This window comes from Pacificimonas pallii, assembly GCF_019204005.1.
Taxonomy (GTDB): Bacteria; Pseudomonadota; Alphaproteobacteria; order Sphingomonadales; family Sphingomonadaceae; genus Pacificimonas; species Pacificimonas pallii.
On sequence record NZ_JAGSPA010000001.1, the window covers coordinates 515,452 to 971,822 of the forward strand.

Below are 456,371 nucleotides of genomic sequence, written 5' to 3' on the forward strand. Positions count from 1 at the left end.
GGTACCGGCGTGGCGACGGTGGATCTTCGCGATCTGCAAACAAATCGTACACTCGTTCTGATCAATGGCCGCCGCGTCGTTGGCGGCGTCGCCAACACGGCGCAGGTCGATCTGAACGTTATTCCCACACAATTTCTGGAGCGGGTCGACGTCCTCACCGGCGGTTCATCCTCGCTCTATGGCTCTGACGCCGTAGCCGGTGTTGTGAACTTCATCTTCAAGGAGAATTTCGAAGGCGTCGATGCGAACATACAATATGGCATCACCCAGCGCGGCGATGACCGCAGGTATCAGGCGAACCTGACCTTTGGCGCCAATACCGGGGATGGCCGCGGCAACATCATGGCGCATATCGGCTATTCCAACGAAGAGGGCCTGCTCTCCCGCGAGCGTAAAAATACACGCGTCGACGATTTCGATACCTCCCGTCTGACCGGTAACCTTTCCGACTGGGGCACGGCGACGGAACCATTTTTCTCGAGCTTCCCGCCGCAGGGACGGTTCATCACCGGTGCCGGTACATTCACTTTCGACAATGACGGCAATCTGGTCCAGGGCTTCTCAACCAATGGCCCGAACGGTGATGGAGTCGGTGCCAATGGTTTCAACCGCCAGGCCTTCCGTACGCTCGCAACGCCGGTCGAACGCTATCTGTTCGCAGCGCGCGGCAACTATGAAGTCAGCGATGGCATAAACGCGTTCTTCGAAGGTACGTTTAGCCGTACCAGCGCCGAGCGCCTGATCGAGCCCTTCGCATCGCAATCGGCAGGTCCGAACGGGATTTTCCCGCTAGGCGGCGTCGTGCCTATCGAGAATTTCATCGACAGGGACACAAATGGTGACGGCATCAACGAGCGTGTGATCGCGATCAACCCGTTTGTACCCGATGAAATCGTCGCCGTCGCAACGGACCAGGATGGCGATGGCCTGCGCGATTTTGGCTTCGCCCGCCGTCTGGTTGAGTTCGGACCTCGCTTCCAATCGACGGACCGCGACTTCTACCGTTTCGTCATTGGCCTGGATGGCAGCATTTTCGATGACCGCTTCAATTGGGACATCAGCTATAATTACGGGCAGACTCTGGAGAATCAGACGTCGCAGGGCCAGGTGAATGTTCCGAATTTCCAGCAGGCGCTAACCGCGCAGCAGGACTTCGACGATCTGGACGGCGACGGTGACACGACCGACGCGATTTGTATCAATGCCCAGGCACGGCAGGGCGGCTGCGTACCGATCAATTTGTTCGGCGTCGGCGGCATAACCGACGGGGCCATCGCCTATGTCAATGCGGATGGTACGTTCGATACCGACATGACGCAGCAGGTCGTGCAGGCCAATCTGTCCGGCTCGCTCGTCGATCTGCCGGCCGGTCCGCTCGGGATCGCCGTCGGTGTGGAATATCGCGTCGAGTCAAGTTCGTCCGATCGCGATTCCCTGACGAATCAGGGCCTGAACGCAGGCAATGCCGCACCGGATACCTCAGGGTCGTTCAACGTGCTTGAGGGCTATGCGGAACTTCGCGTGCCGCTGCTTGCGGATACGCCCTTTTTCGAACTGCTTGAGGTTGGCGGTGCCGTCCGCGTGTCCGACTATTCAACTGTCGGAACGGTCGTGAGCTATAACGGCACCGTTACCTGGCAGCCGATTGAGGACCTCCGCCTGCGCGGGACCTACGCACGCGCCGTTCGCGCACCCAATATCGGTGAGCTGTTCTCCGGGCCTTCACAGACATTCCCGCCCGGCATCAACGACCCCTGTCAGGGTATCGGACTGACGGGCGGCGGTGCGGTCGGCGACAATTGCCGCGCGGCCACGGGTGTTCTCACGAATATCATGGAAAATGGCGGTACGTTCACGCTCAATCAGGCTGACGCTCAGGGAATTAGCGGTTTCAACATCGGCAATCCCGATCTTCAGGAGGAAACCGCTGACAGCTATACGATCGGCGCCGTTTTAACGCCGCGTTCCATCAATGCGCTCAGGGGGCTCACGCTTACCGTCGATTACTTCAATATCGACATTGACGACGTGATCCAGCCTCCGGGCAGGACCTTCACACTTGGTCAGTGCTATACGTCCAATGTGCAGGAATCGTGCGACCTGATCACCCGGCGCGCAATCACGGGTCCCATCAATAGTGCAGGCTCGCTTGAGTTCATCAATGCGGTGCAGGTCAACTCCGCCCGGCTGCAGACCGATGGCATCGATGTCACGGCGAATATGGCCTGGGATTTCGACGGGCTCGCAGATGGCGGACAGATAAATGCGCGCATCGCCTACACGCATCTCTTCGCCTACGACTTCACGCCGGCAGAAGGTCAGCCGGCTGACCCGCAAGATGGAGAGATCGGTACCGCTGCGGATCGCTTTACCGCCGGAATTGGCTTTAACAGCGATCGGTTCGACATCGGCTTCACGGGAACCTTCATCGCGAAATCCTTTGAGGACGATCAGTATTGCAACGGCTTCACCGGGGACTGCCCATCCGTCGGCAGCGAGTTCAACCTTGATATGCAGACAGCTTTCCGTCCGACGGAAGAGTTCGAGGTCTACTTCGGCATCGACAATGTGCTGGATAATGACGCACCGGACATTTTGAACGGTACGACATTCAACATCACCGGTGCCGACACGGCCGCCGATACATATGATATCTTCGGTCGCCGCTTCTACACAGGCGTACGCTTCACCTTCTAGCAGCGTCTGCAAATATGCCGCGGGAAGGGGCGGTGCCGGAAATGGCACCGCCCCTTTTTGTGCGCACTGACTTTTCCGAGCCGCGGCGTGTGCCGCCTGGCTCGCCATAAGGGCACAGCGGTTCAGCCATTGCCGCGGACGTGTCCGGCAATCTCTGCAAGCGGCGCCAGATAGGTTTCCAGTGGTGCCGGTTTGCCAAAAAAATAACCCTGCAGCTGTGTGCAGCCGAGGGCGCGCAGCAAGTCCGCCTCCGCTTTCGTCTGGATACCTTCCGCCGTGGTGATCATGCCGAGGCTGTCGGCAAGGGCGACGATCGCCCGGACGATGGCCGTGCTCTCCTTGCAGTTCTCGCCGGACTTCGTGACGAACGACCGGTCGATCTTGATCTTTGCGAACGCTGCCCGCTGCAAATAGCCAAGCGAGGAATAGCCCGTGCCGAAATCGTCGAGAGCCAGGCTGACGCCGATGGCATCGAGGCGGGCGAGCTCTTCGGCGGTCCGGTCCGCGCCGCGCATGAATACCGACTCCGTTACTTCAAGTTGCAGTCTGCGGGGCGGGAGGCCGGTCGCGCCCAGCGCGTTGACGACGCGGCTGGCAAGGCTGTCGTCAAACTGTAGGGGCGAGACGTTGACGGCCATGATGACGTCGTCATCGAGATGCATGGCCGCCTCGCAGGCCGTGCGCATCACCCAGCCGCCAATCTCCGAGATCAGTCCGGCATCTTCTGCAAGCGGAATGAACGTTTCGGGCGAGATCGTTCCCAGCTCTGGATGCTGCCACCTCAGCAGGGCCTCATAAGACGCCACGCGCCCGGAGGCAGAGCAGATGATCGGCTGATAAAACACCGAAAATTGACCCTCGGACAACGCCTCTTTCAGATCGGTCAGCAGACGGCGGCGCGCTTCCGAGGCTTCCAGCATCATAGGCTCGAAAATACGGTACTGCCCGCGTCCGGCGTCTTTGGCCGCATAAAGCGCCAGATCGGCATTGCGGAACAGACGGTCGGGATCGACGGCATCGATCTTATGTGGCTGCGCGATGCCAATGGAGCAGCCCAGGCAGACCTGCCCTTCCGACAAGGCAATGGGTTTCATGATATCCCTGATGATACCTTCAGAATACGCCACCAGTTCCTTCCGCGTGGTCGCCGTCGTGACGATGATCGCGAACTCGTCGCCGCCCAGCCGGGCAAGATGGTCCTGTGTCCCGGCGATCTCGGTCATGCGCGCCGACACGATCTTCAACACTGAATCGCCAGCCTGGTGCCCCATGCTGTCGTTCACGTCCTTGAATTCGTCAAGGTCGATAAGGAGCAGCGATATCGCCGCATCGCCGCCATGGTCCCGCAGGAGACGTTCCAGAGTTGCGTAGCACCGCGTTCGGTTGGCAAGGCCCGTCAGGGCGTCATGTTCGGCAGCGTGCAGAAGCTGCGCGTTCGTGATGGTGATCTCGCGGTGCCTCCTGCGCGCGGCCGTCACGCGGTGATGGCTATAACCGACAATCAGCGCCACCAGGACCGCAATACCGGCGAGGACAAGTCCCGTAATCTGTTGTCTGCTGCGTTCCAGCTGCCGGTCCTTTTTCAGCCGGTCCGTTTCCAGCCGGGAAATCGTGGCGGTGCGATTGGCCGCATCGAAGCGGGCACTCATCAGGGCGACATTGGCGCGCGCGGCAACTTTCGTCGCCTCTTCCTTCAACCGGTCATAGGCTTCGAAATGCACCAGCGCCGTTTCCGCCCTGCCATTCTCGGCATAGACCCGCCGCGCGGTTTCATGCGCTTCCATGTATAATGCGGAGGTGGACGCGGGATCGACGTCCGCAAATGCCGCTTCGATCAGGGAAAGCGCCGCCGTGCGGTTGCCGCGCTTCAGTGCGAGTTCAGCCTTCAGGGCCAGAAGAAAGTCCTCCTCTCCGGCATCTCCCAGCGCGTTCTGTACCAGTGCCCGTTCCGCGATTGCCGCAGCGCGCCTTATGTCGCCGGCGCCCGCATGGGCGAACGCAAGATTGGTGAGAATGCGCGCCTTCAGGAGGCTTGAATCGAGTTCGCCCGCTATGACCAGCGCGGCTTCATAGCTGCGAATCGCGGCGTCATCATCGCCAAGCTCTTCGTGGATGCGGCCCCGATTGGCATGAGAACCCACCAGCAGGGCCGGGTCCTCGGAATAGCTTCGGTCGGCATCGTCAAAATAGCGCTCGGCGCGCTCGAAATCATTTGCCTCGATGTGGAGCATGCCAAGGTTTTGCAGAACGATCGCCTGCGCCCTGAGATCGCCGATATCGCTGAAAATGTCATGCGCCAGATGCAGGCTTTCGAGCGCCGCGGCGGTGTCTTCGGTAACGCGCGCCGCTGCGGCGAAAGCCTTTAGGATGTCGCCATGCAGCTTGGTGCGCGGCGCGGCGCGGCGCACGGTTTGCAGGGCCTGTTCCAACACGGGGCGGGCTTCCTCAGCGCGGTTGAGGCGGGTTAGTGCCTCCCCCTCCAGCCATTCCGTACCGGCGATCGCCACCACGTCATGGTTGCTGGCCTTGTGCACCAGCCGACGCGCCGCCCGGGCATGGAAAAGAGCGGATCCCGGGTCCGTCATCATTTTGGCCTTCGCCGCGGCGATCTCGCTTTCATAGGTTTCGTCATCCATGACAGTCGACGCGGCGGCTGGCCCCGCGGCCACAAGGCAGGTGAACGCCCCGATCAGGATCGTCATTAGAAACCGGCGCGCAAAGCGCGCGAACACCATCGCGGGCCTCAGGCGGCCAGCGATGGTGTCATGGGTATGATGGAAAAAACGCAACTGGCTGGATCCTGATCCTGGCCATTACGCTTAACTTCCGCAGATTGAGGAAATGTTGATATCGCCGATCGTAATTTTACCAGCCGATTCTGAAGCTTACGCCGCCCATCACACCGCTGCGTTCGCCGCGGTTCACGTCCGCCCGGCCAAAAGCGCTGAAACGAACGTCGCCAAGGGATGCGGCATAGTCGATTTCCGTGATGAACGGACGTTTCTGCGTGTTGTCGAGTGCCGTGCGAATCTCGCCCAGTTCACCCGTCTGGCGGTCGATAATGCCCAATTGGCTTACCGTGAGGCGACCGGCTTCGCGGTACATCGGCTGCTTGATGGTGAAGCCGAAGCGGTCCGCACCGACAATACCCGCCTTTGTCATCGACAGCTGGAATGCGCTGCTGACAAGACCTTTTCCTGTCTGGATCAGATTGTCGGTATCATTGCTTCGCGTGCGCGCCGCCGTCGCCGCCGCGGCCAGGCCGAAGCCATCGCCAAGATCGGCGTCCAGCGTCATCGTCAACCCATCCGTCGCCGCGCCGCCGTCCAGCATGTTCGCCTGTGTCGACTGCACGCCGAGCAGCGCTTCGTCCTCCTCAAGGCGGCTATAGGTCAGGCCAAGTGTCACCGCCCTTGACGGCCGCATGTGGAGAGAGATCGATGCCGCGGTGGCGTCATAGGCATTGAGCCCGAGGAAGCTCTGCCGCTGCGCCTGCGAAATGCCGCCAAGATCGGCATGCACCACATGTGCCGCGCTGATGCCGCCCGACAGGGTCAAGGCCGGGCCGAGGTCATAAGCCGCACTCATGAAGCCGCCGCCCGAGGCAAAGCCGAGCACCGGGTTCACCGCATTCTCGTCCGCGCGGAAGTCACGGCTGTGCGCGAAGCCGCTGCCACCCATAAGGGAGAGCGCGCCGACACCGTGACCGGCGCCGATGGTGAGTCCGTCCGCAAGACCCGACACGCGCATCTCGCTATGCGCGGCAAGGGTGCTGCTACGGTGGGACGCGAAGCGCGTCAGCGGCGTTGACCGCATTTCGACGCTGACGTCGCTCGACAGGAAGGTAATGGATGAAATATCCGTAAATTCCTCCTTGTCCTTCTTCTCCTTCTTGTCATCGGAGTCCGTGGTACGGCCATCGCCCCACCATTCCTCGAAACTGCCCGCGAAATAGTCCTGTAGATAGGTCTCCGTGCCCGTCTGGTCATTATAGGCCGTGTTGCCGTAGAACTGGTCGCCAAGCGGCACCTGAAAATCGCGATATGTATCGCCGACCTCTTCGAACAGCACCAGATAGCCATCGTCGATCCACGCCCTGGTCGTTTCAGGGGCGCCAAGCACCGTGAGGGGCTGAATCTCCAGATTCCCGCCATCCTTCAGCATGATGCCGAGCCTTGTCATGTCGAGCGGCGACTGGGATGCGCGAATGTTCAGAAGTCCGCGGCCATAGACGGCATCGGTGCCGGGTTCACCAAGGTCGGTTGCTGTCGACAGGATGATGCCGCTCGTCTCTTCCGGATGGTCTGCAAGCCATGGCCAGCGGGAATGCAACAGGGCGACGGCACCCGTGACGATCGGTGTCGCGAAAGACGTGCCCGATTCGCGCGTCAGGCCGCCCTCACCATCGGACAGCAGAATGTGCTCGCCAGGCGCGACAATGAAGCGGTCCTTGAGCGCGACACCATTGGCGCATTCACCCCGGATTGTCAGGCAGGCGTCGCCGGGCGTGTTTGAAAAGCGGGAAATGGTCCCGCGGGCGTCGACCGAGCCGACGAGAAGGAAGGAGGGCATGGTCCGCGCGTCCCACGCGGCATCCTCAGTCTGCGCGGCGCCGTCATTGCCCGCGGCCATTACAAAGACGGTATTGTCCAGGCCTTTCCTGACCGTCGTGTCCTCGAACACCTGGCTCCAGTCGGCGGCGAGGGTCGAGCCCGGTATGCCGAGCGACATGTTGATGACGCTGGCACCGCGCGCGACAAGGTCGGCAACACCGCTCGTCACATCATCCCAGCTGGCGGTTCCGGTTTCGTCAAATGGATTGTAGGCGACGACGTTCGCATTGGGCGCGATGCCCATGACGCCCGTGCCGTCGTGCGCGCCCACCATCAGGCTGGCCACGCTGGCACCATGGCCACCGACGGCGGCATCATAGCCACCATTATAGCCAAAACGGCCGGCGAGGTCGGGATCATTCTCGACCGTTGCGTCAAGCAGACCGATGGTTGGTGTGCCACCTGATTCCTGAGTGCGCGTCAACCAGGGCGACCAGCCAACCTGCGGCATCCAGTAATCGACATTATTGCGGCCCGAATGGCTCATCAACGTGTCGTAAAAGTCCATCATGAAACCGGACCGCTGTTGCGGATCGGCATTTGCCAGGGCCTCTGTATTGCTGAGATCAAGACCGTTTCGGGCCAGAATCTCGCCTGCAAGCGTATCATAGTCGATACCCACGCTCGTGAGCTGAGGTGCCCAGGTCGATTTCGTGTAGTCCAGCAGCAGTTGCAGGTCGCCCTGAATCGCGGCGCCATCCTCGCCATTCGCCCAGCGTTGCTCCGCGCTGAGCCAGACTGAGCCTACAGCGCGCCAGAAACCGTCAATCTCGCTGTAAAACGGATCGACGGTACCGCGGAACGGGTCCACCACACCGCGAAAGGGATCAACGGATCCGCGAAACGGGTCCACCACGCCGCGCAGGGGATCGAGTTCGGCCTGCACCGTGAAGGGATCGACCCAGCCGCCGAACGGGTCCACCACACCGCGAAGGGGATCCAGATCTCCGTAGAAAGGATTTATCTCGCCGCGGAAGGGATCGACAGCACCGCGCAGGGGGTCAAACACGCCATAAAAGGGGTTCACTTCGCCCCGGAAGGGATTCACCGAACCGCGAAACGGGTCCACCACGCCGCGCAGGGGATCAACATTCAGCGGAATGATCTCTCCATAGACGGGATCAACATTGTTCCCGGGTCCCCCGGCGGGTGCCTGAAACGGATCGACGGCACCGCGCACGCCGCCCGCATTCAGCGGAATGATTTCGCCATAGACCGGGTCAATGCTGGCCCCAGGCAACCCGGCGCGGCCGCCAAACGGATTGACGGAACCACGGGCACCGTCGCCGGTGACGATGAGGGGGGAGGCACCCGGTCCGGTTGCCGCCATCGCAGACACAGGCATGCACGTCGCAGAAAGAACAAGCGCAATCGCGGTCGATGTCCCCGTCAGCGTGATTTCATTGGCCATTCTCGGTACTTCCCACTCTATCAACAGGTATTTGCGGATAGACCTCAGAAATTCGCAGCCGCGCATTAACGGCGCCTCTCTGACAATGGTAAATCCTAAATTTGCTTTAATTTCTCAAAAATATAGCAAATTATCATATAGTTACTTCAATCGGCTGATTTTTCGCGCGTGCCGCGTGGTAAGGTTTGTCCGCGCCGGAGGACATGGCGGGGCATACGGACCTCTTCACAAATTCCCGGCATTGGCGCATGACGCCGCGCATGCAGCCATATCTCGATCTAATGCGCGCCGCGCTTGACGGCGGCGCGGTGCGCGGCGACCGGACTGGAACGGGCACGCGCAGTATTTTCGGTTATCAGATGCGCTTCGACCTCAGCGCGGGATTCCCCCTGCTGACGACCAAGAGGCTGCATCTGAAAAGCATCGTCCATGAATTATTGTGGTTCATCGCGGGCGATACCAACATCCGCTATCTGAAGGATAATGGCGTTTCCATCTGGGACGACTGGGCGGATGAGAATGGCGAGCTTGGCCCGGTATATGGCAAGCAGTGGCGGCGCTGGGAAAGCGCCGACGGGCGCGTGGTGGACCAGCTGTCGAACGTGCTGGATCAAATTCGCACCAATCCGGAATCCCGCCGCCTGATCGTCAGTGCGTGGAACCCGGGCGAAGTCGACAATATGGCGCTGCCGCCGTGTCACTGCCTGTTTCAGTTCTACGTCGCGAACGGAAAGCTAAGCTGCCAGCTGTACCAGCGCAGTGCGGACATTTTTCTTGGCGTGCCTTTCAACATCGCAAGCTATGCTCTGCTGACGATGATGGTCGCGAAGGTTTCAGGGCTGGAGCCGGGCGATTTTATCCACACGCTTGGCGATGCGCACCTCTATTCCAATCATGAGGATCAGGCGCGCACGCAGCTGTCACGTTCGCCCCGTCCGCTGCCGACCATGACCATTGCCGACCGCGTCAGCCTGTTCGATTTCCGTTTCGAGGATTTCGAACTATCGGGATATGATCCGCATCCCCACATTAAGGCCCCCGTCGCGGTATGAGCAGGCCGGACATCGTCCTGGTCGCCGCACGCGCGGACAATGGCGTGATCGGCAAGGATGGCGCGATGCCATGGCACCTGCCCGCCGATTTGAAACACTTCAAGGCGCTGACCGTCGGAAAGCCCTGTATCATGGGCCGCAGGACGTTCGGCAGTATGGGCGGCGCGCTGCCTGGTCGGCACAATATCGTCATGACCCGCGATCCGGAATGGTCCGGCGAACGGGCACATGTCGCCGCCAATCTCGCGGAGGCGATCGCCGAGGCTGGCCTGAACCCGAAGGCGCGCGCGGACGAGATCATGATTATCGGCGGCGCAGAAATTTACGCGCTTGCCTTGCCGTCGGCGACGCGGCTGGAGCTGACCGAGGTGCATGCCCGGCCGGAGGGCGACACCTTCTTTCCGGAATTCGACATTTCGCGCTGGCGGGAGATTCGCCGCGAGCGGCATGCGGGGCCTGACGGGCAGCCCGATTTCAGCTTCGTGACGTGGGAACGCGCCTGATGGCCAGGACACCCGCCAAAAAAGGCAGGCCAAAACCAAGGGCGAAGCCAACGTCCGGGACAAAACCGAAAGCGGCGGCATATGGTGGGCTGAGGCGCCGGTTCGTCTTCACCGCGTTCATATTTATCGGCATCGCCGCGCTGTTTTTCTGGGCGGTGCCGGGGATTGTCGAACGCGCCATGAACCGGATCGAGGGAAGCGGACTTTGGCGGGTTTCGGACGACGCGGCGGCGCTGCATGCCGATCTGATTGTCGCCGATATGCATGCCGATACGCTGCTGTGGAAACGCGACCCGAACAGGCGCACGGATCGCGGCCATGTGGACCTTCAGCGGCTGCGCGACGGCAATGTCGCGCTGCAGGTGTTTGGTTCCGTAACGAAAACACCGCGCGGTCAGAATTACGATTCCAATAGCGCGGATACCGATAATATCACGCCGCTTGTGATTGCGCAGTTGCAGCCGCCCGCGACATGGGGCTCACTTTTGCAGCGCTCATTATACCACGCGCAGGAATTGAGGGATGCCGCGGAGGATGAGCCCGCCGGTTTCATACTGGTGCGGACGACGGCGGACCTGGCGGCCGTGCTGAAACGGCGCGCGGCGGGGGAACCGGTCGTCGGTGCGATGCTGGGCGCGGAAGGGCTGCACAATATCGAAGGCGATATCGCCAATCTCGACCGGCTGTTCGCTGCGGGGTTTCGCATGGGCGGCATCACGCATTTCTTCGACAATGAACTTGCCGGTTCGATGCATGGAGAGGTCAAGGGCGGCCTGACCCCGCTGGGGCGGCAGGCCGTGCGCCGTATGGAACGCATGGGCATGCTCGTCGATGTCGCGCACCTTTCGCACGAGGCGCTGGCAGAGCTGATCGACATGGCGGAAAAGCCGCTCGTTTCGTCCCATGGCGGGGTACAGGCCGTTTGCGACGTGAACCGCAACCTGACCGACGAGGAAATCCGCGGGATCGCAGCGACCGGCGGCGTGACCGGGGTCGGTCTGTGGGACGGCGCCGTGTGCCAGGCAGCGCCCGCCGCGACGGCGCGCGCCATGCGCCATATCCGTGATCTTGTTGGCATTGAGCACGTTGCGCTCGGCAGCGATTTCGACGGGGCCGTCACAACGGGGCTGGACGCGAGCGGCATGGCCGCCCTGACACAGGCGCTCATGGATCAGGGTTTCAGCGAAACCGAAATCCGGGCGGCAATGGGCGGCAATTTCATCGCTCTGCTGGCGAAGACCCTGCCCCGCCCGGTTCGGCCCGCGGAATGAGCATGATCCGCATTCAGGGAGACGACCCATTGCCGCCCGAATTGCATGGCGGCGTCGCGGCGCTGGGCAATTTCGACGGCTTCCACGGCGGGCATCAGGCCGTTGTCGGCATGGCGCAGGCGCGCGCGCGCGCCAAGACCGGTCCGTCGATCGTCATCACATTCGACCCGCATCCGGTACGCCTGTTCAAGCCGGACGCGCCGCCCATGACCCTGACAACGATCCCGCAGCGCCTCGACCTCTTCGAACGGTTCGGGCTCGACGCGACCGTCGTGCTGTCCTTTGACCGCAACATGGCGCGCCTGTCGCCGAAGGACTTTATCCGCGACGTTCTTGTCGAACGGCTGCGGCTGAAGGGCATCGTGACGGGTGAAGACTTCACCTTTGGCGCGCGGGCGGCCGGAACGACCGACGATCTGAAGCGCGCAGGCGCCGTCTATGAATTCGACGCCGATGCGGTCGCCGCAGTGAACGGCGCCGCGGGTCATCGTATCAGCTCGACCCGTATCCGCGCCGCGCTCGCGAAGGGCGATATGGTCACGGCGGCGCGCATGCTGACCCGCCCGTTCACCATTCGTGGTGAGGTGGAACATGGCGCGAAGCTGGGCCGCACGCTTGGCACGCCGACGGCGAATTTGCGCCTGCACCAATATGCCCGCCCTCTTTACGGCGTATATGCGGTACGCGGGCACCTGCCGGACGGAAAGATCGTGGACGGTGTCGCCAATCTGGGCATTCGCCCCATGATCGAACCACCCGCCGAACTGCTGGAAAGCTGGTTCTTTGACTGGAGCGGCGATCTGTACGGGAAGACGATCGATGTGGAGCTGATTGCGTGGCTGCGCGAGGAGCGGAAGCTGGACGGGCTTGACGCCCTGAAGGCGCAGATCAAACGCGATGCGGAGGCCGCGCGGGCGGCCCTCGACCAAGGCGCCCGGCGCCGTTAAGGCGTCGCCATGTCACGGATTACGATTGCCGAACAAAGCGCGCTGTCCCCCATCGCTTCGCGCGGGCCGGATATGCTGTCAAACGTCGAACGCTGGTGCGCGCTGAATACGGGCAGCCGCAATCTGGTCGGGCTTGCCGAAATGGCCGACATCCTTGTCGAGGCGTTCGCGCCGCTGGGCGGTGAGACTGAGATCCGCGATCCCGAGCCCGCTGAAACGCTCGACGAGACCGGCGCGCGCATCCCGCTCGCGCATGGCCGCAATGTTCATATCGTGCGGCCGGGCCGCGGCAATCGCCGTATCCTGCTGACCGGTCATATGGACACGGTGTTTCCCAAGGATCATCATTTTCAGGAACTGAAATGGCTGGAGGATGGTGTCCTCAACGGTCCCGGCGTCGCCGACATGAAAGGCGGCATTGCCGTCATGCTGGAGGCGCTGACCGCGCTGGAGGCATCGCCGCTCGCCGGGCAGATCGGTTGGGAAGTCATTCTGAACGCCGATGAGGAAGTGTCCTCGCTGGGCAGCGCGCCGCTTCTCGCGGATGCCGCGTCCCGCTGCCAGATTGGACTGACCTTCGAACCCGCGGCGGAGCCTGACGGAACACTCGCGGGCGGGCGCAAGGGCAGCGGTAATTTCGCAGCCGCCATAACCGGCCGCGCCGCCCATGCCGGCCGCAATCCAGAGGATGGCCGCAATGCGCTGGTCGCCGCGGCCGACCTTGCCGTCCGGCTGGACACCATGAAGCATGAACGACCGACATTGTCGGTGAACCCCGCAAAGCTGGATGGCGGCGGTCCCAATAATGTCGTGCCGGAACGCGCCGTTCTGCGCTGGAACGTGCGCCCGCTCACGCCGGAGGATCAGGCCTGGGCGGAAGCCAGACAGGCCGAACTTTTCGCCGATATAAAGCAGCGCCACGACGTCGGGATCGACATTACGGGCAGCTTTGCCCGCCCCCCCAAACCGCTGGACGACAAGCAGTTGGGACTGTTCACACTCGTCAAGGAGTGCGGCGCGGCGCTGGGGCACGACATTCGCTGGAAACACACTGGCGGCGTTTGCGATGGGAACAATCTGGCTGCAGCAGGTCTGGCTGTCGTCGACACGATGGGGGTACGCGGCGGCGCGATTCATTCCGACCGCGAATTCCTGATCGTTGACAGTCTGACCGAACGGGCCGAGTTAGCCGCGCTTACGCTGATGCGACTAGCCGAGGGAAGACTGGATATATGAGTTTCTGGTTCATGCGGCCCGCGAGGATCGACGATGTCGATGCCGTCATGGAACTTGCCAAGTTGACGGGCGCGGGATTCACCAACCTGCCACCCGATCGCGACAGTCTGGCCGCCCGGCTAAACTGGTCCGATCGCAGCTTCGCGCGCGAAGACGATGCGCCGCAGGACGAACTTTACATGCTGCTTATGGAGGAGGCGGGCACGGGACGCATCGGCGGCAGCGCACTGCTGTTCAGTCGCCTTGGCGTACGCTGGCCCTTCTATTCCTATCGCATGTCCTGCCTCAGCCAGTTTTCGCAGGAGCTGGAGCGCACCATTCGCCTCGACGTCCTGCATCTCGTCAACGATTTCAACGACGCCAGTGAAGTCGGCGGCCTGTTCCTACACCCTGATCTCAGGACCGGCGGCCTGGGCGGCATGCTGGCGCGCAGCCGCTATCTTTTCATCGCGCGTCACAGGCAGCGTTTCGCCGATCGTGTGATCGCGGAACTGCGCGGGCGCATCGATGAGAACGGGCATTCGCCGTTCTGGGACGGTCTCGGCCGCCAGTTCTTCGGCATGAACTTCGATGAAGCCGACACATTTAATTCCTTGAATGGAAATCAGTTCATTGCCGACCTCATGCCAAAACTGGCAATCTACACCGCCCTGCTGCCGGAGGCGGCACAGGCGGCCATCGGCCAGCCGCACGAAAGCGGTGTACCGGCGATGCGGATGCTGGAGAAGGAAGGGTTCGCCTATAATGGCTATGTCGACATTTTCGACGGCGGCCCCACCATGGTGGCGGCAACCAACAGTCTGCGCACCATCAAGGCCGCGCAGCCAATGCCGGTTGCGGCCGTCACCGACATGCCCGACGCCGAGCGCCGCGGCCTTGCGGCGGCGGGGCAGCTGCGGGATTTCCGCGCATGGTCAACCTCTGCAACGGTCGGAGAAAATGGCCTGACCCTGCCCAGCCATGAGGCCGCCACGCTGAACGTCACTACCGGAGACACCATTACCCATGTCGCGCGATGAACTGATTTCGACGGACCCATGTACAGGCGAAGTGGTGTGGCAGGGTCCGGCGGCCACACCCCAAGATGTCGACGCGGCGGTACGGAATGCGCGGGCCGCACAGGTGCACTGGGAATCCCGGCCGATATCGGAGCGCCGCAACCTTGTGCAGCGCTTTCAGAACAAGATCCGCGACCGCGGCGAAGATCTCGCCCGCATGATTTCAAGGGAAACCGGCAAGCCCCATTGGGAAACCAAGACCGAAGTCACCGCCGTCCAGTCGAAAATCGACATTTCGATCACCGCCTATCAGGAGCGCACCGGCAACCGGCAGGTTCAGGGCGCGCAGTTCACCCAGGCGCTGCGGCACCGCGCGCATGGCGTGCTGGCGGTCCTCGGACCCTATAATTTCCCCGCGCATTTGCCGAACGGCCATATCGTGCCGGCGCTGCTGGCAGGCAATGCGATCGTCTTCAAGCCGAGCGAACAGGCCCCCGGCACCGCCGAAATCATGAAGGAATGCTGGAGCGAGGCGGGCCTGCCCGACGGTTGCCTGCAAATCGTACAGGGCGAGGGCGGCACGGGCCGCGCGCTTGCGGGGCATAAGGGCATAGATGGCCTGCTATTCACAGGCAGCAGCGGCACCGGCAAGATGCTGTCCAGGCAGTTCAGCGAGACACCGGGCAAGATCCTGGCGCTGGAAATGGGCGGCAACAACCCACTTGTCGTCTGGGACGTTCATGAAAACGACCTGGAAGCCGCCGCAGCGCTGATCGTGCAATCCGCATTTCTGTCGGCAGGTCAGCGCTGCACCTGCTCGCGCCGACTGATCGTGCGCGACAAGGTGCATGACGAAATCATGCATTTTATGAACGAGCTGACCGCGGACCTGATCGTCGGATCGCCATTTGACGACCCGCAGCCCTTTATGGGTCCTGTCGTTTCCAACCGCGCCGCGGACCAGCTGCAGGAACAATATCTCAACCTGCAGATGGGCGGCGCGAAGGCGATCCGGAAACTCGAACGGCCCGATCCCGAGCGGCCGTTCCTGACACCCGCCATCCTGGACGTGACCGCAGTTGAAAATCGTCCGGACGAAGAAATGTTCGGCCCGGTGCTGCAGATGATCCGTGTCAATGATTTCGATCAGGCGATGGACGAGGCGAACAATACGCGCTTTGGCCTGTCTGCGGGCCTGATCAGCGACGATCCAGACCTTTATGACCGGTTCCGGCGCGAGGTTCGTGCGGGCATCGTCAACTGGAACCGGCCGACAAATGGGGCGTCATCATCAGCGCCGTTTGGCGGCGTTGGCGATTCCGGCAATCACCGCCCCAGCGCCTATTATGCAGCGGATTACTGCGCTTATCCGGTCGCCAGTCTCGAATTCGAAAAAATTCGCGGCGAAATCAGCATGGGACGCAAATCTCTGGTGCAATGATATGCGCAACATTATAATACGGCGACAGTCTCCCCTCTCAGCAGAAAGTCCGCTCAGATGAAAATCGGCGTCCCCAAGGAAATCAAGGTCCACGAATATCGCGTCGGTATGACGCCGGCATCTGTTTTCGAGCTGACGGGCGCGGGCGGACATGAAGTGTTTGTCGAGACCGGGGCAGGCGACGGCATCGATTTTTCCGACGCGGATTATCAGGAGGTCGGCGCGACCGTCCTGCCAACCGCCGAGGCCGTGTTCAGCACCGCCGACATGATCGTCAAGGTGAAGGAACCGCAACTGCACGAATGTGCGTGGCTGCAACCACATCAGACGCTGTTTACCTATCTTCACCTGGCCGCCGACAAGCCGCAGGCGGAGGCGCTGATGAAATCGGGCGCGACCTGCATCGCCTATGAGACCGTGACCGACAAAACCGGCGCACTGCCGCTGCTGCGCCCGATGAGCCAGGTCGCCGGACGACTGTCGGTACAGGCGGGCGCGCATTATCTGGAAAAGGCGAATGGCGGCCGCGGCGTCCTGCTGGGCGGCGTTCCCGGCGTTGCTCCGGCGAAAGTCGCCATCCTTGGCGGCGGCGTTTCCGGCTTCAACGCGGCGCAGATGGCCGTCGGTCTGGGCGCCGACGTGACGATCTATGACGTTTCGACCATGCGCCTGGCCGAGCTGGACGAGCTGTTCCAGAACCGGGTGAAGACCGTTTACGCCAGCGCCGCGGCCGTGCGCCGCGCCGTCGAAACGTCGCATCTCCTGATCGGTGCCGTCCTTATTCCGGGCGCCGCCGCACCAAAGCTGGTGACACGCGACATGCTGAAGACGATGCGGCGCGGCTCTGTTCTTGTCGATGTCGCCATCGATCAGGGCGGCTGCTTTGAGACGTCGCGCCCCACGACGCATGACGAACCGATTTATATTGAAGAGGACGTCATCCATTATTGCGTCGCCAACATGCCGGGCGCGGTTGCGCGCACGTCCACCTTCGCGCTGAATAATGCGACGCTGCCCTTCATCGTGAAACTGGCCAATATGGGCGCGGACGCGGCGATGGCCGCCGACCCCTTCCTTGCCGAGGGCCTGAATGTCAGAGGCGGCAAGATCACCCATGACGCCGTCGCAAAGGCGCTCGATCTTTAGGGGCTCGGTGCCCTAGAGGAACTTCGCGAACGGCTTTGCGGCCTTCGCGGCGTCCTCGAACTTGTCCTCGTCATCGACCAGGGCGAGCAGCATTGCCGCCTGCGCTTTCATCATGCGTTCGAACGCGTCGCGCGGCTTTGCTCTTGCGGCGGGCGCCAGGATCGCGCGCAGCTTTTCCGCTTCGTCCTCCTTGCCGATCTCGACCATGCCCACGGCGTAGAAAACCCGGTAGGTTGGATCACGGCCGTCTAGCCGTATCGCCTTTTCAAAGGCCTCGACGGCCCGGTCGGACTTGGCACCGACCACGCCGCCAGCGATGAATTTACCCAGTGTGCCAATCGCGCCGGAATGCCAGCCGCCAATGGCCGCCTGCGCAAAGGCGTCGCGCGGGTCCGCATTCGCGGCCTGAACCATCAGGCGCAGCGCCCTCTTTCCCAGCGAAGGGCTCTTCGTCAGCTGCGCACGATAGCCAATCGCCGCCGCCTTTTGCAGCAGCGCGGCGGCGTTGCCGGGCGCCAGATGAAGCGCGGTATCCGCATCCGCTTCGGCGTCCGCGATCAGCATCAGCGCCTCGTCCTTGCTGTCCGCCTGATAAGCCGCGCGCACCAGCGTCGACCGCGCGCCGAGCGTCAGGTTCGCCGCCGTCTCATCCCCGCGCGCAGCCTTCGCCGCGGCGGCGTAATTGCCCGCCGCGTAAAGCTCCTGCACCGACATTGCGCCTGCGGGCACGGCAAGGCCAAGCGACAGTGCGGCCATCATGACAAGCGGCAATTTCCGCCCACTCATCGGGCCAGCGCCTCCGCGATCAGCTTCCGTGAATTTTCGATGCCGTAAAGCGAGATGAAGCTACCCATGCGCGGACCCTGACTGCTTCCCAGAAGCGTTTCATAGAGCGCGGAGAACCAGGCCCGGAGAGGCTGGAATTCATGCGCTTTCCCCACGGCATAAACCTCATTCTGGATGTCCTCAGCCTGAACAGATCCAAGGCCGGCCAGCCGGTCGTCAAGGTCCTGAAGCGCGGCACGCTCCTGATCCGTCGGCGCGCGCTTCTGCAAAGTCGGCGCGACCACGGTCCGCACATAAGCGACCGCATGGCCAATAAGCGCATCAAGCTCGGGTTCCGATGCAGGCGTCGCGTCAGGCACATAGTTCGCAAGGTACGCCCAGACGGTGTCCCTGTCCGCCTCCTCGCCCATCACGCCGACAAGGTTGAGAAGCAGGCTGAATGGCACGGGCAGCTCGTTCGCCGGAACTTTCCCGCCCGGTTTTGCCATATGCACATGATGCGCGGCATTGCCGAGACGCTTGTCCCAGCCTTGCTCGTGCCACAGCGCGCGCGCGGCGTAATAATCGTCGATCACCTTTGGAATCAGGCCGTTGTGCAACTGTTTCGCGCGTTTCGGCTCGCGGAAGATATAGAAAGCGAGCGATTCCTCCGGCCCGTATCTCAGCCAGTCGTCGATGGAGAGGCCATTGCCCTTGGACTTGGAAATCTTCTCGCCCGCGGCATCCAGGAACATCTCGTAGATCATGCCTTCGGGCTTGCGCCCGCCAAGCACCTTCGCGATCCGCCCGGACTGCACGCCTGAATCGGTCAGGTCCTTGCCATACATCTCGTAATCGACACCCAGCGCGACCCAGCGCATGGCCCAGTCCGCTTTCCATTGCAGCTTTGCCGCGCCGCCGAGCGCGGACTGTTCGTGAACCGTGCCATCCTCCCCGGTGAAACGGATCATCCCCGTTTCCCAATCAAGCACCTCCACCGGCACCTGCAGGACGACGCCGGTGGACGGGCTGATCGGCAGAACCGGGGAATAGGTCGCGCGCCGCTCTTCGCGCAGAGTCGGCAGCATGATATCCATGATCTGCTGATAGCGGCGCAGCACATTTTTCAGCGCATCGTCGAAATGGCCGCCCTGATATTGTTCGGTCGACGACATGAATTCATATTCAAAACCATATTGATCGAGAAACGCGCACAGCCGTGCATTGTTATGCGCAGCGAAACTGTCATGCGTCCCGAAAGGGTCCGGAATCTGCGTCAGCGGCTTGCCAAGGTGCGGGGTCAATGCATCGGCGTTCGGGATGTTGTCCGGTACCTTGCGCAGCCCGTCCATATCGTCACTGAACGCGATCAGGCGCGTTTCCACATCCGCCATCTCATGCAGCGCGCGGCGCACCATGGTGGTACGCAGAACTTCATTGAAGGTCCCGATGTGCGGCAGGCCGGACGGGCCGTACCCCGTTTCGAAAATAATCGGCAATCCATCGGGCTTGCGGCCATCGGGGTAGCGTTTCAGCACCCGGCGCGCCTCTTCATAGGGCCAGGCTTTGGACGTGAGGGCGGCGGCGCGAAGGTCGGAGTGAATATGTGTCATGCGGGCGAGCTAGGCTTCCGGAGAGACGGCGGCAAGGCCGGAAAAAGGGTTGGGCGGCGGCGCGGTCCAAATATGGTGCGAGGTCACTACATATCATCCCGTATCAGCCACCCGCGATAGCGCACCAGCCTGCCGATTATCGGCAGTGCGATATCGACATGGAAATTGAAGCGGCCATCATCGGCATGCTCATGCGCCTTTATGCGCGGTACCAGGAAGCGCGGCATGGGAATGTGAAAGACCGTCCAGCTGCTGAGCGGCATGTGGATGCGGGCATTTTTGACCGTCAGCGCCATGCGAAAGCGGAGCGGCCCGAACCGCTCGATCAGCCATGGTCCGTCATCCTGCATGTGACTTTCCATGACATGATCGCCAAAATGCCGTTCCCAGCGCTCGCCCGTTTCATTGCGAGTTATGGCGACGCGCAATGGTACTGACGCGCGCTTTCCCGGCAGGCGGAACAGCCACGCGATCGCGTGGCCCACAATATTCGCCGGACCATCCACAGCGGCCTCTCCGGTTGCCATGACAACGTCATCAACCTGATGCATTACCTGCAACGGCGCGGGCAGCCGATCATATGCCGTCCCCAGCACGCGCCGATAAAGCGTGGCGGGCCGAATTTCTGCGCGAATGGCGGTCGCAATGCCAAAACGCTGCAGCCAGGGCGCGCAATCGGCGAGCGTCACGAGATCGCCGCCGTCGCGCGCACCGTTGCGAGGACGCTGCCCTGAAAGCAGTGCACGAACGGTCGCAGCGGCTACGATGGCGGGTAGATATGGCCCATTGTCACCCGGTGCGATCAGGTGCCAGCTGGCGGCAAGGACCGCGCCGTTCGCGCCCTCGCCCTGCACCGTCACCAGCATGCCGCCGCGATGGTCCCCGAACCTGAACAGATTGGCCACGATGCGCATGGGCACTGCGAGCCATTCAAGCCCCGGGAGCAGGCGCGCCTTCACCAGCCGCGCTGCAAGCACCAAACCGAATTGTGCGAAAGCAGGGCGAGTGGCGACTCCGAAATCGACACTTTGAAGGCCCGGCCAGCGCTGCAGCAGGGTTTCATATTCCGGCACATCGACCCGCGCAAAGCTGAGCGGGCCAAGCGGCGCACCGCCTGGAATCGCGACGCTATCGCTCCAGCCGCCAGCCAGGGCATGGCACTGCCCCTGCGGCGCGGGAAGCGAACGTCCGGCCTGCGCGGCAATGGCGCGGATGACACTGTGGCCCATGCGGATGCGCGGGCTGGGCGCGATGCCAGCACGGACATGATGCACCGCCCGCCACCCCGCCGTCATGTCGGCCAGTGCAGCCACCGTGATGGCGGGACAGGTCGAGGCACCGCTGCGGACAAAAACGCCCGCCGCTTTTGCCGCCCCGTCCAACGCATCGATCCCAGTGACGAACGTCCGCGCGTCGGCAAGGTCGATATAGTCGATGCCCGCCGCAATCGCGGCCCGCGCCAGGCGGTAGGGGTCGGTATAATCCTGAAATGGGCCGCTTGCATCGATGAGGAGGCCTGCCCCCGCAGCGGTGATGTCCGCAGCCGACGCGCTGTCCCGGTCAAAGGCAAGCGCCGTGCAAGCCGTGTCTGGCAGCTTCTGACGCAGCCTGCGACACGCCGCTTCCGCGCGGTCCAGACTGCGACCGGCCAGGATCAGGTGCACGCCCGGCTCCCCGAGCAGCAGTTCCGCCAGCCGCCGCCCGAACATACCGGACCCGCCCACCAGCAATATGTTCAGCGCAGTCACAACCCGATAAACCGCGCACGCTGCGCAGCCGTCGGCAAGAAACACTGTTCGCGTCGTCCGGCAATCCGCATCCGGTTGCGGGCAATCATCTTGTATAGCGCGTCCCGCATGGCGCGCGGGAGCAGCCTGCCTATCGCGGCAATGCGCCAGATACCGCCCAGCAGTTCGAACAGCCGGATCGACGCATCCGCCTTGGTCAGCAGCTTGCCATGCTCGATCAGCAGATTGGTCTCGTAATCGTCCGTGCGCAGGGCATAGTGATTGTAAAGGGCAGTGCCCAAAGGTGACTGCGCCGGAGTCAGATTGATCCGATGGGCGCGATCATATCTCAGCACGAATGCCGCAGCCGCAGAACAGAACGCGCAATGGCCATCGAAGACGAACAGCGCGCGCGACTGGTCAAAGATGGGTACGCTAGCGTCCTCGCTGAGGGACCCGCCAGGATCATCGGGGTAACAGGCGGCTGTCATAGTCATCCCGTTATCAGGGTGTGCGCCGCCGCACATGGTGCATGACTGTCGCACGCAGGACACTGCACACCCCTAGCAGCGCGCCTCATTCTCCTCGACGCTTTTCACCGTATAGGCCTGGTCGTTGGGCGTTATGCCGCCATAGCCGCGCAGGTCCTCGACATAACCGCGGGCTTCGCGGGTCATCGCGCAGCCCGCCGCGATCTGTCCGGCGGCGAGGTAGCTGTCTGAAAGTTCGTCAGCGGCGATCATGAGGTTTCGCGCACCATTCGCATCGGGATCGCGCATGCCTGCCCATGTCTTTCGCAGCGCGAGTGACGTTTTGCGGTCTTCGATCGCGGCCGCATAATTCTCCATGGCATGAAAGGCGCCGCCGCGATTCGCGTATATCGCGAACAGCAGATAGATCGCCCCGCGATCTTCGGGATCACGGCGGCTAAGCTCCTGGGCGATGTCCAGCGCTTCGGTATAGAGCGACACCGCCTCTGGCAGGGATTGCTCAGCCGTCACCAGCCCGCTGGCAAGCGACCATAGGGCAACGGCGCGGCCGCGCCTGTATTTCGCCGTCTCACCGTCCGCACCCATCAGCGCCTTTTGCACCTCGACGGTTTCGCGAAGGTCGGCAATCGCGAGGTCATGTTGCTTCAGATAGGAATAGGAGAGTCCCCGCTGGCGCAGCAGATTGACCTGCACCGCAAGCCCCTGTTTCTGCGCCTGTATGTCATTCGGCAGCGCCCTGAACTGTCTCAGCCCCTCAGTCAGTCGTTCGGCGGATTCAGCAAATTTGTTCTGCCAGTTATAAGCATCCCCCTGATAGCGGACGCTGTTGACGAGGCCGAGCCGCGCTTCGGAATGTTCAGGGCCAAGGCCTGCGTAAAGTTCACGGGCAGTCGCCACCAGGGCAAGCGCGCCTTCAGGGTCCGAATCTTCGTATAAAGCCCTGGCGGCCTGCTTCAGCCGCAGGTCGGCGAGCGCAAGCTGCGCCTCCGCCGCCTCCGGGTAGCGCGCATGCGCGGCTTCCAGAATGGCTTCTCCGGCACGCACCGATTCATTGGCCGCGTCGCCCTTGCCAAGCGCGCCGTCATCGAGGCCGCCCTGCACTTCCGCCAGCCGCAAATAACCGCGCCCGGTTTCGACGAGCAGACCGACATCGGCATTTTCCGTCCGCGCAAGCCTGTCGAGATATCCCTGCGCGGTCGACGCAATCACTTCGCGCGCCGACGTCGACCCGGGTACGTCGGCGACGGCATCGTGCACGTCGGACATCAATGTGTTTGCCAGTTCCCGCACGTCGGCGAAACGCTGGTCCGCATCCGCCCTGGCGGTCTGCGCGCGATCGAGCGCGAGCAGGGTCGCCGCCAGCGCGCCGATCAACAGGACGAGCGCGGACGCCGCAATCGCACTCGCCGCCTTGTTGCGGGCAAGCAGCTTCCGTGCGCGGTAGCGCCAGTCATCGCCGCGCGCCGCGATGGGATGGCCGCGCAGAAAGGCTCTTACATCGGCTGCCATCGCCTCGACGGTGGCATAGCGCTGAACCGGGTCCGGATGCATCGCGGTGCGCGCGATCATGTCGATGTCGGCCGGGACGCCGATGGCAGGTGGCGGTGTTTCGGTGGTGACGCGCTTATGCGCTTCAGGCAGGCTGAGGCCAGCAAGATCGAAAGGCCGCGCCCCGCTCGTAAGTTCATATAACAGCACGCCGAGCGAATAGATGTCGCTGGCCGTGGTCGCGACGTCTCCGGCCAGCCGCTCGGGGGCGGCATAAGCGGGCGTCACCGGAACGGCGCCAAAGCCGGTATTGTCACCGGGACCCGCTGCCTCCGCCATCAGTTTCGCAATGCCGAAGTCGAGCAGTTTCGGGCGCCCATCCTGCGTAATGAGGATGTTGCCCGGCTTGATATCCCTGTGCAGGACCAGGTTGCGGTGGGCATGAGCCACGGCGGCAAGAACGCGCGTGAACGCATCCAGCGTATCGTCAAGGGCGCGGTCAGGGTCATAAGCGAAGGGCTCACCCTCGACATATTCCATCACGATATAGGGGCGGTCAGCGGTGCCGCCTGCCGAATCCGCGCCCGTTATGGTGCCGCCGTCCAGCATCACGGCAATCCCGGGATGCTGCAACTGCGCGAGCAGCGCCTGTTCCGTCTGGAAGCGCGCCAGAACATTTTCGCTCGCCGACTGCACAGGTACGAACTTAACGGCGACCCTGCGTTCAAACGCGCCATCGTCGCGCTCGCCTGCCCAGACGGTGCCCATGCCGCCCTCTGCGATGCGCCCGGTAATCCGGTAAGGTCCGACACGCGGCGGCGGGCGGTCGCCAAAGGCGGCTTCCAGGCCGGCGCCCGTGTTCATTTCCGCCCGGTCTTCGGCCAGCAAAAGCTCACGAACGCGGGTTTCGAGCGCCTCGTCGCCCGCGCAGCTGGCGGTGACATATTGCGTCCGCGCGTCCCCCACGCGGTCCAGGGCATTCTCAACGATATCGAGAGCGCGAACGTCAAGCGGCTGCGGCAGGGGCCAGTCCTCCGTCCCGATCGGGCGTTTCAGCGCCCAGTTCCAGCTCAAGCCATGCCCGCGCACTGCGCCAGCTGCGTTTTACCGTGGACTCCGAAACGTCCAGCGCAGTCGCAATTTCGACGTTGGTCATCCCTCCGAAGAACTTCATTTCCACGATCCGCGCGCGGTCGGCGGATATCTCCGCAAGCGACGTCAACGCGTCGTGCACCGCCAGCGTATCACGTGGCATCCTTGTCTGCGCGGCAAGCCCGGTCAGCAGCGTGACATGCTGTCCCGCACGCTTCGACGCATGCGCCTTGCGCGCCTGATCGACGAGGACGCGGCGCATCGTGGTTGCCGCCATCGCCAGAAAATGCGCACGGTCGGCGAAACTCATATCGTCGAGATTGAACAGGCGAAGCGCGCATTCATGCACCAGTTCGGTCGGCTGCATCGCCGCACGGCGACTGTCGCGCGCCAGCATATTGCCGGCAAGCTTTCTGAGATCCTGATACAGCGCGTCCATGACCGCCTCGCGCGCGTCATCGTCGCCGGTGCGCCAGCGATCCAGCGCGGCGGCCAGGCGGTGTTCCGCACCTTTTCCGGTTCCAGCTAATCCCGGCGCCACAAAGACCAAGCTCCCCCGTTTACGGACCATATGACGGACGTCGCGGGATGCAAGCGCCCCTCGCGGGCGCGTCCCGCCAGGTGAAGTGGCCCCTGCTAGTCGTCCAGTTCGTCATCATACATGTCTTCGCCATCATCAAGATCGCGGTGATTTTCCCAATCATCCATGCCGCCCATGAAATCCGAAAGGTCGATAAAGTCGTTCGCCGCCTTCTGGAGCTCCAGCGATACCTGTGCCTTCGTCGAAGCGACCTCGACACGAATGCCGCGGCGGCGCAGTTTCTCCGCCAGATAGTGGAAGTCGGCGTCGCCCGTGACCAGCACGACCACGTCCGGTCGCACTTCCAGGCACATTTCCACCGCGTCCATCGCCATCAGCACATCGACATTGGCGTTCAGCGTCTCGGGGCGCTGCGGCGATCCCTTGCCGTGGTGCGTGACGGCCATGAAACCGTTGAAGCGCAGGAAATCGCGAAAACGGATCTTGGAATCATGGCGCTGCTGCCATTCGACCGGCATGTCTTCATAGCGCATCGCGGGCGGCAGGCCGAGATAGACGACCATTTCAACAAGCTGCCGGTCATGCCCCTCGTCCGCCAGATAATCGGCCAGCGCGATATAGTCGGTCTTCTTGCCTGCCTGATAGGCGGCATGGGCGAAATTGGCTTCGTCGACAAAAATCAGGATACGCTTCACAATGAATGTCACTTTCAAACAGGATAAATATATTCCGGCCGCTCTCGCGAGCCGCAAGTCGTTGCATTTACGAAATTAAATGCCCATAATGGTCATATCGCCTTGAAACCGCTGCTAATAACATTCGCGACTCTTAGCAAACTTCGTGCCATCGGCGCCATTTGTTACGCTTTCCGTTACTTACAATGACGCTGCCCTGACGCCATGTGAACAATGTGTAAAGCAGACCGACAGTTTACCTGCGACGTCATCTTGGCGGGTGACGCGTTCGCAGCGGCGTGAAGAGGGGGCCCGCGAGCCTTTGACTCGCAGCCACCGCGTTCCTATATACACGCCACCAGCGATTCCGAGACATGAGCCACCGTCGCGCAGTGGCTCGCACGGATGGAACGCCTGGTAACAACACGCGAGAAATCAGGAACGCGGTTCCGCCCGGCAAGGAAAGCAGGGCGAAACCCGCCTTTTTTCTGCGTTTTTTTGTGCCCGGACCTTTTGAATCGACAAGGGATATTTCATGGCAACGCAGCAGGCCCAGAGCTTCATCGGCAAGAAACGTGTTCGCAAGATGTTTGGTGACATCGTCGAAGCGATCGAGATGCCAAACCTTATCGAGGTCCAGCGCGAATCCTATGAACAGTTCCTGCGCTCCCGCCCCGAAGACGGCTATGTCTCCGGCCTGGAAAAGACGCTGCGCAGCGTCTTTCCGATCCGCGATTTCGCGGGTACGGCAGAACTCGATTTCGTGCATTACGAACTCGAGGCGCCGAAATACGACACTGAGGAATGCCGCCAGCGCGGCCTGACATACGCCGCGCCGATGAAGGTGACGCTGCGCCTGATCGTTTTTGAGATCGACCCCGACAGCGAAGCCCGCTCCGTGCTCGATATCAAGGAGCAGGATGTCTATATGGGCGACATGCCGCTGATGACGCAGAACGGCACGTTCATCGTCAACGGCACCGAGCGCGTGATCGTGTCCCAGATGCATCGCAGCCCGGGCGTCTTCTTCGACCATGACCGCGGCAAGACGCATGCCTCCGGCAAATATCTCTTTGCCGCGCGCATCATTCCCTATCGCGGCTCGTGGCTCGATTTCGAATTCGACGCCAAGGACATCGTCAATGTCCGCATCGACCGCAAACGCAAGATCCCGGCCACGACCCTGCTGCAGGCGCTGGGCGGCATGACGATCGAAATCGACAAGCCCGAAGGCAAATTCAAGATCGGCGAAGATGCGCTGATCGAAGGGTCCATCACGGCCGGTACCATCGAATCCATCGAGAAGGATCGCATGATCGTCTCCGGTGTTCATGGCCTGGTTGAACGGGGCCGCCACGTCACCGGCGGCGAATCGGGCGCGAAGGCACAGATTCAGAAGATCGTCCGCCGCGGCAGCAGCCCCGACGACATTCTGGCAATGTTTTACGACACCATCACTTACAAACGCGACAAGAAGGGCTGGAAAATGCCGTTCGTCGCCGACGCCTGGCGCGGCAAGAAGCCGATTTTCGACATCGTCGATGCGTCATCCGGCGAAGTCGTTTTCGAGGCGAACAAGAAGATCACACCGCGCAGCATCAAGAAAGCCACCGATGCCAATCTGGAAGAGCTGCTGATCCCGGTGGAAGAGATTGTCGGGCGTTATGTTGCGCACGACATGGTCGACACGAAGACCGGCCGAATTCACGCCGAAGCCGGCGACGAGATCGACGAAGACATGATCGCCCGTTTTGACGAAGCGAAGATCAAGGAGGTCGAGCTTCTCGATATCGACCATCAGAATGTGGGTCCGTGGATCCGCAACACGCTGCGTGTCGACAAGGCGGAAGAGCGTGATGCCGCTCTTGCCGAAATCTATCGCGTCATGCGCCCGGGTGAGCCGCCCACGCGTGAGACGGCGGAATCCATGTTCGCCGGCCTGTTCTTCGATTCCGAACGCTACGACCTGAGTGCGGTCGGCCGCGTCAAGATGAACATGCGTCTCGACATGAAGGTCGATGACAAGATGACCACGCTGCGCGACGAGGACATCCTCGAAGTCGTGAAGACCATGGTCAATCTGAAGGACGGCAAGGGCGACATCGACGATATCGACAATCTCGGCAATCGCCGCGTGCGTTCGGTCGGTGAGCTTCTGGAGAACCAGTACCGCGTCGGGCTGCTGCGCATGGAGCGCGCCGTCAAGGAACGCATGTCGAGCGTTGATGTCGACACGGTCATGCCGAATGACCTGATCAATGCGAAACCTGCCGTCGCCGCGGTGCGCGAATTCTTCGGCTCCTCGCAGCTGTCGCAGTTCATGGACCAGACCAATCCCTTGGGCGAAGTTACCCACAAGCGCCGCGTGTCCGCACTCGGCCCGGGCGGTCTGACGCGCGAACGCGCCGGTTTTGAAGTCCGCGACGTGCATCCGACGCATTATGGCCGCATCTGCCCCATCGAGACGCCGGAAGGGCCGAATATCGGCCTGATCAACAGCCTCGCGACATTCAGCCGCGTCAACAAATACGGCTTCATCGAAACGCCGTATCGCACCGTCGTCGACAATAAGGTGACGTCCGAAGTCGTCTATTTGTCCGCCATGGAAGAGCAGAAGCACACCATCGCGCAGGCGAACGCCGACCTGACCGACGAGGGCGGTTTTATCGAGGAAATCGTCTCGAGCCGTCAGGCGGGCGAATTTCTGATGGCGCAGCGCGACACCATCACGCTGATGGACGTCTCGCCCAAGCAGCTGGTTTCGGTTGCCGCGTCGCTGATCCCCTTCCTGGAAAACGATGACGCCAACCGCGCATTGATGGGATCGAACATGCAGCGTCAGGCCGTGCCTCTGGTGCGCGCCGAGGCGCCGTTCGTCGGCACCGGCATGGAAGGCACGGTGGCCCGCGATTCCGGCGCTGCGGTCACGACGCGCCGTGCAGGCATCATCGATCAGGTCGATGCCGAGCGCATCGTCGTGCGCGCTACCGAGGATCTGAATCCGGGCGAAAGCGCGGTCGATATCTACAAGCTGCGCAAGTTCCAGCGTTCTAACCAGAACACCGCCATCAACCAGCGTCCGCTGGTGAAGGTGGGCGACGTCGTGACCAAGGGCGACATCATCGCCGATGGTCCATCGACGGAGCTGGGCGAACTGGCGCTGGGCCGCAACGTCCTCGTCGCGTTCATGCCGTGGAACGGTTATAATTATGAGGATTCCATCCTCATTTCCGAGCGCATCGTGAAGGATGACGTCTTCACCTCGATCCATATCGAGGAATTCGAAGTCATGGCCCGCGATACCAAGCTGGGCCCCGAAGAGATCACGCGCGACATTCCGAACGTCGGCGAGGAAGCGCTCCGCAACCTCGACGAGGCGGGCATCGTCTATATCGGTGCCGAGATCGAGCCGGGCGACATCCTCGTCGGCAAGATCACGCCGAAGGGCGAAAGCCCCATGACGCCGGAAGAGAAGCTGCTGCGCGCCATTTTTGGCGAGAAGGCTTCGGACGTTCGCGACACGTCTCTGCGCCTGCCGCCGGGCGTGGCGGGCACGGTTGTCGAGGTCCGCGTTTTCAACCGTCACGGCATCGACAAGGACGAGCGCGCCCTGCAGATCGAGCGTGAGGAAATCGAACGCCTCGAAAATGACCGCGAGACCGAACGCGCCATTCTGGACCGCGCCACCTATAACCGCCTGAAGGATACCCTTGTGGGCCAGATGGCGGCGGCGGCGCCCAAGGGTTTCAAGAAGGGCGAGAAAATCACCGCCGAGACGCTCGATTCGATCGAGCCGCGCGGTGACTGGTGGAAGTTCGCCGTTACCGACGATCAGACCCAGTCCGACCTTGAGGCGATGAAGGGCCAGTATGACGACGCCCAGAAAAACCTGAAGGCCCGCTTCGAAGAGAAGGTAGAGAAGCTTCAGGCCGGTGACGAAATGCTGCCGGGCGTGCTCAAGATGGTGAAGGTCTTCGTCGCCGTGAAGCGCAAGCTGCAGCCGGGCGATAAAATGGCCGGCCGCCACGGGAATAAGGGCGTGATTTCCCGCATTCTGCCGACGGAGGACATGCCGTTCCTTGAGGACGGAACCCATGCCGATATCGTGCTGAACCCGCTGGGCGTACCGTCGCGTATGAACGTCGGACAGATTTTTGAAACGCATCTCGGCTGGGCCGCGCGCGGTCTTGGCGTGCAGATCAAGAACCTGCTTGAGGACATTCACGAGAAGAATGCCGGCAAGCCGTCCGACGATCTGAAGGCGAAGCTGAAAGACATTTATGGCGGTCAGTATGACAGCGACATCGCCGGGTTGACCGACGATGAAATGATGGAGATGGCGCAGAACCTGTCGCGCGGTGTCCCGATGGGTACGCCCGTATTCGACGGCGCGCGCGAGGCGGATGTGGCGGATATGCTGGAATCAGCCGGGCTGGATCGTTCCGGCCAGGTCGACCTCTATGACGGCCGTACCGGCGAGAAGTTCGATCGCAAGGTCACTGTCGGCTACATCTACATGCTGAAGCTGCATCATCTCGTGGACGACAAGATCCACGCGCGTTCCATCGGACCGTACAGCCTCGTCACCCAGCAGCCGCTGGGCGGTAAGGCGCAGTTCGGCGGCCAGCGCTTCGGTGAAATGGAGGTCTGGGCGCTCCAGGCCTACGGCGCCGCCTACACTTTGCAGGAAATGCTGACGGTGAAGTCGGACGACGTTCAGGGCCGTACCAAGGTCTATGAGGCGATCGTCAAGGGCGACGACACGTTCGAGGCCGGCATCCCCGAAAGCTTCAACGTGCTCCTGAAGGAAATCCGCTCACTCGGCCTTAATATCGAGCTCAAGAATGAGGGCGATGATGAGGACGATCCCGCGGGTCCGGAACAGCTCGCGCAGGCGGCGGAGTAACCTTTTCCCCTTCCCTTTGAGGGGAGGGACCGGGGATGGGGGGCGGTCGTCCTTCATATCCGAGATCGACAATTTTGCGGGGTGACGACCCCACCCAACCCTCTCCTCAAACGGGAGGGCTTTGAGAGGATAGCGGCATGAACAACGAACTGATGAACTTCTACAATCCGGCGGCAAAGCCGGAGACGTTCGACCAGATCAAGATCGGCGTGGCGTCGCCGGAGCGGATCCGGTCGTGGTCGTTCGGCGAGATCAAGAAGCCCGAAACCATCAACTACCGCACGTTCAAGCCTGAGCGCGACGGCCTGTTCTGCGCGCGCATCTTTGGCCCGATCAAGGATTATGAGTGCCTGTGCGGCAAGTATAAGCGCATGAAGTATAAGGGCATCGTCTGCGAGAAGTGCGGCGTTGAGGTGACCGTATCCAAGGTCCGCCGCGACCGTATGGGCCATATCGAACTGGCCGCGCCCGTCGCGCATATCTGGTTCCTGAAATCGCTGCCAAGCCGCATCGGCATGCTGCTCGACATTCAGCTGAAGCAGCTGGAGAAGGTGCTTTATTTCGAGAGCTTCATCGTCATCGAGCCCGGCCTGACGCCGCTCGAAAAATTCCAGTTGCTGACCGAGGACGAGCTTCTCGACGCGCAGGATGAATATGGCGAGGACGGTTTCACCGCCGGTATCGGCGCGGAAGCGATCCGCGAGCTTCTGGAGACCATGGACCTTGAGGCCGAGCATGCGACGCTCGCCGAGGAACTGGCCGTCACCAAGTCGGAATTGAAGCCGAAAAAGATCATCAAGCGCATGAAGGTCATCGAGTCCTTCCAGCAGTCGGGCAACCGTCCCGAATGGATGATCCTGTCGGTCGTGCCGGTGATTCCGCCAGATTTGCGCCCGCTGGTGCCGCTCGACGGTGGCCGGTTCGCGACATCCGATCTCAATGATCTCTACCGCCGCGTCATCAACCGTAACAACCGCCTGAAACGCCTCATTGAGCTGCGCGCGCCTGATATTATCGTGCGCAATGAAAAGCGCATGTTGCAGGAATCGGTCGATGCGCTGTTCGACAATGGCCGCCGCGGCCGCACGATCACGGGTGCCAACAAGCGTCCGCTGAAGTCGCTTTCCGATATGCTGAAGGGCAAGCAGGGCCGCTTCCGCCAGAATCTGCTGGGTAAGCGCGTTGACTATTCCGGACGCTCCGTGATCGTCACCGGGCCGGAACTGAAACTGCATCAGTGCGGCCTGCCGAAGAAGATGGCGCTCGAACTGTTCAAGCCGTTCATCTACGCGCGTCTTGACGCCAAGGGTCTCTCCATGACGCTGAAACAGGCGAAGAAATGGGTCGAGAAGGAGCGCAAGGAAGTCTGGGACATCCTGGAGGAGGTCATTCGCGAGCATCCCGTGATGCTGAACCGCGCGCCGACGCTTCACCGTCTTGGCATCCAGGCGTTCGAGCCCGTCCTTATCGAGGGCAAGGCCATCCAGCTGCATCCGCTGGTCTGCTCGGCGTTCAACGCCGACTTCGACGGTGACCAGATGGCCGTGCATGTGCCGCTGAGCCTTGAGGCCCAGCTGGAAGCGCGCGTCCTGATGATGTCGACGAACAACATCCTGTCGCCCGCCAATGGCAAGCCGATCATCGTGCCGTCGCAGGACATGATCCTGGGCCTTTATTACCTGTCGATGGACCGTCAGGGCGAACCCGGCGAGGGCATGACACTGTCGAACGCGGTCGAGGTGCATCACGCGCTCGACAACGGCCTTGTCACGCTGCACTCCAAGATCACCACTCGCGTCCCGCAGACGGACGAGAATGGCAATGAGTATATGCTGCGCGTCGAATCGACGCCGGGCCGCATGCTTCTGGGTGAAACGCTGCCGAAGTCGCACAAGGTGCCCTATGAGATCGTCAACCGTCTGCTGACGAAGAAGGAAGTCGCCGACGTCATCGACGTGGTCTATCGCGAGACAGGCCAGAAAGAGACCGTCCTGTTCGCCGACGCGATCATGGACCTGGGCTTCAAGCACGCCTGCAAGGCGGGTATTTCGTTCGGCAAGGATGACATGATCATTCCGCACGAGAAGGACGAGCTGGTCACGGAGGCCCGCGCCACCGTCGCCGATTTCGAGCAGCAATATCAGGACGGCCTCATCACGCAGGGTGAGAAGTACAACAAGGTCATCGACGCCTGGTCCCGCTGCGGCGATCAGGTCGCCGACGCCATGATGGACAAGCTGAAGGCGCACGAGCTGGACGAAAATGGCCGTGAAAAGCCGGTCAACGCCATCTACATGATGGCGCACTCCGGCGCGCGCGGCTCCCCCGCACAGATGAAGCAGCTCGCCGGCATGCGCGGCCTGATGGCGAAGCCGAGTGGCGAGATCATCGAAACGCCGATCATCTCGAACTTCAAGGAAGGCCTTACCGTCCTTGAATATTTCAACTCGACCCACGGCGCGCGCAAGGGCCTCGCGGACACCGCTTTGAAGACGGCGAACTCGGGTTACCTGACACGCCGCCTCGTCGACGTGTCCCAGGACTGCGTCATCATGGAAGAGGATTGCGGCACCGAGAACGCGCTGACCGTGAAGGCCATCGTCGAAGGCGGCACCACGATCGTCTCGCTTGGCGAACGCATCCTTGGCCGTACGCTGGCCGATGATGTCGTCGACGCCAAGAGCGGCGAAGTCGTCATGGCGAAGGGGACGCTGCTTTCGGAAGAGGACGTGAAGCTGGTCGAGGAAGCGGAGCCTGCCTCCGTCCTGATCCGGTCACCGCTCGTCTGCGAAACGAAACTGGGTGTTTGCGCCTCGTGCTACGGCCGCGACCTTGCCCGCGGAACGCCCGTCAATATCGGTGAAGCTGTCGGTGTTATCGCCGCCCAGTCCATCGGTGAGCCCGGCACGCAGCTGACGATGCGGACGTTCCACATCGGCGGCGCGGCACAGGTGTCGGAGCAGTCCACGCTGGAAAGCTCTTTTGACGGCAAGCTTGAATATCGCAATCTGGAAGCCATCGTCGACGCCAAGGGCCGGCGCATCGCCATGTCCCGCGGCGGCGAGCTTGCCGTGATGGATATGGAAGGGCGCGAACGCTCGCTCAACCGCATTCCCTATGGTGCCGTGCTGCACGGCGAGGACGGTCATATCGTCAAGCAGGGCGACCGCATGGCGGAATGGGATCCATATACCGCGCCTGTCATCACCGATAAGGGCGGCATCGTTGGCTATCAGGACCTGATCGAGGGCATCTCGATGGAAGAAGCCGCCGATGAGGCCACGGGTATTGCGAATAAGACGGTCGTCGACTGGAAGAGCCAGCCGAAGTCCGGTGATCTGAAGCCACGCCTGACGCTGACGTCGGGCAAGTCCGAGGACGCCGCCGTCTTCCAGCTGAATGTCGGCGCCATTCTTTCGGTGGCCGAGGGGCAGGAAGTGGCACCGGGTGAAGTGATCGCGCGTATCCCGCGTGAAGCGGCCAAGACCCGCGATATCACGGGCGGCCTGCCGCGCGTCGCGGAACTGTTCGAGGCCCGCATTCCAAAGGACAATGCTGTCATTGCCGCAATCGACGGACGTGTCGAATTCGGCCGCGACTACAAGACCAAGAAGAAAATCTTCATCCATCCCGAGGATGGCGAGGGCGAAACCATCGATTACATGGTCCCCAAGGGCAAGCATATGACCGTCCAGGACGGCGATATGGTCCGGAAGGGCGACTATCTGATCGACGGCAATCCGAGCCCGCATGACATTCTGGACGTCATGGGCGTGGAGGCGCTGGCTGAATATCTCGTTTGGGAAATTCAGGAAGTGTATCGTCTGCAGGGCGTGAAGATCAACGACAAGCATATCGAGACGATTGTTCGCCAGATGCTGCAGAAGGTCGAGATCACCACATCCGGTGCGACGACGCTGCTGGTCGGCGAACAGGTTGATCGCCGCGAGATGGAAGAGGAAAATGCCAAGCTGAGCTCGCGCCAGGCGAAGGCGGAGGGCAAGCCCGTTCTTCTCGGCATCACCAAGGCGTCGCTGCAGACCCGCAGCTTCATTTCGGCCGCGTCGTTCCAGGAAACGACGCGCGTTCTCACCGAGGCATCGGTTCAGGGCAAGATCGACACGCTCGACGGCCTGAAGGAAAATGTCATCGTGGGCCGCCTGATCCCGGCCGGTACGGGCGCCGCGATGAACCGCGCGCGCATTGAGGCCAATCGCCGCGACCAGAAGCTGCGCGACAAGCAGCGCAAGGCGCTGGAGGCAGAGGCTGCCGCGAATGAAGCCGCCGCCAATGAAGAAGCGGCGGCCGCGGCGGCGGCTGCCTGTGAAGTCCCAGAAGCGCCAACGCCGGTTGAACCAGCCGAATAAAGGCTGGACCTTCCTGCTGAGTCGAAAGGGCCGCACGAACATCTGTTCGTGCGGCCCTTTTCTGTTGCTGAAGGATATTGCTTCACCATGCCATCATCGTCATGGCCGCCGCCTCCAGTTCGCTGATCGTTGAGAATGAGCGAGTTCGCTGGACCAGGCGAAGAGGCTCGCCTGTAAGAGGCATCCGGCTATTGCGGGCTAGCCGCGACGATATTCACCGGACTTGATCGGCTCACCAGCATAATTTTGCGGGGAAGAGGGCAGCGGTGCAAAGCAGATGCGGGACAGCGAAATGAGCACGCACGATCGCACGATATCGCCGTTGCCCGCAGCCTGACCTTGCCATTCGCACCTGGTCAAATGAATAATTGAGCGATCCGAGTTAAGATATCTTCGTCCATAATGAATATTTTTCCATGCATAATAAGCTATTTATGAGAGAGCATTTTTGAAAATTATGCACTTTCATATATAGCCATTATAAAAATATTATATCTGAATTCAACATATTTACCGGGTTCTTATTAATCAGATTATTTTTCGTCACGCCCATGAAGGCCTCCTCTTAGCGGTATCAGCAAATAGCAGCTGCAAACAACTTGGCTGGAGGATGACGATTATGTACTTTATCGGGACGCCATATGCTGCGGCCGGCGATTTCTTTTCGGACGGTCCCAAGACAAGGGCTTTTCTGCGCGGTGCCGCCATTGCTGCCGCGCTGATCGCAGCGTCGGGAGCGGCATCCGAAGCGCGGGCCCAATCGGTCGTCAGCGCCTGCAGCGGCGTTCGGTTGCCCGCATCGGTTGTGACGTCAATCGTGGCACCGATCGCGGAGGGCATCGTCGCCCCCATCGAAGCCACGGTAAATCTTGGCTTTACCACGCTGGAGGCTCTGCCCCTGATCGGCAGCATCCTGCCAGAGCTTTCAGTGGACACCGCCGGAATCCTGGCAGATGCGGCGAGTGGTGACCCCGTAACATTGTCGGTGATCGACGCGGACGGCACGCTGGTCGGCCCGGACGATCGCTGTAATCTGACAGCCGACGGCTATTCGCTCGACGTGAGTGGCGGAATCGCGATTGGCGGGAACACCATTTCAGGGCTCGGCACGGGCGCGATTGCCCGGTCGCTGGCGAGCGGCAGCATCGCCTTTGGCGACGGCAGCCTTGTGACGGCGGAGGGAACAGGAGGGGCCGCGTTCGGCAGCGGCGCGGAGGTGCGCACGGTGAACGGGCTCGCACTCGGCGCTGGATCCGTCGCGTTGCGCACGGAACTCGGCGGGGCCGCAGGCGAAGTCTCATTTGGCACGGTCGGAAACGAACGGCTGCTGAGCAATGTCGCGGACGGAATTCTGGCCACCGACGCGGTGACGAAAGCGCAGCTGGACGCCGTGGGCGGTATGGCCGGGTCGAATCTGACGGCAATTACGGATCTTGAGGTTCGCATTGGTGCGCACGATATCGCCATGGCCGGTGTCAATGCCGCACTGGGTGCAGGTATGGACACCGTCACGACGCTTGTCGAAGACAATCAGGACGGAATTGCTCTCAACGCCGATCTCATTGCGGATCTCACCGTGGACGTTCAGAAAAATACTGGTGACATCGCCGCGAATGTGACAGCGATTGCCGAGCTGGCCGATAGCGTGGCAGAGCAAGGCGGCTCCGTCATTGCCAATAGCGCGGCTATCGCCTTGAACAGCGGAAATATTGCCACGAATACCGATGCGATCGCTGCGCTGGATGGCCGCGTCGACATCAACGCAGACGCAATCGCAGAGAATGCCGCCGATATCGCCGACAATGCGTCCGCGATCGTTACTGTCGCAGCGGATGTCGATGTCAACAGGCTCTCCATCGCCGAGAATGCGGCGAACACCACGGCGCTGGAAGCGCGGGTCAGCGTGAACGAGGCCGACATCGCGGCTATTGAGGATACGTACGTCGCCTATGACAACGCATCGGCTGACACAGTAACGCTGCGCGGAAACGCGGGAACCACGATCTCCAATGTCGCCGCAGGAGAGGTCGGCGCGGCCTCGACAGATGCGGTCAACGGTGCGCAGCTTGCCGCGACTAATGCGTCGGTCAGCGAAACTCAGGCGAATCTCGATCTGCTGGCCGGTAGCATCGGCCTCGCGGGGTCGGCGCCGGTACGTTACGCGGACGAGGCGAACCCCGATGCGCCCAATACTGGAACGGCCACCAATATCGTCACCCTGGTCGGTTCCGATCGTGCGGCGCCAGTCCGCATGACCAACGTCGCGGCGGGCATCGCCGCCAGCGATGCTGCAACCGTTGGGCAGGTCAATGCCGGCATGGCGGCGACATTGCAGGAGGCGCAGCGTTTTGCGCGCGGCCTGGTCGACGACCTGTCCTTCGACCTTTCCGAACTACGCAGGGACAGCGAAGCCGGAACGGCAGGGGCAATCGCGATCGCCTCCATGCCGCAACCGATCAATGCGGGGGAAGCGATGGTGTCGTTCGGCGTCGGGCATTTCCGCGGCGAAAGCGCGTTTTCCGTGGGTGCGGTCAAGGCGGGTGACGACGGTCGGTTCATGCTGCGCCTCACCGGCGGTGTCGATACACGCGGTAATCTGTCGGCGGGCGGTGGTATCGGCCTCGGTTTCTGAACCGGCAAACGGATCAGGCAGGATCGATCTGCCTGTACAGCCGCGTGTGCAGCCTCCAGGCACGCGCGGCTGTCTTGTGTGCGCATGTCGCGCGCGATTCGATGATGGCATTGGGATGTCGGTCGATTTGCCTCCCCGCAGTGCCTGCCGCCCGTCTTACCTAAGGCGGTGGAAGGCCCTCCTCGCCGCGTTATCCTGTCGCTCCCGACGGACATATCACGCCCATCCTCTTCTCATTGACTAACCATGTACTTTGATTTATAAAGTTCATGGTTATTCAATGAGAAGAGGATAAATCAATGATTCCGCGAGCATTCATTAAGATCGCCGCCGTCAGTCTGGCATGCGCATCAGCGATAACGCTGCCGTCAGGGGCTGCCGACCTGACCGTCAACATTGACGGCGTCCGCGACGCCCCTGGCAAGCTTTACGTCAGCTTGCAGACACAATCTCAATTTATGAAAGACGAGGGCGCATATGGTGTCATGATCGACAGTCCGGCTGCCGGCGTCTCCTCGCCCACCGTCACGGGCATCGCGCCAGGCACATATGCGATCACCGTCTGGCACGACGATAATGACAATGGCGAATTCGACATGGGCGAGCGCGGGCCCCTGGATGGCTGGGCAATGATCGGCGGCACGTCGATGCGCGCCGAACCCACGTTCGCGCAGACCAGCCTGACGATTGGCGAGGCGGACGAAAGCGTCAGCGTTGTCATGATCTATGGCCGCGAGACGCCGTAGGATGGCGATCGCTGCATGGGGATTTCTGGCTATTGCCATCTCGCTGGAGGTCGCTGGAACCTTCCTTCTGAAACTCTCGGACGGATTTCGGCTGTGGCACTGGGGCGCGCTCTCGATCCTGTGCTATTCTTCGTGCTTCTGGATGCTGGCGCCCGCCATGAAAGTGCTGCCGATTGGCGTCGTCTATGCGATCTGGGCGGGTGTGGGCATCGTTGCCGCGTCGCTTATCGGTGTCCTTGTCTTTGGCGAGCGGCTGGGGCCGATTCAGCTCGGCTGTATCGCGCTGGTCCTGGTGGGCTCGATCGGGCTTCGCCTGACGACGACAAGTTAATATAGGAGACGCAAAATGATGCAGGATGACCTGAACGCGCTGCGGCGTATCGCCGAAGAAGGCCGCGACCTGCCGCTGATGGGCGGCCGCCATTTCCTGATATGGGGCATCGCATTGCCGGTGGCCGGGATCTATCATTGGGCTGTCGTCAGCGGCCATATTGACGCGCCAGGATGGACGTTGACGCTGTCGTGGTTCGGCCTTGCCGGCTTCGCTACCATCATTGGCCGTATGATCGGCGCGAGACGGGGACAGGGCCATGCTACGGAAACCTCGGCCAGCCGTGTTGAGCGCGGCGTCTGGGCCGCCGCGGGCGCGACATTTGCCATTCTCGCCATTGGCCTGCTTCTGCATGCCAGCCTTGGCCCGCAAAGCGGCGCAGCGGGGCGCTTTGCCTTCTTTGTGATGCTCGCGCCCATGACGTTCGGCATTTATGCGATCGCGATCAACGCAAGTGCCGTCGCCACAAACGCCCTGTGGATGCGGCCTTATGTGGCGCTGTCCTTCGCGTTCGCCGCGGTCACGATATTGATGCTGTCCAGCCCCTGGCTTTACCTGGTGTACGCCATCGGTATCGCGGCAATCTCGATCCCTCTCGGCGTGGCGCTCGTACGGCGGGAAGGGGCTTCCCGTGGCTGACGATACGTTGGCTAAGGAGGACGATCCAGACGATGCGGATGGGGGTGATTTCGATTATCGCGAGATCGACGACCTGATCCATGGCCGCGTGCGGCTGGCGATCATGGCATATCTGTCCGGCGCGGGCAGCGCGGATTTCGCGGACCTGAAAGCCAGGGCCAGGGTGACGGACGGCAATCTGTCCGTGCACCTCAGGAAACTGGAAGACGCAGGCTATGTGCGCGTCGAAAAGAAATTCCAGAACCGCAAGCCGCTGACCATCGCGCATCTGTCCGGCAAAGGCCGGGAGGCCTGGATATCCTATCTGGACAGGATGCGAGCGCTACTTGGCGGCGCCTAACCCTTCGCGGCCAGCCATTCCTCCAGCCATTTGATCGAATAATCGCCGTTTATGAAATCCGGCTGCTCGATCAACTCGCGGTGCAGCGGGATTGTCGTCTTGGGTCCCTCGATGACATATTCCTCAAGCGCCCGGCGCAGGCGCATCAGGCAGTCATTGCGGTTCGCGCCGTAAACGATCAGCTTTGAAATCAGCGAATCGTAATAAGGCGGTATCGAATAGCCGTCATAGAGCGCGCTGTCGGCCCGGACGTGCAGTCCGCCCGGCGCGTGATACTGGGTCACCTTGCCGGGGGAAGGGGCGAAGGTGCGCGGATCCTCGGCATTGATGCGGCACTCAACGGCATGTCCGCTAAAGACAATATCCTCCTGCGCGATCGAAAGCGGCAGGCCCGCGGCCACGCGAATCTGCTCCCGGACGAGGTCGATACCGGTAATCGCTTCAGTGACCGGATGTTCGACCTGCAGGCGGGTGTTCATTTCGATAAAATAGAAATTGCCGTCTTCGTACAGGAATTCGATTGTCCCCGCCCCGCGATAATTCAGATCCGCCATGGCCTTGCGGCAGACTTCGCCCATATGCGCGCGGGCTTCGGCATTGAGCGCGGGGGACGGGGCCTCTTCCAGAACCTTCTGATGTCGGCGCTGCAGCGAACAGTCGCGCTCGCCGAGATGGATCGCCCCGCCCTTCCCGTCGCCGAACACCTGGAATTCGATGTGACGCGGATTGCCGAGATATTTCTCGATATAAACGGTGTCGTCGCCAAAGGCGGCCTTCGCCTCCTGCCCCGCCGCCTTCAGGCTGGAGGAGAGGTCCTCGGGCTTCTCGACAACCTTCATGCCGCGCCCGCCGCCGCCAGATGCCGCTTTCACCAGAACCGGATACCCGATTTCAAAGGCGATGGTTTCGGCCTCCGCCAGATCGGTGATCGCGCCGGGACTGCCGGGCACCAGGGGCAGGCCGACCGCGCCTGCGGTGCGCTTGGCCTCGACCTTGTCGCCCATGACGCGGATGTGCTCGGCGGTCGGGCCGACAAAGGCGATATCATGCGCCTCGACAATTTCGGCGAATTTCGCGTTTTCGCTGAGGAAACCATAGCCGGGATGGATTGCATCGGCGCCGGAAACCTCGGCGGCAGAGATGATATTTGCGATGTTCAGGTAGGAATCGGTGGCGGATGGCGGCCCGATGCAGACGCTTTCATCCGCCAGACGCACATGCATCGCGTCAGCGTCCGCAGTCGAGTGCACCGCGACCGTCTTGATCCCCATTTCATGACAGGCGCGATGGATGCGCAGCGCGATTTCGCCGCGATTGGCGATCAGGAGTTTTTCGAACATCGCCCGGCCGCCCTATTCGACGACCGCGAGGACTTCGTCGAATTCGACGGGGGCCTGATTTTCCACACACAGGCGGGACACGGTCCCGGCCTTCGGCGCGGTAATCGGGTTCATGACCTTCATGGCCTCAACGATCAGCAGCGTATCGCCTGCGGCCACCTTATCGCCGACCTTCACAAAATTCGCCGCGTCGGGTTCGGGCGCGAGATAGACTGTCCCCACCATGGGTGACTTCACCGCGCCCGGATGCGCTTTCAGATCCGCGGCGGCGTCAATCGCGGGCGTTTCGTCGGCGGGGGCGGCCACGACAGGTGCCGCCGCCGGGACAGCCTGCACGGGCGCCGCGCCGACCGCGGCTGTCATCTGCCGTGCCACGCGGATTTTGCGGTCGCCGTCCTCGACTTCGATCTCACTAAGACCCGTTTCATCCAGCATCTCGGCGAGCTGCTTCACGAGCTTGGTGTCGACGTTCATACCGCCGGCTTTCGAACTGTGCGCCATTTGCTTTCGGTCCCCAGATTCATAATGCGGAATTACAATGCGGCCGCAGCCTGTAGCGCAAGGCTGTAGCCATGTGCGCCCAGCCCCGCAATCACGCCTTTTGCCACCGGACTGACATGAGAGCGCCTGCGAAAGCTTTCGCGGGCATGCGTGTTCGACAGGTGAACCTCCAGAACCGGCACTTCGATCCCCGCAATCGCATCGCGCAGTGCAATCGACGTGTGTGTCAGCCCGCCAGGGTTCAGGATCACGGCCTTCGCGCCCGTCGAGCTGCTCTCGTGCAACCAGTCGATCAGGTGCCCCTCATGATTGGACTGCCGCATATCGAGGCGGACACCCAGCGTCTGCGCCTCATCCTCCAGACGGCCACAAATGTCATCCAGCGTATCATGGCCATAGACATCAGGCTCCCGCGTGCCGAGAAGGTTCAGATTGGGCCCGTTGAGGATCATGATGAGCGGCTGATCGGCGATGATGCGTGTCCCGGTTGGTTCGCTGAGCTTTCACGCCTATATCGCCGCGACGACGAATTGGGAATCCCATGGACAATACGCTTTCGATTACCGTGAATGGCGAGCATCGCCGCATCCGCACGCCCGCGACAATCGCCGACCTGCTGAACGAGCTTGGCCAGGACCCGGCGTCAGTTGCCGTCGAACGGAATCTCGGCATCGTGCCGAAATCGGCCTATGCGGACACGGCGCTGGAATCCGGCGACGAGATCGAGGTGGTGCATTTCGTCGGCGGCGGGCAGCAGGCCGATGATGGCTGGGAGGTCGCGGGCCGCAAATTCTCGTCACGGCTGATTGTCGGCACAGGCAAATACAGGGACTTCGAGACAAATGCGGCGGCCGTCGCGGCGGCAGGCGCGGAAATCGTGACCGTTGCTGTCCGGCGCGTCAATGTCACCGATCCCAATGCTCCGAAGCTCACCGACTTCATCGATCCCAAGACCGTCACCTATCTGCCGAACACGGCGGGCTGTTTCACCGCCGAGGACGCGATGCGCACGCTGCGGCTGGCGCGCGAGGCGGGCGGCTGGAATCTGGTGAAGCTCGAAGTGCTTGGCGAAGCGAAATCGCTTTACCCCGACATGGAGGCAACGCTGATCGCCACGCGTGAGCTTGTAAGGGACGGGTTCGACGTCATGGTCTATTGCGCCGATGACCCGATCGCCGCGCTGAAGCTTGAGGATGCGGGCGCGGCGGCCATCATGCCTCTGGGCGCGCCGATCGGGTCCGGGCTCGGCATTCAGAATCCCGTGACCATCCGCATGATCATCGAGAATGCCTCCGTGCCCGTGCTGGTCGATGCGGGCGTGGGCTGTGCCTCCGATGCCGCCGCGGCGATGGAACTTGGCTGCGACGGCGTGCTGATGAACACCGCCATCGCCGAAGCGAAGGACCCGGTCATCATGGCGCGCGCGATGAAAGCCGCGGTCGAGGCGGGGCGTTTGTCCTACCTGGCCGGGCGCATGCCCAAACGCCGCTATGCCGACCCGTCATCACCGCTTGCCGGCCTGATCTAGCCTATCGGCGCGCGGCGAAGAAGTCCTTCAGCAGCGCCGCCGCCTCGCTCTCGCCTATGCCGGGATACAGATCCGGCTTATGGTGGCAGGTGTTGTGCGCGAACACGCGCGCGCCGCTTACGACGCCGCCACTTTTTGCGTCTTCCGCACCAAAATAGAGGCGGCGGATGCGGGCGTGCGATATCGCGCCCGCACACATTGCGCATGGCTCCAGCGTTACGAACAAATCGGCCTGTTCCAACCGCTCCTGGCCAAGTTTCCGCGCTGCCGCACGGATCACCTGCATTTCGGCATGCGCCGTCGGGTCGTTCAACGCCCGCGTACGATTGCCGTCAGCCGCGATAATCTCGCCATCCAGCACCAGTGCGGCGCCAATGGGCACCTCCAAACGCAAAGCGGCGGCCCTCGCCTGAGCGAGAGCCGCCGCCATGTACGGATTGGTGATACCGTCGTCCGTCAGCAGCCTATCTCAGGAAATTGACGTAGATGGCATGGATGACGCCGGGCACGAAAAAGATCAGCGTCAGGATCAGGTTGATCCAGAAATCGCGATCCAGGCCGTGCTTCAGCAGGACATCAAGTGGCGGCAGAAGAATGCTGCAGATCAAAACGAGAATTTGGCCCATTATAACATTCTCCTGAACGCCAAGTACATTTTAGTTGAAATCCGACTTACTGGTTCGCGGAACCATCGTCGTCAGCCGGATCGATGTCTACCGAAGGCAGATCGACATCGAGGTCGACATCGCCGCCGTCGACATCAATGTCTGCGGTTTCGACCTGAACGTCAGGCAGCTCGCCGCCTTCCATGCTCGCTTCGACCTCAACGTCGGGCATTTCGACTTCGCCGGATGCGTCTACGTTGAACAGGCCCATCGCATAGGCAATCGCCGCCAGCGCGATCAGTACGACGATGATAATGATGATATTACGTGAACCACCAGTGTTTTCGGACATAATGACTTCCCCTTTTCTTCTTAGGTGCCCCCCCAACGCGCGGATTGCGAAGCGGTTGCATCCCCCCTAAGCGGCGAAAAACCAGCTAGGTCAACAAGGGTTATGAATATGGCACCGCCGAAGATGAAGCCGTGGATCGAGGCTATCAGCGCCTATGTTCCGGGTCGCGCCGGCGGCGAGGGGCGCACGGTCAAATTATCGTCCAACGAAAATCCCATGGGAAGTTCCCCCGCGGCACTGTCCGCGATGCGCGAGGCCGCAAATGGCAGTCATCGTTATCCCGACGCGGCAAGCCACGGCCTGCGCGACGCCGTGGCCGCCCTGCACGGGCTGGAGCCGGAGCGTATCGTGTGCGGCACGGGCTCCGATGAGCTGCTGCAACTCCTCGCGCTCGCTTATGCCGGACCGGGCGACGAAGTGCTTTATGTGCAGCGCGGCTTCATGGTGTATCCGATCGCGGCGCGGCGCGCGGGCGCGGAGCCTGTTGCGGCACCGGACAAGGATTATACGGCCGATGTCGACAATTTGCTGGCCGCCGTCACGCCAAGAACGCGGCTCGTCTATCTCGCCAACCCGAACAATCCCACGGGTACGGTGATTGGAAAGGCCGAGGTGGAGCGCCTGCACGCCGGCCTGCCGGACGATGTCCTGCTGGTTCTCGACGCGGCCTATGCCGAATATATGGAGATCGGCGCGGACTATGAGGACGGGATTGCACTGGCGCGCAGGCACGCGAACGTCGTAACGACACGTACCTTCTCGAAAATCTACGGCCTGGCGGCGGCGCGTGTCGGCTGGGCCTATGGCGATCCAGAGGTCATCGGCGCACTGAACCGCATTCGCGGACCTTTTAACGTGACCAGCCAGGCACAGGCCGGCGCGATCGCGGCGCTCGCCGATCAGGACTTCGTCCGCCGCTGCCGCGAGGAAAATGCGCGTGAGCGGGCGAAGTTCAACGACGCCATCGCGGCACTTGGCAATCACGGCCTGCGCGCCATTCCGTCAGCGGCCAATTTCGTCCTGGTGGAGTTTCCGGCCGAAGGGGAGAAAACGGCGGAGGCCGCGAACGCCTATTTGACAGACAGGGGGATCTTGACCCGCTGGCTGCCAACGCAGGACCTTGCCCATGCGCTGCGTGTCTCCATCGGCACGGCGGACGAAAATGCGAACGTCATCGCCGCGCTGCAGGATTTCATGGGCGCCCCCTGATGCTGCCCTTCTCCCGCGTTGCCATTATCGGCTTCGGCCTGATCGGGTCGAGCGTCGCGCGCGCCGTTCGGCGTGCCATGCCCCGTGTCAATCTGACCGGTTATGACGCCGATGCCGACGTCCGCGAACGAGGGGATACGCTCGGCCTGTTCGATGATATCGCCGATAGCGCGGGCGCGGCCGTCACGGATGCAGACCTCGTGATTCTAGCGGTACCCGTACGGGCAAGCGAAGCGGTGGCACGGGATATCGCCGCAGACCTGCCCGCCGACTGCGTCGTCAGCGATGTCGGATCGGTGAAGGCGAAGGTCGCAGAGGCGCTCGCCGCCCATATTGACAATTCCGCGCGCATCATCCCGGCGCATCCGGTGGCCGGAACGGAAAATAGCGGCCCTGACGCGGGCTTTGCCGATCTATTTGCCGGACGCTGGTGCATCCTGACCCCCGGGGCCGATGCGGACCCGGTCGCGGTCGAGCGCTTGTCCGAATTCTGGCGTCAGCTGGGCAGCGACGTCGAAATTATGGACGCCGCGCACCATGACATCGTGCTCGCCGTGACGAGCCATCTGCCGCATCTGATCGCCTATACCATCGTCGGCACGGCGTCCGATGTCGAGGAAGTCACCAAGAGCGAAGTGATCAAATATTCCGCGGGCGGCTTTCGTGATTTCACCCGCATCGCCGCCAGCGACCCGACCATGTGGCGCGATGTGTTTCTGGCGAACAGGGACGCCGTTCTCGATGTGCTGCAACGCTTTACCGAGGATCTGACCGCGCTTCAGCGCGCCATTCGCTGGGACGATGGCGATACGCTGTTCAAACATTTCGAAGTGACGCGAGAGACCCGCCGCCGCATCATCGACGCAGGTCAGGACACGGCGGCTCCAGATTTCGGACGCGTCCCCCCGAAGGAGTCTGAAGTCGGCGAAGACTAGGCTGGTCGATCGATCCGCCGAGCGCAAAGCGCGCGGGTCTGCGCTGACGGAATTCCTTGTCAGGACCGGCATCGCCATGGATGAACGCGGCAAGCGTCGCTGGACAATCCGTCGCGATCGTTCCGGACAGGGCGAGCGTCCCGCCGGGCAGCGGCGCGATCGTCGCATCGAAACCGGCGAGCGCCGCGCCGTCCGACCCCGACAGCGTTCCGCCATCGATCTCTACGGTGCCGCCATTTCGCCATGCGGACAGGGAGGCAAGCGGCGCATCTGCGGTGATCTTGAGCGGCAATGCGGCGGAAAACGCGCGCTGCGCCGCGCGGAAGGTGCCCGCCAGTCGCAATTCCGCCTGCGCAGGCGGCGTCGCGGTCTCTGCCGGCTCCGCATTCGGGGTTTCACGAAAATGAATCTCCAGCGGCACGGCATCAAAATTTCCGTCGAACAGGCTCATGCTGATGGACGCCCTTTCGAACCGCATGGACAGACGCTCCACCAGCTCGCCCGCCCTTAGACTGGCACGTGCGTTATCACTGGTAATCACAATGCCGCCAAAGCCCGCAGCCTGCGCAGCGATTTCCACGTCCGTCAACTGACCCACATAAAGACCCGCGCGAAAGGGCCCGCTGCCGATCTGACTGCGGCCCGCCGTCAACGTTACGGAGGCGCCATTGCCGCCGCGCGTGATATTCAGGCTGGGGAGGCCGGCCTCAAGCCGGTAGGGAAAGCCATCGACCTGCACATCGGCAGCGCCCGTCACCTTCGCGACCGACTTTTGCAGCCCTTCAGCTTCGCTCCGCCAGTACACATAATAGGTCGTCAGGCCGATGATCAGCGGCGCAATCGCCAGCAGAAAGGGGCGGATCGACGTCATTCCGGTTTCCTGTTGATGGCCTCGTGCAGGCGCGTTTCGAATTCGTCGCGCTTCAACCCCGTCGGGATGAGCGGCAGGAAATGCACGCGCGCCACGCCCGGCCGTTTCAGGCCGCTGCGCGGCCAGACATGCGCGCTGCTGAGCGCGACCGGCACGACGGGGAGTTTCAAAAGCCGGTACAGACCCGCGATGCCCGGGCGCAGCGGCGGCGCTTCGCCTTCGGGTGTCCTCGTGCCTTCGGGAAAGATCACGATCTGCCGCATCTCGGCTTTCGCCTGTTCCCCGGCACGCAGCATGGCGCGCATGGCGCTGGACCCCGCATTGCGATCGACGAACAATGATCCGTGCCGCGCCGCTATCCAGCCCCAGATGGGAATGCGGCGCAGTTCGGCTTTCATCACGACGGCGGGCCACGGAAATAGCGATGGCAGTGCCAGCGTTTCCAGATTCGACTGATGCTTCGCCGCGACGATCACCGCTCCCGACGGTATCTCTCCCGTGACCTGGAACCGGATGCCAAGAACGTGCCGCGCGATCCAGATGACATATTGCGACCACATCGCCGCGCCCTTGTGGCCCTGCCGCCGCGAGATGCAGATGCGGACGCCCGCAATAATGACGAAAATGACACTTCCGCCATAAAATAATATCGAAAACAGTATGTTGCGAATCAGGATCATGCGCTTTCGACCAGTCCGATCAAACGCCTTACCGCGAATTTGGTATATTCCCGCGCCAGCGATATCGCGCCGCCGGCCACAGGCACGGCATCAGGCACGATCTCCACGCCATCATCGAGCCGTCCGTCCAGCTCCAGCAGGGCCCTTGGCATGTGGTCGGCGGCGGTCACCACGCGTAGGCTGGTATAGCCGCGCTGCCGCGCCCATGCCGCGATTTCAGCGCCATTGCCTGCCGTATCGGCCGCCCGCTTGCCAAGGTCGATGCAGCAGGCAAACAAATCTTCCTCGACGTCAAGTTCGCTGGCCAGGTCGACCGGACGGACCACTGGGTCGACGCCGGAGACGAGCAGGCGCTGTGCGCCGCCGCTGCGAATAATATCGACGCCATGCGCAAGCCGGCCCGGACCGCCAGTCAATACAACGATGCCATCGGTCTTTGTTTCCGCAGGAACCGGGCCAGGCAGGGTCAGCATGAACCATACGAACCCGGCCACCCAGACGAGCGCCAAACCAAGCAGGAACTTAAGGAGAAGGCGCATCGTCAGAGCGCCTTTTTCAGCGCGCGCTCGACGGTGATACGCGCGGTGATCACCGACAGAAGCACGGCGATAACCGGCACCAGCAGCACCAATATCCATCCCCACCAGGGCAGGCCGGCCAGGGCGGCAAGCCCGCTGCTTACCCCTGCCAGGAGGCCGTCGATAATCAGGAACAGCGCCATCGCGATCAGAAAACCGACCGCGGCGCCAAGGGCGGCGGTAACGGCAAAGCGATACTCGAACAAATGTGTGATCACGCTGTCTTCCGCGCCGATCAGGTGCAGCACATTGATGGTTTCGGCATGTCGCCCCAGTCCCGCGCGCACGCTGAGGACCACGATGGCGGCCATCGCGGCCAGCACGAGCAGCGCCGCCGTAAGCGCACTGATTGCCAGCACCCAGGCCAGCTTGCCAATCGGCGCCAGCCACCTTGCATGATCATCGATGCGCGCACTCTCGACGGACGCGTCAAGCTGTTGCCGGACCCGCGCAAGTGCCCGATCATTCGCCGCTTCGGCGTCGATCATCGCAGGCAGAGGGAGATCTTCGCCGACATTGCCGGTACCAAGCCATGGTTCGACCAATGCGGTCAGGTCGGCATCTGACAGGACACGGATGCCTGAAATCTCCGTGTCATCCTCCAGGATCGCCGTCACGGCGGCCACCTTGTCCGCTTTCAGGTCCGGATTGGGTTCGACGATCTGCACGGTGAAACCGGATTCCAGCCCCGCGCCCATGGACCAGACGCCGGAGGCAAGACTGACCCCGGCGGCCAGCCCCAGCACCGCCAGCAATACCATAAGCGCCACGATCCACGGCAGCGTACCGCCCGTGACCTTCTCGCGCGGAAGGAAGTGAAAGCGTTCGGCGCGCGGCTGATAGCGTTCGGGGATCACGCGCGCGTACCCGCCGGGGCCCCTGGAGGATGACGGATCGTGCCGGTCGGGTCCTTCATCTCACCCCGCTCCAGACGCAGTACCTTTGCCGCCGGCACATGGGGCAGCAGATGCATGGCGTGCGTCGCGACCACAACCGTCGTCCCCAGCCGGTTCATTTCCTGAAACAGGCGCAGCAGCCGCTCGGCCATTTTCGGATCGACATTGCCCGTCGGCTCGTCGGCGAGCAGCAGTTCGGGGCGCCCGATCACGGCACGCGCGATGGCCAGGCGCTGCTGCTCGCCGCCGGACAGCGTGCGCGGGCGGGCGTGAGCGCGTTTGGTCAGGCCAACCCAGTCCAGCATCTCCTCGACATCGGCGCGCACTTCCTCCTCGGGCACGCCTGCGATCCGCAGCGGCAGCGCCACATTGTCGAAACTGGTCAAATGATCGACCAGGCGAAAATCCTGAAACACGACACCGATCCGGCGCCGCATCGCGGGCAGGCGCGCACGCTCGACGCGCCCGATATCCTCACCGAACAGCGTCACGCGCCCTCGGGTCGGCCGCCGGTTCAGGTACAGCAGCTTCAGCAGCGACGTCTTGCCCGCGCCCGATGCGCCGATCAGAAACATGAAACTGCCGGGGTCCAGCCGGAAGCCGATATCGCGCAGCACCTCTGCATCCGTGCCGTAGCGCAGGCCGACATTCTCGAAACGCGCAAGAGGTGCCACTAGTCCCCGGTTCCACAGGCGCAGGCTGCGTTCACGACATCAGCCCCTTTTCGCGCAGCCATGCCGGATTCCATACCGTCGACAAATAGCGAAATCCGCTGTCGCAAAGGATGGTAACCACCGTGCTGCCCGGACCCAGTTTACGCGCCAGCTGTTCCGCGCCCGCGACATTGATGCCCGACGACAGCCCCAGACACAGGCCTTCTTCCGCGTTCAATTGCCGGATGACCGTCAGCGCGTCTTTGTCCGACACGCGAAACGCGCAGTCGATGGGCGCATCCTCAAGATTGCCGGTAATGCGCCCCTGTCCGATGCCCTCGGCGACGGACGACCCTTCGGACGTCAATTCGCCCGCCGTAAAATAACTGTAGAGCGCCGCGCCGTGCGGGTCGGTCAGTGCAATCGTGACGTCTCTGGACCGTGCCTTCAGACCCATGCCCACACCCGCAATGGTCCCGCCCGTTCCCGCGGCGCAGGTGAATCCGTCGATCCTGTTCCGCAGGGCATGCCAGATTTCCGCCGCCGTTCCCTCGATATGCGCAGCGCGATTGGCGATATTGTCGAACTGATCCGTCCAGACCGCGTTCGGCGTCTCCTCCGCGATGCGGCGCGAGCGGTGGACGAAATGTTCGGGATCGGCGAACTTCGTCGGCGGTACCAGCACCAGTTCCGCGCCCAGGGCGCGAAGGGTCGCCATCTTCTCCGGCGACTGGTTGTTCGGCATGACGATGATCGTTTTGTAGCCCTTGGCATTGGCTACCGTCGCGATGCCGATACCGGTATTGCCCGCCGTACCCTCCACGACCGTACCGCCGGGTTTCAGGCGGCCTTCACGCTCCGCCGTTTCGATCATGAACAGGGCGGCGCGGTCTTTCACGCTGCCGCCGGGATTCTCATATTCGCATTTGCCGTAAATCTCGCAGCCGGTGCGCGCGGAGGGTCCAGCCAGCCGGACCAGCCGCGTATTGCCGATCAGGTCGAGAGAGGTCGGGGATAAAAGCGAGGGCATATGATAAGCGGTCTACCCGCTCGGGAATCGGGAGGAAAGGCGCTTGTGCATTCGCCTTCGTCAGTCGCGGGGGAGCGCTAGCCGTCTGGTCCCAGTTCAGGATCAAGATCGCGCGGACGTACCAGCGACACGAGCTTGCCGCCGCCCCGCTCGATGCTGGACCACGCATCCACGTCGAAATGCATCTCCGACAGCGTGGCCGTGGGATATTTCACATCGACGATCCTGCGATATTCCGAACCATCGGAGGGGGTCAGCAGAAAAATCAGATCTTCAAGCCCCGGATTATGACCGGCGAGCATGATCCGTCCGGCATCCGGATCGGCATCGTGAATGATGTCCAGAAGCGTCACCGCCGCCGCCATATAGATGCGCTTGTCGAACTCGGGGCGCAGGCGGGAGCCATAGCCCTCCTCCACGCCGTCCAGTGTTTCGATGACGCGAATGGCCGGGCTGGAGATGACCTGATCCCAGGCCAGACCCTTTTCGTGCATATGCGTCCCCATCGTGACGGCGGCGCGGCGGCCCTTGTCATTGAGGGGTCGGTCGAAGTCACGGTCGACGGGATCGTCCCAGCTCGACTTGGCATGACGCAGGAGAGTGACGCTTTTCATCGGAGGCCGGGGTAGCGCGCCGACGCGTCGGCGTCACCGGAAATTTTAGTGACATCAGAATGCACCTCCCGCCCGGACTGCGCCGCGACGATTTCCCGGGCTGTCGCAAGGTCGGTGCGGATGACATCGCAGCCCGGCGGAAACACCTGCGTCAGGCGTGTCGGCACGGCGGCGCCAAGCAGCACGAAGACGCCCCGATCGGTCGCGCGCCGGATCAGGCGGCCAAAGGCCTGCGCCAGGCGTCCGCCGGTGATCAGATCATCATAGGCCTTGCCGCCAAAGGCAGCGCGCCGCGCCGCGTGCAGCACGGTTGGCCGTGCCCATGGCACCCCTTCCAGAATGACCAGGCGTAGCGATTCGCCCGGGACATCGACGCCGTCCCGTAGCGCGTCCGTGCCCAGCAGGCTGGCGCGCGGGTCGGCGCGGAACATGTCGACCAGCGTCCCGGCATCGATCGGGTCGACATGCTGGGCATGCAAAGGCAGCCGCGCCGCCGCCAGCGGTCCGGCGATCCTGGCGTGCACGGCCTTCAGCCGGGAAATTGCCGTGAACAGTCCCAGCGTGCCGCCCCCCGCCGCCTCGATCAGGCAGCGATAGGCCCCGGCCAGCGCGGGGATATTGCCGCGCTGCACATCGGTGACGATGACAACCCTGGTGTTCCGGGCATAGTCGAACGGGCTTTCCGCCTGAAAGCGCTGGGCAGGCAGCGGCAGGTGATTCGCGCCCGTACGCATTTCGCTCGTTTGCCAGTCGGCATCCGCGGGCGCGCCAGGGTCCAGCACCTTGCCGCGCAATGTGGCCGAGGTGACGACCACGCCGTGCGCCGGTTCCAGCACGACCCCCGCCAGCGGCTTGGTCGGATCCAGCCAGTGCCGCCGCAATCCCATATCGAATTCACGCCCATCATGCCGGTCGAGCGCCATCCAGTCGACGAAATCAGCGTCAGGCGGCCCGCCAATCCGCGCAAGCAGCCCGATCCACCCGGATAGGATCGACATGCGCCACTCCATGCCCGACAGCGCGCCGTCGACACGCGCACGGCCAGGTGCGTCCAGCCAGTCCGGCGCTTCTTCCAGCAGGGCGACAAGCCGCGCTGACAATTTCCGCAGCGGGATCGCCATCTGCTCCAGCGCCTGCATCGCCGTCCCCGCGGCCTCCACGAGCGTCGGCGGCAACTCCGCAATCTCGGTCTCCAGACCGTATCCCGCTTCATTGGGCTTCGACCGCGCCAGCACGGCCTGCCGCACCTCGGCCAGCAGCACCTCGATCGCGCCGTGCGGCGCGCCTTCCCCCACGCGCTTCAGCCAGCCATCGGCGGGCAGGCAGCGCGCAGCCTCCACCGCGTCGTCCAGCAGCGCGGATCCCGCCTCTTCGAACGCCACCAGGTCACCCAGTCTCGCCGTCAGGCCCCGCCGCCTGCCCTTCATTTTCTTTTCCGGGCCGATGATCCAGCGGCGCATTTCAATCGCCTCGCTGCCCGTCAGGTCGAGCGCGAACGTCGAATCGGCGGCGTCGAACAGATGATGCCCCTCATCGAACACGATCCGGGTCAGGCCGCGCCCTTCCGATTTCCCGCGCGCCGCATTGACCATGACCAGCGCATGATTGGCGATCACCAGATCGGCATCCGCGCTTGCCCGCGTGGCCCGTTCGATGAAACAGCGGCGATAATGCGGGCAGGCGGCATAGACACATTCGCCGCGCCGGTCGGTCAGCGCGGTCTGCGCCGCACGCCCGAACAGCCCCGCTAGCCAGCCCGGCAGATCACCGCCAATCATGTCGCCGCCGGAGGTATACCGCGCCCATCGCTCCACAAGCCGGGCATAAATTCCGGCGCGGCCGGAAAAGCTGCCCTGTACCGCGTCTTCCAGATTTAGCAGGCAGAGATAATTCTCCCGTCCCTTGCGCACCACGGCCTTTTTCCTGCGCAGCGCCGGGTCGGGATAGAGCCTGGCCGTTTCCGCATCCAGCTGGCGTTGCAGCGCCTTGGTATAGGTCGACAGCCACACCGTACCGCCCGCCTGCTCCGCCCAGGCACTGGCAGGCGCCAGATAACCGAGCGTCTTGCCGATCCCCGTCCCCGCTTCCGCCAGCACCATATTCGGCGCGCCCTCGACCTGGCGCGGGTCGAACGCCCGGGTCACCGCCGCCGCGAAATCACGCTGCCCCTGCCGCTCTTCCGCGCCGGGACCGGTCAGCCGCCGCAAACGCCGGGCGACGTCGTCTCGGTCGAGCGTGATGGTGCGCGGCGTTTGCGGCGCTGCGGTGTCCTCCCATTTCGGCAGGCTGGTAAACAGCGACCGTTCGGGCTTTGCCTGCACGCCGAGCGCCTTCAGCACCAGCGGCGCCCATGCCCAGTTTGATCGCGATAATGCCTGGGCCGTGTCCCACGCGCCCGGCCGGGCGGCATATTCGTTGGCCTCCATCTCGGCAAGCAGGCGGGCAGCGATACGCCGCAGCATGTCTGCCGCCTTCGGTCCCTCGTCGGCGACCTGTTCCCCAATGGCTGTAGCCAGTCCGGCACCTGTGGGCACGGCAAATTGCGCGGGCCGCGCAAAGGCAAACAATTCCAGCAGGTCGAAGCCGTTCAGCTCACCATAACCAAGCTTCGCCGCCACCACGGGCGCATTGACGAAGATCGCTGGCGTCCCGGTCAGCAGACGCACCGCCTCGGCCCGCTCCAACCGATGCGTCCCATTGGCGTCCGCCACCCAAATCCCGTCGAGCGCGACGGCCAGCGCCGGATGCGGCAACAGGGCGGGGTCAGTTGAATTGGGCATGGATCATATCAGGAACATGCATGCGCCATCGATGCCGCGCCCCGCGCGGAAACGCAAGTGCGCGGGCCGTCACGCATTCACGCGTTCAGCACCGCCCAGACCAGGTAACCGACATAAAGCGACAGCATGGCGAACCCTTCCCAGCGGCTGAACTTATGGCCCGTACGCGCAAAGACGATCATCAGTATCGACGCCGCGATCAGCAGCGGCAGTTCAACCGGAACCATGCTGGCCGGCAGGCTGCCGGGGGCCAGCAGTGCCGTCACGCCGCCAATGCCCAGAATATTGTAGATATTGCTGCCCAGCACATTGCCAAAGGCGATGCCGCCTTCCCCCTTGCGCGCCGCGACGACCGAGGTGGCGAGTTCCGGTGCCGACGTGCCGATGGCAACGATCGTCAGGCCGACCAGCGCATCGCTAAGGCCAAGGATCAGCGCCACATCGCGCGCGCCTGCAACCAGGATGTTGCCGCCAAAGATAATCAGCAGCAGACCGCCGACCGTGAACCCGATATCCGCGAATAGCGATTTCGGCCGGGCGTCCGGTATGTCGACATGCACCATCTCGCCCGCCGCGGCGCGATCGCCCGCGCCCGTGGAATGCGCATGCGTGCGCTCTGATCGCCACGCATAGACCAGATAGACGGACAGGATCCCCAGCAGGATCCAGCCCATGATCGCCGGGGCGCCTGAGAATGCGAATGCGAACAGGATGATGGCGGCCACCAGCCCGAACCCGCCATCGCGCCACAGGGGACCCCGCTCGATCGGAAAGGCCGCAACCGCCGCCGCGGCGCCCAGCACAAGCAGGACATTGGCGATGTTCGAGCCAACGACATTGCCCCACGCAATGGCCGGCGCGCCGACGCGAACCGCCTCGATACTGGCAAACAGTTCAGGGGCGGACGTCCCGAATCCAACCAGCACCAGGCCCACGAACAGGGGCGAGACACCCATGCGTGTCGCCAGGTTCACACTGCCGCGAACCAGGAAATCACCGCCGACGAACAACAGCACCAGGCCGCCAAGGATCGCGACAATATCAAGAATCATGCGATTTCATTCCCGCGTTTCAGCCAGACACCCGCACGCCAATAATGATAGATTGCCCATGGGGTAAGCAGCGCGACGGTAAAAAGTGCCCATTGCAGCGAGTCCGCTTCGTCGAAACCGAAGCGCTGCTGATAGTCGACCGACAGCAGGCCGACGGCGGTGGGACCAATGCCGAGCCCGATCAGGTTGATGACGAACAGCGTAATCGCTGCCCAGACGGACCGCATGTTGAGCGGTGCCAGACCCTGTATGAGCGCAAAGGTCGGGCCAAGATAACAGGACTGGAAGAACAACGCGATCGCGTAGCTGCCGACGGCAAGATAGATGCTGTCCATCGCATAGAACAGCAGCAGGAAAGGAAACGCCGCGGTTTTCAGGGCGAAGATCATCCAGGATTGCGCGTGAAGGCCGTATTTCGCGCCGAGCCAGTCGGCCAGCTTGCCGCCGCCAATGACACCGGCAATGCCCGTCACCGCCACCACGGGTGCGTAGAAATTGGCGACATCGAATTCGGTCAGTCCAAAATTACGGATGATATAGGCAGGCGACCATAGCGTCAGACCATATCCAATCAGCGATGTGATGGTGACCCCAAGGACAAGGTGTACAGCCGCCTTGTTTCGCCACATGGCGCGAAAACCGTCCCGGATTGTCGGGCCTGACCGGATCGCTTCGCCGACATCGCTGACGGCCAGCGCCGCGCCGGACATGCCGCGCGGCGGCTCCACGGCGAACAGGCGGACAAAGACGGCCAGAACAATGCCGGGAATGCCCACAACCAGAAAAGCCGTCCGCCAGTCGAAGAAATGCGTGATATTGCCGCCCAGGAACGTGCCGGCAAAAGACCCGATGGTGACGCCAAGCGAATAGATCGCCAGCGCACCGGCACGCTTTTCGGGCGGATAGAGGTCCGCAATCATGGAATGGCTTGGCGGTGACGAACCCGCTTCTCCCACGCCCACGCCGATACGCGCGAGCAGCAGCTGGGTGAAATTCTGCGCCAGACCGCAAAGCGCCGTCATCGCGCTCCAGGCCGTCAGCGCGATCGCGATGATGTTGCGCCGGTTCTTACGGTCCGCCAGTGCCGCGATGGGAATGCCCAGCGTGGCATAGAAAAGGGCGAAGGCAATACCCGACAGATAACCGAGCTGCGCGTCATTCAGCAGCAGATCCGCCTTGATGTCCTCCAGCAGGATCGAGAGGATCTGCCGGTCCATATAGGAAAAGAAATAGGTGATGGTGAGCAGCGTCAGCGTGACCTTGCGGGCGCGCGGGCTGACGGAGGAGGCCGGGGCCCCCGGTGCATCTGTGACGCTCATACTGCCTCCCTTCAGGCCTAACGCCCTGTCTCGCAAGGGGGCACGACGGCGTCTTATCGTTTCCTGAGAAGAAAGGAGGCGGAATGGCGGGCGCGGATACCCTGCTCGGAGGTTCGGAAATGCTTCGGCGCGCGAAACATTTTTTCCGGACCGGCGGTAACCGGCAAGGGCGGCGGCACGAACCCGTTTGCAGACACCAAGCAAAAAGGATTTCCCATGCGTTTCCTCATCGCCGTTCCGTTTCTCGCCCTCGCCGCCGCGGCGCCTGCCATCGTCGCGCCCGCTTATGCCGCCGACTACAAGCCCTTTACACAGGAAGCCTTCGCGGCCGCGCAAAAGGCCGGCAAACCCATTCTGGTCGACGTCCACGCCCCCTGGTGTCCGACCTGCGCGGCGCAGGCACCGATCCTGAAATCGCTCGGCAGCGACACGGCGAACGAAGATCTCATCGTCTTCAAGCTGGACTTTGACAGCCAGAAGGCCGAGCAGCGGCCGCTCCGCGTCACCAGCCAGTCGACGCTGATCGCCTTTGACGGCGAAACCGAAGTCGGCCGCTCCATCGGCGATACCGACGCCGACAGCATCCGGGCGCTCGTGGCCAAGGCGGTCGGCTGACGCCCGTTCCCAAAATCCCTATCCGGACAGATCCGGCCGCCCGCGGCGTCATCCCCCTGATACCGCATCGCTCTCTCCTTCTGGCGGCCGGACCTACCCTTTTTCCAGATGATCGCGAGAGGAGTGTCCGATGGACATCCTGACCCTCGGTGCCGCACTCCTGGCGGGCGTCCTCACCTTCCTGAACCCGTGCGTCCTTCCCGTGCTGCCGATCGTCTTCGGCGCGGCCTCGGCGGAACACAGATTCGGCCCGCTGGCGATCGCCGCCGGTCTTGCGATCTCCTTCACTTTCGTCGGACTGTTCATCGCCACGGTCGGCTTTTCCCTCGGACTCGATGCCAGCGTCTTCCGGACGATATCGGGCACGCTCTTGATCGCTTTCGGCGCCATTCTCGCAATGCCGAAGGCTCAGGCGGTTTTCCAGACTGCCATGGGTCCGGTGGCGGCCTGGGGCAATGAACGGTCCGACAGGTTCGGCGGAAAGGGCCGCGGCCTCGGCGGCCAGTTCGGCGTGGGTGCCCTTCTCGGCGCCGTATGGAGCCCCTGCGTCGGCCCGACGCTCGGCGCCGCGACGCTTCTTGCGAGCCAAAGCGAGCAGCTCGGCAGCGTCGCCCTCACCATGGGCATCTTCGGCATCGGCGCGGCGATTCCGCTGCTCCTCATCGGCACCGTCGGCCAGAAAACGATGGTACGGCTACGCGGCAGGATGGCGGCGACGGGTGCAAAGGGCCGCACGTTTCTCGGCGGCGCCATGATCTTCGCCGGCGCGCTTGTTGTTACCGGCCTCGACAAGAGGCTCGAGATCGCCGCGCTCAAGGCAATGCCGACCTGGCTCATCCAGCTGACGACCAGCATCTAAGGACCAGGCATATAGAAAAAGGGCGGCCCTCCTTTTCGGGAGGGTCGCCCTTTTCTTGTCGTTGCAGAAAGCGTCGGTTTACGGACGCCTCGCCGCTTACTTGAGTTCGACCGTACCGCCGGCGGCTTCGATCTTGCCCTTGATTTCCTCGGCTTCGGCCTTGTTGGCGCCTTCCTTGATGGCTTTGGGCGCGCCTTCGACGAGTGCCTTGGCATCGCCCAGACCCAGACCGGTGATCGCGCGGACCTCCTTGATGACCTGGATCTTCTTGCCGCCGTCGCCGGTCAGGATGACGTCGAATTCGTCCTTCTCTTCGACGGCTGCGGCTTCGCCGCCACCAGCTGCCGGTGCGGCTGCGACGGCTGCGGCTGCGGAAACGCCCCACTTCTCTTCCAGCATCTTGGAAAGGTCAGCGGCTTCAAGAACGGTCAGCTCGGAAAGCTGCTCAACGATTTTTTCGAGATCTGCCATGTTACTAATTCCTTGTATATTTCGCCTCAAACCGAGGCTCGGTGTTCAATTCGAAACGAAGTTTCAGGCGTCTTCTTTCGCGGCATATGCGCCAAAGACACGGGCCAGTTGACCTGCCGGTGCGGCGGCGATCTGGGCGATCTTCGTGGCAGGTGCCACGACGAGGCCAACGATCTTCGCACGCAGCTCGTCGAGCGAAGGTAGCGAAGCGAGCTGCTTCACTTCATCTGCCGACAACACAACATCGCCCATGGCACCACCGACGATTTCGAGCTTGTCATTGCCCTTTGCGAAATCGTGGGCAGCCTTGGCTGCGGCAACGGGGTCAGCCGATGTCGCCAGCGCCGTTGGGCCGACCAGCATGTCTGCGATGGGGGCGTACTGCGTGCCCTCCAGCGCGATTTTGGCGAGCCTGTTTTTCGCAACCTTATAGTCTGCGTCAACTGCGCGCATCTTTCCGCGAAGGTCCGTGACATCCGCGACGGTCAGGCCAAGATTGCGGGTAACCACAACCACGGCCGTTTCCTTGAAAGTGGCGTTCAGCTGCTCGACCAGCGCGGTTTTCTCTGCGCGATCCATGCTCAACTCCTAACATGTTCACGAGGGCGTGACGCCTCGCAAACGGCTCAAGTTCGGACCCACCGGAGCAGGCCCATACGAAGTCCGTGAAGAAGTGAGGCAAGGGTCGCCGCAAGGGCCGATCCCGAAAATCTCTCTTCGTCTATTGCGGGCAAACATTAAGGCCTGCGACAGGCCGCCTGCAGTCTCGGACGGACGCCGCCGACATAAAGCTGCCGACTGCGATACGCGTGACATAAGAAAATGCGCGTCCGAGTCAAGCACGATGCGGTGCGCCTGACCATGTCCGGCACCATAGACGCCGCCGCGCACGGCCGCGGACATCGTCCAAACGAACTCTTAACCATCCCGCGCTAGCAACCTGTCACATGCGCAAACCAGTTTCCCATAGCATCACAAATCGTCTTTGCGCCCTTCAGGCGGCAATGGTGGTGCTGGCGATATCGCTCATGGCGTTCGCGCCGCCCGCGGAGGGCAGGATGATCATCCTGCCGCTCAGTCCGGGGGCGACGACGGGGCTGGTCAACGACCTCCATTCCCTTGACGCGCGGCCACTGGACGGCGGCCCGCTTCCCGGCAGTGTGGTGGTGGTCGCGAATCGCGCCGACCTGTTCATGAACATGCTCTGGACGGGGCGGCTCGTGATTGCGGCGCCGAATGCGGGCTGCGGGAGGACGTAGGCAGCCGTGATCGGAAACGCATCATCCCAGGGCTTTGAGGACATGCAGGCGGCAGGTGTCAGGCATCTCGTTCTGGCGTCCTGGGCCTGCACCGCCATGATCGCCATGATCGGCATCGCCCGCGGCCATGAAACCACCTCGATGGCCGTACTGGCATCAATCATCGCCAACATCGTGCCCAGCCTGTTCATGTGGCGAGGCGACAGGGGCGCTGCCGTCCACATTTCCATCGGCATCATGATGGCGGTGCATCCCGCCGCGCTGGTTTACCTGTTCCAGGCCCAGCCGTGGCAGATGGACATGCACATGTACTTCTTCGTCGCCCTCGCCGCGCTGACGCTGATGTGCGACTGGCGCCCCTTGGTGGCAGCCAGCGTGGTCATTGCCGCACATCATGTGCTCTTCAGTTATCTGGTACCGGAATGGGTATTCACCGGCGGCGGCGCATTCATCCGTGTCCTTGTTCATGCCCTGGCCGTCATTATCCAGACAATTGTGCTCATCTATCTGGTTGAACGCATCCGCGCCCTGTCAATGACACAATCGCGGCAGCGCGAAACAGCCGATCGGCACCGGGAGGCCGCGGAGACTGCACGGGCCGAAGCCATAGAGGCCCTGGCCGCTCAGGCCGACGCCGAACATCGCGCGGGACAGGCGTCAGCCGCGCGCGAGCGCACGGAGAAGGAGGCGGCAACGCGGCGCCGCGAAGAGCAGATTCAGCTTGCGGAGAATTTCGAGGCGTCGATCTCGTCCTTTGCCGGTTCATTGGGCGCTGCCGCCAGTCAGCTTGGCCAGACCTCAAGGGAATTGCGGAAAATGTCGAGCCAGTCCAATCAGGACGCTGGCACCGTCGACCGTCTGGCGCGGCAGGCCGCCGCCTTTGCGCAGCAGGTTGCCGATGGGACCGGGGCCCTCACTCAGTCCGTCACGGACATTTCGGAAAATAGCGAGCAGCAGGTCCGCATCAGCGCGGACGCGGAAACCCAGTCGGAAGCCGGCGTCAGCGCGGTCACCGGCCTTGCGGGTCGCGCCACCAGCATCGAAACCTTCGTCAACATGATTCGCGAGATTTCTGAACAAACCAACCTGCTGTCTTTAAATGCCACGATCGAGGCGGCCCGTGCGGGTGAGGCCGGTCGCGGTTTCTCCGTCGTTGCGCAGGAGGTGAAGAACCTCGCCGGGCGCGCGGCGTCGACGACGCAGGAGATTACCAGCCTCCTTGCGCAAATCGGCGATGATGCGGCCAATGCGACGGGCTCGATGGGCGTCATACGCGGGATCAATGTCGACCTTCTCGACCGCGCTTCGGCAATTTCCGCCGCTATTGAGGAACAGGAGCGGACAACTGCGGATATCGACGGCAGCGCCCGGAGGGCGGCCGAACAGGCCAATGAGATTTCCCATGAGATCGGCCGCCTAATGAAACGCGTTTCCACAACAGATGCGCTCGCGGAAGAAGTGGCAGCTGCCGCCGACAGCCTGTCACGAAGCGCCGAAACCCTGACCAGTTCGGCGGAAAGCTTCGTCGCCAAACTCCGCGCGGCCTGACGCGGAAGGCGGCTGGCACCCCTGAAAAACGCGCCGCTGCACGGGACCCCGGACATGATCGATGTCTGCGTTCTGCTTGCATGCGGCTCCATAAGGATAGCAGCCCGTCGGCACCTGTTCGGATGGGCATCGACGTGACCACCATGAAAAAGGGGCCGGGAAGGTTTCCCTCCCGGCCCCTCATCGGATCGTCCGCGCGCGGATCGCCCTAGACGGCGGACGTTTCCGCGACGTCGACCTTCAGGCCCGGCCCCATGGAGGAGCTGATGGCGATCTTCTTGACGTACTTCCCCTTCGCGCCCGTCGGGCGGGCCTTGACGACGGCGCTGACGAGGGCGTCGAAGTTTTCCTTCAAATCGGCTTCCGTGAAGCTGGCCTTGCCGATGCCGGCGTGGACGATTCCCGCCTTCTCGACGCGGTACTGCACCTGACCGCCCTTGGCGTCCTCGACGGCCTTGGCGACGTCCATGGTGACGGTACCCAGCTTCGGGTTTGGCATCAGGCCCTTTGGACCCAGAACCTTACCGAGGCGGCCAACGATACCCATCATGTCCGGCGTCGCGATGATGCGGTCATAATCGAGATTGCCAGCCTGCATGTCTTCCATCAGGTCCTCGGCACCGACGCGGTCTGCCCCGGCTTCCTCGGCTGCGGTGGCCTTGTCGCCCTTGGCAAAGACAGCGACCTTCATGGTCTTGCCCGTGCCCTTGGGAAGCGAAACCATGCCCCGGACCTGCTGGTCGGCATGGCGCGGATCGACACCGAGATTCATCGCGACTTCGATCGACTCATCGAACTTGGACGTCGCGAGTTCTCTTGCCAGCTTAATCGCCTCTGTCGGGGTGTAGAGTTTCTCTACATCGACCTTGGATTCCTGCTGCTTACGCTTTTTTGTCTGCTGTGCCATGATTTAGCCCTCCACCACTTGGATGCCCATCGAGCGGGCTGACCCGGCGATGATCTTCTCGGCCTGGTCGAGGTCGTTCGCGCTAAGGTCGGCCATCTTCGCTTCCGCGATCTCGCGCACCTGTGTCCGCGTGATCTGACCTGCGATTTCGGTGCCCGGATTGTTCGAGCCGGACTTCAGCTTGGTCGCCTTCTTGATATAGAAGGATGCGGGCGGCGTCTTCGTGGTGAAGCTGAACGACCGGTCGGCATAGACGGTGATGACCGTCGGGATGGGAGAGTTCTTCTCCATATCCTGCGTCGCGGCGTTGAAGGCCTTGGTGAATTCCATGATATTGACGCCGCGCTGGCCCAGTGCCGGGCCGAGGGGCGGCGATGGGTTTGCGGCGCCCGCGGGCACCTGCAACTTGATAAAGCCAGAAATCTTCTTGGCCATGTTATCGTCCTTTCTCAGACTTAGCGGTCAGACAGCCGGACAAACCAGCCTCCCGCAACATACCCTCTCCCCGCCGAGGAAGAGGGTAGGAAACCGGGCGGCTCGTCCGCCCGATCGTTTTGGTGAGGGGGCCGCGAACACCGTGGCGGCGTTCACCGGGCTGTCCCTTACCGAGCTTCGCCAGGTTCGCCCCGCGGCTTACCAGGCTGTGCCTTGCCTCTTCCTCGGCGGGAAGAGGACAAATCCTTAAATCACGATTCCCGCTTCACCTGGTCGAAGTTGAGTTCCACCGGCGTGGCGCGGCCAAAGATAGAGACGGAAACCTTTACGCGGCCCTTCTCGAAATCGATTTCTTCCACAATGCCGTTGAAGCTGGCGAATGGACCGTCCAGCACCTTGACCTCGTCGCCGATTTCGAAATCGACCTTGATCTGCTGCTTCGGCGCGTTGGCCTGGTCTTCCTTGGTCGCCATGATGCGGTCGGCTTCAGCCTGGCTGATCGGCGAGGGCTTGCCGTTGGCACCCAGAAAACCCGTAACCTTCGGCGTGTTGTTGATGAGGTGAAAGCTGTCATCCGACATGTGCAGCTTCGCCAGCACATAGCCCGGGAAGAAGCGGCGCTCGGTCTGCACCTTCTTGCCGCGCTTGATTTCTGTGACTTCCTCGGTGGGGACCTCGATGGCCTCGATCAGCTCCGACAGGCCCGTGCGTGCGGCCTCGGCAAGGATCGCATCCTTCACCTTGTTTTCAAAACCCGAATAGGCCTGAACGATGTACCAGCGCGCAGCCATGATATTCCCTTATCCTACCGACAGGACCCACTGGATCAAATTGCCCAGCACGGCGTCGACGCCCAGAAAAAAGACGGAAAGAATCGATGTCATGATCAGCACCATGATGGTGGTGATGATCGTTTCGCGCCGCGTCGGCCATGTCACCTTCGACATTTCCTGACGCACTTCGCGAACGAACTGACCTGGGCTTACCTTTGCCACGTTCTTCTTCTCGCCTTCACGACCATTTGGACAAATAAAACCGCCCGCGACCAAGCTCCTTTGCCGGAGCGGCGCAAGCGATCCTTGCCCTAACATAATGTCCCGGCCTCTATTCTGCCAGTGGGGCTGGCAGGGGCGGAGGGACTCGAACCCACGGCCCTCGGTTTTGGAGACCGATGCTCTACCAACTGAGCTACACCCCTAGAAACCGGGAGAGCGGCGTATAGGGCGAGATAAAGGGAGTCGCAAGGGTTGCCATATCGTGGTCGTCGCATGAATTTCACCGAACGATGAAGCGGAGGTGCCGGGCAGTGACATCGAATTCCAACATGGCCACGACCGACCTCAACCTGTCCTGCCTGTGCGGAAACGTGACCGGGACTTTAAGGGATGCCGGTTCGGCGACGGGTGACCATGTGATCTGCCACTGCTCCGATTGCCGCCGGTTCGCGCATCTCCTCGATCAGGACGCCCGCATTCTCGACTCAAATGGCGGCACCGCGCTTTTTCAGACCCGCTGCGCCCGCCTGTGGATCCGGACGGGCCGGGACGACCTCCGCTGCGTCCATCTTACCGACAAGCCCACGCTCCGCTGGTATGCGGCGTGTTGCCGAACGCCGATGTTCAACAGCTATGCGACCGGGCGCGTCCCTTATCTGACTGCTTTTGTCGCGAATCTCGACAGCGACCGCCGCGCGCAAGTCCTTGGTCCGCCCGTCAGTCTTTTGTTCGCCGAGGAGGCGACGGGCGACGTCGGCAAGGTATCGAAATTCTCCATGCCGCGCTTCATTCTCCGGTTCGTCCTGAGAATGGCAAAGGACATTATTGGCGGCGACCGGCGGCGCAGCCCGCTTTTCGAGCCGCAGTCGTTACGGCCCATATCGCCGCCCCGGCGTCTGGAAGCGTCAGATACCAAAATCCCATGAAAAAGGGGCCGGCCCGGTCCCGGACCCGCCCCCTGTTTCAGCCTGCGCTGTCAGCGCTTAGGCGGCCTTCTTGGCTTTCACGCCCTTCGCGTTTTCACCCTCGATCGCCTTTGGGCGGTTCTCGCCGCCAATATGGATCTTGCGGGGCTTTTTGTGCTCGGGGATTTCGCGCACCAGGCCGATATTAAGCAGGCCGTTCTCAAACGTGGCCTCGGTCACCTTGATCACGTCGGCCAGCTGGAACCGGCGCTCGAAGGCGCGCTTGCCGATACCGCGGTGCAGGAATTCCCGTTCGCCTTCGTCTTCGGCGGCGCGGCCTGTCACGATCAGGCTGTTTTCCTGAACGATCAGTTCCAGTTCGTCCTCGGAAAAGCCGGCGATGGCCATCTGGATGCGATATTCGTTCTCACCCAGTTTTTCGATGTTGTAGGGAGGGTAGGCACTGCCCTCGTCGCGCGTGGCGAAATCCGCCAGTCGGCCGAGATTCTCGAAACCGATCGAGCTGCGGAGAAGGGGTGTCAGGTCAAAACTACGCATGTCTATTCATCCTTTGTTCAAGCGATGTCGTTATCAGGGCTGCCATCATGGCCAGCCCCTGTCGGCGAATTTACCAGGCGGGCCCCGGAATCCCGGCCACCCATGGCGCTTTCGCCTGTGCATGTAGGTGGTTATTAACCATTACGAGTTCAAGAGGGCGGTATGGATGAAACTGAATCCGAAGCTGCAGGGGGAGGCATGTCCGGCGATATGGACGATGACGACACGCAGCTGACCGACAAGCTGATCGCGGGCCTCTACACCGAAGCGATGGTGTTGGCCGATGAGGCGCGTGCCTATTTCGATCAGGAGGGCAAGTTGGACCGCGAGGCCCTCGGCCCCATCGACCGCGTGCAGTTCTCCTGCGAATCCCTGCGCGTGACCACCCGCCTGATGCACACCGTGTCCTGGCTATTGAACCGCAAGGCGGTTGCCGCCGGCGAACTCACCAAAGAGCAGGCCTCGACCGACGAACGCCGCCTTGGCACCGTCGGCGAAACTGTCGCGGAACCCGAAGCGCTCGCCGTCCTTCCTGCCCGCGCCCGCGAAATCATCTATGCCAGCATCGACCTTTACGAACGCGTCAAGCGCATGGACGAACATCTTGTCGTCGAGCAGGTACCGTTAAGCCCGGCGCGCCAATTGCTCGGAAAACTGCAAAAGTCGTTTTAGCAATCACTAGCGACGTTCTTAAATTACTGGCAAAGAATCCCGCAATTGCCAATGCGGGGATCCGAATTCATGAAAACACGTGCCGCCGTCGCCTTCGAGGCCAAAGCTCCCCTGGAGATCGTCGAACTCGATCTTGAGGGGCCGCAGGAGGGCGAGGTGCTGATCGAGCTGAAGGCGACCGGCATCTGTCATACCGACGCCTACACGCTGGACGGGCTGGATTCCGAAGGGCTGTTTCCGGTCGTTCTGGGCCATGAGGGCGCGGGCATTGTGCGCGAGGTCGGCGCGGGCGTCACCTCCCTTGCGCCCGACGACCATGTCATTCCGCTCTACATGCCCGAATGCGGAACGTGCAAGGAATGCACCAGCGGCAAGACGAACCTGTGTTCCGCCATCCGCGCGACACAGGGCAAGGGGCTGATGCCGGGTGGCAGCAGCCGCATGTCGTACAGGGGCGAGACCATTTACCATTATATGGGCTGCTCGACCTTCTCGAACTTCATTGTCGTGCCGGAAATCGCGGCCGCGAAAATGCGCGAAGACGCGCCTTTCGACACCAGCTGCTATATCGGCTGCGGCGTCACCACGGGCGTCGGCGCGGTTGTGAACACGGCAAAGGTCGAACCCGGCGCATCGGTGGTCGTGTTCGGCCTGGGCGGCATCGGCCTGAATGTCATTCAGGGTGCGAAAATGGCGGGCGCAGGCCGCATCGTCGGCGTCGACCTCAATCCGGACCGGCAGGAGTGGGGCCGCAGGTTCGGCATGACCGACTTCGTCAACCCAAAGGACGTCGGCGACGTTACGCAGCACCTCGTCGACATGCTCGACGGCGGCGCGGACTACAGTTTTGAATGTATCGGCAATGTCGACGTCATGCGGCAGGCGCTGGAATGCTGCCACCGCGGCTGGGGCACCAGCGTCATCATCGGCGTCGCCCCCGCGGGCGCGGAAATCTCCACGCGCCCGTTCCAGCTCGTCACCGGCCGCAACTGGCGCGGCACGGCCTTTGGCGGCGCGAAAGGCCGCACCGACGTCCCCAGGATCGTCGACTGGTACATGGACGGCAAGATCGAAATCGATCCCATGATCACCCACCGGCTGTCGCTCGAGGAGATCAACAAGGGCTTCGACATGATGCACGCGGGCGAGAGCATCCGCAGCGTGGTGATCTACTGAGGGTGGCAAGGGGCTTTGCCGGTTGTCGGTCGCTGACACGGTGGGCGACTTACGGATCACGTAAACCGCTAGTGGCGATCCCACATGATCCGCGCTAATGATGCCTCCGGATCAGGAAATAAGGGGCCCACAAAACATGTTCACGCACATCATGTTCGGCGCGAATGACGTCGAGAAAGCACGCGCGTTTTACGACAATGCGCTGGGCGCGCTGGGCATTCCACCGGCAGCGCCGGGCGACCGGCTGTTTTACGGCGAATTCGCCAAGGGCGGCGCCTTTGGCGTCGGCAAGCCCGCCAATGGCGACGAGGCGACGTATGCCAATGGCGGCACGGTCGGTTTCCAGGCGAAGGACAGGGCCGCCGTCGACGCGTTCCACGCGGCAGGTCTGGCCAATGGCGGTGCGGACGAGGGTGCGCCCGGCCCGCGCGCAGGCGCTTATGGCGCCTATCTGCGCGACCCCGACGGCAACAAGATCTGCGCGTTCTGCGCCGGCGAATAAGGAACGGCCCTCGTCCGGTCGATAATCTCACGGAGACAATCGCATGTTCAATCACATCATGGTCGGCACGAACGACATTGAAAAGGCAAAGGCCTTCTACGACGCGCTGCTCGGCACGCTGGGTGCGGGCGAGCCGATGAAGAACGTCACGGATTCGGGCGTCACCCGCCTGTTCTATATTCATGACGGCGGCACATTCAGTGTTTCGGAGCCTATTGATGGCCAGCCCGCAACCGTTGCGAACGGCGCCACCATCGGCTTCAAATGCGCTTCTGCGGAACAGGTGAAGGCGTTTCACGATGCGGGCGTCGCGGCGGGCGGCACTTCTGTCGAAGACCCGCCGGGCCTTCGTGAAAGCAATATGGGGCCAATGCACCTCGCTTATGTGCGCGATCCCGATGGCAACAAGATCTGCGCGATCCATCGCCCCGGCTAGGCCCATTCACCGATGGACAAGGGACCAGCGTACATCCTGCTGTTCAGTTGCAGGGACAGCACGGGCATTGTCGCCGCCGTATCGGGTGCGCTCGCGGACCATGACGGCTTCATTCTGGACAGTCAGCAATATGCCGATCTGGAAACGGGGCGTTTCTTCATGCGCGTCGAATTCCAGACAGGCGGCACGGCGTTTCCAAACCATGCGGGGCTGAAATCGCTCTTCGCACCCATTGCCGAACGGTTCGGCTGGGACTGGTCGCTGACCGACGCCCATGAGCGGCCAAAGGCAGTGGTCGCCGTGTCGAAAGGCACGCATTGCCTCAATGACCTTCTCCACCGCCAGCATTCAGGCATGCTCGGCATGGAGATCGCGGCCATCGTGTCGAACCATGACGTGTGCCGCGAGATCGCCGAATGGCACGGCCTCAGCTACCATCATTTGCCGGTCAGCAATGACAACCGACCCGCGCAGGAGGCCGCCATTCGCGCCGTCATGGACGATGTGGGCGCGCCCTATCTGGTCCTCGCGCGCTACATGCAGGTGCTTTCGAACGACATGTCGGCGCGCCTGCCGGGCCGCTGCATCAACATCCATCACAGCTTCCTGCCGGGATTCAAGGGCGCGCGGCCCTATCATCAGGCGCATGCGCGCGGTGTAAAGCTGATCGGTGCGACGGCGCATTTCGTGACCGCCGACCTCGACGAAGGCCCGATCATCGAACAGTCCGTCGAACGCGTGGATCACCGCGCCTCGCCCGAACAGCTCGCCCGGTTCGGCCGCGATATCGAGGCACAGACCCTGGCCCGTGCCGTAGACTGGATCGGCGACCGCCGCGTGCTCCTGAACGGCGCGCGGACGATTGTTTTCAGATAGGGCACGGCGATCATGTGGCGCTGTATCCGCATCGGCAGGCCCCCCATGCCGATTGCCATGCATAATCCTGAAAAATCCGGCGGAACGGCTTGTCTGAACCGCCCGCCCGTCATTAGAAACGGTCAGCATGGAAACCACATCCTCCTGGAAAGCGCATGGCGGAACGCAGGGCGTCTACCGGCACGCCTCGTCCGCGACCGGTACCGACATGCATTTTGCCGTCTATGTGCCACCGCATGACAAGGGCGCGAAGCTGCCCGTGCTCTGGTACCTGTCCGGACTGACCTGCACCCATGCGAACGTCATGGAGAAGGGCGAATATCGCGCGGCCTGCGCCAAACACGGCATTATCTTCGTCGCGCCCGATACCAGCCCACGCGGAGACGATGTCGCCGATGATGACAGCTATGATCTGGGCCAGGGGGCGGGCATGTATGTCGATGCGACCGAAACCCCATGGGCGCCGCACTACCGCATGCGAACCTATGTCGAGGATGAACTTCCCGGCCTGATCGGCGATGTCTTCCCGGCGGACATGACGCGGCAGTCCATCACAGGGCACAGTATGGGCGGCCACGGCGCGCTGACCGTGGGCCTTCGAAATCCGGAGCGCTTCCGCTCCCTCTCCGCCTTCTCCCCCATCGTGACCACGATCGGCGCGCCTTGGGGACGGAAATCGCTGACCGCCTATCTCGGCGGTGATGAGGCGGCGTGGCGGCCTTATGACGCCTGCGCGCTGATCGCGGACGGGGCGCGGCACCCGCACATCAGGATCGAGCAGGGCGGCGATGACGAATTCCTGGCGGAGCAGCTAAGGACCGGCGTGCTGCGCGATGTCTGCGCCGAGCTGGGTCAGGACATCACCATCCATCTGCGCCCCGGCTACGATCACAGCTACTATTTCATCTCATCGTTCATGGCGGATCACATCGCGTGGCATGCCGAGCGCCTCAAGGTCTGAAGGACCGGCCCGTGCCCGCCGCCGCCATATCGGCGCTCATTTGACAAAAGCCTGCCGCATCGTCCCAATGATTGTCTAATGACTGTGGGTGTCACCTCCCGCATGGCTGTGGGCCGCAGGTGCCGTCAGGCTGTCATAGACGGCCCCCACAAACGTATCGGGCTTGATAAAGCCACCCGCACGGCCCTCGGCATAAGCGGCCGCGGGCTTCGCGGCGATGACATCATCGCGCGATGTCCCGGCATCGACCATCACCTTCACGCGGTCGCGCACGTCGGCCAACATGCCCCGATAAGCGGCCAGACCGTCACGATCGGTCAGCCTGCCGTGCCCCGGAATGACGGCGGTCTCGGCATCGGACATTTTCAGACCCATATCGACGGCGTCGATCAATCCCTGAATGCTGCCGCCCGATCCACGGTCGATAAACGGGAACGTTCCTGCGGTCGCATCGAAGAACGTGTCGCCCATGTGGAGCACGTTCGCTTCCATGAATTTGACGAGCGCATCGCCGTCCGTGTGGGCGCGCTGTACATGAACGGCGCGGATGGTCTGCCCTGCGCTATGGATGGTCTGGCGGTCGCGGAAGGTGATGACCGGAAGCGCCGCCGCGGGCGAGGCCGGGGTCACCCGTTCGCCATCGGCGCCGGGGCGCGTCTGCTCGGTCGACATGCGGCGGCGGACATTGTCATGCGCCACAATAAGCGCGCCCGCTTTGCCGAAATTCTCATTGCCGCCGGAATGATCGCCGTGCCAGTGCGTGTTGACGACGAACTTCACGTCGGTCCCGGCGAGTTCCCGTACTTTCGCCATGATGCGGTCCGTCAGCGGCGCATATTGGTCATCGACAAGAAACGCCTCGCCCTTGCCATGCGCCAGCGCGATATTGCCGCCCGCGCCGTAGAGCACCTCGACACCTGGCCCGGCGGTTTCACTGGTAATGACGACACCGGCAAAGCGGTCGTCCTGCGCCTGCGCGGCCGCGAACGGAAGGCCAAGGGCGGCGGCGAAAACAAATATACGGATCATTTTTCGGTTTCCTCTCGGGGTGCGGCGATACGCGGTACCAGGCGCCGGTTCAGAACACGGCCATCAGGGGTGATTCGCACGGACATGGCGATCTGATCGTCCAGAACCGCCGTCTCCAGGGCGGCGGCATCGGCGTCGGGCACGAAAAAGCGGCCCGACAGGCTGAAACGCGGGGGCAGCCTTACGTCCCGGTCGCGGCTGACGGCAAATGGCGGCAGGGCGGTCATGTTGAGGTCGCTCGCGGCCCAGTCGATCCCGGTCTGGCAGGGCGCGGACGGCAGGTCGCGAATCTCCAGACGCGTACCGTCGGGTGCGGGGCCTGTCAGGCAAAGGCGGCACTTCCCGTCACGGCACATATCGACATTACCGGCGATCTCCTGATCGTAGCGATACAGGATATAGCGTCCGCGCAGCATGTCCCGGGGGTCGAAACCCGTGACCGGAATGACCCATTCCTCGGCAGAGGCAAGCTCCGCCTCGCGCAGGCCAATGCTCCCCGCCAGCGCCAGCAGCGGCAGGACAAGGACGGCGAACAGCAGGATGCGCGTCATGGTCCCGCCTTTCTGAACCCACTGAAAATCCGCCGCCAGCCGAGCGCGAGCGCAATCAGCAGCGCGCCTGCGAAAATCAGGCCCATGCCCGTCATTGCGAGCGATCCAAACAGTTCGAAGTAAACGATGAACAGCCGCACGGCGAGTGCGCCAATGGCCAGGCCGAACACTGTCCGCCAGCCCGCGCGCGATGCCGCCCACGCGATCCCGCCCCACATCGCCGCATAGATCAGCGCGCCGATGAACCGCGGGACAGGTCCATCGCCATGCTCGATTCCGACCGCCAGAACCAAAGCGGCAAACGGCGCGGTGACAAGGGCCAGCAGCAGGTCGCGCGGAAACAGCCTGCCGCGCCAGGCAAGCGCCAATGCAAGTGCCGCACCCGCGCCCGCGACGAGCAAGCGTACCCGCATCTCGCCCGCGTCGATTTCCGGTATCGGGTCCGCCCAGGCGACATGGGCGATGCTGACAGCGATCAGGATGGCCGACAGGCCCATCTCGGACAGGCCGGAGGAAAAGCGGCTGCGTCCTTGGCAAAGCGCCGCCAGGGCGACGAGCGCCCATGGCACCGACATGGCGAGGCCCTGGGCAAAAAGTCCTGCCCAGCTCTCTTCATTTGCGGCCCCGGCCCAGCTGGCCCCGGCCCAGATCGTCATCCCGGCCAGCGCGTACGCCGTCAGGCGCGTGCGGCCAAGCAACAGGAAGGCGGGGCCCGCGCACAACAGCCAGGTGACAAGCAGCTGCCAGATCTCGCCGGAGAGCTGATACACCTGCGCGTGAAGGGAAAGGCCCGCCAGAAAAAGCGCGCCCAGCACGAACAGCGCGCCTTCCGCGAACCAGACCGCGCCGCGATCAAGAGAACGCCAGCAGGCAAAAGCCGCGCCCGCCGTCATCGCGAAATGCACTCCCAGCTTCAGCGCGTCCGGAATGGCCTGCCAGTTTGCCGCGACCACATTCGCAATGCCCAGCGCGAGCGCCAGGCACCCAAGACCAATCACCGCCCACAGCGCCGTCGGCCGCGCGCGCTCCTCCTCGAACGCGGCAATGCGCGCGGCGGTGTCCGCGTCGATCAGACCGGCTGACTGCCAGCTTGCGATTTTATCGGCGATCGCCATGCCCCTGCCATGCCCTGTCCCTTCTTCACGCGCAAGCGAGCGCGGTTCCCGACATTGCACCGGGACCAGCGGGACGTTATCTGCGCATCCAGCTTTTCCCGCATTCCTAGACGCGACAGGACGTCCCCATGCATCTGACCATGATCGGCACCGGCTATGTCGGGCTGGTATCCGGAGCCTGCTTTTCCGAATTCGGCCATCACGTCATCTGCGTCGATAAGAATCCGAAGATCGTCGAGCGCCTGCAGAAGGGTGAAATCCCGATTTACGAACCGGGCCTGAAGAGCCTGGTTGCCCGCAATGTCGCGGCGGGCCGCCTGATCTTCACCACCGATCTTGCCGAAGGGGTCAAGGATGCGGATGCCGTCTTCATCGCTGTCGGCACGCCCAGCCGCCGCGGCGACGGTCATGCCGACCTCAGCTATGTTTACGCCGCCGCCGAAGAGGTCGCTTCGGCGTGTCCCGACATGTGCGTGATCGTGAACAAATCGACCGTACCTGTCGGCACCGGCCTGGAGGTTCAGAAGATCGCGCGGAAGGCCGCGCCTGAAAAAAGAATCAGTGTCGCGTCCAACCCGGAATTCCTGCGTGAAGGGTCCGCCATCGAGGACTTCATGCATCCCGACCGCGTTGTCTGCGGTGTCGCCGACGAGCACGCCGAGCGTGTCCTGCGGGGCATTTACCGGCCGCTTTCCTTGCGTGATGTGAAAATCCAGTTCGCCGAGCGCGAGACGGCGGAAGTCATTAAATATGCCGCCAATGCCTTTCTCGCCGTGAAGATCAGCTACATCAACGAGATGGCTGATCTTTGCGAAAAGGTCGGCGCGAATGTGCAGGACGTCGCCAAGGGCATCGGCCTCGACAATCGCATCGGACCGAAATTCCTGCATCCCGGTCCAGGTTATGGCGGGTCGTGCTTCCCCAAGGATACGCTGGCACTGCTGCGCACCTCCGAGGAGGCCGGCGCACCGCTGCGCATCGTCAAGGCCACGGTCGAGGTCAACAACACCCGCAAGAAGGCCATGGCGCAGCGTGTCGTCGATGCGCTTGGTGGCGACGCAAGGGGCAGGCGCGTCGCGGTCCTGGGCCTCGCCTTCAAACCCAATACCGATGATATGCGCGAGTCTCCGTCGCTCGACATTCTGCCTGCCCTTATTGAAGCGGGCGCGCATGTGGTGGCGCACGACCCTGCCGCCATGGAGGCCGCCGCGCCGCTTCTCCCGGATGTCGAAATGGCGGGCAGCGCCTATGACGCATTAAAGGACGCCGATGTCGCCGTCTTACTGACGGAATGGAACGAATATCGCGCGCTCGACCTGGCCCGCGCGAAAGATCTGATGGCCGCGCCCATATTCGTCGATCTGAGGAACGTCTATCCACCGCAGGACATGCGCGACGCGGGCTTTACCTACACTTCGATCGGCCGGGCGTAGACGCGCGCGATCGGCCAAGGGGCGCAAAAACCCTAGGCCCGATCATCCTGAGCGCACTTCACGCCGCCATCACGGTCCGCCCAGGACCACGCACGGCTCAATTCAGCGCGGCACATGCCTTCTGTATGCGCGTGCAGGCATCGATCAGCACGTCCTGGGATGTGGCGTATGAAATCCGAAACGCCGGACTAAGCCCGAAGGCTGCGCCGTGCACGACGGCAACGCCCTCGGATTCCAGCAGATATGTGGCAAGGTCCTCGTCGGTCTCGATCTTCTTTCCGTCCGGCGTCGTTTTGCCGATCAGTCCGCTGCATTCCGGATAGACGTAGAACGCGCCATCGGGCTTCACGCAGGTCAGGCCCTCGATCTCGTCCAGCATCGACAGTACCAGATCACGGCGTTTCCGGAATGCCTCGACGCGCTCGGGCAGGAAATCCTGCGGTCCTTCAAGTGCCGCCCGCGCCGCCTCCTGCGCGATGGCGCAGGGATTCGTCGTCGACTGCGACTGCAGCTTTCCGATCGCCTTGATCAGTGCCTTCGGCCCGCCGGCAAAGCCGATGCGCCAGCCGGTCATCGAATAGGCCTTGGAGGCACCATTCACCGTCAGAATGCGGTCCTTCAGATCGGGTGCGAGCTCCGCCAGCGTGTGAAAGACGAAGTCCTCATAGACGATATGCTCGTAAATATCGTCGGCCAGCACCATGACGTGCGGCTGGCGGCGAAGGACTTCGATCAGCCCCTCCAGCTCCGCCTTTGCATAGGCCGCACCTGTCGGGTTCGATGGCGAGTTGAAGATCAGCCATTTCGTCTTTGGCGTGATCGCCGCGTCAAGCTGCTCCGGCGTCATCTTGAACCCCGCGCTTGCCGGGCAGGGGACGATCACCGGCGCCGCGCCGCAGAAACGCACAATGTCGGGATAGCTGACCCAGTAAGGGGCGGGAATGACGACCTCGTCGCCTTCGTCGAGCGTCACCATCAGGGCATTGAAGATCGTGTGCTTGCCGCCAACGTTCACCGTGATTTCATCGCGGGCATAATCGATGCCATTGTCGCGCCTGAACTTGGCCGCCACGGCGTCCTTGAGCTCGGGCGTGCCATCGGGTGCGGTGTATTTCCATTTGCCGTCGCGAACCGCCTGTATCGCGGCTTCCTGCGCATGTTCGGGGACAGGAAAATCGGGCTCGCCCGCGGCCAGGCCGATGACGTCGCGGCCCTCCGCTTTCAGCTCGGTCGCGCGGGTATTCACGCCCACGGTTGCAGAAGGGGCGATACGGCCAATAGCCTTCGACGTCAGCGACATGATTCTGGATGCTCCTGTCTTAGCGTGCAGTGCGGGCGCTTAGGACGGGGGCGGGATGCCCGCAACACACTTTAAGCCTCATATACCCTGACGATCGGCACGATCCGGCAGATATGCACGGAGCAGACCGCGCACGGCGTTGCCAATAAAGACATCGTTCGCAAGGTCTTCGGCACGTAAATCGGCCTCGACCGCCTCGCCGCTTGCCAGCAGGGACGCGCGCAGGACACCGGGCAGCAAACCGGTTTCCGCGCGCGGCGTCAGCAGATGTCCGCCGCGCCGCACGAAAAGATTGGTGAAGCTTCCCTCGGTCAGCAGGCCGTCCGGTGTGAAGAATATGACTTCGTCCGTATGCGCGGCGCACCGGGCCGCGTCATAGAAATCGCGGTCGCTGGTCTTGTGAAACAGGCGCAGATCGTCCGGAGCGACGGGGAGCGGCGCAAGGGACATCGTCATCGTTTCCCGTGCCGGTGGCAGGGCGGCCAGGACAAAGGCATGGCTGCCATCTCGCGACAAGGTCAGCTTCACCCGGCGCGCCTCCTTCTCGCGTCCGATAAGAACCTGTAGCAGATTGCGAATCTCATGCCGGTTGCACAAAAAGCCCAGCCTGTCCGCCGACGCGCACAACCGGTTCATGTGATAGTCCAGCAGCGGCACACCCTCGACAGGGTCGAACTGCATCGTCTCGATCAGGTGAAAGGGCCGGGTTTCCATATTCAGGAATCTGGCCTTGGCCATTGTCTCTCGCCATTCCGCTGCCGGTTCCGAATCGGCGACGATACCGGCACCAATGCCCATGGCAAGGCGTCCCTGCGAAAGTTCTGCGGTACGGATCGCGACGTTGAAATGCGAATTTCCTTCCGGGGCCATCCAGCCGATACTGCCCGTATACACGCCGCGCGCGCGCCCCTCGACCTCATCAATAATCTCGGTCGCGCGGATCTTGGGCGCGCCGGTGATGCTGCCGCAGGGGAACATGGCGTCGATCACATCAATAACATCAATGCCTTGGGAAAGTTCCGCCTTCACCGTCGTCACCATCTGATGCACCGTCGGATAGGCCTCGATCGCGAACGGGTCCTCGACGCGCACCGTGCCAGGTGCCGCGATGCGCGACATGTCGTTTCTCAATAGATCAGTGATCATCAAATTTTCAGCGCGGTTCTTCGGATCGGCCGCAAGCGCCTTCGCCGCGGCCTTGTCCGCGGCATCCGACCGCCCGCGAAGGGCCGTTCCCTTCATTGGCCGCGCCGTCACTTCGCCGTCTTCCAGACGAAAAAACAGTTCTGGCGAGGCGGACAGCAGCCATTTGCCATTTCCTTCGTGGATGACCGCTCCATGTGCCATGCGCTGGGCCGCGCGCAGCCGCGCATATAGCGCCAGCGGATGCCCGGACACTTCGGCGATCACCGAGATGGTTAGGTTGGCCTGATAAATATCACCTGCGAGAATGTAGTCTAGGATCCGTCTCGTTGCGGCGGCATGCGCGGCGGAGTCGATCGGCGACCGAATCTCGCCAATCGCACACCGGCGGCCATCGATCCATGCCGCCAGATCGCCCCATGTGAGCAAATGCGCGGTTCGGTAGACACCAAAGCTGACGAGCGGCCGCCGATCCGCCCGGGCCGTCGCCATGCGCGGCTCAAACCCGCCGCCCGCCTCATAGGACAGATAGCCCGCGACGTGCAGGCCATCGGCAAGCGCTGCGCGCACCTCAGCAAGGCTCTTGCGTACGTCGCCATGTGTATGCGCCGCGATCCGGCGTATCTCCCCCTGATATACACGCATGGGCATATTCGCACGCGCATCGTCGAACAGGATGAAGGGCAAAGCGGGGTCGAACGCAAACACGCCGGTCAGTCTATCGCCTTATTCAGCCGCCGCCTACATGTTCCCGCTGCGCAGTCTCGCCGCAGCAGCCGGCAGCACCGATGCACGGCGTTGACAGGGCCTGCCCCGCAAACCATCTCCCCCCTCATGACCACTTCACCTTCTGCGCCGCCGCTTGCCGCCTGCATTGTGCCCGTGACCCCGTTGCAGCAGAATTGCACCTTGATGTGGTGCACCAGGACGATGCGGGGCGCGCTCGTCGATCCCGGCGGCGATCTCGACAAGCTGAAACAGGTGGTGGCGGAAAAAGGCGTCACGCTTGAAAAACTGCTCGTCACGCACGGCCATCTCGATCATTGCGGCATGACCAAGGTGCTGGCGGAAGAGCTGGACCTGCCCATCGAAGGCCCGCATCCCGATGACGCGTTCTGGATCGATCAGGCCGAGGCGCAGGGCGCGCGCTTTGGCATGACGGGCACAAAAGCCTTCACGCCCGAGCGCTGGCTATATGAGGGCGATCAGGTCACCGTTGGCGAACTGACGCTGGACGTCATTCACTGCCCGGGACACACGCCCGGGCATGTCGTTTTCCACCATCCCCCGTCACAATTGCTGATCGTCGGCGACGTGCTGTTCCAGAACAGCATCGGGCGCACCGATTTTCCGAAAAGCAATCATCAGGATCTGATCGACGCCATCACGCAAAAATTGTGGAAGCTGCCCGACAGCACCGCGTTCGTGCCCGGCCATGGGCCAATGTCCACCATCGGTCAGGAAAAGAAGACCAATCCCTTCGTCGGCGCATATGGCTAGGTCCGCCGCCTTGACTCCGCTTTGCCTAGCCGACCACGCCGAACGCCAGCAGCAGGCCCCAGCTGGCGAGCGTTAACAGCACGGCCCATGTCAGCAGCACGCCGATCACGCGCGGTTTGTTCTCGCTGTACATCGTCATGCCCCACCCGTGCAGCACGCGGGCCAGGACGAGGACTGCCGCAATGACGATCAGGCCTGTGCGCGGGCCAACGGCCAGCTCTATCAGGCCCATCAGGATCAGGATCAGCGGCACATGTTCCGCAAAATTCGCGTGCGCGCGCACCCGGTAGAGCAGATCCTCGCTTTCACCGTCGCCGATCAGCACCTTGCCGCCGATTCGGCCCTGTACGACGCGCAAACTCAATAACCAGAAATAGAGGCCCAGCACGGCGGCCGTGGCAAGCGTGACGGTCAACATGGCAATCATCCCCTTTGAAATCGCGGGCGACGCCTAGCATGTCTGGTTCAGCTTGCAAAAGCCCGGCAACGCGCTATATCGCGCCGCTTGTACCGGGCCGCCGCCCGCGTGCACGAATCGCTCGTGCGTCCGCGTTGCCGGCCTCCAAATGAAATATAGCTGCAAGTCAGGAACAGGTGCCCCATGGCCGTCCCGAAAAGAAAAACATCGCCAGCCCGCCGTGACAAGCGTCGTTCACATCACGCGCTGAAGGCTGCGAACTATCAGGAATGCACGAATTGCGGCGAGCTGAAGCTGCCGCATCATGTGTGCGGTTCCTGCGGCCATTATAATGGCATGGAAATTATCGAAGTCGGTCTGTAGCCGCAGAAAGATGCACGGCCGCCGCGCCGCCCGCACATTTTCCGGCATGAACAAGTCTTGTAACGGTCGCCGCTTTCTGGCGTACGAGGGCACATGACTGTGAAACCCATCCTCGCGCTCGATATCATGGGCGGCGACGAGGGGCCTGCGGTAACGATTCCCGCAGCGGCTCTTGCACGCATGCGTTACCCGGAAATGCGCTTTCGCCTGTACGGCGACGAAACTGTCATCAGATCGGCTTTGTCATCCTATCCCGATCTCGCCGCCGAGGCCGAGATCATCCACACCGATGTCGAGGTGCTGGGCACTGACAAGCCGAGCCAGATCCTGCGGTCGGCGCGCAAATCCTCCATCGGGCTTGCGGTCGGCGGGGTGAAGGCCGGCGAAGCACATGCCGCCGTGTCCGCGGGCAATACCGGCGCCTTGATGGCGCTGGCGAAAATCGGCCTGCGCACAATGCCCGGCATCACGCGTCCGGCGCTCGCGGCGCTGCTGCCCACGATGAAGTCCGACGTCGTCATGCTGGACCTCGGTGCCAATGCCGAATGCGATGACGAGAATTTAAGCCAGTTCGCCGTCATGGGCGCCGCCTTTGCGCGCATCGTCCTTGGCATCGACCGCCCCTCCGTCGCCATCCTCAATATCGGCGAGGAAGAACTGAAGGGCACGGATGACCACAAGGAAGCCGCCGATGCGCTGCGCGCCGTCGATCTGGACTTCACCTATGCCGGCTTTGTCGAGGGTGACAAGATCGGCCGCGGCGAAGTGGACGTGATTGTCTCGGACGGCTTCAGCGGCAATATCGCGCTGAAGGCCATCGAGGGCACGGCCAGGCTGGTCGTGGAGCTTCTGCGCCGCGCCTTTCGCGCCAATCTCTGGTCGATCCTGGGGTTCATCATGTCAAAACGCGTGCTCTCCAGCCTGCGCGCGCACCTTGATCCCAATGCCCATAATGGCGCTGTTTTCCTCGGTCTGAATGGCATTGTCGTGAAATCGCATGGCAGCGCCAATGTCGAGGGGTTCGCCAATGCCATCGGCGTCGCGCATGATCTGGTTGCCGACAACATCCAGCAGCGCATCGCCGACGACCTCGCCCGTTTCAACGATCAGCGCCTGAGCGCAAAAGAGCAGCAGGCTGCCGCGGAATGACCGGCTTATGACAGAATCGATCCTGAGGGCCCGCCTGATTGGCACGGGCAGCTACCTGCCCGCCAATGTGGTCACGAACAGCGACCTGGCCGCGCGCGGCATCGACACCAGCGACGAATGGATCATCGAACGTACCGGTATCCGGCAACGCCACATCGCCGCCGAGGGAGAGATGACCTCTGACCTGGGCGTCGTCGCCGCACGCGAAGCGCTGAACGCTGCCGGGGTAAAGGCAGGCGATATCGACCTGATCGTCGTTGCCACCGCGACACCCGACCATACGTTCCCGGCGACCGCAACGTCGATCCAGCAGAAACTTGGCATCGGCGACTGCGTGGCCTTCGACGTCCAGGCCGTGTGTTCGGGCTTTCTCTATGGTCTGGGCGTCGCCGATGCGATGATACGGGCCAGCGGGCACCGGAACGCTTTGCTGATCGGTGCGGAGACTTTCAGTCGCCTGCTGGATTGGGAGGATCGCGGCACCTGCGTGCTCTTCGGCGATGGTGCGGGCGCGGTCGTGCTGCGTGCGGAGACCGGGACGAAGGGTGTCCTTTCCTCCAAACTCCACGCCGACGGTGCGCATCGCGATCTGCTCTATGTTGACGGCGGGCCTTCCTCCACGGGCACTGTCGGCAAGCTGCGGATGTCGGGCCGCGAAGTGTTCCGCCACGCCGTCAAGAACCTAGCCAGCGTGGTGCAGGAAGCGCTCGATCTCGCCGGGCTGAAGGAAAACGAGATCGACTGGATCGTCCCGCACCAGGCGAATCTGCGCATTCTGGAAGCGACGGCGAAAAAACTTGGCCTCTCCATGGATGATGTGATTGTTACCGTCGACAGGCACGCAAATACGTCCGCCGCATCGGTTCCGCTTGCACTCGATACCGGCGTGCGGGACGGCCGGGTAAAAGACGGCGACCTGCTGCTGCTCGAGGCGATGGGCGGCGGATTTACATGGGGCGCTGCGGCGGTACGGTGGTAAAAAAGGGGGGTGTGCCCTTTTGTTTGGCAGGTAAATGCGATAAACTTGGGTTAAAAATAAGGGGATGTTGAAATTATGTCGGACAATCACACACTGACCCGCGCCGAAATGGGCGATGAAGTACACGAACAGATTGGCCTGTCGCGGACGGAGTCGGTGCAGCTTGTGGAAACGGTTCTCGACCGCGTTTCCGATGCGCTCGTGCGCGGTGAGAATGTGAAGATTTCTTCATTCGGCAGCTTTGTCCTGCGCGACAAGAACCGCCGCATGGGCCGCAATCCCAAAACGGGTGAGGAAGTGCCGATCGAACCCCGGCGGGTCTTGACCTTCCGCCCCAGCCAGATCATGCGGGATCGCATTAACGGTAAGTAATTGGTGGCATAATGGCAAAATCCGCGGACGCGTTTCGTACGATCAGCGAGGTTTCAAAGGATATCGGCGCGCCGCAGCATGTGCTTCGATTCTGGGAAACCAAGTTCAAGGATGTCAGCCCGCTGAAACGCGGCGGCGGGCGCCGCTATTACCGACCGGACGATGTAGCGCTGATCCGCGCGATCAATCATCTGCTCTATACCGACGGGTACACGATCAAGGGCGTCCAGAAGCTTTTGAAAGAGCAGGGCGTGAAGGCTGTGATCGCGGGTGGGCCTGCCAATTCCCTTGCGGCATCCACGGCTCAGCCCGCCGCTGCACCCGCCGCGGCCGCGCCGATGACGTCATCGGCGTCCGGCACGCCTGCCACTGCGCCCGTTGCGGTACCCGACCGTCAGATGATCGGGGGCCTGACCCGGATCCGCGACCGCCTGAAGGCCGCCGCCACCGCCGCCCGCGCCGCTTAGACATTAGGATACGCAATAAAGCCCCCGCGCCTAATTGTCGGCCCAGGTCCTCAGCAATGTCCACGCAATCGCCATGGGCGGCGGCGCGTTGACAGGGCCATTGCCTGCGAAGACCGCATGGATCTCATCCTTCGTGAACCAGCGCGCTTCCTCCAGCTCATCATCGTCCAGCCGGATTTCGGTCGTCTCCGCTTCGGCAAAGGCCCCGATCATCAGGCTTGAGGGGAACGGCCATGGCTGGCTGGCGACATGGGCCACACGGCCGATTCGAATGCCGGCTTCTTCATGAAGTTCGCGCCGCACGGCTTCATCGATCGACTCGCCGGGTTCCACGAAGCCCGCGAGCGCCGACATGAACCCCTTTGGAAATTGCGGCTGACGGCCCAGCAGGCACCTGTCGCCGTCCAGTGCCAGCATGATCACCACCGGATCGGTGCGCGGGAAATGCTCCGCGCCGCAGCCGCCGCAGCTGCGGGCATAGCCTGCCTTTGCCAGCGCGGTCATCGCCCCGCAATTGGCGCAAAAGCCGTGCCGCTGATGCCAGTCCACCAGGGAGCGGCCATGCGCGGCGATTGCCGCATCCGCAGGCGACAGCGTCATCGCCGCTGCGCGCACGTCTCGCGCCTCGCCGTCCAGCCCTTCGGCGGACATCGCCGCGGCAAAACGCGGCATGCCATCGTCCAGCCCCAGGAAAATTTCCAGCGCCTCATCGGCCAGATCCGACCTGCGAATCCAGCCCAGGCGGTCGTCGTCGATCAACGGTTTCAACTGATCGAACGGCAGCCACCGCGCACCCGGATGCATGCGGGCGGCGAACACCGCCTGCGGGTCCCGGCGCATATGGTCGGCGCGGTCGATGGGCGAGCCGGAAAATCCCGTCGCGGCCGGTGCGAAGGGGCGGGAAAACAGATCAGTCAAAATCGGTCCTCAATCTTTCACGCGGCCAGATATTTTTCGCGCAGCTCACGCTTCAGCACTTTGCCGATGGCGCTGCGCGGCAGTTCATCGACCATCACGACATCCGACAGACGCTGCGTTTTCCCGACCCGTTCATTGGTGTAGGTCTTGATCGCATCGGGTGTCGCCGCACCAACGGCAAAGGCGATGGGCGTTTCGCCCCATTGTTCGGATGGCACGCCGACGACGGAGATGTCCTCGACGCCGTCACAGCCCCGCGCGACGGCTTCGATGTCGGACGGGAAGATGTTGAACCCGCCGGAGATAATCATATCCTTCTTCCGGTCGGTCAGGATCAGGAACCCATCCTCATCCAGACGGCCGATATCCCCCTGCCGGAACCAGGCATCGCCATTTTCATCGTGCCAGATCATCTCCGACGTCTTGTCGTCGCGGTTCAGATAGCCGTTCATCATCGTCCCCGACCGCCCGACGATCTCGCCGGGTTCGCCGGGCGCGACTTCCCTGCCGTCTTCGCCCAGCAATTTGACCTCATGTCCCGGCAGCGGGACGCCGACCGTGTGCAGCTTGTCGGGGTGCTCGTCACAAATCAGGACAAAGGAACACCCGCCCTCGGTAAGGCCGTAATATTCAACCAGCTTGCCAGGCCAGCGCGCCACCACATCCGCCTTCAGCTCCGCGGCGAAGGGCGCCGAGGTGCACGTCTTGAACCGGAACGCGCTCAGGTCGAACCTGTCGAAATCGGGGTCGGCCATGATGCGCCGGTACTGCACCGGCACCAGCATGGTGTGCGTTGCCCTGGTCGCTTCGGCAAGCTCAAGAAAGCGCCGCGCATCGAATTTCTTCATCAGCACGACTGTCCCGCCCCACGCCAGCGTCGGCAGGAACGTCACCAGCGTCGTATTGGAATAAAGCGGCGTCGAATTGATGATGACCGCTTCGTCATATCCCGCCTTTCCGCCCGCACCCATCTGCCGCCAGCGCATGGTGTTGGAATGCACGATCCCCTTTGGAACGCCGGTCGTACCGGACGAATAGATGATGTTGAACGGACCATCGGGACTGATCGTCACCGGCGCCGGCACCGCATCCGCGGGCGCGATCCAGTCGGCCCAGTCCGTGCCCACATCACTACCGTCCATGGCGACAAACCCCGCCGTCAGCCCGTCCGCGTGATCCGCCAATGTCGCCCGCGTGCCGGCATCCAGAAACGCCAGCCGTGCGCCCGAATCGGCGATCATCGCGGCCATCTGCGCGCCCGTGACGCCTGGCGCGATGGGCGCGACCGCGCCGCCTGCGCGCAGGACGCCCATGTACAGCGCCGCATAGCGCACCGACGTGGCCGCGCAGACCGACACGGCCTCGCCCATCCCGACACCCTCACGCTGCAGCGCCGCCGCCACGCGGTCCACCTGCCGGTCAAATTCGGCATAGGTCAGCGCGTCGTCATCCATCCGCACCGCGATCCGCTCGCCCCTGCGCGCGGCATGGTCGCGGATAAGGTCGGACATGAACCCAAAGGGCGCTTCAAGCTGTACGGCGGCGGGCGTCGTGGTCAAAAATCGTCTCCCAAATCGGGCCCGCGCTGATCCCGACGCAAAACGTGCGCCCCCAAAGGCATCGTCGTTGCTGGGCAGCGCCCGCGGCAGGGATGGTGCGGGACGGTCATCCAGGGAGAGACTAAAGGGGCAGGCGCGGCGGCGCACCCTCACCAAAATTGGCGGCGCTAGCGGAAATTGTCCGAATAGGCCTGAATTTTCAGCCGGTGCACCCGCGGCGGCGCGACCGAATAGGCGACGTCCTTCTTCTCGGCATAGGCAATTGCCTGTTCCCGGCTATCGAATCGCAATTTCAGCTGCTGTTTCGTGTCCGCACTTCCCGCCCAGCCCGTCATCGGGTCATGCCGCTGCCGGGCATTGGGGACATATTCCAGGACCCACTCATCGGCGCGGGCCTTGCCGGATTGCATGGCGCTCATGGCGCGCTGGTAGATTCGGGCGGTCATACACGCGAGATGCCCCGCCGCGCCGTCAAGGTCAATGCGGCGTCGACGGCTGCTCTCGGCGACCCCAGCGCCAGGCGGGCGCGAATGACGCGCGCTAGGCGTCCTCGTCGTGGGTCACCGCCCACACCACGCTTCCGGCCGTGAAGCCGTGAATGATCGTCGATGCCAGAATCGTGAAGGCGACCACGGCCCACAGGGTTTCGGTCCGCGTGAACTCCGCATGCGTCGCGGCATATGCCAGATAGTAGATGGAACCGAGCCCGCGCACGCCGTAAAACGCCACCACGCCGCGCTGCTTGAGCGTCAGTGCGCTGCCGGTCAGCGAGAGCATGCCCGCGACGGGCCGGATCACGAAAATCAGGGCAAGCCCCACGGCGGCAATCTGCCAGTCGAGATGGGGCCAGAGGATCGGGAGCGCCCCGCCCAGCATGACAAGCAGGATCGCGGTCACCGCATGTTCCAGCGATTCTGAAAAATCATGCAGCTTGCGATGAAACTCATGTTCCGATTCGCAGCGGCGTAGGACCAGCCCCATCGCGAATACGGCAATAAACCCATAGCCCTCCACCAGCTCGCAGGCACCATAGGTGAACAACACGCCCGCAAAGGCGACAACGCCCGACCCGGTTTCCGACAGGCTGCTTCCGCGTGGCAGCGCGAACATGATCCTGCCCAGCAGCCAGCCCGCCCCCGCGCCCGCAAGGGCTCCCACGATGATTTTGTAGAAGACATAGATTCCGGCCCATTCGGCCATATCGAAATTGCCGGCGGCAAGCAGGATCGCCAGATACACAAAGGGAAAGGCGAGCCCGTCGTTCAGACCGGCCTCGCTGGTGAGGGCGAACCGTACAGGGTGTTCACCGCCCTCCAGCGGCGGGCCGACCTGGACATCCGCAGCCAGCACCGGGTCGGTCGGCGCAAGAACAGCGGCCAGAAGGATCGCCGAGGCAAGGCCCAGGCCAGCCATCACCCCGAGCAAAGTCACAGCCAGCAGACAAAGCGGCATACCGATCAGCAGCAGGCCGGTCGCCGGACGCCAGACCTTGAAATCGGCAAGCCTGTCAATCCTTAGCCCGGTGCCGAACAGGGCGACGATAACGGCGAACTCGCTGGCGACTTCCCACAGGACCGGCCGGTCGATGGGAGCGAACGCCTCTGGCATGCCGGGCAGGAAGCCGAATACGGCAAATCCACCCAGGATCAGCAGCCCCGACGCCGCTGGCTCCCGGCCCGAAACAAAACGCGGCAGCCAGTAGGCCGCAATGATGACCAGTCCGCAGCCCGCCAGCAGCACATGATAGGGGCCAAGGCCAAAGAAGTCGCTGTCGTTCATATGTGCCGGGCCATTGCGCGCGTAGGGACGATGATGTCGATCACTACCTTAAAGAGCGGTGCAAACGCCGCCGTCAATACGGACACCGCCGGGATTCCAGCCGGTATTGCGACAGGGCCGTTCAATAGGCCCGGGCAATGGCGAAACGCACGGTTTCCAACAAGGCGTCCTTCGCTGCGCCGGCTGGGAAGTCCGCGATCGCGTCCTGCGCCAGGCGGCCATAATGCCGTGCACGCTCAAGCGTATCGTCGATCGCGCCCGCGCCCGCCATAAGGCGGCAGGCCTCGGCGAAATCGGCATCGTCGGTTTTGCCGTCCTCAATGGCTTTGCGCCAGAAAGCGCGGGCCTCGTCATTTCCGCGTTTATAAGCCAGAATAACCGGAAGGGTTAATTTTCCTTCGCGAAAATCGTCACCAGCGTCCTTGCCCATGGTTTCGGCATCGCCGCCATAGTCGATTGCGTCGTCGACCAGCTGGAACGCGATCCCAAGATACCGGCCATAAGCCTCCAGCGATTCGATCACCTGTTCACTCGATTCTGCGACCACACCGGCAATCTGGCAGGCGGCCGAGAACAGGATGGCGGTCTTGGCGGTAATCACCCGCAAATAGCGGTCTTCGGTCGTGTCGATCCGGCGCTGTGTCTGCAGCTGATCGACTTCACCCTGGGCGATGACCGCACTTGCCGACGACAGGATCTTGAGAACGCGCAGCGAGCCGTCCTCGACCATCAGCTCAAAGGCACGGCTGAACAGGAAATCGCCGACCAGCACGGTCGCCTCGTTCCCCCAGATCAGGTTGGCCGCCTTCTTTCCGCGCCGCTGTCCGGAGCCGTCCACCACATCGTCGTGCAGCAGGGTCGCGGTGTGGATGAACTCCACCGACGCCGAGAGCTTATGGTGCCGCGCACCTTCATATCCGACCAGCCGGGCGCAGGCGAGCGTCAGCATGGGGCGCAGACGCTTGCCGCCGCCGGAAATCAGGTGTCCGGCAAGCGCGGGAATGACCGCGACATCGGATTGCATGCGCGCCAGAATGATCTCGTTGACGCCGTTCAGCTCGGGCGCGACCAGCTGCATCAGTGGCTCGATGGACGCCGGCCTTTGCCCTCCGGACAGCTGATGAATCGTTGCGCTCATAATGATCTTCACGCCCTGCTCTTCGATAGTGTTCCCGTCTGCGCGATGCGTGCGGGCTTGTCACCGGTACAATTGGACGCAAATGTGCGTTTATGTCCGATCACACCGCAACCCTTGCCCAATATCGCGCCAGCATCGACAATATCGATGCGGCGCTGGTCCATATTCTCGCGGAGCGCTTCCGCATAACCAAGGCCGTCGGGGAGTTTAAGGCCAGGAATGGCCTTCCGCCCGCCGACAAGGCGCGCGAGGCCGACCAGATCGCCCGGTTGCGCAGGCTCGCCGGGAATGCCAATCTCGACCCGGATTTTTCAGAGAAATTCCTGAACTTCATTGTCGCCGAAGTGATTCGCCATCATGAGCAGGCACGCGATAAAGGCGACTAGGCTCGCGCAATCATGAAACCGCCACTAGCAGGGATTAGATATGGCCACCGGTTCCCCCACACTTACCCGCCCGCCCGAGGCCGCCACCGACTGGACGGTGCCGCAGGACTGGGACCGGTTCACAGCCGAAGAGCATGATGTGTGGGACACGCTGTTCGCGCGCCAGTCGAAGCAATTGCCCGGCCGCGCGGCGCAGCCGTTCCTGGACGGCCTCGACGTGTTGCATCTGTCGCGGCCCGGCATCCCGAATTTTGAAGAGCTCTCCGAAAAGCTCATGAAGACCACGGGCTGGGAAGTCGTCGCCGTGCCGGGTCTTATTCCAGACGATGCGTTTTTCGATCATCTGGCCAATCGGCGGTTTCCGGCGGGTAATTTCATCCGTACGGCGGATCAGCTGGATTACCTGCAGGAACCCGACGTGTTCCATGATGTTTTTGGCCATGTCCCGCTGCTCGCCGACCCGGTGTTCGCGGACTACATGCAGGCCTATGGCGAGGGCGGCCTGCGAAGCCTGAAATTCGGCGCGATCCACAAGCTGGCACGGCTTTACTGGTATACTGTCGAGTTCGGGCTGATCCGCGAGGACGACGACCTCAAAATCTATGGGGCGGGCATCGTGTCCAGTCACGGCGAAAGCATCTTCGCGCTCGATTCGGACAGTCCGAACCGCCTAGGCTTCGACCTGAAGCGCACCATGCGCACCGAGTATCGCATCGACGATTACCAGCAGACCTATTTCGTCATCGACGATTTCGAGGGCCTGCTGCAGCAGACGCAGGAAACCGATTTCGCGCCGCTTTATAGCGAGCTTGAAACGCTGGAGGACCTGCCGGTGACCACAATCCTGCCAGAAGACCATGTCATGACGCACGGCACGCAGGCCTATGCGCTGGCGAAGGCCGCGGGTTAGTTCACCCGCTTCAGATATTGCGGCGGATGCGCACCGGCGGCGTTCTGCTCCCAGCCGGAAATCCCCGGACGGACGAGCGCCCATCTGACCGGCGAGAAGAGCGGGATGATCGGCGCGTCTTCCGCGATCAACCGCGCCGCGCGGCGAACGAGGTTGATCCTCGTCCCATTGTCGACTTCGTCCGCGGCAGCGTCCAGCAGCCTGTCGGCATCGCGGTTGCAATATCCCCCCGCCCCCATATCGCAGGTGAAGGGCCGCAGGAAAAAACGCGGGATTTGCCCCGGAGCGATCCGCTCAGACACGGCGAGGTCGTAATCGCCGCTTTCAACGGCGCGGCGATGCATGGCGGCGGAGCGCTTATAGGCGCGGACATGGATGCCAAAGTCCCGCCAGCCATCGGCAAGCTGCGCCAGGACGCCCTCATGTATCGCGCCGCGCGGCAGGGCGACATCCAGCGTGATCGGCGTGTCCGGGCTGACGCCCGCCTCCAGCAGCAGCCGCTGCGCCTCGGCGGCGCGCACATCGGCCGGCCAGACCGCCCAGTCCGGCACCGCGCCCGCATAGGTTTCGGGCAAGGTCGGTGCGAGAGGGCCATAGGCGGCCTGCATGCCGACAAGCGCGAAATAGCTCTGCACCAGCTGTTCACGTGCCACGGTCATGGCGAGCGCGCGGCGGATACGAACATCCGCCAGCGGACCGCGCGCGACGTGCGCGACATAACCATAGAGCCCGACGCTCGGCTCCAGCCGCAGGGACGCGCTGAGCGCGTCCGTGCGCACGCGCCTGATACCGTCGGTACGGCCGCCCAGTACGATATCCACCTCACCCGCTTCGAAAGCGGCGATGGCATCGTCAGGCATGGCCTTTGCCAGGATCAGCGGCGAAAGCGGCATGTCTTCCTCAGCGACAAAAGCGGTATTCCGGACAAGGCGTTTTGCCGCGGGCGTATCGTCCGCGACCATATAGGGACCGGAGGGCGGTGGCGGCGTATCGGCACGCACGATCGCGAGCGAGGGATGCGCGAGGAGCGACAGTAGCGCAGGATATGGCCGATCCAGCGAGATCTCCACGACATCGGGCCGCGGATCGGCAATGCCAAGCATGCGGGCCGGCTTGCGGTTGCCGGACACCGCCTCCGCCTCTGCAATGTCCATCAGATAGGGTTTCACCGGCACGTCCGAACCCGGCGCCATTCCGCGGCGTAGCACCGCCACCACATCGCCTGCGGTAATGCGCCTACCGTCCGGCCAGGCCGCGTCGCGCAGCTTGAAAATATAGGTCCGGCCTTCGTCCAGCACGCGCCAGCTGACCGCGAGGGACGGGACGATGCGTCCATCGGGTGCGCGCGTCGTCAGGCCAAGGTGCGTCGCGCCAAGCAGGAAGGTATCATGGCCCTCCATACCGGCATCACCCGTCCCCTCATCGGCAATGATGAGGATGGAAATGGGGGCCTCGCCGGTCCCCGTGCCTTCGCCCATGCCGCACGCCGCCAGCGGGACAAGGATCAGCAGGAAAATGAGGAAGCGCATAGACCCTATTAGGCATAGCGGCGCCATCAGGCGACAAGCAATGCTGGGTCATGCAAAGGAAAATGGTGACCCCTACGGGACTCGAACCCGTGTTTCAGCCGTGAAAGGGCCGCGTCCTAACCACTAGACGAAGGGGCCACGCGCAGGAACGGAGGTCCAAGCGGGAACGGCGGTCAGATAAAGACGCGATCCGCCATGGTCAAGCGGAGTCCGCGCGTTGCGACGCTTTGATCCGGAAAAATCGGCGAATCATGGCACATTCGCCGTGGGTGTGAACCTTCCAGAGACGCGGCCACGTTCGCCTGTTGCACTGTTGACGGCCGCATCAAAAGTAGACCGGCCACTACCCAGATCGATGATCAGGCGCTGGCCCCTGAGGACGTCGCCGCCGCGGGTCAGCACCACATTGCCGATCATGGTGATCTGGCTGTTCGGAACATCGTAGATGGCAGTCGCGGCCCGGGCCGTCTCGGCAGGTGTCGTCACGCGCACGCCGCCATCGGCATCCAGCCGATCGACCTGCACATCGCCGCCCGCCTGCGCGTAAAAAATACGCACGCGCTCGGCGGCGAGGTCGAGCGAACCCTGTTCGATCTTCACATTGCCGCTGACGATGGCCTGATTCTGCCGGTCGCGCACCTCGATGCGCGCCGCCTCGAAATCGATTGGCGCGTTCCTGTCATGGTTCCGGATCGAGGTGCCGGGCAATTGCTGCGCGGTCGCCACGGCGGTCACGGCAGCCAATGCCATCGCCGCCATCAGGGAAAGCGAGATCGTCTTCATGGATTGATCCTCATCCTCGTATTGCCTTCCAGCACCAGCGTCCGTTCGTTGATATCGGCGCTGAGGCTGTCGGCCGCAAAAGTGCCAAGGGGCAGCGCGCCCATCACGCGGCCTTCGCCAAGCACCTCGCGCGACGGGATGTCCACGGCGACATCGCTGGTGACAAGGCGGTAGCCATCAGGGCGCTGCACCTTGACGGGACCGCTGACCAGCAGCCGTTCCTTCTCAAGATCATAGACGCCGCGCGGCGCCGTCACCAGCGCGGCACCGCCGTCCATCTCCATACGCGCCGACAGGCCGGTCAGCACGACCTGCGGATTGGCGCTGGTCTGCTGGATGCCGCTAGCGGCGCGGATCATGAACGGACGGCCCTTGGCATCCTCGCCGCGATAAATCGCCGCGCCCAGACGCATGCGGTCACCGGCCATCTCGACCTGATCCTTTGACAGGATGAAGGAAAATTCGCGGTCCTGGGTCAATGGCCAGATCAGCCCGGTCAGCAGGATCAGGACCGCCATAACCGGAAATACCCAGCGCAGCAGCTTCGCCGCCCGGTCCCAGGACGAGCCAGGGCGGGCCCAGGCACGCCGCTCCTTCGCCTGCGCCTCGGCGGCATCGGAGATTGGGGGGACGGCGACTTCGGTCATGACATCACATTCACCACAGAAGCCGCGTCAGGAACAGCGCCTATTCTCGCGGTCCCCGTGCATATGCCTCCTATTCCCTCAGCTCGGCGTCCACGGCCTTCGCCGCAGCGGCCACGACCTTCGCCGACAGCGCGCCGATCTCGTCATCGGTAAAGCTTGCCTCTCCCGGCTGCATGGTCACACGCACCGCGACGGACACTTTGCCTTCGGGAACGCCCGCGCCCGCGAACAGATCGAACAGACGCGCGCCGGCGATCAGTTTCCTGTCCGCATTCGCGCAGGCGCGCACCAGATCGGCGGTGGCAACATCCCGGTCCACCAGAAATGCGAAGTCGCGCGTCACGGCCTGCAATGCTGGCGGCGTGAAGGCGGCGCGCGCCCGCTTCGCCTTTACGGGCGGCAGGGCGTCCAGATAGATCTCGCAGACGGCGACGCGGCCCCTCAGCCCGAATGCTTTGGCAATGCGCGGATGCAGTTCACCAAATTCGGAGAGCAGCTTTTTCGGCCCCAGCTGTATGCGCCCGGACCGGCCCGGATGATACCAGTCCGCCGCGCCGCGCACGACCTGCAGCTTTTCGACAGGCGCACCCGCCGCGCCGAGCGCCGCCAGCGCTTCGGCCTTCGCATCGAACACGTCGAACCCGGCTTCGCCGCCCGCGCGCCAGTCGGCTTCGCGCGACAGGCCCGCCATGACGACACCGACTGTGGAACGCTCGCCATCCGGCAGGTAGCGCCGCGCAAGTTCGAACAGCCTGGCACCCGATCCGCCGCGATCGATATTCGCCTTCGCCGCGGACAGCAGGCCGGGCAGGGTGGAGGGCTGCATGACGCCAAGATCGGTGGAAATCGGATTGGCAAGCACATGCACGCCGCCGCCAAATGCCGCCGCTTCCTGTTCGGAAATGAAGCTCCAGCTGACCGCCTCGTCCAGGCCGCGGGCGGCCATGGCACGGCGCACGCGGCGCTCCGTCAGCTGCTCGGCCGTGGCCGTCGGCCTCGCCACTCCCTCCGCGCGCGGCAGCGGCGTTGAGGGGACATTGTCGATACCGTGAATGCGCACGACTTCCTCGACAAGATCGGGCGCACCGTCCACGTCACGCCGCCACGACGGCACGGTGACGGCCCAGGGTGACGCGCGGTCCACATCGAAGCCAAGCTTCGCAAGGCTCTCCGCCTGCTCGTCCTCGGTAATGTCGACACCGGACAGGCGTGCGCACAGCGCCGGATCATAGTGCACGATCTTCGCCGCCGTCGGTGCGCGGCCAGCCTCGACAATTTCCGACGCCTCACCGCCGCAAATCTGCTGGATCATCCGCGTCGCCAGCGCCAGACCCGCCGTCAGAAACGCGGGATCGACGCCGCGTTCGAACCGCGCGCGGGCATCGCTGTTCAGGTTCAGCTTCCGCCCCGTGCGCCCGGTCGCGACGGGATCGAAATAGGCGCATTCGATGACGACATCCGTTGTTTCAGGGCCAACACCCGTGCGCGCACCGCCCATGATGCCGCCAATGTCATGCGCGCCGGCATCGTCGGCCAGCACGGTCATGGTTTCATCCAATTTATAGCTCTTGTCGTTCAGCGCCTCGACCTCTTCGCCCGGCTTGGCGCGGCGCGCGACCAGCGCCCCGTCCAGCCTGGCAAGGTCATAGACGTGCAGCGGACGGCCGCGATCGAACATGATGTAATTGGTGATGTCCACCAGCGCATCGATGGGCTTCTGGCCAATCGCGGCCAGGCGGCGCTGCAGCCATGCCGGACTCGGGCCGTTCTTGACGCCGCGCACGACGCGGCCGTGCAGGGCCGGGCAGCCGCTGGTATCGTCGGTGCGGATATCGATAGGACAGGGAAAAGCGCCCGGCACCGTTTCCACCACACCGGATCTCAGCGTGCCCATGCCCGCCGCCGCCAGATCACGCGCAATGCCGTAAACGCCAAGCGCATCCTGCCGGTTCGGCGTGATGCCGATTTCGATGACCGGATCGTCGAGCCCGGCATAGTCAGAGAACAGTTCACCGACCGGAGCGTCCCGGTCCAGGTCGATAATGCCGTCATGTTCTTCCGACAGTTCCAATTCGCGCTCCGAAACCATCATGCCGGACGACGCCACCCCGCGAATCTTCGTCGGCTTCAGAGTCATATCTGTGCCGGGAACATAGCTGCCCTCCGGCGCGAACACGCCCTTCATGCCCGCCCGCGCATTGGGCGCGCCGCACACGACCTGCACGGGCGCGCCGCTGCCGGTATTCACGCTCAGCACCTGCAGCTTGTCGGCATCCGGGTGTTTCTCGGCGGTCAGGACCTCGGCGATGCGGAACGGCGCAAGCTTTTCGGCGGGGTTCTCGATACCCTCGACCTCCAGGCCAAGCGCGGTCAGCTGCGCACTGATCTCGGCGAGCGTTGCATCCGTATCCAAATGCTCTTTCAGCCATGACAATGTGAACTTCATGCGCCGACTCCGCCGCTAAGTGTCGGCACGGCAAAGGGACTGAAGCCATAATGGCTGATCCAGCGCCGGTCGCCGTCGAAGAAGGGGCGCAGGTCCGTCATACCGTATTTCAGCATGGCGAGCCGGTCGATGCCCGCGCCAAAGGCGAAGCCCTGCCACGTATCGGGGTCCAGATTGCAATTCTCGATCACGCGGCGATTGACCATGCCGGAGCCCAGAACCTCCATCCATTCGTCGTCACCGCCAATGGTCAGCTGACCGCCCGAGAACGAGCAGCCGACATCGACCTCCGCCGATGGCTCAGTGAAAGGGAAATAGCTGGGGCGCAGGCGCAGCACAATGTCGTCGGTTTCAAAAAACGCCTTCAGAAAGGTTTCCAGCGTCCATTTCAAATGCCCCATGGTGATGTCGCGGTCGATGACCAGACCCTCGACCTGATGGAACATCGGCGTATGCGTCGCGTCGGAATCGCTGCGATAGACACGCCCGGGGGCGATAATCCGGATGGGCGGTTCCTCATCCATCATCGTGCGGATCTGCACCGGGCTGGTATGCGTCCGCAGCAGCTTTGGCGCGTCTTCCCCCACAGCCGGGAAATAGAAGGTGTCGTGCATCGCGCGCGCCGGATGATGTTCGGGAATATTGAGCGCGGTGAAATTGTGCCAGTCGTCCTCGATCTCCGGCCCCGTCTTCACGGCGAAGCCAAGATCCGCGAAAATTTCCGCCAGTTCGTCCATGACCTGACTGATCGGATGGATGTTGCCGGGTCGGCCGCCATCTACGGGCAGGGTGACATCGACGGCTTCGGCGGCAAGGCGCTGGTCGAGTTCGGCGGCTTCCAGCGCGCCCTTCCGCTCGCCAAGCGCGGCCTGCACGGTCTGGCGCATCACGTTCAGCGCCGCGCCCGTCGTCTTGCGCTCGTCGGGCGACATCTTGCCCAGCGTCTTCATCAGCGCGGTGATGGCACCCTGTTTGCCCAGCGCCTCGATCCGAATCGCTTCGACATCGGCGGGTCCGGACGCCGCATTGATACGGGCGAGCCAGTCGGCGGTTTGCGTGTCGATCTCAATGCTCATGCGAAACTCCAACTCCCCTCCCTACAGGGAGGGGTAGGGGTGGGTCTCAAACAAAAAAGCCGAGGCATGGCCTCGACATATTTTTGGCTCACGACGTTCGCAACCCCCGCCCCTCTCCCTTGGGAAAGGGGCGCCAGGAGCTTAGGCGGCTTTTTCGAGCGCGTCCTTGGCCTGCGTGATGATCGCCTTGAAGGCCGCGGGCTCTTCCATGGCAAGACCCGCCATGACCTTGCGATCGAGTTCGATCCCGGCAAGCTTCACACCGTTCATAAAGGTCGAATAGGTCAGGCCTTCTTCGCGGACAGCCGCGTTGATGCGCTGGATCCACAGGGCGCGGAAGTTGCGCTTGCGGACCTTCCGGTCGCGGTAAGCATATTGGCCGGCCTTGTCGACGGCCGCGATGGCCGTACGGATCGTGTTTTTGCGGCGACCGGAATAGCCCTTCGCCTGCTTCAGGATTTTCTTGTGGCGTGCATGTGTCTGAACACCGCGTTTGATACGTGACATAGTGGAATTCCGCTTCAATTATGTTCGGGCCCGGCGCTACCGCACGGCCCGGAATAAGGATTACAGCCCGTAAGGTGCCCATTTCTTGATGGCAGCCGTATCGCATTTCGCCAGCACCTTGGTGCCGCGATTCGTGCGAATATACTTGGCATTGTGCGACATCAGGCGGTGGCGCTTGCCAACCACACCGTGCTTCACCTTGCCGTTTGCGGTAATCTTGAAGCGCTTCTTCACGCCGCTCTTGGTCTTGAGCTTGGGCATTTTCGTCTCCTGTTTCAAAACGATAAAAAGACCGCCTCGGCAGCCCACACTGGCCGGACGGTCACATCGAAGGTCGCCATCTAGGCAGCGGCCGGTGAAAACGCAACCGATTCCCCACGTACCGCTTTATCCGCGCCGACTTATCGGATACGCGCGAAAACGGTCTTCGCAGGTCGGCCTACTCTGGCCCTGCACTCGAAATTAATGCTGGTCGGCACGATTGGCCTTGTCATCTGGGCATGGCTCATCTTCGCCATCCTCGAGTGGGACAATCCGGGCACGCTCGGCGTGTTTCTGGCCACCACTACACCCACATGGATCAAATATCCGTCGACCAGTATCTATCTGGGGTAGCGGCGCCTGAACGTCGATGCCTGCCTTCGGATTGCCGCCGAAACAGACGTCCCGTGTCCCCGCAAACTGGCCGGAAATACCGTCGCCGCCCGCCTTTTCCTGGCGCGGCAAGTGATCCCTGATCAACGCATCTGACGATGGGGCAGCTGAACGTCAGCCCGCGCTGCGCAGCGCGGCGAGCACATCCTCCAGCCGCGCCGGGTCGCCAAGGGCGATCACGCGCCCGTCGGAGTCCGCGGTCAACGGGTCTCCGTCCCAGTCGCACATCATGCCGCCCGCGCCCTCGACGACCGGCACCAGCGCGGCATAGTCGTGCAATTTCAAGCCTGTCTCTACCACCAGATCGATATAACCTGACGTCAAGAGGCCATAATTATAGCAGTCGCCGCCATAGACCATGCGCGGATGCGCGACCTGTGCGGCCAGCGCCATAAATTGCTCGCCTTCCTGACGGGAAAAATAATTCGGACCGCTGGTGGCCAGGATCGCATCCTTCAATTCGGGACAGCGCCGGGTCCGTGCCGGGCGGTCCTCATCCCCGCCGCCCGCGCGCATGAATCGCGTCTCGCCGCCAATCGCGCCGGCCCAGCGTTCACGGTTGATCGGCTGGTCGATCACACCCAGCACCGGAAAGCCGCCGCGCAGCTGTGCCACCAGCGTCCCGAAAATGGGTCGTCCGGCGATGAAACTGACCGTGCCGTCGATCGGGTCGAGGACCCAGACACGATCCGCGTCAGCGCGCACCGTGCCATATTCCTCGCCGATGATGCCATCTTCCGGAAATGCCGCCTCGATCCGCGCGCGCATTGCCGCCTCTGCCTCACGGTCGGCCTGCGTCACCGGCGAATCGCCCACATGCGCCTTGGTCTCGCTGTCATAGTTCCCGCGAAAATAGCCGCGGATGATGGCGCCCGCGATATCGGCGAGCTCTTCGGCGAATTTCAGATCGAGTGCCGGCGTCATTTCAGGTCAAATTCCTTCAAAATGGTGTCGCGATGTTCATCGAGCGCGGGCGCCTTGGGCCGCGTCGCGGGGTCGTCATAGCCGCTCACTTTCACCGGGTTTCCCGCGGCCATCAGCGGCGTGCCATCCTCGAACGCCGTCATGATCGCCATGTTGCGCGCCTGCACCTGCGGATGCGCCAGCGCCTCGGCGACATTCTGCAGCGGCCCGCACGGCACGCCTGCGGCGTCGAGCGCCGCCAGCCAGTGCGCGGCGGGCTTCTGACGCAGCTGCGCCTCCATCACGGTCGCCAGCGTATCGGCATTCTCCGTCCGCAGCGCATTGGTAAGAAAGCGCGGATTGTCCGGCAGCTTTTCCAGGCCAAGCGCCCCGCACATCGACCTGAACAGCGCGTCATTCCCGGCCGCAATGACGATATGCGCATCCCGGCACCGATAGGCCGCAAAGGGTGTGATCGACGGATGCCGCGCGCCCAGCGGCCCCGGCGCCTCGCCGCTGGTCGCATAGCGCGCGATGGCGTTCTCCAGAATCGCGATCTGCCCGTCCAGCATGGCGACATCGACAAAACGGCCTGCGCCCGCCCCAGCCCGGTCATGCACGGCGCTCAAAATGCCGATGACGGTGAACAGTCCCGCGGTGATGTCGCCGATCGACGTCCCGACCCGCGTCGGCGGTCCGCCCGGATGGCCGGTGACGGACATGATCCCGCCCATCGCCTGCACCACCATGTCATAGGCGGCTTTCCCCGTATCCGGCCCGGTATGTCCAAAACCGCTCGCCGCCGCATAGACCAGCCGGGGATAGCGCGCGTGCAGCGTCTCCCAGCCATAGCCGAGCTTTTCCATCGTCCCCGGCCGGTAATTTTCGACCAGGACATCGGCGGTTTCGAGGAGGGCCTCGAATATCGCCCGGTCGCCCGGGGCCTTCAAGTCAAGGGCAATCGACTGCTTCCCGCGATTGATCGACGTGAAATAAGCGCTCTTGCCGTCCTTGAACGGCCCGATGTGCCGCGCATCGTCGCCAATCCCCGGCCGTTCCACTTTGATCACGCGCGCGCCAAGGTCCGACAGCACCATCGTGCAATATGGCCCGGCCAGAACACGCGAAAGATCAATGATCAGCAGGTCTGACAATGGACCGGCGGGCGGGCGGGCGCTATCGGTAACGCTCATTGCGGGGAATCTGTCATCATGAAGCTGCTCATGTCCTACACTTCGCCCTATGCGCGCAAGGTGCGTGTATTCCTGCGCGAACTCAAGCTTGAGGATATGATTGATGAAGTGCCGGTCGACCCGATCAGCGACCCCGACGAGCTGATCAGCGTCAATCCCGCCGCGAAGATCCCCGCGCTGGTTACGGAAGACGGACTGGCCGTCCACGACAGCCGCGTGATCCTCGGCTATCTGGCCAGCCTGAAGGACGCCGGCGATCTTTATCCGCGGCCGAACGATCCGAAACGCTGGGCGGCGATGACGCTGGCGGCGCACATCGACGCCATATTGGACAGCGCTCTTGCCTGGCGGATGGAGCAGATGCGGCAGCCGGGCGAGCGCTCGATCTTCTGGCAGGGCAGGTGGCAGGGACAGATCGCGCGCGCGCTCGACGCGCTGCCCGAACGCCTGGAACAGGCCCCGGCATATCGGCCCTATGCGGAAATGCTGTCCGTGGTCGCACTCGAATATCTCGATTTCCGTCACCCATCAATGAACTGGCAGGAAGGACGCGGCGAACTGGTCAAGCTGCACGACGACTGGGCCGCCCGCCCGTCCATGGTCGAAACCCAGTTTCCGAAGGGCTGACGCGGCATGACGGTATATGGCGGCACGGCCAGCATCCAGCACTGTAGAGGTCATTCCGATGGCCGATGCCGATACAATCTTTGCGGCGCGCTGTCCTTCCTACGCCGGGCCCGGATGAGAAACCTTTGAAAATCCTGATCGAAATGCGTCCGGCGTTCGAGGCTTTTGCGGGCATTCCGCAGGAAGTCCGCCTGCTGTTCCGCGGTCTCAATACGCTGCTCGGCACTGACGTGTTTGGCCTGCTGCAGCATGGCGGGCGAACATTGGCCCGCGGCACCAGCCGCAAAAAAGAGAGACGCGCGCTGACAACGGACGAACGCTTCAAACGCTATTCAAACGTGGTGATCTCGACGAACAACATGGTGGCGGAACGGCCGTTTGCGCGGTCCATCGCATATTTGCAGCGGCGGCTGAAAAGCACCACTCTGCTTCTGCGGCAGTTTATCGGACGTGACCATATCCAGCTGACGGATTTCAAATCCGCGGGGTTTGAGGATTTTAACTGGCGCACATTGTTCGCGAAGACCCTTCCCCCGGCGGACTTTGCGGACCTCGCATCGCGCGACCATCTGGTGTGCCGCACGCCGTGGCGCGTCATGCATCAGGTCGGCATTTACTCCCTGAATTTCCGCCGGATCGCACGCTATCCGAAACTCGTGACGGACGGTTTCGACGTCATGATTGGCCAGACCCCCTATCCCGGCCGCGTGAGTGCGGGCACGGCCCTTGTTGTTCGTTACCATGACGCCGTTCCGCTTTTCATGCCGCACACCATTCCGGAGCAGGTCCTGCATCAGGCGCAGCATTATAACGCGCTGCGCGCGAACGTGCAGCAGGGCGCTTGGTTCAGCTGTGTTTCCGAGGCGACGCGCGCCGACCTGATCCGCGCCTTTCCCGACGCCGAGCCCCGCGCGGTCACCATCCATAATATGGTGTCGCACAATTACTTTACAGAGCCACGCCGGCCCGAACGCGTGCACGAAATCATCCGCTCACGCCTTTATGAACGGTCTGGCTGGCTCCCCACATTTTCGGACGCGGGGACCAAATCGAAATTCTACCGCAGCCAGATTGGGGAGACGTCTCCCCAATATCTGCTGATGGTCTCCACGATCGAGCCGCGAAAAAATCATGCGCGGCTGATTAGTGCGTGGGAGGCGCTGCGGGCCGGTCACGATGCCGATCTGAAACTGGTCATCGTCGGCACGCTTGGGTGGAACAATGACCTGATTCGCGATCAGCTTGTGCCCTGGCTGGAGCGCGGCGATGCGTTTCTACTGAATAATGTGCCTGCGGCCGACCTGCGCTGCCTCTACGCGAATGCGCGCGCCACCGTCTGCCCCAGCTATGGCGAGGGGTTTGACTATTCAGGCGTCGAGGCGATGGCGTCGGGCGGCGTGACGGTCGCCTCCGACATTCCCGTCCACCGCGAAGTCTATGGCGATGCAGCCCTGTTTTTCGATCCCTATTCAACGGCCGCACTCACCGGGCAGCTTGAAAAACTGCTCTATCGGCCCGGCGCGGATGCCCGCAGGTCGGATATGGAAACAGCGGGACAGGAAATCGCGGCGCGCTATACGCCGGAACAGATCCTGCCCCAGTGGGAGAGTTTCCTGCGGCGCGTTACCGCGCGCTAGCGGCGGGCGCGGCCCGCCACTTGCTGACGGCCCAGCCGAGCAGCGCGATGACCGTGAACGCCAGCAGTCCCTCCTGCGCACCGGCATCCGCGCTGTCGGGAAACGCGCCGCCGAACCAGTTCACCAGCTGCGCGGCGAGCAGCAGGACACCGAAACCGCCCAGCAACCAGCTTCCCCTGCGCGAAATGGCCGGGCGGCCGCGCGCATATAGCCACAGACCCGTTACAAAAACTCCGATCTCCAGCGGGATCGCAATGGCGGGCACGTCCCACAGGCCAAGGCCCAGCAGGGGCGGACGGCCCGCCAGCGTCAGGTCCGGCACATGTGTCAGCAGATCAAGCAGCCAGTGCGACAACACCACCGCGCCGCCCAGCAGGCCCGCGACCCGGCTGCGAAAGATCATCCCCGTCAGGATCGCGAATCCCGCCGCCCAGACGACCGTACCAAGCAGGCTGTGCGTATAGGGCATATGATAAAGGTCGAAGGGGCTGAGCGCCGTAAATCCGGGGATGATGCGAAAGGCCTCCACATCGGCCAGCACGAAACCGAAAAAGGCAAAGTCCGTCAGCTGCGCCGCGATCAGCAGCACCGGCAGCGGCGGCGCCTTCTCATGGGCCGCCGCTGCGAGCGCAGGCCCGAAATGACCGATGAACATGCCTAGCGTCCGTGCCCCTGAGGGGCGCCCTCCGGCAGCGGGATCGCTTCGTCGTCATCGCCGGGGACGACCGGGAAGCGGCCCTCTTTCCAGTCCGCGGCGGCCGCGGCAATACGGTCCTCCCGGCTCGACACCAGATTCCACCAGATGTGGCGCTTGCCCACAGGTGCGCCGCCCAGCAGCATGACAATGGCGTCACGGGCCGCCCTGACTTCGATGGGCGTATCGGTGCCGACCGTGACCATCGTGCCCTCATCGACCGTCTCGCCCAGCAGCTCCACCTGCCCGCGCACGACGTAAAGCGCGCGTTCGACATGCCCGTCGGGCAGCGGGAACACCGCCCCCGCCTCTGCCTCGACATGCACATAGAAGATCGGTGCGGGATAGCGCACCGGCGCCCGCTCGCCATACGCATCGCCCGCGATCAGGCGGCCCGCCGCGCCCGGCCATGTGATTTCCGGCAGCTCATCCGCAGCGATATGGTCAAAGCTCGGCTCATCCTCTTCATGGTCGGCGGGCAGGGCGACCCAGGCCTGGATACCCTCCATCCTCTGCCCCGACGCTTCCGTCTCGGCAGATGTCCGCTCTGAATGGACAATGCCTTTGCCTGCGACCATCCAGTTCACCGCGCCCGGGCGAATCGCCTGTTCCGTCCCCAGCGAATCGCGGTGCATGATCTCCCCGTCGAACAGGTAGGTCACTGTCGCCAGCCCGATATGCGGGTGCGGGCGCACGTCAAACCGCTGTCCCGGTGCGAAGGTCGCCGGGCCCATATGGTCGAAGAAGATGAAGGGGCCCACCATGCGCTGACGCGCGCTCGGCAGGACCCGGCGCACATGGAAATTGTCGCCCAGGTCCTTTTTCCGGCCGGTGATCTTCATGCCGTCTAAGCCTTCAGTTCGCGCTTCAGCGTCTTGCGCATCGCATCGCCATAGGGGGGACGGAACCCGGCCAGCTTCGCCAGGTCGATCTTCGGCTGCGTATAGACGGCCTTGGCGTGGCTGAAGGTCCTGAACCCGTCATGGCCATGATAGGCCCCCATGCCGCTGGGGCCGACGCCGCCGAACGGCAGGTCCTCCGCCGACACATGGAAAATGACATCGTTCACCGTCACGCCGCCAGAAACGGTCTTGCTCAGCACAGCCTCTTCTTCCGCCGGGTCATCGCCGAAATAATACAGGCCGAGCGGACGGTCATTGCCGTTCACATAGGCGATGGTCTCGTCGGCGCTGTCATAGGTCCTGATCGGCAGGATGGGACCAAAGATCTCCTCCTGCATGACTTTCATATCCTCGGTCGGATTGCGGACGATATGCAGCGGCATCTTGTTGGTGTTCGCGGCCTTGAAATCCTCATTGGCCGGATTGACCTCGACAACGTCCGCGCCTTTTTCGCGCGCATCCTCGATCAGGCCCTGCAGCCGCTCATAATGGCGGCCATTTACGATTGAGGTATAGTCATCGTTGGAAATCAGCGTCGGATACATTTCGGCCGCCGCCTTTGTCAGGCCGTCGACGATGGCCTGCTCCTGCGCCCTCGGCACCATCATATAGTCGGGCGCCAGGCAGATCTGCCCGGCATTCAGCATCTTGCCCAGCGCAACGCGCCTGGTGGTGCGTTCGATATCGGCACTTTCGCCAACGATAACAGGCGATTTTCCACCCAGTTCCAGCGTCACCGGCACCAGATTGTCCGCCGCCGCGTGCAGGATGTGCTTTGCGATTCCGGTCGCGCCGGTAAAGATCAGATGGTCGAAGGCCAGGCTGGAAAACGCCTTGCCGACATCCGGCCCGCCATTGATGAAGGCCAGTTCCGTCTCATCGAAATATTTCGCCGCCAGGCGTGCCATCAGATCGCTGGTTTCAGGCGTGAATTCGGATGGCTTCACCATCGCCCGGTTACCGGCCGCGAAGATCTGCGCGAGCGGACCAAAGGTCAGGTTCACCGGAAAATTCCACGGGCTGATGACGCCGACGACGCCAAGCGGCTGATATTCGATCCGTGCCTTCGCACCCAGCAGGTTCAGCGGGAAATCGACCTTACGCTTCTCCGGCTTCATCCAGTCGTCCAGATGTTTCAGCGCATGCTTCATCGGCGTGATCGAGGACATGATGTCCGTGAACTGGCTCTGCATGCCGCTACGATGGCCGAAATCGTCGGACATCGCCTTCACCAGTGCGTCCTTATTATCGAGCACGAGCGCTATGCCGCGCTTCAGCCGGTCCCGGCGAATCCCGGCACTAACGGGCAGTTCGGCGGTTGCCGCCGCGCGCTGCCGCGTCAATATATCGTGCATATCGGCGGCCTGTGCATTTTCGGTCGGTGCCAGCTGCGTTGCCATCATGTCTCTCCCTGAGATTATATTTGAGGGAGACTTAGCAATTCAACACGCCGCCGTCACACTGCGCGCCTTGGCAGGTATGGGACACCCTCAGCCTGGAACGGCAAATTCCAGTTCGCGGCCAAGTGCGGCCAGATGCGGCCCCAGCTTCTTGGGCTTTGCGCCGTGCATGACCCGGTCCTCGACCATGTGCGCCGCTTCGGCGAAACCGGTCAGGCCGTAGCATCTGGCGATATCGCCGAGGGCGTGCAGCTCGTTCTGAAACGCATATGGGTCGAACAGGCCGGTCATCGCCTGCAGGCGGCCTTCCAGTTCCTCGCGGACCGCATCGAAGTCGTTCATGTCCATGTCCGCGTCACTATACCGCTCCCGATTGCCGCAGGATTAAGCGGCACGATTAATGCCGTTATAAGGTTTCGGACGATGGCGACCGAACTCCCTTCCGCATCCGCATCCGCGCGCAAGATCATCCATATCGACATGGACGCCTTTTTCGCCAGCGTGGAGCAGCGCGATGACCCGAATCTTCGCGGCAAGCCCGTCGCCGTGGGCGGGGCGAAGGCGCGCGGCGTGGTCGCCGCCGCCAGTTACGAGGCGCGCGTCTTCGGCGTGCGCTCGGCCATGCCCTCCGTGACGGCGAAGCGCCTGTGCCCGGATCTTATCTTCGTCAAATCCCGTTTCGACGTGTACCGGTCGGTATCGCAGCAGGTGCGGGAGATCTTTCGTGCCTATACGCCGCTTGTCGAACCGCTCTCGCTCGACGAGGCGTATCTTGACGTCACCGCCCTTGGCCGCCCCGCCACCGACATCGCCGGCGAAATCCGCGCGCAAATCCGGGAAGTGACCGGCCTCACCGCGTCGGCGGGGGTCAGCTACAACAAGTTCCTCGCAAAACTGGCCAGCGATCAGAACAAGCCCGACGGCATGTGCGTCATCCGCCCGGAGCAGGGCGCCGCCTTCGTACAGTCACTTCCCGTAAAGCGCTTCCACGGCGTCGGCCCCGTCACGCAGAAAAAGATGCAGCGGCTCGGGATCGAAACCGGCGCCGATCTCGCCGAAAGGGACATGGCCTTCCTGCGCGCGAATTTCCGCAGCTCGGCCGAATATTACTACCGCGCCGCCCGCGGCATCGACGACCGCCCGGTACGCGCCAGCCGCACGCGCAAGTCGATCGGCGCAGAGCGGACCTTTTTCGAGGACCTGTCGACGGCGGAGGAGCTCTCGGCCGCACTCGACGACATCATCGAAATTGTCTGGGAACGCATCGACGCGAATGACGCATCGGGCCGTACCATCACGCTCAAGATGAAGTTCGCCGATTTCCAGCAGATCACCCGCGCCCAAAGCTTCGCCGCCCCCGTCGCCGATAAGGCCGTTTTTGCAAAGGTCGGGCGCGAACTGCTTGCGGACCAGCTGCCAGTGCCGAAAGGCGTCCGGCTATTGGGGCTGACACTTTCCGGCCTCGTCGGGGCGGCAAAGATCAAGACACCCAAAGAACAGCTAAGCCTTGGCATCGAGTGAGCGGCAAGCACCCGGCAAAGCCTGAAAAGACGCAACACCCCAACCTCGATCATCCTGAGCGTAGTCGAAGGACGCACCCGGCGCACTGCAAAACCACCGTCGCCATACAATTGTGCGTCCCGCGACGACGCTCGGGAAGATGGAATTCAGGACATCACATCAGCAGATTCATACTTCCCGCGAGAATCCGACGCCAACGATCCTAAAGCTTCGGTAAGGTCACCCCGCGCTGTCCCTGATATTTTCCCGCGCGATCGGCATAGCTGACCTCGCACGGTTCATTGCCCTTCAGGAACAGGAACTGGCACGCGCCCTCATTGGCATAGACCTTGGCGGGCAGCGGCGTCGTGTTGGAAAATTCCAGCGTGACATGCCCTTCCCAGCCGGGTTCCAGCGGCGTGACATTCACGATGATCCCGCAGCGCGCATAGGTCGATTTGCCAAGGCAGATGACCAGCACATCCCGCGGGACACGAAAATATTCCACCGTCCGCGCCAATGCGAAACTGTTTGGCGGAATCACGCAGCAATCGGTCTTGCGGTCAACGAAGCTGTTGGCGGCAAAGTCCTTGGGATCGACGACCGCGCTGTCCACATTGGTGAAAATCTTGAACTCGTCCGACACCCGCGCATCATAACCATAGGACGACAGCCCATAGGAAATCGTCCCCTCACGCCGCTGGCTATCGACAAACGGCTCGATCATCTCATGCTCTTGCGCCTGCTGGCGTATCCATTTGTCGGACATGACGGACATGGTCGGGCTTATCCTTTGATGTGCAGCACGCAGATGAGGGTGAACAGGCGGCGGGCGGTGTCGAAATCGACGTCGATCTTACCGGACAGGCGCTCGATCAGCAGGTCGGCGGCGTCATTATGAATACCGCGGCGGGCCATGTCGATGGTTTCGATCTCGTGCGGCGTCGACTGGCGAATGGCCTGATAATAGCTTTCGCAAATCGCGAAATAATCGCGCACGGTCCGGCGAAACGGGCTGAGGGGGACGATGATCGTGTCGAGCTTCGCGCCGCCCTCGTCGCTGACATCGATGGCCAGCCGTCCATCCTCGACACGCAGCAGGATGCGATAGGGTCCCGGATATGCGGAGGCGGCCTCGGTCGCGACGTAGAAGCGATTGCCCTCCAGCAGGTCGAAAATCGCCACGCGGCGTTCCTGCTCGATATCGGCGCTGCGCCACAGGATGGTTCGGTCATCCAGGGCCACATCGACGATACGGTGGGTGGGAAGGGGCTCGCTCACGCCGACGCTCCTAGGCGCTCGCATTGCCGGTTGCAAAAAAAAGGGCCGGTTCACGCGAAAATGCGAACCGGCCCCCTTCGTGATCCTGCCGACCTCAGAGAATCGCAGGCATGTTGTCCAGCAGCGTAAAATCGGAAAATCCGCCCATCAGCAAGGCGATATCGTCATCACCGAGTTGCGCGACGAAATTACCTTTGTCGGCAAACACGGCGTTCAGCGGCTGAATATCGGCATCGATGCCGGGCACGCCGTCATGGTCATGATCGCCATGATTGCCCCCCTCATTGTCGTCGTGATCGTGATTGCAGTGGTCACCGCATCCGTCATGTCCGCACGGCCCGTGATCGTGACCACGATGGTCGAACACGTCGCCTTCTTCGGATCCGTTCGCGCCTTCTTCGAAAATGCGCACGTCGCGGATTTCGCTGGCACCCAGGCCATTGCCGGCATTGTCGTCATCATTGATGAAGGTCAGGTACGAGATGTCACCCTGAACATAGTCGCCAAGGCGGATCGTGAAGGTCTGCCATTCCCCATTGCCGGTATATTTAAAATCGCTGATGCCATAGCCGGATTCACCGAACAGGTTGAAATACTGGGTGGAGGCATGCTGGTTGTCGGTGTCGAAACCGACGCCCTGGATTTCGCCTTCCTTCAGCGCGCGGAAAGAGAAGGTCAGGATCGTGTCCGCCGTCACTGAATAGTCGGTTTCGACCTTTTTCCAGCTATTGCCATCAAGGCTGATCGTGTTGCCGGACACCGTGAAGGCATCGGGCGCGCGATCCTGGTTGGAATAGCTCGTGACCTGCAACGCGCTGAAGTCCAAAGGCGGCGCGACCGGATTGGGGTCGGGGTCTGGGTCAGGCGTGGGGTCAGGATCGGGAACCTGACCATCCTGGTAGATGGAAACATTGGCAAATTCGCTTCTGCCCAGACCATTGCCAGCGTCGTCGTCATCGTTGATGAACGTGAGGTAGGAGATATCCCCGTCGACATAATCGCCAAGGCGGATGGTGAACGTCTGCCACTCACCATTGCCGGTATATTCAAAATCTCTGATGCCCCAGCCGGCCTCGCCGAACAGGTTGAAATACTGGGTGCTCGAATGGCGATTATCAGTGTCAAACCCGATGCCATGGATCTCACCGAGCTGTGAACTGCGGAACGAGAACGTCAGCATGGTGTCAGCGTCGATATTGTAATCGATTGCCAGCTTCTTCCAGCTATTGCCCGTGAACGTCAGTTGATCGCCGTCGACGGCAAAGGCATCTGGCGATCGGTCCTGGTTGGAATAGCTCGAAATATCGGCCGCTTCGAAATCAATGATCGCGCCATCCGGTTTCGGAGCGGGGTCTGGATCTGGCACAGGGTCCGGGTCAGGGTCAGGGTCCGGGTTCGGTGCGCCAGCGATGAGGGTGAGAACTTCTGCATAGGACAAGGTCTTGTCGGAAAAGGCGAACTGCTCGACATCGTTGAAGACGTGGTCAAGGCCCTCGCCGAGGATGGTCACACCGCCGGTGACCTCCTGCACGGTCACCTCGGTGGAGGCCGCGCTGATCTTGACGATGTCTAGGCCGCTGCCGCCGCGCACGATATCATTGCCGAGACCGCCATGGAAAACATCATTGCCGCTGCCGCCCTCAAGCGTGTCATCCCCGCCAAGGCCGTACAACACATCATTGCCGGCGCCGCCCTTCAGAATATTACCCAGCGCGTTACCGGATAGCGAATCATTGCCGCTACCACCGACGCCGTTTTCAATCTTGGCACCGTAGGCGATCGCGAAATTCAGCGTCAGACCGACGCCGACATCGGAATAGGCACCCTCGGCAAGGTCGAGGCGCTGGTCGGCGGAGAAGCCGGACAGGTCGATCGTGTCATTACCGGCCCCATCCCAGATGGTCATGACCGGACGTGCATTCACCGTGAAATCATAGATATCATTACCGGCATTGCTGTTGAAACCATATGTTGTGTCGCCAGCGCGGGTGGTGAAGTCGGCGCCGTATTTTTCCTGAATCGCCAGAATGTCGTAGACCATTGGCGTCTGCACGCGGACGTTACCGTTTGAGTACCAGTCAGCACCGGTATTGGACGAATTGAAATAGGACATCACCGTGAACTGCCAGGTGTCCTCGGTATACAGCCAGCCGGTCTTGGTATCGCCGTAGCGCGGCGACCCGCCATTATAATTGCCGGCATGGTTGAGGCCGAGTGCGTGACCGATTTCGTGGATGATCGTCTGGAAGCCATATTCGCCGACGTCCGGATCGCGCAGCGTGGAGTTCCCCGCATTGAGCCAGACGGAACCATTCATGCGGTCGCTTGAAGAGACCTCACGGCCGACGATGCCGGGAAAATAGGCATGCGCAAAGCCGATATTACTCGTTGTCTGACTGAACTTTATATCGCCCACATTGGGGTCGGCCGATTCGACAAAGCTGGGTGCGATCAGGTCGTCCCAAAGCTCAAGCGCCTTGCGCGATGACGCTTCCTGTTTGGCATTGAATGCTTTCCAGCCGGATTCTTCGCCGCGGCCTGACGCGAAAGCCGAGCTCGTGGTAAACCCGAAGCTGATTTCGTCAACCTTACTCCCGTCGAGATGATACCAGCGGCTGGTCGTGTTCAGCTGGTCAACGAGTGCAGTATTAATTGGCATGGTACGCGAGCCCTCTTGCGAAGATAAAATTAATATGAGCAGGGGCTAGCGCGCAGAAGATAACCACACGTTAAACGTCAGCCTAAAACCGGGTCCCCACCCACGTTCAGGCGTCGCCATACGGAAAAAGGGGTCACAAAAAAGGCTCCGCGCGGTCAGGCGCACCGGTTTAGCGATGAACCGAAGACGCACGGCAAATCAGCGCTATTTCTTTGCGTTTTCGCTGCGGAATCGAAAGGATTTCGCAAGATATTCGTCATAAAGCCATATGAGAAGATGCTTAATAGCCAATATCGCGGTTTCACGGCTGGCAAAGATCGCGCACGTGCCGGTACCGCTCGGGATGACATGCTGAGCCGACAGGAAAACCACAAAATTGCGGCCGGCGGCGAAAAACGAAAAAATTGTTCCGACGATCGACAAAAAAGGCGTGCCCATCGAACGTGAGTTCGAATCCTCAAGAGAATCGGGCAGGGGTTCGAACGAAATGAGAATGGCGCGCCCGGAAGGATTCGAACCTCCGACCCCCTGATTCGTAGTCAGGTACTCTATCCAGCTGAGCTACGGGCGCGCACTTTCGAGGTGGCGGCACTTAGGGCGACCATCGCCCGGGATCAAGTCCGCTTTCCACCGGCCACATCATGCCGGGGGCTTGCTGTCGGGTTTGTCCGGCTTATGAGTCGCGGTCATGGCTGTCCGATACGCGCTCTTGATCCCACTGATTCTGCTGCCCGCCTGCGCCAGCGGCGGGGACGGGGCGTGGCCCAGCCTCGCCCACCGCCCGGGAGAGGGTGTTGCTCCGGGCCCGTGCGCGTCGCGTACATCGCTGACGGCGCGCCCTGCGACGCCCGCGCCGGCGCCGCGCGCCGTCCCTGACATTCTCACCGGTTCCAGCACTGGCACGGCGGCACCGCTGACGGCGCAAATGAGCGCCGAGCTCGCGGACATTCGCCAGGCGTGGGAAGCCGCCCGGGTGCGGACCGCTCAGCGAATCGCCGCCGCCGGTCCTCCCGGGTCGGAAAGCTGGGGGACCGCGCAAATCGCCCTCAGCCGATTCGAAGCGGTATTCGCCCGCACCGCTGGCATCGACGCGCAGCTGGCGACGGACCTTCCCAATCGGGCGCTGGGCATGGATGTCGATCCCGAACGCGCGCGACTGGCGCGTGACCTTGCGGCGTTTCGCGACGCGCATATGGGCGCCTTCAACGAATTTCGTGATCGACTGGAACAACCGGCTACGGCGAACGCAGGCGGCAGCGCGCCGACAATATCAGCGGCACCGGCGGCGTCAGAGGCATTGCGAACAGACGAAACCGCCATGAAACCCACATGCGCCGCGCGGCAGGGCGGCTGACAAGTCGCGCAAGACGACTTCCCGCCGGATTTCCATCCCGGGCAACGGAATGGCCCCGCTCAGGCGAAAGAGTCGGCGAAATATCCGTCAAGGATGCGCACATAGATTCGTGCCAGCGCTTCGATATCCTCCACGGCGGCATGTTCACCGACCTTGTGCATTGATGCACCGACCAGGCCGCATTCCACGACGGGGCAGAAACTGCGAATGAAGCGCGCGTCGGACGTACCGCCGCTCGTTGACAGCTCAGGTGCGGCGCCGGTCTCCGCCGAAATGGCGTCAGCGATCAGCGACGAAAATGCACCTGGCGGCGTCAGGAACGATTCGCCCGATATGATCGCCTCCACCTCGGCATTCTCACTGACGTCAGCGGCGGTTTCGCGCATCCAGTCCACCAGCCCCGCGCCGCTGTGCATATCGTTGAACCGGATATTGAGCCGTGCCTCGGCCATCGCCGGGATGATGTTATGCGCCGGGTTGCCGACATGGAGGTCGGTCACTTCCAGATTCGACGGCTGGAACCAGCTATTGCCCTCGTCCAGCACCCTATGCTGCAGCCGCGACAGGATCTCGGTCAGCGGCGGGATCGGATTTGACGCCATGTGCGGATAGGCGACATGCCCCTGCGCGCCCTTGACCCGCACCCAGGCATTGACGGAGCCGCGTCGGCCGATTTTCACCATATCGCCCAGTTTGCCGCGGCTGGTCGGCTCTCCGACCAGACAGTGATCGGGCACATGCCCGTTTTCCGCCATCCACTTCAGCAGCAGCTTCGTCCCGTAGGTCGCCGGGCCTTCCTCGTCCCCGGTGATGACCAGGCTGATACTGCCAGCATCCGGCCGCACCGCTTCGGCGGCGCTGACGAACGCGGCGATGGCGGATTTCATGTCGGACGCGCCGCGCCCGACCAGCATGCCGTCCTTCACCTCTGCGGCGAAGGGATCGACATCCCACTGCGCCCGCTCGCCCGGCGGCACGACGTCAGTATGACCGGCAAAGGCGAAATGCCGCCCGCCGCCGCCATGATCGCGCCGCGCGAACAGATTATGGACGGGGCCGTCCGGCGCTTCGCCCCAGACATGACGCCAGACGGAAAACCCCGCCGCCTCCAGCGCCCCCGCCAGCACATCCTGCGCCCCCTCATCCAGCGGCGTCACGCTTGGGCAGCGGACCAGCGCCTGTGCGAGCGGTAGCGCGGCGCGAAGCCCGTCAGGCACGCAGCAACTCGTTGACGCTCGTCTTCGACCGGGTCTGCGCATCCACGCGTTTCACGATGACGGCGCACGCCAGGCTGGGGCCGCCCTTGGGATCCGGCAGCGTGCCGGGCACCACAACGCTATAGGCGGGTACATGGCCGCGGAAGGTCTCGCCCGTCGCGCGGTCGATGATCTTCGTGGAGCCGGTGATGAAAACGCCCATGGCAATCACGCTGCCTTCGCCGACGATGACGCCTTCGACCACTTCGGACCGGGCGCCGATAAAGCAGTTATCCTCGATAATCGTCGGATTCGCCTGCAGCGGCTCCAGCACGCCGCCAATGCCTGTCCCTGCGGAGATGTGGCAGTTCCTTCCGACCTGCGCGCAGCTGCCGACCGAGGCCCAGGTGTCGATCATCGTGCCGTCGCCCACATAGGCGCCGATATTTGTGAAGCTGGGCATCAGGACGACGTCATGGCCGATATGCGCGCCGTGCCGGACGATGGCACCCGGGACAGCGCGAAAGCCCGCCGCGCGGAACCGCGCCGCGTCCCAGTCGGCGAATTTCGACGGCACCTTGTCAAAGCTGTTCCCGGTGCCGTCAGCGCCCTTCATCAGGCGGTTGTCGTTCAGGCGGAAGGACAGCAGCACCGCCTTTTTCAGCCACTGGTGCACATGCCATGATCCGTCGATCTTCTCCGCGACGCGCATCCTGCCGGAATCGAGGCCGTCGAGCGCGGCATTGACGGCCTCCCGTACGTCGCCTTGTGTATCGGTGCCAAGATCGGCGCGCGCGTCCCACGCCGTGTCGATTGTCTGTTCCAGTGTCATGTCATGTCCTTCGTAACGCGCGCGAGCCAGTCACCCAGATCATCGATGACCAGGTCGACGCAATTCATGTCCGCGCAATAAGCCGCCGATTCGCTGCCATTGTCTATCCATACCGTCCTCATGCCGAGCGCCTTGGCCGGTGCCAGGTTCCGCGCCATGTCCTCGACGAACAGGCTGCGCTCCGGATCGATATCGTGACGTTTGCACATGCCGCGATAGGCACCGGGTTCCGGTTTCGGACGATAGTCCATGGCGTGGATGTCGTGCACCGCCTCAAAATGCGCGCCGAGACCAAGTCGGCTGAGGACTTTGTCGGCATAAGCGACGTCGCCATTGGTGAAGACGAACTTGCGACCGGGCAGCGCCGCAATGCCCGCCGTCACGCGGGCATCCTCGGTCAGCGCGCTCATGTCGATATCATGGACATAATCCAGAAATCGCTGCGGTGTGACGTCATGTTCGTCCATCAATCCGCGCAGGGTCGTGCCATGTTCGTGGAAAAACGCCTTCTGAATGCGCCGCGCCTCGCCCCGGTCGACGCCAAGTTCCTCGGCGATGAAAGCGCCCATACGCTCATCGATATGGGAAAACAGGTTCACGCTCGCCGGATAGAGCGTGTTGTCCATATCGAAAAGCCAGGTGTCGATGCGGGAAAGGTCGATCATTGCGTCCCGCGCATAGTCGGAATGCACGGGTTCAGCAATTCGACATAATTACTCACGTATAGCTATGTGATCGTTTCCATCCTTGCGTGTCAGGCCCGCGAAATGAAGAATAAGCTCTCCGCACTCCTGTGCGTCTGCGCGCTGTCGGCGCTCGTCTCGGCCTGCGGCGGCGGGGGCGGCAGTTCGGCCAGGCCGATCACGCCCGCGGCGCCCACCCCAACGCCGGCCCCGACACCGACCCCGACACCGCCCCCCTCGAATTTCAACACCGCTGAATATCGCAGGTCCAACGCCGCCGTGACGGTCGGTGCCCTTACCGCCTATGAGGCGGGCGCATTTGGCGCGGGCGTCAAGGTCGGCGTGATCGATTCCGGCCTCAACACGACCAGCCCGGAATTTGCCGGCCGTGTGGATCCGGCCAGCCGCAATCTGAACACCGGCGCCAGCCTGCTCGACAGCGACGGCCACGGAACGTCCGTCAGCGCCGTCATTGCCGCCGCCAGAAACAATTCATCCGTCCAGGGCGTCGCTCCCGAAGCCACGCTGGTCGTCACCAAGGCCGATTCGATCGGCAGCTGCACCAGCGAAGACGGGTGCACATTCGCCGACACCGATATCGCGACCGGCATCGACATCTCGCGGGAGGCGGGCGCGCGCGTCGTTAACATCTCCCTCGGCGGATCGGCGGCAGAGCCGGTATTGCGCCGCGCCATCGATCGCGCCACCGCGGCCGACATGATTATCATTATCTCGTCGGGAAATGACGGCGAGGACAATCCGGATCCGCTGGCGCTCGTGGCGCTGACGCCAGAGGCGCGCGGACGCGTGATCATTGCCGGTGCGCTGACGCCGGAAAACACCATGGCGACGTTCAGCAACAAGGCCGGAAGCGGCCGTCGCCATTTTTTCGCCACCATCGGCGAAAGCGTCGTTTCTTTCGATCAGACCGGTCAGCTGTTCGAATTCAGCGGCACGTCCTATGCCGCGCCCGGTATTTCCGGCGCGTTCGCCCTGCTATTCTCCGCATTTCCGAACCTGTCGGCCGATGACGCCATCGAGATTCTGCGCACCAGCGCCCGCGACCTCGGCGCAGCCGGTGTCGATGCCGAATTCGGCCAGGGCCAAGTCAATATTGCCGCCGCCTTTCAGGCGCGGGGCCAGACCAGCCTTGCGGGCAGCAGGACGCCGCTGGCGAATGACAATGATCCGCTCGCGACCTTTGGCGGCGCTGCGGGGGACGGTGGCAAATTCGGTACATCGCTCGGACAGGTGATCGTGCTCGATCGCTATGGCCGCGCCTTCACGGTGGGCATTGGCAACCGAGTCGCCGCGCGCGCCGCCCTCGGGAAGCTGATCGGTCCGCTATTGGCGGAGAGCCGCTCCGCGCGCACCGGATTCGGGCCAGCGGCGCTCACCCTCTCGCTCGCCGGCGGGCGATCGGGCCTGTTCGCGTCCAGCCTGGAGGCGCAGGCGCTCGATGCGCGCGCGGGCGGCGGCAGGGCGCGAACACCGGTAAACGGCTATGTCACCGGCAGCCCCGCCCCGGGCCTTGGCGCCGCCTTTGGCTATGGCGTCTCGCCGCGCGCGCTGCTCGGCACGCTGGCAACGGGGAATAGCGGACCATCCTGGCTCGCCAGTGATCAGCGCTTCGGCGATGACGGTATCGTCAGCCAGGGGGCCGCGGCGGTCAGTCACGAATTTGGGCCGTGGACACTGGGCGCAGCCGCAGGCACGGGCAGATCCTTCGCCTCGCCTGCCGATAGACGGTCCACGGCGGACGACGCCGCGCTGACGGCGTCCCGGCTGGCCCTGCAGGCATCACGGACATTCGGTCAGGCGCACCTATCGCTCGGCTATGAACGGCTCGGCGAAGCGGGCAGTTTTCTCGGTTCGCGTGGCAGTGACGTTCTTGGCATCGCGGGGGCAGACAGTGATTTTCTTGCCGCCCGTATCGATATCGTATTGGCTGACGGCTGGTCGTTCGGCGCCGACATGCGCGGCGGCCTGACCAGTCTCGACGTCGTCACTGGCGGTCTCACCCGGTCGTCTGAACGCCTGCGGTCCAGCGGTTTCGCCTTTGACCTCAGCCGCCGCAATGCGTTCATGGCCGGTGACATGCTCGGTCTGAAACTGTCTCAGCCGCTCCGTATCGAAGGCGGCGACATCACGCTCGCCCGGCCGACGGCCTATGACTATGCGGCCCGCGCGCCGATCTTCACCCTGACGCGCGCGAACCTTACGCCGTCGGGCCGGGAAATTGCCGTGGAGGCCGCCTATGAACGGCCGGTGATGGGCGGCGCACTGCAGGCCAATCTGTTTTACAGGAACGAGCCCGGCCACCGCGCGCATGCGGACGCGGATATGGGCGCGGCGATCCGCATCGAAACCCGTTTCTAGGCAGGACATCCCGGCCATCGACGCGTAAGGGGCGGCGATGGCGACCATCTACGAGATATCTGCCGAGGAGCGGCGGCGCGGATTTTACGCAGGCATCGGGGCGTATCTGCTGTGGGGTCTGATGCCGGTTTACCTGAAATTGCTGGAGCCCATGGCCGCCGCGAGCGTCCTTGCGCACCGCGTTCTGTGGTCGGCGCTGCTGCTGATCGCGATCGTCGCCATCATCGGAAAATATGACCGCGTGCGGGCGGCCGTGACGGATATCCGCCTCCTGATGTGGTTACTCTTTTCCGCCGCGATGATCGGCGGCAACTGGTACCTTTACACATGGGCGGTACTGAACGAGCGCGTGCTTGACACCAGCCTCGGTTATTTCATCCAGCCGCTCATCAATACCGCTCTCGGCGTCGTCCTGCTCGGCGAGAAAATGGGCCGCTGGCAGTGGGTCGCGACGGCGCTGGCCGCGGTCGGCATTGGCGTCATGACCATCGCGCAGGGCGGCATACCGCTTTTGTCGCTCGGCCTCGCGACCTGCTTCGCGCTTTACAGTTTCGCCCGCAACCGCGCGGCGGTCGACGCCGTGACCGGGCTGATGATCGAGACCGCGCTTCTTGCCCCCATCGGTATCTGGTGGCTGCTTGCGGCTGAGGGCGGCCTGTTCGTTCCCGACACCGGCCTGATGGTGCTGCTGATCCTGTCGGGAGCCGTCACCTCGCTTCCGCTTGGCCTGTTCGGCCACGCGGCGCGCCGCCTCAGCCTGACCGCGCTCGGATTCCTGCAATATCTCGCCCCCAGCTGCGTGTTCCTGCTGGGCGTTTTTGCCTATGATGAGCCGATGACACCGATACGGCTTCTCGCATTCGCATTCATCTGGGCCGGTCTTGCCGCTTTCTCCTACGGCAGCTTTCGCCGCCGCCCGGTCGCCGCTAAGGCTTGAGGGATGGACAAGATTATCATTCGCGGCGGTAACCGCCTGTCGGGCCGCATTCAGATTTCCGGTGCGAAAAACGCGGCCCTCACCCTCATTCCGGCGGCTCTCCTCACGGAAGAGCCCCTGACGCTCAGGAACCTGCCGCGCCTCGCCGATGTCGATACCTTCGGACATCTGGTGAACCAGCTTGGCGTTTCGACGGAAATCGAGGGCAAGCGCCCGGAAGTCTTTGGCCGCGTCATGACGCTGAAAGCCGGGCGGATCACATCGACGGAGGCGCCCGCGGACATCAACCGCAAGATGCGCGCCTCGATCCTTGTCCTGGGACCGCTGCTGGCGCGCATGGGCCATGCGCGGGTGCCGCTGCCCGGCGGCTGCCAGATCGGCGCGCGGCCCATCGACCTGCATCTGAAGGCGATGGAAGCCTTGGGCGCGGACATCGAAATTGGCGCGCATTTCGTGACCGCCACGGCAAAGGACGGGCTGAAGGGCGGCCTTGTCAAATTCCCGACCGTTTCGGTCGGCGCGACGGAAAACGCCCTGATGGCGGCCGTTCTTGCGCATGGCGAAACCATAATCGAAAACGCCGCCCAGGAACCAGAGATTACCGATCTTGCGCAATGCCTGATCGGCATGGGTGCGAAGATTTCCGGCGTCGGCACGGCGACGCTTACGATCAAGGGCGTCACCAGCCTGCACGGCGATACCTATTCCGTCATGTCGGACCGGATCGAGGCGGGCAGCTATGCCTGCGCCGCCGCGATTACGGGCGGCGATGTCGAACTGGTCGGCGCGCAGCCGGAAACTTTCGAGGCTGTTATCGAGAAGCTGCGCGCCGCCGGTGTCAGCATCGAACCGACCGAGGACGGCATGCGTGTCCGCTGCGACGGCGATATCCAGCCGCTCACGATCGAAACGCAGCCATTCCCTGATTTTCCGACCGACATGCAGGCGCAGATGATGGCCATGCTGACGCTCGCCAAGGGAACCAGCGTGCTGACCGAAACGATCTTTGAAAACCGCTTCATGCACGCAGGCGAGCTGGAGCGCATGGGCGCGCAGGTCGAGGTTGCCGGACGCACGGCGACGGTGCGCGGGGTCGACGCGCTGAACGGCGCGCCCGTCATGGCGACCGACCTTCGCGCCTCCATGAGTCTCATCATCGCCGGCCTTGCCGCCAGGGGCGAAACACAGGTCCTGCGCGTGCATCATCTGGACCGCGGCTATGAGCGGCTAGAGGAGAAGCTGAGCGCGGTCGGCGCGGATATCGAGCGCGCCAGCGGCGACTAAGCCGCCTTCGAAAGACTTGACCTGCGCGCGCTTTGGCGTGTCTAGTCCCTGTTCTGTACTGCGTACCGCCACCATTGCCCGCAGGAGAAGGCCGGGATGATCGCAGGCCCGACGACGTCAGATCCGGAAGAAATCGCACGCATTCGCGAACGCCGCGCGCTGATAGCAGAGATTCACGGCGATCATTCCTGGCCGTCGCACGCACGCGCCGGTGATGGCGGCCCGGCACCTGGCCCCACACTTGGCCTGGCGCTTTCGGGCGGCGGCATCCGCTCGGCGACGCTCTCGCTTGGCATATTGCAGGCGCTTTCGCGCCAGAAGCGGCTGTGCGACTTCGACTATATGTCCACTGTGTCCGGCGGCGGATATATGGGCAGCTTCATCGGCCGCCTGTTCCGCCATACCGGGGCCGAGCTGAGCGCTGCCGGGGACGATGCGCGCGCCGCCGCCGCCGCCCGCTCGAAATTCGCGCACAATATCCTCGCGACCGACGTCAACGCGCTGGAGGTGGACATACACGGCCAGGCGCGCGGCGGCGCGAGACAGGGGCGTTTCTGGAAGAACCCCATCTGGTGGCTGCGTGAACATGGCCGTTACATGGCGCCGAACGGGCCGAGCGACCTGGGCGCCGCGCTCAGCTATATGAGCCGTAACTGGCTGGCGCTGACGATGCTCTTCATGTTCAGTATCGCCGCCGTCTTCATCTTTCTGATCGCGGCGACGCATGGCCTCGTCGCCATGCTCGATAAATGGCCCGCCCTGCACGAATTTGTCGGGCCGGGCGATCAGCCCGCATTGCGGCTCAGTCCCGGTTTCCTCTTCATACCGGTCTTCGCGCTCCTCGCCCTCGCGCAGGCGATGGCCTATTGGTACACCGTGCCGATCCGGCGTTTCCCATCCGAGGGGCGAACCGGTTTCCGCGCGTTCGCCATCTTTTTACTGGCCGGGATCTTGATGGCGCTCCTTGTCATCGCCGCCAGCGAGTATCTGGCGGGCACGGCCATCGCTGCGGCGCTCGCATTTGATCTCTGGATCGTCGACAAGATGAAATTGGGGTCTCCGCTGGCCTGGTTCCTCGCGCTGACGGCCAGCGTCCTCATTCTCGGCGCGGTGATCGCGGGGGCGATCTGCTGGTTTCGAAGCGGGGACGACAGAAGCGTCGGCGACCTTCGCCGCCGGATCACCCGGGGGGCGGCGACGGTCAACACGGTCCTGATGGGGCTGCTCACATTCGCGGTGATCGACACGGCCGCGCTTTCCCTTCTCACGCTCGGTCAGGGGGAGGGCGTAAGGCTCAGCATAACGGGCGGCACGATCGCTGTTCTGACCCCGATCGCGACATGGATGGCCAACCGCCTCCTGAAAGGCGGCCCGAAAGAGGGCGGCGGCATGCTGGCGAAACTCAGCAAATACGGCCCGGTCATCGCGCTCGTCTTCGGCCTCCTGATGTACACGGTCCTCGCCGTCGCCGGTACCGCGATGGCCCACGCGCTTTACTGGCCGACCATCGCCTGGCCCGCCAGCGGCACGCAGGCGCCGCAGCTCGACGCCGTTCTCATGACGCTCGGCCTCTTCGCATTTGCTTTCTCGCTGATCGGCCTCGCGACGAATTTCATCAACATGTCGTCGCTGCACAATCTCTATGCCGCGCGTCTGACCCGCGCCTATCTGGGGGCTGCGAATCTGCAGCGGCTGGGGCCGACAAGCCAGGACAGGCCGCCGCCAAAGGTGACGGAAAGCCACCCGCTCGATGACATGGAGATCGCCGACTATCAGGCACAGATCAACGCCGCGCCCATGCATCTGATCAACACCACGCTGAACGTCACACGCGACCCGGCCCAGCTGGTGGCGCGGGATCGCAAGGGGCTACCGGCGGTTTTCGGTCCCAGCGGCCTGACCATCGACGGCGCACGCGCACGCGAAACCGGAACCGACGCACATTTCGGCTGGGACGAGCTTGCCAATGCCGAGACGCTCAGCGTCGGCCAGCTGTGCGCGATTTCGGGCGCGGCGGCCTCCACCGGCATGGGCCAGATGACCAGCGTCGGCACCGCCATGGCGATGACCTTCGCCAATGTCCGGCTCGGCTATTGGTGGAAGGTGAAGGACACCATCCGCAGCGCGCATGCCGGCTGGGACCGCTTTCCCTTTCCCGGCTGGACCTACGACTATCTGCGCCGCGAGATGACCGCGCGGTTCCACCGCAATACGGAGCGCGTCTTCCTGTCGGACGGCGGGCATTTCGACAATTCCGGCGTTTACGAGCTGCTGCGCCGCGGCGTCGGCACCATCGTCGCCTGCGACCACGGACAGGATGTGGGCGGCAGCTTTGGTGACCTGGAAAACCTGATCCGCAAGGCGCGCGTCGATCTCGGCCTGTCCATCAACGCCGCTGCGCCCGGCGAAGTGGAGGCGCTGTTCGGTGCCCGTACCGCATTACAGTTCATGAATGCGACCAGCGACTGGCGGCAGAATGCGCGCGGCGGCGGACGGCAGAAGGCGCTGCTCCTCAACGCCTATGCCCGCGACCCCGAAAATCCCGGCGGGCAGATCCTGAAACATGCCATCATCTGGCTGAAACCCGGTCGTTACCGCGACATGCCGCATGACATTGTCGCCTTTGGGAAAGCGCATCCCGATTTTCCGCAGGAATCCACCATGGACCAGTTTTTTGGCGAGGCGCAGTGGGAGAGTTATCGCGCCGTCGGCTATGCTCTTGTGATGGCACTGCTAAGCGGAAGATATGGCGATCCCGACCTGTTCCGCAAACTGGCGGACTGGGTCGCCAGCGTACCGCGGTCCCGCCCCGACGAGCACATCCTCGAACATGCCATAAGGGAATAGCGGATGGCCGACGAGATCTACGCCGATACGGATCATGGCGTTTCTTTCGCTGCGGAGAGCCGTGTGAACAACAGCCGGTCGGGACCCTTGAAACCAAACAACCACATCATCGCGGCATAGAGCGCTACGAGAGAGGGCAGGCCCGCCGCAAGCAGCCAGAAGGGCGGCAGGAACGTCATCGCGGCAAATCCCGCAGCGACCATGACGATCGTGACAGGCACGAACACCCAGCGCAGGCCGCTAACGCGCTCCGGAATCAGATGGTGCATCAGGGACACCTTCAACGTGCTCGACAGCAGCGCGGCAAGGGCAACGGCGAGCGCCGCGCCGATCCCCTGCACCGGCCGCGTCTCCGCGACATCGGGAAAGATGACATCGAACAGCTGGACGAACACCAGCGTCATGGCGATCTGCGCCGCCAGCACAATCAGTGACGCCATGAGATTGCGGTGCCGCGCCATATATACCAGCGCGCCTTCGCTGACCGCGCCCGTCACATACAGCACTTCGGCGGCCAGCAGCAGGAACAGGATGCCCGCCCCCGCGCCGAATCCGTCACCGATCAGCTCCATCGAGGCTTCGCCGGTAAAGCCGAGGCAAAGCGCGATGCCCAGCTGTGCGGAGATGATCCAGAATCCGACCTGGCGCAATTGCTGGCCGATATTGCCATAATCCTTCGCCTTGACGCCATGTGCGATCACCGGGGCCAGGATGGGGTCGAAGGTGACTTTCAGCTTTTGCGGCAGGGACGCGAATTGCTGCGCGACATAATAGACGCCCAGCACGGCGGGCGCGGCGAACTGGCCAAGAATGATGACGTCAATACGCCGCATCGCCCAGTCGACGGCGTCGGCACCCGCCAGTGGCCAGTTCGCTTTCATGATCAGGAGCAGCTGCGCCGGGCGCGGCGACCAGCCCACGGGCAGGCCGTACATGCGCACGCACGGAATCACCGACGCGATGAATGCCATCACCATCGATGCCGCATAGGCCATGATGAGGGCGTCGGGCTTCCAGTCAGGGACAAAGGCGAGCGCGGCGGCCACAAGCGTGATGGTCCAGGGTTCGACAATGGCGCGCGCCGTTACCGCCGCCTGCACATTGTGCCGGTAGGCCAGCGCGGCCAGCGTCACTTCGGACCCGACCAGAAACAGCGCCGACAGCGGAAACAGACGATCGAGCCCGCTGATCTTGGATGCGGGAAACACGACTTCGGGAACCGCCACCATGATGCCCGCCCCGATCGACGCCATCAGCACGGCGGCAAGCAGGGCGTCGCCGATGACATGCGCGGGGGGCCGCTCCTGCTTCGCCAGTTCAGCGGCGATCCCGCGTCTCAGCCCCAGCGTGGCCAGCACCGCCATCAGCTCGACGATCATGATCGCATAGGCGAAACGGCCAAGCGCCTCCGCCCCGTAAAACTGCCCGGCAATCACCAGAAACGGGATGCGCGCCATCAGGCGAAGAAGGAAACCGAAGAAATTCGTGCGCCCGCCCTTTGCCAGCGCCTGCGTATCGGCCCCGCGCGCGTCTTTCCCTCCATCGGAGGCTTGGTCAGGGCGATCGGGAGCGCTCACAGCCGCCGGTTATGACGGCCAGCGAGGGGGACGGCAACGGAAACACGTATCCGGCTATGGAAGTTCATCCCTTGTGCAGATGTTCCGCACGAAACGGGAACTTCCCGTAGTGCTGCAATGCCTCTAGACCGGACTTCCATGGCACGATCCTCTTCCCCCTCTTTCCTGCGCCGCGCATGGGGTTATGCGTGGAAATCCACGCTGGCCATCGGCCTGTTGAGCGTGATCGGTCTCGTCATTGCCGTTGGCATCACCATGGCGACCCTTCCCGGTTTCGATACGCTGCGGACATCGCCTGTGGGTCAGGCTGTGCGCGTGAAAAGCGCGGACGGCGCCGTCCTCGTGAATCAGGGTCCCAGCTATGGCGGCTGGCTCAGCTATGACGAGATCCCGCCCATCATGGTGCAGTCCATGCTGGCGGTGGAGGACAAGCGCTTCATGTCGCATCCGGGTATCGACCCGAAGGGCATGGCCCGTGCGTTTTACATCAATGTCACGGCGGATCGCAGGCCGCAGGGCGCGTCGACCATCACGCAGCAGCTCGCGCGCAACATCTTTCTGTCGAACGAGCGTACCTATACCCGCAAGCTTCGCGAGGCGCTGCTCGCGCTCGCGATGGAGCGCAAATTCACCAAGCAGCAGATCATCGAGCTGTACCTGAACCGTGTCTATTTCGGCGGCGGTGCCTATGGCATCGATGCCGCCAGCCGCCGCTTTTACGGCCATTCCGCCACCCAGATGACACCGGCGGAATCGGCCATCATCGCCGGTCTTGTGAAGGCGCCGAGCCGCTTCGCGCCGTCCGCTGATGCGGAACGCGCCCGCGGCCGCGCCGACGTGGTCGCCCGCCTGATGGAGGAGCAGGGCGTCGTGTCCGATGGCGATGCCGTGCGCAGGGAAATCGCGGCGCTTGAATTCGCGCCGCAGCCAAAGGCGAACGATGTCCGCTACTTCACCGACTGGGTCCTGTCGCAGGTCGAGCGGCTGACCGACGAGACGAAGGAACCGCTCGTCGTGACGACGACACTGCTTTCCGCGATGCAGATCGCCGCCGCCGACGCGGTCAAGGGCCAGACGCCCGAAGGCGTGCAGGGCGCGCTGGTATCGATGAGCCATGACGGCGCGGTGCGGGCGATGATGGGCGGCCGGGATTATGTCGATTCCAACTATAACCGCGCCACGATTGCGGAGCGCCAGCCCGGATCCGCATGGAAGCTGTTCGTCTATCTCGCCGCCATTGAGGGCGGGCAGTTGCCTGACGATATCGTCAGCGACACGCCCGTCACCATCGAAGGCTGGACCCCGCGCAACTATGGCCGCTCCTATCGCGGCGAGATCACCATGCGGGAAGCCGCGGCGCGGTCGTCAAACAGTGTCGCGGCGCAGCTTGGCTACAGAAACGGCATCGACAATGTCGCCGATATGGCGGAGCGTTTTGGCATTCAGACGAGGATCAGCCGGCGGCCTGCCATGACGCTCGGGACCTCCACCGTGCGCCTGATCGAGATGACGGCGGCCTATGCGGCCGTCGCGCGCGGCGGTGTCGCCGTCGAGCCCTTTGGAATCACACGTATCGAGACCGCAAATGGCCGTTTGCTTTACGAACGCGATGTGCGCACGCCGCGCGTGCTGGTCGCGCCCTGGGTCGCAACCAACATGACCAACATGCTGCGCGCGGCGGTGGAAACCGGCACAGGCCGCGCCGCGCGGATCGACCGGCCGGTCGCAGGCAAGACGGGCACGACCAGCGACTATCGCGACGGCTATTTCGTCGGTTTCACGGGCGATATCACGACGGGCGTCTGGATGGGCCGCGATGACAATTCGCCCGTTCCCGGCCTCACCGGGGGGGCCGCGCCCGCCCGCGCCTTTGCCGTCTACATGCGCGCCGCGACCAAGGGCATGCCGATCCAGGAGCTCGACAGCGACATCCGCATCGATGACGTGTTCGCGGAGCCGGATGCGGAAGTTTACGGTCTCGACGACACATGGGAAGGCAGCGACTGGGCCGAAGATACATGGCCGGAAGACGATTATTCAGGCGATGAAACACGGTATGGCGACGACTTCGCGCCTTTGACCGATGCCGCCGGGGCCGGGGCCGCCTACGCACCTTCCCACGCCGGTCAGCAGGCGCCGCAGGTCGGAACCGGACAATCGCCGGGCGCGGCGCAGGCCGAGGCTGATGTCGAGGTCGACTATGGCCGTCCGCCGCCGTCGGACATGCGCGCCGCCGATGTGCCGACCAGGCCGCGTCCGCCGGGTCGTCCCGCCGCTGACGATGGCTGGCTGGATGAACGCGCCCCAAGCGCTGCCGCGCCAGCCAGGCCTCCGCAACGACCGGCGGGCGGACGAACGTCCGGTGCCGCCGCGCCCGGACCGTCGAACCTATTGCCTGCCGACCCGGTGTAAGTCCGCGCCGTGCGCGCGCAGCCAGATGTCGGATTCGCGCTGTGTGCCGCCCGCCAGCCGATCTGCCAGCGCATGGAACTCCGGTCCGTGACCGGCATGCACCAGATGCGCCACTTCATGGGCGACGACGGCACGGCGCACCAGCGGCGGCGCCAGGATCAGCCGCCAGCTGTAATTGATAGTGCCTCGATGCGGATTGCAGCTGCCCCAGCGGCTCGCCGTATCCCGAACGCGCACCGACGTGATGCGGCTGATCGCGGCACCCGGCTCCAGTTGCGCCGCGCAGGCCCGGCTATCCTCGGTCAGCCTCGCGCGCGCCTCGGTGCGTAGCCATCGCTCGACGCGCCCTGAAATCATGTCGGCCGGACCGCCGACGGTCAGGACGGCACCCGAAAGCGCGGGCATGCGGCGCGCGGTGACGTCATGGCGGATGCTGATATCCTCTCCCTCGAACGGCAGCGTACCGCCATCCTGAAAGGGCTGCGGCGCTGGCCATGTTTCCAGCTGGGCGGTGATCCAGGCGTGTTTTTCCGCCAGAAAGCGCTCCGCCTTTGCGCGGCGCAGGTGACGCGGATGACTGACCGTGATGCGGCCCAGCCGCGGATCGGCGCGTAGCGTGATCCGCCGCGCCCGCGGATTGGGCAGGAAAACGACCGGAACCTGCCGCCCCGCCACATGAAAAATGTCCGTTGTCACAGGACCCGTGTGGTCAGATGATGCTCCATGGGACCGGCGTCCAGCTCTGACACGGTCCAGCCGCGCACCGAAATACCGGCCTCATGCACGCTATCGGGATCGCCGCTCACCAGGGGGTGCCATTCCGGCAGCGTCTCGCCCTGCGCGACCAGCCGATAGGCGCAGGTCGTAGGCAGCCATGCGAAGGTCTCGATCCTGGCCGCCGTCAGCCGGACGCAGTCCGGGACATGCGCCTTTCTGCGGCGGTAATCGGAACAGCGGCAGGTATCCCGGTCCAGCAGGCGGCAGGCGATATTCGTCGGGATAACGTCGCCGGTATCCTCATCCTCCATTTTCATCAGGCAGCATTTGCCGCAGCCATCGCACAGGCTTTCCCATTGATCCCGTGTCATTTTTTCCAAAGGGACGGTCTCCCAGAACGGCGCTGTCATGACGTCATCCAGCGCTCTATGTCCTTTGCCATATCTTCGGGGGAGACATCGCGCGCATAGATATTCACCGGCTTACCGTCGGCGTCCATCAAATAGATATAGGCGCTGTGATCGACCAGATAGAAACCATCCTCGCGCGCATCGGCTTTCGAGGCGTAGATGCGATACGCATCGACCGCCTGCTGCACCGCGTCCGGCGATCCCGACAGGCCGAGCATTTTGGGGTGGAAGTTCGCCGCGAACTCACCGGCGATTTCCGGCGTGTCGCGCTCCGGGTCCACGCTGATGAAGATCGGCACGAGATTTCCGGCCGCGGCGAGGGCGGCCTGCTCGACCAACCGGTAGGCGCGGCCCATGCGTTCCGCATCGACCGGACAGACATCCGGGCAAAACGTATACCCGAAGTAGATGAGCCGCCACCGGCCCTTCAGGCTGTCATCGGTAATGATGTCACCTGCCGCATCGGTCAGCGCGAAATCGCCGCCGATCGCGGCACCGGCCATTGGATAATTCGTGCCCTGGGCCGCCGCCTCCGTTTCCTGCGAAGTCTCGGAGCAGGCGGCAAGGCCAAGCATGATGATAGCGGCGAGAAAGGCGCCCGAACGCGTGCGCGCGGCGTCTGGTTGTTTCGTGTTCATGTCGTATAGACTATAGAAACTGGCGTATGAATCCACAGGTGAACAGGGACAGATGGTCATGATATGGGGACGACTCTTCGTCGCAGCGGCGACCGCGATGGCATTATCGGTACCCGCATCGGCACAGTTCAGCGAGCGTTACGAGTTCTTCAAGGCGGTCGAGGAAGAAAATGCCGCGGAGGTCAAGGCCATGGCCGAATCCGCCTCGTCCACGATCATAAACAGCAAGAAACGCGAAAGCGGGCGAACGGCGCTGCATATCGTCACCGAAAAGCGTGACGCATCGTGGATCAATTTCCTGAAGGGTTTCGGCGCGGACGTGAACGTGAAGGACGATGCCGGCGACACGCCGCTGATCCTGGCCGCCAGTTTGCGCTTCACCGACGGCGTACAGCTACTGCTCGCTTATGGCGCGCGCGTCGATCTTGCCAATAATCGCGGAGAAACGCCGCTTATTCGCGCCGTTCAGCGTGCCGATATGGAGGCTGTCCGCCTGCTCTTGAAGGCCGGGGCCAATCCCGACCAGGCCGATCACGTCGCCGGACTCAGCGCCCGCGACTATGCCGCCCGCGACCGCCGTGCCCGCCGGATCCTGACGCTCATCGAAAATTTCGAAAATGAGGCTGAGGACAAGGTCGGCCCGGCCCTATAGCACCCGGCATATATCCGCAGGGTTAAGTCGGCCTGCGATGACATATGGGGTTCGTCAATCGCCCGCAGACCCGCGCTTCGAACCGCGCGTCGATGTGGCGCTCGGCGGCCGCATAGCCCTCGGCAATGAAGGCATCCGCCGTCGCTTCGGTGCGTTTCAGGCCACTGGTGATCAGCACCGCATCTTTCGGCAGCCCATCGGCCAGCCATGCATAGCCCGCTTTATCGGACGCGTGTCCGCCGCATCGTCATACATCTTGCGAAACAGGCCAGGCGCGCCCTTGAGGACCGGTCAGCCTGTGCGGATTGGCTCATATTTTCTTTCCTGTCAGCACGCTATAGCATCCGTAATGAAAAGCGCGACCCACCCCCTGCCGGAGACCCTGGGAATACCGGGTATCCGGGTACGCACGCTCATCATGATCCGCTGGATGGCGATTGGCGGACAGGCGATCACTCTGCTCATCGTCGCCCTCGGCCTTCGTTTCGAATTCCCCTATCTGGCAGCGGCGGCGGCCATTCTCGCCTCCTTCATCCTGAACTGCAGCCTGCTGTTCCTGTATCCGCGCAAGGCGCGGCTGGTCGGCGGTGAAGCGCTGGCACATCTTGGCTTCGACCTCGTACAGCTGGGCGTGCTGCTGTTCCTGACCGGCGGGATCGGCAATCCCTTTGTCGTTCTGATGATCGTGCCTGTGGTCGTTTCCGCCACGCTGCTGTCCAGCCGGGCAACTTTCGTGCTGATCGCCATCGCCATCGCGATCCTGTTCGCGGATTGGCAGTGGGCACGGCCGCTGCCGTGGAATGGCAACCCGCCTGCCATGCCCGAATTGCTTCAGGGCGCGATTTTTGCGGCGCTGGCTTTCACCATTATCTTTATCGCGCTCTATGTCCTTCGCGTATCGCTGGAGGCGCGGCGCTGGCAGCAGGCGCTGGTGACCACGCAGGCCGTTCTGGAGCGGGAAACGAAGATGTCCGCGCTGGGCGCGATGGCGGCGGCGGCGGCGCACGAGCTTGGCGGACCATTGGGCACGATCACCCTCATCGCAAAGGACCTGAATCAGGAGTTGAGCGGCGATCCCGACTTCGGCGCCGATGTGGAACTGCTCGCGCGGGAGGCGGAGCGGTGCCGCGCCATCCTCACCGGTATCGCGCAGCGATCCGAGGCGGAGGCGCCGTTTCCGGAACTGCCCCTGTCAACGCTTCTCCACGAAATCGCCCATGATTTCCCGGAAGCGCGGGTACCCATCACGGTGGCGCCCGCGGCAACGTCGCTCCCCATCGTCCCGCGTACATCGGAACTTCGGCACGGTCTTTTAAACCTGGTCGACAATGCGCTGCGCTTCGCCACAAGCGAAGTGGTCCTGGCCGCCACAGCGGATACGGACCGGCTTGCCATCCATATCGAGGATGATGGTCCCGGTTTCCGCGCGGACCTGTTACCGCACCTCGGGGAACCCTATCTTGGTCCCTCCCGTTCAGGCAGCGGTGGCACGGGCCTTGGGATATTCATCGCGACAACGCTTTTGGAGCGGACGGGCGCGCGGGTCCGGTTCGGCAATCGCCAGCGCGGCGGCGCGCGGGTTGAAATCAGCTGGCCTCAGAAAGAGGCCGAGGAACAGGAGACGATCATATGAGTGACACCAAGGAAGGCACGCTGCTGCTTGTCGACGACGACAACAGCTTTCGGCAGCGGCTCGACCTCACCTTGTCGCGCCGGGGCTATGACGTTCTTGCTGCCGCTGGTCTTGCAGAGGCGCGGTCACTCGCCGCCACGTCGAAGCCCACCCATGCCGTGCTCGACATGCGGCTGGAGGATGGCAGCGGCCTTGATCTTGTCGGAGAGCTGCGCGCCGCCAATCCGGGCATCCGCATCGTGATGCTGACGGGCTATGGCAATCTCGCCACTGCCGTGGCCGCGGTGAAGGCCGGAGCGGTCGACTATCTCGCAAAGCCGGCGGATCCCGATGACATCATCAAGGCCCTCGATGCCAATTCGGGCGACAAACCGGCCCCGCCCGAGGATCCAATGTCGGCCGACCGGGTGCGCTGGGAGCATATACAGCGGGTCTACGAGCTTTGCGACCGCAACGTCTCGGAAACCGCGCGCCGCCTGAAAATGCACCGCCGCACCTTGCAGCGCATTCTGGCCAAGCGCAGCCCGCAATAAACGGCTGTCACGGCGGGCGGCAGCCTCGCAGGTCGCGGCAGCCGGACCGCGCTGATTCCTCGCCCCGCCAGAAGGCGTCCGCTTCCGTGACAGGGCGCGCGCCCGGCATATGGAGGGCAATGAACCGGCTATCCCCTCCCTTCCAGGAACGGGTCCGCATTGCGCATGTGCCGCGCCGCTGCGGCCCGCGCGAACAATAGCGTCGCCCGTTTGCGCCGGGCGGGTGCCAGACTGTCCTGCGCGGGCGGGCGCAGGACGGCGGCCTCGAACCGGTCCGCCACGATCAGCCCGCTCATTTCCGGAGAGAAGCACGCCTCGTCCAGTAGTGACGCCTCGAATCCCGCCGGGATTCCCCAGTAGAATTCATCGCACCAGGGCAAATAGTCGCGCCATTTCGCATCGCCGCGCAGATCGGCGACGGACACCTTGATCTCGACGATGGTAATTCGGCCGTCCTCGCCAAAGGACATGATGTCGGCCCGGCGTCCACCCGGCAGCATCATCTCGGTCAGGCAGTGTGACTTACGCTGCCAGAACAGCCGTGCAATGCCTCTTGCGACATCGTGCGCGGTCAGCGGCGAATCGGAAAGGGCGATGTCCTGCATCCGGGAACATTACCGGAACATATCGGCAGGCGAAACCCGTTATCATTCCGGGCCGCCGGTGCGCGGCCCGACCGGTCGAAACGGGAGGACGGCCTAGCGGTAAAAGATATGCTGACCGATATCGGCCGTTTTTTCGAACGCCCGGCGCCATTTCGGCTGCACATATGTCGCGTGGAAAAAGACAGCCTCGTCGGTCACGTCTTCCCAATTTTCCGTCGCCGCGACAACCGCGACGGCCTCCGCGCGCTTCCAATTATTGTTCGGCACCGCCGGAACATCGGGCTTGCCGTCAAATGTGAAGCTGAACTGCGAGCGCTGGTAGACCACTGCGCAGATCGAGGACGGCCAGCGACGATCGTCGACACGGTTCAGGACGACCTGCGCGACGGCAAGCTGTCCCTCCAGCGGTTCACCGCGGGCTTCATTATACACGGCGCTCGCAAGGCAGCGCATTTCTTCGTCCAGCTCGGGCGTACCATAGTCGCGCACGTTGCGAACCAGCGTATTGAGGCTGATATCATGCGCGGGCGCCTCGATCTCGGCCTGCGTGGAAACAGCGGCCAGCGGCTGGATAAAGTCGAAATCCTCCGCTTCCAGCGTGAATGTGACGGGCGGCGCATCCTGCAGAACGACCGGTGCGGCTTGCAGGTCGGTCGATACGTCTGCGGCTGCGAGCAGCCCAAGACTGCCGAGGGCCAGTGCGATGGCCCGCTTTGATTTCAACATGTGTTTTAGTCCGTTTAAGGATCGGTGCGGGTCTTAAGTCGTGCCCGGCGTGCAAACTGTAACTGCACTCAGTCGATCTCGTTAAATCCAGACGCCCCCATTGGCGCAAATTCCTTGTTTCAGGAAGATGCAGTCAAAATCCCTAAATATCAACTTACCGAGGCCAAATCCGCGATGAACTGTGCAGGATCAGGGATGTCCAGTTCAATTAACCATAAATCAGGATCATAGCGGCGCTGTTTCTCCAGCGTTTCTTCCAGTTTTTTACTGTCTTCCGGCTCGTTTTCCACCAGTGCGCGCCAGTCCACCGTGCCGTCGCCAAGGTTTGTTCGTGCCCAGGCGGACACGTGCGAATCGCGGCCGCGCAGGATCAGGATCACCGCGCCGGCCACGGGCTCACCCTTGGCGATGATCGTGGCGAACCCGCCGTTCGTCGTGACGTTCCGGCGCAGCCCGTCCAACCATAATCTGGTCGGCAGGCGGGTCAGGCGCCGACATCCTTTTCATGCTGATCCTGGCGCCGATAACCATCGAGATCCGCCAGTGCGATTTTCGAGCGCATGAATGTGCCGGTACCGCGCGCGACTTCCTCGCCATCGGCCGTCGTCAGCGTGCTCTCGCCGACATAGAGCCGCCGTCTGCCGCTGACGAAACGGCCTTCGGCGACCAGGGGTCCGGCGGGCACGGGCCGCTCCATGTGAAGATTGAAGGCGGTCGTCAGTATGAACACGTCGCTCACGAGGGAATTGACGGCGTAAAAGGCCGCGTCGTCCAGCATCTTGAAATAGATGGTGCCATGCGCGGCCCCGGCGGCATGAAAATGCTGCGGGTGCACGTCGAATTCAATCCGCGACACACCTTCCGCCGGCAAGGTCAGACGCGACGAAAACATGTCGTTGATCGGCGCGCGGGCATAGAGTCTCTCCAGCGCCGAACGATGTGCCAGCCCGGTCATAAGCTAGGCCGCTTGGCTCCAGCCGTGCGTGACGAGCAGGGCATGCGCAGCGTCGGCGGAAGAGGCGCCGCGCAATTTTTCGACAAGTGCATTGTCCCGCATCAGACGGCTGACCGCCGCAAGTGCCTTCAGGTGATCCGCGCCCGCTTCTTCGGGGGAGATGAGGGCATAGACCAGATCGACCGGCTCCCCATCGAGCGCGCGGAGGTCGACCGGACGGGTCAGGACCGCGAACGCGCCCACCACATTGTCGAGGCCGGACAGGCGGGCGTGCGGAACCGCGAAACCGCCGCCAAAGGCCGTCGATCCCACCCGCTCACGCTGCACCAGCGCCTCGGCGATCAGCGCCGCGTCGAGACTTGTCGCGCCGGCAAGCATTTCGGCCAGCGCCTGCATCAGTCCCGCCATGGTTTCGGCGGCCAGCTCGACCTCGATACAACCTTTGCAAAGCAGCCTCGCCGGATCGAATGCGTGCGGGCCTGTCACTTAGGCTCGACCCAGCCGATATGACCGTCCTGACGCTGGTAAACCATGGCGAGCTTGCCCGATTGATTGTCCGTGAACATCAGAGCGGGGGTATCGCGCAGGTCCAGCATCATCACGGCTGTCGCCACGCTGCATTCCGGAATATCGCCCGCGCTTTCCGCAATGATCAGCGGCGCTTCGTCGGCTTCCTCCAGTTCTTCGCGGGGATCACGCTGCAACACGCGATATTCCGCGCCGATCTGCGGCGGCGGCGCGCCCTTGCGGTCACGGTCGGTCAGTTTTCGCTTGTAGCGGCGCAATTGCGTTTCGAGCTTCTCCGCCGCGGCATCGAAGGCGGCCTGCGCGTCGCGAAACGCATGGGCGTGCGATTTCATGTGGAGGCCCTGTGAGGCCTGCACCAGAATACTGGCGTCGAACTCATGTTCATGCGCGCCTTTTGCGACGGTCACATTCGCACCGGTCATGCCAACCGGATATTTTTCCGAAAGGCCGACAATCCGGTCCTTGGCGTGAGTGGTGAGAGAAGCCCCAACATCGATCTGATGTCCCGAAACGCGAATATCCATGGAGGTCTCCCTTAGCTGTTCAAACAGTCGGCATAGCGGTCCCACACCGGATTATCCAACGCGGCAACGAACTTTCTGTGCCGTTCCGCCTCGTCCGCGGAAACGAAGAAGGTCCGCTTCGGCCAATTGCGGGTCTGCGGCGGGGCCGCGATGGCAAGATCGTCGGCGGGCGCATCGGCCTGCAAGTCCATGCCCCGCTGCCGCCCGCCGCAAAGCTCGACATAGACATCCGCCAGCAGTTCGGAATCGAGGAGCGCGCCATGTTTGACGCGGCGCGACAGGTCGATGCCAAAGCGGTTGCACAGCGCATCCAGCGTCAGTTTCGCGCCCGGAATCTTTGATTTCGCCATGGCCAGCGTATCGACGACGCGCGTCTGCGACAGTTTCGGTTTGCCGATGCGCACCAGCTCGGCATTCAGGAAATTCATGTCGAAACTGGCATTGTGCGCCACCAGATTCGCATCTTCGCCGATAAATGCCAGGAAGCTGTCGGCGATGTCCGCGAAGCGCGGCTTATCCGCCAGCATCTCCATTGAGATGCCGTGAATTTTCTCGGCCTCCGCGGGCATGTCGCGGTCAGGATGGATAAGTTCGTGGAACGTCCGGCCCGTCGGCATCAGCCCGTCAAGCTCGACCGCGCCGATTTCCACGATGCGGTCGCCTGAATCAGGACTTAGGCCCGTCGTTTCCGTGTCGAAGATGATTTCACGCATTGACGGCAGTATCGGACTCCATGGACCGAGAGGCAAGCCGCAAGCCGCCGCACCGCGCGTAAAGTGACCCGTTTCCCGCGCCCCGTCTCGATAATGAAATCGGATCGTGCGCGTTTCTGCCGGTCCGGCACCTGCGCCGCGCGAATCGCGAGAAACCTCGCCTCTGTCATGCCGGGCCGTCTCAGCACGCGCGCGCGCTGCACGCGTGCCGGGGCGGACACCGTGATGATGCCGTCGACATGTTTCCAGCCACTGCCTTCGAACAGGAGCGGAATGTCGAGGATGACGAAGGACGTCCGCCCCCGCCGCGCCCGCGCCAGAAACGCGCTCTGCGCCGCGGCCACCATCGGATGCATGATCGCCTCCAGGCGTTTCAGGTCCGCGGGTCTACCAAACACCGCCTTGCCAAGCGCCTGGCGGTCCAGTCCATCCGGTCCCGTGGTACCCGGAAACGCCGCTTCGATCATCGCCAGCGCGCGCCCGCCGGGTCCTTGCAGGCGATGCACTTCGGCGTCGGCATCGAACACCGGCACGCGCAGAGCGGCGAACATCGACGCGACCGTCGATTTCCCCATGCCGATCGACCCTGTTAGCCCGATGACCTTCATGACGTCAGCAGCGCGCGCAGGTCATCTTCATCCGCATGCGGCGCATCTTCGCCAAAAAAGACGCTGAACGCCGCCATCGCCTGTCCGATCAGCATGCCAAGGCCGTCAAGGCAGATCAGGTCGCGTTGCCGGGCGGCGCGCAGCAAATCCGTCTCCAGCGGCGAATAGACGATATCATAGACCGCGGCATGGGACGGCAGGGGCGCGATGTCGATCTCCAGCGGGCTGAATCCCGCCATGCCGAGCGTGCTCGCATTGATAAGCAGGTCCGCTGGCGGCAATGCCATGCCGGGCCGCTGCACATCGCCAACGATCTGCAAATCACCAAGAAGCGCCGCCGCCTTCTTACGCGTCCGGTTGATCATCGTCACATGACCGATACCCCGCGCCCTCAACGCATATAGAATCGCCCGCGCCGCGCCGCCGGCGCCGATCACCACGGCATGGCGTCCGCCCAGATACATCTGCCCCAGCGGTCGCAGGAACCCCTGCCAGTCGGTATTGTGGGCCGAAATGCCACTCGCATCCGTATTGGCGACGGTGTTGGCCGCGCCAATCATGTTCACGTCGGGGGTTATGCTATGGCAGGCCGCAAGGACCGCCTGCTTGTGCGGTGCCGTGACATTGCATCCCCGCCAAAGGGGGTCCCGCCGCCGCGCGGCGATATAGTCGCCAAGCTCAGCCGGAAGGACATGCGCATGCCGGTAATCCGCGTCGATTCCCAGCTTTTCCAGCCAGAACCTGTGGATCAGCGGCGATTTCGACTGCGCGATCGGGTCGCCGATCACTTCTGCATAGGGCCGCGTCATGGCGGGTAAATCATGCCAGTTCACGAAGCGAGAACCCCGCGCGTCCGTAGATAGTCGAGAAGCGGCAGCAGCGGCAGCCCCCTGATGGTGAACTGGTCGCCCTCGACCTGGGAAAACAGCTGAATGCCCATATCCTCGATCCGGTAACCGCCCACACCCCAAAGCAGTGTCTCGCCCTCGCGAACCAGATAGGCGTCCAGCCATTCGTCGGAAAACGCCCTGACGGTGAGTTTCGCGCTATCGATATGCCGCCATACCGCGCGGCCCCGCTCGGCAATCACCAGCGCTGACATCAACCGGTGCGTTCTTCCGCGCAGTGACAGCAATTGCGCGCGCAGTTCCGCCATGTCCGCCGCCTTGTCCATCGTCCCGCCATCGTCCCGCGCCAGGATCTGGTCTCCGCCCAGCACCAGCGCGCCGGGATGACTGTCCGCGACGCGCAGGGCGATTTTCATCGCTTTGGCCTCCGCGAGCGCATCCGCCATGGCGCGCGGGCGTGCCCCGGCGGCGGTCAGGGACAGTTTCAGCTCCGCTTCGTCGACGCCTGGTGACATCGCCTCATGCGGCACGCCCGCCGCGTTCAGGATCGCCCGCCGCGATGCGCTGGTGGACGCCAGGATCAGCTGGGGCGCGGGCCGGTCGGTCATGCGCTTGGCGAGGGGCCGCCGGCTTCGCCGCTTGGCAGCGCTTCGTTCATCAGATTGATGACCGCCGCCGCGGTTTCCTCAATGGCCTTGCGCGTCACGTCGATGACCGGCCAGCCCTGATCGGCAAACAGCCGTCTTGCGTTCAGAACTTCGGCCTTCACCCGTTCATTGTCGACATAGGTCGTATCGGGTGCCTGCGCCAGGCTGAGGAGGCGGTTGCGCCGCACCTCCACCAGGCGTTGCGGCGTGGTCGTCAGTCCGACGATGAACGGCTTTTTCAGCTGGAACATGTGCGGCGGCGGATCGCGCGTCGGGACCAGCGGATAATTCGCCGTCTTATAGCCGCGATTGGCCAGGTAGATGCTGGTCGGCGTTTTCGACGTGCGCGATACGCCGACCAGCAATATGTCCGCCTCATTCCAGTTTTCCGCCATCTGGCCATCGTCATGCGCCATCGTATAGTTGATGGCTTCGACACGCGCGAAATAGGCGTCATCGAGTTTATGCTGGCGCCCCGGCTTCGCCGTCGCCGCCTTGCCCAGCATCATGGCGAGGCCCGCGACGACGGGATCGATCGCGGATACCGCCGGCAGCCCCAGCGCTTCGGTGCGCGTTTCCAGATGGTTGCGCACTTCACCCGTCGCCAGCGTGAAGATGACCAATCCCGGATTGCTGGCGATATCATCCAGCACCCGGTCCATATGTCCCTTGGAGCGTACCAGCGGCCAGAAATGCTTCACGGCGTCGACGCCTTCAAAACGGGCCAGACTGGCGCGCGCGACGGACTCCAGGGTCTCACCGGTTGAATCCGAAACGAGATGGATGTGAATACGGGCAGCCATGATCCTGCTCCCTATTTCCTGTCGGCAGGAATTGCGACACCCGAAACGAAGGCGCGTCTAACGATAAAACCGAATGGCGGGGTAACCCTGTGGAAAAGTTCGCGGACGACTCGGATACGGAAGCCGGTGGAATTTCGTCGGCTGGAATCCCGCCGATTCGAGTCACGATTCGTCCACAGATTCACGCCCGAGGAGAAACCGCCTGTGTGTTAACGGTCCTTAACGAGTATGAACCGCGCAAACGCCGCGATTCGCTGGACGCGATGACATGTTGGCAACTATGTGGATAGCCCGTTAAGCCCCGACATTCACCGCACCAACAACTACTCCTATTTATTAAATAGGAATGAAGAGAAGGTAGGGCATGGCCGATAAGCCGATCCTGAACGTCCTGAAGGGCGAAGCGCTTGATCCGCCGCCGATATGGTTCATGCGTCAGGCCGGGCGTTACCTGCCGGAATATCGCGCCCTGCGTGCGGATCGCGGCGGTTTTCTGGACCTTGTCTATGACAGCGAGGCGGCGGCGGAAGTCACGCTGCAGCCGCTCCGCCGCTATGGTTTCGACGCGGCGATCCTGTTTTCCGATATCCTGATCGTGCCGCATGCCATGGGGCAGCATTTGAGGTTCCTGGCGGGCGAAGGTCCCGATCTGTCGCCGCGCCTCGCCGTCGCCGACCTTGCCAGCCTGACGCCCGCGCATCACCATTTCGATCCGATCTATGAAACCGTGCGCCGCGTCGCTGCCGATCTTCCTCAACATGCGACGCTGATCGGCTTTGCAGGCAGTCCGTGGACGGTCGCGACCTACATGGTGAACGGGTCGGGCTCGAAGGAACAGGCGGAGGCCCGGCTGATGGCCTACCGCGAACGCGGCCGCTTCGCCGCGCTCATCGACGCGATCTCGGACCTCACCGTCGAATATCTCTGCGGCCAGATTGAGGCGGGGGCGGAGGTCGTGCAACTGTTCGACAGCTGGTCCGGCAGCCTTGCGCCCGAAGAATTCTTCCGCTGGTGCATTACCCCGACACGCCGTATCGTCGATGCCGTGCGGGCACGGCACCCGGATACGCCCATTATCGGCTTTCCAAAGGGCGCGGGCGGCAAGCTGCTGCGCTACGCCCGCGAAACCGGCGTCGATGCGATCGGCATTGATGAAAGCGTCGATCCCGCCTGGGCGCACGAAATACTGCCCGCCGGACTGCCGGTGCAGGGCAATCTTGACCCCATGGTGCTTTTGACGGGCGGCAAGGCGCTCACCGATGCCGTCGCGGCCATCAGGGCGGCGCTGAAGGGCAGACCGCATATTTTCAACCTTGGCCACGGCATTTCAAAGGAAACGCCTCTTGCCCATGTTGACGAGGCGCTGGCGGCCATTCGGGCATGACCGGTTTTCTGGGGGCCGCCTATCTGTGGGTGAAGGCGGCGCATCTGATCTTCGTCATTTTCTGGATGGCGTCGATGTTCATCCTGCCGCGCTACCTCGTCCACCTGCACGGCGAGCCGGAACTTGCCGATCGCTGGGGCGAGCGCATCGGCCGCCTTCGCCGGGTCATCATGACGCCAAGCATGCTCATTGTCTGGCTTCTCGGTATCGCGCTCATCGTCAATATCGGTCTTGTCGGCAATGGCTGGCTGCATGCGAAACTGCTGATCGTGTTCTTGTTTAGCGGTTTTCACGGCTGGCTGATTGGGCTTTCGCGGAAAATGCTGGCAGGTGAGAGACCGGTTTCGGAAAAGAGCTTGCGCCTGATGAACGAAATTCCCAGCGTCGTCGTCATCAGCGTCGTCATCCTTGCCGTCGTGAAGCCGTTCTGACCTGTTCATCCGCAAGACCATGCCGCCGGAATCGCGAACGGCGCTGAGATGAATCTGCAAGAACGGAATCCCGCATGATCGAAACCGGCACCCTCATTTCGCTCGCCATCTATTTCGCGCTGATGCTGGGCATCGGTATCTACAGCTGGCGGGCGACGCAGAATGACGTGTCGGGTTATATGCTGGGCGGGCGCCAATTGGGTCCGGGGGTGACCGCGCTTTCGGCGGGCGCCTCTGACATGTCGGGCTGGATGCTGCTGGGCCTGCCCGGCGCGATGTTCGTCTCGGGATTGAGCGCGGCGTGGATCGCCGTCGGTCTGCTGATCGGTGCGTGGCTCAACTATGTCTTCGTCGCGCCGCGGCTCAGGACCTATACCGAGCTTGCCGACGATGCGATCACCATCCCCGACTATTTCGAGAAGCGGTTTCAGGACGACAGCCACGCACTCCGTATCGTGTCGGGGCTCGTCATCATCCTGTTCTTCACGCTCTACACCGCGTCAGGTGTCGTCGCGGGCGGCAAGCTGTTCGAAAGCGCATTCGGGATCGACTATCGGTTCGGGCTGTGGATCACGGCGGGGGTTGTGGTGGCCTATACCCTGTTCGGCGGCTTCATGGCCGTGTCGATCACCGATTTCGTCCAGGGCTGCATCATGTTCGCCGCGCTCATTATCGTGCCGCTTGTGGCCTTTGGCGGATTGAGCGGTGCGGACGGCCTGACGACGCAGCTCAATGCCATCGATCCGAACCTGCTCGACTGGTTCGGCGGCGGCATCGGCGCGCTGGCGATCATATCGGCGGCATCCTGGGGTCTTGGCTATTTCGGCCAGCCGCATATCATCGTGCGCTTCATGGCCATCCGTTCGGCGCGGGATATTCCGGCCGCGCGCAACATCGGCATGGGCTGGATGACGGTGACCATCATCGGTGCCTGCGCAACGGGCTTCGTCGGCCTCGCTTATGCCCGCGCCAATGGCATCGCGGTCGAGGATCCGGAGACCATCTTCATCATCCTGTCGCAATTGCTGTTTCATCCGCTCATCGGCGGCTTCCTGCTTGCCGCCATCCTCGCGGCGATCATGTCCACCATTTCCTCGCAGCTTCTGGTCGCGTCCTCGTCCCTGACGGAGGATGCCTACCGCCTCTTCATCCGCCGCGGGGCCAGCCAGTCAGAGCTCGTCCTTGTCGGCCGTTTTGCCGTTCTTGCCGTCGCGCTCATCGCCATCGGCCTCGCGCACGACCGTTCGTCCAGCGTGCTGACGCTTGTCGCCAATGCCTGGGCAGGGTTCGGCGCCGCCTTTGGTCCGCTCATCCTGTTCAGCCTGTGGTGGCGCCGTACAACCTTTGCCGGCGCGCTTGCCGGTATTCTTGTTGGCGCTGCCACGGTCATCATCTGGGTCTACGGCCCGTTCACCTGGAACGGCGCGGGGCTTGGCGCCGCCATCTATGAAATCGTGCCGGGGTTCTGCCTGTCAGCCGCGGCGATTTACCTTGTCAGCCTGGTGACGCAAACAAAGCCGGGGTCGGTGGCAACTTTCGACCGTGTCGACGCCAGCATCAGGGCCGCTTGACGTCCCCCTGGAAGCGGCGTATTTTGTGAATTGATCGCTGCAGGTTCCTGCGGCACGTTTTCTCAATGTCAGCGCCCGTTCCGGGCCATCCGTGCGTTCTGCACACCGGCTGACCGAAACATCCCCTGAAAGACCAGTTCATGCCCGTATTGCATCTGCAAGACCTGAAAGACAAAGCGCCCGCCGACCTCGTGACGATGGCGGAGGATTACGGTGTCGAGAACGCGTCGACGCTGCGCAAGCAGGATCTTTATTTCGGCATTCTGAAGGGCGAGGCCGAGGACGGCAATGAGGTGCTTGGCTCCGGCACCATCGAAGTCCTGCCTGACGGGTTTGGCTTCCTGCGCTCGCCCGAGGCGAATTATCTCGCCGGTCCGGATGACATCTACGTCGCGCCCGCGCTGCTGCGCAAATATTCGCTGCGCACCGGCGACACGGTCGACGGCGAAATCCGCGCGCCGCAGGATGGCGAGCGCTATTTCGCCCTGAACACGGTTTCGAAAATCAACTTCGACGACCCGGATGTTGTCCGCACCCGTGTCAACTTCGACAACTTGACGCCGCTTTACCCGGACGAAAAACTGAACCTCGACGTCGCCGATCCGACCATCAAGGACAAATCCAGCCGCGTCATCGATGTCATCGCACCGCAGGGCAAGGGCCAGCGCGCGCTGATCGTCGCGCCGCCGCGCACCGGTAAGACCGTCCTGTTGCAGAACATCGCCCGCGCGATCACGGAAAACCATCCGGAAGTCTTCCTGATCGTTCTCCTGATCGACGAACGACCCGAGGAAGTGACCGACATGCAGCGTTCGGTGAAGGGCGAGGTCGTGGCCTCCACCTTCGATGAACCGCCAAGCCGCCATGTTCAGGTCGCCGATATGGTCATCGAAAAGGCCAAGCGGCTCGTTGAGCATAAGAAGGATGTCGTCATCCTGCTCGATTCGATCACCCGCCTTGGCCGCGCCTATAACACCGTCGTGCCGTCCTCCGGAAAGGTCCTGACCGGCGGCGTCGACGCCAACGCCCTGCAGCGCCCCAAGCGTTTCTTCGGCGCCGCGCGTAACATTGAGGAGGGCGGCTCGCTCTCCATCATCGCCACCGCGCTGATCGACACCGGCAGCCGTATGGACGAGGTGATCTTCGAAGAGTTCAAGGGCACGGGCAATTCCGAAATCGTCCTTGACCGCAAGGTTTCCGACAAGCGCATCTTCCCTGCCATCGATGTCGGCAAATCCGGCACGCGCAAGGAAGAGATTCTGGTCGAGAAGGACGTGCTTGCGAAAATGTACGTCCTGCGCCGCATCCTCATGCAGATGGGCACTGTCGACGCGATGGAATTCCTCCTCGACAAGATGAAGGATTCCAAATCCAACGAGGACTTCTTCTCCTCCATGAACCAGTAGGGTCCGCGCCTCATGGACTTATCGATCCTGAATTTCCTGTTCATTCAGGATCTCGGTGGCCCCGCGGAAATCTGGGCGGCCATCGTCCGGGATTTTTCGGACATTACCAGCCCCAGCGCGCTCAGCGCCTTTGGCCAGGTGCTGATGATCGACATCGTGCTTGCAGGTGACAATGCCATCGTGGTCGGCGCTCTGGCTGCCGGTTTACCCGCGGATCAGCGGCGGAAGGTGATTGCGATTGGCGTCATTGCGGCGCTGGTCCTGCGCGTCATCTTCGCGCTGATGGTGACGTGGCTGCTCGGTATTGTCGGGCTGATCTTTGCGGGCGGCATGCTGCTCCTGTGGGTTGCGTGGAAGATGTGGCGCGAGGTGCGCAGCGGGGCGATGATGTCGCCGGGCTCGCCAGAGATCGAGGGCGATGAACATTCCGGCCTCGGGGCATCGAAAAGCTTTGGGGCGGCGGTGTGGGCCGTGGCCGTGGCCGACGTGTCGATGAGCCTCGATAATGTTCTTGCCGTTGCGGGCGCGGCGCGCGAGCATCCGGGCATATTGATCGTCGGTCTGATCCTGTCGGTGGCGTTGATGGGCGTCGCCGCGAACTTCATCGCGAAATATATCGAGCGCTATCGCTGGATCGCCTATGTCGGCCTCGCCGTCATTCTCTATGTGGCGGGCAAGATGATCTACGAGGGCTTTGTCGATCCCGATGTCGGCGTGATGACGCTGCCCTTCCTCACATCCATATTCGCCTGATCTGCTCTAGGAGATACGATAAATGCCCCAGCTCGTCCTGATCCGTCACGGCCAGTCCCAATGGAATCTGGAAAACCGGTTTACCGGCTGGTGGGATGTCGATCTGACCGAGAAGGGAACCACCGAGGCTATCGATGCCGGAAAGGCGCTGAAGGCGGCGGGGATGGAATTCGATCTTTGTTTCACATCGTATCAGACGCGCGCGATCAAGACGCTCAATCTGGCGCTGGAGGCGATGGACCGTCTATGGCTGCCCGTCACCAAGAACTGGCAGCTCAACGAACGTCACTATGGCGGCCTGACCGGGCTCGACAAGCAGCAGACGCGCGACCGGCACGGCGATGAGCAGGTGCATATCTGGCGCCGCAGTTTCGATACACCACCGCCAGCGATGGACGCGGGCAGCGCATTCGATCTGTCAGGCGATCCTCGCTACGCAGGCGTGAAGGTCCCGCTGGCGGAAAGCCTGAAAAATACGATCGAACGTGTCCTGCCCTATTGGAACAGCGCAATCGCTCCCGAGCTCAAGGCGGGAAAGCGCGTGCTGATATCCGCGCATGGCAACAGCCTGCGCGCGCTTGTGAAGCATCTGTCGGGCATTTCGGACGATGACATTACCGGCCTGGAAATCCCCACTGGTCAGCCGATTATCTACAATCTGGATGAAAATCTGAACGAGGTCGAGCGATACTATCTCAAGGATCGCAGCTAGGTGCGGTTCTGACGCTTGACGGCATACATTTCCTGGTCGGCATCCGAGAGAAGCCTGTCAAAACCGACGCCCGGTTTCAGCATCTGCACGCCGACCGAAATCGTCAGCGGGAAGCGCCAACCGGCATATTGTACAGGCATGTCGGCAACCGCGGAGGACAGTTCCGTCGCTTTTCGCCGCGCGTCGGTCTCGTCAACATGGCTGAGCAATACGACGAATTCATCGCCGCCAATGCGCGCGAGACTGTCTGTCGTCCTCAAATTCTCAAGAAGCACGCTGCCGACATGCAGCAGGGCCGCATCCCCCGCCAGATGGCCGTGCTCGTCATTAATGGTCTTCATATGATCGACGTCGATAAAGATGACGGCAGAGCTGGTGCCGTGGCGCTCCAGATCGGCAATTGCGCGGGTGACATCACGCGTAAAGCCGCGCCTGTTGGCGATCGGCACCAGATCGTCGGTCTCGGTCTGCCGCTCCAGCTCGGCGATACGTATCCGCGCGGCATTCAGCTGATGCTCAAGGCTGCGCACTTCGGCCCGCATGGCCGTGAATGTCTTCTCCGTGCTGAGGGAGAGGTCGCTGGCCGCTTTTGCAAGCGCGTCAAGCTTGTGCGCGCCGCCGGTTACAGAGCCAGGCGGCCGCTGCAGATCGACCGGACTGTCGGAATGGGATTCTTCTCGCGAAACAAGCGATGCTGGCATGATGGTCCTCACAATCGCCCATGGACGAGACATGACAACCCTCCTAGGCTAAGGTGCTTCTCAAATGGTTAACAGGAACCAAGACGACGGCATGAGTGCTGCGACCCCAACCGGCGATGTGGATGTCGGCGTCATCATGGGAAGTCAGAGCGACTGGAGCACGATGACCGCGACATCGGAGGTGCTGACGGAACTTGGCGTGTCGCACGAAGTCCGCATCGTCTCGGCCCACCGCACGCCCGACCGGATGTACGATTACGCAAAAACCGCGAAAGGGCGGGGCCTGAAAATCATCATTGCGGGCGCGGGCGGCGCGGCACATCTGCCAGGCATGACGGCCGCCCTGACGCCGCTCCCCGTGCTTGGCGTGCCGGTACAGTCAAAAGCACTGTCCGGGCAGGATTCGCTGCTGTCGATCGCGCAAATGCCCGGCGGCATTCCGGTGGGAACACTCGCCATTGGCAAAGCCGGGGCCAAAAATGCCGGCCTGCTGGCGGCGGCCATGCTGGCGGCGTTCGATGACGCGTTGGCGGAACGTCTCGACGCCTGGCGCGCGCGCCAGACCGAGAGTGTCGCGGACCAGCCTGAATGATCCCTCCTGGATCGACCATCGGGATCCTGGGCGGGGGACAGCTTGGCCGCATGCTGGCCATGGCAGCGGCGCAGATGGGGTATCTGGTGCATATCTATGCTCCTGATGAACATCCCTGCGCGGGGCAAGTCGCCGCCCTGACGACGCGCGGCGCCTATGACGACCTGGAATCGCTAGGGCGTTTCGCGGACAGCGTCGACGTGGTGACATTTGAATTTGAGAATATCGATGCGGGCGCACTTGCCTATCTTGCCGAACATGTGCGGCTGTCACCGCCCCCGCGCGCACTCGAAATTGCACAGGACCGCGTGTCGGAAAAGATGTTCGTGCAGGATCTCGGCGGCCGACCGGCGCCTTTCATGCCGGTTGAGAGCCTCTTGGACCTAGAGGCAGCTTCACATAAGATAGGCACGCCGGCAATCTTAAAAACAAACCGATTTGGTTATGACGGTAAGGGGCAGATCCGTCTGCACGAAGGCAGCGATCTGAGCGACACCTGGCGGCAAATGGGGGGTGTTCCGTGCGTCTATGAGGGTTTTGTCGACTTCACGGCTGAATTCTCTCTATTGATTGCCCGGGGCGGTGACGGACGTTCCGTGCTGTATGCCGAGCCCGAAAATGTGCACGAGCACGGTATATTGGCACGTTCCACCGTGCCTGCGGGCCATGATGTCAGAGCGCAGGCGCGGGAGGCAGAGGCGCTGGCCAGAAAAGTGGCGGATGCCCTCGATTATGTCGGCCTGCTCACACTTGAATTTTTCTGCGGCGCTGATGGACCTGTATTCAACGAGATGGCCCCGCGCGTACATAATAGCGGGCACTGGACCATAGAGGGCGCCCGGACGAGCCAGTTCGAAAACCATATCCGCGCGATTTGCGGCCTGCCGCTCGGCGATCCAGGTCTTGCCGCCGCAGCCGTACAAATGGACAATCTGATCGGTAGCGACGTTGAGCGCGCGGTGGATGCGCTCTCCGATCCCCGCGCGCATCTGCATCTCTATGCCAAGGGTGAAGCGCGCGCGGGCCGCAAAATGGGGCATGTGACGCATATTCGCCGCTGAATATACGCTGCCGATACTGGCTTATACCGGGGCCTGTACATGTCGACGGTTCAGTCTTGCGGCAATGCCCGAATGGTCACCGCAGGTGCAACGCCCGCTGAAATAACCAGACACGAATGGCGCTCGACAGCGGTGTGCTGCGCGCTTCGTCAATGTCGGAAACCAGCGCGGCCAGCGAGATGTCTTTTTCGCGCGCGGCGTCATGCAGCGCTTGCCAGAAGACCGGTTCCAGGCTGATCGAGGTGCGGTGTCCGGCAATGGTGAGGGACCGCTTCTGCGGCCCCTCACTGATAGGATCGGTCATTGAGCGCCCGGTTTAATACATATGCTGCCCGCCATTAATCGACAGCGTCGAGCCGGTGATGAACCCGGCATCCTCTCCGCAGAGAAACGCAACGCCGTTCGCGATTTCGCGCGCCTGGCCGAGGCGGCCGACGGGGATTTTCGCGACGATCTTCTCAAGCACAGGCTCCGGCACGGCGGCGACCATGTCCGTGTCGATATAGCCCGGTGCGAGTGCGTTGACGGTCACGCCGAAACGCGCACCCTCCTGCGCCAGCGCCTTTGTGAAGCCATGAATACCGGATTTGGCCGCTGCGTAGTTCACCTGACCATATTGACCGCCCTGACCGTTGATGGAACCGATGGAGACGATGCGACCGAAGCTGCGCGCCTTCATGCCCGGGAATACCGCCTTCGACATGTTGAAGCAGCCGCCGAGATTCACGTTAATGACGTCTTCCCACATCTCACGGTCCATTTTCAGGAGCGTGCCGTCGCGGGTAATACCGGCATTATTGACAAGGATGGTGACGGGGCCGTGTTTCTCTTCGACGGCCTTCACGCCCGCCTGGCAGGCATCATAATCGGCGACATCCCATTTCATGGCGTCGATGCCGGTTTCTGCCGTAAAGGCCTTTGCCCGCTCATCATTGCCGCCATAATTTGCGATGACGGTCACGCCGTCATCGCGCAGCCTTTCACTGATGGCGGCACCAATGCCACGGCTTCCGCCGGTTACGATGGCTACATGACTGGTCATATCTGTGCTCCCCTTGCTGTTTGTCAATTAACGGCGATTAGCCGGTTTCGATCCATCCGCCGAGTTCGCGTTTCACAAGGCTTGCCAGAAGTTCGATTCCGTGCGCGCGCGCGTTCAGGCACGCGAGATAGGCAAAGTCCGTCCCGCCAGCTTGCATGAACAATTCTTTGCCTTCTCCGGCGATCTCTTCAAGTGTTTCCAGACAATCGGCCACGAATCCCGGTGCAACGACAGCGATTTTCCGTACACCTTCGGAGGGCAGGGCCGCCAACGTCTTGTCGAGATAGGGCTGCAGCCAGGCGGCGGGGCCGAAACGTGATTGAAACACCGTTCTATACGGGCGGGCGAGCTTCTCGCCCAGCAGGCGCGAGGTCTTCTGGCAATGGCAGTGATAGGGGTCGCCAAGACTGAGCGTACGCGCCGGCATGCCGTGGAAGGTGACGATGATCTCATCGGGCTCGAAATCGAGCGCTGCCACCTGATCGTTCACGTCCTTTGCCAGCGCGTCTATATAAAGCGGGTCGTCATACCAGGGCGGCACCGTGCGAAGGCTGGGTTGCCAGCGCATTTTGCCAAGTGTTTCACTGGCCTTATCGATGACGGTCGCCGTCGTCGCCGCGCTATATTGCGGATACATCGGGCATATCAAAATGCGGTCGCAGCCCGCGTCCTTCATCGCCGTCAACCTCTCCGCGATGGCGGGAGCGCCATATCGCATGGCATGATCGACCAAGACACCGGGAAGGGTCGCGGCGAGCGCCGCCGTCTGGTCTTCGGTAATCAGCTTGAGAGGCGAACCGCCCCGCTTATGGTCCCAGATCGAGGCGTAAAGCGCGGCGCTTTTTTTCGGGCGGGTATTCAGGATGATGCCGCGCAGGATAGGCTGCCACGCGATCGGCGGAATTTCGATGACACGCCGGTCGGATAGAAATTCGGCGAGATAGCGCTTCACCGCCGCCTTCGTCGGCGCGTCCGGTGAACCAAGATTGACAAGAAGGACGCCAATTTTCGGGTCGGCGATGGGGGGATGATCTTGCGGTCGAGCCACTAGCGATCCAGGAACGGCATTGTTCTCAACCTGTTACCGGTTGCAGCAAAGACAGCGTTGGCGACGGCGGGCGCAATCGGCGGAACGCCCGGCTCCCCCACACCCCCTGGCGGCGCGTCCGATTCGATGATGTGCACGTCGATTTCCGGCGTCTCCGCCATTGTGAGAAGTGGGTAGAGATCAAAATTCTGCGCGGTCGGTTCGCCGGCCTCAAATTCGATCCGGCCAAATAGTGCCGCCGTCAGCCCGAAAATTATGCTGCCTTCCATCTGAGCGCGGACGATATCCGGGTTCACGACCTGTCCGCAGTCGATGACGCAGGTAACCTTTCTTACAATGATTTCGGACGGCGACGGAATGTTGACCTCCGCGACCTGCGCGACATGACTGCCGAAGCTGGAATGAAGCGCGATGCCCTTGCCCGCATTTTCAGGCACGGCCGCGGCCAGAGTCCCCCGCGATGCCGCCAGCATGAGGACGCGCGCTGCCCGGCCATTCTCGTCCATGTGCCGCAGACGGAATGAGAGCGGATCGAGCCCGGCGCGCGCGGCGAGCTCATCCATGAAGCTCTCGCCGAAAAAGGCGGAGTAGCTATGCTCGACGGAACGCCAATAGCCGAGGGGAACGGGTGTTGGGACATCCACATGCGACACGCTGATATTCGGGACGATATAGGTGCCATCAAAGACGCCCTTTACCATCGCCGCGCTGTCGCCGTCGCCAGCGAAGCGCGGCATCATCCGGCGCATCATGCTTGCGCCAAGGTTGGGCGCCGCCAGTTTCGCCGTCACGACACTGGCGCGTTTGTCCGCGCCGATGCCACCCGTCATGCGGGCCTTTACGGCCGGGCGGTACATATCGTGGGCCATGTCCTCCTCGCGGTGCCAGATGAGCTGGACCGGTCTTCCGACGGCCTTTGCGATGGTCGCGGCCTGCACAGCGGCGTCCACCTCCACCTTTCGCCCGAATCCGCCGCCGATGAAGGTAGGATAGACGCGAACATTGCGGGACGGCATGTCGAGCGCGTCCGCAACTTTCCATGCAACCAGCGTTTGCGACTGGGTGGGGAGCCAGATTTCGGCGCCGTTTTCATTTATCCTGACGGTGGCGGTCATCGGCTCCAGACAGGCATGGGCCAAAAAGGGTACGTTATAATCCGCGACCAGCAGGTCGGCGTCACCAGCAGCGGCGGCAGTATCGCCAACACTCATGAAGGTTTCGCCCGAGGTTTCATCATCAAGCGCAGCCTGCAGATCCGCCTCGATGTCGACACTCTCGGCAAGGACGCCCGATTCATATTCCGTGTCGACGAGGTCGAGTGCCGTGCGCGCTGTCCACCACCGGTTCGCCACCGTCGCATACCATCCTTCGCCTTCGACGACGTCGATCACACCTTGCATCTGCTGTGCCGCCTGGCCGCCGAATGTCGCGCGTTCGCCCGACCCGAGGGGCGCGGCACGAATGGCGGCATATACCATATCGGCCAGCCTGACGTCGGCACCGAACATGGCGCTGCCATTGACCTTCGCGGGTGTGTCAAGCCGAGGCGCGGGCGTACCAATGAGCGGTGGCTTGCCGCGCAGGCGTGGCTCCGCCGGCGCATCGTCAGGATCGATATGGCGCACCAGCTCCGCGAAGCTCGCGCGGCGCCCGTCACCCTCGACAAAGCCATTCACCGTATCGAGTGTCGCCGGATCGACGCCGAACTGGCGTGCGGCAGCCTGAATGAACATCTCACGCGCGGCCGCACCCGCCATGCGCAGGGGCTCCCAAAACGCCTTTATCGATGTCGACCCGCCAGTCGCCTGAAGCTCCAGCCGCTCAACGACCGTGACGGCGGCCCAGCTTACGATGCCAGCGAATAGGGATGGCATTGACGCACCGGCGTCGGCGACGAATCCGCGATTGGCATAGAGCGGATGAAGCGGCGCGGGCTGGACGCCAACCTTTGTCCAGTCGGCCCCCAGTTCACCGGCCAGAAGCTGCGGCAACGCCGTATATACGCCCTGACCCATCTCGGCCTGCGGACAGGCGACGGTAATCTCGCCATCAGCGGCGATTTTCAGAAAGCCGTTGATGAGCGTTTCATCGTCAAAAACCGGGAAATTCAGCGACCGGTGACGGGGCCAGACAGCATAGCCGATAACCAGCCCGGCGGCAGCGCCTGCGCCGATCAGCAGCTTGCGGCGCGTCACGCCCGCCCGTTTGGGGACGACTTCAGCGGCGGTGCGCGAGGATTTCGGAGTCTGTACGTCCATAAGGTGCGGATTAGCGCGCTACGCGCTGCTTGTCTGCACGCGCTTTGGAAATTCGCGGCAGAACCCCGCTCCGCTCAGCCTGCCATCCTCTTGGGCTTCGTGAAGACTTCCGTGACCTCTGGGCGGAAACTTTCCAGACTGTCGCATTCAAACCCGTCGTCAAAGGCCGGGGCGTCCCAATCGTCGACCAGTTTCACGGCGAAGGCGTACCAGTCCTCATTCTTGAACTGTTCGCGCATATCTGTCGCTAAGCCCATGTGATTGTAATAATATTTCCCCTGGAAATGCTGATGCCACTTGATCGCGTGATAGATGTAATCGTCCACATAAGGCTGCAGGATCTCCGCGGCGATCGCGCCATGGTTGGGGATCGACATTGCCTTGCCAAGGTCGTGGCACAATGCCGCCACGACCTCTTGCGGCGATGCGCCTGACCGCCGGGCAAGGGTGGCGCACATGAGGCTGTGCGTCAATTGATCCGCGCGAAAACCGACCTGCATGTCGCCCAGCCGCGCGAGCTGCTCCATAATCACGTCCGGCTGACGCTCCTGTTGATGCTTCGCATGCTCTGCGCCGATGATTTTCCAGTCATCTTCCGTGCCATCGCGCATCGTTTTGAACGCGGCGCGGGCACCTGCGTCCGCCAGATTCATATTGGGGGCTGTCGCCATGATGTGGTTCCTCCTGTCCGAAGTATCGCGTCGAAAGTCGCGCGGCGCAACTTCCCGAAGCTAAGAGGGCGTTTCAGGTGGGGGTCCCGTTCGCCGTACGATCGGCGTCCGCGGCCGCGAGCATGGCGGCCATCTTCTCCCACAATATGTTCATCGCCTTCATGGGACGCACCATGACCTTGAACCGATCAATCCCGCCATCCGGATTCCAGTGGATCATGTCGACGCCGTTGACGTGAATACCATCGATCGTCGCCTCGAATTCCAGCACTGCCGAATCTCCGTCGACGAGGAACTGCACGTAGCGAAAACCGCTGCCCTCAAACACGTGATCCGCCGCGGACAGGTAGGCGAAGGTCTGCTCTGCGCCTTCCTGCGGCGTATGCACGACCGGCGAGAGAAACACGGCATCGTCGGCAAGAAGGCAGCGGAGCGCATCGGCATTCCCGGTCCCGAACTGGTCCAGCCAGCGCTGGAGCCGGAGATCGGAATGTGTGTAAGGGGGCGAAGATAGTGACGTCATGGTGTCCTTCCAATCAGGCGGTGCATGAGGACAAGGCTAAGCCAACGCTCGAATTTCCTGCCAATTTCGGGCAATCGTCCGATCTCTTGAAAGCCCATCTGCTTGTGAAAAGCTATGCTTCCGCTATTCTCGCTGTCCACGCCGCCAGTCATGGCATGAATGCCGGCGGCACTCTGCCTCTTCAATAAGCGCGTGCATCAGGCGCCTGCCCGCGCCCGCCCCGCGTGCGGCGCTGCTGATATAGACGGAATGTTCGACGGTGCGGCTATACGCTGGACGGGCACGGAACGTGTCGAAGGTCGCAAAGCCAATGATCGATTGTTCATCTTCGCTAAGATAATGAGCAACATAGACTGGCCAGCCTGATGCCGTTTTGGCGTCAAACCAGGTGTTCTGTTCGGCGAGCGCACGCGGCCGGTCATCATACCAGGCGGTGGAATTCAGGATCGCGTCATTTACGATCTCAAGGATGGCCGCCATATCCGCGCGTGTTGCCTTGCGGATGGAGAGCCGTTCGCCTTTCGTCATTCGCCACGGTAAAGCGATGCGAACGGCCCACTGCAAGATGGAAGTGAAAACGGGATGAAAGTAAATATCAAAATTGGCTGCACGCCAGAAGAAGCACGCGCTTTTTTTGGCCTGCCTGATCTGTCACCGGTTCATGAAGCCTATGTTGCTCGCATGACGCGCTTTGCAGAGGAAGGCTTGACGCAGGCCGATATCGAATCGGCGATGCAAAACTGGATGAGCGGAATGACGGCCCTGGGCGGTGCCAGCCTGTCCGACCTGCAAAAGATGATGTTCCCCGCCATGGGCACCAAGAGCGATTGAGCGTTTTCAGGTAATGCGTGACGACACGATCTTCGCGCTGTCATCCGGGCAGTTACCGGCCGCAGTCGCGATTATTCGCATTAGCGGGCAAGCGGCGCTTGACGCGCTGACGCTGCTCACGTCGCGGAATGCGCCCGTTCCGCGGCAAGCCTCGCTTATGCAGTTGCGAGATCCTGCGGACGCTACCGCGCTTGATGATGCGCTTGCCATCTGGTTTCCCGGGCCGGCAAGTTTCACCGGCGAAGATATTCTGGAACTGCAGGTGACGGGGAGCGTGGCCCTTGTGGAACATATTCTGGCGCTGCTTGGCAAGATACCCGGCTATCGTTCCGCCGCACCGGGCGAGTTCGCGCGCCGGGCCTTTTTGAACGGAAAGATCGATCTGACGGAGGCGGAAGGGTTGGCGGCCCTTATCGATGCCGAGACGGAATCGCAGCGGCGACAGGCGATGATGGCGGCAGGCGGCACCATGCGGATGAAGGCGGAGAGCTGGCGCGAGCGTCTGCTGTCGATCCGCGCTGACACCGAGGCCGCGCTGGATTTCGCTGATGCGGAAGAGGATGTGGCGGAACGCCTTGCGGCACGAGCGCATGACGATGTTCTGTCGCTGCGCGAAGAAATGCAGGCCGTGCTGTCGCGCGCGGCAGGTGCGCGCCGGATCAGGCGCGGTGTCACCATCGCCGTGACCGGTCCGCCGAACTCCGGTAAATCAAGCCTTGTCAATATGTTGTCCCAAAGTGACGTCACTATTGTATCAGATAGGGCGGGGACCACGCGCGATGCAATCGACGTGCCGCTGGACGTGCATGGATATCGTGTCACGCTGGTCGATACTGCCGGGCTTCGTGAAGTCACGGACGACGCCATTGAAGAGGAGGGCATGAGGCGAGCCCGGGTTCGTGCCGCTGACGCCGATTTTCGGCTTCGGACGCTTGGCGATGAGGAAGAGGGTGGCGGCATATCTGACGCCGACTTCATCGTTCGAACGAAGACTGATTTGGGACGAAACGTCTCGCCGGGTGAGATTGGCATCTCCAACATAACGGGCGAGGGGATGGACGCGCTGCTCGGCGCCATTGCCGATCGCATAGCGGGCGGCGTAACAGCGGATATGATTGTCACGACTTCGGCGCGGCAGACAGAATTGTTGGCCCGTACGGTTGACGCACTTGTACTTGCCGAAGCGGTGGACGATCCTGTATTGCTCGCGGAGCATTTGCGGGATGGGGCACTCGCACTTGGCGCCCTGACCGGTTTCGACACTGCGGATGAAATCCTCGGTCAAATTTTCAGCCGGTTCTGCGTAGGGAAGTGATGTTTCACGTGAAACATAGAATGATCGAGCGAGTTGAGGGCGGCTAGTGCGCAACGCATATGATATTCTGGTCGTTGGTGCAGGGCACGCAGGCGTGGAGGCCGCGGCGGCGGCCTCGCGGCTTGGTGCGCGCGTCGGTCTTATGACGCTTTCTCCGGATGACCCCGGCACGCTTTCATGTAATCCAGCCATTGGAGGATTGGGCAAAGGCCACATTGTCAGAGAAATCGATGCGTTGGGTGGTGTGATGCCGGGCTTTTCCGATCGCGCGTCAATAGGCTATCGGCTATTGAACAGGAAAAAGGGTCCCGCGGTCCGCGGTCCGCGCGCTCAGGTCGACCGCCGACTTTATGCCGCGGCGACACAGGCCTGGCTCGCCGCGAGCAGTGTCGATCTGATCTGCGGAGAAGTGACAGCGATCAACATAGCAAAGGGGCGCGTGGGCGGGATCGTACTTGCGGATGGCGCGCTCATCTCAGCCGTTGCGGTGATTTTGGCGACGGGCACATTTCTCGGCGGGCTGATGTTCGAAGGTCACCGGCGCGATAAAGGTGGGCGGGCAGGCGGACGGTCCGCGTCGACATTGTCCCTGCAACTTCGGGAGTTAGCGCTGGGCGTACGTCGCCTGAAAACAGGGACGCCGCCTCGGATCGCCGCAAAATCCATAGACTGGACGCGTGTCGACTGGCAGCGACCCGATGCCGAGGCGCACTTCTTTTCGGCGCTGACCACTCATGTACAGGCGCCGCAGCTGTCTTGTGGGATCACCAGAACATGTCCCGAAACACATGCGATCATCCGGGAAAATCTATATGAAAGCGCGACCTTTAATGGCGACATTGAAGGAAGCGGGCCGCGCTATTGCCCTTCTATAGAGGATAAGGTCACGCGCTTTGGCGATCGTGACGGGCACCAGATCTTTCTGGAGCCGGAGTCTCTGAGCGAAGGCCTGATCTATCCCAATGGCATTTCGACCGCGCTGCCACGCGCTGTTCAGACGAAATTCCTGCAGACGATCCGGGGGCTGGAACGCGCCGAGATTGTGCGGCCCGGATATGCGGTCGAATATGATTATCTGGACCCGCGCGGTCTCGGGCATGATCTGCAATCGAAGGAAGTGCCGGGCTTGTATATGGCTGGGCAGATTAACGGTACGACTGGATATGAAGAAGCGGCGGGTCAGGGGCTGGTCGCGGGTGCGTCCGCCGCCCTTGCCATGATGGGGAAAGCGCCGCTCCGCCTGGACCGTGCAAATGCTTATATTGGCGTCATGATTGATGATCTGGTGACGCAGGGCGTTAGCGAACCCTATCGCATGTTTACCTCTCGCGCCGAGTTTCGCTTATCTCTACGGATCGACAATGCGCATCGACGACTGACGCCAACGGCCATGGATGTCGGTCTCGCCGGGCCTGAAATCTCGTCATGGTTCCATGGGCATCGGGCCGCATATGACGATGGGCGTGCATTGCTCGAAAATACAAAACTGACACCGAGCGAGATGGGGGAGGCCGGACTGGATGTTCGTCAGGACGGCGTACGCCGCACCTTGTTTGAATGGCTTCGCTTCCCGAACGTCGAATGGTCGGATGCTTGTGCGCTTCTTCCCGCGCTCGGTGATCTTGACGATGCGCTCGCGGAAACACTCAGTGTAGATGCAGATTATGACCAGTATCTGCGGCGGCAAACTCATGATGTCGCGAGTTTCAGAGCCGAGGAGGACCGGCGCCTACCCAGCGATTTGGATTATAAGGCGCTTCCTGGACTTTCAAACGAAATGGCCGAGCGGCTGGAGGTCTCGCGCCCGGTCAGCCTTGGTGCCGCCTCGCGTATCCCCGGCATCACGCCTTCAGCGCTTACCGTTCTTCTCGCTCATGTGAAGCATGCCGCCTGACATGCCGGATGTTTCACGTGAAACAGAACAGAAATTCACACGCTACATCGAAATGCTTCACGAGTGGCAGGCGCGGATGAACCTGGTCGCGCCGTCGACGCTGCCGCACGCACGTCAACGGCATATCGAAGATAGCGCCCAATTGATCGATCTTATCCCCAGAAATTTTCAGGTCAGATGCTGGGTTGATTTCGGGTCGGGGGCGGGCTTCCCGGGAATTGTGGCGGCGTTGATGGTGTCGGCAGATGTGCATCTGATCGAGTCGCGCACGAAGAAATGCACGTTTCTACAGGCCGTTGTCGATGAACTTGGGTTGCGGGACCGGGTGACTGTACACAATCAGCGCGCCGAAACAATGACCGCACCGAAGGCCGATATCATCAGTGCGAGAGCGTGCGCGGCGCTTCCGACGCTATTTGACTGGGGGCATGGCTTTGCGGCACAACATACGTTGTGGCTCCTCCCGAAAGGAAAGGGTGCCGCGGCGGAGGTGGATGCGGCGCGGCGGGAGTTCGACTTCCATGCCGCGTTTCATCCCAGCCGGACGGATGACGAAGCGCGTATCCTGGCTGTGCGGGACGTCAGGCGGAAAGGGAAGCGACGATGAACCAATGCGGTGAACGCTCATGAACATCCTGGCCGTTGCAAATCAGAAAGGCGGCGTCGGCAAAACCACGACCACAATCAATGTCGCGACGGGCTTGGCGGCAAGTGGTCGCCGGGTGTTGATTGTCGATTTGGATCCGCAAGGAAACAGTTCCACCGGACTGGGTATTGGTCAGACGGGGCGGACGTGCACCAGCTATGATGTCTTGCTTGGTGACGCGTCAATTGGCGAGGCCGCACAGGCCACGCGAATTGACGGCCTCGATATCGTGCCCGCGACCGTCGATCTATCGGGGGCGGAGATCGAGCTGGTCGCAATGGAGTCGCGTGTCCACAAACTGGATGAGGCTCTGAAGGCAGCGACTGATGTGGGATATGACTATGTCCTCATCGACTGCCCGCCCTCGCTTGGTCTGTTGACGGTCAATGCGCTTGTCGCAGCCGATGCGCTCATTGTTCCGCTGCAGTGCGAATTCTACGCCCTTGAAGGGCTGAGCCAGCTATTGAAGACCGTTGAGCGGGTGCGGTCCGGATTCAATGCGCGTCTGCGGATTCTTGGCGTCGTACTCACCATGTATGATCGCCGCAATCGTTTGTCAGAGCTTGTGGCGGAAGATGCAAGAGCCTGTCTGGGTGACGCCGTTTTTACAACGAACATCCCACGCAATGTGCGCCTGTCGGAGGCACCTTCGCACGGCCTTCCGGCCCTGATCTACGATCATCGCTGCGCGGGATCGGAGGCGTATATCGCACTGTCCCGTGAAATTCTGGGCCGGGTTGAACCCACGGTACTGGCAGCATGAGTGAAGATCCGAAAAGCGGCCTCGGGCGCCGACGCCCGGGTCTGGGCCGCGGCCTGTCGGCGCTGCTGGATGAAGTTGGGCCTGGTCTTGGCGAGGATAGCAATGCTGCGGTTCCCGGCGGCGGTTTTCGCGGGCAGATGGTGCCGATTTCGCGGATTAAACCAAATGCCAAACAGCCGCGCAAACGCTTTGACGAAACCGCCCAGGGCGAACTGATTGAGTCGGTCAGGCGGCAGGGCCTGCTGCAACCCATATTGGTGCGTCCGCTGGATGGCGGAAACTTCGAAATCGTTGCTGGCGAGCGGCGCTGGCGCGCGGCGCAGGCCGCGCAGCTGCATGACGTGCCAATCGTCCTGCGCGACCTATCAGATAGTGAAGCCTTTGAGATTTCGCTGGTGGAGAATATTCAGCGGCAAGATCTTTCGGCGATTGAAGAAGCCGAAGGCTATCGCCGTCTGACCGGCGAATTCGGGCATAAGCAGGAGGAGGTTGCTCGCCTCGTCGGCAAATCCCGCAGCCACATCGCCAATCTGATGCGATTGCTGGAATTACCCGCTGCGGTTCAGGCAATGGTGGATCGCGGTGAGATCGCCATGGGCCATGCCCGTGCGCTTATCGGCACTGACGAACCGGAACGGCTCGCGAAGGAAATTGTCGAGGGCGGGCTGAATGTGCGTGACGCCGAAGTGCTCGTGAAAGGCCCCGGCGGCAAGATCAATTCCCGTCGCAGCGGCGCGGCAGCACAGGAGCGGGATGCCGACCTTGTCGAACTTGAGGCCCACATCAAGGATGCGACGGGCCTGTTGGCGCGGTTGAAATTTGACGGTGAGGGCGGGCAATTGACGATCAGGTACCGCGATCTCGATCAGTTGGATATGCTGGTGGCCCGTCTGACAGCCACGAACATCTGATCTTACGCAAATTTGGTAAAACAAACCCCGCGCTCGCCATTGTTTGCGCGGGGTTTGTTGAATGTCCTCAACTATTTCTTCAGACTGTCCCGTATTTCACGCAGCAGGAGAATCTCCTCGCTTGGCTCGGCGGGTGCCGCCGTGTCCTTCTTCTTCTCCAACTTCTTCACCTGACGAACCAGAATGAAGATGATGAAGGCCAGAATGATGAAATTCACGATGACGGTGATGAACTGGCCATAGCCAAGCATCGCGACCCCGGCCTCTTTCAGCTCTGCATAATTGGTCACGGAGCCTTCATAACCCTCTGGAACAGAACCAAGGATCAAGAAATAGTTGGATAAGTCGACGCCGCCGAAGAGTGCGCCGACGACCGGCATGATAATGTCCTGCGTCAGTGATGTCGTGATGAGCGCAAACGCCCCGGCGATAATGACCGCGACCGCGAGGTCGAGGACATTGCCCTTCATGATAAAATCCTTGAAATCCGAAATCATATTGGGGCTCCCCCTCTCTGAATTGACATGATCAAACTTCAATTAATCGGTCTGGTAACTCGTTAAGATTTGTGCTTCCTGGCGGAAAGTGCTCTGCGAGAACCACACCGGTGATTTCAATGGCTTGTACGAATCCGCCGCCAATGTCACCGGCGCGCGCTGCCCCCAGCATCGCTGCGACCGCATCGCCCCAGATGCCTTCGTCAACCTTCTCGTAAATGCCGTCATCTGCAACGATTTCAGCATGACGATCGAGCCGTGACAGAAAGATAAGTACGCCCGTGCGCGCATCGGTCAGGTGAATTCCGTGCGACAGGAAAGTTTCCATGGCAGCACGGTGAACAGCCGTCTGCCTCAGCGAGGCGGGCGCAAGGCGATAGCGGACTGACCTTATCTGAACGAGCAGCCATGTCACCGCGAACAGGATCGCGGAGCAGGCGACATAAAGTGTCACCATTTCCCGAACCCCGACCTGATCGGAGTCCGACCATCCGAAGTTCAGCCAGGCAGGGTCAAGGATGCCAAACCAAAGCAGGATCGGCGGCATGGTCAGGGCGGCAAGCGCTGCATAGCCGAGCGGCACAACGGCATGGTCGTCCGCAGCTTCCGTGAAAACGCAGAAAATTTCACCGGCCGTGCGGGTTTCCGCATCGGCAATCGCGGCGCTGACACGCTCGTGATCTTCATGGGGAAGTGCCATCGCCTACCAGCCCCCGCTCGCGCCGCCGCCGCCGAAGCTGCCGCCGCCGCCTGAGAAACCACCGCCCGAAAAACCACCACCGGAAAAGCCGCCACCAGATGATCGGCCGCCTGAAAACCCGGGCATGCCCCATATCAGCACGCCGCCCCGCCGCCTGCCGCCGCGCCGCCGCGACATCGACCAGACATTGAAAGCGATGATGACCAGAATCCAGATCAGACCCCAGGGAAAGCCGCCGTCGCCGCTACTTTCGCGTTGATCCCGCGCGGCAGCGTCAGCGGCAGCCAGATTGGCGGCCGCCTCGTCCGCCGGGAGGGCCATTTGTGACGCCAGTGACATCACACCGCTGCGGACACCGCCTTCCATGTCGCCATCCCTGAATCGGGGCAGGATTTCCCTGTTGACGATCAGGAAGCTGAGACCATCGGAGAGCACCCCCTCAAGGCCGTAGCCGACCTCGATGCGGACTTTCCGGTCATTCGGCGCGACCAGCAAAATCGCACCGTCATCGCGCTGTTCATCACCGATTTCCCACGCTCGTCCAAGACGAAAGCCGTAATCTTCAATAGGATAGCCTTCAAGACTGGTGACGGTGGCGACCACAAGCTGCCGCTGCGTCGCCTTTTCAAGCTGTTCCAGCGTGGCGGTGAGTTCAGCCTCGGTTGCGGGTGACAGGATGTTCGCCTGATCGACCACGCGCCCGGTCAGCGCAGGGAAGGTCTGCGCGGCGGCACTGGCGCCGGATATCAGACACAGTGCGATCATCATCAGAACCGCTATGAAATGCGGTCCTGCCTGTTGCCCTCGCGAAATATATCCGACCGCCATTGAACAGCCTAGAATTCGACCGTGGGGGCTTCCTCGGCGCCTTCGCTGGTGGCCTCAAATGGCTGCATGGGTTCGGCGTCGTAAATATAGCGCGCAGCGATCAGACTCGGGAATGTGCGCACCTCCGTATTATAGGCCTGGACGGCCGCATTATAGTCGCGCCGCGCGATGGTAATGCGGTTCTCCGTGCCTTCCAACTGTGTCTGCAGCATCAGGAAATTCTCGTTGGAACGCAGTTCAGGATATTTCTCGACAGTCACGAGCAGTCGGCTGAGCGCGCCCGACAAATTGTTCTGCGCCTGCTGATATTGCTGCATCTTTGCAGGATCGGTAAGGTCGCCCGTGTCAAGATTCACCTGTGTCGCGGACGCCCGCGCACGCGTGACGGATTCCAGAACTTCGCGTTCCTGCGCGGCAAAGCCTTTTGCCGTTTCCACGAGATTGGGTATCAGGTCGGCGCGCCGCTGATAATTATTCTCGACATCGGCCCAGCGCGCTTTCGCGGCTTCTTCGGCGGTGGGAACGGAGTTGATACCACATGCCGACAGCGCGAGGGCCGCAGCAGGAACGAGCAGGATGTTACGCATGGCGAAACCTTTCAAAGCAATTGTCTTAGCAAGGTAATACACGGCTTATTGCCGAAACCACCCCTCTATGCAATGAAGATCGCAACCGGCTCGCTATTCTGCCGCCATGCGCATCGATTCCGGCACGTCCTGCGGACCGCGGATCAATTGGCCGGGGCGTTTTCCGGTCGGCGAGCCGTCCTCGAACGTCAGTTCGCCGCGCTTGATCGTGTACATATAACCATCGGCGCGCTGCAGCAGGCGTTTGCCGCCTGCGGGCAGGTCGAAGGCCAGCCAGGGCTTGCCAAGCTTTATGGCGTCCATGTCGATGACGTTGACGTCCGCGAGCATGCCGGGCTCCAGCGTGCCGCGATCGTCGAGCGCATATAGCCGCGCCGTATCCCGGCACTGGCGCTGGATCGCGAGTTCGAGCGGGATTGTGCCACGCTCCCGGTTTTTCACCCAGTGTTCCAGTAGGAACGTCGGCGATGCCGCGTCGCAGATCGTGCCGCAATGCGCACCGCCGTCCGAGAGCGAAATAACGCAATCGTCGCGCCGTAAAAGGTCGCGAACAAAATCCAGATTGCCGTCGGCATAGTTCAGGATCGGCAGATAGATGAAGCCGGTGCCGTCATCCTGCATCAGCAGGTCATAGGCATATTCTGCCGGATGCTGGCCCGCCGCCTCCGCAAGCGCTGCGATGGACTGGGCGGGTGCCGGTTCATAATCGAAGCCGTCGCCCATCCGGTATTGCATCGGCCATCCCTCGGTGATCACCATCAGCACGGGCAGGATGTCCGTCTGATCCTCGGAATAGACGGCAGGCTCTTCAATCAGACGCCGCCGGAAAGCCGTATCCTTCAGCTTTGCGAGCTGGGCTTCCCAGGGAAGCTCCTCGATTTCGGCCCAGGCCGGTTTCAGGCGGAAGGGATTCACGGTTCCGCGCCACGTCATCAATATGCCGTTTCCGCGAAGGGCGATCTGGGCGACGATATGCGCACCCCCGGCGTTTTCCGCAGCCATGGCTCCGATCTGCTCGTCCAGCGGCAGGTCCTTGGCGATGGATTGCAGCGCTGCAAAGGTGACGGGCATGCCAGTTTCCCGGCTAAGCTCCCCCATCCACTCGAACTCATTCCATTCGCGCTTCAGGTCGGATGCCATTTCGAAGACGCCATGCCCGACCCGGCCCATGGCGCGGCCAATGCCGATCAGTTCGTCCTTCGTGGCGGTTGTTCCCGGCACCAGTTCGCCGTCAATGCTCTTGTGTAACACCGTGCGGCTGGTCGAGAAGCCGAGCGCACCGGCGCGCAGGCCATCTTCGACGATAGCCGACATTTTCTCGATATCGTCGGCGGTGGGCGCTTCATTCGCGGCGCCGCGCTCACCCATGACATAGGCACGAACGGCCCCGTGCGGCACGTGCGTGGCGACATCGACGGTACGCGGCAGTTCCTCCAGCGCGTCCATATATTCGGGGAAGGTTTCCCAGTTCCAGCTCATGCCCTCGGCAAGGGCAGTGCCGGGAATGTCCTCGACCCCCTCCATCAGGCCGATCAGCCAGTCATGCCGGTCGGGCCGGGCAGGCGCGAAGCCGACGCCGCAATTGCCCATGATGACAGTGGTAACGCCGTGCCATGAGGAGGGTGCCATTTCGGGATCCCATGTCGCCTGACCGTCATAATGCGTGTGGATATCGACGAAGCCGGGCGCAATGATCCTGCCGCGGGCGTCAATCTCCGTCCTGCCTTCCGCGGTGACGTCACCGACGGCAGCAATCCGCTGGCCATTGATGGCGACGTCTCCGGTAAAGGGCGCGCCGCCATTGCCATCTACGATCGTGCCCCCGCGAATGACGATATCATGCATGATGAACCTCCCAAGTCCTCAGCCCATAATTCCCGCCAATGGCATTCTGCGCAAGCTACACAATCCCATAGAGGCTGGTCCATTGAGGGTAGACAGGCCCAGGAAAGCAGCGCATTTTCCATCTCGTGGTATGAGTTGGGGGACTCTTGTGATGCGTCTTTTTGCTGTGCTGCTTGCGGCGATCATGTCTGCCGTCATTTCCGTGCCGGCATTGGCGGCACCGACAGCCGAGCAAACGGTGCGCCTGGAGGCTTTGAAAGCCGCCGCTGACGCGATCGACCCGGCCGCAGAGACAGAGCGCAATTACGCGGCGTGGGAAGCCGCTCTGGCTTATGCAAAATCGATCTATCCGTACGATCATCCGGAAGTCGTCAACGTGGACGCTGAGCTAGCGATACCTGAATATTATCGCGGCGATGTCGAGGCGGCGATTGCACGTACGGAGCGATCGGTCGAGGCGCTGTCGCTCCATCTGCCTGAATATCGTGCCGCGCTGATTTCTTCGCAGAATGCGCTTGTCGTTTTTTATATGAAGACGGGCCGTACTGCCGATGCGGTGAACATGGCCGATGCGGTTTTGGCGCAGCGGCGCGCGCAACATACTGCAGCCCCTGACGACCCGACAGCGATGAAGCAGCTTGGCGCGGCTCTGCTCAATGCCGCAAACGCCGCGAATGAGGTGGGTGCATATGAACGGTCGGTTTCTCTGATTGATGAAGCTGTTACGATTGCGCCGAGACTGAAAGGAACCGTGCCGGGCGCAATCCAATGGTATGCGATGAGGCCCATTTATCTGGACCGCGCCGGTCAGCCGGAGCGGGCCTTTCGTGCCGCTTTGGAAGCAGTTGAAGCGGGCAAAGCTATGTTGCCGGAGCGCCACCAGTTTCAGGCGCTGCTCAATAACACGCTGGGGGGACTTGCGGCGAAACGCGGCCTGCTTGCCGATGCGGAGGCCGCGCAGCGCCGCGCTGTCGATATCATGCAGGACGTTGGACCAGAGCGGCAGGAAACATATTCTTACCAGGCCACGCTTGCCGGCACGCTGATCGCGCGCGGCAAGCCGGAAGAGGCGCTCGCGCTCCTCGAATCTGTGATTCCTCCCCTGGAAGACCAACTCGGGCCAGAGGCGGATAATGTTCTTCTCGCAAAACGCCACCTTGGTGAGGCGCATTTGGCAATTGGCAATCTGGAGGCCGCACGTACGTCTGCCCGGGCGGTTCTGGATGTGCATGAGGCGATAAATGAGGCGGCGCACCGTGACCGCCTCGCCGCGTCGTCGCTGCTTGCCCGCATAGAGGAGCGCGCGGGCGACCCTGCCGCCGCCTATGCCGCTTACCATCCGGCGCAGGAAGCGCGGCGCGCGGTCTTTCCCGAAGAGAATGCGGACCGCATCGCCGGTGAAGTCCGGCTGGGCCAGCTGGCGGCAGCGGCGGGCGTTGGCGATCCACGCTGGGCGCTTGCGGCGGCCGACCGGCTGGCGGCGCTTCGGCATGAGCTTGCCGCATCCGGGCAATTGGCCGGGGAGAGTTTGGCGGAAATCGATGAAGGTCTGGTCTGGGCGCTGGAAGCCGCGCTGCTGACAAATGATCCGCAGGACGTCTTCACGGCAGCGGCGCGGCTGTTACCGACCCGCGCCGACCGCGCGGTGCGGGCGGCGGCGCTGCGCATGGAGCTGGGCCCGGCGGCGCGCGCTGAACTGCGTGTCGTTCAGGACCGGCGCGAAGAACGGCTGCGCCTGTCGCGAATGTATCTTTCAGAACTTGCAAATGGCGCGTCGCCCGCACGTCTGGCTGAGCTGAATGGCAGGATTTCCGCGCTCAGGGCGGACGATGCCGACGCCGTCGCCGCGGGGCTGGCGACCGAGGACGCATTGCCGACGCTAACCGCCGTGCAGAACAGTCTAACCAGCGGCGAGGCGCTGCTGCTGGCCGTACCCGCCAGGGACCACACGGCAATTGTTCTGGTGCAGCCTGACAATGTCGTGGTTCGCGCGAGCCCGCTCGCGGCGTGCGACGTTGCCGTCCTGGTCGCAGACGCCCGCGCGGCGCTTGGTGTCGACGGCGCGGCGCGCGGCGTCCTGGCTAATATGCCCGGATCCGCTGCGGCGTTCAATTTCCAGCCGGTCTCTGCGCTGCATGATGCCCTTCTTGGCGGAAACATCGCCCACGCGCTGGAAGATGTGCGGCATTTGCGGATTGCGGCGTCCGGGGCGCTGTCGCGCCTGCCATTTGCCATGCTGGCACCCCGGCCTGCGTCCGGAACCTTGTCAGACGCGGATTGGCTGATCCGGCATCGCAGCCTTTCGACGGTGGTGTCTCTGTCCGCGCTGCCCGCGGCTGCCGGACCCGCGGAAACACGGGCGGGACGCGTCGTTGCGGTGGGGGCCCCGAATTTCAGCGGCCTCACGCCGGGCGGACAGGCCGTCCTGCTTCGTTCCGCCGGGGCATCGCGGCTGGAGGACCTGCCGCCGCTTCCTGCGGCAGCGGCGGAACTTGCCGCGATCGCCACGGCGATTTCCGCGCGCGATACCGTGTTGCTGACGGCGGACGGCGCGGATGAGGCGAGCGTGTCGGCCGCCCTGACGCCGCCCGCCGATGTGATCGCCTTTGCCACCCACGGCCTGCTGGAGGGCGAAATCGCGGGACTTTCGGAACCGGCGCTCGCATTGAGCCCCAGCGCAGGCGGTGACGGTTTTCTGACGGCAAGCGAGATCGCCGCGCTCGATATGGACGCGGCCTGGGTGATCCTAAGTGCCTGCAATACGGGCGGACCAGACCGGACGGACGCGGCGGGGCTGACGGGGCTGGCGAGCTCTTTTCTTTATGCAGGGGCACGGAATCTGCTGGTTTCGCACTGGCAGGTGGCGGATGATGTGGCGGCTGATCTGACCGTGCCCACGGTGCGCGGTGCGGTGACGGGCGACCGCGACGCCGCCGAGGCGCTGCGTCAGGCCATGCTGGCCCTCATCGACTCAGGGGACGCCAGAAAAGCACATCCGGCCCTGTGGGCGCCGTTCGTGCATGTCGGCACCGGAAGTCGCACCTACACGCGCTGATCCCGCGACCCTGTCAATTGGGCGTAGCTTGCAGTCCGCGCATGCGCGGCCGATAATGACATCATCCTGGGGAGGAATGAGTGATGACGACATATCAAATTGCTGCCGCGGCGCTCCTGCTGGCGGCGACGCCGCTCGCCGCGAAGACGTTCCACATCACACCGTCAGATGAGGCGCAGGAGACCATTCAGCTTGCCCTGATCGAAGCCGAGCCGGGGGATGTCGTGCATCTGTCCGCCGGAACCTATGCGCTGGACGACGGGCTATCGCTTGACGTCGATGGCGTCACGGTGAGGGGCGATGGGCCGGATGCGACTATTCTCAGCTTCAAGGGACAGACGGGCGCGGGAGAAGGCCTTCTGGTTACGTCGGACCGTGTGCTGCTGACCGGCTTTGCCATCGAAGACACGCGCGGTGACGCGATAAAGGCCAAAGGGTCCGATCGTCTGACGTTCGATAATCTACGCGCGGAATGGACCAATGGCCCAGATGCCAAGAACGGCGCCTATGGCTTCTATCCTGTTGAATCGACGAACATCCTGATCCAGAATAGCGAAGTTATCGCCTGTTCCGATGCCGGGATTTATGTCGGCCAATCGGATAATATCGTCGTGCGCAACAACCGCGTGCATCAGAATGTGGCGGGGATCGAGATCGAAAATTCCACCCACGCAGACGTTTACGGCAATTTCGCCTTTCACAATACCGGCGGCATTCTGGTGTTCGACCTGCCCGACCTGCCGATGGTCGGCGGTCATTCGACGCGCATTTACGATAATGTCATTGTCAATAATGACACGCCCAATTTCGCGAGCCCCGGCAACATCGTCGCAGGTGTGCCGCAGGGCCTTGGCATCATGGTGATGGCAAATCGCAATGTGCACATCTTCAACAATTTTCTGGATGGGAATTCATCGGCGCATGTCATGATCGTTGGCTACACGCAGGAATTCACCGATGAACGCTACAACCCGCTCGCGCGCGATGTCGTTGTTCGCGACAATGTGATGGCCCGGGGCGGGTATGACCCCAAATTCGATGGCGGCGCGGCGCTGGCCGCTGCCCTTGGCGGCGCGATCCCCGATGTGATGTGGGACGGCAGTGCGGCTTTCATGCGCGGCGATGCGAAGATTGAGGAGGCGGCGCGAATGTCGTTCGACGCCCCCGCCGTCTCGCTGAACCTGGCGGTCGCGGGCGCCGATGTCGCGGACGCACAGCCCAGCATGGCCAGTGCCCGCGCCAGTATTGCCGAGCCCGCGCCTGTCATGCTGCCCGAGGATCAGCCTGGCATGACGGCAAAGCCCCAGCTCGCCATGGCGGACTAAGCCTGACACCATGACGTCACGCCGCATCATTTTTATCGCTGGTTCAGCCATTTACCTGACGTCGGCTGCGCCTTCGCCGCGGGTGGACGATGCGGCATTGATGGCGGACGCACCCGCGAAAGACTTTGCCGAATATGGTCTGTTTCTGGACGCGGCCATGTCAAAGCCCGCGCCGCGCGTCGTGAAATATGGCCTGAACACGCCGCTATTCTCCGACCATGCGGACAAGGCGCGCTACATCTATGTGCCGGATGGTACGGCGCTTTCCTATGATGGCGAGGGTCTGCTGGCATTCCCCGTTGGCAGTGCGATGGTGAAGCATTTCGGCTTCACGCGCGCCGATGGTTCGCTCGACATGATCGAAACGCGACTGTTGGTGAAAAAGGCCGATGGCTGGGCCGCTTATCCCTATGTCTGGGACGCCGGCGACACGGCGGCGGCGCTGAAAAAGGTAGGGGCGAAGGTCCAGGTCGCGGGCCGCGACGACGCGGGCGCGCCCATCGCGCTGGATTGGCGCGTGCCGAACGTGAACCAGTGCAAGGGTTGTCACGCCGTCGATGGCGAGCTGATGCCGATTGGCCCCAAGGCGCGCAATCTGAACGGCATGTTCGAGGGCGAGACCAATCTGTCTCGGCTGGCGAGCCTTGGCATGCTGACCGGCGTGCCGGCGGATGTACCGGCAATGCCGTCATGGGATGACGAAACCGCCAGTATCGAGGGCCGCGCCCGCGCCTATCTGGACGTGAATTGCGGTCACTGCCACAACCCCGCCGGCCCCGCGTCCAACAGCGGTATGTTCCTGACCTGGGAAACGCCGGAGGGTGCCAATCTGGGCATCAACAAGGGTCCCGTCGCGGCCGGGCGCGGGTCCGGCGGCCGCAGGGTCGGCATCGCACCCGGCAAGCCGGATCATTCGATCCTGCTGTTCCGCATGGAATCAACGGAGCCCGGGGTGATGATGCCTGAACTCGCCCGCACGCAGCGCCACGACAGAGGCGTGGAATTGGTGCGGCAATGGATTGCCGGTATCGAATAGGCGCGTGCTGTCACGCTTCGACACGGTGTCGAAGCGTGAGAACAATCAGCGTTTGAAGCGACGTCCGGCGGACAGGCCGAGTAACGCGAGGCCGAACAGGCCAAATGCTGCCGGAGCTGGAACGGCTGCCGCATTCGAAAATTCGATATTATCGAGACCGAAGGCACCGTCGATTCCTGTCAGCGTGAAGGAGGTGAACGCCGTGTCGCTCACAATACCGAAAAACGAACCACTGCCAAGGTTTGCCGACATGCCGTCGATATTGATGTCCACATTCGATACGGTGCTGACCTGGTCCCAGGCGATCGCGAAAATTGCGCTGTCGAATGTGAACGTGATGACCGTATCGTCAACGTCCAGGCTGAGATATGTGGTGCCGTCGATATTGCGGTCCTGCTGGATATCGTTTGGGTTAGGGTCATACGCTTCGATGCCATTGTCGCCCGCAAATGCGCCGACAGCGGAAACCGTGAATGGCCCAACGTCGAACGGCTGAATATCGTCCGCGGCGAACGCATTGAGATCTTCAAATATGGTTGCGCCCGCAGCGCCCTGCCAGCTTGCCCGGTCAGCATAGGTGGTAAGTGCCGCAGTTGCAGCCTGAGCCGTGCAAGTTGTGACGAGCGCGGCGATTGCTGATTTTAACAAGATGTTCATGGTAGAATCTCCCTTTTACAAGGAGAAGCAAGATTTATGCCGACATAGCAATAATTATAGGAATCAGTGGTTTCGATAAATGTGCATTTTGAGAACTGGCGATAATGTAAAATTTGCCGACAGTTCTGGATCCTGTGGGTGCATTCGCGAACATTTCTGATCGTTGCGCTGCAACCGCTCGGGCGCGCATCGTCGGACCACAAATTCAAAGGTGAATATCAAAAGACGCCGTGAGAGAGAAACGCGCGTGCTGCCGCCCGTATCGCGCGGCAACTGGATACAAAGTGCAAGGAGGGCTATGCCGGGGATCCTGCTGCGATAAAGGACGACTGAAAATTCGGTCCGTCCCTGTTGGCGGCATGTGTAGCGATGTTGCGTGCGTGATCATGATTTCACGAGCAGGGGAAAAGCTATGCCGTTCCAGCCCGGAGATATCGCCTATTCCGGCTATCCGACGTCGTTTGTGTTTGATTTTTATCGAAAATCCAGCGGGCGCCTGGGTATGAAAAAGGTAAAACACCTGCTGTGGGGCGACTGGGTCAAGATCACGGCATATGATTATCGGACCGCGCCCGAAAATCCCGAAGATTCCGCATCTCCGCCGCCGACGCTGGATCACGACGACCTTGATTTCATCGAGAGCAAATTAGCGGGGATGGTGCCGGTGCGGGTGCGCGGCCGCTCCGGCTATATGCATGCAGAGGATCTTGGCGAAAAACAGCTGCTCGAAGTCGTATTCGTCGATGTGGGTCAGGGGGACGGGGTGCTGCTCGTGACGCCCGACGACCGAAAATACGTCATCGATGCGGGCGTGGGCGATAATATGTGCCGTTATCTCGAGTGGCGATTTGCCGGATTCAAAGGTGCGGTAAGCGGCTTTGACGGCGTTATCCTCACCCATCCGGACAAGGACCACTATTTCGGCGTCAGTCATCTGGTCGCAAACGAGAATTTTCGCGCCGCGCATATCTGGCACAATGGTATTGTCGAGCGATTCGCAATCTCGGCCGCGGGAAGACAGTCAAGCGCCAGCGACCTGCTGCTTGGCCCGCGGGAAACGGTCGGTGGCAAAGACAAGCAGGACTATCTGACTGGACTGATCGAGGACGATGCGGCGCTATCCGCTTTCCTGTCGAACCGGAAACACTGGGTCAGCGCCAGGACTGGGAGAGCGAAACAATATCCTGACCTGCTGAACCGCGCGCAGACGGCGGTCGATGCGTCGGGTGAGCGGCGGTTTCCCGATATTGCCATGCTGTCAACGGAACATGGCGAGCGTTTCGGCGGCCGCGTCTACCTGCCGGGTTTTGCGCCGGATAGCGGATCTGCCTGCACCATTCAGATCATCGGCCCGGTAGTCGAGCCCACTGCCGATGGCAAGCCGCGCCTCAGGACCTTTGCGGACAAGGCGCAGGCGCACACGACATCGATGAATTCCGGCAAGACCAAGAACGGACATTCCGTTCTGCTGAAACTGATTTACGGCAGATTCTCGCTGCTGTTCGGCGGCGACCTGAACAGCCCGGCGGAAATGTTCCTGCTCGAACATTATACCGGCCTGCCCGTTTACGAGCCCGCCGATCCTACGGACACGGATGTCGTGCAGGCAGCGCGGCCGATATTCGGCGCCGATGTCGCCAAGGCCTGCCACCATGGCAGCGGCGACTTTACCGACCGGTTTCTGGCGGCGATCAATGCGGCGGCAACGATCATCTCGTCCGGCGACGAAGAGAGCCACGGGCACCCGAGAAGCGATACACTAGGCGCGGTCGGCCATCATGGGCGGGGGGAGCGGTCGCTGGTCTTCAGCACCGAACTTGCCCGCAGCGCGCCGGAATATCTGTCGCGCAAGGATTCGCCCTGGTTTCAGGGCGCAAACCTTCAGGGCCGGGCGCAGGCGGAACCTGATCCCGTAAAGCGCGCGGCGCTACAGGCGCAGGCCGATGAAAAGCTGTCCACGGCGCGCAAACGCAATGTCACGGTCTATGGCTCTATCAACCTCAGGTCGGATGGTGAGCGCGTTGTCATCGCCTACATGCTGGAGAAACCCAGCGATTCGCGGCGCTGGGATGTCTATACGCTGGAGGGCCGCAATGACGGTCCACTTCATTACCGCTCGTCGAAACATGCAGCCGATGGCGAGAAGAAGCGGCGCAAGAGCGCGGCCACATCGACATGACCATGGGCGGCGGCGCTAGCCCCCGGTACAACATTGTGCCGCTCTTAACCGGCGAGCATCTCGGTGACCATCGTTCGGACGTCGACGCGGGCCTTCAGGCGTGCGCCAAGAAGAGCGGTACCGCTGATTTTGCGCTGCACGAAAAGCGTATGGACGGGGGGCAGATGCCAGGCGGCGCGGTCGGCGGCCATCTCCATGCCCTGCTCCCTCAGTACCCGTACAAAAGCGCGGTCACCAAAATCGAAGGGGCCATCCCGGGTAAGTTCCTCTGAGATGACCGCAATCATGCGGTCCAGTAGCGGTCTGTGGCGCTGGACCGCGCCGGGGCCGATAAAACCGGCCGCGATGGCGGCGTTGCGGATATCGTCCACATCGCCGCCCAGTCCCGCGGCGAGCATGCGGCGATAGCCGTCCGCAGTCGCGGGCTCGACGGCACGCGTCGCGCCGAAATCGAGGAGCACCAGGCGGCCGGTCTCGGGCTGATAACGGTAATTGGCGAAGTTCGGATCGGTTTGCATCAGGTCGAAACTGAACAGCTCCCTGAGCACGAGGTCAATGAGGCTGTTCATCACCCCGTCGCGGACGCTCTGGTCCGCGGCCGCGAGCGTTTCTATCGGTACGCCGTCGATAAATGTCATCGCGAGCGTGCGGCCGGTGGTGAATTCCTTGTCCAGGCCGGGCACAACAAACGCGTCTTCGCCGGCAAGCAGCTTTCCATAAGCCTGCATCTGTGCGCCCTCGCGCAGATAGTCGGCTTCCTCATGCAATTGCGTCTTCGCCTCAGCGAGCAGCGGGCCGATATCAAGCGCCTTGGGCAGCAGGCCCGAAACGCGCAGGAGCGTCGCGACGTTATCGACATCGGAATCGATGCTTTCCTTGACGCCGGGATATTGCACCTTGATCGCAAGATCGCGCCCGTCCGGCGTTTGTGCGCGATGCACCTGCCCGATGGACGCGGCGGCGATGGGCCGGGGCGTGAAATGCCGAAAACGCCTGCGCCAGTCACGGCCCCATTCCTGACCCAGCACCTCCTTCAGCTGCCGCGGCGGCATGTGGTTTGCCTGATCGCGCAGCCGCGCCAGAATCTGGCTGAGTTCCGCTGGCAGCATGTCGCCTGCGTCCATCGAAATCATCTGTCCCAGCTTCATGGCCGCGCCGCGCAGATGCGCGAGCTGGTTTGCCACCTTCACGGCATTCCCAGGGGTGAGCATCATGTCGCTGATGCTGGGTCGTTCACCCCGCGCGAGTCGCTTTGCGCCCTCTGACGCCATTCCGCCCGCGACCCCTGCCGCCAGGCGCCCAAATGTGCTGAGCCGGGAGAGCCGCCCACTTGGGACCGCGCGGGTCTTGTCGCGGCTGTCACCATCGCCGTCATTCCCGGTATGGGAGGTCATGGCCGCTAGCCCTTATCGGCCACGCCCATCAGCATGAGCACTTCCTTCCGGCTCTTTTCGTCATCCCTGAAACAGCCCATCATGCGGCTGGTGGTCATGGTAACGCCGGGCGTGCGGACGCCGCGCGCGGTCATGCAGGCATGGGTCGCCTCGATCACGACGGCGACGCCCTGTGGGGCGAGCCTGTCCCAGATACAGTCGGCGACTTCGGCCGTCAGGCGCTCCTGCACCTGCAGACGGCGGGCATAGCCGTGCAGGACACGGGCAAGCTTCGAAATGCCGACGACGTGGTGGTGCGGCAGATAGGCGATGTGCGCCTTGCCAATGATGGGCGCCATGTGATGTTCGCAGTGCGACTGGAACGGTATATCGCGAAGCAGGACAAGTTCGTCATAGCCGCCCACCTCCTCAAACACGCGGGCGAGATGGATGCCCGGATCTTCGCCATAACCCTGGCAATATTCCTTCCAGGCACGGGCGACGCGGCCCGGCGTGTCGATCAGGCCTTCACGCTCGGGATCGTCGCCGGTCCATTCGATCAGGGTACGAATGGCACTAAGCACGTCATCGGGAACATTGGCGTCGCGGTCGGTACTGGCGACGAGGTCGCCATTGCGGGGGGAGTCGGTCATTCCATTTCCCCTACAGCTGAATCAAAAATCGGCAACCTTCACAAAAGCCGCAGGCAGGCAATGAGCTTGACGTCGATGGCCAGACCGCGTTCGCGCGCTTCTTCGATAAAGATAGGCACGGCGCGGATTGGTACCAGATGAACGATGATGTCCTCCCCGTCCACACCGCCGCCGTCGCCAGTTTTTGTCAGGCCGCCGGCCCGGAACAGCGTGAAGGTTTCCGATGTCAGGCCGGGGGAGGACGCAAAGGAGCCAAGCGCATCCATTCGCGCTGCGCGGTAGCCGGTCTCCTCCTCCAGCTCCCGCCGCGCGCTTTGCACCGGTTCCTCGTCCGTGACGTCGTCGCCGACTATGCCCGCGGGAAACCCGAGGCAGGATCGCCCCAGCGGCACACGGTACTCCTCGATCAGGATCAGCTCTTCAGCATCGGTGACAGCAATGATGACGGCAGCGCCGAGGCCCTCCGCCCGGTCGACATATTCCCACGTGCCGTCCTTGCGAACGGTAATGTACCGGCCCTGCCAGACCGTTTCGGCGGTCATATTCAGAACAGCCAGCTATCCGGGCTGGGCATCGGTTTCCGCTCGCCCGCCTTGATGAGCGCCAATACGCAGCGCACGACCAGCCAGACAGCGAGCAGTGCGAACATCAGGAAGCCGATCAGGACAATCGTCAGTATCGTTGACACCACGACGCCGATGACGGAACCCCAGAATGTCCTGATGTGATAGCGGTAGTGGGTCTCCTCCCAGCTTCCCTTTTCAACTTCGCCTTTGAAGACATAGGCGAGAATACCGCCGACCAATGTCGTCAGTCCGCCCGTCACGACCCCGGCGAGCATGGCGATGCCGGTGATAAGCGGCTTGTTTCCGGTGATGTCGTCAAGTGCGCCGGGCGACGCCGACGGGCGCGCGGCCGGTGTCTCCCGGCCCTCATTTTCTGTCTCGTTCATGCTCCCCTCCGCTTGAAATGTTTCGCCGCAAATTGCCAAGCTGCGCGGCACAAGTCCATCGCATGCCCTACGCAGCTTGTCAGCATGCGCGCGAGCGCATAGCAGATCCAGCGTGTTCGCGCTTCTTACCCGCCGCCGCTTTGCGCCGCTTTTCGGTGCTCTGTTTCTCAATGCGTTCAACGATAATCTTTATCGGACGGCGCTGCTCTTCCTGATCACCTATCAGATCGTGGCGGACGATCCGGCCGCTGCCGCACAGCTGGTGACGCTGTCGGCCGGCGTGTTCGTCGCGCCCTACGTGCTGTTTTCCGGCCTTGCCGGGCAGGTCGCGGACGCCGTGGACAAGGCGAAAGCGGCGCGGCGGATCAAGGCGTTCGAGATTCTGGTCATGGCCACGGGCGCGGCCTCCATGTGGGTCGGCTCCGTACCGCTGATGCTCTTGGTGCTGTTCGCCATGGGCCTGCAATCGACGTTCTTCGGTCCGATAAAATACTCGCTTTTACCGCAGCACCTCAGCCAGAAGGAGGTGACGGGCGGTACGGCCCTGGTCGAAGCCGGGACGTTTCTTGCCGTCCTGACCGGGCAGATCGTCGGCGGCCTTATCACTCCGGACATCGCCATGGCCGGCATCGTCGTCATCGCCATTATCGGCTGGCTGGTATCGCGCGGCATTCCCGATGCGCCGCCGCAGCCGGGGGCACATGTCATCCAGATCAATATCTTCGCGAGCAGCTGGGGCGTGCTGAAATATGTCGCCGCGGAACGCCATTTACTCCTCTGCGTGATCGGGATCAGCTGGTACTGGGCGCTGGGGACAGTGTTCACCAGCCTGTTCATACCGCTCGTGAAAGGCGCGCTCGGCGGGACGGAACCGGTGGCGACCCTGTTTCTGGCGGCGTTTTCAGTGGGGCTGGCGGCCGGGTCGCTGGTCATTGGCAAGGTGCTGTCAGGCATCGTCTCCGCACGCACCTTGCCGGTATCGCTCGTGTTGATGAGCGTTGCCATCCTGGACCTGTATTTTTCAGTGTCGGCAATCCCGTCACCTGCGCCGGGCGCGGCGCTGGCCGGTCCTGCCGACTTTCTGGCGAGCGCGCGCAACTGGCGGATCCTCGGTGATCTGACCCTGCTCGCGATCGGCGGCGGGACGTTTATCGTACCGCTCTACACGATCCTGCAGATGCGCAGCGACCCGGCGGCACGGGCGCGCGTGATCGCCGGTAACAATATTGTCAATTGCGCTTTCATGATGGTCGGTGCGCTTGGTGCCGGCGCACTATTGACGGCAGGCATGTCAGAGATTGAGGTGCTGCTGCTTATCGGCGTGATCAATATCGCCGTGGTACCACTGGCCGTTCAGTTAAAACGCGCGCTCGTCCGCTTCGAAACGGAAGAAGAGGCAGCCGAAGTCGTCTAGGACGACTTTACCAGCGTGCCTGCACCCTGACGGGTGAAAATCTCAAGCAGCAGTCCGTGCGACGTGCGACCGTTAAGGATGACGGCCGCGCCCACACCGCTGGCAATGGCGCTCAGGCAGGTCTCGAGTTTCGGAATCATGCCGCCCGTGATGGTACCATCCGCGATCAGCGCGTCGACCTGCGCGGGATGAAGGTCTGTCAGCAGGCTGCCATCTTTGGCAAGCACGCCCGGGACATCGGTCAGCAGCATCAGCCGGGCTGCGTCCAGCGCCCCGGCGATCGCTCCGGCCATCGTATCGGCATTGACATTGTAGGTGTCGCCATTTTCGCCCAGTGCGACAGGCGCGATGACCGGCACGATGCCGTCTGCGATCAACGTGTCGAGTACGCTGCGATTAACCGCCACCGGTTCGCCGACGAAACCCAGATCGATTTCCTGCTCGATCATACTGCCCGGGTCCCGGCGCTTGCGGGTAAGCTTGCGCGCGATGACCATGCGATCGTCCTTGCCACTAAGGCCCACGGCGCGGCCGCCGGCATTGCCGATCCAGCGCACGATTTCCTTGTTGATGCTGCCGCCCAGCACCATTTCAGCAATCTTCGCGGTTTCGGCGTCGGTCACGCGCAAACCATCGATGAACTGGCTCTCCACACCGACACGCGACAGCATCTCGCCGATCTGCGGCCCGCCGCCATGCACGACCACGGGATGAATACCGACGGTTTTGAGAAGGACGATATCCTGCGCGAATTCCAGCGCCTTTGCCGCGTCGCCCATGGCGTGACCGCCATATTTGACGACGAATATCCGCCCCTCATATTTCTGGATATAGGGAAGTGCCTCCGTCAGCGTTTCCGCCTTCAGCAGCATGTCCGGGTGCGGGGCGTGGTCGGGCCGTTTCGAATTCGTCATGGGCGGCGCTATAAAGGCGGCAGGCAGAGAGAGGAAGCGCATCCATGGCGGCAATGGTTTCGGCGGGATATTCAGGAACGCAGCTGGGGAAAAAGCTGGGTGTGAAGCATGGTGCGCTGACATGGCGTTCGGACATGCCGGATAGCGTTGCGGATGAAATCGACAGCTGGGAGGCGAAGCCGATACTTCTTGAACGGCCGCGGGCGCGGCTTGACCATGCGCATATTTTCGTGACGGCGCGTCAGACGCTCGCGGATCACCTCGAACGACTGCGGCCCGTGCTCGCCGATAATGGCATGGTCTGGGTGTCATGGCCGAAAAAGGCGTCGAAAGTGCCCTCCGAGGTCACCGGGGATACCGTTCGCGACATTGCGCTGCCAATGGGGTTTGTCGACGTCAAGGTCTGCGCCGTCGATGCCGTCTGGTCTGGCCTGAAACCTGTCATTCGCAAGGAGTTGCGGGGACAGCACCCAGCGATAAGCGACGTCATGATACCACCCATTGATATCTCATAACATCATGTAAGATTTGACAATTTCAACATGTTCCGACAGGGCGAGGCACATGGAGACGCATCAGGTTCACGACGATAATCACGAACGTGGCGGGCAACGTGGCCGCGATCAGCATCACGGTCATGCTCACGATCATGGCCATGGCGATCACGGGCATTCGCATACGCCCGAAGTGACGTCGAAAAATGTGCGTGCGGTGGGCCTGGCCGCCTTGTTGACCGGTGCGTTCATGATCGTTGAAGTCGCGGGCGGCATTGTCTCGGGCGCTCTCGCCTTGCTTGCCGACGCCGGACACATGCTGACGGATCTCGCCGCGCTCGCAATGGCGTGGCTGGCCTTCAGACTGGCGCAGCGTCCGGCAGACCAACACCGCACCTACGGCTTTGACCGGATTTCCGTCCTCGTTGCCTTCGTCAACGGCCTCAGCCTGTTTGTGATTGCGGGCTTCATAATATGGGAGGCCGCCCAGCGCTTCATACAGCCGGAGCCCGTTCTGGGCGCGGCAATGCTGATCGTGGCTGTGCTCGGTCTTGTCGTCAATCTCATCGCGCTGAAGCTGCTGTCGGGCGGGGATAGCGGCAACCTCAACATTCGCGCGGCGTCGCTGCATGTGATGGGGGACCTGCTTGGATCTGTCGGGGCCATCGCCGCGGCGGTCATCATCTTGACGACCGGCTGGTATATTGCGGACCCCATTTTGTCAGTTGTCGTCGCGCTTATCATTTTGAAAAGCGCATGGGCGGTGACGAAGGCATCCGCGCATATCCTGCTTGAGGGGGCACCAGAGGGGCTCGACAGCCATACGATTGCCGACGATCTGATCGCGCATGTGCCGGACCTGGTCGCCGTCGATCATGTCCACGCCTGGTCGATCACACAGGCGCGCCCGATGGTCACTCTACACGGCACCGTTGAAACGGGGATACCGATTGGACCAATATGCGCGGCGATACGCGCACGGCTCGCCGAACGCTTCGATATCGATCATGCGACGATTGAAATCAGCAGTGTGGCACACCCCCGGACAGGTGCCGCCTGCGACAGCGGGCACCGCCCTGCGGGAGCGTAAGCGGCTAGCGCGTCGGGACCGGTGTTTCTCCGGAATAATCGTAGAACCCGCGACCTGATTTGCGGCCCAGCCAGCCTGCCTCGACATATTTCGACAGCAAAGGGGCGGGGCGATATTTCGGATCGCCGGTTTCGCGCTGCATGACCTTCATGATAGCCAAAAGCGTATCCAGACCGACGAAATCGGCCAGCGTCAACGGTCCCATCGGGTGATTCGCACCAAGGACGAGGCCCTTGTCGATGTCCTCGACCGTGCCGGCGCCTTCGCTGAGCACGAAGATCGCTTCGTTTATCATCGGGCAGAGTATCCGGTTGACAATGAAGGCGGGGCGATCTTCAGCCTCGATCGGCAGCTTGCCGATATTTTCGCAAAAAGCGCGCACGGCGGCGATGGTTTCACGGCTGGTCGCCAGGCCGGGAATGATCTCAATGAGTTTCATCACCGGGACCGGGTTGAAAAAGTGCAGCCCCAGGAACTGCTCCGGCCGGTCGGTGTGCGCCGCCAGACCCGTGATCGAGATCGATGACGTGTTCGTGGCAAGGATCGCTTCGGGTTTCGGACGCAGCATGGAAAAGATCTTGCGTTTAATCGCCTCCGCTTCCGTCGCCGCTTCGATAATGAAATCGCAATCGTCAAAGTCGGCCAGATCGGCCGTCGGCTGAATACGCTCAAGCGTGGCTTTCGCAGCCGCCTCTTCCATCTTGCCGCGCGCGACCAGTTTCATCACGCCGGTTTCGATCCGGGCCTTGCCGGCAGTGGCGAGGTCAAGTTCCAGATCGGACATGATCGCCTGATATCCCGCCTGCGCGGCGACCTGAGCAATGCCGCGGCCCATCTGGCCACTGCCAACAATACCGATTTTCTTCATGTCACATCCATTTGATTTGTGCGATGCAGCATGCCCTTCACAATTTTGCCCGGAAGGTCAACCGATGCACGTTCATCTTGCCCTGTGCAGTGTGCTGACACTTGGAATCGCCGCCCCCGTCGCCGCGCAGGCAGCGAACATGTGGTCCTATTTCACCGATGCCGAAAAGACGTCTCTGGTTGATACGGTGCGGATCGAGGGCAAAGACCCGGAACCACTGATCGCCGGGTTTAGCGGCCTGTTTCCGCCCGACGTTCCGGCGATCGCTGCGGCGGCAGAGGCGGGCCTGTCGAGTCATTTTGCCGATAGCGGGTTATGCACAGATGCAGTGGTGGCGGCACGACCCAGACCGCATCCATTGATGAACGATATTCGTGCGGGAAACATGGTACGCGCCCGACAGATCAGCCGGGCATTCCTCGTTGACGCGGATGTGATGGCATGCGGGGACGTATCGCGTGCGTCTATCGTCCTTCTGGAAACCGCGGACGGATTTCTGTCGGTCCTGCCAATACCGGGAGGCAGCGAAACCTGGCTGACTCTGCGGCAGGACCTGATCGGCAGGGTCAGCCTTTATATGGCGGTGAGGCTGCAAGAAGATTGCGCGCCGGAACAGATGAAGGAGACGTTCCGGATTGAAAATAGTGACGTTGCTGAGCGGGCTGATCTCGGGCCCAGAATTTTCGGCGGCTATCTGACCGGCCGCTGGACGGAGCAGTGGCAGATATCCGCCTGCGGTCATAGCTTCAACTTTGAGATGAAGTTGACCGCAGACGGCAAGGGCGGGGCATATTTTAGTCTTACTGACCTAAATGACCCGGCCAGAAAAAACGCGCGACCGGTCGAATGACCCGCCGCGCGTCTCTTGCTGGATTTCAGACCGACTAGATCTTGCCGGTCAGTTCCGGAACCGCCTCGTACAGGTCTGCGACAAGACCATAATCCGCAACGGAGAAAATGGGTGCATCCTCATCCTTGTTGATGGCGATGATGGTCTTGGAATCCTTCATGCCGGCCAGATGCTGGATGGCGCCTGAAATGCCGATGGCGATGTAGATTTCCGGGGCGACGATTTTGCCGGTCTGGCCGACCTGATAGTCGTTCGGGACATAGCCCGCGTCGACCGCCGCGCGGCTGGCACCAACGGCGGCGCCCAGCTTGTCGGCGAGCGGTTCGATGTATTTCTCGAAATTCTCGCCCGACTGCAGCGCGCGGCCACCCGATACGATAATGCCTGCGCTGGTCAGCTCGGGGCGCTCGCTTTCGGCGATTTCCGAGGAGACGAAGCTCGACGTGCCGCTATCGCCTGCGCCGGAAATAGCTTCAATGGCGGCAGAGCCGCCCTCCGTCTCGGCCTTTTCAAAAGCCGTCCCGCGAACGGTAATGACTTTCTTCGCGTCCGACGACTTCACCGTTGCAATGGCGTTACCGGCATAGGTCGGGCGGTCGAAGCTGCCATCGTCGTTGATCGAGATGATTTCCGAAATCTGCTGAACGTCCAGACGTGCGGCGACGCGGGGCAGAACATTCTTGCCGGTCGTGGTCGCAGGCGCGAGGAGATTGTCGTAATTCGACATCAGGCCATCGATCAGCGGCGCGACATTCTCTGCCAGCGCGTGGGCATAAGCCGCGTCATCGGCGTGCAGGACCTTGTCCACTCCCGGCACCTTCGCGGCGGCGTCCGCGACAGCTCCGGAGCCGGAACCTGCGACAAGAACATGGACGTCTCCGCCCAGTTTCATGGCTGCGGTGACGGCGACAAGCGTTGCCGCGCCGAGTGTCTGATTGTCGTGATCTGCGAGTATGAGGGTGCTCATGCGACGGCTCCCAGTTCCTTGAGTTTGGCGACGAGGGTATCGACGTCGGGTACGATTTCCCCGGCCTGGCGCTTGGGTGGCTCGGTAACCTTGACGACTTCCAGGCGCGGCGCGGTATCGACGCCGTAGTCCGCCGGAGTTTTCTCATCGATCGGCTTTTTCTTGGCCTTCATGATGTTGGGCAGCGACGCGTAGCGCGGCTCGTTCAGGCGCAGGTCGGTGGTGATGATCGCGGGTGTCGACAGCGCCAGCGTCTCAAGGCCGCCATCGACTTCGCGCGTGACATTGACCTTGTCGCCCGCAACTTCGACCTTCGACGCGAAGGTACCCTGCGCCCAGCCGAGCAGCGCGGCCAGCATCTGGCCGACCTGGTTCGAATCGTCGTCAATGGCCTGCTTGCCAAGAATGACGAGATCGGGACTTTCCTCTTCGGCGATCTTCGCGAGGATTTTCGCGACCGCGAGCGGTTCCGGCATATTTTCGGAAACAACAAGGATGCCGCGATCCGCGCCCATGGCGAGGCCGGTACGCAGGGTTTCCTGCGCCTTTTGCTCGCCTATGGACACGACGACGATTTCCGCCGCGGTTCCCGCCTCTTTCAGGCGCACCGCTTCTTCGACGGCAATCTCGTCGAATGGATTCATGCTCATTTTGACATTGGCGAGATCGACACCCGACTGGTCGGCCTTCACACGTGGTTTGACGTTATAGTCGATGACCCGTTTGACGGGCACGAGGATTTTCATCGGTGGGCATCCTTTCGGTTGCGGAGAAACCAAGCGCGATTGCACATCGCGCAAGCTGACGCCCCTTGAAACAGGGGTATTCTGCCTGTCAACGTGTCAAAGACGCTAGTTGGTTCCGTGTCCGCGAAAATCTGCGCGGCCATCAATGCCGGAAATGACGAAAAATACGAAAGATAGACTGGCATGCTCGAACGGATCATCATCGACGAGACGGAACTGCTAAGCGGCGGCACGCTAAGGCTTGTGCAGCGCGGCGAGGAATTCGTCATTATGCTGTACCGCGCCCGCGAGGGTTGGACCGAGTTGATGAGCTCGCGCCGGGGCGGGTCGGAGGCGGCGCTGGCGACAGAAGCGCTGAAAGGCACTGCGGCCGATGCGCATGTTCTGATTGGCGGCCTTGGGATGGGCGTGACCCTGCGTCAGGCGCTGTCGCTCGTGGGGAAGAAGGCGCGGGTCGTCGTGGCCGAACTCGTCCCCGAAGTCGTGCAATGGGCAAAGGGGCCGATGAAGGGCGTCTTTGACGGCGCTCTTGATGATCCGCGTGTCCGGATTGTCATCGATGACGTCGCCCTGGTCCTGGAAGACGTACCTGAAGGCGGCGCGTCCGGAGGGGCGCGGGGCTATGACGCCATCTTATTGGACGTTGATAATGGTCCGGATGGCCTGACCCAGGCGGCGAATTCAGGGCTATATTCGACGCGCGGTCTGTCACGGGCGAAAAAGGCGCTCGCCCCGGGCGGGGTATTGGCGATCTGGTCTGCGAACGACGATCCGCGCTTCACCCGGCGGCTGCAGCAGGTCGGATTCGCTGTCGAAACGAGCGTTCACCGTTCTGGCGCACGCGGCCGCGGCGCACGCCACATCATCTGGCTGGCGCGCCGAGCCAGTTAGGAGCGGCAGCGAAAGAAGCGTGGTGCCTGAAACACGCATTCCGCCATTTGTCCGCCGCGGCTGAAGCGGACGCGCGCTTCTGTGCTGGTGCCCGCGACGGCGGTTTCCAGCCCATCGACGGAAGTGATCGCCTGGTCGTTCACCGATTCGATAATGTCGCCAGTGCGCACGAAGTTCAGGCGCGCTGCGGGTGCACCGCGCGTCAAACCCGTCACGATCACGCCGCTTTCCGGAAGATCCGTACCAAGCTCGCTGGCAAGGCGCGGGCTGAGGTTGGCAACCTGCACACCGGTCAGGATATGGTTACCGGTCAGCATGGTCTCATCGCGCGGAGGACTCTCTGGCGGCTCGATAAGACGAAGATCGACGCTAAGTTCGCGGTCCCCGCGCAGGACGCTGAACTGGACCACTTCGCCAAGCGGCCTGCTGCCAGCAAGATAGCGCAGCGTGCCCGGGTCGGTCGCCGCCTGGCCGTTAATCGCCGTCACGATGTCGCCGACCCGCAGACCCGCCTTGGCGGCAGGGCCGCCGACACTGACCTTGCGGATCAGAACGCCTGACGGTCGGTCGAGGCCAAGGCTCGCCGCAAGCTCTCGGGTGACGGCCTGCGTATCGGCACCCAGCCATGGCCGAACGATGCGGCCCGTCTTTGCACCCGCAAGAAACTGCCGCACCATGTTAACCGGAATGGCAAATCCAATGCCGTTCGATCCACCGCTGCGGGAATAAATGGCGGTGTTCACACCAACCAATGTGCCGTCAAGGCCGATGAGCGCCCCGCCGCTATTGCCGGGATTGATCGCAGCGTCTGTCTGTAAAAAGAACTGATAGTCGCTGATCCCGACACCCGTGCGGGCGACGGCGGAGATGATGCCGCTTGTGACCGTCTGACCGACACCGAAGGGGTTCCCGATGGCAACGACGATATCGCCAACCTCGGTGCGCTCGGAATCGCCAAAATCCACGGTCGGCAGTTGCACGCCCTCGGTGCTGACCTGCAAAAGCGCCAGATCGAGCTGCGCGTCGGTGAAGACCAGTTTTGCGGCATATTCCCGCCTGTCGGCCAGGGATACGAGGATCTGCTCCGCGCCGTCGACAACGTGATTATTGGTAATGATGAGACCGTCCTGGCCAACGATAACGCCTGACCCGAGCGACTGCTGTGTGCGCGGCGGCGCGGACATGCGGCCGCGGCCGAAAAATTCGTCGAAGAATGCCGAGCGGCTGCGGCTCTGCACGCGCCGGGCGGTATAGATGTTGACGACCGCCGGCGCGACCTGCTGCACCAGCGGCGCATAGGAAAGCATCACCTCTTCCCTGCTGCCCGGCAAACGGCGCATGGCCTGGCTTTCATCGGCGGTGTCCCGTCCGTCCGCGCCTGGCTCAAGAAGGGACTGCGCGGTCGCTTCGGGGAGGACCTTGTCGATCGCCATGGCAAAGGCGAGGCCGGCCAGAAGGCCGCACACCAGCATCAGGATCTTTCCGGTCTTCATGATTTACGCTCCCGCATCCGGTGATCGTGACATGTTCCTTACGAAGTCGGTCAGCGATGCCCCCCGGCGTGTGCGACGCAGGCGCTCGCCATCGACGACCTTTCGTACATCCGCGAAACATGACGATAAATGGTCGTTGATGAAAACATAATCATATTCGGCCCAGTGACTGATTTCAGCCTCCGCGCGGTCCATGCGTCCCGCGATCACATCGTCGCTGTCGGTGCCGCGAGATCTGAGGCGGCGTTCCAGTTCCGCCATTGAAGGGGGCAGGAGAAAAATGGACACAATGTCTTCGCGCATCTGCTGTCTCAGCTGCTGCGTACCCTGCCAGTCGACGTCGAACAGCATGTCCTTGCCGGATGTAAGCGCCTCCTCGACAGGCGCGCGCGGTGTGCCGTAGCGGTGGTCGAACACATGGGCCCATTCGATAAGGGCGCCCGTTTCGACCAGGGTATCGAACTCGGTTTCGGATTCGAAAAAATATTCGCGCCCATGCTCCTCCCCCCGGCGCGGCGCGCGCGTCGTTGCCGATATGGAGACGCGCATGTCGGGTTCCGCCTCCAGCAGCATGCGTGCCATGGTGGACTTCCCCGCTCCGGACGGAGATGACAACACGAACAGAATTCCGCGGCGGTTCATGGATGCCTCCTGCGCTGCCGTCGCTGCGGTTTCAGCCAATCATGTTCTCGGGACGGACGATTTCGCGAAAGCGCTCCTCGGTCACATAGCCAAGCGTAAGCGCCGATTCGACGAGGGTCGTCCCTTCCTTATGCGCCTTCTTCGCGATCTCCGTCGCCTTGTCATAGCCGATTTCCGGTACCAGCGCCGTGACCAGCATCAGCGAGCGCTCCAGAAGCTCCGCAATACGCGTCTCGTTGGGCGTGATGCCATCGACACAGCGGTCCGTGAACGACACGCTCGCATCCGCAATCAGGCGAATCGACTGAAGGACATTATAAGCAATGACGGGCTTGAAGACGTTGAGCTCCATATGCCCCTGCGCACCGCCGACGGTGACGGTGATATGGTTGCCCATGACCTGCGCGGCGACCATGGTCAGCGCCTCGCACTGCGTCGGGTTTACCTTTCCGGGCATGATGGAACTGCCGGGTTCGTTTTCCGGCAGTTGCAATTCGCCAAGCCCCGAGCGTGGACCTGAACCGAGGAGCCGAAGATCATTGGCGATCTTGTTGAGGCTGACCGCCAGCACGTTAAGCGCGCCGGACAGCTCCACCATCGTATCATGGGTCGCCAGCGCTTCGAATTTATTGGGCGCCGTTTCAAAGGGCAGGCCCGTCAGACGCGCCACTTCGGCCGCGAAATCCTCCGCGAACCCAGGCGCGGAATTTAGTCCCGTGCCCACAGCGGTGCCGCCTTGGGCAAGGCGATATACGCGCGGCAGCGTTGCCTCGATGCGCGCGATGCCGTCTTCGATCATGCGGGCATAGCCGCCAAATTCCTGGCCGAGTGTTACCGGCGTCGCATCCTGCATATGGGTGCGGCCAATTTTGACGATGCTCGCAAACTCTTCCGATTTTGCCTCCAGCGCGCCGCGCAGGTGCTCAAGCGCCGGTACGAGCAGTGAAGCGATTTCACGGCCCGCGGCAATGTGCATGGCGGTCGGAAAAGTGTCGTTTGACGACTGGCCGCGATTGACGTGGTCGTTCGGGTGTACCGGATCCTTGCCGCCGCGCGTGCCGGTCAGCAGCTCATTTGCGCGGCCGGCAATGACCTCGTTCGTGTTCATATTCGACTGCGTACCGCTGCCGGTCTGCCACACGACAAGTGGGAACTGATCGTCATATTCGCCATTGGCGACCTGTTCGGCGGCGTTCTGGATGGCCCTGGCAAGCCTTTCGTCGAGCCCTGAGCGCTCATTCACGATGGCGGCGGCGTGCTTCACGATCCCCAATGCGTGGATCAGCGGGACCGGCATGGTCTCATTGCCGATCGGGAAGTTGCCGATCGACCGCTGTGTCTGCGCGCCCCAATAAGCATCCGCGCGCACCTCGATGGGGCCAAAGCTGTCGGATTCGGTACGGGTTTCAGAAACGGCGGATTCGCTCATGGGTAGCTCCATTCAGACGTGTTTCCCGTTGGTACGAGAATGAGGACATGGGCGGCAGGTGCACGAAACGGCACGCCAGACCGACCCGGAAACTGACGCGGCCCTGACTATGCGGGCACGCGCACAGGCTCAATCATTTCTTGCGGAAATCGATGGAGACGACATTGTCCTTGGGCTTCTCGTCCTTGGCGGCGGCTGTCTTTTCGTCCTTCGCGCCGGCTGCGGGGGGCGCCGTATCCACATCCGTAGCTGGCGTTGAGGGGGCGTGCTCAGCCGATTTTGTCCTGGCGGCGTCATCGCCATCAACGGATTTCAACGCGGGCTTTGCCGCCGTGACGTCTGGCGGCGGAAACTGGAGCGCGAAATTCACGGACGGATCGACAAAGCCGGTCACGGCTGACAGCGGCACGACCAGCTTTGACGGCACCTGATTGAAACTGAGGCCGATCTCAAACCCCTCATGATCGACCTTCAGATCCCAATAGCGATGCTGCACGACGATTGTCATCTCGTCGGGATATTTCTCCATCAGCTGCGCCGGGATATTGACCCCCTCCGCGCGCGTCTTGAACGCGATATAGAAGTGATGGTCGCCAGGCAGCGATCCTTCCGATGCGATATTGGACAGGGTCAGATAGACCACGCCGCGCAGCGCGTCCTGCACATATTCATCATAGGGGATCAGGCTATCTGGCGGCGTCTCGTCGGTCATGGGACAATAGGTGACCCAGAAGCGGGTTTCGGTCAACCGCGAAGCGTCGCCGCGTGACTTTATAACCGGCCGGATAATCCGTGACGTCGCCTGGTTTCAATTGACGGGCCTGTATACATCCATAATGGATGTAATATGGTTTCCGGGGTCCTGGCACCGCGTCCGCTCGCGGATGGAGGTTTTTCGCTCTATCTCGACCTGTGCCGGTTTCTGGCGGCGCTTGCGGTGCTCCTGGGGCACATGTCGCAGGACGGCTATGCCATTCCATCGATATTCGAACGGCTGTCGCATGAGGCGGTGATCGTGTTTTTCGTGATTTCCGGTCTTGTCATCGCGCATAGCGCTGAGGGCCGCGACGCGCGCGTATATGCCGCCGCGCGCTTCAGCCGCCTATATGCCGTCATTATTCCCGCTATGCTGTTCAGCATTCTGTGCGCCGCCTTCATCACGTCCAGCGGCTGGCAACCGGGCGTTGCCGACCGCGGCGAATGGTCGTTTGCCGATCTTGGCCTGTCGCTCATGTTTCTTTCCCGCAGCTGGCTGGTCGACGCAAATCTGCCGCTTAACTATCCCTTCTGGTCGCTCTGCTATGAGGCATTCTATTATCTAATCTTTGCACTCCTCCTTTATGGCGGACGCCTGCGCTGGCTGTGGGCAGGTATTGCTGCGCTGATCGCAGGTCCGGCCATATTGGCGCTGATGCCGGCATGGCTGGCCGGGGTGTGGCTGCATCACCGGGGAGGGCGGCTGAGGAAGCATTCGCGTTTTGTGGCCGCGGTAGCGCTCATCGCGATCCTCGCCATTTGCCTGTCCGGCCTGCCCGATATCGTGCGCAAGGCGGTGCAAGGCGAATTTCCAATCTGGTATGTGCTGCGGGATTCGACCCCGGTGCTGACCGACCTGCCGATCGCGGCACTGTTCCTTATCCACCTGGTCGCCATGCGCAGCGCCGTACCGGGCATTCTCAGAAAATATGCGCGCGCGATCAAGATCTTGTCGGCGGCCACCTTCACGATATACATGTTCCACCGGCCGCTGATCATACTGCTGTCCGGGGAGCAGTTCGAGATGCTACATGGACCGGTCGGCAGCATAATCCTGTTGCTTGGTCTCGTTGCCGGCGGCATGGGCCTGTCGCAAATTCTGGAGGGCCGCTTCACCGCCTGGCTGCGCGGCCATCTGGCATTGGTCCTTCAGGCGCCGCCAAGACCAGTACGCATTTAGATATCCTATGATAAATGGAGGGCTTCTGTTGCCCGGTGCCCTCCGGACCGCTGGACTGACGCTTCTGTTACCCGGTGCGCCCCGAACCGTGCTTAAGTCGTACTAACCTAATCCTCGAAAAAGGACTTGGGTTAGGCGGCCATCGCAAATGCTTCGTTATCGTTAGCATTTATTGAGTTTGAAAACTTTTACGGCGTATTCAGGCCGGGCAAAACCACCGTCTTTCAGCACATGTCGATCCTATTTCAGCCCCATCAAAGACTTCGCCTTTTTCAAGGTCAGGCGAAGCCTGTGGTGGAGCTGCCGGGTACCGCCCCCGGGTCCAATATGCCTATTTCACGGCGCCATTTATCGCCATAGTCAGCCGCTAAGCCGACAGGACGAATATAGGCGAATTTACGAAAAAATCAATTGCCGCTCGATCGGGCCGGGGTGCGATAGGATAAGCTAGCTGGCGGCGTCCGGCAGCGCCACTTCATAAGGGTAGCCGTACTGACTGCAAAATCGAAGGAACACGGGGCCTGCGTCAGCATGTTTTCGCAGGATGGCAGCCGGATCGGCCTTTTCATGTTGCCATTTGCCTACAGAGGCCGGGCTCATGTCGCGCACGCCGTGCAGCGCCTGAATGATATAAGGTTCGAAATCGCCCTTGGACGCGTCAAAGTTTGCCTTGACCGCGCCAAGCCCGGGCGAACCGTCGCGCAGGGACAGGCCGAAACATTCTCCCAGCTGCGTTTCGATCTTGCCGGGCGACTGGACCAGCTCTTCGTAATTTACTGTCAGAAAGCGTGGCTCATCCGCCAAATGCGCGGCAAGATGTTCGCCCGCGCGTATCGAGCGGACCCAATGTTCCGGATCCACATAGGCGTCGTCGCTGTCGCTCGCGCTGTGACGGCTCAACATGACATCGCGCGGATCGCGGATCATCAGAATCAGCCCCATATCTTCCTGGCGTACCTTCGCGATCATCTCATCCGTTTCGGTGCGGTGGAACCAGCCGAAATTGCGTTTCGTGATCAGGTGATTCTGAGCATCAGATGCAGCATTCCGTTTCCTGAAGCGCGCGGCAATGTCGCGCCGTTCCGACAATGTTGGCGTGGTTGCCGAGCTTTCTTCCGGCCACAGTTCAACGCCTCGAAATGCGCTCATCGCGACATGCAGCATGGTGGTCCCACTGCGCGAGCAGCCGACAATATGTATCTGTCTGATATTCCCGCGGCGAAGAATGCGACGGGCCAGCCATGCTTTCATCGGTTCTTCCGTGTAGAATCAGCGATTGCGAGATAGCGCTGTAGCAGGCCTTCGTTAATGCGATCCCAATCAAATCGCTTGGAGCGCTCCCGCCCGGCGATGCCTGCAGCCGATCGGGCCTCCGCGTCACCCAGATAGAAAGCGAGCGCGTCGGCAGATTCGCGAATTGAATCGGGGGTCGTCAGCCTGCCGCTGACGCCCTCATCGACCAGACTTAGGCTGCCTGTTGCCCGCGCCGCGACCACGGGCAATGCGGATGCCATCGCCTCCAGCGTCACATTCCCAAATGTTTCGGTGGATGATGGATTGAACATGATGTCGGCACTGGCAAATGCCCGCGCAAGATCTTCGCCGCTCAGGAAGCCTGTGAAAATGCCCTGCGGCGCACGCTCCTCGATCCAGCTGCGCGCCGGACCTTCGCCGACAAATAGCGCGCGGTAAGCGATGCCCCGGCGATCCAGTTCCTTCAATGTGTCGGAAAAGGTGTCGAGACCCTTTTCAAGCACCAGACGCCCGACAAACAGGATCACGACCTCGTCGTTGCCAATGCCCTGCTGACGACGCCAAGCCATGTCGCGGCGATCCGGATTATAAAGATCGCCGTCAATGCCGCGGCTCCAGATTCTGACTTTGGAATTCATGCGCTGATCGGTCAGGACCGCAGCCATGGATTCCGATGGTGCGTAGATTTCTTCGCACTTGCGATAGAGGCGGCGCAGGCCCGCCTCGATAAACGTCTGCATCCACGCCGCTTTATAATAGCGGAAATAGGTCTCGAAGCGGGTGTGTACACTCGCGACAAGGGGCGTGTAATGCCGCTTCGCCCATGCCGCCGCCCTGTGCCCGATAATGTCAGGCGAGGCGATATGTATGACATGCGGATCGAATGCCTTGATGTCGTCGCCATTGCCGATCAGGCCAAAGCCCAAGCGATACTCGTCTCGTCCCGGCAACGCTACGGACGGCACGGAAACAAGATCTCCAGTCGCCTCGAATGGCGGATCCTCGATTGTCGGCGAATAGATGCGCACGCGGACGCCGCGTGAAAGCAGATGCGCCACAAGCCTGTTCAGGGCCTGATTTGCGCCGTCTTTCACATAGTTATAGTTGCCCGAGAACAGGGCAACGCGAAGATCTTCTGGCTGCATGGCCGCCGTTCTAGCGCCGCCTGCGACCAAATGCCAATGCAGCCGTCGTGCCTTAACCGCGTTTGGTTGCCATCTGCACATCCTGAATGAAGAGGGGAATCGCATGTCGAACAGCAACAGTTTCCGGACAAATCAGTATGTGAAATGGAGCTGGGGTGACGGAACAGCCAAGGGCCAGATCACCGAACGTTTCGAGCGGGAAGTGACACGCACCTTGCAGGGCAGTGAAGTCACGAAAAAGGGCGACGCAGACAATCCCGCATATCTGATCGAGCAGGATGATGGCGATAAGGTGCTGAAGCGCGGTTCCGAGATTGAGGCTGACCCCCAAAGCTAGAATTTACCGAACTTTCAGCCCGCGCCCAATTCAGCCGCTGGTTCACCGCCCGTTCTGCCACAATATCCATATGGAACGGCGCGCGTAACAGGCGAATGTATAAGCGTCATTCGAAAAGGGTCATTGGATACGGCCCTTAGATGATGCCGCGATCTGAAAGGTCCGCTCGCGCGGCGCTATCCATGCCAAGCAGCTCGCCGAGGATTTCCTCATTATGCTGACCGAGCTCTGGCGGGCCGGGCCATCTGATACTGCCCGGTGTCGCGGAAAGCCTGGGTGCGGGCGCCTGCATGACAAGATTTTCATGTTCGGGATGGGGTACCGTCTGAAGTGCATCGCGGGCAAGGAATTGCGGGTCCTGCAGCATATCCGGTGCCTTGTAGATCCTGCCGGCAGGTACGCCCGCACGTTCCAGAAGGCCAAGCAGGTTTTCGGTATCAAATGTTGCCGTCCACGCGGAAATCATGTCGTCAAGTTCCGCCTGATTGCGGCCTCGGGAAACGTGATCCCTGAAGCGGTCATCGGCGGCAAGTTCTGGCTTGCCCATGGCTTGTGACATGCGTGCCCAGACGCTGTCCTGATTGGCACCGATCAGGATTTCACCGTCTTTCGCCGGATAAATGTTTGACGGAGCAATGCCGGGCAGGATGGAACCGGTGCGCTCGCGGATGATGCCGCCGACGGTGAATTCCGCGACTGTCGACTCCATCATGGCGAGCACGGCTTCGTAGATTGCGGCATCGACCATCTGGCCTTCGCCGGTGCGCTCGCGGTGGTGCAGCGCCATCATCGCGCCAAGGCAGGCATAGGTCGCCGCGAGCGAATCGCCAATGGACAGGCCGACGCGGCTGGGCGGTGTCGACGGGTCGCCGGCGAGGTAACGCATGCCGCCCATGGCCTCACCGATCGAGCCATAACCCGCGCGTTTCGCATAGGGGCCGGTCTGGCCAAAACCCGATACGCGGATCATGATCAGGCGCCTGTTCAGCTCGTGCAGGCTTTCCCAGCCCAGCGACCATTTCTCCATGGTGCCGGGGCGGAAATTCTCCAGCAGGAAATCGGACTTTTCAGCGAGGCGGCGGACAATGTCCTGCCCCTCCGCCTCGCGCAGGTTTACCGTAATGCACTTCTTGTTGCGGGCGACGACGGACCACCACAAGGGGATGCCTTGGCCCCAGCCCCGCATCGGATCACCAGTGCCGGGCGGTTCGATCTTGATCACTTCCGCACCGTGGTCCGCCATCAACTGGCCGCAGAACGGACCCGCGATCAATTGGCCCATTTCAATCAGGCGAAGGCCCCGCAGGGCACCGTGCGCATCACTGCTCATCATTATCGCTCCTGGATCAAATTCGGCTAAATCCGCAGCCCCGCCGGGATGACTGCGTATAAATATGGCGTGAAATAATGTATACAATCTTTGTGCGCAGCCTCGTCACTTCTATGAATTTTGCAGAAATTGAATTTTTCTGCATACAATCTTGACGCGATCCGGCTGGTTGAAGAAGAAGTGCCTTCATGAGTGACTCGCTAGCGAACAATGTTCCCGCCGCCGCTGATCGCACGATCGACATCGTTGAGGTCGGTGCCCGTGACGGACTGCAAAATGAGCCGGAGGTCATCGGTACGGCTGACAAGGTCGCACTGATCACCCGCATGATGGATGCCGGGATCAGGCGCGTCGAGGTTGCGAGCTTCGTCCATCCGGAGCGCGTGCCGCAAATGGCCGATGCCGAAGCGGTCATCGAAGCGCTGCCGGATCGCGCGGACGTTTCCTATATCGGGCTATGCCTGAACAAGCGCGGTGTGATGCGCGGCATTGCCTCACGCGATGGCAATAAGCGCGGCATTGACGAAGCAGGCTGTGTCATCGTCGCCAGCGACACATTCGGCCAAAGGAATCAGGGCCAGAGCATCGAGGATGGCATCCGCGAAAATCGCGAGATGATCCGCCTTGCAAAGGACAATGGACTAAAGGCGCAGGTGACCATCTCCGCCGCCTTTGGGTGTCCGTTCGAGGGTGATGTGCCCATGGAAACAGTCGTCAGGCTGGCCAGCGAGATGGCCGAAGCCGGCGCGGAGGAGATCGCGCTTGCCGATACGATCGGTGCAGGTGTCCCGGCGCAGGTGACGCAGCTGGTCGGGATGGTCCGCGATGCTGTCGGCGACATGCCGCTGCGCGTCCATTTCCATGACACGCGAGGCATGGGCATCGCCAATGCATGGGCGGCATATCAGGCGGGCGTAACGACGCTCGACTCCTCGCTCGGCGGTCTTGGCGGTTGCCCGTTCGCACCGAATGCGACCGGGAATATAGCAACGGAAGATCTCGCCTATCTTATGCAGACAAGTGGCATCGAAACCGGCCTGGATCTGGCGGCGGCAATCAAGGTCAACCACTGGTTCAAGGATGTCATCGGCAAGGACCTGCCCAGTGTCGTCTCAAGGGCGGGCCTTCCCGCAGGATGGGAAGCCCGAATGAAGAGAACAGCATGAGTGATCGCCCGGGTGTCGACGTCGGCGGCACCATTACCGGCCTGCCGCTACCGAGGCAGCCGGTTTGGGCCGTGCAGGCAAAGGCTGCCTAGCGGGAATTACCCTTCCCGGTCAGCGCCCTCATCAAGGGACCGTGCCATAATGACGTCGTCATACCGGTTCTCACCGACCAGAAAGCGGCGGCTCCCGATGAGGGCGAAGCCGCTTTTGCGGTAGAAATTGATGGCGCGTCCGTTGCGGGCGTACACGCCAAGCAAAAGCCGCCTGCATCCAACCTCTTTTGCATGCGCGATCGTAGTGTTCATCAGGTTCATGCCGACCCCGGAACCGTGAAATCTCGACAGGACATAAATGCGCTTGAGTTCGACATCGCCAGGCTGCGATTCGACATCGGGCAGGTCAGGCGTGCTGAGCGCCGCATAGCCAATCGGTGCACCGCGCTTTCCCTCGGCCAGCCATAGCGCGCCGTCATCACTCGCCAGCCGCGCGGCATAATCCGCTGCGGAATGCTGTGTCCGGCAGTGCAGCAGGATATCGCTGCCCGGCAGAATATCGGCAAAGCTTTCCAGAAATGTCGCCTGGCCGATCAGAGAGAGACGGCCTGCATCGGTTATTTCGGCGGTGCGAACAGTAATATCGGTATCGTGCATGGCGGCTGTCTGCCGCTGCGCGGCAGAACAGACAAGGTGGCACGATCATGGCTGTTCGGCGCTTTTGGCCGCCCCCGCCGCGCCCATCAGGCGCATTGCGGCGCATGCTGTCCGGTTCCGAGGCGAATGGAGCGGCTGCAGCCACACTGACGGCGAAAGAATGCAGGAAATTATCGATATATTGTGCAAGCACTTATGACGGCGGCACAGAGTATCCTGGCCCTTGTGTCGGCGCTGCACGAGCTCACCAATGCTGCACAAAATGCTGCACAAAATGCTGCGCAGCATTTTCTTGGGCGCACCCTTGAACAATGCCGGGATTGGCTACATCATGAAGCCGTTGCTGATGACAGGCGAAGCGCTGGACGTGCCGGGCGGTGAGGAGATGAACGAATGACCATCCTTCCCCATGAACGTATCGACTGGCCGAAGGGTGAAAACACCGCGCTGTCCATCGTCGTCAATGTGGAGGAAGGCAGCGAGATGACGGTCGCGCGGGGCGACCGCGGTATGGAGCCGGTCGACGAGCTTGGCATTCACATCAAGTCACCTATTCGCAATTACGGGAATGAATCGAATTATCTGTACGGCCTGAAGGCTGGCGCGCCGCGCGTTGTCGGACTTTTGGAGAAATACGGCGTCATGGCCAGCTGGACCGTCGCCGCCATGAGTCTTGAACGCTACCCCGACCTGGGCCGCGCCATTCGTCAGTTGGGCCATGAGCCGGTCAGCCATGGCTATCGCTGGATCCACCAGTTCAGGATGGACGAGAAGACCGAGCGCAAGTTCATCAGAATGGCGACAGAATCGATCGAGAGGACAACGGGTACGCGGCCTTATGGCTGGCTCAGCCGCTATCTCCATACAGACAATACGCGCCGCCTGCTGATCGAAGCTGGCTACACATATCACATGGATGATTATTCCGGTGACGTGCCGTTCTGGGACCGGGAAACCGTGCCTGGCACGCCGCTGACGATCATGCCATATCAGATCGATTCCAATGACATGAAGATGTGGACCGACCCTGCCTACAGTCCCGAAGCGTGGCTGGACTATGCGCGGCGCAGCTTTGATCAGCTGGTCAAAGAAGGTGCGGAGGGGGCCCCGAAATATGGCTCGCTCGGCCTGCACCTCCGCATCATCGGCCGTCCAGGCCGCATCTGGGCCTTTGAGGAGTTTTTGAAACATGTGACCGGGCGTGATGACGTGTGGATCGCCAGCCGCAAGCAGATCGCGGATCATTTTGCCAAAGTGCACCCGGCGTGACGGGCGCGGGATATCTCCCTCTTTTTCGAGGAAAGCCTATGGAAAGGTGCAGGCCGCGGCCCGGCGGCCCCTGCTTTCAAAATTCAACGGTGGTAGATGTGGATGGCCCGAACGGCGCCTCGCCGTCCTTCTCCCGTCGCTCTCTGGAAGGGCGCGGGGCGGTATGACGAAATATCTCCGCCTTGAGAAATCCGGCCGTATAGCAACGCTTCTGATTGACCGGCCGGAGAAGAAGAACGCTTTCCTGCATGAGATGTGGGCCGCGCTGCCGGGGCTTGTTCATAAGGCGATGGGGGATGACGAGGTTCGGCTGCTGATCCTGCGCGGCGCGGGCGGAGATGCCTTTTCCGCGGGTGCGGATATCGCCGAGTTTGGCGCGAAAGCGAGCGACGCGGCGTGGGGCAAGGCAAATCAGTCCGCCATTCGCGATAGCCAGTATGCACTCGCACGCGCGCCCAAGCCGACAGTCAGTTTTATCGAAGGGGTCTGTGTCGGCGGCGGATGCGGCCTGTCCATTGCCTGCGATCTTCGCGTGTCGGGGCCGAAAGCGCGGTTTGGCATTACCCCGGCGCGCCTCGGCATTGTCTATTCGCTGCACGATACGAAGCTGCTGGTCGATCTGGTCGGCCCGGCGCAGGCGAAGCGCATTCTGTTCACCGCAAAGCTGATCGGCGCCGCCGAAGCGCACCGTATCGGTCTCGTTGATTTTCTATCGGATGATCCGGCCGCTGCGCTTGGCGAGTTGTCGGAAGCGATCCTGTCGGCAAGTCCGCTGTCCATTGCGGGCACAAAGCGCAACGTTTCCCGCATCCTGGCCGGGCAGTCCGATGATGATGAAATGACATTGGCTGAATTCCGCACAACGTTTCACAGCGCCGATTACAAGGAGGGCGTGGCGTCGTTCCTTGGCAAGAGAGAGGCCGAATTTTGAGCGATCAGAAACATGACGGCATCATGTGCGTCACGATCCTGGTCCCTGGCCTTGAGGCGGGCAGGTGTTCCGGGCGGACGCACGAAGCTGGGGGGCCGGAACGCCGTGCTATTGCACCCTAATTGGACGCGGCATGTTTCATCCGCCTGATCGAAAACCCGATGCGCGCCGATTTCGTGCCGAGGACGACTTACGGCCGCCATGGGAGCGTGGAGGCCGATCCCTTTTTTGTCGCCGCGGGTGAAGGGATCGGCGGCAGGCACCGGTAGGGCTGGTTCAGGTCGCGGCCTTCTCCGCAGCCGCCTTGCGTGAGCGAAATTTGAAATTCCGGAAAAGGTGCATGACGCTGGGCGGCGGGCCGGAGCGCAGGACGCCGTAACGGAAGAGCCGCGCAGAGACCAGAATCACGAGCCCGGCAAAGACAAGCTGCCAGGCAATGGCGATCAGGTGCGGCATCAGCTCCGCGTCCAGGCCCGCGCGCGCGGCCATCATGTAAGGGGCGGAGAGCGGGAACCAGCTGGCGATCAGCGCACCTGTTCCCGCCGGATTGTCGATGGCCCCCAGCGTGCCGATCAGGATCACCATCTGCAGGATGGTCACGGGCATCGAGAGGGTCTGCACTTCGCGGATCGATGTGCACAGACTGCCGATGCCCAGATAAATCGCGCCGTAAATCAGGTAGGCCGTCACGAAATATGCGCCGACCAGCGCAATGAATTGCGGCCATCCGCGCGCCGGGTCCTGCAAAATGCCCGCGGGAAGCTGGCCCAGAAGGAAGGCTGCGCCGCCGCCGAACATCAGGCCCCAGACCGTCACGCCGAGCAGCGATACGAACAGCATGGCGATCAGCTTGCCCGCAAATATGGCGGGGATCGGAACGGAGGCCACAAGGATCTCGATCACTTTATTGGCTTTCTCCTCCACCATGTTCGACAGCAGAGCGCCCGCCAGTAGCGAAATCAGTGTGAAAAGGACGATGGCCGCGCCAGTGGCGAGCGGCCCGCCATTGCCCGTCGCGGCGGCAGGCTGATCTGCGGCCTTCTCCTCGATCGTCTGAACGGTGATTTGCGGCCGCGCGGACATCAACCCGGCAAGCGGTTCGGCAAGCCCGGCCTCGGTCAGTGCCCGGCGTTCCCAGGCGCGCCCGGCAAGATAAGAGACGCGCTCCACATCGGTGTCGCCGCTGCGCAGAACCGACACGCGGCCTTCATCCGCGATCACCACCGCGCCAAAACGCGTGCTTCCCCGCCGCAGCAGGCGTTCTGCCTGTGCGCGTGGATCTTCCTCAGCCTCCAACTGTGTGAAAGCCAGTTGCGTCGGGGCGAGGCCAAGCGCCTGCATGACGTCGCCCTCACCCAGTTCGAATTCCGCCTCGATGGCCTTCAGGCGCCCTTCGTCCGACAGGTCCTGAAGGGTCGCCTCATCGAGCAGGCGCGCCGGGCGTGACAGCGCGTCAGGCAGGGGCACGTCACCGCGTACCCGGGTGAAGCGGCCGCGTAGCTGTGCATAGCGTTCTCGCGTGCGCGACAGTTTCGCGGTTTCCAGCAGCCACGGCGCATAACCGCCATCCGTATCGATAACGGCGGCGGAGCTTGGCGGCCGCGTCCGTTCATCGCCGCCGCCCTGCGCAAGGCTTGCGCCGAGGCCGAAAAGCAACCCGATGATCGGCATGGCGAGCCAGATCAGGAAGCCGCGCGACACGACGGTCGCGGTAATGTCGCGGCGCGCGATGGTCGTCACGGCGGCGAGAAAGGATGGGGCAGCCATCAGCGCGCTCCCCCATCTGCACGGGCATTGAAATCCTTGGCCTCTGGATCGCCCACCATGGCGACGAAGGCATCATGCAGCGTCGGACGCTCCGTCGTCAGTTCAATGATCTCGACATTGGCAGCCGCAAGGCGTTTCAGCGTCGCGTCAAGGCCTTCGGGTGGCAGCGGGAACCGGTACCGGCCCGCGGCATCGCGCGCGAATGTGCCGGGCAGATCGCCGATCGCATTGTCGAGCGGCAGGCGCGTCTTCACCACAACCTGCGCGGGGAGCACGGAGCGGGCATCCGCAACGCTGCCGGTAAAGCGTGTCCTGCCCCCGGCGATGATAACCAGCCCGTCGCACAGCCGTTCGGCGTGGGACATGATGTGCGTCGAAAAAAGGATCGTCGCGCCGCGGTCACGCTCCTTCGTGATGATCGCTTCGAGGGCGCCTTGATTCACGGGGTCGAGACCGGAAAATGGCTCGTCGAGAATGATGAGATCGGGTTCATGCACGAAACTGCCGAGCAGTTGCACTTTCTGCGCCATACCCTTTGAAAAGGTGCGGATCTTTGCGTTGATTTCACTTTCAAGGCCGTGCCGCGATAGCAGCTCTTCGGCACGCGCGCGGCCTTCTTTCAGCGGCAGGCCGCGCAGCGCGCCCATGAACGCGATCGTCTCGCGCGCGGTCATGGCCGGATACAGGCCGCGCTCCTCGGGCAGATAGCCGATCCGGTCCGCGATGGTCAGCGGATAATCGTCGCCCAGAATTGTCGCGTAACCCGCATCGGGCGTCAGGATGCCCAGCAGCATGCGCAGCGTCGTGGTCTTGCCGGCACCGTTCTGCCCCAGGAAGCCATAGATGCTGCCCGCAGGGACCTTCAGATCCACGCCGGAGACAGCCATCTTGTCGCCAAATGTCTTGGCAAGGCCATGCGCCTCGATGGCGTATGTCAAAACTGCTTCTCCTGTGGGCCGGTCACCGCCTACATATGGCATAATGCGTGATAATAAAGTCTTGTCAGATCCATTGCCTGCTCTGCGCGCCGAATCGGTGCGGCAGGGTTTCTCCGCTTTCGGCGTCGCGCCAATGGATGCGGCGCCGCAGGCAGGGGCCCGGCTGAGGCAATGGCTGAACGAGGGCATGCACGGCAATATGCTGTGGATGGAGGAAAAAGCTGACCGGCGCCGGTCACCCCGCGCGCTGTGGCCTGACGTTCGGAGCGTCATCATGCTGGGCATGAGCTATGCGCCCGCACTCGACCCGCTGCGCCATGCCGACAATGCCGACATCGGTGTTCTGTCGGTCTACGCGCATGGCGGCGATTATCATGACATCGTCAAGCGGCGGCTGAAGGCCGTGGCGCGCTGGATCGTCGCGCAGGCACCGGATAGCGAATTGAAGATCTTTGTGGACACGGCGCCGGTGATGGAAAAACCGCTGGCAGAAGCGGCAGGGCTTGGCTGGCAGGGTAAGCATACGAACATCGTGTCGGCGGCGCATGGATCCTGGCTGTTTCTGGGCTCGATTTATACCACATTGTCCCTTGCGGTGGACGCGCCGCACGCGGATCGATGCGGCAGTTGCAGCGCCTGCCAGACGGCCTGTCCGACCGATGCCTTTCCCACGCCTTACCGCCTCGATGCACGGCGCTGCATTTCCTATCTGACGATCGAGCATGCGGGACCGATCCCGCACGAATTTCGCCGTGCGATGGGAAATCGAATTTATGGCTGCGACGACTGTCTGGCTGTCTGTCCTTGGAACAAGTTCGCCGAGCGAAGCCGCGAAATGATGTTTGCCCCGCGCCCCGCCCTCACGCGCCCGCGGCTGGCAGACCTGGCTCAGCTTGATGACGCGGACTTCCGCAACATATTCGCGGGATCGCCGGTCAAGCGCATTGGACGGGAGCGGTTCGTACGCAATGTCGCCATTGCGCTTGGCAATCAGGGTGACGCGGCGGCGGCAGCGGCGCTCCGCCCGCTGGCCGGTGACGCGTCGCCGGTCGTGGCGGAGGCGGCCCGCTGGGCGCTTGGTGAATGCGGGGCGGCGGTTTAGCTGAACGCGCCGCGCCGCTCGACTTTGCCGCTCGGGCGCAATAGGCGGGCGCGGACTTCAAAAAAATGGATATTTATCATGCCCCACGCTCCCATCGCCTGCATCGGCAACGCCATTGTCGACGTGATCGCGCCTGCGACTGACGAATTTCTGACTGCAAACAATCTGGTCAAGGGCAGCATGACGCTCATCGACACGGCGCAGGCCGAAGCGTTATATGCCAAGATGCAGCCGGGCCGGGAAATTTCCGGTGGGTCCGGCGCGAACACGGCGGCGGGTATCGCCGCTCTGGGTGTCGGCGTGCGCTATGTCGGCCGCGTTGCCGATGACCAGCTTGGCAATGTGTTTCAGCATGATATTCGCGCGGGCGGTGTTTTTTACGACACACCGATGTCGAGCGCCGGAACCCCCACGGCGCGGTGCCTGATCCTGGTTACGCCGGACGGCGAGCGCACGATGCACACGTTTCTGGGCACCAGCGTCGATCTTGGCGAGGCGGATGTCGACTTTGAGGCCGCCGCCGCCGCCGACCTGCTCTATCTGGAGGGATATCTGTGGGATTCCGACAGCGCGCGGCCCGCGATGGAACGTGCCCGCGACCTGTCCCGCGCGGCCGGGAAACGCACGGCATTCACATTGTCGGATGGTTTTTGCGTGGACCGCCATCGCGACAGTTTTCGCGAGCTTGCGGGCGGCGGTGTCGATATCATCTTTGCCAATGAGGACGAGTTGAAGAGCCTGTACGAAACCGACGACTTTGCGGCGGCTCTGGATGCGCAGCGCGGCAAGGTCCAGATTGCCGCGATCACGCGCAGCGACAAGGGTTCAGTCATTCTCGCAGGTGACGAGACTATCGAAGTGCCCGCCAAAGCGGTCGCATCTGTCGTCGATACAACGGGCGCAGGCGATTTGTTCGCATCAGGTTTCCTCGCCGGGCTGCAGCAGGATCGCAGCCTGACGGATTGCGCGCGGCTTGGTGCGATGGCCGCAGCCGAAGTCATTTCACATTACGGCGCGCGGCCCGAGGCGGACCTGAAGGCGCTTGCTGCGAAGCTGTAGGCGCTGAGATAAGAAGCCAAAAAGATACGATGAAGGTCGCATCAATCCGTATCAAATACTCAACATATTAATGCGCAGCCTAATCAAAAAAACCGTACTACCACCACGTAGATTTCGAGATTTTCCCATTCAATATCACCAAACAGGCCAAACAGCAGGATCACGATTAGCGCCAGCGGGCACAGCCACGCGATCAGGAAGCGGTAGAGCATGTGCAACCAGCCGGAGATGCCGTTTTCGGCATCGATCAGCTTCCGGTCCGCAATCCAGCCCGCGAAGATCGCCGTCAGCAGCGCCGCGAGCGGTAGCAGGATTTTGCCTGTGACCGTGTCCAGAATGTCGAAGACCCCCTGACCCTCAAAGATCGGGATAAAGGTCAGCGGTTTGAAGTCTGCCAGCACGTTGAACGACAGCGCTGCCAGGATACCAATGGCAAAGGCGAGGCCACCGACGACCAGTGCCGTGCGCCGACGACTGAACCCGAACTTGTCGATGGCCCAGACCGTCGGTGCCTCCAGCAGCGCGACCGAACTGGTCAGCGCCGCGAAGAAAACCATCACGAAGAACAGCATGCCGATAAACGACCCCGCGGGCATCGACATGAATCCGGTTGGCAGCGTCTGGAACATCAGCGTCGGGCCGCCGTCGACAGCAAGGCCCGCTGCGAACACGATCGGAAAAATGGCAAGACCGGCGATAATGGCGACCAATGTGTCGGCGGCGGCGATGATCGCCGACGTCTTGGCCAGATTGACCTCGCGGCCCGCATAGGCGCCATAGGTGATCATCAACGCGGAGCCGAGCGACAGGGAGAAGAATGCCTGCCCCAGCGCCGACAGCATGACGCTTCCCGTCAGTTTCGATGCGTCAAAACTGAACAGGAAGGTGACGGCCTCGGCGAAATTGCCGGTGAACGCGCCATAAATGGTGATGCCCAGGAACAGGATGAAAAAGGCGGGCATCAGCCAAGTGGCAACCACCTCGATACCGCCCGACACGCCGCGCGCCACGACAAAGACGGTGACCGCCATGAAAACCGCGTGCAGGCTGAGCAGCAGGGTATTGTCCGCAAACAAAGCCGGCAACAGGGACTGCACATCCTCCGCCGTCCTGTCCGCGAAGGCGCCGCCGGTAAAATTGCCGAGCGAACCGACGAAATCGCTGGCGAACTGTCCGATATAAAACAGCACCCAGCCGCCAAGAACGCTGTAAAAACTGATGATCAGGAAGGCGCCGAGCATACCGACAGTGGCGAGAATCGCCCAGTGCTCGGACGCGCCCGATTCGCGGGCGACAGCACGCACGCTGCGGGGCGCCGATGCCTGTCCGTGCCGTCCGATCAGAGTTTCCGACAGAAGCACGGGAAGGCCGATCAAAACGACGCAGCCAATATAGAAAATGACGAACGCACCGCCGCCATTCGTCCCGGCCTCCGATGGAAAACGCCAGAGATTACCAAGGCCGACGGCCGAGCCCACCGCCGCGAGAATGAACGCCGCGCGCCCAGACCATTTGTCGCCGCTAATTCCCGCGACTGCTCCCGTTACCATCATCCGCTCCCACGCTTGATATGACGGTCTACTTACAGTCCGTTGCGGAGAGGGAAAGAGCGGAGACTGCCCTTGCGGATATTAACCCGCTGCGCCGCCCGACAGCATGGGTCCCATTGGCCGGCCGCCAAAGATATGGACGTGCAGATGCGGCACCATCTGGTGCGCATCCTCGCCCGCATTGGCAAGCAGGCGGTAACCGGGCTCCTCAAGGCCCGCATCGCGGGCGACTGTGCCGACGGCGCGAATAAAACCGCCGATCTCAGCATCAGTCGCTGTGGCTGAAAAGTCTGCCCATGAGCGGTACTTCCCTTTGGGGATTACCAATATGTGCGTCGGTGCCTGGGGATTGATGTCGGGGAAGGCATAGGCCCAGTCATCCTCGTAGATCTTCGTCGACGGGATGTCGCCGCGCAGGACTTTTGCAAAGATATTGTCGTCATCATAGTCGCCGGTGGCGGAAACGGGGGTCATGAAGTTCTCCTCAGCTCTTGCGCGCGGCCTTTTCGGCGAGGCCGCTCAGGCCTTCGCGCCGGGCGAGCTCAGCGTCGATATTGTCAGGGGTCAGCCCCGCATCGTGCCACAGCACGCTCAGGTGGAACAGCAGATCTGCGCTCTCGCCGATGATGGCCTGTCGGTCATCCTGCACGGCGGCAATGACCGTTTCGATTGCCTCTTCACCGACTTTCTCGGCGACCTTCGCACGTCCCTTGGCAAGGAGGGCCGCCGTGTGGCTTTCCGATGGCGGCGCATCGGCGCGCGCAGCAACGATCAGCGCGAGCCGGTTCAGGATGTCGGTCATGCAGCCTTCCCCTCGGTGCCGCGCCGGACTTTGATGCCTGCCGCAGCCATGGCGGCACGGGCCTCGCCAATGGAGACTTTCCCGAAGTGAAAGATGCTGGCCGCCAGGACGGCGCTCGCATGCCCTTCACGCACGCCTTCAACCAGATGGTGCGCATTGCCGACCCCGCCCGACGCGATCACCGGCACCGGTACGCTGTCCGCGATGGTTCGGGTCAGGCGCAGATCATAGCCGTCCTTCGTGCCGTCACGGTCCATCGAGGTCAGCAGGATCTCGCCCGCGCCCTTTTCCACGGCGGTCCGCGCAAAGGCGACCGCATCGATTCCGGTTTCCCTGCGCCCGCCATGTGTGAAAATTTCCCAGCGGCCATCGCCGACCGACTTCGCATCGATGGCGCAGACCACGCATTGCGTGCCAAAGGCTTCGGCAAGCCGCGCGATCACATCAGGGTCGCGTACGGCGGCGCTGTTTACGGCGACCTTGTCCGCACCCGCCAGCAATAGCGACCGTGCGTCCTCGGGCGCACGCACGCCGCCGCCAACCGTCAGCGGTACGAAACACTGATCTGCGGTGCGCCGGACGATATCGATCAGCGTCCCGCGATTTTCATGCGTGGCACCAATGTCGAGAAAGCAGATCTCATCCGCGCCCGCTGCATCATAGGCTCGCGCGGCCTCCACCGGATCACCGGCATCGCGCAGCGACACGAAATTTACACCCTTCACCACGCGCCCTTCGGCGACGTCGAGACAGGGGATGATGCGGATGGCAGCCATGACCTGCGTACCTAATCGGCCCGTCAGTAAGGTCGAGTCCTTATCGCGCTAGCCCGCGATGCTGAGCGCCTGCGCCAGTTTCATTCGGCCATCGTAAAGCGCGCGGCCGACGATAACGCCGGTAATGTTGGTCGTTGCAGAGGCTTTTTTCAGGGCGCGAATGTCGTCCGGCCCCGATACGCCGCCGGACGCGATCACGGGCAGCGTAACCGCCGCTGCAAGTTCCCGTGTCGCCTCAAGATTTACGCCCGTCAGCAGGCCGTCGCGGCCGACATCGGTAAACAGGAGCCCGGCAACGCCGGCATCCTCAAAGCGCCGGGCCAGATCGACAACGGCAATGTCACTCGTTTCCGCCCAGCCTTCGGTCGTCACGAAACCGCCGCGCGCGTCCACCGCGACGACGATGCGCCCCGGCAGGTCCGCCGCAGCCTGTTTGACGAGTTCCGGGTCTTTTAGCGCCGCGGTCCCCAGCACGACGCGGTCAACGCCAAGGTCCAGCCAGTTGCGAATACTGCCGCGCGTGCGGATACCGCCGCCCAGTTGCACGCGTCCGGGAAACGCCTTGATAATCCGCTCGATGGTGTCCGCGTTCTTTCCGCGGCCCTGTGTCGCTCCGTCCAGGTCGACGACATGAAGCCATTCCGCGCCTGATTTGCCGAAGGCGCGCGCCTGTTCGGCGGGGTCGTCGGAATAGACGGTCGCGCGGTCCATATCCCCCTCGGCAAGGCGCACGACCTCACCGCCCTTGATATCAATGGCGGGATAGATGGTGAACGGCATGGAGGGGTTCCTTGAGAACAATACGCGACGACGATACGCGCTTTACCGTACTGATCTACGGTTTCCAGTCGAGAAATGCGCGCAGAAACGCGAGTCCGTAATGCTGGCTTTTTTCCGGGTGGAACTGGGTGCCGAGCAAATTGTCGCGGCCAATGATCGAGGTGATGGACTCGCCATAGTCACTGGTCGCGAGCAGGCAGGCGTGATCATCCACATCGAAATGGTAGGAATGCACGAAGTACGCCTCGCCATTGTCCTCAAGCCGCCCAATGGCGTCATGACGCATCCCGGCAAGCTTCATCGAAACCTGGCTCCAGCCCATATGCGGTACTTTCAGCCCCGGATCGACGGGGTCCAGCTTCACGACCTCGCCCTTGATCCAGCCAAGGCCCTGATGCGTGCCGCGCTCCCGGCTGCGGCCCGCCATCAATTGCATGCCAACGCAGATACCGAGGAAAGGCGCGCCGCCGCCCACGACCCGTTCTTCCAGCATCTCGATCATGCCGGGGACGGAGCGCAGCGCGGTTGCGCACTGACCAAAGGCACCGACGCCCGGCAGCACGATACGGTCCGCGCCGCTGACGGCCTTTGCGGAATCAGTGATCACGACCTGCCCCCCGGCGACGCAATCCTTTGCCGCGGTTTCGACAGCCTTTGCCACAGAGCGCAGATTGCCTGCGCCATAGTCGATGACAGCAATTCGCTGTGCCATGTCCCAATCCCTGATTTTTTACGCCTTATCCGCCCAGCATGCCTTTCGTGCTGGGAATCGCGCCCTGTTGCCGCGGGTCGATCTCGACCGCCATCCGCAGTGCGCGTGCGAATGCCTTAAACACCGATTCGATAATGTGATGTGAATTTCCGCCATATAGCGTTTCGACATGCAGGGTTATCGCCGCGGCCTGCGCGAAACTGTCAAAGACGTGCGGAAACAGTTCGGTGTCCATCTCGCCCAGGCGCAGCTGCGGAATTTCCACCTTGTAAACGCAATGTGGCCGCCCGGAAATGTCGAGCACGCAGCGGGTCAGCGTTTCGTCCATCGGCGCGTAGGCCTGACCATAGCGGCGGATCCCCGCCTTGTCGCCGAGCGCCGCCTTCACCGCCTCGCCAAGCGCAATCGCGGTATCCTCGACTGTATGATGCTGATCGATGTGAAGGTCGCCCTTCGTTACCAGCCGGATATCGATCAGCGCGTGCCGCGCCAGCTGTTCGAGCATATGATCGTAAAAGCCGATTCCCGTCGAAATGTCATACGTTCCCGTGCCGTCGAGATCGACGGACAGACGGATATCGGTTTCTTTCGTCTTGCGGACGATTTCAGCAGTGCGGGTCATGCGCCTGCCCTTAGCGGCGTTGCCGCAGGAATTAAACGCCGCGCTCGTGTCATATCCCTTGTTCTGCAAACGCTCTCTATTGGTCAGCGGCCCGTCGGTGCCACCCGCCAGACCTTATTGCCGACATCATCCGCCACCAGCAGGGCGCCGGTGCGGTCAAAGGCGACGCCGACCGGGCGGCCTTTGGCGACATCACCGACAAGAAATCCGGTCAGCAGGTCCTGTGCGGGTCCGGACGGCTGAGCGCCATCAAACGGAATATAGATGACCTTATAGCCGGAGTGCGGTTTGCGGTTCCACGAGCCATGCTGGCCCACCACGGCGCCGCCGCCATTTGGCGTGAAGGCCAGGCCGAGGCTCGCCGTATGCGGGCCAAGCGCGTAGTCGGGAACGATCGCCGCCTCAACCAGGTCCGGGCGCCGATCGGCGGTGCGGTCGTCGACGATGCTGCCGAAATAACTATATGGCCAGCCGTAAAAGCCACCCTCCTTAACGCTCGTCATATAATCAGGCACAAGGTCGCTTCCGAGCATGTCGCGTTCGTTAACGGCCGTCCAAAGTTCGCCTGAACCCGGGTTCCAGTCCATGCCGACCGGATTCCTGAGGCCGCTCCCGAAAATACGCATATTGCCGGTGGCGATGTCATATTCGTGGATGGCCGCGCGGCCCTCTTCCACCTCCGGATTCGCCTCCATCACATTGGAAACGCTTCCCACGGCAATGTAGAGCTTTTGGCCATCGGGACTGGCCAGCAAATTTCGCGTCCAGTGACCAGCCTTCCCGCCAATGACCGGCAGATCGACGATCTTTGTGCCGGGACCTGTGATGGACGTGGTGCCGTCGCGGTAAGGATAGGCGCGGACGTCGGCGAAGTTCGCGACGTAGAATGTGTCCCCGACCAGGGCCATGCCAAAGGGGCTGGCGAGGCCCTCTGTCAGGAATTCGTGACGCTCGTCGACTGTGCCGTCGGCGTCGGCATCGCGCAGCAAGGTAATCCGGTTCGCCGGAAGGCCGCCCGCGCCTGCGCTCGCCATCACCTTTTTTTCGATCCAGGCCATCACGCCCGATGCATCCTCGGGCGGCTTGCGCGTTTCGGCGACCAGCACATCGCCATTTGGTAGGCGGTACATCCAGCGCGGACTGTCGAAGTCGCCGGCATATTCCGTTACCGTAAATCCGGGTGCGGCAACTGGCGTTTCGCCCTTGGCCCATGCCCCCGGCTCTGCGATGTTGACCGTCGGGAACAGGGTCTTGGCGGGCGCGGGCAATTCCGGATCCGTCCCCATGCCCTCGGCTACTGACAGATTGGCCGATTCGCCGCAGGCCGCGAGCAGCAGGGGCAGGGTGCAGATCAGGCGGCGCATTGACGGACTCCGGACGGACAGAATTGAAACGGACCTAGCAACGCCCATATCCGGTGTCGAACATCCACGATGAATTGAGACACGAATGTCCGATATCCAATCCATGCACGGTACGACGATCTGCGGTGTCCGGCGCGGCAATAAGGTCGTGATTGCAGGCGACGGCCAGGTCACGCTGGGCCAGACCGTTATGAAGGGAAATGCGCAAAAGGTGCGCAAACTTGGCGATGGCAGCGTCATTGGCGGCTTTGCGGGTGCAACCGCAGACGCCTTCACGCTGCTGGAACGGCTGGAGACGAAGCTGGAACGGTACCCCGGGCAGCTGAAACGCGCCTCCGTCGAACTTGCGAAAGACTGGCGCACCGATCGCTATCTAAGGAAGCTGGAGGCCATGATGATCGTCGCCGACAAGGACGTTACGCTCGTCCTGACAGGGACCGGCGATGTGCTGGAGCCGACCCATGATGTTACCGCGATCGGCTCGGGCGGGAATTATGCGCTCAGCGCCGCGCGTGCGCTGATGGATGCCACCGACCTTGATGCCGAGGATATTGCCCGCCGTGCCATGGCGGTGGCGGCGGAGATTTGCGTCTACACCAATGACAGCCTGACCATCGAACAGCTGGAAGCCACAGAATAATGACAGAACAGAACTTTACAGTCCCTGATCGCGCGATCGAGGGTTTAACCCCGCGCGCCGTGGTTGCCGAGCTTGACCGCTATATTGTCGGCCAGAATGAAGCAAAGCGCGCTGTTGCTGTCGCGCTGCGCAATCGCTGGCGGCGGCAGCAGCTGGACGATACGCTGCGCGAGGAAGTGAACCCGAAGAATATCCTGATGATCGGCCCCACCGGGTGCGGCAAGACGGAAATCTCGCGGCGGCTTGCGAAGCTGGCCGAGGCGCCGTTTATCAAGATCGAGGCGACGAAGTTCACCGAGGTCGGCTATGTCGGCCGTGATGTCGAGCAGATCGTCCGGGATCTGGTGGAAGAGGCCATTCGCCTTATCCGCGAGCAGAAGCGTACCGCCGTTCGCGCGGATGCGGAGAAGGACGCCGAGGAACGCGTGCTCGACGCGCTGGCGGGCAAGGATGCTTCCAGCGGTACGCGCGAAAAGATGCGCGAAAAGCTGCTGAGGGGCGAGCTTAACGAGCGCAAAATCGAGATCGACGTCGAGGCTGCCCCGCAAATGCCTTTCGAAATGCCCGGCATGGGCGGCCAGGTCGGCATGATCGATATTGGCGGCATGTTCGGCAAGATGGGAAAGCAGCAGAAGAAACGGAAACTTTCCGTTGCACAGGCCTTTGAAGTGCTCTTGGCGGAGGAGTCGGACAAACGCCTCGACGATGACGAAATCTCCCGCGAGGCTGTTGAGGCCGCCGAGCAAACAGGCATCGTTTTCCTTGACGAAATCGACAAGATTGCCGTCAGCGACGTACGCGGCGGCTCGGTCAGCCGTGAGGGGGTGCAGCGCGATCTTCTCCCGCTGATAGAGGGTACCACGGTGTCGACGAAACATGGGCCGGTGAAGACCGACCATATTCTCTTCATCGCGTCCGGCGCATTTCATGTCGCCAAGCCATCGGACCTGCTGCCAGAGTTGCAGGGTCGCCTGCCTATCCGTGTCGAGCTGAAGGGCCTGACGGGAGAGGATTTTCGCCATATTCTGAAGGACACGGAAGCCAGCCTGATCACGCAATATCGTGCGCTGATTGGCACGGAAGGCGTCGAGTTGACCTTCACCGACGACGCCATCGACCGCATTGCAAAGCTGGCCGCGGACGTGAACGCGTCAGTCGAAAATATCGGCGCGCGGCGTCTGCAGACCGTATTGGAAAAACTCGTCGAGGAAATCAGCTTTTCCGCGAGCGAAAAGGGCGGTGAGAAAATCGAGATCGATGCCGCCTATGTGGACAAACAGCTGAACGAGATCGTGGAGGATCAGGACCTGTCGAAATACGTCCTGTGATTTTGCGGATGGCCATTGCCTCACATCTGTATTAGTGGAGCAATACACATGTGAGGAAAAGCGCGGATGGTGAAGAGTATCGGTTGGATCAAAGCGCACCCATGGTGGTCCGGTCTGATCGGCGTCGGCGTGCTTCTCGTCCTTTTCGCGCTTTTCGGTGGCGGTCCAGCGCAAAGCCCTGCTGTCGAAACGGCGTTGATTGATCGCGGCGATGTCGTGCGTACAGTCGCAGCATCGGGCACGGTCCGGGCGCGGCGCACGGTAGAGGTTGGCGCTGAGGTTTCCGGACAGGTCGCCGACGTTTTCGTCGACTTCAACGATGATGTGCGTGCAGGCCAGATTCTTGCCCGGATCGACCCGACGCGGTTGCAGGCGCAACTTGGTCAGGGTCAGGCGCAGATCGCGCTTGCGCAATCGCAGCGGGACCAGGCCCTGGCGTCCCGAAGGCGCGCACGGGCGCAGCTGATCCTGCAAACTTCCGAATATGACCGCCGCAAGGCACTGGAGGGGCGCGGCTTCGTAAGCCAGGCATCGCTGGATCAGGTGGCGGCCGCGCGCGACAGCGCGCGGGCCGAGGTGCTGCAGGCGGAGGCTGGTATTGCCAATGCGGCGGCGCAGCTCCGCCAGGCACAGGCATCCCTGGATTCCGCACGCCTCGACCTCAGCCGGACCGAATTGCGCGCACCGATCGATGGTACCATCATTCAGCGCAATATCGATCCGGGGCAGACGGTCGTGTCCGCGTTTCAGACCGCCACGCTGTTCGAGATCGCGGAGGACCTGTCGCGCATGCGCGTCGAGGCGGACGTGGATGAAGCGGACATCGGCCAGATGCGGGTCGGGCAGGCCGTCCGGTTCTCGGTGGATGCGTATCCCGGCGATTTTTTTTCCGGTGCCGTCGAGGAAGTCCGCAAATCGCCAACGGTTGAGCAGAACATCGTGACCTATCTGGTTTTGCTGACGGTCGGCAATGAAGACGGCAAGCTGCTGCCCGGCATGACCGCAAATGTGGAGATCGTGACCGGTGAAGTGAAAGACGTATTGCGCGTACCCGCTGCGGCTCTTCGATACCGCCCTTTGCCCAAGGAGGGAGAGGATGAGATCGAGGTCCCGGATGGCCCCATCGTCTGGCGGAAGGGCGATGATGGCGAACCGGTGCCGGTTTCCGTGAAGACGGGGCTGACCGGTGTCGATTTCGCCGAGATTACGAGTGATGACCTTTCCGTCGGCGATGAGGTGATTACCCGCGCCGCCAGTCCTGTGTCCTGAGCGACATGATTGTCCGCACGCACGAGCTGGTGAAGGTTTACGAAACCGGCGGTGAGACGGTGCATGCGCTCGACGGCGTTTCCATTGGCGTGTCTCAGGGCCAGTTCGTTGCGATCATGGGGGCCTCGGGGTCAGGGAAATCGACCTTCATGAATATGATCGGCTGCCTCGATGTTCCCACCAGCGGGAGCATAGAGATTGCCGGCCGCGATGTTGCCGGCCTATCGCGGGACGAGCTGGCGGAGGTCCGCAATCGCCAGCTTGGCTTCGTGTTTCAGCAGTTCAACCTGTTGAAGCGGACCAGTGCGACGCAGAATGTCGCTTTGCCGCTAATCTATGCGGGCGTGTCCGTCAGTGAGCGCCGCGCGCGGGCCGAGGCGCAGCTTGCCGATGTCGGACTTGGCGACCGGTTGCAGAACATGCCCAACCAGCTGTCGGGCGGGCAACAGCAGCGCGTGGCGATCGCGCGCGCGCTCGTCACGCGCCCCTCGATCCTGCTGGCCGACGAACCAACCGGTGCGCTCGATTCAAAGACATCCGTTGAGGTCATGAAAATCCTGCAGGGTCTGTCCGAAAAAGGCATCTCCATCATCCTCGTCACGCATGAAGATGACATCGCCGCATATGCGGAGCGGCGGATCGATTTCCGCGATGGCCGGGTCATTGCCGATGAGCCTGTCAGGAACAGGCGGTGAGGCGGGCGCCATGAATACCTTCGATAATATCATTATCGCGCTGACCGCGCTGCGCACGAACCTGATGCGCTCCATCCTGACGACGCTTGGTATCATCATCGGCGTGAGCGCGGTGATCCTGATGGTCGCGCTTGGTAATGGCCTGCAGGGGCTGGTGATTAACCAGGTCAACAGTCTGGGTAGCAATCTGATTATCGTCATCCCGGACAGTGATGGCGGTCGGCGCTCATCGCAGGACGGCGTGTTGACCGAACGCGACGCCGATGCCATCCAGCGCGAAATTCCTGAAGTTTCGGCCGCCAGCCCACGACTTAGCAAGTCCGTGAAGGTGGTTGCCGGCAACCAGAACCGCTCCACGCAACTTGCGGGCGCGGACCCCGATTTCGTGGCGGTAAATAATTGGGATATCGTCACGGGGCGCAATTTTACCGTCGCAGAAGCCAGAAGCGGTGCGAAGGTGGCCCTGATTGGCGATACAGTGCGAGAGGAACTTTTCGGCGACGTAGACCCCGTCGGCCTGACATTCCGCGCCAACGGGACACCGCTGATGGTGATCGGCCTGCTAGGCGCCAAGGGCGGCGGGCTTGGCAATGATCAGGACGACCTGATTGTCGTGCCGCTGACCACCGCGCGGCGCCGGATATCGGGCGGGTTACAGACTGCGGGACCGCCCGACGCCGTGCAGGTCATCTTCGTCGCGTTTCAGGAGGGGAGCGACATGAACCGCGCGAAAGAGGATGTCGAAAACGTGCTCCGCTCCCGCTACCGCATCGACGAGGATGAGCTGCCAAGCTTTTCCGCGTTTTCCATGGAAGAACAGCTGAGAAGCGCCGAATCGATCCTCGGTGCGTTCAAAATCGGCCTTGCCGGGGTCGCCGCGATCTCGTTGGTCGTTGGCGGTATCGGTATTATGAACATCATGCTCGTCTCCGTGACGGAGCGCACCCGCGAGATCGGTTTGCGCATGGCCGTCGGCGCGCGCACGCGGGACATTCGCCTGCAGTTTCTTGTCGAGGCCATTGTCCTGTGCGTCATTGGCGGTCTGATCGGGCTTGCGATTGGCGGCGGCGGCGCGCTGGCGATGCGCAATGTGCTGCCCGACTGGCCGATCACCATCGGCGCGGGAACCGTGGCGCTGGCCATCGGCGTTTCGGCGGCCGTAGGCCTTGGCTTCGGGCTATATCCCGCCAACCGCGCAGCGAAGCTGATTCCGATCGATGCGCTTCGGCATGAATAGCGCGCTAGGAATAGCAAGAGGCCGCATCCTGGCTGTGGACATGTAAGGCAGCGCCATGAAATATCTTGAAGACATGGTTGTCGGCACGAAGGCCAGCTTCGGCCATTATGACGTCAGGCGGGACGAGGTGATCGAATTCGCCTCAAAATATGATCCGCAGGCTTTTCATCTCGACGACGAGGCGGCGGCGAAAACCCATTTCGGCCGCCTCAGCGCGTCTGGCTGGCACACCTGCGCAATGACCATGGCGATGCTTGTCGAAAATCTGAAGGACAGCGACCAGGCGAGCCTGGGATCACCGGGACATGACGGGCTTCGCTGGTTGCGTCCGGTTTATCCTGGCGACGTGCTGCGCGTGGAAACCGAACTCACTGAGGTCCGGCCCAGCCGTTCCCGCCCGGAAATGGGTTCGGTGCACTACAACATCACCGTCTTCAATCAGGATGACAAACCGGTCCTGACAATGAAGAGCATCGGCCTGATGTCAACGCGGCCCAAGCAGACATCGCGGAGCAGCGATGTCTAGCGGCCTTTAGCCCGTCAGGATCAGCATATATTCGTCGGCGCTTTTCTGGAGCGATGACAGTTCCTCGTCGAGATCGCTGGAGGAACCTGCGGCTTCTGCCGTCTGCGTGCTGATAACCTCGGCGGTCTCCCTGATTTTTTCAATCGCGGAGGACATCGTATCGGCGGTTGCGGCGCCTTCATTCACCGCGCGGCTGATCATCATAAGCGTGTTTGACTGCTCTTCCATTGCCGCTTTCGCATCTATGGCGGCACTGCGGATGCCTTCGACCGTTTCCAGGATTGAACGATTGGCGCTAACGGCACTTTCCGTCGCGTCCTGAATCGAGGCGATCTTCTGTGCGATGTCTTCCGTCGCGGTCGCGGTTTGGTTTGCCAGACTCTTCACTTCATTTGCGACAACGGCAAAGCCTCTGCCACTATCCCCTGCCCGCGCCGCTTCGATCGTCGCATTGAGCGCGAGAAGATTTGTCTGACCCGCGATGTTGCGGATCAGACCGAGGATCGACTCGATTGCCTTCGAATGCCCTGCCAGCAGGTCAACGGTTTCCACGGCCGTCTGCGCCTTTGATTTTGCGATATCGACCGTGTCGGATGTGCTGGCCACGTTCGATGCGGTCCTTGCGATGTCCCTCAGAAGGCCTTCTGATTTTTCCGCCGCTTCGTGCATCGCGCGCGCCGATTCCGCAGCTGCGGTCGCGACACCAGCTGCCTTGGCCAGCGTTTCGCGGGTCAGACCGGCCGCCTCATCGGACTGCCGCCGCGTCTGCTGGCTCTTGCGCGAGGCGACCGATACCACACTCGCAATACTGCTTTGAAATTTCGCGCTTTGCACGGCGACACGCTCACGTGTTTCCGCCACCGTCAGAGCCTGAATCCGCGTTAGCGCAAGTTCCTGCTCCATCTGCGTCACACGAAGCCAGTCATTTAGCATCTCCGTCCGTTTTTCGCTGGCCGGAAGAGCTTCCCGAAAAAGGGCGAAGGCGGCTTCGTTTACCGCCGTGAACGAGCCGATAAATGCAAAGGAACTCGCCTTTGCCGCATGAAGTAGATTTCCCAAAGCGGCAGCATGTTGCATCCAGTCCTCGTCGATAGGAGATGTCCATTTCCGCCGGACATAGTCCCTGGTCCTTGCCCTCGACTGCTCCAGCCCGTCTTCCGAAGCCGATGGGCCGATCTGCCAAAGTTCAGCAAAACGGTCCCAGACTATCCTCGCAAGCTCATCGAAATGTGGCTCCAGGATCTGGCCGATCATCAAATGATGTTGCTGACAGCTTTCATTGATTCGGTAAGCCTCAAGGCGCGCATCAGCGTCCATGTGCCCCAGCGCGCTATCGATCAGGGAATTGTTCTTCGACATCGCGGCGTGACCTTTTCTGGCTCCTGTTTTTCGCGATAGGACCGTAAGGTTAATAAGTGTTTAGTATCTGACCTATTCGCCTTCGAAGTCGATTAGCGACTGGACCCGAAGACCACTGTCGCGCAGCCGCGCCGCGCCGCCAAGATCGGGCAGGTCGATCAGGAAGGAAGCACCTGCGCAAACGCCTCCGGCCTGCTCTATGAGCTTCGTGGCCGCAATGGCGGTTCCGCCCGTCGCGATGAGGTCATCGACAAGAAGGACACGGGCTCCCCGGGGTACGGCGCCCTCATGCATTTCAAGCCGGTCCGCACCATATTCCAGCGCATAATCGGTGCCCATGGCAGGACCGGGAAGCTTCCCGGCCTTCCTGAGCATGAGCACGCCTGCCGATAGTTTTGGCGCGATGCCGCCGGCAAACAGAAAGCCCCTCGCTTCTATGCCGGCGACCAGATCGATGTCGTGCGGCGCGCCCGATACCATGCGCTCAATCGCTTCGGTGAACCCCGCGGCATCGGTCAGGAGTGTTGAAATGTCCCGAAACCGGATGCCCGGCTTCGGATAATCCGGTATCGTGCGGATGAGAGACTTGAGGTCGATGCTCATGACATGACCCGGCTGGCGATACTTTGCAGCGCTTCGGCGGTCTTCTGCGGCCACGCCTCGCGCGGCGTTATGACCGCATGTTCAAGCGCACGGTCGCAGCCGCTAGCGCATGGAGAATTTTTGGCCTGCCGCCCTTTGGCATAGGCCGTTACCAGTTCACGCGCCCGGCCGACATTCGCCTGCATGACGGCAAGAATATCGGCTGTCTCGGCACCGCTTTCATCGTCGCGCCAGCTGTCATAATCCGTCACCATCGCAATTGCCGCGTAGCAAAGCTCCGCTTCCCTCGCGAGCGCCGCTTCCGGCATGGCCGTCATGCCGATGACATCAAGCCCGGCGCGGCGGTAGAGGCGCGATTCCGCGCGTGTGGAAAATTGCGGGCCTTCCATGCAAAGATATCCGCCCCCATTCGTCACATCGACGCCCGCAATGCGGGCGGTCTCGGCCAGTGCCGCCCGCAGCCGTGCGCATATGGGATCGGCAAGTCCCACATGGGCTGCAATGCCGTCACCGAAGAAAGTACGGCTGCGGGTGCGCGTGCGGTCGACAATCTGGTCGACCAGCACGAAACTGCCAGGCGGGAGATCTTCCCTGAATGATCCGCAGGCGGCAACGGAGACGATTTCGGTACAGCCCGCAATCTTCAGCGCTGCGATATTCGCGCGGTAATTGATTTCATGCGGCAGAAGGCGGTGACCGCGTCCGTGACGCGGCAGAAAGACCAGTTCGGTCTCGCCGAGCCTGCCGAACAGCAGTTCGTCCGACGGATCACCCCAGGCCGTGGTCACGGGACGCCATTCGCGGTCCGTCAGCGCATCCAGGTCGTAAAGCCCGCTGCCGCCAATCATGCCCAAGGCCATTGTTCATCTCCAGCAATCGTCAGCGCGCCCCATATCAGGATGTAGTATGTTCACATCCTGAGGTCCGCAACAAACTGCGGGCCTATCCGTCAATTTGCAGAGTGGGAATGCCCCGCATATATGCGCCGACAGTCGGCCAGGCTCTTGAACCTGCGCAGCCGCATGTGTTCTGGCGGCTGACCACGGCGCGCCGCATCACGTGCTTTCCGCAGATTTCGCGGCATGCGCTGCGGACAAGTGGAAATGGCCGCAGCCGCAAAACGGCAGAGGCAACGCGCGCCCTGTCCAATCGCCGCTGAAGCGTAAGAGATGCTAGTGCTTCTGGTCGGCCCAGACGCGGCGATAGGCAATATAGGCCAGGCCGGTGAAGATCAGCAGGAAAATGATCGTGCCGATGCCCGCCTGCTTGCGCTCTTCCATCTTGGGTTCGGCAGCCCAGGTCAGGAACGCCGCAACATCCTTACCCATCTGATCGATGGTGGCGGGGGTGCCATCGGCATATTCCACCAGGCCATCGGACAGCTGCGGCGGCATCGCGATCCACAGGCTGTGAAAATGCGGATTGTAATTCAGGCCTTCCTGCTTCTGGCTTTCCGGAAAGGATGCGGGAACTGGCTCATATCCAGTAATCAGCGAATAGAGGTAGTTTGAGCCATCCGGGCGAGACTTCGCGATCAGCGACATGTCAGGCGGCAGCGCATTATTGTTCGCAGCGCGTGCCGCAATTTCATTTGGATAAACCTCCGGAAACTTGTCGGCGAGAGTCGCGGGCCGTGTATCAGCCTCGCCAGTGTCCGGATTGATCGAGGGCACCTCAACGACCCAGTCAGTCGCGATCTGCTTCACTTCGGCTTCGTTAAAGCCGATTTCCTGGAGGTTGCGAAAGGCAACGCGCTTGAGGCTGTGGCAGCCCGAGCACACGTCCTTGTAGACCTGAAAGCCGCGCTGGAGCTGCTGATTGTCGAAGCCGCCGAATACGCCAAGCCCCATATTGCCATTCCACGACCAGTCCACGGACTTATTATATTTGTGATATTCTTCACGGACCTGATCGGATTCGCTCGTCTCCGCGTCAGCGGCCGCTTTTAGATCGGTATAGCCGGCAAGGATCAGAACGAAGATGAATGTCGCGCCAATGGCGTAGGAAATGAAACGGAACATGCCTTAAGTCCTATTCTGCCGGCTGCGCGGTTGGGGCGGCATTTCTGCCTGTATCGGTGATCCCGGCAGGCGCTCCTGTCGAGGCATCTCCCTTCAGCACCGCCTCGGATATCGATGCCGGCAGGGGGAGCGGCGTTTCCGTCCGCGATACCAAAGGCAGGATGATCAGGAAGTGCGCGAAATAATAGATCGCCGCGATCTGCGAGATGATGATGTATGGCTGCTCCGCAACAGCGCCGCCGCACCATGACAGAATCAAGATGTCGGCAAGCAGGACGTAGGTCCACATACGCGCTTTCGGACGATAGCGCATGGACTTCACCGGTGACGAGTCGAGCCATGGCAGGAAGAATAGCAGCACGATCGCGGAGACCATTGCGACGACGCCCCAGAGCTTGGCTTCCAGGATGAAGTCGAAGGTGAACGCCCGCAGGATGGCGTAGAACGGCCAGAAATACCATTCGGGAACGATATGCTCGGGCGTCGCGAGCGCGTTCGCTTCGATATAGTTGTCTGGATGGCCGAGGAAATTCGGCATGAAGAACAGGAAGATCGAGAAAATCGTCAGATAGACGCCGACCCCGAACAAATCCTTCGCCGTGAAATAGGGATGAAACGGAATGGTATCCGCAGGGCCCTTCACTTCGACACCGGTAGGATTGTTGGACCCCGGAATGTGTAGTGACCAGATCTTCAGCATCACCACGCCCGCAATGATGAAGGGCAGAAGGAAGTGCAGGCTGAAAAAGCGGTTGAGTGTGGCATTATCGACAGCAAATCCGCCCAGAAGGAACGTCACGATCGCGTCGCCCACCACCGGTATGGCCGAGAACAGGTTGGTGATCACCGTCGCGCCCCAGAAGCTCATCTGACCCCAGGGGAGCACGTAGCCCATGAAAGCAGTGGCCATCATCAACAGGAAGATAACGACGCCCAGCATCCACACGAGCTCACGCGGCGCCTTGTAGGAGCCGTAATACAGGCCGCGCCACATGTGCACATAGACGACGATGAAGAAGAAGCTGGCGCCATTGGCATGCATATAACGCATCAGCCAGCCATAATTCACGTCGCGCATGATGTGCTCGACAGAAGAGAACGCAACCTCGGTGTTCGCCGCATAATGCATGGCAAGCACGACACCGGTGACGATCTGAATCACCAGCGCCAGACCGGCGAGCACTCCGAAATTGTAGAAATAGTTGATGTTGCGCGGCACTTCGTAGCCGCCGCCAAGCGAGCCATGGACGAGGCGCGGAACGGGCAGGCGCTCATCGAACCATTTGCCGAGCGCGCTCGTCGGCTCGTAGGGTTTGCTCCAGCCAAAAGACATCAGCCGATCCTCACATTGGTGTCGGACAGGAAGGTATATTCGGGAACCTCGAGGTTCGTCGGCGCCGGGCCCTTCCGGATGCGCCCTGCATTGTCATAATGCGACCCGTGGCAGGGACAGAACCAGCCGTTGAAGTCGCCCTTCACCTCGCCAGCGGCGGTGCCCGACGGGATGCAGCCAAGATGCGTGCAAACGCCGACCTGGATCAAATATTGGCGGTGGCCTTCCTGCGTACGCTCTTCGAAGGTCTGTGCATCGCGCAGACCGGACAGATCGGCATTTTGCGCTTCGGCCATCTGTTCAGGCGTCAGGTGCTGGATGAAAACCGGCTTGCCGCGCCATGATACCTTGATGCCCTGGCCAGGTGCGACCTGCGACAGGTTCACCTCGACACTTGCGAGGGCGAGCACGTCCGCGCTGGGGTTCATCTGGTCAACGAACGGCCAGATCGCAGCAGCGGCACCGACGCTGCCAAAAGCAGCGGTGGCCACATAAATGAAATCGCGGCGGTGTACGCCGTCATCAGCAGTGTGGCCGACGACGCCTTCGACGCTTTTGTCTCCGGCTTCAGGAGCAGTGGCCATGAAATTAGGTCCCTGTCTGTATCGGGCGCGCGCAATGGCGCGCCGCCCGGTGAACGAATGCTGGCGGCCTGATAACCGCGCGAGGGCCTGAAAGGCAACGGGCAATTTGGCGCGGTCCTTTTGGCATTGTCCGCCATATGGCGGCATTCGCGCCCGCGGGTCGCGCGCGCGAATGCCCTGTTTCCCTGTCGCCGCCGACCATTTAAGGCGCCTGCCTATGACCGACCTTTCAATCCGCAAGACTCTTGCCAGCGACTGGTTCGCGATCATTCGTGACCGTATTTGCACAGAATTTGAATGCCTTGAGGATGAGGCCGCACATCTGCCGGGTGATCCCGGGCGCTTTGAGCGCAAAGCGTGGGACCGGGAGGATTCGTCCGGCGCTCCGGGCGGCGGCGGTGTCATGTCCATTATGAAAGGCCGGCTGTTTGAAAAGGTCGGCGTGAATATCTCCACCGTCTCCGGCACGTTCGAACCAGAGTTCGCAAAGACGATTCCCGGGGCCGCCGAAGATCCACGATTCTTCGCAACCGGCGTCAGCCTGGTCGCGCATATGGTGAATCCGCACGTGCCCGCCGTGCACATGAACACGCGCTATCTGGCCACGACGCAGGACTGGTTCGGCGGCGGGAGTGATTTGAACCCGCCGATTCCAAGGGATGATGACACGGCGGACTGGCATAGGGATTGGCAGGCCTGCTGCGCGCGGCATGACGTTGCGGATGGCGAGGCGTTCAGGAAATGGTGCGACGAATATTTCTACGTCCCGCACCGGAACCGCGCACGAGGCGTTGGCGGCATTTTTTATGACCGGCTGAGTTCCGACGATACGCAGGGCGGCTGGGACGCCGACTTCGCCTTTACCAAGGATGTCGGCGAGACGTTTATCGCTGCCTACGCCCCCCTTGTGCGTCGGCGCATGTCGATACCGTGGACGGATGAGGACCGCGCCGAGCAGCTTCGTTATCGCGGGCTTTATACCGAGTTCAATCTGATCCATGACCGGGGCACGCTTTTTGGCCTGAAAACCGGCGGCAATATCGAGGCCATATTGATGAGCCTGCCGCCGCTCGCCGCCTGGGAATGAGTGGCGGCGCGCGCGCCTATTTTCGCTTTACCGCCACCGTCATGTCGGGCTGATGATAATTCTGAATCTAGCCCATCGCGACATCGAAGCGGCAAATCACTCCAGACGGCGCGAACAGGAGTGCCGCATCCGGTCTTTGTGAACTCGCGACGATGCTATCGAGCAGCTTTTTGCCCAGGCCTTTCCGCTCCGGATGCGCCTTCACGGTGCAGCCCGTCTCGACCCAATCGAAAAGAATGCGGTCGTCAGCGCCTGCCCAGCTAATCGACACTTTTCCGCCTTTTTGCGACAGGGCACCGTGTTTCGCCGCATTTGTCGATAATTCATGGATTACCAGCGACGTGTTCGTCGTCTGTCTTTCAGGCAGGTTTATCGGCGGCCCGGCCAGTTCGAACCTGTGATCATTCCCGAGCGGCCCAATAATTGTGCGGATGATCGTTTCAATCTCGACGGTGCGCGGTTCAAGAGATTGTTTTGAGACACCATTTGAAGCATCGATTTTCGGATAGATCAGTTCGGTGGCGGCACCCAAGGCCGCGATGCGCCCCTGCAGAATGTCCTGCATGGCCTGGACATCACTACCCTCATTCGAATTCCTGATGATAATTCCGACGATCGCCATCAAATTGCCCATGCGATGGCGCAGTTCTTCCATGCGGACAGCTTCAAGCTGACGCGCTTCGATTTCCCGCGTTATGTCACGCTGGGACCCGAAAAACAGAGACTGGGTACCGCCCGGGTCGCTCACCGGGCCTATGTGCAGGCCATTCCAGAAGGGTGTCCCGTCCTTCTTGTAGTTGAGAATTTCGAAATAGCCTTCCTGGCCATCGGCTACCGCTTTTCGAATGGCTTCGACTGTATCCGGGGAGGTGTCCGGACCCTGAAGGAAACGACAGTTCCTGCCCAGGATTTCTTTGCCGGAATAACCGGTCAATTTCTCGAATGCCTCATTCGCGAATATGATCGGCTCGTCTTCCGCCTTCAGGTCTGAGGCGACCATCGCCAATTGCGCGCGGGTGACGGCCGTTTCGAGAAAATGGTCTTTCTCATTGACAGGGCGGTCGAAAAGCATGGTCTTAATCACCCGTCACTCCTCAAGATATTCTCACGCCGCAGTCAATTGGAGACATGATCGACGTCGATGGCCTGGTCGGCTCGGATAGCGGCAATTGCGGCAACCGCCATTAACATAGCTTAACGCCATGCTGCTTAACAGGCGAAGGTCTGGCGTTGGCTGTCTTGATGGCGGCGTGCAGCGGTGCAGACGCAAAATGCGCCGGGAGCATGCCGAAAAGGGCGATGGTTACCGCCCCTGGCGCAGATGATCCGTCGCGGTTTCCACCATCAGAAGTGTCGTCGGCTGTTCTGCCGTGATGCGCAGATGTGTTTCCCCCTGCACGGCGACGCCATCGCGACTGGCGATGTCATGGCTGTTTAACCGGTATGCGCCTTTATCTGCCACCAGATAGAGGTGATGCGCAGGGTTCGGTCTGTGCGTCAGCGCGTCCCCTGCGGACAGCGTAGCGGCGAGGATACGGCCATCGGCGCGGATAGGCAAAGCGCCTGCCGATTGGTCGGCTTCATAGCCGCTGGCGACGACGGTGAAGGTGCCGTCGCCGGCTTTCGGGAATGCGCGGGTGTTCCAATAGGGCTCTCCGCCTGGTTCGCGCGGTTCGATCCATAACTGGAATATCTGCGTTTCGGCGTCCTCGCGGTTGAATTCGCTGTGCTGGATACCGCGACCCGCAGTCATGACCTGGACTTCGCCCGCAGGCGTGCGTCCGGCATTGCCAAGGCTGTCCTTGTGGCTGATCGCGCCCATTCGCGCATAGGTGATGATTTCCATGTCGCGATGGCCATGCGGCGGGAAGCCCGCGCCCGGCGCGATGGTGTCGTCGTTCCAGACGCGCAGGCCGCCCCAGCCCATGCGTGCGGAATCGTGATAGCCTGCAAAGCTGAAATGATGATGTGCCTGCAGCCAGCCATGGTCGGCGCTACCGAGGGACGCGAAGGGGCGGTGGTCGATCATGATCTATAGATCGGCATATCGCCGTGCTATTTCAACGGGCGGGGTTGGCGCGTAAGGGACGGTGATGGCCGCCTCCAGCGAAATCGTCTCCACACTTGTTCCCGCCATCTCGCTACTTGGGCTTGGCATCGTAGCGGCCGTCGCCTCCAAGGTCTGTCGGCTAAACCCTATCGTCGGCTATCTGGTCGTCGGTCTCGCACTGGCTGTGTTTGGCTATGCCGGGGCGTTTGACGGCCCAGTCGTCGCGGCGCTCGCCGAGGCGGGCGTCATGTTTCTGCTATTCAATCTCGGCCTGCATTTCAGCCTGTCGAAGATCCGTGAAGAGGCCGCGAACATTTTCGGGTTCGGAGCGCTGCAAATGCTCATCGCGGGCGGCGGGTTTACGCTTGCGGCATGGCTTGCCGGGCTGGAGGGGAGCGCCGCCATCATTGTCGGTGCGGCGCTTGGCCTGTCGTCGACCGCAGTGGTGATCGGCGTCATCCGCGAGCGCGGACAGCAGGACTGTCCTGTTGGCCGTGCGGCGCAGTCCATTCTGATTTTCCAGGATATTGCCGCCATCGCGCTTTTGATCGCGGCAGGTGCGCTTGCCGCCGGATCGGATAATATGGGCGGCGAGCTTGGTTTTGCCGCCGTAAAAGCGCTGGCGGCGTTTGGCGTGGCGGTACTGTTCTCGCGCTATCTGACCGCGCCGATGTTCAGGATCATCGCGCGCACCCAAACGAGTGAGGTCTTCACGGCGACCGCCCTGTTCCTGGCGCTGGCCGCGGGCTGGGCAACAGGCATGATCGGCCTGTCGCTGACACTCGGCGCGTTTCTTGGCGGTGTCGCCATCGCTGATTCGCGTTACCGGGTCCTCGTCCAGACAGAGATCGAGGCGTTCCGCGGGCTTTTTCTGGGCTTCTTCTTCATGACGGTCGGGCTGGGCATCGATCCTGCGGTCCTGGCGGAAAAATGGCCGATCGTCCTGATCGTTGCCGCCGTGATGATCGTGCTGAAATGCGCATTCAATATCGTCGCAGGCCTGGTCAATCGCTGGTCGGTGCCGGGGTCGGTACAGCTTGGCTTCCTGTTGGGACAGGGTTCGGAATTCGCGCTGGTGGTCTTTTCGCTGCCTGCGATTGCCGCGCTGGTCGGGCTGGAGGTGGTTGCTGTCCTGATCGCCGCCATCGCCATCAGCATGGCGGTGACGCCCGCCATTTCCGACCTTGGCCGCAGGATCGCGGGCAAGCTGCGCAGCGGCCCTGCGGATGAGAAGCTGTCGGGCGACGATGCGCCGGTCGTGATCTTTGGCATGGGCGCGACAGGCCGTGCGCTCGCCGATGCCCTGTCCGCGCGCAAGGTCGGCCATATTGCCGTGGAGGCGGACAACGCGCTGTTCGAGCGGGCGACCGCCGATGGCTATGACGTGCATTTTGGAACGCCCGCAGACCCCAGAAGCTGGTCACCGCTGTCCATGGGCGCGCGCGAAGTGATCGTCGTGACACGGCTGGACCTGACCACCGCGCAGGACCTGCATCCGATGGTCGAAGAACATTTGCCGGGCCTGACGCGCCTTGCCGCGCTGGACGAAGGGCAGGATGCCAGCGCCTTCCGCGATGCCGGGATGCAGCCTGTGCGGATGTCAGGCGAGGGCGGCGCGCTGCGCCTGCTGAATCATGTGCTGGAGTCGCTCGGCCTGGAGCCGGAGCCGGATGCGGACGCAGCGGAAGACGCTCGACTCGCCGCCTGACACGGGCGTCGTTCCCGCCATAAAGTCCCAATTTTCGTTTCGGTTCGCAGGCTTGGCGGACCGGGATTGACTCGCGTCCGGACTCCTGCGCTATTTGGAACATAAATAGAACAAACATAGTGACAGGAATGTGGTGGAGCATGTGCGGGATCAGCGTTTATCCTTGGTACCAAAAGATAATATCGGAAAATCGATCTCCGAATCATCGCGATGTGACGGGGTGTGCCCGGCTCTGCCCGGAACGCCGCGGCTTGCGGAATTATTCGCAGCGCCGCGGGATGTCGCCGCGCTCGGATTTGCCCTTGCCCAATTGCCGCGGGAGGCTGGCCGGTCCGGTCCGGTTCTATGGGTTCAGGACCGGATGGCGGCGCTGGAAACAGGGCGCCCCTGCGGCCAGTCCTGCGCCGGCTTCGGTCTGCCGCCCGGACAGCTGCTGCTTGCCTGCGCGCGCACGGCGGCGGAGGTGCTGTGGACCATGGAAGAGGGGCTGAGATGCGCATCCCTGTCGGCCATTATCGGCGAAGTCTGGGGCGATCCGCGCGCGCTCGGTTTCACCGCCACCAAGCGTCTGGCCATGCGCGCGGAGCGGCAGGGCGTGCACGTTTTTCTGGTCCGCTTTGGCGGGGCAGCACATCTGTCGGCGGCGCGCGAACGCTGGCGCGTGCGCTCTCTGCCCTCATCGCCGCACCCCTACGACCCGAAGGCACCCGGCAGTCCGCGCTGGCAGGCCGAATTGTTCAAGGGGCGCGGCATGCGCCCGGGCATGTGGGAAGCGGGTTATGACCGGGCGGCGCATCGTCTCCATCTGGTTCCCGCACTTCGCAATGGAGCGATGGCAGTGGCGGCAGGCCCAGCATCGCCGGCAGGCCTCGCCGTCAGCAGGTGAGGCGGCAGAAGACGCCGCGCCGCTGGTACTGGCGCGGGAGGGACCGCATGGCCCGGTCATTCACGATGTGAACGCGGCGGCGCGGGCGGCGGATATGCGGCCCGGTGCGCGTGTGACAGACATGCGCGCGCTGATCCCCGATCTTGTCGTTGCGAAGGCAGTGCCGGATCAGGATGCGGCTGACCTGGTACGGCTGGCACATTGGGCGCAGCGCTGGTGTCCCTGGACCCGCGTTGATGGGGCGGATGCGCTGCTGCTCGACACGACGGGGTCCGACCATCTGCATGGCGGCGAGGCGGCGATGCTGCGCGATATGAAGAGGATTTGCGCGGGGCTCGGCCTGACCGCGCGGCTGGCGCTTGCGCCGACGATTGGCGCGGCATGGGCGCTGGCGCGGCACGGCGGGAATGGCACGATTTGTTCGCCTGGCGGTATGGCGGACGCGCTTGCCCCTTTGCCTGCCGCGGCATTGCGGCTGGATGCGGGCACGGTGCTTCTGCTGCGGCGTCTGGGGCTGAAGACCATCGGCTCACTTGCGAAGGTACCGCGCGAGGCCATGGTCCGCCGGTTCCGGCGTATCGAGGTGCCGACGTGCAATCCCGTCATACGGCTGGATCAGGCCATGGGGCGCACCCGCGAGCCGCTGGTGTCCGTGCAGGAACGCGCGCCGCTACGCGTTTTGCGCCGCCTGGCCGAACCGCTGGGTGACCTTGACGGGCTGGAGCGGATACTGACCGATCTGGCGGGGGATCTGTGCGCCGTCATGGGCGATTCAGAGGCGGGCGCACGCGGCCTGCGCTTCACGGCGTTTCGGGTCGATGGTGTGGCCCTGACGGCGGCGGCGGCGACCAGCCGTGCGACACGGGACAGCGCGCATATCGTGCGGCTGTTTGCCGGGAAGCTCGACCGGCTCGATCCCGGTTTCGGTGTCGACAGCGCTGCGCTGGCGGTGGTGGACGGCGAGGCGCTTATCGCACTGCAGGACGATTTGACCGGGGAAACGAAAGAGGCGCTCGCCATGGCGCAGCTGGTCGACCAGCTGTCCGCGCGGCTCGGCGAAGATGCGGTGATGCGGCCTGTCAGCCTGGGCAGCCACATCCCTGAACGGGGTGAGGTGTTTCGCAGTGCGGTGCGGCCGGTAAAGGCCGGTGATTATCCCGTGCAGCGGCTGGGACGGGCACCTCTGCGTCTGCTCGGATCGCCCGAACCTGCCGATGTGATCCACGCCGTCCCCGAGGGCCCGCCCGCCCGCTTTCGCTGGCGGCGGAAGCTGCACGATGTCGTACGTGCGCAGGGCCCGGAGCGGATTGCCCCCGAATGGTGGCGTGAACCGGGGCGATCCCGGCTGCGTGATTATTACCGGGTGGAGGATGATCAGGGCCGGCGGTTCTGGCTGTACCGGGAAGGGCTGTTGTCGGACGGGAGGGGCGGACGCCCGGCGTGGTTCGTGCATGGGCTCGATGTATAGCCAATCGCCCCGCCACCGTTTGCGGGGAGGGCGATTCAATGCCTGACGCGCCGCTGACCCCCGACAAGCGCCGATTGGCCGATTCGTCGCAATTCCCCCCCAATCCGCGCTGCGATTTCGTCGAGCTGGGCATCACGACCAGCTTTTCCTTTCTGCGCGGGGCCTCCTGCCCGCTGGACCTCGTAGAGGCCGCTTACGCGCATGGCTATGATGCCCTCGGTATTGCCGACCGCAACACGATGGCGGGTGTCGTACGCCTGCACACGGACGCGAAGACGGCAGGGATCAGGCCTGTGATCGGGTGCCGCCTGGACCTGTTGGATGCGCCGTCCCTTTATGCCTATCCGCGGACGCGCACCGCCTATGGCGATCTGTGCCGCCTCCTGTCGCAGGGCAAGATGACGGCGGCGGACGGATCATGGCAGGATAAGGGTGCCTGCGACCTTATGCTGGCCGATGTGCGGGCGGCGCTGACCCGCGATGTGTTTCTGATTGCGATACCGGAGGACGATCTGGATGCGTTTGCCGGGGACCTGCCCCGGCTTGCCGAATTGCCGATGCTTGGCCACATTGCGGCGGCGTTTCGCTACCGCGACGATGACCGGGCACGGGTGTACCGGCTGGAGACAATGGCGCGCGCGCACCGGTTACGGCTGCTTGCGACCAATGATGTGCATTATCACATCCCCGCACGCCGCCCGTTGCAGGATGTGCTGACCTGTATCCGCGAGAAAGTGACGATTTTCGAGGCGGGCGCATTGCTCGACCAGAATGGTGAGCGTTACCTGAAGCCGCCTGCCGAAATGCTGCGCCTGTTCGCGAACTGGCCCGAGGCGATTGTGGAAAGCCGCCGCATTGCCGATGCGTGCGCCTTCTCCCTCGGCGACCTGAAATATGAATATCCCGAAGAGACCGTACCGGCCGGGTATACCCCGGATGCCTATCTGGCCGAACTGACATGGGCAGGCGCAAAGACCCGTTACCCGGACGGGGTGCCAGAAGAGGTGCGGGAAACGCTGGAAAAGGAACTTGGCCTGATCGCCAGGATGGAATTCGCGCGCTATTTCCTCACCATTCGTGATATCGTGAAATTCGCGCGGGAGCAGGCGCAGCCGCCCATATTGTGTCAGGGTCGCGGGTCGGCGGCAAATAGTGCGGTCTGCTACTGCCTGGAAATCACGTCGGTTGATCCGGCGAAACATCAGCTGCTGTTCGAGCGCTTCATATCGGAAGAGCGCAAGGAGCCGCCCGATATCGACGTCGATTTCGAACATGAACGGCGCGAGGAGGTCATTCAGCATATCTATGAGCGCTATGGCCGCGCGCGCGCCGGGCTGTGCGCAACGGTGATCCACTACCGGCCGCGTTCCGCCATACGGGAAGTCGGCAAGGTGATGGGCCTGTCAGAGGATGTGACGGCGGCGCTGGCAAAGACGGTATGGGGCAGCTGGGGCAGCGCGGTCGATGAGGACAAGGTGGCCGAAGCGGGGCTGGACCTGCAGGACCCGCATCTGAAACGCACGCTGTGGCTGACCGAACAGCTGATCGGCATGCCCCGGCATCTGTCACAGCATGTGGGCGGCTTTATCCTGACGCGGAAACCGCTGACGGAAACCGTGCCCGTCGGCAATGGCGCGATGCCGGAGCGCAGTTTCATCGAGTGGGACAAGGACGACATCGAAGCGCTCGGCATCATGAAGGTCGATGTTCTGGCGCTCGGCATGCTGACCTGCATCCGAAAATGCTTTGACTTGATCGCGGCGCAGCACGGGGTGATGTATAATCTGGCGACCGTCCCGCAGGATGATCCGGCAGTTTACGACATGTTGTGTACGGGCGATTCGCTGGGTGTGTTCCAGGTCGAAAGCCGCGCGCAGATGAACATGCTGCCGCGCCTGAAACCGCGCATATTTTATGACCTCGTCATCGAAGTTGCCATCGTGCGGCCCGGGCCGATCCAGGGCGATATGGTGCATCCCTTCTTGCGGCGGCGGCAGGGGAAGGAGCCGGTCGTTTATCCCTATCCCGCACCGGAACATGGCCCGCGCGATGAACTGGAAATCATTCTGAAACGCACACTTGGCGTACCGATCTTCCAAGAACAGGCCATGAAGATCGCTATGGAGGCGGCGAAGTTTTCGTCCGCCGAAGCGAACCAGCTGCGCAAGGCAATGGCGACGTTCCGCGCCAAGGGGATGGTGTCAGGGCATAAGGAAAAAATGATCGGGCGTATGGTGGAGCGGGGCTATGATCCTGAATTCGCCGCGCGTTGTTTCAGCCAGATCGAAGGCTTCGGCGAATATGGCTTCCCGGAAAGTCACGCGGCGAGTTTCGCGCATCTCGTCTACGTCTCCAGCTGGCTGAAATGCCATCACCCAGCGATCTTCTGCGCGGCGCTTCTGAATTCGCAGCCCATGGGGTTCTACGCGCCTGCGCAGATTGTACGCGATGCGCGGGAGCATGGGGTGGAGGTGATGGCCCCCGATGTGAATCTGTCGGACTGGGATAGTACCATCGTTGAACTCCCCTCCCCTCGAGGGCAGGGGCAGGGTTGCGAGGCGCAGCCGAGCCAAAATGAACCACGCGGCAGCGTGTCCTGGCTGTCCGGGAAGCCGCTGCCGCGACCGCTTTCGCGGCGCTCTGGCGAGCGCGACCCCACCCCTGCCTCTCTCCTGAGGGCGGGGAGTTGTTCTCATTCCACTCTATGTGTCCGCCTCGGCCTCAGACAGGTCGATGGCCTGAAAGAGGGCGAAGCGGCACGTCTTCTTGCCCGGCGGGGCTCCCCCTACGAAACCGTCGAGGCACTCCGCTCTCGTGCCGGCTTGCAGACGCGGTCGATCCAGACCCTGGCGGCGGCTGACGCGTTTCGCTCGATGGGCAAGGACCGGCGTGAGGCGCTGTGGGATGCGCGGGCGCTGAAAAACGCGCCCGACCTGCCGCTGTTCATCCATGCCGAGGCGCAGGATGAAGGCGCGGATATTCCGGCGCTGCTGCCTGCCATGCCATTGTCCGAACATGTGGTGGCGGATTACCAGACCACACGATTGTCGCTGAAGGCGCATCCGATGTCGTTCCTGCGCGCGGGCTATGATGCGGGAGAGTTTACGCGTGCGGCCGACCTTCGCCGGTGCCGTTTCAACCAGAGGGTATCGGTCGCAGGCATCGTCCTGATCCGCCAGCGCCCCGGCAGCGCGAAGGGCGTCGTCTTCATCACGCTGGAGGATGAAACGGGTGTCGTGAACCTTGTCGTGTGGCCAGATACCCTGCTGAAATACAGGAAAACGATTATGGGCGCACGGTTGATGGAGGTGCATGGTACGGTGCAGATGGACGACGCGGTCATTCACGTCGTCGCGCGCGATATGGTCGACGCGACGGCGCGGCTGTCCAACCTTTCGGAGGATCTGCTGTCCCCCGATCTTGCCCGCGCCGACCATGTTGTCAGTCCGCTCCCCAGCAATACCGGGCGGCATCCGCGCAATGTCCAGATCATCCCGAAATCACGCGATTTCCATTAGCCCCGCGCGAATGGCCAAAGAGGCTGACCTGCCCGGTGAGACGTGAATGATCCGTTGTTCGCAAAGACCTGTAAATCTGTCCGGACAAATAAAAGCCGAACCGGTGACAGGGCGTCAGCCGTAGGCGCCGATCGCGGCGGCCATGACGAGAACCCGCTCCGCCTCTTCAAGGTGCAGGCGTTCCACCATCTGTCCACCGACCTTCAGCACGCCGCGATCGGCATTTTCCGGCCGTGCGAAGGCAGCGACGACCGCTTCGGCTTGTCGTATGTCTGTGTCCGAGGGGCTGAAGACACGGTTGCAAATGTCGATCTGCGACGGGTGAATCAGCGTCTTGCCGTCAAAGCCGAGGTCGCGGCCCTGCTCACATTCCTCCGCGAGGCCCGCACTGTCGGTGATGTCATTGTGAACGCCGTCAATTGCGGTCAGCCCATGGCAGCGCGCGGCGGCAACGCTGGTTTGCAGGGCCATCTGAAAGGCGGCGCGGCCGGGCCGCTGGCGCGCGCGCAGGTCCTTCCCCAGATCGTTCACACCCATGACAATCGTGGTGAGCGGGGTCGTGGACGCCGGACCGCAGATCGCGTCAATGTCGAGAATGGCGCGCGGGGTTTCGATCATGACCCACAGCGCGATGCCGCCGGTCCGCGCCGCGGCCTCCTGCACCATGGCGGCCGTTTCGACTTTCGGCAGAAGGATCGCATCGGGACCTGCGGCCACGGCGGCGTTCAGATCGTCTTCGCCCCAGTCTGTGGCGAGCGCATTCACGCGGATCACCACTTCGCGCCTGCCGTAGCCGCCCTGTTTCACGGCGGCACAGGCGGCGGCGCGGGCTTCGGCCTTTTTCTCCGGCGCGACGGCGTCCTCCAAATCGATGATGACGACATCGACGGGCAGGCTGCGCGCCTTTTCCAGTGCGCGCGCATTGGCGCCCGGCATATAGAGGCAGGACCGGCGCGGGCGGAGCATGATTACGCAGCTTTCCTTATGAAATTATCGCAGGGATCGCCGCCTCTGGTGCGTGAGGAAAGCCCGACATGCAAGGCTGTTTTCGCCGATCACCCGTTCGCCGGTAGTTTGGAATTCCGCCATCAGGCGGCCAAAGCCCTGTAGCCAGCCATATCATCGACAGATTTGTGCCAGACTGCATGATAGCGTCGATGCCATCGCCGTTCAGGTCCTCAATCAGCGACTGGAAACGCGTCCAAATCAATTTCCGGGTGCGTAGCCAGCCCTTCGGCGTGCCGCTCGACATGCTGAACTGTTCAAGGCCGCAAAGCCTGTTCACATACCTTCTGCACGCATCTCCGCATGCGTTTGCTTCCTGGCCACGGCGCGCCTAAGGTCAACGTCTTGTAACGTGGCGTCCTTGTAGAATTGAGCATTTCGTCCGCGTAAGGGCGATACAGCGATGTCGGGGCGGGGGCTTGATGGCGTGCGTACAACAACTTTCATAAGCAGATGTGCGTCCTGGCGTGACTGATCGGCCGCGCCTTGTCGACTGGCGGATCGAGCTGGCACCGGGCAGCACGGCGGGGCCGGGCGGCGCGCGCTACGAAATAAGGACCAGTTACGCCGGGAGCTCCGGCGGCCCTGCATATCGCGACCTGCCACCGATCGTGGATGTGGATCTGCCGGAACCATCGGCAGGTCAGCCGACGCGAAAATGGCGGCGGGCGACCTTTGGCATGAAATCCGAAGAGGTTATGTACAACGCCGCCAATCATGAGGCGCTGAAGTTGATCGGAGGGCCACTTTACAAGGCCCTGTTCACAGATGCCAAGGACAATGATCTGGGCATCGCGCTTTATGCGCTGCTGGCCGACGAGGCGAAGCGTGTGCGAATCGACATTGACGTGTCAGCCGCACCAGAGCTGGCACGGGTGCCATGGGAAGCTTTCTATGTTCCCGACACGGACACGTTTCTGGCGACGGACACCCGCACGAACCTGATCCGCACCCTGAACCCGGACCGGGAACGCGATCCGCCCGGCGCGGTCGAGGGTCAGCTGCGCATGCTGGTGATTGTGGCAAATCCCGCTGGCGACCTTGATACGAGTATCGAGCTTGAGCGTATCGAACGGCTGATCAACGCCCTCAAAACAGACGCCGCCCGCGATGAGATTGATTTGTTCGTGGTGCCCGAAGTCAATCGCAGCAATTTTCGCGATGCGCTGAAGCATCACAAGCCGCATCTGATCCACTTCATCGGGCACGGGGATTTTCGCACGGGCAAGGGCGTGATCAATTTCCACGCAGAGGACGACCCCCGACGGCCCGATCCGATTGAATCGGACGATCTCAGGACTTTCCTGCAAAATGCGCGGCCATGGCTCGTGGTATTGAACAGCTGCATGGGCGCGAGTTCCTCCATCAAGCAGCCTTATGGCGGTACGGCGCAGGAACTGGTGCGCATCGGCGTGCCATTTGTCGTGGCGATGCAGGCACCCATCTCGGACGAAGCGGCGATTTACTTCGCGCGGACACTCTATGCCGAGCTGACGGCGGGGACACCTGTGCCCATGGCCGTCACCGAGGGGCGAAAGGCACTGCGCACGCATCGCAGCGCGCTAGTGAAAGCAGAGCTGTGCACACCGGTCCTGTACGCGCCGTCAAAACCGCGCCTGAATGGTATTTCGCGGATCGCGCTTGCCGCCGCAGTTCCGCCTGTTCCGCGCGCAACCGGCCGGGGCGAAAGCGGAAGCGCCGCTTGGACCAAGCTGGTCTGGCCAGTCACGATTGGCGCAGTGGCGATAGCCGGAATTGTCGCCATGACGCTCACCAGCAGTAGTGATGACGTGCGCCCTTCCGCAGAAGTGGTGACGGATAGACCAGGGAAGGAAGACACGGACACTCTGGTTCCGGATTCGGAACCTGTCATATTACCGCCGGACAGCGCCCCCATTGTCGATTCTCAACCTTTCATCGTCGCGCCGCCAGTTGACCGGACAGCTACCGGCACCCCCTATATCTCCGCGGAAACCCCGCCGCGATTGCACCCCGACGCTCCGGAATTCTCTGTGCCGAACCCGGATTTGACAACGGGCCCCGCCGGAATGATCGGAATGGTAATACATCCAGGAACACCGGCCACCATGAGCCGCGCCGCGCCTGTACCAGCTGAAATCGCCCAAGCTGCGGAGGGGCTTGCAGGCAACGAGCCGCCTGTTTTGCCGGTGGTTCCGGGGTCTCACGATCAAACCCAGCGGCCGCCGGTTGCGACGCTGACCCTGATCACCGCGGAAGATGCGCCTGCGGTGGTTACCGGCGGGGACGCGCTCCTCAATGTTCCGCGCGACTTACACATATTGCTGGTGCCGACCGCCGGTGTTTCGGGCGATGGTATGGCACAGCTATCGAAGGCGGTTTCCGAACAATATGGGATCGAGATGGCGCATATCGATCATGCACGTATCGTGCCCGGCCCCCGAGACGCGCGGCATGGGGCAGCGGCCGCCGGCGATGTTCAGGTCTTTCTGCAGCCGCCGCTGGACCGCGATTATTATGTCGGCGCGGATGATTTCCCGCGCGCAACCTTCGCCATGGATTCCGCCGATCCGCGCGGCGGTCTGGAGCCGTTTGGCTGGCTGGCGCGCAACGCGATCGCGCATGGTCTGGCTGTGTCACTGGTCGGGACGACGGATGCCAGTGGTAGCGCCGCGTACAATCTGGAACTTGGTTGGGCGCGCGTCGAGGCCGTGCGCGACCGGCTTGCCACGCAATTGGGCGTACCCACGGCGTATATCAGCATTGCGAGCGCCGGGGAGACGCATGCGGCAGCGGCCTATAGCGCTGCGGAGGCGCGCGGTGTGCAAGGCGCGCTGGTGCTGCCGGGCGCGGAACATGTCGAATTTGCTTTTGACGAAGCCGAATTGACGGATGCCGACCGCGCTACCGTGGATGACGTCGCGGATTGGGCCAAGCGCCATGAAGGCTTTCAGGTGATCGTCGCCGGGCACGCCGACCAGGTGGGGCCTGCCGACTATAATCTTGACCTGTCCCGTACGCGGGCGGGCGCGGCGCGCGATGCACTGGTGGCGCGGGGTGTCGCGGCAGATCAGATAATTGTGCGCGCGCACGGCGAAAGCATGCCGCTGCCAATTGGCGAAGATGTCAGGGGTACCGATCGCCGGGTCGAGTTCAGGTTCTGGCCAGATACGGATTCAAAAAGCGGCGGTTGATGCCGCATGGAAATGAAGAATTCTGAGGGGCGAATATGTCGAAAGTCTACGCATTGCTGGTGGGTATTAATGACTATCCCGCGAAGGTCGGCCGCCTGCAGGGCTGCGTCAATGATGTCGATAATGTCGAGGATTATCTGAAAGATGGCTTTGACGATCCCGCCATCATGATCCTGAAGGATCATGACGCGACCTATGACAATGTGATCCGGGAATTCCGCAGTCATTTGGGACAGGCGGGAAAGGATGATATCGCCCTGTTCCAATATTGCGGTCACGGCGCACGCTCGACCTCGGCGATGGAGCTGCGCGCGTTCGACCGGGATAACCGCGATGAAGGACTGGTTTGCATCGACAGCCGCGACGGCGACAATTACGATCTGGCCGACAAGGAACTGGCGCTGCTGCTGCGGGAGCTTGCGGTGAAAGACCCGCACGTCGCCATGATCCTGGACTGCTGCCATTCGGGATCCGGTACACGTAACCTCGAAGACGGCCCAAGAGCCGGGATACGCACCACATCGGCCAATCTGAAGGGACGCCCGCTCGAGACATTTCTTGAGGGGCAGTTTGAGCAGATGCTGAAGCGCGGCGAGCCGCTAAGGATACCGGCGAGCCGCCACCTTCTGATGGCCGCGTGCGATCGTTCGCAAACCGCGAAGGAGGACCTCGACACGCATCGCGGCATCTTCACAACATCGATGTTCGACGTACTGCGCAAGTCGCCCGAGGGCATCAGCTATGCCGACCTGTTCGTGCGCAGCCGCGCCGCCGTGCGTCAGTATATTCGCGACAAGCGGAAATCGCCGCAGGACCCGCAGTTCGAGGGCGTCGGTGGCTTTAACGCCTATACCGGTTTTCTGGGCCTCGCCGCGAAACGGCGCCGTCCGGCCTGGTCGATCGCAAATGTGAACGGCACGTGGAAAGCCGAATGCGGCGCGATCCACGGTGTGTCCGCTGACCCTGCAACGCCGGTTCGGTTTGCCGTTCATGATGAGGACAGCGATCTGGTTGTCGGCCATGCCCGCGCACTGCATGTCGGCGCGCAGACATGTGCCGTGGAACCCGATTTTGAGGCGGACCCTGCAAAACGCTACATGGGCGAGATCACCAGCCTGCCGCAGGCACCGCTGCTCGTCGGCTTTTCCGGGGCTGAGGCCGTGCGCGCATCGCTGACGGCGGCGATCGAGGCGGATGTGATGCTGAATGTCGCGCTGGTCGATGGCGATGCGGGCGACGGTGTCAGCCTGACCGACGAAGACGGCGAGATCGTCCTGAGGAATGAAGCCGGGCGGAAGATATCTTCCGTCCTGCAAAAGGGCTTGTCTGATGGCTGGGCGAAGCCGTTGCTGCAGATGCTGGCGCAAGTCTCGACATGGCGGAGAACCGCCGCGCTTGCCAATCCAAAACCCGCGCTTGATCCTGAGCTCGTGGACTTTCGCTTTGTCGAAGATGGCGCAGATACCGCTTTTCATGGCCCGGAAGTCACGCTGGAATATCGCAAGACCGCGGGTGAGTGGAAGAACATCACCGGCAAGCTGGAACTCGCCAATCGCACGCAGCAGCCGCTGAATTTCCTGCTGCTGTATTTCAGCGATGATTTTGGCGTGCAGATCCTCGCCAATGAGCAGGTCGCAGCGGGCGGCGAATATATGACGCTGACGGTGGGGACGGACAATCCTTCGCCAGAAGTTGCCTTTTCGCTGGATGATGGCGACGAGGCGCGCGAGCGGATCAAGCTGGTGCTGAGTACCGAGCGTATCGACGATTTCCAGCTGGCGCTCGATCCGATCAAACCACGTGGCGCGGAACGCGGTTTTGGCAGCGCAAAAGAGCTGGGCGACGCCGGAAAGCCTGCGACCGACGACTGGTTCGTAAAGGACATGACCGTCCGGATCGTGCGCCGTGTGAATCAGATTGGCGCAGCGCCCGTGTCTTTGGCTGGCGGCGGCATCACCATCGAACCACATAGCAAGGTCAGCGCCAATCTGGCGGTGGGAACGATGCCCGATCCGGCCCGCGCGCTTGGCGACGAGGCGCGGCTGTTTGACCGGCTGGCAGGAACGGGACTGCGCCCGGCCACGTTCGGCGGCGAGCGTGGTGCGCCTGCCAACATGATTGAGCTATCGGGCATCGCGAATGCCCAGGCGCTGAAGGACGAGCCCATCCGCATGCGCTTTCATGCGGCGCTTGAGGACGGCGAAATCATGGTGCCGCTGATCGATGATGGCCAGCATATTCTGCTGGCGGGTGATAGCTGGGTGGATGAAGCGGGCTCGGCGTGCCTCGAAATCAGCGAGGTGCACGAAAGCCTGATCGACCAGCGCAGCCTGGGCAGCGCGCTGAAGATGTACCTGTTCAAAACCTACCTTGGAAAAAAGGACGTGAACCGCCTGCGCGCGGCGGAATTCCGCGAGGACGGGACATACCGCTATTCCGCCGACAATATTCCGGCAAGGGTCGCTGCGGCAAACAACATCCTGCTGGTCGTGCACGGCATTATCGGGGATACGACCGCCATGCTTGGCGGCGTTCAGGATGCCGCACTCAACGGCCGGTTCGATCTTGTGCTCAGCTATGATTATGAAAACCTGTCGACGCCGATTGACGAGACGGCGGGACTGCTCGCGGCCGATCTTGCGGGCGCGGGCCTGACCGCGGACGACGGCAAGGCGCTGACCATCATGGCGCACAGTATGGGCGGGCTCGTATCGCGCGTGTTCATTGAACAGCTGGGCGGCGCGGCTGTCGTCGATCATCTGGTGATGTGCGGCACACCGAATGCCGGATCCCCCTTTGGCCGTGTCGGGACAGCGCGAAAAATCCTGCAGGTGCTGGCGACGGTGGGCACCAATTTCGCGCCGCAATTCTGCGGGCCTGCGCTGATACTGTTGCAGCGGTCGAAGAAGCTGACGCCGACACTGGAGCAGATGTCGCCGGATTCGGAATTTATCGAAAGGCTGAATACAGGTGAGCAGCCCTCGACCCGCTATTCGATCCTTGCGGGCGACATCGATGCCTATGATGCGCCGGCAGGAAGCGGCTTTGCCAAACTGCTGGTGAAGGCCGGGCGTGGACCTGCATTCGATGCCCTGTTCTCGGACAAGCGCAACGATATCGCTGTGGGCGTCGAAAGTATCCGCGCCGAGGCGGCGCGCCCCGCAGGACATGCGGTTCGCGGCGAGGTCGCCTGTCATCATCTGAATTACTTCACGGCGCCTGCCGGTATCGCTGCGCTGACAGCGCTGGACTGGTCCCTGTGAGAGCCCCCGTCATCCTTATCGCGTCGGCAAACGACCAAAGCGATTATCTCAGCATGCTGGCGGAAGAACGCAAGGCGATCGCCAATGCGCTGAGCGGTTTCGAAGATGACGGCTTCATCCGCGTGAAGGAGCGCGCCAATGCGGGCATTGATGACCTGTTCGAACAGTTCAACCGCTTCCGCGATCAGGTGGCGATCTTCCACTATGCCGGACATGCCGATGGAACCGCCTTGCAGCTGGAAAAACCGGGCGGCGGCAACGAGGCGGCGAAGGCCGGCGGTCTGGCGCAGATGCTTGGCATGTCGGAGGGACTGAAACTGGTCTTCCTGAACGGTTGCGCGACGAAGGATCAGGTGCGTGTGCTGATCGAAAATGGCGTACCGGCCGTGATCGCGACAGCCGCACCCGTCGACGATGGCCTGGCCACGAAATTCGCGAATGAGTTTTATCGCGCGCTCGCCGTCAAGAAATCCATCGGCGACGCGTTCAAATCAGCGAAAAATCTGATTGAAACCCAGCCTGGCGATACGCGGGTCGTCAAAGAATTCCGCGCTATGCATTGGGGCGGGGAATCCGAAGCCGCGATCGATCCGGCCGATACGTGGGGGATTTACACGCATCCGAATCATGAAAGCGTCCTGTCATGGGTGTTGCCCCGGCAGGCGGAGACAAATGTCATCATACGCGGCGCGGCGCAGAAGCAGGCGGCGGGGGTTGCGGTGAACACCGAGTTGATCGAGCGGCTGTCAAATGCCGTCGCGCCCTTCAGTACGCAGCTGAAAATCATGATGATGGTTGCAAAAGAAGAGAACAAGCCGCCGGAAATACGGATCGTTCGCCAGATGGTCATGGATGCGTTTCCGGTTCCCGTCGGTCATCAGCTGCGCCGGCTTTTCAGCAATACGAATGTTGACGAAGCCAGGTTGAGGCAGCTTGTCGCGACATACGAAACGACGACCAAGATGATGGCCTTCATCATGCTGTCGCAGCTGTGGAATGCACGGCTGGAAAAGGCTGACCTGAATATCCCGGACGAGCAGGCAGCGATCCTTTCCCGGTTTCTGGCGATTGATGCCGGCAGTGAGGAAACGTTTGATTATCTGGCGGTCGTGCTGGCCGTGAATCATGTCCTCGTCACCAATGATATTGAACCGTTTCTTGCTGAGTGTGCCGATTTGGAAGAGGCGCTGCATGACGCGGAAAGCAGGGCCGCGCACAGCTTCATGAACGAAATGCGTTCGGAGCTTGCCGCGGGGGCGCCGCCCGCTGGAGAGATTGAGAGCTTCTGCGTTCAGGCGGAGACGCATCTTGCGGAAATCCTGTGCGATATGGCCTTCATCGTTCAGTATAAATTCGCGACGATCAAGGGGATCGATATCCTGCAGACGCGGCACCGGCCGCCGCAATTCCGCCACCTTCAGGTCATGCTGGACAAGGTAACGGCGGGCTTTGCCGACGAGCCGCGAATAAGAACGACATTCACCGACAATGATTCCGTGATCCTTATGAAGGATCTGGATGATGTGTCGGAATATCTGAACATCAGCCCGTTCATTATCGATCAGAACGCGCTGACGGGGAATGAGAACAGCAAGCTGTTCTTCTTTCGTTATTATGATGCCGACGCGCGGGCGGTGCACTATCATTCTGTCGGCGATACGCCTGACAAGCTGGTGATTGCGGACGCGATGGAGGGCGACGACCCTGCGCTTTATATGTCAGTCCGCGAGCTGGTAGAGGAATTCAGGACGGAGCTGTCAAAATGACCGGCTCTCCGTTCAAATTTCTCGACGCCTATGAGCGGACCGATCAGGATATTTTCTTTGGCCGTGAGGAGGAGATCGCGCGCCTTTACCGGATGATCGGCGAATCCCGCGTCGTTCTTGTTTACGGCGAATCAGGGACTGGCAAAACCAGCCTGATCCAGTGCGGACTTGCCACCCGGCTGAGCGACACTGACTGTTTCCAGCTGTTCGTGCGGCGCGGTGATGACATTAATGCCGCGCTGGCGCGTGAAATACGTGCGGAGGCGGACACGCCGATCCCGCCGGAAATGTCACCGGTCGATGCGCTGAAATCACTGTTCCTGGATCATCTGCGTCCGATGTACCTGATCTTCGATCAGTTTGAGGAGCTGTTCATTCTGGGCAGCAGGGACGAGCAGGAGGCGTTCTTCGCGACCGTCGCCGACATACTGGCCTCTGATGTGTCCTGCAAAATGATCTTCAGTCTGCGAGAGGAATATCTGGCGCAGCTGTATCGCTTCGAAGAGGTCGTACCGAACCTGTTCAACAAGCGGCTGCGTGTCGAGGCGATGAGCCCCGGCAACATCGAAAAGGTGATTACCGGGACGACCACGGCCAGCGATATCGCGCTGGAGCGAGGTGACGAAACAGCGCGGCGGATCGCAGACAAGATTGGCGACGAGCGCGGCGGTGTGCAGCTCGCTTATCTTCAGGTCTATCTGGATAAGCTCTATCAGGAAGCGGCGGGTTCGGCCGGCGGCGGGCCTTTGATGTTTACCGATGCCTCGGTCGAATCCACCGGTGCCCTCGGCGATATCATGGCCGATTTTGTCGATGACCGCACAAAGGCGCTGCAGAAGCAGCTTGCGACCAGCCGGGCTGATATGATGAGGCGCGGCGTGCGCTTTCTGCTGGAAGAGTTCGTCACGGTGGAGGGTACCAAACTGCCACTGACGCGCGCGGAATTGCTGGCGCGCGCGCCCGCTTTTGAACCATGGCTCGACGATGCCATTGCCTCGCTGGAAACATCGCGGGTGCTGAGAAATGTGGACGGGCGCTATGAGCTGGCCCATGACGCGCTGGCGGGGCGGATCGCTGAAACGCGCAGTGCCGCGCGAAAGAACGCGCTTGAGGTCAAAAAGATCGTGCGCGACCGGATGGCAAGTGCGGCACGCACGGGCGTTTACCTCGCGCCTGAAGAGTTGAAAGCGGTCGATGTCAGCCTTCGGCAGCTGGATGCCGCGAACCAGCGGTCGCTGCTTCAGCTGGGCCCCGAAGAGCAGGCCTTTGTGAAGAAGAGCAAGTCGAAAGACCGTCGCCGCCGGTTCATTTTATGGGGCGGTGTCGTCGCCGCGATATGCACGATCCTGTTCTTCATCATGACGACGGCCGCGGCATTTCTGTTGCAGGAAGATGAGCGGTTATTCACGAATTACAGCAACGACGCGATCTCCACGAACGCATATTACCAGCTGCTTTATGCCACCGATCAGGACGAAGTCTGGAGTGTACGGCGCAATATTCTGTACCAGTCGGCCGCCGCCAATCAACGTCGGGACACAGAGGCGGACACTGTTATGAACCCTGCGTTCTGGATGGAGCTTTTCGAAGCGCAGGCGGCATGGGATTCCAACAATGACGATCTGGCCCACGAGATGTTTGACGTTCTGGAAACGGAGTTGGTCGCCGCGCTGGATGAGAATCCAGCAAATTGGGACGCGCGTATTCGTTACCGGGCGCTTCTGTCGCGGCGGTTTCAGAATAGCGCAGTGGATGCGGATATCACCGGACAGCGTTCAATCGGAGCCAGGCTGGTCGGCTTCATGCAGGAGGACGGCTTTGATGACGACATTGCAGGGCAACTGGCACCCGAATGGCAATGGGATATCATGAGCGCCTGTAAATCGCTTCAGGAGAATAACATCGTGATTGATGAATGTACCGGTGTCGACCTGAGCGCTCTGGAGATCGCCAACGCCGAGGCAAGCTAGGTCTTGGCGTTGACGCCTGATGCCATTCGTCCAGTTCCCCGAAAGGGACCAGACCGGGCATTCCTAGAAATGCCGGTCACCGTTTCCGCGATCACCTTCGAACACGCGGTCGCCATTGCCGCGGTCACCGGTTCCCCGCTCTTCGGGCGAAGAACGCTTGTCCTTGGTTGTGTCGATATCCTTGGGCGTCTGCTTGTCGCTTTTGTCAGCCATGCTCTGTCTCCCCGTTATGGTTAACCCTAAGCGAAGCCGAGTGCCGTCAGCAAACGAATAAAATCCAGGCGTTGTCGCAGAGGATCCAGGAAGGGATCATTCCTGAGATAGACAAGGCCTGCATCGCCCTCCTCCCGCGCGGTTTCCAGCAGATCCATGGCATCGTCTGCCCGCCCCCACTGCGCCAGCACCTGCGCACGCTGATACAGGCTGTTATCGCCGTGCGCCGCGCCGAGAGCCGCAAAAGCTGCCTCTGCATCGGCGGTGCGGTCTTGCCGCTCGGCGACGATCGCGAGGCCGGTCAGGCGGAACAGACTGCTCGGCTCCCGTTCATAAGCCGTACGGGCGCCTGGCACGTCACCCATCAGGTAAAGGCTGGCGCCAATGGCGGAATGCGCCACTGACAGCTCTGGGTTCAGGCCGAGCGCGCGTTGCACCGGTGGAATGGACGCGGCATAGGCCCGCGCCGAATATTCCACCTCGCCAATGCGCCTGAATACCCGCGCGTTCAAAGGGTCAAGTTCCGCAGCCCGTGCTATTGCCGCGCGCGCGCTGTCGAACCGCCCGCAGCGCGCCGAATAAAGCGCGTACCGGCTGAGGACATCCGCATCGCCTCCACCAAGTTCGAACGAACGCTCATAGGGCGCGCGCGCACCGGCGGCGTCAATATCACCGTTGAAGAGCGCAAAACCGAGTGCCGACTGCGTGTCGGCGACGTCCGGAGCAAGGGCGGCCGCGCGGCGAGCTGCCGCAATTGCGTCCCGGTACCGCGAACGGCGCTCCTGTCCCTGGTCATATTGATTGCCAATCACCGTCAACGACCGTGCCCGCGCGGCATGGGCGAGAGCGAAATCCTCGTCGGCAGCTATGGCCGCGTCGAAACTTGCAAGCGCGGCCATGTCGTCGGACCGGTCACTGGCGCGGGCGTAGTGATCGCGGCCGCGCAGATAGGCATCATAGGCGGCCAGGCTGTCGGTGCCGCCTGCCATGGTGAAATCAGCCTGCTTACCGCCAAGCATTTCCTGCGTCAGAGCCAAGGTGACAGCGCGCGCAATCTCTTCCTGCACGGCGAAGATGTTTTGCACGGAACGATCGAAGGTTTCGGACCATTGGCTGAATCCCGTCCTGCCATCGATCAACTCCGCGGAGATACGCAGCATGTCGCCAGCCAGCCTGACATTGCCGTCCAGCAGGAAACTGACGCCAAGCCTGCTGCAGATCGTGCGGGCATCCTCATCGCTGCCGCGAAAACTGTTGGAGGAGGTTTGCGCGGCGACGCGCAGCAGCCGATTGCTCGACAATTGTGTTCGCAGTTCCGCTGATAGACCATCCGATAGATAGGATTTTTCGGGATTGCCGCTGAGATTGGCAAAAGGCAGGATCGCCACGCTATTGTCCGTTGCGGCCTGCGGCCCAGATTGCGTCAGCCACCATGCGCCGACGGCACCCGCGCTGAGAAGAAGCGCGGTGCCGCCCAAAAGCGCACGGCGGTCGATGCTGCCCGCTGCGATCGTCTTATCAGGAGGGCCGGTATGCGGCATGACGGCCTCAGCTGCCGTCGTTTCTCCGTCGCCATGCCGCGCGGCGATCGCGCGTAGGATGGCCTCCATCGCCGGCGCGGCATCGGCGCTGCGGGCATCGTTCACGTCGATACTTTGCGCCTGCCGAAATCCGAGCGGGGGAACCGTGCCGCCCAAAGCGACCGGCACCAGATTGCCATTTTCAAAGCCATGGGTCGCTTCATCGCGCACCCAGGACGATTTCACCGACGCTTCGGACCAGAGAACCACGACCGCCTTGGCCGAAACAAGCGCCGTTTCGATGGTTTCCAGAAACCGCTCGCCGCCTTCAATCAGGCCGTCCCACCAGACGCCGTAACCCGCGGCCTCAATTGCCGCGACGATCGGCAATGCCTGCTCCCGGTCAACGCGCGCATAGCTGAGAAATACCGTCTTCGCCGGTGCGGACTCACCGGACTCAGGATCGGCACCGGTCATTGGTTTCAAAAGCCCCCGCAGCATCGTTCTGGCATTGATCTACGGTTATTCACCCGTCACCAACAGCCATTGCTTAGGCGGCAGGCCCGCCGGAGACAAGAATAGCGATATATATGGGCTGCCCGGCGTCCGGTCAGCGGCATCACCATATGGTCAGAGGCCAAGCGCGTGCCAGGTCATGCTGCCGACGACGCCATCGGCCTTTAGATTCTTCTCCTTCTGATATTTTTTCACAGCGGCCTTGGTCGCGGGGCCGAAGTCGCCATCGACGATCAAATCGAGCGCTTTTTGCAGATCGCGAACGTCTTTGCCTTTTGCGCCCATGCTGATCAGCTTTCGCCCGTTTTCGGTTTGAAAAGGCGCCATGCTGTGGCGCCGGAAAGCATCGGCCATCTTGATGTGATATTTGTTCTTTTCGTAGGCGGCACCATTGTATCCCCGCGCAAAGCCGCGCCAGTCGAGGCGCTGTAGTTCGTCCTTCAGTTTTCGGCTCTTCACATAGCCGATAAAGGCTTCGAGATGGGTATCTTCGGACGTCACCATCGCCGTGATGAAGTCCTCCACATTGGCGTATCCGCACAATTTGTGATTCCAGCCCATGATCTGGAACATACCCCAGCTTGCGGATTTCAACCCGGCTTCGCGGTCGAGCGCAATGGCGCGCGACAGTCTGCCATATTCATGTGCGCCGCCCTTATATCCGCCCGCCCTTCGCGATGAGATATCCGGATGGGTGCCGTTGTAGGCGTTGTTCGTGAACTTTGCGAAATGGTGTCGTTCGAACAGGATTTTTGGCTTCTTGTTTCGAAAGAAACCGCCGCCCGCACTCTCCACCTCCATGACTGCCTTCACGGCGGCAACCTGACAGTCCAGGTCGCGGGCAGCCTGCTCGATAGCCCCCGCCGTCATTTTCGCACCAGTGCCGATGAATTCGTCGGACATATGATTTCCCCTTTTCGTTTCGGACAAGATTGGTCCTGAGGGGCTGGCGGTGTGATCATGTCTGGAAGTGCCGCGCAAATCCCTGAACCTTAAAGCGAACAAGAACGCAACAACCGGTTTTACTTATCGGCGCGTACCTGCACCGGGTCAATAGAGGCGCGGTTTCTGGTTAAGCGCGGGGCATTATTGGTGCGGAGCCGGAAACCAGTAACTTTCCTTGCAGAAAATGCCCGGCGCGATACGGCGCTTCATTGCCAGTGCGCGGCGATCATGATCGCCAGAATTGCGAGAGGTACCGCATATCGCATTGCGGGGCGCCACAGCGCGCGGGCGAGCGCGCCGCTGGTGGCCAGTTCTTCCCTCCAGATTTCCGGTTTGACCACCCAGCCTACGAACAGCGATGTCAGCAGGGCACCGAGTGGCAGCACGATGTTGACGGCAAGATAGTCCTGCACGACGTATATCGTTTGTTCCCTAAGCACACCAAAGGGTTCCAGCGGATGGAACTCGGCCAAATGGTTGAAGGAAAACACCGTGCCGAGGCTGGCGATCCCCACCAGCAGGCTGACGAGAAACACCGCCGGACGCAACCCGATGCGCAATGCATTGGCGATACGGCCGCCGAGGGGCTCGAGCAGCCCTACGCATGAGGTGATGGCCGCAATGAACAGCAACAGGAAGAAAAGGAAACCCACGATGCTGCCCCCCGGTATCGCTCCGAATGCAATGGGCAAAGTCTCGAAGACAAGGCCCGGACCGGACGTGACCGGCACACCATATTGGAACACGAAGGGAAAGATGGTCAGCCCCGCCAGCAGCGCGACGACCGTATCCGCCGCGATCACCGTCATGGCCGATCCCGCTATCGGCGCATTCCGGTCCAGATGGGAGCCAAAGCTCACCATTGTCCCAAAACCGACGCCAACGGAAAAGAACGCCTGCCCGACCGCCATGGCGATGACGCCGCCGTCGATCTTGGAAAAATCGGGCACGAACAGGAATTGCAGCGCGCTCATCATGTCGCCGACGAACGCCGCGTAAATTGCAAGCAGGACGAGCCCCGCAAAGAAAAACGGCATGATGATGTTGGTCAGCTTCTCTATACCGCCGGTAAGCCCGCGCGAGATCACCAGCGCGCTAAAGGCGACGGTGGCGGCCATCCACCCGATCATGCGCCAGGGACTGTCCATCAGCGACGCGAAGATCGCGGTCGTTTCCTCCGCCTGCGCATCGGAAAATTCATCTCCTGCGAACCGCAGCATGTAATCCAGCGTCCACCCTGCGATCACGACATAATAGGCCAGGATCGCAAAAGTCGCGATGAGCGCGAGGATACCGATCATATGCCATCGCCGGCTGGCACCGCTCTGCGCGGCGACATTGCGAAGCGAGCCTACGATGCCCCGTCCGCCCCGCCGGCCGAGCATCAGTTCCGCCATGACGAGCGGCAGGCCGATGCAGAGCACGCAGGCGAGATAGACGAGGATGAAGGCGGCACCGCCATTTTCCCCAGTCATGTACGGGAACCGCCAGATATTGCCCAGCCCGACGGCAAACCCGCTGGCAGCGAGGACGAAGGACGTTCTCGACGACCATAATTGTGGCTGTTTGTCGGCTTTCATCGCCATGGCTCGATGCCCTCCCTCACTCATGGGTTTGTGAGCGCTTCGCCCCGCCTGGCGCAACGGCACGTTTAACGCTGCGCGGCCCTGTCCGGTGCGGTCAGCTCGACTTCGGCCGGCCAGAACCCTTGCGGGCTTTCATCCACGATCGCGCGCAGCATGCGCCTGGCGTCGTCTTCCCGGCCGGCAAACCGGTGCTCCATCGCAAGCGCAAACCTGACCAGGCTGCCTTCGCTCTCGGTCAGGTCCTCAGCGGTGATGCGGCCCTGCATGACCTTCACCGCGCGGTGATAATCCTGGTTCTCGGTCAGGTTGAGATCGGCCGGTACTTCGGCAACGGCGCGCTTCGCACGCTCGTCTTCGCCCATCTTGCGATAGGCCAGATACGTCCAGAACGCTGTTGGAGGCAGCATGTCATCGCGCGCAAAATCAGGCACGAGGGTAAAGGCCTGCGCCATCCCTTCCGCCATCCGCGCGAAGTCTCCGACAGCGAAACTGGTCTGCGCATGGTAATAGATGATATTCGACTTGTACGTGCCAAGAGTCAGGCCGCGCGCATTGGGCAAACCATCGGGTTCGAAACTGTCGGGCTCACCTCGCATGAGTTCCATCGCCCGCTCGTAGTCGGACAGCGCGAGGTCGAATTGGCGCACCCGTGCAAGGTGGCGCCCGCGATAACGAAGCAACCGATAACTGCCCGGAAAGCGCGTAAGGCCTCGCGTGAAGACATTGATGGCATCGCAATACCGGCCCGCATATCCCAGGCGGCGCCCAAGCCAGAAATAGCTCTCTTCACGGTCGGGCGCGATGTCGAGGGCGCTGCGCGCCATTGCGATATCTTCGTTCAGGCGGCGGGCAGTCTGCACATTCCAGTCGGGCGTGCGCAGCGGCGTTCCGATCAGGGTTTCCCTGCAAAACCCGGCTGCTTCGGCGTCCGCGGGCACGACATCCTGCGCCAGAGCAGCACCGGCAAACAGCGATGCGGCCAGGCCCGCAAGTGTCATCGCGGGCCGCATCACCCGACCACCTCGGTATAAAGGCGGCGCAGGTTCGTCCCCATAATTTTCTCCGCCGCCGCCTCGCCATGACCAAGCTTGCGGACTCCGTCCCAGACCACCTCCATGCGATTGGGCCCATTCAGTTCATCGATGAAGAGCGGCCATTCCGCAGGGTTGAAATTCGGCCCTTCCTCGCGCTTCAATTCGGCGAGATAATCATCAGTCATCTTGATGCGGCGATGGTCGCGATCGCTGCCGATGGCGACATGATCCACCCCGGCAACATTGATGGCATGGTCGATATGGCGAAAATAATCGGCCAGCGCACCGGCGCGCTTTTCAGTGAGGAAGGGACGGATCTGGCAAATCCCGACGACTCCGCCCCGCTCCGCGAGCAGACGCAGATTGGCGTCTGTCGTGTTACGCTCGTTCGCGTGGACAGCCATGCAGGCAGTGTGACTGATTGAAACGGGTACTTTGGAATGTTCGATGGCGTCGGCCATCGTGCGCATGTTCGCGTGCGACAGGTCGATCAACATGCCGCGCGCGTTCATCCGTTCAACCAGTTCGCGCCCGAACCGGGTCAGGCCGTGCGCGCCCAGTTCCTTGCATCCCGCACCTGCCCAGTTCTGGTGGTTGTAGGTGATCTGCGAGACGCGCACGCCCAGATTGTAAAACACATCGACATTATCGAGATCGGTCCCGAAGTGGGTGCTGTTCTGAAACAGGTAATAAAGCGCAAGCTTTCCTTCCGACCGGGCGCGGTCGATATCGGCGACACTGGTGGCCTTGATGAACAAATGCGGGTGGGCGGCGATATGACGGTCATGTGCGAGGACAGCGTCCATCGCCAGGTCATAGGCTGCCGTGCCACGCGGTTTCGGGTCGCATAGCGTGACGGCGATCGCATCGAGCCCGCTGCCGATCATTTCCCGTACGAGCTCTTCGGTATAATTGAAGCGAACTTCGCCCATGGCGTCGAAGGTCAGCGGGCGGGTTTTTGCCAGGAGCGCCGCGCTGCTCATGGCGGGGAGCGTCATCGCTCCAAGCGCAAGCCCCGATCCGATAAATTTCCGCCTGTCCATAGCCCACTCCCTTTCCCCATTCGAAAGTTCATAGCGTATCGGAAAATTAGTGCAAGAGGCTTATGATCCGGTGTTTATCCACATGACGAGCGCGTCCTCATCGCTGGTGGAATAACAGATGTGACGCATGCTCGCGTCGATATAGATGCTATCGCCCACACCGAGGGTCACAGGTTCATAATGCTCGGTCGCAAAACAAACCTCGCCTTCGAGAACGTAGAGGAATTCCTCTCCTTCGTGGCTCGCCCAGTCAGCGAAATCCTCCGCTCCGCGCGCTTTGATGGTGCTGACGAAAGGGAGGATCTTCTTATGGCTCAACTCCGAGGCGAGCAGGCGGTGACGGTAGACGGGCGTTTCCATGACACGGCCGGCGCTCTTCAGGGTGACGCTACGCCGGCTACCCGGCTGGTGGCCGTCATCGCTCGCGAAAAGATCGGTGATATCGATGTCGAAACCGAGTGCCAGCTTCTGCACGACATCGAAGGTCGGCGACATCTGGTCGTTTTCGATCTTGGAAAGTGTCGAAGCGGCGAGTCCCGTATTCCTGCCGGCTTCCTCCAGCGTCATCTTGCGGTCACGCCGCAGCTTCCGAATGCGTTCCCCCAGATGGAATGACGTGGTGCGCCGCCTGCGCGGACCCCGAAGCCCTTCGAGGTAATCCAAGCCATCGTTCGCGGCACCGGTCAAAATGGCCTCCGTATTGTTCAAGAGTCTGTCCGGCCATGCGCCCAGTGGATACCTGTAACGAAGCGCCGAACATGTCCTGTACTATGAGCAGAAGATTTCCCGATCGGCAAGTCGGCGGGGTGCATGTGGGACATGCCGATCGGAAAAGCTCTGTCTATACGGAGCCTAAAAATCCATTTTTACGTTGAGATAGTAGAACCCGCCGCTCACACCGAAGACGCTATGATTGTCGTAGATCAGGCCGACCCGCTTCAGGCCGGGGCCGCGGTCGGGCGGGAATTTGTTGAACAGGTTTCGCGCGCCGATGCTGATGTCGATGTCCTCGAGACCCGAATAGGTCAGCTCGGCGTCGAACAGCATCGCCGGGTCACGCTGCAGGAAGTCGTTTCCGGCGCGGCGTTTCCAGGATCCGTAATAATTGGCACGGGCCATCAGGTTGAAATCACCGATTTCGTTGTTCAGCGTCAGGTTGCCGCGCCAACGGGGGAGACCCCGTTCGAATTCGATGATGGTCCCGGCGCCGAAGAAAGCCGTCGGATCGGTGCGGAGCTTTTGCTCATTATAGTTTACGGCGAAGCTGATATTGGTCGCATTGGCATCGCCCCAGTCGAAACCATATGTCGACACAAGGTCGAAACCGCGTACCCGCGTGTCGAGCTTGTTTTGGAAGAAGCGGACCTGCTCGACCGAGGCGCCATTGGGAAAACCGATGGCCGCGAGCTGCGCGCGCTGGGCAGCCGTCGTGTCGATCGAAGGCGTCAGAAGCAGGCGATCGTCCACATCGATCTGGTAAAAATCGAGTGTCGCTGTGAAACCATTGTCCGCGGTCAGGACCACGCCGGCCGACATGTTGAACGATGTTTCCGGCCTCAGCTGGTCGGAACCGAATATCTGTGCCGCGGGCGAACCCGGGATCAGAACCGCGTCGAGAATGAACTGGTTCTGCGCATTGATCTGCGAGGTCTGGCTGGTGCCGAAGACCTGGCCCGCCGCCGGCGCCCGGAAGCCCGTGCTTATTGAGCCGCGCAGGGCCAGCAGATCGGATAGCTCGACACGTGTCGCCGCCTTGTAACTGAAATTATTGCCGAATTGCTCATAGTCCTCGTACCGGCCGGCGACGCTGAAGTTCCAGTTCTCCATGATGTCCAGGTCGGTCTCCGCGAAAATCGCGAAACTGTCGGATGAGAAATCACCGGCAATATCGGGCGTGAAACCCTGAAACCCGTTGGAACCGACCGGCAGGTCGCGAAGCGGGCCCACTTGATAAGATGCCAGATCCCCCGCCTTGATGCGATAGGTCTCCTTACGATAGCTTACGCCGCCGAAGACCAGTATGTCGCTGGCGAAGGCATTGGTCGGGATCTCGTAGGAGATTTCACCGTCCACCTGGATTTCCCGCTGGGTCAGACTGCCCGGCTTGAATCTGGTCGGCGATGCCTCGCCGAGTGATGGATTGACGGTATTGTATATGGTGTAATCGACACGGTTGTTGCCAAGCCGGGCCGATACATCCCAGTTGAACCGCCCGACCTTGTCGCGAATGCCGCCGACCACGCTGAAATCCTCGGTCGCCCCGGCGAATTCCGGCGTGAATCCGCCGGGAAATATCGAGCGCAGATCGAACGTGCCGGGATAAGCGGCCGTGTTGTCAAAAGCGGTATCGGCATAGGTCGAGTGCGCAGGCAGACCGCCGGCAGCGGTGGACTGGCGATAGAAGAACGTGACCGAACTGTCGGCATCCATGTAATTGCCGAAGGTGTAGGCTTCGAGATCGCCGCCCATCTCGATCCCGGCGTTCCAGGCCAGCTTCACCGCCTCGTAAAATGGTTCGCCATTCCCAGCGGTTTGAACAGGAACATTGGGGATATTCATCGCCCGCAGCGCTTCGGCCCCATCATTCTTGCCCCCAAGGAATGTCTTATCCTGATGGGTATATTGCGCACTCAGGTTGAGGTAGCCGATATCGCCAAGGCCAAAGGCAACGTGCCCCTGCAGGTCATAGGTGCGGCCACCGACGTCGTAATACTCGCCCGCCTGCGCCATGACCGAGCCGCCGCTGGTATCGTTCTTCAGTGTCACATTGACCACCCCGGCAATGGCATCGGAACCGTATTGCGCCGACGCGCCATCGCGCAGGACCTCGACACTGTTGAAGGCAATCGGCGGAATCACGTTGAAATCCTGCCCCTGCGAACCCGAGGTCGTTGCGTGGCCCGTGCCGATCTGGACGATCGCGGCGCGGTGGCGACGTTTGCCGTTGAGGAGCAGCAGCACATGGTCCGGCGGCGAACCGCGCAGGGTTACGGGGCGTACGAAGGACGACCCATCATTGCCCTGCAGGCGTTTCACATTGAAAGCCGGGACAAGAGAACGAAGCGCATCATTAAGGTCGGTATAGCCTGTGGTGCTGATCGCCTCCTGCGCGATGACATCCACGGCAACCGCACTATCGGTGACCGAGCGGTCCTTCCGGCGGGAACCGACAACAACGATGGGTGAACCGGCCCCCGGGGCAACTTCAGCCTCTTCGGCCGCCTCGCTGACATCCTGCGCGGCGAGCGACGAAGGCAGCGCCAACGCGGCAAGAGCCGACGACAAATACAGATATGATGACAGTTTGGCCATTTATTCCCTCCATTTGCTTTGAGCGAAGGACACACTCGCGGCTTCCACTCGATACGGTCTTTCCTATCAGAAATATTCTGTCGGTCCAGCTGTAATTTTGGATCTTGGGATTGTAAAATATTCGCAACATATCCAATATCTTGCCGTAAATATCGTAAAAGCTTCTGACTTCTAACGGCAGCACTCCCCACCATGAGTGGCCGATAAAAATGCTCAGAATCGATTATTTTCCTATATGAAATCTTTTCCATCGGTGTATAGGTCTCCGGTGTCGAGATCGAGCGGGCGTAATCCGCCAGCCGGTACAGATCGGAGGAAATATGAGACTGCAGATTTTGGGAATGGCGCTCGCCGCCACGATAACGATGGCTGCGCCGCTCGCCGCGCAGGATAATGGCAGCTTTCAGGGTACATCACTGCTGGGTGAGCGTATGGTCACGCCGCACGACAGCAATAAGAACGTGGCCGCCCCTGCCGTGCTGGCGCGCGCGGCGGCCGACGCCAAGGCAGCGTTCGAAGCGGACATGACGGTCGATAATGCGACATGGTACGGCCGCGTACTCTTCTATCAAGGATATACGCGCGAATCCGCGGCCGTATACCGGCAGGCGCTCAAGCGTTTCCCCGAATCGGCAAAGCTTCTCCGCCATCTTGCGCATCGTCAGTTTTCCATGCGCCAGTTCGATGAGTCGATCGAAACGGGCCTGCGCGCTGCAAAGCTCTATGAAGGGGTCCCGCTTGAACGTGAGAAGCTCGGTCCGGATTATTTCACCAGCACGCCGGATGTCGTGCAATATTATCTCTATTACCACCTCGGCCAGGCCTATTTTGCCAAACACGATTTCGACAATGCTGCCAAATGGTTCTCGCGCTCGTCGCAGACAGCCGGATGGGGTTTCGATCCCGAAGCGCGTACCGCGAATACCTATTGGGAATTCCTTTCGCTGGCACGTGGCGGCCGCACCGCGGAAGCGCGCGAAGTCCTGGATGCTTACGACCTCACCCTGTTTCAAGTTCATCCGGAAGGTGGATCGGACAATTATTTCGACGGCATCCAGCTGTTCAAGGGCCACCGCGATGCCGGGTCGTTCTTTAGCAATCAGGACAGCGGGCGGCCCTTCGCCGATGCAGACGGCATGGCCGCTTCGACTGCCTACACGCTTGCCAACTACTTCATGCTGAAGGGGGAGCGGGAGCATGCGAAACAGTGGCTGAAACGCTCCATCAATGTCGACAGCTGGAGTTATTTCGCGCGCATTCAAGCCGAAGCCGACTGGGTCGCATTTTTCCCTGGCGAAGATCATACGCTCTCCGGACACTAATCTCGTGACCGAACCGATATTGCCGAGCGGTCCCCAGGGAGCGCCACAAATTCACGCGCACGGCGCAAATACCGGAAATATACATATGACCCAGTCGCCTTATCGCCCTTTGCTGGAGGCGGTCGGCCTTGACGCGCACATGCTGGAGGGCGGCGATTTGCCGGTGGTTACGCCGATCGACGGCTCCATCATCGCCAATGTGGCGAGCGCTGCCCCGGATGACGTGGCAGCCGCTATCGATACCGCCGAAGCCGCCTTCCAGTCATGGCGCACCATGCCGGCACCGCGCCGCGGCGAATGGGTTCGTCTGCTCGGCAATGAACTGCGCCGTGAAAAGGAAAATCTTGCCCGGCTGGTCACGCTCGACTGCGGCAAGATCCTGCAAGAGGGCCTTGGCGAAGTGCAGGAGATGATTGACATCTGCGATTTCGCGGTTGGCCTCTCCCGCCAGCTTTACGGCCGCGTGATCGCGTCGGAGCGGCCCGGGCACAAAATGCTCGAAAACTGGCATCCCCTGGGGCCTGTCGCGGTGATTTCGGCCTTCAACTTTCCAGTCGCGGTATGGAGCTGGAATGCGGCCCTCGCCATTGTGTGCGGAAATCCCGTGATCTGGAAGCCGTCGGACAAAACGCCGCTCACCGCGCTCGCCGTTCAGCGGATTTGCGAGCGGGTGAGTGCGGAATTTGGTGAGGATGCGCCCGACGGTCTGTGCCAGACAATTATCGGGGACGCCGATATCGCCAAAATCCTGGTGGCAAGTCCGCGGATCCCGCTCGTTTCCGCGACCGGTTCAACGCGTATGGGCCGACAGGTCGCCAGGACTGTCGCAGACCGGTTCGGCAAGTCGATTCTGGAGCTGGGGGGCAATAATGCGATGATCGTGACGCCCTCCGCCGACCTCGATCTGGCCCTGCGCGCCATCGTTTTTTCCGCGGTGGGCACCGCCGGTCAGCGCTGCACCAGCCTGCGCCGCCTCATCGTCCATGACGATATTTACGAAACGCTCGTTCCGCGCATAAAGGACGCCTATCGCAACGTGAAGATCGGCAGCCCGCTGGACGGCAAGACGCTGCTCGGTCCGCTGTACGACAAGCAGGCTTTCGAAGCCATGCAGGCCGCACTCCAGCAGGCGCGGGAGGATGGCGGAGTCGTGACAGGGGGCAGCCCGGCTTTGACAGACGAATATTCAGACGCGGCATATGTCACGCCGGCGATCGCCGAAATGCCCGCTCAAACGGATATCGTTCGGACCGAAACCTTCGCGCCCATCCTCTACATCATGCGCTATTCCGAGCTCGGCGAAGCCATCGCCATCCAGAACGGGGTTCCGCAGGGTCTTTCGTCCGCGATCATTTCATCCGACATGCGCGAGACTGAGGCTTTCCTTGCCGCTTCCGGATCGGATTGCGGAATCGCCAACGTCAATATCGGTCCGTCCGGTGCGGAAATCGGCGGTGCGTTTGGCGGCGAGAAAGAGACCGGCGGCGGCCGGGAAAGCGGATCGGACGCGTGGAAAGGCTATATGCGCCGCCAGACCACCACCATCAACTATATGGCCGAACTGCCGCTGGCCCAGGGCATCACCTTCGACCCGGCCGGCTGAGCACGCCCTCAGAAACTGCTCTTCCAGCCTGCCGAATGCGATCAGCCGATGGCAGGTGCAGACGCGGCGTCGTCACGCCGCGCAGCGAGCGCATAGCTATAGAAACGGTGACCCGGTGGCTGCCCGGGGGAACGAAACCGGTCTCATCGATATGAAGGAAAAGGGTCTCAAGTAGCGCACCGAAGGACACCAGACGCGGCGCATGACGAACAGATCAATCTTTCTGGACATCGGTGCCGAACTGGAAACGCAGATGGTTTGGATAATCCTCCACCCCATTCCATAGATGATTTGCCTCCTGGGCGTTGCAAACATGGGATGGGCATTGGGGTCGTCGCCATTGCCCATGATAATAACCCCATAGCCGCCCTCCATCGACGCCAGCATTTCTGCATTGACGCCGGTATTCGATCCGTCGTCGCGAAACCAGTCGGTGACACCGAGCCCCACGCCCCGAAAAAAGAGAAGTTCCCATCCCACCAACGTAGCGGAGGGAGATAATATCAGTCATCTCGCGTGCCAGCGATGGGGTAAACGCTCCAATCTCTTGCCCTTCCAGCACGCGCTGGAAGGCAGTCATGAATTTGGCCAAATCCGTAGGTGTCGACCACATGCTGGATGCGCTTATTTGCGGCGTGATCGGGAGACCGGTTCTGATAAGCGCGCCGTCCTGATCACGGACAAGGACGGTGTTAGTTGTAAAGCCCACCGAGCGAGGTTGCACCATAGCAGTATCTGTCATTCCCGGAGGCTCGAAAACTCGCTCTCTAGCAAGTTTTTCGAGGGAACGGCCGGTGTCAACAGATCTTCAGATGTGAGTTTCTGGAGCCCCAAAGCAGCTCACGAGACGTCCGATATCCGGGGTGGAAGCTGACGGCGGAACGGGGGTGATCTGCAGACCGGCAGCAGTTGAAAATGAAAGGCAGAATGCTGCCGCACATCGCCAATACGGAAATGAGAATGCGCCGATCGTCCATTTCGGAAATTCAAGCGACTCGCTTAGGGCCTATCCCTTGACGATCCGCGACAACGATTTGGGGATCGGCGCATCTCTTGACACAGAGGAGTCAGCAACTGGGCGTCCAAGTGAGGTCACCACCGGGACAACGCCAATCCAAGTGTCGCGGTCGAACTCGTCGTAGTCATCGATGGGCGCGCCAGCCCGCACTTTCGCTGAAGCGGCTTCGATTACGACCTCGTATACGCCAGTACCCTTAATTTCCTTTTCATAGGGTGGGCGCACCTCGTCCCAGCGACCCGGAAACATGTGTTCGGAAACGCATCGCAGCGCCTCAATCCGCGCAGTTTGCTCTTCAATGAGAAAGGCTCGTCCATGTAAAACGACCGACCGGTAATTCATGGATGATTCGAAGATGGACCGACCGACGACGATTCCGTCGACCAGGGTGATACACAGACTCACCGGCTCCCCATCGGATGAGGTCATTGCGCGCGACTTGCGGTGCCCGTGAAGAAAGAGGCGATCGCCGTCACGACCATAGACCAAGGGGATCACGACGGGCCGGTCGTCGTCGATGAAGGCGACATGCGCGACGAACCCACGGTCCAGAATCGCATAGATGGACTCGCGGTCGTACGTGCCGCGACTTGCGATCTGCCTTACTCGGTTGATCCCACCCGCCGTAAATGGGTCCTCTGGTATATGCGGTGTTTTCGAGCGCACCATGTCGCTTACCCTTTCTCGCTTGTACGAGAGCGCAATCGCCCACCCATTGGCTTTTACCAAGGGCCAATTTCCGTAAGTTCAGCAGTCCACTTCAGGACTCTTCTAGCTAATTAGCCAAGGCGCTCGCCAGCTTTCTAACGCCTTCTGAAAGCGCTTTCTCCGACCATCCCGCATAACCCAAAACCAGGCCAGGCACGCCATAATTTGGATCTGCGAAATATGCGGACAGTGGTTTGGCTCCGACACCGCTCCGTTTCAGGGCATCTGCGATTTTGGCTTCCGTAATATGCGCGGCAAATTTTCCCGTCATATGAAGCCCCGTGTCGTCAGGACCGATCAAGATCGTGTCGCTAAAATGCAAATCGAGAGCCGTCAGGAGCGCCTGCTGCCGCTGACCATAGGCTTGCCGCATCGCCCGCACATGGGCTGCAAACTGCCCTGAGATTATAAACTCCGCCAACCCCCTCTGCGCGGTCACACCGGTATGACCGCTAAGTGCGAAGCGTAAAGCTGCGGCCGGATCAACGAGTTTGGGGGGTAAGACTAGGTAAGCAAGCCGGAGCGCGGGAAACATCGATTTGCTGAACGTGCCCAGATGGATCACACGGTGAGACCGGTCGATACTCGCCAAGGTCGCTGTCAGTGTGCCGCGGTGCCGAAACTCGCCATCATAGTCGTCTTCGATGATCCATGCCGCGTTGCGGTCGGCCCAGGCGAGAAGGTCTAGGCGGCGCTTTGCGCTCATTACGATCCCCGATGGATACTGATGCGCCGGGGTAACGTAAGCTAGCCGCGCGCTGGGGGCCATGCGCTCGCCTTGCGCCACCATTAGTCCCTCCCGGTCGCACGGCACCGGAACGACCTTGACACCGTTATGCAAGATGGCCTGCCGGGCCTCAGTGTAGCCAGGATCTTCCAGCCACGCGCGATCCCCAGGGTCGGTAAGAAGCTTTAGGATCAGCTCGATAGCACACCGCGCGCCGTCCACAATCATGATCTGATCGGGGTCGCAGACCACACCTCGCGATGGACCAATATGATCGGCGATGGCAAGCCTTAGCGGTTTCCAACCCAACGGATCGTCCTCAACCTTACGGCCCGAGGCCAGTCTGCCGCCACGAGCGATAGCTCGCGCCCAGCTCTCGCGCGGAAAGAGGTCCGTGGCCGGCACGCCCGGGGCAAGCACTGGTCGTTGCGTGAGGGGTTCAATTGGCCGACCCATTGAAACCATCGCCTCGCCCCTCCGCGAAAGTTGCGGCGGACTTTTTGCTGGGGTGGCGCCGCCCATAGCGGTGGTGGCGACCAGGCCATGAGCGACATAGGTTCCCGAGCCAGGCCGCGACACCGCGAAGCCTTCCGAGATGAGCTGAGTGTAGGCCTCAGAGACGGTATTCCGGCTAACATCGTGTGCAGCTGCCGAAGTTCGCGAAGACGGTAAGCGTTGGCCTGCTTTGATGGATCCGCTCGTGATCGCGCTCCGAAGTTGGCGCGCGAATTGGCTTGAAAGGCTCTCTCTCGAATTGCGATCGAGCGAAACTATGTCAATGTTCATCTGCGTTGCATAGCAGCCCCGGCCGACCGCGGCAGCCTCGGATTCCAGCTCCGGAACTTCAACCGTCCGCTATTGCGAGACTGCGTTAACGGCAGGTTTAATGGACACTGATCGACCCGCCCAACAACGACAATGAGGGCGCAAACCGGTTATTAGAGTTTCAAACTCTCCACATGTCACGCTTGGTAAAATATTATTTAAAATCCTATAGTTGTGGATTTATATCATAAGGCAGGCGGACCTTATTGCGGACCCTTCGCTAAAGCCGAAGAAATAAATTTAACGGGATCAGCCGCTTACGCCTTCAGTGCGATCCCTTGCTTAGCCTTGTGGGCAAGAAAGGTGGTGCCGCCGGGTACGGCGGCCAGCAGCCCCCCCCCCAAGCCTCACGGCAATCTCTGGCTTGGCTTTCGGACAGATGCCGTGGATCGGCAGGCCAAGGCCATTAATCAGTGCGTGGATCTTCGTCGTCAAACCGCCCCGGGCACGTCCCATGCAGAGATTTGGCCCCCGTTTTCAGGGCTGCACCGTGCCGGTGAACCCGGATGGAAGAGCTGCCGATCATGACCAGTTCGCCGTCTCAGGCTCGCCCCGCCGCTTCGAAAAGCCGGTTCCGCACGCCGGCTTTGCGCCCGCGCACAAAGCGGTTGTAGCAGGTCATGTGCGGCCCATGGCGCTCAGGATTATCGGCCCATGGACTGATGGTGCGAAACCCGCGACAATATCCCGTTATTGACCGGCCTATCATTCACACGCGGAACGCCGCGAGGCCTGTCCGGCAATAATGGCTCAATCACCAGCCATTCGTCATCGGTCAGTTGAAATCTGCGACGCATTGTCCAAAGCTCCTTCCTGGCGCCTTGGATCAACCTCATCCGCACCACGCAAGTCAGTTGATGAATTGCGGCCTAGAAAGTAGACGTGCGGTTTCCGACCCAATTGCAAATAATGGTGTAGCAACTCCGCTTTTCAGATGGTTTGCAACTGAGCCCGAGGGCCGTCCATCAGTCAACCATCATTTTCCATTGGGCTGCATAGCCACCAACTGCCGCCATATCCTGTCGACCAGAGGCCGGACGGGCACATTTCGGGATCGGTAGGCACAAACGCGCAGCGATTGAGCAGCCTCTGGAAATATGACCTGCAATCCCGCTTTTTTTGCGCTGCTGGGGAAAATGGCGTCAGGCAGCCACGCCACTCCTAATCCGCGTTGGCAGGCGGCGAAAAGACTTTCCGCGAGTGACGCGCGATAGACTGGTTGAAGTCGCTCTCCAAAAGAGGTTTTGCTGACGCTATGCTCCACCACACGTGACATGAACGAAGTGCCGGAAAATGCGACATAAGGTATCGAGTTCTGGCGATTTTCGTCACCAAATTCCACCGCTTTGTCGATTGCCGAATATAGGGCGAGCCCGTGTTCTGCGATGTCTACACGTTCAAACTCGCTCGCATCGATTTCCGGGCTGACGGCGGGATGATCGTAACAGACGAAAATATCGCTGACACCGCCGGAAAGGGCGGACAAATACTCGTCTAAAGTTCGCGTTTCAGCGACGACATTGACGGCAAGCTTTGGCTCGCTGCGTCTAAGCAACTCGGTCAATTCAGGCATAAAATACAACGCCAGGGTATGCAGCGACGCAATGGTCAGATCCTGCTCGCCTCTGCGCGTCAGTTCGCCAATCGCACCGCGAATTTCCAGCGTGCGCGCAACGATCTCCTTTGCGGCTGCAATAAACTCGATGCCCGCCTCGGTGGGGACAATCGGATGCGAGCTTCGGTCCAGCAGCTCTGCTCCGGCCCAGTGCTCGACCGCCTTTATTCGGCGGCTCAATGCCGATTGGGTGGTATTCCTGTCCTCTGCGGCATGCGCAAAGTGTCCCTTTTCAGCAACAGCCAAGAAATCTTCAAGCCAGTTAAAATCCATGTGTCTTTAAATATCAGCGTCTTGCGTTCTACGCAATAACTCATTCCTACTCCGCACTGGCAATTGGAAAAGCAAAGTGAAACCCAGTGAACCGGGTTGCGAAAGATTCTTTCGCAAAGGGGCTGCGATATGGCCCGCTATCATGTTCTGGGAGGACAAAAACACCATGAAAACCCGCCTGACTGCAAGAATTAGTATGACCGCACTGGCTACGGCAATCGTCGCCACACCGACCTACGCCCAGGTGCAGGACCAAACGTCCCCACCGCCAACGCCGGACGTGGCGAGTTCTGCGCAAGATGAACAGACAATCGTCGTGACAGGCTCGCGCATCCGTCGTTCCAACGCGAATTCCGCGATTCCCGTGCAGATTCTTGTTAAAGAGGATATTCAATCGACGGGTTCGGTCGACGTCGCTGAGATCGTCACGGAAATCCCGGGGGTCGATTACAGCCTGTCGCCTGAAAACACCGCTCTTAGCACACAGAATGCCGGGCTCAGCACAGTCAATCTCCGCCGTCTGGGCGGCAATCGCACGCTCACGCTTATCGACGGGCGGCGTGCGGTTTCCAATTCCGGTAATGGCGAGCGCGTGAGTCTTAGCACCATTCCGACGGGTTTCATCAAAGCGGTTGAAGTGACGACTGGCGGCGCGTCGGCCATCTATGGCTCGGATGCCATTGCCGGCGTGGTCAACCTCTTGCTTGAAGATGATTTCGAGGGCCTGGATCTTTATGCACGCTACGGCGAAGCGGAAGCTTCCGGCGAAGAGGAAACCCGGTTCACTTCCCGCTATGGCAAGAGATTCGCGGACGACCGGATCTATATGCTGTTTGGCTTCGATTATTGGCGTGAAACGGCGATTTTCGCGGACGCCACCCGGCCGGGCTCGATCGCGAACGTCGAATTCAACCGCCCCAATCGATCCCGCCTGCCGGGCCAGGAGGACAATCCCGACGCTTTCGGCAGCGAAATCGCATTTGGCGATTGCGATAATTCCGGCAAGTTCTGCATCAACCCCTCGGGCAGCTCCTATCTGCCAGGCGGTGTTTTCGAGGGCGACGATGCCTGGAATGTCGGCGGCGTCTGGTTCAACGACCAGTCGCTGCTGCCGCAGGACGGCCGTCTGGCGGCATATGGTTTCGAAACCGACTCGGACGGTTTCAACTTCCGTCCCGGCACCAGCATTTCGCCAAGCTTTGAGAGCTTCACCGGCGGCTGGCTGGCCAATTTCGACATGACCCCGACGACATCGCTGTCTGCGGAACTCTATTATTCGCATATCGACACGACGACGACAAACAGCGCATCCGCCGCTTTTTTCGGCACGGATATCGGCGTCAATAACGCTCTGGGCGATATCGGCACAATGGCGGCCGACAATCCGTTCATTCCGCCGGAAGTCGAAGAGACGCGCATCGGGAGGGTCAGCTGGTATCGCCGGTTTAGCGAACTCGGTAACCGGAAGACCGTCAACAAACGCCAGACCATTCGTGGGGCGCTTTCGCTTGACGGCCAGATTTGGGACGATTGGGAATGGACGCTGGGCGGCACGTTCGGCCGCTTTGACCAGAAACAGCGACTTCTCAACTATTTGAATTACCTTAATATTCGCAACGCGCTGAACGTTGAGACCGTCAATGGGTCGGTGCAATGCGCGGATGCGGATGCGCGCGCTGATGGATGTGTGCCCCTCAACATCTTTGGCGAGGGTAGCATTACACCGCAAATGGCCGATTATATTCGCTATACTGGCAGACTGCGCCAGAACAGGGAGCAGTTGACCTTCGGCGGCAGCATGAACGGTGAGTTGTTCGATTTGTCATGGAGCGGTCCTGTTAGGGCGGCATTCGGTTTCGAATGGCGCGAGGAAAGCCAGGAAACCTATGGCGACCCCGACAATGGAATCGAACTGACCTCACTCACGCCAATCCCGGATATCCGTGCACAGTTCAGCGTTTGGGAGGCGTTTGGTGAATTGGACATTCCTCTGATCACCGACCAGCTTTCCGTGCAACTCGCCGCGCGCTATGCTGATTACACGACGGTCGGCAGTGTCTTCAGCTATAATATCGGCGGCACCTGGCAGCCCATTCCGGATATCCGGTTCCGTGCGCAATATTCCCGTTCACAACGCGCGCCGACCCTGACCGAATTTTTCTCACCGGCGCGCGGGGACTTCGACAGCCTGCGTGATCCTTGCGATGGCCTTCTGCCCGACGGCAGCGGCATCACGCCAGCACCGGGCAGCACCGCGTCTGCGGACGTCATCGCGGCGAATTGCCTCGCCGAGCCGGGCATCCAGGCCTACTTCGCAGATGTCGATAATGCAGGAGAGCCGTTTGAATATGATGGTAGTGTAAGCGGGCCCAATGCGGGCAACAATCTGCTTCAGGAAGAGACGGCCGATACCTATACCGCTGGCGTCGTCCTGGCACCGCGATTCCTGCCCGGTTTTTCGCTGATCGTAGATTATTACAACATTACCGTGAATGACGCGATAGGCTCGGTCTCGACCCAACTGACCGCCGACCTCTGCTATGGGGATACGAACTTCCCGAATAATCGTTTCTGTGACGTGATCACCCGTGACGGGACCACCGGCAACGTCATTCAGGTGATCAACCGGCAGGAAAATCTGAACTCACTCAAGGCCGAAGGTGTGGATGCCACGCTGGCTTACAGAATTGAGCCTGGCTTTATCCCCGGTGCGTTCAGGGCCAATGTGCGGTACACGCATTATCTGACAGACGATTTTACCTTTCTGGGAATCGGTGGACCGGAGACGGTGAGTTCAAACGGCGAAATCGGTGAACCGGAGGACGAGTTCCGCGCGCAACTCTCCTACGATCTCGATGGCTTCAGCGCCTCCTGGACGACGATCTATCGCGGAGGCGGGGTCGATGACCTTGATGTACCTCCGACCGATCCAGAATTTTTCCGTGCCCCGGATGAGATCATTCATAATCTCTATCTGCGATATCGCTTCGGTGAAGAGCCAAGAGTGTCGGTTTTCGGCGGTGTTCGGAATGTGTTCGACGATATCGGACCGATCATTCCCAACGGCGTCGACAATGGAGGGACCCGCAACATCACCGGCACTTTGAACGACGTCGAGGGGCGCGAATTCTACGCTGGCGTCCAAGTCCGGTTCTGATCTGATCTGATAAAGGATTGTGAACGTGCGGAAATCCATGTTTAAATCATTTGCAAAAGAAGGGGCGGGGGTCATGTTGGCCTTCGCCCTCCTTTCTTTTGCGTTCTCCAATGCCCAGGCCCAGGCCCAAGCTCAAGCCCAGGATGTCGTTACGCATGAGGTCGGCAAGTCGCTTTATCTTGAAAATGTCGATCCCGGTGTAGAGCAAATCGGCCGCGAGGTCGGGCGCCACATGCGCACCCAGAACAGCTATATGGCGCGCGGCTGGACGCATGATGGCAAGGCTCTGCTATTTGCCCGCAATGGTGCCCTGTTCCGGGCGAAGACCGCGCGCAGTAAATTCACCAGGGTCGTGCGATATCGCGACTTCAATATCAGCGGCGCGCGTCTGGCGCAGGTGTGCGGCAAGGACGGCTATGTCTTTACCGACGATGAGGATGGCGACGAATATGACGCCGTCTATGTGGGTACGGCCAGCGATTTCAAGCCTGCCAAAGTCTCTCCAGGCCGCGCGAGCAACCGGGGGGTCCTCATATCCAATGACGGATCGCGCATGGTCTATGCCAGTTCCGCAGAGAATAGCGGGCAGTGGCAGCTCTTCCTGCAGCCCGTGTGCGCGGGAGCGGCGGCCACCACATTGATCAGCGGGCCGGAATCGGTCTATCCTTTTGATTTTCATCCGGATGACACGCATTTTCTGGTGTTGCGTACCTTGGCAGACGGTACCGGCGAACTGATCGAGTTCGATCTGGCATCGGGCACGTCGCGGACGATCCTCCGCGAAGCCACGCCGATCAGAAGCGCGGGTTACTCTTCCGATGGCGAGCACATTTTCTTCACTTCCGACGCCGCGAGTGAATTCAGACAGCTTTATCGCCTGACCCGCGCCGATGACACGATTATCACGGTTATCGGCGGGATCGGCATGGATATCGACAGAAGTGCGATGTCGGGCAATCGGCAGCGCATGGCCTTGGCACTTAACGAATATGGCCTTTCGCGCGTCATGGTTATCGATCTCGATAAACTCAGGCTCGTCGCCGGTCCGTCAGAGAAAGCGCTTGGCGTCATTTCGGGCATGTATATGTCACATGACGGTGAAACCCTTGCCATCAACCTGTCCCAGCCGACCGTACCGGCGCGGTCGGGGGTCTATGATGTCCAGACGGACAGTTTCCAACCATGGAGCGGGGGGTTTGCCCCTGGCCAGCGCATGGCCGAACTGGTGCCGACAATCACGACCTATCCCGCGCCCGACAAGATCGGCGAAGAGGATGCCGCCATCCCGATGCTGGTCTACAAACCTTCGACCGCAAGTGCGGACAGGAAGGCGCCCGTCGTCATTTTCGCGCATGGCGGACCCGCCTCGCAGGCGCGTCCCAGTTTCGGCCGCTTCTATCATTATATCGTGACCGAACTCGGCATCGCCGTGTTGCGCCCGAATATCCGCGGTTCGACCGGTTATGGCCGCACCTATGAACAGGCCGATCAGGGTTTGAAGCGGGAGGCCGCCATTCGCGATATCGGCGCACTGCTCGACTGGATCGAAACCCAACCGGATCTCGATTCGGATCGAGTGGTCATTGCGGGCGGTTCCTATGGCGGTTTTGTCTCGCTCGCTTCGCTCGTGGCGTATTCGGACCGGCTGCGCGGTGGCATTTCCAGCGTCGGCATCAGCGATTTTGAAACATTCCTGAAAAACACCGAGCCCTACCGGGTTGAAAACCGTCGGCGTGAATATGGCGACGAGCGCGATCCGAAAATGCGGGAATTCTTCAAAACCATATCGCCGCTTGCGAATGTCGGGAAAATCTCTGTCCCCGCCTTGATCGTGCAGGGCGGCAACGACCCGCGTGTGCCGCAACAGCAGGCCGAAGATATGATCGCGGCCATGCGCAAGGCGGGCCTCGATGTCAGCTATGTGCTTGCCCGGGACGAGGGACACAATTTCAGCAAAAGCCGCAATCGTTCTGTGGCGACCGGGGCGCAGATCGAGTTCTTGCGAGACAGATTGCTGAAGGATTGATGCTTTAGTTCGCGCGCAAACAGGATTTCGTTCGCGTTCTGATTGTCGGATTGCAACCCGGTAAAGGGCTCTGGCAAGCCGTTGCGACGGCTTGCCATCCCAAAACCGGATGCCAGAGCGCCCCTAGATTCGTGGACGCCTTCCTTCCTAGATTTGAGGACAGGAGGCGACGATGGGGAAGGTTAATTTCAGCGACGAGTTCAAGCGCGATGCGGTGGCGCAGATCACCGCGCGGGGGTACCGGGTAGCGGAGGTTTCCGAACGGCTCGGCGTGAGCCGACACTCGCTGTATGCGTGGAAGCGGCATGTCGCACGGCGACCGGAAGTTGGATCGCAGGATGCCGAGATCCGGTAGCTGAAGCGCGAGCTTCTGCGAGTGACCGAGGAGCGTGACATCCTAAAAAAAGCCACCGCGTATTTCGCCAGGGATGCAAAGTGAGATACGCGTTCGTTGCCGAGCATCGCACGCTGTTCCCGGTGCGTGCGATGTGCCGGTGCCTTCGCATCCAACCCAGCGGCTTTTATGCCTGGTTGAAGAACCCGCTGAGCAGACGGGCGAAGGAAGATGCTCGGCAGACCGGCTTGATCCGGCAGGCGTGGGAAGCCGTAGATCACCGTGCTGATCTACTCGGATCAGGGATCGCAGTTCACTTCGCTGGACTGGGCCTCGTCCCTGAAGGCCCACAACCTGGAGCACTCGATGAGCCGGCGCGGCAACTGCCATGACAACGCCGTGGTCGAGAGCTTCTTCAACCTGCTCAAGCGCGAACGCATCCGGCAGCGTGCCGGTGCTCACATGAGGAGGCCAGGCAGGATGTGTTTGATTACATCGAGATGTTCTACAACCCGATACGCAAGCATGTGAGGAACGGGATGCTGTCACCCGTAGAGTTCGAACGGCAGCAGATGATGAGCACCGAGGGCGTCTAGAAAACTCGGGGTTTTTCAGAGAGCTACCGAAAGTCAATCGCGCGCGATACGCTCGAGGAAGAGTTTGAGGAACTGCTCGCGAACCTCCAACCGTGCCACAATCTATTCACAATCGCGAGCAAGGTGTTCCGCGATCTGTGGGATCATATGGCCTATCGAACCAAGGGCGCCAAACGCGTCTTAAAGCGGACCTCATTCGCATGGAGAGCCACATCGCGCGCTTGGTAGACAAGCTGTTTGATATCGATAACGTGACGTCATCATCATCATCATCATCATCGTCATCGTCATCGTCCAAATCGAAAAACGTATAACAGCGCTTGAACCTGAAAAGCTTCTGCTAGCTGAGAAGGTCGGGAAATTGGACACACCCGGCCGAGGCTTCGACGAACTGTTCGAACACGCCTTAGCGTTTCTCGCAAGCCATTATAATATATGGAAGAACGGCACATTCGCCGATCGCAGAAATGTGCTGAAACTTACCTTTACAGAGCGGCTGAAATATGGCTGCAATGAAGAACTTCGAACCCCTAAAACGCCCATGTCTTTCAAGGCCCTAGGGAGGCATCGGGATGACGAAAGGGAGATGGCGCACCCGACAGGATTCGAACCTGTGGCCTTCGCCTTCGGAGGATCTACTACCACCTTTCCGAAACATGCGATAGAGCACGTCGTTGCACGATAAGGTACTGAATCCCATTGCCTTTCCAAATCGCGGCACCGAAGTCTCTATCCAATCACAGGCCGTGATTTCCGCTCACATGCTTACGTAGTGCTTACGCGGAAACAGGCCGGAAAGGTCTGCCTTCTGATGCCGAAGCTCACGAAACGCGTCATCGACGCTCTAGAAACTCGAAAAAAGGACTACGTTGTTTGGGATGACGAATTGCCAGGATTTGGCATCCGCGTCTTTGCATCCGGGCGGCGCAGCTACCTCATTCAGTATCGTGCCAACGGACGATCACGACGCTACACCATCGGCATTCACGGCGTCTGGACACCAGAAACCGCGCGAAGGGAAGCACGCATCCAACTCGGAAAGGTCGCCCAAGGCGATAACCCAGCCGAAGAGCGCCTTGTAGAGCGCAACGCCATCACAGTTGAAGAACTCTCCGCTCAATACGTCGATGCAATGCATGCTGGCCTTATTCTAGGCAAGGGCGGGCGACCCAAAAAGCCGGACACGATCTACACAGACATCGGTCGCATCAACGGCCACATCGTTCCGTTGATCGGCAAACGGCGCGTCCAAGATCTGACGAAGGCCAACGTCACCAAGATGATGAATGATATCATCTCGGGAAAAACCAAGGCAGTGCGAAAGACAGCCAAAAAGCGCGGCAAGTCGATCTTGCGAGGTGGACGTGGCACAGCGAGCCGCTGCGTCGGTCTTGTCGGCTCGATGCTCACCTATGCGATCAGCATGGGCATTATTGAACAGAATGTCGCGCACGGCATTCGCAAACCGAAAGACAGAGTTCGCGACCGCCGATTGAGTAGCTCGGAATTCAAGACACTTGGCGAAATTCTCACTAAGGCCGAACAGACAGTCGAGCTCGCACCGACGGTTGCAATCACACGGCTACTGGCCCTCACCGGATGCCGTCGGAGTGAGATCATCAAACTCAAATGGCGGGAGGTCGATTTCGAACATAGCTGCCTTCGCTTGGCTGACTCGAAGGAAGGCGCATCTGTTCGTCCCGTTGGCCTTCCTGTGATCGAGATACTTGAGAAGCGCCGGGAGAAGACGCCCGGTGAGTTCGTCTTTCCTGGTACACGGGGCGCGGAGATATTCGGCAGCTTTCCTAACCATTGGAATAGGATGTTCAGCAGCTCAGAACTCGCGGACTTCACTGCGCACGTTCTGAGGCACAGTTTCGCAAGTCTGGCCAACGATCTAGGATTCACCGAAAGTACCGTTGCGGCACTGGTCGGCCATTCTACGAACTCGGTTACAAGCAAGTACATCCACTCTCTCGACAGTGTTCTGATCACGGCCGCCGATACCGTTGCGGGATATGTCAAAGGCCTGTTGGAGGGCATGGAGTTCAAGCAAACGGCTCAGATTCTAGACCGCAGGTCTCGTCAAATCGCGATATCCCATTTTATCGACGACGCTCGACTAGTCGCTGTTGAAGCCAGCTAACTGGCTTCAACAGCGCACCGCGTCATGCTCACGGAGGACCAACGCCTAGGTCCGCTTGCAGTTCTGCGACGACCTACTTTCTTGTAAACCAACTGAGACGCTGCCACAGACGGCCGATCAAGGAATGTGTTTCTTGATCGACAGCTGTTGGTTCGTGCGCAATGACATCAACATCGCTTTGCATTGACGTACCGTAGTGCCTGGCTTTTGCCTTTTGATCGCGCAATCGTTCAGCCGCCACTTGCTCATCCGTCCACGGTCCAGCTTCAATGACGCGCCCTCGCTTGATCACGTAGTGCGACCGGCAGTCTAATGTCCAGTTCCCAATGGATGGGTTTAACGATACCGTTTCACCGTCGAAAATCATTTTCCAATCAGTCGGTGTGAACGGCGTAACAACCTCCTCTCCGCATCCGCAGCAACAGCTGTGAGCGGCCGTTCCATATTCCATCGAGACGTATAAGATACCTGGTTTGACCTTTTCTGGAATATGTTCAACAAAGGCGTGTTCTAGTAGCTCATGCCGCATCATTTTGTGTCACCATTCAGCAGCATGTTGCCATCCGTGGTGTATGTGCAGTGGTGCTCCTGCTCCAAGTCTCGGTAAAAGCCGCGGAGTTTCTTCCACTTCACGACAGCAAGCACCGCATTCAGCGCGTTTAAGTCTGCAACCTGAATATTCGAAGAATAGAGGTCCTTTTCCCCGCCCCCAGAAAAAGACACGCGGCCATTGTGAACGTGATCCCGCATGTCAGGCGTGCTCGTCGTTACGCGGAGAATACCACCAAGTGAGCCTTCATCGAGTTCAAGACCCATGCCGACATCGATGAACGATGCGCCTATAGCTTCCAGTTTCTCGACAACTAGTCGCTTTTCTTCGCCAGCATCCATCGACAGAAAAGCAAATGTTACGCCGTCGAGCTTGTCCAAATTGGTTGCGCTCATGGCTTCGTCGCAGGCGATGATGCCACGGTGCATCTTGGAATAGGCTGCTTCAAAGTAGTCAACTTTTTTGGATACTTCCCGCAACTCCTCAATGGATGCGGCTCCGGGCGCACGAAACGCGTTGTGCTGAAGAAACTCATCTGAATCGAACAACCTGATCTCAGAGACCGGGGTTTTCGCAACCAAGTCCAAAATGTAACCACCCGTTCCTCCTAAACCAACAATCGCAACGACATCAGACTTCAGAAGATCGGACAGCGCGCCGATACCAACCCGATCAGAAGCAGTTTCAGTGTAGTTGAAAATGCTTTCTTCTTCCGCTTCCGGTTCTTTCATCGTTCTCGGGGTGGCGTGACCGTCCACAACCTCTGCAGGACCGGAGAGAATTGCCGCATATGTCGTCATCTTGTGAAAATAGTCGACATACCCGCCCTCTGGTTTGCTTGAGAATGAGTGCTTCGCAGCCAGACCGTTCCCGAGGTCAGTGTCACGGCTCTGATGCCGGATTGGTTCGATCGGGCGGCCGTCTGCCGTACAAGGATATTCACCATCAAAGTGAATGACATGTGTGTCTGGCCGACGGGTCTGATCCCCAGCCAATGTCAGACTGGAGATCAGTGTGCCGCTGCGAACCTCACGGCTCTTGTCGACATACGGGACGTTGCGCATCACCAGAAAACCGCCCACAACTTGCACAAGGTAACCTTCATTTCGCAGGCGCTTAAGATCGTCATTAAGACTGAACAGTGCGTGTGACATTGAATACAGTCCCCTTCTTTTTGATTTTGACAGAACCACCCGCAGCAAGTTCACCCGCGTGTGGCTTCGAAGCGGCGTGCCGGAACGTCATCGAAAAAATGACATTCGGGTCGTGCGCGCCGGGAAAAGCCAGTTTCACAACTTCTTCAAAAGTCACGTGACGGTCTTCGACCTCACGGGGGCGCGAGTTCACGACAATGATGCAAGTCGCATCAGGGCGCGGCGCAGTGATGAACCGTTCGATCCCAGGCTCGTTCAGATCCATCAAATCATCTGGTTCCACGAGCTGATCTGTCCCGCCCCGTTTCTGGAGGAAAACAGCCTCGTCATCGTCAACCTCGGCAAGCTTGTAGAGCGCAGCTCCGGCGATGGCAGGCTTGCCCCACTCGATCTGCCGATTATCGAGGGTCAGTTTGTAATCGCGATCCGTCTGGAACGCGACAAACCGCTCGGCACCCCGCGCCCGAAGGTCGAAAGGTTCATCAAGCCGAATATCCTCGAAATCACCGGAGGCGAGGATGGCAAACAGACTGAAATTGTCATCCGGATTGCACCCCGCCGCGGCGAGAATCTGCCGACCAAGGGGAACGGGATCCGGAACTTCCAATTTCCGGAATTTCAGGCCGTCGAGCGCGAAGCGGATACGATAGGCCCGCGCCTTGTGCAGCGGGCGATCTTCGCGCAGTGCATCAGAAAGATCGTCATGATCAGGAATGTCGTCGAGAGTCATCTTGTTTTGGTCCTTAGCTTGTGCCGGACCCATGCCCGGCTTCTAAGGGGTCAATCGAAGTGACTTTCCGCGACCGGTAAATTTAGTCGAATTTTTTTTCTAATGTGCCGTCAGGTGTGGGGCCGCACACGAAAAAAGCCGGGCATCCGGGGCAAACCCGCGCCGATGGCTTGGCAGGAAAGCGCCCGGAACGAATATCTTGAAGATGACTAGTCAGTTTGTCGCGACGGGTTCCCAACTTTTTTTCCGTCATGTCCATCGGCCGGGTTGTTTCGTCAGATAAATGAAGAAACTCAATGTGAGCTCCTGGAAATGCCTGCCGGGCTGCCAGCAAGAACGCCGCTGTTCCGACATCATCTGTTTCCGACTTTCGAAAATGGCCAGTCTGAACCTTCCTTACTGCGCGACTTCCGTCTGCTCTCAAAAGGATATCGTCAGGCTCAATTACGAGCTCCTCATCTCCCAGTTGAACCTTCACGGCCGTCGGCGTTTCGGGAGTGTGATCACCGCGCGTCGAGAGGAAAAACGAAATCATCGCAACCGCATAATCCGTGTACTCTCGAACATACCCATTCTCTGAAAGGTCGTGGATCGAAAAAGCCTTCGCGACCTGTCCTCGAAGGTCAGCCTCAGAAGAAACTATGGCGGTGCCTGCGATCACCTCTTTCACAACAACCCGCACGGCTTCGTGCATTTGCATGAACGGTGTAGCAGTGCGGCGCCCACCCACCTGCAAAACATGCGTATAGAAAAACCGTCGCGGACAGCGTTCGTAAAGCGAAAGCTGTGCACCGCTGAAACGGACACGCCCACTGACCTGAAGCAAGACATCGGCCATCTCTGGGGCGGCAGGCAACTTGCCTTCGGGTTGCACGGCCTCATGATCAATTCTGCTTCCAAGCCGATCAAGGAAGCTGGATAGATTTCGCTTGCTGCCGTTTGACTTCTGTGTCGGCGCATAAATTAGAAGCCTGTCGCGTGCCCGAGACATAGCAACGTAAAAAAGGCACTCTTGCTCTTCCGCCTGACCGGATCGAAACGCCTCCAAAGCGCTTTCTGTCGTCCCTTCCACCATACCATCCGGTGGCGGACAGGGTGGAGGCGGAGGCTTCCTTGGGATCGTATCTGCATTCAAGCCCGGCAAATGAACTGTCTCAAATTCGAGGCCTTTGGCCCCATGAATAGTCATCAACCGGACCGCATCGATACCTTGGGCAGCCAACGGCAATTGTCTTAGGTCACGATCATCGCCCAGACGAACCAATCTACGTACTCGATCCAGCAGCCGCTTGATGGGCCGCCCTTGTCCTGTTGGCTGACTTCTCAGAAAGTTCAGAAACTGCCAAATGGCAATTCCCTGTGTACGGTGACCGATCACCTCAGAATTACTCAAACGCGCAGCAAGCCTAGTGCGGTCCAACAATAGGTGCGCAATCACCGACCAAGGTTCCGATGTATCATCGAAACCATCGAATGCAGCTTTGAGATTGGCCAAACTCGATTGGCCGCGGTCCGACAGAGAGGTCATCAAATTGGTATTTTCTAGCCAGTTCTTAGGGCTGCCGTCAGAAGACCGCAGGTGCTGGTAGACTTTGCCCACATCATCGATCGGCATTTTAAAATCATCGATACAAGCGACCCGGACCAACCCCATTGCCCTCCTGTCGCTCAGAATAGTGAGCAACGACATAAGATCTTTGATTTCTGGGCGTTCGAACAAGCTTCCCAAAAACAAAACCGGCACACCGAGACGCTCGAGGTTCTGTCCGATTTCCGAGAGCTTTTCATTGCCAGTGCACAGCACCGCCTGCTCACGAAAAGCGCAACCCCCACGATGGCGCTCTTGGATAGCCTCAGCGATGGCGACGATCTGGTCCGGAGCTTGTGCGACCTTACGCACCGCCGGACGAAAACCACCCGATCCGCGCACTGCCTCAAGACCGCTATCGGTATCTCCTACAATCATGTCGGTCGCAAAATGGGAGAAGGTATCTACGATCTCTTTCACTGATCTGTAGTTCTTCTTCAAACGGCCCCGTTCGCCGCCTGGAAAATCTCTGGCCCCAAAACGCGCCATGTTAAATGATGATGCGCCTCTGAATCGATAAATCGACTGCTTTGCATCGCCGACGGCCCACAAGTTGTGGCCATCAGGACTCAATGCCGCGAGAAGCCGGACACTACTTCGATTCACATCCTGATACTCATCGACCAAGATGTGGTCGTATTGGGATCGAAGATGCTCACAAATGTCAGGGCGGCTCTCCACCAGTCGAACAGGCATGGAAACAAGGTCGCCAAAATCAACGCAGTGAGCGTCAGCTTTTAGCCGTTCATATGCTTGATAAGCGCGGGCCACTTCCAAAGCCTTCGCCGCAGCAATTTTTTGGTCCTCTGTTTCCGCGGATGTGGCCATTGCCTCTGCCAAGCTGGCGTAGCGCAGCGGATCTACCACTTCGTCCTTGGCTCTGGAAATCGCCTGAAGAATATCGGAAATGATCTGTGTGGGATCATAAAGGTCCCGGTAATGAGCGAGGTCAAGCCGGGGAAATTCTTCCTCAAGTAACTCGACCGCCTCAATCCTATCCATCATTCGTGGGTCTGTCGGAAGACCAAGTTCGCCATGGAAGCGTCGGATAATGTCTAGGCCAAAAGCATGAAACGTTCCGATCCACATCGCGGTCGCCGCCGAACTGTGCTTGCGCGCAATTCGATCCGCCATTTCGCCTGCCGCCTTATTTGAAAACGTCAGCAACAATATGCGACGCGGATCGACGCCTTCTTCTAAGAGTGCATCAACGCGCGCCACGAGCGTTTGTGTCTTTCCCGTTCCAGGCCCCGCTTCCAAAAGATAGGCATTCCCCCGATGTGCCGCAGCTGTCGCCTGAAGAGCATTAGGAGTCCGCTCCACAGATTCAGCCTCAACCTCCGGAACAACTTCGGGTAGGAGTAACGCGTCGAACAGTTGTTGGGCGACGACGTCGAATGGTGCATCGAACCGTTGAGCAATTTCCGACGCACTCAATTCCAATTCAACATGCAGGTTTCTGACAACAGCGCGTGGGAGAAGAAATTCGCGGGCGAAGAGGTCCATTTGAACTTCACGACGTTGCCTGCGTCCGTAGTCAACGACACGTTCCATTCCAATCGGAGATGGCTCCGCAGCGCGCGCAGGGTCAACTTCGCTTGTCGGTTCACCTTCCACCCCGTCGCCAAGTTCCAAATGACCAATCTCATGAGCGACCAGAAAAGCCTTGTCGAACATGGTGCCCGTATTCTCATGCAAGACCAATCGATCCGCATGTATGACCGTTGCCCGGCTACCTTCGAGCAGAGGAGAACCAGCCGATGTTTCTTCAACATCAAATCCGCGCCGATTGGCCTCGGCGATCGCGAACTCATAGGGTTGCACAGGATCATGTCCATTCGCTACCGCGCTCTGGTGCAGTTGAGTTGCAACTTGTCTTGCGAGTTCTACGCCGTCCACGTCAGTCGTCCGGGTCCATAAGCTCTGCGCGCCGCGCATCTGGCACACCGGCATCGATTAGGAGCTGCTCGAAAGAAACTTTGTTCGCGATCTGCGGTTTCGCATCAGATTTATAGCTGCGAGCCAGTCCTGAGTCCGATGAAACTGATAGACTTTGGGTGAGGGTCGCAGCCGCTAACTGAATGGCATCTGCAAATTTCGAAAGGAAAGGTCTCGGAACTGTCTCGACATCAACGCGTCGTTCTTTGAACGCAGTGATGACCTGCCTTGGAACATCGAGCGTTTTTGCTAGATGCCGCGATTGATCAACAGATAAGACCGCCAGCGGATCTGTCGCGGCTTTCGTTTCCAATGGGGCGAACCCTCGCCAAGCATCATCGATGAGTCGACTTTCGGACGCCGTGAGCGGTCCAGGGTCGCTCTCAGAACTTCGAGAGAGCTCTCTCGCCAGGTCGATCAACTCATTGGCATATTCAGGGTAGTCTTGCAGATATCGCTCAATCGTCGACCGATTGTGTTGAGGTTCGACGGCCAATGCATCGAGCACATCTTCCCTAGATGGTCGGTTTTTTCCGGCGCTCACTGGTCATCTCCACTCAGAGCTTCCCGCAACGCTGCAAAAGCCTTGTTGCGATGAGTCCTGATGGTCTTTTCCGACTTTCCTAGAGCCTTTGCGATTGTGACTGTGTCAGGGTCTTTTGAGTCTATCGGAATTCCTTCTCTCAGCATCTGGATGATCCTCATTTGTTCTTTTGGTAAAGTGTCAATCGCCGCTTCCCACCGAGACCGGTAATCCGGATCGTCGATTTCTGGCGCTTCGGTCAGATCAAAACTTCCTGCGGCACGTTCGACTTCCTCGGAAAGTTCGCCTGTTTCCGTGTCATATTCGAGCGCTGCAGATCGGTTTTCCTCCCGCCAAGCCTGCTCTTGTGCGTCTCGCCGTAAGCTAGCCAAAGCTCCATCAAAGCGTACCTCAAAGTAATCCAGCTTGTCTGAACCGGATGTACGATCCAGAGACAATAGCTCCACAAATCGGCCAAAAACCCTGTCGCGAATGGCTAGATTTGTGAGCGACGCTGTCTTACCCCCGCTGACACCTTCACGTGGAAGCGCTCTCAGCACCCTCTCGGCAAGAATCCTGAAAAGCCGCTCAAACCACGCTTCGGTATTGTCTTCTCGGCTGTTCCGAATGAAGTACATCAAGCACTCGCTTGGCACATAGTTCGGATCATTTCTCCTCGACACTGAGGCACGCTCGATCAGCTCATCCCGCGACATTGCGCATAACTCACACAATCGCGCCTCAGTTTTCGGATCGCGCGTATACAGCTCCCCTGTCAATCGCCGTTTGGTCAGCGGTCTGATCTGAATGCTCTCTAACATTTATGTCCTTTGATGTGCGCCAACCTGGTCACCATGTGATCCCAAACCGTTGTTTCATGGATTCTGTCTTCGCCCACGGACTGCCCGGCAGGAGATCAACCAGTTTAGTAAAGACGCGCCGAAAGGCTACGGCCGTCGCCTCATCGTCAAGTGCCTGCGCTTGTTCCGCGGACAGAAGCGGTCGCATATCAAGCAACAGTCGGGGGTTCGCCAGCTTCGCAAACATTCGCTCTTGCGCCTGCGCCCGTGAGATGACCTGCTCTGAAAGCCCAAGATATTGAATGAACATTTCTACGACTCTTTCGCACACCAGCCTTTCAAATACGTCGAGCGCATGTGCCAGGTCGTAGAGGTCACGGCCTTTGTCTCGCTGAAGCAATGCGCGCAATTTTGTCGCCAGCATCTCTTCCTGCGAAAATGTCGGAATCTCGGCTTCGCCCTCAAACCACGGATTTTCAACCCTGTGGACCATAGCGATGATCGGGTCGAAAGCCTCGATTTCGCGGGTATTGATCTCCACTTTCAACCGGATGGGCACATCGCTGCCATCTTCGGCATCCGCTTGAAAACGAAACTTTGGCGCAACCGGACTTTGATCGAATTTTGCAGGTCCGAGCCAAGGTTCCAAGACCACACGCAATCGATCAAGAAGCGGACCTATCGGACCGCTTCTGGTTCGAACAAGATCTATGTCTTCCGAGTATCTGAGAGCTTTCGGAAAATGGAGCTTGTTCAGCGCAGTCCCACCTCGAAACCTTAGTTCTTCGCGTAAAAAATCGTCGCTAAAGATATCGATCAGTGCTCGGCTAATGATCAAATCCTGTTCGATCTGCCTTTGTTCAGCCCACGGCGCGACATTGCTCCAAGCTACGATATTTTGTGCTGGTATCATTCATCGAGCTCCGGATGACGGTGCACAACGACGCGCCATCGATCATCTCTCGCGACGGGTTCAGGCGCAAAGTCCGGATCACGAGCCTCCTTTCTGTCGAGATCAACCCAACGATAGGATCCACGTGCATCTAGGGTCGCAAACATTCCGTCAGCGGCTGCTTGATATCCAAGCCAATCGAGCAAATGACCCAAGCGCTGGACGATCGGTTTTTCAAAGCTCTTGGAGAGCGTCGCAAGTTGATCAGCTTCAATCTTTTCGCCGAGATCCGACAAAACGGTCGCCACATTATCTAGGCCGCCCGAGGCCTGCGGATACCGCAATATATCGAGGGCAGTCAGTGAAGGCGAAGACACTTGCATGCTACCCGTATCGGTTTTTCGATGGATAATCCCCTGAGATACGGTCTCTAGTTCTTTGCGGTAATAGAATGTGAGGAGACTGCGGCCAGTTCTGATTTCTGCCATCCGTTTTGAGGTGATGACCTGAAATTCCATCACAGCTTGATGCGTGGCACCATGAAGTTCAGCGGCTTTCAGCAAACCGACATAATAGGGTGCCTTCTCATATCGCATCAAAGGATCAATGAACCAAGACGGCGGCGGAGCACCCCAAGACGCGTATTGCGGGGGTACGATTACGTAGAACCCTTGTCGTGGGCTCAGGAGCGCTTGACGACGCTGAAGACGGCCTGCCGCATCGAGAAATGCGCCATGCTCTACACCAAGCTCGCTCCGGGCATCGTCAGCAGTGAACACTGTGCGGCCTTTGGAGAGCAGGTTGTTGACGTAACTGGAAAGCGCTGAGCGCTGATCGTGAACCATGTTGCTTTATCCGCTTCTAGAGCGGATTTTGCAACATAGTTTGCATTTTCTATGCTATCCGTTTTGGAAAATCCGCAGTTAGAGCGGAGATTTTGACATGATTCGAGAAGGATTGGGTATGGGCGTAAAACCAGCTGCACCGACAAAAGTACCGGATGCAAAGCTGCAGCAGGCCAATTGGGATGACATTCTGGCGCTCAAGGCTGATCTGCTAGGACTGTTTCCGGACGATGGGTTTTTGAAGAAACTCGTCAAGGGCGTCATGCGTGTCGCCCGAGACAAGAAAAATCCGATCAGAGGAAATCTAGTCGCCAGCGGGCTCCGCGAAGTCACCGGCCACATTTTGCATAGTCTCGCGCCAGACGACGCCGTGCGAGAGTGTGTTTGGTTTGTACAAGCCAAAGACACCAAGACCGTCACTCGACGTCAAAAGGCACATTACATCGTCCATGCAGGGCTCCCGGAGGATTTCGTCAAAGACGCGCTCAAGCTTGAAATGACAGACTTCACGAAGCCACTTTTGGATGCCTTCGAAGCGCTGAACAAATCCACTCATGTTCGCTCTGAGACAATCCTGCGCAAGGGATCTGTGGTCCGCGAAATGATCCTCGAAGTATTCGAAAGCCTTTTGGACCTTCTTCGTGCCGCTGCAGACGGACGAGAGGAGATTACTCGGGCTACGGCAAGTGTCATGCACAACGCCGTCTTCGAAAATCTGATCTCTGAAACCATCCAGGAACTTGATGAGCTATCGACACACACAACAGTTGACGGGCACTACATCGACACCGTTGAAGTAAGGTCGCTTACGGCGACCAAAATCGAATATGCAATTACCGGGCAGGTCGAGGTCGAACTGCAATATGGCTCTAGCTCTGATGTGCGCAACGACATCGGATTTCGCCAGGACGACTCTTACCCCTACGATGCCATGATCTCATCAGATCCCGCGAAGCCAATGGAGATTCATCCCGACGATGTTGTTCTTCGAGTAGATAACAGCAACTTTTTCGAATGACCAAGAAACCCAAAAAAAACAGATGTCTCAGAAGAGCCTTCAAGCCTGCTCTCCAGCGGTGGCCACGTGACCGCCATCATCATCGCCATTGAAGACTATCAGTCGGGAAGAAACGGCCAGATCCCAAGCGTCGATTATGCCAAAGCCGACGCGGAAGCCTTCTCGGCGGCGCTCGATCAAATGTTCCCCGATAACGACATACACCGCATCGAACTGATTGATAGCGCGGCAACAAGTATGAACGTTCAGGATGGGGTCAAAGAAGGAATCCACGCGACAGGACCGGACGACCTTCTGATCTTCTATTATGCTGGGCACGGCTTCCACAACGGAACTTCGAACCTGATCACCGTCTGGGACAGCAACGGTCACAATCTGTCAGGAACCTCTCTCAACCTGCGCGCGCTACTCTTCGACCCTGTTGAAAAAAGCCCGTGCCAACGACTCCTGGCATTCATTGATGCCCGTGCCGAAGATCTTGAAGACCAGTTTAGCAGCCGTAGCGTGGTTTCGAATATGAGCGAAATTGAATTCAAAGAATTCGTGAAGGTTGACCAATATGTGGGTATCTTTCTCTCCTGCACGCCAGGACAAAAGTCCTATGGCCATGCCGGGCTTGGCCACGGGGTTTGGTCTTACCACCTGGTGCAAGCGCTAAGTGGTAAAGCGCCAGATGCGATTGACGCATACTCCGTTATTACCGACGCCTCGCTCCGAGATTATCTAGGCACTTCGGTCCGCCGATACGTCACGAAAAATATGTCAACGGCAGCACAGCAGACCCCACTCGCACGCATGTCAGCAACAAACCGCTTCGCGATATGCCATGTAAAAGAGGACGACGAACCGGTCGCACCGGAGAATGACTTCACCGGCTTATCTTTCAAACCGGACACCACGTATTTCAGCCACATTGAAACACGCAGCTATGACAGACTGCCGGGGTTCTCCCGCTCAAAGAAACACTTCGTGCCCGATAACGTGAATGCAAGCAGTGCAGAATTTGCGCGCAGCCTACTTGAAGAAGAGATCGCCGAAGAAATCGAGGACTACTACAAAGAGGCCAAACGCGTCTTTCGGCTGCGTCGGGATGATATCGGAACCGGTGACGACACATTGGACACCGATTATTTCCGTTTCTGGATCGAGGTCAGGCAAACACCGGACGACCCTGCGGAAATCCAGATCATGCGCTGTTTGTCAGTGCGCAACGACTCCGAGGAAAACCTTCAGGACATCGACGAGATTTTTGGCATCACGTTCGATCGCGTTGTCTGCCGTATTCGTGGACGCGGTCCAGATTTCGACTCAGTTGTTCGACGTCTCGAAGACGTTGAAATAGAGTATGGTGGAACGCTGGAAGAATCTGAGCGAAAACAGCGAGTAACATACTACTTTCCGGAAAAGGGTCGACTGGAGTTTGATCTAGCTGACGGGCGTATAAGCATATGCGCCGAGCGAAAATCCGGCTTCTTGGACATATTGGAGTTGGCGACGCCGGTTGCGCTAGGCGCCCCGCAAGAACCCATCAAATATCTCTCAGACGACTCCCAACGTGTTTGAGGGATAGCAAACCAGCGAGCACTCAGGCTTCTGACGCTTTCGTTTGTCCCAAATCCTGTCTTTGAAAGTCTCTACGCAAGTTGGGTTTGACCATGAGGGGAAAGCCTTCCCCTGCGGTCGAGCCTGTAGTCTCGCCCGACCCCTTCTGCGGGCAGACCCCGCAACGCCTCCCTTAGAGTGAGAGGCCTGCGGCTATCGCCGTGACGGGTTTGGAGGTCGAGAGAGAGGCTCTCAGACCGCCCGTCATGGAGAACAGCCATGACAGCGATTGAGATCATGAACGGACGCCCAGAGAGCGGCGGCTACAAGGTGGATGTGTCCCGCGGCGGGCATAACGGGCGGGTATCGTCCGAGTGGTTTTCCCGGCCCGACGACGAGAAATATCTCTCTCTTTCGGAGCTCTATGCTTCGGTGAAGGGCCGCGCCGAGCAGAGCAAGACGCGGACGGTCGAGAGCGCGGCGATCCGTGTCGAGGCCCATCGTGACGATCCTTCGAGCCTCGCGCTCGTCCTGCCCGACGCCGAGGCGCTGGTCGCGCCAACCCATTGGAGCTTCGGCCAACTTGCGAGCCTCGTGGGCGCACCGGCGGCATATCTGCGTCAACTCCCGGCACCGCTCGCGGGCATCAACCTGCAATATGGCCTGACCAACCACCGCGCCGAACAGGTGAAGACCATGGAAGTCGCCAACGGCCGCACCGAGCTCCGCGCCGTCACTGGCCCGGACTATGGCCGCATCTACGACCATGAACTGGTCTCCGCCGTGCAGCGCATCGCGGGCGACGGCGTTGGCGACACACGCTGGAAAGTGCCGGGCGTGCTCAACTGGTCGAGCGGCGTCTACAATCCGATGGTCGACATCACCAAGGACACCACAACGCTCTACGCCTCCGATCGCGACGTCTTCCTGTTCCTGGTCGACGACCTGAATCCGATCGAGGCCGGTACGCTACCCGACGGCTCACCCGATCTCTTCTTCCGCGGCTTCTACTGTTGGAACTCGGAGGTCGGCGCGAAGACGCTCGGCATCGCAAGCTTCTATCTGCGCGCTGTCTGCCAGAACCGCAATCTCTGGGGCGTCGAGGACTTCCAGGAGATTTCGATCCGGCACTCGAAATACGCCGCCAACCGGTTTGCCCACGAGGCGGCGCCGGCGTTGGCTAACTTCGCAGACTCCTCGCCGCAGCCCTTTGTCCAGGGCATCCGATCCGCACGCGAGCGGATCGTAGCGCGCAGCGACGAGGACCGTACTGACTTCCTGCGCAAACACGGTTTCTCGAAGGCGGAAACCGGCAAGATCGTCGAAACCGTCCTCGCTGAGGAAGGACGCCCGCCCGAAAGTGTGTTCGAGTTCGTTCAGGGCATCACCGCCGTTGCCAGGTCCAAGCCGCAGCAGGACGCGCGCCTCACCATGGAGACCCGCGCTAAAAAGTTGCTGGAAATGGCCGCCTAAGCCGCGCGTTCCTTCCCAAACCCTCCGTCCACGGTCCATCTCCCTTCAGAGGAAGAGGTGGGCCGTGGTTTTCGTGACGGGTTTGGAGGTCAGAGAGAGTCTCGTGGCCGCCCGTCGCGGAGAACTCCCATGACAAAGTCCAAGAAAATCACCCTCAGCGCCTCGCGCGACATCCCCTTCAACAATCTGGTGCTGAGCCAGTCCAATGTCCGGAAGGTCAAGGCCGGCGTCTCAATCGAGGAACTGGCCGAGGACATCGCCCGGCGCACGCTCCTGTCGTCGATCACGGTCCGGCCCGTGCTTGACGATGATGGCGCGGAAACCGGCATGTTCGAGATTCCGGCAGGCGGGCGCCGCTACCGCGCGCTCGAACTGCTCGTGAAGCAGCGTCGCCTCAACAAGACGGCGCCGGTGCCCTGCATCGTGCGCATCGATGGTCTGGCGGAAGAGGACAGCCTCGCCGAGAACATCCAGCGCGCGCCGCTGCATCCGCTCGACCAGTTTCGCGCCTTCCAGGCAATGCGCGAGAAGGGCAAGTCGGAAGAAGAGATCGCCGCGGCCTTCTTCGTCTCGGTCAACGTGGTCAAGCAGCGCCTCAAGCTGGCCGCCGTCTCGGCGACACTGCTCGACGCCTATGCCGAGGAAGAGATGACGCTCGACCAGCTCATGGCGTTCACGGTCAATCCCGACCACGAACGCCAGGAACAGGTCTGGGATGCGCTGAAGCAGCACTATTCGAAGCAGCCTTTCGAAATCCGCCGCATGCTGACCGAAGGCGCCGTGCGCGCCTCCGACCGGCGGGCGCAATTCGTCGGGCTCGACAATTATGTCGAAGCCGGAGGCGAAGTGCTGCGCGATCTCTTCCAGACCGACGATGGCGGCTGGCTGCAAGATGCGGCCCTGCTCGAGACCATGGTCACCGAGAAGCTGAACGAAGAAGCCGAGGCCATACGCGCCGAAGGCTGGCACTGGATCGAGGTCGCGACCGATTTTCCCTACGGCCACACCTACGACCTGCGGCGCATTCGCGGCGAAGCCGAGCGGATGAGCGATGAGGAAGACGCGACCTACGCCGCACTCAAGGCCGAATATGACAAACTCGAAGAGGAGTATGCCGAAGCAGACGAGCTTCCCGAGGAGGTCGACGAACGGCTCGGCGAGATCGAGACGGCCATGGAAGCTCTCCAGAATCGTCCGATCCGGTTCGAGCCGGAGGACTACGCCATCGCGGGCGCCTTCGTCAGTATCGACGGCTCTGGTCGTCTGCGCGTCGAGCGCGGCTATGTCCGGCCCGAGGACGAACCCGCTATTGAGTGCGATGACGGTTCCGAAGGCGATGAAGTCCATCCGAACACGGATGATGAAGCCGTAGATGGCGTTGGCCAGGCCACCGATCTGGATGAGGAAGAGGACGATGACGGCACCAAGCCGCTGTCGGATCGTCTTGTCTGCGATCTGACCGTCCACCGCACGATGGCGCTGCGCAACGCGTTGGCCAATGATCCGCAACTGGCGATGCTCGCCTGCCTGCACGCGATGGTGCTGCAGCTCTTCTACCATTACGGCCAGGACAGCTGCATCGAGATCACACCGAAAAGCATGCAGTTCGGCGCGCAGGCCGAAGGTCTTGCAGACATGCCCTACGTGCAGTCGATCGATCTCGGTATCGAGACCTGGGCGAGCAATCTGCCGAAGGAACCCGAAGAGCTTTGGGACGCGCTGATCGAATGGGACAGCGACAGCCGGGACGCACTCTTCGCGCACTGCGTGGCGATGACGGTCAATGCGGTGCAGGAACCGCACTATCGCAAGCCGCGCCAGATCGCCCATGCGGACGGGCTAGCCGCCACGCTGGGCCTCGATATGGCGAAGGCAGGCTGGTCGCCGACCGCGCAGAGCTATCTGGGCCGCGCGACCAAGGCGCAGATCGCCGCCGCAGTGCGCGAAGCGAAGGGCGACAAGGACGCCGACCGGATCGCCGGGTTCAAGAAGCCAGACATGGTCGAAGCCGCCGAGGAACTACTAGCGGGTACGGGCTGGCTGCCTGAGCCGTTGCGCACGCCGCCGCTGATCGAACAGCCCGATGAACCGGAGTTCGAGATCGTCGACGAGAACTTGTCGGCGCACGGCGATGAAAGCGAACCGGGCGAACATCAGACGGCCCTCGAAGCCGCCGAGTGATCGTACAAAGACTGGCGAACGGCGGCTGACGGTCGATGGCCGACACGCCGTCGCCAACTCAATATGGACAGGTCGCGGAAGCCTTCCCCACTGCGGCTGTGTCGCGAGAGAGGGCGTCCCCCTGGCTCCCTCGCAACCGGAGGGCTCGTCGGAAACGGCGGGCCCTTTTTCGTAGCGATAAGACGAAGAGGCATGCATGGCAAACAAAGCATCAGACCTGGCGCATCGTCTCGCACGCAATGCCGAGGCGGTCTGCCGGCACTATCTCGGCAACGGTCGCCGCGAAGGGCGCTACTGGATGATCGGCGATGTGCGGAACACGCCCGGCCGGTCGATGTATGTCCGCCTGAAGGGTCCGGAATCCGGCAAAGGTGCAGCGGGCAAATGGACCGACGCCGCCACGGGCGAGCATGGCGACCTGCTCGATATCATTCGGGAAAACTGCGGGCTGATCGACTTTGTCGACGTGGCGACCGAGGCACGACGCTTCCTGAGCCTGCCTCAGTCCGAACCCGGCTATACCGCCAAGCGCCGATCTGCACCGGCTTCGACCGGCTCGCCTGAAGCGGCCCGGCGGCTGTTCGCCATGGCAAAGCCCATTTCGGGCACTCTCGCCGAAGCGTATCTGCGTGAACGCGGAATTACGGCGCTACACGAAAACAGCAGCCTGAGATTCCATCCGAACTGCTTCTATCGCCCCGACGCGCACAGCCCCACCGAGACCTGGCCTGCATTGATCGCTGCAGTGACCGACCTCGACGGTGCTATCACCGGTGCGCACAGAACCTGGCTCGATCCCAATGGCTTCTCCGAGGCGACGCTTGGCAAGGCACCCGTTGACACGCCGCGCCGCGCGATGGGTAATCTGCTTGGCCATGCGGTCCGCTTCGGGGTTGCGCGCGATATCATGGCGGCGGGCGAAGGCATCGAGACCATGCAGTCGCTGAAGCTCGTCTTGCCGAATATGCCGATGGCGGCAGCACTCTCGGCCGCGCATCTCACCGCCATCCTGTTTCCCACCACCTTGCGCCGTCTCTATGTCGCTTGTGACAACGATCCGGCCGGCGAAAAAGCTTTGGAAAACCTGGTCGACCGGGCGAGTGGGGCCGGGATAGAGGCGTTGCCACTCATGTCCTGTCTTGGCGACTTCAACGAGGATCTGCGCCACACCGGCATCGACGATCTCCGACAGCAGGTGCGGGTGCAGATCGCGCCGGAGGATGTCGATCGCTACCTGTGTACATCGGCATCGGTCGGCGGGGAGACGCTTCCGGGCTGAGCGTCACCGACGAGATCGCACGGGGCATGCTACCCGTCAACGGAGAGAGCCGCGACCACGGCCTTCTTTAAGAGGGCGACAGAACGGCAGGCGGTCCGGTCAGGCAATGGCTGCGCCCGGTTCTTTTCCGTCGGCCCTGCGGGCCGTTCCATCGCGAAGCAAAAGAACCGGCCTCCGCCATCCTCCGCTGGCGCTCCGGCCCTCCCGCTGTGCGTCTGGGTGCAGTCCCGTCCCGCCCGCCGTCTTTCGTCGCCACGAAGGCCGCGGCGGTCGCGGTCCCCCGATGAAGGAGCACCCCATGTTCACCGATCCCGACGAAAACGATACCGAACCGCATCACGGCACATCGCCGACCGATACGATCTGTGCCGAATTCCAGCTCTTCGGCCATCGTCCGCCGGAGGGTGAACCCGACCCGCGCGAGGTGCCTGAAGACACTTGCATCGAAGGCGCCGTCGCCGACATCTTCGATGCCTTGGTCGCAACCATGGCCGACACGATGCTCGATGCCGACCTCGACGAATTGCTCTGGTCGACGGTCAACATGTTCCACCGCGCCACAGGCCGGATCGAGCGCAAACTCGACGACAACGAACAGACGCAGAAACGCGGGCAGCGCGAACAGGACGGGTCCGAAGTCAAATCGGTCGAACTCGAACGGCTGATCACCATCGGCCAGTCACTCATCGAGCGCCGCGACTGCATGGAGGTGTATCGCGACACCGCCGCCGCCCACTATCTCCGCCTCATCGGCTCACCCTGGTCGGCCCGTTCGGGATCGCGGGTCAACCATCGCAACCTCACCTCCGCGATGATCGACAGTCGGGATTTCCTTGCGGCAAAGAAACGCGCCGATACCGAGGTTCATCTGCCACAAGGCCCGAAGATTGCCTTCACCGGCGGGCTCGACTTCAATGACCATCGGCGGATCTGGGACACGCTCGACAAGGTGCATGCCAAGCACACCGACATGGTACTGCTGCATGGCGGTTCACCGAAGGGCGCCGAACTGATCGCCGCCAAATGGGCCGAGACTCGCAAGGTGCCGCAAGTCGCCTTCAAGCCCAACTGGACGCGTCACGGCAAGGCCGCGCCGTTCAAGCGCAACGATGCTATCCTCGATGTCCTTCCGATCGGGGTCATCGTCTTCCCAGGCACCGGCATTCAGGACAATTTCGCCGACAAAGCGAGGAAGCTCGGTATTACGGCCTTCGATTTCCGCAAGCAGAAGCGGATTTCATGATGAAGCGTGTTCCGCAAATAGCATCACCTGATCCTGCGCGGGTGCATTCCGGCGCAGGCCTTTCTTCGCTATCATGCGCCAGTGCCGTGGTGGTGGTGGTGCGTGTAATCAAAGGAGACCCCCCAATGTTCCTTTCCACCGTTTTGAGCATCCTCGGCCTCGGCGTCATTGTCTACGTGCTCTTCACGCTGGCCGTCTACGCGCTGCCCTTTTTCGTCGCGATGACGGTCGGTCTCTATGTTTATGAGAGCGATGCAGGCGTCCTCGCGGCCATTGTCGCCGCGTTCTTGTCGGGCGCTGCGACGCTAATCCTGGGACAGATCGCCTTCGCCACGGTCCGATCTACGCCGATCAGGCTGGCAATCGGTGCGATCTACGCGATTCCAGCTGGCGTCGCCGGGTTCCACGCCATCAGGGGATTATCCGGGATCGGTAGCGCGGGTGAGAACTGGTCGCTGGCCTTTGGCAGCATCGGCGCCTTGGTCATCGGTATCACTGCCTGGGTGCGCGTTGCGGCACTGTCAGGACCGGAAGAAACGCCGCCTACGATAACGACAAAACGCGGTGAAAACCGCACGGCCAACGACGGACAAGATCTTGTGCGAGACCGGTGATATGCCGCGTGGTTGGGAAACCATGCGCAAAGCCATCGACGCATCACGGGATAGCTGACCGAGCTCAGTCACTCGGACCGTACGTCACCAGTTTCGGCCCTGTCCCGCGTCCGTTTTGACGACATGCAACAGCTGGCGCCGATTCGGGCAACGATCGGGACGACACCTGCGAGCGAGAACCCATGATTGGCCTGCCCGAAACGCTGCAATAAATCCTGATCTTACGACATCGCCTGTCTTCGCACGATCATCAGTGCCGGGGCCTTGCCGGTCACGACAGGCAGCCTTCATTTTCTCTCTAACGCTTCGACACCCACGCCCGTCACGGCCTCTCGTGGCTTGATCTGGCCGGGATCGGCTGATGCCTCGACCGTCTTGTCCGCAACGGCGCGCCCAGAACTTTCTTCCCCTGGGCTCACGCCCATTCCTCGCGGGCACAAGAAACTTCCGTCCGCGCCGTCCTCCACTGGCGTTTCGGGCCTGACGGCTGCGTCGGCGGATCGCCCCGGCCTTGCGATCACCATCGAGGCCGCGACGGGCGCGGGCTCGAAAACCTAAAGGAGAACTGAAAATGGCTACCATCGGCACCTTCAAGAAGTCCGGCAACGAATTCACCGGCGAAATCGTCACCCTCAACGTCCAGGCCAAGAACGTCCGTATCGTCCCGGAGACGAGCCAGACCAGCGAGAACGCTCCCAGCCACCGCGTCCTGGTCGGCCGCGCCGAGATCGGCGCCGCATGGACCAAACAGTCGAACGAGGGCCGCGATTATCTGGGCCTGAAGCTGGACGATCCGAGCTTCACCGCTCCGATCTACGCCAACCTCTTCGGCGATGAAGACGGCGAAGGCTACAGCCTCATCTGGTCCCGCCCCAACCGCCGCAACGGCGACTGAGCGATCGTCAGCAGATGGCCCTGCCCGGACTTGTCCGGGCAGGGCCATCTGCTGCGTTCCTACGTTTCTTCTTCGTCATTCAAAAGCTCAGCCGGCTTCACGTCGAGCGCCAGTGCGACATGCCAGAGCGTGACGATGGTTACGTTTTGTTGGCCCCGCTCCATCGCTGAGACATGGGCGCGATCCACGCCCATCTTTGCAGCCAATGCGCCCTGGCTGAGATCGCGTTTCATGCGATAAGTTCTGAGATTTCTTCCAAAAATTTCCTTGATATCCATCCGCACGATAAATGCGGATCGCGTATTTTGATGCGACGTATTATAATACGCGAGAGCCTGAACCTAACTCTGGCGGCTGACGGCGAACTTGCGATTGCAACCCACCGACAGTTGCGGGCGATATGGTTTCTGGTTCATTAATGTTAACGCTCGTGCGACAGGACAAACAATGACGACCACGCAAATGCCGATCGCCGATGCTCCGCCGGACGAGACGCGCCTGACGACATATGACCGCGATCACTTGAAGCTCTATATGCGCCTGCTGGACGCCGAGACTACCGGCGCGACGCTCGAAGAAGTGTCGTCCGTGCTGTTCGGAATAGACGCCACGGCGGAACCCGAACGTGCCCGGCGTGTGCACGATAGTCATCTCAGCCGTGCGCGCTGGATGACCGAACAGGGCTATCGCGAGATCCTCAAGCACGGCCTGCCATAGTTCGGCGCACTGGTGATGCGCAAACCGGATCACTCGATGCGCGTCTTCTCACTAGCCAAACTCAACTCCCGGCGGAATCATCCAACGTGACAAACGTCATCTGTTTGCGGGGGCTGTTCTGCAAGGAGGATGATCATGCCGAAAGACTGGCTCGACAATCGTGCTTACGATCATTTTGACGATCTCGACCTTTCGGGACTGGCCTGGGAATGTCTGAGGCGGAACGTGAGCTACCAATCGGACTACGCAGCAAGGAAGGGCGATGGCGCCTGCGCCGCCTGGGGCCTTCGATTTCGCCGTTGATCCGGAGCGTGATCCGCCCACAGCGCCCGTCTTCTGGAACCCCGCGGACGCCCCGGCGATTGTCAATCTGATCGCTCCCGCGCACCAACTCGATGGTAACGCCTCGAGTATCGGAACCCTTCCGGTCGTCGCAAGCGCGACCGATTCCGAGTACACCTGGCTCAAGCTCGACAACGGCGCTCAACTTGTCGCCAAGAGCTCCGCAGCCGACTCCAACTTCGGTATCGTCGTGCCGTTCGACGACGCCTGGACAGTCCATCTCGCTGCCGCCGATCGGCTCTACCGTCAGCTCCGTGGGCTGCCGGTTGGGCATCCGCTGACCCGCCAGCGACGCCAACGCCTGAAACACGCGCTCCGAACCGTCGACGGGCTGCGTCAGGGTGCGACCTACCGCATGATCGCCATCACTTATTACGGCGAACAACGTGTCAATGACGAGCCGTGGAAGACCAACGCGCTCAAGTCCCAAATCGCGCGCCTCGCTGCATACGGACGCAGTATGATTGACAAGGGGTATCGACGGCTTTTGCAGGGCAAACATCGATAGAGAACTGTGAACATCGCGAAGTTTTCGTTATGTTCTCGTCATGACACAGCCTTCTCAAAACCTCGATTCAAGCACCGTAAAGATACTCGGCCGGACGCGTCGCCTGCTAACCCACCAGCGCGCAGTCTTCGATCAGATATTTCACAGCGGTGGCGGCTATGTTCTCGACTTTTCCGACAGGACGATGGCCGAATGGTTCGAAGAGAGCTTCGGCCTCGACATCTTTCAGGCTCGGTTTCAGCTCGAGGGCACGAGCAAGGGCAAGACGCTGCGGGGTTTCGTCGAGGTTGCAGAACCGCGGCTCGTCGCCCAGGTTCTCCGAACGCTCTGGGCCTATAGGTGCGGCCTCTCCGACTATGTCGAACCCAAAGAAGCCGAGGAAGCCCGCCTGAAATCCTGGCTTGAGCAGTTTACGACCGAGCTGGAGAACGCATCCACGTTAAAGCTCGACGACGCGTTCAAGGACTTTTCTGGCGACACGACACTTCCCAAGCTCCGCGCTTCTATTGCGGCCGACCTCGTCGCCGAAATGCCCGACGTCGCGCTCGACCGCGTACATACCTACTGTGTCAAACGGTTCCGCGACCTGCTGTCATCGCGCAGGCAACCCGTCGATGCGAAGACGCCGCTGCACGCCATTTTCGGCGCTTATGGCAAGGTGCTGCGTGATGAAGGCGCCGTGAGCGCGTTCGCGCTGCCAACCCTGCGTGTCCAGCATAAGCTCTTCGAGGGGCTGAACGAGGCGCGCAACAAGCGGTCCTTCGCGCACGATAACGAGCTTCTCGCCGTCTCCGAGGCGCAATTCATTATCGACTGTGTGCTCGCCTCACTCGCTTTCATCGAGCGGTTGGAAGCGGAACGCCAGGCTCCGGCGGCTGATCCAGCCGACGAAATCCCGTTCTGATCAGCAGGCTGTCCTCGACTTTTTATATGCCCTTTGAGGGGTAGCGTTTTCCCTCTCCCGTCTTCGCCATCCCCCCTGACGGTATTTCTGCGCTTTCCTCGCCTCCGACAGCCCGCCGCAGGTCGCGGCCCGGCACAGCAACCGGAGGCGCTACCCCATGCCCGATCCCAATGCAGGCCTTCCGCCGCGCTATCTCAGAACCCCCGAAGCCGCTCGATTTCTCGGTCTTTCCGGCCGCACGCTGGAGAAACATCGCACTTACGGCACCGGCCCTAAATATTCCAAGATAGGTGGGCGCGTCGTCTATGCGGTCGAGGACCTGCAGGCCTGGGTCAGCCGGGGCGAGAAGAACTCGACGTCCGACGATACCGGCGACACCGTCTTGCCCGCCAAGCGGCACGCGGCAATCTCGCCCGCCTATAGCGACAAGCGCCGGTGAGCGGGATGCGCACCACCGTCGAACTCCTGTGGATCGAAGGACGGATCGAGCGCTGGATTCGCTTCGGTCATATCGTCCAGGAAACGATCAAGAGCCGCAGCCGCCGCACCGTCGGCTTCGATCCCGGCGCGGTCTTTGCCTTCGTCCGCTGGACGGCCAGTGACTACGGCACGGTCGAGAGCCGGATCGACATCTTGCGCGCCGTCATTCGAGGTGAGGCCTATGCAACCGTCCCCTGCGTTGCGCCCGGCGGCGAGAGCCTTCTGCATATCTCCGGCTGGCCGAAGGTCGAGGCGGTGCTCGCCGTCATCGACCGCATCGAAGCGCTCGGCATCGCGCCGGAGGACGTCTGCCCGGATCATTGGCGACATGTCCATCATCGGTTGACCGCCGGTCTGACACCGCGCCCTTACACGAAGGCACGGCACGCCGCCTGGCTCAAACGCCGGGAGATCGAGACATGACTCGTGCACGCCGAACACTCTCCTTCGCTGGTGTGGCGATCGGTCTGATCGGCGCTTCGGCGGCCGTGCGGAGTGATCCGATTCTCATCTGGAACGCATCGGCAAGCGTTCCTGTCGGCGTCTATTTCGTGACGCCGTTGCGCGATCCGCAGGTCGGTGACCTCGCCGTCGTACGCCCGCCCGAAGAATTGTCGAACTGGCTCGTCGCGCGCGGATATCTCGGTCATGACACACCTCTCCTGAAGCATATCGCCGGCCTTCCGGGTGCCGAAGTTTGCCGTTTCGGCATCACGATCACCATCGATGGCGCGAGTGTGGCGACGGCACAGACGGCTGATCGGCACGTTCGCCCATTGCCAGTCTGGAGCGGCTGCCGGGTGCTGCGCGAAGGCGAAGTTTTCTTCCTCAATAGACGCGAACCGGCCAGCCTCGACGGACGGTATTTCGGGCCGCTCGACACCGACACGATCATCGGTCGGGCGGTTCCGATCTGGACCCGGGAGGATTAAGCCATGTCTCTCCTTCCCCTTTCCGGCCGTCAGTCATCTGTCGCTCGCATGACGATGGTGCTGCTCACGATCGCCATCGCCGGCGCACCGATTCCCGCATCCGCGGAACCGCCGCATCGTATGACGGACGACCGACCCTCAGCAGTCCAACCGTCTTCGATCGACACCTTCATCGCCGAAGCGGCGGCGCGCTTCCGCATCCCGGAACGCTGGATACGCGTCGTCATGCAAGCCGAGAGCGTGGGCAATCGCCGTGCGGTCAGCCGCGCCGGCGCGATGGGTCTGATGCAGATCATGCCCGCGACCTGGGCCGAACTGCGTGCACGCCATGGGCTCGGTGACGACCCATTCGATTCACGCGACAACATCATGGCGGGCGCGGCCTATATCCGCGCCATGTATGATCGGTTCGGCGCGCCCGGCTTCCTCGCGGCGTATAATGCCGGTCCGGAACGCTATGCTCAGCACCTCGCCACCGGACGTCCGCTGCCGCGCGAAACGCGCGCCTATCTCCGGTCGCTGGCGCCGCTGATCGACACGTCCTTCGTATCGCCATCGCAAGGTGACGAACGGCCGAATACATCCGACTGGCGTGACGCGCCGCTATTCGTCGGGCTCCAGAACCGGGTAGACGAGTGATGATTGCGTGTTTCGCAGCGTGGCGCGTGCTGGCCTGCTCATTCGCAGTTTTGACGGGAGCGCATGTTGCGGAGGTGGCAACAACGAAGGGACGGCGAGATAAAAGGCGCGGCACCGATCCGCGCTATGTTGTTGTTGTTCTTGGAGTTTTTGCACGTCGCGCGGGGCCGCGCAGTGCCGCACTTAGCGCTTACGCCTTGATATCCAAGGTATTTTACCGTGCCACTCATCGATCTTGCAGGCATGAACTATGACCGGGCGCGACGATGACCTCCGTATCAAACCCGGCCGTATCCGCGACCGTGGGCCGTACGGACGCAAGGCGCAGAGCTTCGTCGGCCAGGTTATGCGTGCGACCAAAAAAGCCGGCCACACCGGCTATCGTTTCAACGGCGCAAGCCGCACCGGCTCGGGGTCGACCTTCGGGCGCGGGCGGTTCGCGGCGACCGCGCGCAGCCTCTCACGAACCCAGCGCCGTGTCATCGTCAAGGCGCGTGTCGTTCGCCATCGCGGGGCACGTTACCGCTCTGCGCCGCTCGCCAAGCACATCTCCTATCTGAAGCGCGACGGCGTCACACGGGACGGGCGCGACGCGACCATGTTCGACCGTGACGGTAACGCTGACGAACGCGCCTTCGCCGAACGCTGCGAGGACGACCGACACCACTTCCGCTTCATCGTCTCGCCGGAAGATGCGGGCTCCATGGAAGATCTGCACGCTTTCACCCGTGACCTCATGGATCGGGCCGAACGCGATCTCGGAACCGATCTCGATTGGGTCGCCGTCGATCATTGGAACACCGACAATCCCCATGTCCATGTTCTGCTTCGCGGCAAGACGGACCACGGTAAAGACCTCGTCATCTCGCGCGACTATATCGCACGCGGCTTTCGTGCCCGCGCCGAGGAACTGGTCGGGCTCGAACTGGGGCCACGCACCCAACATGAGATTGCGGCAAGCCTCGACACGGAGATCGACGCCGAGCACTGGACCGGACTTGATCGTGTCCTGCGCGCGCTCGCGGACGAGAGCGGCGGCATCGTCGATCTTCGACCTGGCGCGCCGGAACCATCCGATCCAGAACTGCGTCGGCGATTGATAGGACGTGCACAGACGCTGGAACGTCTCGGTCTCGCCGACAGGTTGGCGCCTGCCGTCTGGGAACTGAAACCCGGCATGGAACGCACACTGCGCGAACTCGGCGATCGGGGCGACATTATCAAAACCATGCACCGCGCTCTGGCGGACGGTCCCGCGCGATCGTTTTCGGACTTCGCGGTAGAGAGCACTCCGGCCGAACCGGTCCTTGGACGACTTGTCGATCGCGGGCTCCATGATGAACTGACGGGCGAAGCCTATGCCGTCATCGACGGCGTCGACGGGCGGGTCCATCACCTGCGCTTCCCCGACCTGGCCCGAACCGGCGATACACCCATCGGCGGGATCGTCGAGACGCGGAGTTGGACACCACGTGATGGCAGTACTGCACGACTGTCTCTGGTTGGCCGGTCCGATCTCTCGCTCGCCGCGCAGGTCGATGCCGATGGCGCGACCTGGCTCGATCGTCTGCAATTGGCGAAGGGCGGCGCGCCCTTGAGCGGGAACGGGTTCGGCTCGGAGGTGCACGATGCACTCGGACGGCGGGCCGAACATCTCGTCACCGAGGGCCTGGCGACGCGGCAAGGTCCGCGCGTCAAGTTTGCCCGCGACCTGTTGGCGACACTCCGCAAACGCGAACTGGATACCGCCGCGACGAAGCTTACCGCAGAGACTGGTCTTCCGCGCAGAATCACGAGCGAGGGTGAGGCTGTCATCGGCACCTATCGCCAGCGCCTCGATCTCGCCTCGGGCCGCTTCGCCATGATCGACGACGGGATGGGCTTCGAACTCGTGCCCTGGAAACCCCAACTCGAAAAGCATCTCGGCCAGACCGTCACCGGAACCATGACACCGGGCGGCGGCGTAGATTGGACTCTCGGCCGCAGGCGCAGTCTCGGAATCTGAAACAAAAAAAGATGAGCAAGACACCATGACGCAAGACCCCCGCCAGTCACCCGCCACCGCGATCCTCTGGGGCCAGATCATTATCGTGTCCGCCGTCGTGCTTCTCTTCGTCTGGGCGGCCACGCAGTGGACCGCCTGGCGACTCGGATTCCAGCCACAACTTGGCGCACCCATGACCGAACTCTTCGACTGGCCGATCTATCCGCCCTGGGATTTCTTCGTCTGGTGGTATTTCTACGACGCCTACGCGCCCCGCGTATTCGTCGAGGGCGCCATCATCGCCGGTTCCGGCGGGATCGCCGCGATCGGTGTCGCGATCTTCCTCTCGGTCTTGCGCGCCCGCGAGGCACGCGACGTCACCACTTACGGCTCGGCGAGATGGGCAGATCGCGACGACGTCACGGCCAGCGGATTGCTGTCACCTGACGGTGTCGTGCTCGGCCGCTTCGATGAGCGTTACCTCCGTCACGACGGTCCGGAACATGTGCTCTGCTTCGCGCCGACGCGATCCGGCAAAGGCGTCGGTCTGGTTGTGCCCTCGCTCCTGACCTGGCCGGGATCCGCCATCGTGCATGATATCAAGGGCGAGAACTGGCAGCTCACCGCCGGATGGCGGTCGCGTTACTCGCGCGTGTTGCTGTTCGATCCAACCGATCCGAACTCGTCCCGCTACAATCCGCTGCTGGAAGTCAGGCGCGGCGACGGCGAGGTGCGTGACGTCCAGAACGTCGCCGATATCCTCGTCGACCCCGAAGGTTTGCTTGAACGGCGGAATCACTGGGAGAAGACCAGCCATGCGCTGCTCGTCGGCGCGATCCTGCACGTGCTCTATGCGGAAGCCGACAAGACGCTCGCCGGCGTCGCCGCCTTTCTGTCCGATCCACGCCGACCGATCGCCGCGACCCTGACCGCCATGATGCGCACGCCACATCTGGGCGACCGGCCCCATCCTGTCGTCGCGCAGGCCGCGCGCGAACTCTTGAACAAATCCGAGAACGAACGCTCCGGCGTGCTATCGACCGCGATGAGTTTCCTCGGCCTCTATCGCGATCCTGTCGTCGCGAAAGTCACCAGCCGGTGCGATTGGCGCATCCGTGACTTGGTCGAACGCGCGCGGCCGACGACGCTCTACCTCGTCATCCCTCCCTCCGACATCTCGCGAACCAAACCTCTCGTCAGGCTGCTGCTCAATCAGATCGGCCGCAGACTGACAGAAGAATTGAACAGGCAAGGAAGACGGCACCGGCTGCTGCTGATGCTTGACGAGTTCCCGGCACTCGGAAGGTTGGATTTTTTCGAGAGCCAGCTCGCTTTCATGGCAGGCTACGGCCTTAAGGCGTTCCTGATTGCCCAGTCTCTGAACCAGATTGAGAAAGCCTACGGTCAGAACAACGCCATCCTCGACAACTGCCACGTCCGTGTCGCCTTCGCCACCAATGACGAGCGCACCGCAAAACGTGTTTCGGACGCACTCGGCACCGCCACCGAGATGCGGGCCATGAAGAACTATGCCGGCCACCGTCTCTCGCCCTGGCTTGGTCACCTGATGGTCTCGCGGCAGGAGACGGCCCGTCCGCTGCTCACGCCCGGCGAGATCATGCAGCTCCCGGCGGATGACGAGGTCGTGCTCATCTCCGGCGTACCGCCGATCCGGGCGAAGAAGGCGCGGTACTATTCGGACCCACAGTTCAAGCAACGGATCGTGGCGCCACCCAAGCCGAAATCCTCGAATGGAGAGGCAGGGATCGATTCCGACACAGACGATTGGAGTGATCGTCCGCCGATCGCAGCCCCGACGCAAACTTTCAACAATTCAAACAGCGATGAGGACAGCGACGGAGGTGTGCGCCGCGAACCCGATTTGCCTGAGCACGAAGCGATCGCGCCAGAAACAACGCAGGCGCGCGAAGAATTCGCCGCACTCGACGAGGATCCGGATGACGAGGCGCAGCGGGTCAAGGAACTGCAGAGCCGTTTTCGCGGCGTCGCGCGTCAGGCCGCGCTTGATCCCGATGACGGGATCGAGCTTTAGGAGGGACCGGAATGAAGAAGGATAGATTGAACGTTTATTTCGATCCGGCGCTTTCGCCGGAGCTGGATGCTCTTGCCGCACGTCGCAGAGTCTCCAAATCGGCTGTCGTCGAGGCGGCGCTGGCCTCCTACCTCTCGCCCGATGCCGTTGAGCAGAACGAGGCCGCAATCGTGCGTCGGCTGGACCGGATGACCCGTGCCATCGAACGGCTCGAGCGTGATGTGTCCGTCGGCAATGAGGCACTCGCACTCTTCGTCAAGTTCTGGCTGTCCACCACCTCACCGCTGCCGGACACCATGCGTGATGCCGCCCATGCCAAGGGGCGCGAACGCTACGAGGGATTCGTCGAGACACTCGGCCGGCGGCTGGCGAAGGGGAACACGCTGACGAAAGAGGTGTCGGAGGATATCGAGTGATTCGACCGATCCCCGTAGTGTCTCAACTAAGCGAGCTACCTTCGACAGCTCTGTCGACTTGACCGATCTTCTCATTCACCTGCCTTTGCCCGCCACAGCCCTACTACGCCCTCAACACTGTTGCCGCTGACCGAATAACGGTCTTCTTGATGCGCCTCGTAACCAATTGCGGGGCCGCGAATGACCGTCCAACCTTTCCAGACAGAAGCGATCCAGCGCGGCTCCCGCATGCTCCGTACGGCGCTCGGGCCACACGTCGCCACATGGCTTGAGGATCCCACCGTCGTCGAAGTCATGCTCAACCCGGACGGTCGACTCTGGGTGGATCGTCTCAGCGAAGGATTGTCGGACACGGGCGAGCGGCTTTCCGCCGCCGATGGTGAGCGGATCGTCCGGCTGGTCGCGCATCATGTCGGAGCCGAGGTTCATGCCGGAGCGCCGCGTGTCTCGGCGGAACTGCCCGGGACGGGAGAGCGGTTCGAGGGGTTGTTACCGCCTGTCGTTGCTGCACCAACCTTCGCGATCCGCAAACCCGCTGTCGCCGTCTTCACCCTCGACGACTATGTCAGCGCGAACACCATGGATGCGGACGCCGCCGAAGCGTTGCGCGAAGCAATCGCCATGCGCGCCAACATTCTCGTCGCTGGCGGCACATCGACCGGCAAGACCACGCTGACCAATGCGCTGCTCGCCGAAGTCGCCAAGAGTTCAGACCGCGTGGTGTTGATCGAGGACACCCACGAGCTTCAATGCCTGACGCCAAACCTCGTGGCACTGCGTACCAAGGACGGGGTCGCGACGCTGTCCGACCTCGTCCGCTCATCGCTGCGCCTGCGCCCAGACCGAATCCCCATCGGCGAGGTACGCGGCCCAGAAGCGCTCGATCTCCTGAAAGCCTGGGGCACCGGCCATCCCGGCGGTATCGGCACGATCCACGCCGGTACAGCGATCGGTGCCCTGCGCCGCCTCGAACAGCTGATCCAGGAAGCCGTCGTCACGGTGCCGCGCGCTCTCGTCGCCGAGACGATCGACATCATCGCCGTGCTCGCAGGCCGCGGACCCGACCGCCGGCTCGCGGAACTCGCGCGCGTCACCAGCCTTGACGCCACGGGCGACTACGCCCTCGAACCTGTTCTCAGCCAACCCAAAGGAGACCTATCGTGATCCGTCCATTACCCATCCACCCGCGCTGGCCGCAGATCGCCGGCGCTCTCGCCCTCGGCCTCGTCATAGCTGCAGATCCCGCCCATGCGGCCGGTTCCGGCATGCCTTGGGAAGCGCCGTTGCAATCCATCCTGGAATCGATTGAGGGGCCGGTCGCCAAGATCGTCGCCGTCATCATCATTATCATCACCGGCCTGACGCTCGCCTTCGGCGACACGTCCGGCGGGTTCCGGCGGCTTGTGCAGATCGTCTTCGGTCTCTCCATCGCATTTGCCGCGTCGAGCTTCTTCCTCTCCTTCTTCTCCTTCGGCGGCGGGGCGCTGGTGTGATGCGCGACGGCGACGACATTCCCGGTTTCTACGCGCCCGTCCATAGGGCGCTGAGCGAACCGATCCTGCTGGCCGGCGCACCACGCGCGGTCGCCATCGCCAACGGCACGCTTGCGGCCGCCATCGGATTGGGTCTGCGCTTGTGGATCGTCGGCATCCTCTTCTGGTTGATCGGCCATCTCCTCGCGGTCTGGGCCGCGAAGCGGGACGCTCAGATCGTCGACGTCGCGCGGCGCCACCTGCGTTACCCGACCTGGCTGGGGGTGTGAGACGATGATGCGGCTCGCCGAATATCGCTCCAAGACGGCCTTGCTCGCCGACTATCTGCCCTGGGCGGCACTGATAGATGAGGGCGTCGTGCTCAACAAGGACGGCAGCCTGCAGCGCACGGCGCGGTTTCGCGGTCCCGACCTCGATTCTGCGACCCCGGCAGAGCTGGTTGCGACGGCCGGCCGACTCAACAATGCGCTGAGACGACTTGGTTCCGGCTGGGCGGTCTTTGTCGAGGCGCAGCGCGTCCCGGCGCGCGCCTATCCGTTGTCCCAGTTCCCCGATCCCGTCTCCGCCCTGGTGGATGCGGAGCGGCGTGCGCAGTTTGAGGAAGCCGATTCGCACTTCGAGAGCCAGTATTTTCTGACGCTCGTCTGGATGCCGCCCGCCGAAGAGGCGAGCCGCGCCGGACGGTGGCTTTATGAGGGTGCGGCCGAGACCGGCGTCGATCCGCGCGAACATGTCGCAAGCTTCGTTTCACGCACCGACCGCCTGCTCGACCTCTTCGACGGCTTCATGCCCGAAGCGGCCTGGCTCTCCGATGCCGAGACGCTCACCTACCTCCATTCGGCGATCTCAGCGCGTCGCCAGCGCGTACACGTACCCGAAACGCCGATGCATCTCGATGCGCTGCTCGCGGACACCGCGCTCATCGGCGGCCTCGCACCTCGGCTTGGCGACGCCTACATCAAGACGCTCTCCATCGTGGGTTTCCCGACCGCGACCTGGCCCGGACTGCTCGACGAATTGAACGGCCAGGCCTTCGAATACCGCTGGGCGACGCGCGCCATCTGCCTTGACAAGACCGACGCCACGAAGCTCTTCACGCGTATCCGCCGCCAATGGTTCGCCAAGAGGAAGTCCGTCGCGGCGATCCTCAAGGAGGTGATGACCAACGAGACCTCGACACTTCTGGATTCCGACGCCGCCAACAAGGCGGCCGATGCCGACGAAGCACTGCAGGAACTCGGGACCGACATGGTGGGCGCCGCTTATGTCACCGCCACGATCACGGTCTGGGACGAGGACGAGCGCACCGCTGACGCGAAACTCAAGGCCGCGGAAAAGATCGTCCAGGGCCGCGATTTCACGGCTATCCCTGAGAGCCTCAACGCGATCGAGGCCTGGCTCGGCTCGCTGCCCGGTCACCTCTACGCCAATGTCCGCCAGCCGCCGATCTCGACACTCAACCTCGCCCACATGGTCCCGATTTCAGCTGTCTGGGCCGGGCCGGCGCGCAACGATCATCTGGACGGCCCGCCGCTCTTCTATGCCGAGACCGAGGGCGCGACCCCGTTCCGCTTCTCCAACCACGTCGGTGACGTCGGTCACTCACTGATCGTCGGACCGACCGGATCGGGCAAGTCGGTCCTGCTTGCGCTGATGGCCCTCCAGTTCCGCCGATACGAAGTAGCACAGATCTTCGCCTTCGACTTCGGTGGCTCGATCCGCTGCGCCACTATTGCAATGGGCGGAGACTGGGAGGATCTCGGTCTCGCCCTCTCCGAGGGCGAAGCCGCTGTCCAGCTCCAGCCTCTCGCGCGCATCGATGATGCGGCCGAACGCGCCTGGGCGCAGGATTGGTTGGCCGGACTGCTCGCCCGGGAGGGCGTTTCCATCGACCCGACCGCCCGCGACCATCTCTGGTCGACGCTGACCTCGCTCGCTTCCGCACCGGTCGAAGAGCGGACCCTGACCGGACTGTCTGCCTTGCTGCAATCGAATGAACTCAAACGCGCGCTCGCACCGTTCTGCCTCGGTGGTCCGTTCGGCCGTCTCCTCGACGCCGAACGAGAAGAACTCGGCACGGCCGATGTCCAGGCCTTCGAAACCGAGGGGCTGATCGGGTCTGCCGCAACGCCCGCCGTGCTCGCCTATCTGTTCCATCGTATCGAGGGACGGCTCGACGGGCGGCCCAGCCTCATCATCGTCGATGAAGGCTGGCTAGCGCTCGATGATCAGACCTTCGGCGGCCAGCTCCGCGAATGGCTGAAAACGCTCCGCAAGAAGAATGCGAGCGTGATCTTCGCCACCCAGTCGCTCGCCGACATCGACGGATCGAACATCGCACCGGCGATCGTCGAGAGCTGCCCGACGCGCATCTTCTTGCCTAACGAGCGCGCTTTCGAACCGCAGATCGCCGCCATCTATCGCCGCTTCGGGCTCAACGACCGCCAGATCGAGATCGTCGCCAGGGCGACATCCAAGCGCGACTACTACTGCCAGTCCCGGCGCGGCAACCGGCTCTTCGATCTGGGGCTCGGCGAGGTCGCGCTCGCCTTTACGGCCACTTCGTCGAAATTCGACCAGGCCGCCATAGCCGAGACGCTGGCCGAACACGGCCGCGCGGGTTTTGCCACCGCCTGGCTGAGACGCCGCGGTCTCGACTGGGCCGTCGAACTGCTCGGCGACACCATCACCCCGACAAGCCCCACCGAAACAAAGGAGAACACCTGATGACACGGTTTCGAAAACGCTCGCTCCCCGCACAGCTCTTGGCTGCGACTTTGCTCGCCACGCCCATTGCCCTTGGCCCGATGATGGCCCAGCCCGCGCACGCCCTGTTCGGCCGGATCGTCTACGATCCGACCAACCACGCCCAGAACATCCTGCAGGCCGCCCGCGCCCTGGAGCAGATCAACAACCAGATCACCCAGCTCCAGAATCAGGCGCAGATGCTGATGAATCAGGCGCGCAATCTCGCGAGCCTGCCATACTCGTCGCTCGCCGAATTACAGGCTTCGGTGCAACGCACACAGCAGCTCCTGAATGAGGCGCAGCGCGTCGCCCACGATGTCGCCGACATTGAGCGCGCCTTTACTGAGCAATATGGGACGGCCGCCGCGTCCGGAAATTTCGACGCGATGGTCGGCAATGCACGCGAGCGGTGGGAGAATTCTGTCGCCGGCTTCGAGGATGCGCTCCGCGTCCAGGCCGGCGTCGTTGGCAACATCGAGGGCGCCCGCTCGCAGATGCAGGCGCTCGTCGCCCGCAGCCAGGGCGCGACCGGCGCCCTGCAGGCGGCGCAGGCGGGCAACCAGTTGCTGGCGCTACAGTCGAGCCAGATCGCGGATCTCACCGCCGCCATCGCCGCCTCAAACCGAGCCCAGGCTCTGGAGGCCGCGCGCGTTGCCTCAGCCGAAGCACAGGCGCGCGAGAACCTCAACCGCTTCCTCGACTATGGCAGCGGCTACCGTCCGACGACCGTGCGCATGTTCAGCAACTGACCATGGTGACCGGTCCCGACCATATCCTGCGGCTCATCGCATTCAGCCTCGGTGGCCTCGCGGCGCTTGCCGCCACCTTCGAGTTCCGTGACGCCGTCGTCCCGGAGCAGATGCCTGTTTCGGTGTCTGATCCGGCCGACGATCCGCTGCGCGCCACGCTCCGGCGGTGCCGCACGCTCGCCATGGAGGAGGTCGAGACCGACACTGTCTGCCGCGAGGCCTGGGCCGAGAACCGCCGGCGCTTCTTCGCGCCCGGCGGTTCCAGGTCTGGCCGGGAGGAGGAATAGACCATGGGTGGCGTCGGCGTTATCGATCGATTCCTGGACGTCTTCACCCGCTATATCGATAGCGGCTTCGGATTGCTCGGCGGCGACGTCGCCTTCCTCGCGACCACACTCATCGCCATCGACGTCACGCTGGCCGCGCTCTTCTGGGCCTGGGGCGCGGATGACGACATCATCGCGCGGCTCGTCAAGAAGACGCTCTTCGTCGGCATCTTCGCCTACATCATCGGCAACTGGAACCAGCTCGCCCGTATCGTCTTCGAGAGTTTTGCGGGGCTGGGGCTAGTCGCCTCCGGTGGATCGCTGAGTGCCGGTGAGCTTTTGCAGCCAGGTCGCATCGCCGAGGTCGGGCTCGAGGCCGGACGGCCGCTGCTTGAGTCCGTGGGCGACCTCATGGGCTTCGTCTCCTTCTTCGACAATTTCATCCAGATCACGATCTTGCTCTTCGCCTGGGTGATCGTGCTGCTCTCCTTCTTCATCCTCGCCATCCAGCTCTTCGTCACGCTGATCGAGTTCAAGCTGGCGACGCTTGCGGGTTTCATTCTCGTGCCCTTCGGGCTCTTCAACAAGACCGCGTTCATGGCCGAACGCGTGCTCGGCCTCGTCATCTCGTCCGGTGTCAAGGTGTTGGTGCTCGCCGTCATCGTCGGCATCGGCTCGACCATCTTCGGCACCTTCACCGCGGGCTTTACCGGCGAGCCGACGATCGAGGACGCCATGGCCATCGTGCTCGCGGCGCTCTCGCTGCTCGCGCTCGGCATTTTCGGTCCGGGTATCGCCAACGGCATCGTCTCCGGCGGGCCTCAACTCGGTGCGGGCGCAGCAGTCGGCACAGGCCTCGCCGCCGGCGGCATGGTTGTCGGTGGTCTGGCGGGCGGCAAGATGGCCGCGTCCGCAGTCGGCGCAGGCGCACGCGGCGCCGCTTCGATCGCGGGCGGCGCGTCTACCGCCTACAAGATCGGACATACGACCGCAGGTGGCGGTGCGGCAGGCGTCGCCGGTGGAATGGCTAGTGTTGGCAAGGCCGGCATGAGCACCGCGGCAAGTCCACTCCGGCGCATGGGCCAGTCCATGAAGGACAGCTATCAGTCCGGATCGCGCGCGGCCTTTAGCGCGACCGGCGGCTCGGTCACTGGTGGCGCAGCGGCATCCACGCCTGCCAATGACGGCCCACCCGTCTGGGCGCACAAACTCAAGCGTCAGCAATCCCTCCACCACGGCGTCGCCACGACCGCCCATGTGATCCGATCCGGAGACCATGGCGGCGGCGGGACGTCGGTCAGCCTATCGGAGAAACCATGAGACTCTTCAAACGCCCCAGCGTGCACTATGGGAAGACACCGAAACCAGTCACCCCCTACCAGAAGGCGGCCCAGGTCTGGGACGAACGCATCGGCTCAGCCCGCGTTCAGGCGAGGAACTGGCGACTGATGGCCTTCGGTTGCCTGCTGATGACCGGCGGGCTTGGCGCGGCGCTCGTCTGGCAATCCACGCAGGGCACGATCGTCCCCTATGTCGTGGAAGTCGACCGTCTCGGCGCCGCGCAGGCCGTAGCACCCGCCGCTGCAGACTATCGGCCAACCGATCCGCAGATCGCCTTCCACCTCGCGCGCTTCGTCGAGAATGTCCGGCAGGTGCCAGCAGACCCGATCGTGCTGCGCGAGAACTGGCTCAGGGCATATGACTTCGCCACCGATCGCGGCGCGCTCGCGCTCAATGACTATGCCCGCGTCAACGATCCCTTCGCCAAGGTCGGCGAAACTCAGGTCGCCGTCGAAATCTCCAGCGTGATCCGGGCATCGGAAAACAGCTTCCGCGTCGCCTGGGTCGAACGTCGCTATGCCAACAGTCAGCTCGCAGCGACCGAGCGCTGGACGGCGATCCTGACCGTGGCCCTCCAGCCGCCCCGTACAGCTGAACGCCTCAGGAAAAACCCCCTCGGCGTCTTCGTTCATGCCATCAACTGGTCGCGGGAGATGCCAGAATGAACCCCAGAACCCTGACCCTCCCGCTTGCCATTCTCATGGGCTTGTCTCTCGCGGGCTGCGCCACCTTCCGACCGCCTGAGATCACCTACGACGAGGACGTGCCGTCACTGCCCGCGCCGCCGCCTCCGGTCGTCGAACAGCCGCCGCGACCGGTCCATACGCCGCCCGCCTGGACGCCCTCGCGTGGCGGCGAGAACGCGCGGACGCCCGAAGCTCGTGTCATCAATGCAAACGCCGCAGCCCGCGTCGAACCGCGCCGCGAGGGTTACTACAACGCCATTCAGATCTTCCCATGGAGCGAGGGCGCGCTCTATCAGGTCTACGCCGCCCCGGGACAGATCACCGACATCGCTCTGGAGCCCGGCGAACGGCTGATCGGCGAGGGTCCGATTGCCGCCGGCGATACCGCCCGCTGGATCATCGGCGACACCCGCAGCGGCAGCGGGCGCACCGAGCGCGTCCATATCCTGGTCAAGCCGACCCGGCCCGAGATCACCACCAATCTCGTCATCAACACCGACCGGCGCACCTATCTCGTCGAGCTGCGTTCGGACGAGGAAACCTACATGCCATCCGTTGCCTGGGCCTATCCGCGCGTCGCAGGTGTGACCTGGCCACCGGCGGTGACCCGGCCCGAAATCCCCTCGACCGCCCAGCGGCGTTATCGATACGCTATCGAGGGTGACAGGCCGCCCTGGCGACCGAGATCCGTGTTCGATGACGGCCGCCGGGTCTATATCGTTTTCCCGCGCGGGATCGTGCAGGGCGACATGCCGCCGCTCTTCGTCATCGGCGCCGATGGCGGGACTGAGATCGCCAACACCCGCGTCCACCGCAACGTGCTCATCGTCGACCGGCTGTTCGCCGCGGCCGAACTGCGCCTCGGTGGCAGGAACCAGCAAACGGTCCGCATCGTTCGCACAGATGGCGAGCGACGCAGGCCAGCTCCGCCTCGGCGTCAAAACGGAGAGTCCAGATGACAGATGAACCCCAGCCCGGCCGGGCCGAACATGATCAGACAGAGAATCCTCGTTCGGAACGCGATATCGCCGAGGAACTCCGGCTCCGCGCCGACCCACCTCGCGTCATGCGCTTGTCCCGCAAGGCTATCACCGTTCTCGCCACCGGCGGCGGGCTTGGGCTCGCCGCGATCCTCATCTTCGCGCTCCAGGACCGTGGAGCAATCGACGGACCGGACGAACTGTTCTCGACCGAGCGTGTCCAGGAAGCCGAAGGACTGACCCGGCTCCCACGTGACTACGGCAGTATCCCGCAACTCGGTCCGCCGCTACCTGGCGAACTCGGCCGCCCGATCTTGAGCGCCCGGGAACGCGGCCAGCCCGTGCCTGCCGTCCCCGCCACTGGCCCAGCGGTCGATCCCGAAGAGCAGCGGCGGCTTCAGGAGCAGGAGGCGGCCCGCCTCAGCCAGCTGTTCGCCGAGGCGAACACGGTCGCACGTGGGAATACCCGCCCGCCCAGTGCAACTGTGCCCGCGAGCAACGGTAATCTCTTTCCCGTCTCGGCCGAAACCGCACCGCACGACGCGGCCGACAGGCACGAAGCGTTCTTGGGGCGCGATGTCGATCGGCGCACGATGAGCGCTGACCGTCTGACAAGTCCGCCGAGCCCCTATGTCATCCAGGCCGGCACCGTGATCCCGGCCGCACTCATCACCGGATTGCGCTCAGACTTGCCCGGACAGGTCACCGCCCAGGTTACGTCCCACGTCTATGACAGTCCGAGTGGGCGTTATCTCTTGATCCCGCAGGGCTCACGCCTCCTCGGCGAATACGATAGCCGCGTCGACTTTGGTCAACGGCGTGCGCTGTTGGTCTGGACGCGATTGATCCTGCCAGACGGACGCTCCATCGTCCTCGAACGCCAGCCGGGCGCCGACCCGGCCGGCTATGCGGGGCTCGAGGATCGTGTTGATCACCACTGGGGCCGATTGTTTCTCGCCGCGGGCCTCGCGACAGTTCTCAACATCGGTGCGGAATTGGGCGCTGATGATGACAGCGACATCGCCCGTGCCATACGGGAAGGGTCGCAGGACACGATCGGTCGCGCCGGTGACGAGATCGTGCGCCGTCAACTCGCCGTGCCGCCGACACTGACCATCCGTCCGGGTTTCCCAGTCCGCGTCGTCGTCACCCGCGACCTCATTCTCGAACCGCAAAGAGGCTATCAATGACCAAGCTGAAACTCGGCCCGCTCGCCGACGACAAACCCGTGAAGGTAGCCATCGAACTCCCAGCATCCGTCCACCGCGATCTCATCGCCTACGCGGAAGTCTTGGGGCGCGAAACCGTACAGCCGGTGCAGGAACCGGCGAAGCTCATCGTACCGATGATCGAGCGGTTCATGGCGACCGATCGCGGATTTGCCAAGGCTAGGAAGGAACAGCGTGCGTCCTCGCGTGCACCCGGACAAGACTCGGGAGCCGCCTGATAGCGGAGTTGTCGTTCTCGGGACGAGAAATCAGTGATAACTGGATACATTCAAAGCGTTGTCGAACGAAAAATGAAACAAAGTTTGGATATTCAACACCCCGCCAATGGTTGGCGACAATGCTTGACCTGCTCCCCTGAAAGTTCCTCATGTTGAGGTTAGCCTTGGAGTACTACCCAACGTGCCCTCGGGGTGGGCTAGAGTCTTCCGGACCAAATCAGGAACACGGCTGGCTGTGTGTTCTGATTTCATCAAGTCCTCCGGCACCTTGTTGCCGATGGCACCATGAGGTCTGTGTTCGTTGTAGTCCTTGCGCCAATCCTCCAACTTTTCGGCTGCATCTGCAAGGCTCAGGAACCAGTGTGCATTCAGGAATTCCGCCCTGAACCGCCCGTTGAAGGCCTCGATGAAGGCGTTGTCCGTCGGCTTTCCCGGCCGAGAGAAGTACAGGTAACGCCGTGCTGGTAGGCCCATAGGCCCAGATCGCGTGAGATGATTTCGGAGCCCTGATCGACGCGGATCGTCTTAGGATAGCCAAGGTGCTGGCAGGCCGGATCCGGCGTTGCCACGATATCTTCGGCGCGATTGGTTGTATATTCCATCTGGCGTGTTATCAATAAGTGCAATGATGCATACGGCGAGACAATCAAAGAACTTGGAACAAATGAAGCGGTCCTTTGTCGTCAATTGGTCCTGATGTGGTTTTATGATTCTTAGATTTGCAATCCTGCGCAAAAGAAAATGACTTGACCGTTTGCCACTTCTGAAAAATTTTGCAGAAATCAACACAGATAGACAGAGTAGACGTACTTATTTGATCGAATGTCACAATGTTTGAGATTCCGTATTATTTGTTTTGACCGTATATTTTGCGCAGAACAGTTCTTGATCAAACCTCATTCATTCAATCTGAGCTTTTTCAAGGGGACGTTCAAAAAATGAAAATCAGGCCAGCAACACCAATAGATGCGCCCCGAATGAGCGAAATTTTACAAACAATTCTAGATAGTTGGAGCAGTGCAAGACCTGGTTCCGTTCAACATATTACGTCTTTCTATATTAATCATCCAGATCAAGTTTCTTGCTTGGTGGCCCTATCAGGAACAGGGCAGGTGATAGGTTTCCAGTCATTAAAAAAGGTCGGCGTTGGAAACGAATATGACGTGACGCCAGGCTGGGGAGTTATTGGCACCTACGTTGACTTGACGCTACCAAGGAAAGGAGTTGGACGCTTGCTATTCAAGCAAACCATAAAAAATGCACAAGAGTCTGGTATAGAATTTATCGATGCAACTATGAGCAAGACCAATGCGCGAGCAGTGTCATTTTATGAAGCAATTGGCTTTCGCACTTATCGTACAGAAGGAGATACGGTATATAAGTTTTGCTCCGTTGCATCGAGTTAAGCAGATATTATATCCCAATTTTGAGGATGGATTTTCCATTATCTGGATACAGACCACCGGCTTCCAGCCGGTTCACTTCAGCGTGAATCCAGACGGGCCTTCCTCTTGACCTGGTTCGTCCGAGGGGGAAATCGAGCGGTTCATGGCGACCGATCACGGATTCACCAAGGCTAGGAAGGAACAGCTTTCGCCTTCGCGTGCTCCCGAGCGAGGCTCAAGAATCGCCTCAGGGCGGGATTGTCGTTCTCGGGGCGCCAGGTCAGTGAGAACGGAATCCTCTCAGCCGTTTGATTCCCCATGATTGGGATAAACTTAACGTTCGGATATCGCACACCGCACCAATGCTCGGCGACAAGGCTGACGCCCAAACCCAGCCCCACGAGATTCATGATGCCTTCACGGTCTAGGCGGTGCTGTCGGATTTTAGCCTGCCTACCAAGATTGCTGATTTTCCGCAAAATGTAGTCTTTGATTTCCGGGCCAGGCTCCTCGGTGCTTACCACGAATTCCATTTCTTCGACTTCTGCCCATGAGACATGCTGCTTTTCCGCAAGGTGGTGGTGACGTGAAACGGCAAAATAGAGGCCTTCCTCCACTGTTAGAAGCATATCACCATGCTCAGATGGAGGCTTCCCAGCGGCGAACACAACATCAAGCATTCTATGACTGAGTAGTGTCATTAGCTCTCCGCGCCGGGATTCCGTGAACGTAATTTCAACATCAGGATACCGGTTGACAAAACCGGACACGATTTTCCTAAGAGATCCACGTGAAAGCGAGGCGATCAAGCCTATGCGCAATTGACCGTTGCCGCCGATGCCAGCTGCCTCTGCCGTTTCAGCAGCCGCTTTCAAGTTGCTGGCCAATGTGCGGACATTTCCCACAAAGCCCCAACCTGCATTGGTTAGTCTGACGCCGGTGGTACTGCGTTCAAACAAGGAAACACCTAATGCGTCTTCTATTTTTTGCACACGTCGGGTCACCGATGACTGACCAATGCCGAGATCTCTACTTGCTTTTCGGATACTTCCCAACTCGGAAACCAGCAACAAGACTTCGAGGTCACAGAAATCCAGATGACCATAGCTAAGCCCGGACATCTCATGTCAGAAGGGCAACGCCGGTAGCGGATTGCGCCTTTCCTTGCGGCGCCTTGTCGAAGCACATCAGATCATCGAACCTTTTGTGCCAAAACCATATTGACCACAACATAATATCGTTCCTGAAGCCGCTTTATGGAAGCATCGGGGTTCATATGCGGCTGCGAGATAACACAGAAGGTGGGGTTTGATCCTTGAAAGGAGGTCGTTTCGACATCCGTTCAGGGCCTTTCCGCAAGCACGGGCAGTCCATCCTCTCGCCACTCTGGCAGACCACCCTCTAAACGCCTCGCGTTTAGACCCCGTTTTCGCAAGGCGGCAACGGCTTGATGGGCATAAATGCAATAAGGTCCGCGGCAGTACGCAACGATCTCAGCATCGGGATCGAGGGACGGAATGATCCGATCCAGATCCGTAAGAGCAGCGTTGAGCGCACCGGGGATATGGCCGGCTGCGTATTCGTCAGCTGGCCGGATATCTAGGATCGTTACGGATCCTTCGCTAAGACGAGCGGCCAGAACATCCCGACTAATGGCTTCCGGGGTCTCGCCTCCACCCGCCAGACCTCTCAGAATGTGTTCGACCTCAGCGCGGTTGCGTTCGGCAACGATGCGCAACAACTCCATAAGTTCGAGAGTCCGCGCATCCGTCAACCGGTAGATGACGGCATTTCCATCGCGGCGGCTGGCGACGAGCCCCGCGCGGCGCAATTGCTGAAGATGCTGCGAGCAATTGGCTGTGGTGAGACCAGTCTTACCGGCCAGCGCCTCGACACCGCGCTCCATCTGCGCCAGCTGTTCCAGGATCATCAGCCGCGCGGGCGCCGACAAGGCGTGCGCAATCAGAGCGTATTCTTCCAGAAGAGCTGATTTGGCGCTGCTTGACATAACAGGATTCCATGATATCTAGTGTTCAAGTGATTAATTGAATAATAAAATTGTCTGAGATTGTCAAGGCCATTCGGCCTTGGCTCCGCACCCTGAAATTTGCCAACTATGGAGGTTTCTCATGATCTTGCGCCAATTCCTGCATACTGAACCCGTTGCAGCATCGTATCTTCTGGGATGTGGCGGCCAGGCGATCGGCGCTGTCGTCGACCCCGTGGGCGACATCGAGCCTTACCTGCATGCCGCGGCAGAGCTGGAGCTGGGCATTCGTTACGTCATCGACACCCATCTGCATGCCGATCACATCTCGTCCGGACGCGCATTGGCCGAAGCGGCGAAGGGCGACTATGTGCTGTTTGCCGGAGCAGATGTCCAATATGCCTTCAAAGGCGTTCATGATGGCGATGTGCTTGAATTGGGAAACGTCATCCTTGAGGTGCTTCACACGCCCGGACATACGCCGGAGCATATCTCACTGGTCGTCACAGATCGCTCCCGATCACAGGACCCCTGGTTTGCCCTTACCGGTCACACGTTGATGGTTGGGGATCTTGGTCGTACCGAACTTGCAACCAGCGTTGAAGTGGGCGCGCGGGACCTTTATCGTTCCACCGGAAAGCTTATGGCTTTGCCGGATCATGTGGAGGTCCTGCCCGGCGCCTATTCCGGCTCTGTTTGTGGCCGTGGGCTGAGTGGCAAGCCAACCTCCACAATTGGTTTCGAAAAACACAACAATCACGCCCTGAGAATCGATGACGAAAGCGCGTTTGTGCGCGCTATGGCTCAGGATATCCCGCCGGCCCCACCCCAAGCAGCCCGCATCCGAGCGATCAATTCCGGTGATGAGGCTCCAGCGGTATGACGACACCGGCTACATTGCGCGCTGAGCCAAATGACGTATTTGCGCTCGGCATTCGTGCTAATCTGCGTCCTTTTTTGGAGCAACTCCTCCAGGTTTTTTTCGTTGGCCTTACCATCGGTCTCCAACGTACGGTAATTCCGGCGCTGGCCGAAACTGAGTTCGGCGTCGCCAAGGGGTCGATGATTGCCGTCTTTGCTTTCGTCGTCTCCTTCGGTCTGGTCAAAGGGGCCATGAATTTTGTCTCCGGCCGGATATCCGAACGGGTCGGGCGGCGACGCGTATTGATCTGGGGTTGGCTTGCTGCGCTCCCGATACCCTTCATGATCCTCTATGCGCCCAGCTGGGGGTGGATCGTCGCGGCCAACCTGCTTCTGGGCATCAACCAGGGCTTCTGCTGGTCGATGACCGTCACTGCCAAGATGGATATCGTCAAGGGCTCCGAACGCGGGTTGGCCACTGGATTCAACGAATTCGCCGGCTATGGCGGCGTGGCGCTGGCTGGGCTCATGACCGGCTATCTGGCAACCTATTTCGATCCGCGCATGAGCCTCTTCGTCTTCGGTCTAACTGTCATTCTTGTGGCGCTGGCGGCAGGCGTCCTGGCCTTCACTGAAACATTGCCCCACGCAAGAGCGGAAGCCGCGCGCCACCAGTCGGAAAGGACAAGCGGGCCGCGTCCGTTGTACGTCGAAGGGCCGGAAAACCCGACATCGGCCCAGATCTTCGCCCTGGTCACTTGGCGCAATCCGACTTTCATGGCCCTCGCGCAGGCTGGCAGTGTCGAAAAATTCGTTGACGCGCTAATCTGGGTGCTCGTGCCTGTATTCATGATCGCTGAGGGCGCGAGCCTGATCGAAATCGGCTGGGTTACCGGGATCTATGGGTTTGTTTGGGGCGGCAGTCAGCTCTGGACCGGCCCCTTATCCGACGCTGTTGGGCGTAAACCGCCAGCGGTCGCGGGCTTCTTCCTATGCGCCATCGGTGTGCTGGTCTTCCCCTTGTTCGACACCGTCCTGGCGTGGAGTGTGGCTGCGGCGGTCACCGGGATTGGCATGGCGCTTCTCTACCCGACATTGATCGCTGCGGTTAGCGACATCGCGCACCCTTCCTGGCGAGGTTCCGCACTTGGCGTCTATCGGTTCTGGCGCGATCTCGGCTACGCCATCGGCGCGCTCGCCATGGGGTTCATTGCCGATACCACGGGAGTTTTGGCCGCTGCGTTCTGGTTCACCGGGATCGCCATGGCCATCTCAGGCGTTTGGCTGATCCTCGGCATGGCGGAAACACATCCGGGCCGCGGCCTTAACCGGGGGGCAATGTGTTCGCATCCGTAACAGCCGCCACGATCAGTTTTATGCTTACAGAGAAACGAGACCACATATGACATTGCATCCTGCTGAGAAAACCGAAAAACCGGTTCTCATTGTTGTAAACGACCCACCCTATGGGACGGAGCGATGCTTCAACGGCCTGCGCCTCGCCCACGGGCTTTTGAAGAAATCCGCTGAGGTCACCGTCTTCCTGATGGGGGATGCGGTTACCGCCGCCCGCAAGGGGCAGAAAACGCCCGACGGCTACTACAATCTGGAACGCATGCTGAAGCGGGTAACGTCCGGCAGGGGCACTCTGCTTCTCTGCGGCACCTGTATGGACGCGCGTGGCATGAATGAAGGCGACGTCATCGACGGTGCCCGGCGCAGCACGATGGACGAGTTGACCGACGCGACCCTGGCGGCCGACAAGGTCTTGGTGTTTTGAGCCATGGATAAGATATATCTCGACTACAATGCGAGCACGCCGATCGCGCCGGAAGTTGCCTCCGTCATGCGCGAGACGATGGGAACGGCGTATGGAAATCCTTCAAGCGGTCATTGGGCCGGCGCGCCGGCGAAGGAAATCCTGAACAGGGCGCGGGGCCAGGTCGCCGATCTGCTCGGATGCGCGCCGGAAGAGATCGTTTTTACCAGCGGCGGCAGCGAGGCCAACAATCTGGCCCTCAAAGGCGTCTTTTTCGCTGCAGGCAAGGAACGGCCCCACATCATCACCACAAGGATCGAACATCCGGCGATCGTCACGCCATGCCGGTTCCTTGAACGTCTGGGCGCTAAGATCACCTGGTTGCCAGTCGACACGACCGGACAGATCGATCCCGAGGATCTCAGACGCGCTCTTACGGCAGATACGATCCTGATCAGCATCATGCACGCCAACAACGAGGTCGGCACCATCCAGCCCATCGTCGAATGCGCGGCGATCGCCCGCGATAACGGCATACCGTTCCATACCGACGCGGCGCAATCTGTCGGAAAGCTATCAACTCGGGTCGACGAACTGGGGGTTGATATGCTGACCATTGCTGGCCACAAACTCTACGCGCCAAAGGGGGTTGGTGCGCTTTACGTCCGGGAAGGAACTCAATTGGAGCCACTCCTCCACGGTGCCGGACATGAGAGTGGCCGTCGCGCAGGAACAGAAAGCGCGATCCTGACAGCAGCGCTGGGGGAAGCCTGCCGTCTCGCTGGCGACCTGTCCACGGTTGCCAATATGAAAGCAATGCGGGATCGCCTGTGGAACATGCTCCTTGAGCGATTCGGCGAGCGCGTCATGCTCAACGGACACGCTGAAGAACGTTTGCCGAATACCTTGAACGTATCCTTCGTTGGACGCGTCGGCGCAGACCTGCTTGCCGCAGTACATAACGTCGCCGCCTCAACAGGCTCCGCCTGTCACTCAGGACGGATCGAGCTTTCGCCCGTGCTCGAGGCCATGGGTGTGCCTCCCGAAACGGGCATCGGCGCTATCCGCTTCAGCCTCGGACGCGAAACCACAAAAAACGAGATTGACGCGGCGGTTGAAGCCATTTCCCAAGTGCTCACTTGAGCAATTGATGCGCCCACATCGCCGCATGCCCCCTTGTCCAAAACCAAAGGTGAAATATGAAACTTACCAGAAACTCGCTCCTTACCGTGGCATTGCTTCTCGTCGCCGCAATTGCGTTGGCGATCTACACTCTTGGCATTCCAAACGGGAACGACACCGGAGGCAAACTTGCTGCGGGATCGCGGCAAATGCCTTCTTCGGAATTTGAACAGATATGCCGGCCCGAGGAGCTGTCTCCATCCATGATGAGGATCGGCTCCTGGAGCGTACCGTCCGACAGCATCAAGCAGGTATCCTGGCGTGTGGCTGATGGCGCAATGATGGATGTCGAGGTCGTTTTTGCACTCGAGGCAGTCGAGCAAATAAGTCGTGAAACCTCAAGCCGCATCGGCAAATCCTTGGCGCTGTCCATTGACGGTGTAGTTGTCAGCGAACCGATCGTCAACGAAGCGATAAGCGCCCACCAAATGCAGTTCCGGTTGCCGACGACAGACGACTCAACAGAGAAGCTCGTATGGGGAATAGCTCCTGCTTGCGCAGAAAACTGAGCCAGTCCCAAAAGAGGCAAGCTTCGGCCGGGAGAGACAAAACACGCCTGGAAGCGAGCTTATTCATCAGATTGACCAAACACGACCTATCTCGAGTCGGATCTTAGATATGTACGGGAGTAGCCAGGATGCGTTCAACATCAAATAGAACACTCGGTATTGCCGCGCTGATCGCAGTACTGATTAGCATCCTGACGGTCGTACCGATCATTTCCGATGATCTGCGCGCCATAGAAAAGGTCGGCGGATTTTTTCTTGCCGCCGGACTCCTCGCTGTGCCGTATCTAATCCTGTTCGTATCAGGCTGCACTTTACGGAAAAGATGGAGCCGGGTAGCGATCATCGTGGCTATCGCCACTATGCTCGTGCTTTGGCTTTGGGTTTGGTATGCCACATTTATCGATACCACTTCATCCGACGCGCAGGACGCTCTGGCGATTGTCGTAATACCTGCCTATGGCGCCGGTGCTGCCCTGTTCATCGGTGTAGCACTCAAATTGGCCGAATGGTTTCAATCCCAGCATTCATCCGACGGTTAATTGCAAGAGTTCACCTTGATGGTGGTTTGGAAGGAGAGATTTTTTTGAATCGCAAAACTGAAAACCCGAGCCGCATTATTTTGCTCGTGGCCATCGGGTTGCTTATGACCATTTCGCTGGTTGCAGCCGTCTATTGGCAGACAAGAACCAAATGGTACGAGCTAGGATTGTCGGCTGGCTCCATTAATTTGAAATATGAGATTGTCGCCGAACTGTGCGAATATGGGATCAAGGCGCCCCCGCCGCGCACGCCGGATGTCCAAATTGGTGTAAAAACCGCGGCGTTCTCCCTAATCTCCGAAAATGGACAAGTGTTGATTTTTTGCCAGGGACTAGAGTGATATTTGGGCAATCAAGCAAGCAATCTGTTCGATACGAGCCGATGCGAACCTAGCCGCACTAGCGGTTCCGGTTTTCTCGACAATGTCGCATGTTTCTTAAAGTGTCGCCGCTTCGAGTCTCGTCTTCACCTACCCAAAAAAGTCGTTTTGTGCATGTGTGCTTCGATACTATGAACCAGTCATTCTAAATTCTCGAGTGTTTCGGTATCTTTTTCGTCGATTGCAACTAAGCCCAGCCCAAAATCGACCGCACATCTCATCTCGATTGTGATTCATAAGCAGAGAGGGGAGCATGGCGTCCAAATTCTCAGGCTTAAATACTTTTTAAAAAATGGCGCACCCGACAGGATTCGAACCTGTGGCCTTCGCCTTCGGAGGGCGACGCTCTATCCAGCTGAGCTACGGGTGCATACCGTTCGCGAGATGCTTACGCCATGCTTACGCGAAATTTTCGTCGGTCTAAAGGGCAAACCCGACATTCACCCAAACCGTTGTTTAGTCACTTCTTTCTTCCAACACCTTTCGCAACCGCCAGACTTGACATCCGCCTTCGGAGGGCGACGCTCTATCCAGCTGAGCTACGGGTGCTTGCGAGGGCGTTTAGCAAAGTGATCGGCTGCCCGCCAGTCGGGATTCGACGCCTTTGTAAAACGCGCGTCCACGAGTATCAGCGCCGGACCTATTTGCTGACTGCGCCTCGTTTGCTGGCCGCGCTTCGGTCATTTCGTTTCACGAACCGGCCGAGGCCGCAGGCGGTGCCTTCGCGGAGGCCTCCTAAGCCGGACTCGGTTTCAAGAACATGGAGGCCGCCAGGCGAATTGCGTTGGTCGTTGCGCACGTCGCGGCGGCGTCATCCCAGCCGCACCGGGGCCGGTCCATACTCTGACAAACCCCGGCGGGTACTGATACACAACTCGTCACGCAAGTGACATTGCTGTCATAGATGACAGGAAGTGAACAGGTGGTTAATGCGTGTTAACGTCTGGTAGATTTTGCGTTGAATGCGCAGAGTTCTGCGACAGGACACCGAAAACACTCCGGTTTTCGCGCCTTGCACAAATGCCGACCATGCAGGATCAGCCAGTGATGCGCGCCCATCATGTAATCGTCCGGAACGACCTTCATCAGTTTCTTCTCGACCGCCTCGACGGTCTTGCCCGTGGCGAGCCCGGTGCGATTGGAGACCCGGAACACATGGGTGTCGACGGCCAGGGTCGGGTCCCCAAAGGCCTCGTTGAGGACCACATTCGCGGTTTTACGCCCGACACCGGGCAGCGCCTCCAGTTCGCCGCGGGTGCGGGGAACACGGCCCCCATGCCGGGCCAGCAGGATTTCCGACAGGGCGATGACGTTCTTCGCCTTTGAGTTGAACAGGCCGATGGTCCGGATGTGCTGCCTGAGGCCATCTTCGCCAAGCGCAACCATGGCGGCGGGATCGCGAACGGTTTCGAACAGCTTCGCCGTGGCCTTGTTCACGCCGACATCGGTGGCCTGCGCCGACAGCACGACGGCGACCAGCAATGTATAGTCATTGACGAAGTCGAGTTCGGTCTGCGGATCCGGTCGATCCGCGGCCAGCGCGGCGAAGAATGTGCGAATGTCCTGCGGCTTCATGACGCCCGGTCTTAGCGGGGCCGGTACGACGTGATAAGTCTTCGCGCAGCTATGGATCGACTCGACCTGACTTTGCGGCCGCCGCCGCCGCTTGGCTACAAGCACGCATTGATTGTCATCGGCGCGACGGCTCTGGTCATGGCATTTGCCGCGGTGCGTTTCTGGTTTCTGGGGGCGTGGCTGGTCCTGCCGTTCCTGGCCATTGATCTTGCGCTGCTGATCTGGGCCTTTCGCGCCAGCGCGCGGGGGTCGAAGGCGTTTGAGCGCCTGCGGGTCGGGGTTTCGGAAGTGCGCTTCGACCGTGTCGCGCCATGTGGTGCCATGCAAAGCTGGACATTGCCCAGAAACTGGACACGGGTGCAGCTGGAAAAGCTCAGCCCGCCGACCAATCGGCTATGGTTGACGCATAAGGATCGAAAGCTGCTGATCGGCAAACATTTGTCGGCCCGCGAACGCGAAGATGTCTACGGTCTCATACGCCGGGAACTCAGCTAGGCGGTTTTGCTGCCGGCGTCGGCTCTCTCGCTGTCGCGATCAGGGCCGCTTCACGCAGCGTATCGGGATCATCGGGCGCCAGGGCCAGCGCCTTGGTAATCGCGCTTTCCGCGCCCACCAGATTGCCTGACCGTCGTTCTGCGGCCGCCAGCAATAGCCACGCGCTGTGATTGTGCGTGTCATCGCGCGTTGCCGCGAACAAATCGGTGCGGGCCATGTCCAGCTTGCCCTGCTCGGCCAGCGCCCGGGCGCGGTCGACCAGCAGTTGCGCACGGAGGCCGATGCGCGAGCGGCCCAGCGAGATGATCGCGCGCCCCAGCAGATCCGCGGCTTCGGCGGGCTGTTCGGCAAGCAGCGCGGCATTGCCGGCCTGTCCATAAAGATCGGCGGCGAACCGGTCGCCGGAACTTTCCGCCATCCGCGCCGCCTCCGCCAGCGTCTTCGCCGCGCCGGCCGCATCATCCTGTTGCAGCTGGGCAAGTGCCAGACAGTGCCGCGCCGGGGCGCCGCCATCCTGCGCAATCCATCGACGCGCAAGCGTGTCCGCGCGCGCTGGCTGCGCGGCTGCCATGCGCACGCAATCGGCATAGGCATCGGCGGCGCTCGGCTCTGTCGGCGCCTGAGACGGGCCGCTCGCAGGGGCGGTCGCGGCCTGCATGGCCATCAGGAAAAATGCGGCGATGGTGCTCATGGGATCAGCCCTCGATCAAACCGGCGACCGTCGTCAGCAGCATGATAATATCCTGGTCACGTGACAGCCTATGGTCGCCGTCCTTGACCAACCGCACCTGTACGTCGGGTGAAGCGAGCCGCTCCGCCAGTTGCACTGAAATTTCCCACGGAACGTCGGAATCGGACTGCCCGTGCAGCAGGCGTACCGGGCAAATCAGCCCAATGGAGCCGCCAAGGACGCGATTGGCCTCGCCTGACAGCCAGAAGCCAGGCGTCGTGATGTAGGGCTCGTCGAAATATTCCGACGGCGCCGACAATGTTTCGCCGCGCGCGAGCTTTGCGCGGTCCCTGTCCGAAAAACCCCATGCGGTGAAGTCGGGCGCGGCGGCAATGCCGACCATGCCGGCGACGCGCGCCGGGATCGCCATCGCGACCAGTACCATCAGCCAGCCGCCCATGGAGGAGCCGACCAGCAGCACGGGGCCTTCGATCCGTTCCTCGATCAGGTGCAGGACATCGTCCCGCCAGCTGTCGAGCGTACCGTCTGCAAAGGCCCCGTCCGAAGCGCCGCATCCGGAATAATCCAGCCTGAGCATTGCCGTCCCCGTCGATGCGGCCCAATCGTCAAGAGCGCTCGCCTTTCCGCCGTCCATATCGGACATATAGCCGGGCAGGAAAACGATCGTCGGCTTGCCAGTCTGGGCGGCGGCGCTGCGATGGCGATAGGCGAGGCGTTTGCCATCGCGTTCGAGATACCGGATGTCTGTCATACCAGCTACCTACGCATCGTCGGCGTTCGGGTCCACGAACACCTCTTCGATGGACAGGCCGAAAACGCGCGCAATGTGAAAGGCCAGTGGCAGGCTGGGATCATATTTGCCGGTTTCGATGGCATTCACGCTTTGCCGCGACACGCCGAGAACCTCGGCCAGGTCGGCCTGGCTCCAGTCCCGTTCAGCGCGCAGCACCTTCAGGCGCGACTTCATGCGAATATCCTGCGGTAGAGGTGGCTGAGCGCCAGCCCGACGCACCAGATGACGAGCGTGTAGTAAATCGGCAGGGCCGGGGCATCCGCATAAAGCTCAAGCACGCCCCAGATTGTCGTTACGGCCAGCGTAAACCCCGTGGACACAACCATATTCTGAACAAACATCATCCGGATATATTCATCTTTCTCCTCAGTGACATAGCGCCAGATCACAAAAATGCAGGCGACCAGGGGCACCGACAGAAGCAGCGAGATCAGGTAGACGACGATATCCGGTGGACCGGCGAAATTGATGAACAACATCGCAGCGAGACAACCCGCCAGATAAATGACCGTCAGGGGAATAAGTCGCTGGCGCATGATGCGCTGGGCAGGCGTATTAGGCATGACAAGTTTCCTCGATAAATTGACAAGGATACTTTACTTTTTTGATGCGAGAATTGTCAAGCCTGGTTGCAGGTCCGCGCTTTCCGCGCCCAGTGTTTGAGAAAACCGGATATATTCCCCTGGTTCAGATTTGTTTCATGGCGGAATCAAATGATTGAGTGTGCAGGAAGCACGATATGGGCAAACAGCCTCATATATCTTCACTCGGCACAGCAATGGCTGGATTTGAGGCCTTCGAGCGGGAATCAGATAAATGCTCATTTGGTCATGCGGCCGGTTCGATAGTGCGACCAATATACTGAACGATCTCCAATAGGCTTTTCACATCATATATTTAGCTTTGCGTCATTCCGCCATCCGCCGTGTACCTCCCGCCATTGCAGTAGCTGGCGGCGTCGGACAGCAGGAAGGCGGTCAGTTCGGCAACTTCTTCAGGTCGGCCATAGCGGCCCATGGGGATCTGTGCGGTCATCTGGCTGCGTTCGAAATCCGGACCCAGACCGCCCTCAAGCGATGACATCATGCGGCTGTCAATAGGGCCGGGGTGGACGCTGTTCACGCGGATCCCTTGCGCGGCATACTCCGCGGCTGCCGTTCTCGTCAGGCCGATAACGGCATGTTTGCTGGTTGTGTAGGGGGCCAGACCCGCGCCCGCTTCAAGGCCTGCAACGCTCGATGCGTTGACGATGGATCCGCCGGCAGCGCCGACCATGATCGGAATGACGTGCTTCAGCCCCAGAAAGACGCCGCGCACATTGACGGCCATGACTTTTTCGAAATCCTCGGCGGAGGTTTCATGGATCGACGCGACTTTGCCTTCGACCCCCGCATTATTGAAGAACATGGTTGGCGCGCCTGCAGCCTCAATGCAGTCCGCGACCATCCCCTGCCAGTCGGCTTCGCGCGTCACATCGCCGTGCAGTTTCACGGCATCAGGCACAGCCGCGTCGAGGGCGGACCAGTCCGCGCCCTCCCTATCGGCGACGACGGTTCGCGCACCGCGCGCGGCAAGAACGCGGGCCGTGGCCACGCCGATTTCGCCTGCGCCGCCGGTGATGAGTGCGGTCTTTCCCTGCATATCGGTCATGGTCGTTCCTCGCTTTGTTCGCCGGGAACGCTAGCAGGCGCGCGCCCTTCACGAACCTGAGCATAGTGGGGAAAGGCGACATTGATCTTGCCGCCCCCAGCGTGCGGGGCCATATGCGCCAGCACTATGACAGACATGTTCAAAATCCGCCTGCCCGATGACTCCGTCCGCGAAGTCGCGCCCGGTGCCACGCCAGCCGACATCGCCGCGGCCATTGGTCCCGGCCTTGCAAAGGCCGCGCTGGCCGCGCGCGTCGATGGCGAGGTGCGCGATATCATGCGACCCTTCGATGGTGATGCCGACCTGGCGCTGATTACCGCGAAGGACGAGGCCGACGCGCTGGAACTGGTGCGGCATGACTATGCGCATGTGATGGCGGAGGCGGTGCAGTCGCTGTTTCCAGGAACGCAGATCACCTTCGGTCCCGCGACCGATGACGGCTTCTATTATGATTTTGCCGCGCCGGAATCGCGCGGGCCGTTCACCGAGGACGACCTGCCGGCGATCGAGGAAGAGATGCGCCGCATCATCAAGGCCGACAAGCCGCTGGTGCGCGAGGAATGGACCCGCAACCGCCTGATCCAATGGTTCAGGGACAAGGGCGAGACTTTCAAGGCGGAATGGGCGGAGGAACTGCCCGAGGGCGAGGCCCTGACGGTGTATCATTCGGGCGCACCGGGCGCGGACGGCTCATGGCTGGACCTTTGCCGCGGTCCGCATTTGGCCTCGACCGGCAAGCTGGATCCGGCCGCCTTCAAGCTGACCCGCGTGTCGGGCGCCTATTGGCGCGGCGATCAGGCCAATGCGCAGCTGTCGCGCATCTACGGCACCGGCTGGCTGAACAAGAAGCAGCTGAAGGCGCACTTGCTGCGGCTGGAGGAGGCCGCAAAGCGCGACCATCGCAAGCTGGGTCAGGAAATGGACCTGTTCCATCTGCAGGCCGAAGCGCATGGCAGCGTTTTCTGGCACCCGAACGGCTACATGATCTGGCGCGAGCTGGAGGCCTATATGCGCCGCCGGATGGACAGTGCGGGTTACCGCGAGATCAAGACGCCGCAGGTCATGGACGTGCGCCAGTGGGAACAGTCCGGCCATTGGGGCAAATATGCCGAAAACATGTTCGCGGTACCGGATATCGTGCCCGACGGAGAGGACAAGGCACCGGCTGTCGCCAAGGATGCGGACTGGATGGCGATCAAGCCCATGAACTGCCCGGCGCACGTGCTGGTCTTCAAGCAGGGCATCACCTCCTATCGCGACCTGCCGATCCGGCTGGGCGAGATGGGCTGCTGCCACCGCAACGAGCCGCATGGCGCGCTGCACGGCCTGATGCGCGTGCGCCAGTTCACGCAGGACGACGCGCACATCTTCTGCACCGAGGCGCAGGTGGTGGAGGAGGTTCGCGCCTTCTGTGAACTTGCCGAGCGGGTCTATAAGGACTTCGGCTTCACCTATTCCATCAAGCTCGCGCTGCGCCCGGAAAAACGCTTCGGCTCCGACGCCGACTGGGACAAGGCGGAGGACGAACTCAGGAACGCCGTGGTCGAGGCCGGGATGGCGACCGAAGAATATGGCTGGGAAGAACTGCCGGGCGAGGGCGCGTTTTATGCACCGAAGCTCGAATGGCACCTGACCGACGCGATTGGCCGTACCTGGCAGGTCGGTACGATCCAGTCCGACCGCGTGCTGCCGGAACGCCTCGATGCGAGCTATATTGGCGAGGACGGCGAGAAGCACCGGCCCATCATGCTGCACCGCGCGATCTATGGCTCCTATGAACGTTTCATCGGTATCCTGATTGAGAATCATGCCGGCCGCATGCCGGTATGGCTGGCGCCGGTGCAGGCCGTGGTGGCGACCATCGTTTCCGATGCGGATACCTATGCCGAGAAGGTCGCCGAACGCCTGAAAAATCTTGGCCTTCGCGTTGACACCGACCTGCGCAACGAGAAAATCAACTATAAGGTGCGCGAGCATTCGCTGGCAAAGGTGCCGTACCTGCTGGTCGTTGGAAAACGCGAGGCCGATGAAGGCACGGTCGCCGTTCGCCGTCTCGGCGCCGACAAGCACCAGCGCGTGATCACGCTCGAGGAGATCGAAGTGGAACTGACGGGCGAAGCGAAGGCACCGGATCTGCGCAGGTAGCTCCTGCCGCGCGTGAGGTCTGCGGGTGAAAGGTACGAGCCGCCCACCCATTCCCGATCATCCTTCGACTGCGCTCAGGAGGATCGGTTTTTGAGATTTTGCACTCAACACTACAAGTCATACCAGCGCAGGCCGGTATCCAACTCTTGCGAGGGAACCAGAGTGAAAACTCAGGCAGGCCCCCTGCCTGCGCCGGGGTGACGGGGACAGATGTATGAATTCATCGGTTGATAGCCTCGATCCCCGCATTCGGGAGGACGATGTGCAGCGACTTTCGTATTTTTCACATGACAGTCGCTAGCTTGCCTTCGCGCCTCTGACGCGCCACCTTCATGCTCATGAACATCGAAGACGCAATCGCCGCCGCGCCCTATGCCGAACCCGAGCGGGTATCGCCGCTGGTTCGCCGTGTGCTCGCGAAGAATCCGAGCGCGTTCACCTATCTCGGCACGGGTACCTATATCGTCGGCAGCGGCACGGTCGCCGTCATCGACCCCGGTCCTGACGATGACGCGCATCTCACGGCAATTCTGGCCGCTACTCAGGGCGAGACGATCAGCCATATCCTGGTCACGCACACTCACCGCGATCACAGCCCGCTCGCCGTCCGTCTGAAGGCGCTAACGGGCGCGGACGTCGCCGGCTGCGCGGAGCTGGTGATGGAAGATAGCGGCCCGCGTATGGATGCCGGCTTCGACCCGACCTATGCGCCCGACCATGTGCTTCAGGACGGTGAAAGCGTCACCGGGCCGGGCTGGACGCTGACCGCGGTGCATACGCCGGGGCACACGTCGAACCACCTGTGTTTCGCGCTGGAAGAGGAAAAGGCACTGTTTTCCGGCGATCACATCATGGGGTGGTCGACGACGGTTGTATCGCCGCCCGACGGCGACATGACCGCCTATATGGCGAGCCTGAAGAAGCTGCAGAGCCGCGACGAAACCGTTTATTATCCCACGCATGGCGATCCCGTGACCAATCCGCAGAAGCTGGTGCGCGGCTATATCGTTCACCGGCGGCAGCGGGAAAACCAGATCCTGAAATTGCTGGAGGATGGCGAGCGCGACATTCCCGCCATGGTGGCCACCATGTACGCGATGGTCTCGAAAAAGCTGCACGGGGCGGCGGGCCGGTCGGTATTGGCGCACCTGCTGGATCTGGAAAATCGCGGGTCGGTTGAACGGGCCGGTGCAGACACGTGGCGGCTGGCGGCCTGATGCGCGCACTGCTTGCCCTTGTCGTCGGCCTGGTCGTTGGCGCGGCCGCGCTGTGGTTCGTGATCGAGGACCGCGATACCGGGCCTGATATCGAAACCATCGCGGCTGCCAGTCTTGAGGCCGTCCGCGCGCAGAACCGGCTGACTGTGTTTGCGGGCCGGTTTACGGTCGCCGTGACCTCCCGCGCCGAGCGGCTGGGATTTTCCGCTGAGAAGACCATGATCGTACCGGCGACCGTCCGCTACGAGATCGACTATGCGAAACTGCGGGCGGAGGACGTGCGCTGGGATGCGGCGACGAACACCATGCAGGTCGACCTGCCGCCGCTTGAGATTTCCGAAGCCGAGATCGATCTGACGCAGGTCCGCGAGTACGGCGAGGGCAGTGTGCTGATGACGCTTGGCAATGCCGAGGATGTGCTTGATGCTGCCAATCGCCAGAAAGTGAGCGCCGCGGTTCGCGCCGAAGCCGGTGTACCGCTGATGCTGGACCTGGCGCGGAAATCCGCCCGCGACGCTGTCGCCAGGGGGTTCCGCATTCCATTGGAGGCGGCGGGCATTTCCGCCCGCGTCAACGTGCGCTTTCCCGATGAGGCGGGGTCTGGTAGCTAGGCGCCATATTATGCTGCGGCGGGCGATAACCCGCGGACCGCAGGGACAAATTTGCAGGAGTGAACATCATGGACGCGCGCGCAGCGGACAGTCTTGCCGGGCTTGACCTAGTCGAGGAAATCAATCGCCTGAAAAAAGAGCGCAACGCCGTTATTCTGGGTCATTATTATCAGGAGCCGGCGATCCAGGACATTTCCGATTTCGTTGGCGACAGCCTGGATCTTAGCCGCAAGGCGGCGGAAACGGACGCGGACGTGATCGCGTTTTGCGGCGTGCGCTTCATGGCGGAAACGGCCAAAATCCTGTCGCCGCAAAAGACCGTCGTGCTGCCCGACATGGACGCGGGCTGCTCCCTTGAAGACAGCTGCCCGCCCGAAGCCTTCAAGCGCTTCCGCGAAGAGCACCCCGACCATATCGCGCTGACCTACATCAATTGTTCGGCGGAGGTGAAGGCGCTTAGCGACATCATCGTCACGTCATCGTCGACGGAGAAAATCCTGTCGCAACTGCCGCGGGATCAGAAGATCATCTTCGCGCCCGATCGTCACCTTGGCGCCTATTTCGCACGCAAGACCGGCCGCAACATGCTGCTATGGCCGGGTGCCTGCATCGTGCACGAGGCGTTCAGTGAAAAGGAATTGATCAAGCTGCAGGCGCAGCATCCTGACGCTCCCACCGCCGCCCACCCCGAATGCCCTGCGCATATCCTGGACCATGCCGACTATGTCGGTTCGACGTCCGGTATTCTGAAATGGGTGCTTGAGCATGAGGCCGACAAGATCATCATCGCGACGGAGACGCACATCATCCATCAGATGGAAAAGGCGGCGCCGCACAAAACCTTCATCGGTGCCCCCGGCGCGGACGGCAATTGCAACTGTAACATGTGTCCGTTCATGGCGATGAACACGATGGAAAAGCTCTATTTCGCGCTGCGCGACCTGGAGCCGAGGATCGAGATGTCCGAGGACGTTCGCCTGAAAGCGCTGAAGCCCCTTGAGCGCATGCTGGAAATGGCTGGCAGCGCGGTGGGCAAAGGCGACCTTGGGCCAAAGGACATTAACAGCGTCGACGGGGATTGAGGCGCCGCTTAAACCGCGCGCATTTTCAATAACCATGGCCGCGAGGATGATCTGGCCGAACGTGAGGGTTCGGCCAGATCTGTCTGGGCCGGATCAGAGCTTGAATCCAATGCCCACGCCGAACACGAACGGGTTGATATCGATGTCGACACGCTGGACGCCCGCATTTGCTGTGCTCAGCCGCGCTTTGGTATCCATATCGATATATTTCGCGTCGAAGTTCATGAACATGCGGTCATTCAACTGAATGTCGATGCCCGCCTGCAACGCAAATCCGAAACTGCTGGACAGGTTGACATCCGTGTCCCCGACCGCGGCCTCCAGATTGGCATCCGCCTTCTCCGAATAGAACAGCGTATAGTTCACGCCGGCACCGATATAGGGACGTACCTTCGCCTCCGGCGCGAAATGATACTGGAGCGTCAATGTCGGCGGCAGTACCCATGTCGACGCAAGCTCGCCAATGCCGCCGGTCACACCCGTCTCGCCGCTGGCTGTGTGCTTCGTGGTCGCTGCGATCAGTTCCAGCCCGACATTGTCCGCCACCATATATGTGATGTCGACCTCCGGCGCGAAAGCGGTGTCGATGCTGACACCTTCGCCGCTGAAAGCGGGCAGGATGCTGCCGCTATCGTCGTTCGGGACCACGGCAATCGCACGCACCCGCAGCAGAATGTCTCCTTCTTTGGCGACGACGGACGCGCTGGGGTATAGAATGGCCACTGTGAGCGCGACGGTTGAAATTGCGGTTTTCAGCATTGGTAACTCCATCGTGAATATGACGGACACAGCCTATGCGACGCTTCCCATAAAGTATTTGAGGCGGCTCAATTTTCTTATTGACCAAGGTCAAAGTCACTCAGGACGCCCGGCTTGATGGTCCGCGTCCGGCCCATCGATATGTCTGCCGCCGGAATGCGCGTTCGACCCCGACAGCAATTCCTGGCGGATGGGGACGAATGGCATGTCGTTCGCGATACGGCCAAAGGTCGCTTTTGTGTTTATCCTATGGCCGCAAGCTCAGCCCGAACCGCAACCGCGTTGATTTCCGGTTGTAATCCAGCAGATTGTCGCCGTACCCGGTGAACAGCTGGCCGTGCAGGCTGAGGTTCAGATCGCCCAGAACGCCGCCTGTCAGCGGGTAGCTGATGTCGGTCTGGAGGCTGCCTCTTCCGGTACCGATGAAACCCAGCGCCGATGCCTCCACCATTGCGCCATCGGAGCGGGCGAGCGTCAGGCGCAGGCCGCTATTGCCGCGGAAACTGCCAATGTCGGGATTGTCTTCCAGGTCACCGAAATAGACCCAGGCGCGCGGCGTGGCGGTCAGCCGGTAATCTTCCCCAAGCGCAACGCTGACGGACGGTTCGACATAAACCGTGTTGAAGCTGCGCGAGGCGGGCTCTTCGCGGCCATTGGAATAATGTTTCACGCCCGCCTGTATGTTGACGTCGGACCCTTTCAGATCAGCCAGATACAGGTCGCTGCGATAGCGGTAGAAAATTTCTGGCTGGAAATCGATGGATCGAAATGGCGAACTTTCCACACCCAGATCCCAGAACATGGTCTGTGTATAGCCAAAATAGAGGCCGCGCAGAAAGGAAAGGGTTTCCGCCGTCCTGCTGTCGGGGTCGACGAGCGCATATTTGAAGCTGAACTGCAGCTTCGCGTTCAGCGGCGACGTCCCGATCAGCGCGTACATCGGGCGATAGAGCGACAGGTTGAGATCGTCGTCGACAACCGCTTCCGTCGGCGCACCTGGTTCGGCGCGGCTGTCCGGTGGCAGCGCGGGGCTGTCCGCGGGAACCGCGGCCAGCATCTCGGCCTGCTGCTGCGGCGCGGCAAGGTCCGCAAGGGCGAACTGCGCTTTCCCGGTCAATGCGCCCGAGATCGCCAGGGTCCACTCCCCGCCCGGAACCGCGGGCGTTGCGGACAGGCGATAAACGGGTTTTGCAAATCCGCCCGCAGGAACGGCCCCTGTGTTGCTGCCGAGCGTCAGGACGGCGGCGACCCTGCGCCCGTCCTCGCCCGTCAGAACGGCATCCAGCCGATCGGGAAGCGGCAGAGGGCTGGTGCCATCATTGAGAATAATGAGTGTCACGCGTCCCTCCTCGCCTGCGCGCGTGACGTCGGCAACGTGGACCTCAGCGGCCTGCGCGGCGGCGATGGGCGCGGACACGGCTGCGGCGAACAGAGCGGCAAGGGGAATATGCATGAATGCCACCTTAGCGCAAAATCGGCTGGACGTACGAGTTAAGATCGAGCGGAGCGAAGCCTCTGGCAGGCAGCGGGAAACGGCGCGGAAAAACTTGCAAAACTCCGCTCTGCGCGCGAGATGCCTTGACATGATCCGTTTCGCCATGATTGCCGCGCTTTCGCTTGCGGCCTGCTCGCCCGGTCCCGCGACCCAGTCAGCTCAAAAAGGGGCATCCGCGCCGATGATGGATGATCCTTATTTATGGCTGGAAGAGGTTGAGGGGGAGCGCGCCCTCGAACAGGTGAAGGCCTGGAATGCGTCGACGGCGGCGGAACTGACGGCGGATGCCGATTTCGAGGCCTATCGCCAGCGCGGCGAGGCGATCCTGTCAAATCCCGATCGCATTGCCACGCCTTACCATATCATGGGCGATATGGTGTCGAATTTCTGGACCGATACGAAGAATACGCACGGCCTGTGGCGGGTCGCGACCATTGACGACTATCTGGCGGGGACACCCGCATGGCGCACGCTGCTTGATCTGGATGCCCTGTCAGAGGCTGAAAACAAGAATTGGGTCTGGGGTTCAGTCACCTGTCTGGCGCCGGAATATGACCGCTGTCTGATCCGCATGTCGGATGGCGGCAGCGATGCGGGCGTGCTGCGTGAATTCGACGTGTCGCGCGCGGCTTTTGTCGAAGACGGTTTCGTCGTCGGCGAAGCGAAGCATGATTTTACATGGGTGGACGCCGACACAATCCTGATCTCCAGCGACTTCGGCCCGGGTACGCTGACCCAGTCGGGCTATGGCCGCCAGGTGAAGATGTGGAAGCGCGGCCAGACGCTGGCCGACGCGCCGCTGATCAAGGAGATCGCGGTGGAAGATGTTGGCTTCGGGGTCAGCTATGGTCGCACGCGCGCCAAAAATTACCCGCTCATTACGCGCAACATGACGTTCTGGGACTATGAATATTTCCATGTCCGTCCGGACGGCAGTCTGGTGAAGGTCCCCATGCCGCAGACCGCGACGGTCAGCGAAATGTTCGCCGGAAAGGGCATTATCCAGCTCAATGCGCCGTGGGGGGCATATCCGGCGGGTAGCCTGCTTGCCTATGATCTGGATGCGTTGATCGAGCGCGGGGAGTTTGGTGTCGAGCCGGTATTCACGCCGACAAAGGCGCAGTCCGTGCGCCAGATCGCAGCGGGTAAGGACCGGCTGTACCTTGCGATGCTGCAGGATGTCAGCGGCAAGCTGCTCGCACTTGATGCGGACTGGCGGGCGAGCGAGGTTCCGGTGCCGGACAATAGCGTTGTCGATCTTGAGGCGGCGGGCGGCACGGCGGATATCGCGTTTTTCACCGCGCAGAATTTTGCGACGCCGCCGACGCTGTTCGCCACACAGATGGGCGCGGAACCCGCGGCGATCGCCAGTCTGGACAATCTCTTCGATCCGGCGACCGTCGAGGTGAAGCAGCACTTCGCGACGTCAAAGGATGGCACGAGGATTCCCTACTTCGTCGTACGGCCCAAGGGCGCGACCGGCCCGCTGCCGACAGTGCTGCATGTCTATGGCGGATTTCGCGGCGGACAGCTGCCGACATATCTTGCCAGGCACCCGTCGCGGATTGGCCCGATGGCCATGTTCTGGGTCGAGGCCGGCAACAGCTTCGTGCTTGCGAACATTCGCGGCGGCGATGAATATGGCCCCGAATGGCATTCGCAGGTTCTGAAGGAAAACCGCCAGAAGGTGCATGACGATCTTTATGCCGTGGGCGAAGATCTGAAGGCGTCGGGCCTGTCGTCTACCCTCGCGGCCTCTGGCCGCTCAAATGGCGGTCTGGTCGTCGGCGCGGCCTATACGCAGCGCCCCGATCTGTTCGACGGTATCATCATGGGCGTGCCGCTCAGCGATATGTGGCGCTATGACAAATTGCTCGCCGGGGCATCGTGGACGGGTGAATATGGCGATCCGGATATTCCCGAGGAATGGGCGTATCTGGGTAAATATTCTCCTTACCAGCACCTTCGCGCGGACGCCGATTATCCGCCAATCATGATCTACACCTCGACCAAGGACGACCGCGTCCATCCGGGCCATGCCCGCAAGATGGCCGCGCGCATGACCGAGCAGGGGCACAAGGTCTATTATTTCGAAAATATCGATGGCGGCCATATCGGCGCTGCCGACGCGGCAGGCGAGGCGTACCGCGCGGCCCTGATGATGATCTATGCGAAAGACACGCTGACCACCGCCGAGTAACATATGGCATGGTCGATCATGGCGCAAAAATCATTGATTGGCTGTCGCAGCTAAAGTCGAGTTATGGCTTCGTTCCGGCATTGATGACGGTTGGTACAATCGTGGTCGCCATCGCCGCGCTGTCCGCACCTGCGGCGTGGGGGGCCGCGATTGCCAGCTTCCTTGGCCTGCCGCCTGCGCCGGATGCAGAGGCGATGCGCGATCTGATGAGCCTGATCGCCGGTGCCACCATCGGCACCGGCGCAGTCGCCTTTTCCGTTATCGTCGCCGCGTCCATCAACGCGGCGGGACAGTACGGCCCGCGCCTCCTTACCAATTTCCTCGCCGACCGAGCGACGCAGATTACGCTCGGCGTATTCGTATCCTCCTTCGTATATGCGATCCTGGTTTATGCCGCGATCCGCGAGGACGCCGGGGGCGATGTCAGCATATATGGCCTCGCCGGCATGATCGGCATGACCTATGCGCTCGGCAGCGTTGCCGCGCTTATCTTCTTCCTGCACCACGCACCGTCGGCACTGCGTATCAACCAGGCCATTTCGAAAATCGGCGAAAGCCTGCTCAGGAATGTGTCCACACGCTTTCCCGCGAATTGCGCCTTTGCGGTGAACGAAATGGATATGGCAGCCGCGCGGCGGACCTACGATGCCCGGGCAGATGCTGTGCCGCTCCGCGCGAACCAGGCGGGTTTGGTGTCCATTATCGATGGCGGGAAGCTGTGCGAGGCGGCCGCGCGTGTCGGTGCCCTTGTAACGCTGCGCATCCGTCCTGGGGTGTTTCAGGTCCCCGGCCAGGTAATCGCGGATATCCATTTCGGCGACGGCAAGGGCGCTCAGCTGAGCGATGAGGCCCTTGGGGAACTGCGCTCCGCATTCGCCATCGCGAAACTGCGCACACCGAGCCAGGATAATGAGTTTCTGGCGGACGAGCTGACGGAGATCGCGCTCAGGGCGCTCAGCCCCGGCATCAACGACCCCTTTACCGCGATTGCCTGTATGGAATGGCTGGCTGCCGCGCTCGGTGAAGTCGCGCGCACGGACGACCCTGTTCCCTATCGCCGTCACGAGGACGGCGATTTCCGCCTCTATGCTGAGCCGATCGACTTCGCGGCATATTTGCAGGGCACGCTCAGCCGAATTCGGCAGGTCAGCGCCGCCAATGTGCGCGCGGCAGAAGGACATATGAGGTCTTTGGCCCTCGCCGCGGTCGGGGCCGCCGAAAATAAGGAGGCGATGCGGCTGATCCGCGACGAGGCGCGCGCGCTCGTCGCGCAGGCGGAACTTGCCCTGGCCGGACCGGATCTGGCGGCCGTGCATGACGCGGCGGAACGGTTCGAGGCCGCGCTTGCCAGCACGCCGCCCGCGCTGGACAAGCTGCGCTAGCCGCGACAAATCGGGCGCATGACTTTCCAGCTTCCCGGCTTCGACCTAGACGATTTCATATCACGCACGCTTGCGGAGGATGCGGGCGATGCCGGTGATGTGACCTCCGCCGCGGTCATCCCTGCCGATGCGCGGCTCAATGCGGTGATGGACAGCCGCGACGCGATTGTCGTCTGCGGTCTGCCGATCGCGGCGGCGTTTTTCCGGCGTCTGGATCCGGATTGCGAGGTCGGGATTCTGCAAGCTGAAGGCGCTGTCGTCTCTAAAGGCGCGGATCTGATGCGCGTATCCGGCAATGCCCGCGCGCTGCTGACGGCGGAGCGTCCGGCGCTCAATACCGTGCAGCATCTGAGCGGCATTGCCACAGTCGCGCGGCAATATGCCGATGCGGTTGCCGGGACCGGCGCGACCGTGCTGGACACGCGAAAATCGCACCCTGGCCTGCGCCGGTTGCAGAAATACGCGGCGAAGACGGGCGGCGTTACGAATCACCGCATGACGCTTTCGGACCAGCCGATGATCAAGGACAATCACGTCGCCATCGCCGGTTCCGTGGCCGAGGCCGTGCGCCGCGCGAAAGACGCGAAGCTGACAGGCGTCGTCGTTGAGGTGGACCGGCTCGACCAGATCGAGCCCGCGCTTGCCGCCGGGGCGGACCGGCTGCTGCTCGACAATATGGGCCCCGAAACACTGCGTCAGGCGCTGGCGATCGTGAACGGCCGTGTGCCGACCGAAGCGTCCGGCGGCGTGAATCTGGAAACCATCCGCGCCATTGCCGAAACCGGCGTTGATTTCATCTCGGTAGGCCGCATCATCCAGTCTTCGCCCGCCGCCGATATCGGCCTCGATTTCGCGGGCGACTAACGGCCGTGCGCGCGCTTTTGCATGCAGGACTGGCGATCCCCATGCTGCTCCTCAGCGCGTGCGATGCGGCACCGTCCGGCAGGGAGGCAGCGTCACCGGCAACCAGTGCGGACCTGGCTGATACGGACGCAAATTGCGTCATTCCTGCCGACATCACGCCGCCGCGGCGCGCGACGCCGCCTGATGATCGTCCCGACGCGCCTGCGAGCGGCTATGTGATGGCGCTGTCCTGGTCGCCGGAATTCTGCCGGTTTCGCGCGGATCAGGATGCGCATGCCGGGCAGTGCCGGGACAATCGCTTCGGTTTCATCCTGCACGGCCTGTGGCCGCAGGCCGCGCGCGGTCCGCACCCGCGCGCCTGCGCCCTTGCCGCCCCGGTCAGCGAAGACACGATCCGCAGGCATTATTGCATGACGCCGTCCGCCGCGCTGATCCAGCATGAATGGGCCGCGCACGGTACCTGCGCCTGGGACAGCGCCGACGCCTATTTCGCCGATGCGGCGCGGCTTTGGGATCGTGTTGATCGACCCGATCTTTTCGCTCTCAGCAGAAAGGAGGGCCTGGTCGCGGCGGATATTCGCGCCGCCTTTGTCGCCGTCAATCCCGGCCTGCCTGCTGAGGCGGTTGGCGTCGACCTCGACAATCGCGGCTGGCTGGAGGAAATCTTCATCTGCCTCGATCTTGACGAGCGCCCACGCGCCTGCGCCCCCCGCGAATATGGCGCGCATGACAACCGCAAGGCCAGCATCTGGCGCGGCGGTCGACCTAAGAAATAAAGCCTAGCTTTTTATCAGCAGATAACCGCCTGCCGCGATCATGCTGCCGCCGCCAATTGCCCGTGCCGCGCTGCCAAAAGGCATGCGTATCGACAGTCTTGCGATCTTTGCACCGGCGAACGCATAGGTGATTTTCACCCAGCCAATGGCGATGACGGTAATCACGGCAACAAGCGCGATGTCCGGCGTGGTCATGGCTGGAATATCGACAAATGCCGGGAACATGGCCGCGTAGAAGAGGATCGCTTTCACGTCACCCAGGGTGAGGAGGAGGCCTGCCATGAAGCTGACGGCAAGTCCCCCGTGACCCTTGGGAGCCCTGCGACCCCGCATGTCGGCCGGCTTCCTGATCGTGTGAAGCAAATTTGCGCCGAACCAAATCAGATAAGCGGCCGCCAGATATCGCAGCGCGGTGAACAATCCGCCAAGAGCCTCGGCAAGAGCGGTAAGCCCGCCAATTGCCAGCGCCGCGAAAATCAGATCTCCCGCGACAATGCCCAGTGCGGCGGCAATGCCGTCCCGCGTGCCATAGGTCGCCGACCTTATCACCACCAGGGCGACGCTGGCACTTGGGATTGCGGCGAGGGCGGCCATGATGAGGAAAAGGCCCGTTGCCGATATGAACGTCATGATCTGCCCGTGATAAAGGCCGTCAGCCGGAATATCCGGTTCTTTATCTCATCCCCTTGCGCGTGACCAATGACGATCTGCGCCGCCCAGCAAGAACCACGCCGAGACCAAGGCATAGCAGTCCCAGGGTGCCGGGGGCCGGTACCGCGACAGCAGGACTTGATTCAGCGGTACCGAGCCGCGCGGGTAGCCGCTGAAGGTCGGCGGGCGGCAGGCTGCCGATGGGCAGCGCGTCGATTAGCGTGATCTGATCGTCTTCGCGCGTCACGAAATGCTTGCCGCGCGCCAGTTCGACGCGTCCCGCAGCAACGGTCAGCGTGTTTTCGTGCAGTTCGGCATCGACGCCGGTCTTGTTTTCAAAGAAGACGACCGTGCCCCTGGTCCAGTAATTCGTAAAGCGGTTATCGCCGATAAAGACGAACCCGTCCGGGTTGACGAAGTCGCCGCCCTTATGCCGTTCGAAACCGAGCGCGATGGCGGTCCTGTTGCCACTCGCCGCGCCTTTGATCAGGTCGTTATTCTCGACGACCAGCTGGCCGCCCTCCGGCACATCGATAAGGTAAGACGCCCCGCCTCCACGGCCGTCAATGATATTGCCGCGGATGGTCGTGCGGTTGGCGCGCGATTTGATGTAATGGCCGTTCGCGACCTTGTTGAAAGTCGAATCCTCGACAATCAGCTCGCCGATCGAATTGCCAACATATAGGGCGTGATTGAGCGTCTGGGCATTGCCGCCGGTGTAGAAGTCCGAAAAATCGGTATTCCGCACGGTCAGCGTGCTGCCCTCATCCCTGCTGCCAACCAGAATGCCCATTTCCGATCTGCCGAAACTGGAATTCAGCACGGTCAGATTGCGCCCTTCCATACGAATGCCTGCGCCGTTGCGGTCGGGTACGAACGCCTGCTCAAACCGCAGGCCATCAATCGTGATATCGGCGCCCTTCGTAACGAACAGCGCTTTGCCAAGCACGGCACCGCCGCGAACGATCACGCTTCCGGGTGCCGCGCCGGGCGCTGCGCGAATGGTCAGCCTGTCATCCGTCCAGACGGCACCCTGCGTGTAAACACCGGCATCGACCTCGATCACATCGCCGGACTTTGCGGCGGCGGCGGCGGCGGGCAATGTCGTGTAGGCGCGGCCGATACCGACATTTAGCGTTGCCGCCTCGGCAGCGAATGAGAATAACAGCAGCGCGAACGCGCCAAGGCTCAGGGACTGGCGGCCCATGATCATACTCCGGATATCGATGCCCCCCACAGCAAGCCGGGGGCTCGCGCGGTCTGTCGGATTTTGGATGGTGCAGATGCGGCGGGTCCACAAGCGCGCTGTCGATGGACCGTGCGCCCGCCGGGACGGGCCGCCGCGCCGCTGGCAAGGACGCGCGGCTTGTGGCATGATGTCCTTTATGGATCTCCGCCCCCTCGACAACTGCGCCTCGGCCGCGCCGCAGCTACAGCCTGACGAGCTCGCCGCTGTGCGCGCCGCCGGCTATGTGGGTGTCATCAACAATCGCCCCGACGATGAAGAACCCGGCCAGCCGACAAGCGCGGAAATGGCGGCGGCGGCGGCGGCGCATGGGCTTGCCTATGCCCATGTGCCGCTGGGGCGGGAGCCCTTGTCGCGGGAGCTTGTCATGGCGATGCGGCGCGCGATGGATACGGTTGGTGCGCCCGCTGTCCTGTTCTGCCGCTCGGGAACGCGCTCGACAACCCTGTGGGCGCTGGCGGAGGCCGCCAATGGCCGTGATGCCGACGAACTTACCGCGCATGCCGCCAAGGCAGGCTATGACCTGTCGCCGTACCGCGCGATGCTGATCTCGCTGGCCGGGGCTGGCTGAGCACCGGACAGGCGTTTCGATGCAGCTTCCCGATCCCGTTCAGCTGGCGATCCCGGTCTTTGTCGTCATGATCGTGGCGGAAATCGTCTGGATACGCATGCGCGGCCCCGCGGCGGGGCGATATGAATGGCGCGATGCGGCGACCTCCATCTCGATGGGGTTTGGCAGTCTGGTGGCGGGCATTCTCACAGGCGGCATCTATGTGGTGTCCGCGCTCGCCATCTCGGAATTTCGGATTGCCGAATGGGGCTTTGTCTGGTGGGCCTGGGCGCTCTGCGTCCTGATTGACGATTTCGCCTATTACCTGTTCCACCGCAGCGCGCACCGCGTCCGCTGGTTCTGGGCCAGCCATGTCATTCATCATTCCAGTCGGCATTATAATCTGACAACCGCGCTCAGGCAGACGTGGACGGGAACGCTGTCGTTCAGTTTCATCTTTCGCCTGCCGCTTTTTCTGGTGTTCGAGCCTGCGATGGTCTTTTTCGTGTCGGCCGCAAACCTGGTGTACCAGTTCTGGATCCATACCGAAACGATCGGCCGCATGCCGCGCTGGTTCGAGGCGGTGATGAACACACCGTCGCATCACCGGGTGCACCATGCCACGAATCCGCAGTGCCTGGACCGCAATTATGCCGGTATGTTCATCATTTGGGACCGCTTGTTCGGCACCTTCACGCCGGAGCCGCAGGATGAGCGGCTGAGCTATGGCATCGTGAAAAATCTGGATACATTCAATCCGCTCCGTGTGGCGACGCACGAATGGGCCGGGGTCGCAGCGGACGTATGGCACGCCCCCGACTGGCGCAGCCGTTGGTATTACCTGACCGCGCCTCCGGGGTGGTCGCACGATGGCAGCCGCGAAACATCCGACAGCATTCGCGCACGTTGGGCGGCGTCGCGCCGCGCGAACGCTTCGTGAGCGGGGATCAAACGGGGAAAGACATATGCTGGCGGTTGCGTCCAGTGTCGCCGCCCAACGCTGTTTCCGGGATTATCGCCGCCGACCTGACCTTGCCGACAACAGGCATCGCGCCCGGCGATCATGATGGGATGCTTCCGGGTTGGTTGAATGTCCTGCCGCCGCTAAAGGCCGCGGTCGATTTTGGCATCGATCTTCGGAACCATGACGCAGCGCGCAGTTGGGGTCAGGGGTTCGTAAATGGCTGAGCATATCGACATCGGCCGCGGGCTCAGCGTTCCGGAAACGCTGCTGACCGAGACATTCATCCGCGCATCCGGCCCTGGCGGTCAGAATGTGAACAAGGTGGCGACCGCGGTTTCGCTACGCTTCGACCTCTACGGCTCGGCCCTTCCTTATGCCGTAAAGCGGCGCGTCGCGGCGGCGGCGGGCCAGCGGCTGACGAAAGATGGCCAGATCGTCATGCTGGGCCAGCGCCACCGGACGCTGGCTGCGAACCGCCAGGACGTCCGCAAACGCCTGTTGCGGCTCTTGCGCGACGCGGCCGTTCCGCCCGCATACCGGGTCGCAACGAAGCCGAGCCGCGCCGCCCGCGCACGGCGCGTGGACAAGAAAGTCGTCCACGGCCGCAGGAAAACGCTGCGTGGGAAGCCAAAGCTCGACAGCTAGGCTTGGCGGCGGCGTCCGGAACGGACCGCCATGATGGCCAGACCAAGGCCAAGAAGCGCGAGAGCGGGCGGCGCCGGGACCGCCTGTGGATCGGGGTCCGGATCGCCCGGGTCGCCAGGGCCCCCTGGCACGAAGGGGAAGGGATCACCATTGATCTCAAGCGCGCCGAAATAGATCCACTGCGTTGCCGGACTCCGGCTGTTGATCTCAGCGCTGACTTCGATGACGTCAATATCGCTCAGGTTCAGTTCCGGGGTCATCGTTAGGAAGTCGGCAAGGCTGTAATTCAGCTCGGTATAAGGGTTGAAGCGTGTCGCGACGCCGATATCGTGCATGATGCTGGCCTTGTGGCCATTGCCGTCGATCAGCGTGAGGGTAAGCGGCCACGGGACCGGCCCGTCTTCCCCAAAGGGCAGCAGGAACTGGGTTGCCGCCGGGACAAACAGATTGTCGCCCAGTGCGGCCAGATTGAGGCTCCAGCCGGTGCCGCGCGCAGCGCTGTTGTCGAGGCCGTCATACTGCAACGTCACATTGGCGATGCCGCCCTGATCGAGCGACCAGCTATGCTGGTTGACGCCGAAACGGTTCGGCCCGCCGCCCGCGCGGACGTCGATAAAGGGACCGTCGACGGTAACGACTTCGATGCTGATGTCGCGCTCTCCGCCCAGAATCGACGCGTGCTGTATGCTTTCCGATACATTCGGAGAGAGGTGCGTGGCCCGCAAATAAGGGAATGAATAGCCAAGGGCGCCATCGATGATGACGGCCGCGGCGGGACTGGCGACCGCTATCGCGGCACAGCCGGTAAGGAAAGACAGGATGGTTTTCATGGTTTCGCTCCATCTTCGGGGATTGTGGCGGAGCGGGGCATCCATGTTTCGTGCCAATTATGCAGTTTTTAAACATTTCATCATGTTGTCGTCACTTCAAAGAAGGCGTTCGACAGGTTTTGTAAGGTGCAACTCATGTCCAAAACATACAAATGTCTGTTCTGTACAACGGCCGCCACATTGGCAGCTGATTGGGAAACAGCAGCCTGACGCGGGGGTAGGGAGCGACCGATGGAGTTTACGTATCACGCGCCCGCCGTACCGCTTCGCGGCTTGGTAGGTAGCTATTACATATTACGCAGCGACATCCCGGTTCTGCACGACCGGCTGCGCGCGGAGATGGCGAATGTCCGCTTTATCCTGAAAGGACATGGAAGGGTGAATCGGCCGGGGCGCTATACCCGGACATATCCCGAAGCCGCGCTTGTCGGTAGCGGATCGGTTCCCTGCGATGTGGAAGTGCATGGACCGGCGATCCTGCTTGGCGCGTCCGTGACGGCAACAGGCTGGAAACGGCTATTTGGCGTCGATGCCGACGAACTGACGGATATAGTGGTCGATTTGGCCGCCCTGGTTGGCGACGGAATTCGTGCCCATGTCGAGCGCATGCGCGAAGCGTTGTCGGACGCAGCGCGGATAGACGCCGCCGACGGTCTGTTTCTGGACCTTCTGGCGCGGTCGAGATGGCAATCGCCTCAATTGATCGAATCAGTGGATGACTGGCTGCTATGCGCCAAGTCACGCACGCTTGATTCGCTCGCGCAGGAAAATGCGATGAGTTGGCGGCAGCTGAGCCGCATCGTGCGCGCCCATTACGGCATGTCGCCAAAGCGGTTGCAGCGAAAATATCGCGCATTGCACGCGGCGCTGGACATGTCCCGCGGGATTTGCGGTGTCCAGAATGGCTTTTATGATCGGCCGCACATGATCCGCGAATTTCACGCCTTTATCGGCTGCACGCCGCGCGAATATGCCGGTGGCCGCAGCAAGCTGATCAGCGTGAGCGTGGCCAAGCGGCTAAGCATTCCCGGGATCCCGCCGCTCACACTGCTAAGCTAAACTTCTCTTCGGCCGTCACTGCCCCGGGAGCGGGGCAAAAGCGAAGGCCGGACAGCCTGCGCTCCCCGGCCCCTTTTTCTTGCTGAACGCGGTCCGATCAATAGTTGTAGGCGCGTTCGCCATGCTCGGCGAGGTCGAGACCTTCGCGTTCAGCTTCGGCGGTCACCCGGCCGCCGGTGACGGCCTTTGCAAGATAGGCTGCGATGGCGGTACCGATGGCGGCCCATGAAATGGCGACCAGAACGGCGACGATCTGGATCCAGACCTGTGCGCCCATGCCCGTTGATCCGTCGCCCGGACCGCCAATGAATGGCTGGTAGACGATGCCCGTACCGATCGCACCGACAATGCCGCCGACGCCGTGGATGCCAAAGGCGTCCAGCGAGTCGTCGAAGCCAAGCTTCGGTTTCATCTCCGTGACGATGAAGTAGCAGACGATGGCGGAAAACGCGCCCAGCAGGATCGCGCCGAACGGTCCGCTATTGCCCGCAGCGGGCGTGACGGCGACAAGTCCGGCAATGACACCTGAGCAGAAGCCAAGTGCCGAGCCCTTGCGGCCGGACACCGCCTCGGCAAGCATCCAGAACAGGCCGCCCGCAGCCGTCGCGACGAACGTGTTGATCATCGCCAGCCCGGCAAAGCCGTCTGCCTCAAGCGCGGACCCGGCATTGAAACCGAACCAGCCAACCCACAGCAGGCCGGTACCGATCATGGTCATGGTCAGGCTGTGCGGCGGCATGCGCTCGGTCGGATAGCCGATGCGCTTGCCAAAGATCAGCGCCGCGACGAGCGCGGACACACCGGCATTGATATGCACCACGGTGCCGCCTGCGAAATCCAGTGCGCCCATGTCGAACAGCAGTCCGCCCTCCGCCCATACCATGTGCGCAATCGGGAAGTAGGTGATCGTCAGCCAGATCGCGGTAAACACCATGACGGTGGAGAATTTCACGCGCTCCACAATGCCGCCCAGAACGAGCGCGGCCGTAATCGCCGCGAATGTCATCTGGAAGCTGATGAAGACAAATTCGGAGATGACCTCATCGGAAAAGGTTGCCGCGGTTGATTCGAGCGTGACGCCCGACAGGAACCAGGCTCCGCCACTGATGAACTGGCCCATAACCCCTGATGGCGCGTCAGGTCCAAAGGCCAGGCCGTAACCCCACATCACCCAGATCAGCATGGCAAGGCAGGCGACGGCACCAACCTGCGTCATGACTGACAGCATGTTCTTTGTGCGGACCAGGCCGCCATAGAACAGCGCAAGGCCCGGCAGGATCATGAGCATGACGAGGATGGTCGCCGTCATCATCCAGGCATTATTGCCCGGATTTGGCACGGCGGCGACCGCCGCGGCGGTGTCCTGCGCGAATGCCGCGCCCGTGACGAGCGTACTCCCCATCAGGGCTGCGGCCAATTTCAAAGTTTGCTTCAGCATGATGTCCCCCTGGTCCTAAAGTGCGGTTTCGGCGGTTTCGCCGGTACGGATGCGCAGTGCGTCCTCGACGCCCAGCGTGAAGATCTTGCCGTCGCCGATGCTGCCGGTATTGGCGATCTGGCTGATCGTTTCGACGACGCGCGATGCGAGGTCTGCCGGCACGACAATCTCGAGTTTGAGTTTCGGCACCATGGTGACCTGATATTCCGCGCCGCGGTAAACCTCGGTATGGCCCTTCTGGCGGCCATAGCCCTTCACTTCGGATACGGTCATGCCGGTGATGCCCACGCCTTCCAGCGCCTCCCGGACGTCATCCAGCTTGAACGGTTTGATGATCGCGATGATGAGTTTCACGGATGCATCCCCCTTCTGCATGTTTTGTTAACAATGCGGGAAAGTGAGCATGAAGCGTGCCAAGTGCTGCGCTGCGGCATTTGCAGCGATCTCAGGCGACGAAAACGAATTTTTCTGACTAGACTTTCGGCACTCTTTAACGATTGCCCAAGATTCAGGCAGAAACGGCTATGCTGCCAATAGCGCGCGTGCCTCCGCCTCGTCCTCCGGCAGAACCATAAGACGCGAGGGCATCATCGCGCCTCCAAACGCGGACGACAGATTGTGGTCCAGCAGCAAGACCTCGATTCCCGCAGCATCCAGCCGCGCGCGGGCCAGATCCGCTTCAATGGGCGTGTGGAATCGCGCGATTTCAATCATGGCCATGGCGGGGACGCGGTGTGGGTGCCGTTCGCTCCCCTCTCCCCATCATAGCCGTCCTCCGCCCTAACCGCCCCAGAATGCCATTCACTAGCCGGTACCAGCGGTCACAAAAAGGGCAGATGTTCGATCGGCCGGTTTTCTCATCCGCGATCTCGACGTGGTAACCCCCCGGCCGCCCGCGTCAGGGCGGTGGATGAGGGCATATGGCCGCATGTGCTTCCGGCTCAATTGACGAGGGTCCGGCGCTCAGGCTGCGTCCTTGTCCAGTTCGGCGCTCAGCAGCGGTGATTTGAACGCGTAGATCAGCAGTCCCGCCAGCATGGCGGCGCTGACGATATAGGGCAGCGGCTGTCCGAACTGGTACAGGCCGACACCGATGGTGGGGGCGAGAATGAAGCTTGCCCCGTTGACGGAGGTCACACTGCCCGCAGCGGCCCCCTGATCTTCCTGCCCGACCGCAAGCGAAGCGCCTGCGGAAAATCCGGGCCGCGCAAAGCCGTAGCCCAGCATGGCAAGTGCGAAGCTGAGCGTGATGGCGTAGATACTGGATGACATCGCCATGCCGATTGTCCCGGCAAGCGCCAGTCCTGCGCCCCAGCGGGTCAGCTGCTTCGGTCCCATGCCGAACATGCTGATCAGGCCCCATTGCGCCAGCAGGGTCGCGCCCGCACCCGCCATCATGGCAAGGCCGATCAGGGCCTGCGCGGCGGCGGGGTCGGCGCCGCTCGTATCGATGATGAAAAAGCCCAGCGTCTGGCCCATCGCGGCCTGCGCATTGCCGACGACCAGCCCGTAAATGACGAAAGGACGGATGCGCGGGTCCGACCATTTCAGGCGCCGCGATCCATGCGCGCGATTGCGCGCGATCTCCGCCGCATCGTCTTTTGGCAGGTAGCGCGACACCAGGAACAGCGTGATCAACGCGACAAGCGTGAATGCGAATAGCGGCCCGGACAGCGTCACGACCGGAAAAATGAAAAACGGTGCGACCGCAGGCCCGACGACCGTTCCCAGACCGAAAGCGGAGGCGAGGACAGAAATCGCGGCGGTGCGCTGGCGCGGGCTGGTGCGGACGGCGACATAGGCCTGCGCGGCGGGGTTCGAGGCACTGCCGAACAGGCCGAAAATTGCCCGGAACAACGCGAACAGCGCCACCGTCATCGTGCCGCCGATCAGACCCTTGAGACCGGCGAATATCGAGAGCGCGCACAGCAGCGTCGACAGGAAAAACCCGGCCATGCCGAGCTGCACCAGCCGTTTTCGGCCGCGCCTGTCCGACTGTTCCGCCCAGAACGGCGCGCTCAGCGTCCAGAACAGCGCCGACAGACTAAAGATCGCGGCAATGGCGATATCGGGGATTTGCAACTCGCGGCCAATCGACGGCAGCACGGACTGCAGCGCGGTATTCCCCGCTGCGACCGTGAACAGCACGAGAAACAAAAGGCGGAAATCGTTCCGCCGGAAACCTTCCATGCCGGGTGCGCTCGCCATTTTAGAAGGCGCTCTTTTTCTGACGCGTCTTTGACGGGCCGCGCTCATTCCATGCGATGTACAGGCAGGCACCCGCGATAATGGCCGCGCCGATGTAGATTTCGATACGCGGCTCTTCCTGAAACATTACCCAGCCGAGCAGCGTGGCCCATAACAGCCCGGTATATTCAAAAACGATCAAAACCTGCGCCTCCGCCCGCGCATAGGCGTAGATCAGCGACAGAATGCCGCCAAGACCAAGCAGGCCGGCGGCAAGGCCGGGAATCAGGGCGTCTTGCCCTGGCAGCGGGCCGAGCGTCAGTGCAAGGGGTGTCAGCACGAGCAGCGGGACGACGGTCCCGAAAACGGCTATCACAAGCGGATTGTCCCGCTGCGCGCGTGACCGCAGGATCATGGTTTGCACGGCATAAATGACCGCCGAGGCCAATACCGCTGCGATGGCAAGATTGCGCGCGCCGCCACTGGCGCTATCGTCTGCACCCTGGACGGTCACCACGACACCGGCGAACCCGGCAATCGCGGCCAGAAGGACATTGCCGCGCATTTTCTCTTTCAGAAACAGTGCGGCGAGCGGCGGTACGATCAGCGGTGCGATGAAGGCCAGCGTAATCGTCTCCGCCAGCGACAGGATCGAAATGGCATAAAAGAAACAGATGCTCATGGCGGCGATCATGACGCCGCGCAGCGTGTGGGCTCTTATGGCTTCCCGGTCCGGCATGGCGTGCCGGGCGAAATAGAGGAGCGGCAGGGTGACGATCGTTCCAAAAGCGAAGCGCAGCCATGTCGCCGTCAGCGCGGTGTCCTGCAGCGCCAGCACCTTCACCGCCGCGTCCATCGCGCTCAGGAAGGCGATACCCAATATGGCAAGGAAAATGGGGGACGCGCGCATGGTGTAGCGGGCCTTCGGCGCGGCACGGGGGCGTGTCAATATCGCGAGGCGCCCCCGCGCTTTATGACAGCACCATCATCTGTCTGTCACATGCTCGTCATATGGATGCGGCATGGGCGGGTGAACATGAATTCCAGCCGGATGGGCCCTTATGGGTTCCTGTGCGGTGCCCAATTTAGAAGAGGATGCTTCTTTCCATGCGCAAATTTCTCCCTGCTCTGACGGCGGCAACGGCTGTTCTGGCCCTTGCGGCCTGCGACAATAATTCTAGTGGTACGCCCTCTGACGGCGCTGAGGCCGCATCGGCCAGCCCCGCAATTCGCATTGTCGGTTCCTCCACGGTCTATCCGTTCACGACCGCTGTTGCAGAGAACTTCAACAACACCAACCCGAATGCCGCGGCGCCGATCGTCGAATCCACCGGCACGGGCGGGGGTATGAAGCTGTTCTGCGCGGGCGTTGGCCTTGAGCATCCGGATATCTCCAACGCGTCGCGCCGGATCAAGGCCAGCGAAGTCGAGATGTGCAACGCGAATGGCGTGCAGCAGATTCTGGAAATCCAGGTCGGTATTGACGGCATCGCCTTCGCGCAAAGCCGCGATGCACAGGACATGCCGCTGACGGCGGAGCAGCTTTACCGCGCACTTGCGGCCACCGCCCCCGATGGCAGCAAGAATGCGGTTACCAACTGGAACCAGGTTGATCCAAGCCTTCCCGATCGCCGCATCGAAGTCCTCGGCCCGCCGCCGACGTCCGGCACGCGCGACGCATTTAACGAACTCGTGATGCAGTCCGGCTGCGAGGAAGTCCCCGAGGTTGCCGCTCTTGAAGCGCAGGACGAGGATTTGTTCGAAGAACGCTGCACGAAGCTGCGGGAAGACGGTGTGTTCGTCGAGGCTGGCGAAAACGACAATCTGATCGTTCAGAAGCTGGTATCGAACCCGGTTGCCGTCGGTATCTTCGGCTATTCTTATCTTGAGGAAAATCTCGACAAGATCGCGCCGCTGACGCTGAACGGTGTGACACCGACCTATGAAGACATCGCAAGCGGTGCCTACATCGCCGCTCGTCCGCTCTATATCTATGTAAAGGGGGAGCACATGACGGCGAAGCCTGACCTCGCGGCATTCCTCGCGGAATATACCAGCGAAGCCACATCGGGGCCTGACGGCTATCTGCGCAACCGCGGTCTGATCGCAGCGACAGACGACGTCCGGGCTGCCAACCGTGACGCTGCGGAGAACGGCACGGTTCTGGACGCAAGCACGCTGTAAGTTTTTTAACCCCCGACCGCCGTTGTTGACATAGCGCGGCGGCGACCTGGCCCGGGCTGTTTCGGCAGCCCGGGTTTTTTCGTCAATTTAGATGTTAAGGCCCGTCAGTCCGCCGAATGACGTAACGGGAAAAGGGAGGCAGTTGCTAGCCCGCCTTCGGTACCAGCCTCATCATGCGGCCGTCCTCACCGTCTTCCAGCACATAGATGTTGCCATCGGGACCCTCTTCGACCTCGCGAATGCGCGTTCCCATATCGTAGCGTGCGATCTCCCCGGCATTTTCGCCGTCCAGGGAAACGTTGACGATGGCCATGGAGGACAGACCGCCAATCAGGCCGGTGCCCTGCCATGCCGGAAACCTGTCACCGGAATAAACGATGAAGCTGGAGGGCGAAATGACCGGCGTCCAGGTCTGCTCGGGCGCGTTGTAGCCGTCGCCGTCGCTGTGGTCCGGTATATCGCGGCCGTCATAATGATCGCCATTGGAAACGCGCGGATAGCCGTAATTGTCGCCTTTCACGACCATGTTCAACTCATCGCCGCCAGCAGGCCCCATTTCATGATTCCACAAATTGCCATCGCTATCGAAGGCGATGCCAAGGGGATTGCGATGGCCAAGGCTCCAGATCTGCGCCGTGACGCCGCCCTGATCGGCAAAGGGATTGTCAGCGGGCACGCTGCCATCGTCGTTCAATCGCAGGATCTTGCCCATATTGGACTGCATGTCTTGCGCAGGCTCGAATTTCTGCCGCTCGCCGGAGCTGATCCACAGCATGCCGTCGGCGTCAAAGGCGATGCGATGGCCATAATGCCCGCGACCCGTCACCTTCGGAAACTGGCGCCAGATCACGTCCATGCCGGTGAAGCTACAGCTCGATACCGCTTCGCAGTCGAGTCTTCCGCGCGCCACGGCGGCGCCGCGCGTGTCGTCGTCACCCGCCTCGGCATATGAGATGTAGATCAAGCCATTTTCGGCGAAGTCCGGATGCGCGACGACATCGCCAAGCCCGCCCTGGCCGCCATAGTCCACCTCCGGCATGCCGGTGACATCGCCGATCAGGCCGACTTTCGGGTCGAAAAACTTCATCGTGCCCGGCTTTTCCGTCACGAGCATCAGGCCGTCGGGAAGAAATGTCATCGCCCATGGTTCGTCGAAGGTTTCCAGCTCTTCGATATCAAAGCTCACCTTTTCTGCTGACGTCGCGTCCGTTTCTTCAGTTGCGGCAACGGTCTCGTCGGCGACCCCTTCGGACATGCTGCATCCGCCCAGCGCGAGGGCGGCACCAACGGTTGTCGTCAGAAAAAGCGAAGCGGGAAAGCGGGTCATTCTACTGTATCTCCGGATTTGATGGGGAGGGCCTTGCGCGAGAGATTAGGCGAATCTATATCGGAAGTCATCTTCCACATGGTTAGCCGCTTGGAAGCTGGTTCCGATCCCCGGACCCGGCCCACAAACGCTATGCCGCAAGCAACAGGATTGTCGTTCTGGCTGATATCGCTGCCCTCACCGCTCTTGTCGAGCCGCTGGTGATTGCCCGCGGCTGGGAACTCGTGCGCATCAAGATGACCACGGGCGAGATGGGCAAGACGCTGCAGATCATGGCGGAGGACCCCGCGACCGGCCAGCTGGTCGTCGATCAGTGCGCCGCGCTCAGCCGGGAGGTTTCCGAATTGTTCGATGAGGTCGACCCCATCGAGGAAGAGTATAATCTCGAGGTTTCCTCGCCGGGTATCGACCGGCCACTGACGCGCGCGAAGGATTTCGCGCTGTGGGCGGGGCACAAGGCAAAGATCACGCTGACGGACGCCATTGACGGCCGCAAGAAATTCGCGGGCACATTGCTTGGACTTGAGGGGGAGGCGGCCCAGCTTCGCCTGGAAGATGGTTCGGAAGCGGTGATGACCTTTCCCATTGATGCTATACATGGCGCCAAGCTGGTGCTGACCGATGCGCTGATTGCGGCCACACAGCCGCAGTCACTGAACTAGAGGAACGATTAGACATGGCCACTGCAACCACCGCGAACCGCGCCGAACTGCTTGCCATTGCAGATGCGGTCGCCCGCGAGAAATCCATCGACCGCGCCATCGTGATCGAGGCCATGGAAGAAGCTTTCCAGAAGGGCGCGCGCGCCAAATACGGCCAGGAAAACGACATTCGCGCGAAGATGGACCCCGATACCGGTGACGTGCGCCTGTGGCGCGTCGTCGAGGTTGTCGAGGCGCCGGAAAACAACTTCACCGAAATCTCTGTGGAAAAGGCGCAGGAGCGTGAAGCGGGCGCTGCCATTGGCGACTTCATCGTCGATCCGCTGCCCTCCATCGAATTCGGCCGCATCGCCGCCCAGGCCGCCAAACAGACCATTGTGCAGAAGGTCCGCGATGCCGAGCGCGAGCGTCAGTATGATGAATATAAGGACCGTGCCGGCGAAGTGATCACCGGCATCGTCAAACGCGTCGAATTTGGTCATGTCGTTGTCGACCTTGGCCGCGCGGAAGGCGTGATTCGCCGTGACGAGCAGATTCCGCGCGAATTGCTGCGTGTTGGGGACCGCGTCCGCTGCTACATCAAGGATGTGCGCCGCGAGCTGCGCGGCCCGCAGATTTTTCTCTCCCGTTCTGCCGGTGAGTTCATGAAGCTGCTGTTCGCGCAGGAAGTGCCCGAAATCTACGATGGTATTATCGAGATCAAGGCCGTCGCCCGCGATCCGGGCAGCCGCGCGAAGATCGGCGTCATTTCCTATGATGGTTCCATCGACCCGGTCGGCGCCTGCGTCGGCATGAAGGGCAGCCGCGTTCAGGCTGTCGTGCAGGAATTGCAGGGCGAGAAGATCGACATCATCCCCTGGTCCGAGGATACGGCGACATTTGTCGTGAACGCGCTTCAGCCCGCCGAGGTCGCGAAGGTTGTGATCGATGAGGATGAGAACCGCATCGAAGTCGTGGTCCCGGACGAGCAATTGTCGCTTGCCATTGGCCGCCGTGGTCAGAATGTGCGCCTCGCCAGCCAGATTTCCGGGCACCAGATCGACATCCTGACCGAGGATGAGGAGTCCGCGCGGCGTCAGGAGGAATTCACCACGCGTTCCGAGATGTTCATGAACGAACTGGACGTCGATGAGACGCTGGCACAGCTGATTGTGGCAGAGGGTTTCTCCGAAATGGAAGAAGTGGCCTATGTCGAAGCCGAGGAAATCGCCGCTATTGAAGGCTTTGACGAAGACCTTGCCGAAGAGCTGCAGAATCGTGCCCGTGAGGCGCTGGAGGTTCGCGACCAGAAGGCGCGTGAGAAGCGCCGCGCGCTTGGTGTCGAGGATGCCGTGGCTGAGATCGAGGGCCTTACCGAGAGGATGCTCGTCACCCTTGGCGAAAATGGCGTCAAGACGCTTGACGACCTCGGCGACCTTGCCACTGATGAACTGGTTTCCAAGCGCGATGGCTTCCTGAAGGATTACGACCTGTCCGAAGATGATGGTAACCGCATCATCATGGCCGCGCGCGCGCACTGGTTCGAGGATGAGGATGCCGCGAACACTGATTCCGGGGAGGTCGCCGATGCGACAGAGCCCCAATGAGCCTGTAAGGACGTGCATATTATCGCGTGACGCGGCTCCGCGGACGGCGCTCATCCGGCTGGCACTTGGGCCGGACGGCGACGTTATGCCGGACCTTGCGGCGAAGGCGCCGGGGCGCGGGGCATGGCTGGGCGTGGATGCGCCCACGCTGCGCATCGCCCAGGGCAAGGGCCAGCTGAAGGGAGCGCTTGTGCGCGCTTTCAAGGGCGATGTGCGCTCTGTTCCGGATGATCTTGCCGCATCGATCATGACGCAGATGCAGCAGCGGACCATGGACACGCTGGGTCTGGCAATGAAGGCCGGGCATCTGATATTCGGGTTTGAACGCGTACGGTCGGCGGCGAAGTCGGGGACCGCGCTGCTGCTGCTGCATGCCGCCGATGCGGCGCAGGACGGCCGGGGCAAGCTGGACCGTGCGCAGCATGCCGCCTTGCAATCTGCGGGGCGCAAGGCCAAGTCGCTCACGCTGCCTCTCGACCGGGCGGCGCTTTCCGTGGCGCTCGGTCAGGGAAATGTGGTACATGTGGCGGTCACCGATAAAGGTGCCGCGGAACGAGTAGAGGCTGCCGCGGATCGGTGGCGGGCCTTTTCAGGTCTTGATGGTGAAATTGGCGTGTCCGCCGAGGACGCGGCAGAAGGTATTGAAGGATAGTATGAGCGACGAGAAGAAAACCCTGACACGTAAGCCTCTGGGCCTGAAGAAAACCGTCGATGGCGGTCAGGTGCAGCAGCAGTTCAGTCACGGGCGCAAGAATACCGTCGTCGTCGAGCGGAAACGCCGCTTCGTGCCGAAAAAACCGGGCGAGGAAGCGGTGAAAACGCCCGAGCCTGAAGTCGTGAAGGCGCCTGAGCCCAAGAAGGTCGCGCCAAAAGTCGCGGCGAAGCCGAAACCGGCACCCGTCGCGAAGCCGCCCGTGCGCAGGCAATCCGAGGCCGAGCAGACCATGTCCCGCAAGGAATTGCAGGAAAAGCTGCTGCGCGAGGCCGAAGAGGCGCGCCTGAGAACGGCCGAAGACGCCAGCCGCCGCGAAGAGAACGCGAAGACCGAAGCGCTTGAAAGAGAAAAGCGCCGCGCCGAGGAAAATGCGCGTAAGGCCGAGGAAGAAAAGCGCGCCGAACAGGAAGCTGCCGAGCGCGAAAAACAGGAACGCGCCGCCGCTGAGGCTGCCGCCAACGCGCCCGATCCTGATGCCGAGGCGATTACGGAGCGCAAAGGCCCTTCGCGCAAGAAGGACGACCGCAAGGACGCGAAGAAGGATGAATCGCGCGGTCCCGATCGCCGACGGTCCGGCAAGCTGACCATCAAGAACGCCATGCGGTCCGAGGATGGCCGTCCGATGTCGATGGCGCGCCTGCGCCGCCAGCGTGAGAAGGCGCACAACCAGCATGCCTTCGACGTGTCAAAGACCAAGAAGCAGGTTCGCGATATCGTTGTGCCGGAGGCAATCGCCGTTCAGGAGCTTGCCAACCGCATGTCCGAGAAGGGCGCCGACCTCGTCAAGGCGCTGTTCAACATGGGTTCGATGGTGACCGTCAACCAGACCATCGATCAGGACACGGCGGAACTGCTGGTCGAGGAATTCGGTCATAATGTGAAGCGCGTCAGCGAAGCCGATATCGAGGTTGGCCTGATTGGCACGGATGATGACGAGGCAGCGGACCTGAAACCGCGTCCGCCCGTCGTTGCGATCATGGGGCATGTCGATCATGGCAAGACCTCATTGCTCGATGCCTTGCGCGGTACCGACGTGATTGCAGGCGAAGCCGGCGGGATTACCCAGCACATCGGCGCCTATCAGGTGACGCCAAAGGGCGGTGGGACGATCACGTTCCTGGATACGCCGGGCCACGAGGCCTTTACCGACATGCGTATGCGCGGTGCCAATGTCACCGATATCGTCATTCTGGTCGTGGCGGCCGATGACGGCCTGATGCCGCAGACGATCGAGGCGATCAAACATACGAAGGCCGCCGGCGTGCCGATGATCGTGGCCATCAACAAGATGGACAAGGCCGGTGCCGACCCCACCACGATCCGCACGCGCCTTCTGGAGCATGAAGTCATCGTCGAGGCGATGTCGGGCGATGTGCAGGACGTTGAAATTTCCGCGCTGAAAAAAGAAGGTCTCGACAAGCTGATCGAGGCAATCAACCTGCAGGCGGAACTTCTGGAACTGAAGGCGAATCCGGACCGCGATGCCGAAGCGACGGTGATCGAGGCGAAGCTGGACAAGGGCCGCGGCCCGGTCGCGACCGTTCTGGTCAATCGCGGCACGCTGAAGCGCGGCGATATTTTCGTCGTCGGCTCGGAATCCGGCAAGGTGCGCGCGCTCGTCGACGAACATGGCAAGCAGGTGAAGACAGCCGGTCCTTCGAAGCCTGTCGAAGTTCTTGGCCTGTCGGGCGCGCCCATGGCGGGCGATATGCTTGCCGTTGTCGAAGATGAAGGCCGCGCCCGCGAAGTCGCTGAATACCGTGCCGCCGCGATCAAGAAAAAACGTCTGGTCACCGCGCCGACGAATGTGGACGCACTGTTTGCGGCCCATGCGGACAAGGCAGAAGAATATCCCGTCGTCATCAAGGGTGACGTGCAGGGTTCGGTCGAGGCGATTGTCTCCTCTTTGAACGGCCTGTCGAACGACGACATCAAGGTGCGCGTGCTGCATTCCGGCGTCGGTGCCATCACTGAATCCGACGTGTCGCTCGCCGCCGCGTCGAACGCGCCGATCTTTGGCTTCAACGTGCGCCCCAATGCGAAGGCCCGCGATGTCGCGTCGAAGGAAGGTGCGGAACTGCGCTATTATGATGTGATTTACGATCTCCTCGACGAGACCAAGGCCGCCATGGCCGGGCAGCTTGGCCCCGAGCGGATCGAGAATGTCGTCGGCCGCGCAGAGGTCAAGGAAGCCTTCCCTGCCGGAAAGACCGGCCGCGCCGCCGGCCTCCTCGTCACCGAGGGCGTCATCAAGAAGAACATCCTTACCCGCATCACGCGCGACGATGTCATCATCTACAATGGCAAGGTCGCGAGCCTCCGCCGCTTCAAGGATGACGTGGACGAAGTCCGTTCCGGTCTGGAGTGCGGCGTGGTCTTCGACAGCTTCAAGGACATCAAGCCTGGCGACATGCTGGAAACCTTCGAAGTCGAGGAGCGCGAACGGACGCTGTAACCAGCTTTCCTGTCCCCTCTGGGGGAGAGGCGGAGTGAAGGAAGCGAAACCCCGGGGGTGGGCGAGGCATTCAGCGCGGAGCATTGTCTTCGCTCGATAAACCGACGCCCCGCCCGCACCCCTCCCCAAGAAGGGAAGGGAGAAAAGCGAACATGAAACAGACCCAAACCCCCGAAAGCAAGTCCGTCCGCCTCCTGAAAGTTGGCGAGCAGGTGCGTCATGTTCTCGCGCAGGTATTGCAGCGCGGCGAGGTGAGCGACCATGAGCTGAATGACATGATCGTGTCGGTGAGCGAGGTGCGGGTGTCGCCCGACCTTCGCCATGCGGCGGTCTATGTAAAGGAACTTGGCGGGCGCGATGAGGACATGCTGGTCGCGCTGAAGCGTGCGACGAAATTCCTGCGCGGGCAGGTCGCGCGGGCGCTCAGCACGAAATATACCCCGGAACTGAAATTTCGCCTGGACGAAAGCTATGCCGAGGCGGCGAAGATCGATGCGCTGCTCAGGTCGGAAAAGGTCGCCAAAGACCTGGCAAGCGACGAAGAGGAATGAGCCCGGACGTGATCCTGGGGACTGCACTTGCGGACGGTGATATCAGGCTCGCGCCGTTTCAGGATACCCACCTTCCCGCATTGAGGCAGGCATGTGCCGAGGATCAGGACGTCTGGGACATCTATCCCTACTCCATGCTCGGCGCGCATTTCGACGTCGCAGTGGCACGGCTCGCGCAGCTGGCAGAGGCGGGCAGCTGGGTGCGCTATACCGCCTTTCACGAAGGCCGCCTGGTCGGCATGACGAATTACATCAATCCCGATAAAGCCAATGGCGTCGTCGAAATCGGCGGCACCTATTTCGTGCCGTCGGTACGCGGCACCGCTTTCAACGGGGCGATCAAGCGCCTGATGATCGACCACGCCTTTGCCGCTGGCTTTCGAAGGGTGGAGTTTCGCGTCGATGCCCGGAATGGCCGGTCGCAGCGCGCTGTCGAGAAGCTGGGTGCCGTTCGCGAAGGGCAGCTGCGCCGGAACAGGGTGACCTGGACGGGCTATGTCCGCGACACAGTGGTTTTCGGCCTCCTCGCTGACGAGTGGCAGGCGCGCTAGGGGCAGAGCCAATGGCGAAACTCTATTTCTATTATGCGTCGATGAATGCCGGGAAGTCGTCCACTTTGCTTCAGGCATCTTTCAATTATCGCGAGCGTGGTATGGAGACGATGCTGTGGACCGCCGCCATCGACCAGCGCGCCGACTCTGGTGCGATCGCATCCCGTATCGGCCTGAACGCGGATGCGCACCGGTTTGGAGACGGGACCGACCTATACGCCGAGGTTACGCGGCAGCACAGCGGTTCAAGACTGGCCTGCGTTCTGATCGACGAGGCGCAGTTCCTGTCAAAGGCGCAGGTCTGGCAGTGCGCGCGTCTGGCGGACGAACAGGACATCCCGGTCCTTTGCTACGGCCTGCGCACGGATTTTCAGGGAGAGCTGTTCGAAGGTTCGGGCACGCTGCTCGCCATCGCCGATTCGCTCGTGGAACTGAAGGCAGTCTGCGAATGCGGGCGCAAGGCGACCATGAACCTGCGCGTCGATGCCGCCGGTACGGCCATCACGGACGGGGATCAGGTCGAGATTGGCGGCAACGACCAGTATATCGCGCTTTGCCGCCGCCATTTCATACGGCGGCTGGCCGGCTGACCCACCTGTTTTTACGTTACCTCCGCTTCCCCGCACCTGACATGGATTTCACATGACGGCGATTCACGGCTGGATCATCATGGACAAGCCGCTCGGCATCACGTCGGCGGGCGGCGTCGCGCGTGTGAAGCGGCTGATGCGCGAACATGGCATCAGGAAGCCCAAGGTCGGCCATGGCGGCACGCTCGATCCGCTGGCTACAGGCGTGCTGCCGATTGCGCTCGGCGAAGCGACCAAATTGACCGGGCGCATGCTGAACGGCGACAAGGGCTACGACTTCACCATCACCTTCGGATCGGCGACAGCCACCGACGATCTGGAGGGCGACATTGTCGAGGAGAGTGCGCATCGACCGTCCCTTGCCAGCGTGCAGGATGTGCTGCCGCAGTTTACCGGGCCGATCACTCAGCGTCCGCCTGCCTATTCCGCGCTGAAAGTGGACGGCGAACGCGCCTATAAACGCGCGCGCGCCGGCGAGGTGCTGAACATGGCGGAGCGCGGGGTGACCGTGCACGAACTCATCATATCGACGACCTGCGGCGCCCCGCCGGATGCCGACGCGCTGGACCAGATCACCCTTTCCGCCACTGTTTCCAAAGGCACTTATGTCCGCGCGCTTGCCCGCGACATCGCGGTCGCCCTTGGCACTGCCGGTCATGTCAGCATGCTGCGCCGCACGGCCTGCGGGCCGTTCGCCCTTGAAAGTGCGATCACGCTGGACAATCTGATGGAAAGCGCTATGGAGCGCGGCTTGGAGAGCGTGGTGCTCCCCATGACGACAGGGCTGGACGACATCCCGGCTTTGCCTGTCACCGCCGAAGAGGCTGGTATCCTGAGACATGGACAGCAGCTCTCCGGATGTCCCGAACCGGACGGACTTAAGATCGCGATGATGGAGGAAATTCCTGTCGCGCTCGTTGCTGTTGAAAACGGCATCGTCCGGGTGGAGCGGGGTTTTAATCTTTGAATGAAAAGGAGTTACGATGTCGATTACCGCTGAACGCAAGCAAGAGCTGATCAAGGAACATGCCCGCGAAGAGGGCGACACCGGTTCCCCCGAAGTGCAGGTTGCGATCCTTTCGGAGCGCATCTCCAACCTTACGGAGCACTTCAAGGATCATCATAAGGACAACCACTCGCGGCGCGGACTGCTGATGCTTGTGAACAAGCGTCGCAAGCTGCTCGACTATCTGAACGCGAAAGATTCGGAGCGCTACGAAGCGATCCGCAGCAAGCTGGGCCTTCGCCGCTAAAGGCAGGCCCATAAGAGGGCGTCCCCGCGTGAGGACGCCCGTCTTATATTCACTTCACGCACAAGGCCGACGGACGCGATGGGCGTGTCCTCGGTAGTAGGTTGCCGGGCGGGCATTTTTGGTTCGTTTCCGGCTATTGGAAAGACAGAACCATTATGTTCGATAAACATATCGTAGAAACCACCTGGGGCGGCAAGAAGCTGACCCTGGAAACCGGGCGTATCGCCCGCCAGGCTGACGGCGCGGTTCTCGCGACGCTCGGCGAAACCGTCGTGCTTTGCGCCGTTACGGCGGCAAAGTCGGTGAAGCCGGGGCAGGATTTCTTCCCCCTCACCGTTCACTATCAGGAAAAATTCTCCGCAGCCGGCCGTATCCCCGGCGGCTTCTTCAAGCGCGAAGGCCGGCCGACGGATCATGAAACGCTGACCAGCCGCCTGATCGATCGTCCGATCCGCCCGCTCTTCCCCGAAGGCTTCCTGAACGAGATCAACGTGATCTGTCAGGTCATGTCCTATGATGGCGAGAATGAGCCAGACGTGCTGGCCATGGTCGCCGCGTCCGCTGCGCTGACCATTTCCGGTCTGCCTTTCATGGGCCCGATCGCCTGCGGCCGCGTCGGCTATGTCGCGGGCGAATATGTCCTGAACCCAAGCCGCGATATCGAGGAATCCCAACTCGACCTCGTCGCCGCCGGTACGATGGACGCCGTTCTGATGGTCGAATCCGAAGCCAAGGAACTGCCCGAGGATGTCATGCTTGGCGCCGTCATGTTCGCACATGAACATGGCAAGGGTGTCATCGAGGCGATCATCGAACTCGCCGAGAAGGCCGCGAAGGATCCCTGGGAACTCGCGCCCGCCGATAAGGAAGCGGAAGCTGATAAAAAGGCCCTTAAAAAGGCTGTCGGCAAGAAGATCGCCGCTGCCTACAAGATGACGGCCAAGCAGGACCGTCAGGACGCGCTTGCCGCCGCCAAGGAAGAGGGCATGGCCGCACTTGGCGATGACCTCGACGCCACGCGCAAGATGAAGGCCGGGAAAAGCTTCAAGAAGCTGGAAGCCGAAATTGTCCGCGGCGGCATCATCAAGGACAAGACGCGCATCGATGGCCGCAAGCTGGATCAGGTTCGCCCGATCGAGGCCGAAGTCGCCGTCCTCCCCCGCACGCACGGCTCCGCCCTGTTCACGCGCGGCGAAACCCAAGCCATCGTCACGACGACGCTCGGTACTGCGGATTCAGAGCAGATGATCGACGCCATTTACGGCATGTCGAAGCAGCATTTCCTGCTGCACTATAATTTCCCGCCATACAGCGTTGGTGAGGTCGGCCGCTTCGGCGGCACGGGTCGCCGCGAAGTCGGTCATGGCAAGCTCGCCTGGCGCGCGCTCAACCCCGTCATGCCGACGAAGGAAGAGTTTCCCTATACGATCCGCGTCATCTCCGACATCACCGAGTCCAACGGCTCGTCGTCAATGGCATCGGTCTGCGGCGGTTCGCTTGCGATGATGGATGCCGGTGTGCCCCTGAAGCGCCCGGTCTCCGGCATCGCCATGGGCCTCATTCTGGAGGAAAGCGGTGAATTCGCCGTTCTTTCCGACATCCTTGGCGATGAGGATCACCTCGGCGACATGGATTTCAAGGTGGCGGGTACGTCTGAGGGCATCACGTCCCTGCAGATGGATATCAAGGTCGCGGGCATCACCGAAGAGATCATGCACACAGCGCTGGAACAGGCAAAGGGTGGCCGCGCGCACATCCTCGAGCGTATGAACGACGCCCTTGGCGGTACGCGCGAAACCATGTCCGAACACGCGCCGCGTATCGAGACGGTTTCCGTTCCCAAGGACAAGATCCGCGACATTATCGGCACGGGCGGCAAGGTGATTCGCGAGATCGTCGCCGAGACGGGTGCGAAGGTCGACATTGACGATGAGGGTATCGTGAAGGTCTCCTCCAGCGTTGCCAGCGAAATCGAGGCGGCCGTCAACTGGATCAAGGGCATCATCGAAGAACCCGAGGTCGGCACAATCTATACCGGCAAGGTTGTCAGCATTGTCGCCTTCGGCGCATTCGTGAATTTCATGGGCGGCAAGGACGGCCTCGTCCACGTCTCTGAAATCAAGAATGAGCGCGTCGAACAGGTCAGCGACGTGCTGGAGGAAGGGCAGGAGGTCAAGGTGAAGGTGCTCGCCATCGACGACCGCGGCAAGGTCCGCCTTTCCATGCGTGTTGTCGATCAGGAAACCGGCGAAGAGCTGGAAGACACCCGCCCACCGCGCGAGGACAAACCGCGCGGTGATCGTGGTCCCCGTCGCAGCAGCGGCGGCGACCGTGATGGCGGCGGCCGCAGCCGTGGTGGTGATCGTGGTCGCGGCGGTGGCCGCGGACGTGGCCGCAGCCGCGACAATGATGACAGCAGTTCGGACAAGGGCGGCGAAGATGCCGGTCTTCCGGACTTCATCTCCGGCGACGACGACTGATCGCCAGACCATTTTGAACGAAGAGGGGGAGGCCGCAAGGTCTCCCCTTTTTGTTGAGGTCGGCGCTGCAGATGCGATGTGCTACCCGCTGTCCGACATTATTCGTTTGGAGACCGCCCATGCCCACCCGCCGCGAAATCTTGTCCGCCGCCAGCGCCGCCACTGTCATCGCCGCAGCTTCCAGACCTGTTAGTGCCGCCAATCATCAAGGAGCAGGCGCACCGGATCTTTCTGGAAAGGCCATCCTGATCACGGGGACGTCGTCGGGTTTTGGCCATCTGGGCGCGCTGCACTATGCGCGTGCCGGGGCGAAAGTTATCGCGACGATGCGTAACCTGCCAAGGCCGGAGGCAGATGCACTTGTGAAGGCTGCCAAGGACGAGGGTCTCGATCTGCATGTCGTCGAACTTGATGTTCTCGACCCTGACAGCGTCATCGGCGGTGTTGCGAAGGCCGAGCGGCTTGCGGGCGGCGCGCTCGATGTGATCGTGAACAATGCCGGTATCTCCTTCGGCCTGCCCGTCGAGCTTCAGGACGAGGAGGCAGCCAGACTTATGTTCGATACCAATGTGCTCGGGTACCAGCGTGTCGCGCGCGCGGCGCTGCCCGGGATGCGCGATGTGAAACGTGGGCAGGTTTTCAACGTCTCGTCGCAACTTGGCCGTGTCGTGATCCCCGGCTTTGGCCTGTATTCCGCAACCAAGTTCGCCGTCGAGGCGCAGGCCGAACAGATGGCGTACGAGCTCGCACCACATGGTATCGACGTCACGATCATCCAGCCGGGCGGCTATCCGACGGCGATCTGGGAGAATGCGAGCGCCAATACGCAGACACTGATCGACCGGTTGAGCGATGATGAAAAGACCGCGTATCAGGGCTTTATCGACAATGCGACGCGGGTCGGTACTGGCGGCGATAGCGACCCGATGGACATCCCGCGCGCGATTGCCGAGATCATCGCGATGCCTGCGGGCCAGCGGCCGCTGCGCCGCGCGGTGCACCCCGTCACCAGGCCGCAGGAGAAGATCAACGAGGTCAGCGCGGCGACGCAGCTGGCGATTCTGGGTGATTCGCCCTACGGACCGATGGTAAAGGCGGTTCTCGGCTAGGCGCGCGCCCTCTTCCGGGAAGGGAAATGAAGACAGTCCGACGTCGCTGGATTTTCGCGGCCGCAGCCGTATAGATGCTGCCATGAAGACACTTTTTCTGGCCGCTGGTACGGCCCTTTCGCTCTCTTTCGCCGCCGCCGCCTTCGCGCAGGGCCCGTCCCCGGAACTGGTCGCGTCGGTCGACATCCCCTTTGAGAAGTTCACGCTGTCAAATGGACTGACGGTAATCACCCATACAGACCGGAAAGCGCCGATCGTCGCTGTCAGCGTCTGGTATCATGTCGGGTCAAAGGACGAGCCGGAAGGCCGCACGGGGTTCGCGCATTTGTTCGAGCATTTGATGTTCAACGGCAGCGAAAATTATGATGATGAGTGGTTCAAGGCGCTGCAGGAAATGGGCGCGACGGACTATAATGGGACGACCTGGTTCGACCGCACGAATTACTTTCAGAATGTTCCGACGCCCGCGCTTGAGCGCATGCTGTTTCTCGAATCCGATCGCATGGGCCACCTGCTTGGCGCGGTGACGCAGGAGAAGCTGGATGCGCAGCGCGGTGTCGTCCAGAATGAAAAGCGACAGGGCGACAACCGTCCCTTTGGCAAGACCGAATACCGCATATTGGAAGGGCTGTTCCCCAAAGGGCATCCATACCGGCATTCCACCATCGGTTCGATGGCGGATCTGGATGCGGCCAGCCTTGAGGATGTGCAGAGCTGGTTCAAACAATGGTACGGACCGAACAATGCGGTGCTGGTGCTCGCGGGCGATATCGATGCCGCGACCGCGCGGCCGCTGGTCGAGAAATATTTCGGCGATATCCCGGCGGGGCCGGCGCTTGAAAAGCGCCTGAAAGGCTGGGTGCCGAAGCGTGAAAACACCGTGCGCGAGGTCATGGAAGATGATGTCGCCAATTCGCGCGTGTATCGCGCCTGGGCCGCACCGGGCCTGAAGTCGGACGAAGTCCGGCCGCTCAGCATTGCCGCGGCGATTCTCGCAGGCGGCGAATCCTCGCGTCTTTACAAGGCGCTCGTGCGCGATGCGCAGATTGCGACAGGTGTTTCGGGCGGCGTCCAGCCACTGGAAGCTGTCGGCATGCTGCAATTGTCCGCAGATGTGAAACCCGGCGTCGATCCCGCGCTCGTTGAGTCCATGATCGATGCGGAGATCGAACGTTTCCGCCGCGAGGGACCGACGGAGGACGAAGTCGAGCGCGTCGCGATGCGCGTGGTTTCCGGCACCATTCGCGGTCTCGAGGATGTTGGCGGCTTTGGCGGCAAGGCGGTGACGCTGGCGGAGGGTGAGGTTTACACCGGCGATCCCGGGTTCTTCAAAACCGAGCTGACTGATTATGTCGAGGCCACGCGCGGGGAGGTTCAGGCTGCTGCGCAGGCGTGGATGGGCGCAGGCGGTTATCAGCTGCTCGTGACGCCGGTGGGCGATCTGACCACGACGGCGGGCGTCGATCGTTCCGAACTGCCCACTGTCGGCGACCTGCCGAAGCTCGATTTTCCGGATGTGGAACGTGCGACTCTCGGCAACGGCATCGAAGTGACATTCGCACGGCGCGCGTCTGTTCCGGTCGTCAATATTTCCATGGTGTTCGACGCCGGCGATGCGGCAGACCCGAAGGAGAAGCCGGGTACGCAGGCCCTGACGCTGTCGCTGCTTGATGAGGGCACTGCGGACATGACCGGCATTGAGATCGCCGAAGCCGAGGAGCGCCTTGGCGCCAGCATCGGCGCGGGCAGCGACCTTGATACCACGACGCTCAGCCTGTCGGCACTCAGCACCAATCTTGCCGCCTCGCTCGACCTTTATGCCGATGTCGTGCGCAATCCGGCCTTTGACGAAGCAGAGCTTGAACGTGTGCGCGGCATACAGCTTGCCAGGATCGATGCCGAAATGAAGCAGCCGAACAGTCTCGCGCTGCGGTTGCTGCCGCCGCTGATTTACGGCGAGGCGCATCCTTATGGGGCGCCGTTGACGGGCACGGGAACGCCGGACGGCGTGAAGGCCGTGACGCGGAGCGACCTGGTCAATTTCCATAGCATGTGGCTGCGTCCGGACAATGCCGCGATTTTCGTCGTTGGCGATACCACGCTGGCGGAAATCGTGCCCATGCTCGAGGCACGCTTTGGAAATTGGGAGCCGCAGAGCCCCGTGAAAGGCGTGAAACTGTTCACACCGGTATCAGCACCCGAATCGGCACGGATCGTCCTTGTGGATCGTCCGGGCGCCCCGCAGAGCTTCATATTTGCCGGTTATCCGCTGCAGGCAAAGGGCACCGACGACAATGTGGCGCTGTCCGTCGCCAATATTCCCCTGGGCGGCATCTTCACTTCCCGGCTGAATACGAACCTGCGAGAGGAGAAGGGCTGGAGCTACGGTGTGCGCACCACGATTTCCGGCGCAGTCGAGCAGCAACCCTTCTATGTCACCGCACCCGTGCAGACCGACAAGACGGGCGAAGCGCTCGCGGAATTGCGCCGCGAACTGACCGAATATGTTGGCGACCGTATGATTACGTCAACGGAAGTATCCGACACGACAGCGTTTCTCTCAGGCCGCCTGCCGGGTGCCTATGAAAGCGCAGGTGCCGTTATGGGCGCGATCCTCGGCAATGCGAAATATGGCCGTCCAGATGATTATCAGGAAACCTATGCACAGCGCCTGTCGCAGCTGACAGAGGCTGAAGTCGCGGCCGCGGCGGCGGCGGAAATCGATCCGAACAAGCTGCTATGGGTCATCGTTGGCGATGCCGATCTGGTCCGCCCACAGCTTGAGGGGCTGGGGCTGCCAATCGAAGAGCGGTAGGCGCGCAAGTCAGAAGACGGGAAAAATAGGCCGAAGCAAAACTCCTGGATTCCTATCATCCTGAGCGCACGCGGAATTCAGTCCGGACGGATATGCCTCGGTGCGATGGCAGCACCCTGGCTCGCCCGCGTTCGCGAGGATGATGGGCTGAGAAAGGCTCTTCCCTTTCAGGCTGCTTCGGCTTCCGGAAACAGCACCGGAGCATCGCCTTCCGCCCAGGGCGCCCGCTTCACCATGGCGCGCTTGAACAGCTCCGAAGCCAAATGACCGGTCAGCCATGCCTGAACGCGCGGGATCGGCTGCGCCGCAAACCAGTCGCGGTCCGTATGCGCGAACTGCCGGACGAACGGGAATAGCGCGATGTCGGTGAAGCCGCGCACGTCGCCGCTCAGCTGCTGTTGACCCGACAGCCGCTCTTCCAGCAGCCGCAGATGCGCGAACCCGGCGGCGCGATGGTCCTGCGGGTCGGTATCGTGCCGCGCTGAATATTTATAGCGGTCGAGATGATGTTTGAACGGCCCGTCATTGGCCGCGATCAGGGCATCGTCGCACCGCGCCAGCCATGCCTCCGGGTCCCGTTGTCCCAGCGCCCAGCGCATGACCGCCAGACTTTCGTCGACCACAATCCCCTCCGTGGTGACAAGCACGGGTACCGTGGCCTTGGGGGATGCCGTGACCATTGCGTCCGGCTTGTCGCTCAGTTTCACCTCGCGCAGTTCCGACGTCACCCCCGCGATCAGCAGCGCCATGCGCGCCCGCATCGCATAGGGGCAGCGGCGAAAGGAATAGAGCGTCGGCAGCTCAGCTTCCATATTCACGCGCCAGGCCCGTCATTCCCTTGCCTGGCGGAATGGCCGTCCCATTCCATTTCGTCCTCAGCAAAGCCATCCGATATATCCGCACTGCCGGGCAGGACCGCGCCCACATGCGCGTCGCCGCGGGCTTTGGCCAGTTTCACCTGCCGCTCGCGCTCGCGATAACCCGCGCGCTGTGCGTCCGTGCGGGTATCGTGGCAGCGCGCGCAGCTAATGCCATCTTCATATAGCGGCGATTCCATGTCGGCGACGGAAAGCGGCATGCGGCAGGCGCGGCACAGGCTGTGCGTGCCCTCGGCCAAGCCGTGCGTGACCGAAACGCGTTCATCAAAAACGAAACACTCGCCCTGCCACAGGCTTTCTTCTGCCCGCACATCCTCCAGATATTTCAGGATACCGCCCTCAAGGTGATAGACGTCCTCGACGCCTTCCGATTTCAGGAACGCCGTCGCCTTTTCGCAGCGGATGCCGCCGGTGCAGAACATGGCCACCTTTGGCGTGACATCTCCGGCCAGCAGGCGCTCGCGCTCTTTCCGGAACCATTTGGGAAACTCGCGAAAGCTCTCGGTTTCGGGGTCGATGGCGCCCGAAAAGGTGCCAATGCCAACTTCATAGTCGTTGCGCGTGTCGATCACGATGGTAGCGGGGTCCGCGATCAGTGCATTCCAGTCGGCGGGTTTCACGTAGGTTCCCGCATTTTGCGCGGGGTCTATATCAGGCTCGCCCATAGTGACGATTTCCCGCTTCATGCGGACTTTCAGCCGGTGGAAGGGCATATCGGAGGCGCGGCTGTATTTTACGCTGGCCCGCGCACAGCCGGGCAGCGCACGGATATGGGCGACGGCCCGGTCAATGCCCGCCGCCGGACCGGCCAGCGTGCCATTAATGCCTTCATGCGCCAGCAGCAGCGTTCCGCGTATGCCTTCGCCTGCGCACAGGTCGAGCAGGGGCTGGCGCAAGTCTTCCGGTGTCTTGAAGGGTGCAAAACAATAAAGGGCGGCGACTTTGATCATGCCCCCTAACTGAAGCTTGGTTTGCGTTTTTCAAGGATTGCCGTGACGGCTTCCCGGTGGTCGCCCGTTTTCTGCAGGACGCCCTGCACGAGCCGGGCCTCTTCCAGATTTTCAGAGAGGGACGCGTTTCGCGCCGTGATCATCAGTCGCTTCGCCTTTCGCAGCGTGACCGGAGGCTGCGCGGCGATGCTGGCGGCAAGCGCCTCTGCGCGCGCCAGCAGGGCATCGTCCGCCGCCACATCCGTCACCAGTCCCCAGTCGAGCGCGGTCGCGGCGTCCACGGCTTCCGATGTCAGCAGCATATGCATCGCCCGCGCATGGCCAATGGTACGCGGCAGCAGCCACGCGCCGCCATCGCCCGGGATCAGACCGACCCTTACGAAACTCTCCGCGAACTTCGCGCTTTCACCTGCGATACGGACATCGCACATCGTCGCCACGTCCAGACCGGCGCCGATGGCATGACCATTGACAGCGGCGATGACGGGAACGCTCAGGCTTTCGAAGGCCAGCGGAATTCGCTGGATACCGGTGCGATACCATTCCGCGATCTCCAGCGCGCTATTCTCTTCGCTCAATTTGCGGATTTCGTTCAGATTGCCGCCTGCGGAAAAGCTCTTTCCCGCCCCGGTCAGGATCACACAACTAATGTCGGTATCCTCTTCGGCGCGCAGCACCGCGTTGATCAACGCCGGCACCACATCATCCGACAGGGCATTACGCGTGTCGGGCCGGTTCAGCGTGATGCGCGCGATTCGGTCAGCGCTCTCATAAAGAACCGGCTCGGACATCTGATCTCCTATTCGTTCGCGACATAGGTTCCATCGAACCAGACGCTCCATTCACCCTCGGTCGCCTGCCATTCCAGAAACTGCGTCAGCGTTCCGTCGGCATTCTTCGTCAAGTCGCCGCGAAAGGCATGCGCGCTCGATCGCCCCGGCGCGAAAAAGACGATTTCGCCTTCCAGGCGCATTTTGCCCGGTTCAACCAGACCGCCCTTCCAGTCAATGACCGTGTTCGGACTGGCCCATAATTGGACCCATTTGCCATCGCGCGGATCCTTGTAACTGGTGCTGCGTCCGTCATCCATGCCGCCGCGCCCTCCAGACCAGCGCTCGAACAGGAAACAGCCATCATAGGCTTTGGAGATGACATTTCGGCCGACATATTGCTGCTTCGCGTTGAAGACATTCCAGTCGCCGATAAAGAAGTCGAACTCGTCTGCGCCTTCCAGGCTTGTACATCCCGGCGGGGTTGGCGGTGCGGGCGCATCTTCCATCTGCTGCGCATGGGCAGCCCCCGACAATATCAATGTCAGGCCAAGCAGCATGTGGTTCAGTTTCATATCGATCTCCAATTCCATCCCATTGTCCCTTTAGGACAATCGGGCGGGTGAATATCCTCAAGCAAGCGGGCGTTATTCCACACGTTCGATGATGATCGCCGGGGCCATGCCGCCTGCTGCGCACATGGTGACCAGACCGCGTTTCAGGCCCTGCCGCTCAAGCTCGTCGATCATGGTACCGATCAGGATGGAGCCGGTCGCGCCAATGGGATGACCAAGCGCGATCGCGCCGCCATTCACATTCACCCGGTCACGCGGCAGGTCGAGATCACGGATGAATTTTTCCGCAACGACAGCGAAAGCCTCGTTGATCTCCCACAGGTCGATATCGTCCTTGCTCAGGCCCGCCTTTTCCAGCACTTTCCTTGCCGCCGGGACAGGGGCATTCAGCATCAGCGTCGGGTCGTCGCCCATGTTCGCGGTCATGACGACACGGGCACGGGGCTTCAGGCCCTTTTCCTTCACATATTTCTCAGATGCGATCAGCACCGCAGCCGCGCCGTCGACGACGCCTGATGAATTGCCCGCATGGTGGAAATGCCTGATCTCCAGATCCGGGTACTTCCGGTTGATCAGGCCGCGAAATGTCGTGCCATCCTTATCGAGCGGGACATCGGCGATTTTGGCAAAGCTTGGCTCCAACTCGCCAAGGCCCTCCATAGTCGTCTGCGGCCGCGGAAACTCTTCCTTGTCGAGCACGATATTGCCGTCTGCGTCGCTTACGGGGATGAGCGACTTATCGAACCGCCCCTCGGCAATCGCGCGCGCCGCCTTTTGCTGGCTGTCATAGCCAAGACGATCCAGCGCTTCGCGGCCGATCCCCTCCATACTGGCGATCGCATCGCCGCAGACGCCCTGATGCGACTGCGGATGCGTGACCTGCAGGCGGTCATTGCCCGATCCCATCATGGCGGCGCCCAGGCCCGCGGCCATTTCCTCACGGCCCCGGTCGGCGGTGTAGGACATCATTTCCGTGCCGCCCGCGACCACCAGGTCTTCCATGCCGGACATCACCTGCGCCGCAGCGAAGTTCACGGCCGTGATGCCACCGCCGCAGAAGCGGTCCAGTGTCGTGCCCGACGAGCGGATGTCGTAGCCCGCGTCCAGTGCCGCCATACGGCCGAGATCGCCGCCCTGCTTGCCCTTCTGCGTGGAGGTGGACCAGATCACATCGTCCACATCGCCGGTGTCGATATCGTTACGCTCGGCTATGGCCTTCAGAACTGTCGCGGCCAGATGTTGCGGGTGCATGTGGGCCAGACTGCCCTTTCCCGTCTTGCCGATTCCGCGCGGGGTCCGGACGGCGTCGATAATATAGGCTTCGGCCATGACGATGCTCCTTCTGAGGCTTCTTTGCCACGAGTTGGAGGCCGCCTGCGCAGGTGCCAAGCTGACGATTCGGTGGGGGCGGATGTTCCCGTGCCCCCTATCTGTGCACCTGTTTGTACCCTGTCCGCGCCTCTGTCCGCACCCGTATCAGCACCGCGTCTGATCGTCTCGGCGCTCAGCCGGATTTTGGCATGCGTACGCCCTCGAAGGTGGAGCCGATGACCTTTCCATCCGCATCCCGGTCGAAGGTCAGCCGCGCGCCCATATCCCCTTCGGGACGCTTCAGGCGAAATGTGTCACCCTCAATATGAACAAACTTCATTGGATATTTCATCGGCTCGTCGGCGAACAGGTCGATCATGATCACTCCGTCGCCGCGCGGCAGGATGTAACTGCCCCAGGGCATGTCCTTGACGCTGTAACTGCCTTCATAGTCGGCAAAAGACCGGGCGGCGGATGCCTTCTTGTCGCCGTCTTCGGACGCGGCGGCAAGGGTTGGCAGCGCAATCGCCAGCACGCCGGCACTCAGATCGTGCGGGGAAATGTCATTGGCGTTCACCATGGAGATGACCGCAATCCGCTTCGCGGGATGCATCGCGAAATTGGCGCGATAGCCATTGCAATACCCATTATGGCCGATCAACGGCATGTCGTTCATCTTGCTGTGCGCGAAGCCGAAACCAAAGGTACCGCCAGCGGGATCGAACGGATCGTGCCAGTGAACCCGGTGCATGTCCCGCAGTGCGGGCCGCGACAGCACTTCGGTTTCGCCGCTTTCGAGCAAACGGAACTGCCATGATGCAAAGCGGGCGAGGTCGCTTACCGAGGCGGCATAGCCCGCTGCGGGCGCGTAGCCTCTCAACTGGTAGGGCGGGAGCGCCGTGCGCTGGCCGGCGCGGTCGTACATCGAATAGCCGCGCGCGAAACTGCGGTCGGCTTCCGCGGTCATCGGCAGGTCGGTGCTGACCCCGTCCAGACCCAGCGGTCCAAGCACGGCCGCGCGCATATAGGCATCGTAGGACTGTCCGCTCGCCGCTGCGATGACCTCGCCCAGCAGCGACATGGCAAGGTTCGAATATTGGAAATTCTCACCGGGCTCATAATCGGCGGCATTGGCCCGCAGGTCGGCGCGCAGTTCTGCCGCCGTTGGAAAATCGCGATCCAGCCAGCCAGCCTGCAGCGGTTCGCGGGGCAGGCCCGAAGCGTGCGAGAGCATGTCGCGCACCGTTACCGGCCCACTGCCTTTTCGCGCCTCACCAGAGAGGGCGTAATCTGGAAGATATGTTGATAGGGGTGCATCGAGATCGATGTGGCCGCCCTCAACCAGCGTCATGACGCCAATCGACGTAAACAGCTTTGATATCGAGCAGACGCTGAAATCGGTTTGCGGCGTCATGGCGACGCCTGCATCCACATCGGCGGCACCATAAGCGGCGCTCCAGATGACGTCCTGATCATGCACCAGCGCGGCGGTCGCGCCGGGTGCCAGCCGGATTTCCATTTGCTTCGTCATCCAGGCCTCGGCCGCGCGCAGGCTGGCGTCCCGCTCAAAATCATCTGCGATGGCCGGTGCGGCAATGCCCAGTGCCGCCGCGATGCCAAGATAGAAGCCGCTCTTCATAATGTTCCGCCCCCGAAGAAAAATGAAAGAGCGGCGTAATCCAGTTCCCGCGCGGCTGCAATGTTTCCGGTGCTGCGCTTTTCGGGGGCTGTTCGCACGCGCGGTCGCTGCATAATCATCTGGCGGAAGAGGGAGAGAGACATGTCAAATGACGTTCTTGTCGAGGCCGACGGCGGTGTGCTGATCGTTACGATCAATCGCCCCGAAGCGAAGAATGCCGTTAATAGGGCGGTCGCGGAAGGCATCGCCGCGGCGATGGACCGGCTGGACGCAGAGGATGAATTGACTGTCGGCATCCTGGCGGGCGCGGGCGGGACATTTTGTTCCGGCATGGATCTGAAGGCATTTCTAAAAGGCGAAACACCCAGCATTAAGGGCCGCGGCTTTGGCGGCATTACGGAGAGACCACCCGCCAAGCCCCTGATTGCGGCGGTGAATGGCTACGGGCTTGCGGGCGGTATGGAGCTTGCCCTCGCCTGCGACATGATCGTGATGGCGTCGGATGCGAAGTTCGGCATTCCTGAGGTAAAACGCGGCCTGGTCGCGGGCGCGGGCGGCCTGATGGCGCTGCCCGATCAGATCCCGCCGAAGGTCGCGATGGAGCTAGCGCTGACCGGTGATTTCATAAGCGCGGCGCGGGCCTATGAACTTGGCCTCGCCAATCGCGTGGTCGACGGCGATGCCCTTGTCGGCGCAAAGGAACTGGCAGCGACAATCGCCGAGAATGGCCCGCTTGCCGTGCGCGTCTCGAAGCAGGTCATGATCGCATCGCGCGGGTGGCATCCGGATGAACGCTTTGAAAAACAGGGCCCGATGATGATGCCCGTGTTCACCAGCGAGGATGCGCGTGAGGGGCCGACAGCCTTCGCCGAGAAGCGCAAGCCGAGCTGGAAAGGCCGCTGACAGAGCTTTCCTCTTGCGAGAGGAAAGGAAACCATCCCAAAAAGGACTGACCCATGAAAACCAAGATCACCGAAATGTTCGGCATCCAGCACCCCATCATTCAGGGCGGCATGCACTGGGTCGGCTTTGCCGAAATGGCCGCCGCGGTTTCGAACGCGGGCGGGCTTGGCATCATCACCGGGCTGACGCAGAGAACGCCCGCCGACCTTGCCAATGAAATCGCGAAATGCCGCGACATGACGGATAAGCCCTTTGGCGTGAATGTGACGTTCCTTCCCACCGTCAACGCGCCCGATTATCCGGGCTATATCAAGGCGATCATCGAGGGCGGTGTGAAGGTTGTGGAAACGGCGGGAAACAATCCGGCGCAGGTGCTGCCGCCGCTGCATGATGCGGGCATCAAGGTGATACACAAATGCACCAGCGTGCGGCACAGCCTGAAGGCGCAGTCCATTGGCTGCGACGCGGTCAGCGTCGACGGTTTCGAATGCGGCGGACATCCGGGCGAGGACGATGTCCCCAACATGATCCTGCTGCCCCGTGCGGCGGACGAGCTGGAGATTCCGTTCGTGGCATCCGGCGGCCAGGCGGATGCGCGCTCTCTGGTGGCCTCGCTCGCCATGGGCGCGGAAGGCATCAACATGGGCACGCGCTTCATCGCGACGAAGGAAGCGCCCGTACATGAGAATGTGAAGCAGGCCATCGTGGCCGCGTCCGAGCTCGATACGCGCCTCGTCATGCGTCCGCTCAGAAATACGGAGCGCGTGATGACGAACGATGCCGTGGAACGTCTGCTGGTGAAAGAGCGCGAACTGGGCGACAAGCTGAAATTCGAAGACATCATCGATGAGGTTGCGGGCGTCTATCCGCGCATCATGTCCGAAGGCGACATGGATGCGGGCGCGTGGAGCTGCGGCATGGTGGCGGGGCTGATCAGCGACATTCCGACCTGCAAGGAACTGATCGACGGCATCATGTCCGAGGCGGATGCGATCATCCGCAAGCGGCTGGAGGGCATGCTGGCGGCCTGAGCGCCGCGCGTACGCGCGCGGGGCCTATCCTTCGCGGGTCAAATCGCCTATGCAGGCGCGGCAGACAGCGCGGGCATGGCCGCGCCTGACCCGGTATCTCCGGGCATATGTCCCGAAAGACAAAGACATGAGTGAATTTCCCGGCGTCGTCACGCCGTTGGCGCAGGCCATCTCCGCGCGCGGCTATGAAACCCTGACGTCCGTCCAGAGCGCGGTGCTGGCCCCCGAACTCGCCGATGCGGACCTTCTCGTGTCGGCGCAGACCGGGTCCGGCAAGACGGTCGCGTTCGGCATGGCCATCGCGCCGACGCTGCTGGCCGGTGCCGACCGTTTCGCGCCGCCGGAGCGTCCCCTCGCGCTGGTGATCGCGCCAACGCGGGAACTTGCCCTGCAGGTGAAGCGGGAGCTCGACTGGCTTTACGCGGATACCGGCGCGGTCATCGCCTCCTGCGTTGGCGGCATGGACCCGCGCACCGAACGCCGGGTGCTTGAGCGGGGCGTGCATATCGTCGTGGGCACACCCGGACGGCTGTGCGACCATCTCAGGCGACGCGCGCTCGATACAGGAGCGCTGCGGGCGGTCATCCTCGACGAGGCCGACGAGATGCTGGACATGGGCTTCCGCGAGGAACTGGAGTTCATCCTGGAAGCCACGCCGGAAGAGCGGCGTACGCTGCTGTTTTCCGCCACCGTGGCAGCGCCGATTGCCAAGCTGGCCAAGCGCTACCAGCGCGATGCCGTGCGCGTTTCCACCAAGGAGGAGCGCGCGCAGCACAGCGATATCGATTACCGCGCGCTGGTGACCATGCCGCGCGACCGCGAGAACGCGATCATCAACGTGCTGAGATATCATGAGGCGGCCAATGCGCTGGTGTTCTGCAATACCCGCGCGGCGGTGAACCGCATGGTGTCCCGCTTTGGCAATCGCGGCTTTTCGGTGGTCGCCCTGTCCGGTGAGCTAAGCCAGAATGAGCGGAACCACGCGCTCCAGGCGCTGCGCGATGGCCGCGCGCAGGTCTGTATCGCCACGGATGTCGCCGCGCGCGGCATCGACCTTCCCGACCTGGAGCTGGTCATCCACGCCGACCTGCCGTCAGGCCCGGAAACGCTGTTGCACCGCAGTGGACGCACCGGCCGTGCCGGCCGCAAGGGCGTCAGCGCCCTGATGGTCGACGTGAAGGCGCAGCGCAAGGCCGAACGCCTGCTGCAGGCGGCGCGGGTTCAGGCGACCTGGGGCGATCCCCCCTCTGCCGATGACGTCATCGCGCGCGATGAAGAGCGCATGCTCGCCGATCCGATCCTGACCGATGAACCGCAGGATTTCGAACGGGATTTCGCCGCGCGGCTGCTGGAGAGATTCACCGCCGAACAGATCGCCACGGCCTTTCTGCGCCTGACGCGCGCACAGAAATCAGCGCCGGAGGACATCGAGCCGGCCAGTGCGCACGCGCCGAGGGCGGCAAGAGACAAGGGCTCTGACCGCAGCCGCGACCGGGGCCATCAGCGGCAGGGCCGGGACCCCGCGCCGTGGGACGATGCACCGCGCGAACGTCAGGAACGACAGGAATTCGCCGAGAGTCTGTGGCTGACGCTGTCCGTTGGCCGCAAGCAGAATGCCGAACCCCGCTGGCTGATTCCGCTGCTGTGCAATGGCGGCGATATTTCAAAGCGCGACATCGGTGTGATCAAGATGCAGCAGACCGAAACCCACGTGCAGCTAAATGCCGAGCAGGCGGATAAATTCCTGGCGGCCATCGGCCCGAACCGCATGATGGAAAAGAACATTCGCGTGACAATATTGGACGGCAGGCCGGACCTTTCGAGCGGCGGCAATGCGGGGAAACCGCAAAAGGGGCCGAAGAAGAAACTGTCCGCGAAATTTCACGCCAAGCCGGACGGCGCCGCGCCGAAACAGCGCAAGAGCGGCAAAAACGGCAAGTTCGGACCGGGCAAGAGGCCAAAGCCGGGCGGTGGCAGGGCGCCGGGGCCCAAGCCCTACTGACGGCGGTATGCCGAGGGCCGCGCACCGAAGGTGGTGAAGTTGCCACAGGGGCGGACATATATTCGTCCGGGCGGCGAACTTGATAGATTCTGACTGGGAAAGAGCGGGTCGGCCACAGGCTGACGCACCATAATATACGGTGCGTCCCGTGTAGGACATGGTGACGTTCAGGGCGCTGTTATCGCGGTATTTTCCGCCGGTCTGGCGAAGTTGCCACCGCCCCCCGAGTCGCGCACCGGATGCGGCGCCGGATGTTGCCATTGCGGCGGGGAAAGGTGCCGGCCTTGCGGTTTCTCCTCCCCCGCAGGTGGCGGCGGGAAGATGGTCTGTTTGCGCTTTTTCCCGTCACGGGATTCCGCCGCCCGCAACCAATCGCATCGATGAGGGCGACGGGGGACGCTGAAAAGGCCGGTCGGCGCGGTTGCCGGAAGGAGGAAACCGGCAACCGCGCCTGTTCGCGTGTCAGGTCCGGTCGAAGCGATCGTTGTTCATCACCCTGGTCCAGGCGCTGACGAAGTCATCGACGAATTTCCGGTCGCCATCGCGGGAGGCGTAGACCTCGGAAACGGCGCGGAGTTCGGCGCTGGACCCGAAGACGAGATCGACGGGGGTGGCCGTCCACTTCACTTTGCCGGACGCGCGGTCCCTGCCCTCGTAAATGCCATCTTCCGCCGCCGACTTCGTCCAGACCGTTCCCATATCGAGCAGATTGACGAAGAAGTCGGTGCTGAGTGCGCCCGCACGGTCGGTGAAGACGCCGTGCGCCGCGCCGCCGGTATTCGCGCCAAGGCTTCGCATGCCGCCGACAAGCGCGGTCATTTCCGGTGCCGTCAGATTGAGCAGTGCCGCCCGCTCGATCAGGGCATCCGTCGGCGACATATGATTGTCCGCAGCGGCGTAATAATTGCGAAAACCATCAGCCTTTGGTTCAAGGACGGCGAAGGCCTCGACATCCGTCTGTTCCTGAGATGCGTCGGTGCGGCCGGGGCGGAAAGGTACCTTCACATCATGTCCGGCGGCCTTCGCGGCCTGTTCGACCGCAGCCGCGCCGCCAAGAACGATAAGGTCGGCAAGGGATATTCTGGCACCGCCCCGCGCCGCGCCGTTGAAGTCGGACTGGATGCGCTGAAGCACGCCCAGCACTTTGGTGATCTCCGCCGGGTTGTTCACGGCCCAGCCGGTCTGCGGATCGAGCCGCAGGCGGGCGCCGTTCGCACCGCCGCGCATGTCGGTACCGCGGAAGCTGGCCGCGGAGGCCCATGCCGTGCGCACCAGCTCAGCGGTACTGAGCCCTGAATTGAGAACCGCGGCTTTCAGCCGGGCGATCTGGGCATTGTCCACCAGCTTATGGTCCACATCCGGTACGGGGTCCTGCCACAGCAGTACCTCTGCGGGGGCATCCGCACCAATGTAGCGCGCGCGGGGACCCATGTCGCGGTGCGTCAGCTTGAACCAGGCGCGCGCAAAGGCAGCCTCGAACTGCTCAGGATTGTCCCGAAACCGCAGGGAGATTTCGCGGTAGGCGGGATCGAATTTCAGCGAAAGATCGGTGGTGAACATGATCGGCGCGTGGCGCTTGTCCGGATCATGCGCGTCGGGAACCATGGTTGCCGCGCTTTCGTCGCTCGGAATCCACTGCGTCGCACCGGCGGGGCTTTTCGTCTGCACCCAGTCGAAGGCGAACAGATTGTCGAGATACATGGTCGTCCATTGGGCAGGCGAGGCCGTCCACGCGCCCTCAAGCCCGCTGGTCACCGCGTCCGCGCCAACGCCGGTGCCGCATTTGTTATTCCAGCCCATCCCCTGCTGTTCGACGCCATTGGCGGCGGGTTCCTTGCCGACACATTCGTCTGGCTTGTGCGCGCCGTGCGCCTTGCCAAAAGTGTGCCCGCCCGCGATCAGCGCGACGGTTTCCTCGTCATTCATGGCCATGCGCCCGAACGTGTCGCGAATATCCCGTGCCGCGGCAAGCGGATCGGGCACGCCGCCCGGCCCCTCTGGATTGACGTAGATCAGGCCCATCTGCACGGCGGCAAGCGGTCGGCGCAGCTTGCGGTCGCCGGAATAGCGCGTCCTGTCGGACAGCATTTCCTGTTCCTGGCCCCAATCCACCAGCTCGGCTTCCCAATCGTCGATGCGGCCGCCCGCGAAGCCCATGGTCTTGAACCCCATGTTTTCCAGTGCGACATTGCCGGTCAGCACCATCAGATCGGCCCAGCTGATGCTGCTGCCGTATTTCTGTTTCACTGGCCATAGCAGGCGGCGGGCCTTGTCCAGATTGGCATTGTCGGGCCAGCTATTGAGCGGTTCGAAGCGCTGCTGTCCGCCGCCGGCGCCGCCGCGGCCATCGGCAAGGCGGTATGTGCCTGCGCTGTGCCACGCCATGCGGATGAAGAAGGGGCCGTAATTGCCATAATCGGCGGGCCACCATGGCTGCGAATCGGTAAGCGCGGCGTTGATATCGGCTTTCACGGCAGCGAGATCGAGCGCGCCGAATGCTCTTGTATAGTCGAAGTCCGCGCCCATCGGATTTGATTCCGAAACATGCGTGCGCAGCGGCGACAGGTCGACCTGATTCGGCCACCAGAAATCATTGGCAATCGGCTTGCCCTGCGTTTCGGTCGCCGTGCCTTGCGCAAATGCGGGTGTCGCGGTGGTGATCGTGGCAGTTGCGGCGGCGGCGAGCGCCAGAAGTGAGATGGAATTTCTAAGCATGATCGACTCCCCAGCAGAATGCAGCGCTCTTGCGGCGCAGACGCGAGGGTAGGCATGTTTCCTGTGAAATAAAAAATTGATTCTTTATGTTTGAATGATCGATTGGGTGACTGGCGGCGTGCGAGAAGTGCTATCCCCCCGCTAGCAGAGAGAGGAGCCGCCGGGCTGTCACCGCCGCGGCCCGAACCGTCCCCTGGCCCCTCCCTGGGCGGGAGGGGAACGGCGTTCAGACGATCCGGACGCCCTGTCCGCCGTCGACGCTGATATGTGTGCCGGTGGTGAAGCTGGCATCGTCGCTGGCGAGGTAGATGATGGCGCCGTCGAGTTCGTTCGGTTCGGCGAAGCGTTTGGCGGGGGTGCGCTTGACATAGGCCTGACCCTGCGCGCTGGCGGCGAATTCCTCGGTCATCTCCGTCTTGAAATAGCCGGGGCAAACGCAGTTTGCGCGAATTCCCTTCGCTTGCAGTTCCAGCGCCATGGCACGGGTCATCTGAAGGACGGCGCCCTTTGTCGCGCAGTAAAGGCTTTGACCAGGATGCACGCCGAGCGCGAGCATGGAGGCGATGTTGATGATGCTGCCGCCATGACCGCGCCCAATGGCGAGGCGCGAGAAATCACGGCTGACACGCCACAGGCCTTTGACGTTGACGTCGAAATGCCACTCGAAATCCTCCTTATTGGTTTCGAGGAACGGCACGGCCCTGCCGACACCGGCGCTGTTCACGAGAATGTCGAGCGTCTCGGTCATGTCCTCAATCTGCCGAAAGGCGTCGGCGACGCCTTCGCGATCGGTGACATCGAGCATGATGGCATTCGCGGTACCGCCGCCCGCCTCGATCTCGCGGACGACATCAGCGAGCTTGTCCTCGCGCCGGGCACCGACGATCACGGCTGCGCCCTCGCGGGCCATGGCGAGCGCCGCGCTGCGGCCAAGGCCGGACGATGCGCCGGAAATAAGTGCGGTCTTGCCCGCCAGACGACCTGTCATGAGTATCGTGCCTTCCCGATTGTGACATGCGCGACCCCGCCGATTTCGCATATGATTTGCAAGCGATATCTACCGCCGCGCGTGCCGCCGGCGGTGCGTACCGGCCGGGCGATATATGCTTTTGCCATCTTCATGGTCCTTTGTCCGGTTTCAGCGCGAGCCTAGCAGGGGAAGCGGCGGCACGCGCCTAGCGCAATGAGTGGTGCTAGAATGCCGTCACAAGCGCGTGCAGCACGACGCCGACCAGGCCGCCGACAAGCGTGCCGTTGACGCGAATGAACTGCAGGTCGCGGCCAACGGCGCGTTCCAGCCGGTCGGCGACGGTTTCGGTGTCCCATTTCTTCACGGTATCGGAAACGACGCTGACGATCTGGGCACCGTAATCGGCGATCAGGCTGGCAAGGGCGCGGCGCGCCTGCATGTTGAGGCTGCGGCGCAGCGCGGGGTCGGTTTCGATGCTGCTGCCAAGGGACCGCAGCCCCTCGCCGAGACGGCCGGACAGGGCGGCCTGGGGATCGGACAGGCTGGTGCGCAGCGCCTCCTTCAGATTGCCCCAGATGCCGTCGAGGAAGCGCGCCAGTTCCGGATTGGCGATCAGGTCGTGCTTGTACTGCTCCACCTTCTCCTGCGTTTCGGGGAGATATTGCAGGTCGAAGGCGACGTCCTTGAGCGCGATCATCACCTTGATGCGCAGCGGGTGGTCGGGGTCGGCGGCCATGTCGACAAGCAGCTTGCGGCTGCCATTGATGAGCGCGTTGGCCACCCGGTCGTCGACACCGGCGACGCGAAGCAGCCACTGGGTGCGTTCCTGCACGAGGTCGCGGATCAGCAGTTCATTCTGGTCGAGGACATGTGCGAGCCACACGATGGCGCTGTCGAAGACGGGCTGCAGGCGGCCCTCGTCGATGGAGCGGTCGAGAATGCGGCCGAGGAGCGGCGCAAGCTCTAGACGCCCGAGGCCCGACGAAATGCCGCCGCGCACAAGTCCGGACACGGCGTCATTGTCGGCGGCGTCCATCACCTGAAGCGCGAACCGTGCCGCGCCATTGGCCTTTGTGCCGCCAGCCGATGGCCTGGCGAGCCAGCGGCCTGCCGCGCCCGCCATGTCGAAAGCGGCGAGCCTGCGCGCGACGATGCGTGTCGTCAGAAAATTATCCTGCAGAAAACCCGCCAAATTATCGGCAAGGCGATCCTTGTTCTTCGGCACGATGGCGGTGTGCGGAATGGGGAGCCCGAGCGGATGCCGGAACAGCGCGACGACGGCGAACCAGTCGGCCAGACCGCCGATCATCGCCGCCTCTGAAAAGGCGTTCAGATAGCCGATCCATGCGGCCTCCCCCTCCAGCCTGTGGGTCACCACGAACAGGCACGCCATGGCAATGAGCAGTCCGGTGGCCACGACACGCATGCGCCGCGCCGGATGCGGCTGCATCAGACTGAGCGGGGTCCGCCGAAGGGGCGACGAACGCTTCACTCCGCAGGCTGCACGCCCGCCTTCTTGCCGGGGACGCGGGGGTCATTCGCGGAATTCACGAAACGGCCAAAGACGCGCCCGAGGAACTTCTCGAAATCATCCGCAAGACTGAATCCAGCGGGAACGATCAACAGGGTGAGGACAGTCGACAAAAGCAGTCCGCCGATCACGACAATGCCCATCGGCGCGCGCCAGGCCCCGTCGCCGGTCAGCGAAAGCGCGGTCGGAAGCATGCCGGCGGCCATGGCGATGGTCGTCATGACGATCGGCTGCGCGCGCTTGCGGCCCGCATCCATGATGGCGACCTTGCGCGGTACGCCCTTCTCCATCTCTTCGAGCGCGAAGTCGATCAGCAGGATCGAATTCTTTGCGACGATGCCGAGAAGCATGAGGAGACCAATGAGGACGGGCATGGAAATCACATTACCGGTCAGGTGAAGCGCGATGCCGCCGCCAAGAGGCGCCAGCAGCAGCGAGCCCATGTTCACGAAAGGCGGCATGGCGCGCTTGTAGAGCAGCACCAGCACGGCGAATACCAGGAGGATGCCCGAAATCGTCGCGATCGCAAATTGTGTGATGAGCTCGGACTGCATTTTCGACATGCCGAACGACGGCTTCATCACACCCATGGGCAGATTCTGCATCGTCGGGACCGACTCGGCAATTCTCTGCCCTTCGCCCGCAACGATGCCGTCGACAAGGTCGGCACCGATGATGATGCGGTCCTGCTGATTGAAGCGCCGCAATTGCTCGGGCCCGGAGCTTAGCGAAATCTTGGCGACAACCTTGAGGGGAACCGAGCCGCCCGCCGCCGTGGGCACCGGCAGATTGGCGATGGTATCGAGAGACTGGCGCGAGCTGGGCGGCAGGACCACGCGGATCGGGATCTGGCGGTCGGACAGGCTGAATTTGGCAACATTCTGGTCAATGTCGCCAATCGTGGCGATGCGGATCGTCTGGCTCAGCGCGGATGTCGTGATGCCAAGATCTGCGGCCAGCGCGAAGTTCGGCGAGATCACCAGTTCCGGGCGTTGCAGGTCGCCCGCAATGCGCGGCGCCACGAAGCGCTCGTCGGCTCTCAGCTCGGCCACGATTTTTTGCGCGGTCTCCTCAAGAACCTGCGAGTCGCTGCCCGCGATCATCAGGTTCACGTCGCGCCCGCCGCCGCCGAAATTCTGCTGCGCCTGGAAACTGATCCGGGCATCCGCGAAATCGCCGAGCTGCGGGCCCACCTGCCGCGTGAATTCAATGCTGGACCGTTCCCGGTCGTCCTTCAGGTTCACATAAAGTGTCGCGTCATCGACGCCGATGGCCTGGAAAACATCCTCGGTCTCCGGCTGCTCCAGCAGAAATTGCGTCACCCTGTCAGCAATGATTTCGCTGCGCGTGAACGTGGAGCCGGGCGGCATCTCGATATTCACCTGCACGGATTTGTTGTCGACCTCTGGCTGGAAGGTGAACGGTAGTGTCGCGAAACTGAGCACCGTCAGGCCAAGCGCAAGAACACCGATCATGCAGGTCCAGACGCGGTGATCGCGGAACAGGTCGCCGCCAAGCCGGCGCACGCGCAGCCACAAGCGGCGGCCACGACTTTCGTCGGAGAACTGCTCCCCCACACGCTGCGGATGCTTTCTGCGTGTCAGGGTCCAGGCCAGCACTTTTTCATAAAAGTCCATGAGCGGGCCTTCGCCATGCTTGGCCTCGCCATGCGATTTCAGGAAGTAAGCCGCCATCAACGGCGTGACCATTCGGGCCACGGCCAGACTGAACAGGACGGCCGCCACGACCGTCAGTCCGAACTGTTTGAAGAACTGGCCCGTAATGCCGGACATCAGGCCAACGGGGAGGAATACGGCGACGATCGAGAAGGTGGTCGCGACCACGGCGAGACCGATTTCGTCGGCGGCCTCCATCGAGGCCTCATAAGGGGTTTTGCCCATGCGCATGTGACGGACGATATTCTCGATCTCGACAATGGCGTCATCGACCAGGACACCGGCGACGAGCGCCAGCGCCAGGAGCGACAGGCTGTTCAGGGTGAACCCCAGCAAATCCATGACCCAGAAGGTCGGGATCGCCGATAGCGGGATCGCGGTCGCGGCAATCAGCATGGCGCGCCAGTCGCGCAGGAACAGGAAAACGACCAGAACGGCAAGAATGGCACCCTCGATGAGGGCTAGCATCGACGCCTTATACTGTTCGATCGTATAGTCATAAGGCGTGAACAATATCTGGAATTTGACGCCCGGATACTCATCGCGCATTTTGACGAGTTCGTCCTGAACGGCCTCGAAAACGGTCACGTCCGACGCGCCCTTCGCCTTTTCCAGCCGAACGCCGACAACTTCGCGGCCGTTCTGCTTGGCGACATTGCGCTGTTCGCCGAAGGAGTCGGCAACCTCGGCGATTTCCTCAAGCCGCACGGTGCGGCCGCCGCCCAGATTGATACGTGTCTCGGCAAGCGAGCGGATGTCCGCGGCATTGCCAAGCACGCGCACGGACTGTTCGGCACCGGCGATCTCGGCGCGGCCGCCGCCCGCATTGATGTTCAGCTGCCTGAGCTGGCTGTTCACCTGCGCCGCCGTGACGCCGAACGCCTGCATGCGCTCCGGATCGAGTTCGATGCGGATTTCGCGGTCCACACCGCCTGAACGGCCCACCGACGACATGCCGGAAATGCTGAGCAAACGTTTCGCCACGACATCGTCGGCAAACCAGCTGAGCTGCTGCTGCGTCATGTCGACGGCCTCGACCGACATGTAGGCAAGGATGCCGCCGAAATCCTGCCGCTGGACCTGCGGTTCCAATATGCCTTCGGGAAGGTCGGAACGGATACTGGCAACGGCGTCGCGCACATCGTTGACGGCGCGGTCGATGGGGACGCCAATGTCAAACTGGATGAAGGTGGACGAGCTGCCCTCGCGAATGGTCGAGGTGATCTCGTCGACGCCGTTGACGCCGCGAACGGCGGCCTCGACGCGCTGCGTAACCTGCGTTTTCAGTTCTTCGGCGGCGGCACCGGGCTGCACAACACGCACCGACGCCGCCGGGAAGGTCACATCCGGGTCGTTATTAATGTCGAGACGCATGAAGCTGACGATGCCCGCCAGCGTCAGCGCCGTGAACAGAACGATCGAAACGACCGGATTCTGGATCGACCAGGATGAGATGTTGCGCATGCGCCGGTCCCTTTAAGCCTCAGGCTCGACGAGTGTCGGCCGGATTTTCTCACCGGGGTTGAGGAAGGCACCGGCGGACATGACGACCTGCTCCGTTCCCTCCAGTCCCTCGGCCACAACGACGCCATCGACGGTAACGGCGCCAATACGGATGCTGCGCCGCACGGCGGTATTGTCGGGACCGACGATGTAGACATGTGCGGTATCGCCGCCGCCCAGAACCGCCGATTCCGGAAGCACGGGGCGCGTCGCCGAACCGGTTTCAATGGTACCCGTGGCAAAGGCGCCCGGACGCACCTGACGATCACCGCGGATCAGAATACGCGCGGTACCCTGCCGAGAGGTCGAATCGATGATCGGTTCGACCATCCAGACTTCGCCGCGATAGGAAACCGGACTGCCCACGAGGCTGACCTGAGCCGCCTGTCCAACGGAAAGCGCGGCGAGGTCCTGCTCTGCCACCTCGGCCCGCAATTCCATCTCGCCGCCCTGGGCGATGCGGAACAGCGCCCCTGACCCGGAGCTGACGACCTGGCCTTTTTCGACACGGCGCTCGATCACCAGCCCGGCCTCTGGCGCGCGAACGTCAAGCTGTGCCAGCTGCGCCTCCGCAGCGCGGAGCTGCGCGCGGGCGACGTTGACGCGCGCACGCGCACTGTCACGGCTTGCGGTCCGGCGCTCGATATCAGCGGTGGAGATGAAGCCGCGCTCGACCAGCGCGGCGGCACGGTCGAGTTCGGACTGGGCGAGCGCCGCGTCCGCATCCGCCTGAACGACGCTGGCGCGGAGCTGCGCGACCTGCTGAGACTGGACGGATCTGTCGACGCGCGCCAGCACCTGGCCGCGCCGCACATAGTCGCCCTCATCCACCAGAACGGCGACGACCATGCCGCCCTGACCCTGAAGGCCGACGGGAAGATCGCGGCGGGCGGCGACGCTGCCCGTTACGCGCACATTGGCCACAACCGAATCGAGCCCCGGGACCATGACGGACACGGACGGTCCCTCGCCGCCGCCGTCCGCCGCGGCCGGAGCAGGTTCGTCCGCGCCGCCAAACACCATCCATGCGAGGAGGGCCGCCACGGCGACACCAACAATTGCCAGAACGGCGATGGTACGACCGGACATGCGCCGCGAAGGGTGTTGCCGCGGCTCCTGCGCGGTATCGAGGTCATCGACCTTTATGCTCTCATGCATATTCATCTCGTCACTCTTGGATCCTTGTAAGGCCCTTCGCTGGGTCAGGCCGAAACGGATGGGGGCACCGTCCTGCGTAATATCATGTGTATTAGGCGAATATATCACCGCTCGCAAGCTTGTTGAAAAAGCGAGCTTTGTATTGGCATTTTTCTCGCATCCTGCGGCCATTTAGCGGCCGGGAGGATAGCAGCGATGCCGCCGGAATCCCTACATTTTGTCGGAGCTGACGGAAATCTTGCCCTCTCGATGGAGACATTTCGTTAAAACGGCGTTGATCGGTGACAACAATGAAAAGGGAAGGACCGAAAATGGGTTGGTTATCTTATATTGTGGTTGGCCTGATCGCAGGCGCACTTGGTAAACTGATCATGCCGGGGCGTGATCCGGGCGGCATTATCGTGACGATTCTGATCGGTATCGCAGGCGCGCTTGTCGGCGGGTTCATTGGCAGCAGTCTCCTCGGTATCGGCACGAGCGGAATCAACATCCCGACGATCCTGATCGCGACAGGCGGCTCCGTGCTGCTGCTGTTCCTGTACAGGATGTTCAAGTCGCGCAGCGTTTAAGGCGCGTCTGAACCTGAAAAACGCACTCATGCGGCGTTCAGGCGCCTGCGGGTGATAGGGACGGCACGCATGATTTGCTCATGCGTGCCGTTTTTCGTTTCGAGAATGAGGAGAAAAGCCCATGAAACCGACTTTGCTGCTGGCCGCGATGGCCGTTTCACTGGTCGCCATGCCCGCGGCGGCGCAGGATGAGCGCGTGATGACCACCCAAATGGCGAACGCAACGCTGCTCACGATCTCCGCCACGGGGATAAGCCGTAGCGCCCCTGACATCGCCAATGTTTCCGCAGGTGTCGTGACACAGGCCGAGACGGCGGACGACGCCATGCGCCAGAACCGCGAACGCATGGAGCGTGTCGTCAGCGCGTTGAGGTCCGCAGGCATCAAGCGGGAGGATATCCAGACCTCCAATCTGAATCTTAGCCCGCAATACCGCTATGGCGAGAACCAGCCGCCGCGCCTTACCGGCTATCAGGTGCAGAATATGGTCAGCGTGACCCTGCGGGATATCGGTGACGCGGGCAGCGTGCTGGATGCGCTGGTGTCCCAAGGTGCGAATCAGATCAACGGGCCGAGCTTCAGCATCGAGGATTCAGAAGGTGCGATGAACGATGCACGCCGTGACGCCATGGCCAAAGCGCGAGAACGGGCCGACATCTATGCCGGCGCAGCGGGCATGAGCGTGGCCCGCATCGTGTCGATCAGCGAGGGCGGTCACCATTCCCCCCCTCCCATGCCGATGATGCGGGCGATGTCGGACGTCGCCGAGGATATGTCGACGCCTGTGGAGCCGGGGCAGCTGGGCCTGAACGCAAATGTTACCGTCGTCTACGAGTTGAAATAGGAGCCGGCTTTCCGCGCCAGGCGGTCAGCCGACAATCTTGAACCGGGACAGTTCCTGTTGGGGGGCGTTCCAATCGGGATTGAGTTCGGCCGCCTTTTGCAGATCGCGATAGGCGGCGGCGAGGTCGCCGAGATCCTCATTGACGAGGGCGCGGTAGAAATGCGCCACGTCGGCCTCCGCCGTATCGAGCTCGATCCCCCGGGTCAGACTGGCAAGGGCGGCGGCCTTGTCGCTGCCCTTGCGCCATTCGGCGATGCCGCGATTTGTATGGGCCTCGGCAAGACTGGCGTCGATTTCCAGCGCGCTGCGGAAGTCCTGCAGCGCCCTGTCGAACTGTTCCGCCTGCATGCGGACAATGCCGCGATTGACGAAGGTCGCCGAGCGGTCCCGCCGGGACAGCGCCTCTGTTGTCAGCGCCGCGTCGCAGGCCTCGATCGCGCCCCTCAATTGCTGGCGATGTTCCGCAGCCAGATAACAAAGCCGTGCATTGCTGCTGCCGATGACGGTGATGGCGCTTTGTGCCGCGAATGTCGCCAATGCCGCGCACATCACCGCCGCCGCACCAAATCCAATTGCCCTGATCGCCATGGTCTGAGTCTCCTCCCCTTGCGTCACGCACAAGGCCATATAGCAGAAAACCGCTGATTCCGGAATGGCGCGGTAGTGCCGCAGGTGCGTCCACCGGGTTTGCCAGCGGTTTTCAAATATTTAGGCGGGGATACGGATCCGCTCGACGAGCTCGTTGATTTCGGCTGGCGGCGCGGCGGTCATGCGGCACGTGACCATGGCAACGATCTGCGCGAACCAGAAGCCGAGCGGGTAGCCGCCCAGGCTGAAATTATCGAGCCAGGGGCGCAGCAGGATGCCCGCGCCGAACGAGACGCTGAACCAGATGACGAGGAGGATCAGGAGCAGCCGGACATTGGCGCGCCAATAGGCGGTGGTGTCCTCCTTCTTGCTCATCCCGGTCCCTCCCCAGAGACTATGTCTGCGGAAACCCCCTCAAGCGACCGTCGCGGGTTCTCTTTGCAACCTGGACTTCACATAGCGGACGGTGCCGGAAGAAGCGCGCATGACGACGCTTTCCGTTGTCAGGCCGCCGCCGCGCAGGCGCTTCACGCCGTCAAGCAGCGAGCCATCGGTGACGCCCGATGCGGCGAAGATCACATCGCCCTTCGCCATGTCGTTCATGGTGTAGATGCGGTCGAGGTCGGTGATGCCCCATTTGGCAGCGCGGCGCTTCTCGTCATCATTGCGGAAGACGAGGCGGCCCTGCATCTGGCCGCCAACGCAGCGGAGCGCCGCGGCGGCAAGAACGCCTTCTGGCGCGCCGCCCTGGCCGAAATAGATGTCGATGGTGGTATCGGGATCGGTGACGGCGATCACGCCCGCCACGTCGCCGTCCGGAATCAGCTGGATGCCGCAGCCAATGCCGCGCAGCTCCGCAATGATCTTGTCATGACGCGCACGGTCCAGGACGCAGGCGATGATGTCCCCGGGCGCGACGCCTTTTTCCCTGGCGAGCGCTTCGACATTTTCCGTGACGCTTTTGTCCAGCGAGACGAGGCCGTCGGAATAGCCGGGGCCGATCGCGATCTTGTCCATATAGGTGTCGGGCGCGTTGAGCAGGCAGCCCTTGTCGGCGATGGCGAGGACCGCAAGGGCGTTTGGACCCGCCTTTGCCGTGATGGTCGTGCCTTCAAGCGGATCAAGCGCGATATCGATGGCGGGCGCGCCCTTCGATGCCTTGCCGACCTTCTCACCGATGTACAGCATGGGGGCCTCGTCGCGCTCACCCTCGCCGATGACGATGGTGCCATCCATGTCGAGCATATTGAGCGATGCACGCATCGCCTCGACGGCGGCGGCGTCGGCGGCCTTCTCATCGCCGCGTCCAATCAGTTTCGATGCGGCGATGGCAGCCGCTTCCGTGACGCGCACCATTTCGAGAACGAGAACACGATCGAGCGCACTGGAAGGTTTGGTCATAATAAAAGTCCGGCTAAGGGCGTGGTGAATTGCCACGCGACCTAGCCGGACCTCAAACGGGGGGCAACTCCCCCCAGGGTGTATTTGACCGATTACATGTCGGCGAAAACGATTTCGCGGTCATTGCCCGCCTGCGCCGGACGCGCGGTCCTGCCGTAAAGGCTCTGATGCGCGGCGACCTGCGCCGCCGAAATGGTCAGCGGGTTCGACATCACGAACCAGTTCACGCCTTCGCTGCAGGGCGGCGTCGTCAGCGAGCCGGTATAATTGTAGAAGTCGCGATCTTCCGGCAGCAATGCGTTCGGATCGAAAGTCGCGCCATCGACGGTCGTGGTGGTTTTGTCGGTGCCCAAATTCGCCCAGATCGGCGCGAGCGCAGCGTTTTCCTCGCCCTCTTCGAACAGGACGCCGACCACGGCGAGTTCGCCGGCTTCATTGGCGTGAACAAAGTGCGCGTCGGCGGCGAACTGCTTGCCGGCGATCAGCTCTTCGGACGGGGTGTGCATGTGCATCTGCACGAAATCGAAGCGCTCCCCGTCGATCGTGATGTAGCTGCCCTCGGGCGCGACAATATTGCTGTTATAGCCCACGCCCTCAATGGTCAGCGGGCCAGCGGCCCATTGGATGTCAAGCGCGGGCGCGCCTTCGGAAGGCACGTCGGCAGCGGCCGGGATGTCTATGGGCGACTGGCGCGTACCGGCATCGCAGACAGCATTGGCGGCATCGAGCGACGCCCAGCCTTGCGGGCCGCCCTCGCCGTCATAGGACCAGTCGTCGGCGGTCAGTGCAGGAACCTCCGCCTCGGCTGTCCCAACGTTTTCGACCTCGACTGTCTCAACGTCGGCGCTTTCCCCGCAAGCGGCGAGAGCGAGTGTGAAGGCGGGAACGGCAATAAGAAGCGCACTGCGCATGAGATGGGTCTCCGGTCAAAGTGTGTGCGCCAGCAACGCGGATTTCGCAGGTGCGGTTCCCGAATCACGCGGCGATCCAACAGGGGCAGATCGTCGCACATGAGGTAATGGGTGGTCAGCCGCGCTTCTGATACTGGAAAAACCACAATTCGCGCCCCTCACGCAGCGCCTTTTCCGCATAGCGCGTCAGCCGCCAGCCCGACGGTGCCCTGGCGAAGTGATTCGCGCGTTCCGCCATCCAGTCGAAATCGCCGTCCGGGCCGATGCGCGGGGCCATCTGCATCATCGACCAGCGACAGTAAATCGGGTGATCGGTCGCCATTCTGAAAATGCCGCCGGGGCGCAGTTTGGCCGTAATCAGGTCAAGCGGACCGGGATTCATCATGCGCCGCTTCGCGTGCCGCGCCTTGGGCCACGGGTCGGGGTGCAGCAGGTAAACGAAGGCAAGCGTGCCGTCGGGAACGCGGGCAAGTGCGTCCAGGGCATCGCCCAGATACAGGCGCACATTGGCGAGCCGCTGGTCGCGAATATGCTGCAGCGCGCCGACCATGCCGTTCACGAAAGGCTCCGCACCGATGAAGGCGTGATCGGGCAGCAGGTCGGCGCGATAGGCAAGATGTTCGCCCGCGCCAAAGCCGATTTCGAAATGGAGCGGACGCGGGCTGCCGGGCGCATCGCCGAACATCGCGCCCACCGTGAGCGGGCCGTCCTCGGGGATCGCAAGGGCGGGATAGAGTTCGTCGAGCAGCGCCTTCTGCCCCGGGCGCAGACGGTGACCCTTCGTACGGCCATAGAGCCTGTTGAGGGTGGTCGGATCGCCGGTCTTGTGCGCAGTCATGGGACGGGCGCTTGCCGTGCGCGGCGGCGCAGTGCAACCACAGGTTGCATATGCGTCAGGAAACCGCCTGGTCGCACGGTTGTGATGAATATGACCTGCTGGTGCGGACCGGCGGCGAAGCCGACCTGCCGCTAGAATTCCGCCCGCAACGTTTCCACAAGATCGGTGCGTTCCCAAGGGAAGAAGTCGCCGTCGGCGGTCCGGCCGAAATGGCCGTAGGCGGCGGTGGGGCGATAGATCGGCTTGTTGAGGCCAAGGTGCGTCCGAATGCCCTTCGGCGTCAGGCGTACAAGCTGCGGCAGCAATAGTTCGAGCTTTGCCGGATCGGCATCGCCGCTGCCGTGCAGATCGACGTAGAGCGAGAGCGGCTCGGCAACGCCGATAGCGTAGCTGAGCTGGATCGTGCAGCGCCTGGCAAGGCCTGCGGCGACGATATTCTTGGCAAGGTAGCGCGTCACATATGCCGCTGAACGATCGACCTTCGTCGGGTCCTTACCGGAAAACGCGCCGCCGCCATGCGGGCTGGCGCCGCCATAGGTGTCGACGATGATCTTGCGGCCTGTCAGGCCGGCATCGCCGTCGGGGCCGCCGATCTCGAACTTGCCGGTCGGGTTGATGTGCATGACGGTCTGGTCGGAGATGAAGCCTTCGGGCAGCACGTCGTGAAAGACGGAGCGCACATAGTCCGATAGCTGCGCGCCCTTTGCGCCCTCATGATAGCCGGGCGCGTGCTGTGTCGAAACGACGAGCGCGGTCGCGGCGACGGGTTTGCTGTCCGCGTAGCGCAGCGACACCTGGCTTTTCGAATCGGGTTCCAGAAAGGGCGCGGCGCCGGAATGGCGGTCATCGGCAAGCCGTTTCAGGATCTGGTGCGACCAGTGAAGCGTGGCGGGCATGAGCGCGTCCGTCTCGTCACAGGCATAGCCGAACATGATGCCCTGATCGCCCGCGCCTTCATCCTTGTTGGAGCCTTCGCCGCCTGCGTCGACGCCCTGCGCAATGTCGGCGGACTGACCGTGCAGATGGTTGGTAAAGCCCGCGGTTTCCCAGTGGAAACCGTCCTGTTCATAGCCGATTTCCCTGACCATCTGACGGGCCGCCGCCTCGATTTCGGCATTGGCCTCCGGCGTGATCCGATCATCGGCGTCCACCATGCCCGCGCAGCGGATCTCCCCGCCCAGCGTGATCTGGTCCGTCGTTACCAGCGTTTCGCAGGCGATGCGCGCCTCTGGCTCCCTGGCGATGATCAGGTCGACAATCGCGTCGGAAATCTGGTCGGAAACCTTGTCAGGGTGTCCTTCGGAAACGCTTTCGCTGGTGAACAGATAGTCGGTCCGGGCCATTGGCGGGTCTTTCAATAGTGAAAACGGGTGTTTCCGAATGGCTGTAAAGCGCAGCGCCTATGTGTGCAAGATGAGATATAAAGATTTCCTTATGTCCTGCCTTGGCGAGCGGACAGGATGAAGGCGGCAAGGATCAGCATGAGCGCGATGCCATGCGGCAGTGCGGTGCCCGTTCGCGCGAACAATGTCGGCGCGCGCGGCGCGGGCAGCTGTGCGATCACGCGTCCCGCGGTGCCGCGGCCAAGCGCCGCGGTCACCCGGCCCCACGGGTCGATGACGGCACTGATGCCTGTCGGTGTCGAGCGGGCGACAGGCAGCCCCTGTTCGATGGCGCGCAGGCGGGCATGAGCCAGATGCATTTCGGCGCCTTCGTCGGTGAACCACGCATCATTGGAGAGGTTCAGGAGCCAGCGGGGACGGGGCGAAGAAGACGCCGCCTCTGGATATACCGCCTCATAGCAGATCATCGCGCCGACGTTCGGGAAGCCGGGCAGGTTCAGGGTGTGCGGCCCGGTACCGGGGACGAAGTCGAGGGCACCGGGCGCAAGGCGCGCCAGCCCGATCGCCTCAAGCAGCGGCCGGGCGGGCAGATATTCGCCGTAGGGAACAAGGACGGTCTTGTCGTAGCGGTCGCGAATGCCGCCCTCCGGCCCCAGGACGAACAGGCTGTTATGCGCGGCAATGGTGCGGCCATCCGGGCCGCGCAGCGCCTTCAGGCCGCCCAGGATGAACACGTCATCGGGGCCGAGCAGATGACCGGCCAGTCGCGCACGCAGGCCGGGAAGCTCGTCGATAACATCGGGAATGGCGGCCTCCGGCCAGATCAGCAGGCGCGGCGTGCCGGAAGGCGGCGGTGAGAGGGCGCTGTAGCGGCGGATCGCCCCTTCGATGGCGCCGGGACCGTATTTCTCGTCCTGGCCGATATTGGCCTGGATGATGTCGAGACGGGTATCGGTATATGCCGTCGGCTGCATGAACGGTATCGGCGCGAACGCGGCGATGATGACGGGTATGATGAGTGCGGCCGCCAGATGCACGCGCCGCAATGCCAGATGCGCCAGGCCGTAGCTGGCGAGGGCAATGATGCCCGACAGGCCGAGCGCGCCGATCAGCGCGGCGATTTGCGCCAGCTCACCCAGCGGCAGGCTGACAATCCCGAGCGGGTTCCAGCCGAAGCCGGAGAAGAGATAGCCGCGCAGCCACTCCGCCAGCATCCACATGCCCGCGAAGGCGAGCGTCCTGGCTATGGGCCCGCGTTTGAAGCGGGACGCGACCGCCGCGCTGACGCCGGGATAAAGACCCATGATGGCCGACAGCATGATGACGGCCAGCCAGCCAAGGGCGGCGGGCATCTTGGCCTGAAAGTTGAACGCCTCCGCGATCCAGAACTGGCCGACGAGGAAATTGCCAAGGCCCCACCACCAGCCGATGGCAAAGGCGCGCCTGCGTGCCGCGTTCGCGGCGACGGCCCGCTCCAGGAGGAACAGCATCACGCCGAGCGACAGCGGCATGGCGAGCGCGATGTTCCACGGCGCGAAGGCAAAACCGCCAAGGATGCCGAAGATGAAGGCGATGGCGTAGGTCATGCGCGCGCTTCCCTCCCCCGCTTGCGCGGGAGGTGAGGCGGGCGCGCGAGCGGAGCGAAGCGTGGCGCGGTACTGCCGATCATCGCATTGCCTGACAGTTCAGACGCTCGGCTGTGCCTCGCGCCCCCCTCCGACGGCTTCGCCGCCACCTCCCCCGCTCGCGGTGGAGGACGCGTCATGCTCAGCCTTCCAGAACCTTCTTCAGCGTCGTGCCGAGTTCGGATGGGGAATCGACGACGGTGATGCCGGCGTCCTGCATGGCCGCGATCTTCGATTCCGCGCCGCCCTTGCCGCCCGATACGATGGCGCCGGCATGACCCATGGTGCGGCCTTTGGGGGCGGTGCGCCCGGCAATGAAGCCGACCATCGGTTTCTTGATGGCGTGCGATTTCAGGAATTCGGCGGCTTCCTCCTCGGCGCTGCCGCCGATTTCGCCGATCATGATGATCGACTTCGTTTCCTCGTCATTGAGGAACAGGTCGAGGACGTCGATGAAATTGGTGCCGTTGACGGGATCGCCGCCAATGCCCACCGCCGTCGTCTGGCCCAGGCCGACGTCCGTGGTCTGTTTCACGGCCTCGTAGGTCAGCGTGCCCGAGCGCGAAAGAACGCCGACGGAGCCATCGAGGAAGATATTGCCCGGCATGATGCCGATCTTGCACTCGCCAGGCGTCAGGACGCCGGGGCAGTTCGGGCCGATCAGGCGCGATTTCGATCCGCAGAGCGCGCGCTTCACCTTCACCATGTCGAGAACCGGAATGCCCTCGGTGATGGCGATGATGAGCGGCACTTCGGCTTCGATGGCTTCCATGATCGAATCGGCGGCGAAGGGCGGCGGCACATAGACGACGGACGCATCGGCCTTCGTCTCGTTCATGGCCTCCTGCATGGTCGAGAAGACGGGAAGGCCGAGATGCTCCTGCCCGCCCTTGCCGGGGACGACGCCGCCGACCATTTTCGTGCCATATTCAATGGCGGCCTCGGTGTGGAAGGTCGCCGTATTGCCGGTCAGGCCCTGGCAGAGAACCTTGGTGTTCTTGTTGATGAGAATGGACATGGGTTCAGGCCGCCTTCTTGACTTCAGCTACGATTTTCTTGGCCGCGTCGCCGAGATCATCGGCGCTCACGATGGGGAGGCCGCTGTCGGCGAGGATCTTCTTGCCCTTGTCGACATTCGTGCCTTCGAGGCGAACCACGAGGGGAACCGAGAGGTTCACTTCCTTGGCCGCCGCGACGATGCCCTCTGCGATGATGTCGCAGCGCATGATGCCGCCGAAGATGTTGACGAGGATGCCGGTGACCGCGGGATCGGACAGGATGATCTTGAACGCGGCCGTCACCTTTTCGGTCGTGGCCCCGCCGCCGACGTCGAGGAAATTGGCGGGTTCCGCGCCGTTCAGCTTGATGATGTCCATGGTGGCCATAGCGAGGCCCGCGCCGTTCACCATGCAGCCGATATTGCCATCGAGTTTCACATAAGCGAGGTCGTATTTACCCGCCTCGATCTCTGCCGCGTCCTCTTCCGATTCGTCGCGCAGCGCTTCGATCCTGGGGTGGCGGTAGAGCGAATTGCCGTCGAAACCCATTTTCGCGTCGAGCACCAGAAGCTCGCCCGCGCCGGTTTCCACCAGCGGGTTGATTTCCAGCATGGCGGCGTCGGTCGCCAGGAAGGCGTCATACAGCGTCTTGCCGAGCTTTGCCGCCTTCTTGCCGGTATCGCCGGACAGTTTCAGCGCGGCGGCGATCGCGCGGCCATGGTGCGGCTGATAGCCGGTGGCGGGATCGACCGTGATGGTCAGGATCTTTTCCGGCGTCTTCTCGGCGACGTCTTCGATATCCATGCCGCCCTCGGTCGAGACCACGAAGGCGGGCATGCCGGTTGCGCGGTCGACGAGGACGGAGAGATAATATTCCTTCGCAATGTCGGCGCCGTCCTCAATGTAGAGGCGGTTGACCTGCTTGCCCTCTGGACCGGTCTGGTGCGTGACAAGGACGCGGCCGAGCATTTCCTTTGCGTTTTCCTCGACAGCTTCGATGGATTTCACGACGCGCACACCGCCCGCGGCATCGTCACCGAGGCCGTTGAAGCGGCCCTTGCCGCGTCCGCCCGCGTGGATCTGCGATTTCACGACATAGACCGGGCCGGGGAGCTGCTTCGCGCCCGCGATCGCTTCTTCGACGGTCATGGCCGGGAAGCCCTTCGAAATGGGCGCGCCATGTTCGGCAAGCAGCGCCTTGGCCTGATATTCGTGAATGTTCATGTCGGGGGTCTCCGAGAAATCGAATCTGTTGGCGTGAACTTTGCGCCCTCCATGACAAAAGACGCGCGCGCGGGAAAGGCGCAATTCGCCGAAATGCGCCCGCGGCGCTTATCAGTGACGGTTTCCGGGAGGGTTCAGACCCGCTTTGCGACCGCAATCGCGGCGCGGCAGCCCGCGCGGATGACGGCGCTGAGCACGGGATAACCCGGCGTGTCGGCAGCGCCGTGCGCGAGCGCGGTTTCCCTGTGCTCCTGCTCTTCGGCCTGAAAATCCTCGATATGCGCGGTGAGTTCGGGATCGGTGTCGCCCAGCGCCTCGAGCTGCGCGGAATAATGCGCGTCGATTTCGGTTTCGACGGCGGCGGTGCAGGCCATGGCGGCGCGCGGACCCATCAGGGCCGTCGCCGCACCCAGCGCGAATCCGGCGGCGTCCCATAAGGGCGACAGGATGGTCGGGCGCACGCCGCGTTCCGCAAGCAGGCGATTGAACGTGTCGAGATGGCGCTGCTCCTGCACTTTCATGCGGCCGATTTCAGCGGCCATGGGATGCCGGTTGCCCATCACGGCAAGCTGGCCCGCATAAATCCGCGCGGCGCCATATTCACCGGCCTGGTCGACCCGGATCATGCTGTCCGTATCAATGTCCCGGTCGCCCGGCAGGTTTGCTGCGATCTGCGTCGTCGCTATCGGCGTTTCATCAGCCACAGGGCCACTCCCGCACTCAGTAAGGATATGAGGGCGTTATAACCGGCAAGGCTGATGCCGAACAGGCTCCAGGGTGCGGTATCGCAGCGCACGACCGGCGCGGCGATGATGGCGGTCATGAAATCGTCGGACGCGCTGGGCGGCGCGGTGCAGGTGGTCGGTCCGGTCCAGAAGCCATATTCGACGCCCGCGTGGAATGCGCCGATGGCGCCGCTGGTCCCGAGCGCCAGCGCCGCCAGAAGCAGGCAGGACGCGCGCGCGCCGCCCTTCACGAACAAGGCGAGACTGGCGAGTATCAGCGCGACGACGTGCGGCCAGCGCTGCCACATGCACATCTCGCACGGGTAAAGGCCATAGGCATGCTGCGCCGCCAGCGCGCCGCCAAGCAGTGCCGCCGGAACGAGGAGCAGGACGAGGTGCGCGCGTATCGGCGAATGCGCCATCATTGCGCCGCTGTGGCGGTGCCCTGCATCGCCATCATATCCGCCCGGAATGCGGCGCTAAGCTCATCGCGCAGCGGATAGGCCTGTTGCGGCAGATATTGCGTCATCAGGACGATGCTCGCATTCGCCGAAGGAAGGGAACTGGCAAGCGTGCCCGCCGCGCCGCCCCATCCATAGCTGCCGGCGAATTCTGGGCTGTCGGGGGTAAGGACCACCAGGCCGCCAGCGCCATAGCCATCGTCGCCCTCGTAAAAGACGCCGTCCGGCAGCAGGTTCGAGGTGACCAGTTCCGCAGCGGCGCGCGGCAGGACCTGCCGTCCGTCCACCATGCCGCGATTTGTCAGCATATGCATGAAGGTGATGTAGTCCGCGCCCGTCGATGCAAGACCGCCGCCGCCCGATTCCACCTTTGCCGCTTCGTTATATTCACTGCTCGGCGGGCCATCGATGGGAACGATCGTGCCATCGGGGACGGGCAGGGCCATCGGCAGCTTCATGGCACCGGCGACGACGTAATTCGTCGTCAGACGGCCATTTTCGGACGTGGGCACGACAAAGCCGGTATCATCCATGCCGAGCGGCGTGAAGATACGCTCGTCCAGCAGGGCGGCGAGCGGCTTGCCTGTCGCCTTTTCAAAGACCGCGCCCAGCAGGTCGAGGGAGATGGAATAGCTCCATTCCGTTCCCGGCTGCAGGACGAGCGGCATTTCGGCGACCTTCTTGGCAAATGCCTCAAGCCCGTCCGGCTGCGGCCCGTCGCCGGGCCTGACGAAGCGGCGCGTACCGGGCGTGATGCCCGCCTTGCGATACGCCTGGGACACGCCGGACGGGATGATGGAATAGCCAAGGCCGGCCGTGTGCGTCAGGAGGTGCCGGATGGTGATCTCACGCTCTGCCGGGACGGTATCGTCAAGGCCGCCATTCCTGGAACGAAGAACCCGCATATTTTTGAATTCAGGGAAGAAGTCGCTGATGGGCTGATCAAGGGCGAGGGTGCCGTCCTCGATCAGCAGCGCCGCCATGACGCCCATGACGGGCTTCGTCATGGAATAGATGCGGTAGATGGACCTGTCGTCGGCGGCCACGTCACTGTTCAGCGCCAGCGTGCCGGACGTGATCCAGACCGGGTCCGCCCGTCCGCGCGCAACGCCAATGATGACATTCGCGGCCTTGCGCTCCGCCACATAGCGATCCGCCAGCGCCTGTAGATTGTCGAACCCGGGCGTTGCCATTTCCGCCGATGGAACCGCCATTTCCGCAGAGGCGCCCGGCACCGCCGGTGCGGCGGCCCGCTGTTCAGACGCCGTCGTGCAGGCCGACGCGATCAGAAACGAACCGGCAAGCAATGCGCCCGTGAGGCGGCGGTTCGATGATAGGGAAAAGCGGAGCATAAGCGGTCCTTCGAATGAATTGCCTGTGTCTTACCCTTACGATGCGGATGTGCAAAACGTCCCCTGAGAAAATGACCACAAACGAAAAGAACAGGGTGGCGGGACCGCGCCCTGCCGCGCTAGCGACCATTGCCGATGACAGAGACACGAAAACCGCCGCCCGCGATCACGGTCACCAAAGGCCCCATGGCCGGCGGGCAGACATGGCGCACGATGGACGTGGGCCGGCTTTCCGGCATGATCGGCATATGACGACCTTGACCGCCTATCAGGCACTGGTCGCGGGCGGCGAACTGCGCGCCGACCCCGACCAGGCACGTGCCGCCGAACGGCTGCAGCGCCTGCAGGACGAGTTGGAACAGGTGCGCGAAACGCCGGGACTGTTCGCGCGCCTGCTGGGCAAATCAGAGACGCCGCCGCCCGAGGGCATTTACATGTGGGGCGAGGTCGGGCGCGGGAAATCCATGCTGATGGACCTGTTTTACGGCGAGGTGGACATTGCGCGGAAACGCCGGGTGCACTTCGCGGCGTTCATGCTGGACGTGCACGGCGCGATGAAGGCGGCGCGCGCGGAGGACCGGGACGCCATGACGGCGGTGATCGAGAAGGTCGCGGGCGAGGCGCGCCTGCTGGCCTTTGACGAGCTGCAGGTCACCAATGTGGTCGATGCCATGCTGCTGTCGCGGCTGTTCACGGCGCTGTTCGCGGCGGGCGTGACCGTGGTGGCGACATCGAACCGCCCGCCAGGGGACCTTTATAAGGACGGCCTGAACCGGCAGCTGTTCCTGCCCTTCATTGACCTGCTGGAGGCCAGGCTGGATGTGGTCTGCCTCAATGGCCCGACGGATTACCGGCTGGAGCGGCTGGGCGCGATGGACGTCTACCATGTGCCCAATGGAGAGGCGGCGACGGCGGCATTGTCAGAGGCGTTTTTCCGGCTGACCGACTATCCGGTCGAGGACCGCGCGAACGTACCGTCGGCCGAGCTGGAGGTGGGCGGCGGGCGCACGCTGACCGTGCCGAAATCGCTGAAAGGCGTGGCGGTATTCAGCTTCAGGCGGCTGTGCGGCGATGCGCGGGGCAGCGCGGATTACCTGGCCGTGGCGCAGACATACCACACCGTCATCCTGGTCGGCGTGCCGGTGATGGGCCCCGACATGCGCAACGAGGCATCGCGGTTCGTGGCGCTGATCGACGCGCTTTATAATTACAAGGTGAAGCTGTTGATGGCGGCGGACGCCGCGCCGGACGACCTCTACCCGTCCGGCGATGGCAGCTTTGAATTCAAGCGCACCGTCAGCCGCCTGATGGAAATGCAGAGCCGGGCGTATCTGGAGCAGGGACACGGGCTTTAGCCGGCACGCCGAAACATCTTTACGGGGGTGGGGAGCGGAAGGTCTGGTTTCGTCGATATAGGGCGCTAAGCTGTCGCCATTACACAGACTGGTGGCGATCAGAAAGTATCGAGATACCGACTTTATCGGGATCGATGCGCTCTGGAACGAAGCCTTTCCAGATCACCCAGCTTGGAATTGAGCAGCAAACGCCGTTCCCGCCAAAACCTCATTCCAGCCTGAGCTGCTTTTCGTCGCGGTCGATCAGGACGTAGTCGTCGGGTCTGCAATGGCCGGTTATGATGGCCGTCGGGGCGGCGGATGCTGATGAAGGTCGAGATCGTGGACGGCGGCGGCATCGAGGTGGCCGATGTCCGCCAGCTAGGGGACACGGCACGATGAGTGACGTTTCCAACGCGTGAAAAGACGCATTGGTTTTCGACCGCATCGTCCCAGCAGTGTTCCAAGTCGGGTCAGGGTTGAATCTGTCACACAATGGTGAGAGCATTCCTGAATGAAGCTATTCCGCCCTTTTTTTCTCGCCATTGGAACATTTGTGATGGCCGCATCCTCTCCGGTTTCCTCCTCAACTGCAGCGCCGCGCGAGGTCAATGTAACCGCTGACTCCGAAACCGGGTGGGTGCCGGACGTAGCGCTGGAAAAAGCCGCGATGTCCGCCGCGCGCGATTATTTCGATCTGATCGACCGCGAGCGTTACGGGGAGGCCTATGCCGCCTTAGACGCGGCCACCAAGGCACAAATCGATGCTGTTTCTTTCGCGGACAGCGAGGCCCGTTTTCATGAGGATGCAGGAACCGTGAAAGACAGGAACCTCTATCGCATGACATGGACAAAATACCCACCCACTCAAGATCGCCCCGGTATTTATGTGGCAATCGACATGGCAGGGACGTTTTCGGAGCTGGCGCGGCACTGCGGCTATATCGTGCTGTTCACGCCCGACCGGGGCACAGCCTTTGGCGTAATGCGGGTCGAACGTGCCTACATGACAAACGCGACCGCCGATGCCATTCGAACCGAACGGTCCGAAACCGCCTTGGAAGCCGAATGGGCAAAGCTGGCGGCAAGCTGTCCAAACGCGCCGCCGTCGGTTCGCTAGATCGGAGGTGCCGACCTTCCGGCCAGTTCGCGCAACAGAATGACAGCAGAGCCGAAAACGAAGAACGCCGTTACGAAGGCGAGAAGCGCTAGAACACCCAGTCCCTGTCCGGAATCGGACATCAGGGGTACAGTACGCGCGGCGGCAATCATGAACGCTCCCACCAAGACCGCCCCGACCCACGAGCTTGTTGGTGTGGCACGGCGGTGGAGCTGAAGAAGCAGCGCCAGAAATACAAGGGTTGCAACTGCATAGCCAAGGACCGCAACTGCCGAAGCGCCCCAAAATAGGGTTAGCGCCGACGCCGTAAGGCCCAGTAGTGCTGTTAAAATAGCAAGACCTAAGCGGACTGTTCGCATCAGGCTTATTCAGGTTTACTGAGCATCACGATATATGGCCTGTCTCATATCGCCGTCTATTTTGCTCTGAAAAGTAGCATCCGCAATGGGATTGGCAGGAATGCTCCAGAAGCCGTTACCCTCGCCAACGACTGAGATCGTGGTTGACCTTTCCGTCTGGCTGACCGATTGGCTGACAATTCCAGGATGCAAAATATGCTGACCAGGGACCGTCACATTTGCGACGACCGTGTTCCCGCTGATATCAGTCGCGACATAGGACCGGACCATATCATTGCTGCCTGCAAGGGGTATGCCCGCGTCATTCAGCGTACCGGCAGCGGTGGCCGGACGGTCTTCACCCGGCGTCGGATCAACAATCAGTTCTGCAACCGCTTCGCGTCCAAGGCTTGCACCGCCGTCAGGAGCGCTGGCACTACCTTCATAATGATGGCTGTAGCGGGCATTGGGGCCGATATAGTTTGGAAAACCTGTCTGCTGCGGAATGGTGAATTCGCCAATTTGCGGTCCCTGCGGGTCGCACATCATGTACCCGTTACCGAGACTGTGGCATCCGCCATCAGCAATGGCTTCCCTCGCGGTCCCAATAACCGCCAGGTCGGCACCATTTGCGTTCAGCTGGTGAAAGGTATCGAATTGTCCAGCGTCGAGAAGTGCGGCTTCGAGATTGCCCTTTAGTGCCGGGTTTTCCGTCACGAACTCCCGAGCTGCCTGCAAGTCTCCGCTGGCGGCGATATTGACGATTCGGCTTTCAAAACCATTGCTATCCCCCAGACTGAGGCCAGCTGTGCCGCCCGCTCCGAAAATTTCCAAAAAGCCACCCATCGCCTGATTCCTCTTTTGCCAATGTCGAAAAACGTAAAGAGTCTCCGTCAATCGTCCATGCGGGGACTCCCTGATTTTCGTTTGCTGCTGCGATCTTTTCGATAAATACAATATATACGATAAAGCAAAATTCACGCCCGCTGCGACAATCAGAGACTGCCTGCCGGCTTCATCCTGAGCGGCGGAGCGGCCTCCGATTACACCGCAGCCGAACCACTGATGGCGATCCCCGTCGCCACGGCTAAGGCACTGCTGGCGGACAAGGGCCATGATGGCGATCGCTTCCGGGAAAGCCTGTTGATCCGGGGTACCCCCCCCCCCGATCATTCCGCCTCGCTCGAACCGCAAAGTGGCTGAGCATCCCGACGATCGCCGCTACCGGGATCGCAACCGCGTCGAGCGCATGTTTGGCAAGCTCAAGAAACAGCGCCGCATTGCAACACGCTACGTCAAGACTGTTCTCTCGTTCGAGAGCTTCCTCAACCTAGCTGCGGCACGCCTATGGCTGAAGTCTTTTGTCGACACGGCCTAGCTTCGCCGCTCTCGTCCTATTGGCAAAGTCCGCTTTAGGCCAAACAATGCCGCCTCTGAAATGTCCGTAGTTGGGGTCGCTAGCGGACCCCCAACCCGTCGCTTTTACCGCAGCCGCTTCACATATTGCTGATTGTCGTCCTCGTCGGTTTCGACGGCGAATTGCGGGACGTCTTTCATCAGGTCGGAAAGGCGGGCATAGCCGTAATTGCGGGCGTCGAAGCTGGAGCGGTTATTGGCGCGCTGGCCGACTTCGGAGAGGCGCGCCCAGCCGTCGTCGTCGCGTTTCACCGAATTATAGGCGTCGATCAGCAGGTCCAGGAGCGCCTTGTCGATGGCGCGTTTTTCCCGCGGTTTCGCGGACGCGCCATTGTCGGCGGTTTCCTCCCGCTTCAGCGCGGCGACGTCGATATAGCGGGTACAGGCCGCGCGGAAGGCTTCGGGTGCGCGTTCGGTGCCGAACCCGTAAACGGGTATCCCCTCCTGCCGGATGCGCTGGGCAAGCGGCATGAAATCGCTGTCCGATGACATGATGCCGAAACCGCCGATCCTGGCGCCGTACATCAGGTCCATGGCATCGATGACGATGCGCATGTCGGTGGCGTTCTTCCCCTTCACGATGTCGAACTGCTGATAGGGCTCGATGGCGTAGGTAAGCGTCAGGTCGGCCCAGGTCTTCAGCGCCGGCTTGCGCCAATTGCCATAAGCGCGCCGCACGTTCACTTCGCCAAGCTCGGCCAGCACGGTCAGTACCGGGTCGAGGTGATTCGGGCTGGCATTGTCCGCATCGATGAGGAGTGCGATGCTGGGGGCCTTGTCGGTGGTCATGCGGGATCCCTTGCGAACAGGTTTTCGGGGGTGCGCATGGCCTTGAACTCCAGCGCGTTTCCCGCGGGGTCGAACAGGAACATGGTCATCTGCTCGCCGACCTGACCGGCGAAGCGCACATGCGGTTCGATTTCGAAGGCAACGCCCTTGCCGCGCAGGCGATCCGCCAGCGCCTCGAATTCATCCCAGCCGAGCACGACACCGAAATGCGGGACGGGGACCTGATCGCCGCCCACCGGATTGCGGTGCACACTGCCCTTGGGGGCCAGATGCGTGACGATCTGGTGCCCGAAAAAGTTGAAGTCTGTCCAGCGGTCGGACGCGCGTGCCTCCGCACAGCCCATGACGCCGCCATAAAAGGCGCGCGCGGCGTCAAGATCGTCGACGGGGAAAGCAAGGTGAAAGGGTTTCAGCATATGTGAAAGCTAGCGCGTGCAGGCAAAGGTCGCCAGAGCCCATCGACTCACCCGCGATAACGGATTGCTTACTTTGCGGGACTATCCTTTATGTTATGAAGACGCTCGCTGAACTTGTCGCGAAACATCCTATCGACAAAAAACCATATCAGGCAATTCACTATATGCGCTCCGATCATAACGGCGTTCCTCTGTACAGGGTAGGCAAGGACGGCGTCGAGGCCGGAGCGCTGAAAGCGCTAAAGCAGGCCTTTGAAAAAATGGGCGCGCACTGTTTTCATTGCGGCGAATATATGCAGCCTCAAAAACTGTCTCAGCGATGTACACGCGACCATGTGCGCCCGGCCTCACGAGGTGGTGATGATTATCTGCATAATCTCGTTTTCTCCTGCGGACTCTGCAACCGTGATAAAAACAACAGCGATTTGGCCAGTTTTAACGTCGAGCGCGGATCGGCATGGCTCAACGAGCTTGATGAACATCTTAAGAGATGTGTTGACCGCTTGGGTAAGGCAAAGCCCTAGGTCGACACACCCACCAGCGTGAGCGATGATCAGCACCGGGGTGACGCTTTCAGAGGTATAGGGAGGGTAGGCGGAGCTTCGCTCCCGCAAATCCGGCGTTCCTAAATCCGGCGGCCCGGGGCGATTTCATCGGGGTCGGTGCGGCAGGTGATGAGGGCGGGGCCGTCCTGCGCCAGGGCTTCGGCGAGGGCGGGTGCGAAATCCTCGGTGGCCTCGACCGTCCAGCCCTTCACGCCGAAGCTTTCGGCATAGGCGGCAAAGTCGGGATTGGTGAGCGCCGTGCCGGACTGGCGACCGGCAAACTCCTTTTCCTGGTGCATGCGGATGGTACCCAATTGCCCGTTGTCGACAATGACGAACAGGACATTGGCATTGTAACGGACGGCGGTGGCAAGCTCGCTGCCCGACATGAGGAAATCGCCGTCGCCAGCGACGCAGACGCTGCGCTTTCCACTGATGAGCGCGGCGGCGATGGCGGCGGGAACGCCGTAGCCCATCGCGCCATTGGTCGGCGCCAGCTGCGTCCCGAGCGTGCGGTGATGGTGGAAGCGGTGCAGCCAGGCCGCGAAATTTCCGGCGCCATTGGTAAAGGCGGTATTGGCGGGCAGCGCATCCGACAGCTGCGTGATGATGGCGGCCATGTTGACGCCCGATGCGACCTCCGTCGGTGCCGTCCACGCCTCATAATCGGCGCGGGCATCGGCCCGGCCTGCCGCCCATGCCTCTCCGTCCACCATGAAGCCAAGCTCCGCAAGGGCCGCGGCGGCAAGGCGGATGGAGGACTGGATGGCGATGTCCGGGCGGCGCACGTCCGTCAGCGTGTCCGCGTCGGCGTGGATGTGGACGAGCGTCTGCCCGGCTTCAGGTACGGCGGGCAATGTGTAGCCAAGGCTGGCGACCTCGCCCAGGCGCGTGCCGAGCGCGATGATGACATCGGCGTTCCGGACACGCTCGACCAGCTTTGGGTTCGCGCCAAGGCCAAGCTCACCGGCATAGTTCCGGTGGGTGTTGTCGAACCGGTCCTTGCGCCGCCACGACGTGACGACGGGAATGTTCGTGTCCTCCGCAAAGCGCCGGATATGGGCGCAGTCTTCGTCCGTCCAGCCGGGACCGCCCAGCCACAGGATGGGACGCTGTGCGGTGGAGAGAATGTTCGCGACATCCGCAATGCGGCCGGCGTCGGGGGAGGCCTCGGCAGGCCGGGCGGGCGCGGAGACGGCGGGCGGCGCCTCCGCCAGCAGCAGGTCCTCCGGCAATGTCACGACCACGGGACCGGGCCGTCCCGAACGCGCCAGCGCAAACGCGCGCGCGACGGTTTCATGTGCGCGTTCGGGGCGGTCAAGCGCGATGATGCCCTTCGCGAACGCCCCGAAATAACGGTTATAGTCCACTTCCTGAAACGCCTCGCGTCCCAGCATGTCGGTGCCGACATCGCCGACGAACATGACGAGCGGCGTGGAATCCTGAAACGCCGTATGAATGCCGATGCTGGCATGCGTCGCGCCCGGTCCGCGCGTCACCATGCAGACGCCCGCGCGCCCCTTCAGCTTGCCATAGGCCTCCGCCATGTTCGCCGCCGCGGCCTCGTGGCGGCAGGTGATAAGCTCGATATCATCGCGCGCATCGTAAAGCGCGTCGAGCACGGCAAGATAGGATTCCCCCGGCACGCAAAAAACGTGGCTGGTCTGTTCGGCGCGCAGGGCCTGGACGATGGTTTCGGATACGGTCGGCATGGGTGCTCTATGGCGCGCAGCGCGGGCGGCGACAAGCGCCCAGCCCCTCAATTGAGGCGCTATTCGCGCATGAGGATGTAGATGCTGCCCGCCGCCTTCGGATGGAAGCGGAGCGTTTCACCGTCCATGACGACGGTAACCTCATAGCGTTCCGGGGCGCTGGCGTCGAAATCGCCCACAGCGACCGCCGCGCCCGTTGCGGCATCCGTCATCGACATCTGCATGGACATGGCGGGCACCGACAGATGTGCGGCCCAGAAGCGTTCCATCGCGGCGATTTCGGCATCAGCTGTGGGGGCGGCAGTCACCGCCTGCCAGTCCCTTGCGACATCGCCCATGCGCGCTTCCTCCTCCGTCGGTTCGGCATGGCAGGCGGCAAGCGGCGTCATGGCGAGGAGAACCGCCGCGGCAATCCTAGTTCGCAAGCTGCGTCCTGACCCAGTCGCCGAAATCCTGAACATGGCGCGGTTCTACCGCCTGCCCGCCATGGAGGATAGAGTCGCCGTCGGCGATGTGCGGCGAGCCGCTGAGATATTCATCCGGCAGGCCGATCATGTGGCCGAATTCGTGCGCGGCGCCGGTCTGCTGGAAACCGCTGCCCTTGGTGACAAGGGTGACGTCTTCCGAATCGAGATTGACGTGGTTCCGCGACGGCACGACCGAGGAGCGCGCGAAGCCGCCGGCGGGAATGCGGGTGACGTCGACCGTCCAGTTCTCGCCCGTCACGCCCCGGCGAGCGCAGCCTGCGCCGCGGCCAGCCGTGCGATGGGGACGCGGTAGGGGGAGCAGCTGACATAGGCGAGGCCCGCGCCCTCGCAGAAATGCACCGATGCCGGGTCGCCGCCATGTTCGCCGCAAATGCCCAGCTTGATCTCGGGCGCAGTGGCGCGGCCGCGTTCGGCGGCGAGTTCGACGAGCTCGCCGACGCCGGCCTCGTCGATGCTGACGAACGGGTCTTTGGGCAGGAGGCCCTTGTCGACATATTCGCCGAGGAACCGGGCCGCGTCGTCGCGGCTGATGCCGAGCGTTGTCTGCGTCAGGTCATTCGTGCCGAACGAGAAGAAATCGGCATGTTCGGCGATGTCGCCCGCGCGGAGCGCGGCCCGGGGCAGCTCGATCATGGTGCCGATCAGATAGGCGATGTCGGTGCCGCGTTCGGCGAAGACTTCGGCGGCCACGCGTTCGATGAGCGCACGCATGCGCGCAAGTTCGGGCGCGCCCATGACGAGCGGGACCATGATTTCAGGAAGCGGCGCTTCACCCTCTGCGGCGACATCGAGCGCCGCCTCGAAAATGGCGCGGGCCTGCATCTCGTAGATTTCGGGATAGGTGATGCCGAGGCGCACACCGCGATGGCCGAGCATGGGGTTGAATTCATGCAGTTCAGTGGCGCGGCGCTTCAGCCGGTCGACACTGGTGCCCGATGCGGCGGCGACATCGTCATAGTCGCTTTCCCGCTGCGGCATGAATTCGTGCAGCGGCGGGTCGAGCAGGCGGATGGTCACGGGTAGCCCCGCCATGATGCGGAAGATCTCGCTGAAGTCCGACCGCTGTTCCGGCAGCAGTTTGGCGAGCGCCTCGCGCCGCCCGGATGCGTCCTCCGCCAGGATCATCTGGCGTACGGATGTAATGCGGCCCGAATCGAAGAACATGTGCTCGGTGCGGCACAGCCCAATGCCCTCGGCACCGAATTCGCGCGCGGCGCGGCAGTCGGCGGGGGTTTCGGCATTGGTGCGCACGTTCATGCGGCGGAATTCATCGGCCCAGCCCATCAGCGCGCCGAAATCACCTGACAGTTCCGGCTGCACGGTGGCGACTTCACCCGCCATGACTTCGCCCGTGCCGCCGTCGATAGTGATCTGCTCACCCTCGGCAAAGCTGCGTCCGGCGACGGTCAGCGTGCGTGCCTGCCGGTCGATCTGCAGCGCGCCCGCGCCTGAAACGCAGGGGCGGCCCATGCCGCGCGCGACGACGGCGGCGTGGCTGGTCATACCGCCGCGCGCGGTCAGGATGCCCTTCGCCGCGTGCATGCCGTGAATGTCCTCGGGGCTGGTTTCGACGCGCACGAGAAGCACGTCTTCGCCCAGCGACGCGCGCCGTTCAGCCTCATCGGCGGTAAAGGCGATGACGCCCGATGCCGCGCCGGGCGAGGCGGGCAGGCCGACGGTCAGCACATCGCGCGGCGCATCGGGGTCGAGGGCGGGGTGCAATAGCTGGTCGAGGGCCTGCGGCTCCACACGGCGCACGGCCTCTTCCTTTGAAATGACACCGTCCGCGACCATGTCGACCGCGATTTTCAGCGCGGCCTTCGCGGTGCGCTTGCCGCTGCGCGTCTGCAGCAGCCACAGCTTGCCCTGCTCGACGGTGAATTCGATGTCCTGCATGTCGGCATAATGCGATTCGAGGCGCGCGAAGGTGGCGGCCAGTTCGGCATATACGTCCGGCATCGCCTCTTCCATCGAAGCCGATTTCGCATTTGCGGCCGCGCGCGCCTCGCGGGTCAGATATTGCGGCGTGCGGATGCCCGCGACGACGTCCTCGCCCTGCGCGTTGATCAGAAATTCGCCATAATAGGCGTTCGCGCCGGTCGACGGATCGCGGGTGAACGCAACGCCCGTCGCCGACGTCTCGCCCATATTGCCGAATACCATGGCCTGCACATTGACGGCGGTGCCCCATTCATGCGGGATATCGTTGAGGCGGCGATAGATTTTCGCGCGCTCCGTCTGCCAGCTGGCGAAGACGGCGCGGATGCCGCCCCACAATTGGTCCTTCGGATCCTGCGGAAACGGGCGGCCGAGTTCCTCCTCGACCTTTTCCTTGTAGGTGGCCACCAGCGCCTGCCAGTCGTCGGCGGTAAGGTCGGTGTCGAGGTGGACGCCCTTATCCTCCTTCGCGATCTCCAGCGCGTCTTCGAAGATGTAGTGATCGATACCCAGGACGACGTCGGAATACATCTGAATGAAGCGGCGGTAGCTGTCCCAGGCGAAGCGGGCATCGCCGGATTCGCGGGCCATGGCCGCGACGGTCTCGTCGTTGAGGCCGAGGTTCAGGACCGTGTCCATCATGCCCGGCATCGATGCGCGCGCGCCGGAACGGACCGAGACGAGGAGCGGCTTTTCCGGCGCGCCAAAGGCTTTGCCGGTGATGGTCTCGATATGCTTCAGACCGGCCTCGACCTCTGGCCCCAGCGTGTCCGGAAATTCCTCGCCATTGTCGTAAAAGGCGGTGCACATTTCCGTCGTGATGGTGAAGCCCGGCGGCACCGGCAGGCCGATCGACGCCATTTCCGCAAGATTCGCGCCCTTGCCGCCGAGGAGATTCCTGTCCCCCTTGCCGCCATCCGAAACGCCGCCACCGAACCGGTACACCCAATTGGTCATAAATCCTGCCTTCAAACGCCCCTCCCTTCGGGAAGGGCAGGGGTGGGGGATGCGCCCGTCAGAGCGCAAAGAGTAACTGCCGCGCCAGCGGCTGCGATGTCTCTATCGCACCCACGCGCTAACGCGCGGTTATCGGCGGCTCGCTTCGCTCGCAACCCCGCCTTTACCGCTGCCCTGAAGGGAAGGGGAGCTTTCATGGCGGGATGACGGATATGAACACCCCCTCCACCATTTGCGGGGGAGGCTGGGAGGGCGCGCGCGGTCACCTTCCCCACAGGCGGGAAGGGAAGTTAGCCCTCGATTCTCGAAAAGTCGGCGACCGTGCGTATGGCGGCGGTGATGCGCGCCAGCAAGGCCAGCCGCGCGGCGCGCCTGTTCGCGCCCTCTTCATTCACCATCACGTCGTCGAAGAACTGATCGATGGGCCCGCGCAGGGCCGCAAGTGCAGTCATGGCGGCCTCGAAATCTTCCGCTTCGACAGCGGTTTTCGCCTTGGGTTCCGCCGCATCAAGCGCGGCAATCAAAGCGGCCTCTGCTGGAACCGGGGTGTAATCGAGCGTATCCGGTGCAGCGGGCAGGTCGCCCTTCTTGGCCTCGGCCTTCAATATGTTGCCAGCGCGCTTGTACCCCGCGAGGAGCGCCGTCCCTGCGTCCGTTGCCATGAACGCCTGGAGCGCCTTCACCCGTGCGAGCAGGCGGACCATGTCGTCTTCGCCGCCAAGCGCGAACACCGCGTCGATCAGGTCGTGACGAACGCCTGCCTCGCGCTGCTGGACTTTCAGGCGGTCTGCGAAGAAGTCGCCAAGCTTGCGTCCTGCATCTTCGCTGCCTTCATGTGCTGCAATTCCGAGCGTTTTGCGCAAGCCGAAACGCAGGTCGTTCTTCGTCGCCAGTTCCAGAATTCCGATGGCTGATCGGCGCAATGCAAATGGGTCTTTGGAGCCGGTCGGCTCCATCCCTGCACCGAAAAATCCGACAATGGAATCCAGCTTGTCCGCCAGCGAAACAGCAACCGTCACCGGCGCGGTCGGCACCTCGTCACCCTGTCCGACGGGCTTGTAATGGTCGCGGATGGCGGCGGCGATGGCGTCGTCCTCGCCCTGCGCCTCGGCATAATAGCCGCCGATCAGGCCTTGCAGTTCGGGGAATTCCGCGACCATGCCGGTGACAAGGTCGGCCTTGGCGAGGCGGGCGGCGCGCTCGGCCTGGTCGGCCAGTTTCGCGCGGGCCTGCTCCCTCTCCCCACGGGGGAGAGGAGGTATTATCCCCTCTTCCACCAGCCAGCGGGCGAGTTTCGCGACGCGTTCGACCTTGTCGGCGACGGTACCGAGCTTTTCGTGGAAGACGATGTCTTTCAGCTTCCCGGCGTGGGATTCCAGCGGGACTTTCCTGTCCTGGTCCCAGAAGAAGCGGGCGTCGGCGAGGCGGGCGGCGAGGACTTTTTCATTGCCCGCGACGATCATCGTGCCGCCGTCCGGCGCCTCGATATTGGCGGTGCAGACGAAGGCGTTCGTCAGCTTTCCGTCCGCATCGGCGACGGAGAAATATTTCTGGTGCGATTTCATCGCCAGCTGGATGACTTCCGGCGGCACATCGAGGAAATCTTCGTCGAACCGGCCAAGGAGCGGCACCGGCCATTCGGTCAGCCCGGCATTTTCGGTGAGCAGCGCCCTGTCCTCGATCAGCGTCAGCCCGGCAGCCGCCGCAGCGGCCTTCGCACCCTTTTCGATGGAATCGGCACGTTCGTTGGCGGACAGGATCACGCGGGCGGCGCGCAGCTTTTCGGCATAGTCATCGGCCTCGGCGATCTCGATATCGCCTGAGGACATGAAGCGATGACCGCGCGTCACGCGGCCGCTGGCGATACCGGCGATTTCAAACGGCACGACGGCACCGCCCAAGAGCGCGATGATTCCCTCCAGCGGGCGGACCCAGCGCAGGCTTTCGCTCGACTGGCTGTCGGCGCCCCAGCGCATGGACTTGGGCCAGGGGAACGCCCGGATAAGTGCGGGCACCGCCTCGGCAATAATGTCCGCCATGGCGCGGCCGGGGGTTTCCAGCCTGGCGTACCAGAAACTGCCCTTTTTCTCTTCGCGCGCCTCAAGCTGGTCCCTGGTCAGGCCGGCGCCCCGCAGGAAGCCTTCGAGCGCCTTGTCCGGGGCATCGGTGCGCGGGCCGCGGCGTTCTTCGGATGTTGCTGCGGTTTCGGCGGGCAGGCCCCGCGCAATCAGCGCAAGGCGGCGCGGGGTCGCGTGCGTTTCGATGCTGTCCGCCGTCACGCCAGCTTCCTTGAGTGCTGCGGTGAACAGGCGTTCGAGATCCTGCGCCGCCTTTGGCTGCATGCGCGCGGGGATTTCTTCGGAGCGGAGTTCGAGGAGAAAATCAGCCATGCGCCTTCTCCTTTGCGGTTTCCAGCCAGCCATTGACGTCCATCCAGCTGGTGCAGGCACCTTTCGCAAGATCGCGGATGCGGCCGATATAGGCCTGGCGTTCGGCGACGGAGATCACGCCGCGCGCATCGAGCAGGTTGAACAAATGACTGGCGGCGATGGTCTGGTCATAGGCCGGAAGCGGCAGGTCCGCCTCGATCAGCTTGGCGCTTTCGGCCTGCGCGTTGCGAAACTCCGAAAATAGTTTCTCGGTTGTCGCATGTTCGAAATTATAGGCGGACTGCTGCCGTTCATTGGCCATGAATACGTCGCGATAGGTCGTGCCATGATCGTTGAAATCGAGGTCGTAGACGCTGTCCTTGCCCTGGATGTAGGTCGCCAGCCGTTCCAGGCCGTAGGTCAGTTCGCCCGCGACGGGTTTGCAGTCATAGCCGCCGACCTGCTGGAAATAGGTGAACTGCGTCACCTCCATGCCGTCGCACCAGACTTCCCAGCCGAGGCCCCATGCGCCGAGCGTGGGGGATTCCCAGTCATCCTCGACAAAGCGGATGTCATGCGCGTTGACGTCGATGCCAATCGCTTCGAGGCTGCCCAGATAGAGCGCCTGCAAATCAGGGGGGCTTGGCTTCAGGATGACCTGGAACTGGTAATAATGCTGTAGCCGGTTGGGGTTTTCGCCGTAGCGGCCATCCGTGGGCCGGCGGCACGGCTGCACATAGGCGGCGTTCCAATGATCCGGGCCGAGCGCGCGGAGCGTGGTCGCAGGGTGAAACGTGCCCGCGCCCATTTCCTTGTCATAGGGCTGCAGGATCACGCAGCCGCGATCCGCCCAATAGCGTTGCAGCGTCAGGATGATGTCCTGAAAGGACAGCGGCGTCCCGGCGGGCGTGTCTGTAGACGTATTTATAGGCATGGCGCGCGTGTAGAGGGGCGCGGGTCCCGGTTCAAGCGGGGGTTCCGTCGGCAGGCCCGGAATTCCAGCGCCGCGCCGCGTTCAGATCAGCCGCGCTTGTGAAGCACCCCAAGGCCGATAATGCCAAGCGCAAGCAGGCCGAAAATGGCGGGTGCGGGAACGGGATTGGGGACCGCAGCCGCCTGTTCATGTGCGGCCGCGCCGATAATCGCGCGATCCTGCGCCAGGGAAGGCGATGCCGCCAGGCAAAGCATGCCCGCCGCGAATGCAAACCGGTACTTCGTCACGTCATCATCCTTTTTCGATGCCATCGCCATGACAGGCATTCACTGAACCCTGGCTGAAGCGTTGCCCGTCCTGCCGGTGAAATCGGGGAGCGTGCCGAAAGCCGGAAGTGACGCTTAACCGCCGCCTCGATAGAAATCGGAAACAAGTGCGGATAATCAAATGTTAAGCTTACCGATCCGCCGATCGTCGGCGACGGCCATGAAAAAGGGCGCCCGCACATCGTGCGAGCGCCCTCCTTCCGTTTGAACGGTCCGGAGCGGCCTAGCTGCGGCGGCGACGTGCTGCCAGCGCGAGAACGCCAAGGCCGAGCAGACCCAGCGCACCAGGTGCCGGGACGGGATCGGGATCGACAAAACCGGTAAACGCGAAGGCGTTGCCCCAAATGGTCGAATTGTCGCCATCACCGATATACAGGTTTTGCATGAAGTTGGTGTCAGCGAAGAAGAAGGCGCGGCCACCGGTCTCCAAGGTTACGATGATGGGATTGCCGTCAACGCCTTCCCAGACAACTGTCGTGCCAACGGGAAGCGAACCGGGATTGAAAGCGCCCGTCGCCGACGGTGCATATGTGGAAGCAACGCCGAACGGTCCGTCAACGATGGGGCTGTTTGGGTCAGCGGGCGTGGGCGCCGTATTGCGATCGCCACCCAGGCCGGAAAAGCCGAGCTCGTTGATGATCTCTTCCCAGCCGGGGCCGAAACAGCAGGCACGTTCGGTACCCACGGCGACAATGCCGCCGCCGCCACGGACATAGTCACCAATCAGTGTCGTTTGCTCGTCAGTGAAGCGATTGTTCGCCAGACCGACATAAAGGATGTCGATGCCAAGAAGATCGCCAGCTGCAAAGGCACCTGCGGTGACCGTGGTGATCGTCGCATCTTCGTTTTCAAGGACGGAGCGCGCCTGGGTCATGTTGCTCGCGTCGAGCGAGCTTTCATTGATGCCGCTGATATTAAGAATATTGACGCCGGTCAGGATCGCTGCCGAAGCGGATGTGGACAGCAACGCTGCTGCCACTGCGGATATCATAATATGCTTTTTCATGTGATTCTCCTGTGGTTCTCTTGAATCGTATGCTTGCGTCACGAGCTCAAAAAAACGCCACAGGAGCTGCCGATACACTGAGCAAGCAAAGATTGGGCCAGTTTCACTTAATATAATAAGGTCAATAATTTATAAGCCCGTAGCCAAAAACATGAGTCAGAATTGTAAAATTCTTCGACAGTTTATCCGAGACGTAATCCAATCCGCATCCAGTCGGCGAGGTGACAGGGGCGCGGCTGTCATGACAGTCTGCATGTCTGGTCGTTACCCAATTTCGGCTTCACGACCGGTGACAAGAAAAAGGCGTCCCGGACCAGACCGGAACGCCCTTTTCCTGCCGATTGGGCAAATGTTTTAGCTGCGGCGACGACGTGCTGCCAGCGCGAGAACGCCAAGGCCGAGCAGACCCAGCGCACCAGGTGCCGGGACGGGCTGCGGGTCGGGATCGGGAGCGACGCCTTCCTCGATACCGGCGTAGCGAACCGACTGCTGGCTGTAATTATAGAAACCGAACGCGCCGTCGTCGAAACTGGCAAGGCCGGCATCGGCGGCGGTGAAGCTGAGTTCCAGAACGCCGTCGACCATCACTTCGATGAGGCTGTTCGTGAAGACGATGTCGAACGTGTAGGTCTGGTTGTCGTTCCAACCCGTCGCGCCGAGGTTTGTGCCGCGCTGAATTTCGAACGCGTTGGAACCGGCATCGTGGCCCCAATAGGTATCGATAAGGTCGACGGATGTCAGGTCGCCTGAAATGCGCGAAGCGGCGAGGCCAGCGTTTCCGGTCGAGCCGCCGAAGTTCTGTGTGCCCTGTTTCCAGTCGACGAGGATGAAGTCGGCATTGGCCGCGTTGATCTCGTCATCGGAATAGCCAAGTACGAAGCCGATAAAGTCATCGTCGGCGGAAGTCTCCACGGTGATTTCACCGGACAGCGTGGTCCCCTGGGCAAGCGAGCCGGCCTCGAAGAAGATCGTTGGGTTGCCATTGACGCTTTGAAAGACGCTGTCGTTGGCGGGTGCGTTCTGAACGGTCCAGTTGGCACCGCCGTAATTGTCGGCCTGCCATGAGGACAGGTCCACGGGTGCCGCAAGCGCCGGTGCCGCCAGCAGAAGACTGGCCGCTGCGATTGTCTTGTACATGATTGTTCCCTTTTGTCTTGTTGCTTTCCGGGGCCAGAATGGGCGTCCGTTTGCATGCGTAGGGGTAAGCAATTCCCGTGCCAGCCGTGGTAAATCGCTATTTTGGAAGAGACTTTACCAGGTGGGTAAGATTTTCCCGAGCCGGATATGTAAAATTTACCGACAGTGTAAATCCTGCCGTCTCACCAAATTTGGGGATGCCGCTCCCGGCTTGCAGAATCGGCTGCTTCGGGCTACGAGGCCGCCAACCCCGCGACCTTGCCACCCTGGAGGGCACGGTCTGAGCGGGGCTTTTTGTGTTTTGGAGAAGTCAGATGAGCGAAGCGATGACCATCGCGGCGCAGATGCGCGAAAAGGCGGGCAAGGGAGCCTCCCGTGCAATGCGTAGGGACGGACGTGTCCCCGCCGTGATTTACGGCGACAAGAAGGACGCGATCAGCGTTCATGTTGAAGAAAAGGCACTGCGCAAGCTGTTGTCGAGCGGCCAGATGCTGAACAGCGTGGTCGAGGTTCAGGTCGAAGGCGGTGATCTGCACCGTACCCTGCCGAAGGACGTACAGTTTCACCCGGTCACGGAGCGTCCGCTGCATGTCGATTTCCTTCGCCTTGCCAAGGGCCAGAAGATCGACGTCGAGATTCCGATGCACTTCACCGACGAAGAGGAGTCTCCGGGCCTGAAGCGCGGCGGCGTCCTCAATGTGGTTCGCCACGAGGTCGAGGTCAGCTGTCGTCCGTCCGACATTCCGTCGCAGCTTCTCGCATCGCTCGCGGGCCTGGAAATTGGCGATTCGATCCACATCAGCCAGGTGCCCCTGCCCGATGGCGTCGACGTCGATTTCGAGGATCACGACTTCACCGTCGCGACCATCGTGGCACCGTCCGCACTCAAGTCGCAGGATGACGAGGCCGGAGATGGGGACGGCGAAGCGCCAGCGGCCGACGAGGTTCCGACCACTGAAATGGGTCCGGACGTCGATGCCGAGAATATGGACGGCAAGGACAATTAGTCCGGTCATCTGAATTCATGCGCCATCCCGGCACGGGCCGGGGTGGCGCATTCCTGTCGGGAGGCCGCCCATGCAGATCTTCGCAGGTCTCGGCAATCCGGGCGCGAACTACGCGCTCAACCGGCACAATGTCGGGTTCATGGCGGTGGATGCAATCCACGACATGCATGGCTTCGGCCCGTGGATGAAGAGTTTTTCCGGGCTGGCATCGGCGGGCAGGTTCGGTACCGAGAAGGTGCTGCTCCTGAAACCGCAGACGTTCATGAACAAAAGCGGCCAGTCGATCGGCGAGGCCATGCGCTTCTACAAGCTGGAGCCGGACGCCGTCACGGTCCTCTACGACGAACTCGATCTGGCGGCGTTCAAGGTCAAGGTGAAGACGGGCGGCGGCGCGGCGGGCCATAATGGCATCCGCTCGACCATTCAGCATATCGGCGCGGAATTCCGCCGCGTTCGGATAGGTATCGACCATCCCGGCCACAGGGACCGCGTGACCTCTCATGTCCTTGGCAATTTCGCGAAGGCGGAAATGGATGATCTCGCGCACCTCCTTGGTGCCATCGCCTCCGAAGCGCACTGGCTGGCCGATGGCGACGACGCGCGTTTCATGTCGGACGTCGCGGTTCGGATGCAGGGATGAGGCGGCTGTCGCCAGGTCGCATATCCTGCTGATGTTTGGCGCTGCCAGCCTTGTAGCCGCGCTGTCGACCTACATGGCCATCATTGCTATTGGCCCCTTTGTCGGTGCCTTTCCCGTTCCCCTGGCCGGCGCGGGTTCCAGCTATGTGCTTGGATGGTGGCTGGGCATCGGCGCACTGGCTGGCTTGAACAGACGGAGACCCCCCGGGAGGATAGTATGAAACTGAATCAGGTTACGGTCGGCTGCACGGATTATGGCGCCTCCGTTGCGTTCTACCGGTCGCTCGGCCTACGGCAGATCGTCGATTCACCGCCATCATATGCGCGGTTCGAGACGCGGACGGGTGAGACTTTCTCCATCCATCACACGGACGAGATCGGTAGCGTCTCCACTGTGGTGTATTTCGAGGTTGATGATGTCGATGCGGAGGTTGCACGGATCGAGGCCGCCGGAATGGTCATCTCATCGCCCGCCGCCGATCAGGGCTGGCGCTGGCGCGAGGCGCGGCTACATGATCCGGCTGGCAACGAAATTTGTATTTTCCATGGCGGCGAGGACCGGCGGTTTCCGCCCTGGCGCCTGACCGAGAATGACCAAGAGGACGATTAAATGGGTTTCAAATGCGGTATCGTCGGGCTGCCCAATGTCGGCAAGTCCACGCTGTTCAACGCGCTGACGGAGACACAGGCGGCGCAGGCGGCGAATTTCCCGTTCTGCACGATCGAGCCCAATGTCGGGCAGGTCGGTGTCCCCGATCCGCGGCTCGACAAGCTGGCGCAGATCGCGAAATCCGCGAAAATCATTCCGACGCAGCTCGCCTTCGTCGACATTGCGGGGCTGGTGAAGGGCGCGTCGTCGGGCGAGGGGCTTGGCAACCAGTTTCTGGCGAACATCCGCGAAGTCGATGCCATCGTCCATGTGCTGCGCTGTTTCGAGGATGACGACATCACCCATGTCGATGGCCGCGTCGATCCCGTGTCGGATGCCGAAGTCGTCGAAACCGAGCTGATGCTGGCCGACGCCGAATCGCTGGAGCGGCGGGTGCCGACGGCCGAGAAAAAGGCCGCGCAGGGCGACAAGGAGGCGAAAATCCAGGCCAGCGTCCTCGGACAGGCGCTGAAGCTGCTCCACGAAGGGAAGCCCGCACGTCTGGTGGAACCCAAGGACGCGGAGGAAGCACGCGTCTTCAAACAGGCGCAGCTATTGACCGCCAAGCCGGTTCTGTACGTTTGCAACGTGGGTGAGGACGAGGCGGCGACCGGCAATGAATATAGCGCGGCGGTCGCGAAAAAGGCCGAAGCGGAGGGCGCGCTGAGCGTCGTTATTTCCGCCGCCATCGAAGCGGAAATCAGCCAGATGGACGCCGCCGACCGCCCCGAATTCCTGTCGGACCTTGGCCTGACCGAAACCGGCCTGACGCAGATTATCCGCGCCGGTTATTCACTGCTCGACCTCATCACCTTCTTCACCGTCGGGCCGAAGGAGGCGCGGGCGTGGACCACCCACAAGGGCGCGACCGCGCCAAATGCGGCGGGCGAGATCCATACGGATTTCGAAAAGGGCTTCATCCGCGCCGAAACCACCGCCTATGACGATTTCGTCGCCTGCGGCGGCGAGGCGGGTGCGAAGGAAGCCGGGAAACTGCGGCTGGAGGGCAAGGAATATCTGGTGCGGGACGGCGACGTCATGCACTTTAGGTTCAATGTGTAAAACCAGCCTGGCTACCCACCGCCTATATCTGCAGGTCTTTTAAAAAGATCATCCCGAGCGTAGTGAAAGGACGCGCGGTGGTTTTGCAGCGGCTTGGGTGCGTCCTTCGACTGCGCTCAGGATGATCGGATTTGGTATTTTCCGTTCATGTGGCATGGTTTCCAAGGAAGCGCCTGTCTTTACCCGCAATAGATCCTGACAATCTCGCCGGTTTCGGGTGAGGTTTCCACGTTCACCCGGTCGGTGCGGAAGTCCATCGTAACGGCGTCGCCGCTTTTGTGCATGCGCAGCATGCTGGCCGAGAAGGCGCGTTTCAGCGTGTCTGGATCGACGGCGCTTGGCATTTTGCCAAGGAAATCGGCCACCGCTGAGGCATCGCATTCACCTGCGCCATAAGCCGGAATGTCGGCGGCGGCGGTTTCCTCCGCGCCCGGATCGCCCGCCTTTACGAAGCGCATGGCGAAGCGGTCGGTCTTTCCGCGCAGGGCAGGGTCAAAGACCGATTTGGCATGATTGTCGGCGGGATTGTCGAAAAAGGCCTCCCGCGCGGCGAGGCGGAAGCCCGCTTTCCTGAAATCGTTGAGCACGATGTCGGGCTTGATGCGGTGCGTTGCCTGCACATCGGTGCGCGGGTCGTCGCCGTCGCCGACATGGTCGATGACCGTGATGCTGCCGCCGGGCCGCAGCGCGCGGTGCAGTTCGGACAGCACAATTTGCGGTTCGGTGCGCGGCAGGCCAAATTCGGCGCTTTCGAAATAGAGGTCGTGATAGACGAGGTGGAAGAACGCCCTGTCGATGCTGGACGGGGCGAGCTGCATCTGCATGAAATCGACGTTCATGACCGCGGCGTTCGGAACACGTTCGCCATAGTTTCTCTGCTCGACGGCTGCCTTGATCCGCTCACGCGCGCCAAAGGCCGCCGGATTCTGCGCAATGACGCGGCCGTCCGGGCCGACGGCACGCGCAAGCAGCTCCGTATAATAACCCCCGCCCGCGAACATATCGAGCACGCGGTCGCCGCCCTCAAGCCGTGCAAAGGCGAGTGCCCTTGCCGGCATGCGGCTGTCGTCGAGGTCCGTGTCGCGCTTGTCGCGGTCGCCGCGTTCGACGATGAGCGCAGCTTCCGCCTCCGTCATCGGAGCAGCGGTGGCGGGCGCGGCGGTCAGCAGCAGCAGCGCCGCGGCGCAGGCGGTAAGCGTTTTCATGTCTTTTCTCCCCTGATGGCGATCGGACGGCACTTGCCGCCAGATCGCGCGTTCGACAAATAATGACTGATCGTGAGACAATCGCTGCCGCCCTTTCCCGCATCGGAAAAGAGGCGTTCCACCATATCGACGAAACGTTCGACGAACTGCGCTATCGCGGGCAGCGCAGGATGCGTCCGCTCACCATTCACGCATTTGCCGGATATCGCAATTGCGACGCGGTGCGCCTGTCGGGCCGGGTGCTGGAATATAGAAAGCCGATCACACCCGGTACGTCCACGCTGTCGCGTCTGCGCGCCATGCTGGCCGTCTATGAAAGCGATGAAGTGCCGGGCGTGCGGATCGTGATGGATGGCTATGGCGGCCGGCACGAAACCGTGACCGACGATGAGGGGTATTTCCATTTCGAGATCGCGCTGACCGGCAGGGCATCACCCCATATCACCGGCTGGGAAGAGGTCACACTTGCCGCGCCGGACAGCCCCGCGCAGCCTGCCCGCGTCACCGCCCCAGTGCTGGCACCCGGTATCGATACCGAGCTTGGCATCATTTCCGATATTGACGACACCGTTGTCGAAACCGGAGCGACGAATTTCATCAAGAACTGGCGGCGCGTTCTGGTCGACCGGCCGGAAGACAGGAAAGCCGTTCCGGGTGCATCCGATCTTTACCGGACGCTGGTCGTCGACGGCAAGGCGCCGCGGCGGCCGATCTTCTACGTGTCGTCCAGCCCGTGGAATTTATATGGGTTTATCACACGCTTCAAGGCGCTGAACAATATTCCGCATGGGCCGATGTTCCTGAAAGATTACGGCATCGCACGGGACAAGTTCATTGCCGGCGGCCATGATACGCACAAGATCGCGGCGATTGAGACCATCCTGGCCTTCTATCCGCAATATCGTTTCCTGCTGATCGGCGACAATGGGCAGCAGGATGTGGAAGTCTACGCGCAGGTCGTGCGCGATTTCCCGGAGAATGTGGCGGGCGTCTTTATCCGCGATGTTTCCGGCACCTGCCGTCAGGGCGCGAATGGCACGCTGCTGGCCGAGGTTGAGGCGACGGGAACGCCGGTCTACTGCGGCAGCGGATTTGCCGATGCGATGACGCTGGTCGAGCGGGTCGGTTTTGGGCGGGATGAAGAGGCAGTGCGGGCCGTGCTGCCGGACGGGAAAGCCAAGGCGTAAACGCGGTTTGCTTGGCCTTTTCCGCCCTGCAACCCACTATCCCCCGAGTATCCCGAGCGCAGTCGAAGAACGCGCAATAGCATTGCAGCAGCCTGGGTGCGTCCTTCGACTGCGCTCGGGATGATCGGGATTCAGGGACGGCATCTGGCGTTAGCACCACCAGGCCGCGTCATTTGAAAAAATGGTGCCCGGGGACGGATTCGAACCGCCGACACTGCGATTTTCAGTCGCATGCTCTACCAACTGAGCTACCCGGGCACGGGGTTCGTCAACGGGCGAAATGGCCGTGGCGAAGGCGCGGACATAGGGCCGTGATCAGGGATTGTCCAGCGCTTCGGACATGTCCGGCGGCTCTTCTTCGGGAGCGACCGGCACGCGGTAATCCTCGCCCAGCCACTTCAGCAGGTCGCGATCGCGGCAGACGGGTGAGCAAAAGGGGCGCGCGGCGGCCGTGGCGGGATTTCCGCACATCGGGCAGGTGGCGCCGCGGGTCTGGTTAATTCGCACTGACATCGCCCCACCATAAAGGGTCGTGCCCCTTTGAATTCAAGGTGGGCGCGACACCGGTGCGCCGGAAAAGCTCCTCAATCAGCGCGGGCCGGGCGGCCAGCCAGTCGCGAACCGCCTGGCCCGCGCTCAGATCCAGATGATGTTTCGCGCCTGCCCTTTCGGCGCGGCGCAGCAGGTCGAGCGCGGCGGTTGCGGCGGCCTGGTTCTGCGCGCGCTCCATCAGGGAGGGACGGCGGCGCGGACGCACCACCTGCAGCAGGCCAAAACCATTTATGCCGGTGCGTTCGAAGGGAAGGGGCAGCAGGCGGTCAAAGGCAGCCGCGATACGCTGGCGCGCCGCCTTGCCTTCAACACCAGGCACATCGATCAGGATCGAGCCGGTGATGCCGAGCCTGCGCACCGCGCGCGCCGCCGCCTGTACGCCTGCAAGGGCGAGCGCCTCCATGGCAAGGCTGCCGTCAATGTCGATGGTGGTGCCCGCGGGCGTAGGCACGATGGTCAGCAGGCCGCCATTAAAGGCGATCACGCCGGTGCGCGCGTCGTCGATGAGGTTCGACCAGCCGGCGGCCTCCAGGTCTCCTGTCATCGCCTGCGGAACCGCGGCGGCGGCATCGGTCATTACCGCTTTTGCGCTGCGGGCGCGGCCGCGTTCCGGAATGGCCTCGCGCTCGATCCGCAGGGGAACTGCCGCCCCTTCGGTCCGCCCTTCGGGCCAGGCGGGCAGGAAGACGGTTTCACCGGCGATATCCGCCTCTCCGCCCCGGCCAAGCTTCCTGGTCAGGCGGCCCTGATGCACGCTGCCGAAGCGAAGCTCGCCTGCGCGGTCGATATGGGCTTCGGCGATCTCGCCGTCCTCGACCAGCGCGAAGCGGGTTTCCCCAATGCCGCGCTCGCAAATCCAGCCGTCAGACATGGAATCCGGCAGTCAGCAGCAGCGTGCGCGTTTCCAGAAGGGGGAGGCCGACGACGCCGGTATAGCTGCCCGACATGAATGGGATCAGCGCGGCAGCGCGGCCCTGAATGGCATAGCCCGCCGCCTTGCCGAGCCCCTCGCCGCTGTCGACATAGGCGTCGATTTCGGCGCTCGACAGGCGCTTGAACTTGACGATGCTTTCGGAAAGCTTCCGGCGCAGCGTCCCGTCCGCCGCGATGAGCGCGACGCCGGAGAAAACCCGGTGCCTGCGCCCGGACATCAGCTTCAGGCAGGCGCGAACCGTGTCATTGTCCCTCGCAGGCGGCATGATGCGGCGGCCGAGCGCGACGGTGGTGTCGCCGGCAAGTACGCATTCCCCCGCTTCGCGCGGCACGGCGGCGGCCTTTTCCGCGGCCATGCGCGCTGCGTAGATACGCGGAAGCTCGCCCGCATGCGGGGTTTCATCGATATCGGGCGACTGGATACGATCCGGCACGACACCGATCTGCGCCAGCAATTCCCGCCTTCGCGGGCTGGACGAGGCCAGAACAAGCTTGGGCACTGTCACAGGCAAGCCTGCCCGGCGCGCACTATTTGAAGCGGTAAGTGATACGACCCTTGGTCAGGTCATAGGGCGTCAGCTCGACGAGAACCTCGTCGCCGACCAGCACGCGAATACGATTCTTGCGCATCTTGCCCGCCGTATGACCCAGCACTTCATGGCCGTTTTCGAGCGTGACACGGAACATAGCATTCGGAAGGAGCTCCGTAATCTTGCCGTTCATCTCGATGAGTTCTTCTTTGGCCAAACCTAATCCTCTTATCCATTTGTGCGCCGCAATCAGCGCGCTCTCCTCTAGCAAATGGGGGCGGAAGGCAAGATTTTCAATTTTTGGGCGATGCCGCGTGTCGCCACTCGATCTCGGTGCCATGCGGGTGGGTGAGGCCGAGGAGGCGCTTTTCGCCTGCGGGCCACAGCGTCAGGTCGACGTGCATGGGTTTGCCGACCTCGGCCATCTCGTAGGACAACCAGGCGAGCGGGGCGTCCGCCGGGGCGGTGTTGCCGATCCGCGTCATGTGGTCATGGATGCGGCGCTGCGAGTCGGCGGGGAAATATTGCAGGGCAACGCTGTGCATCAGGACGGTGACGGTACCGGGGGCCGGGTGCAGGTGTCGCTCCGTCCAGGCGGCGGCGTCGCCCCTGTCGATCGGGGGCGGATCCGCGGCGGCGCGGGCCAGGGCGGCCTCAAGGCGGGTGACGCGTTCCTGCTGATCAGGCCAGACATAGGCCATGAGGGCGGCGCGCGTGGCCTCGTCGGTGACGTCGAGCGGGTTGAGGTCGACCCCGCGGCGTTCGGTGATGCGGACCTCGGCAGCGGGGGGCTGCATCCCCCGCCATATGGGCCTGATCCGGACGGCGGAGCTGCGATTTCCCATCTTCAGCCCGCCAAAATCATAGGCATAGTCGTCGAGACGCAGGTTGAGGCCCGCGCTTGCGCCCACTTCGAACAGGCGAATGGTGAGGCCGGTTTCGGCTGCGATGGTCATCAGGCCCGGCATGAGCGCGCCCGAACGCCCGACTTCGTTCGTCTGCGGCGCGCTGCCGAGCCAGGGCAGGAGGTCCGCATCCACGCTGGCAATCGCAGCCTTCAACGCCGCGGCGAGCTGGTCGCGGCCAGGCATTGCCGCGGGCGGATATAACGCGTCAAGCTGCGGCAGCCTGCCGGCGCGGCGGACGGCGTTGAGGGCGCCGGTGACACGCATGACGAGGGCGTCCTTCGTGGCGTGCGCCTCGTCCCCGGGCCATTCGCGGATGCGGCGGGAGAAATCCGCATCGCCCGTCAAGGCGCCAGGCAGGGCATCGCAAAGAAGGGCCATGAACGGCGCGCCCATCGTCTCGCACCAGCGGGCCTGTTCATGGAAGATCGTTCGCCAGTCGGTCATGCGGAACCGCCTGGATTTGCCTCATTTCCGTGCATAGCCGAATGCGGATACCGATACCGATACCGAAATGCCCTGCGGGCAGCACGGTGCCTCCGCATTCGCGGGGGTGACATGTGGCGGCGGCCCCCTCCGCTCAACCGCGCCTCAGGCGTTTCGCGTTGGCGGTCGCGGTCGCGTGCACGGGCTTCAGCAGGCGCGCGGCGGCGTCCATGGGGGAACTGGCCTTGCCCATGTCGGCAAATCCCTTGCCAAAGGCCTGCATCTTTTCCGGGATCATGCGGCCGATTTCGGTCATATCGGCATTTACGGGATTTTCCGCGGCACCGTAGAGAATATTCGCCCGTTTCGTCAGCACATAGGCGCTCGCCGCCATGGTTTCGCCCCACATCAGCGAGATGTTCATCGCCTGCGTCAGGTTGTCAAATGGTGAGAAGGCCCGCGCCTTCCTGCTGTTCTTTTTCACGTTCGGTGAACCCCTGCTTGCGGCATAATTGCCCCTCGCTATAGCAGCGGACTTAAGATGAAGCGAACCTGTCATGACTGATACATTGATCTTTGCCATCCCCAAGGGGCGTATCCTCAAGGAAGCGCTGCCGCTGCTCGCCAGGGCGGGCATCGAGCCCGATGCCGATTTTCACGATCCGGCGAGCCGCGCGCTGCAGTTCGGCACGAACGTGCCCGGGCTGTCGCTGATCCGTGTGCGTGCCTTCGATGCGGCGACATTCGTGGCGCATGGCGCAGCGGATTTCGGTATTGTCGGCTCCGACGTGATCGACGAATTCGGCTATGAAGCGCTCTATGCGCCCGTGGATCTGAAGATTGGCGGCTGCCGCCTGTCGGTGGCGGAGCCCAAGGCGCTGGCCGAGGATGACGATCCGCGCAGCTGGAGCCATGTGCGCGTCGCCACCAAATATCCGAACATCACCAGCCGCCACTTTGCCGCGCGGGGCGTGCAGGCGGAATGCGTGAAGCTGAACGGCGCGATGGAGCTGGCGCCGAGGCTGGGCCTGACCAACCGTATCGTCGATCTGGTGTCATCGGGTCAGACGCTGAAGGAAAACGGCCTGGTCGAGGTGGAGGTCATCGCCGACGTCTCCTCCCGCCTGATCGTCAGCCGCCCATCCTTCAAGCGGAAGGCCGAGGTCATGACCGACTGGCTGGCGCGGTTCCGCGAGGCGGTCGATGCTTAGGCTCGACGCGTCGGCAAGCGGTTTTGCCGAACGGTTCAGCACGCTTGTCGAGGCGGGGCGTGAGGCCGATACCGATGTGTCGGATGCGGTGCGGGGCATCCTGCAACGGGTACGGACGGACGGCGATGCGGCGCTGCTGTCTCTGACCCGGAAATTCGACCGGATCGATGTGGCGGCAGATGGTCTTGCGATTACGCAGGCCGAAATGGATGCGGCGTGCGCGGAGGTCGCCCCGGACCTGATGGCGGCGCTGGAACTGGCGGCGGCGCGCATCCGGATATTTCACGAGGCGCAGCGGCCCGCCGGACACGAGCAGGTCGATACGGACGGCAATCGCACGGGCTGGCGGTACACCGCGGTCGATGCGGCGGGGGTCTATATTCCGGGCGGACGGGCGACCTACCCCTCGTCGGTCCTGATGAACGCGATTCCGGCGAAGGTGGCGGGTGTGGAGCGCCTGGTCATGGTGACGCCGACGCCGGATGGCCGCATGAACCCGCTGGTGCTGGCGGCGGCGCGGCTGGCGGGTGTTGACGAGATTTACCGCGTGGGCGGGGCGCAGGCCGTGGCCGCGCTCGCCTATGGCACTGAAACGATCGCGCCTGTGGACGTCATTACAGGTCCCGGCAATGCGTATGTGGCAGAGGCGAAGCGGCAGCTTTATGGCCGCGTCGGCATCGACATGGTGGCCGGGCCATCGGAAATCCTCGTCGTGGCCGATAAGGGCGCCGATGCCGACATTCTGGCCGCCGACCTCCTCAGTCAGGCGGAGCATGATCCGGTCGCGCAGGCCATCCTGATCACGGATTCGGCTGAACTGGCGGATGCCGTCGCAGCGGCGGTGCCGCGCGCGCTTGCGCATATTTCGACAAAGGCGGTGGCGGCGGAAAGCTGGGACGCGCACGGCGCCATCATCACCGTGGCGGCGCTGGGCGATGCCGTGCCGCTGATCGATGCGCTGGCGCCGGAACATCTGGCGCTGGCCGTGGCCGATCCAGAGACGCTGTTTCAACGCGTGCGGCACGCGGGCAGCGTCTTCATGGGCTATATGACACCCGAGGCGATTGGCGATTATGTGGCGGGGCCGAACCACACGCTGCCAACCGGGCGGCGGGCGCGGTTTTCCAGCGGGCTTGGCGTTGCGGATTTCATGAAGCGGACGACGTTTCTGGCCTGTTCCGATGCCGGATTTGCCGCCATCGGGCCTGCCGCGGCGACCCTGGCGGAGGCCGAGGGATTGCCCGCGCACGCGCTGTCGGTCACGCGGCGGTTTTGAGGTTGGGGGGGTGTACCCCCGATTCCGTCACCCCGGCGTCGGCAGGTATGACGTGAATATTTGAGTGCAATTCGCCAATCGGATCATCCTTCGGCTGCGCTTAGGATGATCGGGTTACGGGTGAGGTGTTTCCGCCGTCACACCTTCGCCCCGCTGTCATCGACGATATCGCCCTCCGTCTGCTGACGCGCCCACATGTCGGCGTAGATCCCAGCCTGCGCCAGTAGCGCGGCATGCGTGCCGCGTTCGACGATCTCGCCATCGGCCATGACGAGGATTTCGTCGGCGTCGGTGATCGTTGACAGCCGGTGCGCGATGGTCAGCGTCGTACGGCCCTGCTGCGCCGCGCGCAGGCTGTCCTGAATCGCACCCTCGGTATGGCTGTCGAGCGCGCTGGTCGCCTCGTCCAGAATCAGGATGGGCGGGTCCTTCAGGATGGTGCGGGCGATGGCGACGCGCTGCTTCTCGCCGCCTGACAGTTTCAGGCCGCGCTCGCCGACGATGGTGTCATAGCCCTTGGGCAGGCTCGTGATGAAATCGTGGATTTGCGCGGCGCGGGCGGCCGCCTCGATTTCCGCTGCGCTCGCCCCCTCGCGGCCATAGCCGATATTGTAGCCGACGGTGTCGTTGAACAGCACGGTGTCCTGCGGCACGATGCCGATGGCCGCGCGCAGCGATCCCTGCGTGACGGCGCCAATGTCCTGCCCGTCGATCGTGACCCGGCCGCTTTCAATGTCGTAGAAGCGATAGAGGATGCGGCTGAGCGTTGATTTGCCCGCCCCCGACTGACCGACGACGGCGACCGTCGCGCCGGCAGGGACGGAAAAGCTGATGCCGCGCAGGATCGCGCGATCCGCCTCGTAGCGGAAATGGACATCCTCGAAAGCCACCGCGCCGCCATTCACGCTGAGCGGAGCGGCTCCCGGCGGATCGGCGATCTCGGCCCGCGTGTCGATCAGGCGGAACATCTCCTCCATATCGACAAGGCCCTGCTTGATCGAGCGATAGACCCAGCCAAGCGCGTCGAGCGGGCGGAAAAGCTGCATAAGGAGCGTATTGACCAGGACCAGATCACCGACCGTCATCCTGCCCTGGCTCCAGTTCCAGATTGTATAGGCCATCGCGCCCGCCATGGTCAGATTGGTGATGAGCGCCTGACCGATGTTCAGCGCGGAAAGGGACGTCTCGTTCTTGACCGCGCTGTCGCGATATTTCGACGCCGCGCGGTCGTAATTGCGCGTTTCGCGTTCCTCAGCGTTGAAATATTTGACGGTTTCGTAGTTGAGGAGGCTGTCCACGGCGCGCTGGGCGGTGGCGTTGTCGTCCTCGACCATCTGACGGCGCAGCTGCTGCCGCCATTCGGTGATGCGCCATGTGAACAGGATGTAGCTGGCGACGGCGACCAGCATGGCGAGCACGGCGAGCGGGCCAAGCTTTATCCAGAAAATACCGCACACCACCGCCAGTTCAAGGAAGGTGGGAACGATATTGAACAGCAGGAAATAGAGCATGGAATCGATGCTCTTCGTCCCGCGCTCGATGATCCGGGTCAGCGCGCCGGTGCGCCGCTCCAGATGAAAGCGCAGGCTGAGCCTGTGCATGTGCCGGAAGACGTCGATGGCGAAATTCGTGACGGCCGCCTGCCCCACGCTTTCGAAAATCGCGTTGCGGGCATTGTCGAACAGGGTCGCACCGAAACGTGCGCCGGAATATGCGACGACCATCGAGACAGCGACCCACAGCGCGCTTTCACCCGCGCCGACGGCGCCCGCCTCGCCGCTCATCGCGTCGATGGCGGCCTTATAGGCGAACGGCATGGCAAGGATGACGGCTTTCGATGCCAGCACCATGAAAAGCGCGCCGCCAATCCGCCATTTCAGGTCGGTTCGGCCTTCAGGCCACAAATAAGGGAGGAAGCGGAGCAGAAGCCGCCGTTCGGATGCCATGAATATTCATATGGGGATAAATGGTTACCATCGCCAGAGACACGAACGCCGCGTGACGAAGCTCACGCTTAGACGGAACCTGGAACGCCTATGCCCGTTGTGTAGCCGGAAGGACGATGCGATGCAGGAAGTATTTGTAGCCATGGCAATATTGGGGTGCGGCCATACGGCCGGCACCTGCGAAACCGTCAGCATCGTCGACGCGAATTTCGGAAGCGTGGATGCGTGCCATGCTGCCGCTCCGGGTGTTCTGCGCAAGCTTACCGATATTGACTTCCCCGTCGTCACCATTGAATGCGATGGCCGCGAAAAGCTGGCCAAGCGCGCCAAGGCGCAGAACAAGGCACTCGGCTAGCATCGGCGGCGAGCGCACCGGCTCGCCCCCCGATATTCACGTCATGCGGCGGCCTGTTGCCGCGGCTGGTAGCCAAGAACGGCCTTCGTCTCCAGAAATTCGCCGAACGCATGGTCGCCCCATTCGCGGCCATTGCCCGACATCTTATAGCCCCCGAACGGCGCCATGAAGTCGATATCGGCACCGTTGATGTTGACCTGGCCTGCGCGTAGTTTCGACGCCACCTCGCGCACCTTTTCCATGTCTGTCCCCTGCACATAGGCTGCGAGGCCGTATTCGGTGTCATTGCCTTCATCGATGGCCTGGTCGAGATTATCATAGCCAAGGATCGAGACGACCGGCCCGAAAATCTCTTCCTTCGCGATGGCCATTTCATTGTTCACGTTCGCGAATATTGTCGGCTTCACATAATATCCCTTTTCGAGGCCGTCGGGACGGCCGACGCCGCCGGTGATGAGTTCAGCGCCCTCGTCAATGCCCTTCTGAATCAGGTCCTGAATCTTGTCGAACTGGGTTTCGGAAACGACGGGTCCCATCTTGGCATTGCCATTGGGGTCGCCCGGTGCCCAGCCTTCCGCCGTGGCCCTGGCGACCCCGATCGCCTCGTCCATGCGGGCGGCGGGGACGAACATGCGGGTCGGCGCATTGCACGACTGGCCGCTGTTCATCATCACGCCTGACACACCGCGCGATACCGCATCGGCGAAGCCGTCATCGTCGAGGAGGATGTTGGGCGATTTCCCGCCGAGTTCCTGGTGCACGCGCTTGACCGTGGGTGCCGCATCCCTGGCAACGGCGATGCCCGCGCGGGTGGAACCGGTGAAGCTGACCATGTCGACGTCGGGATGCTTCGAAATCGCGCTGCCGACGGTGGGCCCGTCGCCATTGACGAGGTTGAAGACACCCTTGGGCACGCCCGCCGCGTGCAGGATCTCCGCCAGCAGATAGCCGGAGAAAGGCGCGATTTCGGATGGCTTCAGCACCATTGTGCAGCCGGTCGCCAGCGCCGGCGCGATCTTGCACGCCATCTGGTTCACCGGCCAGTTCCACGGTGTGATGAAGCCGCAGACGCCAATCGGCTCCCTGACGATCGCGGTGGTGCCCCGTTCCTCATGGAAATTATAACCCTTCAGGACTTCCATCGCAGTGTTGAAATGCGCCATGCCGAGCGCGGCCTGCGCGCTGGAGGACAGCCATGCGGGCGCCCCCATTTCCTCCGTGATGGCGGCGGCCATTTCGTCCTGCCGCTTTTGATATTCACCCATGATCGCGCCCAGAAGCGCGATGCGGTCTTCGCGGCTGGTGCGCGAAAAGGTCGTGAAGGCTGCCTTTGCCGCGGCGACAGCGGCATCGACATCGGCGGCGGTGCCCATGGCGATCCGGCCCGCGGGTTCTTCTGTCGCCGGATTGATCACATCGGCTGAGCCTGCGCCCGGCGCCGGGTCCACCCACGCACCGTCAATGTAGAATTTCATATAGTCGCGCATATCGCTCATTCCTCGTCATGTGATGTGGCTGTCTCTGACTGGACAATATAGCGCGCGCGGCATTCCCGCGCCTCTCAATAAAGGAGGCGCGGACGCGGCAAGGCGGATTGTCAGCTTCCTGCGAAAAGGCTGAGCGCCGCGGCGGTCATCGCCTCGACGCCCGTCGTGATCGTGGGCGCGGGGTCCGGTGCCCATTTCGACGAATGCAGCGAAGGCAATTTTGTCATGTCGCCGCCCGCGGCTTCGATGGCCTCCGCGCGTGCGCCGCCGACCCAGAATAGCGTGCTTTCGACATTGCGGTCGGCGCGGTGGTAGCGGCTGAAATCCTCGCCGCCCATGACCGGCGTCGCGCGGATGACGCGGTCTTCGCCGAAGCGGGCGCGGAACAGGTCTTCCAGCGCTTCGGTCTGCTCGATCGTGTTGAAGGTGGCGGGGGTATAGATGTCCTCCCAGCTGACATCGGGCATCTTGTCCTCCGGAATACCCGCGGCCTGCGCCTCGGCGGCGGCGATGCGCCGGATACCGGTCAGCAGATGTTCGCGCACCGCATCCGTATACGACCGCACCGTGATCTGCAGTCGCGCTTCATTGGGGATGATGTTGTGCTTGGTACCCGCGTTGAATGCGCCGACCGTGACCACGGCCGGATCCTGCGGATTGGTTTCGCGCGACACCAGTGTTTGCAGCGATCCCACGATCCGTGCGGCGACCACGATCGGGTCCTTCGTCGTATGCGGATAGGCACCGTGGCCGCCTTCGCCGTGGACGACAATATCGACGCTGTCGACATTTGCCATGGCAAAGCCCGGCACCATGGCGATCTGTCCGGCAGGCAATTGCGCGGCGTCGTGCAGGGCGATGGCGTGGTCAGGCCTTGGGAAGCGTTCATAGAGGCCGTCGTCCAGCATCGCCTTCGCGCCAAGGCCGGTTTCCTCCGCAGGCTGCGCGATCATGACGAGCGTGCCGGACCATGCGTCCCTGTTGCCAGACAGATAGCGCGCCGTGCCGACCCAGCTCGACATGTGAATATCATGGCCGCAGGCGTGCATGACACCTGACGTGCCGCCGGATTTCACGGTGACGGTCCGCTTGCTGGCATAGGGAAGGCCGGTTTCCTCGGTAACGGGCAGGCCGTCCATGTCCGCGCGGATCATGACCGTCGGTCCGTTGCCATTTGCCATGACGCCGACAACGCCCGTGCCGCCGACCTGTTCGGTCACCCTGAAGCCAAGGGCATTCAGCTCGCTTGCCATGCGGGCGGCGGTTTCGATTTCCTGTCCCGACACTTCCGGGTTGGCGTGCAGATGTTTGTAGAGGTCGAGCAGATAGGGGGTGTCGGCGGCGACGGCATCGGAGAGTTCATCGGCGGCGGCCGGGGCGGAAAGAACGGTGCCGATGAGGGCGGCGGCGATGGCGACGTGGCGCATGTGGGACTCCCTGGGAAACAATTGCGACCTCGCGCGAACAAGGCCGCCCTGGCCTGACCTTAGGACCATCGTCGCTCCGGCGAAAGCCGGGTGACGTGATGGGGCGGCGGCAATCCCCCAGATTCAGTCCTCCCGAGCGCAGTCGAGGGACGCCCCCCGACTCACTGCGAAAAGAGAGTGCATCCTTCGAATGCGCTCGGGATGATCGAATTCAAATGTGGTCCCAACCAGCGAAACCGCCCCGTCCTATGGCAGGTGCTTCAGCAGCCCGACGATCCAGCGCACGCGGTCGTTGAACAGCTTGGGCGTGAAATACTGGTTGGTCCCCGCTTTCGTGATCTCGCCCAGCGTTGGGTATGGTGCGATGTAGCCGGTCATCTGACTGAGCTTCAGGCCCTGCGCGATGGCCAGCGACCAGGGGTGGATGAGTTCGCCTGCGCTGGTGCCGACGATGCCGCAGCCGACGATTTTTCCCTTTGACAGGACGATCTTGATCCTGCCCATCGGCTTGTCCTCAGCCTTGGCGCGGTCATTGTCCGCCATGGCCGCCTGCAGGATCTGAATGCCGGGCATGCCGCGGTCACGCGCCATTCTTTCGGTCATGCCGACATTGGCGAGTTCCGGGTCGGTAAACGTCACCCAGGGCAGGGCGTCGTAGCTCGCCTTTGCGGGAATGCGAAAGACAATGTTGCGGATGACGATGCCGCCATCATAGCCCGCGGCGTGGGTGAATTGCGGCCCCTCGCGGCAGTCGCCGATGGCGAACACCTTTTTGTTGCTGGTGCGGAGCCGGGCATCGACCCTGATGGCACCGCGCTCCGTCTCGATCCCCGCCAGTTCCAGGCCAAGGTCGTCGGTGTTGCGCCTGCGGCCGGTGGCGACGAGCACATGGGTGCCGGTTACGTTCGCGCCGTCTTTCAGGGTCAGGGCGACCCTGCCCGCGCCGCCATCAATGCGCTCGACCTCGGCATTTTCGTGGATGACGATGCCCTCCTCATCAAGCGCGGTGCGCACGACGGAAACGAGATCGGGGTCGTCCTTGGCCATGATGATGTCGCGCTCGACAATGCTGACCCTGCTGCCAAGCCGGCGGAAGGCCTGCGCGAGTTCGATGCCGATATTCCCGCCGCCCAGAATGATGAGATGGTCCGGGCGTTCCTTGAGGTCCCAGATCGTCTCGTTCGTCAGATAGGGCGTTTCGGCAAGGCCGGGGATCGGGAAGATCATCGGGCGGCTGCCGGTGGCGATGACGATGCGGCGCGCGGTGTAGGTTTCGCCGCCGGCGTCGAGGGTTGCGGGGCCGGTGAAGCGGGCGCGCTGCTGAACGACATGCGCGCCGAGCCCCTGGAAGCGCTCGGCACTGTCATGCGGCGCGATGGACGCGATGACATCGTGCACATGCTGCATCGACCGGGCGAAATCGATTGTGGGTTCCGCTGTCACGCCCAATTTATCACTGGTGCGCGCGATGTGCGCGGCATGCCCGGCGGCAATGATCGATTTCGACGGCACGCAGCCGACATTCAGGCAGTCGCCGCCCATGCGGTCAGCCTCGAACAAAACGGTCTTCAGGCCAAGCTGCGCCGCGCCGCTGGCCACGGACAGGCCGCCTGATCCGGCACCGATGATTGCGATGTCGTAATTATGGGTCATACCCTGCCTTTCGTGTTGCCAGCGCCGCTGGTTACGAAAGCTGCCCTAGGGTGAAAACGAAAAGAGGGCCACGGAAACGCTCATGGGGGGAGGAGCGTTTCCGTGGCCCCGCTTTAAACTGGATCCGCCCGGAAACATTGGGGGGGGCTGTTGGACGGACCGACTATAGAACACCGCACTTTGAACGAGGTTCCGCACGAAGGTATTTTTTTCATTGCGATCCTTTCCGGGCGTTATTCAGCGGGCGGTCGGCAAAAAGCTGCTCGGCCGTTGGACTGCGCCAACGGTTCAAGCTGCAGACGAAAAGAACGCGTGTCGGCTCGATATGCGCTCAGCCGAATACCCGGTCGAACGTCGTGTCGACATGCTTCATGTGGTAATCGAGGTCGAAGCGGCTTTCGATTTCCTCTGCGGAAAGCGCGCTGGTAACGTCGGGGTCGGCTTTCAGCAGCTCCAGCAGGCTTTCGGCGCCATCGGATTCCCAGACCTTCATCGCGTTGCGCTGCACCAGGCGATAGGAATCCTCGCGGCTGACGCCTGCCTGCGTCAGGGCCAGCAACACCCGCTGTGAATGGATGAGCCCGCCCATGCGGTCCATGTTCCTGCGCATGCGTTCGGGATAGATCAGCAGCTTGTCCATGACACCGGTCAGGCGCACCAGCGCGAAATCCAGCGTGACGGTCGCATCGGGGCCGATCATGCGTTCGACACTGGAATGCGAGATATCCCGCTCGTGCCACAACGCGACGTTCTCCATCGCGGGCACCGCATAGCCGCGCACCAGCCGCGCAAGGCCGGTCAGGTTTTCCGTCAGGATCGGATTGCGCTTGTGCGGCATGGCCGACGAACCCTTCTGCCCGGGGGAGAAATACTCCTCGGCCTCGAGGACTTCGGTACGCTGCAGGTGGCGGATTTCCACGGCAAGACGTTCCACCGACGAGGCGATCACGCCCATGGTAGCGAAGTACATCGCGTGACGGTCGCGGGGGATGACCTGGGTGGAGACCGGCTCCGGCGTCAGGCCCATTTTCCTGGCGACATGCTCCTCGACCCGCGGGTCGATATTGGCGAACGTTCCGACCGCGCCGGAAATGGCGCAGGTGGCGACTTCCGCGCGGGCGAGCTTCATGCGGGCCAGATTGCGGTCGAATTCCGCATAGGCCTGCGCCAGTTTCAGGCCGAAGGTCGTCGGCTCCGCATGGATACCGTGTGAGCGGCCGATGGTGGGCGTATATTTATGCTCCTCGGCGCGGCGCCTGATCACCACCAACAGCTTTTCGATATCCGCGATGAGAATGTCCGCGGCGCGCACCAGCTGCACGTTCAGGCAGGTGTCGAGCACGTCGGAACTGGTCATGCCCTGATGCACGAAGCGGGCTTCGTCACCGACATGTTCCTGGAGGCTGGTCAGGAAGGCGATGACGTCATGCTTCACCTCACGCTCGATCTCGTCGATGCGGTCAATGTCAAAGCCGCCGCGTTCCCATACGGCCTTTGCCGCCTCGGCCGGAACGACGCCAAGCTCGGCGAGCGCATCCATCGCGTGCGCTTCGATCTCGAACCATATCTGAAAGCGGGATTCCGGTTCCCAGATGTCGGTCATTTCCTTGCGGGAATAGCGGGGAATCATGTTTCAGGCTCCTGAATGAGGTGAGCGCCGCGCCTAGCAAGGTGGGCCGAGGGCGGCAACGGAACCTTGCCGCGCCGCCGCCCGTTTTTTTGTCAACGCCGCAAAAACTTGCGAAACAAATGGAGAGTCAGATGAAATTCACGACGATGACCGCCGCCGCCGCCCTGATGATCGCGGCCCCTGTCCTTGCCGAGCCGCATGAAGGCGGCCATGACAAGATGACGGCGACCGAAGCCGCCGCGATGGCGGACGCCAGGGCCGCCGCCGCGACTTCACCGGAAATGGCCGAGGAACGCGGTGAAGCCGCCGCCGAAATGACGAAGGAAGACATCGAGCAGGCGCGCGAGATATTCGACGCGCGCATGGAAGTCGCCGAGGAAAAGGCGGAGCAGGCCGAGGAAATCGCCGAAGCCGCCGATGAATCGCCCGAAGTGCAGGCGGAAGAGGCGGCAGAGGCCGCTGAGGAGATCGCAGAAGAGGAAGCCGAGCAGGCAGCGGAAATCGTCGACGCGAAGGCCGAGCTGATGGAAGAACGGGCCGACCTGAATGAAGATCTGGTCGATGACAAAATCGACGCGATGAAGAAGGCGGCAAAGCCCGAATAAGCTGTAAAGAGAAAGGCGGCGCGCGCCGGGATACCCTGCCCGCGCCGCCTTTTTTCGCGCTTTAGAGCAGGCCGAGCGTCTTGAAGCTGGAACTGCCACCCTTTGCGACGATGATGTGGTCGTGCAGGCCGATGCCGAGCGCGCGGCATATGTCGGAAATCTGCCCCGTCAGCGCAATGTCGTCCCGGCTGGGTTTGGAATCGCCGGAGGGATGATTGTGCACCAGAATGATGGAGGTGGCGCCAAGATCGAGTGCCAGCTTGATCACTTCGCGCACATGGACGGACGTTTCGTTGACGGTCCCCTCCGTCATCTTCTGGTCGCGGATCAGGACGTTGCGCCCGTCGAGCGCCAGCACACGGAATTCCTCGCGCGGATTGTGCGCCATCTGTGCGTGCAGATAATCCTCGACCGCTTGCCAATTGCCAAGGACGGGGCGCTTTGCAATCCTGCCCTTCAACAGCCGCACGGACGCCGTTTGCAGGAATTTGAGCGTGGCGACCACGCTGTCGCCGACGCCGTCCACCAATTTGAGATCATCCGGATCCGCCGACACGACGCCGCCAAATGTCTGGAACCGGTCGATCAGCAGCTTGGCAAGCGTGCGCGTATCCTGCCGCGGCTTCGCGAGCGCCAGAACATATTCCAGCAGTTCATAATCGTGAAACCCGTCACCGCCGCCTGTCAGCATACGCTGCCGCAGCCGTTCCCGGTGGCCCTGTCTCGCCTTTGCGTCGTCCATTTTGCGCTTATGCAACGATGAAGGAAAGGTTGCCAGTGCGCGCGGCGCGCAGCAGATAGCGATCCATGACGATTCCGTGCCAGCGTCACCGTTTCGATATTCCGGACGATGTCCATTATCTGAACTGCGCCTATATGAGCCCGCTGGCGGATCAGGTGAGCGCCGCCATTGCGAAAGGGGCGGCCTATAAGGCGCGGCCCTGGACCTATACGCCCGATCTGTTCTTTTCGATTTCGGAAGCCTTTCGGGAGCGCTGCGCACGGCTGGTGGGCGCGGAGGCGCGGGACATGGCCATCATTCCGTCCGCAAGCTATGGACTTGCCGTGGCCGCGCAGAACCTGCCGCTGGCGAAGGGTCAGGAGGTGGTGACGCTTGAGGCGCAGTTCCCTTCCAACGTCTATGGCTGGCGAACGATGGCCGCCAGGGTCGGTGCCAAGATCGTCACGGCGCGGCGGTCGGGCGGCTCATGGACCGACGCGGTATTGGGCGCGATCGCGCCTGCCACCGGTATCGTCGCCGTGCCGCACTGCCACTGGGTCGATGGCGGCGCGCTCGATCTGATTGCGATCGGAGAGGCGTGCCGGGCGGTCGGTGCCGCGCTGGTTCTCGATCTGACCCAGTCGCTCGGCGCGATGCCGTTCGACCTTGCCGCGGTACAGCCCGATTTCATGGTCGCCGCATGTTATAAATGGCTGCTTGGCCCCTATGGCATCGGCATGATGTACGTCGCGCCGAGATGGCAGGACGGCCGGCCCATCGAAGAAAACTGGATGAACCGCATCGGCAGCGAAAATTTCGCGCGGCTCACGGACTATCAGGACGGCTACCAGCCCGGGGCCCGCCGCTATGACATGGGCGAAAAATCGAACCCGCCATTACTCATGGGGGCGAGCGCGGCGCTCGATCTGATCGATCAATGGGGCGCCGGAAATATCGCCGACACGCTCGGCGCGCGCACCGCGACGCTGGCGGAGGCCGCGCGTCTTATGGGTCTGACCGCGCGGGACGAGCCTGACCGCGCGGCGCATTTCCTGTCCCTTGGTTTTCCCGGTGGGATGCCGGACGATCTGCCGGAACGTCTGGCCGCCAGCCGCGTGTTCGTGTCGGCGCGCGGCACATCGTTAAGGGTCACGCCGCATCTGTGGACGACGGATGAGGACGCACAGCGCCTGATCGGCGTTTTGCGTACATGCAGCCAGCCCGTGGCCAGCGGGACTTAAGTCCCTTGCCGCTTCACGTCTTTAAATGGCGGGATGCGCCCGCGCCGGGTCAGCACGCAGTAAAGACATGTGATCGCGAGCATGAAGATAAGGCCCATGACGCCCATCAGCCCCGCCTCCGGACCGAAATCGCCGCCTGACCAGAAGGTAGGCGCGGCCAGATCGACCGACATCCAGGCATCGGTGGGCGCATTGCCGCTCATCGCGAAACCAAAGATTTTCAACTGGGCGAAATTCCACGACGCATGCAGGCCAACGGATATTGCAAGCCTTCCCGTCAGCAGAACGGGTATGCACCAGACCATTCCGTTCATGGTGAGAATGGCAAAAGCCGGCCACGAAAAGTGATCCGTGAACGCATGGGCCATGCCAAAGAGGACGGACGATATCAGCACCGCCGCGGCAACGCCGTTCCGGGGCCCCAGGACATTCCCCAAACCTTCGGACAGATTGATCAGCAGGAAGCCGCGGAAAAACGCCTCCTCCCACAAGGCCACGAGCAGGGTGTTGACGAGGAGCAGCAGCAAGGGAAGGGCGACGGCGAATCCGTTGACTCCGAACGTCTGAACAAAACCGAGCATGAAAGACAATGCGAAGATGCCAGCGACCGCAGCCGTGCCGATCACGATCCCTGCGAGGAAATCCCATAGTCCCCGCGATTCAAGGGCGAGACCGTATCGACGGATATCGACCTGATCGACCTTCCGCGCCCATACCGCCAGCAGACCGATGAAGATCAATGTGCCGCAGAAGAGCTGCAGCACCTGGCTGGTGATCAGCAGAGCCGGGGCGACCAAAATGCCCAGCAAGAGCGGGAATAAGAGCAGGCGCAGGATGAGCGAAGAGCGGCGATGAAGGAGAAGCATGAATGGCCCGCTGCTGCTATTGACGGGAAACGATTAACAGCTCGGTCGATCCCGGTCGATACCGCCAGCAGCGGGCGATGTATTTTGCCTCAAAATCGTGCCGGAACGCATAATGTCTGTGTGGGACCTGATCCAAGCCTGTGTCCGGGGCCGCATCCTTGCCTTTAGCTGAATTCGTCGTCGATCACGGCGTCGGCTGATCCAGATATTCCGTTCATCCACGTCCGCGCGGACGGTGTGAACAGCAGCCCGTAGGCAATAAGGCCGACGAGAAGCTGCAGGACGAGAAGCACATTCGCAAAGACGGAATTGTCGGCTGCGATCATGTCATAGGTAAAGGGCAGTCCGACCATGAACAGGATGATGGACACCCACATCGCGGCCTTGCTGCGCCGCCGCGACACAAGCAGCGTCAGCCATATCAGCAGGCCGCCCACGACAATGTGGACGATGACAACGAACGCGGCAGGGGAAAATCCCATGCCGCCAGCGTCGGCGAGCAATTGTTCGCGCGACAGATAAGAGTGAACCGCCTCGATCAGCAACGAAGCGAAGATCAGGCGTTCGAACCAGATGATCGGTGATGGTCGCATCCTCAAACTCCCTTCGCCCGCATTTATGCCGACGCGTGGTGAGGATTTCCAGTGCGATGCCGGTCTAGCTGAGCGCCTCCATCAGGCGTGTCATGAACGTCGCGCCGCGCTCCAGCTGAGCGATGTCGAGATATTCGTCGGGCTGGTGCGCCTGGTCGATGGAGCCCGGACCGCAGATGACCACCGGGAATCCGGCCTGCTGGAACTGTCCTGCCTCGGTACCGTAGGCAACCGTCCGCGGCTGGCCGTTATCGCCTGCCAGGCGGCGGACGAAATCTGCGGCGTCCGCGGACTCCAGCCGGCAGGGCGGCGCGGAGGACAGGCGCGTGAAGGTGGCGCCCGCGCCGGAGAAACGGGATTTCAGACGGGTGTCGAGCGCTGCGACCGTTTCCGCAAAATGCGCAAGTTCGGCGTCGGGGTCGATTCCGGGGGGTGCGCGGAAATCGAAGGTAAAGCCGCATTTGCGCGCAAGGATGTTTGCCGCCGTCCCGCCCTCGATCATGCCGACTGTCAGCGTGGCGTGTGGGGGATCGAAGGCCGGGTCGGGGCGGGATTCCAGGTGGGTGGCCAGCGCGGCCAGATCACCGAGCAGCGGCAGCGCGGCCATGATCGCCGATGCGCCCCTGTCCGGCGCGCTGGAATGCCATTCACGACCGGTAATTTCAACGCGGTAGGAATAGACGCCCTTGTGTCCCGTGACCACGCGCATGGAGGTCGGCTCGCCGATAATGGCGCAGCGCGGTGCGGGCAGATGCTTTGCCATTTCCGCAATCATGTCCGGCGCGCCGAGGCAGCCAATTTCCTCGTCATAGGAGAATGCGAAATGCACCGGGTGCGTGAACCGCCCTTTGGCGAAGGCGGGCGCGGCGGCCAGCATCAGCGCCAGAAACCCCTTCATGTCGCAGGTGCCGCGGCCGAACAGGCGATCGCCGCGCGCCGTCATGGTGAACGGATCGCTGGTCCAGGGCTGACCATCCACAGGCACGACATCGGTGTGACCCGACAGAATGACGCCGCCCGGAACGTTGGGGCCGATGCTGGCGTAAAGATTGGCCTTCCTGCCATCCCTGCTGGCAATGCGGGTGCTCTTGATGTCAAGATCCGCCAGATAGGTCTCGACATGGTGGATGAAATCGAGATTCGAATTGCGCGACGTCGTATCGAACGCGATCAGCTCTCCCAGCAGCGTGCGCGCCCGTGCCGTCAGCTCGGCGCCGGTCACACCGCGTAGGGCGGGTGGTCGAGGCCCTTGGGCGAGGATGTGAAAATCTCCGCGCCCTCTTCGGTGATACCGATGGAATGCTCGAACTGCGCGGAAAGCTGCCGGTCGCGCGTGACGGCGGTCCAGCCGTCGCTCAGAACCTTGACGCCTTCCTTGCCGAGATTGATCATTGGTTCGATGGTGAAGAACATGCCGGGGCGCAGCAGCGTTCCGGTGCCGGGTTTGCCGGCGTGGACCACGCTTGGCTCCTCATGAAAGCGCCGCCCCAGTCCATGCCCGCAAAAATCGCGCACGACGGAACAGCGCTGGCTCTCGGCATGGCTTTGGATCGCGTGGCCGATATCGCCCAGATGTGCGCCCGGCTTCGCCGCTTCGATGCCCAGCATCATGCACTCATAGGTGATGTCGACCAGGCGCCTTGCCTTCACACTGACATCGCCGACCAGGAACATGCGGCTGGTATCGCCGTGCCAGCCGTCGATGATGGTGGTGATGTCGATATTGACGATATCGCCCTTCGCCAGCTTTTTGGCGGACGGAATGCCATGGCAGACGACATGATTGATGCTGATACAGCTGGAATGGGAATAGCCGCGGTAAAAGACGGTCGCCGCGACCGACCCCGCCGCCCGGACGAATTCGTAAATGCGGTCGTCGAGTTCCCGCGTGACCGCACCGGGGACCACATAGGGCGCGATCATGTCGAGCGCGCTGGCGGCCAGCCGACCGGCGGCGCGCATGCCCTCGAACGCGGCGGGGCCGTGCAGCTTTACGCCGTCGCCTTCGATACGAATGTCTTCAACCAGTGCGTCCATGACGCGCTTCCTTCCCAGCGGGCGGTGCGGTAGGAGCCGCCCATGCCCGACCAAAATCAAACCTCAGACCGCATCTGGACCGCCGGACTGGTCGTCATTGGTGACGAAATCCTGTCCGGCCGCACGCAGGATGCGAATCTCGCCTACCTTGCCAAATGGCTGAATGTCGAGGGCATCGACCTCATGGGGGCAGAGATTGTGCCCGATGAGATGGACAGGATTGTCGAGGCCGTCAACCGGGGTCGGGAACGTTTCGACTATCTGTTTACCACCGGCGGCATCGGTCCGACGCATGATGACATCACCGTCGATGCGGTTGCCAAGGCACTTGACCGCGACGTTGTGATCCACCCTGAAGCGCGGGCGATTCTGGAAGGCTATTATGGCGACAGGATCAACGAGGCCCGTCTGCGCATGGCGCGCGTGCCCGATGGCGCCGAGCTTATAAAGAACCCGGTTTCGGGCGCGCCGGGCATCCATGTCGAGAATATCTACATGATGGCGGGCGTTCCAAAGATCACGCAGGGCATGCTGGCCGGAATTACAGGCACGCTGGAGGGCGGCCAGCGTGTGCTCGACCGGACCATTGGCGCCTGGGTGGGCGAAACCGCCGTCGCCGATGTGCTGATTGCCGTCGAGCGCGAAAAGCCGGGTGTACAGATTGGCTCCTACCCGTTCTGGGACCAGGGCAGGGTCGGTTCGAACTTCGTCATTCGCGCCCGCGACGAAGAGACGCTGAACGATGCGGCCGAAAGGCTGATGGCGGCGCTTGCCGCGGCGGATGTCGAGCCGGTGGACGGCGCCATTCACTAGCGCCGCGCCCGGCCTTCTGTCCTCAGGCGGCCGCTTCCGCCTTCAGGCGCTCGATCACATCCTCGTTCCTGATCCGGCGGTAGCGCGCCATGACCAGACTGAACACGCCGAACATGATGAAGCCGAGCGCAACGGCGATATAAAGCCACTGCGTATCGCGCAGGCTGCTGAGCACGTCGCCAAAGCCGCCAATCTGTGCCGCATTTGACGACGTCGCGGCGGTGATGACCTGCCATCCGAGCACCACGAACACCACGAACCGCGCGGCATAGCCTGCCTGACCGATGATCTTCACGCGCGGCGGGGCGTCGGCGTCGAGGCGGGACATGAACTTGGCGGTAACCGCCTTTTTCAACTGGTTGAGTCCGGCAAGGGCAAGGCCGATGCCGATGATGACCAGAAGCGCCGTGCCGCCTGGAAGCGAGCTCACCATGCTTGCCGCCTCACCGCTGCCGCCGCCCGACCCGCTGCCGCCCGCGCCGCCGGAGCCGAACACGCCCGAGATCGCGTAATAGCCGAGGAACAGGTGCGCGAAACCGCTGGCGGCGTGACCCGTCCTGATGGCGGCGCCCTTCGCACCGGATTCGCCCTCAAGATTCGCCATCGCCCCGAACAGCCGGAAAACGCCGTAACCCAGAAGGCCGATGCCGATAAGCACGAGGATGACATTGCCGAGCGGTACGTCCTTCATCTGATCCAATATGCCGGTCGTGCCCTGGGCATTGGCAGAGGTCAGCGCGAAATAGCCGATCAGGATGTAAACGATGCCGCGGGCCAGAAAGCCGATCCGCGCAAATGTTTCGAGACGTGTGACGCGGTTCATGACTTCGGCTCCCTGCAATAACACATGCAACCGAAGCGCTTGGCCGGTGAATTTTGTTCCCGGCTGGACAGGATGCCCTTTGGGCGGCTAGCTCGCCGGAATCAGCGTTCGACCCCGTGCCCGCGTGGCGGAATTGGTAGACGCAAGGGACTTAAAATCCCTCGGAGGTTTCCTCCTTGCCGGTTCGATCCCGGCCGCGGGCACCATGCCGATTCGGCGCGCACATCCCCAATGCGATAGCTGTCAGTGGCTGTGTCCGGCGCGTAGAGTTGAGACACTGCCACCGCATTTTGAAGAGGGACCCCGACCATGACCGCACTTCGCATGAAATCGAAGATCAGCAAAGATGCCCGGATGGAGCTGTATCTGGACGATGTCGAGATATCCGCCGAACTGAAGCCCGACGAAGTCGTCATCGAAGTCGGTGCCGCCCCCATCAATCCGTCGGATCAGGGCGTCATGTTCGGACCGGCGGATATCAGTGCCGCGCGCACGGAAATGCGCGATGGCCGTCCCGTCCTGACGGCGCCTGTTCCCGAGGCCATGTTGAGCCGCCTTGGCGCGCGCCTCGACAAGGGGCTGCCGGTTGGCAATGAAGGCGCGGGCACTGTGGTTGCCGCCGGTTCATCGGATGCGGCCCAGGCGCTGATGGGGCGCGTGGTCGCGGCCATGGGCGGCATGATGTATTCGCAGAAGGTGAAGACGTCGGTGCAGAACTGTCTGGTGCTGAACGAAGGCACGGCGGCGGTCGACGCGGCATCCTGTTTCGTCAATCCGCTGACGGCGCTCAGCATGACGGAAACCATGAAGCTGGAAGGGCATAAGGCGCTGGTCCACACCGCGGCTGCCTCGAACCTTGGCCAGATGCTTGTGCGCATCTGCAAGGCGGACGGCATCAACCTGGTGAATATCGTGCGGTCCGAAGCGCAGGAGAAGATACTGCGCGACCTCGGCGCGAAATATGTGCTGAACTCCACCGCCGATAATTTCAACGCGGCCTTGACCGATGCCCTTGCGGAAACCGGCGCCACGTTGGCGTTCGACGCGATCGGCGGCGGCAAGCTGGCGAACAAGATCCTGGCATCGATGGAGGCCGCGCTGATCCGCAATGCGACGGAATATAGCGTTTACGGGGTCACGACCCATAAGCAGGTGTATCTTTATGGCGCGCTCGACCTCAACCCGACGCAGCTGACACGCAGCTATGGCATGTTCTGGGGCATTGGCGGCTGGCTGCTGCCGCCGTTCCTGCAGCGTTTGGGTGCAGAAAAAGCCGCCGCCCTGCGTCAGCGTGTTGCCGACGAGCTGCAGACGACGTTCAAAAGCAACTATACCGGCAGACTGACACTGGAAGAGGCGCTGGATGCCGATACCGCCAAGGCCTATGCGCGCAAGGCGACGGGCGAGAAGTATCTGATCTGCCCCAATGGGAAATAGCCTCCGCTGAAATCGCCCCGGCTGTCCCGTATCAGGACAGCCGGGAAACACTAGTCTGTGCCAAAACGCAACGTAAATCGAGTCTTAATCAAATAGCGCATTGAAACATTGCGAGGCGGCGAAACTGGCACGGCGGTTGCTACTCATATGGCATCGGCAGCAGCCAAGGCCCCGGTCGCTGTCGATCACATTTCCCCGGGCAGCATATCGGCAAATGCCGGATTGCATCGGGTAATTTTAGCATGGGATGCCAGCGCCACAGCCCCCGGAACTGGCATCCACCCCCGCAAGACGTCAGGCGACATGTCCAAGGCCCCGGACATGTCGCCTGATTTCGTTCGAGAAAATTCTTCGCGCCATCGCACGCGCGGATTTCGGCGACGGGCGTTCCGTCTGTGCAGAATCGGGACAAGCGGGAAACGGAAACTGTCCCAGAAAACAACGTGAATTCGCGCTTAATCACTTAAGATATTGAGCGTCGCCAATCGGCCAGAACTGGCACGGCGGTTGCTTCCATTCTGCTGTCGGCAGCAGCCACGGCCCCGGTTGCTCGCCGCTAAATCAAGTCCCTAGGGTGGCGGCTTCATGGCCCCGGCGCTGCCACCCGCCCCGCATAAGAGCAGGCGGCACATCCATGCCCCGGATGTGCCGCCTGTTTTTTACTGGCGGCAATCATGGGATGGCGGCGCGCAGCAAACCTCACGAAATTCGCCAGTCTTGGCGTCGTCACATTGGCAGGCTAAGCCGTCATTCATGACGCCCATGACCCTGAACGGAACGCCGATAACGGTGGACGCCGCCCCGACCGAACTTCTTGTCAATGTGCTGCGCGACGATCTGGGAAAGACCGGCACGCATATCGGCTGTGACACGAGCCAGTGCGGCGCCTGCAATGTCCTGATGAACGGCGAGCCGGTGAAAAGCTGCACCATTCTGCTTGCGCAGGCGGAGGGGGCGGCAATCACCACCGTCGAAGGGTTGGCGGAAGGCGGAAAGCTGCACCCGATGCAGGCGGCGTTCAAAGAGGAACATGGCCTGCAATGCGGGTTCTGTACGCCGGGCATGATTATTGCGGGCATCGGCATCGCCGAGCGCCACGGCGCGGGGGTCGACGACGCCACCATCGCACATGAGCTGGAGGGCAATCTGTGCCGCTGCACCGGCTATGTGAACATTGTCAAAGCCATCAGGAAGGGCGCGGCCGATATGGGGGCAGGCGCATGAACATCGTCAAGCCAGCCAGTGTCGCCGATGCCGTGTCCGCGGCCAAAGCGGTTGCAGGTTCCGGCGGTGATGTCGCCTATCTGGCGGGCGGTCACACGCTGATCCCGGCCATGAAGGCGCGCCTGCGTGATCCCGAACAGCTGGTCGACCTGGCCGCGCTTGATGATCTGCGGGGCATTATAGAGGCCGATGGCCGCCTGTGGATGGGCGCCATGACCCGTCACCGCGATGTGGCCGAGCAGGCCGGGCGCATTCCCGCGCTGACCGAAATGGCGCTCCTGATCGGCGACCCGCAGGTCAGGAACCGCGGGACACTGGGCGGGGCGCTGGCGAATAATGACCCGGCGGCGGATTATCCGGCGGCTGCACTGGCGCTGGAGGCGGTGATCGAGACCGACCGCGCGTCGCATGCCGCCGCCGATTTCTTTCAGGGCATGTTCTTCACCGCGCTGGAGGATGGCGAGCTGATCCGCCGCGTCGGTTTCCGCATTCCGAAGCGCGCCGCCTATGCCAAATTTCGCCACCCCGCGTCGCGCTATGCGCTGTCCGGCGTGTTCGTCGCCGAACTGGACGAGGGCATCTGGCGCGTCGCTGTCACCGGCTGCGGTCAGGAGGGCGTGTTCCGCTGGCCTGAAGCCGAAGAGGCGCTCGCAACCGGCACCGACATTGCGTCGGTCACGCCCCCCGCCGCGTCGCTTATGTCCAGCGACATCCACGCCAGCGCCGAATATCGCGCGCATCTGTGCACGGTGATGCTGGCGCAGGCGGCCCAAGGTTTGCAGTGAGGGTGATGGGATCACCCTGTCTCGGCTTCGCGCCGACCGTGATTTCCGCGGCGCGCACGCGGCGGATCAATTGGAAACTTCCTGACGGAACTTCCGGCACCCCAAGACTGGAGACTTGAAATGATCCTCACCACCACCCCCACGATCGAAGGCCGCCCTGCAAAGGACTATCTCGGCATCGTCACCGGCGAGGCGATCCTTGGCGCCAATCTGTTCAAGGATTTCTTTTCCAGCATCCGCGACGTCGTCGGCGGGCGGGCCGGGTCCTATGAAGGCGTTCTGCGCAATGCCCGCGAAGAGGCGCTGAGGGAAGTCGAGCATCAGGCGACCTCGCTGGGCGCGGATGCGGTTGTGGGCATCGACCTCGACTATGAAGTCATCGGCGAAACCGGTTCCATGCTGATGGTGTCGGCATCGGGAACGGCGGTGAAGCTATAGCGGGCAGGCCGCCGCAATGCTGACGTGGCTGTCCGCCGCGCGGTCATTCATTGCGAATTTGCGCCCGCGGCATTGGCTCCTGCTGATCATTGTTTATTCGGGCCGCGCGATGCTGCCTGTCCTGCCTGCCGACGTTGCGCAGACCGAATGGATGCGCGCATTGCAGACAGGCGCGCAGTTTTTCGTGATTTTCTGGATGCCCTACATGTTCATGCGCGCGATGGCCGGGCATGAGCGGCCGGCGATCCCGACGCTCGGATTCCTGTGGTTTGCGGGTGCGGCGGTGGTGTTTGCCTTTGCCATGGCGGTGCTGCCGACGCTCGTGCATTTGCGGTTCCTGAATGGCGATGCCGGTGAATATGCACAGGCCTGGTTTCTGCTTGCGGGGGTTGTCGGCGCGATCCTGACGGCGAGACTGCTGCCGATTTGTGCGGGGACGGCGACGGAGGTCCTGTCACCGCTGGAGATGCGGTGGTGGGCGGGTATGGCGGACACGGCGCTGCCCTTCTGCTTCACTGTGGGGGCGGCGTATCTGGTCTGGAAACTGCTGGACATGGCGGTGCCCGCCCCGTCATCCGCGTTCACCATGCGGAACATCTTCTGGTCGCATGTCGAGCAGGCGCTGACGGCGGGGTATGTCCTGCTGATCTGCGCCCTTGCGGTCGCCGCGGCGCAGCACTGCGCCGACATCAACCCCCGGTTGCAGGAGGGCGCACCGCCACGCTAGGGAGATGCGCACTTCATGATCATTACGAGATTCAGGATTTCCCCATGGCAGGCCACAGTAAATTCAAGAACATCATGCACCGCAAGGGCGCGCAGGACAAAAAGCGCTCGGCGATGTTTTCCAAGCTTTCGCGTGAGATCACTGTCGCGGCGAAGATGGGCATGCCCGACCCCGACATGAACCCGCGCCTGCGCGCCGCCGTTCAGGCCGCGAAATCCGCCTCCATGCCAAAGGACAATATCCAGCGGGCCATCGACAAGGCGGTTGGCGGCGATGACGAGAATTACGAGGAGATCCGCTATGAGGGTTTCGGCCCCGGCGGCGTGGCGCTGATCGTCGAAACGCTGACCGACAACCGTAACCGTACGAACACCAATGTCCGCACCATTTTCTCGCGCAATGGCGGCAATGTCGGCGGGCCGGGTACGGTCACGCACGGTTTCAACCATGTCGGCCTCATCACCTATAAAAAAGACGCGATCGGTGCCGACAGGCTGTTCGAGGCGGCGCTTGAGGCGGGCGCGGACGATGTCGATTCGTCGGGTGATGAAGAACATGAGATCTATACCGACGCAAATGCGCTGCATGAGGTCGCCAAGGCGCTGGAAGACCTGGTGGGCGAGCCAGAGGGCGCGAAACTCTACTGGAAACCGATGGAAATGGTCGAAATGGAAGAGGGCGCCGCGGGCACACTTTTCAAGCTGATCGATGCGCTTGACGATGATGACGATGTGCAGACGGTCTATGGCAATTACGACATTTCCGATGAGATCATGGAGAAGATCGGCGGGTGATTGCCAGCCGTCCCTCCGCCGCCTGCTGGGGAGGGATGTGACATGCTGATTCTCGGTGTCGATCCGTCCCTGACCGCGACGGGTTGGGGCGTGATCCGGATGGAGGGCAGCCGCCTTGGCCATATAGCGAACGGGACCATCAAAGTGCCTGCGAAACTCGCCATGCCTGTGCGGTTGTCGATGCTGTTTGCCGATGTGTCGGCCATCATCCGCGCGCACGAGCCGGACGATGCCGCGATGGAAGAGGTTTTCACGAACAAAAACCCGCAATCGACCCTGAAACTGGGGCAGGCACGAGGCGCGGTCATGGCCGCGCTGGGGGCGGGCGGGCTCGACGTGGCCGAATATGCGCCGCGCCTGATCAAGAAAGCCGTCGCGGGGACGGGCACCGCGGAAAAGCGGCAGGTGCAGGCCATGGTCGAACGGCTATTGCCGGGGGCACGCCCGGACAGTCTCGACGCGTCCGACGCATTGGCCGTCGCCATCGCCCATGCGGGGATGGCGGGGCGCAATAGGATGATGGAGGGACTATGATCGCAAAGCTGACGGGAATCGTCGACACGCTGACTGCGGACAGCGTCATCCTTGACGTAAATGGGGTCGGATATCTGGTCAGCGCGTCCAGCCGGACCATCGACGAGCTGGCCCACGGCCATGCGGCCGCGCTGCTGATCGAAACGGTGATCCGTGAAGACGCGTTCCAGCTATACGGCTTCCGGGATGCGGACGAGCAGGGCTGGTTCCGGCTGTTGACGGGGGTGCAGGGCGTCGGTGCCCGCGTCGGCCTGGCGATCCTGTCGACGCTTGGTCCCGGCGAATTGCAGGCGGCCATTGCGAATGGCGACAAGGCCATGGTTGCGCGCACGCCGGGCGTTGGCCCGAAACTGGCGCAGCGGCTGGTGAGCGAACTGGCCGACAAGGTGGTGCCCGGTATGGGAGTGACCGCGGGCGCGGCGAACCTGCCGGGTGGCGGCGGGGCGGCCGCCGCCGGGTCTGCCGCAGCGGAGGCACAGTCGGCGCTGCTCAATCTGGGCTTCAAGCCCGCGCAGGCGGCGAAGGTCGTGGCGGCGGCCGTTGAGGAGCTGGGGGCCGACGCGGCGGTGGAAGCGATTGTCGGCCTGGCGCTGAAAAAGGCGGCGCGGTAGCGGGAAAGCAATTTCCCAATTCCCGATCATCCTGAGCGCATCAAGTGAGCGGCATCCAGATATCTGCGTTCCCCACCGGCGCGATGAAAAAAGGGGCAGCGCTACACCCGTCTAAGCCGCCTCCGCCTGTGACAGAGACGTGCGCACCTCCGCCGCAATCTCACAGCTTTTCACGCGCTTCTCGAAATCATGTACGTTCCCGGCCAGGATCAGTTCATCCGGCTGATGCTCGGCCATGAAGATCGACAGGGCCTTGGCCACCGTGTCCGGGCCGCCAATGGCGCTGGCCGACAGAGTGGCTGCCAGCCGGGCACGCGCGTCGGCGGGCAGATCCTTTTCATAGCCCTCAATGGGCTTTGGCAGGCGGCCGGGCCTGCCGCGCGCCATGTTGACGAAGGCCTGCAAAAGCGACGTTGCCAGATATTGCGCTTCTTCGTCAGTGTCCGCCGCGATCACGTTCATCGCGAGCATGACATAGGGGCGCTTCAGCCGCGCGGAGGGCTGGAAGCGTTCGCGATAGATACGGATCGCCTCCACCATGTGCGCAGGCGCGAAATGGCTGGCAAAGGCATAAGGCAGGCCGAAATGAGCCGCGACCTGCGCGCCGTACAGGCTGGAGCCCAGCATCCATATGGGCACGTCCGCGCCGTCACCCGGGACGGCAGTGACAGGGCCCGTGCCCGCGAAATAGGACATCAGCTCTGCGACATCGTCCGGGAAGCGTTCGGCGGCGGCATGAAGATCGCGCTTCATCGCGCTGGCGACCACACCGTCCGATCCAGGCGCGCGGCCCAGGCCGAGGTCGATGCGACCGGGGTACATGGCGTCCAGCGTGCCGAACTGTTCCGCGATCAGCAGCGGCGCGTGATTGGGCAGCATGATGCCGCCCGCGCCGACGCGGATGCGCCGCGTCGCCCCCGCGACATGGCCGATCACGACGGATGTCGCCGCGCTCGCAATGCCCGCCATGCCGTGATGCTCGGCCAGCCAGTAGCGATGATAGCCGCACGCCTCGGCGGTCTGTGCCAGCCGCACGGAATTGGCAAACGCGGTCGGGGCATCGCTGCCCTCGACAATGGGCGACAGGTCGAGGACCGAAAACGGGATCATAGCCCGAGCACGTCCTTCATCGTGTAAAGTCCGGCGGGTTTGCCAGTGAGCCAGCGCGCCGCGCGAACGGCGCCGCGGGCAAATGTCTCGCGTGATTCGGCCTTGTGGGAAAGGACCATGCGCTCGCCCTCTGCGGCGAAGATCACGTCATGATCGCCCGCGACGGAGCCGCCGCGCAGGCTGGCCATACCGATCGCGCCGGTCCTGCGCTGGCTATCCGGCCCGTCGCGTCCCCGCTCGGCCAGACTGGCGAGCGGCGATCCGCGCCCCTTCGCGGCGGCCTCGGCCAGCAGCAGCGCGGTCCCCGACGGCGCATCGACCTTGTGCCTGTGATGCATTTCGACGACCTCGATGTCCCAGTCGGTGTCGAGCGCGGCGGCGGCCTTCATCACCAGCGCGGCCAGCATATTGACGCCCAGGCTGGTATTCGCCGTCTGCAGCACGGCGATATCGCGAGACGCCTGATCGATGGTTTCAAGATGCGCGCCGGTCAGTCCGGTGGTGCCGATCACGAGCGCGCATTTTGCGCCCAGCGCGGCATCGAGATTGCTTTTCAGGGCATCGGGCGTGGTGAAATCGACAAGCACGTCGCTGTTATGCGCCACCGCCGATGGATTGCCGCAAATCGTCATGGTGCCGCCCAGTGATTCGCCAAGGCAGGGATGGCCCGGACGTTCCGCCGCGCCGCCGATGGTGACGCCGTCACTGGCGCGCACGGCCTCGATGATCGCACGGCCCATACGTCCGCCTGCACCCAATATGCCGATGCGGCTTGTCATCTCGCTATGCACTCCTCATCACATGCCCAGCGAGGAAGATGGAGCAGCAGGGCATGACTGGCAAGCCGCGAAACATCGTCATCCTGACAGGCGCGGGCGTGTCGGCCGAATCCGGCATTGCGACGTTCCGCGGACCGGACGGTCTTTGGGAGGGGCACAGGGTGGAAGATGTCGCCACCCCGGACGCCTTCAGGCGCGACCCCGATCTGGTGCTGCGTTTCTATGACCTCAGACGTGCCGCATTGGCCGATGTGCATCCGAATCCCGCCCATGAAGCGCTCGCGGAGCTGGACAGCGCATGGGACGGCGAACTGCTTCTTATCACGCAGAATGTCGACGATCTGCACGACCGTGCCGGTACGGCGCGCATGGTGCATATGCATGGCGAACTGACCCGGGCTTTCTGCCGGATTTGCCAGGAACGGCAGGATGCGCCGCCAGAGATGCGGTCCGGCACGGTCTGCGCCTCGTGCGGCGCCGAGAATACGCTGCGCCCGGACATCGTCTGGTTCGGGGAGATGCCGTATCACATGGCGCGGATCGACAGCGCGCTGTCATCCGCGGACCTGTTCGTCTCCATCGGAACGTCCGGCGCGGTCTATCCCGCCGCCGGTTTCGTGCGAGAGGCGGCCGCCAATGGCGCCCGCACACTGGAGCTCAATCTGGAGCCAAGTGAGGGGACCATGTTCTTTGACGAGGCGCGGCACGGACCTGCGGGCACGCTGGTGCCGGCGTGGGTGAAGGAACTTCTGGGCTAGAACGGCGCGGCCAGATTCATGGAGGTCGGCCGGGCGGGCCAGCCGCCCGCGCGAAAGCGGGAAGCGGAACATGCCCGCTTCCCGGCAGAATTATTCCGCGTCGGTCTTTGCCGGCACCTTGGCAGCGGCGGCCTCGGCGGCTTTCTTCGGGTCATAGCGACGCTCGGCGATGCGCGCCGACTTACCGCTGCGGCCACGCAGATAGTAAAGTTTCGCACGGCGGACGACGCCGCGGCGCTTCAGTTCGATGGAATCGACATTGGGGCCGTAGAGCGGGAAGACGCGCTCGACGCCCTCACCGAACGACACTTTGCGCATCGTGAAATTGGAATTGATACCACGGTTCGAGCGCGCAATGCAGACGCCCTCGAAAAACTGGATGCGCTTGCGCTCACCCTCGACGACACGGACGCCGACGCGCAGCGTGTCACCGGCGCGGAAGTCCGGAATGTCTTTCTTCGCCGCATGTTTTTCAACCTGCTCGGCATTGATCTTCTGGATGAGATTCATCTCATTTCTCTTTCGTCTCACGCCGCTCACCAGAGGGCGACTGAACCTGAGCATCACCATGACGCTCCCATAGGTCCGGCCGCCTTAGCCGTGTCATTTCGCGGGAACGTTCAAGACGCCACGCCGCGATGCGCGCATGATCCCCCGATCGCAGCACTTCAGGGATCGTGCGCCCTTCCCACTCCTGTGGTCGGGTGTAGTGCGGATATTCGAGGAGACCCGATTCGAACGATTCGTCCTCGCCGCTCAAGCTCGCGCCCATTACTCCGGGGAGAAGGCGGATGCAAGCATCGAGGAGAACCATCGCGCCCAGTTCGCCGCCGGAAAGGATATAGTCGCCAATGCTTACCTCTTCGATGGCGCGTGCATCCAAAAGACGCTGATCGACGCCCTCGAACCGGCCGCACAGGATGGTGGCACCCGGACCGGCAGCAAGATCCCGTACGCGGGCCTGTGTCAGCGGCTTTCCGCGCGGCGACATATAGAGCATCGGTGCGCCCGGCTGCGCGGTCACCGCATGATCGACCGCCCGCCCAAGCACATCTGCACGCAGCACCATGCCCGCGCCCCCGCCGGCGGGGGTATCGTCGACGCTGCGGTGCCTATCGTCTGCGAAGTCGCGGATCTGGACGGTGTCTAGCGACCAGATCCCCTCGTCCCGCGCGCGCCCCGCGAGCGAGGTGCCGAGCGGGCCGGGAAACATGTCCGGATAGAGGGTCAGGACCTGGGCGTGAAAGCTCACCCGGTGCCCTTGGTCTTCGTCTTGTGCGGCTTTGCGTGGGTTTCGATGTGCTGGATGATCATCCCGGCGATGTCCTTGCCGGTCGCGCCTTCCATGCCTTCGAGGCCGGGGGAGGAATTCACTTCCATGATGACCGGGCCGTGGTTCGAACGCAGCATATCGACGCCGCAGACGTTGAGGCCCATCTTCGCGGCGGCGCGGACGGCGGTGGAGCGTTCCTCGGGCGTGATCTTGACGGTCGCCGCGCTGCCGCCGCGATGCAGGTTGGAGCGGAAATCCCCCTCCGCGCCGGTGCGCTTCATGGTCCCGACGACCTTGCCGCCGACGACGAAGGCGCGAATGTCGGTGGAGCCGGCCTCCTTGATGAACTCCTGCACCAGGATGTTGACGTTCGCGCCGCGAAACGCCTCGATCACCGAACGTGCGGAGCGCTCGGTGTCGCCAAGGACGACGCCGATGCCCTGCGTGCCCTCAAGGAGTTTGATGACAACAGGTGCGCCGCCCGCGATCTTGAGCACCTCATCGGTCGCCTTCGGGTCATGCGCAAAGGCGGTGACGGGAAGGCCGAGACCCGCGCGCGCCAGGATCTGCATGGAACGCAGCTTGTCACGGCTGCGGCCGATGGCGACGCTTTCGTTCAGGGGCCAGACGCCCATCATCTCGAACTGACGCAGCACGGCGAGGCCATATTGCGTGATCGACGCGCCGATGCGCGGGATGATGGCGTCATAGCCTGTAAGCTTCTGCCCGTTGTAAAACGCTTCCGGCCGATGCGAGGTGATGTTCATGTAGACGCGCAACGTGTTGACAATATCGAGCGTGTGGCCGCGCGCCTCGGCCGCCTCGACCAGCCGCTTGTGCGAATAAAGGTTCGGATTACGGGCGAGCATGAGGAGTTTCATTTTGATACTTCCTTTGTAGGTCCGCCGCCCTGCACCCAGGATTTCGCGACATCGACATTATATCGTCTGAGAAGGGCCGTGCGCCCCACCAGCATGGCATAGCCCATCTGGCCGCGATTCGTGAGTGTTACTTCGGCGGAGAAGATTCGGCTGCCGATTTTCATTTTTGTGTGGATGTAGAAGCGTCTCTGCGCTTCGCCGTTGGAACTGGTCACTTTCTTGACGCCCGCCAGCGGTGCCTCCACCCGGTGCTCCGGGCGCCCCTTTCTGGCGGGAACCGTGAAACGCACCCAGTCTTCGCCGCCAACGTCATAGTGATGGAGGTTGGTGGCATGCAGCGCACTCGTGCGCGCGCCCGTGTCGATCTTCGCGCGCACGAACGGGATGTCCAGATCGGGAAAGCCGACATATTCGCGCCAGCCCACGAGCGCGCGCGGTGTCTTCGCGCGAATCTTTTTCGATGTGATCATGCGGAACTCATAATCGACTTGGGGACCGCGTGACAGATGATCTGTCACGCACGTCGCGGCGGCGACAGGCTCCGCGCAATCAGGGCCGGTCCGCCTCGTCCAGATAGTCCGGATCCACCGTGACATTGTCGCCAAATATGGGGACGGTATCGGCGTTGAAGGCGAGCATGAAGCGTTTGCCGTCCGGCTTCTCGATATCGAGAATATCGCCCGCACCGTAATTTTCGACGGCGTGAATGTGGCCGACCAGCCGGCCATCGGGCGTCCCGACGCTGCGGCCGATCAGGTCTGCGGCATAGACCTCCCCCTCGCCGGGTTCGGGGAGGCGGTCGCGGTCGACGGTCAGACGCGTACCTTTCAGGGCTTCGGCGGCCGTGCGGTCGTGGATTTCCTTGAACCTCGCGACAAAGGACTTGCCCGCGCGCTTCATGCTGGTGAGCGTGAGCGTGCGGCCGCCCGCATCGTAGGTTTTGAACGCGGCAAAGCTGTCCTCGCTGTCGGCGAAGAGTTTGAGGCGGACTTCACCCGAAATGCCATGCGCGCCGATAATGGCGGCAAGGAGAACGGCATTGGAATTATCCTCGATCATGTCGCGCGTCCTTCGACCTGGTCCGGGATGGTTTCCTTCAGGCAATGCCGCCGCCCCCACCTGTCATTCCGGTGGAGGCCGGAATGACAGGTTTTCTGGGTTGCCGGAATTACTCAGCCTTCGCCGCGTCGTCCGCAGCCGCTTCTTCTGCGGGCGCGTCGGCAGCGGGGGCCTCTTCAGCGGCAGGCTCTTCAGCAGGGGTTTCCGCCGCGGCGGCGGCGGCTTCCTTGGCCGCTTCATCGGCTTCGGCGGCCTTGGTGGCCTTTTCCTCAGCGCGTGCCTTGGCATTGGCACCCGGCTCACCCTTTTTCGGATTATTCTTCGCCTCGCGCTTCACCAGGCCTTCGGTTTCCAGAAAGCGCGCGACGCGGTCGGAAGGAACCGCGCCAACGGACAGCCAGTGCTTCGCACGCTCGACGTCGATTTTGACGCGCTCATCGCTGTCCTTGGGGAGGAGCGGGTTGTAGCTGCCGATACGCTCCAGATATTTGCCGTCACGCGGGGCGCGCTTGTCGGCGACGACAACGCGGTAAAAGGGGCGTTTCTTGGCGCCGCCACGGGAAAGACGAATTACTACTGCCATGTGATGTTCCTTCAATCTTAACTTGTTGTATCTATTTTCCGAATTTGTCGAAGCCGGGGGGCAGTTTCGGCATGCCGCCGCCGGCGAGATCGCCAAGATCCGGCATTCCGCCGCCCATGCCGAGCATCTTGGCGAAGCCTTTCAGACCGCCCATTTTCTTGATCTTCTTCATCGCGCCGGACATTTCCTTGTGCATCTTCAGGAGGCGGTTGACCTCCTGCACGGTGGTCCCGGCACCATTGGCGATACGGATTTTGCGCTTGGCGTTCAAAAGCTGCGGACGGCCGCGTTCCTTTGGCGTCATGGAAAGGATAATCGCCTCCATGCGCTTCAGAAGCTTGTCGTCGGCACCCGCCTTTTCGGCCTGTGCCTTCATCTTGCCGAGGCCCGGCATCATGGACATCATCGCGCCCATGCCGCCCATTTTCTGCATCTGCGCCAGTTGCTGGCGCAGGTCGTTCATGTCGAACTGACCCTTGGCGAATTTCTTCGCCATGGCCTCCGCCGCGTCGGCATCGACGGATTCGGAGGCCTTTTCAACCAGGCTGACGACATCGCCCATGCCCAGGATACGGCCCGCGACGCGCGACGGGTCGAAGGCGTCGAGCGCATCGACCTTTTCACCGGTGCCGACGAACTTGATCGGCTTGCCGGTGACGGCGCGCATGGAAAGTGCGGCACCGCCGCGCGCATCGCCGTCCATGCGGGTCAGAACGACGCCGGTCAGCGCCATGCGCTCGGAGAAATTGGTGGCGACGTTGACCGCATCCTGACCGGTCAGGGCATCGACGACCAGCAATGCTTCGGCAGGGTTCGCCGCGGCCGCGACGGCCTGCATTTCGGCCATCAGCGCTTCATCGACGTGCAGGCGGCCCGCCGTATCGAGCATCAGGACGTCGAACCCCTGAAGCTTCGCCGCCTGCAATGCACGGCGGGCAATCTCGGTGGGCTGCTGCCCCTCGATGATCGGAAGCGTCGCGACCTCCACCTGTTCGCCAAGCACGCGCAGCTGTTCCTGCGCGGCGGGGCGGTTGACATCGAGCGACGCCATCAGGACTTTCTTGCCGTCCTTCGTCTTCAGGCGGCGGGCGATCTTTGCCGTGGTGGTTGTCTTACCCGAGCCCTGCAGGCCGACCATCATGATGACGGCGGGCGGTGCGACGCCCAGCTCCAGTCCCTCCGCTTCGCCGCCCAGCATGGCGACCAGCTCGTCATTGACGATCTTGACGACCTGCTGGCCCGGCGTGACGGACTTGGTCACTTCCGTGCCGATGGCGCGCTGCGTCACCTTGGCGATGAAGTCCTTGGCGACCGGCAGGGCCACGTCAGCCTCAAGCAGCGCAATGCGCACTTCCCGCATGGCCGCACGGACGTCCGCCTCGTTAAGCGCACCGCGCCCGCGAAGCTTGTCAAAGACGCCGCCAAGGCGATCGGAAAGTGACTCGAACAAGTACCGTTTCTCCATTTTATAAGGCGCAACGCAAAAAACGCCGGTGGGCGAAACCTCGCTGACCGGCGGCGCCCGTGGGCGTCGAATGTGCGTTTTGCCTTACGTGAAAGCGGGGCTGCACATAGGGCGGGGCGTGGTTCGGGTCAAGTTGCGATGGTCAGCCGCTTATCAAGAGCCCGCCCGCCGCAATGATGGCGGCGGGCGGGCTCTTAATCCATGATCTAGCGGCCACATTTCGCAGCTCACGGTCTGACCGCGGCATCCGCATGGCGAGCCCTGGGAGCGATCGACAGGAATGCTTGAGTCTGGGCCTGCGACACGATCAGCCTATTCTCTTCATGCACACGCATAGCTCACCACCTCATATTCAATGCCGTCGGCATCGTAGAAATAGAAGCGGCTGCCGGGGTCGTAGGTCTGGTGGCTTTCGGGGGTCAGGCCGTAATCCTTCACCCGTTGTTCCGCGGCGTCCAGATCGTCGACCAATATGCCGAGATGGTTGAGGCCGCCGGGGCTGTCATAGCAGCTGGGCCGCGCCAATGTGCCGCCGCGCGAGAACAGCGCGACGTAGCGGTCGTCGGTGCCGACATGAACGGAGCGGCCGTTTGTCATCGACGCGCCCGCCCAGCGGACGTGCCAGCCAAATATCGCTTCCAGCATTTTTGCCGTCCGGTCGGGATCGGTGACCGTGTAATTCACATGTTCGAAGAGGGCGGGTTTCATGATGATGACCTTCCTTATTGATGCGATGTCCGGCGCTGCGTCGCACCCGGTACGCGGGATGAAGGTCGACATGAATAATTCCTCAACTTAAGTTGAGGTCAAGCTATTTTTTCACCTGAGTCATTTCTGCATTTTCGGAGACGCGCATATGAAATTGTCGGCGAGGGATCTTCTGGCGATCGGGCAGGTGGCCGCGCGGACCGGGCTGAGCGTGTCGGCGATCCGGTTTTACGAGGAGGCGGGGCTGGTCGCGCCGATGCGCAATAATGGCGGGCAGCGACGATTTTTGCGAGCGGATAACCGCAGGCTCTCCTTCATCCGCATCGCCCAACAGCTGGGCTTCACGCTGGAGGACGTGCGCGCGCAGCTGGCGGCGCTGCCCAATGGACGGACGCCAACCAAGGCGGACTGGACCCGGCTGAGTACGGCGATGCGCGGGGTGCTGGATGAACGGATCGTGCGGATGGAACGCCTGCGCGACCGTCTGGACGGGTGCATTGGCTGCGGCTGCCTGTCGCTGAAAAGCTGCGCGATTTACAATCCGGATGACGAAGCGCGGGCACGCGGCAGCGGTGCGCGCTGGGTTCTGGGGGAGCGGAACGGCTGACGGGGGGGGGCGTGCCATTCGCCTGATCCGCTCAGGATAATCAGGGTTGAGGGTCTTGCTTCAGCAGAATGGCGCGCGAGTGGCAGGGCTGGAGGTCTCGGACCCGCTTTCTCCCCATGCAGATTCCGCGAGGGATTTTTCGATACGGGTCCGTCGCCCTCGGGGAGAAAATACGGGCGTGGCAAATTAGTCACAAATGTATCTTGTGGTCGCAACATGCTGAAACCATGGCCCGGAAACAACGTTTTCAACATATCGTACCGGCTGACAGGGGCTTGGTCCCGGCTGCGAGAATAGGGAGCCCATGCCGGCGGGGTTTGTCGGCATTTTAGCGTAAGGATTATTGACATGTTCCGCAGTTTCACACTGGCCGCCATCGCGGCCATCACACTTCCATTTGCCGCGCAGGCGCAGGATGCGCCCGACGGCAGCAAGGCGTTCGGCATCGAGCCCTATGTCGGCATTGGCGCCGGCTATCATGATTTCGACAGGCGCGGCGCGTCACCGCTGAACAATGCGCCCGACTCCACGGACGGGTCGCTGATCATCGGCACCGCCGGTGTCAACGTGCCGCTGGGTGCGTTTTTCGTCGGCGCAGAGGCGAATCTGGCCTATGGTTTCGACGAGATCGACTGGGAATATGGCGCGGCGGGCCGCTTTGGCGTGCGCATTGGCGAATCCGGCCTGCTGTTCGGCAAGGTCGGTTATCAGTGGATCGAGGAAGAGCGCGGCTTCAAGGACGATAAGGGCATGCTGTACGGTATGGGCGTCGAAGTCGGACCGCAGGACATTGGCCTTGGCGGCGTGACCGGGGAAAGCGGTGTTCGCCTGCGCCTGGGCGTCGACACGTTCGGCGATTTCGAATCGATCCGTCCAAACGCATCCGCGATCTTCCACTTCTAGCCGCGGGTTGTGAGCGGGGCGGGTCCTGACGGGCCCGCCCCTGTTCGCGAAGCTCGCATAGGGCCTGTGCTGGCGGCGCTGATGGCAGCGCCGATCTCGCCGACACCCCTCTCAGCGTATTTTCAGGAGGATCTTGCCGACATGGTCGCCCGCTTCCATGCGGCGGTGCGCGTCGGCGGCCTGTTCCAGCGGATAGACCCTGTCGGTGAGCGCCGAAAGTTTGCCCGCGGCAAATTCGGGCCACACGGTTTCGTGCAGGCTGCGCGCGACAAGTGCCTTGAATGCGGCGGGTCGCGGGCGGAGGAATGACCCGGTCAGGCGCAGGCGTTTGGCCATGACGGCGAGGATACTGACTTCCGCTGCCGCGCCGCGCTGCATGGCGATGGAGACATGGCGGCCGTCCTCGCCAAGGCATTCGATGTTGCGCGGGACATAATCGCCGCCGACCATGTCAAGCACGACGTCGACGCCGCCGGGGGCCGCGGCCTTTACCCGCTCGACGAAATCCTCCGTCCTGTAATTGATCGCGAGATCCGCGCCGACTTGACGCGCGGCATCGCATTTCCCGTCCGAACCGGCGGTGACGAACACCTTCACATCAAAGGCGTTGCAAAGCTGGATGGCAGTCGTGCCAATTCCGCTTGTGCCGCCGTGGACGAGCACGGTCTCGCCGTCCTTTGCCGCGCCGCGTTCGAAGAGGTTTGACCAGACCGTGAAATAGCTTTCCGGCAGGCCCGCCGCATCGATCATGTCGATCCCATCCGGCACAGGCAGTACGGAACCGGCGGGCGCGTTTACATATTCCGCATAGCCGCCACCCGGCACCAGCGCGCATACCGGGTCGCCAATGGTGAAGTGCGTGACGCCTTCACCCAGCGCCGCGATCCGGCCGGACACCTCCAGCCCCATGATCGACGTGATCCCCGGCGGCATGGGATACAGGCCCATACGCTGCAGCACGTCGGGGCGATTGACGCCGGCCGCGTGGATCTCGATCAGGACCTCGCCGGGGCCTGCCTGCGGGACAGGGCGGGTAACGACCTGCATGACCTCCGGCCCGCCCGTTTCGCCGGGGTCGATGGCGCGCATTTCGGTCGGCAGGTCGGTCATTTCGGCATATGCTCCCAGTCCTCGGTGCGCGCCGGATAGCAAGACGCGGCCCAAGCTGCTAGCTTTGTGAAATGGAAGAAGACGACCTGCCGCGCCCCGGCGCCCCGCTCGACATTGTCATCAAGGAGGACCTCGACCGGCTGAGCGTCCATGAACTGGAGGCCCGCGTAGCGGTGCTGGAGCGCGAGATTTCGCGCACGAAGGCGCGGCTGGCGGGGGCCAGGGATTTCAAGTCGAACGCCGACGCGCTGTTTTCGAAGAGCTGAGGGTTGTCGAAGACGGGCGGCCTACGCTCCCCACGTCATACCGGCGGTTGGCGGGGCGGCGGATTTCTGATCTGACAGCGCTTCGATGGGCACCGATAGGCACCGCGCGCGGCTTTTTTCTGCCCACCCCTTCAAACTAAGGGTCGCCGCGCCGCGTATTTCCCTCGCATAGTGCGCGGCATAGGAGAGCGATTTTATGAATTTCGATTTTTCGGACGATGCGCGCGAATTGCAGGCGCAGGCGCGGAAGTTCTTCGATGCCGAGGCCGGACCGGATTCCGCGCGCAGGGTGATGAACGACGACGATATCGCCTTTGATGAGGGCATGTGGCAGGGTGTTGTCGAGCTGGGCCTGACGGCGCTGCGCGTGCCGGAGGAACATGGCGGGCTTGGGCTGGGTGCGGAAGAAGCGTGCCTGATCGCCGAGGAAGTCGGGCGCAGCCTGGCGCCGGTGCCGCTGATGTCGACGATGCTGTTTACCGAAGCGCTGCTGGCGGCGGGTACCGAAGCGCAGAAGGCGGCGTGGCTGCCCAGGATCGCGGATGGCAGCGTGATCGGCTGCGTCGGCTGGGGCGAGGGCGGGACACAGGTGCCGACCTCCATGCCGAATGCGCGGATGACGAAAAGCGGCCTGACCGGCATGAAGGCGCCCATTGCGGATGCCACGATCGCACATGTCGGTATATTTACAGGCGCGCGGACGGCCGGCCCGGGGCTGTTCCTTGTCGAGTTCGATCAGGACGCGGTTCAGGTTGAAGCGGTCACGACGCTCGATCTGGTGCGGCAGCACGGGCGCGTGACGCTGAAAGACGCGCGCGCCGAGGCGATGGGCGGGGCGGATGCCTATGGCGATTTCCTGGACAAGGCGGCGGTGCTGTCGGCATTCGAGGCCATCGGCACGCAGGATGCCGCGATGGTCATGGCGATCGACTATGCCCGCGACCGGGTGGCGTTCGGCCAGCGGATCGGGCGCTATCAGGGCGTGAAGCACAAGGCCGCCGACATGTACATCAAGCAGCAGCTGGCCCGCGCCCATGCCATGCACGGCGCCTGGGCGTTCGAGGTCGACGCGCCGGAGTTGCGGCAGGCGGCGGCGGCGGCGCGCACCGCGGCGCTCGACGCGCTGGCATTCACGGCTGAGGAGAATGTGCAACTGCACGGCGGCATCGGGTTCACATGGGAATCGAACTGCCAGTTCTATTACCGCCGGTCGCGGGCGCTGAGTGCGGCACTTGGTAGCCGCGGCTTTTGGTCGGATCGATTGGTCAGGACGCTGGAGCGCAGGAATGCGGCGGCGGCGTAAAATATTGGATGCAACCGACCAAATCCGCTCATCCTGAGCGCAGTCGAAGGACGCATGACGGATTTGCACAGCGGTTGGTGCGTCCCTCGACTTCGCTCGGGATGATGAAGATCAGAACGTTGCGGCGGACAGAGATTTGAGAGGGTATTATCATGGATTTCAACGACAGCCCCGAAGAGGCGAAAATTCGCGAAGGCGTTCGTGCATGGATTGCCGAGCATACGGCGGAATATGAGGGTCTGCCCGCGCCCGCCTCGAATGAGGAATATGTCGCGCGGCAGCGGAGCTGGCAGAAGAAAAAATATGACGGCGGCTATGCCGGGATTACCTGGCCGAAGAAGTTCGGCGGACAGGGCAAGGGCCCGATGGAATCCATCATTTTCAGCCAGGAAGAGGGGAAGAGCGCGGCGCCAACCGGGCTTTATGCGATCGGCCTTGGCATGTGCATTCCGACCGTCTTCACGCACGGCAGTCAGGACGTCATCGACCGCTTTGTCCCCAAGGCGCTGGATGGTGACGAAATCTGGTGCCAGCTTTTCTCTGAACCCGCCGCTGGCAGCGACCTGGCCGGTATCCGCACCAAGGCGGAGAAGGACGGCGATGAGTGGGTGATCAATGGTCAGAAGGTCTGGACCACCAACGCGCATCTTTGCGACTATGGCATCATCGTCACGCGCACCGATCCCGGCGCGCCAAAGCATAAGGGCCTGACGATGTTCATTGTCGACATGCGCGACCCGGGCGTCGAATGCCGCCCGCTGAAGCAGATGTCCGGTGGCAGCGATTTCAACGAAGTGTTTTTCGATGATGTCCGCGTGCCCGACAGCTGGCGTCTGGGCGCGGAAGGCGAGGGCTGGAAGGCGGCGCTGACCACATTGATGAACGAGCGCCTCGCCGTGGGCGGCAAGCCCAGATATTCGCCGGACTGGTCGACGCTGATGGCGGTCGCGAAGGAAATCGAAACCGCACTCGGCCCGGCATCCGAACAGGCCGATGTGCGCGACCAGATCGCGCAGGCCTATATCAACGACCAGGGCGTGAAGCTGACGCAGCAGCGGTCCCTGTCGGCGCTGTCGCAAGGCAAGACCCCCGGCGCGGAACAGTCGATTTCAAAGGTTGTCGTTGCAAAGCAGATGCAGGACATCAGCCGCTTCGCGCTCGACATATCGGAAAGCGCCGGGTTCATGGCCGCGGCGGAGGGCAGCGAGCTTGCGAAATTGCAGGGTAGCTATTTCGGTTCCGCGGGCCTCAGGATCGCTGGCGGTACGGACGAGATCCTCAGGAACATCATCGCCGAACGCGTCCTCGGCCTGCCCGGCGATCTGCGCCCGCCAAAGGACACGCCGTTCAACGAGATCGAGGCTTTGTGACGGGGCAAGGGACCGGAGACATGTCGGGGCCGGTCTCTGTTTGGGAGTCTGTCATCGACCTGTTTCCCGTCCGGTTCCGGTTGCTCCCTCGCTGACCTGCATCAGCTGCTGAAGGGCACATGTCCGGATGTTGGCACCGAGATTATTGGAAGCGTCTGCTGACGATCCGGTTTTCCCTGCAGCGCGTCACCCTTTTTTCACTAAAATGGAAATCCAGCTCGAAGATTTCATGACGAAAACCTGATTAGCGCAATTATATCCGGCGCGAAGAGATGGCGACGGTTTTGATGATATTTATCACGGGAAAGTTCCTGTGAACGAACGCGCGCCGGTACAATTGGATATGGATTTGGAATATCCGCAGAGGCGGTTTGGGAGCCGTCCGGCGGCTTCCCGCCCGGATGTAGGCGAACCGGCATTTCGGTGATGTGTCTCAGACCCCCTTTGTTTCCGCTTTAGCAGCATTGGCATGATGTGCATTCACACTGGAATACTTATCCCCAATTTCGGCTTGCTGGCGATGAAGCTGGGACTGGTGGCGATCACGGGTCTGATGAATATCGATGCCGTCTTGCACGCCGCTGGCGGCGCGGTGCCCATATCTGTGTTCGGCCATATCGTCTCGCGCGAAGAGGTGAAGCGCAAAAACCGGCACCCGATGCCTGTTCGAATGATTGGGATATGTTGGGTGTCGATCCGTAGGCAATGCTGGTCGTTGAGGCCACCGCGATCGGCGTAACATCGGCGAAGCGTGCGGGCATTGCGGCCGTGGCCGTTCTGGGCGCTCTGCCGAAGAGATCGCATTTCCGGCAGGTAAACCTGGTCGTTGGCGCGCTGGATGGCAGCACCGGCAATGTCTGTCAAAAGCGCGCCGTCCTACCTGAATGGCTGCTTTCGCGCCTTTGCGCTTTTGCGCGTAAGGCCAAGCTCAACATGTGAAAAAGGCCGGTATCCGAAGGGATGGCGGATACCGGCCTTCTCGTTTTGCGCGCACATGCCAAAGGTCAGGGGGAACCTGTCATGTGCGCGGTTGCCGCATGCGGGGGAACCCAAAGGAGAGTATGGGGTGCGTGCGGAAACTCTGGCGGCTAGTTGTCGCTGCCACCTCCGCCGTGCCGTTCCGCGCGCCGCTCGTCATGGCGCGCTT

At 61.9% G+C, this 456,371-nt stretch carries 435 protein-coding genes, 6 tRNA genes, 1 other RNA gene and 4 pseudogenes (2 of these 446 only partly in view); 205 read left to right on the top strand and 241 right to left on the bottom strand.

Annotation, left to right across the window (positions count from 1 at the left end; all coding sequences use genetic code 11):
• A protein-coding gene (locus KCG44_RS02370; RefSeq protein WP_218443974.1) for a TonB-dependent receptor domain-containing protein crosses the window boundary here: on the top strand, positions 1-2,697 show its 3' portion. Its footprint begins 342 nt before the window's first position; only the last 2,697 of its 3,039 coding nucleotides appear in the window; the start codon falls outside the window, past its left edge; it ends in the stop codon at positions 2,695-2,697.
• 122 nt (positions 2,698-2,819) lie between these two features.
• Here the strand turns inward: KCG44_RS02370 and KCG44_RS02375 are convergent, their stop codons facing one another.
• A complete protein-coding gene (locus KCG44_RS02375; protein WP_218443975.1) occupies positions 2,820-5,486 on the bottom strand; it encodes an EAL domain-containing protein in 2,667 nt (888 codons plus the stop codon).
• 76 nt (positions 5,487-5,562) lie between these two features.
• Entirely contained in the window at positions 5,563-8,721 is a 3,159-nt protein-coding gene (locus KCG44_RS02380) for a S8 family peptidase (RefSeq protein ID WP_218443977.1), read from the bottom strand.
• A gap of 260 nt (positions 8,722-8,981) precedes the next feature.
• Here KCG44_RS02380 and KCG44_RS02385 point away from each other — a divergent pair, with 260 nt between their 5' ends.
• The 8 genes from KCG44_RS02385 to ald are packed head-to-tail and all read left to right on the top strand — an operon-like array spanning position 8,982 to position 17,315.
• Positions 8,982-9,773 carry a thymidylate synthase gene (locus tag KCG44_RS02385; protein ID WP_218444630.1) on the top strand — a complete coding sequence of 264 codons (792 nt, stop codon included), beginning with the start codon at positions 8,982-8,984 and terminating at the stop codon, positions 9,771-9,773.
• The gene (locus tag KCG44_RS02390; RefSeq protein WP_218443978.1) at positions 9,770-10,276 is read left to right on the top strand and encodes a dihydrofolate reductase; all 507 of its coding nucleotides are present in this window, start codon (positions 9,770-9,772) and stop codon (positions 10,274-10,276) included. The genes KCG44_RS02385 and KCG44_RS02390 overlap by 4 nt, the downstream gene beginning before the upstream one ends.
• A complete protein-coding gene (locus KCG44_RS02395) occupies positions 10,276-11,547 on the top strand; it encodes a dipeptidase (RefSeq protein ID WP_218443979.1) in 1,272 nt (423 codons plus the stop codon). Before KCG44_RS02390 ends, KCG44_RS02395 begins: the two co-directional genes overlap by 1 nt.
• Positions 11,548-11,549: 2 nt before the next feature.
• Positions 11,550-12,494, top strand: a complete 945-nt coding sequence (locus KCG44_RS02400; protein WP_218443980.1) for a bifunctional riboflavin kinase/FAD synthetase — start codon at positions 11,550-11,552, stop codon at positions 12,492-12,494.
• Between the two features lie 9 nt (positions 12,495-12,503).
• Positions 12,504-13,730: a hydrolase gene (locus tag KCG44_RS02405; RefSeq protein WP_218443981.1), complete on the top strand. Its 1,227-nt coding sequence runs from the start codon at positions 12,504-12,506 to the stop codon at positions 13,728-13,730.
• A complete protein-coding gene (locus KCG44_RS02410; protein WP_218443983.1) occupies positions 13,727-14,749 on the top strand; it encodes an arginine N-succinyltransferase in 1,023 nt (340 codons plus the stop codon). The genes KCG44_RS02405 and KCG44_RS02410 overlap by 4 nt, the downstream gene beginning before the upstream one ends.
• Complete coding sequence (gene astD, locus KCG44_RS02415) at positions 14,736-16,169, top strand: succinylglutamate-semialdehyde dehydrogenase (RefSeq protein WP_218443984.1); 1,434 nt, start codon at positions 14,736-14,738, stop codon at positions 16,167-16,169. Before KCG44_RS02410 ends, astD begins: the two co-directional genes overlap by 14 nt.
• 57 nt (positions 16,170-16,226) lie before the next feature.
• Positions 16,227-17,315, top strand: coding sequence for an alanine dehydrogenase (gene ald, locus KCG44_RS02420; protein WP_218443985.1), 1,089 nt, complete (start codon positions 16,227-16,229; stop codon positions 17,313-17,315).
• A 12-nt stretch (positions 17,316-17,327) separates the two neighbouring features.
• On the opposite strand, the gene KCG44_RS02425 is transcribed toward ald, so the two are convergent.
• The 7 genes from KCG44_RS02425 to KCG44_RS02455 all read right to left on the bottom strand — a co-directional run bounded on the left by KCG44_RS02425 (position 17,328) and on the right by KCG44_RS02455 (position 25,727).
• Positions 17,328-18,101 (bottom strand): tetratricopeptide repeat protein, encoded by a 774-nt coding sequence (locus tag KCG44_RS02425; protein ID WP_218443986.1) that lies wholly within the window; start codon positions 18,099-18,101, stop codon positions 17,328-17,330.
• Complete coding sequence (locus tag KCG44_RS02430) at positions 18,098-19,693, bottom strand: lysine--tRNA ligase (RefSeq protein WP_218443988.1); 1,596 nt, start codon at positions 19,691-19,693, stop codon at positions 18,098-18,100. Before KCG44_RS02430 ends, KCG44_RS02425 begins: the two co-directional genes overlap by 4 nt.
• An 86-nt stretch (positions 19,694-19,779) precedes the next feature.
• Positions 19,780-21,441, bottom strand: a complete 1,662-nt coding sequence (locus KCG44_RS02435) for a saccharopine dehydrogenase family protein (RefSeq protein WP_218443989.1) — start codon at positions 21,439-21,441, stop codon at positions 19,780-19,782.
• On the bottom strand, positions 21,438-21,911 hold the full coding sequence (locus tag KCG44_RS02440; RefSeq protein ID WP_218443990.1) for a thiol-disulfide oxidoreductase DCC family protein: 474 nt from the start codon (positions 21,909-21,911) through the stop codon (positions 21,438-21,440). The genes KCG44_RS02435 and KCG44_RS02440 overlap by 4 nt, the downstream gene beginning before the upstream one ends.
• A gap of 72 nt (positions 21,912-21,983) precedes the next feature.
• Entirely contained in the window at positions 21,984-24,473 is a 2,490-nt protein-coding gene (locus tag KCG44_RS02445; RefSeq protein WP_218443991.1) for a serine/threonine-protein kinase, read from the bottom strand.
• Positions 24,406-25,032, bottom strand: a complete 627-nt coding sequence (locus KCG44_RS02450; protein ID WP_218443993.1) for an ECF-type sigma factor — start codon at positions 25,030-25,032, stop codon at positions 24,406-24,408. Before KCG44_RS02450 ends, KCG44_RS02445 begins: the two co-directional genes overlap by 68 nt.
• A 95-nt stretch (positions 25,033-25,127) precedes the next feature.
• The gene (locus tag KCG44_RS02455) at positions 25,128-25,727 is read right to left on the bottom strand and encodes a LabA-like NYN domain-containing protein (RefSeq protein WP_218443994.1); all 600 of its coding nucleotides are present in this window, start codon (positions 25,725-25,727) and stop codon (positions 25,128-25,130) included.
• 514 nt (positions 25,728-26,241) lie between these two features.
• Between KCG44_RS02455 and rpoB the strand changes: the two genes are divergently transcribed.
• The 7 genes from rpoB (at position 26,242) to KCG44_RS02490 (ending at position 39,667) form a co-directional block, all read left to right on the top strand.
• The gene (rpoB, locus tag KCG44_RS02460) at positions 26,242-30,612 is read left to right on the top strand and encodes a DNA-directed RNA polymerase subunit beta (protein ID WP_218443995.1); all 4,371 of its coding nucleotides are present in this window, start codon (positions 26,242-26,244) and stop codon (positions 30,610-30,612) included.
• Positions 30,613-30,749: 137 nt separating this feature from the next.
• Positions 30,750-34,979: a DNA-directed RNA polymerase subunit beta' gene (gene rpoC / locus KCG44_RS02465; protein ID WP_218443996.1), complete on the top strand. Its 4,230-nt coding sequence runs from the start codon at positions 30,750-30,752 to the stop codon at positions 34,977-34,979.
• Positions 34,980-35,598: 619 nt separating this feature from the next.
• The gene (locus tag KCG44_RS02470; RefSeq protein ID WP_218443998.1) at positions 35,599-37,611 is read left to right on the top strand and encodes a YadA-like family protein; all 2,013 of its coding nucleotides are present in this window, start codon (positions 35,599-35,601) and stop codon (positions 37,609-37,611) included.
• 299 nt (positions 37,612-37,910) lie between these two features.
• Entirely contained in the window at positions 37,911-38,357 is a 447-nt protein-coding gene (locus KCG44_RS02475; RefSeq protein ID WP_218443999.1) for a DUF2141 domain-containing protein, read from the top strand.
• A 1-nt stretch (position 38,358) separates the two neighbouring features.
• Positions 38,359-38,688 carry a DMT family transporter gene (locus KCG44_RS02480; protein WP_255536264.1) on the top strand — a complete coding sequence of 110 codons (330 nt, stop codon included), beginning with the start codon at positions 38,359-38,361 and terminating at the stop codon, positions 38,686-38,688.
• A gap of 15 nt (positions 38,689-38,703) precedes the next feature.
• Positions 38,704-39,327, top strand: a complete 624-nt coding sequence (locus tag KCG44_RS02485) for a COBRA family GPI-anchored protein (protein ID WP_218444000.1) — start codon at positions 38,704-38,706, stop codon at positions 39,325-39,327.
• On the top strand, positions 39,320-39,667 hold the full coding sequence (locus KCG44_RS02490; protein ID WP_369411913.1) for a winged helix-turn-helix domain-containing protein: 348 nt from the start codon (positions 39,320-39,322) through the stop codon (positions 39,665-39,667). Before KCG44_RS02485 ends, KCG44_RS02490 begins: the two co-directional genes overlap by 8 nt.
• On the opposite strand, the gene accC is transcribed toward KCG44_RS02490, so the two are convergent.
• Genes accC through aroQ form a run of 3 tightly spaced genes read right to left on the bottom strand, consistent with a single transcriptional unit; the run spans position 39,664 to position 41,960 of the window.
• Complete coding sequence (accC, locus tag KCG44_RS02495) at positions 39,664-41,007, bottom strand: acetyl-CoA carboxylase biotin carboxylase subunit (RefSeq protein WP_218444002.1); 1,344 nt, start codon at positions 41,005-41,007, stop codon at positions 39,664-39,666. The genes KCG44_RS02490 and accC overlap by 4 nt on opposite strands.
• Before the next feature lie 12 nt (positions 41,008-41,019).
• Positions 41,020-41,481, bottom strand: a complete 462-nt coding sequence (gene accB / locus KCG44_RS02500) for an acetyl-CoA carboxylase biotin carboxyl carrier protein (RefSeq protein ID WP_218444003.1) — start codon at positions 41,479-41,481, stop codon at positions 41,020-41,022.
• A 59-nt stretch (positions 41,482-41,540) separates the two neighbouring features.
• Positions 41,541-41,960 (bottom strand): type II 3-dehydroquinate dehydratase, encoded by a 420-nt coding sequence (aroQ, locus tag KCG44_RS02505; protein WP_218444004.1) that lies wholly within the window; start codon positions 41,958-41,960, stop codon positions 41,541-41,543.
• Positions 41,961-42,049: 89 nt separating this feature from the next.
• On the opposite strand from aroQ, the gene thiS reads away from it, so the two are divergent.
• On the top strand, positions 42,050-43,036 hold the full coding sequence (gene thiS / locus KCG44_RS02510; RefSeq protein WP_218444006.1) for a sulfur carrier protein ThiS: 987 nt from the start codon (positions 42,050-42,052) through the stop codon (positions 43,034-43,036).
• A 1-nt stretch (position 43,037) separates the two neighbouring features.
• On the opposite strand, the gene KCG44_RS02515 is transcribed toward thiS, so the two are convergent.
• The 3 genes from KCG44_RS02515 to KCG44_RS02525 are packed head-to-tail and all read right to left on the bottom strand — an operon-like array spanning position 43,038 to position 43,993.
• Positions 43,038-43,466, bottom strand: coding sequence for a nucleoside deaminase (locus tag KCG44_RS02515; protein ID WP_218444007.1), 429 nt, complete (start codon positions 43,464-43,466; stop codon positions 43,038-43,040).
• Between the two features lie 34 nt (positions 43,467-43,500).
• Complete coding sequence (locus KCG44_RS02520) at positions 43,501-43,662, bottom strand: YqaE/Pmp3 family membrane protein (RefSeq protein WP_218444008.1); 162 nt, start codon at positions 43,660-43,662, stop codon at positions 43,501-43,503.
• Positions 43,663-43,708: 46 nt separating this feature from the next.
• Positions 43,709-43,993 carry a hypothetical protein gene (locus tag KCG44_RS02525; RefSeq protein WP_218444009.1) on the bottom strand — a complete coding sequence of 95 codons (285 nt, stop codon included), beginning with the start codon at positions 43,991-43,993 and terminating at the stop codon, positions 43,709-43,711.
• Positions 43,994-44,095: 102 nt separating this feature from the next.
• Between KCG44_RS02525 and hisC the strand changes: the two genes are divergently transcribed.
• Positions 44,096-45,202, top strand: a complete 1,107-nt coding sequence (hisC, locus tag KCG44_RS02530) for a histidinol-phosphate transaminase (RefSeq protein WP_218444011.1) — start codon at positions 44,096-44,098, stop codon at positions 45,200-45,202.
• Complete coding sequence (locus KCG44_RS02535; RefSeq protein WP_218444012.1) at positions 45,202-46,137, top strand: prephenate/arogenate dehydrogenase family protein; 936 nt, start codon at positions 45,202-45,204, stop codon at positions 46,135-46,137. The genes hisC and KCG44_RS02535 overlap by 1 nt, the downstream gene beginning before the upstream one ends.
• On the opposite strand, the gene KCG44_RS02540 is transcribed toward KCG44_RS02535, so the two are convergent.
• From KCG44_RS02540 to KCG44_RS02585, 10 genes are all read right to left on the bottom strand, one after another.
• A complete protein-coding gene (locus KCG44_RS02540) occupies positions 46,058-47,008 on the bottom strand; it encodes a DUF2125 domain-containing protein (protein ID WP_218444013.1) in 951 nt (316 codons plus the stop codon). The genes KCG44_RS02535 and KCG44_RS02540 overlap by 80 nt on opposite strands.
• Complete coding sequence (locus KCG44_RS02545; RefSeq protein ID WP_218444015.1) at positions 47,005-47,688, bottom strand: lysophospholipid acyltransferase family protein; 684 nt, start codon at positions 47,686-47,688, stop codon at positions 47,005-47,007. The genes KCG44_RS02540 and KCG44_RS02545 overlap by 4 nt, the downstream gene beginning before the upstream one ends.
• Positions 47,685-48,227 (bottom strand): YdcF family protein, encoded by a 543-nt coding sequence (locus KCG44_RS02550; protein WP_255536265.1) that lies wholly within the window; start codon positions 48,225-48,227, stop codon positions 47,685-47,687. Before KCG44_RS02550 ends, KCG44_RS02545 begins: the two co-directional genes overlap by 4 nt.
• Positions 48,228-48,229: 2 nt before the next feature.
• On the bottom strand, positions 48,230-49,123 hold the full coding sequence (locus tag KCG44_RS02555) for a cell division protein FtsX (RefSeq protein ID WP_218444016.1): 894 nt from the start codon (positions 49,121-49,123) through the stop codon (positions 48,230-48,232).
• Positions 49,120-49,836: a cell division ATP-binding protein FtsE gene (gene ftsE, locus KCG44_RS02560; protein ID WP_218444017.1), complete on the bottom strand. Its 717-nt coding sequence runs from the start codon at positions 49,834-49,836 to the stop codon at positions 49,120-49,122. Before ftsE ends, KCG44_RS02555 begins: the two co-directional genes overlap by 4 nt.
• A gap of 31 nt (positions 49,837-49,867) precedes the next feature.
• The gene (locus KCG44_RS02565; RefSeq protein ID WP_218444018.1) at positions 49,868-50,845 is read right to left on the bottom strand and encodes a cysteine synthase A; all 978 of its coding nucleotides are present in this window, start codon (positions 50,843-50,845) and stop codon (positions 49,868-49,870) included.
• A gap of 77 nt (positions 50,846-50,922) precedes the next feature.
• A complete protein-coding gene (locus KCG44_RS02570) occupies positions 50,923-51,459 on the bottom strand; it encodes a SixA phosphatase family protein (RefSeq protein WP_218444020.1) in 537 nt (178 codons plus the stop codon).
• Positions 51,456-54,239, bottom strand: a complete 2,784-nt coding sequence (locus KCG44_RS02575) for an ATP-dependent DNA helicase (protein ID WP_218444021.1) — start codon at positions 54,237-54,239, stop codon at positions 51,456-51,458. The genes KCG44_RS02570 and KCG44_RS02575 overlap by 4 nt, the downstream gene beginning before the upstream one ends.
• A 77-nt stretch (positions 54,240-54,316) precedes the next feature.
• Complete coding sequence (locus tag KCG44_RS02580) at positions 54,317-55,291, bottom strand: calcium/sodium antiporter (protein ID WP_218444022.1); 975 nt, start codon at positions 55,289-55,291, stop codon at positions 54,317-54,319.
• Positions 55,288-56,610 carry a spinster family MFS transporter gene (locus tag KCG44_RS02585; protein WP_218444024.1) on the bottom strand — a complete coding sequence of 441 codons (1,323 nt, stop codon included), beginning with the start codon at positions 56,608-56,610 and terminating at the stop codon, positions 55,288-55,290. The genes KCG44_RS02580 and KCG44_RS02585 overlap by 4 nt, the downstream gene beginning before the upstream one ends.
• Before the next feature lie 216 nt (positions 56,611-56,826).
• Between KCG44_RS02585 and KCG44_RS02590 the strand changes: the two genes are divergently transcribed.
• Positions 56,827-57,225: a thioredoxin family protein gene (locus tag KCG44_RS02590; protein WP_218444025.1), complete on the top strand. Its 399-nt coding sequence runs from the start codon at positions 56,827-56,829 to the stop codon at positions 57,223-57,225.
• Between the two features lie 130 nt (positions 57,226-57,355).
• Positions 57,356-58,084 carry a cytochrome c biogenesis CcdA family protein gene (locus KCG44_RS02595; protein WP_218444026.1) on the top strand — a complete coding sequence of 243 codons (729 nt, stop codon included), beginning with the start codon at positions 57,356-57,358 and terminating at the stop codon, positions 58,082-58,084.
• Positions 58,085-58,180: 96 nt separating this feature from the next.
• On the opposite strand, the gene rplL is transcribed toward KCG44_RS02595, so the two are convergent.
• Complete coding sequence (gene rplL / locus KCG44_RS02600; protein WP_218444027.1) at positions 58,181-58,555, bottom strand: 50S ribosomal protein L7/L12; 375 nt, start codon at positions 58,553-58,555, stop codon at positions 58,181-58,183.
• 63 nt (positions 58,556-58,618) lie between these two features.
• A complete protein-coding gene (gene rplJ / locus KCG44_RS02605; RefSeq protein ID WP_218444029.1) occupies positions 58,619-59,134 on the bottom strand; it encodes a 50S ribosomal protein L10 in 516 nt (171 codons plus the stop codon).
• 368 nt (positions 59,135-59,502) lie between these two features.
• On the opposite strand from rplJ, the gene KCG44_RS02610 reads away from it, so the two are divergent.
• A complete protein-coding gene (locus KCG44_RS02610) occupies positions 59,503-59,814 on the top strand; it encodes a hypothetical protein (RefSeq protein WP_218444030.1) in 312 nt (103 codons plus the stop codon).
• Positions 59,815-59,820: 6 nt separating this feature from the next.
• The gene (locus tag KCG44_RS14500; protein WP_218444031.1) at positions 59,821-61,362 is read left to right on the top strand and encodes a methyl-accepting chemotaxis protein; all 1,542 of its coding nucleotides are present in this window, start codon (positions 59,821-59,823) and stop codon (positions 61,360-61,362) included.
• Positions 61,363-61,570: 208 nt separating this feature from the next.
• Here the strand turns inward: KCG44_RS14500 and rplA are convergent, their stop codons facing one another.
• The 5 genes from rplA to KCG44_RS02640 all read right to left on the bottom strand — a co-directional run bounded on the left by rplA (position 61,571) and on the right by KCG44_RS02640 (position 63,902).
• On the bottom strand, positions 61,571-62,269 hold the full coding sequence (rplA, locus tag KCG44_RS02620) for a 50S ribosomal protein L1 (RefSeq protein WP_218444032.1): 699 nt from the start codon (positions 62,267-62,269) through the stop codon (positions 61,571-61,573).
• A gap of 3 nt (positions 62,270-62,272) precedes the next feature.
• Entirely contained in the window at positions 62,273-62,704 is a 432-nt protein-coding gene (gene rplK / locus KCG44_RS02625; RefSeq protein ID WP_218444034.1) for a 50S ribosomal protein L11, read from the bottom strand.
• Between the two features lie 251 nt (positions 62,705-62,955).
• Positions 62,956-63,495 (bottom strand): transcription termination/antitermination protein NusG, encoded by a 540-nt coding sequence (nusG, locus tag KCG44_RS02630; protein ID WP_218444035.1) that lies wholly within the window; start codon positions 63,493-63,495, stop codon positions 62,956-62,958.
• 9 nt (positions 63,496-63,504) lie between these two features.
• Positions 63,505-63,699 carry a preprotein translocase subunit SecE gene (gene secE / locus KCG44_RS02635; protein WP_218444036.1) on the bottom strand — a complete coding sequence of 65 codons (195 nt, stop codon included), beginning with the start codon at positions 63,697-63,699 and terminating at the stop codon, positions 63,505-63,507.
• Between the two features lie 127 nt (positions 63,700-63,826).
• Positions 63,827-63,902, bottom strand: a tRNA-Trp gene (locus KCG44_RS02640).
• 126 nt (positions 63,903-64,028) lie between these two features.
• Between KCG44_RS02640 and KCG44_RS02645 the strand changes: the two genes are divergently transcribed.
• The gene (locus KCG44_RS02645; RefSeq protein ID WP_255536267.1) at positions 64,029-64,625 is read left to right on the top strand and encodes a DUF6151 family protein; all 597 of its coding nucleotides are present in this window, start codon (positions 64,029-64,031) and stop codon (positions 64,623-64,625) included.
• A gap of 57 nt (positions 64,626-64,682) precedes the next feature.
• On the opposite strand, the gene KCG44_RS02650 is transcribed toward KCG44_RS02645, so the two are convergent.
• A complete protein-coding gene (locus KCG44_RS02650; RefSeq protein ID WP_218444038.1) occupies positions 64,683-65,162 on the bottom strand; it encodes an Hsp20 family protein in 480 nt (159 codons plus the stop codon).
• A 162-nt stretch (positions 65,163-65,324) separates the two neighbouring features.
• Between KCG44_RS02650 and KCG44_RS02655 the strand changes: the two genes are divergently transcribed.
• The 6 genes from KCG44_RS02655 to fghA all read left to right on the top strand — a co-directional run bounded on the left by KCG44_RS02655 (position 65,325) and on the right by fghA (position 69,785).
• A complete protein-coding gene (locus KCG44_RS02655) occupies positions 65,325-65,834 on the top strand; it encodes a DUF1465 family protein (RefSeq protein WP_255536268.1) in 510 nt (169 codons plus the stop codon).
• Between the two features lie 69 nt (positions 65,835-65,903).
• Complete coding sequence (locus KCG44_RS02660; RefSeq protein ID WP_218444039.1) at positions 65,904-67,010, top strand: S-(hydroxymethyl)glutathione dehydrogenase/class III alcohol dehydrogenase; 1,107 nt, start codon at positions 65,904-65,906, stop codon at positions 67,008-67,010.
• Positions 67,011-67,146: 136 nt separating this feature from the next.
• Positions 67,147-67,512 carry a VOC family protein gene (locus tag KCG44_RS02665; RefSeq protein WP_218444040.1) on the top strand — a complete coding sequence of 122 codons (366 nt, stop codon included), beginning with the start codon at positions 67,147-67,149 and terminating at the stop codon, positions 67,510-67,512.
• A 43-nt stretch (positions 67,513-67,555) separates the two neighbouring features.
• Positions 67,556-67,948 (top strand): VOC family protein, encoded by a 393-nt coding sequence (locus KCG44_RS02670; RefSeq protein ID WP_218444041.1) that lies wholly within the window; start codon positions 67,556-67,558, stop codon positions 67,946-67,948.
• A gap of 12 nt (positions 67,949-67,960) precedes the next feature.
• Positions 67,961-68,824: a formyltetrahydrofolate deformylase gene (gene purU / locus KCG44_RS02675; protein WP_218444043.1), complete on the top strand. Its 864-nt coding sequence runs from the start codon at positions 67,961-67,963 to the stop codon at positions 68,822-68,824.
• A 127-nt stretch (positions 68,825-68,951) separates the two neighbouring features.
• Positions 68,952-69,785 (top strand): S-formylglutathione hydrolase, encoded by an 834-nt coding sequence (gene fghA, locus KCG44_RS02680; RefSeq protein WP_218444044.1) that lies wholly within the window; start codon positions 68,952-68,954, stop codon positions 69,783-69,785.
• Between the two features lie 75 nt (positions 69,786-69,860).
• Here fghA and KCG44_RS02685 read toward each other — a convergent pair whose 3' ends face one another.
• From KCG44_RS02685 to KCG44_RS02695, 3 genes are read right to left on the bottom strand one after another with little or no spacing between them, the layout of a single operon-like run.
• Complete coding sequence (locus KCG44_RS02685) at positions 69,861-70,814, bottom strand: MBL fold metallo-hydrolase (protein ID WP_218444045.1); 954 nt, start codon at positions 70,812-70,814, stop codon at positions 69,861-69,863.
• Positions 70,811-71,365 (bottom strand): GDYXXLXY domain-containing protein, encoded by a 555-nt coding sequence (locus KCG44_RS02690; protein WP_218444047.1) that lies wholly within the window; start codon positions 71,363-71,365, stop codon positions 70,811-70,813. The genes KCG44_RS02685 and KCG44_RS02690 overlap by 4 nt, the downstream gene beginning before the upstream one ends.
• Positions 71,362-72,480, bottom strand: coding sequence for a DUF2157 domain-containing protein (locus KCG44_RS02695; RefSeq protein ID WP_218444048.1), 1,119 nt, complete (start codon positions 72,478-72,480; stop codon positions 71,362-71,364). The genes KCG44_RS02690 and KCG44_RS02695 overlap by 4 nt, the downstream gene beginning before the upstream one ends.
• A gap of 128 nt (positions 72,481-72,608) precedes the next feature.
• Between KCG44_RS02695 and KCG44_RS02700 the strand changes: the two genes are divergently transcribed.
• The gene (locus tag KCG44_RS02700; protein ID WP_218444049.1) at positions 72,609-73,913 is read left to right on the top strand and encodes a UDP-glucose dehydrogenase family protein; all 1,305 of its coding nucleotides are present in this window, start codon (positions 72,609-72,611) and stop codon (positions 73,911-73,913) included.
• 97 nt (positions 73,914-74,010) lie between these two features.
• Here the strand turns inward: KCG44_RS02700 and KCG44_RS02705 are convergent, their stop codons facing one another.
• The gene (locus KCG44_RS02705) at positions 74,011-75,213 is read right to left on the bottom strand and encodes a pyridoxal phosphate-dependent aminotransferase (protein ID WP_218444050.1); all 1,203 of its coding nucleotides are present in this window, start codon (positions 75,211-75,213) and stop codon (positions 74,011-74,013) included.
• Positions 75,214-75,291: 78 nt separating this feature from the next.
• Positions 75,292-77,064, bottom strand: a complete 1,773-nt coding sequence (gene pabB, locus KCG44_RS02710; protein WP_369411914.1) for an aminodeoxychorismate synthase component I — start codon at positions 77,062-77,064, stop codon at positions 75,292-75,294.
• 126 nt (positions 77,065-77,190) lie between these two features.
• Here pabB and KCG44_RS02715 point away from each other — a divergent pair, with 126 nt between their 5' ends.
• Entirely contained in the window at positions 77,191-77,856 is a 666-nt protein-coding gene (locus KCG44_RS02715; RefSeq protein ID WP_218444051.1) for an MBL fold metallo-hydrolase, read from the top strand.
• A 25-nt stretch (positions 77,857-77,881) separates the two neighbouring features.
• Here the strand turns inward: KCG44_RS02715 and KCG44_RS02720 are convergent, their stop codons facing one another.
• Complete coding sequence (locus tag KCG44_RS02720; RefSeq protein WP_218444053.1) at positions 77,882-78,274, bottom strand: MAPEG family protein; 393 nt, start codon at positions 78,272-78,274, stop codon at positions 77,882-77,884.
• Positions 78,275-78,457: 183 nt separating this feature from the next.
• On the opposite strand from KCG44_RS02720, the gene rpmF reads away from it, so the two are divergent.
• The 5 genes from rpmF to KCG44_RS02745 all read left to right on the top strand — a co-directional run bounded on the left by rpmF (position 78,458) and on the right by KCG44_RS02745 (position 81,604).
• Positions 78,458-78,637 carry a 50S ribosomal protein L32 gene (rpmF, locus tag KCG44_RS02725; RefSeq protein WP_218444054.1) on the top strand — a complete coding sequence of 60 codons (180 nt, stop codon included), beginning with the start codon at positions 78,458-78,460 and terminating at the stop codon, positions 78,635-78,637.
• Between the two features lie 93 nt (positions 78,638-78,730).
• The gene (plsX, locus tag KCG44_RS02730) at positions 78,731-79,786 is read left to right on the top strand and encodes a phosphate acyltransferase PlsX (RefSeq protein WP_218444055.1); all 1,056 of its coding nucleotides are present in this window, start codon (positions 78,731-78,733) and stop codon (positions 79,784-79,786) included.
• Between the two features lie 7 nt (positions 79,787-79,793).
• A complete protein-coding gene (locus tag KCG44_RS02735; RefSeq protein WP_305082486.1) occupies positions 79,794-80,765 on the top strand; it encodes a beta-ketoacyl-ACP synthase III in 972 nt (323 codons plus the stop codon).
• Positions 80,766-80,840: 75 nt separating this feature from the next.
• Complete coding sequence (gene ihfA / locus KCG44_RS02740; protein WP_218444056.1) at positions 80,841-81,137, top strand: integration host factor subunit alpha; 297 nt, start codon at positions 80,841-80,843, stop codon at positions 81,135-81,137.
• An 11-nt stretch (positions 81,138-81,148) separates the two neighbouring features.
• Entirely contained in the window at positions 81,149-81,604 is a 456-nt protein-coding gene (locus KCG44_RS02745; RefSeq protein WP_218444057.1) for a MerR family transcriptional regulator, read from the top strand.
• 30 nt (positions 81,605-81,634) lie between these two features.
• Here KCG44_RS02745 and nudC read toward each other — a convergent pair whose 3' ends face one another.
• From nudC to KCG44_RS02770, 5 genes are all read right to left on the bottom strand, one after another.
• Complete coding sequence (gene nudC / locus KCG44_RS02750) at positions 81,635-82,522, bottom strand: NAD(+) diphosphatase (RefSeq protein WP_255536269.1); 888 nt, start codon at positions 82,520-82,522, stop codon at positions 81,635-81,637.
• A gap of 17 nt (positions 82,523-82,539) precedes the next feature.
• Positions 82,540-84,033, bottom strand: a complete 1,494-nt coding sequence (locus KCG44_RS02755) for a class I adenylate-forming enzyme family protein (protein WP_218444641.1) — start codon at positions 84,031-84,033, stop codon at positions 82,540-82,542.
• Between the two features lie 215 nt (positions 84,034-84,248).
• Positions 84,249-84,527: an ETC complex I subunit gene (locus tag KCG44_RS02760; protein WP_218444059.1), complete on the bottom strand. Its 279-nt coding sequence runs from the start codon at positions 84,525-84,527 to the stop codon at positions 84,249-84,251.
• Positions 84,528-84,621: 94 nt separating this feature from the next.
• The gene (locus KCG44_RS02765) at positions 84,622-85,860 is read right to left on the bottom strand and encodes a cation:proton antiporter (protein WP_218444060.1); all 1,239 of its coding nucleotides are present in this window, start codon (positions 85,858-85,860) and stop codon (positions 84,622-84,624) included.
• A 121-nt stretch (positions 85,861-85,981) separates the two neighbouring features.
• Positions 85,982-86,998, bottom strand: coding sequence for a polyprenyl synthetase family protein (locus KCG44_RS02770; RefSeq protein ID WP_218444061.1), 1,017 nt, complete (start codon positions 86,996-86,998; stop codon positions 85,982-85,984).
• Positions 86,999-87,090: 92 nt separating this feature from the next.
• On the opposite strand from KCG44_RS02770, the gene KCG44_RS02775 reads away from it, so the two are divergent.
• Together KCG44_RS02775 and phhA are read left to right on the top strand one after the other, a co-directional pair.
• A complete protein-coding gene (locus KCG44_RS02775) occupies positions 87,091-87,384 on the top strand; it encodes a chorismate mutase (protein WP_218444062.1) in 294 nt (97 codons plus the stop codon).
• A 40-nt stretch (positions 87,385-87,424) separates the two neighbouring features.
• Positions 87,425-88,294, top strand: a complete 870-nt coding sequence (phhA, locus tag KCG44_RS02780) for a phenylalanine 4-monooxygenase (protein ID WP_218444063.1) — start codon at positions 87,425-87,427, stop codon at positions 88,292-88,294.
• Here phhA and KCG44_RS02785 read toward each other — a convergent pair.
• The 8 genes from KCG44_RS02785 to rpmI all read right to left on the bottom strand — a co-directional run bounded on the left by KCG44_RS02785 (position 88,291) and on the right by rpmI (position 95,543).
• The gene (locus tag KCG44_RS02785) at positions 88,291-89,823 is read right to left on the bottom strand and encodes an ABC transporter substrate-binding protein (RefSeq protein WP_218444064.1); all 1,533 of its coding nucleotides are present in this window, start codon (positions 89,821-89,823) and stop codon (positions 88,291-88,293) included. The genes phhA and KCG44_RS02785 overlap by 4 nt on opposite strands.
• A 63-nt stretch (positions 89,824-89,886) precedes the next feature.
• A tRNA-Glu gene (locus KCG44_RS02790) sits at positions 89,887-89,961 on the bottom strand.
• 111 nt (positions 89,962-90,072) lie between these two features.
• Positions 90,073-90,606: an LptA/OstA family protein gene (locus KCG44_RS02795; RefSeq protein ID WP_218444066.1), complete on the bottom strand. Its 534-nt coding sequence runs from the start codon at positions 90,604-90,606 to the stop codon at positions 90,073-90,075.
• Positions 90,603-91,253, bottom strand: a complete 651-nt coding sequence (locus KCG44_RS02800) for an LPS export ABC transporter periplasmic protein LptC (protein WP_218444067.1) — start codon at positions 91,251-91,253, stop codon at positions 90,603-90,605. The genes KCG44_RS02795 and KCG44_RS02800 overlap by 4 nt, the downstream gene beginning before the upstream one ends.
• Positions 91,254-91,323: 70 nt before the next feature.
• Positions 91,324-93,699, bottom strand: coding sequence for a phenylalanine--tRNA ligase subunit beta (gene pheT, locus KCG44_RS02805; RefSeq protein WP_218444068.1), 2,376 nt, complete (start codon positions 93,697-93,699; stop codon positions 91,324-91,326).
• Positions 93,696-94,775 carry a phenylalanine--tRNA ligase subunit alpha gene (pheS, locus tag KCG44_RS02810; protein WP_218444069.1) on the bottom strand — a complete coding sequence of 360 codons (1,080 nt, stop codon included), beginning with the start codon at positions 94,773-94,775 and terminating at the stop codon, positions 93,696-93,698. Before pheS ends, pheT begins: the two co-directional genes overlap by 4 nt.
• A gap of 141 nt (positions 94,776-94,916) precedes the next feature.
• A complete protein-coding gene (gene rplT, locus KCG44_RS02815) occupies positions 94,917-95,282 on the bottom strand; it encodes a 50S ribosomal protein L20 (protein WP_218444070.1) in 366 nt (121 codons plus the stop codon).
• Positions 95,283-95,342: 60 nt separating this feature from the next.
• The gene (rpmI, locus tag KCG44_RS02820) at positions 95,343-95,543 is read right to left on the bottom strand and encodes a 50S ribosomal protein L35 (protein ID WP_218444071.1); all 201 of its coding nucleotides are present in this window, start codon (positions 95,541-95,543) and stop codon (positions 95,343-95,345) included.
• Between the two features lie 204 nt (positions 95,544-95,747).
• Here rpmI and KCG44_RS02825 point away from each other — a divergent pair, with 204 nt between their 5' ends.
• Entirely contained in the window at positions 95,748-95,897 is a 150-nt protein-coding gene (locus tag KCG44_RS02825) for a hypothetical protein (RefSeq protein WP_218444073.1), read from the top strand.
• Between the two features lie 153 nt (positions 95,898-96,050).
• Here the strand turns inward: KCG44_RS02825 and KCG44_RS02830 are convergent, their stop codons facing one another.
• Positions 96,051-96,860, bottom strand: coding sequence for an inositol monophosphatase family protein (locus KCG44_RS02830; RefSeq protein WP_218444074.1), 810 nt, complete (start codon positions 96,858-96,860; stop codon positions 96,051-96,053).
• The gene (locus tag KCG44_RS02835) at positions 96,857-98,032 is read right to left on the bottom strand and encodes a CaiB/BaiF CoA transferase family protein (protein ID WP_218444075.1); all 1,176 of its coding nucleotides are present in this window, start codon (positions 98,030-98,032) and stop codon (positions 96,857-96,859) included. Before KCG44_RS02835 ends, KCG44_RS02830 begins: the two co-directional genes overlap by 4 nt.
• Before the next feature lie 18 nt (positions 98,033-98,050).
• Here KCG44_RS02835 and KCG44_RS02840 point away from each other — a divergent pair, with 18 nt between their 5' ends.
• Together KCG44_RS02840 and KCG44_RS02845 are read left to right on the top strand one after the other, a co-directional pair.
• A complete protein-coding gene (locus KCG44_RS02840; RefSeq protein WP_218444076.1) occupies positions 98,051-98,659 on the top strand; it encodes a glutathione S-transferase N-terminal domain-containing protein in 609 nt (202 codons plus the stop codon).
• Positions 98,660-98,784: 125 nt separating this feature from the next.
• On the top strand, positions 98,785-100,296 hold the full coding sequence (locus KCG44_RS02845; protein WP_218444077.1) for a glycosyltransferase family 4 protein: 1,512 nt from the start codon (positions 98,785-98,787) through the stop codon (positions 100,294-100,296).
• Here KCG44_RS02845 and KCG44_RS02850 read toward each other — a convergent pair.
• The 4 genes from KCG44_RS02850 to KCG44_RS02865 all read right to left on the bottom strand — a co-directional run bounded on the left by KCG44_RS02850 (position 100,283) and on the right by KCG44_RS02865 (position 103,640).
• Positions 100,283-100,951, bottom strand: a complete 669-nt coding sequence (locus tag KCG44_RS02850; protein WP_218444079.1) for a metal-dependent hydrolase — start codon at positions 100,949-100,951, stop codon at positions 100,283-100,285. The two genes, KCG44_RS02845 and KCG44_RS02850, sit on opposite strands and share 14 nt — an antisense overlap.
• Before the next feature lie 2 nt (positions 100,952-100,953).
• Complete coding sequence (locus tag KCG44_RS02855) at positions 100,954-101,832, bottom strand: pirin family protein (protein WP_218444080.1); 879 nt, start codon at positions 101,830-101,832, stop codon at positions 100,954-100,956.
• A 5-nt stretch (positions 101,833-101,837) separates the two neighbouring features.
• Positions 101,838-103,292 carry a coniferyl aldehyde dehydrogenase gene (locus KCG44_RS02860; protein ID WP_218444642.1) on the bottom strand — a complete coding sequence of 485 codons (1,455 nt, stop codon included), beginning with the start codon at positions 103,290-103,292 and terminating at the stop codon, positions 101,838-101,840.
• A gap of 90 nt (positions 103,293-103,382) precedes the next feature.
• Entirely contained in the window at positions 103,383-103,640 is a 258-nt protein-coding gene (locus KCG44_RS02865) for a hypothetical protein (RefSeq protein WP_218444081.1), read from the bottom strand.
• 75 nt (positions 103,641-103,715) lie between these two features.
• Between KCG44_RS02865 and dinB the strand changes: the two genes are divergently transcribed.
• On the top strand, positions 103,716-104,813 hold the full coding sequence (gene dinB, locus KCG44_RS02870; RefSeq protein ID WP_218444082.1) for a DNA polymerase IV: 1,098 nt from the start codon (positions 103,716-103,718) through the stop codon (positions 104,811-104,813).
• Between the two features lie 202 nt (positions 104,814-105,015).
• Here dinB and dcd read toward each other — a convergent pair whose 3' ends face one another.
• From dcd to KCG44_RS02890, 4 genes are all read right to left on the bottom strand, one after another.
• Positions 105,016-105,570 carry a dCTP deaminase gene (gene dcd / locus KCG44_RS02875; protein WP_218444083.1) on the bottom strand — a complete coding sequence of 185 codons (555 nt, stop codon included), beginning with the start codon at positions 105,568-105,570 and terminating at the stop codon, positions 105,016-105,018.
• Between the two features lie 8 nt (positions 105,571-105,578).
• Positions 105,579-106,097, bottom strand: a complete 519-nt coding sequence (locus KCG44_RS02880; RefSeq protein ID WP_218444085.1) for a UPF0262 family protein — start codon at positions 106,095-106,097, stop codon at positions 105,579-105,581.
• Between the two features lie 70 nt (positions 106,098-106,167).
• A complete protein-coding gene (locus tag KCG44_RS02885; RefSeq protein WP_218444086.1) occupies positions 106,168-108,732 on the bottom strand; it encodes a M10 family metallopeptidase in 2,565 nt (854 codons plus the stop codon).
• A gap of 494 nt (positions 108,733-109,226) precedes the next feature.
• Positions 109,227-109,303: transfer RNA gene (locus KCG44_RS02890), tRNA-Arg, on the bottom strand.
• A 117-nt stretch (positions 109,304-109,420) separates the two neighbouring features.
• On the opposite strand from KCG44_RS02890, the gene KCG44_RS02895 reads away from it, so the two are divergent.
• Positions 109,421-110,086: a hypothetical protein gene (locus tag KCG44_RS02895; RefSeq protein ID WP_218444087.1), complete on the top strand. Its 666-nt coding sequence runs from the start codon at positions 109,421-109,423 to the stop codon at positions 110,084-110,086.
• Between the two features lie 59 nt (positions 110,087-110,145).
• Here KCG44_RS02895 and dapE read toward each other — a convergent pair whose 3' ends face one another.
• From dapE to KCG44_RS02910, 3 genes are read right to left on the bottom strand one after another with little or no spacing between them, the layout of a single operon-like run.
• Positions 110,146-111,303: a succinyl-diaminopimelate desuccinylase gene (dapE, locus tag KCG44_RS02900; protein WP_369411917.1), complete on the bottom strand. Its 1,158-nt coding sequence runs from the start codon at positions 111,301-111,303 to the stop codon at positions 110,146-110,148.
• Positions 111,296-112,114 carry a 2,3,4,5-tetrahydropyridine-2,6-dicarboxylate N-succinyltransferase gene (dapD, locus tag KCG44_RS02905; RefSeq protein WP_218444090.1) on the bottom strand — a complete coding sequence of 273 codons (819 nt, stop codon included), beginning with the start codon at positions 112,112-112,114 and terminating at the stop codon, positions 111,296-111,298. Before dapD ends, dapE begins: the two co-directional genes overlap by 8 nt.
• On the bottom strand, positions 112,111-112,779 hold the full coding sequence (locus KCG44_RS02910; RefSeq protein ID WP_218444091.1) for a pyrimidine 5'-nucleotidase: 669 nt from the start codon (positions 112,777-112,779) through the stop codon (positions 112,111-112,113). Before KCG44_RS02910 ends, dapD begins: the two co-directional genes overlap by 4 nt.
• A gap of 102 nt (positions 112,780-112,881) precedes the next feature.
• Here KCG44_RS02910 and KCG44_RS02915 point away from each other — a divergent pair, with 102 nt between their 5' ends.
• From KCG44_RS02915 to KCG44_RS02930, 4 genes are all read left to right on the top strand, one after another.
• A complete protein-coding gene (locus KCG44_RS02915; RefSeq protein ID WP_218444092.1) occupies positions 112,882-115,176 on the top strand; it encodes a S8 family peptidase in 2,295 nt (764 codons plus the stop codon).
• A 37-nt stretch (positions 115,177-115,213) separates the two neighbouring features.
• Positions 115,214-116,113: an EamA family transporter RarD gene (gene rarD, locus KCG44_RS02920; protein ID WP_218444093.1), complete on the top strand. Its 900-nt coding sequence runs from the start codon at positions 115,214-115,216 to the stop codon at positions 116,111-116,113.
• A gap of 3 nt (positions 116,114-116,116) precedes the next feature.
• Entirely contained in the window at positions 116,117-117,397 is a 1,281-nt protein-coding gene (murA, locus tag KCG44_RS02925) for a UDP-N-acetylglucosamine 1-carboxyvinyltransferase (protein ID WP_218444095.1), read from the top strand.
• A gap of 96 nt (positions 117,398-117,493) precedes the next feature.
• Entirely contained in the window at positions 117,494-120,244 is a 2,751-nt protein-coding gene (locus tag KCG44_RS02930) for a patatin-like phospholipase family protein (RefSeq protein WP_218444096.1), read from the top strand.
• 32 nt (positions 120,245-120,276) lie between these two features.
• Here KCG44_RS02930 and KCG44_RS02935 read toward each other — a convergent pair whose 3' ends face one another.
• Positions 120,277-121,821: a lipopolysaccharide biosynthesis protein gene (locus KCG44_RS02935; RefSeq protein ID WP_369411918.1), complete on the bottom strand. Its 1,545-nt coding sequence runs from the start codon at positions 121,819-121,821 to the stop codon at positions 120,277-120,279.
• Positions 121,822-121,959: 138 nt separating this feature from the next.
• On the opposite strand from KCG44_RS02935, the gene KCG44_RS02940 reads away from it, so the two are divergent.
• Positions 121,960-124,233, top strand: a complete 2,274-nt coding sequence (locus KCG44_RS02940; RefSeq protein ID WP_218444097.1) for a transglycosylase domain-containing protein — start codon at positions 121,960-121,962, stop codon at positions 124,231-124,233.
• Here KCG44_RS02940 and KCG44_RS02945 read toward each other — a convergent pair.
• Genes KCG44_RS02945 through KCG44_RS02955 form a run of 3 tightly spaced genes read right to left on the bottom strand, consistent with a single transcriptional unit; the run spans position 124,210 to position 125,998 of the window.
• Positions 124,210-124,929, bottom strand: a complete 720-nt coding sequence (locus KCG44_RS02945; protein WP_218444098.1) for a M48 family metallopeptidase — start codon at positions 124,927-124,929, stop codon at positions 124,210-124,212. The two genes, KCG44_RS02940 and KCG44_RS02945, sit on opposite strands and share 24 nt — an antisense overlap.
• Positions 124,926-125,360 (bottom strand): YcgN family cysteine cluster protein, encoded by a 435-nt coding sequence (locus KCG44_RS02950; RefSeq protein WP_218444099.1) that lies wholly within the window; start codon positions 125,358-125,360, stop codon positions 124,926-124,928. The genes KCG44_RS02945 and KCG44_RS02950 overlap by 4 nt, the downstream gene beginning before the upstream one ends.
• The gene (locus tag KCG44_RS02955; protein ID WP_218444101.1) at positions 125,357-125,998 is read right to left on the bottom strand and encodes an SCO family protein; all 642 of its coding nucleotides are present in this window, start codon (positions 125,996-125,998) and stop codon (positions 125,357-125,359) included. Before KCG44_RS02955 ends, KCG44_RS02950 begins: the two co-directional genes overlap by 4 nt.
• Positions 125,999-126,056: 58 nt before the next feature.
• Between KCG44_RS02955 and KCG44_RS02960 the strand changes: the two genes are divergently transcribed.
• Positions 126,057-126,650 carry an ankyrin repeat domain-containing protein gene (locus KCG44_RS02960; protein ID WP_255536272.1) on the top strand — a complete coding sequence of 198 codons (594 nt, stop codon included), beginning with the start codon at positions 126,057-126,059 and terminating at the stop codon, positions 126,648-126,650.
• Between the two features lie 22 nt (positions 126,651-126,672).
• On the opposite strand, the gene KCG44_RS02965 is transcribed toward KCG44_RS02960, so the two are convergent.
• A complete protein-coding gene (locus KCG44_RS02965) occupies positions 126,673-126,828 on the bottom strand; it encodes a hypothetical protein (RefSeq protein ID WP_218444103.1) in 156 nt (51 codons plus the stop codon).
• 171 nt (positions 126,829-126,999) lie between these two features.
• Here KCG44_RS02965 and KCG44_RS02970 point away from each other — a divergent pair, with 171 nt between their 5' ends.
• On the top strand, positions 127,000-128,283 hold the full coding sequence (locus tag KCG44_RS02970) for an ActS/PrrB/RegB family redox-sensitive histidine kinase (protein WP_218444104.1): 1,284 nt from the start codon (positions 127,000-127,002) through the stop codon (positions 128,281-128,283).
• Positions 128,280-128,816 (top strand): ActR/PrrA/RegA family redox response regulator transcription factor, encoded by a 537-nt coding sequence (locus KCG44_RS02975; protein WP_218444106.1) that lies wholly within the window; start codon positions 128,280-128,282, stop codon positions 128,814-128,816. Before KCG44_RS02970 ends, KCG44_RS02975 begins: the two co-directional genes overlap by 4 nt.
• Positions 128,817-128,944: 128 nt before the next feature.
• Here the strand turns inward: KCG44_RS02975 and KCG44_RS02980 are convergent, their stop codons facing one another.
• The 11 genes from KCG44_RS02980 to KCG44_RS03030 all read right to left on the bottom strand — a co-directional run bounded on the left by KCG44_RS02980 (position 128,945) and on the right by KCG44_RS03030 (position 135,773).
• Complete coding sequence (locus KCG44_RS02980) at positions 128,945-129,421, bottom strand: MmcB family DNA repair protein (protein ID WP_218444107.1); 477 nt, start codon at positions 129,419-129,421, stop codon at positions 128,945-128,947.
• A 93-nt stretch (positions 129,422-129,514) separates the two neighbouring features.
• The gene (locus tag KCG44_RS02985; RefSeq protein ID WP_218444108.1) at positions 129,515-130,147 is read right to left on the bottom strand and encodes a cell wall hydrolase; all 633 of its coding nucleotides are present in this window, start codon (positions 130,145-130,147) and stop codon (positions 129,515-129,517) included.
• 149 nt (positions 130,148-130,296) lie between these two features.
• The gene (locus KCG44_RS02990) at positions 130,297-130,635 is read right to left on the bottom strand and encodes a DUF1491 family protein (protein WP_369411926.1); all 339 of its coding nucleotides are present in this window, start codon (positions 130,633-130,635) and stop codon (positions 130,297-130,299) included.
• Positions 130,632-131,102, bottom strand: coding sequence for a PaaI family thioesterase (locus KCG44_RS02995; protein ID WP_218444111.1), 471 nt, complete (start codon positions 131,100-131,102; stop codon positions 130,632-130,634). Before KCG44_RS02995 ends, KCG44_RS02990 begins: the two co-directional genes overlap by 4 nt.
• A gap of 3 nt (positions 131,103-131,105) precedes the next feature.
• Complete coding sequence (locus tag KCG44_RS03000) at positions 131,106-131,588, bottom strand: PTS sugar transporter subunit IIA (RefSeq protein ID WP_369411919.1); 483 nt, start codon at positions 131,586-131,588, stop codon at positions 131,106-131,108.
• Complete coding sequence (gene hpf / locus KCG44_RS03005; protein WP_218444112.1) at positions 131,585-132,154, bottom strand: ribosome hibernation-promoting factor, HPF/YfiA family; 570 nt, start codon at positions 132,152-132,154, stop codon at positions 131,585-131,587. The genes KCG44_RS03000 and hpf overlap by 4 nt, the downstream gene beginning before the upstream one ends.
• A gap of 11 nt (positions 132,155-132,165) precedes the next feature.
• Positions 132,166-132,867 carry a DNA polymerase III subunit epsilon gene (gene dnaQ / locus KCG44_RS03010; protein WP_218444113.1) on the bottom strand — a complete coding sequence of 234 codons (702 nt, stop codon included), beginning with the start codon at positions 132,865-132,867 and terminating at the stop codon, positions 132,166-132,168.
• Positions 132,828-133,475 (bottom strand): dephospho-CoA kinase, encoded by a 648-nt coding sequence (gene coaE / locus KCG44_RS03015; RefSeq protein ID WP_218444114.1) that lies wholly within the window; start codon positions 133,473-133,475, stop codon positions 132,828-132,830. The genes dnaQ and coaE overlap by 40 nt, the downstream gene beginning before the upstream one ends.
• A complete protein-coding gene (locus KCG44_RS03020; protein ID WP_218444116.1) occupies positions 133,472-134,284 on the bottom strand; it encodes a shikimate dehydrogenase family protein in 813 nt (270 codons plus the stop codon). Before KCG44_RS03020 ends, coaE begins: the two co-directional genes overlap by 4 nt.
• A 20-nt stretch (positions 134,285-134,304) precedes the next feature.
• On the bottom strand, positions 134,305-134,931 hold the full coding sequence (locus KCG44_RS03025) for a Maf family protein (protein WP_218444117.1): 627 nt from the start codon (positions 134,929-134,931) through the stop codon (positions 134,305-134,307).
• Entirely contained in the window at positions 134,928-135,773 is an 846-nt protein-coding gene (locus KCG44_RS03030) for a pyruvate, water dikinase regulatory protein (RefSeq protein WP_218444118.1), read from the bottom strand. Before KCG44_RS03030 ends, KCG44_RS03025 begins: the two co-directional genes overlap by 4 nt.
• Before the next feature lie 364 nt (positions 135,774-136,137).
• Here KCG44_RS03030 and hemE point away from each other — a divergent pair, with 364 nt between their 5' ends.
• From hemE to gpmA, 6 genes are all read left to right on the top strand, one after another.
• Positions 136,138-137,157 carry a uroporphyrinogen decarboxylase gene (gene hemE, locus KCG44_RS03035; protein WP_218444119.1) on the top strand — a complete coding sequence of 340 codons (1,020 nt, stop codon included), beginning with the start codon at positions 136,138-136,140 and terminating at the stop codon, positions 137,155-137,157.
• Positions 137,154-137,588, top strand: coding sequence for a CopD family protein (locus KCG44_RS03040; RefSeq protein ID WP_218444120.1), 435 nt, complete (start codon positions 137,154-137,156; stop codon positions 137,586-137,588). The genes hemE and KCG44_RS03040 overlap by 4 nt, the downstream gene beginning before the upstream one ends.
• Before the next feature lie 74 nt (positions 137,589-137,662).
• Positions 137,663-139,159 (top strand): sodium/proline symporter PutP, encoded by a 1,497-nt coding sequence (gene putP / locus KCG44_RS03045; protein WP_218444122.1) that lies wholly within the window; start codon positions 137,663-137,665, stop codon positions 139,157-139,159.
• Positions 139,160-139,308: 149 nt separating this feature from the next.
• Positions 139,309-140,565: a transcription termination factor Rho gene (rho, locus tag KCG44_RS03050; RefSeq protein WP_218444646.1), complete on the top strand. Its 1,257-nt coding sequence runs from the start codon at positions 139,309-139,311 to the stop codon at positions 140,563-140,565.
• 12 nt (positions 140,566-140,577) lie between these two features.
• Positions 140,578-141,318, top strand: coding sequence for a TerC family protein (locus tag KCG44_RS03055; protein ID WP_218444123.1), 741 nt, complete (start codon positions 140,578-140,580; stop codon positions 141,316-141,318).
• Between the two features lie 22 nt (positions 141,319-141,340).
• Complete coding sequence (gene gpmA / locus KCG44_RS03060) at positions 141,341-142,030, top strand: 2,3-diphosphoglycerate-dependent phosphoglycerate mutase (protein WP_218444124.1); 690 nt, start codon at positions 141,341-141,343, stop codon at positions 142,028-142,030.
• Here gpmA and KCG44_RS03065 read toward each other — a convergent pair.
• On the bottom strand, positions 142,027-142,731 hold the full coding sequence (locus KCG44_RS03065; protein WP_218444125.1) for a GGDEF domain-containing protein: 705 nt from the start codon (positions 142,729-142,731) through the stop codon (positions 142,027-142,029). The genes gpmA and KCG44_RS03065 overlap by 4 nt on opposite strands.
• Positions 142,732-142,822: 91 nt before the next feature.
• Between KCG44_RS03065 and purE the strand changes: the two genes are divergently transcribed.
• The gene (purE, locus tag KCG44_RS03070) at positions 142,823-143,323 is read left to right on the top strand and encodes a 5-(carboxyamino)imidazole ribonucleotide mutase (RefSeq protein ID WP_218444126.1); all 501 of its coding nucleotides are present in this window, start codon (positions 142,823-142,825) and stop codon (positions 143,321-143,323) included.
• Positions 143,320-144,384 carry a 5-(carboxyamino)imidazole ribonucleotide synthase gene (locus KCG44_RS03075; protein WP_218444128.1) on the top strand — a complete coding sequence of 355 codons (1,065 nt, stop codon included), beginning with the start codon at positions 143,320-143,322 and terminating at the stop codon, positions 144,382-144,384. The genes purE and KCG44_RS03075 overlap by 4 nt, the downstream gene beginning before the upstream one ends.
• Before the next feature lie 76 nt (positions 144,385-144,460).
• Here KCG44_RS03075 and KCG44_RS03080 read toward each other — a convergent pair whose 3' ends face one another.
• The 7 genes from KCG44_RS03080 to KCG44_RS03115 all read right to left on the bottom strand — a co-directional run bounded on the left by KCG44_RS03080 (position 144,461) and on the right by KCG44_RS03115 (position 150,454).
• On the bottom strand, positions 144,461-144,688 hold the full coding sequence (locus tag KCG44_RS03080) for a ribbon-helix-helix domain-containing protein (RefSeq protein WP_218444129.1): 228 nt from the start codon (positions 144,686-144,688) through the stop codon (positions 144,461-144,463).
• A 12-nt stretch (positions 144,689-144,700) separates the two neighbouring features.
• Entirely contained in the window at positions 144,701-145,426 is a 726-nt protein-coding gene (gene phbB, locus KCG44_RS03085; protein WP_218444131.1) for an acetoacetyl-CoA reductase, read from the bottom strand.
• 37 nt (positions 145,427-145,463) lie between these two features.
• Entirely contained in the window at positions 145,464-146,474 is a 1,011-nt protein-coding gene (gene hemH / locus KCG44_RS03090) for a ferrochelatase (protein WP_218444133.1), read from the bottom strand.
• On the bottom strand, positions 146,474-148,732 hold the full coding sequence (locus tag KCG44_RS03095; protein WP_218444134.1) for a xanthine dehydrogenase family protein molybdopterin-binding subunit: 2,259 nt from the start codon (positions 148,730-148,732) through the stop codon (positions 146,474-146,476). The genes hemH and KCG44_RS03095 overlap by 1 nt, the downstream gene beginning before the upstream one ends.
• A gap of 74 nt (positions 148,733-148,806) precedes the next feature.
• Positions 148,807-149,403, bottom strand: a complete 597-nt coding sequence (locus KCG44_RS03100; RefSeq protein WP_218444136.1) for an HD domain-containing protein — start codon at positions 149,401-149,403, stop codon at positions 148,807-148,809.
• Positions 149,404-149,476: 73 nt separating this feature from the next.
• Positions 149,477-149,926, bottom strand: coding sequence for a nuclear transport factor 2 family protein (locus KCG44_RS03105; protein ID WP_218444138.1), 450 nt, complete (start codon positions 149,924-149,926; stop codon positions 149,477-149,479).
• A gap of 123 nt (positions 149,927-150,049) precedes the next feature.
• On the bottom strand, positions 150,050-150,454 hold the full coding sequence (locus KCG44_RS03115; RefSeq protein ID WP_218444140.1) for a GNAT family N-acetyltransferase: 405 nt from the start codon (positions 150,452-150,454) through the stop codon (positions 150,050-150,052).
• A 54-nt stretch (positions 150,455-150,508) separates the two neighbouring features.
• Between KCG44_RS03115 and KCG44_RS03120 the strand changes: the two genes are divergently transcribed.
• Genes KCG44_RS03120 through KCG44_RS03145 form a run of 6 tightly spaced genes read left to right on the top strand, consistent with a single transcriptional unit; the run spans position 150,509 to position 156,286 of the window.
• Positions 150,509-150,757, top strand: coding sequence for a DUF6489 family protein (locus tag KCG44_RS03120; protein ID WP_218444141.1), 249 nt, complete (start codon positions 150,509-150,511; stop codon positions 150,755-150,757).
• A gap of 13 nt (positions 150,758-150,770) precedes the next feature.
• On the top strand, positions 150,771-152,072 hold the full coding sequence (gene mnmE, locus KCG44_RS03125) for a tRNA uridine-5-carboxymethylaminomethyl(34) synthesis GTPase MnmE (RefSeq protein WP_218444142.1): 1,302 nt from the start codon (positions 150,771-150,773) through the stop codon (positions 152,070-152,072).
• 46 nt (positions 152,073-152,118) lie between these two features.
• Positions 152,119-153,966 carry a tRNA uridine-5-carboxymethylaminomethyl(34) synthesis enzyme MnmG gene (gene mnmG, locus KCG44_RS03130; protein ID WP_218444144.1) on the top strand — a complete coding sequence of 616 codons (1,848 nt, stop codon included), beginning with the start codon at positions 152,119-152,121 and terminating at the stop codon, positions 153,964-153,966.
• A gap of 1 nt (position 153,967) precedes the next feature.
• Positions 153,968-154,573 carry a 16S rRNA (guanine(527)-N(7))-methyltransferase RsmG gene (gene rsmG / locus KCG44_RS03135; protein WP_218444145.1) on the top strand — a complete coding sequence of 202 codons (606 nt, stop codon included), beginning with the start codon at positions 153,968-153,970 and terminating at the stop codon, positions 154,571-154,573.
• Positions 154,574-154,592: 19 nt separating this feature from the next.
• Positions 154,593-155,375 carry a ParA family protein gene (locus KCG44_RS03140; RefSeq protein WP_218444146.1) on the top strand — a complete coding sequence of 261 codons (783 nt, stop codon included), beginning with the start codon at positions 154,593-154,595 and terminating at the stop codon, positions 155,373-155,375.
• Positions 155,372-156,286: a ParB/RepB/Spo0J family partition protein gene (locus tag KCG44_RS03145; RefSeq protein ID WP_218444147.1), complete on the top strand. Its 915-nt coding sequence runs from the start codon at positions 155,372-155,374 to the stop codon at positions 156,284-156,286. The genes KCG44_RS03140 and KCG44_RS03145 overlap by 4 nt, the downstream gene beginning before the upstream one ends.
• A 71-nt stretch (positions 156,287-156,357) precedes the next feature.
• Here the strand turns inward: KCG44_RS03145 and mscL are convergent, their stop codons facing one another.
• The 5 genes from mscL to KCG44_RS03170 form a co-directional block, all read right to left on the bottom strand.
• A complete protein-coding gene (gene mscL, locus KCG44_RS03150; RefSeq protein WP_218444148.1) occupies positions 156,358-156,783 on the bottom strand; it encodes a large conductance mechanosensitive channel protein MscL in 426 nt (141 codons plus the stop codon).
• A gap of 31 nt (positions 156,784-156,814) precedes the next feature.
• A complete protein-coding gene (locus KCG44_RS03155; protein ID WP_218444150.1) occupies positions 156,815-157,483 on the bottom strand; it encodes a TPM domain-containing protein in 669 nt (222 codons plus the stop codon).
• Between the two features lie 3 nt (positions 157,484-157,486).
• Positions 157,487-158,251: a TPM domain-containing protein gene (locus tag KCG44_RS03160; RefSeq protein WP_218444151.1), complete on the bottom strand. Its 765-nt coding sequence runs from the start codon at positions 158,249-158,251 to the stop codon at positions 157,487-157,489.
• Between the two features lie 68 nt (positions 158,252-158,319).
• Entirely contained in the window at positions 158,320-158,898 is a 579-nt protein-coding gene (locus tag KCG44_RS03165; protein WP_218444152.1) for a LemA family protein, read from the bottom strand.
• A gap of 93 nt (positions 158,899-158,991) precedes the next feature.
• On the bottom strand, positions 158,992-160,743 hold the full coding sequence (locus KCG44_RS03170; RefSeq protein ID WP_218444153.1) for an N-acyl-D-amino-acid deacylase family protein: 1,752 nt from the start codon (positions 160,741-160,743) through the stop codon (positions 158,992-158,994).
• A 151-nt stretch (positions 160,744-160,894) separates the two neighbouring features.
• On the opposite strand from KCG44_RS03170, the gene KCG44_RS03175 reads away from it, so the two are divergent.
• The 3 genes from KCG44_RS03175 (at position 160,895) to KCG44_RS03185 (ending at position 166,159) form a co-directional block, all read left to right on the top strand.
• Positions 160,895-163,798: a CHAT domain-containing protein gene (locus KCG44_RS03175; protein ID WP_218444154.1), complete on the top strand. Its 2,904-nt coding sequence runs from the start codon at positions 160,895-160,897 to the stop codon at positions 163,796-163,798.
• Positions 163,799-163,881: 83 nt separating this feature from the next.
• A complete protein-coding gene (locus KCG44_RS03180; RefSeq protein WP_218444156.1) occupies positions 163,882-165,123 on the top strand; it encodes a parallel beta-helix domain-containing protein in 1,242 nt (413 codons plus the stop codon).
• A 10-nt stretch (positions 165,124-165,133) separates the two neighbouring features.
• Positions 165,134-166,159 carry an SO2930 family diheme c-type cytochrome gene (locus tag KCG44_RS03185; RefSeq protein WP_255536278.1) on the top strand — a complete coding sequence of 342 codons (1,026 nt, stop codon included), beginning with the start codon at positions 165,134-165,136 and terminating at the stop codon, positions 166,157-166,159.
• A gap of 45 nt (positions 166,160-166,204) precedes the next feature.
• Here KCG44_RS03185 and KCG44_RS03190 read toward each other — a convergent pair whose 3' ends face one another.
• A complete protein-coding gene (locus KCG44_RS03190) occupies positions 166,205-166,816 on the bottom strand; it encodes a hypothetical protein (protein ID WP_218444157.1) in 612 nt (203 codons plus the stop codon).
• A 502-nt stretch (positions 166,817-167,318) separates the two neighbouring features.
• Between KCG44_RS03190 and KCG44_RS03195 the strand changes: the two genes are divergently transcribed.
• Positions 167,319-168,995 carry an MBL fold metallo-hydrolase gene (locus KCG44_RS03195; RefSeq protein ID WP_218444158.1) on the top strand — a complete coding sequence of 559 codons (1,677 nt, stop codon included), beginning with the start codon at positions 167,319-167,321 and terminating at the stop codon, positions 168,993-168,995.
• A 44-nt stretch (positions 168,996-169,039) separates the two neighbouring features.
• Here KCG44_RS03195 and KCG44_RS03200 read toward each other — a convergent pair whose 3' ends face one another.
• From KCG44_RS03200 to KCG44_RS03215, 4 genes are read right to left on the bottom strand one after another with little or no spacing between them, the layout of a single operon-like run.
• Positions 169,040-170,389, bottom strand: coding sequence for an ABC1 kinase family protein (locus KCG44_RS03200; RefSeq protein ID WP_218444159.1), 1,350 nt, complete (start codon positions 170,387-170,389; stop codon positions 169,040-169,042).
• 5 nt (positions 170,390-170,394) lie between these two features.
• On the bottom strand, positions 170,395-171,021 hold the full coding sequence (folE, locus tag KCG44_RS03205) for a GTP cyclohydrolase I FolE (RefSeq protein WP_218444161.1): 627 nt from the start codon (positions 171,019-171,021) through the stop codon (positions 170,395-170,397).
• Positions 171,022-171,059: 38 nt separating this feature from the next.
• On the bottom strand, positions 171,060-171,563 hold the full coding sequence (locus KCG44_RS03210) for an NUDIX hydrolase (protein ID WP_218444162.1): 504 nt from the start codon (positions 171,561-171,563) through the stop codon (positions 171,060-171,062).
• A 2-nt stretch (positions 171,564-171,565) separates the two neighbouring features.
• On the bottom strand, positions 171,566-171,973 hold the full coding sequence (locus KCG44_RS03215) for a DUF4870 family protein (protein WP_218444163.1): 408 nt from the start codon (positions 171,971-171,973) through the stop codon (positions 171,566-171,568).
• A gap of 112 nt (positions 171,974-172,085) precedes the next feature.
• Here KCG44_RS03215 and KCG44_RS03220 point away from each other — a divergent pair, with 112 nt between their 5' ends.
• Positions 172,086-173,387 carry an MFS transporter gene (locus KCG44_RS03220; protein WP_218444164.1) on the top strand — a complete coding sequence of 434 codons (1,302 nt, stop codon included), beginning with the start codon at positions 172,086-172,088 and terminating at the stop codon, positions 173,385-173,387.
• Here the strand turns inward: KCG44_RS03220 and argB are convergent.
• Positions 173,384-174,301, bottom strand: a complete 918-nt coding sequence (gene argB / locus KCG44_RS03225; protein ID WP_255536280.1) for an acetylglutamate kinase — start codon at positions 174,299-174,301, stop codon at positions 173,384-173,386. The two genes, KCG44_RS03220 and argB, sit on opposite strands and share 4 nt — an antisense overlap.
• A gap of 44 nt (positions 174,302-174,345) precedes the next feature.
• Here argB and KCG44_RS03230 point away from each other — a divergent pair, with 44 nt between their 5' ends.
• Positions 174,346-174,816 (top strand): DUF3052 domain-containing protein, encoded by a 471-nt coding sequence (locus tag KCG44_RS03230; RefSeq protein WP_255536281.1) that lies wholly within the window; start codon positions 174,346-174,348, stop codon positions 174,814-174,816.
• Positions 174,817-174,865: 49 nt separating this feature from the next.
• Entirely contained in the window at positions 174,866-175,885 is a 1,020-nt protein-coding gene (locus KCG44_RS03235; RefSeq protein ID WP_218444165.1) for a cation diffusion facilitator family transporter, read from the top strand.
• A gap of 4 nt (positions 175,886-175,889) precedes the next feature.
• Here KCG44_RS03235 and KCG44_RS03240 read toward each other — a convergent pair whose 3' ends face one another.
• The gene (locus KCG44_RS03240; RefSeq protein WP_218444167.1) at positions 175,890-176,753 is read right to left on the bottom strand and encodes a 3-hydroxybutyryl-CoA dehydrogenase; all 864 of its coding nucleotides are present in this window, start codon (positions 176,751-176,753) and stop codon (positions 175,890-175,892) included.
• A 64-nt stretch (positions 176,754-176,817) separates the two neighbouring features.
• Between KCG44_RS03240 and KCG44_RS03245 the strand changes: the two genes are divergently transcribed.
• Positions 176,818-177,603, top strand: a complete 786-nt coding sequence (locus tag KCG44_RS03245) for a hypothetical protein (RefSeq protein WP_218444168.1) — start codon at positions 176,818-176,820, stop codon at positions 177,601-177,603.
• Between the two features lie 34 nt (positions 177,604-177,637).
• Here KCG44_RS03245 and KCG44_RS03250 read toward each other — a convergent pair whose 3' ends face one another.
• The gene (locus KCG44_RS03250; protein WP_218444169.1) at positions 177,638-178,570 is read right to left on the bottom strand and encodes an electron transfer flavoprotein subunit alpha/FixB family protein; all 933 of its coding nucleotides are present in this window, start codon (positions 178,568-178,570) and stop codon (positions 177,638-177,640) included.
• Positions 178,567-179,316: an electron transfer flavoprotein subunit beta/FixA family protein gene (locus tag KCG44_RS03255; RefSeq protein ID WP_218444170.1), complete on the bottom strand. Its 750-nt coding sequence runs from the start codon at positions 179,314-179,316 to the stop codon at positions 178,567-178,569. Before KCG44_RS03255 ends, KCG44_RS03250 begins: the two co-directional genes overlap by 4 nt.
• Before the next feature lie 183 nt (positions 179,317-179,499).
• Here KCG44_RS03255 and KCG44_RS03260 point away from each other — a divergent pair, with 183 nt between their 5' ends.
• Positions 179,500-180,207 (top strand): spermidine synthase, encoded by a 708-nt coding sequence (locus tag KCG44_RS03260; RefSeq protein WP_218444171.1) that lies wholly within the window; start codon positions 179,500-179,502, stop codon positions 180,205-180,207.
• Here KCG44_RS03260 and KCG44_RS03265 read toward each other — a convergent pair.
• The 4 genes from KCG44_RS03265 to KCG44_RS03280 all read right to left on the bottom strand — a co-directional run bounded on the left by KCG44_RS03265 (position 180,204) and on the right by KCG44_RS03280 (position 184,483).
• Positions 180,204-181,700, bottom strand: coding sequence for a Do family serine endopeptidase (locus tag KCG44_RS03265; RefSeq protein ID WP_255536282.1), 1,497 nt, complete (start codon positions 181,698-181,700; stop codon positions 180,204-180,206). The genes KCG44_RS03260 and KCG44_RS03265 overlap by 4 nt on opposite strands.
• Positions 181,701-181,703: 3 nt before the next feature.
• A complete protein-coding gene (gene gmk, locus KCG44_RS03270) occupies positions 181,704-182,342 on the bottom strand; it encodes a guanylate kinase (protein WP_218444173.1) in 639 nt (212 codons plus the stop codon).
• A 31-nt stretch (positions 182,343-182,373) separates the two neighbouring features.
• The gene (gene fumC / locus KCG44_RS03275) at positions 182,374-183,771 is read right to left on the bottom strand and encodes a class II fumarate hydratase (protein WP_218444174.1); all 1,398 of its coding nucleotides are present in this window, start codon (positions 183,769-183,771) and stop codon (positions 182,374-182,376) included.
• A 133-nt stretch (positions 183,772-183,904) separates the two neighbouring features.
• Complete coding sequence (locus KCG44_RS03280) at positions 183,905-184,483, bottom strand: SspB family protein (RefSeq protein ID WP_218444652.1); 579 nt, start codon at positions 184,481-184,483, stop codon at positions 183,905-183,907.
• Between the two features lie 135 nt (positions 184,484-184,618).
• Between KCG44_RS03280 and KCG44_RS03285 the strand changes: the two genes are divergently transcribed.
• Entirely contained in the window at positions 184,619-185,707 is a 1,089-nt protein-coding gene (locus KCG44_RS03285; protein WP_218444175.1) for an acyltransferase family protein, read from the top strand.
• 53 nt (positions 185,708-185,760) lie between these two features.
• Here the strand turns inward: KCG44_RS03285 and ssrA are convergent.
• The 3 genes from ssrA to KCG44_RS03300 form a co-directional block, all read right to left on the bottom strand.
• Positions 185,761-186,122: a transfer-messenger RNA gene (gene ssrA, locus KCG44_RS03290) on the bottom strand.
• A 32-nt stretch (positions 186,123-186,154) separates the two neighbouring features.
• Positions 186,155-186,958, bottom strand: a complete 804-nt coding sequence (locus KCG44_RS03295; protein ID WP_255536283.1) for a sulfotransferase family protein — start codon at positions 186,956-186,958, stop codon at positions 186,155-186,157.
• On the bottom strand, positions 186,955-188,106 hold the full coding sequence (locus KCG44_RS03300; protein ID WP_218444178.1) for a glycosyltransferase family 4 protein: 1,152 nt from the start codon (positions 188,104-188,106) through the stop codon (positions 186,955-186,957). The genes KCG44_RS03295 and KCG44_RS03300 overlap by 4 nt, the downstream gene beginning before the upstream one ends.
• 103 nt (positions 188,107-188,209) lie before the next feature.
• Here KCG44_RS03300 and KCG44_RS03305 point away from each other — a divergent pair, with 103 nt between their 5' ends.
• On the top strand, positions 188,210-188,443 hold the full coding sequence (locus tag KCG44_RS03305; protein WP_218444179.1) for a hypervirulence associated TUDOR domain-containing protein: 234 nt from the start codon (positions 188,210-188,212) through the stop codon (positions 188,441-188,443).
• Between the two features lie 136 nt (positions 188,444-188,579).
• Here the strand turns inward: KCG44_RS03305 and KCG44_RS03310 are convergent, their stop codons facing one another.
• Positions 188,580-189,776, bottom strand: a complete 1,197-nt coding sequence (locus KCG44_RS03310) for a CaiB/BaiF CoA transferase family protein (protein ID WP_369411920.1) — start codon at positions 189,774-189,776, stop codon at positions 188,580-188,582.
• 185 nt (positions 189,777-189,961) lie between these two features.
• Here KCG44_RS03310 and KCG44_RS03315 point away from each other — a divergent pair, with 185 nt between their 5' ends.
• Positions 189,962-190,939 (top strand): hydroxymethylglutaryl-CoA lyase, encoded by a 978-nt coding sequence (locus KCG44_RS03315; protein ID WP_218444181.1) that lies wholly within the window; start codon positions 189,962-189,964, stop codon positions 190,937-190,939.
• A 98-nt stretch (positions 190,940-191,037) separates the two neighbouring features.
• On the opposite strand, the gene KCG44_RS03320 is transcribed toward KCG44_RS03315, so the two are convergent.
• Complete coding sequence (locus tag KCG44_RS03320) at positions 191,038-191,589, bottom strand: GNAT family N-acetyltransferase (RefSeq protein WP_218444182.1); 552 nt, start codon at positions 191,587-191,589, stop codon at positions 191,038-191,040.
• A 250-nt stretch (positions 191,590-191,839) separates the two neighbouring features.
• Between KCG44_RS03320 and KCG44_RS03325 the strand changes: the two genes are divergently transcribed.
• The 3 genes from KCG44_RS03325 to KCG44_RS03335 all read left to right on the top strand — a co-directional run bounded on the left by KCG44_RS03325 (position 191,840) and on the right by KCG44_RS03335 (position 193,789).
• Positions 191,840-191,986: a hypothetical protein gene (locus KCG44_RS03325; protein ID WP_218444184.1), complete on the top strand. Its 147-nt coding sequence runs from the start codon at positions 191,840-191,842 to the stop codon at positions 191,984-191,986.
• Entirely contained in the window at positions 191,983-192,858 is an 876-nt protein-coding gene (locus KCG44_RS03330; protein WP_218444186.1) for a polysaccharide deacetylase family protein, read from the top strand. The genes KCG44_RS03325 and KCG44_RS03330 overlap by 4 nt, the downstream gene beginning before the upstream one ends.
• 163 nt (positions 192,859-193,021) lie before the next feature.
• Positions 193,022-193,789, top strand: coding sequence for an enoyl-CoA hydratase/isomerase family protein (locus KCG44_RS03335; protein ID WP_218444188.1), 768 nt, complete (start codon positions 193,022-193,024; stop codon positions 193,787-193,789).
• Between the two features lie 276 nt (positions 193,790-194,065).
• Here the strand turns inward: KCG44_RS03335 and KCG44_RS03340 are convergent, their stop codons facing one another.
• Both KCG44_RS03340 and KCG44_RS03345 read right to left on the bottom strand, forming a co-directional pair.
• Complete coding sequence (locus tag KCG44_RS03340) at positions 194,066-195,556, bottom strand: ABC transporter permease (protein WP_218444190.1); 1,491 nt, start codon at positions 195,554-195,556, stop codon at positions 194,066-194,068.
• Positions 195,556-196,536, bottom strand: coding sequence for an ABC transporter ATP-binding protein (locus KCG44_RS03345; RefSeq protein ID WP_218444192.1), 981 nt, complete (start codon positions 196,534-196,536; stop codon positions 195,556-195,558). The genes KCG44_RS03340 and KCG44_RS03345 overlap by 1 nt, the downstream gene beginning before the upstream one ends.
• A gap of 1 nt (position 196,537) precedes the next feature.
• Between KCG44_RS03345 and queG the strand changes: the two genes are divergently transcribed.
• Positions 196,538-197,596 (top strand): tRNA epoxyqueuosine(34) reductase QueG, encoded by a 1,059-nt coding sequence (queG, locus tag KCG44_RS03350; protein ID WP_218444194.1) that lies wholly within the window; start codon positions 196,538-196,540, stop codon positions 197,594-197,596.
• Between the two features lie 78 nt (positions 197,597-197,674).
• Positions 197,675-198,655, top strand: a complete 981-nt coding sequence (locus KCG44_RS03355; RefSeq protein WP_218444195.1) for an adenosine kinase — start codon at positions 197,675-197,677, stop codon at positions 198,653-198,655.
• Positions 198,656-198,738: 83 nt separating this feature from the next.
• Here KCG44_RS03355 and KCG44_RS03360 read toward each other — a convergent pair whose 3' ends face one another.
• The 8 genes from KCG44_RS03360 to KCG44_RS03395 form a co-directional block, all read right to left on the bottom strand.
• On the bottom strand, positions 198,739-200,205 hold the full coding sequence (locus tag KCG44_RS03360; protein ID WP_218444197.1) for a sodium-dependent transporter: 1,467 nt from the start codon (positions 200,203-200,205) through the stop codon (positions 198,739-198,741).
• 81 nt (positions 200,206-200,286) lie between these two features.
• Positions 200,287-200,679, bottom strand: a complete 393-nt coding sequence (locus KCG44_RS03365; RefSeq protein ID WP_218444199.1) for a histidine triad nucleotide-binding protein — start codon at positions 200,677-200,679, stop codon at positions 200,287-200,289.
• 10 nt (positions 200,680-200,689) lie between these two features.
• Positions 200,690-201,007, bottom strand: coding sequence for a phosphoribosyl-ATP diphosphatase (locus tag KCG44_RS03370; protein WP_218444200.1), 318 nt, complete (start codon positions 201,005-201,007; stop codon positions 200,690-200,692).
• Positions 201,004-201,783, bottom strand: a complete 780-nt coding sequence (gene hisF, locus KCG44_RS03375; RefSeq protein WP_218444201.1) for an imidazole glycerol phosphate synthase subunit HisF — start codon at positions 201,781-201,783, stop codon at positions 201,004-201,006. The genes KCG44_RS03370 and hisF overlap by 4 nt, the downstream gene beginning before the upstream one ends.
• 48 nt (positions 201,784-201,831) lie before the next feature.
• Positions 201,832-202,563 carry a 1-(5-phosphoribosyl)-5-[(5-phosphoribosylamino)methylideneamino]imidazole-4-carboxamide isomerase gene (gene hisA, locus KCG44_RS03380; protein ID WP_218444202.1) on the bottom strand — a complete coding sequence of 244 codons (732 nt, stop codon included), beginning with the start codon at positions 202,561-202,563 and terminating at the stop codon, positions 201,832-201,834.
• A gap of 55 nt (positions 202,564-202,618) precedes the next feature.
• The gene (gene hisH / locus KCG44_RS03385) at positions 202,619-203,275 is read right to left on the bottom strand and encodes an imidazole glycerol phosphate synthase subunit HisH (protein WP_218444203.1); all 657 of its coding nucleotides are present in this window, start codon (positions 203,273-203,275) and stop codon (positions 202,619-202,621) included.
• A 25-nt stretch (positions 203,276-203,300) separates the two neighbouring features.
• Positions 203,301-203,897, bottom strand: coding sequence for an imidazoleglycerol-phosphate dehydratase HisB (gene hisB, locus KCG44_RS03390; RefSeq protein WP_218444205.1), 597 nt, complete (start codon positions 203,895-203,897; stop codon positions 203,301-203,303).
• A gap of 83 nt (positions 203,898-203,980) precedes the next feature.
• Positions 203,981-205,261, bottom strand: a complete 1,281-nt coding sequence (locus tag KCG44_RS03395; RefSeq protein WP_218444206.1) for a PQQ-dependent sugar dehydrogenase — start codon at positions 205,259-205,261, stop codon at positions 203,981-203,983.
• Positions 205,262-205,346: 85 nt separating this feature from the next.
• Between KCG44_RS03395 and hslV the strand changes: the two genes are divergently transcribed.
• The 6 genes from hslV (at position 205,347) to KCG44_RS03425 (ending at position 210,956) form a co-directional block, all read left to right on the top strand.
• Complete coding sequence (hslV, locus tag KCG44_RS03400; protein WP_218444207.1) at positions 205,347-205,901, top strand: ATP-dependent protease subunit HslV; 555 nt, start codon at positions 205,347-205,349, stop codon at positions 205,899-205,901.
• Positions 205,901-207,229: an ATP-dependent protease ATPase subunit HslU gene (gene hslU, locus KCG44_RS03405; protein ID WP_218444208.1), complete on the top strand. Its 1,329-nt coding sequence runs from the start codon at positions 205,901-205,903 to the stop codon at positions 207,227-207,229. The genes hslV and hslU overlap by 1 nt, the downstream gene beginning before the upstream one ends.
• 66 nt (positions 207,230-207,295) lie before the next feature.
• Positions 207,296-208,498: an efflux RND transporter periplasmic adaptor subunit gene (locus KCG44_RS03410; RefSeq protein ID WP_218444210.1), complete on the top strand. Its 1,203-nt coding sequence runs from the start codon at positions 207,296-207,298 to the stop codon at positions 208,496-208,498.
• Between the two features lie 5 nt (positions 208,499-208,503).
• Complete coding sequence (locus tag KCG44_RS03415; RefSeq protein ID WP_255536284.1) at positions 208,504-209,193, top strand: ABC transporter ATP-binding protein; 690 nt, start codon at positions 208,504-208,506, stop codon at positions 209,191-209,193.
• Positions 209,194-209,203: 10 nt separating this feature from the next.
• A complete protein-coding gene (locus tag KCG44_RS03420; RefSeq protein ID WP_218444211.1) occupies positions 209,204-210,430 on the top strand; it encodes an ABC transporter permease in 1,227 nt (408 codons plus the stop codon).
• A 55-nt stretch (positions 210,431-210,485) separates the two neighbouring features.
• Positions 210,486-210,956: a MaoC family dehydratase gene (locus KCG44_RS03425; RefSeq protein WP_218444212.1), complete on the top strand. Its 471-nt coding sequence runs from the start codon at positions 210,486-210,488 to the stop codon at positions 210,954-210,956.
• Positions 210,957-210,962: 6 nt separating this feature from the next.
• On the opposite strand, the gene KCG44_RS03430 is transcribed toward KCG44_RS03425, so the two are convergent.
• The 3 genes from KCG44_RS03430 to mtnP all read right to left on the bottom strand — a co-directional run bounded on the left by KCG44_RS03430 (position 210,963) and on the right by mtnP (position 213,778).
• On the bottom strand, positions 210,963-212,315 hold the full coding sequence (locus KCG44_RS03430) for a methyl-accepting chemotaxis protein (RefSeq protein WP_218444213.1): 1,353 nt from the start codon (positions 212,313-212,315) through the stop codon (positions 210,963-210,965).
• 72 nt (positions 212,316-212,387) lie between these two features.
• A complete protein-coding gene (locus KCG44_RS03435) occupies positions 212,388-212,918 on the bottom strand; it encodes an adenine phosphoribosyltransferase (protein WP_218444214.1) in 531 nt (176 codons plus the stop codon).
• Positions 212,915-213,778 (bottom strand): S-methyl-5'-thioadenosine phosphorylase, encoded by an 864-nt coding sequence (gene mtnP / locus KCG44_RS03440; RefSeq protein WP_218444216.1) that lies wholly within the window; start codon positions 213,776-213,778, stop codon positions 212,915-212,917. The genes KCG44_RS03435 and mtnP overlap by 4 nt, the downstream gene beginning before the upstream one ends.
• A gap of 107 nt (positions 213,779-213,885) precedes the next feature.
• On the opposite strand from mtnP, the gene KCG44_RS03445 reads away from it, so the two are divergent.
• On the top strand, positions 213,886-214,077 hold the full coding sequence (locus KCG44_RS03445; protein ID WP_218444217.1) for a hypothetical protein: 192 nt from the start codon (positions 213,886-213,888) through the stop codon (positions 214,075-214,077).
• Positions 214,078-214,090: 13 nt separating this feature from the next.
• On the opposite strand, the gene KCG44_RS03450 is transcribed toward KCG44_RS03445, so the two are convergent.
• From KCG44_RS03450 to petA, 3 genes are read right to left on the bottom strand one after another with little or no spacing between them, the layout of a single operon-like run.
• Entirely contained in the window at positions 214,091-214,939 is an 849-nt protein-coding gene (locus KCG44_RS03450; RefSeq protein ID WP_218444218.1) for a cytochrome c1, read from the bottom strand.
• 10 nt (positions 214,940-214,949) lie between these two features.
• Complete coding sequence (locus KCG44_RS03455; RefSeq protein WP_218444220.1) at positions 214,950-216,272, bottom strand: cytochrome b; 1,323 nt, start codon at positions 216,270-216,272, stop codon at positions 214,950-214,952.
• Positions 216,272-216,856, bottom strand: coding sequence for a ubiquinol-cytochrome c reductase iron-sulfur subunit (gene petA / locus KCG44_RS03460; protein WP_218444221.1), 585 nt, complete (start codon positions 216,854-216,856; stop codon positions 216,272-216,274). The genes KCG44_RS03455 and petA overlap by 1 nt, the downstream gene beginning before the upstream one ends.
• A gap of 217 nt (positions 216,857-217,073) precedes the next feature.
• Between petA and hemF the strand changes: the two genes are divergently transcribed.
• Complete coding sequence (hemF, locus tag KCG44_RS03465; protein WP_218444222.1) at positions 217,074-217,943, top strand: oxygen-dependent coproporphyrinogen oxidase; 870 nt, start codon at positions 217,074-217,076, stop codon at positions 217,941-217,943.
• Positions 217,944-218,010: 67 nt separating this feature from the next.
• Here hemF and KCG44_RS03470 read toward each other — a convergent pair whose 3' ends face one another.
• Entirely contained in the window at positions 218,011-219,027 is a 1,017-nt protein-coding gene (locus tag KCG44_RS03470) for a PAS domain-containing protein (protein WP_218444223.1), read from the bottom strand.
• A 219-nt stretch (positions 219,028-219,246) separates the two neighbouring features.
• Positions 219,247-219,972 carry a pirin family protein gene (locus KCG44_RS03475; protein WP_218444224.1) on the bottom strand — a complete coding sequence of 242 codons (726 nt, stop codon included), beginning with the start codon at positions 219,970-219,972 and terminating at the stop codon, positions 219,247-219,249.
• A 64-nt stretch (positions 219,973-220,036) separates the two neighbouring features.
• Here KCG44_RS03475 and KCG44_RS03480 point away from each other — a divergent pair, with 64 nt between their 5' ends.
• The 4 genes from KCG44_RS03480 to KCG44_RS03495 all read left to right on the top strand — a co-directional run bounded on the left by KCG44_RS03480 (position 220,037) and on the right by KCG44_RS03495 (position 227,573).
• Positions 220,037-221,701 (top strand): cation:proton antiporter domain-containing protein, encoded by a 1,665-nt coding sequence (locus tag KCG44_RS03480; protein WP_218444225.1) that lies wholly within the window; start codon positions 220,037-220,039, stop codon positions 221,699-221,701.
• A 220-nt stretch (positions 221,702-221,921) separates the two neighbouring features.
• Complete coding sequence (locus KCG44_RS03485; protein ID WP_218444227.1) at positions 221,922-222,587, top strand: ImuA family protein; 666 nt, start codon at positions 221,922-221,924, stop codon at positions 222,585-222,587.
• A complete protein-coding gene (locus KCG44_RS03490) occupies positions 222,481-224,055 on the top strand; it encodes a Y-family DNA polymerase (RefSeq protein ID WP_255536285.1) in 1,575 nt (524 codons plus the stop codon). Before KCG44_RS03485 ends, KCG44_RS03490 begins: the two co-directional genes overlap by 107 nt.
• Positions 224,056-224,093: 38 nt before the next feature.
• Positions 224,094-227,573 (top strand): error-prone DNA polymerase, encoded by a 3,480-nt coding sequence (locus tag KCG44_RS03495; RefSeq protein WP_218444228.1) that lies wholly within the window; start codon positions 224,094-224,096, stop codon positions 227,571-227,573.
• Between the two features lie 114 nt (positions 227,574-227,687).
• Here KCG44_RS03495 and KCG44_RS03500 read toward each other — a convergent pair whose 3' ends face one another.
• Positions 227,688-228,539 carry an HpcH/HpaI aldolase/citrate lyase family protein gene (locus tag KCG44_RS03500; protein WP_218444229.1) on the bottom strand — a complete coding sequence of 284 codons (852 nt, stop codon included), beginning with the start codon at positions 228,537-228,539 and terminating at the stop codon, positions 227,688-227,690.
• Between the two features lie 506 nt (positions 228,540-229,045).
• Between KCG44_RS03500 and KCG44_RS03505 the strand changes: the two genes are divergently transcribed.
• The 4 genes from KCG44_RS03505 to KCG44_RS03520 are packed head-to-tail and all read left to right on the top strand — an operon-like array spanning position 229,046 to position 238,750.
• Positions 229,046-231,751, top strand: a complete 2,706-nt coding sequence (locus KCG44_RS03505) for an OmpA family protein (RefSeq protein ID WP_218444230.1) — start codon at positions 229,046-229,048, stop codon at positions 231,749-231,751.
• Between the two features lie 35 nt (positions 231,752-231,786).
• Complete coding sequence (locus KCG44_RS03510; RefSeq protein ID WP_218444231.1) at positions 231,787-235,014, top strand: DUF7379 domain-containing protein; 3,228 nt, start codon at positions 231,787-231,789, stop codon at positions 235,012-235,014.
• A complete protein-coding gene (locus KCG44_RS03515) occupies positions 235,011-236,780 on the top strand; it encodes a CHAT domain-containing protein (protein ID WP_218444232.1) in 1,770 nt (589 codons plus the stop codon). The genes KCG44_RS03510 and KCG44_RS03515 overlap by 4 nt, the downstream gene beginning before the upstream one ends.
• Positions 236,777-238,750 (top strand): ATP-binding protein, encoded by a 1,974-nt coding sequence (locus KCG44_RS03520; protein WP_218444233.1) that lies wholly within the window; start codon positions 236,777-236,779, stop codon positions 238,748-238,750. Before KCG44_RS03515 ends, KCG44_RS03520 begins: the two co-directional genes overlap by 4 nt.
• A gap of 63 nt (positions 238,751-238,813) precedes the next feature.
• On the opposite strand, the gene KCG44_RS03525 is transcribed toward KCG44_RS03520, so the two are convergent.
• The 8 genes from KCG44_RS03525 to KCG44_RS03560 all read right to left on the bottom strand — a co-directional run bounded on the left by KCG44_RS03525 (position 238,814) and on the right by KCG44_RS03560 (position 248,919).
• Positions 238,814-238,963 (bottom strand): hypothetical protein, encoded by a 150-nt coding sequence (locus tag KCG44_RS03525; protein WP_218444235.1) that lies wholly within the window; start codon positions 238,961-238,963, stop codon positions 238,814-238,816.
• A 26-nt stretch (positions 238,964-238,989) separates the two neighbouring features.
• On the bottom strand, positions 238,990-240,960 hold the full coding sequence (locus tag KCG44_RS03530; protein ID WP_218444237.1) for a TIR domain-containing protein: 1,971 nt from the start codon (positions 240,958-240,960) through the stop codon (positions 238,990-238,992).
• 153 nt (positions 240,961-241,113) lie between these two features.
• Positions 241,114-241,902, bottom strand: coding sequence for an N-acetylmuramidase domain-containing protein (locus tag KCG44_RS03535; protein WP_218444239.1), 789 nt, complete (start codon positions 241,900-241,902; stop codon positions 241,114-241,116).
• 248 nt (positions 241,903-242,150) lie between these two features.
• The gene (locus KCG44_RS03540) at positions 242,151-243,530 is read right to left on the bottom strand and encodes a sodium-dependent transporter (RefSeq protein WP_218444241.1); all 1,380 of its coding nucleotides are present in this window, start codon (positions 243,528-243,530) and stop codon (positions 242,151-242,153) included.
• 65 nt (positions 243,531-243,595) lie between these two features.
• Positions 243,596-244,528, bottom strand: coding sequence for a tetratricopeptide repeat protein (locus tag KCG44_RS03545; protein ID WP_218444243.1), 933 nt, complete (start codon positions 244,526-244,528; stop codon positions 243,596-243,598).
• Between the two features lie 11 nt (positions 244,529-244,539).
• On the bottom strand, positions 244,540-245,607 hold the full coding sequence (locus KCG44_RS03550) for a dipeptidase (protein ID WP_218444245.1): 1,068 nt from the start codon (positions 245,605-245,607) through the stop codon (positions 244,540-244,542).
• A gap of 60 nt (positions 245,608-245,667) precedes the next feature.
• The gene (locus KCG44_RS03555; protein ID WP_218444247.1) at positions 245,668-246,315 is read right to left on the bottom strand and encodes a helix-turn-helix domain-containing protein; all 648 of its coding nucleotides are present in this window, start codon (positions 246,313-246,315) and stop codon (positions 245,668-245,670) included.
• A 144-nt stretch (positions 246,316-246,459) separates the two neighbouring features.
• Complete coding sequence (locus KCG44_RS03560; RefSeq protein ID WP_218444249.1) at positions 246,460-248,919, bottom strand: TonB-dependent receptor plug domain-containing protein; 2,460 nt, start codon at positions 248,917-248,919, stop codon at positions 246,460-246,462.
• 320 nt (positions 248,920-249,239) lie between these two features.
• On the opposite strand from KCG44_RS03560, the gene KCG44_RS03565 reads away from it, so the two are divergent.
• Both KCG44_RS03565 and amaB read left to right on the top strand, forming a co-directional pair.
• Positions 249,240-250,241 carry a hypothetical protein gene (locus KCG44_RS03565; protein WP_218444251.1) on the top strand — a complete coding sequence of 334 codons (1,002 nt, stop codon included), beginning with the start codon at positions 249,240-249,242 and terminating at the stop codon, positions 250,239-250,241.
• Positions 250,242-250,326: 85 nt separating this feature from the next.
• On the top strand, positions 250,327-251,844 hold the full coding sequence (gene amaB, locus KCG44_RS03570) for an L-piperidine-6-carboxylate dehydrogenase (protein WP_218444253.1): 1,518 nt from the start codon (positions 250,327-250,329) through the stop codon (positions 251,842-251,844).
• A 214-nt stretch (positions 251,845-252,058) separates the two neighbouring features.
• Here the strand turns inward: amaB and KCG44_RS14505 are convergent.
• The 5 genes and pseudogenes from KCG44_RS14505 to KCG44_RS03590 all read right to left on the bottom strand — a co-directional run.
• Positions 252,059-252,628: pseudogene (locus KCG44_RS14505) on the bottom strand (hypothetical protein); the annotation flags it as partial.
• 222 nt (positions 252,629-252,850) lie between these two features.
• Positions 252,851-253,531, bottom strand: a complete 681-nt coding sequence (locus KCG44_RS03580) for a pyridoxamine 5'-phosphate oxidase family protein (protein WP_218444255.1) — start codon at positions 253,529-253,531, stop codon at positions 252,851-252,853.
• 106 nt (positions 253,532-253,637) lie between these two features.
• The gene (gene pdxR / locus KCG44_RS03585; RefSeq protein ID WP_218444257.1) at positions 253,638-255,083 is read right to left on the bottom strand and encodes a MocR-like pyridoxine biosynthesis transcription factor PdxR; all 1,446 of its coding nucleotides are present in this window, start codon (positions 255,081-255,083) and stop codon (positions 253,638-253,640) included.
• 426 nt (positions 255,084-255,509) lie between these two features.
• Positions 255,510-255,919, bottom strand: a pseudogene (locus KCG44_RS14340) (IS5 family transposase); the annotation flags it as partial.
• Between the two features lie 179 nt (positions 255,920-256,098).
• Positions 256,099-257,010 (bottom strand): LysR family transcriptional regulator, encoded by a 912-nt coding sequence (locus KCG44_RS03590; RefSeq protein WP_218444258.1) that lies wholly within the window; start codon positions 257,008-257,010, stop codon positions 256,099-256,101.
• A gap of 196 nt (positions 257,011-257,206) precedes the next feature.
• On the opposite strand from KCG44_RS03590, the gene KCG44_RS03595 reads away from it, so the two are divergent.
• From KCG44_RS03595 to KCG44_RS03610, 4 genes and pseudogenes are all read left to right on the top strand, one after another.
• Entirely contained in the window at positions 257,207-260,167 is a 2,961-nt protein-coding gene (locus KCG44_RS03595) for a TonB-dependent receptor plug domain-containing protein (protein WP_218444259.1), read from the top strand.
• A gap of 73 nt (positions 260,168-260,240) precedes the next feature.
• Complete coding sequence (locus KCG44_RS03600) at positions 260,241-262,193, top strand: S9 family peptidase (protein WP_218444260.1); 1,953 nt, start codon at positions 260,241-260,243, stop codon at positions 262,191-262,193.
• A 172-nt stretch (positions 262,194-262,365) separates the two neighbouring features.
• Positions 262,366-263,123: pseudogene (locus tag KCG44_RS03605) on the top strand (transposase).
• Positions 263,124-263,934: 811 nt separating this feature from the next.
• On the top strand, positions 263,935-265,269 hold the full coding sequence (locus KCG44_RS03610) for a tyrosine-type recombinase/integrase (RefSeq protein ID WP_218444262.1): 1,335 nt from the start codon (positions 263,935-263,937) through the stop codon (positions 265,267-265,269).
• 73 nt (positions 265,270-265,342) lie between these two features.
• Here KCG44_RS03610 and KCG44_RS03615 read toward each other — a convergent pair whose 3' ends face one another.
• The 8 genes from KCG44_RS03615 to KCG44_RS03650 are packed head-to-tail and all read right to left on the bottom strand — an operon-like array spanning position 265,343 to position 274,289.
• Positions 265,343-265,801 carry a ubiquitination-like system serine protease family protein gene (locus KCG44_RS03615; RefSeq protein WP_255536286.1) on the bottom strand — a complete coding sequence of 153 codons (459 nt, stop codon included), beginning with the start codon at positions 265,799-265,801 and terminating at the stop codon, positions 265,343-265,345.
• Positions 265,798-266,973, bottom strand: coding sequence for a ThiF family adenylyltransferase (locus tag KCG44_RS03620; RefSeq protein WP_218444263.1), 1,176 nt, complete (start codon positions 266,971-266,973; stop codon positions 265,798-265,800). The genes KCG44_RS03615 and KCG44_RS03620 overlap by 4 nt, the downstream gene beginning before the upstream one ends.
• Positions 266,948-267,736 carry a multiubiquitin domain-containing protein gene (locus KCG44_RS03625; RefSeq protein ID WP_255536287.1) on the bottom strand — a complete coding sequence of 263 codons (789 nt, stop codon included), beginning with the start codon at positions 267,734-267,736 and terminating at the stop codon, positions 266,948-266,950. Before KCG44_RS03625 ends, KCG44_RS03620 begins: the two co-directional genes overlap by 26 nt.
• 49 nt (positions 267,737-267,785) lie before the next feature.
• The gene (locus KCG44_RS03630) at positions 267,786-271,190 is read right to left on the bottom strand and encodes a UvrD-helicase domain-containing protein (protein ID WP_218444264.1); all 3,405 of its coding nucleotides are present in this window, start codon (positions 271,188-271,190) and stop codon (positions 267,786-267,788) included.
• Position 271,191: 1 nt separating this feature from the next.
• Complete coding sequence (locus KCG44_RS03635; RefSeq protein WP_218444265.1) at positions 271,192-271,773, bottom strand: hypothetical protein; 582 nt, start codon at positions 271,771-271,773, stop codon at positions 271,192-271,194.
• Positions 271,770-272,573: an RNA polymerase sigma factor gene (locus KCG44_RS03640; protein ID WP_218444266.1), complete on the bottom strand. Its 804-nt coding sequence runs from the start codon at positions 272,571-272,573 to the stop codon at positions 271,770-271,772. The genes KCG44_RS03635 and KCG44_RS03640 overlap by 4 nt, the downstream gene beginning before the upstream one ends.
• A gap of 28 nt (positions 272,574-272,601) precedes the next feature.
• Complete coding sequence (locus KCG44_RS03645) at positions 272,602-273,465, bottom strand: nucleotidyl transferase AbiEii/AbiGii toxin family protein (RefSeq protein ID WP_218444268.1); 864 nt, start codon at positions 273,463-273,465, stop codon at positions 272,602-272,604.
• The gene (locus KCG44_RS03650) at positions 273,462-274,289 is read right to left on the bottom strand and encodes a type IV toxin-antitoxin system AbiEi family antitoxin domain-containing protein (RefSeq protein ID WP_218444269.1); all 828 of its coding nucleotides are present in this window, start codon (positions 274,287-274,289) and stop codon (positions 273,462-273,464) included. Before KCG44_RS03650 ends, KCG44_RS03645 begins: the two co-directional genes overlap by 4 nt.
• 118 nt (positions 274,290-274,407) lie before the next feature.
• Between KCG44_RS03650 and KCG44_RS03655 the strand changes: the two genes are divergently transcribed.
• The 8 genes from KCG44_RS03655 to KCG44_RS03690 all read left to right on the top strand — a co-directional run bounded on the left by KCG44_RS03655 (position 274,408) and on the right by KCG44_RS03690 (position 284,534).
• Positions 274,408-275,307 carry a pPIWI-associating nuclease domain-containing protein gene (locus tag KCG44_RS03655; protein ID WP_218444270.1) on the top strand — a complete coding sequence of 300 codons (900 nt, stop codon included), beginning with the start codon at positions 274,408-274,410 and terminating at the stop codon, positions 275,305-275,307.
• 66 nt (positions 275,308-275,373) lie between these two features.
• Complete coding sequence (locus KCG44_RS03660; protein ID WP_218444271.1) at positions 275,374-276,870, top strand: caspase family protein; 1,497 nt, start codon at positions 275,374-275,376, stop codon at positions 276,868-276,870.
• Positions 276,871-277,128: 258 nt separating this feature from the next.
• Positions 277,129-278,322: a DUF932 domain-containing protein gene (locus KCG44_RS03665; RefSeq protein ID WP_218444272.1), complete on the top strand. Its 1,194-nt coding sequence runs from the start codon at positions 277,129-277,131 to the stop codon at positions 278,320-278,322.
• 129 nt (positions 278,323-278,451) lie between these two features.
• Positions 278,452-280,503: a ParB/RepB/Spo0J family partition protein gene (locus tag KCG44_RS03670; RefSeq protein ID WP_218444273.1), complete on the top strand. Its 2,052-nt coding sequence runs from the start codon at positions 278,452-278,454 to the stop codon at positions 280,501-280,503.
• A 196-nt stretch (positions 280,504-280,699) separates the two neighbouring features.
• Positions 280,700-281,782, top strand: coding sequence for a DUF7146 domain-containing protein (locus KCG44_RS03675; RefSeq protein WP_218444275.1), 1,083 nt, complete (start codon positions 280,700-280,702; stop codon positions 281,780-281,782).
• 298 nt (positions 281,783-282,080) lie between these two features.
• On the top strand, positions 282,081-283,025 hold the full coding sequence (locus tag KCG44_RS03680; RefSeq protein ID WP_218444276.1) for a DUF2493 domain-containing protein: 945 nt from the start codon (positions 282,081-282,083) through the stop codon (positions 283,023-283,025).
• Between the two features lie 125 nt (positions 283,026-283,150).
• Entirely contained in the window at positions 283,151-283,639 is a 489-nt protein-coding gene (locus KCG44_RS03685; RefSeq protein ID WP_218444277.1) for a hypothetical protein, read from the top strand.
• 571 nt (positions 283,640-284,210) lie between these two features.
• The gene (locus tag KCG44_RS03690; protein ID WP_218444278.1) at positions 284,211-284,534 is read left to right on the top strand and encodes a DUF736 domain-containing protein; all 324 of its coding nucleotides are present in this window, start codon (positions 284,211-284,213) and stop codon (positions 284,532-284,534) included.
• 59 nt (positions 284,535-284,593) lie between these two features.
• Here the strand turns inward: KCG44_RS03690 and KCG44_RS03695 are convergent, their stop codons facing one another.
• On the bottom strand, positions 284,594-284,812 hold the full coding sequence (locus tag KCG44_RS03695) for a helix-turn-helix domain-containing protein (RefSeq protein WP_171173666.1): 219 nt from the start codon (positions 284,810-284,812) through the stop codon (positions 284,594-284,596).
• Between the two features lie 169 nt (positions 284,813-284,981).
• Here KCG44_RS03695 and KCG44_RS03700 point away from each other — a divergent pair, with 169 nt between their 5' ends.
• The 22 genes from KCG44_RS03700 (at position 284,982) to KCG44_RS03800 (ending at position 303,219) form a co-directional block, all read left to right on the top strand.
• Positions 284,982-285,251, top strand: a complete 270-nt coding sequence (locus tag KCG44_RS03700; RefSeq protein WP_218444279.1) for a DNA -binding domain-containing protein — start codon at positions 284,982-284,984, stop codon at positions 285,249-285,251.
• Positions 285,252-285,386: 135 nt separating this feature from the next.
• Positions 285,387-285,554, top strand: a complete 168-nt coding sequence (locus KCG44_RS14510; RefSeq protein WP_299864030.1) for a transcriptional regulator domain-containing protein — start codon at positions 285,387-285,389, stop codon at positions 285,552-285,554.
• The gene (locus KCG44_RS03705) at positions 285,514-286,101 is read left to right on the top strand and encodes a DUF2285 domain-containing protein (protein ID WP_218444280.1); all 588 of its coding nucleotides are present in this window, start codon (positions 285,514-285,516) and stop codon (positions 286,099-286,101) included. The genes KCG44_RS14510 and KCG44_RS03705 overlap by 41 nt, the downstream gene beginning before the upstream one ends.
• A gap of 184 nt (positions 286,102-286,285) precedes the next feature.
• Positions 286,286-287,005: an abortive infection family protein gene (locus KCG44_RS03710; protein ID WP_218444281.1), complete on the top strand. Its 720-nt coding sequence runs from the start codon at positions 286,286-286,288 to the stop codon at positions 287,003-287,005.
• Positions 287,006-287,162: 157 nt separating this feature from the next.
• Positions 287,163-287,444 carry a helix-turn-helix transcriptional regulator gene (locus KCG44_RS03715; protein ID WP_218444283.1) on the top strand — a complete coding sequence of 94 codons (282 nt, stop codon included), beginning with the start codon at positions 287,163-287,165 and terminating at the stop codon, positions 287,442-287,444.
• A gap of 5 nt (positions 287,445-287,449) precedes the next feature.
• Positions 287,450-287,908 carry a DUF2840 domain-containing protein gene (locus KCG44_RS03720; protein WP_218444284.1) on the top strand — a complete coding sequence of 153 codons (459 nt, stop codon included), beginning with the start codon at positions 287,450-287,452 and terminating at the stop codon, positions 287,906-287,908.
• Positions 287,905-288,417: a S26 family signal peptidase gene (locus KCG44_RS03725; protein WP_218444285.1), complete on the top strand. Its 513-nt coding sequence runs from the start codon at positions 287,905-287,907 to the stop codon at positions 288,415-288,417. The genes KCG44_RS03720 and KCG44_RS03725 overlap by 4 nt, the downstream gene beginning before the upstream one ends.
• A 3-nt stretch (positions 288,418-288,420) precedes the next feature.
• Positions 288,421-289,056 (top strand): lytic transglycosylase domain-containing protein, encoded by a 636-nt coding sequence (locus tag KCG44_RS03730; protein ID WP_255536289.1) that lies wholly within the window; start codon positions 288,421-288,423, stop codon positions 289,054-289,056.
• 250 nt (positions 289,057-289,306) lie between these two features.
• Positions 289,307-291,061 carry a relaxase/mobilization nuclease domain-containing protein gene (locus KCG44_RS03735; RefSeq protein ID WP_218444286.1) on the top strand — a complete coding sequence of 585 codons (1,755 nt, stop codon included), beginning with the start codon at positions 289,307-289,309 and terminating at the stop codon, positions 291,059-291,061.
• Positions 291,062-291,086: 25 nt separating this feature from the next.
• Positions 291,087-293,093 carry a conjugal transfer protein TraG gene (locus KCG44_RS03740; RefSeq protein ID WP_218444287.1) on the top strand — a complete coding sequence of 669 codons (2,007 nt, stop codon included), beginning with the start codon at positions 291,087-291,089 and terminating at the stop codon, positions 293,091-293,093.
• 11 nt (positions 293,094-293,104) lie between these two features.
• A complete protein-coding gene (locus tag KCG44_RS03745; RefSeq protein WP_218444288.1) occupies positions 293,105-293,509 on the top strand; it encodes a ribbon-helix-helix domain-containing protein in 405 nt (134 codons plus the stop codon).
• 180 nt (positions 293,510-293,689) lie between these two features.
• Positions 293,690-294,673 (top strand): P-type conjugative transfer ATPase TrbB, encoded by a 984-nt coding sequence (gene trbB, locus KCG44_RS03750; RefSeq protein WP_218444289.1) that lies wholly within the window; start codon positions 293,690-293,692, stop codon positions 294,671-294,673.
• 35 nt (positions 294,674-294,708) lie between these two features.
• On the top strand, positions 294,709-295,002 hold the full coding sequence (locus tag KCG44_RS03755; protein ID WP_292900118.1) for a TrbC/VirB2 family type IV secretion system protein: 294 nt from the start codon (positions 294,709-294,711) through the stop codon (positions 295,000-295,002).
• Positions 295,002-295,271 (top strand): VirB3 family type IV secretion system protein, encoded by a 270-nt coding sequence (locus KCG44_RS03760; protein ID WP_218444291.1) that lies wholly within the window; start codon positions 295,002-295,004, stop codon positions 295,269-295,271. The genes KCG44_RS03755 and KCG44_RS03760 overlap by 1 nt, the downstream gene beginning before the upstream one ends.
• 4 nt (positions 295,272-295,275) lie before the next feature.
• Positions 295,276-297,729 (top strand): conjugal transfer protein TrbE, encoded by a 2,454-nt coding sequence (trbE, locus tag KCG44_RS03765; RefSeq protein ID WP_218444292.1) that lies wholly within the window; start codon positions 295,276-295,278, stop codon positions 297,727-297,729.
• Positions 297,729-298,499, top strand: a complete 771-nt coding sequence (gene trbJ / locus KCG44_RS03770) for a P-type conjugative transfer protein TrbJ (RefSeq protein ID WP_218444293.1) — start codon at positions 297,729-297,731, stop codon at positions 298,497-298,499. The genes trbE and trbJ overlap by 1 nt, the downstream gene beginning before the upstream one ends.
• A gap of 2 nt (positions 298,500-298,501) precedes the next feature.
• Positions 298,502-298,786: a putative entry exclusion protein TrbK-alt gene (trbK-alt, locus tag KCG44_RS03775; protein WP_218444294.1), complete on the top strand. Its 285-nt coding sequence runs from the start codon at positions 298,502-298,504 to the stop codon at positions 298,784-298,786.
• 3 nt (positions 298,787-298,789) lie between these two features.
• Positions 298,790-300,085 (top strand): P-type conjugative transfer protein TrbL, encoded by a 1,296-nt coding sequence (gene trbL, locus KCG44_RS03780; RefSeq protein WP_218444295.1) that lies wholly within the window; start codon positions 298,790-298,792, stop codon positions 300,083-300,085.
• The gene (gene trbF / locus KCG44_RS03785) at positions 300,082-300,771 is read left to right on the top strand and encodes a conjugal transfer protein TrbF (RefSeq protein ID WP_218444297.1); all 690 of its coding nucleotides are present in this window, start codon (positions 300,082-300,084) and stop codon (positions 300,769-300,771) included. Before trbL ends, trbF begins: the two co-directional genes overlap by 4 nt.
• On the top strand, positions 300,768-301,751 hold the full coding sequence (trbG, locus tag KCG44_RS03790; protein ID WP_218444298.1) for a P-type conjugative transfer protein TrbG: 984 nt from the start codon (positions 300,768-300,770) through the stop codon (positions 301,749-301,751). Before trbF ends, trbG begins: the two co-directional genes overlap by 4 nt.
• Positions 301,748-302,962: a TraB/TrbI/VirB10 family type IV secretion system protein gene (locus KCG44_RS03795; RefSeq protein WP_218444299.1), complete on the top strand. Its 1,215-nt coding sequence runs from the start codon at positions 301,748-301,750 to the stop codon at positions 302,960-302,962. Before trbG ends, KCG44_RS03795 begins: the two co-directional genes overlap by 4 nt.
• Positions 302,959-303,219, top strand: coding sequence for a DUF2274 domain-containing protein (locus KCG44_RS03800; protein ID WP_218444300.1), 261 nt, complete (start codon positions 302,959-302,961; stop codon positions 303,217-303,219). Before KCG44_RS03795 ends, KCG44_RS03800 begins: the two co-directional genes overlap by 4 nt.
• 228 nt (positions 303,220-303,447) lie before the next feature.
• On the opposite strand, the pseudogene KCG44_RS03805 reads toward KCG44_RS03800, so the two are convergent.
• A pseudogene (locus tag KCG44_RS03805) lies at positions 303,448-303,803 on the bottom strand (integrase core domain-containing protein); the annotation flags it as partial.
• Positions 303,804-304,157: 354 nt separating this feature from the next.
• Here KCG44_RS03805 and KCG44_RS03810 point away from each other — a divergent pair.
• A complete protein-coding gene (locus tag KCG44_RS03810) occupies positions 304,158-304,625 on the top strand; it encodes a GNAT family N-acetyltransferase (protein ID WP_218444302.1) in 468 nt (155 codons plus the stop codon).
• Positions 304,626-304,795: 170 nt separating this feature from the next.
• Here the strand turns inward: KCG44_RS03810 and KCG44_RS03815 are convergent, their stop codons facing one another.
• Both KCG44_RS03815 and KCG44_RS03820 read right to left on the bottom strand, forming a co-directional pair.
• A complete protein-coding gene (locus KCG44_RS03815) occupies positions 304,796-305,725 on the bottom strand; it encodes a LysR family transcriptional regulator (RefSeq protein ID WP_218444303.1) in 930 nt (309 codons plus the stop codon).
• A gap of 221 nt (positions 305,726-305,946) precedes the next feature.
• Complete coding sequence (locus KCG44_RS03820) at positions 305,947-306,612, bottom strand: ArsR/SmtB family transcription factor (protein ID WP_218444304.1); 666 nt, start codon at positions 306,610-306,612, stop codon at positions 305,947-305,949.
• 121 nt (positions 306,613-306,733) lie between these two features.
• Between KCG44_RS03820 and KCG44_RS03825 the strand changes: the two genes are divergently transcribed.
• From KCG44_RS03825 to KCG44_RS03855, 7 genes are all read left to right on the top strand, one after another.
• On the top strand, positions 306,734-307,474 hold the full coding sequence (locus KCG44_RS03825) for an MBL fold metallo-hydrolase (protein ID WP_218444305.1): 741 nt from the start codon (positions 306,734-306,736) through the stop codon (positions 307,472-307,474).
• Positions 307,471-308,808 (top strand): MFS transporter, encoded by a 1,338-nt coding sequence (locus KCG44_RS03830; protein WP_218444306.1) that lies wholly within the window; start codon positions 307,471-307,473, stop codon positions 308,806-308,808. Before KCG44_RS03825 ends, KCG44_RS03830 begins: the two co-directional genes overlap by 4 nt.
• Before the next feature lie 46 nt (positions 308,809-308,854).
• On the top strand, positions 308,855-309,232 hold the full coding sequence (locus tag KCG44_RS03835; protein ID WP_218444308.1) for a DsrE/DsrF/TusD sulfur relay family protein: 378 nt from the start codon (positions 308,855-308,857) through the stop codon (positions 309,230-309,232).
• Between the two features lie 3 nt (positions 309,233-309,235).
• Entirely contained in the window at positions 309,236-310,354 is a 1,119-nt protein-coding gene (locus tag KCG44_RS03840) for a cysteine desulfurase family protein (RefSeq protein WP_218444309.1), read from the top strand.
• A 56-nt stretch (positions 310,355-310,410) separates the two neighbouring features.
• The gene (locus KCG44_RS03845) at positions 310,411-310,902 is read left to right on the top strand and encodes a hypothetical protein (RefSeq protein WP_218444310.1); all 492 of its coding nucleotides are present in this window, start codon (positions 310,411-310,413) and stop codon (positions 310,900-310,902) included.
• 128 nt (positions 310,903-311,030) lie between these two features.
• A complete protein-coding gene (locus KCG44_RS03850) occupies positions 311,031-311,441 on the top strand; it encodes a hypothetical protein (RefSeq protein WP_218444311.1) in 411 nt (136 codons plus the stop codon).
• A 44-nt stretch (positions 311,442-311,485) separates the two neighbouring features.
• Positions 311,486-311,782 (top strand): hypothetical protein, encoded by a 297-nt coding sequence (locus KCG44_RS03855; RefSeq protein WP_218444313.1) that lies wholly within the window; start codon positions 311,486-311,488, stop codon positions 311,780-311,782.
• 332 nt (positions 311,783-312,114) lie between these two features.
• Here KCG44_RS03855 and KCG44_RS03860 read toward each other — a convergent pair.
• Both KCG44_RS03860 and nth read right to left on the bottom strand, forming a co-directional pair.
• A tRNA-Arg gene (locus KCG44_RS03860) sits at positions 312,115-312,191 on the bottom strand.
• A 566-nt stretch (positions 312,192-312,757) separates the two neighbouring features.
• On the bottom strand, positions 312,758-313,396 hold the full coding sequence (gene nth, locus KCG44_RS03865) for an endonuclease III (RefSeq protein ID WP_218444314.1): 639 nt from the start codon (positions 313,394-313,396) through the stop codon (positions 312,758-312,760).
• A 51-nt stretch (positions 313,397-313,447) separates the two neighbouring features.
• Between nth and KCG44_RS03870 the strand changes: the two genes are divergently transcribed.
• Positions 313,448-313,891 (top strand): DUF2244 domain-containing protein, encoded by a 444-nt coding sequence (locus tag KCG44_RS03870; RefSeq protein WP_218444315.1) that lies wholly within the window; start codon positions 313,448-313,450, stop codon positions 313,889-313,891.
• On the opposite strand, the gene KCG44_RS03875 is transcribed toward KCG44_RS03870, so the two are convergent.
• From KCG44_RS03875 to KCG44_RS03895, 5 genes are all read right to left on the bottom strand, one after another.
• Positions 313,884-314,582, bottom strand: coding sequence for a tetratricopeptide repeat protein (locus KCG44_RS03875; protein ID WP_218444316.1), 699 nt, complete (start codon positions 314,580-314,582; stop codon positions 313,884-313,886). The two genes, KCG44_RS03870 and KCG44_RS03875, sit on opposite strands and share 8 nt — an antisense overlap.
• A gap of 4 nt (positions 314,583-314,586) precedes the next feature.
• Positions 314,587-315,333: an alpha/beta hydrolase gene (locus KCG44_RS03880; RefSeq protein WP_218444318.1), complete on the bottom strand. Its 747-nt coding sequence runs from the start codon at positions 315,331-315,333 to the stop codon at positions 314,587-314,589.
• Between the two features lie 9 nt (positions 315,334-315,342).
• Positions 315,343-315,549 carry a helix-turn-helix transcriptional regulator gene (locus KCG44_RS03885; protein WP_218444319.1) on the bottom strand — a complete coding sequence of 69 codons (207 nt, stop codon included), beginning with the start codon at positions 315,547-315,549 and terminating at the stop codon, positions 315,343-315,345.
• The gene (locus KCG44_RS03890) at positions 315,546-315,938 is read right to left on the bottom strand and encodes a hypothetical protein (RefSeq protein WP_218444320.1); all 393 of its coding nucleotides are present in this window, start codon (positions 315,936-315,938) and stop codon (positions 315,546-315,548) included. Before KCG44_RS03890 ends, KCG44_RS03885 begins: the two co-directional genes overlap by 4 nt.
• Before the next feature lie 334 nt (positions 315,939-316,272).
• A complete protein-coding gene (locus KCG44_RS03895; protein WP_218444321.1) occupies positions 316,273-317,025 on the bottom strand; it encodes an SDR family NAD(P)-dependent oxidoreductase in 753 nt (250 codons plus the stop codon).
• A gap of 126 nt (positions 317,026-317,151) precedes the next feature.
• Here KCG44_RS03895 and thrS point away from each other — a divergent pair, with 126 nt between their 5' ends.
• The 4 genes from thrS (at position 317,152) to nadA (ending at position 322,080) form a co-directional block, all read left to right on the top strand.
• Positions 317,152-319,170: a threonine--tRNA ligase gene (thrS, locus tag KCG44_RS03900; protein WP_218444323.1), complete on the top strand. Its 2,019-nt coding sequence runs from the start codon at positions 317,152-317,154 to the stop codon at positions 319,168-319,170.
• Between the two features lie 332 nt (positions 319,171-319,502).
• Positions 319,503-320,387 (top strand): MBL fold metallo-hydrolase, encoded by an 885-nt coding sequence (locus tag KCG44_RS03905; RefSeq protein ID WP_218444324.1) that lies wholly within the window; start codon positions 319,503-319,505, stop codon positions 320,385-320,387.
• Complete coding sequence (locus KCG44_RS03910) at positions 320,387-320,998, top strand: DUF4230 domain-containing protein (protein ID WP_255536292.1); 612 nt, start codon at positions 320,387-320,389, stop codon at positions 320,996-320,998. The genes KCG44_RS03905 and KCG44_RS03910 overlap by 1 nt, the downstream gene beginning before the upstream one ends.
• Positions 320,999-321,066: 68 nt before the next feature.
• Positions 321,067-322,080 carry a quinolinate synthase NadA gene (nadA, locus tag KCG44_RS03915; protein ID WP_218444327.1) on the top strand — a complete coding sequence of 338 codons (1,014 nt, stop codon included), beginning with the start codon at positions 321,067-321,069 and terminating at the stop codon, positions 322,078-322,080.
• Positions 322,081-322,173: 93 nt separating this feature from the next.
• On the opposite strand, the gene KCG44_RS03920 is transcribed toward nadA, so the two are convergent.
• A complete protein-coding gene (locus KCG44_RS03920) occupies positions 322,174-322,839 on the bottom strand; it encodes an OmpW/AlkL family protein (protein ID WP_218444329.1) in 666 nt (221 codons plus the stop codon).
• A gap of 247 nt (positions 322,840-323,086) precedes the next feature.
• On the bottom strand, positions 323,087-324,292 hold the full coding sequence (locus KCG44_RS03925) for a phospholipase A (protein WP_218444331.1): 1,206 nt from the start codon (positions 324,290-324,292) through the stop codon (positions 323,087-323,089).
• Between the two features lie 130 nt (positions 324,293-324,422).
• On the opposite strand from KCG44_RS03925, the gene KCG44_RS03930 reads away from it, so the two are divergent.
• The 4 genes from KCG44_RS03930 to KCG44_RS03945 are packed head-to-tail and all read left to right on the top strand — an operon-like array spanning position 324,423 to position 329,556.
• Positions 324,423-326,534, top strand: coding sequence for a prolyl oligopeptidase family serine peptidase (locus KCG44_RS03930; protein ID WP_255536293.1), 2,112 nt, complete (start codon positions 324,423-324,425; stop codon positions 326,532-326,534).
• 8 nt (positions 326,535-326,542) lie between these two features.
• Complete coding sequence (locus KCG44_RS03935) at positions 326,543-327,916, top strand: DUF2254 domain-containing protein (protein WP_218444333.1); 1,374 nt, start codon at positions 326,543-326,545, stop codon at positions 327,914-327,916.
• 18 nt (positions 327,917-327,934) lie between these two features.
• A complete protein-coding gene (nadC, locus tag KCG44_RS03940; RefSeq protein WP_218444335.1) occupies positions 327,935-328,780 on the top strand; it encodes a carboxylating nicotinate-nucleotide diphosphorylase in 846 nt (281 codons plus the stop codon).
• A 41-nt stretch (positions 328,781-328,821) separates the two neighbouring features.
• On the top strand, positions 328,822-329,556 hold the full coding sequence (locus tag KCG44_RS03945) for a ribonuclease T2 family protein (protein WP_218444337.1): 735 nt from the start codon (positions 328,822-328,824) through the stop codon (positions 329,554-329,556).
• Positions 329,557-329,559: 3 nt separating this feature from the next.
• On the opposite strand, the gene KCG44_RS03950 is transcribed toward KCG44_RS03945, so the two are convergent.
• Positions 329,560-330,186, bottom strand: a complete 627-nt coding sequence (locus tag KCG44_RS03950; protein ID WP_218444339.1) for a LysE family translocator — start codon at positions 330,184-330,186, stop codon at positions 329,560-329,562.
• 43 nt (positions 330,187-330,229) lie between these two features.
• The gene (locus KCG44_RS03955; RefSeq protein WP_218444341.1) at positions 330,230-331,414 is read right to left on the bottom strand and encodes a PEP-CTERM sorting domain-containing protein; all 1,185 of its coding nucleotides are present in this window, start codon (positions 331,412-331,414) and stop codon (positions 330,230-330,232) included.
• A gap of 178 nt (positions 331,415-331,592) precedes the next feature.
• Here KCG44_RS03955 and KCG44_RS03960 point away from each other — a divergent pair, with 178 nt between their 5' ends.
• The 4 genes from KCG44_RS03960 to arfB are packed head-to-tail and all read left to right on the top strand — an operon-like array spanning position 331,593 to position 333,612.
• Positions 331,593-332,024, top strand: coding sequence for a TIGR01244 family sulfur transferase (locus KCG44_RS03960; RefSeq protein WP_218444342.1), 432 nt, complete (start codon positions 331,593-331,595; stop codon positions 332,022-332,024).
• 19 nt (positions 332,025-332,043) lie between these two features.
• Positions 332,044-332,943 (top strand): sterol desaturase family protein, encoded by a 900-nt coding sequence (locus KCG44_RS03965; RefSeq protein ID WP_218444343.1) that lies wholly within the window; start codon positions 332,044-332,046, stop codon positions 332,941-332,943.
• A gap of 44 nt (positions 332,944-332,987) precedes the next feature.
• Positions 332,988-333,191, top strand: coding sequence for a hypothetical protein (locus tag KCG44_RS03970; RefSeq protein ID WP_218444344.1), 204 nt, complete (start codon positions 332,988-332,990; stop codon positions 333,189-333,191).
• Complete coding sequence (arfB, locus tag KCG44_RS03975; protein ID WP_218444345.1) at positions 333,184-333,612, top strand: alternative ribosome rescue aminoacyl-tRNA hydrolase ArfB; 429 nt, start codon at positions 333,184-333,186, stop codon at positions 333,610-333,612. The genes KCG44_RS03970 and arfB overlap by 8 nt, the downstream gene beginning before the upstream one ends.
• Here arfB and KCG44_RS03980 read toward each other — a convergent pair.
• On the bottom strand, positions 333,609-334,442 hold the full coding sequence (locus KCG44_RS03980) for a hypothetical protein (RefSeq protein WP_218444347.1): 834 nt from the start codon (positions 334,440-334,442) through the stop codon (positions 333,609-333,611). The two genes, arfB and KCG44_RS03980, sit on opposite strands and share 4 nt — an antisense overlap.
• A gap of 231 nt (positions 334,443-334,673) precedes the next feature.
• Between KCG44_RS03980 and KCG44_RS03985 the strand changes: the two genes are divergently transcribed.
• On the top strand, positions 334,674-335,501 hold the full coding sequence (locus KCG44_RS03985; RefSeq protein WP_218444348.1) for a helix-turn-helix domain-containing protein: 828 nt from the start codon (positions 334,674-334,676) through the stop codon (positions 335,499-335,501).
• 97 nt (positions 335,502-335,598) lie between these two features.
• Here KCG44_RS03985 and KCG44_RS03990 read toward each other — a convergent pair whose 3' ends face one another.
• From KCG44_RS03990 to KCG44_RS04010, 5 genes are all read right to left on the bottom strand, one after another.
• The gene (locus KCG44_RS03990) at positions 335,599-336,903 is read right to left on the bottom strand and encodes an ammonium transporter (RefSeq protein WP_255536349.1); all 1,305 of its coding nucleotides are present in this window, start codon (positions 336,901-336,903) and stop codon (positions 335,599-335,601) included.
• Between the two features lie 51 nt (positions 336,904-336,954).
• Positions 336,955-337,293, bottom strand: a complete 339-nt coding sequence (locus KCG44_RS03995; protein ID WP_218444350.1) for a P-II family nitrogen regulator — start codon at positions 337,291-337,293, stop codon at positions 336,955-336,957.
• 168 nt (positions 337,294-337,461) lie between these two features.
• Positions 337,462-337,659 carry a putative signal transducing protein gene (locus KCG44_RS04000; protein ID WP_218444351.1) on the bottom strand — a complete coding sequence of 66 codons (198 nt, stop codon included), beginning with the start codon at positions 337,657-337,659 and terminating at the stop codon, positions 337,462-337,464.
• 243 nt (positions 337,660-337,902) lie between these two features.
• Positions 337,903-339,147: an MFS transporter gene (locus KCG44_RS04005; protein ID WP_218444353.1), complete on the bottom strand. Its 1,245-nt coding sequence runs from the start codon at positions 339,145-339,147 to the stop codon at positions 337,903-337,905.
• Between the two features lies 1 nt (position 339,148).
• Positions 339,149-340,075, bottom strand: a complete 927-nt coding sequence (locus KCG44_RS04010; RefSeq protein WP_218444354.1) for a DMT family transporter — start codon at positions 340,073-340,075, stop codon at positions 339,149-339,151.
• 158 nt (positions 340,076-340,233) lie between these two features.
• Here KCG44_RS04010 and KCG44_RS04015 point away from each other — a divergent pair, with 158 nt between their 5' ends.
• Positions 340,234-341,310 carry a substrate-binding domain-containing protein gene (locus tag KCG44_RS04015; protein WP_255536295.1) on the top strand — a complete coding sequence of 359 codons (1,077 nt, stop codon included), beginning with the start codon at positions 340,234-340,236 and terminating at the stop codon, positions 341,308-341,310.
• A gap of 145 nt (positions 341,311-341,455) precedes the next feature.
• Here the strand turns inward: KCG44_RS04015 and KCG44_RS04020 are convergent, their stop codons facing one another.
• Positions 341,456-342,637, bottom strand: a complete 1,182-nt coding sequence (locus tag KCG44_RS04020) for a PQQ-dependent sugar dehydrogenase (protein ID WP_218444356.1) — start codon at positions 342,635-342,637, stop codon at positions 341,456-341,458.
• Positions 342,638-342,795: 158 nt separating this feature from the next.
• Between KCG44_RS04020 and rimP the strand changes: the two genes are divergently transcribed.
• The 12 genes from rimP to KCG44_RS04080 all read left to right on the top strand — a co-directional run bounded on the left by rimP (position 342,796) and on the right by KCG44_RS04080 (position 357,404).
• Positions 342,796-343,299: a ribosome maturation factor RimP gene (gene rimP, locus KCG44_RS04025; protein WP_218444661.1), complete on the top strand. Its 504-nt coding sequence runs from the start codon at positions 342,796-342,798 to the stop codon at positions 343,297-343,299.
• Positions 343,300-343,313: 14 nt separating this feature from the next.
• Positions 343,314-344,885: a transcription termination factor NusA gene (nusA, locus tag KCG44_RS04030; protein ID WP_218444357.1), complete on the top strand. Its 1,572-nt coding sequence runs from the start codon at positions 343,314-343,316 to the stop codon at positions 344,883-344,885.
• Positions 344,866-345,537, top strand: a complete 672-nt coding sequence (locus KCG44_RS04035) for a DUF448 domain-containing protein (RefSeq protein ID WP_218444358.1) — start codon at positions 344,866-344,868, stop codon at positions 345,535-345,537. Before nusA ends, KCG44_RS04035 begins: the two co-directional genes overlap by 20 nt.
• Before the next feature lies 1 nt (position 345,538).
• Positions 345,539-348,055, top strand: a complete 2,517-nt coding sequence (gene infB / locus KCG44_RS04040; RefSeq protein WP_218444360.1) for a translation initiation factor IF-2 — start codon at positions 345,539-345,541, stop codon at positions 348,053-348,055.
• A gap of 152 nt (positions 348,056-348,207) precedes the next feature.
• Entirely contained in the window at positions 348,208-348,606 is a 399-nt protein-coding gene (gene rbfA, locus KCG44_RS04045; RefSeq protein WP_218444361.1) for a 30S ribosome-binding factor RbfA, read from the top strand.
• Entirely contained in the window at positions 348,603-349,157 is a 555-nt protein-coding gene (locus KCG44_RS04050; protein ID WP_218444362.1) for a GNAT family N-acetyltransferase, read from the top strand. The genes rbfA and KCG44_RS04050 overlap by 4 nt, the downstream gene beginning before the upstream one ends.
• An 11-nt stretch (positions 349,158-349,168) precedes the next feature.
• Positions 349,169-349,747 (top strand): thymidine kinase, encoded by a 579-nt coding sequence (locus KCG44_RS04055; protein ID WP_218444363.1) that lies wholly within the window; start codon positions 349,169-349,171, stop codon positions 349,745-349,747.
• Positions 349,748-349,799: 52 nt separating this feature from the next.
• The gene (gene truB / locus KCG44_RS04060; protein WP_218444364.1) at positions 349,800-350,714 is read left to right on the top strand and encodes a tRNA pseudouridine(55) synthase TruB; all 915 of its coding nucleotides are present in this window, start codon (positions 349,800-349,802) and stop codon (positions 350,712-350,714) included.
• A 16-nt stretch (positions 350,715-350,730) separates the two neighbouring features.
• Complete coding sequence (gene rpsO / locus KCG44_RS04065; RefSeq protein ID WP_218444366.1) at positions 350,731-351,000, top strand: 30S ribosomal protein S15; 270 nt, start codon at positions 350,731-350,733, stop codon at positions 350,998-351,000.
• A gap of 155 nt (positions 351,001-351,155) precedes the next feature.
• Complete coding sequence (gene pnp / locus KCG44_RS04070) at positions 351,156-353,480, top strand: polyribonucleotide nucleotidyltransferase (RefSeq protein ID WP_218444367.1); 2,325 nt, start codon at positions 351,156-351,158, stop codon at positions 353,478-353,480.
• Between the two features lie 119 nt (positions 353,481-353,599).
• Positions 353,600-354,589 carry an SDR family NAD(P)-dependent oxidoreductase gene (locus KCG44_RS04075; protein WP_218444368.1) on the top strand — a complete coding sequence of 330 codons (990 nt, stop codon included), beginning with the start codon at positions 353,600-353,602 and terminating at the stop codon, positions 354,587-354,589.
• Between the two features lie 82 nt (positions 354,590-354,671).
• Complete coding sequence (locus tag KCG44_RS04080; protein WP_218444369.1) at positions 354,672-357,404, top strand: M16 family metallopeptidase; 2,733 nt, start codon at positions 354,672-354,674, stop codon at positions 357,402-357,404.
• A 167-nt stretch (positions 357,405-357,571) separates the two neighbouring features.
• Here KCG44_RS04080 and KCG44_RS04085 read toward each other — a convergent pair whose 3' ends face one another.
• The 6 genes from KCG44_RS04085 to KCG44_RS04110 form a co-directional block, all read right to left on the bottom strand.
• Entirely contained in the window at positions 357,572-358,216 is a 645-nt protein-coding gene (locus KCG44_RS04085; protein ID WP_218444662.1) for a glutathione S-transferase, read from the bottom strand.
• A gap of 2 nt (positions 358,217-358,218) precedes the next feature.
• Positions 358,219-359,232: an oxygen-dependent tRNA uridine(34) hydroxylase TrhO gene (trhO, locus tag KCG44_RS04090; RefSeq protein ID WP_218444371.1), complete on the bottom strand. Its 1,014-nt coding sequence runs from the start codon at positions 359,230-359,232 to the stop codon at positions 358,219-358,221.
• 5 nt (positions 359,233-359,237) lie between these two features.
• Complete coding sequence (locus KCG44_RS04095; protein WP_218444372.1) at positions 359,238-360,023, bottom strand: enoyl-CoA hydratase-related protein; 786 nt, start codon at positions 360,021-360,023, stop codon at positions 359,238-359,240.
• 8 nt (positions 360,024-360,031) lie between these two features.
• The gene (locus KCG44_RS04100; protein WP_218444373.1) at positions 360,032-360,595 is read right to left on the bottom strand and encodes a hypothetical protein; all 564 of its coding nucleotides are present in this window, start codon (positions 360,593-360,595) and stop codon (positions 360,032-360,034) included.
• Between the two features lie 54 nt (positions 360,596-360,649).
• The gene (locus KCG44_RS04105) at positions 360,650-361,906 is read right to left on the bottom strand and encodes an acetyl-CoA C-acetyltransferase (RefSeq protein ID WP_218444374.1); all 1,257 of its coding nucleotides are present in this window, start codon (positions 361,904-361,906) and stop codon (positions 360,650-360,652) included.
• Positions 361,907-362,081: 175 nt separating this feature from the next.
• Positions 362,082-363,527, bottom strand: a complete 1,446-nt coding sequence (locus KCG44_RS04110) for a serine hydrolase (protein WP_218444375.1) — start codon at positions 363,525-363,527, stop codon at positions 362,082-362,084.
• 141 nt (positions 363,528-363,668) lie between these two features.
• On the opposite strand from KCG44_RS04110, the gene KCG44_RS04115 reads away from it, so the two are divergent.
• From KCG44_RS04115 to KCG44_RS04125, 3 genes are all read left to right on the top strand, one after another.
• Positions 363,669-364,430 carry a crotonase/enoyl-CoA hydratase family protein gene (locus KCG44_RS04115; RefSeq protein WP_218444376.1) on the top strand — a complete coding sequence of 254 codons (762 nt, stop codon included), beginning with the start codon at positions 363,669-363,671 and terminating at the stop codon, positions 364,428-364,430.
• 53 nt (positions 364,431-364,483) lie between these two features.
• A complete protein-coding gene (locus KCG44_RS04120) occupies positions 364,484-365,461 on the top strand; it encodes an NAD(P)H-dependent flavin oxidoreductase (RefSeq protein ID WP_218444378.1) in 978 nt (325 codons plus the stop codon).
• Positions 365,462-365,588: 127 nt separating this feature from the next.
• Complete coding sequence (locus tag KCG44_RS04125) at positions 365,589-367,463, top strand: DEAD/DEAH box helicase (protein WP_218444379.1); 1,875 nt, start codon at positions 365,589-365,591, stop codon at positions 367,461-367,463.
• 462 nt (positions 367,464-367,925) lie between these two features.
• On the opposite strand, the gene katG is transcribed toward KCG44_RS04125, so the two are convergent.
• The 5 genes from katG to KCG44_RS04150 all read right to left on the bottom strand — a co-directional run bounded on the left by katG (position 367,926) and on the right by KCG44_RS04150 (position 377,016).
• Positions 367,926-370,178 (bottom strand): catalase/peroxidase HPI, encoded by a 2,253-nt coding sequence (gene katG, locus KCG44_RS04130; RefSeq protein ID WP_218444380.1) that lies wholly within the window; start codon positions 370,176-370,178, stop codon positions 367,926-367,928.
• A 226-nt stretch (positions 370,179-370,404) separates the two neighbouring features.
• Entirely contained in the window at positions 370,405-371,166 is a 762-nt protein-coding gene (locus tag KCG44_RS04135; protein ID WP_218444381.1) for an SDR family NAD(P)-dependent oxidoreductase, read from the bottom strand.
• A 205-nt stretch (positions 371,167-371,371) separates the two neighbouring features.
• On the bottom strand, positions 371,372-372,598 hold the full coding sequence (locus tag KCG44_RS04140; protein WP_218444382.1) for a DUF445 domain-containing protein: 1,227 nt from the start codon (positions 372,596-372,598) through the stop codon (positions 371,372-371,374).
• A 38-nt stretch (positions 372,599-372,636) separates the two neighbouring features.
• On the bottom strand, positions 372,637-375,819 hold the full coding sequence (locus KCG44_RS04145) for an efflux RND transporter permease subunit (protein ID WP_218444384.1): 3,183 nt from the start codon (positions 375,817-375,819) through the stop codon (positions 372,637-372,639).
• 12 nt (positions 375,820-375,831) lie between these two features.
• Positions 375,832-377,016: an efflux RND transporter periplasmic adaptor subunit gene (locus KCG44_RS04150; RefSeq protein ID WP_218444385.1), complete on the bottom strand. Its 1,185-nt coding sequence runs from the start codon at positions 377,014-377,016 to the stop codon at positions 375,832-375,834.
• Between the two features lie 311 nt (positions 377,017-377,327).
• On the opposite strand from KCG44_RS04150, the gene KCG44_RS04155 reads away from it, so the two are divergent.
• Positions 377,328-377,585, top strand: coding sequence for a GlsB/YeaQ/YmgE family stress response membrane protein (locus tag KCG44_RS04155; RefSeq protein WP_218444386.1), 258 nt, complete (start codon positions 377,328-377,330; stop codon positions 377,583-377,585).
• A 121-nt stretch (positions 377,586-377,706) separates the two neighbouring features.
• The gene (locus tag KCG44_RS04160) at positions 377,707-378,429 is read left to right on the top strand and encodes an SIMPL domain-containing protein (protein ID WP_218444388.1); all 723 of its coding nucleotides are present in this window, start codon (positions 377,707-377,709) and stop codon (positions 378,427-378,429) included.
• Between the two features lie 24 nt (positions 378,430-378,453).
• On the opposite strand, the gene KCG44_RS04165 is transcribed toward KCG44_RS04160, so the two are convergent.
• The 12 genes from KCG44_RS04165 to KCG44_RS04220 all read right to left on the bottom strand — a co-directional run bounded on the left by KCG44_RS04165 (position 378,454) and on the right by KCG44_RS04220 (position 389,895).
• On the bottom strand, positions 378,454-379,017 hold the full coding sequence (locus KCG44_RS04165) for a tetratricopeptide repeat protein (protein WP_218444389.1): 564 nt from the start codon (positions 379,015-379,017) through the stop codon (positions 378,454-378,456).
• 120 nt (positions 379,018-379,137) lie between these two features.
• Positions 379,138-379,392, bottom strand: coding sequence for a DUF4212 domain-containing protein (locus KCG44_RS04170; RefSeq protein WP_218444390.1), 255 nt, complete (start codon positions 379,390-379,392; stop codon positions 379,138-379,140).
• Between the two features lie 39 nt (positions 379,393-379,431).
• A complete protein-coding gene (gene glpX / locus KCG44_RS04175; protein WP_218444392.1) occupies positions 379,432-380,418 on the bottom strand; it encodes a class II fructose-bisphosphatase in 987 nt (328 codons plus the stop codon).
• 92 nt (positions 380,419-380,510) lie between these two features.
• Positions 380,511-381,329 (bottom strand): carbonic anhydrase, encoded by an 819-nt coding sequence (locus KCG44_RS04180; RefSeq protein WP_218444393.1) that lies wholly within the window; start codon positions 381,327-381,329, stop codon positions 380,511-380,513.
• A 115-nt stretch (positions 381,330-381,444) separates the two neighbouring features.
• The gene (gene trmB / locus KCG44_RS04185; protein ID WP_218444394.1) at positions 381,445-382,167 is read right to left on the bottom strand and encodes a tRNA (guanine(46)-N(7))-methyltransferase TrmB; all 723 of its coding nucleotides are present in this window, start codon (positions 382,165-382,167) and stop codon (positions 381,445-381,447) included.
• Positions 382,168-382,298: 131 nt separating this feature from the next.
• The gene (gene metK / locus KCG44_RS04190; protein ID WP_218444395.1) at positions 382,299-383,510 is read right to left on the bottom strand and encodes a methionine adenosyltransferase; all 1,212 of its coding nucleotides are present in this window, start codon (positions 383,508-383,510) and stop codon (positions 382,299-382,301) included.
• 89 nt (positions 383,511-383,599) lie between these two features.
• Complete coding sequence (lnt, locus tag KCG44_RS04195; protein WP_218444396.1) at positions 383,600-385,096, bottom strand: apolipoprotein N-acyltransferase; 1,497 nt, start codon at positions 385,094-385,096, stop codon at positions 383,600-383,602.
• Positions 385,097-385,277: 181 nt separating this feature from the next.
• Positions 385,278-386,153 carry a succinate--CoA ligase subunit alpha gene (gene sucD / locus KCG44_RS04200; protein WP_218444398.1) on the bottom strand — a complete coding sequence of 292 codons (876 nt, stop codon included), beginning with the start codon at positions 386,151-386,153 and terminating at the stop codon, positions 385,278-385,280.
• Between the two features lie 4 nt (positions 386,154-386,157).
• Positions 386,158-387,357, bottom strand: a complete 1,200-nt coding sequence (gene sucC, locus KCG44_RS04205; RefSeq protein WP_218444399.1) for an ADP-forming succinate--CoA ligase subunit beta — start codon at positions 387,355-387,357, stop codon at positions 386,158-386,160.
• 134 nt (positions 387,358-387,491) lie between these two features.
• Positions 387,492-387,983 (bottom strand): demethoxyubiquinone hydroxylase family protein, encoded by a 492-nt coding sequence (locus tag KCG44_RS04210; RefSeq protein ID WP_218444663.1) that lies wholly within the window; start codon positions 387,981-387,983, stop codon positions 387,492-387,494.
• 56 nt (positions 387,984-388,039) lie between these two features.
• A complete protein-coding gene (locus tag KCG44_RS04215; protein WP_218444400.1) occupies positions 388,040-388,507 on the bottom strand; it encodes a disulfide bond formation protein B in 468 nt (155 codons plus the stop codon).
• Positions 388,504-389,895, bottom strand: a complete 1,392-nt coding sequence (locus KCG44_RS04220; protein ID WP_218444401.1) for a serine hydrolase domain-containing protein — start codon at positions 389,893-389,895, stop codon at positions 388,504-388,506. Before KCG44_RS04220 ends, KCG44_RS04215 begins: the two co-directional genes overlap by 4 nt.
• Positions 389,896-390,143: 248 nt before the next feature.
• On the opposite strand from KCG44_RS04220, the gene zapE reads away from it, so the two are divergent.
• Together zapE and KCG44_RS04230 are read left to right on the top strand one after the other, a co-directional pair.
• Entirely contained in the window at positions 390,144-391,250 is a 1,107-nt protein-coding gene (gene zapE, locus KCG44_RS04225; RefSeq protein ID WP_218444403.1) for a cell division protein ZapE, read from the top strand.
• Positions 391,251-391,788: 538 nt separating this feature from the next.
• Complete coding sequence (locus KCG44_RS04230) at positions 391,789-392,349, top strand: DUF4019 domain-containing protein (RefSeq protein ID WP_255536350.1); 561 nt, start codon at positions 391,789-391,791, stop codon at positions 392,347-392,349.
• A 374-nt stretch (positions 392,350-392,723) separates the two neighbouring features.
• Here KCG44_RS04230 and KCG44_RS04235 read toward each other — a convergent pair whose 3' ends face one another.
• Positions 392,724-393,803: a hypothetical protein gene (locus tag KCG44_RS04235; RefSeq protein WP_218444405.1), complete on the bottom strand. Its 1,080-nt coding sequence runs from the start codon at positions 393,801-393,803 to the stop codon at positions 392,724-392,726.
• A gap of 79 nt (positions 393,804-393,882) precedes the next feature.
• Here KCG44_RS04235 and KCG44_RS04240 point away from each other — a divergent pair, with 79 nt between their 5' ends.
• Positions 393,883-394,065: a transposase gene (locus KCG44_RS04240; RefSeq protein ID WP_218444407.1), complete on the top strand. Its 183-nt coding sequence runs from the start codon at positions 393,883-393,885 to the stop codon at positions 394,063-394,065.
• 104 nt (positions 394,066-394,169) lie between these two features.
• Here the strand turns inward: KCG44_RS04240 and KCG44_RS04245 are convergent, their stop codons facing one another.
• The gene (locus tag KCG44_RS04245) at positions 394,170-394,892 is read right to left on the bottom strand and encodes an NYN domain-containing protein (RefSeq protein WP_218444408.1); all 723 of its coding nucleotides are present in this window, start codon (positions 394,890-394,892) and stop codon (positions 394,170-394,172) included.
• Positions 394,889-395,308 (bottom strand): VOC family protein, encoded by a 420-nt coding sequence (locus KCG44_RS04250; RefSeq protein ID WP_218444410.1) that lies wholly within the window; start codon positions 395,306-395,308, stop codon positions 394,889-394,891. Before KCG44_RS04250 ends, KCG44_RS04245 begins: the two co-directional genes overlap by 4 nt.
• 95 nt (positions 395,309-395,403) lie before the next feature.
• Between KCG44_RS04250 and KCG44_RS04255 the strand changes: the two genes are divergently transcribed.
• The gene (locus KCG44_RS04255) at positions 395,404-395,832 is read left to right on the top strand and encodes an HNH endonuclease (RefSeq protein ID WP_218444412.1); all 429 of its coding nucleotides are present in this window, start codon (positions 395,404-395,406) and stop codon (positions 395,830-395,832) included.
• A 101-nt stretch (positions 395,833-395,933) separates the two neighbouring features.
• Here KCG44_RS04255 and KCG44_RS04260 read toward each other — a convergent pair whose 3' ends face one another.
• From KCG44_RS04260 to KCG44_RS04300, 9 genes are all read right to left on the bottom strand, one after another.
• A complete protein-coding gene (locus KCG44_RS04260) occupies positions 395,934-397,565 on the bottom strand; it encodes a thiamine pyrophosphate-dependent enzyme (RefSeq protein WP_218444414.1) in 1,632 nt (543 codons plus the stop codon).
• Between the two features lie 59 nt (positions 397,566-397,624).
• Positions 397,625-397,990 carry a hypothetical protein gene (locus KCG44_RS04265; RefSeq protein ID WP_218444416.1) on the bottom strand — a complete coding sequence of 122 codons (366 nt, stop codon included), beginning with the start codon at positions 397,988-397,990 and terminating at the stop codon, positions 397,625-397,627.
• Entirely contained in the window at positions 397,980-398,291 is a 312-nt protein-coding gene (locus tag KCG44_RS04270; RefSeq protein ID WP_218444417.1) for a hypothetical protein, read from the bottom strand. The genes KCG44_RS04265 and KCG44_RS04270 overlap by 11 nt, the downstream gene beginning before the upstream one ends.
• Entirely contained in the window at positions 398,288-400,948 is a 2,661-nt protein-coding gene (ppdK, locus tag KCG44_RS04275) for a pyruvate, phosphate dikinase (RefSeq protein WP_218444419.1), read from the bottom strand. The genes KCG44_RS04270 and ppdK overlap by 4 nt, the downstream gene beginning before the upstream one ends.
• 290 nt (positions 400,949-401,238) lie before the next feature.
• Complete coding sequence (gene glyS, locus KCG44_RS04280) at positions 401,239-403,338, bottom strand: glycine--tRNA ligase subunit beta (RefSeq protein WP_218444421.1); 2,100 nt, start codon at positions 403,336-403,338, stop codon at positions 401,239-401,241.
• On the bottom strand, positions 403,331-404,251 hold the full coding sequence (locus KCG44_RS04285) for a glycine--tRNA ligase subunit alpha (RefSeq protein WP_218444423.1): 921 nt from the start codon (positions 404,249-404,251) through the stop codon (positions 403,331-403,333). The genes glyS and KCG44_RS04285 overlap by 8 nt, the downstream gene beginning before the upstream one ends.
• Before the next feature lie 86 nt (positions 404,252-404,337).
• Positions 404,338-404,577: a hypothetical protein gene (locus KCG44_RS04290; protein WP_218444425.1), complete on the bottom strand. Its 240-nt coding sequence runs from the start codon at positions 404,575-404,577 to the stop codon at positions 404,338-404,340.
• A 223-nt stretch (positions 404,578-404,800) separates the two neighbouring features.
• The gene (locus KCG44_RS04295; protein WP_218444427.1) at positions 404,801-405,583 is read right to left on the bottom strand and encodes a PEP-CTERM sorting domain-containing protein; all 783 of its coding nucleotides are present in this window, start codon (positions 405,581-405,583) and stop codon (positions 404,801-404,803) included.
• A gap of 354 nt (positions 405,584-405,937) precedes the next feature.
• Complete coding sequence (locus tag KCG44_RS04300) at positions 405,938-406,720, bottom strand: PEP-CTERM sorting domain-containing protein (protein ID WP_218444429.1); 783 nt, start codon at positions 406,718-406,720, stop codon at positions 405,938-405,940.
• A 314-nt stretch (positions 406,721-407,034) separates the two neighbouring features.
• Here KCG44_RS04300 and KCG44_RS04305 point away from each other — a divergent pair, with 314 nt between their 5' ends.
• The 4 genes from KCG44_RS04305 to ychF all read left to right on the top strand — a co-directional run bounded on the left by KCG44_RS04305 (position 407,035) and on the right by ychF (position 410,077).
• Positions 407,035-407,727 carry a 50S ribosomal protein L25/general stress protein Ctc gene (locus tag KCG44_RS04305; RefSeq protein WP_218444431.1) on the top strand — a complete coding sequence of 231 codons (693 nt, stop codon included), beginning with the start codon at positions 407,035-407,037 and terminating at the stop codon, positions 407,725-407,727.
• A 70-nt stretch (positions 407,728-407,797) separates the two neighbouring features.
• Entirely contained in the window at positions 407,798-408,367 is a 570-nt protein-coding gene (gene pth / locus KCG44_RS04310; protein WP_218444433.1) for an aminoacyl-tRNA hydrolase, read from the top strand.
• Between the two features lie 216 nt (positions 408,368-408,583).
• Positions 408,584-408,976: a VOC family protein gene (locus tag KCG44_RS04315; RefSeq protein WP_218444435.1), complete on the top strand. Its 393-nt coding sequence runs from the start codon at positions 408,584-408,586 to the stop codon at positions 408,974-408,976.
• Entirely contained in the window at positions 408,977-410,077 is a 1,101-nt protein-coding gene (ychF, locus tag KCG44_RS04320) for a redox-regulated ATPase YchF (RefSeq protein ID WP_218444436.1), read from the top strand.
• 179 nt (positions 410,078-410,256) lie between these two features.
• On the opposite strand, the gene KCG44_RS04325 is transcribed toward ychF, so the two are convergent.
• Positions 410,257-411,282: an I78 family peptidase inhibitor gene (locus tag KCG44_RS04325; protein WP_218444437.1), complete on the bottom strand. Its 1,026-nt coding sequence runs from the start codon at positions 411,280-411,282 to the stop codon at positions 410,257-410,259.
• A 62-nt stretch (positions 411,283-411,344) separates the two neighbouring features.
• On the opposite strand from KCG44_RS04325, the gene KCG44_RS04330 reads away from it, so the two are divergent.
• Complete coding sequence (locus tag KCG44_RS04330; RefSeq protein WP_218444438.1) at positions 411,345-412,469, top strand: App1 family protein phosphatidate phosphatase; 1,125 nt, start codon at positions 411,345-411,347, stop codon at positions 412,467-412,469.
• Between the two features lie 182 nt (positions 412,470-412,651).
• Here the strand turns inward: KCG44_RS04330 and KCG44_RS04335 are convergent.
• The 7 genes from KCG44_RS04335 to KCG44_RS04365 form a co-directional block, all read right to left on the bottom strand.
• Positions 412,652-412,727 (bottom strand) — tRNA-Phe (locus tag KCG44_RS04335).
• 57 nt (positions 412,728-412,784) lie between these two features.
• Positions 412,785-412,982, bottom strand: a complete 198-nt coding sequence (locus KCG44_RS04340) for a DNA gyrase inhibitor YacG (protein ID WP_218444439.1) — start codon at positions 412,980-412,982, stop codon at positions 412,785-412,787.
• Entirely contained in the window at positions 412,966-413,892 is a 927-nt protein-coding gene (locus tag KCG44_RS04345) for an Rne/Rng family ribonuclease (protein ID WP_218444441.1), read from the bottom strand. The genes KCG44_RS04340 and KCG44_RS04345 overlap by 17 nt, the downstream gene beginning before the upstream one ends.
• Positions 413,885-414,460 (bottom strand): Maf family protein, encoded by a 576-nt coding sequence (locus KCG44_RS04350; protein ID WP_218444442.1) that lies wholly within the window; start codon positions 414,458-414,460, stop codon positions 413,885-413,887. Before KCG44_RS04350 ends, KCG44_RS04345 begins: the two co-directional genes overlap by 8 nt.
• A gap of 22 nt (positions 414,461-414,482) precedes the next feature.
• Entirely contained in the window at positions 414,483-414,701 is a 219-nt protein-coding gene (gene infA, locus KCG44_RS04355; protein ID WP_218444443.1) for a translation initiation factor IF-1, read from the bottom strand.
• 76 nt (positions 414,702-414,777) lie between these two features.
• Positions 414,778-415,836, bottom strand: coding sequence for a DUF2332 domain-containing protein (locus KCG44_RS04360; RefSeq protein WP_218444444.1), 1,059 nt, complete (start codon positions 415,834-415,836; stop codon positions 414,778-414,780).
• Between the two features lie 133 nt (positions 415,837-415,969).
• The gene (locus KCG44_RS04365; protein WP_218444445.1) at positions 415,970-416,299 is read right to left on the bottom strand and encodes a hypothetical protein; all 330 of its coding nucleotides are present in this window, start codon (positions 416,297-416,299) and stop codon (positions 415,970-415,972) included.
• A 73-nt stretch (positions 416,300-416,372) separates the two neighbouring features.
• On the opposite strand from KCG44_RS04365, the gene hisG reads away from it, so the two are divergent.
• Positions 416,373-417,026, top strand: coding sequence for an ATP phosphoribosyltransferase (gene hisG, locus KCG44_RS04370; protein ID WP_218444447.1), 654 nt, complete (start codon positions 416,373-416,375; stop codon positions 417,024-417,026).
• Positions 417,019-418,302, top strand: a complete 1,284-nt coding sequence (gene hisD / locus KCG44_RS04375; RefSeq protein WP_218444448.1) for a histidinol dehydrogenase — start codon at positions 417,019-417,021, stop codon at positions 418,300-418,302. Before hisG ends, hisD begins: the two co-directional genes overlap by 8 nt.
• 137 nt (positions 418,303-418,439) lie before the next feature.
• On the opposite strand, the gene KCG44_RS04380 is transcribed toward hisD, so the two are convergent.
• Positions 418,440-420,248: an ABCB family ABC transporter ATP-binding protein/permease gene (locus KCG44_RS04380; RefSeq protein ID WP_218444449.1), complete on the bottom strand. Its 1,809-nt coding sequence runs from the start codon at positions 420,246-420,248 to the stop codon at positions 418,440-418,442.
• A 121-nt stretch (positions 420,249-420,369) separates the two neighbouring features.
• Between KCG44_RS04380 and KCG44_RS04385 the strand changes: the two genes are divergently transcribed.
• Positions 420,370-420,603 (top strand): hypothetical protein, encoded by a 234-nt coding sequence (locus tag KCG44_RS04385; RefSeq protein WP_218444450.1) that lies wholly within the window; start codon positions 420,370-420,372, stop codon positions 420,601-420,603.
• 41 nt (positions 420,604-420,644) lie between these two features.
• Here KCG44_RS04385 and KCG44_RS04390 read toward each other — a convergent pair whose 3' ends face one another.
• From KCG44_RS04390 to purB, 4 genes are all read right to left on the bottom strand, one after another.
• The gene (locus tag KCG44_RS04390; RefSeq protein WP_218444664.1) at positions 420,645-422,090 is read right to left on the bottom strand and encodes an aldehyde dehydrogenase family protein; all 1,446 of its coding nucleotides are present in this window, start codon (positions 422,088-422,090) and stop codon (positions 420,645-420,647) included.
• Between the two features lie 110 nt (positions 422,091-422,200).
• Entirely contained in the window at positions 422,201-423,517 is a 1,317-nt protein-coding gene (locus KCG44_RS04395) for an amidohydrolase (protein ID WP_218444452.1), read from the bottom strand.
• A gap of 246 nt (positions 423,518-423,763) precedes the next feature.
• Complete coding sequence (locus tag KCG44_RS04400) at positions 423,764-425,170, bottom strand: dihydrolipoyl dehydrogenase family protein (protein ID WP_218444453.1); 1,407 nt, start codon at positions 425,168-425,170, stop codon at positions 423,764-423,766.
• 331 nt (positions 425,171-425,501) lie between these two features.
• Positions 425,502-426,800 carry an adenylosuccinate lyase gene (purB, locus tag KCG44_RS04405; protein WP_218444454.1) on the bottom strand — a complete coding sequence of 433 codons (1,299 nt, stop codon included), beginning with the start codon at positions 426,798-426,800 and terminating at the stop codon, positions 425,502-425,504.
• A 131-nt stretch (positions 426,801-426,931) separates the two neighbouring features.
• On the opposite strand from purB, the gene KCG44_RS04410 reads away from it, so the two are divergent.
• The gene (locus KCG44_RS04410) at positions 426,932-427,405 is read left to right on the top strand and encodes a hypothetical protein (RefSeq protein WP_218444455.1); all 474 of its coding nucleotides are present in this window, start codon (positions 426,932-426,934) and stop codon (positions 427,403-427,405) included.
• Positions 427,406-427,466: 61 nt separating this feature from the next.
• On the opposite strand, the gene radC is transcribed toward KCG44_RS04410, so the two are convergent.
• Positions 427,467-428,147, bottom strand: coding sequence for a RadC family protein (gene radC, locus KCG44_RS04415; protein ID WP_255536298.1), 681 nt, complete (start codon positions 428,145-428,147; stop codon positions 427,467-427,469).
• A gap of 65 nt (positions 428,148-428,212) precedes the next feature.
• Here radC and KCG44_RS04420 point away from each other — a divergent pair, with 65 nt between their 5' ends.
• Positions 428,213-429,367 (top strand): aminotransferase class V-fold PLP-dependent enzyme, encoded by a 1,155-nt coding sequence (locus KCG44_RS04420; RefSeq protein WP_218444456.1) that lies wholly within the window; start codon positions 428,213-428,215, stop codon positions 429,365-429,367.
• Here KCG44_RS04420 and KCG44_RS04425 read toward each other — a convergent pair.
• From KCG44_RS04425 to map, 4 genes are all read right to left on the bottom strand, one after another.
• A complete protein-coding gene (locus tag KCG44_RS04425) occupies positions 429,364-430,233 on the bottom strand; it encodes a CPBP family intramembrane glutamic endopeptidase (protein ID WP_218444457.1) in 870 nt (289 codons plus the stop codon). The genes KCG44_RS04420 and KCG44_RS04425 overlap by 4 nt on opposite strands.
• A gap of 164 nt (positions 430,234-430,397) precedes the next feature.
• A complete protein-coding gene (locus KCG44_RS04430) occupies positions 430,398-430,826 on the bottom strand; it encodes a hypothetical protein (protein WP_218444459.1) in 429 nt (142 codons plus the stop codon).
• A gap of 64 nt (positions 430,827-430,890) precedes the next feature.
• Positions 430,891-432,048, bottom strand: coding sequence for an acetylornithine deacetylase (gene argE / locus KCG44_RS04435; RefSeq protein WP_369411921.1), 1,158 nt, complete (start codon positions 432,046-432,048; stop codon positions 430,891-430,893).
• A complete protein-coding gene (gene map / locus KCG44_RS04440) occupies positions 432,045-432,863 on the bottom strand; it encodes a type I methionyl aminopeptidase (RefSeq protein WP_218444460.1) in 819 nt (272 codons plus the stop codon). Before map ends, argE begins: the two co-directional genes overlap by 4 nt.
• A 42-nt stretch (positions 432,864-432,905) precedes the next feature.
• Here map and KCG44_RS04445 point away from each other — a divergent pair, with 42 nt between their 5' ends.
• A complete protein-coding gene (locus tag KCG44_RS04445) occupies positions 432,906-433,676 on the top strand; it encodes a competence/damage-inducible protein A (protein WP_218444461.1) in 771 nt (256 codons plus the stop codon).
• Positions 433,677-433,698: 22 nt separating this feature from the next.
• On the opposite strand, the gene KCG44_RS04450 is transcribed toward KCG44_RS04445, so the two are convergent.
• A complete protein-coding gene (locus KCG44_RS04450) occupies positions 433,699-434,499 on the bottom strand; it encodes a DUF1206 domain-containing protein (protein WP_218444463.1) in 801 nt (266 codons plus the stop codon).
• Positions 434,500-434,617: 118 nt separating this feature from the next.
• On the opposite strand from KCG44_RS04450, the gene KCG44_RS04455 reads away from it, so the two are divergent.
• The 9 genes from KCG44_RS04455 (at position 434,618) to ruvA (ending at position 441,049) form a co-directional block, all read left to right on the top strand.
• Positions 434,618-434,705: transfer RNA gene (locus tag KCG44_RS04455), tRNA-Leu, on the top strand.
• Positions 434,706-434,808: 103 nt separating this feature from the next.
• A complete protein-coding gene (locus KCG44_RS04460) occupies positions 434,809-435,936 on the top strand; it encodes a zinc-binding dehydrogenase (RefSeq protein WP_218444464.1) in 1,128 nt (375 codons plus the stop codon).
• Positions 435,937-436,689: 753 nt separating this feature from the next.
• Positions 436,690-437,160: a (2Fe-2S)-binding protein gene (locus KCG44_RS04465; RefSeq protein WP_218444465.1), complete on the top strand. Its 471-nt coding sequence runs from the start codon at positions 436,690-436,692 to the stop codon at positions 437,158-437,160.
• Positions 437,157-437,945, top strand: coding sequence for an FAD binding domain-containing protein (locus tag KCG44_RS04470; RefSeq protein ID WP_218444466.1), 789 nt, complete (start codon positions 437,157-437,159; stop codon positions 437,943-437,945). The genes KCG44_RS04465 and KCG44_RS04470 overlap by 4 nt, the downstream gene beginning before the upstream one ends.
• A 120-nt stretch (positions 437,946-438,065) precedes the next feature.
• Positions 438,066-438,383 carry a heavy metal-binding domain-containing protein gene (locus KCG44_RS04475; protein WP_218444467.1) on the top strand — a complete coding sequence of 106 codons (318 nt, stop codon included), beginning with the start codon at positions 438,066-438,068 and terminating at the stop codon, positions 438,381-438,383.
• Positions 438,384-438,399: 16 nt separating this feature from the next.
• On the top strand, positions 438,400-439,110 hold the full coding sequence (locus tag KCG44_RS04480) for a hypothetical protein (protein ID WP_218444468.1): 711 nt from the start codon (positions 438,400-438,402) through the stop codon (positions 439,108-439,110).
• Between the two features lie 44 nt (positions 439,111-439,154).
• Positions 439,155-439,904 (top strand): YebC/PmpR family DNA-binding transcriptional regulator, encoded by a 750-nt coding sequence (locus KCG44_RS04485; RefSeq protein WP_218444470.1) that lies wholly within the window; start codon positions 439,155-439,157, stop codon positions 439,902-439,904.
• A gap of 42 nt (positions 439,905-439,946) precedes the next feature.
• The gene (gene ruvC / locus KCG44_RS04490; protein WP_218444471.1) at positions 439,947-440,438 is read left to right on the top strand and encodes a crossover junction endodeoxyribonuclease RuvC; all 492 of its coding nucleotides are present in this window, start codon (positions 439,947-439,949) and stop codon (positions 440,436-440,438) included.
• On the top strand, positions 440,435-441,049 hold the full coding sequence (ruvA, locus tag KCG44_RS04495; RefSeq protein ID WP_218444472.1) for a Holliday junction branch migration protein RuvA: 615 nt from the start codon (positions 440,435-440,437) through the stop codon (positions 441,047-441,049). The genes ruvC and ruvA overlap by 4 nt, the downstream gene beginning before the upstream one ends.
• A 111-nt stretch (positions 441,050-441,160) precedes the next feature.
• On the opposite strand, the gene KCG44_RS04500 is transcribed toward ruvA, so the two are convergent.
• Both KCG44_RS04500 and dapB read right to left on the bottom strand, forming a co-directional pair.
• Positions 441,161-442,159, bottom strand: coding sequence for an LLM class flavin-dependent oxidoreductase (locus tag KCG44_RS04500; RefSeq protein WP_218444473.1), 999 nt, complete (start codon positions 442,157-442,159; stop codon positions 441,161-441,163).
• Entirely contained in the window at positions 442,156-442,938 is a 783-nt protein-coding gene (dapB, locus tag KCG44_RS04505; protein ID WP_218444474.1) for a 4-hydroxy-tetrahydrodipicolinate reductase, read from the bottom strand. The genes KCG44_RS04500 and dapB overlap by 4 nt, the downstream gene beginning before the upstream one ends.
• 53 nt (positions 442,939-442,991) lie before the next feature.
• Between dapB and KCG44_RS04510 the strand changes: the two genes are divergently transcribed.
• Positions 442,992-443,696, top strand: a complete 705-nt coding sequence (locus tag KCG44_RS04510) for an NAD-dependent deacylase (protein ID WP_218444476.1) — start codon at positions 442,992-442,994, stop codon at positions 443,694-443,696.
• 90 nt (positions 443,697-443,786) lie between these two features.
• Here KCG44_RS04510 and rplS read toward each other — a convergent pair whose 3' ends face one another.
• The 8 genes from rplS to KCG44_RS04550 form a co-directional block, all read right to left on the bottom strand.
• Positions 443,787-444,206, bottom strand: coding sequence for a 50S ribosomal protein L19 (rplS, locus tag KCG44_RS04515; protein ID WP_218444477.1), 420 nt, complete (start codon positions 444,204-444,206; stop codon positions 443,787-443,789).
• 1 nt (position 444,207) lies between these two features.
• A complete protein-coding gene (gene trmD / locus KCG44_RS04520) occupies positions 444,208-444,948 on the bottom strand; it encodes a tRNA (guanosine(37)-N1)-methyltransferase TrmD (RefSeq protein WP_218444478.1) in 741 nt (246 codons plus the stop codon).
• Entirely contained in the window at positions 444,945-445,850 is a 906-nt protein-coding gene (rimK, locus tag KCG44_RS04525; RefSeq protein WP_218444479.1) for a 30S ribosomal protein S6--L-glutamate ligase, read from the bottom strand. Before rimK ends, trmD begins: the two co-directional genes overlap by 4 nt.
• The gene (locus tag KCG44_RS04530; protein ID WP_218444481.1) at positions 445,847-446,320 is read right to left on the bottom strand and encodes an ATP-dependent zinc protease family protein; all 474 of its coding nucleotides are present in this window, start codon (positions 446,318-446,320) and stop codon (positions 445,847-445,849) included. The genes rimK and KCG44_RS04530 overlap by 4 nt, the downstream gene beginning before the upstream one ends.
• Before the next feature lie 79 nt (positions 446,321-446,399).
• Entirely contained in the window at positions 446,400-446,909 is a 510-nt protein-coding gene (rimM, locus tag KCG44_RS04535) for a ribosome maturation factor RimM (RefSeq protein ID WP_218444482.1), read from the bottom strand.
• Between the two features lie 109 nt (positions 446,910-447,018).
• Positions 447,019-447,492, bottom strand: coding sequence for a 30S ribosomal protein S16 (rpsP, locus tag KCG44_RS04540; protein ID WP_218444483.1), 474 nt, complete (start codon positions 447,490-447,492; stop codon positions 447,019-447,021).
• Between the two features lie 31 nt (positions 447,493-447,523).
• On the bottom strand, positions 447,524-448,942 hold the full coding sequence (ffh, locus tag KCG44_RS04545) for a signal recognition particle protein (protein ID WP_218444484.1): 1,419 nt from the start codon (positions 448,940-448,942) through the stop codon (positions 447,524-447,526).
• Positions 448,943-449,278: 336 nt separating this feature from the next.
• A complete protein-coding gene (locus tag KCG44_RS04550) occupies positions 449,279-449,737 on the bottom strand; it encodes a VOC family protein (RefSeq protein WP_255536299.1) in 459 nt (152 codons plus the stop codon).
• A gap of 76 nt (positions 449,738-449,813) precedes the next feature.
• Here KCG44_RS04550 and soxR point away from each other — a divergent pair, with 76 nt between their 5' ends.
• Positions 449,814-450,272 (top strand): redox-sensitive transcriptional activator SoxR, encoded by a 459-nt coding sequence (gene soxR, locus KCG44_RS04555; protein ID WP_439651409.1) that lies wholly within the window; start codon positions 449,814-449,816, stop codon positions 450,270-450,272.
• A 348-nt stretch (positions 450,273-450,620) separates the two neighbouring features.
• On the top strand, positions 450,621-451,175 hold the full coding sequence (locus KCG44_RS04560; RefSeq protein ID WP_218444485.1) for a porin family protein: 555 nt from the start codon (positions 450,621-450,623) through the stop codon (positions 451,173-451,175).
• Positions 451,176-451,286: 111 nt separating this feature from the next.
• On the opposite strand, the gene KCG44_RS04565 is transcribed toward KCG44_RS04560, so the two are convergent.
• Positions 451,287-452,285: an NAD(P)H-quinone oxidoreductase gene (locus tag KCG44_RS04565; protein WP_218444487.1), complete on the bottom strand. Its 999-nt coding sequence runs from the start codon at positions 452,283-452,285 to the stop codon at positions 451,287-451,289.
• A gap of 71 nt (positions 452,286-452,356) precedes the next feature.
• On the opposite strand from KCG44_RS04565, the gene KCG44_RS04570 reads away from it, so the two are divergent.
• The 3 genes from KCG44_RS04570 to KCG44_RS04580 all read left to right on the top strand — a co-directional run bounded on the left by KCG44_RS04570 (position 452,357) and on the right by KCG44_RS04580 (position 455,224).
• The gene (locus tag KCG44_RS04570) at positions 452,357-452,551 is read left to right on the top strand and encodes a DUF1192 domain-containing protein (RefSeq protein WP_218444488.1); all 195 of its coding nucleotides are present in this window, start codon (positions 452,357-452,359) and stop codon (positions 452,549-452,551) included.
• A gap of 196 nt (positions 452,552-452,747) precedes the next feature.
• The gene (locus KCG44_RS04575; RefSeq protein WP_218444489.1) at positions 452,748-453,854 is read left to right on the top strand and encodes an acyl-CoA dehydrogenase family protein; all 1,107 of its coding nucleotides are present in this window, start codon (positions 452,748-452,750) and stop codon (positions 453,852-453,854) included.
• 152 nt (positions 453,855-454,006) lie between these two features.
• Complete coding sequence (locus KCG44_RS04580; protein ID WP_218444490.1) at positions 454,007-455,224, top strand: acyl-CoA dehydrogenase family protein; 1,218 nt, start codon at positions 454,007-454,009, stop codon at positions 455,222-455,224.
• A gap of 480 nt (positions 455,225-455,704) precedes the next feature.
• Here the strand turns inward: KCG44_RS04580 and KCG44_RS04585 are convergent, their stop codons facing one another.
• The gene (locus KCG44_RS04585) at positions 455,705-456,088 is read right to left on the bottom strand and encodes a hypothetical protein (protein ID WP_218444491.1); all 384 of its coding nucleotides are present in this window, start codon (positions 456,086-456,088) and stop codon (positions 455,705-455,707) included.
• 224 nt (positions 456,089-456,312) lie between these two features.
• On the bottom strand, positions 456,313-456,371 hold the end of the coding sequence (locus KCG44_RS04590) for an EF-hand domain-containing protein (protein ID WP_218444493.1). Its footprint extends 637 nt past the window's final position; 59 of the gene's 696 nt are visible here — the last part of the coding sequence; its start codon lies beyond the right edge, outside the window — the gene reads right to left on this strand; it ends in the stop codon at positions 456,313-456,315.

Bases quoted from the DNA above. Each gene is read 5' to 3' on its own strand.
- hslU (WP_218444208.1), top strand. From the start codon at position 205,901: ATGACAGAACAGAACTTTACAGTCCCTGATCGCGCGATCGAGGGTTTA.
- KCG44_RS03800 (WP_218444300.1), top strand. From the start codon at position 302,959: ATGACCAAGCTGAAACTCGGCCCGCTCGCCGACGACAAACCCGTGAAG.
- KCG44_RS03835 (WP_218444308.1), top strand. From the start codon at position 308,855: ATGACATTGCATCCTGCTGAGAAAACCGAAAAACCGGTTCTCATTGTT.
- KCG44_RS03650 (WP_218444269.1), bottom strand. From the start codon at position 274,289: ATGGTTCACGATCAGCGCTCAGCGCTTTCCAGTTACGTCAACAACCTG.
- KCG44_RS03925 (WP_218444331.1), bottom strand. From the start codon at position 324,292: ATGCATATTCCCCTTGCCGCTCTGTTCGCCGCAGCCGTGTCCGCGCCC.
- KCG44_RS04100 (WP_218444373.1), bottom strand. From the start codon at position 360,595: ATGGAATTGGAGATCGATATGAAACTGAACCACATGCTGCTTGGCCTG.
- KCG44_RS04140 (WP_218444382.1), bottom strand. From the start codon at position 372,598: ATGCAGCCGCATCCGGCGCGGCGCATGCGTGTCGTGGCCACCGGACTG.
- KCG44_RS02610 (WP_218444030.1), top strand. From the start codon at position 59,503: ATGCGCAAACCAGTTTCCCATAGCATCACAAATCGTCTTTGCGCCCTT.
- KCG44_RS03880 (WP_218444318.1), bottom strand. From the start codon at position 315,333: ATGACAGACATCCGGTATCTCGAACGCGATGGCAAACGCCTCGCCTAT.
- KCG44_RS02390 (WP_218443978.1), top strand. From the start codon at position 9,770: ATGAGCAGGCCGGACATCGTCCTGGTCGCCGCACGCGCGGACAATGGC.
- KCG44_RS02685 (WP_218444045.1), bottom strand. From the start codon at position 70,814: ATGATCCGTATATTTGTTTTCGCCGCCGCCCTTGGCCTTCCGTTCGCG.
- trbL (WP_218444295.1), top strand. From the start codon at position 298,790: ATGGGTGGCGTCGGCGTTATCGATCGATTCCTGGACGTCTTCACCCGC.
- KCG44_RS02670 (WP_218444041.1), top strand. From the start codon at position 67,556: ATGTTCAATCACATCATGGTCGGCACGAACGACATTGAAAAGGCAAAG.
- KCG44_RS03890 (WP_218444320.1), bottom strand. From the start codon at position 315,938: ATGCCTAATACGCCTGCCCAGCGCATCATGCGCCAGCGACTTATTCCC.
- KCG44_RS04170 (WP_218444390.1), bottom strand. From the start codon at position 379,392: ATGAGCAAGAAGGAGGACACCACCGCCTATTGGCGCGCCAATGTCCGG.
- phhA (WP_218444063.1), top strand. From the start codon at position 87,425: ATGGCCACCGGTTCCCCCACACTTACCCGCCCGCCCGAGGCCGCCACC.
- KCG44_RS04575 (WP_218444489.1), top strand. From the start codon at position 452,748: ATGAATTTCGATTTTTCGGACGATGCGCGCGAATTGCAGGCGCAGGCG.
- hemF (WP_218444222.1), top strand. From the start codon at position 217,074: ATGACCGACCTTTCAATCCGCAAGACTCTTGCCAGCGACTGGTTCGCG.
- KCG44_RS02770 (WP_218444061.1), bottom strand. From the start codon at position 86,998: ATGAGCGCAACGATTCATCAGCTGTCCGGAGGGCAAAGGCCGGCGTCC.
- KCG44_RS04235 (WP_218444405.1), bottom strand. From the start codon at position 393,803: ATGGCCCTTGTCCGCCAGCAGTGCCTTAGCCGTGGCGACGGGGATCGC.
- dinB (WP_218444082.1), top strand. From the start codon at position 103,716: ATGGCGACCGAACTCCCTTCCGCATCCGCATCCGCGCGCAAGATCATC.
- KCG44_RS03360 (WP_218444197.1), bottom strand. From the start codon at position 200,205: ATGGTAACGGGAGCAGTCGCGGGAATTAGCGGCGACAAATGGTCTGGG.
- KCG44_RS02895 (WP_218444087.1), top strand. From the start codon at position 109,421: ATGGCTGTCCGATACGCGCTCTTGATCCCACTGATTCTGCTGCCCGCC.
- arfB (WP_218444345.1), top strand. From the start codon at position 333,184: ATGGCTGAGCATATCGACATCGGCCGCGGGCTCAGCGTTCCGGAAACG.
- rplT (WP_218444070.1), bottom strand. From the start codon at position 95,282: ATGTCACGTATCAAACGCGGTGTTCAGACACATGCACGCCACAAGAAA.
- KCG44_RS02860 (WP_218444642.1), bottom strand. From the start codon at position 103,292: ATGGCAACGCAGCTGGCACCGACCGAAAATGCACAGGCCGCCGATATG.
- KCG44_RS03340 (WP_218444190.1), bottom strand. From the start codon at position 195,556: ATGGCTGCCCCATCCTTTCTCGCCGCCGTGACGACCATCGCGCGCCGC.
- zapE (WP_218444403.1), top strand. From the start codon at position 390,144: ATGACGACCTTGACCGCCTATCAGGCACTGGTCGCGGGCGGCGAACTG.
- KCG44_RS02405 (WP_218443981.1), top strand. From the start codon at position 12,504: ATGTCACGGATTACGATTGCCGAACAAAGCGCGCTGTCCCCCATCGCT.
- KCG44_RS03590 (WP_218444258.1), bottom strand. From the start codon at position 257,010: ATGGATTTTAACTGGCTTGAAGATTTCTTGGCTGTTGCTGAAAAGGGA.
- KCG44_RS02960 (WP_255536272.1), top strand. From the start codon at position 126,057: ATGATATGGGGACGACTCTTCGTCGCAGCGGCGACCGCGATGGCATTA.
- KCG44_RS04325 (WP_218444437.1), bottom strand. From the start codon at position 411,282: ATGAAAACGCTTACCGCCTGCGCCGCGGCGCTGCTGCTGCTGACCGCC.
- KCG44_RS04445 (WP_218444461.1), top strand. From the start codon at position 432,906: ATGCCCGACCAAAATCAAACCTCAGACCGCATCTGGACCGCCGGACTG.
- hisD (WP_218444448.1), top strand. From the start codon at position 417,019: ATGCTTAGGCTCGACGCGTCGGCAAGCGGTTTTGCCGAACGGTTCAGC.
- KCG44_RS02940 (WP_218444097.1), top strand. From the start codon at position 121,960: ATGGCACGATCCTCTTCCCCCTCTTTCCTGCGCCGCGCATGGGGTTAT.
- rplS (WP_218444477.1), bottom strand. From the start codon at position 444,206: ATGAATCTCATCCAGAAGATCAATGCCGAGCAGGTTGAAAAACATGCG.
- sucD (WP_218444398.1), bottom strand. From the start codon at position 386,153: ATGTCCATTCTCATCAACAAGAACACCAAGGTTCTCTGCCAGGGCCTG.
- KCG44_RS02745 (WP_218444057.1), top strand. From the start codon at position 81,149: ATGGCAAAATCCGCGGACGCGTTTCGTACGATCAGCGAGGTTTCAAAG.
- KCG44_RS02470 (WP_218443998.1), top strand. From the start codon at position 35,599: ATGTACTTTATCGGGACGCCATATGCTGCGGCCGGCGATTTCTTTTCG.
- KCG44_RS03955 (WP_218444341.1), bottom strand. From the start codon at position 331,414: ATGGGCCGCCAGTCCCTGAGCCTTGGCGCGTTCGCGCTGCTGTTATTC.
- KCG44_RS04180 (WP_218444393.1), bottom strand. From the start codon at position 381,329: ATGCGCAGTGCGCTTCTTATTGCCGTTCCCGCCTTCACACTCGCTCTC.
- KCG44_RS04340 (WP_218444439.1), bottom strand. From the start codon at position 412,982: ATGTCAGTGCGAATTAACCAGACCCGCGGCGCCACCTGCCCGATGTGC.
- soxR (WP_439651409.1), top strand. From the start codon at position 449,814: ATGAAATTGTCGGCGAGGGATCTTCTGGCGATCGGGCAGGTGGCCGCG.
- KCG44_RS03215 (WP_218444163.1), bottom strand. From the start codon at position 171,973: ATGAACGAGACAGAAAATGAGGGCCGGGAGACACCGGCCGCGCGCCCG.
- ald (WP_218443985.1), top strand. From the start codon at position 16,227: ATGAAAATCGGCGTCCCCAAGGAAATCAAGGTCCACGAATATCGCGTC.
- KCG44_RS03825 (WP_218444305.1), top strand. From the start codon at position 306,734: ATGATCTTGCGCCAATTCCTGCATACTGAACCCGTTGCAGCATCGTAT.
- mscL (WP_218444148.1), bottom strand. From the start codon at position 156,783: ATGATTTCGGATTTCAAGGATTTTATCATGAAGGGCAATGTCCTCGAC.
- KCG44_RS02720 (WP_218444053.1), bottom strand. From the start codon at position 78,274: ATGTTGACCGTCACGCTTGCCACGGCCGCCGTGCTGGGCCTCTATTTC.
- rpmF (WP_218444054.1), top strand. From the start codon at position 78,458: ATGGCCGTCCCGAAAAGAAAAACATCGCCAGCCCGCCGTGACAAGCGT.
- KCG44_RS04055 (WP_218444363.1), top strand. From the start codon at position 349,169: ATGGCGAAACTCTATTTCTATTATGCGTCGATGAATGCCGGGAAGTCG.
- KCG44_RS02660 (WP_218444039.1), top strand. From the start codon at position 65,904: ATGAAAACACGTGCCGCCGTCGCCTTCGAGGCCAAAGCTCCCCTGGAG.
- KCG44_RS03600 (WP_218444260.1), top strand. From the start codon at position 260,241: ATGTTGGCCTTCGCCCTCCTTTCTTTTGCGTTCTCCAATGCCCAGGCC.
- KCG44_RS02910 (WP_218444091.1), bottom strand. From the start codon at position 112,779: ATGATCGACCTTTCCCGCATCGACACCTGGCTTTTCGATATGGACAAC.
- infB (WP_218444360.1), top strand. From the start codon at position 345,539: ATGAGCGACGAGAAGAAAACCCTGACACGTAAGCCTCTGGGCCTGAAG.
- KCG44_RS02980 (WP_218444107.1), bottom strand. From the start codon at position 129,421: ATGCAGGACATCGCCCTTTCCGATTCGCCGCTGACCGCGCACGATGTC.
- KCG44_RS03200 (WP_218444159.1), bottom strand. From the start codon at position 170,389: ATGACCTCCCATACCGGGAATGACGGCGATGGTGACAGCCGCGACAAG.
- KCG44_RS03445 (WP_218444217.1), top strand. From the start codon at position 213,886: ATGCCCCGCATATATGCGCCGACAGTCGGCCAGGCTCTTGAACCTGCG.
- KCG44_RS02700 (WP_218444049.1), top strand. From the start codon at position 72,609: ATGCATCTGACCATGATCGGCACCGGCTATGTCGGGCTGGTATCCGGA.
- coaE (WP_218444114.1), bottom strand. From the start codon at position 133,475: ATGAAGGTCATCGGGCTAACAGGGTCGATCGGCATGGGGAAATCGACG.
- sucC (WP_218444399.1), bottom strand. From the start codon at position 387,357: ATGAACATTCACGAATATCAGGCCAAGGCGCTGCTTGCCGAACATGGC.
- KCG44_RS02690 (WP_218444047.1), bottom strand. From the start codon at position 71,365: ATGACGCGCATCCTGCTGTTCGCCGTCCTTGTCCTGCCGCTGCTGGCG.
- KCG44_RS02410 (WP_218443983.1), top strand. From the start codon at position 13,727: ATGAGTTTCTGGTTCATGCGGCCCGCGAGGATCGACGATGTCGATGCC.
- metK (WP_218444395.1), bottom strand. From the start codon at position 383,510: ATGGCCCGGACCGACTATCTGTTCACCAGCGAAAGCGTTTCCGAAGGA.
- KCG44_RS03980 (WP_218444347.1), bottom strand. From the start codon at position 334,442: ATGAAAACCATCCTGTCTTTCCTTACCGGCTGTGCCGCGATAGCGGTC.
- KCG44_RS03030 (WP_218444118.1), bottom strand. From the start codon at position 135,773: ATGGCTGCCCGTATTCACATCCATCTCGTTTCGGATTCAACCGGTGAG.
- KCG44_RS02430 (WP_218443988.1), bottom strand. From the start codon at position 19,693: ATGACACATATTCACTCCGACCTTCGCGCCGCCGCCCTCACGTCCAAA.
- petA (WP_218444221.1), bottom strand. From the start codon at position 216,856: ATGGCCACTGCTCCTGAAGCCGGAGACAAAAGCGTCGAAGGCGTCGTC.
- KCG44_RS03025 (WP_218444117.1), bottom strand. From the start codon at position 134,931: ATGACCGACCGGCCCGCGCCCCAGCTGATCCTGGCGTCCACCAGCGCA.
- KCG44_RS03115 (WP_218444140.1), bottom strand. From the start codon at position 150,454: ATGACGAAAGGCGAACGGCTCTCCATCCGCAAGGCAACACGCGCGGAT.
- KCG44_RS04050 (WP_218444362.1), top strand. From the start codon at position 348,603: ATGAGCCCGGACGTGATCCTGGGGACTGCACTTGCGGACGGTGATATC.
- KCG44_RS04395 (WP_218444452.1), bottom strand. From the start codon at position 423,517: ATGCGCCACGTCGCCATCGCCGCCGCCCTCATCGGCACCGTTCTTTCC.
- KCG44_RS03365 (WP_218444199.1), bottom strand. From the start codon at position 200,679: ATGACCCCCGTTTCCGCCACCGGCGACTATGATGACGACAATATCTTT.
- KCG44_RS03180 (WP_218444156.1), top strand. From the start codon at position 163,882: ATGACGACATATCAAATTGCTGCCGCGGCGCTCCTGCTGGCGGCGACG.
- KCG44_RS04110 (WP_218444375.1), bottom strand. From the start codon at position 363,527: ATGAAGAGCGGCTTCTATCTTGGCATCGCGGCGGCACTGGGCATTGCC.
- KCG44_RS02850 (WP_218444079.1), bottom strand. From the start codon at position 100,951: ATGTTCATCGGTCATTTCGGGCCTGCGCTCGCAGCGGCGGCCCATGAG.
- KCG44_RS03395 (WP_218444206.1), bottom strand. From the start codon at position 205,261: ATGCGCCGCCTGATCTGCACCCTGCCCCTGCTGCTCGCGGCCTGCGGC.
- murA (WP_218444095.1), top strand. From the start codon at position 116,117: ATGGACAAGATTATCATTCGCGGCGGTAACCGCCTGTCGGGCCGCATT.
- KCG44_RS02795 (WP_218444066.1), bottom strand. From the start codon at position 90,606: ATGAAGACGATCTCGCTTTCCCTGATGGCGGCGATGGCATTGGCTGCC.
- KCG44_RS02735 (WP_305082486.1), top strand. From the start codon at position 79,794: ATGACAGAATCGATCCTGAGGGCCCGCCTGATTGGCACGGGCAGCTAC.
- KCG44_RS03255 (WP_218444170.1), bottom strand. From the start codon at position 179,316: ATGAAAATCCTCGTGCCCGTCAAACGGGTCATCGACTATAACGTCAAA.
- KCG44_RS03140 (WP_218444146.1), top strand. From the start codon at position 154,593: ATGAACATCCTGGCCGTTGCAAATCAGAAAGGCGGCGTCGGCAAAACC.
- KCG44_RS03320 (WP_218444182.1), bottom strand. From the start codon at position 191,589: ATGCACGATACCGATATTACTGTTCGCACCGCCGAAATAACCGATGCA.
- KCG44_RS03530 (WP_218444237.1), bottom strand. From the start codon at position 240,960: ATGACCGGTGCCGATCCTGAGTCCGGTGAGTCCGCACCGGCGAAGACG.
- KCG44_RS03490 (WP_255536285.1), top strand. From the start codon at position 222,481: ATGACCGGGCGGCGCATCGTCTCCATCTGGTTCCCGCACTTCGCAATG.
- folE (WP_218444161.1), bottom strand. From the start codon at position 171,021: ATGACCGACTCCCCCCGCAATGGCGACCTCGTCGCCAGTACCGACCGC.
- KCG44_RS03495 (WP_218444228.1), top strand. From the start codon at position 224,094: ATGCCTGACGCGCCGCTGACCCCCGACAAGCGCCGATTGGCCGATTCG.
- KCG44_RS03935 (WP_218444333.1), top strand. From the start codon at position 326,543: ATGGTCGATCATGGCGCAAAAATCATTGATTGGCTGTCGCAGCTAAAG.
- hisB (WP_218444205.1), bottom strand. From the start codon at position 203,897: ATGACCCGCACTGCTGAAATCGTCCGCAAGACGAAAGAAACCGATATC.
- KCG44_RS03815 (WP_218444303.1), bottom strand. From the start codon at position 305,725: ATGTCCGGGCTTAGCTATGGTCATCTGGATTTCTGTGACCTCGAAGTC.
- KCG44_RS02590 (WP_218444025.1), top strand. From the start codon at position 56,827: ATGCGTTTCCTCATCGCCGTTCCGTTTCTCGCCCTCGCCGCCGCGGCG.
- thiS (WP_218444006.1), top strand. From the start codon at position 42,050: ATGGACAATACGCTTTCGATTACCGTGAATGGCGAGCATCGCCGCATC.
- KCG44_RS04500 (WP_218444473.1), bottom strand. From the start codon at position 442,159: ATGATCCCGTTTTCGGTCCTCGACCTGTCGCCCATTGTCGAGGGCAGC.
- nusG (WP_218444035.1), bottom strand. From the start codon at position 63,495: ATGGCTGCGCGCTGGTACATCGTTCAGGCCTATTCGGGTTTTGAAAAC.
- KCG44_RS04075 (WP_218444368.1), top strand. From the start codon at position 353,600: ATGCCCACCCGCCGCGAAATCTTGTCCGCCGCCAGCGCCGCCACTGTC.
- KCG44_RS03095 (WP_218444134.1), bottom strand. From the start codon at position 148,732: ATGGACGTACAGACTCCGAAATCCTCGCGCACCGCCGCTGAAGTCGTC.
- KCG44_RS04160 (WP_218444388.1), top strand. From the start codon at position 377,707: ATGAAACCGACTTTGCTGCTGGCCGCGATGGCCGTTTCACTGGTCGCC.
- ruvA (WP_218444472.1), top strand. From the start codon at position 440,435: ATGATCGCAAAGCTGACGGGAATCGTCGACACGCTGACTGCGGACAGC.
- KCG44_RS04020 (WP_218444356.1), bottom strand. From the start codon at position 342,637: ATGACCCGCTTTCCCGCTTCGCTTTTTCTGACGACAACCGTTGGTGCC.
- KCG44_RS03730 (WP_255536289.1), top strand. From the start codon at position 288,421: ATGTCTCTCCTTCCCCTTTCCGGCCGTCAGTCATCTGTCGCTCGCATG.
- KCG44_RS02440 (WP_218443990.1), bottom strand. From the start codon at position 21,911: ATGACAGCCGCCTGTTACCCCGATGATCCTGGCGGGTCCCTCAGCGAG.
- KCG44_RS04480 (WP_218444468.1), top strand. From the start codon at position 438,400: ATGCTGACGTGGCTGTCCGCCGCGCGGTCATTCATTGCGAATTTGCGC.
- KCG44_RS04105 (WP_218444374.1), bottom strand. From the start codon at position 361,906: ATGGCCGAAGCCTATATTATCGACGCCGTCCGGACCCCGCGCGGAATC.
- KCG44_RS02760 (WP_218444059.1), bottom strand. From the start codon at position 84,527: ATGACCGCCCGAATCTACCAGCGCGCCATGAGCGCCATGCAATCCGGC.
- KCG44_RS03195 (WP_218444158.1), top strand. From the start codon at position 167,319: ATGAAAAAGGTAAAACACCTGCTGTGGGGCGACTGGGTCAAGATCACG.
- KCG44_RS03945 (WP_218444337.1), top strand. From the start codon at position 328,822: ATGCTGCTCCTCAGCGCGTGCGATGCGGCACCGTCCGGCAGGGAGGCA.
- KCG44_RS03850 (WP_218444311.1), top strand. From the start codon at position 311,031: ATGCGTTCAACATCAAATAGAACACTCGGTATTGCCGCGCTGATCGCA.
- KCG44_RS03655 (WP_218444270.1), top strand. From the start codon at position 274,408: ATGGGCGTAAAACCAGCTGCACCGACAAAAGTACCGGATGCAAAGCTG.
- KCG44_RS02595 (WP_218444026.1), top strand. From the start codon at position 57,356: ATGGACATCCTGACCCTCGGTGCCGCACTCCTGGCGGGCGTCCTCACC.
- dapB (WP_218444474.1), bottom strand. From the start codon at position 442,938: ATGACAAGCCGCATCGGCATATTGGGTGCAGGCGGACGTATGGGCCGT.
- KCG44_RS03170 (WP_218444153.1), bottom strand. From the start codon at position 160,743: ATGCATGATATCGTCATTCGCGGGGGCACGATCGTAGATGGCAATGGC.
- rpsO (WP_218444366.1), top strand. From the start codon at position 350,731: ATGTCGATTACCGCTGAACGCAAGCAAGAGCTGATCAAGGAACATGCC.
- KCG44_RS03105 (WP_218444138.1), bottom strand. From the start codon at position 149,926: ATGACGTCACTATCTTCGCCCCCTTACACACATTCCGATCTCCGGCTC.
- KCG44_RS04465 (WP_218444465.1), top strand. From the start codon at position 436,690: ATGACGCCCATGACCCTGAACGGAACGCCGATAACGGTGGACGCCGCC.
- KCG44_RS03615 (WP_255536286.1), bottom strand. From the start codon at position 265,801: ATGATGCGGCATGAGCTACTAGAACACGCCTTTGTTGAACATATTCCA.
- KCG44_RS03735 (WP_218444286.1), top strand. From the start codon at position 289,307: ATGACCGGGCGCGACGATGACCTCCGTATCAAACCCGGCCGTATCCGC.
- rpoC (WP_218443996.1), top strand. From the start codon at position 30,750: ATGAACAACGAACTGATGAACTTCTACAATCCGGCGGCAAAGCCGGAG.
- KCG44_RS04290 (WP_218444425.1), bottom strand. From the start codon at position 404,577: ATGCCTGTCATGGCGATGGCATCGAAAAAGGATGATGACGTGACGAAG.
- KCG44_RS04450 (WP_218444463.1), bottom strand. From the start codon at position 434,499: ATGAACCGCGTCACACGTCTCGAAACATTTGCGCGGATCGGCTTTCTG.
- KCG44_RS04085 (WP_218444662.1), bottom strand. From the start codon at position 358,216: ATGGAAGCTGAGCTGCCGACGCTCTATTCCTTTCGCCGCTGCCCCTAT.
- KCG44_RS03965 (WP_218444343.1), top strand. From the start codon at position 332,044: ATGCAGCTTCCCGATCCCGTTCAGCTGGCGATCCCGGTCTTTGTCGTC.
- dcd (WP_218444083.1), bottom strand. From the start codon at position 105,570: ATGTCCGTCATGTCCGACAAATGGATACGCCAGCAGGCGCAAGAGCAT.
- plsX (WP_218444055.1), top strand. From the start codon at position 78,731: ATGACTGTGAAACCCATCCTCGCGCTCGATATCATGGGCGGCGACGAG.
- KCG44_RS04005 (WP_218444353.1), bottom strand. From the start codon at position 339,147: ATGGCGAGCGCACCCGGCATGGAAGGTTTCCGGCGGAACGATTTCCGC.
- KCG44_RS04150 (WP_218444385.1), bottom strand. From the start codon at position 377,016: ATGCATGAGAGCATAAAGGTCGATGACCTCGATACCGCGCAGGAGCCG.
- trbB (WP_218444289.1), top strand. From the start codon at position 293,690: ATGACCGTCCAACCTTTCCAGACAGAAGCGATCCAGCGCGGCTCCCGC.
- KCG44_RS02955 (WP_218444101.1), bottom strand. From the start codon at position 125,998: ATGAACACGAAACAACCAGACGCCGCGCGCACGCGTTCGGGCGCCTTT.
- KCG44_RS03670 (WP_218444273.1), top strand. From the start codon at position 278,452: ATGACAAAGTCCAAGAAAATCACCCTCAGCGCCTCGCGCGACATCCCC.
- KCG44_RS03675 (WP_218444275.1), top strand. From the start codon at position 280,700: ATGGCAAACAAAGCATCAGACCTGGCGCATCGTCTCGCACGCAATGCC.
- KCG44_RS04080 (WP_218444369.1), top strand. From the start codon at position 354,672: ATGAAGACACTTTTTCTGGCCGCTGGTACGGCCCTTTCGCTCTCTTTC.
- hpf (WP_218444112.1), bottom strand. From the start codon at position 132,154: ATGGATATTCGCGTTTCGGGACATCAGATCGATGTTGGGGCTTCTCTC.
- glyS (WP_218444421.1), bottom strand. From the start codon at position 403,338: ATGGCTGATTTTCTCCTCGAACTCCGCTCCGAAGAAATCCCCGCGCGC.
- rsmG (WP_218444145.1), top strand. From the start codon at position 153,968: ATGCCGGATGTTTCACGTGAAACAGAACAGAAATTCACACGCTACATC.
- KCG44_RS03550 (WP_218444245.1), bottom strand. From the start codon at position 245,607: ATGGACAGGCGGAAATTTATCGGATCGGGGCTTGCGCTTGGAGCGATG.
- KCG44_RS03175 (WP_218444154.1), top strand. From the start codon at position 160,895: ATGCGTCTTTTTGCTGTGCTGCTTGCGGCGATCATGTCTGCCGTCATT.
- ruvC (WP_218444471.1), top strand. From the start codon at position 439,947: ATGCTGATTCTCGGTGTCGATCCGTCCCTGACCGCGACGGGTTGGGGC.
- KCG44_RS04120 (WP_218444378.1), top strand. From the start codon at position 364,484: ATGAAAACCAAGATCACCGAAATGTTCGGCATCCAGCACCCCATCATT.
- hisF (WP_218444201.1), bottom strand. From the start codon at position 201,783: ATGGCTGCCATCCGCATCATCCCCTGTCTCGACGTCGCCGAAGGGCGC.
- KCG44_RS03540 (WP_218444241.1), bottom strand. From the start codon at position 243,530: ATGGCGATGAAAGCCGACAAACAGCCACAATTATGGTCGTCGAGAACG.
- KCG44_RS03080 (WP_218444129.1), bottom strand. From the start codon at position 144,688: ATGACCGATCCTATCAGTGAGGGGCCGCAGAAGCGGTCCCTCACCATT.
- trbF (WP_218444297.1), top strand. From the start codon at position 300,082: ATGAGACTCTTCAAACGCCCCAGCGTGCACTATGGGAAGACACCGAAA.
- KCG44_RS03545 (WP_218444243.1), bottom strand. From the start codon at position 244,528: ATGACACTTGCGGGCCTGGCCGCATCGCTGTTTGCCGGTGCTGCTCTG.
- KCG44_RS03710 (WP_218444281.1), top strand. From the start codon at position 286,286: ATGGCCGAATGGTTCGAAGAGAGCTTCGGCCTCGACATCTTTCAGGCT.
- KCG44_RS02520 (WP_218444008.1), bottom strand. From the start codon at position 43,662: ATGGGCCAAATTCTCGTTTTGATCTGCAGCATTCTTCTGCCGCCACTT.
- KCG44_RS03830 (WP_218444306.1), top strand. From the start codon at position 307,471: ATGACGACACCGGCTACATTGCGCGCTGAGCCAAATGACGTATTTGCG.
- KCG44_RS03985 (WP_218444348.1), top strand. From the start codon at position 334,674: ATGGAGTTTACGTATCACGCGCCCGCCGTACCGCTTCGCGGCTTGGTA.
- KCG44_RS04215 (WP_218444400.1), bottom strand. From the start codon at position 388,507: ATGATGGCGCATTCGCCGATACGCGCGCACCTCGTCCTGCTCCTCGTT.
- KCG44_RS03640 (WP_218444266.1), bottom strand. From the start codon at position 272,573: ATGTTAGAGAGCATTCAGATCAGACCGCTGACCAAACGGCGATTGACA.
- KCG44_RS03810 (WP_218444302.1), top strand. From the start codon at position 304,158: ATGAAAATCAGGCCAGCAACACCAATAGATGCGCCCCGAATGAGCGAA.
- rpsP (WP_218444483.1), bottom strand. From the start codon at position 447,492: ATGGCAGTAGTAATTCGTCTTTCCCGTGGCGGCGCCAAGAAACGCCCC.
- KCG44_RS02765 (WP_218444060.1), bottom strand. From the start codon at position 85,860: ATGAACGACAGCGACTTCTTTGGCCTTGGCCCCTATCATGTGCTGCTG.
- KCG44_RS02930 (WP_218444096.1), top strand. From the start codon at position 117,494: ATGATCGCAGGCCCGACGACGTCAGATCCGGAAGAAATCGCACGCATT.
- KCG44_RS02565 (WP_218444018.1), bottom strand. From the start codon at position 50,845: ATGCCCTCGCTTTTATCCCCGACCTCTCTCGACCTGATCGGCAATACG.
- KCG44_RS03705 (WP_218444280.1), top strand. From the start codon at position 285,514: ATGGCGCCTGCGCCGCCTGGGGCCTTCGATTTCGCCGTTGATCCGGAG.
- KCG44_RS04035 (WP_218444358.1), top strand. From the start codon at position 344,866: ATGCGACAGAGCCCCAATGAGCCTGTAAGGACGTGCATATTATCGCGT.
- KCG44_RS03425 (WP_218444212.1), top strand. From the start codon at position 210,486: ATGAAATATCTTGAAGACATGGTTGTCGGCACGAAGGCCAGCTTCGGC.
- KCG44_RS02545 (WP_218444015.1), bottom strand. From the start codon at position 47,688: ATGATCCTGATTCGCAACATACTGTTTTCGATATTATTTTATGGCGGA.
- dapD (WP_218444090.1), bottom strand. From the start codon at position 112,114: ATGACACTGGAACAGACAATCGACACGGCGTGGGACGCGCGCGCCGAT.
- nadA (WP_218444327.1), top strand. From the start codon at position 321,067: ATGGACGCGCGCGCAGCGGACAGTCTTGCCGGGCTTGACCTAGTCGAG.
- KCG44_RS02385 (WP_218444630.1), top strand. From the start codon at position 8,982: ATGCAGCCATATCTCGATCTAATGCGCGCCGCGCTTGACGGCGGCGCG.
- KCG44_RS04115 (WP_218444376.1), top strand. From the start codon at position 363,669: ATGTCAAATGACGTTCTTGTCGAGGCCGACGGCGGTGTGCTGATCGTT.
- KCG44_RS02585 (WP_218444024.1), bottom strand. From the start codon at position 56,610: ATGAGCGTCACAGATGCACCGGGGGCCCCGGCCTCCTCCGTCAGCCCG.
- KCG44_RS04380 (WP_218444449.1), bottom strand. From the start codon at position 420,248: ATGGCATCCGAACGGCGGCTTCTGCTCCGCTTCCTCCCTTATTTGTGG.
- KCG44_RS03455 (WP_218444220.1), bottom strand. From the start codon at position 216,272: ATGTCTTTTGGCTGGAGCAAACCCTACGAGCCGACGAGCGCGCTCGGC.
- KCG44_RS03185 (WP_255536278.1), top strand. From the start codon at position 165,134: ATGACGTCACGCCGCATCATTTTTATCGCTGGTTCAGCCATTTACCTG.
- purE (WP_218444126.1), top strand. From the start codon at position 142,823: ATGAGTGCTGCGACCCCAACCGGCGATGTGGATGTCGGCGTCATCATG.
- KCG44_RS04255 (WP_218444412.1), top strand. From the start codon at position 395,404: ATGAAGACGCTCGCTGAACTTGTCGCGAAACATCCTATCGACAAAAAA.
- nusA (WP_218444357.1), top strand. From the start codon at position 343,314: ATGGCCACTGCAACCACCGCGAACCGCGCCGAACTGCTTGCCATTGCA.
- KCG44_RS03415 (WP_255536284.1), top strand. From the start codon at position 208,504: ATGATTGTCCGCACGCACGAGCTGGTGAAGGTTTACGAAACCGGCGGT.
- astD (WP_218443984.1), top strand. From the start codon at position 14,736: ATGTCGCGCGATGAACTGATTTCGACGGACCCATGTACAGGCGAAGTG.
- KCG44_RS02865 (WP_218444081.1), bottom strand. From the start codon at position 103,640: ATGGACATGAACGACTTCGATGCGGTCCGCGAGGAACTGGAAGGCCGC.
- KCG44_RS04305 (WP_218444431.1), top strand. From the start codon at position 407,035: ATGAGCGAAGCGATGACCATCGCGGCGCAGATGCGCGAAAAGGCGGGC.
- KCG44_RS03950 (WP_218444339.1), bottom strand. From the start codon at position 330,186: ATGACGTTCATATCGGCAACGGGCCTTTTCCTCATCATGGCCGCCCTC.
- KCG44_RS03285 (WP_218444175.1), top strand. From the start codon at position 184,619: ATGGTTTCCGGGGTCCTGGCACCGCGTCCGCTCGCGGATGGAGGTTTT.
- KCG44_RS02915 (WP_218444092.1), top strand. From the start codon at position 112,882: ATGAAGAATAAGCTCTCCGCACTCCTGTGCGTCTGCGCGCTGTCGGCG.
- KCG44_RS02880 (WP_218444085.1), bottom strand. From the start codon at position 106,097: ATGCGAGCGCCTAGGAGCGTCGGCGTGAGCGAGCCCCTTCCCACCCAC.
- KCG44_RS04475 (WP_218444467.1), top strand. From the start codon at position 438,066: ATGATCCTCACCACCACCCCCACGATCGAAGGCCGCCCTGCAAAGGAC.
- KCG44_RS04425 (WP_218444457.1), bottom strand. From the start codon at position 430,233: ATGCTTCTCCTTCATCGCCGCTCTTCGCTCATCCTGCGCCTGCTCTTA.
- KCG44_RS03155 (WP_218444150.1), bottom strand. From the start codon at position 157,483: ATGGCACTTCCCCATGAAGATCACGAGCGTGTCAGCGCCGCGATTGCC.
- KCG44_RS02705 (WP_218444050.1), bottom strand. From the start codon at position 75,213: ATGTCGCTGACGTCGAAGGCTATTGGCCGTATCGCCCCTTCTGCAACC.
- KCG44_RS04360 (WP_218444444.1), bottom strand. From the start codon at position 415,836: ATGACCGACTGGCGAACGATCTTCCATGAACAGGCCCGCTGGTGCGAG.
- rpmI (WP_218444071.1), bottom strand. From the start codon at position 95,543: ATGCCCAAGCTCAAGACCAAGAGCGGCGTGAAGAAGCGCTTCAAGATT.
- KCG44_RS03280 (WP_218444652.1), bottom strand. From the start codon at position 184,483: ATGACCGACGAGACGCCGCCAGATAGCCTGATCCCCTATGATGAATAT.
- KCG44_RS04385 (WP_218444450.1), top strand. From the start codon at position 420,370: ATGCAGGAAGTATTTGTAGCCATGGCAATATTGGGGTGCGGCCATACG.
- KCG44_RS03040 (WP_218444120.1), top strand. From the start codon at position 137,154: ATGACCGGTTTTCTGGGGGCCGCCTATCTGTGGGTGAAGGCGGCGCAT.
- KCG44_RS03620 (WP_218444263.1), bottom strand. From the start codon at position 266,973: ATGTCACACGCACTGTTCAGTCTTAATGACGATCTTAAGCGCCTGCGA.
- KCG44_RS02425 (WP_218443986.1), bottom strand. From the start codon at position 18,101: ATGAGTGGGCGGAAATTGCCGCTTGTCATGATGGCCGCACTGTCGCTT.
- purB (WP_218444454.1), bottom strand. From the start codon at position 426,800: ATGATTCCCCGCTATTCCCGCAAGGAAATGACCGACATCTGGGAACCG.
- KCG44_RS02885 (WP_218444086.1), bottom strand. From the start codon at position 108,732: ATGCCAATTAATACTGCACTCGTTGACCAGCTGAACACGACCAGCCGC.
- KCG44_RS04530 (WP_218444481.1), bottom strand. From the start codon at position 446,320: ATGATCACATCGAAAAAGATTCGCGCGAAGACACCGCGCGCGCTCGTG.
- ppdK (WP_218444419.1), bottom strand. From the start codon at position 400,948: ATGACCAATTGGGTGTACCGGTTCGGTGGCGGCGTTTCGGATGGCGGC.
- KCG44_RS02575 (WP_218444021.1), bottom strand. From the start codon at position 54,239: ATGCCCAATTCAACTGACCCCGCCCTGTTGCCGCATCCGGCGCTGGCC.
- KCG44_RS03245 (WP_218444168.1), top strand. From the start codon at position 176,818: ATGCACGTTCATCTTGCCCTGTGCAGTGTGCTGACACTTGGAATCGCC.
- KCG44_RS03075 (WP_218444128.1), top strand. From the start codon at position 143,320: ATGATCCCTCCTGGATCGACCATCGGGATCCTGGGCGGGGGACAGCTT.
- KCG44_RS03315 (WP_218444181.1), top strand. From the start codon at position 189,962: ATGAGTGACTCGCTAGCGAACAATGTTCCCGCCGCCGCTGATCGCACG.
- KCG44_RS04485 (WP_218444470.1), top strand. From the start codon at position 439,155: ATGGCAGGCCACAGTAAATTCAAGAACATCATGCACCGCAAGGGCGCG.
- KCG44_RS04015 (WP_255536295.1), top strand. From the start codon at position 340,234: ATGCGCAAATTTCTCCCTGCTCTGACGGCGGCAACGGCTGTTCTGGCC.
- trbJ (WP_218444293.1), top strand. From the start codon at position 297,729: ATGACACGGTTTCGAAAACGCTCGCTCCCCGCACAGCTCTTGGCTGCG.
- gmk (WP_218444173.1), bottom strand. From the start codon at position 182,342: ATGAACCGCCGCGGAATTCTGTTCGTGTTGTCATCTCCGTCCGGAGCG.
- KCG44_RS03165 (WP_218444152.1), bottom strand. From the start codon at position 158,898: ATGCGTAACATCCTGCTCGTTCCTGCTGCGGCCCTCGCGCTGTCGGCA.
- trmB (WP_218444394.1), bottom strand. From the start codon at position 382,167: ATGACTGCGCACAAGACCGGCGATCCGACCACCCTCAACAGGCTCTAT.
- pnp (WP_218444367.1), top strand. From the start codon at position 351,156: ATGTTCGATAAACATATCGTAGAAACCACCTGGGGCGGCAAGAAGCTG.
- KCG44_RS03235 (WP_218444165.1), top strand. From the start codon at position 174,866: ATGGAGACGCATCAGGTTCACGACGATAATCACGAACGTGGCGGGCAA.
- KCG44_RS03920 (WP_218444329.1), bottom strand. From the start codon at position 322,839: ATGCTGAAAACCGCAATTTCAACCGTCGCGCTCACAGTGGCCATTCTA.
- KCG44_RS03190 (WP_218444157.1), bottom strand. From the start codon at position 166,816: ATGAACATCTTGTTAAAATCAGCAATCGCCGCGCTCGTCACAACTTGC.
- KCG44_RS03310 (WP_369411920.1), bottom strand. From the start codon at position 189,776: ATGATGAGCAGTGATGCGCACGGTGCCCTGCGGGGCCTTCGCCTGATT.
- ihfA (WP_218444056.1), top strand. From the start codon at position 80,841: ATGTCGGACAATCACACACTGACCCGCGCCGAAATGGGCGATGAAGTA.
- accC (WP_218444002.1), bottom strand. From the start codon at position 41,007: ATGTTCGAAAAACTCCTGATCGCCAATCGCGGCGAAATCGCGCTGCGC.
- KCG44_RS02535 (WP_218444012.1), top strand. From the start codon at position 45,202: ATGCTGCCCTTCTCCCGCGTTGCCATTATCGGCTTCGGCCTGATCGGG.
- dnaQ (WP_218444113.1), bottom strand. From the start codon at position 132,867: ATGCGTGAAATCATCTTCGACACGGAAACGACGGGCCTAAGTCCTGAT.
- gpmA (WP_218444124.1), top strand. From the start codon at position 141,341: ATGCCCCAGCTCGTCCTGATCCGTCACGGCCAGTCCCAATGGAATCTG.
- KCG44_RS03055 (WP_218444123.1), top strand. From the start codon at position 140,578: ATGGACTTATCGATCCTGAATTTCCTGTTCATTCAGGATCTCGGTGGC.
- hisH (WP_218444203.1), bottom strand. From the start codon at position 203,275: ATGGCACAGCGAATTGCTGTCATCGACTATGGCGCAGGCAATCTGCGC.
- KCG44_RS04400 (WP_218444453.1), bottom strand. From the start codon at position 425,170: ATGACCCATAATTACGACATCGCAATCATCGGTGCCGGATCAGGCGGC.
- KCG44_RS03160 (WP_218444151.1), bottom strand. From the start codon at position 158,251: ATGATGATCGCACTGTGTCTGATATCCGGCGCCAGTGCCGCCGCGCAG.
- lnt (WP_218444396.1), bottom strand. From the start codon at position 385,096: ATGACCTACGCCATCGCCTTCATCTTCGGCATCCTTGGCGGTTTTGCC.
- KCG44_RS02785 (WP_218444064.1), bottom strand. From the start codon at position 89,823: ATGCGCTTCCTCATTTTCCTGCTGATCCTTGTCCCGCTGGCGGCGTGC.
- KCG44_RS03120 (WP_218444141.1), top strand. From the start codon at position 150,509: ATGAAAGTAAATATCAAAATTGGCTGCACGCCAGAAGAAGCACGCGCT.
- nth (WP_218444314.1), bottom strand. From the start codon at position 313,396: ATGAAGCCGCAGGACATTCGCACATTCTTCGCCGCGCTGGCCGCGGAT.
- KCG44_RS03250 (WP_218444169.1), bottom strand. From the start codon at position 178,570: ATGAGCACCCTCATACTCGCAGATCACGACAATCAGACACTCGGCGCG.
- KCG44_RS02570 (WP_218444020.1), bottom strand. From the start codon at position 51,459: ATGAAAAGCGTCACTCTCCTGCGTCATGCCAAGTCGAGCTGGGACGAT.
- KCG44_RS02715 (WP_218444051.1), top strand. From the start codon at position 77,191: ATGACCACTTCACCTTCTGCGCCGCCGCTTGCCGCCTGCATTGTGCCC.
- KCG44_RS03020 (WP_218444116.1), bottom strand. From the start codon at position 134,284: ATGACGCGGCCCTATGCAGAAGTGATCGGCGACCCGATCGCGCAGTCG.
- KCG44_RS04155 (WP_218444386.1), top strand. From the start codon at position 377,328: ATGGGTTGGTTATCTTATATTGTGGTTGGCCTGATCGCAGGCGCACTT.
- KCG44_RS03715 (WP_218444283.1), top strand. From the start codon at position 287,163: ATGCCCGATCCCAATGCAGGCCTTCCGCCGCGCTATCTCAGAACCCCC.
- KCG44_RS04410 (WP_218444455.1), top strand. From the start codon at position 426,932: ATGAAATTCACGACGATGACCGCCGCCGCCGCCCTGATGATCGCGGCC.
- KCG44_RS02755 (WP_218444641.1), bottom strand. From the start codon at position 84,033: ATGTCCGACCTTATCCGCGACCATGCCGCGCGCAGGGGCGAGCGGATC.
- KCG44_RS04285 (WP_218444423.1), bottom strand. From the start codon at position 404,251: ATGCCTATAAATACGTCTACAGACACGCCCGCCGGGACGCCGCTGTCC.
- KCG44_RS02830 (WP_218444074.1), bottom strand. From the start codon at position 96,860: ATGACGCCGGCACTCGATCTGAAATTCGCCGAAGAGCTCGCCGATATC.
- pheT (WP_218444068.1), bottom strand. From the start codon at position 93,699: ATGAAGTTCACATTGTCATGGCTGAAAGAGCATTTGGATACGGATGCA.
- KCG44_RS04295 (WP_218444427.1), bottom strand. From the start codon at position 405,583: ATGAAAAAGCATATTATGATATCCGCAGTGGCAGCAGCGTTGCTGTCC.
- KCG44_RS03840 (WP_218444309.1), top strand. From the start codon at position 309,236: ATGGATAAGATATATCTCGACTACAATGCGAGCACGCCGATCGCGCCG.
- mnmE (WP_218444142.1), top strand. From the start codon at position 150,771: ATGCGTGACGACACGATCTTCGCGCTGTCATCCGGGCAGTTACCGGCC.
- KCG44_RS02475 (WP_218443999.1), top strand. From the start codon at position 37,911: ATGATTCCGCGAGCATTCATTAAGATCGCCGCCGTCAGTCTGGCATGC.
- KCG44_RS03870 (WP_218444315.1), top strand. From the start codon at position 313,448: ATGGATCGACTCGACCTGACTTTGCGGCCGCCGCCGCCGCTTGGCTAC.
- KCG44_RS02840 (WP_218444076.1), top strand. From the start codon at position 98,051: ATGAAGCTGCTCATGTCCTACACTTCGCCCTATGCGCGCAAGGTGCGT.
- KCG44_RS03685 (WP_218444277.1), top strand. From the start codon at position 283,151: ATGTTCCTTTCCACCGTTTTGAGCATCCTCGGCCTCGGCGTCATTGTC.
- KCG44_RS04250 (WP_218444410.1), bottom strand. From the start codon at position 395,308: ATGCTGAAACCCTTTCACCTTGCTTTCCCCGTCGACGATCTTGACGCC.
- KCG44_RS03510 (WP_218444231.1), top strand. From the start codon at position 231,787: ATGTCGAAAGTCTACGCATTGCTGGTGGGTATTAATGACTATCCCGCG.
- KCG44_RS03100 (WP_218444136.1), bottom strand. From the start codon at position 149,403: ATGGCGACAGCCCCCAATATGAATCTGGCGGACGCAGGTGCCCGCGCC.
- KCG44_RS04560 (WP_218444485.1), top strand. From the start codon at position 450,621: ATGTTCCGCAGTTTCACACTGGCCGCCATCGCGGCCATCACACTTCCA.
- KCG44_RS02855 (WP_218444080.1), bottom strand. From the start codon at position 101,832: ATGAAGATCACCGGCCGGAAAAAGGACCTGGGCGACAATTTCCATGTG.
- KCG44_RS02400 (WP_218443980.1), top strand. From the start codon at position 11,550: ATGATCCGCATTCAGGGAGACGACCCATTGCCGCCCGAATTGCATGGC.
- rimK (WP_218444479.1), bottom strand. From the start codon at position 445,850: ATGAAACTCCTCATGCTCGCCCGTAATCCGAACCTTTATTCGCACAAG.
- KCG44_RS04470 (WP_218444466.1), top strand. From the start codon at position 437,157: ATGAACATCGTCAAGCCAGCCAGTGTCGCCGATGCCGTGTCCGCGGCC.
- KCG44_RS03610 (WP_218444262.1), top strand. From the start codon at position 263,935: ATGCCGAAGCTCACGAAACGCGTCATCGACGCTCTAGAAACTCGAAAA.
- KCG44_RS03760 (WP_218444291.1), top strand. From the start codon at position 295,002: ATGCGCGACGGCGACGACATTCCCGGTTTCTACGCGCCCGTCCATAGG.
- KCG44_RS02835 (WP_218444075.1), bottom strand. From the start codon at position 98,032: ATGAGCGTTACCGATAGCGCCCGCCCGCCCGCCGGTCCATTGTCAGAC.
- KCG44_RS04095 (WP_218444372.1), bottom strand. From the start codon at position 360,023: ATGTCCGAGCCGGTTCTTTATGAGAGCGCTGACCGAATCGCGCGCATC.
- nadC (WP_218444335.1), top strand. From the start codon at position 327,935: ATGACTTTCCAGCTTCCCGGCTTCGACCTAGACGATTTCATATCACGC.
- KCG44_RS03240 (WP_218444167.1), bottom strand. From the start codon at position 176,753: ATGAAGAAAATCGGTATTGTTGGCAGTGGCCAGATGGGCCGCGGCATT.
- KCG44_RS04145 (WP_218444384.1), bottom strand. From the start codon at position 375,819: ATGCGCAACATCTCATCCTGGTCGATCCAGAATCCGGTCGTTTCGATC.
- KCG44_RS04135 (WP_218444381.1), bottom strand. From the start codon at position 371,166: ATGACAGGTCGTCTGGCGGGCAAGACCGCACTTATTTCCGGCGCATCG.
- KCG44_RS02645 (WP_255536267.1), top strand. From the start codon at position 64,029: ATGGCCACGACCGACCTCAACCTGTCCTGCCTGTGCGGAAACGTGACC.
- KCG44_RS04550 (WP_255536299.1), bottom strand. From the start codon at position 449,737: ATGTCGACCTTCATCCCGCGTACCGGGTGCGACGCAGCGCCGGACATC.
- KCG44_RS03520 (WP_218444233.1), top strand. From the start codon at position 236,777: ATGACCGGCTCTCCGTTCAAATTTCTCGACGCCTATGAGCGGACCGAT.
- KCG44_RS04460 (WP_218444464.1), top strand. From the start codon at position 434,809: ATGACCGCACTTCGCATGAAATCGAAGATCAGCAAAGATGCCCGGATG.
- KCG44_RS03420 (WP_218444211.1), top strand. From the start codon at position 209,204: ATGAATACCTTCGATAATATCATTATCGCGCTGACCGCGCTGCGCACG.
- KCG44_RS03665 (WP_218444272.1), top strand. From the start codon at position 277,129: ATGACAGCGATTGAGATCATGAACGGACGCCCAGAGAGCGGCGGCTAC.
- argB (WP_255536280.1), bottom strand. From the start codon at position 174,301: ATGACGAATTCGAAACGGCCCGACCACGCCCCGCACCCGGACATGCTG.
- KCG44_RS02775 (WP_218444062.1), top strand. From the start codon at position 87,091: ATGTCCGATCACACCGCAACCCTTGCCCAATATCGCGCCAGCATCGAC.
- KCG44_RS03325 (WP_218444184.1), top strand. From the start codon at position 191,840: ATGCTGCACAAAATGCTGCACAAAATGCTGCGCAGCATTTTCTTGGGC.
- KCG44_RS04430 (WP_218444459.1), bottom strand. From the start codon at position 430,826: ATGCGACCATCACCGATCATCTGGTTCGAACGCCTGATCTTCGCTTCG.
- KCG44_RS03560 (WP_218444249.1), bottom strand. From the start codon at position 248,919: ATGGCCAAACTGTCATCATATCTGTATTTGTCGTCGGCTCTTGCCGCG.
- rimM (WP_218444482.1), bottom strand. From the start codon at position 446,909: ATGATCGAGGATAATTCCAATGCCGTTCTCCTTGCCGCCATTATCGGC.
- purU (WP_218444043.1), top strand. From the start codon at position 67,961: ATGGACAAGGGACCAGCGTACATCCTGCTGTTCAGTTGCAGGGACAGC.
- KCG44_RS04220 (WP_218444401.1), bottom strand. From the start codon at position 389,895: ATGCTCCGCTTTTCCCTATCATCGAACCGCCGCCTCACGGGCGCATTG.
- KCG44_RS04245 (WP_218444408.1), bottom strand. From the start codon at position 394,892: ATGACCACCGACAAGGCCCCCAGCATCGCACTCCTCATCGATGCGGAC.
- queG (WP_218444194.1), top strand. From the start codon at position 196,538: ATGCGTGATAATAAAGTCTTGTCAGATCCATTGCCTGCTCTGCGCGCC.
- amaB (WP_218444253.1), top strand. From the start codon at position 250,327: ATGACCCAGTCGCCTTATCGCCCTTTGCTGGAGGCGGTCGGCCTTGAC.
- KCG44_RS03690 (WP_218444278.1), top strand. From the start codon at position 284,211: ATGGCTACCATCGGCACCTTCAAGAAGTCCGGCAACGAATTCACCGGC.
- KCG44_RS03295 (WP_255536283.1), bottom strand. From the start codon at position 186,958: ATGAAAGCATGGCTGGCCCGTCGCATTCTTCGCCGCGGGAATATCAGA.
- KCG44_RS04300 (WP_218444429.1), bottom strand. From the start codon at position 406,720: ATGTACAAGACAATCGCAGCGGCCAGTCTTCTGCTGGCGGCACCGGCG.
- KCG44_RS03230 (WP_255536281.1), top strand. From the start codon at position 174,346: ATGGCGGCAATGGTTTCGGCGGGATATTCAGGAACGCAGCTGGGGAAA.
- KCG44_RS03845 (WP_218444310.1), top strand. From the start codon at position 310,411: ATGAAACTTACCAGAAACTCGCTCCTTACCGTGGCATTGCTTCTCGTC.
- KCG44_RS03580 (WP_218444255.1), bottom strand. From the start codon at position 253,531: ATGGTGCGCTCGAAAACACCGCATATACCAGAGGACCCATTTACGGCG.
- KCG44_RS03300 (WP_218444178.1), bottom strand. From the start codon at position 188,106: ATGCAGCCAGAAGATCTTCGCGTTGCCCTGTTCTCGGGCAACTATAAC.
- KCG44_RS04260 (WP_218444414.1), bottom strand. From the start codon at position 397,565: ATGCCGACCGTATCCGAAACCATCGTCCAGGCCCTGCGCGCCGAACAG.
- rplL (WP_218444027.1), bottom strand. From the start codon at position 58,555: ATGGCAGATCTCGAAAAAATCGTTGAGCAGCTTTCCGAGCTGACCGTT.
- KCG44_RS03595 (WP_218444259.1), top strand. From the start codon at position 257,207: ATGACCGCACTGGCTACGGCAATCGTCGCCACACCGACCTACGCCCAG.
- KCG44_RS04315 (WP_218444435.1), top strand. From the start codon at position 408,584: ATGAAACTGAATCAGGTTACGGTCGGCTGCACGGATTATGGCGCCTCC.
- rplK (WP_218444034.1), bottom strand. From the start codon at position 62,704: ATGGCCAAGAAGATTTCTGGCTTTATCAAGTTGCAGGTGCCCGCGGGC.
- trbK-alt (WP_218444294.1), top strand. From the start codon at position 298,502: ATGGTGACCGGTCCCGACCATATCCTGCGGCTCATCGCATTCAGCCTC.
- KCG44_RS04125 (WP_218444379.1), top strand. From the start codon at position 365,589: ATGAGTGAATTTCCCGGCGTCGTCACGCCGTTGGCGCAGGCCATCTCC.
- KCG44_RS03355 (WP_218444195.1), top strand. From the start codon at position 197,675: ATGCCCCACGCTCCCATCGCCTGCATCGGCAACGCCATTGTCGACGTG.
- KCG44_RS02970 (WP_218444104.1), top strand. From the start codon at position 127,000: ATGAAAAGCGCGACCCACCCCCTGCCGGAGACCCTGGGAATACCGGGT.
- KCG44_RS03895 (WP_218444321.1), bottom strand. From the start codon at position 317,025: ATGACCGATATGCAGGGAAAGACCGCACTCATCACCGGCGGCGCAGGC.
- KCG44_RS03695 (WP_171173666.1), bottom strand. From the start codon at position 284,812: ATGGATATCAAGGAAATTTTTGGAAGAAATCTCAGAACTTATCGCATG.
- glpX (WP_218444392.1), bottom strand. From the start codon at position 380,418: ATGACCAAACCTTCCAGTGCGCTCGATCGTGTTCTCGTTCTCGAAATG.
- trhO (WP_218444371.1), bottom strand. From the start codon at position 359,232: ATGATCAAAGTCGCCGCCCTTTATTGTTTTGCACCCTTCAAGACACCG.
- KCG44_RS02515 (WP_218444007.1), bottom strand. From the start codon at position 43,466: ATGGCGGCGGCTCTCGCTCAGGCGAGGGCCGCCGCTTTGCGTTTGGAG.
- KCG44_RS02480 (WP_255536264.1), top strand. From the start codon at position 38,359: ATGGCGATCGCTGCATGGGGATTTCTGGCTATTGCCATCTCGCTGGAG.
- KCG44_RS02950 (WP_218444099.1), bottom strand. From the start codon at position 125,360: ATGACAGCGCCGTTCTGGGAGACCGTCCCTTTGGAAAAAATGACACGG.
- KCG44_RS04580 (WP_218444490.1), top strand. From the start codon at position 454,007: ATGGATTTCAACGACAGCCCCGAAGAGGCGAAAATTCGCGAAGGCGTT.
- hisA (WP_218444202.1), bottom strand. From the start codon at position 202,563: ATGCCGTTCACCATCTATCCCGCCATTGATATCAAGGGCGGTGAGGTC.
- KCG44_RS04345 (WP_218444441.1), bottom strand. From the start codon at position 413,892: ATGTCTGACGGCTGGATTTGCGAGCGCGGCATTGGGGAAACCCGCTTC.
- KCG44_RS04230 (WP_255536350.1), top strand. From the start codon at position 391,789: ATGGCCGCATCCTCTCCGGTTTCCTCCTCAACTGCAGCGCCGCGCGAG.
- KCG44_RS14510 (WP_299864030.1), top strand. From the start codon at position 285,387: ATGCCGAAAGACTGGCTCGACAATCGTGCTTACGATCATTTTGACGAT.
- KCG44_RS02995 (WP_218444111.1), bottom strand. From the start codon at position 131,102: ATGACCGGGCTGGCACATCGTTCGGCGCTGGAGAGACTCTATGCCCGC.
- trbG (WP_218444298.1), top strand. From the start codon at position 300,768: ATGAACCCCAGAACCCTGACCCTCCCGCTTGCCATTCTCATGGGCTTG.
- KCG44_RS03430 (WP_218444213.1), bottom strand. From the start codon at position 212,315: ATGTCGAAGAACAATTCCCTGATCGATAGCGCGCTGGGGCACATGGAC.
- fumC (WP_218444174.1), bottom strand. From the start codon at position 183,771: ATGAGCGAATCCGCCGTTTCTGAAACCCGTACCGAATCCGACAGCTTT.
- KCG44_RS03720 (WP_218444284.1), top strand. From the start codon at position 287,450: ATGCGCACCACCGTCGAACTCCTGTGGATCGAAGGACGGATCGAGCGC.
- phbB (WP_218444131.1), bottom strand. From the start codon at position 145,426: ATGACCAGTCATGTAGCCATCGTAACCGGCGGAAGCCGTGGCATTGGT.
- fghA (WP_218444044.1), top strand. From the start codon at position 68,952: ATGGAAACCACATCCTCCTGGAAAGCGCATGGCGGAACGCAGGGCGTC.
- KCG44_RS03480 (WP_218444225.1), top strand. From the start codon at position 220,037: ATGGCCGCCTCCAGCGAAATCGTCTCCACACTTGTTCCCGCCATCTCG.
- KCG44_RS03410 (WP_218444210.1), top strand. From the start codon at position 207,296: ATGGTGAAGAGTATCGGTTGGATCAAAGCGCACCCATGGTGGTCCGGT.
- KCG44_RS03210 (WP_218444162.1), bottom strand. From the start codon at position 171,563: ATGACCGCCGAAACGGTCTGGCAGGGCCGGTACATTACCGTTCGCAAG.
- putP (WP_218444122.1), top strand. From the start codon at position 137,663: ATGATCGAAACCGGCACCCTCATTTCGCTCGCCATCTATTTCGCGCTG.
- KCG44_RS03905 (WP_218444324.1), top strand. From the start codon at position 319,503: ATGCTCATGAACATCGAAGACGCAATCGCCGCCGCGCCCTATGCCGAA.
- KCG44_RS04000 (WP_218444351.1), bottom strand. From the start codon at position 337,659: ATGGCCATGATTGAAATCGCGCGATTCCACACGCCCATTGAAGCGGAT.
- KCG44_RS03745 (WP_218444288.1), top strand. From the start codon at position 293,105: ATGAAGAAGGATAGATTGAACGTTTATTTCGATCCGGCGCTTTCGCCG.
- KCG44_RS02975 (WP_218444106.1), top strand. From the start codon at position 128,280: ATGAGTGACACCAAGGAAGGCACGCTGCTGCTTGTCGACGACGACAAC.
- KCG44_RS03065 (WP_218444125.1), bottom strand. From the start codon at position 142,731: ATGCCAGCATCGCTTGTTTCGCGAGAAGAATCCCATTCCGACAGTCCG.
- KCG44_RS02800 (WP_218444067.1), bottom strand. From the start codon at position 91,253: ATGACCGAAGTCGCCGTCCCCCCAATCTCCGATGCCGCCGAGGCGCAG.
- rbfA (WP_218444361.1), top strand. From the start codon at position 348,208: ATGAAACAGACCCAAACCCCCGAAAGCAAGTCCGTCCGCCTCCTGAAA.
- aroQ (WP_218444004.1), bottom strand. From the start codon at position 41,960: ATGATCCTCAACGGGCCCAATCTGAACCTTCTCGGCACGCGGGAGCCT.
- KCG44_RS02550 (WP_255536265.1), bottom strand. From the start codon at position 48,227: ATGCGCCTTCTCCTTAAGTTCCTGCTTGGTTTGGCGCTCGTCTGGGTG.
- KCG44_RS03680 (WP_218444276.1), top strand. From the start codon at position 282,081: ATGTTCACCGATCCCGACGAAAACGATACCGAACCGCATCACGGCACA.
- KCG44_RS03875 (WP_218444316.1), bottom strand. From the start codon at position 314,582: ATGAGCACCATCGCCGCATTTTTCCTGATGGCCATGCAGGCCGCGACC.
- hslV (WP_218444207.1), top strand. From the start codon at position 205,347: ATGTCCGATATCCAATCCATGCACGGTACGACGATCTGCGGTGTCCGG.
- KCG44_RS03990 (WP_255536349.1), bottom strand. From the start codon at position 336,903: ATGGGGAGTACGCTCGTCACGGGCGCGGCATTCGCGCAGGACACCGCC.
- hisC (WP_218444011.1), top strand. From the start codon at position 44,096: ATGAATATGGCACCGCCGAAGATGAAGCCGTGGATCGAGGCTATCAGC.
- pth (WP_218444433.1), top strand. From the start codon at position 407,798: ATGCAGATCTTCGCAGGTCTCGGCAATCCGGGCGCGAACTACGCGCTC.
- KCG44_RS03740 (WP_218444287.1), top strand. From the start codon at position 291,087: ATGACGCAAGACCCCCGCCAGTCACCCGCCACCGCGATCCTCTGGGGC.
- KCG44_RS03820 (WP_218444304.1), bottom strand. From the start codon at position 306,612: ATGTCAAGCAGCGCCAAATCAGCTCTTCTGGAAGAATACGCTCTGATT.
- KCG44_RS03910 (WP_255536292.1), top strand. From the start codon at position 320,387: ATGCGCGCACTGCTTGCCCTTGTCGTCGGCCTGGTCGTTGGCGCGGCC.
- trbE (WP_218444292.1), top strand. From the start codon at position 295,276: ATGATGCGGCTCGCCGAATATCGCTCCAAGACGGCCTTGCTCGCCGAC.
- KCG44_RS03305 (WP_218444179.1), top strand. From the start codon at position 188,210: ATGTCGAACAGCAACAGTTTCCGGACAAATCAGTATGTGAAATGGAGC.
- KCG44_RS03795 (WP_218444299.1), top strand. From the start codon at position 301,748: ATGACAGATGAACCCCAGCCCGGCCGGGCCGAACATGATCAGACAGAG.
- KCG44_RS03700 (WP_218444279.1), top strand. From the start codon at position 284,982: ATGACGACCACGCAAATGCCGATCGCCGATGCTCCGCCGGACGAGACG.
- KCG44_RS03260 (WP_218444171.1), top strand. From the start codon at position 179,500: ATGCTCGAACGGATCATCATCGACGAGACGGAACTGCTAAGCGGCGGC.
- KCG44_RS03145 (WP_218444147.1), top strand. From the start codon at position 155,372: ATGAGTGAAGATCCGAAAAGCGGCCTCGGGCGCCGACGCCCGGGTCTG.
- KCG44_RS03500 (WP_218444229.1), bottom strand. From the start codon at position 228,539: ATGCTCCGCCCGCGCCGGTCCTGCCTCTATATGCCGGGCGCCAATGCG.
- KCG44_RS03645 (WP_218444268.1), bottom strand. From the start codon at position 273,465: ATGATACCAGCACAAAATATCGTAGCTTGGAGCAATGTCGCGCCGTGG.
- KCG44_RS02985 (WP_218444108.1), bottom strand. From the start codon at position 130,147: ATGTTGAAATCAAAGCGGGCCATCGCACTGGCCCTCGGCAGTCTTGGG.
- mtnP (WP_218444216.1), bottom strand. From the start codon at position 213,778: ATGGCCTTGGGCATGATTGGCGGCAGCGGGCTTTACGACCTGGATGCG.
- pheS (WP_218444069.1), bottom strand. From the start codon at position 94,775: ATGAGCATTGAGATCGACACGCAAACCGCCGACTGGCTCGCCCGTATC.
- KCG44_RS04570 (WP_218444488.1), top strand. From the start codon at position 452,357: ATGGAAGAAGACGACCTGCCGCGCCCCGGCGCCCCGCTCGACATTGTC.
- KCG44_RS03960 (WP_218444342.1), top strand. From the start codon at position 331,593: ATGGATCTCCGCCCCCTCGACAACTGCGCCTCGGCCGCGCCGCAGCTA.
- KCG44_RS02655 (WP_255536268.1), top strand. From the start codon at position 65,325: ATGGATGAAACTGAATCCGAAGCTGCAGGGGGAGGCATGTCCGGCGAT.
- ychF (WP_218444436.1), top strand. From the start codon at position 408,977: ATGGGTTTCAAATGCGGTATCGTCGGGCTGCCCAATGTCGGCAAGTCC.
- KCG44_RS03265 (WP_255536282.1), bottom strand. From the start codon at position 181,700: ATGAAGACCGGAAAGATCCTGATGCTGGTGTGCGGCCTTCTGGCCGGC.
- KCG44_RS03370 (WP_218444200.1), bottom strand. From the start codon at position 201,007: ATGACCGACATCCTGAACCGGCTCGCGCTGATCGTTGCTGCGCGCGCC.
- rarD (WP_218444093.1), top strand. From the start codon at position 115,214: ATGGCGACCATCTACGAGATATCTGCCGAGGAGCGGCGGCGCGGATTT.
- KCG44_RS03335 (WP_218444188.1), top strand. From the start codon at position 193,022: ATGACGAAATATCTCCGCCTTGAGAAATCCGGCCGTATAGCAACGCTT.
- KCG44_RS02825 (WP_218444073.1), top strand. From the start codon at position 95,748: ATGCTGGTCGGCACGATTGGCCTTGTCATCTGGGCATGGCTCATCTTC.
- hemE (WP_218444119.1), top strand. From the start codon at position 136,138: ATGGCCGATAAGCCGATCCTGAACGTCCTGAAGGGCGAAGCGCTTGAT.
- KCG44_RS03625 (WP_255536287.1), bottom strand. From the start codon at position 267,736: ATGGGTCCGGCACAAGCTAAGGACCAAAACAAGATGACTCTCGACGAC.
- hisG (WP_218444447.1), top strand. From the start codon at position 416,373: ATGACTGATACATTGATCTTTGCCATCCCCAAGGGGCGTATCCTCAAG.
- KCG44_RS03330 (WP_218444186.1), top strand. From the start codon at position 191,983: ATGACCATCCTTCCCCATGAACGTATCGACTGGCCGAAGGGTGAAAAC.
- KCG44_RS02650 (WP_218444038.1), bottom strand. From the start codon at position 65,162: ATGCGTAGTTTTGACCTGACACCCCTTCTCCGCAGCTCGATCGGTTTC.
- thrS (WP_218444323.1), top strand. From the start codon at position 317,152: ATGACAGACATGTTCAAAATCCGCCTGCCCGATGACTCCGTCCGCGAA.
- katG (WP_218444380.1), bottom strand. From the start codon at position 370,178: ATGCTTAGAAATTCCATCTCACTTCTGGCGCTCGCCGCCGCCGCAACT.
- accB (WP_218444003.1), bottom strand. From the start codon at position 41,481: ATGAACGTCGACACCAAGCTCGTGAAGCAGCTCGCCGAGATGCTGGAT.
- KCG44_RS04330 (WP_218444438.1), top strand. From the start codon at position 411,345: ATGACTGATCGTGAGACAATCGCTGCCGCCCTTTCCCGCATCGGAAAA.
- KCG44_RS02695 (WP_218444048.1), bottom strand. From the start codon at position 72,480: ATGGCGATCGCCGATAAAATCGCAAGCTGGCAGTCAGCCGGTCTGATC.
- KCG44_RS03345 (WP_218444192.1), bottom strand. From the start codon at position 196,536: ATGCCATATGTAGGCGGTGACCGGCCCACAGGAGAAGCAGTTTTGACA.
- KCG44_RS03435 (WP_218444214.1), bottom strand. From the start codon at position 212,918: ATGAGCATCGACCTCAAGTCTCTCATCCGCACGATACCGGATTATCCG.
- KCG44_RS03725 (WP_218444285.1), top strand. From the start codon at position 287,905: ATGACTCGTGCACGCCGAACACTCTCCTTCGCTGGTGTGGCGATCGGT.
- radC (WP_255536298.1), bottom strand. From the start codon at position 428,147: ATGGACGACGCAAAGGCGAGACAGGGCCACCGGGAACGGCTGCGGCAG.
- KCG44_RS04165 (WP_218444389.1), bottom strand. From the start codon at position 379,017: ATGGCGATCAGGGCAATTGGATTTGGTGCGGCGGCGGTGATGTGCGCG.
- KCG44_RS02525 (WP_218444009.1), bottom strand. From the start codon at position 43,993: ATGTCCGAAAACACTGGTGGTTCACGTAATATCATCATTATCATCGTC.
- rplJ (WP_218444029.1), bottom strand. From the start codon at position 59,134: ATGGATCGCGCAGAGAAAACCGCGCTGGTCGAGCAGCTGAACGCCACT.
- KCG44_RS04390 (WP_218444664.1), bottom strand. From the start codon at position 422,090: ATGCGCGACTATATGAAATTCTACATTGACGGTGCGTGGGTGGACCCG.
- KCG44_RS03885 (WP_218444319.1), bottom strand. From the start codon at position 315,549: ATGAAGTCGCGCCTGAAGGTGCTGCGCGCTGAACGGGACTGGAGCCAG.
- KCG44_RS03535 (WP_218444239.1), bottom strand. From the start codon at position 241,902: ATGTCCGACGAATTCATCGGCACTGGTGCGAAAATGACGGCGGGGGCT.
- KCG44_RS02665 (WP_218444040.1), top strand. From the start codon at position 67,147: ATGTTCACGCACATCATGTTCGGCGCGAATGACGTCGAGAAAGCACGC.
- KCG44_RS03565 (WP_218444251.1), top strand. From the start codon at position 249,240: ATGAGACTGCAGATTTTGGGAATGGCGCTCGCCGCCACGATAACGATG.
- KCG44_RS04210 (WP_218444663.1), bottom strand. From the start codon at position 387,983: ATGATCCGGGTCGACCAGGCCGGTGAATATGGCGCCGCGCGGATTTAT.
- map (WP_218444460.1), bottom strand. From the start codon at position 432,863: ATGGACGCACTGGTTGAAGACATTCGTATCGAAGGCGACGGCGTAAAG.
- KCG44_RS02395 (WP_218443979.1), top strand. From the start codon at position 10,276: ATGGCCAGGACACCCGCCAAAAAAGGCAGGCCAAAACCAAGGGCGAAG.
- KCG44_RS02580 (WP_218444022.1), bottom strand. From the start codon at position 55,291: ATGATTCTTGATATTGTCGCGATCCTTGGCGGCCTGGTGCTGTTGTTC.
- rpoB (WP_218443995.1), top strand. From the start codon at position 26,242: ATGGCAACGCAGCAGGCCCAGAGCTTCATCGGCAAGAAACGTGTTCGC.
- KCG44_RS02485 (WP_218444000.1), top strand. From the start codon at position 38,704: ATGATGCAGGATGACCTGAACGCGCTGCGGCGTATCGCCGAAGAAGGC.
- KCG44_RS04420 (WP_218444456.1), top strand. From the start codon at position 428,213: ATGACGATTCCGTGCCAGCGTCACCGTTTCGATATTCCGGACGATGTC.
- KCG44_RS02540 (WP_218444013.1), bottom strand. From the start codon at position 47,008: ATGACGTCGATCCGCCCCTTTCTGCTGGCGATTGCGCCGCTGATCATC.
- KCG44_RS03450 (WP_218444218.1), bottom strand. From the start codon at position 214,939: ATGTTCCGTTTCATTTCCTACGCCATTGGCGCGACATTCATCTTCGTT.
- KCG44_RS03475 (WP_218444224.1), bottom strand. From the start codon at position 219,972: ATGATCGACCACCGCCCCTTCGCGTCCCTCGGTAGCGCCGACCATGGC.
- truB (WP_218444364.1), top strand. From the start codon at position 349,800: ATGACGGCGATTCACGGCTGGATCATCATGGACAAGCCGCTCGGCATC.
- KCG44_RS03525 (WP_218444235.1), bottom strand. From the start codon at position 238,963: ATGGCTGACAAAAGCGACAAGCAGACGCCCAAGGATATCGACACAACC.
- KCG44_RS04510 (WP_218444476.1), top strand. From the start codon at position 442,992: ATGACTGGCAAGCCGCGAAACATCGTCATCCTGACAGGCGCGGGCGTG.
- KCG44_RS02380 (WP_218443977.1), bottom strand. From the start codon at position 8,721: ATGGCCAATGAAATCACGCTGACGGGGACATCGACCGCGATTGCGCTT.
- KCG44_RS04565 (WP_218444487.1), bottom strand. From the start codon at position 452,285: ATGACCGACCTGCCGACCGAAATGCGCGCCATCGACCCCGGCGAAACG.
- rplA (WP_218444032.1), bottom strand. From the start codon at position 62,269: ATGGCACAGCAGACAAAAAAGCGTAAGCAGCAGGAATCCAAGGTCGAT.
- pdxR (WP_218444257.1), bottom strand. From the start codon at position 255,083: ATGAACATTGACATAGTTTCGCTCGATCGCAATTCGAGAGAGAGCCTT.
- KCG44_RS03930 (WP_255536293.1), top strand. From the start codon at position 324,423: ATGATCCGTTTCGCCATGATTGCCGCGCTTTCGCTTGCGGCCTGCTCG.